This is a genomic window from Piscinibacter sp. PDB1-1 (genome assembly GCF_056675995.1).
Window position 1 is genome coordinate 2143188 of record NZ_JBWVZJ010000001.1, and the last position, 408225, is coordinate 2551412.

Genomic DNA, 408225 nt, shown 5'->3' on the forward strand with positions numbered 1-408225 from the left:
AGCCCACGCTGCTGCACGTGGGCCTGCTAGCGGCCAACCTGCTGGTGGTGGCGATCATGGCGTGGGCGTTGTATCAGCGACGCGCGCTTGCGGCCACGCCGCCGCGCTGAGCCGGAAACGCAAGCCCGGCTCGGCCCGTTCGGCATGCAGGCGCCAGCCGTGCGCCAGTGCGATCTCCTGGCAGATGGCGAGGCCCAGCCCTGCACCGTGGTCGCGTCGGTGCGCGGCACGCCAGAAGCGCTCGAACAACAGCGGCAACTGAGCCGGCTCGACGCCCGGGCCACGGTCGCGCACGGTCAGCGTGTGGCCCTCGATCTCGACGCTCACCGCGCTGCCGGCCGGTGCGTGCTGCACGCCGTTCTCCATCAGGTTCTTCAGCAAGGTGAACAGGGCGCCGCGGTCCGCGCGCCACACCACGTCGCCGTTGGCGGCAAACACCTCCAGCCGCACACCGGCCGCTTCGGCCGCGCGTTGCAGGTAGGCCACCACCTCGTGCGCCAGCTCCGGCACCCGGACTTCGCTGTAGCGGTAGTTCTGCACCTCGCTGGCTTCGGCCAGCAACAGCAACTGCTGCACCTGGCGCGTCATGTACTCGACGTCGCTCAGCAGCGCGTCGCGGTCGGCCTCGCCGGGCGGCATCAGCTCGACCTGCGCGCGGATCAGCGCGAGCGGGGTCTTCAGCTCGTGCGCCGCGTTGCCGAGGAACTCCTGCTGCACGCGGTAGCCGCGCTCGAGGCGCTCGAGCGCGGCGTTGAAGGCGTCGACCAGCGGAACGAGTTCGGCGGGCACCGCCCGTGTGCTCAGCCGCGCGTGCAGCGAGCGCGGCGAGATGGCGGCCGCCGACGCCGACACGTCGCGCAGCGGCTTGAGGGTGTAGCGCAAGGTGACATAGGCGCACAGGCCGAAGGCGAGCAGCAGCACCAGGCTGAACACCGCAATGCCGGCTCCCGCCAGCGGCAGGGCCACGCGATGCACAAGCTCCATGAAACGCTCGCTGGCCGCCACCTGCAGGTACCAGCGCCGCCCACCGTGCTCGAAGGGCTGGGTCGCGCCGTGCAGGACCACGCCCTCGTGTTCGAGCTCGAAGTTCTCGGCCACCGGCTTGAGCGGCCCGGCACGCGCGGGCCAGAAACCCGCACCGGCCGCCGAGAGCAGGGCCGCATGGCCGGCCTCGTCGAGGATGCGGTAGGCCGCCTCGCGGCGCAGGCTGTCGTAGACCCAGGCCAGGTCGTCCTGGCTGTCGTCGAAACCCACCGGCAAGCCTTGGGCATCGAAGCGGACCTTGGCCGACATCTCCTGCGCCAGATCGGCCAGGTCGACGCGGTTGAGCGCATCGGTTTGCACGGCCACCACGATCGCGGCCACGAACAGCGTGATGCTCAGCAGCACGCCAGCCACATAGGCCAGCAGGACCTGCCGGCCCAGGCTATTCGACCGCCGTGGCGTCATCGCGAAGCGCATAGCCCAGCCCCCTGACGTTCAAGATGCGCTGGTGCGAGCCAATGGCGCGCAGCTTGCGGCGGATGCGGTGCAGTGCCACGTCGAGCGCGTTCGGCGTCACGGCCTCGCCCACGCCCCAGCCGGCGGCTTCGAGCGCGCTGCGGCGCACGGTCTCGCCGTGCCGCCGCGCGAGCAGCAACATGATCTGCATCTCGGCCGCGGCCAGCGTGACGCTCTCATCGCCGCAGCCCATGGTTCCGCCTTCGGGCCGCAGGCTGAGGTCGCCGGCCTGCGGCTCGAGCGGGCTCTGTTGGGCCGGCCGGCGCAGCAGGGCGCGCACGCGGGCCACCATCTCGTCCATCGCGAAGGGCTTGGCCAGGTAGTCGTCGGCGCCGGCTTCGAGGCCCTCCACGCGGTCGCGCAGCGCATCGCGTGCGGTCAGCACCAGGCAGGGGATGCCCATGCCGGCCTGGCGCAGGCGTTGCAGCAGCGCGAGGCCGTCGCCGTCGGGCAGGCCGCGGTCGAGCACCAGCGCCTGATAAGGCCGCTGCGACAGCGCCGCCCAGGCCGTGTCGACGCGGCCCGCCATATCGACGGCGATGCCCTGTGCCGCCAGCCCCTTGCAGATCAGCCCGGCCAGGCGCTCATGGTCCTCGACGAGGAGTACACGGCTCATCAGAAGCGATAGACATAGGCGAGGAAGAGTCGATTCTCGGTCGAGCGATCCACCAGCGGGCTGTCTTTCACCGCGGACGAGAGCCGGGTGCCCAGCAGGTCGAGCATCAGCGAGTTGTGGCGGTCGATCAGGAAGATGCTGCGCAGGCCCACTTCGTAGCTGATGCCGTCGCCGGCCTGGTAGGCCGGGCGGCCGGGCAGGGCTTCGGACTCGGTGACACCGAAGTAGAAGTCGTTGTAGCGGCCGTCGTGCCAGGTTGCACCCAAGCGCGGCGCGAGCACGAACTGGCGGCCCAGGCGCCAGTTCTTGTCGACCACCAGGCTGAAGCGCTGGCCGCGGCTGTAGTTCGACACGTCGTGCAGCCACTCGGCGCCGAGGTTGAGGACCGAGGTCTTCCATTGCAGCTTGGCCCCGGCCCAGAAGCCATCCTTGCGCTCGGCCATGCCCCGCAGGATGGGCGCGTCGTCCGACTCGTAGCCACCGAAGATGGCGTAGCGGGCGACGATGCGGGCGTTGAGGCTTTGCGTCTCGCCGAGGGCGAGTGGCGGCAGCTTGAACTCCAGCGCCGGGCCGAGCACGTGCACGTAAGGGTTCTCGTACTCGAGCAGCGGGAGGATCTCGTTGTCACGCTCGATGCCGGTGTACGGCTTCTGCTTGCTGCCCCCGCCGACGCCGATGCCCCAGGTCGATGTCGGCCGGCCGCCGCTCCCGGGCGGGCCGCCCTCGGGCTTGGCGGGCTCGGCCGGAGGGTCTGCAGGCGCCTGAGCGGCGCACGCCGTGGCGGCCAGGCCGAGCACGATGGCGAGCAAAGAGAAGCGGAAGGTGGTCATCACGGGCAGGTGCAGGGAAACTGTGAGGAGCCGAATGGTCGGCCCACCTGCCTTACCGACGACTTACCTGCGCCGGATCGCCTTCACGCAGCGGCCGGATCAGTGCACTACGCCCGCCAAGGCACCAAACGATGAAGACTCATGGGCCTCGTCACCTGCCTGTCGATCCCGGTGCCCGCCATTCGTCGTGGGCATGTTGACAGCCGACAGCCGGCCCGCCGGCGTGGCCTTGCCCGACGACGTGCCCAACCCCGCGACGCACACGATCAGCTTCCACTGGCGGCTCTTCAAGGCCTGGGCCGCGATGGGCTTCCGCGTGCCGCCGATCGATTTCGTCTCGGGGAAACTGGACGTCACACCCGCACCCAGCTCTGCCCGAGCGTGACCCGCGCCTCGGCAAGATCGGCCGCGAAGGCCTCGCTCTCCAGGTAGGCGAGCTCGCGCACGCGCGCTCCGCCGATGGCATCGCCGCTGCCGCCGGCCTCAGCCGGGTGGCAGAACAGCATGCCGCCTTCGCGCGGCAGCTCGGCCAGCCAGTGGCGCATCAGGCCGCGGTAGTCGGCCTGCACGAAGTCGTAGACGCCCAGCAGACTGGCGTTGTGGCGCAGGCCGTGGCGCAGCAGCTCGCGGCGCAGCGCGCGCCCGCCGGTGCGCTCGATCACGAAGCGCTTGAAGGTGAAACCGGGCCCGAAGAGGCGCCCGGTGCTGCGCACGGCCGGCCGCGGCGTGATTGGCGCGATGCCATCGAGCACCACCTGGCGGATGAGCGGCAGGTGATGCACGTGCTGGTGGCCGTCGACCATCTGCGGCGCGCGGCCGGTGGCCTGCACGAAGGCATCGACCTGCGCCTGCCACTCGGCGCGCAGCGCCGCCACCGGCAGATGGCGCAGTTGCGACATCACCAGCAGCTTGGGCAAGGAGGGCAGCTCGGGCCACACCGCCTGCAGCTCGCGGCTGAGCGGGCGGCCTTCGGTGAGGTTGAAGTGCAGGCCGACGGCGGCCGTCTCGGGCAGATCACGCAACAGCGGCGCGGCCTCGCGCCAGTGCGGCGCATTCGTGATGCACGAGGTGGCCGTGAGCCGCCCCTTGCGCGCCAACATGGCGATGCCGCGCGAGATCGGCGCCGACAGGCCGAAGTCATCGGCGCACAGGGTGAGCAGCCGCGTCGTCATGTCGACCCCACGGGGATGCCGGCCGGCATGGAGGCGGCCCGGCGCGCGGCCCTCAGCGCGCAGTTCAACCGGCCACCCCGTCGGTGGGCTGCAAGCCGCGGCCCTGGTCGCTCGCGACCAGGTAGATCGGCCGCTGCTTCACCTCGTCGAAGATGCGGCCCACGTACTCGCCGAGGATGCCCACCGACAGCAGCTGCACGCCGCTGAAGAACATCAGGCTCACAACCAGCGTGGCCCAGCCGGGCACGTCGTGGCCGCGCACGAAGTGCTGAACAACGATCAGCAGCCCGAAGCCGATGGCGCCCACGGCGATCAGCGCACCCACCGCGCTCCACAGGCGCAGCGGCGCGGTCGAGAACGCCGTGACGCCGGTCAGCGCGAGCCGGCCCAGGCTGCGCAGCGAGAAATGGCTGTGGCCGGCGCCGCGCTCGGCGGGCTGGTAGTCGATGATCTCGGTGCGAAAACCCACCCAGGCGTACAGGCCCTTCATGAAGCGATTGCGCTCGGGCAAAGACTTGAGCGCCGCGACCACGCTGCGGTCCATGAGGCGGAAGTCACCCGCGTCGACCGGGATCTGCACCTTGTTGCCCTTGCGGTTGACGAGCCAGTAGAAGAGCGCGGTGCCGATGCGCTTGGGCAAGCTCTCGTCGGCGCGCGAGGTGCGTGCGGCGCACACCATGTCGGCGCCTTCGCGCCACACCTGGATCATTTTCGCGATCAGCTCCACGGGGTGCTGCAGATCGGCGTCCATCAGCACGACCACGTCGCCGTGGGCGTGGTCGATGCCGGCGGTGAGCGCGTTCTCCTTGCCGAAGTTGCGCGACAGCCGCAGCAGGCGCACGCCACCCTTGGCCACCCAGGGCGCAACCGCCGTGACGGTGTCGTCCGAGCTGCCGTCGTCGACGATGACGATCTCGTGGCGGTCGGTCAGCGTGTCGAGCTGCGCCTGCAAGCGGCCGAGCAGCGTGGGCAGGTTGCCGGCTTCATTGAACGCCGGCAGAACGCAACTGATGGAAGGGCGTGCGGAACGGGGCAGGTCTGCGGGCATGAAATCGGGCGGAGCACCGGAACAGCCGGCACTTTACGTTGACTTCAGCTCCGGGAACCGTTCACGCAGTGCGGCCATCAGTTCGCGGGCCTCGTCGGCGGTGTCGGGCAGCGGGTGCTGCTCTTCCTTGATGCGCTGGATGTCACCGACGATCTGGCACAACTGCTCCAGCGCGTGCTCGCCCTCGGGGCCGAGCTTTCGGGGCTCGACGCTCGCCACCAGCGCGAGCAGCAGGTCGCTCAGGACACCGATCTGCTTGCCATACGAGGCCACCTCGCGCAGGGCGCGCACTTCGACCTGGTTGTCGCCGGCGCGCATCAGCAGGCTGGGGTGAATGTCCTGCGTGACGCCGCCGCTGAAGGGCCAATGCACTTCGGGGCTGAAGTTGAGCCATGACATGCGCGTCTCCCGGGTCGTGGAGCGGTGATCGTGCGGCGCAGCAAGGGCAGCGTCAAGAGCCCGGGACCACCCGAGGCAGGGGTGCCATCGAAGCAGCGCGCGGCGCTTGGTGCCACGCCACGCCGGCCCACACAATCGCCCATGCCCGCGAGCACCTTCACCGCCTACCGGCAGACCGCGCTGCGAGACGACCTGCTCGCCGGCGCCGTCGTCGCCGTGTTGTTGATCCCGCAGGCCCTGGCCTATGCGCTGCTTGCAGGCCTGCCGCCGCAGGTGGGCATCTACGCGAGCCTGCTGCCGATGCTGGCCTACGCGGCGCTGGGCACAAGCAGCGTGATGTCGGTCGGCCCGGCGGCGGTGCAGGCACTCATGACTGCGCAGGCGATCGCGCCGGTGGTCGGCCCGGAGGGCGTGAGCCCTGCGCTCGCAGCCATCGTTCTCGCGACCGAGGTGGGCTTGCTGCTGGCGCTGGCCGCGGCGCTCAAGCTCGATGCGCTCGCTTCGCTGCTGAGCGTGCCGGTGCTCAACGGCTTCACGGCCGGTGCGGCGCTGTCGATCGCGCTCTCGCAACTGCCCGCACTGGTGGGCAGCTCGGCGCACGGGGCCGACACCGAGTCGCTGTTGCGCTCGTGGTGGAACAGCGGGCGTTGGGGCCACCTGGCGCCCGCCGCCTTCGGGCTCGGGGCGCTCGCGCTGCTGTGGCTGTCTCGCCGTGCCGCCACCCGCCACCCGATGCTGGCGCGGGCGACCCCGTTGGCGGTGATCTGCGGGGCGGCGCTGCTGGCTTGGGTTGTTTCAGAGCACACGCACGACGTGGCCCTGGTGGGCCCGCTGCCGCCGCTGTCCTTGCCGTTCGCCTGGCCCGCGTTCGATGCCGCGCTGTGGCGGCAGCTGCTGCCGGGCGCCACGCTGATCGCGCTGGTGATCTTCGTCAGCAGTTTCGCGGTGGCGGAGAACCTGGCGCTGCAGCGCGGCGAGCATGTGGATGGCCGGCGCGAGCTGCTGGCGCTGTCGGCCTGCAACCTGGTGGCCGGGGCGGGGCAGGGCATGCCGGTGGCGGGCAGTTTCTCGCGCAGCGCGGTGAATGCCGACGCCGGGGCACGCACGCGCATGGCCGGTGTATGGGCGGCGCTGATGATGCTGGTGGCAATGCTTGTGCTTGCCGCGCCGCTGGCCTGGCTGCCGCGCGCGGTGTTGGCCGCAACGATCGTGCTGCCCGTGCTGGCCTCGGCCGAATGGGGCGCCTTCGGGCGGGCCTGGCGCTACTCGCGCGGCGAGGCCCTGGTGATGGTGGCCGTGGCCGCCATCACAGTGCTGCAGAGCACGCAGTGGGCGCTGGGCGTGGGTGTGGCGGTATCGATCGGGCTGATGCTCAAGCACGCCGCGCAACCGCACGCCGCCTTGATCGGGCGCGTGCCCGGCACCGAGCACTATCGCAACGTCACGCGCTACGCGACCGAACTCACCCCCGGCGTCATGAGCCTGCGCGTGGACGAGAGCCTGCTCTTCATCAACGCCCGCCAGCTGCTGGGCGTGGTCGCCAAGCACCTCGATGCCTACCCCGACACGCGCCGTGTGCTGCTGCAGATGACACCGGTCAACCGCATCGACGTGAGCGGCCTGGAAGCGCTGCGCGCGCTGCAGGGCGTGCTGCTGGAGCGCGGCATCGAGCTCGATCTCTCGGAGGTGAAGGGCCCGGTGCTCGACGCGCTGCGCGCGTCGGGCTGGGCCAGCTGGTTCCAGGGGCGGCTGTTCCTGAGCCACCACCAGGGCGTCGTGGGCGAACAGGGCATGGCGCCCTGACGCCCGCGGCTGCTATCGCGTACCGATCAGGACGACTCCGCCCGACCCCACGGCCAGGCCCGCGATCACGGCCGAGCCGTCGAACACGGCCACGCCGCTGCCAGTGGCACCCGCCGGCGCGCAGGGGCTGCCGCCGTAGGTGATGGTGACGCGGTAGAAGTTCTTGCCCGAACTGTCGGGCGTGACGCGGCCGGTGGCCACGCAGCCGTCGTCGCCGGTGTGGGTGTAGGTGCCGCCCGCGGCCACGACCAGCGTGCCGAGGGTGGTGTTGTAGGTGCCGGCTGCGGCAGTCGGGTTCGGGGCCTGGTCGTAGACGGGGTCGTAGGTCAGGCTGAGGGGCGCGCTGTCGCCCGAGATCGTCATCGTGCCGGTGATGCTGGTGCGCGCCACATAGGAGCCAGTCATCGAGCCGGTGGCGGTGTCCGCACCCAGGTTGACGGTGAGCGCGCCACTGAATTGCGAACCGTTCGTGGTGGCTGAACCGCGCAGCAGGAAAAGGTCGGCGTCTTCGACCACCACTGACCAGTACTCGCCCGAGGGCGTGACGACCGCGATGCTGCTTTCGCCGCCCCAGATGCCCTGGAGCGCACTGGCCTGCGCAGGCTGCTGCGAGGCCGGTGGGGCGTCGTCGCCCCCCCCGCCGCACGCCGACAAGACCAGGGCGGTGCACAGCACCATGCTCATTCGTTTGTTGTTCATGAAGACTCCCCTTCAGTTCAAATATGACAAGTTGGTCATGGTGCGAGAGGCGCCACGCCGATGAGCCCGGTTTGTATCGCGTTGCTCCGCACCCCTGCATCCCTCGCGAGGGGGTGCGGAACACACAAACCTTTGCCATGTACGCGTGGCACGCAGGAGTTGTACGCGTCGTACCGCCGGGCTACGGCAGCGCCCGCGATTGCTAACCGCATTCGTGATGGGTCACGCGTCAGGATGCCCCGACCGCGCTCCTAGAATCGCGCGTCTCCTCGCCACGCTGCCCCTCCATGACACCCACCACCGCCGCGGCCTCGCGCCCTGCCTGGCGCGATCCCCTGCTCGGCTTCGCCTTGCTGATGGCAGGGCTGTGGGTGCTGGTTCCGGCGCTGATCAACGGCGCGCAACCGGGCGACCACTTCGAGCAGTTCACCTGGGCGCACAGCATGGAGGGCGGCTACTACAAGCACCCGCCGCTGCCGACCTGGCTGCTGGCCATCACCATCAAGCTGATTGGCCCGACGCCCTACGCCACCTACCTGGTGGCCGCGCTGATGCTGCTGGGCACTGCGGTGTTCACCTGGTTGATTGCCCGAGAGCTGATCGGGCCGCGGCTGGCTTCGCTCGCCATCGTGCTGTGGGGGCTGCACTGGGCCTTCACCTGGAAGGCGCAGATGCTGAATCACAACTCGGTGATGATGTTCTTCATCGCCGCCGGCGTGTGGCTGGCCATCGGGGCCGCCCGGCGCACCGACGGGTGGGCGTGGTGGGTGGGTCTCGGTGTGGCGGGTGGGCTGGCCATGCTGGCCAAATACCAGTCGGCCGTGCCGCTGGTGGGCATCATCGTCGCGCTGTGGCGTGCCGACTGGCTCAAGCGCCGCGATCAGTGGCAGGGCCTGATCCTGGCCGTGGTGCTGTGCCTCGCGGTCTTCGCGCCGCACGTGGTGTGGATGGCCCATCACGATTTCGTGACGCTGAACTACGCGTCATCGACCGTCAACCAGCTGGAAGGGCTGCAGCGCGTGCGCAAGCTGCTCTCGTTCAGCGTGCTGCACCTGCGCATGCTGTTGTGGGTGCTGGTCGCAATGGCCGCGCTGGCGTGGTGGATGCACCGCCAGCCCGCCAACGCCGAGCCGCTCGGCGCGCAAGTGACCGATCGCGAACGCAACGCGTGGTGGCTGGGCCTTCTGGGCTGGCCGATCGGCGTGCTGGTGGTGCTGTGCCTGGTCAAGGGTGTTCGACTGCAGGATCACTGGGGCTTCCAGGCGATGCAGTTCATCAGCCTGTGGCTTGCGTGGCAACTGCGCCGCTTCGGCCCGCGCGCGGCTCCGCGCCTGCTGATCCTGGCCCTGGCGGTGCATGCGCTGGGCATGGCGGTTTACTCGCGCTCGGTGTGGGCGCCGATCACGCTCGAAGGCCGCGGTCGACCCGATCAGTTCTACCCCGCGCAAGCGCTGGCCGACTCGGTGATGGCCGAATGGCGGCGCACCACCACTTGCCCCTTGCGCTACGTGGTGGGCGGCACCTACGAAGCCGGCATGGTGTCGGTGTATTCGGGGCAGAACCCGGCGATCCTGGAGTCGAACCTGCCGGCGCGCTCGCCGTGGATCGACCTCGATGACCTGAAGCGCTCGGGGGCCGTCTACGCCTACGTCGATGCGCCGACCGGGGCACCCGGCCCGCTGCACGAGCACGTCTTCACCGTGCCGGGCGGAACCGGGCCGCTCTACACGATCTACTGGGCGATCGTGCCGCCGCAGCACCGCTGCGATTGAGCCCGCGCAGCAGCGCGACCCATCAAGCCACGCCCGCGGATCCGGCTTTGCCGGGCCGCCGGGCGGCGCCCCTTGGGGGCAGGAGCGCAGCGACTGGGGGGCTAACCCCTCACCGCTGCGTCTTCAATTTGTTGCTGCACCTTGCGTGCGCCGCGCAGCACCAGGGTCTGGTCGAGCATGGCCTGAGGGGCCACCGCCTGGGCGACTTCGTCGAGCGTGTCGGGGTCCGTCATCAAGGCATTGGCCAGCGCCGACAGGGCGCAGATCGACCGGCGCGGGGCGTTCGCCGGCAGCTGGCGCAGTGCGTTCACGCGCACGTGATGGCGCACGCTGGCGAGCGCCGCTGCACCCAGGCCCCAGCTTTCACAGAGCGAGGCGCCGAGCGCGTCGTGGCTGACGCCGAAGGCTTCGAATTCACGTTCGACCAGTTCGCTGTCGTTGGCGACCGCCTGCAGCATGGGGCGATAGGCTTCGGGCGCGTGCTTGAACAGCACCGCCTTGCCGCATTCCTCGAACAGGCCGGCGGAGTGCGCGCCCCAGGGGTCGACACTCAGCGCCTGGCCGATGCGACCCATCAGCAGCCCGCGCACGCTGGCGCGCTGCCAGACGGCCTCGAGCTCGGGCGCCGCCGGGAAGACCGCACGCAGGCCGAACTCGAAAGTCACCGCCGCCACCTCGCGGGTGCCGAGGTACATCACTGCCTGCTGCACGCTTTGCACGCGGCCCTTCAGGCCATACAGCGACGAGTTGACGGCCTTCATCACTGCGGCGGCGAGCGCCATGTCGGTCTCGACCAGGCGGCCCAGCGTGGGCAGGTCGACGTCGTCATCGGCCAGCAACAAGGAAAGCTGGACCAGCACTTCGGGCTGGGCCGGCACATCGATGTTCAGCGAACGCAGTTTCGGGTCGACAGGCATGGCGGTATCCGGGTCAGTCTTTCTCACGGGCCATGCTAGCGATGCGCGTCTGGCCCGATCGTTCGAACAGGCGCACCTTTCGGGCTCATTCCGGGCGATTTCGTTCTCATGTTGGCGGCCTCGCGCCTTCGGAAACCACTAACACGGGCGTGCTAACTGCTCCCTATACTGATCTTTCCCGCGTCAAAACAGGTCAAAACATGGCCACCAAGCTCCCGAAGAGCGAACAAACGCTCCAAGCCATCATTCGCACGGCATTGCAGATCGCGGTCGTCGAAGGGCTGCATGCCGTCACCCTCGGCGAGGTGGCCAAGCGCATGAACATCAGCAAGAGCGGCGTGTTCGCACGCGTGGGCTCGCTGGAGGCGCTTCAAAACAAGGTGGTAATCGAGTACGGCCGCATCTTCGCGGCCAATGTGTTCCTGCCCGCCCTGAGCGAACCGCGCGGCCTGCCGCGGCTGAACGCGATCATGCGGCTGTGGATCGGCCGCGGCACCGGCGAGAACGCCATGGCCGGCGGCCTGCACACCGCCGCCGCGTTCGACCTCGATCACGTCGAAAGCGGTCTGCGCGACCAGCTGCTCGAATCCGTGATGGCCTGGCGCAACCAGTTCCTGCGCACCATCCAGATCTGCATCGACGAAGGCCACCTGCGCCCCGACACCAACCCGTCGCAGCTGCTGTTCGAGATCAACAGCCTGATGGTGGGCTTCCTGCACGATGCCCGCTTCGTGCGCGACCCGCATGCGCACGAGCGCGTGGCCGCGGCCTACCAGCGGCTGATCTCCACGTACCGCAGCTTCACCTACAACGGCTAGGGTCCGACATGCGCGTGCTGGTGCTGGGTGCGGCGGGGTTCATCGGGTCGCACCTGGCGCGCAGCCTTCGCGCGAGCGGCCATTCGGGCGGCCACCTCGGCGGTCGCCTCGGCGGGCAGACGATCACCGATCTCGTGCTGGCCGACAACCGCCGCGTCGCCAGCGGCCTGCAGGGCGACATCTGCGACCCCGCCTTCATGCAGCGGCTGTTCGCGCAGCCGGTCGATGTGGTGTTTCACCTCGCCGCCTCACTCACGCTGGATGCCGAGCTGGATTTCGCCACCGGCCTGGGCGTGAACGTTCAGGCGCTGATGCAGCTGCTGGAGCGCTGCCGCGCGCAGGCCGCGGCGGGGCGCATGGCGTCGTTCGTGTTCGCGAGTTCCATCTCCACCTACGGCGGCGCCTTGCCCGAGCGGGTGGACGACCACGTGGCGCAAACGCCGCAAACCTCGTACGGCACGCACAAGGTGATCGCCGAGCAGCTCATCAGCGACTACTCGCGCCGCGGCTATCTCGACGGCCGCGTGCTGCGCCTGCCGGTGGTGCTCACCCACCCCGGGCCAGCGAGCGGCAGCGTGTCGGATAAGCTGGCCGCGTTGATCCGCGAGCCGCTGGCCGGGCGCGATGCGGTCTGCGGCCTGGCGCCGGACACCCGCGTGCCGGTGGCCTCGGTGCGCAGCGTGGTCGAAGCGTTTCTTGCGCTGCAGGGGCTGCCCGCCTCGGCCTTCGGCCCCAGCCGCGCGATGAACCTGCCTTCGCTCACCGTCACGCCGGGCGAGATCGCCAGCGCGGTGGCGCGCCGCGGCGCCATCGGCGAGATCAGCTGGCAACCCGACGCCATGCTGCAAGGCATCGTCGACGGCTGGCCACGCGCGTTCACCTCCGACCGCGCGCTGCGCCTGGGCCTGCATGCCGACGCGCATGTCGACGCCATCATTGACGCCCACCTGGAGAGCCGCCGCGCGCATGACTGATCTCGCTTCGCTGCCCGTTTGCATCATCGGCGCCGGCTCCTCTGGCATCACCACCGCCAAGGCGCTCAAGGAGGCCGGCGTCGCGTTCGAAGGCTTCGAGATCGGCTCGGCGATCGGCGGCATGTGGCGCTACGAAAACGACAACGGGCTCTCGTCGGCCTACCGCAGCCTGCACATCGACACCAGCCGCATCAACCTCGGCTACGCCGACTTCCCGATCCCCGCGAGCTACCCCGATTTCCTGTCACACGCCGAGGTGCTGGAGTACCTGGAAGCCTACGCCGCGCACGCTGGTGTGGTGCCGCAGTTCCGTTTCAACACGCGTGTCGACGACGTATCCCCCGCCGGCGACGGCAGTTGGCAGGTGCGCCTGGCCGGCGGCGAAACGCGCCGCTACCGTGCCGTGCTGGTCGCCAATGGGCACCTGTGGGATGCACGCTGGCCCGAGTTCCCGGGCCATTTCGATGGCCTGGCGATCCACTCGCACGACTACCGTACCGCCGAGCCGTTCAAGGAGAAGCGCGTGCTGGTGGTGGGCATTGGCAACTCGGCGGTCGACATCGCGGTGGACGTGTGCAAGTCGGCGCACAGCACACTGCTCTCGACACGCCGCAGCGCCTGGGTCATGCCGAAATACATCATGGGCATCCCGGTCGACCGCTGGTCGTCGTACTTGATGCGCAAGCTGCACCTGCCCACACGGCTTGCGCGCAGCATCGTGCGCCGGCTCGCCTACCTGGCCGTGGGCGACCAGGCGCGCTACGGCGTACCGCGCCCAGCGCATGCGGTCTGGCAGGAACACGCCACGCTGAGCCAGGAGCTGCTGCCCTACGCCGGGCACGGCTGGATCAGGTTCAAGCCAAACATCCGTGAACTGCGCGGCACCGAGGTGGCGTTCGACGACGGCAGCGTGGCGCCCATCGACGCGATCATCTACGCCACCGGCTATCGCACCAGCTTCCCGTTCATCGCCCGATCGCTGTTCGAGGTGACCGACGCGCCGGTATCTCTGTACCGCCGCATGCTGCCGCCGAACCTGCCGGGCCTGTATTTCGTGGGCCTGGTGCAGCCGATCGGCCCGACCATCCCGCTGGTGGAGATCCAGGCGCGCTGGCTGGCCTCGGTCCTGGCCGGCCGCACGGCCCTGCCGGACACGGCCGCCATGCAATCCGAGATCGGCCGACACCACCGCCACCAGGCCAAGCGCTACCTGGGCTCGGCGCGCTACACGCTGGAGGTGGATTTCCGCGACTACGCCGGGCAGTTGCGCAGCGACATGGCACGCGGGCAGGCGCGGTGAGACGCCTGAGCCACGCTAACGCACGAACGCATCCCACCCGGTCTTGAGGATCAGCGCCGACACCACCACGATGAACACGCCGCGCACGAAGCCGGCGCCGTGCTTGAGCGCGAGCCGCGTGCCCAGCAGGCTGCCCGCCACGTTGGCTACTGCCATCACCACGGCCACGTGCCACCAGACGTGGCCGGTGAACGCAAAGAGCGCGAGCGCGGACGCGTTGGTCGCGGTATTGAGCAGCTTGGCGCTGGCGCTGGCGTTCAGGAAGTCGTAGCCCATCAGACGCACGAACAAGAACACGAAAAAGCTGCCGGTGCCGGGGCCGAAGAAGCCGTCGTAGAAGCCGATCAGCAGGCCGATGGCGCTGGCCACCATCGCCTCACGGCGCCCGTCGAAGCGCGGGGCGTGGTGGCGGCCGAGGTCCTTGCGCAATAAGGTGTAGACCAGCACCGCCAGCAGCACGAAGGGCAAGGCGCGCCGCAGGCCGTTGGCGCTCACGAGCGTGACGGTCCAGGCGCCCGCCAAGCTGCCCGCAAGCGCCGCGCCGGCAGCCGGCAGCAGCGCATGCCAGCGCATCGACACCTTCTTGGCGAACTGCAGCGTGGCCCATGCCGTGCCCCACACGGACGCACCCTTGTTGGTACCGAAGAGCGTGGCCGGCGCGGCACCAGGGTAGACGCTGAACAGGGCCGGCACCAGGATCAGCCCGCCGCCACCGACGATGGCGTCGACGAAGCCTGCGAAGAGCGAGGCCAGGGTGACGGTGATGAGATCCAAGGGCAGGGCGTTCAGAAGAGGCGACGGCCGAAGCATCGCAGGGCCCGCGCAAACCTCGGCGCGGACGGCACGCGAGTGTGCACGGGGCCCAGAAACAACCAAGGGCGTCAGGTTTCCCTGACGCCCTTTGATCTCTCTGACTCAGCAGCGCGTGCACCTCATGGGCGCAGCCCTCTGTTTGCAACCTGGAAGCAGTGCGCTACTGATTGCCTGTTTTGTCTCCTCGTACCCCCGCCAGTGACAAGCCGCGCTGGGCGCGCCTGTCGCGAGTGGGCGGACTGTATGCCTGTCACAAAAGTGAAGCACTCAGGACTTTCCCTGCCCCACATTGGGGCAATCTGCGTGCCTTTGCGGAAAAGTGAGCACAACCTTCGTGCCGCGGTGCACAACACTGGTCACGTGGGCCTCGCCACCGTGCAGCTCGGCGATCCGCTTGACGATGGCCAGCCCCAGCCCCTTGCCGCCCTCGCCCGTGGCCGGAGCCACGCCCGTGCGGGCCTGGAAATAGCGGTCGAAGAGATGCGGCAGGTCGGCTTCGGGGATGCCGGGGCCGTCGTCGGCCACGCTCACCCGCAGGCCGCCATCGGCTGCGGGCTCGGCGGCCAGGGTGATGCGCGCGCCGGGGGGGCAGAACTTGAGTGCGTTGTCGATCAGGTTGGCGACCGCGCGTTCGAACAACTCGACGTCGAGCGCCGCAGGCGCCGGCTGATCGCCGTGCGTGGCTTCCAGCGTCACCCCGGCACGGGCGGCGCGCTCGGCGAAGCGCGCCGCGATGTCGGCGAGCAGCTCCTGGGCATCAACACGCACCGGGCGCAGCGCGAAGGCGGGTTCGTCGAGCATGGCCAGATCCCCCAGCGACTGCACCAGCCGCGAGGCATTGCGCGTGTTGCGCAGCGCCACTTCGGCCAGGCCGAGGTCGTCGGCGCGCGAGGGGTGACCGGCCCAGCGCGTCTGCAGTGTTTCCAGGCAGGCGGTGGTGGCGGTCAGGGGCGAGCGCAGGTCGTGCGAGAGGTTGCTGACGGCTTCGCGACGGAAATGGTCGAGCCGTCGCAGCGTGCCCCACTGGCGGCGCAGGGTGCTGAGCATGGCGTCGAAGGCCTGCGTGAGTTGGCCGAATTCGTCGCGCGTGGCGGCCGGAAGCAGCGGCTGGGCCTGCGCGGCGCCTTCCTGCAGCCCCTTCTCGGACAGCGCCGCCACCGCCTCGGTGAGCCGTTTGAGCGGGCGTGTGACCGACGCGATCACCAGCGCGGCGAGCAGGGTCGTGAACGCCATGATGGCCACGATCAGCCACATCGCCGGGCGCGCAAAGCTCGCACGCAGCGCCTGCCAGCGGCCGGCCGGCAGGCCCTCCTTGTGGCACACGAGGTAGAGGTAGCCCGCCACCGGCTCGCCCGCACCGATGGCGCGCCGCCCGATCGGCCGGGCGGTGATCACGGCATCGGCGTCCATGCGCTCGGGGTCATCGCCCATCACGTAGGGCATGGGCGTGGGCGAGGCGGCCTGGTGCACCGGCCCCATCGCCACCTTGAAACCGGGCGGCAGGGCGACCGAGCCGGTGCTGGCCAGCACGACGCCCCGCGGGTCGAGCAGATACAACTGGGTGTCCGGCTCGAACAGCACCAGGTTCCTGAGGAACACAAGAAAGTCGTCGGGATGCCGTTCGTGCATCTCGAAGAGGTGGTTGTTCTGCGCCACCACGCGCTCCAGGAAGGCGGTGGCGCGCTGGTAGGTGGTCTCGTGCTCGAAGCGCTGGAAGGCGATGACGACCGTGGCGAGCACGGCCAGCGCCGTGACGAGGCCGGTGGCGAAGATGGTCAGCGCGATCTTGAGGCGCACGCTCATGGCATGCGCCGGCTTGAGCGGGCCCTCGATGCGCGAAGCGGACCTTGTCCTGCGCTTGTCGAAGGGTCAGCCTGAACGGACTGAGTGTGTTCAGAGTTGGGTCTGACGGCATGCCAACCCCCGCTCAGGCTGAGGTATCGAAGCCCCGCTCCGATCACAGCGGCGCCTCGCGCATCTTGTAGCCCGCCCCGCGCACCGTCAGGATGAGCTCGGGCCGCATCGGGTCGGTCTCCAGCTTGGCCCGCAGCCGGTTGATGTGCGTCGTCACCGTGTGCTCGTAGCCGTCGTGTGTGTAGCCCCACACCGCGTTGAGCAGCTGCGCGCGCGAGAACACATGGCCGGGGTGGCTGGCAAAGTGCAGCAGCAGGTCGAATTCAAGCGCCGTGAACTCGATCGGCGCGCCACGCCAGCGCACCTGCCGCTTGGTGGGCAGGATCTCCAGGTCGCCGTTGCGCAGCGCGTTCGGCTGGGCCTGCGGGCTGGCCTGCGCGGCGCGCAGCAGGTCGGCACGGCGCAGCAGGGCCTTCACGCGCGCCAGAAGCTCGGCCAGCGAGAACGGCTTGGTGAGGTAGTCGTCGGCACCGAGTTCCAGGCCCAGCACGCGGTCGAGCTCGGTGGCGCGCGCCGTGAGCATCAGGATCGGCGTGCTGCGGCCGCGCGCGCGCAGGGCCTTGCAGACTTCCAGGCCGTCCATGCCCGGCATCATCAGGTCGAGGATGAGCAGGTCGCTCGCCTGCTCGTTCTGACTCGCCAGTGCCGCCGGGCCGTCGGCGACCGTCTGCACCGCGTAGCCGGCACTGCGCAGGTTGAGCGCGATCAGCTCGCGGATGTCGGTCTGGTCTTCGGCGACGAGGATGCTGGCGGCCATGCGGGGATTGTCGGCGCAGGCCCCGCCTTCTTACGCAAATGTGATCTGGCTGTGATCTTTGTTGAGGGTGGCGCGAGGTGCGCGGCAGACAGTCTGATCAACACCTTTCGGAGACCCACCATGAGCACCCTCGCCGCAGCCGCTTTCCCGACATCTCTCTCGTGGCCGGAGGTGGCCTCGCACCGCAGCTACTTGGTGCGCTTCGCCCAGCGCAAGCTGCATGACCCGATGTTGGCCGAAGACGTGGTGCACGACGTGTTCGAGGCCGTGGTGTCGGGTCGGGCCGCCTTCGCAGGGCGCTCGGCCCTGCGCTCGTGGCTCACCGGCATCCTGAAGCACAAGATCGTCGACCTGGTGCGCAGCCGCGCCGGCACCGACAGCCTCGACGACCAGGCGCTCGACGGCGGTGCGCCGGGCCTCGAATGCCAGCAGCCGCGGCCCGATGCCGTGGCCGAGCAGCGTGAACAACTGCGCCAGACGCTGGCACGCATCGAGGCCCTGCCGAGCTCGCTGCGCCAGGTGATGGAGCTGCGCGTGCTGCAGGAGCAACCCACCGAGGCGGTGTGCGCGGCGCTGGCCATCAGCGAGGAGAACCTCTTCGTGCGCCTGCACCGCGCGCGCAAGCAATTGCTCGGCGCCTGACGCCCCTTCTGCGCCCGGGCGATCCGCGCCCAGAAGTGCACTGGCATGCCGCCTGCATGGTCTCGCGGCGAGTATCCTCGCCGCCGCTGACACTCCCATCGTCGGCGCCCCCACCGCCCTTGCCAGCGAGACCGCCATGTCACAACCCATCCCCGCCACCCTCATCCCCGGAGACGGCATCGGCCCCGAGATCGTCGACGCCACCCTGGCCGTGCTCGACGCCGTGGGCGCACCCTTCGTGTGGGACCGCCAGATCGCCGGCCTCGGGGGCGTCGCCGCAGCAGGCGACCCGCTGCCTCAGGCCACGCTGGACAGCATCCGCCGCACCCGTCTGGCGCTGAAGGGCCCGCTGGAGACGCCCTCGGGCAGCGGCTACCGCTCGTCGAACGTGCGGCTGCGCGAGGAGTTCCAGCTCTACGCCAACCTGCGCCCGGCGCACACCATCATCCCCGGCGGCCGCTACGACAACATCGACCTGGTGCTGGTGCGCGAGAACCTCGAAGGCCTGTACATCGGCCACGAGCACTACGTGGCGATCGACGGCGACCCGCACGCCGTGGCCATGGCCACCGGCATCAACACCCGCGCAGGCAGCCGCCGCCTGCTCGAGTACGCGTTCGAGCACGCCATCGCCACCGGGCGAAAGAAGGTGACGGTGGTGCACAAGGCCAACATCATGAAGGCGCTGACAGGCATCTTTCTGGAGACGGCGCAGCAGGTCTACGAGGCCAAGTTCAAGGACCGTATTGCGTTCGAGACCGTGATCGTCGATGCCTGCGCGATGAAGCTGGTGCTCAACCCCTACCAGTTCGACGTGATCGTCACGACGAACCTGTTCGGCGACATCCTCTCCGACCTGGTGGCCGGCCTGGTCGGCGGCCTGGGCATGGCACCCGGCGCAAACATCGGCGCCAATGCGGCGATCTTCGAAGCGGTGCACGGCTCGGCCCCCGACATCGCCGGCAAGGGGATCGCCAACCCGACGGCGCTGATACTCGCCGCCGCGATGATGCTCGACCACGTGAAGCTGCACGACAAGGCACAGCGCGTGCGCCAGGCGATCGACCAGGCGCTCAACGTCGACAACGTGCGCACCGGCGACCTGGGTGGCAAGGCCAGCACGGCCGAGTTCACGAAGGCGCTGGTGGCGCGGGCGGCAGGCTGACCCGGCCTCGCCGGGCAGCTACTCGGCCCGCGTGTCCAGATCCAACTCCCGCGGCGCGGGAGTTTTTGTCTGTGCGCCAGCGTCGCCGCCATCCGCCACCGGGAGCATGCGCAGCAGCGCATCGTCGGCGTTGAGCGGCGTGGCGTAGAGATCGCCCTGCAGCGTCTGGCAGCCCGCCAGGCGCGCCCCGTCGGCCTGCAGCGGCGTCTCGACGCCTTCGGCCACCACATCGAGCCGCAGCACCGCCGCCAGCGTGCAGATGGCCTGCACCACCGCACGCGCCTCGGGCGCGGGCAGGGGCTCGATCAGGCTGCGGTCGATCTTCACCGTGCTCACCGGCAGGCTGCGCAGCAGGTTGAGGGACGAGAAGCCGGTGCCGAAATCGTCCAGCGCCACCGCTACGCCGTGTGCGCGCAACTCACCGATCTGCAGGCGTGCCTGCTCCAGGTGCGTGACGGCAGCGCTCTCGGTGATCTCGAGCGACAACAGCGCGGGCGGCACCCCGTACTGGCGCAACGTGTTGAGCACGGTGTCCGGGAAGCCGGGGTCGAGCAATTGCAGCGGCGAGACGTTCACCGCCACCGGCAGCAGCGCGGCACCGGCGTCGCGCCAGCGGGCGATCTGCTGGCAGGCCTGCGCCAGGATCAGGCGGCCGAGCGGCACGATCAGGCCGGTGCGTTCGGCCGCCGGGATGAACTCGCTCGGGCTGACGCGGCCAAGGCCGGGCCGGTCCCAGCGCACCAGCGCCTCGAAGCCGACGGTGGCGCCACTGCGCGCGTCGACCTTGGGCTGATAGAACAGCACGAACTCATCCTTGCCGACACCGGCCCGCAATGCCTGCTCGGCGTCGAGCAGGGCGCCTGAGCCGCGCTCGAAGTCCTGCTGCGCGAACTGCGCCGATGTGCCGGGGGTGGCCTTGGCCAGGCGCATCGCGGCGTTGGCCGCACGCAGCAGCAGTTCGGGGTCGCGCGCGGTGGTGGGGCACAGCGCTACACCCATCGACACGTCGAGAAAGAACTCGTGGCGGTGCACGGTGAGCGGCCGCGACAGCTGCTTGCGCACGCGCTGCACCAACTCGGCGGCGCTGGCGTCGTCGTGGGCCTTGCGCGCCAGGAGCGCGAACTCGTCTTCACCCAGGCGCATGACCTCGGCGTCGTCAGCCACCGCGAGCTGCAGCGCGACCGAGAGCGCGCGCAGCACCTCGTCACCCACTGGGTGGCCGTGGGCCTCGTTGAAAAGCTTGAAGCGATCCACGTCGAGCAGCACCAGCGCGAACTGGTTCGTGCGGCTGGCGCACAGCTGGCGCAGCCGCTGCAGCAGCGCGCTGCGGTTGGGCAGGCCGGTGAGGTCGTCGTGCGTGGCCTGGTGCAGCAGCGCCTGCGTGGCGTTGTGCTGCGCGGTCTCGTCGGTGACGACCACCTGCTCGGCGGGCACGCCATCCCAGTCGATGCGCCAGGCGGTGAAACGAAGCTGGATCGGCGTGCCATCGAAGCGATAGCGCAGGCCGTCCCAGCTCGCCTGCACCAGCTCGCCCGAGATGATGCGGCGGTGGCGTTCGCGGGCCACTGCGCGCTCGGCCTCGGGCATGGTGGCCTCGCGCCACAGGGTGCGCACTTCCGACAGTGCGCTCAGGCCGTAGATGCGCAACAGCGCCGGGTTGGCGTAGACGAGCTCCTCGCCGATCATCACCGCCACGCCCTGGTGCGAGCGCTCGGTGAGTTGCTGGAAGCGCTGGCGCAGCCGGCGCGACTCATCGAGCGAACGCGTGACCGCGGTGTGCAGCAGCGAGAGCCCGAGCGTCAGGCGCAGCACCGCGGCAATCATCAGTTGCGCCCCCAACCCCGCCTCGCCCACGGCGACGTACAGGAACTGGTTCAAGCCCACCATGACCAGCAGGATGCCCACCAGGCGTTCCGGCGCGCCACGGCGCCACACCCAGCACAGCGCGACGATGCCGGCCGTCACGTGCAGGCTGGCGCTCGCGGCCTGCGCCAGGCGCAGGTGCACGACGATCAGGCCAAAGCCCACCGCCATCATGGTGCCGAACACCGCCGCCGTCTGGCGGTTCGAGGGGGCATAGCCCGCCAGCCGCGCGCTGCCGACGACGACAAATGCGATGTACAAGGCCGACGCCGTCACCACCCCCAGCAAGCCCATGCGGGACATCAGCATGCCGGTCTGGTTCATGGCCCAGTAGGAAAGCGGCACGAACAACTGCGTGAGGTAGGCGCAGCCCATGTCGCGTGAGAACGATTGCCGCGGATCGCGCCACCACGCCATCAGCAGCGTCACCCCGACGATCAGGTTGACGGCCGTGGTGAAGGCGAGCGAGTTGGTGTAGTCCACGGGGGCTCAGTCGCCGGCGAGGATCCAGGCGGCCGCACGCTCGGCGATCATGAGCGTGGGCGAGTTGGTGTTGCCGCTGGTGATGGTCGGCATGATGCTCGCGTCGGCCACGCGCAGACCGCGCACGCCGTGCACACGCAATTGCGAATCGACCACCGCCAGCGGATCCGACTCCGGCCCCATCTTGGCCGTGCCCACCGGGTGGAAGATGGTGGTGCCGATGTCGCCGGCCAGCCTGGCGAGTTCGTCATCCGTCTGGAACTGCGCGCCCGGCTTCATCTCCTGCGGCTGGTACTTCGCCAGCGCCGGCTGCGACACGATGCGTCGGGTGACGCGCAGCGAATCGGCCGCCACGCGGCGGTCTTCGGCGGTGCTCAGGTAGTTGGGGCGAATGCTCGGCGCATCGCGCGGCTCAGCGCTCCTGATCTGAACCTGCCCCCGGCTCGTCGGGTTGATGTTGCACACGCTGGCCGTGAATGCGTCGTAGGCGTGCAGCGGCTCGCCGAAGGCATCGAGCGACAGCGGCTGCACGTGGTACTCGAGATTGGCATGCGCTTGGTCGGGGCTGCTGCGCGTGAACGCGCCGAGCTGCGACGGCGCCATGCTCATCGCACCGCTGCGCTTGAAGGCGTATTCCAGCCCGATCTTCGCCTTGCCCCACAGCGAAGCCGATTGCGTGTTGAGGGTGCTCACGCCCTGCACGCCATACACCGCTCGGATCTGCAGATGGTCCTGCAGATTGCCGCCGACGCCGGGCAAGTGGTGCTGGACGCCCACGCCATGGTGCTGCAGCAGGCTCGCCGCGCCAATGCCCGAGAGTTGCAGGATCTGCGGCGTGCCGATGGCACCGGTACACAGGATCACCTCGCTGCGCGCATGCGCCTGCAGGGGCTCGGTGCCGCCCAGGGGCAGCACCTCGACGCCCGTGGCACGGTGCTCCGCATCGAACAGCACGCGCGAGATGTGCGCGCCGGTCCAGACCTGCAAGTTGTCGCGGTTCTGGATCGGGCGCAGGAAGGCCTTGGCTGCGTTCCAGCGCACGCCGCTGCGCTGGTTCACGTGGAAGTAGCCGACGCCTTCGTTGTCTCCGCGGTTGAAGTCTTCGCTGTGCGGGATGCCCGCCTGCTGCGCCGCCTGCGCGAAGGCGTCGAGCACGTCCCAGCGCAGGCGTTGGCGCTCCACGCGCCACTCGCCACCCGGGCGCGCGCCGGTCGGGTCGAAGCCGGGCGCGGCATGGAAATCGTCGGCGCCCTTGTAAAAGTCCTCGTGCTTCAGGAAGGCGGGCAGGCACTCGCGCCAGCTCCAGCCGGCATTGCCGAGGGCGCCCCAGTGGTCGTAGTCACGCGCCTGACCGCGCATGTAGATCATCCCGTTGATGCTGGAGCTGCCGCCGAGCACCTTGCCGCGCGGGTAACGCAGCTTGCGGCCATTGAGGCCGGGGTCTTCATCGGTATGGAACAACCAGTCGGTGCGCGGGTTGCCGATGCAATACAGGTAGCCGACCGGGATGTGGATCCACATGTAGTCGTCGTTGCCGCCGGCTTCGATGAGCAGCACACGCTTGCTGCGGTCGGCCGAGAGGCGGTTGGCCAGCAGGCAGCCGGCCGTGCCGGCGCCGCAGATGACGTAGTCGTAGGTGGGATGGGTCACGTCGGGCCGTGGTTCAGTTCGCTGCGGAGTCTAAGCCCCCGCAGCAGCGCCTCACCTGGGTGCAACACCCGTTCTTCACGCAAGCGAGGCGCGCGCGTGCGCCTGTCGTCAGTGCGGCGTGCCCGCCAATACGGGGAAGAGCTTGAGCAGCCCGCCCGAGATCACCTCCACCGCCAGCGCCGCCAGCACCAGCCCCATCAGGCGCGTCATCACGTTGATGCCCGCCTTGCCCAGGAACTTGGCGATGCGCTCGGCCGCGCTCAGCGTCATCCACACCGCCAGGCCGATCACCACGCCATAGCCCACGAGCACGGCGAGTTGCCACCAATGCGTGGTCTGGTCGGCATAGATGACCATGGTCGACATCGTCACCGGCCCGGTCAGCAGAGGTATGGTGAGCGGCACCACTGCGATGCTGGCGCCGGCGTCGATCTTGTCGTCGCCTTCGGTGACGTCTTCGTCCCGGGTGTCGGCCGGCTTCGCATTGAGCATCTGCAGCGACGAGATCAGCAGCAGGGCCCCGCCACCCACCTGGAACGACGCGAGCGAGATACCGAAGAACTCGATCACCCGCAAGCCCGCCAGCGCGCTCACCGAGATGACCACGAAAGCCGTGAACGCCGCCACCCGAACCGTGCGCTTGCGCTGCTCGCGCGAGAAGTGCTCGGTGAAGTGAATGTAGAAGGGAATCACCCCGATCGGATTGACGATGGCCAGCAGCGCGATCAGCGGTTTGACGATCTCCATGGGCCGCATTCTCCGCGCCAGCGCAGGGCGTCAGGAAGCGCAATTTGCAGAGTTTCAATCCCCGGGCACGCGCCGGTTTCAGAGGGCTGCCACATAGGAGAGGCTCGAGGTTTTGAAACCCTCTTGGCCTCCTGCGGTGCAAGCTGGACGGGGGCCTGCAGGGCAATCAACATGCCACTGTTCATGGGCCTCAGCGCGCAAGTGGGGCCTTGCAAGCCTAGGGGTGGCGCTTATGCGCTTGGCGCTGTTCAATCACGCCTGCCTCGAAAACAACACTTTCAGGTTCAGCGTATTGCAGGGCTTTCCACTATTTGCACCGCTTTGCGCAATTACTTGATAATGGAATTTCCCGGTATGGATGCAGCGCCTTCGCTTGATTGGTTCAGGATAGGTAGAAGCTCCACATTGTTCTCTGTGTCATCAGGAAAGAAAGGCGCTCTCCATGGGCAACAAACTGTACGTCGGCAACCTCGCATACAGCGTGCGTGACGACGACCTCCAACAAGCATTCGCTCAATTCGGCACCGTCTCGTCTGCAAAGGTGATGATGGATCGTGAAACCGGCCGCTCCAAGGGCTTCGGTTTCGTTGAAATGGGCTCCGACGCCGAGGCCCAATCGGCCATCAACGGCATGAACGGCCAGGCCCTTGATGGCCGCGCCGTGGTCGTCAACGAAGCACGTCCGCGCGAAGAGCGTCCGGGCGGCTTTGGTGGTGGCGGCGGTCGCTCCGGCGGCGGTGGCTACGGCGGTGGTGGTGGTGGTGGCGGCTACGGTGGCGGCGGTGGCCGTTCCGGTGGTGGTGGCTACGGCGGCGGCGGCGGTGGCCGCTCGGGTGGCGGCGGCTACGGTGGTGGCGGCGGCTACGGCGGCGGTGGTGGTGGCCGCTCGGGTGGCGGCGGTGGTTATGGCGGCGGCGGTGGAAGCCGCGGCGGCTACTGAACCCAAGCGCTGAGCTGCGAGACCGTACCGGGCTCGCGCAGTCAAGCAGAAACGGCGGTGCGAACAGCACCGCCGTTTTTCATTTCCGCATCTGGTTTGCGCTTCTGTTCTTCTTGCCGCTTGGGTCTTGGGCGCGCGCTGTCGCCGGGGCAGGGCCTGGAGCGCTACTCGCCCTGTCGGTGCTTGCGCGGCCGGCCGGTCAGTACGCGATCAAATACGGTGTTAGGCAACATGCGTAGGAGCTTGGCCACGACTCCCATCTGCCACGGGATGACCCTGTAGCTCGCACCCGCCGTGATGGCCGAAAAAGCGCGGTCGGCAAATTCGTCGGGTTGCATCAGAAACGGCATGCTGTAGCGGTTTGCGCTGGTGAGCGGCGTGGCCACGTAGCCGGGCACGATCGTCACCACCCGCACCGCATCGTCGCGGAGTTCGCCGCGCAAGCTCTCGCAGTAACTGATAACCGCGGCCTTGCTCGAACAGTAGGCCCCATGCCCCGGCAGGCCTCGGATGCCCGCCACGCTCCCGACACCCACGAGCGTGCCGGCACGCTTCACACGCATCGGCGCGATGAAGGGCTGGAACGTCGCCGCCATGCCGAGGTTGTTGGTCTCGTAGGTACGTCGCATGACTTCGAGATCATCGAACTCCGCGGTGTCGATGCCCACGCTGATGCCGGCATTGGCGATGACCACATCGGGCAGCCCCTGGCTGGCGAGGCAGGCGCGGCCTGCCCCGGTGATGCTCGCGACGTCGCGAACGTCGGCCGCATAGACGGCGTAGCGTGAGGGGTCGAGGCCCTGCGCCTGCGCCCATGCCTGCACCTCGGCGGCGCGCCGCGCGACGAGCGCGAGCCGATAGCCGGCGCGGTAATAGCGCGCGGCGAGCGCTTGGCCAATGCCACTCGATGCCCCCGTGATGTAGACCAATGGGCTTGTCATGGCTTGTTGCGAGGCGGAAAGGTGGCACGCATGCGGCCACCGAACTGGATCAGCCGATCGAGGTGGTCGTAATCCATGCCGTTGGCGCGAACTTCGGTCGCCCCACGCGTGACGGTGACCGGCAGGTGCGATCGAACGCGTTCGGTATCGAGAAAGGCGTGCAGGAATTCGCTGCGGAAGTAGATCGGCTCGTCGCCCGCGAGCGCCTCGCGCACGATCTCGGCGCGGCCGACCAGTTGAACTTCGGTTGCCGCGCCGTTCGAAATCGCGCGTTGCGCGGTGGCGCGGGTCACACGGCCATCAGGGCCGATGGCGCGCAGTCGCACGTTGTCGATTTCGACCGTGTCGGTGTCTGGGTAGTGGCGCATGGCGGCGCCTTCGATCTGTGCACGCAATGGTCCTTCTGGCGTGAAGCGCTGGACCGAAAAGTCATGCATCTCGTAGTCGGGCTCGTGCCTCGGTGCAGCGACTTCGCGTGCGTCGTCGCCCAAGGGAGTGTGCTTCACCAGCCACCAGGTGCCCAGCGCCAGCAGGGCCATCATCATCAGCGGCAGGTAGGACGTGACCGTGTCGAACACCCGCCAGCGCCACGGCTGCTTGACGTAGTGCGACGCCGGTGGCGCCGCCGGTTCCAGCGCCGCAGGCTCGTCGAGGCCGAGGACTTCAGGGACGTCCATCGAGCGTGACGAGGTGGCCGCGCAGCAGCGGCGCGTAGCGCCCGGCGGCAGTGAGCAGGAGATCGCACAGCTCGCGTGCCGCGCCGTGGCCGCCACTGGCTTGCGTGACGTAGTGCGCCGCGGCCTTGGCCTCGGCGTGCGCGTTGGCTGGCGCGCAGGCGAACGCGGCGCGCGCGAGGAGCGGCAGGTCAGGCCAGTCATCGCCCATCACCGCGAGTGCCTCCCAGGCCACCTGCAACGCGGCCAGCACGCCTTCGGCTGCCGCGAGCTTGTCGTGTGCCCCGTACACCGCATGCTGGATGCCGAGATCGGCCACACGACGGCGCACCGCGGGTGAATCGCGCCCGGTGATCACCACCGGGGTGATGCCGCCCTGCGCCAGCAGCTTGAGGCCATGGCCATCGAGCGTGTTGAAGGCCTTGAACTCCTCGCCGCGCTCGCTGATGTAGATGCGACCATCGGTCAGCACGCCGTCGACGTCGAAGATCGCTGCGCGCACAGGCTGCGCACTCAGCAGCAACTCGGGGGGGAACTGGAGCACCGGCTGGATCGGCCGCATCAGATGACCTTGGCGCGCATCAGATCGTTGGAATTGAGCGCGCCCACCAGCCTGCCCTCGGCGTCGATCACCAGCACGCTGGTGATGCGGTGGGCTTCCATCAGGTCGGCCGCTTCGACGGCAAGCAGGTCGGCGCGGATGGTGCGCGGCTGCTTGTGCATCACCTCTGCAGCGGTCAGGTCGCGCAGGTCGCGCCCTTGTTCGATGCTGCGGCGCAGGTCGCCGTCGGTGAAGATGCCGAGGATGCGTCCTTGCGCGTCGGTGACGGCGGTAGCACCCAGGCCCTTCTGGCTCATCTCGCGCAGCATGTCGACGAAGGGCGTGCCGGCCGACACCTGCGGTACGGCCTCGCCGCTGCGCATCACGTCGCGCACATGCGTCAGCAGCTTGCGGCCCAGGCTGCCGCCGGGGTGCGAGCGGGCGAAGTCTTCTTCGCGAAAGCCGCGCGCATCGAGCAAGGCCACCGCGAGCGCATCGCCGAGCGCCATCTGCGCGGTGGTGCTGGCCGTGGGCGCCAGGTTGAGCGGGCAGGCCTCTTGATCGACGGCGCTGTTGAGCGTGATATCGGCGTGCTGGGCGAGCGTCGACGCGGCGCGCCCGGTGATGGCGATGAGCGTGACGCCCAGGCGCTTGATGGCCTGCAGGATCGCGGTGAGCTCGTCGACCTCGCCGGAGTTGGACAGGGCGAGCACCACGTCGCGCGGCGTCACCATGCCCAGGTCGCCGTGGCTGGCTTCGGCGGGGTGCACGAACATTGCGGGCGTGCCGGTCGATGCGAGCGTGGCGGCGATCTTGCGGCCCACGTGGCCGCTCTTGCCCATGCCCATCACGACCACGCGGCCGGGGCAGTGCAGGATGGTGCGCACCGCCTCGGCGAACTCTGCGCCCTGGCGCGCCTTCAGGCCGAGCAGCGCCTGAGCCTCGATGTCGAAGGTGTCGCGCGCCAGTTGCAGTGCGCGTTCGGCATCGAAGGGGGTGGGTGTGGCGGCTTGTTCAGACACGGCGCAGATCGCTCCCGCGTGAGAGGGCGTCCAGTAGGATTCGGGCGATTGTAGGCACGCTGCCTGCGCCGTCACCCTTCATGGTCTCCACCCTCGAACTGGTCTTGCTGTACCTCGTGGCCGCCGTCGCGGGCGTGGTGCTGTGTCGTTCGCTGAAGCTGCCGCCCATGCTGGGCTACCTGGCCGTCGGCGTGCTGATCGGCCCGAATGCGCTGGCGCTGGCCAAGGATTCGTCGGGCATGACCTACCTGGCCGAGTTCGGCGTGGTGTTCCTGATGTTCGTGATCGGGCTGGAATTCAACCTGACCAAACTCAAGAGCATGCGCAAGCTGGTGTTCGGCCTCGGCCTGAGCCAGGTCATGCTGACCATGCTGGTGGCAGTAGCGGGCAATGCCGTTCTCGCCTGGGCCTTCACGCTCGCGGGCCGCGAGTGGGGCCTGGGCTGGCGCGCCGCGGTGGCGCTGGGCGGAGCGCTTGCGATGAGCAGCACCGCCATCGTCGTCAAGCTGATGGCCGAGCGGCTGGAGCTCGACAGCGAACACGGCCGGCGCGTGATGGGTGTGCTGCTGTTCCAGGACTTGGCCGTGGTGCCACTGCTGGTGCTGATCCCCGCCCTGGGGTCGTCGCCCGAGGACCTGGCGCGCGCCCTGGGCTTTGCGGGCGTGAAGGCGATCGTGGTGCTCACGCTGCTGCTGGTGGGGGGGCCGCGCGTGATGCGCTGGTGGCTGACCATCGTGGCGCGGCGCAAGAGCGAGGAGCTGTTCATCCTCAACCTGCTGCTGGTGACGCTCGGGCTCGCCTGGCTCACCGAGCACGCCGGCCTCTCGCTGGCGCTCGGTGCCTTCGTCGCTGGCATGCTGATCGCCGAGACCGAATACAAGCACCAGGTGGAGACCGACATCCGGCCCTTCCACGACGTGCTGCTGGGCCTGTTCTTCATCACCGTCGGCATGAAGCTCGACACCGCGATCGTGTTCGATCGCTGGCTGCTCGTGCTCGTGCTGTGCGCATTGCCGGTGATGTTCAAGTTCGCGTTGGTGGCGGGGCTGTCGTATGCGTTCGGCTCCGCTCCGGGTGTGGCGTTGCGCACGGGCCTGTACCTCGCGCAGGCGGGCGAGTTCGGGTTCGTGCTGCTGAGCCTGGCCACGCAGCGCAGCGTGTTGCCCGAGTCGCTGCAAAGCCCGGTGCTGGCGAGCATGGTGCTGTCGATGCTGGCTACGCCGCTCATCATCATGTACAGCAACCGGATCGTGATGCGCCTGTCGGCCAACGACTGGTTGATGCAGTCGGTGGCCATGACCACCATCGCCAAACGCGCCATCAACACCGAGGCGCACGTGATCATCTGCGGTTACGGCCGCAGCGGGCAGAACCTTGCACGCCTCTTGGATGTCGAGCACATCCCCTACATGGCACTTGACCTCGACCCCGACCGCGTGCGACAGGCCGCCGCAGCCGGGCAGAGCGTGGTGTTCGGTGATGCCGCACGGCTGCAAAGCCTGATGGCCGCCGGGCTGGCGCGCGCGAGTGCCGTGGTGGTGAGTTACCACGACACCCCCTCGGCGCTGAAGATCCTGCACCAGGTGCAGGAGCATGCGCCCAAGGTACCGGTGATCGTGCGCACGATCGACGACAGCAACATCGAGAAGCTGCAGGCCGCCGGCGCCACCGAGGTCGTGCCCGAGGCCATCGAAGGCTCGCTGATGCTGGCGAGCCACGCACTGGCCCTGGTGGGCGTGCCCATGCGCCGTGTGATCCGCGTGGTGCAGGAGCAGCGCGATGCGCGCTACAGCCTGCTGCGCGGCTACTTCCACGGCGCCGACGATGACACCGCCGACGAGCTGCAGCAGGCGCGCCTGCTCAGCGTGAGCCTGCCGCCGGCGTCGGCGAGCATCGGTCACCCGATGTCGCACCTCGCCTTGCACGCGGTGGGCGTGACAGTGGTGTCGGTGCGGCGTGCGTCGGGCGCCGTCACCAAGCCCGACGACGCGCTGCTGCTGGCCGCCGGCGACACGCTCGTACTCTCGGGCTTGCCCGAGGCGCTGGCGTTGGCGGAGGGCAAATTGCTCGGGCGGATCTAAAGGGCGCCGCACCACGCGGGCGGGGCGCGGTCATGAAAAAGGGGCCCGCAGGCCCCTGGGAGGTGGTGCAGTTCAGCCCGCAGACTCAGGGGCAGGCGCCGCCGGTGCCCGCGATGCCGGCACGCAGCTGGTTGGTCGAGGCGCTGGTGTCCGGGTGGGCCGTGTTGTTGGTGAAGGTGCAGCCGTAGGTCGCTGCCGCAACCACCGCTGGCGTGACGACGTCATCGCCCGCAGGCTTGGCACCGCCGGCCTCCCACTTGATCATGTCGTCAAAGGCTGCCACCTGCTCGGGCACCGTGAAGTCGCAATGGCTTGCTCCGCGAATGGCGCGTTGCACCAGGTAGGCGCTGTTGCCCTTGGCCGCCACGCGCTTCTGGTAGACCTGCTCCATGCTGAACGGCACGAACAAGTCACCCAAGGTGTGGATCGAGACCACCGGGATCTTGAACTCGCCATTGGCCTTGGGGACCCAGCGCAAGCCGTCTGTGCGCAGACGGTTCGCGTCGGTTTGTGCCACGAGCTTTTGCACCGTGCTGTTGATCGGGTCGGGCGTGGTGCCATCCACGGTGAAGGTGAAACCCGTGGTGTCGATACCCGCCTTGTTGTAGATGCCCGTGATCGTACCGTCGCCGCCAAAGGTGCCGTATGCCGAGGGGAAGCTGCCACCAAATGCGATGCCCTGCGAGAACATCGGGCGCTCGCCACCGGTCAGGTGCTTCACGATGGCCAGGTAGCGCTGGCCAAGCGCGGTGGGCGCACTTGGGAGCGTGGTGAACAGCGCTCCCGTCACCATCGCCTGGATCTCGGGCCACTTGTCGCTCGGGTAGTTCGGCACACCTGCGAGTGCCTGCGCCGCCATCTGCATTGCGCCGAAGGTGTCGAACAGCGTGGTGTCACCCACCACACCGCACATCGGCACGGCGCCGTTGTAGCGGACCTTGTTGCGCGCGGTCGCGTAAGCCTCGTCTTCGATCGCCGCGGCGGTGATGTGGCCGCCCATCGAGTGGCCGGTGATGAAGATCTTGGTCGGAGCCGTCAGGGTGCGCGAATTGGCCGAGGCGATCTTGGTGAACTCCAGCGCCAGAGCGTTCGTATCTTCGACGCCGACGCGTACGTCGTAGTAGTTCTTGCTGTAGCTCGACGCCGCCCAGGCATAGCCATTCTCGAGCAGGTAGCGGCGAATCGAGGGGTTCGAGACCGCCAGGTTGTTGCCTGTGCCGGCATAGCCGTGCGCGTACATCACGAGCTTGCCGTTCCACGCCTTGGGCACTTCGACGCGGTAGGCGGCGCCGTTCAGTACGCCGGTCCAGCGGTCGGTCTCGGGCATGGCAGCGCCGGTGGAGGTCGTGCCCGTCATGGCCTTGAAGCTCGGCTGGCCCGTGGTGGCGCTCAGTTCGTAGTCGGGGTAGGCAGTTGCCGCGACCGGCACAAAGGTATTGCGCGAGTCCTGCGCGCGCGTTTCTTCGGGTGCAGGGGCCGGCGAGGTGCCGTCGTCATCGCCACCGCAGGCGGAAAGCAGTGAACAGGCAGCCGCCACACTCAAGGTGAGCAGGCGAACGTGAGAAGGGAACAACGTCATTGCGAATGTCTCCGTGTGGTGCGGGTTGAATCGAACGCGCATGCAGCGGTGTTCGTCTGGCGAGGGTAGTTCGCCTCAACCGGCAGGGAGACCGGACATTCCCGCGTGTACTGCGTCACGCGTGCGACATCGGGTTCCGCGAATCGGAACCAGGGTGAGCAAATGGAATTGGCCGCCGGGTTTTCCCGACGGCGTGGTCAGCGCCTGTTCAGCAAACCAATCAGGCGATCGGCGTCTGCTTGGTGACGTTGGCGCGCATGCGCGTGGCCATCACACCGCCAGCCGCACGCACCAGTTCGAGCGCAAGCGCCGGCGAACGCTGGGCCAGCTCTTCGAGGCGCGGTCCGCGCAAGGCCCAGATGACCGAGGGCGTCATGGCTTCGACATTCGCCATGCGCGGGCCATCGATGAACAACGCAGGTTCGCCCACCACAGAGCCGGGGCGCAGGATCGCGATGCGGTTGCTGCCTGGGGGCCCGCCGGTCATGAACACCTGCAGGGACCCGCGGCCCAGGAAGTACATGCTGCGGTCGCTGTCGCCCTGCTTGATGACCAGGTCGCCCGATCGCACCTCGTGCTGAGTGAGGTAAGGACCGATGGTGCGCCACTGCTCGGCGTTCAGCCGCGCGCGAAAGGCGTCCTCGGTGTTGAGCGACTGAATGGCTTGAACCAGTTCGTTGAGATCCATGGTGGGGCGTACTGCAGAGTCATGAAGCGACGGCACCTCAAGCACCGTCTTGGGGATTATCAGGCTCGCCCCACCAGGCCGCCATCCGGAAAAGCAAGCGGGTGTTGCGGCAGCCACGGCGTGGCTACTTGCCGATGCAGAAGCGGCTGAAGATCTCTCCGAGCAGGTCGTCGGGGGTGAAGGCGCCAGTGATTTCGGAGAGCGCGTTGTGGGCCAGCCGCAGCTCCTCGGCGAGCAGGTCGAGTGCCGGCTCGCTCGATGCCGCCTGGGCCTGGGCTGCGCCGAGATGGGCCTGCGTGCGCTGCAACGCGTGCACGTGGCGGGCGCGGGCAATGAAGACGCCCTCGGGTTGCGCGTGCCATCCAGCCAGCTTCAGCAGGGTCTGACGCAACGCGTCGAGGCCCGCTCCGGTGGCAGCCGAGAGGGCGATGCCCACCGACGCCCCCGGCAGCGCCGCCACGTCGCTCTTGTTGAAGACGTGCAGCACGCGCTCGCCCAAAGGCGCCAGGCGCTCGGCGATCTGCGCGTCGCCGGCCTGGTAGCTCGCCTCGTTCAGGCGTGTGAGGTCGTGCAGGAACAGAACCGCGTCGGCGCGAGCGATCTCGTCCCAGCTGCGCGCGATGCCGATGCGCTCGACCTCGTCACCCGACTCGCGCAGGCCAGCCGTGTCGATCACGTGCAGCGGGATCCCTTCGATCTGGATCGTCTGGCTGACCTTGTCGCGCGTGGTGCCCGGAATCGGCGTGACGATGGCGAGCTCGGCACCGGCCAGTGCATTGAGCAGCGAACTCTTGCCGACGTTGGGCTGGCCGGCGAGCACCACCTGGATGCCCTCGCGCAGCAGCGCACCTTGGCGTGCGCGGTCGAGCACGGTATCGAGCTGCGCGGCGATGGCGTCGAGCTGGCCATTCGCGTCGGCCTTCTTCAGGAAGTCGATCTCTTCCTCGGGGAAATCGAGCGTCGCCTCGACCAGCATGCGCAGGCGCACCAGCCGATCTCGCAGCTCATCGATCTCGTGGGAGAACGCGCCGCTGAGTGAGCGCCCCGCGGAACGCGCCGCGGCCTCCGTGCTGGCGTCAATGAGATCGCTTACGGCCTCGGCCTGGGCGAGGTCGAGTTTGTCGTTGAGGTAGGCGCGTTGTGTGAACTCGCCGGGTTCGGCCAGCCGCATGCCGATGGCTTCGCCCGCTTCAAGGCAGCGCGCGAGCAGCAGCTGCAGCACCACGGGCCCGCCATGGGCCTGCAGTTCGAGCACGTCTTCGCCCGTGTAGGAGTGCGGCGCGGGGAAGTGGATCGCAATGCCCTGATCGATCGGCTCGCCCTGCGCATCTGCAAACGGCAGGTAGCTCGCATGGCGTGGTTTGATCGGCTGGCCGAGCACGCCGTCAATCAGCGCGCGCAGATCGCGCCCCGAGGCCCGCACGATGCCCACGGCACCGCGGCCTGCGGCCGTGGCGATCGCGACGATGGGTTGGTGATGGCGCGGCAACATGCTGCCGGCGATTGTCTCTGAGGCAGCGCGTGCTGCGAAAGGACAACGGGCCGTCACGTCAGACGACGCGACGGCCCGTGGCACATGGCGCGGGGGGATCGCTTGTGCAGCCTCCCGAGCCGCTGGCGGGTGGTGTCTCGACCACGCCAGCGGGTCTGCCCCGCTTTGAGGGGTGCGGGCCGGCAGAGAACCGGCCCGCGTTGGCATGAATGGTCGCGCCGATGGCGCCGCCCCCACAAGCCCCGGAGCACGGGGGGAACGTGAACTCGTCACGCTCCTGGGGACTTCGTGGCTACTTGCCCAACACGCCGAGCTGCTTGTTGATGAACCACTGCTGCGCGATCGCAAGGATGTTATTGGTCAGCCAGTACAGCACGAGGCCGGCCGGGAAACCGAAGAACATCACCGAGAACACCAGCGGCATGATCCACATCATGCGGGCCTGCACGGGGTCTGGCGGCGTGGGGTTGAGCCAGGTCTGGAGCAAGCTCGACGCCGTCATCAGCAGCGGCAGGATGAAGTAGGGGTCTTTCACCGAGAGGTCGGTGATCCAGCCGACCCACGGCGCGTTGCGCATCTCGACGCTGGCCAGCAGCACCGAGTACAGCGCGATGAAGAACGGCATCTGCACAAGGATCGGCAGGCAGCCGCCGATCGGATTGACCTTCTCCTCGCGGTAGATGCGCATCATCTCCTGCTGCATCTGCTGAGGCTTGTCTTTCAGGCGCTCGCGCATTTCCATCACGCGGGGGTTGATGGCCTTCATCTTGGCCATCGAGCGGTACGCGCTGACGTTCAGCCAGTAGAACGCGACGCGCAACAGCACCACCAGCGCGACGATGGCCCAGCCCCAGTTGCCCAGCAGGGCGTGCAGCTGCGAGAGCAGCCAGAACAGAGGCTTGGCCAGCACGGTGAAGATGCCGTAGTCGCGCACCAGGTCGAAGTCAGGTGCGACATCGCTCAGCGACTTGAGCTTCTTGTCTTCCTGCGGGCCGGCGAACAGCAACGCATCGACCGACTTGCTCGCCCCGGCATTGATCTCGCCCAGCGGCAGGAACATGCCCACGGCGAACTCGTTGGCGGTTCCGGGTACCTTGTCGGCGTAGATGTCGCGCGCCTGCCCACCACCGACCAGCCAGGCCGAGGCGAAGTAGTGCTGCAGCATCGCCACCCAGCCGTTGTCGGCGGTCTCCTTGAAGGCCTTGCCCTTGTTCAGGTCGCTGAAGTCGACCTTGTGGAACTTCGTGTTCGCCGTGTACAGCGCAGGCCCGGTGAAGGTGCTGTAGAAGAAGTTCTTGCCCGGAGGTGGGTTGCCGTCGCGCACCAGTTGCAGGTACAGGCGGGGGTTGAGCGCCGCGGCCGAGCCGTTGACGACCTCGTGCGTGACGCCGACGGCGTAGTCACCCCGCTTGAACGTGTAGGTCTTGACGAGCTTGACGCCGCCCATGTCGGGCGACTCGAACACCAGCTTGAGCTCCTTCGCATCTTCTTTCAGGATTCGCTCGCCCGGTTGCACGCGCATCACGGTGTGGTGCTCGGGCAGGGCGCCGGCGCCGCCGGTGCTCGCCCAGAGACCTGACTGCGCCACGTAGTAGCGCTCGTTCGACTGGTCGAAGAGCACGACGTTGTGCTTGGCGGCCTTGGGGTCCGGGCCATGGGGCTTGCCCGTGACGAGCGCCCAGACGCGGTCGACGATGTCGGCCTGGCTCTGCTCGTGCTGCTGCAGCAGCTCCAGGCGCACCAGGGTGCCGCCTGTGCTGTCGAACGTGGCCTGGACCAGATCGGTGGTGATCGTGACCTTCTCGGCCGGCAGCGCGGCCGTGGCCGGGGCCATGCCTGGCGTGCTGGCCGCCGGGGTGGCAGCAACGGCGGCGGCGCTTGCCGTGCCGGTCGGTGCCTGTGCCGTCGGGGCCGCGGTGTTGGCCGGGCGGGCCGCCGGGGCGGGGCTGAACATCGACGGGTTACCGTTGTGTTTGTTCCAGCCGTCCCAAAGCAGGGTCAGCGACATCAGGAACACCACCCACAGGATGGTGCGGCGCATATCGGTCATGGGGAGGTCTTCTCGCGAGAGGAGGAAAGGTGAGAGAACAAACCGCGGAGTGTCGCAGGCACCGGGTCGTGCCCGCCGTCGCACCACGGGTGGCACCGCGCCAGCCGGCGCAGCGTGAGGTAGCTGCCAGCCGTGGCGCCATGCTGCTGCAGGGCCTGCAGGGCGTAGGCAGAGCACGTCGGCTCGAAGCGGCAGGCGCTGCCCAGCCAGGGGCTCAGGAAGAAGCGGTAGGCGCGAACCAAAGCCACCAGCAAGCGCCGGGGAATGGACAAGAGCAGTTGAAGCATGCCGCTGCCGCCCGTCAGCGCATTAGCGAGCCACTCGGCGCGCGGCGTCGGCCAGCAGGCCGGCCAGTTCGAGGCGGGCGCTGTCGCGCAAGGCCTGCGACGCAGCGCTCGGAAACGCGATCCGATCGAAGGGCGCCCGCAGGCGAACCACCCACAGGCCATGGGCGAGCCGGGGCTCGGCGGCTGCGGCGGCACGAATCTGGCACTTGAGGAGAGTTCGGGTCACCGACCGGCGGGCATGCCGCTTTGGCACCACCGCACCGAGCCAACAGGCTCCCGGAAGCGATTCATCCACAGATCTGCCCAGTTCAGGTGCCTCACCTGTTGACAACTCCGGGACAAGTGCCTCGGCAGGTGGCTTGGCGGGCAGGCTGGGGCGACTGGCGAGGTAGTGCACCGCGAAATGGGTGCTGCGTGCACGGATGGGGGTTCCGAGCACGCGTTCGAAATCGACAGATCGCACGATACGGCCCATCACGGCGTGGCCGAGCACTCGGCTGCCGGGCCGTTCAGCCTCAGACGGCCAGGCGCTTGCGGCCCTTGGCGCGGCGTGCGTTGATCACGGCACGGCCGCCGCGGGTCTTCATGCGGACGAGGAAGCCGTGGGTACGAGCGCGGCGGGTCTTGGAAGCTTGGTAGGTGCGTTTCATGGTGGATCCTGCTGAATGAGGCTGACTTCAACGGGGCTCGATTTCGGCGTCCCGGCACCTGAGGGGCTCAGATGCCTGTGCGATCTACCTTGACTACCCGCTTCTGTTCTTGCTTCTGATCTTGCTGCTCATTGCGCCTGCAACCGCGCCCTGGCAGAGCCAGGTCCGTGATCGGCGCGAACAGCATTCCCCCGGTATCGCTCCGGGAAACCCACTATTACACCAAAAACCCCCTTCCAAGTCAAAGGCTTGCACGGCAGCATGCGGGCGCGCAGGGCTATTGACCCCCGCCTCGAAACTGTGGATAACCACCACTTTCCCGATCACCAGCGACGTAGAATCCCGCCGCTCCGAGAAGACTTTTCCACAATATGAGCGTGAGCGCTGATCTCTGGCAACGTGGCTGCGAGCGACTTGCAGCCGAGTTGCCCGAACAACAATTCAACACCTGGATCCGCCCGCTGCCCGCGGCCGATGTCACTGATTCCGGCGGCGACGGCGCGGTCGCTTCACTGCGCGTGCCGAACCGCTTCAAGCTCGACTGGATCCGCAATCAGTACGCCGGCCGAATCGAGGCAGTGTTGAGCGAACTGGCGGGCAAGCCGGTGCGCCTGGATCTGACGCTCGCCAACCGCGACACAGTTGCGCCTGCCCGCTTTCCCGCGCTGCCGGTGCGCAACAGTGGCCCCGTCTCTGTCTCGCACGCGTTGAATGGCCACGCCTCCGGCCAGCCGGCGGTCGGTCAGCCGGCTACGCCCTACGTGCGCAGTGCAGGTGATGCCGCCCACAACGCCCCCCTGCCTCGGCACCGACTGAACCCGGCGCTCACCTTCGACACACTCGTTCCCGGCCGCGCCAACCAGATGGCACGTACGGCCGCGCTCCACGTGGCCGGCGCCCCGGGGCAGATGTACAACCCGCTCTTCATCTATGGCGGCGTCGGGCTGGGCAAGACCCACCTGGTGCATGCCGTAGGCAACGCCCTGCTGGCCGACCGCAGTGATGCCCGCGTGCTCTACCTGCACGCCGAGCAGTTCATCACCGACGTGGTGAAGAACTACCAGCGCAAGACCTTCGACGAACTCAAGGCCAAGTATCACCAGCTCGACCTGCTGCTGATCGACGATGTGCAGTTCTTCGCCGGCAAGGAGCGCACGCAGGAGGAGTTCTTCAACGCCTTCGAAGCGCTGCTGGCCAAGAAGGCCCACATCATCATGACCAGCGACACCTACCCCAAGGGCTTGGTGGACATCGACGAGCGACTCACGTCGCGCTTCGACGCCGGCCTCACGGTGGCCATCGAGCCGCCCGAACTCGAGATGCGCGTGGCGATCCTGATGCGCAAGGCCGACCTCGAAGGCACGCCCATGCCCGAGGACGTGGCCTTCTTTGTGGCGAAGAACGTGCGCGCCAATGTGCGTGAACTGGAAGGGGCGCTGCGCAAGATCCTGGCCTATTCGCGCTTCTCGCAGAAGGACATCAACATCCAGCTGGCGCGTGAGGCGCTGAAAGACCTGCTGTCGATCCAGAACCGCCAGATCGGCGTCGAGAACATCCAGAAGACGGTGGCTGACTTCTACAAGATCAAGGTCGCCGACATGTACAGCAAGAAGCGCCCGGCGAGCATCGCGCGGCCGCGCCAGATTGCGATGTACATCGCCAAGGAAATGACGCAGAAGAGCCTGCCCGAGATCGGCGAGCTCTTCGGTGGCCGCGACCACACCACGGTGCTGCATGCGGTGCGCAAGATCGCCGCAGAGCGCCAGAAGAATACCGAGCTCAACCAGCAGCTGCACGTGCTGGAGCAGACCCTCAAGGGCTGAGCCACAGTCATGGCAGAGCTGTCAAATCACAACCCTGGGGACAACTTCATGACAACTTGGCAACTGTCCACAGGCTGCGTGGGTCGTGCCAAGTTGTTGTGTGTGGGTCCCGCGGATTCGAGGGCTTCGCACACAGGGTTGCCGGCAAGATAAGCGGTTGAAAGAAAAGGGGAAAATGGCGTTCTCCACAGAAAACGTCGTTCCCTACTAAGACGACTAAATTAAGAGGTTCACATGATTGTCTTGAAGGCAGCACAAGAAAAAGTTTTGAGTGCTCTGCAAGCCGTGTCGGGCATCGTGGAGCGGCGCCATACGCTGCCCATCCTGGCCAATGTCCTGATCCGCAAGACGGGTGGCCAGATCGAGTTCACGACCAGCGACCTCGAGATCCAGGTCCGCACCGTGGCCGAGCTCGATGGCGACGCCAGCAACTTCAGCACCACGGTGGGTGCCCGCAAGCTGATCGACATCCTGCGTTCATTGCCGGCCGACCAGACCGTCACGCTGAGCTCGAACCAGAGCAAGCTCACGCTCCAAGGCGGCAAGAGCCGCTTCACGCTGCAAACGCTCCCCAGCGACGACTTCCCGCTCGTGCAAGAAGCGGCCGACTTCGGCCCGGTGTTCGGTGTGCCCCAGAAGACGCTCAAGGCGCTGATCAACCAAGTGCACTTCGCGATGGCGGTGCACGACATCCGCTACTACCTTAACGGCATTCTGTTCGTGGCCGAAGGCAAGAGCCTCACGCTCGTCGCCACCGACGGCCACCGCCTGGCGTTGGCGCAAGCCACGCTCGATGTCGAGATCCCCAAGCAAGAGGTCATCCTGCCGCGCAAGACGGTGCTCGAACTCCAGCGCTTGCTGAAGGACGAAAAGGATGGGGACAACAACAGCCCGATCGAGATGCGCTTCGCCGGCAACCAGGCCAAGTTCAGTTTCTCGGGCATGGAGTTCGTGACCAAGCTGGTCGAGGGCAAGTTCCCCGACTACAACCGCGTCATCCCAAAGAACCACAAGAACAGCGTGACGCTGGGCCGTGCCGCATTGCTGGCCAGCCTCCAGCGTGCGGCCATCCTGACGAGCGAGAAGTTCAAGGGCGTTCGCGTGAACATCGAGCCCGGCATGCTGCGCATCGCGTCGAGCAATGCCGAGCAGGAAGAAGCGAAGGAAGAACTCGAGATCGACTACGGCGGTGACGCCATCGAGATCGGTTTCAACGTGACCTACCTGATGGACGTGCTCTCCAACATGAGCGTCGAGATGGTCAAGCTCGAGCTGCAAGACACCAACTCCAGCGTCTTGATCACCGTGCCCGAGCAGGCCGGCTTCAAGTACGTGGTCATGCCGATGCGCATCTGACCCCGTGCCGCGGCCCGTGGGCCGTGTGGCACTTGCCAAGCGGGCTTCGGCCCGCTTCACCGTTTCTAAAGAGGGGTGCAAACCCCGTTGAGAGAGTCCCAAGCGGCCATGACCGATAAAACCAACCTCCCCGAAGATCCCGCCCAGAAGCCTGCCAGCAAGAGCGGCGGCTACGACGAGAGCAGCATCCAGATCCTCGAAGGCCTGGAGGCGGTGCGCAAGCGCCCGGGCATGTACATCGGTGACACCTCCGACGGGACTGGCCTGCACCACCTGGTCTTCGAGGTGGTCGACAACTCCATCGACGAAGCCCTCGCCGGGCATTGCGACGACATCGTCGTCACCATCCACACCGACAACTCCATCTCGGTCATCGACAACGGCCGTGGCATCCCCACGGGCGTGAAGATGGACGACAAGCACGAGCCCAAGCGCTCGGCGGCCGAGATCGCGCTGACCGAGCTGCATGCCGGGGGCAAGTTCAACCAGAACAGCTACAAGGTCTCGGGCGGCCTGCACGGCGTGGGCGTGTCATGCGTGAACGCACTGAGCAAGTGGCTGCGCCTGACCGTGCGCCAAGGCGGCAAGCAGCATCACATCGAGTTCCGCAAGGGCGTGCCCCAGGATCGCCTGCTCGAGATGCGCGATGGCTTCGAGGTGAGCCCCATGCGCGTCACCGGCGAGACCGAGAAGCGAGGCACCGAGGTTCATTTCTTGCCGGACGAAGAGATCTTCCAGCAGAACGCCGACTTCCACTACGACATCCTGGCCAAGCGCTTGCGCGAGCTTTCGTTCCTCAACAACGGTGTGAAGATCCGCCTGGTCGACGAGCGCAACAACAAGGAAGACAACTTTGCCTTCGCCGGCGGCGTGAAGGGCTTCGTCGACTTCATCAACACCGGCAAGAAGGTGCTCAACCCGACCGTCTTTCATGCCACTGGCGAGAAGCTCAGCGAACAAGGCACCAACATCACCACCGAGGTGGCGATGCAATGGAACGACGGCTACAGCGAGTCGGTGCTGTGCTTCACCAACAACATCCCGCAGCGTGATGGCGGCACCCACCTCACCGGCATGCGCGCGGCGATGACGCGCGTCATCAACAAGTACATCGAAGACAACGAACTCGCCAAGAAGGCCAAGGTCGAGATCAGCGGCGACGACATGCGCGAAGGCTTGTGCTGCGTGCTGAGCGTGAAGGTGCCCGAGCCCAAGTTCAGCAGCCAGACGAAAGACAAGCTGGTGTCGAGCGAAGTGCGCGGCCCGGTCGAAGACGTGGTGAGCAAGTCGCTGGCCGACTTCCTGCTCGAGCACCCGAACGACGCCAAGATCATCTGCGGGAAGATCGTCGAGGCTGCCCGCGCCCGTGAGGCCGCCCGCAAGGCTCGCGAGATGACGCGCCGCAAGGGCGTGCTCGACGGCATGGGCCTGCCCGGCAAGCTGGCCGACTGCCAGGAGAAGGACCCGTCGCTGTGCGAGATTTACATCGTGGAGGGTGACTCCGCCGGTGGTTCCGCCAAGCAGGGCCGCGACCGCAAGTTCCAGGCGATCCTGCCCTTGCGCGGCAAGATCCTGAACGTGGAGCGCGCGCGCTTCGAACGCCTGCTCACCAGCAATGAAATTCTCACGCTGATCACGGCGCTGGGCACCAGCATCGGCAAGGAAGAGTTCAACCCCGACAAGCTGCGCTACCACCGCATCATCATCATGACTGACGCGGACGTGGACGGAGCTCACATCCGCACCCTGCTGCTGACCTTCTTCTACCGGCAGATGCCCGAGATCGTCGAACGTGGCCACATCTACATCGCGCAGCCGCCGCTCTACAAGGTCAAGCTCGGCAAGGAAGAGCAGTACCTGAAGGACGGCCACGAGCTCGACGCCTATCTGCTCAAGGTGGCGCTGAAAGACGCCAAGCTCGAGACAGGCGTGGGCGGGACCGTGCTACAGGGCGAGACGCTCGACACCCTGGCCCGCCAGTACGTGCTGGCCAACAACGTGGTCGACCGCCTGAGCAAGTGGATGGACGTGGAAGCCCTGCGCGCCATGGCCAACGGGTTCGCACTCGATCTCGACACGCTCGAAGCCGCCGAAGCCTCTGCAGCCGCGCTCAAGGCGGCATTGCACGACGCCGAAGTCACGGCCGAGTTCGATGCGCGCACCGACAAGCACATCCTGCGCATCAGCCGCATGCACCACGGCAACGTGAAGAGCAGCGTGATCAGCGCCGACTTCGTGCACGGCGCCGACTACGAGGCGCTCAGCACGGCCGGTGTCACCTTCAAGGGACTGGTGAGCAGCGAGGCCGTCGTCAAGCGCGGCGAAGGCGAGAAGCAAAAGGAAGCCAAGGTCGGCGACTTCCGCCAGGCCATGGCCTGGTTGCTCCAGCAAGCCGAGTCGGCTGTGGGCCGCCAACGCTACAAGGGCCTGGGCGAGATGAACCCCGAGCAGCTCTGGGAAACGACGATGGACCCGAACGTGCGCCGCCTGCTCAGAGTGCAGATCGACGACGCGATCGAAGCAGACCGCGTGTTCACCATGCTCATGGGCGATGAGGTGGAACCGCGCCGCGATTTCATCGAGGCCAACGCGCTGCGGGCGTCGAATATCGACGTGTAGCGTGTTGCGTGCCGGGGGGTACCAAAGTCATTGCAGGTGGCGCGACAGCGCTGCGACCGGATGGCTTTGGTTTGTGCGACTGCCCAGGGTTGGCGAGAGGAATGTCATAGCGCCTGCGCCCCCGCCCGTCTGGCCCGCATGACCAGAATCCAGGGCCGGGCGGATGCGGAGTCGAACGGCAGCCGCCCCTGGGCGTCGAGCGCCACTTCGCTGCGTGCCACGGTCTGGTTGACGTTGCCGCCGATGGCGTGGAGCGTCTTGGCAGTCGCGTTCACGGCGACGACGATGTCGCAGTGCAGGGGTGGGGCGTTGTCGCCGTCCTGGATCTGGTCGAGTTGCTCGGGGGTGAGCGCGTAGCCGCTGCGGGTGGCGCATATGAGGTCGGCGGCCTCTGCCGTGGCGGGCGTGGGCACGACCTCGAACGCGGTGGTGTACCCGCGGCGTGCGGGCACGATGTACCCGGCGTGCGACATCGATGGGCGGAACTCGGTGTTGGAGAACCCGGCGTCGATGAGCATCTTGCTCACGAACACGGCCGACCAGGGGCGGGTGTTTTCGGGGGTGCGCGTGTCACCCGCCGGCCATTGCGCGGTACACACGTCGGTCATCCCGCACGAGTGACGAGACCGGTTCGGTGGCACGGCTTGCCAGTAGGCATGGACGATGGGGCAGAGGGCGGCGGTCTGCTCATCACCACAGCCGTCTTGAACCTCGACGCAACTGCCGTCGGCCTGCACCAGGCAGGCGACCGGCCCGTTGTCGATGCGGGCGAGCTTGCGGCCCCAGCGTACCCACTCGGCTGTGGTGCCGGCCACGAGGCGGTCGATCTGCGCCGGCTTGACGACGGTGGGGGCGCGTACGACATCGGGTGTGCGGGGCGGGAGGCCGGCGCAGGCCGCGAGCGCGCCGCCGGCCAACGCCAGGGCCGTGCGAGTCAGCCAGGCGAGGGGTGAGGCGCGCGTGGGGGTGGGGCTCATCGCCCGCGGAGTGTGCATTCAAACCCCCGTGCTGCGCGCAATGCGCACAGAGACCCTGTGCGGGCGCAGAACGGTCGTGCGCCAGACAATGGGCGCATCCGTGACGCGGCGCCCCCACTCCCTGCGGCGCCCGATGTGCTGGCTATGCGGGCCAACAGCCCCGGCAGCCCCTGACTTCGCACTTCACGGCGGTTCAAGAATGCCCCTCATCCCGTCACGCCCACGGCTGCGGGAGACCGGGCTTCCTGTCCCAATCGGTTCCGTCTGATCCGTCTCTTCGGACCCCTGTCTCTTCGGGCGGTGTCTGTTCTGACCTGTCTGTACTGACGTCGTGCCGCTGTGCCGCGTCGGCCTGCGCCCGCAGGCTGCCGCCGCATGGCAGCGCGCCTGAAAGGTAGCCTCTCATGCCAACCACTTCGACCCTGCCTGCCGCGGGGACCCACGCTGCCCACCCGGGCGACGCGCACGCCACCGCCCACCTGCCGCCGCGCAACTCGCCGCGCCAGGTGGCAATTGCCTCGCTGATCGGCACCGCGATCGAGTTCTACGACTACTACATCTATGCGGCCGCCGCGGTGCTGGTGTTCAACACGCAGTTCTTTCCGAAGGCCGACCCCTCGGCCGGTGTGCTGCTGTCGCTGTCGACCTTGGCGCTGGCCTTTCTGGCGCGACCGATCGGCTCGGCGCTGTTTGGCCACTTCGGTGACCGCATCGGGCGCAAGGGCACTCTGGTGGCTTCGCTGCTGACGATGGGCATCTCCACCATCGCCATCGGCCTGCTGCCGGGCTACGAGAGCATCGGCCTGTGGGCGCCGGTGCTGCTGTGCGTGTTCCGCATCGGCCAGGGCATCGGGCTCGGCGGCGAATGGGGCGGGGCGGCGCTGGTGGCCACCGAGAACGCGCCCGAGGGCAAGCGCGGCTGGTTCGGCAGCTTCCCGCAACTGGGCGCGCCGATCGGCTTGTTCGCGGCCAATGCGGCGTTCTTTCTGGTGAGCTACTCCCTCGGGCCCGAGGCGATGGTGGCGTGGGGCTGGCGCATTCCCTTCCTGCTGTCGATCGTGCTGGTGGGCGTGGGGCTCTACGTGCGCTTGAACCTGCACGAGAGCGCCGTGTTCCGTGAGGCCGAGAAAGCCGGCAAGAAGGTGCACGCGCCGGTGAGCACGGTGCTCAGCCGCTACGGCATGAAGGTGTTGCAGGGCACGCTGATCATGACCACCACCTACGTGCTCTTCTACCTGATGACGGCGTTCGTGCAGGTGTACTCGAAGAGCCCGGTGGCGATGTCGCCCGCCGGCCACCCACAGGGCCTGGGCATCCCGGCCAACACGTTCACCGGCATCTTGCTGATCGGGGCGATCGTCTTTGGGGTGTTCACCAGCCTGGGCGGTGTGCTGGCCGACCGCTACGGCCGGCGCAATTTCCTGGTCGTGGTGACGATTGCGATCATGCTGTTCGGCCTGGGCATGTCGGCGTTCCTCGCGAATGCCGGCGCCTGGACGGTGCTGTGGTTCGTGATCGTCGGCCTGGCGCTGATGGGCTTCACCTTCGGCCCGATGGCCGCCTTGCTGCCCGAACTCTTCCCGACCGAGGTGCGCTACTCGGGCGCATCGCTCGCCTATAACTTCGGCGCGATCGTGGGGGCCTCGGTGCCCACGCTGGTGGCGATCGAGTTGAACAAGACCTACGGCCTGTGGGGCGTGGGCCTGTACCTGGCCGCCAACGGGCTGCTCACGCTGGGTGCGCTGCTGGCGATCCGCGAGACGCGCGACGTGGATCTCGCGCACGTGGGGGGCTGATCTTCAGGCGCGTTGCGCCGCGAGCGCTCGACGCGCCTACATTTGCTCATCTCCCCCGACGCTGCCGAACCACCGATGAGCGACGCCAAAGATCACCCCGCGCAGGGCCCCCACACGCACGAGGGCCACGCCCACGACAGCCACGCTCACCACGTGCGCCAGCCCGATGTGATGGCCGAGATGCGCGGCGATCTCACCGACTGGCGCAAGTGGCGTTCTCGATTGGTGGTGATGGTGTTCGCGGTGCTCGCCGGCCTGGCGGTGGTGGCGTTCACCTGGCTGAGCGAGCACGCCTTGCGTGGGTTCGACTGGATACGAGGGGTCCACCCCTTGCTGCCCTTCATCTGGACGCCGCTGTGTGCCGCGGGCCTGGTGTGGCTGACGCAGCGCTATGCGCCGGGGGCGTCGGGCTCGGGCATCCCGCAGGTGATGGCGGCGCTCGACAGCGCCGAGAAGCACCGCCCGCTCTTCGTCTCACTGCGCCTCTCGCTCGCCAAGATCGGCCTGACCACCGGCGGCCTGCTCGGCGGCCTGGCCATCGGGCGCGAGGGCCCTTCGGTGCAGATCGCCGCCGGCGTGATGCTGCATGCACAGCGCTGGCTGCCCAAGGGCGCGTCGATCACGCCGCACGGGCTGTTGATCGCCGGCGGCGCGGCGGGCATCGCGGCGGCGTTCAATGCGCCGCTGGCCGGCGTGATGTTCGCGATCGAGGAGCTCAGCCGCAAGCTGGAGCAGCGCAACAGCGGCCTGATCGTGTCGGCCATCGTGCTGGCGGGCCTGATCGCCATCTCGTTCTTCGGCAACGCCACCTACTTCGGCGTGATCCGCGTGGGCTCGTTGCCGCCCGGTTTCGTGTGGCCCGCGCTGCTGGTGGTGGTGTTCTGCGGCCTGCTGGGCGGGGTGTTCTCGCGGCTGCTGTATGTCTCGATCGTGGGCGGGCGCGACCGCTTCAGCCGCTGGCGTGCGGCGCGGCCGGTGGCGTTCGCTGCGGCCTGCGGCTTCGTGATCGCGCTGGTGGGCTGGGTGAGCGGTGGCAGCACCTTCGGCAGCGGCTACGACTACACGCGCGGCCTGCTCGAAGGCCACACCGACATGCCGCTGCTCTACGTGACGCTGCGCCTCGTGGCCACCTGGCTTGCTGTGTGGTCGGGCGTGCCGGGCGGCATCTTTGCGCCGTCGCTTGCGATCGGCGCGGGCATCGGTGACGACGTGGCCCTGATCACAGGCTGGGAGATCAGCTCCGCCGCGCTCATCGCGCTCGGCATGACGGCCTTCCTGGCCGCCGTGACGCAAGCGCCGATCACCGCCTTCATCATCGTGATGGAGATGGTCGACGGCCACGCCATGGTGCTCAGCCTGATGGCCGCGGCGGTCGGGGCGAGCCTGATCTCGCGCTGGATCAGTGCGCCGCTGTACAGCGCGCTGGCGCATGCGCAGCTCAAGCGCATTCCGGCACCTGCGTCACCTGCGCCACCTGCGGAACCGCCGCCTGCCGCGCAGGATGCGCAGCTAAGGGCCGACGAACCGCCAGCGGGCAAGGCGTCCTGACCTGACTGGCGCGCCATGGAAAAGGGCCCCGCGAGGGGCCCTGTGCGTGCGTGAAAGGGCGAGCCTTTACGGCATGCGACGCTCGTTGTCCTTCACGGCGTCCTTGACGAACTCCTTGGCGTCGCCATAGCTCTTCTGAGCCTTGCCTTCGGCCTGGCGGGCCAGGCCCTTGGCTTGCTGCTCTTCGCTGCCGATCACTTCACCGGTCTTGCGTTGCACCTTGCCAGCGGCGTCTTTTGCAGCGCCCTTCACTTGGTCCTTGTTCATGGAATGCTCCTTCAGTCGGGTTGATGAACGAGGCAGTTGCTTGAAGCAAACCGTCTCACCGAGTGACCTAGCTTAGGCCTGGTCCCTCGTGTTGAAAGAGGGACCAGGGAGCGCATTCGGGTCGGACCTTGCCTACAGGCGGCGCCGGATCGCGCCGCTTTGGCGGCGGCTGGCGGGCACTTCGTCGCAAGGGTCTTCCGCGCATGCACCGCGCCGCGCACCATGCTCTCCACGGCAGTCAAGCGCCCAGCCACTCAACCCAGCCCGGAGACCCGCCATGGCCCACCCCTTCCCCGTCGACGAGCCGATGCTCAATGGTTACTTTGCCCCGCTGCACCTGGAGGCCGATGCCCAGCACCTGCCGATCACCGGCGAGCTGCCGCCGGGGCTCAAGGGCACGCTGTACCGCAACGGCCCCAACCCGCAGTTCGCACCGCGCGGCCGCTACGACTGGTTCGCCGGCGACGGCATGCTGCACGGATTCACGCTCGCCAACGGTCAGGCGAGCTACCGCAACCGCTACGTGCGCACGCCCAAGTGGGCGCTGGAGCATGCCGAGGGCCAAGGCCTCTCGTCGGGCGGCCTCGCGCCTTCGCCGCTGGACGACCCGCGCATCGTTGAGATGCGCTCCACCGTGGCCAATACCAATATCGTGTTCCACGCTGGCCGCCTGCTGGCGCTCGAAGAAGCGCATCCGCCCTTCGAGGTAGAACCCGGCAGCCTCGCCGCCAAGGGCGACCACACCTACGGCGGCGATCTGGTGGGGCCGTTCACCGCGCACCCGAAGGTCGACCCGGTGACGGGCGAGATGGTGGCCTTCGGCTACATGACGGCCGGCTTCGGCTCGCCCGACCTGCGCGTGCACCTGATCGGCGCCGACGGTCAACTGCAGCGCAGCGAGCACCTGGTGGCGCCTTACGCCGCCATGCTGCATGACTTCTGCCCGACCGAGCGCTACATCGTGCTGCCGGTGATGCCGCTCACCGCGTCGATGGAGCGCGCGCAGCGCGGCCGCCCGGCCTGGGCCTGGGAGCCCGAACTCGGCAACTGGGTGGCGGTCATGCCGCGCAACGGTTCGGCCAAGGACGTGCGCTGGTTCCGCGGCGATTCGAGCTATGTCTATCACCCGCTCAACGCCTACGACACACCCGACGGGAAGATCGTCTGCGACATGCTGCAGTACGAAGCGCCCCCTGGCTTTCCTGGCGTGGAGGGCAAGCCGACGCAGCCCACGCAGCGCGGCGCGCGGCTGGTGCGCTGGACGCTCGACCTCAACGCCGGCACGGATGAAGGCGAGCCTGCACGCTACACGGAGCAGCGCCTGAGCGATCAGATGATGGAGTTCCCGCGCATCGACGAGCGCCGCACGATGCGTGAGCACCGCCACGGCTACTTCGTGGTGGGCTCGCCGCGCCCGGGCAGCGACGACGGCAGCGGCCGCACGAGCATCGGGCACATGGACCTGCAGACGGGCCGCTTCGCGATGTGGCAACCGGAGGCGGGCGACTACTGCAGCGAACCTGTGTTCGTGCCGCGCAGTGCCGATGCACCCGAGGGCGACGGCTGGCTGCTCACCGTGGTCTTCCGCGCGAGCCGACAGCGCAGCGACCTGGTGGTGCTCGATGCAGGCGACGTGGCGCGCGGCCCGATCGCCCAAGTGCATCTGTCGCACCGCGTGCCGGCCGGCTTCCATGGCAACTGGGTGTCGGCATCGGCGTGAATGGGCGAGCAGCACGTGGGTGAGAGGTGGGAGCGAGTGGCGGCGAGGCGTGGGTAGGATGCCGCGTTCTCCTCGCCACCCTCTTCACGCTCCACACACTCACCCAACATGAACATCCATCTGAGCCTCGGTCCCCTCATCTCCTTGCTCGCCGGCATCCTCATTCTGTTGATGCCCAAGCTGCTCAACTACATCGTGGCGTTCTATCTCATCGCGGTCGGCGTGATCGGGCTCTTCGGGCTGGGTTCGCTGCGCATTCACTGAGGCGGCGAACCCAGCCATGGCGCTAGCGTGTGGCGGGGCCCCGTGGCGCCTCGGCGCGCTGCGTCTCTTCGCCGGAAGGGGTCTGCGCATCGAGCCCGCGCGCGGGTGACTCGAAGACCTGCTTCTCGTCTTCGTGGGATTCGATGAGTTCTTCGATCACGAAGTTGCCGTAGCGCTGGGCGCGCTCGGCCTTGAATCGCTCGCCGATCTCGGCGGCCTTCTGTGCGCGCTCGGTGTTGTCGGCCGCCACGATCAGAAAGCTGTAGCCGCGTTCGGCCAGGTCGCGGTGCGCGCGCACCAGGTTGATCTCCTGGCCGAGGTTGGCCAGCGGGTTGGCGTGCGCGATGTCGTGCTCGGCCTGCGCCTTCATCTGGTCGGGCGTGTAGCGCGTGAGTTCGTCGTCGTCCCAGCCGTCGCGGGCGAGGGCGGCGGCGGCGGCGTCCATGTCCTGCGCGGTCGGAAAGGACATCACCACATGGTTCACGGGCGAGAAGGCACCGAGTGTCTCGGGGTGCGGTTGGACTTGCATGGCAGGCTCCTGAAACGGGGTCAGGGCCATGGTGGCGCAGGCGGTGTGGCGCCGTCTCTCGGACGGGCCCGCAAGCGCGTGTGGGGATCGGCCTACGGTGTCGGCGTGGCCAAGCCCTGCTGCCACAAGGGCCAGGCCTGGTCGAACAGGCTGGCCTCGGGCGCGAAGGCCTGGGCCGTAGGCGCCAGGCGCAGCCAGGCCTCGGTGTCGTGGTGGCTGCCGGGGTGGTCGGGCTCGTGGCGGTAGGCCAGCAGCCAGCGGTGAACGTCGGCGTAGTGCGGCGCGTGATGGCGCGCCACCCAGGCCAGCCCGACCAGGTCGGCATAGCCCTCTTCGCGGCGTGTCTGTTGCATCTCGGCGGTCTGGCGGTCGCCCGGTTCGGCGGCTGCGGGCGCGGCAGCGCTGAAAGCGCCCGGCACGGTGTGCCATGCACCGCGCACATAGCGCCAGCAGTGGCCCAGCTCGTGCGCGGCCATGGCCTCCACCAGCGGGGTGTGCAGGCCGGCGGGGATCTCGTCGAGCGAGGTCTGTGCGGCCGCGTTGCCGCGCATCGACAGCACCAGCTTGCAGCGGCCATCGACATACGCCATCGCGAGCGGCGCGTACCCCGGGGTGGGCTGCGGCTGCACGACGATGTCGAGCGGCAGGCCCTGGGCGCGGGCGTATTCGACCGCGGGCCAGGCCAGCTGCAGCCAGCGCGTTTCGAGCGGCGTGAGGTCGGCCGCACCCGCCGTGCCTGCCAGCCAACCTGCAGTCACCCCGAACCAGACAGTCACCCGCACCATGCCGCCATTGAAGCGCAATGCGTGCCAGGGCAGCGTGACGATGTGTGCCCAGAAAGCACGGGTTTTCCGGATTGTGCAAATCCTGCTCGCCAAGCCGGCCGGTCTGGCGCTACGCTCGCACGCACGTCGCCGACCACTCCACCCCCACGCTGCCATGAAGGCCTTCAACGATCTGCTGGTGCGAATCGGAACGCAGCTCGACGCCGACGCGATCAGCTTGCAGGACGCCGCCGTGGCCATGACCACGTTCATCCAGGCGGCGATGGCGTGTTCGCGGGTGACGGTCTGGATGGACGACCCCGCGGCCAAGGAGCGCAGCCTGTGGCGCCTCGCTGCCTACGACGGCGACACGCAAACCGCGTTGCGCGACACCGTGTGGCTTCAGGGCAAGGAGCTCGACGAATCGTTCGCCGTGCTCCTGCAAAAGGGCTTGTACGCCACCACCGATGCGCTCGTCGACCCCGAACTCGCCTGTGTGCGCGGCAACTACCTCGCGCCGAATGATGTGCGCGGGCTGCTGGCCGTGACGATCGGCGCCAACGGCATCATCTGGGCCGTCTATTGCTGCGAACAGATGGGCGCACCGCGCGAGTGGACCGCCAAGGAAATGCAGCTGATGCGCCGCTTCGCCGACGCCATCTCGTTGCGCCGTGTGCGCCGCCGCCGTCGCGAGGCCGAGGCGGCCCGACTGGCCATGCGCGTGATCAGCCTGCACACCACGCCCGACGATCAGCCAGGCTGAGCGGGGCTCGGGTCGTCCGTCAGGCGCGGTGCGAGCTCACATGCCCAGGCGCTTTGGCGAGAGGTACTCCTGGCGGTAATTTTCGAACGGGAGCGAATCGCTGCGTTCGATGGCGGCCTGCTCGTCGATCGAGGCCTGCGCCATTTCGCGAAAGCTCGCCTGCACCTCGCTGCCGTGGGGCAGGGCCAGCAGGTGGGCTTGCGTCTGCAGGCTCTGCGCCACCGTGAACTGCTGGAAGGCGTTGCCGAAATCCTGCGCCATGGCGGCCAGCACGCGGGCCGATGGCGTGAGCGTGGCATCGGCCAGCGCGGCACGGGCCGCGTCGAGCGCACGCTGGTGGTGGCGCCCGCCCAGCGCGTCATCGAGTGCGGCGGCGATGGGCGCGCATTCGTCGACGATCTGCAGGCCCCATTCGGCCAGCGTCGGCTCGTGCGTGCCGCGCTCCAGCCGCAGGCCGGGCTCGCGCCCGCGGGCGGCCGTGCGGTGCTGGTTGCGCCCGAGCGCGGCGATCTCGTCCGGCGTGTCGGGCGGGCTGTCGGTGAGCAGGCAGTGCAGCAGGAAGATGTCGAGAAAGCGCGTGGTCTCGGCGGTGATGCCGATGGGCACGAAGGGGTTGAGGTCCATCAACCTCACCTCGACGTACTCGACACCGCGCTCGCGCAGTGCATGCAATGGCCGCTCGCCCGGGAAGATCACGCGCTTGGGGCGGATGGTCCCGTAGAACTCGTTCTCGATCTGCAGCAGGGTGGTGGCGAGCTGGTTGTACTCGCCACCGGGGTTGTGCACGCCCACGCGAGCGTAGGCGGGGTAGGGCTGGGTGAGGGCGTCCTGCAACGAGGCGCCGTAGCTGGCCAGGCTGTTGTAGCTGACCGCCAGCGTGGCCTGCGCGTCGCTCTGGTAACCCAGCCGCCCCATGCGCAGCGAGGTGCCGTGCGGCATGTACAGCGTGTGGGCCTCCAGCGTCTGCAACTCGTGCGTGCGGCCTTCGACAAAGCTCTTGCCGACCGCCGGCGAGGCGCCGAACAGGTACAGCAGCAAGAAGGAATGGCGGCGGAAGTTGCGGATCAGCGCGAAGTACTGCTCGTCCGTCACGCTCGGCAGCGACCAGTTGTAGTGGATGCCCGAGATCGTCTGCATGCGCCGGCCGTAGCGGTGGCCCAGGCCCATGCGGTACACGCTCTTGGCGCGGCCCACGTTCGACGTGCCGTAGCGCCCGAGCGGGATGGTCTCGTCGATGGGCAGCTCGCAGGGCATGCTCGACACCCACAGCATCTCGTCGCCGATGTCGCCCAGCGCGTGGTACGCGGCCTGGTGGATCTGCGTGAGCTCGGCCAGGCAGGCCTCGATGCTCGCGTGCACCCGCGTGACGAGCTCGAGCTGCGACTCGCTGAAGTCGGTGGTGATGTGCGGGTGCGTGAGCGCCGAACCCAGCGCCACCGGGTGCGGCGTGAGCGCGAGGGCGCCGTTGGGCTGCGCGCGCAGGCTTTCCTTCTCGATGCCACGGCGCATGCCTTTCAGCGCGCCGGGCGAGAGGGCGCGCAGGCGGTCTTGCATATCGCTCATGCGGTTGTCTCCTCGGGGGCTGCGGTCGGAATGCGTGCGCAAAGTACCAGAGGCCGGCGCGGGGTGCGCGGCGTAAGGTTGCTCCGGTTTGTGGCAGGCGCCGCCGCGGCTTGTGGTGTTGTCTTGTCTCAGCTTGCCGTGGCCGGCAGCGCGCGAACGGTGTAACGGCCGCCGGCTTCCACGAGTGCAATCAGCCGGTCGATGTTGGGGTGCTTGCCGGGGTGCGCGCGGGCATCGGCGGTGTGTTCGCCGTAGGTCACGAGCCCCTCGTGCGCGGCCTGCACGGTGATCGCGCCGCCGTGGCGCTGGGCCAGGTCGGCATACACGGCCACCGAGCCGGCCGAGCCGGGCTGGTTCATCAGCGTGGCGACGACCCGGCCTTGTTCATCGAGCAGCTCCAGGCCGGCGAGGTGGGTGATGGGCGGGAGTTGCTTGAGGTTGTCGGCGAAAGCCATGGTGCGGTGCGAAAGTTCTGTGAAGGGAATGAAGGTTCGACGAGCCTGCGGCGGCACGGGCCTCAGCCGTTCGACTGGAAGTGCGCCAGCGTGCGCTCCCAGGCGCGCTGGGCCGCCCCGTCATCGTGGTGCGCTCCGTCGCCGTTGAAGCCGTGGCCGGCTTCGTAGACGAACACCTGCACCTGCGGGTGCGCGGCCTGCACCTTCTCGACCGCGTCCATCGGGATGCTCTGGTCGAGCCGCCCGAAGTGCAGGATGGTCGGGCAGCGGGGCTCGCGGTTCACCATGTTCGGGATCAGGCTGCCGTAGTAGCCCGACGCCGCGGCCAGGTCGGGGCTGCGGCAGGCCACGGCCCAGGTCACGCTGCCGCCGTAGCAATAGCCGGTGAGGTACACCGGGCCGTGGCCCTTGAGGGCGTCGATGCAGGCCTGCGTGTCGGCGAGCGAGGTCTCGAAGGGGTGCAGTTCGCGGGCGAGTCGGATGGCCTGCTGCATGTCTTCGGGCGTGCGGCCCAGTTGCAGGCCGGGCGCTTCGCGGTCGAACAGGGCGGGCGCGAGCACCTCGTAGCCCTGCTCGGCATACAGGTCGCACTGCTGCTGGATGTGCGGGGTGACGCCGAAGATCTCCTGGATCAGCACCAGGCCGCCCTTGCGCGTGCCGACCGGCTGCGCGTGGTACACGCCGATCGTGGCGCCGTCGCTCATCGTCATCTGGTCGATGCTGCCGCGTGTCGTGCCCATGCGCTCTCCTGTGACATCGTGGGGTAAAGGAAGGTGCAGCAATATAGTGGCCTCGCATCCACTCTGCTCGAGGCACCCATGAAGACCCGCGCTGCCGTCGCCTGGAAGGCCGGCCAACCGCTGACGATCGAAACTGTCGACCTCGAGGGCCCGAAGGCCGGCGAGGTGCTGATTGAAGTCAAGGCCAGCGGCATCTGCCACACCGACTACTACACGCTCTCGGGCGCCGACCCCGAGGGCCTGTTCCCGGCCATCCTGGGCCACGAGGGTGCGGGTGTGGTGGTCGACGTAGGGCCGGGCGTGACCTCGCTCAAAAAGGACGACCACGTCATCCCGCTCTACACGCCCGAGTGCCGACAGTGCAAGTTCTGCCTTTCGCGCAAGACCAACCTGTGCCAGCTGATCCGCGGCACGCAGGGCAAGGGCCTGATGCCCGATGCCACCTCGCGCTTCTCGCTCAATGGAAAGCCGCTGCTGCACTACATGGGCACCAGCACCTTCAGCAACCACATCGTGGTGCCGGAGATCGCGGTGGCCAAGATCCGAAAGGATGCCCCGTTCGAGACCGCCTGCTACATCGGCTGCGGCGTGACGACCGGCGTGGGCGCGGTGCTCTTCACCGCGCAGGTGGAGGCGGGCGCCAACGTGGTGGTGTTCGGGCTCGGGGGCATCGGCCTCAACGTGATCCAGGGCGCGAAGATGGTGGGTGCCGACAAGATCATCGGCGTCGACCTCAACCCCGAGCGCGAGGCCATGGCGCGCAGCTTCGGCATGACGCACTTCATCAACCCCAAGACGACCGAGAACGTGGTCGACGCCATCGTGCAGCTCACCGACGGCGGCGCCGACTACAGCTTCGAATGCGTGGGCAACACCAAGCTGATGCGCCAGGCGCTGGAGTGCACGCACAAGGGCTGGGGCCGCAGCATCATCATCGGCGTGGCCGAGGCGGGCGCGGAGATCAGCACGCGGCCGTTCCAGCTCGTGACCGGGCGCAAGTGGGAGGGCTCGGCCTTCGGCGGTGCGCGCGGCCGCACCGACGTTCCCAAGATCGTCGACTGGTACATGGACGGCAAGATCCGCATCGACGAACTCATCACGCACCGGCTGAAGCTGGAAGACATCAACAAGGGCTTCGAGTTGATGAAGTCGGGGGAGTCGATCCGGTCGGTGGTGGTGTATTGAATTGAACCGGCCCACTGCCCCCGCGACTCAGCCGTCGGGAACCACAGTCCGCTCAGGCTGAGGTATCGAAGCCCGGCACGGTCAACGCGGGCCTTCGATACCTCAGGCTGAGCGGGCATTGCCGCTCGAACCTTGCATCAAGACCCATGCCCACTCTCACCACCCTCTCCGAACACGCCTGCTTCGGCGGCGTGCAAGGCTTCTACCAGCACGATGCCGACACCATCGGCCTGCCGATGAAGTTCGGCGTGTTCGTGCCGCCGCAGGCCAAGGCCGGCCCGGTGCCGGTGTTGTTCTACCTGGCCGGGCTCACCTGCACCGAGGAGACCTTCGCCATCAAGGCCGGCGCGCAGCGGCATGCGGCCGAGCACGGGCTGATGCTCGTCAGCCCCGACACCAGCCCGCGCGGCACCGGGGTCGAGGGCGCCGACGCGGCCTGGGATTTCGGCCACGGCGCCGGCTTTTACGTCGATGCGACGCAGGCGCCCTGGGCACGCCACTGGCGCATGGAGAGCTACATCACGCAGGAGCTGCGCGCGCTGGTGCTGGCGACCTTCGCGGCGCGCGCCGACCGCGTTGGGATCTTCGGTCACTCGATGGGCGGGCACGGCGCACTGACGCTGGCGCTGCGCCATCCAGGCCTGTACCAGAGCGTCTCGGCCTTCGCACCCATCGCCGCACCCATGCACTGCCCGTGGGGTGAGAAGGCCTTCGGCGGCTACCTGGGCGCCGACCGCGCCGCCTGGGCGCAGCACGACGCCACCGAGCTGGTGAAGGCCGGCGGCCGCCTGCCGCCGCTGCTCGTCGACCAGGGCCTGGCCGACAAATTCCTGGCCGAGCAGTTGAAACCCGATCTCTTCGAGGCCGCCTGCCGTGCCGCCGGGCAGTCGCTCACGCTGCGGCGGCACGCGGGCTACGACCATGGGTACTACTTCATCAGCAGCTTCATGGCGGACCACATCGCGCACCACGCCCGCTAGCCACGACCGTTAAAAACTGCACGACTCATTGGTCCACTAATCGCACAAACGGAAGCACAAACGAGAACGATTCGCATTAATATCTGGTGCCTTTTGTTACCAGATCTGTCGTCGTGCCTCGTTCCCCGGGTGTTCCGCTGTCGCCTCTTGCTGTCATCTGCCGCCAACGTTGGCTGGCCGGCAGCGTCCTCGTGCCGCTGCTGTGTTCTCTCGGGTGGAACGCGCGTGCCGCGGAGCCGACCCTGGCGCCTGTCGTGGTCACCGCCACCCGCACCGAGAAACCCGTCGATGACGCCCCGGTTCGCACCGAGGTCGTCACCCGAGAGGAGATCCAGCGCACCGGCGCGCGCACGCTGAAGCAGGCGCTGGAGAACATCCCTGGCCTGCAGCTGCGCGAGGTGCACGGCAAGTCGGGCTACGAGATGTCGCTGCAGGGCATGACGGCCGACCAGGTGCTGGTTCTGATCGACGGCATGCCGATCTCGGCCAGCACCGGCTCCACCGTGGACCTGAGCCAGTACCTGATCGGCGACGTGGAGCGTGTCGAGGTGGTGAAGGGCGCCTCCTCGGCGCTGTACGGCAGTGCGGCGATGGGGGGCGTGGTCAACGTGATCACGCGGCGTGCGGGGCCGGGCCTCTCGGCCAGTGTCTCGGGCGAGGTGGGCAGCTATGGCTCGCAGAACGTCTCGGGTGGCCCCGGCCGCTCGGCCGGGCAGTTCCGCCTCGAAGGCGGCGGCGAGACCTGGCGCCTGGGCCTGAGCGGCGACGTGGTCGACGACAAGGGTTTTGCCGTCGATCCCTCGGGCTGGGCCCGCGAAGGCGATGCCTCGCGCCGCCGCCAGCTGGGAGCGCGTGCGAGCTGGCTGCCGCAGCCCGGCTCGGCGCTGTGGATCGAAGGCAGCCGCTACCTCGAAGGCGACGAACAGCGCTACGAGCAGTACGTGCCGCCCAACGTATTGCAGCGAAGCAAGCCGGAGGCGATCACGCGCAACCGCGTGGTGGCCGGGGCGCGCGGCGGCCTGGCGGATGGCCCGGCCAAGGGCCTGCGCGGCGAAGTGAAGCTGCTCGACGAGCAGTACGACACCAACACCGAGGAATACGCGAGCAACGCGCTGGTCGCCACGCGCGCGGCGCAGATGGGGCTCTCGCAGCTCTCGGCGCAGGTCGATTTGCCGGCCTGGGGCGCACAGCTGTGGCAGCTCGGCATGGATGCGCGGCGCGACACGCTGGCCCAGCAGAGCAACGGCGTGAGCGAGATCGCCGGCGGCAATGCCGAGCGCACCAGCCTGGAGTTCTACGCGCAGGACGACATCGTGTTCGACAGCGGCTTCGAGCTGGTGGGCGGCGTGCGCACGCAAAACGACAGCGACTTCGGCCAGCACACCGCCGGCAAGCTGAGCTTGCTCTCGCCGCTGCCGGCCGCCGACGGCTGGAAGAACCTGCTGCGCGCGAGCGTGGGCCAGGGCTACCGCGTGCCCAACCTCAAAGAGCGCTACTACCTCTTCGACCACAGCTCGCTCGGCTACATGGTGATCGGCAACCCTGATCTGCAGCCCGAGACCTCGGTAAGCACCCAGCTCGGCGCGAGCTTTGCGCAGGGCAGCGGGCTGTCGTTCGAGATCAACGGCTTCGTCAACGACGTGCGCGATCTGATCCAGACCGACCTGACGAACTACACCGTGGTCAACGGCGTGGCGCGCTACACCTACCGCAATGTGGCGCGCGCACGCATCGCCGGCGTGGAGACCGGCCTGCGCTGGCGCGTGGCGCCCAGCCTCGCACTCAGCGGCAGCTACACCTACATGCGCACGCGCGATCTCGACACCGACAGCGAGCTCACGCGCCGCCCCGCCCACCAGGGCCGCATCGGCCTCGACTGGGATCCGCTCGACACCACGCGCTTCACGCTGCGTGCGCGCTACCAGGGAAGCGAACTCGTCGACAGCGCGACCCAGGTGCGCTCGCCTGGCTACGCGGTGCTCGACCTCTATCTGCAGCAGACCCTCACCCCTGGCCTGCGCATGACGTTCGGCGTGGCCAACGCCACCAACCAGCAGCGCGACTTCAGCACCGGGCAGGACTTCGGCCCCATCGTCGGCCGCTATGTCTCGCTGTCACTGAGCTACGACTTTGCCCGCCCCTGAGTTGCACCCGCTCTCAACCCAGACCTCTCACTTGCATCACTCCCGGAGAACCACACCATGAGCAACACGACCCGCCTGGCCGCGCTGAGCAGCCTGATGATCGCGACGACCCTGCTGACCGCCTGCGGCGGTGGTGGCGATGACGCACCCGCGGCCCCCGCGCCCGCACCGGCACCGACCAGCCAGTTCACGCAGAGCGCCACCTGGACGGTCACGCTGCCAGCCTCGGGCCAGTCGGTCTGCTACGACTTCGACGGCGCCGCGCAGACGGCCGACTGCACCGGCACCACCTGGGACGTGAAGCTCAAGAGCAGCGGCATGACCGCCTCGCTGTGGACCAACGGCGGCACCAGCGGCACCGGCACCGGCGCGGCCGCCGGCGGCCCGTTCAACTACACCTGGGCCCAGCTGCAGACCTGGCTCAACGCCACCACGGACCCCGCCGGTGGCGCGCTGCCCTCGCAGGCCTGGCTGGTCGATTCGTCGAGCAGCGTCTTCACCGGCGCCAACTCGATCCAGGCCGCCGCCTTCGAGTACGGTGTGGCCGGCGACCATTTGCTGTACCCGAACTTCCGTGTCTTCCTGGTCACCGCCAACACCGCCGCGGTCAGCAACACCGGCACCATCGGCGCGCCGGTGTTCGCGCTGCAGATGACCGGCTACTACGGCGGCACGGGCGGCACGACCTCCGGCTACCCCGCTTTCCGCTTCGTCGACCGCGCCAACCCCGGCACGGTTTACACCGCGCAGGTCAATGCGAGCACCGGTTGGGTCTACTACGACCTGATCAACCGCGCCGAAGTCGCCTCGACCGGCTCCTGGCACATCGCCTTCAACCGCTACAGCGTGCGCCTGAACGGCGGCGAATCGGGCAGCGGCACGGTGGGCGGCTTCGTCGGCAAGACGCCAGCCGGCTTCTATGGCACCGATGGCGCGCCGGTGGTGGCCAAGCTCACCGCCACGACCAACGTGGCCGATACGCTCGCCGACCTGACGGCTGCCGACATCGCCGTGCCGGCGCGCGTGCAGTCGTGGGTGCGTGATGCGACGACCTCGCCGCTGTCGCCCACCTACCGCGGCACCTACCCGAACCCGCTCGACTACGGCTGGTTCACCTACCACCCGACCGCCGCCGCTGCGCAAGCCGCCGGCCTGCCCGCCGTGGCCCACCTGATCAAGGCCAACGACGCCAATGCGACGCTGGTGCGCTCGGGCACGGGCAACAGCTACGCCCGCATGCGCGTGCAGTCGATCACCTATGCCGACCCGAACGTCGCCACCAGCGCGCAGACCTGGGTGCTGCAGTTCCAGGTGCAGCCGCGCCAGTGACATCCCCTCCTTTCCTGAACCTCTTTCGGCAGGCCACACCATGACCCACCCTTCCACCCCCGAAGCCCTGCGCGCGCGCCACGATGCGCTCGCCGCAGCCGAACCCAAGCTGCGCATCCGTGACCGCGCTGCGCGTCTGGGCGTCTCCGAAGCCGAGCTGGTGGCCGCGCAATGCGGTCTCAGCGCCACCCCGCTGGCCGCGCCTTTCCAGGCTGTGCTGCGCGAGGTGGGCACGCTGGGCGAGGTGATGGCCTTGTCGCGCAACGCCTGGTGCGTGCACGAGCGCCACGGCGTCTACGAGAACATCCAGGCCGAGGGGCCGGTGGGCCTGGTGCTCGGTCCGGATATCGACCTGCGCCTCTTCTTCTCGGCCTGGAAGTTCGGCTACGCCGTGACGGAGAACGGCCGCAGCAGCCTGCAGTTCTTCGACAAGGCCGGCGTGGCGGTGCACAAGATCTACCGCACCGAAGCCACCGATGCGCTGGCCTGGGATGCGCTGGTCGCGCGCTTCGCGCAGGCGGGCACGCCGCAGCCGGTGATTGAGGCGGTGGCCGAAGCCGACGAGGCGCGCGACGCTGCCGACCCGGCCGCGCTGCGCGCCGCCTGGCTCGCGCTGGAAGACACGCACGAGTTCCACGGCATGCTGCGCAAGTTCAAGCTCTCGCGTACCGGCGCGCTGCGTGCCGCCGGCGCCGACCTCGCGCAGCAGGTGTCGGCCGAGACGGTCGAGTCCGTGCTCGAGGCCGTGGCCGAGCAGGCCACGCCCATCATGTGCTTCGTCGCCAACCGCGGCATCGTGCAGATCCACAGCGGCCCGGTGAAGAAGCTGGTGCGCACCGGCCCCTGGTTCAACGTGCTCGACCCCAAGTTCAACCTGCACCTCGACACAACCGCCATCGCCTCGGCCTGGATCGTCAACAAGCCGACCCGCGACGACGGCTGGGTCACCTCGCTCGAAGCCTTCTCCGAAAGCGGCGAGCTGATCGTGCAGTTCTTCGGCGAGCGCAAGCCCGGCAAGGCAGAGCTCGCCGCCTGGCGCGAGCTGCTGGTGAGCCGCTGCGCCGAGCCGCTGGCGGCGTGAGGAGCGACAGCATGACGACGACGACCCGCCGCGCGCTGCTGCTCGCGATCACCGTGCTGGCCTTGCCGGCCTTTGCACAGACCCAGGCCCCTGCTGCGGGCCAACGCGTGCTGACGCTCGGCGGTGCTGTCACCGAGATCGTCTACGCGCTCAACGCGGGTGGGCGGCTGGTGGGCACCGACCAATCCAGTCAGTACCCGCCGCAGGCGCGCGAGCTGCCGCAGGTGGGCTACTACCGCGATTTCTCCATCGAAGGCGTGGCCAGCCTCAAGCCCGATCTGGTGCTGGCCTCCGATCACTCCGGCCCCCCGGCCGCGATGGAGAAGCTGCGCCGCCTTGGCCCCAGGGTGGTGATGCTGCCGGCCGACCCGACGGTCGAGGCGCTGGAGAAGCGCATCACCGGCGTGGCCGATGCGCTCGGTCTGCGTGCGCAGGGCGATGCATTGGTGAAGCAGATCCGCGATCAGGTGCAGGCCACCGCCGCTGACCGCGACGCCAGCAAGCCCGCACCGCGCGTGCTGCTGGTCAGCAGCCACACCGGCCGCCTGCAAGGGGCCGGCACCGAGACGGCGGCCGACGCGATGCTCAAGCTCGCAGGCGCCACAAACGTGCTGGCCGGCGAGCGTGGCTACAAGCCCATCTCCGGTGAGGCGGCTGCGGCCTTGCGGCCCGATGTGATCGTGACCACCGCGATGTCGGTCAAGGCCTCGGGCGGGCTCGATGCCTTCCTCGCGCAACCGGGGCTGGCCGTCACGCCGGCCGCGCGCGACAAGCGCGTGCTGGTGATGGACGACCTGCTGCTGCTCGGCTTCGGCCCGCGGCTGCCCGAGGCCCTGCGCCAGTTGCAGGTCGGGCTGGCGGCACCGGCGAAGTGAGTGTGGTGACGCAGGCCGCGCGCTCGGTCGCTGGGCCGACGGCGCGGCGCGGCGCGGCGCCCTGGCTGGTGCTCGCCGGCCTGGCTTTGCTGCTTGTGCTGCTCTCGCTCGGCGCGGCCGGCAGCGGCGCGGTGCAGGTGCCGTGGTCGCGCATCCCCGCATTGGTGTTCGGGGAGGTGCCGGCCGGCGGCGACGAAGCCATGTGGCGCAGCGTGCTGATCGAGGTGCGCCTGCCGCGCATCGTGCTCGCGGTGCTGGTGGGCGGCGGCCTCGCGATCGCCGGTGTGGCGATGCAGGCGCTCTTTCGCAACCCGCTGGCCGAGCCCGGCCTGGTGGGTGTTTCGCTCGGCGGTGCGATGGGTGCAGTGATCGCCATCGTGCTCGATGCGCCGGGCCTGCCTGCCGTCGCCGCCAGCGCCTTCGCCGGCAGCCTGCTGGCCGTGGGCCTCGCCTACATGCTCGGCTCGCGCCACCCTGGCGTGGGCGGCGTGCTGCTCGCCGGTGTGGCCATCAACGCCATGTGCGGCGCGGTGATCGGCCTGGCCACCACCATGGCCAACGACGTGCAACTACGCAACCTCACCTTCTGGAACCTCGGCAGCCTGGCCGGCGCCAACTGGCCCCTGCTCGCCTGGCTCGCGCCCTGGGAGATCGCGATGTGCGTGCTGTTGCTGCGCGACTGGCGGGCGCTGAATGCGCTGATGCTGGGCGAGCGCGAGGCGCAGCACCTCGGCTTCGCGCTCAAGCCGCTGCGCCGCCGCCTGGTGCTGCTGAGCGCGCTGGTGGTGGGGCCGCTCGTCGCGGTCACCGGCACCATCGTCTTCGTCGGCCTGGTGGTGCCGCACCTGATGCGCCTGCTCTTCGGCGCCGACCACCGCGGCCTGCTGCCGCAATCGGTGCTGGCGGGGGCCATCGGCCTCGTGCTCGCCGACTGGGTGGCGCGGCTGGTGGTGATCCCGTCCGAGCTGCCGATCGGCATCGTCACCGCGCTGGTTGGCGGGCCCTTCCTGCTGTGGCTGCTGATGCGCCAGGAGAAGCCATGATCATCGCCAACGACCTGGCCTGCACACGAGGCAGCCGCAAGGTGCTCACGGGCGTGAGCCTCACGCTCCAAGCCGGCGAGGTCCTGGGCGTGCTGGGCGCCAACGGCGCCGGCAAGAGCTCGCTGCTGGGCCTGCTGTCGGGCGAGCTCGCACCGGCCGCCGGCGCGGTCACGCTCGACGGCAGGCCCCTCGCGCAATGGCCGGCCGCGGCGCTCGCGCGGCGGCGCGCCGTGCTGCCGCAGTCGTCCTCGCTGGCCTTCGACCTCCCGGTGTCCACGCTGGTGGCGATGGGCGGCTACCCGTTCCCGGAAGTCGCCCCCGCCGAGCTCGATGCGCTGGTCTCGCAGGCGCTCGCTCTGGCCGATGCCAGCCACCTCGCCGCGCGTCGCTGCCTGCAGCTCTCGGGCGGCGAGTTGCAGCGTGTGCAGCTGGCGCGCGTGCTGGTGCAGGCCCTTGCGGCACGTGCACCCGGGGAGTACCGCGCGCTCTTTCTCGACGAGCCCACCGCGAGCCTCGACCCGTTGCACCAGACCCTGCTGCTGCGCGCCGTGAGCACGCTCGCGCAGCGCGACGGCCTGGCCGCCTTCGTGGTGCTGCACGACGTCAACCTCGCGGCGCTGTGGTGCGACCGCCTGCTGCTGCTCAGCGCGGGCCGCGTCGCCGCGCTCGGCACGCCGGCCGAGGTGCTGACGCCCGAGCACCTGCACGGCGCCTACGGCCTGCCGGCGCGTGTGATGGCCCACCCGGATCGGCCGGAGCGGGCGCTCGTGGTGTTCGGGTCGCCGTAGGCGACGAAGCCCTTCGCAGCGCCGCTGCCCAGCGGGGGCCCGGCTCCGGCCTACCCCTGCCACACTCCCCAGCCCTTCTCGCGCAGCGCGATGGCGAGTTCGACTTCCATCTCCTTCGCGCCCTCGTAGGGCATGGGGTTGTAGACCTCGTAGACCTGCGGCAACAGGCTCAGGCCGTAGTCGGTGACGTAGCGGTTGGCCTGGATGCCGGCCTTGTGCTTGTCGAAGCGGCGGTCGGGGTCGAGGCCGGTCATGCCCACGTAGACGAGCGGCTTGCCGAGTTGGTGCTCGGGGTTGGCGGCGCGAAAGCGCGCGTGGTTCCAGACCCGGTCGTCGAGTTCGACCACGTACACGTGGTAGTGGTGCGACCGGGGGGGCGTGCTGGCTCGGGGCGGCTTGCGGGGCATGGGTGGCCGCCATTCTCGGGGCGCACCGGGTCGCGTGACGTGTCGTCGGCCGGCGGCCGGCGCGCGCTCAGCCGCCGATGAAGGCGGCGCAGCGCTTCGCGTCGAGCGCGGGGGCGGGCAGGTCGGTGCGGGCCAGGGTATCGGCCAGCGGCGCGAAGGCGGGAGACTTCAGCAACGCCAGCGCCACCCTGGGGACGGGCTCGAAACCGCACTCGCTGGTGATGTACACCAGGGCCTGGAGCTGCGGCAGGCTGACCTGCCGGAGCATGGCCTGGTCGGCGGCAGTGAGGGGGGCCGCGAGGGTCGGTGCGTCACTCCCGGGCGCGGCGGCGTGGAGGCTTGTGCACAGCGCGATCAGCGTGGCAGAGATCAGCGCGGCAGGAGTCGGGAGCTTGTTGTTCATGGCGTTCACGGCTGTTGAGGCTGCGGGATATGGCTGGGTAGGCCGACCCTGCGCAGCGTATCGACAGCCGCCCGCGTTTGAAACAAGCACTTACAAGTGGCGCCATCGGGGCGCGCATTTCGTCGCGCAAACCCGGCGCCACCCACCCGGTCCGAGGGGGGCTGTCAGTCGACCGTGAGCACGATCTTCCCGAAGTGGGTGTTGGCCGCCATCTGGGCCAGCGCCTCGGCGGCTTGGTCCAGCCGGTAGCTTCGGTCGATGGGCAGCGCCAGCGTGCCGTCGGCCAGCGCCGGGCCCAGTTCGGTCCGTGCGCGCTCGACGATGTCGCGCACCTCTTGCGCGCCGCGGGTGCGGAAGGTGACGCCGATGTACTCGATGCGGCGCATGGCATGCAGGTCGAAGTCGAACTCGGCGCGGTTGCCCGCCAGCCGGCCGACGTTCACGATGCGCCCGCGGATGGCCGCTGCCCGCATGTTGTTGTTGGCCTGCGTGCCGGAGAGCTGGTCGACGATGAGGTGCACGCCCCTGCCGCCGGTGGCGTCGAGCACGTGCTGTGGCCAGTGTTCGTCGCGCGTGTCGATGGCGAGCTGCGCGCCGAACTCGGCCAGGCGCTCGCGCCGCGCGGCGGTCGTCGAGCTGCCGATCACCAGCCCCGCGCCCTTGAGCCGCGCGATCTGCAACCCCAGCAGCCCGACGCCGGTCGAGGCACCTTGGATCAGCACGGCCTCGCCTGCTTTCAGGCGCCCGTTGGTGACGATGGCGTCGTGCATGGTCAGCACTGCGATGGGCAGCGTGGCGGCCTGCTCGTAGCTCATGGCGCCGCTCGGGATGCGCAGCACGCGGCCCGCGTCGGCCACGGTGTACTCGGCGAACGCCCCCTTGCCGCTCCCCATCACGCGGTCACCTGGTTTGAAGGCGTTGACTCCGACGCCGACCTCGGCCACCTCGCCCGCCCACTCGATGCCGAGCACGGTGCCCGGCCCGCCACCGAAGCCGTGCGCGTGGCCGGCGGCCATGCCGATGTCGGCGCGGTTGAGGCCGCAGGCGCGCACGCGCACCAGCAGTTCGCCCTCGGCGGGCTGCGGTCGCTCGGTCTCCTGAATGCGCAAGCCCTCTGCGCCGGCCTGGAGGGCGGCTTTCATCTTCATGTGGGTGGTCTCCGTGAGGTGGGGCGAAGGGATTGTCGGGACTCAGGCCGTGCGCGCTGCGCCGATGCTCAAGCCCCCGTCGATCAACAGGGCGTGGCCGTTGACGTAGCTCGATTCGTGCGAGATGAGGTAGAGCGTGGCGTAGGCCACCTCCCAGCCCGTGCCCTGGCGGCCGAAGGGCACGGCCAGCGCGCGGTTGGGGCGGCGGCGCGTGGCGTCGCGGCCCATGGGCGTGTCCATCAGGCCGGGCAGCACGGCATTGCAGCGGATGCCTTGCGGCTCGCCGGCCACCGCGATCGAGCGCGCGAGCGCCACCTGCGCGGCCTTGGACGATTCGTACGCCGGGTTGCGCCCGGTGTTGCGCAGGCTGGCCAGCGAGGACATCAGCACGATGGCGCTGCCCGGTGCCATCAGCGGCAGCGCGGCCTGCGCGAAGAACATGTGGCTGCGCAGGTTGACGGCGTACTCGGCGTCCCAGCTCTCGGGCGTGATCTTCGCGAGCGGCAGGGCGTGCGAGATGCCGACGTTGAGCACCAGCCCGTCGAGCCCGCCCAACTTGCCGGCGATGCGCTGCACCAGCGGAGCGATGGCGTGGGCGTCGCTCACGTCGGCCACTTCGGCGAAGGCGCGGCCGCCTTCGCGCGCGATCTGGTCGACGGTGGCCTGCGCGGCGGCGGCGTCGCGGTCGAGGCAGGCGACCTGCGCGCCTTCGCGTGCGAACAACACCGAGATCGCGCGGCCGTTGCCGATGGGCGGCTCGTCTTCGGGGATGACGCGCTGGCCGGCGCCGACGACGAGTACGCGCCGGCCTTGGAGGCGGCCGCGGGCGGCGGCCTGGCCGAGGGTTTCGGGGTGGATCTGGAGGCTGGGGTCGAGGGGGGTGGGGCGTGGTTCAAGCGGGATCTCCGTGGAAGGTGGTGAGCGAAGAGGCGCGGGCCGAGCGCCGGGCCGCTCCCAAGCCGGCCCGCCATCCCCTCGGGGGATCGGCCGATGTACTCATCGGACGAGGGGCCGTCATCAACCCTCGATGTCCACCTCGAAGTTCTCCAGAAACCGGCACACCATCATGTAGAAGCCGATGGTCAGCACCAGCTCGGCCGTCTGCCGATGGCCGAAGCGCTCGGCCACGCGGTTGAACAGCGCATCGGGCGCCTTCACCTCGCGGAACACCACGTCGGTGAACTCGAGCACCAGTTGTTCATCGGCCGTGAGCGCCGAGGTGTCGGCACCCGGCTCGAGCGCCGCCAGGGTGGCCTCGCCCATGCCCACACCCCGCGCCACGCGCCGGTGCTGATGCACCTCGTAGCTCGCGCCACTCAACAGGCCCACGCGCAGGATCGCGATCTCGCGCAGTTGCGCGTCGATCTCGTTCTCGCGCAACAGCGCACCACCGAGTGCGAGAAAGCCTTGCGATGCCGCCGGCCCGGCGTGCGGCAGCATGCGGTAGAGGTTGAGCGGCTTGCGTGCGCTGAGCAGCGCCTGGTAGGCCTCGCTCGCCTGGGCCATGTCGAAGTAGGGGATTCGTGCCATCGGGGTCGTCTCCTGTTCAGTCGATGCTAGGGCGCCCAGCCCGCACGGCAACGCGAGAGAACCCCCAGCGAAAACGTCGCCTGCGCGACACGGCCTGCGCGACCCGCGGGTGGGCGGACAATCCAGCCCTCCATGGACACACCCGCCATCGACCCCGCCACTTCGAAGCTGCTCGCGCGCCTGTCCGACAGCCTCGCCGCCGGCGACTTCGCCAAGCTCGTGCTGGCCAAGCCGCAAGCCACGGCTGGTGACCTGCTGCGCGTGACGGCGCGCTGCGTCGAGCTGCGCGGCGAGCCGGCGCTCTCGCTCGTCTACACCCACCAGACGCGCGACGTGACCAAGAACCACGCCATCGGCGAGGGCGTGGCGGTGCTGCGCGACATGCTGGGCCCGCTGTTCCGCAACGCCCACCTGCACACGCGCGAAGAAGACTGGCAGCTCACGATCAGCAAGAAGGGCCGCGGCCTGTTGCACGTTGGCGCGGCCACCGGCTCGAACAGTGGCGACGCGCGCACCACGCACGACCGCGAGAAGCAGCGCTGGCTCGAACTCACGCGCCCCTTCCTCGCCGAGCTGGGCGTGACCAACGCGCAGCAGCAGCAGCTGATCCCCGCGATGGCGCGCAAGTGGAAGCAGATCAACAAGTTCGTCGAGGTGTTCGCGCATGCGCTGGAAAGCTCTCGCCTGGCCGATGCGAAGCAGCTCCACGTGATCGACTTCGGCTCGGGCAAGGGCTACCTCACTTTCGGCATCCACGACTGGCTCACGCACAGCCGGGGCGTGGACGCGCAGGTGACCGGCGTGGAGCTGCGCCCCGACATGGTGGCGCTGTGCAACAAGGCCATCGCCAAGCTGGACCTGCAAGGCCTGCGCATCGAAGAGGGCGACGTGCGCAGCTACCAGCCGGGCCGGCTCGACGTGATGATCGCGCTGCACGCCTGCGACACCGCCACCGACCACGCCATCCACCTCGGGCTGCGCGCCGGGGCCGAGATCATCATGTGCTCGCCCTGCTGCCACAAGGAGCTGCGCCCGCAGTTGCTGAGCCCGCACCCGCTCAAGCCCATCCTGCAGCATGGCGTGCACCTGGGCCAGCAGGCCGAGATGCTGACCGACGGCCTGCGCGCGATGCTGCTCGACGCCTGCGGCTACGAGACGCAGGTGTTCGAGTTCATCTCGCTGGAGCACACCAACAAGAACAAGATGATCCTGGCGGTGAAGCGCGCGGCCACCAAGCCCAACGCCGAGGTGCTGCAGCAGGTGCGCGAGATCAAGGACTTCTACCGGGTGCGCGAGCAGTGTCTGGAGACGCTGCTGAAGGCGGATGGGTTGTTGCCGGCGTGACTCGGTGCGGGACTTCGATACCTCAGCCTGAGCGGACTGTGGGGTGCCATCCCCCTTGAAGCCCCCCGCGTACCACCAACCGCTCAGGCTGAGGTATCGAAGCCCCGCGCAACCTCACGCAAATAACGCATGCATCGCGTCGATGCTCTCCGGCCCATAGCTCACCGAGCCCACCGGCACCCGGTGCCCGATCGCCTCCTGCACCTGCGCCGTCCACTTCGGGCCAAAGCCGCCGCACAGCTCGATCAGCTGCACGCCCTCGGCCACCATGGCCTGCGCAATGGCCGGTGCCTGCGAGGGCGACGACACCCCCACTGCGATCATCTCGAACACCGGTGACTGCATTACCTGCCGATGCTGCACCGGATCGAGCTGCGGGCCGGTGACGATGAAGCCGAACTTGTGGAGTGCCATGGCGTGAAACATGAGTGGATGAAGCCCGCATTCTTCGGAGCACCCATACTCGCGTCCACGTCCGTTGCGGACTGAGTTCAGACCCGGGAGATCTCAATCGTGATGCTGGACTTGCAGCAGCTGCGCTACTTCGTCGCGGTGGCCGAGACCGAGAACGTGGGTCGTGCGGCCGAGCTGCTGCACATCTCGCAGTCGCCGTTGTCGCGCCAGATTCAGCAGCTCGAGGCGCGGCTCGGCCTCACGTTGTTCACGCGCGAGAAGAAGCGCCTGCAGCTCACCCCCGCGGGCCGCGAGTTCCTGACCGAAGCGCGGGCCTTGATTGCGCATGCGCAGCGCGTGCAGCAGCGCGCCGCCGATGCCGGGCGTGGCGAGCGCGGCACGCTGGTGCTGGGCTACGTGGCCGGTGCGGTGCACGCCGGCGTGATCGGGCGTGCGCTCGCGGCCATGCAGGCACAGGCGCCGCAGGTGCGGTGGCAGCTGCGCAGCCTGCGCTCGGCCGAGCAGTTCGTGGCGCTGCAACGCGGCGAGATCGACATCGGCTACACCTACGCGGCCGCGCCGGGCGATTCGGGCCTGGTGAGCCGGCTGCTGTGGGAAGAGCGCTTCATGCTCGCGCTGCCGGCGGGGCACGCGATGGTGTCCGCCGACAGCGCACTCGACCTCAGCGGCCAGCCGCTGATCGCGCCGCTGTCGTGGCAGGCGCGCGAGGAGCTGCTTGCTGCCTGCGCCCTGCTGGGCGGGCTGCCCGAGCTGCGTTGCGAGGCCGCCGACCCGGCCGCGGCGCTCGGGCTCGTCGCCGCAGGCGTGGGCATCGCCTTCGTGCAGGAGAGCCTGGCGCGGGTGGCGGTGGCGTCGGGGCCGGTGGTGTTGCGCGCGCTGCCCGATAGCTTCGCGCTGCGGGTGCGAATCCATGGCGTGCACCCGGTTGCGCCGTCGCCTCTGGCGCAACGCCTGATCGGGTTTCCCTGATCGGCGCGGTAACTCTGGCGACAGGCACCGCTGGGGCCGCTCGCCACAATCCGCGCCATGACGACGAACCGAGCCCACGGTGAGAACAGAGTTCTGGCGCACACCGGCGCCACCTACCCGATCCTGCAGGCCCCGATGGGCTGGATCGCCCGCCGGCAACTCGCCAGCGCCGTGTCGCGCGCAGGCGGGCTGGGCATCATCGAGACCTCATCTGGCGAGACCGAGAACTGCCAGGCCGAGATCCGCGCGATGCGAGAGACCGGGCTGCCCTTCGGCGTGAACCTGCCGATCCGGTTCCTGAAGGACGACGCGATGCTCAAGTTCGTCTGCGACAGCGGCGTCAAGTTCGTGACGACCTCGGCCGGCAGCCCGGCCAAGTTCATCGCGCCGCTCAAGAGCGCGGGCATCGTGGTCTACCACGCGGTGCCCACGGTGGACGCGGCGATGAAGTGCGTTGACGCCGGGATCGACGGCCTCGTGGTCGAAGGCGCCGAGGGCGGCGGCTTCAAGAACCCGGAAGAGGTGTCGACGCTGGTGCTGCTGCAGGCCATCCGCGCGCGCACCGAGGTGCCGCTGATCGCGGCCGGCGGCATCTGCGACGGGCGTGGCATGGCGGCGGCCTTTGCGCTCGGCGCCGAAGGCGTGCAGATGGGCACGCGCTTCGTGAGCTGCACCGAAAGCCCGGTGCACGCCAACTACAAGAACGCGATCGTCGAGGCCAAGGACACCGGCACCTGGGTGCTCAACAAGAAGGCCACGCCGTGCATCCGCGCGCTCAAGTCGCAGCGCACGCAGGCCTATTTCGACGAAGGCCTGATGCCGATCGACGCGCTCAAGGGCATCCAGGGGCTCTACTTCGGCGGCGACATGGAGGCCGCACCCGCGCTGGCCGGGCAGAGCGCGGCGCTGATCGATTCGGTGAAGAGCGCGCAGCAGATCATCGAAGAGACGGTGGGCGAGTTCTTCGCCATCACAGGGCGGCTGGGCGGGCTGGCGGCGTCGCGTTCGTTTGCGTGACGCGGCTGCGCGAGGTTGGCGCCGGCTGATCCGGGTCGCATTCGGCCGACCCAGGCCGTGACTGCCCGCAGCGCGAGCCGTAGCGGTGTGACCAGACCCAGGTGAACTCGGCGCCCAGCAAAAAGATCTGCGCCGAGTAGTACACCCACAGCAGCAGCACGGCGAGCGAGCCGGCTGCGCCAAAGCCCGAGGTGATGCCGCTGTGGCCGATGTACAGGCCGATGAGCGTCTTGCCGATAGTGAAGAGCAGCGCAGTTGCCGCCGCGCCGACCCAGACATCTCGCCACTGCACCTGCGCGCGCGGCATGATCTTGTAGATCATCGCGAAGATGACCGTGATGAGCCCGAAGCTCACCACCACGTTCAGCACCTGCGCGAGCACCTGCCAGCCACCGAACACCGGTGACCACCAGCGCCCGAACGCGGCCAGCCCGGCGCTCACCACCAGCGAGACCATCAGCAGGAAGCCGATGCCGAGGATCATGCCGAACGAGAGCAGGCGTGAGCGCACCAGGCTCCACAAGCCGCTGCTGCGATCGCGCACCGGCGCGCGCCAGATGCGGTCGAGCGAATCCTGCAACTCGCCGAACACGGTGGTCGCACCGATCAGGAGCGCGCCGGTGCCGACCACCGTGGCCAGCACGCCCTCGGCGGGCTTGCTCACGCTTTGCAAGAGGCCCTGCAGCGCGAGGGCGCCTTCTTCGCCGATCAGCCCGCGCAGTTGCGTGAAGATCTCGCCGCGCGCGGCGTCGTGGCCGAACACCAGCCCGGCTACCGACACCACGATCAGCAACAGTGGCGCGGCCGAGAAGGTGGTGTAGTAGGCCAGGGCCGCGCCCATGCTGGGCGCGTAGTCGTCGCGCCACGAGAGCGCGGCTTCCTTCAGCAATCGGCCCAGGGTCGCGGGGCGCATGGGGTGGGCCGCTCAGGCGAGCTGCGTGTCGGCCTCGTTGGGTTGCGAGATCTCGCGCAGGGCTTCGTCGGTGTCGGTGTTCTGGCGGGTGGCCAGGTCGCCCAGCGAGACGATGCCGACGATCTCGCCTTCGCGGCTGAGCACCGGCAGACGGCGCACCTGTGCGTCGCCCATCAGCTTGAGGACATCGTCGACATCGTCGTCGATGCCGCACGACACGGTCTGCGGCGTCATGACCTCGGCGATGCGGGTGGTCTCGGCGCAGAGATTGAACGCGGTGGCGCGGATGGTGATGTCGCGGTCGGTCACGATGCCGACCAGCAGTCGGCCGTCATAGACCGGCAGCGAGCCGACGTCGAGGCGTGCCATCAACTCGGCGGCACGTTGCAGGGTTTCGTCGGGGCGCACGACGATCACGTGCTCCGTAAGGACTTCAGCAATCTTCTTCATGCGGGGGCTCCTGTGGACTGCACGCAAGGTTTGCGCGTCAGTCCAGCATAGGCAGCCGCCGCAGAACGGTCAGTCGGTGCGGGCCGCCGGAGGGTGTGGGAGGCGTCCGACAGCGGTGCTCGCGGCGGCGCCCCCATCGAGGCTTTGTTCGGCGCGCGCCATGTGGTGGCGATCGACCACCTTGTCGAGTTCGGCCAGGAACTCGCGGTAGCGGATCGGCTTGGTCACGTAGCCGTCGCAACCGGCTTCGCGCACCGCGAACTCGTCGCCCTTCATCGCGAAGGCGGTGACGGCGATCACCGGGATGGATTGCAGCAACGGGTCGGCCTTGATGATGCGGGTGGCGGTGAGGCCGTCCATGTCGGGCAGCTGGATGTCCATCAGGATTGCGTCGGGCAGCGCCTCGCGCGCCAGCGCGAGGCCGGCGGTGGCGGTCTCGGCCTGCAGGGCGGTGTGGCCGGCGCGCTCCAGGATGGCCACGGCCAGCAGCATGTTCACCGGCAGGTCTTCGATGACGAGTATGCGCATGTCTCCTCCTTTTGGGGGTGAGCGCTCATTAGCGCAGCAAGGCTCAACGGCCGTAGCTGTCAGGTCTTACAGGTCGGGCGAAGGCGCGGCGGGCGGCCTGGGCGGGCTGCCAGCAGGCGATGCTCCTGCAAAGCCGCCGCGCCGAGCCAGCGCGCGGGTGGCAAGGCCCCGGTCGCGTCCCCGCCTTTGCTCTGCGAAGATGCGCCGCGATCAAAACGGGGGAGGTGAAACATGCACACAACGAGAGGCGCGGTCCACGCGCTGGCCGACACGTACGGCCTGGACGACAGCGGGCGCCGCCATCTCCTGCAACTGGCCGGGGCGGGCGCGGAGCCGGCGGGGCTGGCGCACTGGCTGCCGCGAGGCCTGGCGGTGCTCGCGGCCGGCCTGCTGGGCCTGGGCGTGGTGATGTGGATTGCTGCCAACTGGGGTGACATCGGCCGCGTGGGCCGCTTCGGCCTGCTGATGGCCCTGGTGGCAGCCACCGGCCTGGGCGCTGCGGCCCGCCCGGGCGCCCGCGCACCGCTCGGCCTGCTGTGCCTGCTCGGCACGGGCGCGCTGTTCGCCTACTTCGGTCAGACCTACCAGACGGGCGCCGATGCCTGGCAGCTCTTCGCACTCTGGGCCGCGCTCGGCCTGCCGCTGTGCCTGGGGGCGCGCAGCGATGTGCTGTGGGCGCCTTGGTCGCTGGTGGCGATGCTGGGCATCTCGCTGTGGACGCAGGCGCAGCTCGGCCACGGCTGGCGCGTCACGCCGGGCGATCTGCCGCTGTACGCCGCAGCCTGCGGCATGGCGCTCGGCGTGGTGGCGCTGCTCAGCCCGCTGCTGCGGCGCATCACCGGGGCCGGGCCCTGGGGCCAGCGCACGGCCGCCACGCTGGCGGTGCTGATGCTGACGGCTACCGGCCTGGGCGGGCTGTTTCGCGAGACGGTGGCGCCGCAGTACCTGCTGGGCCTGCACGTGCTGTGCGCGATGGCGGGCTGGTCGGCGATCGGCCGCGGCTTCGAGGTCTTCGTGCTCAGCGCGGCGGCGCTCGGGCTGAACACGCTGCTCATCGGCGGGCTGGCGAGGTGGCTGTTCGACGGCAGTCGCGCTGACGCCATCGGCACCTTGCTCTTGCTGGGGCTGGCTGCAGCCGGGCTGCTGGCCGCCACCGTGGCCGGCATTCTGAAGTTGTCGCGCCACCACGCCGCCGCGGAGGCCCTCCATGCATGACGCCGCACTCGACGCGCTGATGACGCAGGCCCGGGCCGAAGCCCTGCTGCCCGAAGAGGGCGCCGCGCCCGCGCCAGGCGAGCTGCGCCCCTGGCCGGTGGTACTGCTGACGGCGCTGGGCGCGTGGCTGGCAGCGCTGCCGCTGCTCGGTGTGCTGAGCCTGCTGCTCGGGCCGCTGGTCGACAACACGTTCGGGCTCTACCTGGCCGGCGGACTGCTGCTGGTGGCGGGCGTGGTGGTGCTGCGCTCCGCCACGGTGCCGCTGTTCGTGGAGCAACTGGCCGTGCCCGTGCTCTGGACGGGTGCGAGCGCGCTCGGGGCGGGGCTCTTCGAACACCTGCCGCGCCCGCTGGCGGCGCTGGTGCTCGCGGTGGTGCTGGTGACCGTGGCCTTGCTGCTGCGGCAGGGATGGCTGCAGGTGCTGCTTGGCGCGGCGGCGGCCGGTCTGGTGGGCCTGGCCCTGGTCGAGCCGGGATTTGGCGATCGCCTGATCGGCTGGTCGCAGAACTGGTTCGCGGTGCATATGCTGCTCGCGGTGGCGGCGAGTGCGCCGGGGTGGCAGGGGCGCTGGCGTGGTCGCGGCCTGGCGCTGGAGTCACTGGTCACGGGCTGGTGGCTCACCACGGTCGCCGCGCTGGCAGTGCTGGCCGGTATGAGCTTCCTGGTGGGTGGCGTGCTGTTTGGCGGGGCGATGACGGGTGCGTTCACGCACGAGGGCGGCACCGCGGCGTTGCAGGTGCCGGGCGTGGTGAGTGCGCTGCTCGCGCTGGCAGCGGCCGGCCTGCTCGCCGGCACCTGGCCGGGCCTGCGGCGGCCGACGCTGGCCGTGGTGGCGTTGTGCCTGACGCTGCTCGCGGGCTTGATGAGCACGCTTGGGGGCACGCTGTTCGCGCTGGCCTGCCTGCTGCTCGCGGGGCGCTGGCGCCTGGCCGGAGCGGCAGGGCTGGCGGCGGTGTGGATCGTGGGCGCCTTCTACTACGCGCTGGCCTGGCCGCTGGCCACCAAGGCCTTGGTGCTGGTGGCGGTGGGCGTGGTGATCGGTGCGGCGGCACTCTGGCTGCATGGGCTGCACGGCGTGCGCCCCAGCGCCGCGGCGACTGTGCCTCGCCGCGCGATCGGTCGCGGTGCGGTGGCCGTGGGTGCGGGCACGCTTGCCACGCTGGCGGTGGCGGGCATCGCCATCTGGCAGAAGCAGCAGCTCATCGAGGACGGCACACCCGCCTACGTGGAGCTGGCGCCGGTGGACCCACGCTCGCTCATGCAGGGTGACTACATGCGGCTCAACTTTCGGGTGCCGGCCGAGCTGGCCAGCCTGCCGCCGGCGGTGACGGCCGCTCGGCCCAAGGTGGTGGCGCTGCGTGATGCCCGCGGCGTGGCCACGCTGCTGCGTGCGGCGAAGCCCGGCGAGACACTGGCAACAGGCGAGTTCCTGATCGAGCTGACCCCCAAGGACGGCCACTGGATGCTGGTGAGCGACGCCTGGTTCTTCCGCGAGGGCGAAGCCGAGCGCTGGGCCAAGGCGCGTTACGGCGAGTTTCGTGTGATGCTCGATGGTCGGGCCCTGCTGGTCGGCATGGCCGACGAGAAGCTGCAAGCGATCCATCCCGAGAAGGAGTGAATGAAATGTCTGCCACCGATGCCGTGATCGAAGCGCTGCTGCAGGCGCGCCGTACCCCGCAGGCCGCGGATGCTGATCCGCTGGCCAAGTCCATCGTGACGGCCGACGACGCCTATCTGGTGCACGCCGCCGTGGCCAACGAACTCGGCTGGTTCGAGGGCGACGGCGGTGTGGCGCGCCACTGGAAGTCGGGCGGCGCGTCGCGCAGCGCCGGCATCAGCCACGCCCCGCTGCCACCGGCCGGCGTGTGGGCCAGCCCGGCCGACGCACGCGCCTGGCCGTTTCGGAAGCGCTACATCGAGGCCGAGATCGCGCTGCGACTGAGCCGCCCGGTCGATGCCGCATTCGCCGCCACGCTCGACGAGACGAACGCGGCTGCGCTCGTGGTCGACGCGATGACGGTGAGCATCGAGATCGTCGACTCGCGGTGGCAACAGGGCCTGGGGGCGCCGACCTTGCTGCGACTGGCCGACCTGCAGTCGCACGCCGCGCTGGTGCTGGGCGACTGGGTGCCCTTTGAAGCGCGCGACTGGATGCAGCAGCGCTGCGAGGTGAGCATCGGCGGCGTGCTGCGCGAGTTCCGCGGCAGCCACTCGCTGTACGACCCGGCCTACGTGCTGCCCGAGTGGCTGCGCCACGTGACGCAGGGCGGCGCGGTGCTGCCCGCCGGTGCGGTGGTCACCACGGGAACCTGGTGCGGTGCGATCGAAGCACAGGCGGGCGATGCGGTCCGCGTGGCCTTCGACAGCGTGGGCGAGGCGGCCGTTCAGCTCTGACGCAGGCCCGCTGATTCCTTGACTGCAGGCCGTTCGAACGACGGCCTGCATCTTTTTGCGCGCTTGATATGATGATGATAATCTAATGATTCACCCCACCAGGAGCTCACCATGACGACCGCCGTGATCGCAGGCTATGCCCGCACCCCGTTCCACTTTGCGAAGAAGGGCCGCCTGGTCGGCGTGCGCCCCGACGACCTGGCCGCCACGGCGGTCAAGGGCCTGATCGAACGCACGAAAGTGAACCCGCAGGACATCGAGGACCTGATCCTCGGCTGCTCGTACCCCGAGGGCGAGCAGGGGCACAACGTGGCCCGCATCGTGGTGTTTCTCGCCGGGCTTCCCGAGACGGTGGCCGGCACCACGGTCAACCGCTTCTGCGGCTCGGCGATGACGGCCATCCACATCGCCGCCGGCCAGATCGCCATCGGCGCGGGCGAGGTGTTCGTCTGCGGTGGCGTCGAGTCGATGACGCGCGTGCCCGACGGCGGCTTCAGCTCCTCGCCCAACCCCGCGCTGCGCGCGCGCTATCCGCAGGCTTACATGAAGATGGGCGAAACCGCCGAGGTGGTGGCCGAGCGCTACGGCGTCACACGCGCAGCGCAAGAGGAGCTTGCGGTCGAGTCACACCGCAAGGCGGCTCGTGCGCAGGAGCTGGGCCAATTGCGCGACGAGATCGTGCCGGTGACAACGCCCGAGGGCGAGGTGGTCGATGCCGATGGTTGCATCCGCCCCGCGACTTCGATGGAAGGCCTGGCCGGCTTGAAGCTGGCGTTTCGCGAGCCCGGCAACGGCACGGTGACGGCCGGCACCTCGTCGCCACTGACCGATGGCGCGACGGCAGTGCTGGTGTGCGCCGAAGACTACGCGCGCCGAAACGGCCTGCCCATCCTCGCGCGCATCCGCTCGACCGCGGTGGCCGGCTGCCCGCCCGAAGAGATGGGCATGGGCCCGGTGCCGGCGGTGAAGAAGGCGCTGGCGCGCGCCGGGCTCGCGGTGGGCGACATCGATCTTGTCGAGATCAACGAGGCCTTCAGCAGCCAGGCCGTGGCCTGCCTGCGCGAGTTGGGCATCGCGCGGGAGAAGATCAACCTCGATGGCGGCGGGCTGTCGATCGGCCACCCGCTTGGCGCCACCGGCGCGCGGCTGGTGGGCAAGGCGGCGACGCTGCTGCAACGCGAGGGCAAGCGTTATGCGCTGGCGACGCAGTGCATCGGCGGCGGGCAGGGGATTGCGACGGTGCTGGAGCGCGTGTGATCTGAGGTGTGCGGGTGTCGGAGCGGGGCTTCGATACCTCAGCCTGAGCGGGTGGTGGCATGCGACGAAAGAACTCCGAACACATCTGGGCCGCTCAGCCTGAGGTATCGAAGGCTCGCCCCAAAGCCCCGCCATCTCAAGCCCCGATCACCCCCCCATCCCACCTGCGGATCACCACCGTCGCCGAGCGCGGGCGGCCGTCGGGTCGGAAGTCTGGCCAGTTGGAGTAGCGCCGCGGGTTCGCCGGGTCGGTCGATTCGCTCGGACTCTCGCCCGGGTGCTGCACGTTGATGAACATCGTGCGCCCATCCGGTGTGGCGGTGGCCCCGGTGATCTCGGCACCCGGCGGGCCGACGAGGAAGCGGCGTACCTCACCGCTGCGGGTATCGGCGGCCAGCATCACGTTGTTGCCCAGGCGCGCGTACTCGCCTTTGCCGGCCACGCTGCCGCTGATGTCAGTCTGGATCCAGAGCAGGCCGCGGCCATCGACCCACAGGCCGTCGGGGCTGCCGAAGGCGTCGCCTTTCACGTTGCCCTGTGCCTCGGGCCGGGCGTTGGCCGCGTCGCCGGCGAGAACGAAATGGTTCCACTCGAAATGCTCGCCGTCATGGTCGCCGTCTTCGCGCCAGCGGATGATCTGCCCCATCACGTTGTTGGCGCGCGGGTTCGCGGCATCCACCCCCGGCTGCCCGGGCCGCCCGCGGGCGCTGTTGTTGGTGAGCGAGCAATAGACCCAGCGCTCGCGGTCGATCGCAACCCACTCGGGGCGGTCCATCTTGGTCGCCCCCAGCGCATCGCTCGCCTGGCGTGACTTGATCAGCACCTCGCCCTGGTCGGCAAAACCATTCGCCGCGGTCAGGGGCCCCTGGCCATGCACCACCGGCAGCCAGCGGCCGCGACCGTCGGCGTCGAAGCGCGCCACGTAAAGGGTGCCGTGGTCGAGGAGTTCGGCATTCGCCGGGTAGCCACCAGGGCGGACGGCATCGCGGCTGACGAACTTGTAGATGTACTCGAAGCGTGCGTCTTCGCCCGAGTAGACGACCGCGCGGCCGCTTCGTGTGACGGCCACCGTGGCGCCTTCGCGCGCGGCGCGGCCCATGGCCGTGCGCTTCACCGGCGTCATGGTGGGGTCGTGCGGATCGATCTCGACCACCCAGCCGAAGCGGTTCGGCTCGTGGGGGTGCTTGGCGGCATCGAAGCGCTCGTCGTGCAGCTCCCACCCGAAGTAGCCCGGCTGCCCCTTGCGCTGGCCCCAGCGCTGCTGGTGTGCATCGGGCTCGGGGGCACTCTTGAAATAGAAGGCGAAGTTCTCCTCCGAGGTGAGGTAGCTGCCCCAGGGCGTGATGCCGCTCGCGCACTGGTTGAGGATGCCCAGCACCCGCGTGCCGCTCGGGTCGGCCGCCGTGCGCAACAGCGCGTGGCCCGCGGCCGGGCCGCGCAGCTCGACGGGCGTGAAGGCGGTGACGCGGCGCGCATAGCGCGAGGGCTGCACCACGTGCACGCTGCCGTCGGCCGCGCGCCCCACCTCGATCACCGACACCCCATGGGCCGCCTGCGACTTGCGCACCTTCTCGGCCGACCATCGGGCCCGGCCGTCGGTGTGCAGCAGGCCGTCGTCGGTGTATTCGTGGTTGATGGCGAGCAGGCCGGTCGTGTCGGTGAGCGCGTAGTAGTGCATGCCGTCGTGGTGCATGCCCATCTGCAGCGCCTGCTCGGCCGCGCTGTTGCCGGCGTTCCACTGGAAGGGTGGCATCTGGCCGGGCACGCCGACCGGCTCGCCCCAGGCGGCGATCACCTGCGTCACATAGCCCTCGGGCACGGTGATGGTGTCGGCCGTGCCGGCGGGCACGCTCTTGAAGCCGAGCAGGGTGTCACCGGCAGGGGCCGCGCTTGCAGGCGCCGCCTTCGTGACCGCTGTGGCACAGCCCCCAAGCCCGAGCGGAGCCAGCAAGCCGCCAGCCGCGAAGGCCAGGCTGCCCTGGAGCCAGGTGCGCCGGGCCGGGTCGCTGACGTCATGGATGCTGGGGTTGGAGGAGCGGTTGCTGCACTCCATCGTGTCGAAGTCTTTGGGCACGGGTGCGCTTGTTCCGGATCAGGCCACAGGCTCGGGCAGCGGCAAGGTCAGGCGCTCGCGGATCGAACGACGCGAGGCACGCAGGATCGCGGTGGAGTGCTCGGGGTCGGCGATCGAGCGGGCTAGCACCACGGCGCCGACCATCTCGGAGAGCAGCGACACCGCGCCCACGCCGGGCTCGGGGTGGCCCATGCCTTCGAGCTGGCGGGCGATCAGCGTGGTCAGGCGCGCGGCGCCCTGCTCGAAGGCGACGCGCGCCTCGGGGGCCAGGCGGGGCAGGTCGGCAGCCATCGCGGCGATGGCGCAGCCCTGCTCGCGGTGGTCGCGGTGATAGCGCGAAAGGTAGAAGCCCACATAGGCGGCGAGGCCGTCGCCCGCCGGCTTGCCGGCCGCCAGCTCCTCGAAGTAGGCACAGGCCGAGTCGAACATCTCGCCGATGGCGGCGACCAGCAACTCTTCCTTGCTCGCGAAGTGGGCGTAGAAGCCGCCGTGCGTGAGCCCGGCGCGGCCCATGATGGCGGCCACGCTGATGCGGTCGGGGCCTTCGGCCCGGATGGCCGCGGCGGCTTCCTTCAGCACGCGGGTGCGCGTGCGTTGCTTGTGTTCGGCGTCGTAGCGCATCGGCGGGGTGTGGGATGACGGCCATCATCTTAGCCTCGCGCGGGCGGGGCCGGGGTCGCGGAGCCAGCCAGGCCTGCCGTCTTCTTCGCACGGCACGCATATGGTTATGCCCAATCAATCGAGGGGCGTAGGGCGCCAGGCGGCCCGGGGCGGCGGGTTGCGGGCACAATCCGGGGTGGCGCGCCTGCAGCGCCGCCAAGGTCGTCCACCCCAGCCAGCCGAGGGCAAAGCCCTCAAGGCCCACTCCGCCCACCGGGCTCAACGGGTTGCCGCTCGCCGACAGCGATGGTCACGACCGAGGCACCTCCCCTGGCCCTACCTGCGTGCGCTGGCAACAGTGCCGCATCCGGAAACCCGCGCATGAGTAATCTTTTCGACGCCAAGGTCCTGACGGTCCGCCACTGGACGGACCGCCAGTTCTCGTTCACCTGCACCCGCGACCCGGGCTTTCGCTTCCAGAGCGGCCAGTTCACGATGATCGGTCTCGAGGTCGACGGCAAGCCGCTTTTGCGCGCCTACAGCGTGGTCAGCCCGCACTGGGAAGAGAACCTCGAGTTCCTGAGCATCAAGGTCCAAGACGGCCCGCTCACCTCGCGCCTGCAGCACATCCAGGTCGGTGACACGGTCAAGATCGGCCGCAAGGCCTCGGGCACGCTGCTCACGCAGAACCTGCTGCCCGGCAAGCACCTGTACCTGCTGTCCACCGGCACCGGTCTCGCGCCCTTCATGGCCATGATCCGCGACCCCGAGGTCTACGAGCTGTACGAGAAGGTGATCCTGGTGCACGGCTGCCGCCAGGTCGGCGAGCTGGCGTACGACGAAGTCATCACCAAGGAGCTGCCTGAAAACGAGTTCTTCGGCGAGCAGGTGAAAGAAAAGCTCATCTACTACCCGACCGTCACGCGCGAGGCCTTCCGCAACCAGGGCCGCATCCCTACGCTGATGGAAACCGGCAAGCTGGCGCAAGACATCGGCCTGCCGCCACTGTCGATCGAGAACGACCGCTTCATGCTGTGCGGCAGCCCCGAGATGCTGCGCGACACGCGCACGATCTTCGACAAGATGGGCATGACCGAAGGCAACATGAGCCACCCGGGGCATTTCGTCATCGAGCGGGCGTTCGTGGACAAGTAAGCCGCACGGTGCGTGCGGCAACGGCTCTGCGGAGCCGAGCAAGAGCCCCCTCGCGGGGCTCTTTTCGCGTCAGGAGGGCCGAAGCGGCCGACAGCCGAAGAAAAGCCGTCAGCCGAAGAAGTGCTTGAACAACTCCGGCTCGTCCACCTCGCGGGTCGCGAGGCCGTGGATGGGTTCGTGGAACGGCACGGAGGCAGGCTTCGTGTCCAGGCTCGCAGGCATGGTCACGCCCCAGGCGGTATTGAAGTCCGAGGCCTTGGATGACCGCACGATGGGTGCGGGCGCGCGGCCGGCGGGCTTGAGGTTCATCGGCGCCATGCGCATGGCGAAAGAGGGCAGCTCCTCCCACTCGATGGTGTCGGCCGGGGCGGCTGCGCGGGCGTGGCGGGGTGCCAGCGGGTGGGCGGCAGTCGTGCTCATGGTGTCGGTGGTTCCTGTGTGTTCAAACGCTGTGCATAGGCTATCGGCCTGCGCGGCGCGCCATGGATGGAAAAGGCGGCGAACGCGAGCCTTGTTCGCGCTGACTGCTGACACCTCGTGACTTTGTGCGCGTCTGTGAGGGCGCGCCCGGCTTGACGCGGCCACAATCGCCGCATGACGACCCGACTCGCCCCCGGCCTGTTCGCCGGCGCCGATGGCGCCCACCGCTGCTTCTGGTGCGAGGCCACGCCCGGCTACCAGCACTATCACGACAACGAGTGGGGCTTCCCCGTCACGGACGAGCGCCGGCTGTTCGAGAAGCTGATCCTCGAGGGCTTCCAGTCGGGCCTGAGCTGGCTGACCATCCTCAACAAGCGCGACAACTTCTGCGCGGCCTTCGACAACTTCGAGGCCGAGAAGATCGCGCGCTACAAGGAGCGCGACATCGAGCGCCTGCTGGCCGATGCCGGCATCGTGCGCCACCGCGGCAAGATCGAATCGACGATCAACAACGCGCAACGCGTGCTGGCGCTGCGCGACGAGTTCGGCTCGCTGGCGGCCTACGCGTGGCGCTACGAGCCCGAAGCGAAGAGCCGCCCGAAGCGCATCACCCAGGCCAGCCTGAAGGCGATGCCGGCGTCACAGGAGTCGACAGCCATGTCGAAGGACTTGAAGAAGCGCGGCTGGAGCTTCGTCGGCCCGACCACGGTGTATGCCTTCATGCAGGCGATGGGGGTGGTCAACGACCACCTCGAAGGCTGCCACGCGCGCGACGCGGCGCTGCAGGCGCGGGCGGCGCTGAAGCTTTAGCTCACGCGTCAACTCACGCGGGGTGCCTCCAGCCAGCGCAGCAGGCAGGCGTGAAGCTGCTGCGGCCTGACGGGCTTGGCGATGTGGTCGTTCATGCCCGCGGCGAGGCAGGCCTCGCGGTCTTCGGCGTAGGCGTTGGCCGTCATGGCGAGGATGGGCAGGTCGGCGCAGCCGGGCAGTTGCCGGATCGCGCGAGTGGCCTGCAGGCCGTCCATCACCGGCATCTGCACGTCCATGAGCACCAGGGCGTAGTCGTTCTGCGCGGCTTTGTCGACCGCCTGCCGGCCGTCACCCACCACATCGGCGTCGAGGTTCAGGCGGCGCAGCAGTGCGAGCGTGACCTCCTGGTTGACGGGGTCGTCGTCGACGAGCAGGACCCGAGCGCCGGCGTGGCGATCGCCGATGTGGGTTTCGGCCGAGAGAGGCGCGGGCTCGGTGTCGGGCCGCTCGTCGGCAACGGTGGCCAGGCGTGCGGTCATCCAGAAGGTGCTGCCTTTGCCGGGCATGCTGCGCACGCCGATGCTGCCGCCCATCAGCCCGGCCAGGCGCTTGGCGATCACGAGCCCGAGGCCGGTGCCGCCATAGCGGCGTGAGGTGGAATCGTCGGCCTGCGAGAAGGGCTGGAACAGGCGCGCCTGTTGTTCGAGGCTGATGCCGATGCCCTGGTCGCGTACCTCCACGTGCAGCATCACGGCTTCGTCGCCCAGGGCCTCGACACGGGCGCGCACATGGATCGTGCCCTGCTCGGAGAACTTGATCGCGTTGCTGAGGAAGTTGAGCAGGATCTGCTCGAGCCGCATCGGGTCGCCGCGCAGGCGGGCCGGGATGCCGGGCGCGAGCTCGGTGTGCAGGCTCAGGCCCTTGGCCTCGGCGCGCTCGCGCAGCATGTTCTGCGTGTTGGTGATGACCTGCGCGGTCTGGAACTCGCGGTCTTCGAGTTGCAGCCGGTCGGCCTCGATCTTGGAGAGGTCGAGGATGTCGTTGATGATGCCCAGCAGGTGCTGCGCCGCCGCGCCAACCTTGTCGAGCTGCGCGCGCGCGTGCGGGTCGCTGCTGTCTTGCTGCAGCAGGTGGGTCAGTCCGATGATGGCGTTCATCGGCGTGCGGATCTCGTGGCTCATGTTGGCCAGGAAGACGCTCTTGGCGCGGCTCGCGGACTCGGCGGCGTTGCGCGCGGCTTCGAGATCGGCGGTGCGCTTGGCCACGAGCTGTTCGAGGTGATGGCGGTGGCCCTGCAGCTCCTCGCGCGCCTGGCGCGCTTCGGTGATGTCGAGCACGGCGCCGTAGATTCGCGAAACCTTGCCCTGCCGGTTGTGCACCGGCTCGCCCAGCACACGCACCCACACGCGGCGCCCTGCGCCGGTGACGATCTGCGCCTCGAGGTCGTAGGGGGTGCCGTGCGTGGCGCACTCGACGAAGGCGCGGTAGATCATCTCGCGGTACTCGGGCGCGTAGCGCTCGCGGGCCTGGTCGAGTGTGAGCGCGGTGCCTTGCGGCAGTTCGTGGATGGCCATGACTTCGTCAGACCACACGAGTCGGTTGTCGCGCAGCGTGACGACCCAGCCACCCAGGTGGGCCATCTTGCTGGCCACGCGCAGCAGGCGTTCGCTCTGGCGCAGCTTTTCCTGCGAGGCGCGCAGGTCGGTGATGTCCTGGATCACGCCGAGCAGGCGTTCAGGCCGCCCGTTGCGCAGCACGGCGCGGCCGCGAGAGCGGGTCCAGATCTCGCGACCACCCGGGGTGATCATCGGGACCTCCAGATCCCACGGCGTGCCATTGGTGATGGCGTTGCCGATGATGGACTTGAGCTGCTCGCGTGCCGAGGGTGCGCACAGGTCGAAGCCGCGCTCGAAGCTGTAGTGCATGCCCGAGGGGATGTCCAGGATGTAGCGCATCTCGTCGGACGAGGTGGCCGTCATGGTCGGGATGTGCAGCTCCCAGCCCGCCACCCGCGCCAGCTCGCCGGTGCGGCGCTGCAACTCCTGGCGGCGCAGCAGCTCGCGCTCGGCGCCCACGCGCGCGGTGATCATCTTGCCGAAGTCGTCGGCCAGGGCTTGCACCTCGAGGGGTGCGCCGCCGAGCTGCAGGTGGTGCAGGGTGTCGGCCACGGCCGAGGGGTCGGTGGTGGCCTGGCGCGCCGCGGCGGCCATGGCCTCGACCGGGCGGGCCGTGCGGCGCGAGATCGCGTAGGCGAGCGCGGCGGCCAGCGCCATGGCCAGCAGGCACAGTGCGGCGCTGGCCCACGCGCGTTTGCGCATGGGGCCGTAGATGTCGTCCAGCGGCACGCCCACGGCCACGTGCCAGCCCGTGCCGCGCACGGGCACCACGCCGAAGATGCGGGGCACGCCGGCGTGGTCGGGCGACGCGATCGTCTGCGCCTGGCCGGCCTTCAGCTGGCTCACCCAGTGCAGATGCGCCAGCGACTTGCCGATCCAAACGCGGGGCTCCAGGCTGCTGCCGATCACCACGCCCTGCGCGTCGACGACGCGGGCCAGCGCGTTGGGCGGCAGGGCGCCCTCGCCGGGGGCGAGGTGCATGCGGCCGAGGTCGATCGACAAGGCCAGCACGCCGGGCGACTCGCGGCTGCCGCTGGGCGCCGGCATGGCCTGGGCGACGAGCAGCACGTGGCGACCGCTGAAGCGACCGATGCTCACATCGCCGACAGCGAAGCCGCCCGAGCGCAGCGCCGCCTGCAGCGGCAGGCTGGGCGAGACGCCGCGGGTGTGCGGCGGCTGGGGGATCGCGGTGCACACCACCTCGCCGGCGCGCGACACGCTCGCGAGGTTGGTGTACGCGGGAAAGAGGTCTCGGAACGAAGAAAAGATGGAGGGGCAGCCGGTGGCGTCGAGGGCCAGCACGCTCGGTCGCTGCGCCAGCTCGCCCAGCAGCCGGCGCGCCTCGCGCAGCGTGGTTTCGGTTTCCATGGCGGCGCTCAGGGCCGCCCGCTGCACATCGTCGCGCGCCCGTTCGATCTCGCTCTGGGCCTGCGAGTAGATGGTGTACGCGATGAGCGCGATCAACGGCAGCGCGGTGACGAGCACCAGCAGGCTCAGGCGCGAGCGGATCGGCAGGGCGTTGCGCATCGACAAGGTGAATGCGTGGGGAGGTTGATTTCCGCATGCCCACGCCAGGGTGTCCAGTGCAGCCTTGTGCACTTTCTGTCGGTAGCTGCCTGCCTTGTGGCCGCCTGCCAGCTCGGGTAGCCTGCGCGGTGCACGCCGGAGGGCGTGCGGTGACGACCCCACGACGCGACCCGCTGCTGACGCACCGATGACCACAGAGCAACAACGCAACCTCTTCACGCGCTTGGCGCAACGGCTGCGCACGCGCGGCGCGCCGACCCCGGCGATGGCCTTGCCGGTCGGCCCCGAGCTGCTGCAGGGTGTGGGCTGGACCCAGTTCGAGGAGATGGCCGCCGAGGGCTTCCGCCTGCGCGGCTACGTGGTCAGCGAGACGGGTGGCGGTGGCGGCCGGTCGGTCGACATGGTGCTCACCCGCGGCCACGACCGCTACCTGGTCGACTGCAAGCCCTGGCGTTCCAACGCCGTCGGCGTGGCGCCGCTGCGCGAGCTGCACGGGCTGATGGCCTCGCGCGGCGCGGTCGGCGGGTTCGTGCTCACCTCGGGCGTGTTCACCGCCGAGGCGATCCGGTTTGCCGAGGGCCGCGGCATCCAGCTCATCGACGGCACCTTGCTGCGCGACCTGATGTTCGCCCGCGAGGAAAAGACGCTGCCGGTGATCGTGCGGCGCGAAGGGCCGTTCCTCGACACCACGCTGCCGCCGGCCGCCTGGCGCCGCCGCGCGGCCCCGTGCCCGCTGTGCGGCGGGCAGATGGTCGAGCGGCTGCAGGAGCAGGGCGAGTTCGCCGGGCAGCGCGTGCTGGGTTGCCTGCACCACCCGCTGTGCGACGGAGTGCGTGAGTTGTCGCCCGACGCCGCGCCGGGCGACTCGCCACGCTAAGCCCCACCAGAGGTGGTCAGGCCAGCACGGCCTCGATCTGGGCCTGGGCCGACGCCAGCGCCTGCTCCTCGGCTTGCGCGCCCATCGCCAGCCCTTCGGCATAGATGAACTGCACGTCGGTCATGCCGAGAAAGCCCAGCACCGACTTCAGGTACGGCACCTGGCTGTCGGCCGGCGTGTCGCGGTACAGGCCGCCACGCGCGAGCGCCACGTAGACCTTCTTGCCCTGAAGCAGGCCGACCGGGCCCTTGTCGGTGTACTTGAAGGTGACGCCGGTGCGGGCGATGGCGTCGATCCAGTTCTTGAGCGCGGCCGGCACGCCGAAGTTGTACATGGGCACGCCCAGCACCAGCACGTCGGCGCCCTGCACTTCGGCGATCAGCGCGTCGTCTTGTGCGATGCGCTCGGCCTGCGCCGGGCTGCGCTGGTCGGCAGGGGTGAACAGGGCTTGCAGCGTCGCTTCGTCGAGGGCAGGGTGCGGTGCCTTGCCCAGGTCGCGTACTGTGAGTACTGACTCTCCGTCTGATGATTGCAGACGTTGAACCAAGTCCTCGGCCAAGCGGGTCGAGTGCGAGCCGGTGGTGCGGGCGCTGGAATTGATTTGCAGGATCTTCATGGCGTGTCCTTGGGGAAAGGGGTTGCGATGGAGAAACTTTAGTTGTCCCGAAATCAAACCAGAAGATGTTAAAATGGATAACATCGTTCCACCACAGCAACGATGAAGCCATGGACACGATCGAAGCCAACGACCTGCTGCTCTTCGCCCGCGTGGTGGAAGAAGGCAGCATCAGCCGGGCCGGCGAGCGCCTGGGTTTGCCCAAATCGACGGTTTCGCGCCGCCTGGCAGCGCTCGAAACACACTTGGGTGAGCGCTTGCTCCTGCGCACCACCCGCAAACTCACGGTGACCGACTTCGGCCACGGGGTGCTGGAGCATGCCCGCCTGGTGGCCGACGAGGTCGATGCGGCCACCGCCCTGGTGCAGCACCGGCAGGCCAAGCCGCGCGGGCGGCTGCGGGTGTCGATGCCGCCCGACATGGCCACGCTCGTGCTGGAGCGGCTGCTGGGCGAGTTCGTCACCCGCTACCCGGAGATCTCGCTAGACCTCGATCTGTCGCCGCGCCGCGTCGACCTGATCGGCGAGAACTACGACCTGGCCCTGCGCATGGGTGCGCTCGACGACGACAGCTCGCTGCTGGCGCGCCGGGTGGCGACGTTCTCGCACGGCCTCTACGCGTCGCCGGCCTACCTGCGCGATCGAGGGGTGCCGCCCGAGCCGGAGGCGCTGATGGAGCACGACACCTTGCGCATCCTCAGCCGCACCGGCGATCTGAAGCCCTGGGTGCTGACCCGCGGCGAGGCCGTCTGGGAGGGCGTGCCACCGGTGCGGGCGCGCGCCAATTCGCCCGAGATGCTCATGCGCCTGGCGCGTGCCGGCGCGGGCATCGCCGAGGTCAACGACCATTTCGCCGAGCCCTTCGTGCAAGGCGGTGAGCTGATGCCCGTGCTGGTCGACTGGTACCTGCCGCCCCAGCCGTGCTGGGCCGTCATGCCCGGCCGGCGGCTGGTGCCGGCGCGCACCCGTGTGTTCCTGGAGGCGATCGAGGCCGAGTTCGAGGGCCCGCGCTGCCAGGCCGCCAAGGAGCAGGCGCAATCGCTGCGCGAAGCGCGCGCTCACGGGCAGCCATCCGCCTGAGGGCGGGCTGCGGGCGCGCGCTGCGAACCCGGGCCTGTCCTACAGCCAAGATGCGTGGCTTGCATTAGCCTCGCAGGGCCGAGACAAGCAAGGAGACGACCATGACCCGCATCCTGTTCCTCATCGCGCTGATGCTGCTGATCGGGGTGTTCGCCCTGCTCAACTGGACGGCCATCACGACACCGACCACGTTGTCGCTGTTCTTCACCGACGTGCAGGCGCCGCTCGGCCTGGTGCTCCTGGGTCTGTTGCTGGCTTTCGCGCTGGTGTTCATCGCCTGGGCAGTGACCATGCAGGCGACCACCCTGGTCGAGACGCGCCGCCACACCCGTGAGTTGAACGCTCAGCGCGATCTGGCCGACAAGGCCGAGGCCTCGCGCTTCAGCGAGCTGCGCACCTTCCTCGAAGCCGAGCTGCGGCGCGTGGGCCAGTCGTCGTTCGAGGTGCGCAACGAACTGCTGGCGCGCATCGACCGCCTGCAGGAAGAGACCCGCCGCGGCCAGGAACTGCAGGCCAACTCGCTGGCCGCGACCATTGCCGAACTGGACGACCGCCTCGTGCGAGGCGACCTGCCGCCGCGCGACATCACCTCGCGCAACGATCTCACGCCGCCGCTGCGCCGCTGATCCTCACGCCATCAGGTGCACGGCGTCGTGCGTGCCCGCGAAGAACACGCACGACGCATTTACGTTCACTTCCCTTCGTCTGCCACCGGGCGTGCCGCGGGCGCCGCATCACCAGCGTGATGGTGGCGCATGGTGCGCCTGGACACCCACTGCTCCAGGTCGTCCACGAAGGTGAACACCACCGGGATCACGAGCAGGCTCAGGAAGGTCGAGGTGATCAGCCCGCCGATCACCACGATGGCCATCGGTGAGCGAAAGCTCGGGTCCACGCCCAGGCCGATGGCGATCGGCAGCATGCCGGCGCCCATGGCGATGGTGGTCATCACGATCGGGCGTGCGCGCTTGTGGCAGGCATCGAGGATCGCGTCCCAGCGGTTCAGGCCGTGCTCGCGGCGCGCGAGGATCACGTAGTCGATCAGCAGGATCGAGTTCTTGGTCGCGATGCCCATCAGCATGATGAGGCCGATCATCGACGGCATGGACAGCGCGGTGTGCGTGATGAAAAGCGCGAGGAAGGCACCCGGGATCGACAGCACCAGCGCGACCAGGATGGTCGCCGGCTGCACGAAGTCCTTGAACAGCAGCACCAGCACGATGTAGATGCACAGCACGCCGGTGGCCATGGCCAGCAGGAAGCCCGACACCAGCTCGCCCATGGCCTCGGCGTCGCCCACTTCGGTCTGCGTGACGCCCGGCGGCAGGTTCTTCAGGCTCGGCAGGTTGAGCGCCTGCTCCTGCACCTGGCCGAGTGGCTGCTGGTTCAGCTCGATGTCGAAGTTGATGTTGCGGCGGCGGTCGAAGCGCGCGATCTCGGCCGGGCCGCTGGAGATCTCGATGGTGGCCACGTTGGACAGCGGCACCGGCCCACGCGCACCGGGAACCGGCAGGCGCGAGAGCACATCGATGTCTTGCCGGCCGGCGTCGGACAGCTTCACCACCACCGGCACCTGGCGCTCGGAGAGATTCATCTTCGCCAGGCCCTGGTCGTAGTCGCCGGCGGTGGCGATGCGAAGGGTGTCGGCGATGGCCGCCGAGGTGACGCCCAGGTCGGCGGCGCGGGCGAAGTTGGGCCGCACGATCAGCTCGGGGCGCACCAGGCTGGCGGTGGAGGTGACCGAGCCGATGCCGGGGATGCTGCGCAGCTCGCGCTCCACCTGTGCAGCATGCTGCGCCAGCACGCGGCCGTCTTCACCGGCCAGCACCAGCACATACTTCTCGCTCGACGCGCCCAGGCCCACCTTCACGCGCGCGCCTGGCAACGATTCGAGTGCGGTGCGCAGCTGGGACTCGATGTCTTGCTTGCTCAGGCCACGGCGTTCGTCGCGGTGCGTCATGTTGATGGTGAGCACCGCCTTGCGCACGTCGCCCGCGCCTTGCGGTGCGAACGGGTCGGCGCCGGCGCTGCCACCGCCGATGGCGGTGTAGACGAGTTTGATGTGCTCGTTCTTCTGCACGATCTCGCGCGCCTGCTCGGCCAGCGCGTAGGTCTCCTTGAAGGTGCTGCCCGGCGGCAGCGTCACGGTCACCTGCGTCTGCGACAGGTCATCGGGCGGGATGAAGCCGGTGGGCAGGAGCGGCACCAGCATGATCGCGCCGACCAGGAAGACCGCCGTGGCGACCAGGGTCCACAGCCGGTGGCCCAGGCACCAGCGCGCCCAGCCCATGTAGATCGAGAGCCACTTGGCCTCTTTCTCTTCGTGCTTGGGGTTGCGCAGGATGTACGCCGCCATCATCGGCGTGAGCATGCGGGCCACGACCAGCGAGAAGAACACGGCGATGGCCGCCGTCCAGCCGAACTGCACGAAGAACTTGCCGGGGATGCCGCCCATGAACGCCGTGGGCAGGAACACCGCGATCAGCGTGAAGGTGGTGGCGATCACCGCCAGGCCGATCTCGTCGGCTGCTTCCATGGCGGCCTGGAAGGGCGTCTTGCCCATGCGCAGGTGGCGTGTGATGTTCTCGATCTCGACGATGGCGTCGTCCACCAATATCCCGACCACCAGTGACAGGCTCAGCAGCGTCACCACGTTGATGGTGAAGCCCATCGCGTACATGACGGCGAAGGTGGGGATGGCCGACAGTGGCAACGCCACGGCGGAGACGAAGGTGGCGCGGAAGTCGCGCAGGAACAGCCACACCACCAGCACCGCCAGGAAGGCGCCTTCGTACAGCAGCTTCATCGAGCCGTCGTAGTTCTCGACCACCGGGTCGACGAAGTTGAAGGCCTCGGTGATGGTGATGTCCGGGTGCGCGGCCTTGAGCTTCTCAAGCGCTGCACGCACGCCGTCGGTCACATCGAGTTCGCTGGCGCCGCGCGAGCGCACGATCTCGAAGCTGACCACTGGCTTGCCGTTGAGCAGCGCGGCCTGGCGCTGCTCGGCCACTGTGTCGCTGACGTTGGCGATGTCGGCCAGGCGCAGGTGGCGGCCGTCGGACAAGGTGACTTCCATCGTGGCCAGCTCATGCGCCGACTGCACGGTGGCGAGCGTGCGCACCGACTGTTCGGCGCCACCCAGGTCGGCCCGGCCGCCCGAGGCATCCTGCTGGATCTCGCGCAGGCGGCGCGACACGTCGGCCGCGGTGATGTTGAGCGAGAGCATGCGCGCCGGGTCGAGCTCGACACGCACCTCGCGCGAGACGCCACCCACACGCGTGACCGCGCCCACGCCGTTCACGGCCAGCATCGTCTTGCTGACCTGGTTGTCGATGAACCACGACAGCGCCTCGTCGTCCATGCGCGTGCTGGACACCGTGTAGGTGAGGATGGGCGTGCCCGCGAGGTTGACCTTCTGGATCACCGGGTCGCGCAGGTCGGCCGGCAGGTCGGAGCGCACGCGGGCCACCGCGTCGCGCACTTCGTCGATGGCTTCCTGGGTGGGCTTTTCCAGCCGGAATTCGGCCGTGAGGATGGCGGTTCCGTCGAGCAGCGTGGTGTAGATGTGCTTGAGGCCCTGCACGGTGGCGAGCGAGTTCTCGATCTTGCGCGCGACCTCGGTCTCCATTTGCGCCGGCGAGGCGCCAGGCAGCGAGGCCGTCACCGTGACCATGGGCAGGTCGATGTCGGGGAAGTTCTGCACCTTCATCGCCTTGAAGCCCAGCAGGCCGGCCAGCGTGAGCATGATGAAGAGAAGGATCGAGGGGGTCGGGTTCTTGATCGACCAGGACGAGACGTTCAGCATGCGCCGTTCCCCTGCTCACTTGGCGGCCGGCGCGGCGGCGGGTGCGGGCTTGGCCGGTGCGGCCTCGACCACGCGCACGGTGTCGCCATCACTCAGGAAGCCGCCGCCCGCGCTCACCACGCGGGCGTTGGCGGCCAGGCCGCTGGTGATCTCGATGCGGTCGCCGATGCGCCGGCCCACGCCGACCTTGCCCTGCACCACCTTCGAGTCGGCGCCCACGGTGAGCACGTAATGGAAGCCGTCGCGCAGCACCACCGCGCTTTGCGGCAGCGTGAGGGCTTGGCTGGCGCCGATGTCGAACTCGCCGCGCGCGTACATGCCGGCCTTGAATTCGGGGCTGATGGGCAGGTCCACGTAGACCAGGCCGTTGCGGGTTTGTGCGTCGACGGTGGGCGCGACCATGCGCACCTTGCCGACCAGCGGCTCGCCGCCGCTTGCGGGCACCACGCTTGCCGCCACGCCGGGTTTGAGGCGGGTGAGCTCGCTCGACGGCACTTCGGCCCGCCATTCGAGGCGGCCCTGGCGGATCAGGCGGAACAGCTCGGTACCGGCCGGCACCACGGCGCCCACGGTCGCGCTGCGGGCGGAGATGACGCCGGCGTCGGGCGCCGCCACCTGGGTATGGCCCAGGCGCAGCTGCTGCACGCGCAGCATGGCGCGCTGCGCATCGAGCCGGGCCTGTGCGGTGCGTTCGGCGGTCAGGTAATTGCTGACCTGCTGGCCGCTCAGCGCGCCCATGGGTTGCAGGTCGCGGGCGCGCTTGGCGTTGGCGCCGGCCTCGCTCAGGGTGGCCTCGGCCTCGGCGACGGCGGCCTTGGCCTGCAACACGTCGGCATTCACCGAGTCGGCGGCGAACACGGCGAGCACCTGGCCCTTCTTCACCACGTCGCCCACGTTGACGCGCACCTCCGACAGGCGCAGGCCGTTGGCCTCGGTACCCACGCTGGCCTCTTGCCAGGCGGCGACGTTGCCGTTGGCGCTGATCTTGATCGGCAGCCGGGTCTGCTGCGGCTGGGTGACCGTGACGGTCAACGCGGCCTTGGCGGGGGCGGCGGCGGTCTTCTTGTCGTCATCGGCGGCGACCGCGGCGAACACCGCGATGCCGAGGCAGGACACGAGCGCGAGCTTGGAGGTGTGGGTCATGACAGTGCGGTGAGAGCGAAATCTGGGGCAGGAGCCGGCGGGACCGCCGATGCTGCCAGAGACCTGCTGACAGTGCGCTGTCAGAAGCAAGAACCACACGCGCAGGGGGTGGCAGCCGCGGCCCGCCCGTTCTGTGCACGCGGTCGTGCGGGAGAGCCGGGCAAGCTTACCCGAGCGCTGAGGGGCCGCGTTGCCGTGCGGCGATCACCCCAGCAACGACAGCTGCCGAGGCGGCGCAGCGCGTCGACGGTTCAGCACGGCGTGCGGCACGTAGCCCCGGCTGTCGAGGTGCCAGCCGTCGGTGGCGGCGTTGTCGTCGAGCTGTTGCACGCGCAGTGCGCCGAGCTTGCGTGCAGCCGCCTTGGCGACCAGCGCCTCGCACTGCGCGGCCGTGAGTTGCCGCGCAAAGGCCGTCCAGCGTTGCAGCGCGAGCGGGTTGCGCCAGGCGTCTTCGATGGCCCAGCGCAGCGTCTCGGGGCTGCTCGTCTTGCCGGCTTCGAGCACGCGCGGCAGCAGGGCGTGAAAGAAGGTCTGGAAGTCGCGCTTGAGCGCCTTGCCGGGCAGCAGGTCTTCGAGGCGGGCGACGCGGTGGCTCCAGCCGGGGCTGAGCAGTTGCTGGCTGATGAAGGCCTGCAGCGCCTGCACCGGGTTGAACAGGCGCAGGCGGTTGGGCGGCAGCACGAGCATGGGGATTGCGGCGGCCGCCTCGTGCGGCAGGGCCTCGACGTAGCTGCACAGCACCGCCACGCGCGACCACTGTTCGGCGCTGAAGCCATCGAGCCCGCCGAGTTGCTCGTCTTCCACGCGCTGCGCCTGTGCCACCGCGGAGCGGAAGCCGTGCGCGGCTTTGGCGTGGTTGGCGCGGGTGGCCATCACGGCGAGGTTGCCTGCGGCGTAGGCGGCATCGCTGCGCACGCGGTCGATGGAGGCGTCGCTGCCCTCCAGCGTGGCGCTGCTGAGCGGCACGCGGGTGATGGGGCAGTGGCTCACGTCGATCTGCTGCAGGTAGTGCGGCGTCACCTGCACCAGCTCCACGCTGCGCCCACGCAGCCAGGCGTGCAGGCGCAGCTGCAGCCACTTGCGCACATGGCGGGTGGGCTCCAGCGTGCGGGTGCCGAAGGTGGCCTGGCCGGCGAGCCAGCCATTGCGCAGCGGCGAGGGCTCTTGTGCGTAGGGCGCGGGCGGCGTGACGCGGTAGTGGGCGTAGTCCCAGCCGAGTTCGAATCCGATGTGTTCGTGGGTGGTCAGGCTCGTGTGGGCGCTGGCGTGTCCGATGACGAAGGTGTTGATGGTGTGCAGTTCGGTGGTCATGTGTTGGCTCCGGGTCAGAGGGGTTCGCTGCACCGATTGCAGCGATGGAGTCAGTGTTTCGCTTGGGTGGCTCATTGCGTGAGCCAGCGCCAATCTGTGGCGAATCCACCTCTGCGGATATGCTCGGGTCGGGTGGCTCATCTGGTGAGCCATTGGTGTGCCACATCCCGTGTCGCATCAGTCCTGTACGAACACCACCAACATGGACCGCACCGAACGCTTCTACAAGATCGAACTCCTGCTGCGCAGCCGCGGCTGCGTGAGCTTCGCGGATCTGCGCGAGGAACTCGGCGTCTCGCCCGCCACCCTCAAGCGCGACTTGCAGTACCTGCGCGACCGACTGAGCGCGCCCATCGTCTACGACCACTACGACAACGGCTACCGCTTCGAACAGGCCACCGGCACGAGCGCCGCGCGCCACGAGCTGCCCGGTCTGTGGTTCAGCGAGCAGGAGATCACCGCGCTGCTCACCATGCACCAGCTCATGGCGGGCCTCGACGACGACGGCGTGCTCTCGCGCCACCTGCAACCCATGATGGACAAGCTGCAGGGCATGTTGGGGGCGGATGAGAGCGAATCGCGCGAGCTGATGCGCCGCGTGAAGGTGATCTCGACCGCGCGGCGGCGTGCGCCGAGCCGCCACTTCGAGCTGCTCGGCAGCGCGCTGGTGCAGCGCAAGCGGGTGTGGCTGCGCTACTTCAAGCGCAGTGACCGCAGCACCAGTGAGCGCGAGGTCTCGCCGCAGCGATTGGTGAACTACCGCAACACCTGGTACCTCGACGCCTGGTGCCACGCCAGCGAGGGCCTGCGTCGCTTCTCGCTCGATGCGATCCAGGAGGCCCGGCCGCTCGACACCCGAGCGCGCAACGTCGCGGTGAAAGACCTGGAGGCCGAGCTCGATGCCGGCTACGGCATCTACAGCGGCGCCGACGCCAAGGTGAAGTGGGCCACGCTCGAGTTCGGCGCCGATGCCGCGCAGTGGGTGGCGGTGGAAGAGTGGCACCCGCAGCAGCAAGGCCGCTGGCTCGATGACGGCCGCTACGAGTTGCGCGTGCCCTACAGCGAGCCCACCGAGCTCGTGATGGACATCCTGCGCCACGGCGACAGCGTGGTGGTGAAGGGTGACAAGGCGCTGGTGCAGACGCTGCGCACAAGGCTGGCGCGGGCCGCCGCACTCTATGGGTGAGTGGGCCTGACAACGGTGCAGCGCGCACCGTCCTGCCCTCATTCGTTCAGATGATGTGTGAGCGTGAGCCACTGCCTACGCTGCGACTCCGGTTCATTCAACAATCTGGAGGAAAGCATCATGCACATCAACCAGTCCCTTGGCACGCTGTTCATGTCGGCGGCAGTGGCCTGCACCGTGGCGGGCTGTGGAGGGGGCGGCGGCGATGATGCCCCGTCTTCCGCCCCACCCCCGCCCCCACCGGTTTCTCCCACGTGCAGCGCGCTGCAGAGCGGGACCTACCGGCTGGTGATCCCGAACATGGCGGCGGCTGGTCAGTTCTCGACGGACACCCTGAAGATCAATGCGGCGACCGGTGTGACGCAGGCCCCCAACGACCCGACCGACACGGGCCAGCTCACCTCGACCGGCAACTGCACCTTCACCACCGACAACGGTGGCGACGCGGTCGTCTCGTCGGCAGGCGTGATCGTGTTCCGATCGAACGAAGGCGGGGTGATGCGGCTCGGCTTGGCTTTCCCCGAGCAGGCGATTCCTCTGGCTGACCTGGCCGGCACGTGGCAGATGATGGGCTTCGAGCGCGACAGCGCCGGCAGCTACGCCGCGACGGCGGGCGCCGGGGTGATCAGTTCCACTGGCGCGATCACGCTCACACGCTACTGCCCCACGCTCCAGACCTGCGCGCCCGTCACATCGCCGCCGTCGTTGACATTGCAGACCAACGCGGCCGGCGGCTTCGATTTCGTCCAGCCAGGCAACGACCCCTCGCGCACCTTCGCCTACCGCAGCCCATCGGGCGATCTGATGCTGGTCGACCTGTCCGGCAACGGCAGCATCGGCATCTTCACCCAGCAGCGAACCCTCACCCTGCCGGCGGTGAACAGCCGGGCCGCCTCGTGGGGCCTGTGGACCAACCCCTCGCTGGTGTCGAGCAACCTGGCGTCGTCGAGCGACTTCACCACCACCGCGGTGGATGCAGGCGCCGGCACCTACACCCGCATCAGCAACACGGACGGGCACAGCGAGACGATCACCATCAATTCGCCGTATGCCGGGTTCAGCACGCGTGCCGAGGGCACGGCGACCACCAATGCCGGCGCCACCGTCGCAGTGCGCGGGTTCACCTCGATGCCCTTGCGGGGCATGGGGGTATCGGTGCTGTCGCTGCCCAGCCTGGGCGGTGGCGCCTTCTTCCTCTCGGTGACGCCGCCCTGATCGCTCGCGGCCTGGAGGCATGATGGGAGCTCCCGCAAGGAGCCCCATCATGAAAGCCACCTGGAACGGCGTGACCCTGGCCGAAAGCGACGACACCGTGGTCGTCGAAGGCAACCACTACTTCCCCGAGAGCAGCCTGAAGCGCGAGTACGTGAGCTTCAGCAACCACCGCACGAGCTGCCCGTGGAAGGGGCAGGCGTACTACTACAGCCTGTTCGTCAACGGCGAGATGAACCCGGATGCCGTCTGGTACTACCCCGAGCCCAGCGAGGCGGCGGCCGAGATCAAGGGCCGCGTGGCGTTCTGGAAGGGCGTCAAGGTCGAGGAGTGATGGGCGGCGTGGCGGCGGCGGCGCCCAGCGGGTGCTCCGCAAAGAAGCGCAGCATCTCGCGCGAGGCGTCGGGCCCGAGCGGGTCGGTGTAGCTGCCCTTGCTGCTGCCGCCCGACCAGGCGTGCGCCGACCCTTGAACCAGCCAGTGTTCGGCGGTGACGCGGCCGGTGGCGTCGCGAAAGCGGCTGCGCACGTAGGCATGGCCGTCGGGCACCTGGCCGGGTTCGATCTCCGAGGGCGTGCAGGTGGCGAGCAGCAACTCGCTGTTGCGCGGGTGCACGGTGGCGTCGTGGTCGCCGTGGAAGACGATCATCGGTGCGCGCTTGTCGCCGCCAGAAGGCAGAGGGCAGCGCGGGCCGTTCTTCATCGCGTTGAAGGCGCTGGCCACGCTGTTGGCCGAGCCCTGCGGCAGGCCCGAGTGCACGCCCACGGCGGCAAACAGGTCGGGGTATTCGTTGGCCATGATCGTGGCCATGGCGCCGCCGGCCGACAACCCGGCCACGTAGACGCGCTGTGTGTCCACGGTATGGGTGTGCATCACATGCCTAACGATGGCCGCGAGCAGTGCGGGCTCGCCGTGGCCGCGTTTCTGGTCGCCGGGCTGGAACCAGTTCCAGCAGCGGTGGCCGTTCTGGCGTGGCGTCTGCGCCGGGTAGACGACGCGCCAGCCGAGCTCTTGCGCCACCTCGTTCATGCGCGTGCCGGCGGCGAAGTCGTCGGGGTTCTGCTTGCAGCCGTGCAGCATCAGCAGCAGCGGCGCGGGCGCGTCATCGGCCATGCCGGCGGGGCAGAAGAGCTTGTAGTGGCGCAGGCCCTCGGCGGTGGCAAAGGGGAGTTCGTCGAATCGTGCCGGGAGCGGAGCCGGGTGCGCGGCGGGCGGAGGGGCTTCATCGGCCGGCGCCGCGGGCGGGCGCCGCATGTCCGGCGCGATGGTGTCGCCGTGCGGCACCGTGCCGCCCGAGGTCTCTTGCGCCGGGTCGACCTCGCGCACCAGGCCGTCGAGCACGATCACGCTGTCAGCGGCGTCGGCCGGGGCTGACGGGCCTGAGGGGGTTGGCATACGGCCGCGGGCGGGGAGGTTCAGGGCCCTCTGGATGGCTTGGGTCGCTTCGGCCAGGCTGCCGCGCCGGGTGAGGGCGGTGGCCTGGGACATGAGCTTGGCGAAGGGGTGGTCTGATTTCATGGCAATGGTGCGGTGCAGCAATTGACCACAGGTTAGCGCTTTCTGCATGAGCGTCCGTGGGCAAAAACCCCAGTGGCGGGTCAGCGGAAACGAGTTTCCGGCCGCCGGTCATGACCGTGCCAAGTGTTGAGGTTGGTGCTCACTTGGCTCGTGGGCGTTTCAAATTGGTGGGTTGCAGGCGGCCGGCCCGCAGCTCGGCCACCGCGTGCGCCACGGCGCGGCCCACGTTGCGTACCTCCTGCTCGAAGCCTTGGTCGTGGTCGAGCGTCTCGTGGCTGTCGAAATAAGGCGCGTAGTAGCCCACATAGCGGTCGAGCCGCGCGGGCGTGCCGGCGTCGATGAAACCCATCCAGTCGAGCCAGTCGCTCAGGGCGCGGCGAACGCCCTCGATGCCCGCCACGTCGCCATGCACCACCAGGCCATAGGCGCGCCCGGCCAGGTGCTGCGGGTAGCTCCAGCCCTCGGCCTCGATCTGTTTGGCGAGTGACGCCTTCTTGCCCTGCGTGCGGGTCGGGTCGGGGTTGCCGCCGTCAGCGCACACCAGCCGGTCGATCATCAGCTTGAGCACGCTGGGCGCCTGGTACCAGTGCACGGGCGTGGCGATGATGACCGCGTGCGCGGACACCCAGCGTTCGTAGATCTCGGCCATCCAGTCGTTGGTCTGCCCCGTGGCGTGGTTGGGGTAGCAACTGCAGGGCCAGTGGCACAGCGGCATGGCGGTCGACACGCAGCCCTTGCAGGGGTGGATGTGGCGGTCGTAGTCGGAGGTGACGAGGCTCAGGTCCAGCAGGTCGATCTCGATCTGTCGGGTCGTGAGCTCTTCGCGCAGCCAGCGTGTGAGCCGCCAGCTCTTGGAGATCTCGCCGGGGCAGCTGCCGTCGTTGCGCGGCGAGGCGCAGACCACGAGTGCGCGCGAGGGCGTGGCCGGGTCGGCCCAGCGTGCCTGCGCCGCGTCGAGCTGCTCCTTGGTGGCGCGCCACTCGTCGGAGAGTTCGTAAGCCGGGTCGGCATAGTCGGCGCCGGCCGGGTGCGCCAGCGGTGCCTTGCGGCCCTCGGTGTAGGCCTCCCAGGCGAGCTGCTCCAGCCGGGCCAGTGCCGCGTCTTCGGCGCGGTAGGCCGGGTCGACGAAGCGGGCCCGAAAGCGTTGCCCGAAGGTGGCGCGGTCGTGGGGCGCGGGGGCCTGGCCGGTGCGTGGTTCGCTCATGGCGCGAATCTAGGCACGCGCGGCCGCGGGGCCTGTCGGACGGGGGCGCGTCGTGGCGTGGGGGCGATGCTCGTTCGTCGATCTCGTTGTCGTTGCGCCCGCTGTCGTCGCCCTACTCGTGGCGCAGCGCGTCGATCGGGTCGAGCTGCGCCGCGCGGCGTGCCGGGAAGTAGCCGAACACCACGCCGATGCCGGCCGAGAACACGATGGACAGCAGGTTGATGGCCGGATCGAACACGTAAGGCACGTTCATCAGCATCGCCAGGCCGAACGACGCCACGGTGGCGATCGCGATGCCCACCAGCCCGCCGAGCGCAGCCAGCACCACCGCCTCAATCAGGAACTGCAGCAGCACCTCGCGCTCCAGCGCGCCGATGGCCAGGCGCAGGCCGATCTCGCGGGTGCGCTCGGTCACGCTGACCAGCATGATGTTCATGATGCCGATGCCGCCCACCAGCAGGCTTACCGCGGCCACGGCGGCGAGCAGGGTGGTCATCACCTTGGTGGTGCCGGAGAGCGTGTCGGCGAGCTGCTTGGTGTCGAGCACGTTGAAGTTGTCGTCGTCGGCATCGGCGAGCTTGCGGCGCTCGCGCAGCAGCGTGTTGAGGCTGGCCTTCACGCTGTCGGGGTCGGCGCCGTCCTGCATCGACACGAGCAGGGTGTTGACGCGCTGGTTGCCGGTGACGCGGCGCTGCAGCGTGCGCAGCGGCACCACGACCACGTCGTCCTGGTCGTTGCCCATCGCGGCCTGGCCCTTGGAGTTGAGAACGCCCACCACCGTGCACGAGAACTGCTTCACCCGCACCGATTCACCCAGCGCGCTGCGGCCGCTGAACAGCTCGCGCTGCACCGTCTGGCCGACGATGCACACCGCCGCGCCGGCCTGCAGCTCCTCGTCGCTGAAGCGGCGGCCGCCGTCGCCGATGGTCCAGTTGCTGATGTCGAACCAGTGGTTGTCGGTGCCGGTGATGCTGGTCGACCAGTTGCGGCCGTTCGCCACCACGGTGGCCGCGCTGCGGGCCTCGGGTGCCACGGCCTGCACGCCGCCGATCTGCGTGGCGACGAACTGGGCATCTGCCTCCTTGAAGGCCGGCGCGCCGCCGCTGCCGCCGGGGCCGAGCCGCATGCCAGGGCGCACCATCAGCAGGTTGGTGCCCAGGCTCGAGATCTGGTTCTGCACCGCCATGGTTGCGCCGTTGCCGAGCGTGACCATGGTGATCACCGCGCTCACCCCGATCACGATGCCCAGGATGGTGAGAAACGAGCGCAGCAGGTTGCGCCGGATCGAACGCAGCGCGAGCAGCAGTGAGCTGAGCAGCATCAGGCGGGCTCCGTGGTGTGGGGGGCAGCCGCCGTGCTGCGCGGCGCGTTCGGCGTGTCGCTGGCGATGCGCCCGTCGACGAAGCGCACGATGCGCCGGGCATAGGCTGCCATGTCGGATTCGTGCGTGACCATCAGCACGGTGATGCCGCGCTCGGTGTTCAGGCGGCACAGCAGCTCCATGATCTCCTGGCTGCGCTGGGTGTCGAGGTTGCCGGTGGGCTCGTCGGCGAGCAGCACGGTCGGGTGGGTCACGATGGCGCGCGCGATCGCCACGCGCTGCTGTTGCCCGCCCGAGAGCTGCGCCGGCGTGTGGTGCTCACGGCCTTCGAGGCCGACCGCCGCGAGCGCCTGCATCGCAGCAGCATGGCGCTCCTTGGTGGGCACGCCGCGGTACAGCAGCGGCAGCTCTACGTTCTCTTGCGCCGTGGTGCGCGGCAGCAGGTGGAAGCCCTGGAACACGAAACCGAGGTACTTGCGGCGCAGCAGCGCGCGCTGATCGCGGCCGAGCTGCTCGACGTGCGTGCCCTTGAACAGGTATTCGCCCTCGGTGGGCCGGTCGAGCAGGCCGAGGGTGTTCATGGCGGTGGATTTGCCGGAGCCGCTCGGGCCCATCACGGCGACGAACTCGCCGGCCTGGATGTCGAGGTCCACGCCCTTGAGCGCCCACAGCGCGGCTTCGCCTTCGCCGTAGAGGCGCTTGATGTTGCGCAGTTGGATGAGGGGGGTGGTCATGGGGTGCGGATTTCGCGGGGATTGGCGTGGGCCTTCGATACCTCAGGCTGAGCGGCTCGTGTGTGTTCGACAGGAGATGGAGCAGGCTTCTGCGCTCTGTGGTCGACGCATGTCACCACTCGCTCAGCCTGACCCCTCGACAAGCTCAGGACAAGGTCCACTTCGCGGATCGAAGGCCCGCTCAACCGCACGCACGCAACCCCCAGCATCACTTGGCCCCCGCCCTTTGCTCGGTGATCACCTGCATGCCCTCGCGCAGCCCCTCGCCGCTGACTTCCGTGACCCGCCCATCCGTGATGCCGGTGGTCACGCGCACGGCGGTCGGCTTGCCTTCTTGCAGCACCCAGAGCTGGCGCGGCGTGCCCGCGCCCGGCGCTGCATCGCTGCCACCGCGCCGCTGCCCGCCGCCGCGCGGCATGCGTGGCATCAGGCTGCCCACGATGCCGGTGCCGCCGCCGCCCTGGGCCTGCGGCTGCTGGCCCGATTGCGCGGGGGTGAAGCGCAGCGCGGTGTTGGGCACGAGCAGCACGTCCTGGCGTTCGGTGGCGGTGATGGTGGCGGTGGCGGTCATGCCCGGGCGCAGACTCAGGTCGCTGTTGTTCACGTCGAGGTAGGTGACGTAGGTGACCACGTTCTCGGTGATCGTCGAGCCGAAAGCCACGCGCGTCACGCTGGCCGGGTACTTGCGCCCCGGGTAGGCGCTGACCGTGAAGTTCGCCTTCTGCCCCACCTGCACCGAGCCCACGTCGGCCTCGTCCACGCTCACCTGCAGGCGCAGCTTGGTCAGGTCTTCGGCGATGGTGAAGAGCGTCACGGCCTGCAGCGAGGCGGCCACCGCGTTGCCCGGGTCCACGGTGCGGGTGAGCACCACGCCGTCGGTGGGCGAGCGGATCGAGGCCTTCTTGAGATTGGTCTCGTCGGTCGACAGCGCGGCCTGCGCATCGGCCACCGTGGCCTGCGCGGCGCCCAGGTCGGCCACGGCGCGCTCGGCGGTCGCGCGGCCAGTGTCGAGCTCGCTCTTCGACGGCACCTTGCCGCCCGAGAGCTTGGCCACCTCTTCGAGCCGCGCGAGGTTGCCGCGCGCTTCTTTCAGCGTGGCATCGGCCTGCGCCACGCGGGCGCGTGCCGAGGCGAGCGAGGCGCGCGAACGCAGGATCTGGTCGGAGAGCTTGGCCGTGTCGAGTTCGACCAGCACCTGGCCCTTGGTCACGCGGTCGTTCACATCGACCAGCACGCGCGCCACGGTGCCCGAGAGTTCGCTGCCGATGTTGACCGAGCGCGTGGGCTGCAGCGTGCCGTTGGCCGTGACCTGCAGCGTGAGCTTGCCGCGCGTGACCGGCTGCGTGGCGTAGCTCGGTGCGGCCTTGGCGTCGCGCCCCGATTGCCACCAGGCGATGCCCCCGGCCACCAGCGCGATGGCGGCCGCGATCGCCCAGGTGCGCGGGCGGCGGTACCACGGGCGGGGCGCGGGCTCGTCGAGCAGCGCGGCGAGGTCTTGTGAGTGGGTGTTGGCGTTCATGGTCATGGGCCTTGCGTGCGGGGCGCGGATGCGTCGGCACGCGCGGAGTCGTCGGGGGTGCTGACCCATCCACCGCCCAGCGCCTTGTACAGGCGCACGTGGTCGGCGCTCAGGTTGGCCTGGGTGGTGGCCACGGCGTCTTGCGTGGCCAGCAGCGAGCGTTGCGTGTCGAGCACGGTCTGGAAGTCGATCAGCCCCGTGCGGTAACGGTAGTTGGCGAGCAGAGAGGCGTCTTGCGCCGACTCGCTCGCGTTGCGCAGGCGTTGCAGGCGCTCGCGGTCGCCGCGCAGCGCGGCCAGTGCGTCTTCAACCTCTTGCAGCGCGTTGAGCACCACGGCCTGGTAGCCCACGCGCGACTGCTCCAGCGCGGCCTCCTGCGAGCGCAGTTGCGCGTTCAGCGCGCCGCCATCGAAGAGCGGCACCGAGACGCTGCCGAGCAGTCCGCTGACCAGCGAGGCACCGCTCGTGAGCGAACTGAGCGCGATGGCCGAGAGGCCCACCGAGCCGCTGATGTTGAAGCTCGGGTAGCGCGCCGCATCGGCCTGCGACACCCGGGCCAGCGCGGCGCTCACCTGCTGCTCGGCGGCGCGCACGTCGGGCCGCTGGCGCAGTGTTTGCGCGGGGATGCTGAGCGCCAGGTCGTCGGGCGCGAGTGGGGTCGCGCGGGCGGCATCGAGTTCGGCCTGCAAGGCGGTGGGTGGCTGGCCGGTCAGCACCGCCAGCGCGTGCTGCGTCTGCGCGATCGTGGCCTGCAGCGTTGGGATGAGCGCGCTGGTGTTCTCGGTCGCGGTGCGTGCCTGCGAGAGGTCGAGTGATGTGGCCAGGCCCGCCTGCACGCGCCAATCGGTGATCTGCAGCGTCTCCTGCTGGGTTTCGAGGTTGCTGCGCGCGATGGCCAGGCGTGCCTGGGCGCTGCGCAAATCCATGTAGGCGACAGCCACCTCGGCTGCGATCGACACCTGCGTGCCGCCGAGGGTGGCCTCGCTGGCGCGCGCATCGGCCTCGCTGGCCGAGACGGCCGCCTGCTGGCCACCGAAGATGTCGGGCTCCCAGCTGGCGTCGAGGCCCACCCGGTAGCTGTTGCCGGCGGGTGCATCGCCCACCTTGTTGCGCTGCGCCGAAGCCGAGCCGCCCACGCTCGGGCCGAGCCGCGCAGATTGCACGTCGCGCAGCGCGCGGGCCTGCGCCAGCGCGGCCTGCGCCGAGCGCACCGAGGTGTTGGCCTGCAGGGCCTGCGTGATGAGCTGGCTCATCAGCGGGTCGTTGAAACGCTGCCACCAGGCGGCGAGGTCGGTCGCGTTGGCGTTGGCGGTGCCGGCAGGCGGCGCGGCCGTCCATTGCGCCGGCACGGCCACCACGGGCAGCGGCTCGTCGCGCGCGGTGAGCGACGCGCAGCCACTGAGCGCAAGCGCGCCGGCCAGCGCAGCAAGCGCCCAGGGATGGGGGAGGGAGTGGGCTCGGTGCGGCATGGATCGACTGTCTCGCGCGTGTGTGACGCCGGCGCTTCGCTTGCGTCAAGGCTTGTAAAGCTGGTGGTCAGTGTGCCGACGGGCGTGCCAGCTTGTGGGCCACAGGGCGCGTGGCGGGCACCTGGATCAACTGCGCGGTTTCGGCGATCGACCGGGCCATGTTGGCATCGAGCCAGTCGACCAAAGCGCTGATGTCGGCATCCCCCGATTTCAGAGAAGGCCATCTCGCCACGTGCTGCTTGGCCGAGGGCATCGGCTCGGCATGCGCCAGCGCGGGCACGAGTCGCCCGTCGCGCAGCGCGTCGTGCGCGAGCAGCGAACGAGCCAGCGCCACGCCGGCGCCATCGGCGGCTGCCGAGAGGATCAAGCCCATGTCGGCAAAGGCGAGCCGGCTTCCTTCGCGCCGGCGCGGCGCGACACCGAGCCGATCGAGCCACAGACCCCAGCTCCATTCGCCGCTCTCGCGTGTCGCCTTGTGCAGCAGCGTCAGGTCGGCCAGCGCGTTGGCGTCTTGCAGGGGGCGTGCGCCTGGCAGCAGTCGTGGATGGCAGACCGGGAACACCTGCTCGGTGGGTAGCGGTCGCTGCTTCGCGCTGGGCTGGGCTTCGGCGGGCGCGGACCACTGGATCCACAGGTCCACGTCGACCACCGACGGGTCGCGCGTGTCGCGCGGCACCAGCTCGATCGAGACGCCCGGCCGCCGGGCCATGAAGTCGGGCAAGCGCGACGCCAGCCACCACGTGCACAAGGCGCTTGCGGCCACGACGCGCAGGCGGCGCTCGCGTGGCGTGCCGATGCGCGCGAGCGAGTCGAGCGCCGAGGCCAGGTCGGGTAGCAGCGCACGCCCTGCATCGGTGAGAACGAGGCCGGGGTTCAGGCGGCGAATCAACTGAACGCCGAGGTGGGCCTCGAGCCGGCGCACACGGTGGCTGACCGCGCTTTGCGTGAGGCACAACTCCTGCGCCGCGCGCGTGAAGCTCAGGTGCCGCGCGACCGCGTCGAAAGCAACCAGTTCCGGGAACGGGGGGAGGCGGCGCATGCGCGGTTGGAGTCCTGGCGGGGGATGAAGGCAGTGTATCGGCCGCCTGCCACTCGCCGCGAGCGCATGACGGCGCGTCATGCGCCCGGTTGCAAGCGTCATTTGCCCGGCGGGGGCGCGGTGCGAAGAATCGCCGCTCCATTCCATCTCTCTCACCAGAAGGAGCTCAACATGAACGCTGAAGACAACAAGAAGTTGATGCAGGACATCTTTGCGGGCGTGGCCGTGGGCGATGGCCGGCTCTTCGTGCAGCACCTGGCCGACGACGTGACGCTGAAGGTGATGGGCCGCTACTCGTGGGCACGCACCTTCCGCGGCAAGGACTCGGTGATGCGAGATCTGTACGGCTACCTTCGCACCCTGGTCGAGGTGGCCGGGCGCATGACGCCCACGCACTTCATTGCCGAGGGCGACCACGTGGTGGTGGAGGGCGTCGGCGCGATGATCACCCAGGGTGGCGTGCCCTACGAGAACGAGTACTGCCTCGTCTACCGTCTCTCGGGTGGCAAGATCGTCGAGATGCGCGAGTACCAGGATTCGGCGCTTTGCGAGCGCGTCCTGGGGCCCTATCCGGCCGACCGTGTGGGGGCTGTGGCCGGCTGAGTCAGGCGGCGCTGTCGTGGGCCTGGACGAAGGCCTTGCGGAATGCGAGCGGGTCCGAGATGCCGGGGATGGGCGCCTGCGGGTTGCCGGCGCCGGCAATGATCAGGGTGCCGAAATTGAAGAGGCGGCCCAGGATGTCCTGATCGACCTGCACGCTCTCGACCTTGCTCAGGTTGATCTCGACGGTGCTGCGCCGGATGAAACCGAACTTGACGATCACCCGCTTGCTGGTGATCGCGAGCTCGGTGGTCTTGTAGCGGATGTAGGCTTTCACCAGGAAGATGAGCCCGATTCCCAGCACCGGCAGCAGCAGCACGCCAGCGGCCAGCAGATGCCACAGCGACCACAGGCTGATGCGGCCCACATGGACGATGGACTCGCCCGGGGTCAGCGCGCCTTCGACATAGCTGCTCATTGAGGCTGGTCCTCGTTGCCGCCCCAGCGCCAGCGCGGTGGCGGCCCCTTGAGCCAGCACACGGCGATGAGCGCGAGAGACAGTACCGAGCTGAACACGACAAACGTGCCCGGCATGCTCCGCGGGAGCAGGAAGCCCGCGCTGCCAATGAGAAGCAGGAAGAAGATCGCCATCACCACCCAACCCTGCCACGCGCACGGCATGCCCCAGCCCCAGCCATAGCGTTTGGGGTGGAACCAGTAGGCGGGTTGGTTGGGCATCGATGCGCTCCTTGCTGATCAGGCGATGGCGAGGATTGAACCATGCGCGAAGCGTCGAAGTTCGACGCCTCGGTTCAGGCAGCTGACCTGTCTGCCCGAAAGTCTCGCGCGATCAGTCGCCGCACTTGCCGGGCTTCGCCATCTCGAGTTGCGCCACGTCGGTCTTGCCTTGCTCTTCGGTCATCAACTCCAGGCCGGCGCCGCCCACGAAGACACCCATCTTGATGTACTGGCGGATGAAGTAGTTGCTGCCGGTGGCAAGCATCAATTCGAGGGAGTTCGGCGAGAACTCCGACTCGGTGTCGAACTTGTAGGTCTTCCCGCCTGCAAGTTCCGTGAAGAAGAAGACGTTGTTCGAGCTCTCGCCGAGGCACTTGCCGTCAATCAGGATGTCCTTCTTGAGGGCTTGGCCCACGAAGCTGTTTCTGTAGACGTACACGCCTGCGTTGCCCGGGCTCGGCTGCTTGAACTGCTTGGCCTTGGCCGATTCCTCTTTGCTGGCCATGTCCACGGATGCGCAGCCAGTCATGAACAGTGAGGCGGCGACGACGAGAAGGGGAACGAACTTCATGGAATTGTTGGTCTCGGTAGGTTAGGGAACGAGTCATCTCGCCGCCAAGCGGGCCGGGCAAGGCGCTCGGGTCGCGAGGCTAAGCCAAGCCGCATCACGCTTCGGGCGTTGAGGCTCCTTCCCCACGGGAACCGTGAAGCATCCCTCGCTAACCTCTCAGTTGCGTGGCTTGGCAGCCACGCGGGTTCACCCTAGAGGGTGGCTGCCAGCCGCGTCCCCTGATCGATCGCGCGCTTGGCATCGAGCTCCCCCGCCTCGTGCGCCCCGCCGATCAGGTGCACCGTGATGCCGGCCGCGCGCAAGGGCTCGTGCAGTTCGCGCAGCGGCTCCTGCCCCGCGCACAGCACGATGGTGTCGCACTCGATGAGCTGTCCGTCGCTGCGTTTCTCGCCATACGTGATGAACAGGCCCTGCGGCGTGATGCGCTCGTAGTTGACACCGCCGATCATCTCCACGTTCTTCATCTGCAGGGCTGCGCGGTGGATCCAGCCGGTGGTCTTGCCCAGGCCCTTGCCGAGCTTGCCGCTCTTGCGCTGCAGCAGCGTGACCTGCCGCGCCGGGGGCGTGGGCTGCGCGCGCACGACGCCGCCGCGCACCTGCTCGGGGTCGGCCACGCCCCACTCGGCGAGCCACTCGGCCAGGTTCAAGGTGGGCGAGTGGCCTTCGGTGGTGACGAGGTACTCGGCCACGTCGAATCCGATGCCGCCGGCGCCGACGATGGCCACGCGCGGGCCGACGGGCTTCTTGTGCAGGAGCACGTCGATGTAGCTCAGCACGTTGGGGCCGTCGGCGCCGGGGATGCGCGGGTCGCGCGGGGTGACGCCGGTGGCGAGGATCACTTCGTCGAAGCCGCGCAGGTCGGTGGCGCTCACGCGGGTGTCGAGCGAGAGCTGCACACCGGTGTCGTCGATGCGCTGGCGGAAGTAGCGCAGCGACTCGGAGAACTCCTCTTTGCCGGGGATGCGCTTGGCCATGTTGAACTGGCCGCCGATCTCGGATGCCGCCTCAAAAAGCTGCACCGTGTGGCCGCGCTCGGCGAGGGTGGTGGCCGCCGCCAGGCCGGCCGGGCCCGCGCCGACGACGGCGACGCGCTTCTTGCGGGGCGTGGCGCGGATCACGAGCGTGGTCTCATGCCCGGCGCGGGGGTTCACGAGGCAACTCGTGAGCTGGTTCTTGAAGGTGTGGTCGAGGCAGGCCTGGTTGCAGGCGATGCAGGTGTTGATGCGCTCGGGTCGGTTGGCGGCGGCCTTGTTGACGAACTCGGCGTCGGCCAGCAACGGGCGCGCGAGGCTCACCATGTCGGCGCATTCGTCGGCGAGCAACTGCTCGGCCACCTCGGGCGTGTTGATGCGGTTGCTGGTGACGAGCGGGATGTTCATGCCCGCGGCGCGCAGCTCGCGCCGCATCTTCTGCGTGACCCAGCCAAAGGCGCCGCGCGGCACGCTGGTGGCAATCGTCGGCACGCGCGCCTCATGCCAGCCGATGCCGGTGTTGATGATGGTGGCGCCGGCCGCGGCGATCGCCTTGGCGAGCTGCACCGCCTCGGGCCAGGAGCTGCCGTCGGGGATCAGGTCGATCATCGACAGGCGGTAGATGATGATGAAGTCGGCCCCCACGGCCTCGCGCACGCGCCGCACGATCTCGACGGCAAGGCGCATGCGGTTCTCGTACGCGCCGCCCCATTCGTCGTCGCGCTTGTTGGTGTGCGTGACCAGGAACTGGTTGATGAAGTAGCCCTCGCTGCCCATGATCTCGACGCCGTCATATCCGGCCTCGCGTGCGAGCGATGCGCAGCGCACGAAGGCGCGGATCTGGCGCTCGATGCCGCGTGCGCTCAGCTCGCGCGGCGTGAAGGGCGAGATCGGGCTTTGCAGGCGCGAGGGTGCCACGCACAGCGGCTGGTAGCCGTAGCGCCCGGCGTGCAGGATCTGCAGCGCGATCTTGCCGCCCTCGGCGTGCACGGCGTCGGTGACGAGCTTGTGCCGCCGCGCGCCACCGCTCGTGCTGAGCGTGCCACCGAAGGGCTTGAGCCACGCTTCGATGTTGGGCGAGAACCCACCGGTGACCATGAGCCCCACGCCGCCGCGCGCGCGCTCGGCAAAGAACTCGGCCATCGCCGGGAAGTGCTTGCGGCCATCCTCCAACCCGGTGTGCATGCTGCCCATCAGCACGCGGTTCTTGAGGGTGGTGAAGCCGAGGTCGAGCGGCGCGAGCAGGTGGCGGTAGGCTGTCATGCGGCGATGGTAGGAGCACCCCACCCGCCGCGACAGGAGTGAACTCCCTACGCGCGCTGCAATGCCGCGGTCAATCGATCCACATCCGTCTCACTGTGGGCCGCCGAGAGCGAGATGCGCAGTCGCGCCGTGCCTTCAGCCACGGTGGGCGGGCGGATGGCAGGCACCCACAGGCCATGTGCGTACAGGCCTTGCATAACCTCCAGCGCCTCGGCATTGCCGCCGATGATGAGCGGCTGGATGGCGGTGGGTGACACCGGGTGATCGAAGCGCAAGGCATCGGTGCCTGAGCGCAGGCGCGCGATCAGCGTCGCGAGGTGATCGCGACGCCAGCTTTCTTGGGCGATCACGCGCAGGCTGGCGCGGGCCGCTTCCACGACCATGGCCGGTGTGGCGGTCGCGAAGATGTAGGTGCGTGCGCGCTGCAGCACCCACTCGATGGTGCTTCCCTCTCCGGCGACGAAGGCGCCCGACACGCCTGCCGCCTTGCCGAGCGTCGCCATGTAGATGAGGTGCGGAGAGTCGAGGCCCAGGTGCGCCGCGCTGCCGCGGCCTTCGGGCCCGAGCACGCCGAAGCCGTGAGCGTCGTCAATCATCAACAGCGCGCCGTGCCGCTCGCACAGCGCGAGCATCTCGCGCAGGGGGGCGATGTCGCCGTCCATGCTGAACACCGCATCGGTCACGACCAACTTGCGCGAGGCGGTGCTGCCTGCGAGCTGCTGCGCCAGCGTGGCGAGGTCGTTGTGCGGGTAGATGTGCGCCTCGGCGCGCGAGAGGCGCACGCCGTCGATCAGGCAGGCGTGGTTGAGCGCGTCTGAGAAGACCGCATCACCGCGGCCGACCAGCGCCGGCACGATGCCGCTGTTGGCCATGTAGCCCGAGCCGAAGTAGATGGCGCGCGGGCGCCCGACGAAGGCCGCGAGTTCGTGTTCCAGTGCCTCGTGCGGGGCCTCGTGGCCGCAGATCATGGCCGAGGCGGTGGCGCCCACGCCGTAGCGCGCGGCCGCTTCTTGCGCGGCCTGGATCAGCGCCGGGTGCTGGGCCAGCCCGAGGTAGTCGTTGCTGGCGAAAGAGAGCACCGGCTCGCCGTCGACCCGCAGGTGCGGGCCGTCCTTCGCCTCCACCACGCGCCGCACGCGGCGCAGGTGGGCGGCGTCGAGAGCGGCGAGTTGATCGGTGTAGTCAGCGCTCAAGAATCAGAACGCGTAGCTCAGGCCCACGCCAAACAGCGTGGCGCCGCCCGAGCCGCGGGGGTAGTCGAACTTCTGATAGTCGAAGCTGCCGGTGAGGCTGAGCTGCGGCGTGAGCGCGTAGCCGAGAGCGAGGCCGAAGTAGGGCTCGATGCCACCTTCTGAAGACGAATCAGAAGCGATGAGGGTGGACCACTTGTAGTCGGCATCGGTGGATGCCAGGCCCACGCGCGCGGTGCCGCTCAGTTTGGGAGCCAGCGGCATGGTGAAGGCTGCGCCCACGCCGAAGGCGGTGCCGCTGTAGCTGCCCGAGAAGCCGGGTGCGTCGAGGCTGACCTTGCCGAAGTCGGTGTAGCTCACTTCAGCCGAAATGATGGGCGTGAACTTGTAGCCGCCATACAGCTTGAAGCCGGTGTCGCTCTTGTCGCAGCCCGACCAGTTGTCGCAGTTGACGTCCTGGTTGGTCCAGCCGCCGACACCGCCGACGTAGACCTGGGCGAAGGTGCTGGTGGAGACGAGGAGTGCGGCACATGCCAGAAGAAGTTTTTTCATGTCGTGCTCAGTAGTGTGGTTTGTTTGTCGATTGCATCCGAGGGGTTGGATGCGACGGCGGCGGATTCTAGGAGCGCGTTCTCAGCCCTTTGCTACACAACGTAGCGCTGGGAAACGTGCTTCAGATCAGCCACCGCACGGCGCCGGGCAACGGGCGTGCCATGCGCGGCACGTCCGCCCACAGCGGTGCGTGCAAGCGCTCGCTCAGGTAGGCGATGTTGTCGGCCTGCGCGGGCATCTCGGGGTCGATGCGGTTGACCACCCAGCCCGCGAGTGTCAGGCCTCGGGCGCGGATGGCCTCGGCGGTGAGCAGGGCGTGGTTCAGGCAGCCCAGGCGCAGGCCTACCACCAGTAACACCGGCAATTGCAGCGCTTGCGCGAGGTCGGCGCCGGTCTGGGATTCGTTGAGCGGCACGTGGAAGCCGCCGGCGCCTTCGACCACCACGGCATCAGCCTGCGCGGCAAGGGCGCGGTAGCGGTCGACCAGCACGTCGATGTCGATGCGCACGCCGGCCGCGCGCGCGGCAAGGTGCGGCGACATCGGCAGCGGCAGGCAGTAGGGGTTGTCGAGTTCGCGCGGCACTTTCAAGGAGCCGGCGGCGCGCAGGGCGACGGCGTCCTCGTTGTCTTCCTCGCCGTGGGGCAGCGCGATGGTGCCGGCAGCCACCGGCTTCATGCCGACGACGTGCTGATGCCGCTCGCGCAGGTGCAGCAGCAGCGCGCAGCTCACCAGGGTCTTGCCGACTTCGGTGTCGGTGCCGGTGACGAAGTAGCTTTCTGTCATCTCAGGGCTTCGCTCACAGTGTGTCGTTCAACGCGGCAAGCGCGCCTTCGGCCAGCCAGGTGCTCTCGGCTTCGTCGATCACATACGGCGGCATGAAGTAGAGCGTGTTGCCGATGGGCCGCAGCAGCAGCCCGTGCTTCAGCGCGGCGGCGTGGTAGCGGCGCGAGAAGGTCGGATCGTCGGTGTTCACATCGAAGGCCCACAGCATGCCGAGCTGACGCGAGCGCAGCACGTTCGGATGCTGGGTGAGCGGCTCGCACAGCGCGCTCAGGCGTGCAGCGGTGGCGCGGTTGCGGGCCATCCAGTCTTCTTGATCGAACACCTCGAGCGTGGCGAGGGCAGCGCGGCAGGCCAGCGGGTTGCCGGTGTACGAGTGCGAGTGCAAGAAGCCGCGAGCGGTGCGGTCGTCGTAGAAGGCACCGTAGACCGCGTCGGTGGTGAGCACGACCGAGAGCGCCATCGTGCCGCCGGTCAGGCCCTTGGAGAGGCAGATGAAATCAGGGCGGATGCCAGCCTGCTGGTGCGCGAAGAGACTGCCGGTGCGGCCGAAGCCCACCGCGATCTCGTCGGCCACCAAGTGCACTTGGTAGCGGTCGCACAGCGCGCGTGCGAGGCGCAGGTACTCGGGGTCGTGCATCGCCAGGCCGGCGGCGCACTGCACCAGCGGCTCGACGATGAAGGCGGCGGTTTCGGCGTGGTGTTGTTCGAGAAATGTTTCGAGCGCGTTCGCGCAGTGGCGGGCGTGATCGAGTGCCGATACGCCCGGCGCGGCCGCGCGCGCATCGGGGCTGGGCACGGTGGCGCTCACGCGCAGCAGCGGGCCGTAGGCTTCGCGAAAGAGCGGGATGTCGGTCACCGAGAGCGCGCCCACGGTTTCGCCGTGGTAGCCGTTCTGCAGGCCGATGAAGCGGCTCTTCTCGGCGCGGCCGGAGTTGCGCCAGTAATGCGCGCTCATCTTGAGCGCGATCTCGGTGGCCGAGGCACCGTCGCTCGCGTAGAAGGCGTGGCCGAGGCCGGTCAGCGCCGACAGCTGCTCAGACAGCTCCACCACCGGCGCGTGCGTGCAGCCGGCGAGCATGACGTGCGAGAGCGTGTCGAGCTGTTGCTTCATCGCGGCCGTGATGTGCGGGTGGCCGTGGCCGAACAGGTTGACCCACCAGGAGCTGATGCCGTCGAGGTAGCGCCGGCCATCGGTGCCGTACAGCCACACGCCCTGCGCGCGCGCGACGGCCAGCGGTGGTTGCGTCTCGTGCTGCTTCATCTGGCTGCAAGGGTGCCAGACCGCGCGCAGGCTGCGATCCACTAGAGAACTCATCGGGCTCAGTCTTCTTGCACCAGGCCGCCGCGGAAGGCCTCGAAGATCATCATCAGCGGCTTCTGCTCGGTGACGATCCGGTAGCAGCGGCTGGCGCGGCGGTCGGGGTGGCCGACGTGGTCCCACAGCAGGCTCTCGACGCGGGCCGACGAGGGCACGGCCTCGCGCCGCACGAACAGGTGCTGCAGCATGTGACCGATGGGTGCCTTGCCTTCGCGCAGCTGCGCGAGGAACCACGCGGGCACGGCGTCGAGCCGCGTGAACGACAGGTTGTCCATCACCACCTGGCCGTGCGCGTGCATGGCCGTCACGCGCACCAGCCAGGCGGCGCCGCCGAGGTGCTCGTGCACCGCATCGGGCACGTCGCGCACCTCGTCTTGCCGGTACACCTTGATCTCCATCGGGGCTTGCGTGAGGGCCTCGCAGGCGCGCGTGGTCGAGCCGTCGAGCGAGATCAACAAGCGCAGCAGCGCGGCATGCTCTGCATCGGTGGGGAAGGGGCGTCGCTCTACACTCATGCGCTCTGTTCTCTGCCTGCGAAATGGAACCCAGCATCGTACCCGTGGCTCATGACGGCACCCCGCAGGAGCTGTACGCGCGCTTGGGGGCTTGCGATGGGACCGTGCTGCTGGAAAGCAGCAAGCACATGCCGGGCCTGTCGGGTTGGTCGTGGGTCACCGGGCCGGCACTGGCCACGCTCGAGACCATCGGCACGCGCACGACGCTGCGCGACGCCGCCACCGGCCGCATCACCGCGGATTGGGCCGACCCGTTCGATGCGATCCAGGCGGTGATGAACCGCTTCACGCGCCAGGCCAGCCCGCGCCCTGCGGGTCTGGACTTCGCGGGCGGCCTGATCGGCTACCTCGGCTACGACCTCGCGCGCTTCGTCGAGCGCCTGCCCTCGCGTGCGGCCGACGACCCCGCACTGCCGGCCATGCGCCTGCTGTTGTGCGACCACCTGCTGGCCTACGACCATGCCCACGCGCAGTGGTACTTCTGCAGCTTGCCGATCGCGCCCGGCCGGCAAGCGGTGTGGGACGACACCTTGAGGCGCGCGCAAGCACCGCCGGTGCAGAAGGCGCCGCAGGCGCCCGAGCCCCGCGGCTTCCGCGCTGCGGCGATGGCCTCGCGCACCGCAGCGGGGGACTACCTCGCGCAGGTGCGCCGCGTGCTCGACTACATCGCTGCCGGCGACATCTTCCAGGCCAACCTCTCGCACCGCCTCGAAGGTGAGTTCGAGGGCGACGCCTTCGCGCTCTACCGCGCCCTCACGGCGCGCAACCCGGCGCCCTTTGCGGCCTACCTGCCGGGCGATGGCTTCGCGATTGCGAGCGTGTCGCCCGAGCGATTCCTCAAGCTCGCCGACGGTGTCGTGACGGCGCGCCCGATCAAGGGCACGCTCGCGCGCGATGCCGACCCGGCGCGCGACGCACAACAGCGCGAGGCCCTGCTCGCCAGCGTGAAGGACCGCGCCGAGAACCTGATGATCGTCGACCTGATGCGCAACGACCTGGGCCGCGTGGCGCAGGTGGGCAGCGTGCGGGTCGATGCGCTGTTCGAGGCCGAGGCGCACCCGAGCGTGTGGCAGCTCGTGTCGACGATCCGTGCCCGCCTGCGCGCCGATGCCACGCTGGCCGACCTGCTGCGCGCCTGCTGGCCGCCGGGCTCGATGACCGGCGCGCCCAAAGTGCGTGCGATGGAGATCATCGAAGAGCTGGAGCCGGTGCGGCGTGGGCCCTATGCGGGCGCGATCGGCTACTTCGACGCCGGCGGTTCGATGGACCTGTCGGTGGTCATCCGCACGGCCATCGTGCAAGGCGGGCGCGTGATGCTGCAGCTGGGCGGTGCCGTGGTGGCCGACTCCGACCCCGCGCAAGAACTCGCCGAGACCGCTGCCAAGGGCCGCCTGCTGGTGCAGGCGATGGCCGGCTGATGACATGAGGCCCCCACGCGCGCTTCGCTCACGGCCCCCCGTGGGCGCGCAAGCCTCTCTTGGGGCAACCCGGCAAGGGGCCTGATGGCCGCTCTCACAGCCGCCCACAGCCGCCGCCTGCGCGAGGTGTGGCGCTCGGCCGGGTGGCCGTGTTGTGACTTGATCGAGGTGGAGCTGCTCGCCGCCGGCCTGCTGGAGCGCGTGCGCCAGCCTTCGGGCCACGAGACGCTGCGCGTGACGGATGCCGGCGTGCTGCTGATGGCCGAGACCCTGCAACGCAACCGCGCGAGGCGCGATGCGCACGAGGCGCTGGTCGAGCGCGTGGCGCGCGAGATGACGCGCGCCGGCCGCCTCGCCTGGCGCGGGCTCTCGCTGCGCGCGAAGGTGGGCGAGGTCGTCAATGACGCAGGCGAACGCGAAGGCGGCCAATGGGCGATGGCCATGCCCGATGTGTTCTCGATCCGCAACACGACCGTCGAGGCCTACCTTGAACCCATCGTGCACGAGATCAAGGTGCACCGCAGCGACCTGCTGTCCGACCTGCGCCGCGAGCCCAAGCGAGCGGCCTACCTGCAGCTCAGCAGCGAGTGCTGGTACGTGATCGCGCAGGGCATCGCGCAGGCCGACGAGATCCCGCCCGAGTTCGGCGTGATGGCGGCGCAGGGCCCCGCCGACGCGACGCTGCTGGAGGTGTTGCGCCCGGCGCCCAAGCGGCCCATGCGCATGAGCCTGCCGCTGTGGATGGCACTCGCCCGCGCCACGCCGATGGAGGGCTGGCGCAGCGAAGAGGTGCAAGGGATGCTGGGCGATGGCGAGAGCCTGGCAAACGACCTGGGCGATCCAGGCGCCGACCACGAAGCCACCTGAGCTGCCTCGCCAAGGGCCATTTGTTAAGGCACCTTCCCGCACCCCGCCCCGCTGCATGGCGCCGGGCAGCCGGCCGAGGCGATCTCGCGGCGGTCGACAAGCTGCTGTCGGTAGCTGCCGAAACTGCCATCGAGCTGCACCGACTTGCCCAGCATCAGGGGCTGGAATCGGCGTTTCATCTGCGGCGTGAGCAGCACGGACCAGGTTTCCTCGGCCAATTGCACGCTGGCCTGGCCGTCGACGTGCGTCTTCTCGGTGTCGAGGGTGATCTGGCGGGTGCGGCCGATGCCGTCCTTCACGTCGAGCACCACGGCGCCGCAGTGGAGGGCGACCACGTCGTCTTCGCCGTCGAACACGGAGCCGAGCAGCTTGCCGAGATCGAGGCTCAGCTTGGCCGCCAGGCGTTTGCTGAGGGTGCCGCGGTCGAGTGCCACCTGCAGCGAGCCATTCGCGCCGGCCGCCCAGTCGGCCACCGAGGCGCCGTGGCCGCTGAGCTTGAGTTGCGCCGACAGGGGCGCCTCGACCCGTGCGGCGTCGGGCATGTCGGGCCACAGGTGTTCGACGCGCATGCCGCGGGCTTGCGCCTGCAGCTTGACTTGCGTGGTGTCCTCGCGCGCATCGAGCGTGAAGCGGCCGCTGAGCTGGCCGGTGGCCACGGTGGCGTTGACGAGGCGCAGCTGGAGCTGGCCGCGTTCGAGCGTGGCGCGGGCATTCACGCTTTGCATCGGCCGCAGCGGCGACGCCAGCAACTCGGCCACGCGCCAGTCGATGTCGGCATCCATGTCGCGCAACTGCGCAACCGGCAGCTTGCCCTGCGGCAGCACGCGCGGCGAGCCCACCTTGGACGCACGGCCGGCGAGCGAGGGCAGGTCCTCGGTGCTGATGCGGCGGCTGCGCAGCTCGGCGCGTGCGGTGCTGCGGTGGTCGTCCATGCGGTAGCTGATGTGGCCCGACACATCGGAGCGCCCCAGGCTGACCTGCAGATCGCGCGCTTCGAAGTGGTCGCCCTCACGCGTGAGGTGCGCGCTGGCGCGGTAGGGCTTGGTCGCGGGCCAGGGCGGGTCGTCGAAGATGCCCTTGAGCTGCCCGAGGCTCGGCCCGCTGAGCCGGGCTTGCGCGTCAAGACCGCCCAGGCGCAGCATGTCGGCCATGCGGCCGTCGAGTTGCAGCACGGTCTGGGCGCTGCGGGCTTCGCCGCGCAGTGAGAAGAACCGGCCGGTCTGCATGAGCGTGAGCTCGGGGCTGGCGAAGGCGCTGCCCGTGAAGGCCTCGCCATGCAATTTGCCGCTGAACGCCACGCGGTGCGTGAAGGGCCCCTCGGGTGCATCGAGCGGCGTGGACGACATCTCCAGCGAGAGCCCGACCCCGCGGTGGGCCAGCGTGAGGCGGCTGTTGTGGGCCTCCAGCGCCAGGATGCGCACGCGGCCCGGGCCGCGGTCGTCGGGGCGCGTGAGGCGCCAGTTGCGCAGGCCGTCGGCCTGGCGTTCGAGGTGGATGTCGGCGTCGATCATCACCGCCTCGGGGATGAGGCGGATGTCCTGGAAGAGGCTTTTCCAATCGAAGGTGAAGCGCAGTTCGCCGGCGCGCACATAGGGGCGCGAGCTGTCGGCCCAGGGGGCGTTCTCGATCTGCACGCCGCGCAGGCGGACCACCGGGCGCCCCAGGGTGTCGAAGCTCAGGTGCAGATCGTTCGCGCGCACCGACCGGCCCGAGGTCTGGCTCAGATGGCGTTCGAGCGCAGGGCGCACCCAGTTGGCGTCGAAAGAGGCCACCAGCAGCACGAGCGCGGCCACGGTGGCCAGCGTGATCCGCAGCCATCGGCGGGCGTGCCACGGCCGCGCAGGCGGAGAGGCTGGCGTAGGCGGTGGTGGCGTGCGAGAGGGCGCTTGGTTCACAGGATCTCCATGGTGGGCCCGGCCGCTTGCATCGCCGCTCGGCCAACACCGCGTCCGCATGTAGGACGCCACAGGGAAGGGGGCCACGGCCGACCCGAGGCCCCAGAATGTGCGCCAATGATCACCCTGAACACGATTCGCGCGCTGCCACGCCCATGGGCACTGACCTTGTCAGCGCTGGCGGCTGTGCTGGCGATGGGCGCGCTCTCGGCGTGCAAACGCCCCTCCGACGCGGCCGCACCCTCCACACCACCCGCCGTTGCCACCGCATCGCAGGCCGAGTCGCCTGCCTCACCGGTGGCTCAGGCCGGGCCCGGCGATGCCGGCATTGCCTGGCAGCACGCAACGACCGATGCGCAGGTCGATGCCGCCTTCGCGCAGGCGCGGGCCGAGAACAAGCCGGTGTTCCTGTACTGGGGCGCGTCCTGGTGCCCACCGTGCAACCAGGTGAAGGCCACGCTCTTCAACCGGCAGGATTTCATCGAACGCTCGCGTGCCTTCGTGCCGGTCTACATCGACGGCGACAGCCCCGGTGCGCAAAAGCTCGGGGCGCGATTCAAGGTGCGCGGCTATCCGACGATGGTGTTGTTCTCGCCCTCGGGTGCTGAAGTGACGCGCCTGCCCGGCGAGGTCGACCCGCAGCTCTACACCGAGGTGCTCACGCTGGGCATGAACGCGCAGCGCCCCGTGAAGGCCGTGCTGGCCGATGCGCGCGCTGGCGGACAGGGCATGACGCCGAACGACTGGAAGCTGCTCGCCTTCTTCTCGTGGGAAACCGACGAGCAGGCGCAGCTCGTGCCGCCGCAGCAAGTGCCGCAGGTGCTGCGCGAGCTGAGTGCGGCCTGCCCGAAGGAACAGGCCAACACCTGCACCCGCCTCTTCCTCAAGGCCACGGCGGCCACCGACCCCAAGACCGCTAGCCATGTCGACCCCGCTGCCCTCGAGCGCCTGCTCGCGGTGCTGCGCAACGCCGAGCCCTCGCGCGTGCAGATGGATGTGCTGAGCTACGAGGCGGTCGAGCTGGTGCGCGCCGTGAGCGCGCCCAAGACCGCCGAGCGGCAGCAGCTCATCGAGGCGTATGACGCGAGCCTCGCGGGCCTGGCGCACGACGTGACCCTGTCGCGCGCCGATCGGCTGACCGCGCAGATCGCCCGCATCAAGCTGGCCCACATCGATGCCGCCCCGGGCAGCCCGCCGCAGGTGCCGCAATCGCTGCTCGCCGAAGTGCGCGAACAGATCGCGCAACTCGACCACGAAACCACCGACGGCTACGAGCGCCAGGCCGTCATCACCACCGCGGCCGATTTGCTCGAAGAGGCCGGCGTGCCCGATGAATCCGACGCGCTGCTCACGGCCAATCTGGACAAGAGCCATTCGCCCTACTACCTGATGCTCGGCCTGGCCGGCAACGCCAAGCGCCGTGGCGACACCGCCGAGGCGCTGCGCTGGTACCAGGAGGCCTACGACAAGAGCGTGGGCCCGGCCACCCGTGTGCAATGGGGCGGCGTGTACGTGCGCGCGCTGGTCGAACTCGCGCCGAAGGACGAGGCGCGCATCGAGAAGGCGACGCTGCAACTCTTCAACGAAGCCGCCGCGCAACCCGATGCCTTCTACGAGCGCAACGCGCGTTCGCTGCAACGCGTGGGTGACTCGCTGCGCGCATGGCAGAAGAACCACCGTGCCTCGATGAAACGCCTGCAGGCACAGGCCAAGGCCGTGTGCACCCGGGTCCCCGAGGCGCAGGCGCAGCGGAGTACCTGTCTGGCGGTGTTGGCGAAGTCTGCGTAGCGCTCGCCGCCTGCGCCGCCGCTACAAGAGATTCGGATTGCCCCGCCACACAGACCAGGTGAGCGCGCTGGCGAGGCCTACCCAGGCGAGGTACGGGAGCATCAGCGCGCCCGCCAGGCGGCTGATGCGCCAGAACACCACCACCGTGGCGGCGATGAGCGCCAGCAGCACCAGAACCTCTGCGAACGCGAGCGCGCCGTGGTGCCAGGCGAAGAACAGCCAGGACCAGAGCGCGTTGGCGCACAACTGGGCCACGAAGAGCCCGATCGCCAGCCTCGAGGATCGTGCATCCTGCTCGCGCCAGACCAGCCACACGGCCAGCCCCATCAGCAGGTAGAGCACCGACCAGACCGGGCCGAACGCCGACGCAGGGGGTGCCCACGGCGGCCGCACGAGTTGTGCGTAGAAGCTGCTGGCGTCGACGGACGCGGCCGCGCCGATGGCCGCGGCGACGAACACGAGCGCCAGCCAGCCTACGAGGCCCAGGGCCTGCGAGCGGGTGGTCCGCGGCGACGACAAGCTCGCCATCACGCCTTGGCCCTCGCTTGCGGCGCGGCGCCGCGCCGCAAGCGCAGCTCGAACACGACGTAGGCCACGAGGGCCAGCGCCAGCGGGATCAGGTAGTACACCGCCCGGTACACCACCAGCGCGGCCAGCAGTTCATGACGCGCGATCTGCGGTGTGAGCAGGGTGATGAACACCGCTTCGAGCACGCCCAGGCCGGCGGGTACGTGGGTGATGACGCCGGCCACGGCGGCGATCAGCAGCACGGTCAGGGCGCTCGGGTAGCTGGTGTGGTGCTGCAGCAGGGTGTAGACCACAGCGCCGATGAGCATCCAGTTGACGACCGACATCGGAAGTTGCATGAGCGCCAGGCGCAGCGGGGGCAGCTCCAGCTCGTGGCCGCGCAGGTGCCAGCTGCGTCGCGTCGAGAAGGCGCACAGCGCGAGGTAGGCGACCGGCAGGGCGAGCAGCAGCGCGCCGATCAGGCGCAGGGAGCCGCTGGCGATGGGCCATTGCGCGGGCGGGGCGATGGGCTGCCAGAGGCACATGAGACCTGCGAGCGCCACGTAGCCCAGCCAGTTGGTGAGCATCGAGAAGGCGAACACGCGCGAGATCTGCGCCGGCTTCAGGCCCTGGCGTGTGTAGAGCCGGAAGCGAAACGCCAGCCCGCCGATCAGCGAGCCGAAGTTGAGGTTGAAGGCGTAGCTGATGAAGGTGGTGGCGAGCACCGCCCGGGTGCCGAGCGCGTGGCCCGCATAGCTGCGGCTGAGCAGGTCGAAGGTGGCATACAGCGCGAAGCTCGCGGCGGCCAGCGCGGCGGCGGTGAGCAGGGTGCTGGCGGGGTAGTTGCGCACGGTCTGCAGGACCTCGGCCCAGTCGATCTGCTGCGCCTGCCGTGCAATCAACCAGAGCACCAGCGCGAAGAAGGCGAAGCTCGCGACCCGCTTGACCAGGGGCCACCAGGCGCGCTGAGTCAGCGGAGCGGCGTGGGCCAGGTCAGCCGCCATGTTCACAGGCCGGCTGCTCGTGCGTACGCGCTTCGGCCGCGCGCTCGTCTGTCGGGCGTGTCGAGCGTGCCTCAGATGGGGCTGCGTCGGCAGAGGCGGCTGCCACCGGCACCACCACCGGCGCATGCGCCGGCAACCAGCCCGCCCAGCGCGGGAAGTGGCGCAGGAAGTGGAACACCACCGCGTTGCGCATCACCTGCCACATGCTCGGATCGCGCGCGCCGGAGGAGTCGACCTCCTTGCAGCTTTCGCACACCAGCTTGTCGAGCCGCTCGGCGAGTTGCTGGTTGAAGGCGCGGTCGCGCACGATCACGTTGGCTTCGAGGTTCAGCGACAGGCTGAGCGGGTCGAGGTTGCTGGAGCCGACCGTGGCCCACTCGTCGTCGACCAGCGCCACCTTGCCGTGAAACGGGCGCTGGCAGTACTCGAAGATCTTGACGCCAGCGCGCTGCAGATGGTTGTGCAGCAGTTCGGCGGCGGTCTTGACGATGGGCATGTCGGGCATGCCTTGCAGGATGAGCTTGACCTCGACGCCGCGGCGTGCCGCGCGGCGCAGCTCGCGCAGCAGGCGGTAGCCGGGGAAGAAGTACGCGTTCGCGATGACGATGCGGTGGTGCGCGGTGCGGATGGCAGCGCGGTAGTGGCGCTCGATGTCGTCGGGGTGCGAGTGGTTGTCGCGGGTGACGAACATGCACTGTGCCTGGCCCGGTGCGGTCTCGCTGCTCTGTTGCGCAGGCGGCGGGCTGCGGCGGCCGAACCAGCGCCGCCGCGGCGGCTTGCCGATGGCGGCGCGGGTGTGGTGGTGGATGTCGGCCACCAGCGGGCCGCGCACCTCCACGGCGTAGTCCTGCTTGGCCGCGGGGCCGAAGTCGAGCAGGTGATCGGCCGAGTAGTTGATGCCGCCCACGAACGCACGCTCGCCATCCACCACCACGATCTTGCGGTGCATGCGGCGGAACACGTTGGTGCGGATGCCCCACAGCGGGCGTTGCGGGTCGAAGGCGCGCAGGCGAACCCCGGCTGCAGCCAGCTCGCCGGTGTACGCGTCGGACAGGTCGGGTGAGCCGAAGCCGTCGATCAGCACGTCGACCTGCGCGCCGTTGCGCGCGGCGGCGATCAGTGCGTCTTTGAGGTCCAGGCCCACCTTGTCTTCGAACAGGATGAAGGTCTCCAGCAGCACCTCGCGGCGCGCCTGGCGGATGGCCTCGAACACCGCCGGGAAGAAGGCCTCGCCGTTTTCCAGCAGCGTGAGCTGATTGCCGGGCAGCCAGCGTGAGCCCCCGGCCGCGTGGCGCGAAGGCGCTTCTTCCTGCCGCGCGGGGACCGTGTTGGCGCTCATGGTTCGCGCGCTCACAGGCTGATGTCGGCCACCAGCGGCGCGTGGTCCGACAGGTGCGACCACGGGCGGCGCGGCAGCACCACCGGCGCATGGACCTTGGCGCTGCGCACGTAGATGCGATCAAGCGGCAGCACCGGAAAGCGCGCCGGGAAGGTGCGTGCCGGCGCGCCGTGCGCGTGGTCGAACACCTCGCGCAGGCCGGCGCAGCGCTCGAGCACGCGGCCGGCCTTGCCGCGCCAGTCGTTGAAGTCACCGGCAATCAGCAGGGGCGCATCGGGTGGCACGTCCTTCTCGACCAGAGCGCACAGCAGTTCGAGCTGCTTGCGGCGGTGCGCCTCCTGCAGGCCCAGGTGAACGCAGATCGCGTGCATCTCCAGCTCGCGGCCGGGCACGCGCAGCACGCAGTGCAGCAGGCCGCGGCGCTCGGGGCCGCTGATGGACACGTCATGGTTCTGGTAGTGCGTGATCGGAAACTTGGACAGCACTGCATTGCCGTGGTGGCCGTGCGGGTACACGGCATTGCGGCCGTACGCGTACTCGGGCCAGATCGAGTCGGCCAGGAATTCGTAGTGCGACACCTCGGGCCAGTTGGCCACGCGACCGCCGTGGCGCTCATGCGTGCCCTGCACCTCTTGCAGGAACACCACGTCCGCCCCGACGGCGCGCACGGCGTCGCGCAGTTCATGGAGGATGAAGCGGCGATTGAAGAAGGTGAACCCCTTGTGGGTGTTCACCGTCATCACCTTGAAGGCGAGCTGGGCAGGCGGGTTTCGAGACATGCCGCCTGTTGTACCCACGCTGCTGCCCGATGCCTGTAGGACAAGGCCGACGCCTGCCGCAGGCGTGCGGCGCAAGCTGCCTTCGGGGTGCGGTTTAGGGCCTGTTCACACTAAATGAGCCCCCACGTGACTCATCAAAAGCCCGCCAACGAGGCGCAAAGCGCAGCTGTAGCACTTGCTACAGCGAGCATTTGCAACGCTGTGGGCGGGCTTTTGATGAGATCACCCTAAGGGCCAAGGCCTGTGGGCTCATTTAGTGTGAACAGGCCCTAGCCTGCTCAGCGCCCGGCCGGGCCGGTGGCGGGGGGATCGAAATCCACCTCGTACTGCAGGCCCCGTTCGGCGTCGGCAAACATCAGCGTGCGGCCGGCCCAGCGGTAGGTGGACAGCGCGTCGGCGACCAGCATGCCGCCGTGCATGGTGAGCACGATGACCGCGGGCGGTGCGAACTGCAGGATGTAGCGGAAGTCATGCACGCGCAGCGTGATGTCGCCCCCGGTATCGATGTGCGCCGCCACCGGCCCGCAGTTCGCAGGCTGGGAAGCGACGGTGACGCAAAGGCGCGCCGCATGGTCCCCCGGGGGCGGTGCCGGGGAGGGCGGCGCGCCGGTGGCCGTGGCGCTGGCCGCCAGCAGCAGCAGCGCGGCGAACGCGGCCGCGTTCATGCGAGACGGCCGCGCGCGGCGCTCACTTGATGAGGCCTTCGGCCTTCATCGCCTCTTGCACCGCCGGGCGGGCGCCCACGCGGGCCATGAAGTCCGACAGGTTCTTCAGCGCCGAGATGTCGATCGCGGTCGGCCGCGTCCAGTTGGCGACGACGAAGAGGTAGACGTCGGCCACGCTGAACTGGTCGCCCAGCAGATAGCTCTTGCCGGCGAGTTGTTCGTCGACGTAGCTCAGGCGGCCCAGCGCCTTGGTCTTGGCGGCGGCCTTGGCGTCCTCGGTGCTGTTGGGTGTGAACAGGGGGCCGAACGACTTGTGGATCTCGGTGCCGATGAAGGTCAGCCACTCTTGCAGGCGGTAGCGCGGCATGGTGCCGTTGGCGGGCGCGAGGTTCTTGGCCGGCACCTGGTCGGCGATGTACTGCACGATCGCCGGGCCTTCGCTCAGGCGCTCGCCGTTGTCGAGTTCGAGCAGCGGCACGTAGCCCTTGGGGTTGATCGTGTAGTAGTCCGTGCCGTCGGCCAGCTTGTGCGTCTTGGTGCTGGCGAGCACCAGCTCGAAGGGCAGGCCGGATTCGCGCAGCACGATGTGCGGCGACAGCGAACAGGCACCGGGGCTGTAGTAGAGCTTCATGGCAGACCTTGGTCGGGAAAGAGGGGCGCCCATTACACCGCTTTCGATTCGCCCGCGGGCCCGCAAGCCCATTGCAATCGGATTGCGCGATGTGTGCAAAACGCTTGCTCCCCAGCAGGCCCGGTGCGGCATAGAGTGCTTCACATGAACACCTCCACCCCCACCCCCATGACTGAACTTGCCGGCTCTCCGCTTGCGACCTCCCGCCGCGTCGAGCGCCAGGTGCGCGGCCAGCCCACGTCGGATGGCGACGGGGTCAAGCTCACCCGGGTGCTGACGCAGCCGCTGCAGCGCCGGCTCGACCCCTTCCTGATGCTCGATGCCTTCGGCAGCGACAGCGCCTCCGACTACATCGGCGGCTTCCCGAGCCATCCGCACCGCGGCTTCGAGACGGTGACGGTGATGCTCGAAGGCCGCATGCGCCACCACGACAGCGTGGGCAACACCGGGCTGCTCGAGCCCGGCAGCGTGCAGTGGATGACGGCCGGCCGCGGGATCATCCACTCCGAGATGCCCGAGCAGGAAGAAGGCCGCATGGCCGGCTTCCAGCTGTGGGTAAACCTCGCCGCCAAGGACAAGATGCAGGCGCCGCTCTACCAGGATGTGCCGCCGCAGAGCGTGCCCGTGTACACGCTGGGCGACGGCACCCGCGTGCGCGTGATCGCGGGCGTGAGCCGCGGCGTGACGGGGGCGGTGACGCGCCCGACCACCGAGCCGCTGTACCTCGACATCGCGCTGCCCGCAGGCACGGTGTTCGAGCACGCGCTGCCGGCGTCGCACAACGCCTTCGTGTACGTGTACGGCGGCGCGGTGGAAATTGAAGGCGAGCGCGTGGACAGCGAGCGCATGGCGATCCTGCGCAACGACGCGGCGGCCGATGGCGTGCGCGTGCGTGCGCTGGAGGGCGAAGCCAAGTTGCTGCTGATCGCCGGGCAGCCGCTGAACGAGCCGATTGCGCAGTACGGCCCGTTCGTGATGAACACGCAGCAGGAGATCTTCAAGGCCGTGCAGGACTTTCAGCAGGGCGTGCTCGCGACCTGAGTGGCGTCGTAAGCTCCGGGCTTTGCTGCCGCCCGGAGCCCTTGCATGCCGCGACTCATCCTCGAAGAAAGCCAGCTTCACCCGGCCATCCGCGACAAGGTCGCGAACCTGCACGCCGACATCGTGCACAACGTGCGCTCGGCCGCGGCCTCCAACCCGGTGCTGGTCGTCAGCATGGGTTGGAACGTGCCCGGCATGCGCGTGCGCAAGGCGCTCGCCGGTGCGGGCGTGGCCTTCCAGTATCTGGAGTTCGGCAATTACCTGAGCGGTTGGCGGCGCCGCAATGCGCTGAAGCTGTGGACCGGCTGGCCGACCTTCCCGATGGTGTTCGTGCGAGGCCAGCTCGTGGGGGGCGAGAGCGATACCCGCAAGCTGATCGACAGCGGTGAACTGAAGCGGCTGCTGGGCGAATGAGCCCGATGCGCGCTGCCGCGCGAGCTGCCGTGGGCGCGGCGCTGCTGGGCCTGGCTGCCAGCGCGGCCACCGCGGCGGGTCTGCAGGACTGCCGCGTGCCGGGCATCCGCCACGAAGTGCAGTGCGGCACGCTGCAGCGCCCGCTCGACCCGGCGCGCCCGCAGGGCGTGAAGATCGACATCCACTACGTGGTGGTGCCTGCGCTCGCGCGGCGCAAGCACGCCGACCCGGTGGTGATGCTGGCCGGCGGGCCCGGGCAAAGCGCGATCGGTGTCGCGGCGCAGGTGCTGCCGCTGTTCGCGCGGCTGAACAACCGGCGCGACATCGTCTTCGTCGACCAGCGCGGCACCGGTCGCTCGGCCCCGCTGGAATGTGAGGACCCGCGCCACCAGAGCGTGGCCGACCAGGCCGACCCGGAGCGCCAGTTCGCGCTGCTGCGCGCGTGCCGCGACCAATTGAAGAAGCTGCCCTACGGCGACCTGCGCTTCTTCACCACGCCGCTCGCCTCGCAAGACCTCGACGCCGTGCGGCAGGCGCTCGGCGCGCCTCAGATCAATGTGGTGGGCGCGTCGTACGGCACGCGTGCGGGGCTCGACTACCTGCGTCAGTTTCCGCACGCCGTGCGGCGCATGGTGCTCGATGGCCTCGCGCCGCCCGACATGGTGCTGCCGGCCAGCTTCTCGACCGATGGGCAGGCCGCGCTCGACGCGATGTTCACGGCCTGCGAGCGCGACGCCGCCTGCGCCCGCGCGCACCCCGGCCTGCGCGCCGAGTGGTCGCGCTGGCTCGCGCGCCTGCCGCAGCGCGTGACGGTGCAGCACCCACTGACCGGCGCGAGCGAAAGCTTCGATCTCACGCGCGAGATGGCGGTATCGGCCGTGCGCGGTGCGCTCTACGTGCCGCTGCTCGCGCAGGCGCTGCCGCTGGCCATCCACGAGGCCGCGCAGGGGCGCGTGCAGGCGGTGCTCACGCTGGCGAGCGCGCTGTCGGCACGCAAGGACATGTCGCTCGCGATGGGCATGCACTTCTCGGTGGTGTGCGCCGAAGACGTGCCGCGCCTCGCGCAGAGCACCGATCGCCCGGGTGCCGAATTCGGCACCGAGGCCGCGCAGCTGTACCAGCGCGTGTGCGCCGACTGGCCGCGCGGCGAGCTGCCCGCGGCCTTCTACACGCTGCCCGCGAGCCCCGCGCCGGTGCTGCTGCTGAGCGGCGGCATCGACCCCGCCACCCCGCCGCGCCATGGCGCGCGCGTGGCGCAGGCGCTCGGGCCGCAGGCGCGGCATGTGGTGGTGCCGCAGGCGGGGCATGGCGTGATGGCGCTGGGCTGCATGCCCGACGTGCTGAACCGCTTCATCGATACGCCGGATGCGGTCGCCGCGTTGCAGGTCGATGCCGCATGCGCGCAATCGATCCCGCGCCCGCCCTTCTTCCAGCCGGTTGGCATGACGGAGTCCGCCCGATGATCGAGATCGAAGGCGTCAGCAAGCAGTTCGCCGCAGCGCGCACCGGCTGGCGCGCACGCCGCAGCGCCGCACCGGTGCAGGCAGTGAGCGGGCTGAGCTTCAGCGCCGCCGATGGCCGCATTACCGGGTTGCTGGGCCCGAACGGTGCGGGCAAGACGACCACGCTGCGCATGCTGGCCGGCTTGATCGCACCCGACACCGGGCGCCTGTCGGTGGACGGCCTGGACGTGGTGCGCCGCACGCGCGAGGCGCAGGCGCGCATGGGTGTGCTGAGCGACGCGCGCGGGCTGTACCCGAGGCTCACGGCGCGCGAGAACATCACCTACTACGCAGCCCTGCACGGCATGCCGCGCGACGCGGCCGAGGCGCGCGCCGACGCGCTGGCCCGCTTGCTGGACATGCGCGCGCTGCTCGACCGCCGCACCGAAGGCTTCAGCCAGGGTGAGCGCATGAAGACGGCGCTGGCCCGCGCGCTGGTGCACGACCCGAAGCACATCGTGCTCGACGAACCCACCAACGGACTCGATGTGGTCGCCACGCGCGCCTTGCGCGACACGCTGCGCCACCTGCGCACGCCCGAAGGCGGGCACAAGTGCATCGTGTTCTCCACGCACATCATGCAAGAGGTGGAGCGGCTGTGCGACGAGGTGGTCGTGGTCTCGCACGGGCGCACCGTGGCGCATGGCTCGGTCGGCGATCTGCTCGCGCAGACGGGCGAGAGTGACTTCGAGCAGGCGTTCGTGAAGCTCGCGTTCGCACCGGATGTGGCAGGCACCGAAGCCGACCCAGGAGGATCTCGATGAAGCTCGTGCTCGCCGTCTTGCGCAAGGAGCTGGCCGATGCCCTGCGCGATCGCCGCACGCTGCTTGTGGTGCTGTTGTCGTCGGTGCTGCTCGGGCCGCTGGTTCTGGTGGCCTTGTCGGGGCTGCTGGCGTCCTTCGAGGCCCAGGCCGAGCGGCGCGAGGTGGTGGTCGCGGGCATGGCGCATGCGCCGGGCTTGCGCAACTTCTTCGAGCGCCAGAGCTTCACCGTCACCGAGGCGCCGGCCGACTACGAAAACCAGTTGCGACGCTCCCGGCTGGGCGAGGCGGTGCTGGTGGTGCCCGAGCACTTCGAGCGCGACATGCTCGCGGGCGAGCAGCCGGTGATCGAGATCGTGTCGGACAGCGGCAACCGCCAATCGCAGACCAGTGCCGGGCGCGCGGAGCGCCTGCTGAACGCCTACGGCCGCGAGCGCGGGCAACTCAGCCTGCTGATGCGCGGGGTATCACCCGAGTTGCTGCAGCCGGTGCAGGTGGAGGAACGCGACCTCGCCAGCACGCAGTCGCGCGCTGCGCAGCTCACCGGCATGCTGCCGTTCTTCGTGCTGATGGCGGTGCTCTACGGGGCGCTCAACGCCGCGCTCGACACCACGGCGGGCGAGCGCGAGCGCGCGTCGCTGGAGCCGCTCCTGATGACCCCGGCGCCGCGCATGGCGCTGGTGCTCGGCAAGTGGGGCGCGGTGTCGGCGCTCGCGATGCTGATCGCCGTGTTGAGCTGCATGAGCTTCCTGCCGGCGCAGTGGCTGTTGCGCAGCGACACCTTGCAGGCGATGTTCCAGTTCGGCCTGCGCGAGGCGATGAGCTTCCTGGTGGTGCTGCTGCCGTTCGCCGCGGCGCTGTCGGCGCTGCTGATGGCGGTGGCGATCCGCTGCAAGAGCTTCAAGGAGGCGCAGGCGAGCAGCGGCGTCCTGATCCTGGTGGTGTCGCTGCTGCCGATGGTGGCCATCTTCAACCAGAAGGGCGAGGCGGCCTGGCACCTGTGGGTGCCGGCACTCGCGCAGTACGCGCTGATGACGCGCGTGCTCAAGGGCGAGGCCATGGGCATCGAGCAGGTGGCCGTGCCTCTGCTGGTGTGCGTGCTGCTCAGCGTGGCTGGCGTGGCCTTCGTGGCGCACCGGCTGCGGGGGGCGGCGGTGCGCTGACGGGGTGGAGCCCCGCGGCCGGCGGGTACGCCGGCCGATCCCCCGAGGGGATGGCGGGCCGGCGCTCGGCGCGGTGCTCGGCGCGGCGCTCGTCGCGGTATTACCGCGCCATCAGAGCCCCGCGCCCTTCTTGTCCATCCAGCCCAGCGTCTTGGCATGCAGGCTCTGGATGTAGAGCCGGTCGGCGGTCTCGGTGACGGCGGTGGCCTCGGGGTAGGCGCCGCTCGGATCCTGCAGGTCGATCAGCACCTTGCCCGATTCGTCGAACGCGAACACATGCCCGTAGGCCGGCGGCACCGGCCAGAGCGCCTTCGGCAGGCGCATGGCGAGCGAGCGCAGCCAGGGCTTGCCGGCGCTGTCGTCGATGAACGCGCCGCGCGGCTTGACGAGGCCGACCCAGATGCGCCCGCCCTCGCCGCGCATCAGGTTGTCGGGGTGGCCGGGCAGGTTGTCCAGCAGCACACGGGCGTCGGCGCCGGGCTGGCGGGCGCTGGTGTCGCGCGCTCCGACCGCCACCTTCCAGATGCGGTACTCGCCGGTTTCGTTGACGAAGAGGTGCTGCTCGTCGGCGCTGAGCGCCAGGCCGTTGGGGAAGCACAGGTCGCTCAGCACCACGCGCGTGGCGTGGGTGGCGGGGTCGTACTCGAGCACGCGGCCGCTGGATTGGTGCTCCAGGATGTCGAGCACGCTCGCGTTGAAGGTGCCGCCCCAGCGCTTGGGGACGAAGCGGCGCGAGGCGTCGGTGAAATAGATCTTGCCGCTTTTGGCGACGATCACGCCGTCGGCATAGTTGATCGGGTCGCCGTTGACGTTGTCGGTGAGCCAGGTGACCTTGGCGCTTTGGCCGGTACCGGTGACGCGCAGCAGGCCGCCATGGGCGCCGGCCATCGGGTCGGCAATGACGAGCGCGCCCTCGGCGTCGAAGTCGAAGCCGAGCGGGCGGCCACCGGTCTGCACGACCAGCTCGCGGGCCGAGCCGTCGGGGCGCATGCGCACGATGGCGCCGTTGGCCAGCGCCACGTAGAGCCAGCCCTCGCGCAGCACGATGTGCTCGGGGCCGGCGTCGCCGCCCAGGTCGATGGACTTCAGGTTCGCCAGCCGCGTGTTGACCGCGTGCGGGCCCACGTAGCCCGGCGCCTTGGGTGCCGACCAGGCGGCCGGCTGCACCGGCACGGGCCACAGCAGCAGGTAGCCGGCAAGTGCGGCGACCAGGACGAGCAGTACCACCAGCAAGCGGCGCATGGGAAATCCTCAGTGTTGGAGTCGGGCGCCGAGTATGCGCATGATGGCGGGATGAATCAGCCCGTTGCATCCCTGAGCTGGCGCCATGGGCGCCTGAGCGAACTCACGCCAGTCGAGCTGGCGCGCATCTACCGCGCCCGCCAGATGGTCTTTTCGATCGAGCAGAACTGCGTGTACCTCGACGCCGACGAGGCCGACGAACACTCGCACCACCTCGCCGCATGGTCACCGCAGCACGACTTGCCGCTGGCCTACGCGCGGCTGGTGGACCCGGGTGTGAAGTACGTGGAGCCCTCCATGGGCCGCGTGATCACCACCGACGCCGCGCGCGGAACCGGCCTCGGCCGCGAGCTGGTGCAGCGCACGCTGGCGCTGTCGCGCTCGCTGTACCCGGGCCTGGGTGTGCGCATCTCGGCGCAGTCGCGGCTGCTGCGCTTCTACAACGAGGCGGGCTTCGAGGCGATCGGCGAGGACTACATGGAAGACGGCATCCCGCACATCGAGATGTTGCGCCCGGGCTGAACCGGGCTCACCCGCGCTCAGTGATCGGTGCGGCCGAGGGCGCGTTTCACCTCGGTCTGCCAGGGCAGGGCGTGCACCAGTTCGTTCAAGTGCAGCGTGGCCTCGAAGCCCGACAGCACCTCGCCTTGCGCGCCCACGAGTTGCAGGTTGGTGACGAGCCCGAAGGGGTCGGCCATGGCCACCACGCCTTCTTGAATCTGCACCCAGTCCCAGGCCACGCCGGCGGCGCCATCGCCTGAAGGGCCGCCCCAGATGGTTTGGCCGGTGGTGGGCGTGTCGGCATCGCCCGGGTTGATCACGCGGGTGCCCAGGTGCACGAAATGCAGGTCGTTGGCCTGCACGACGGGGCAGGTGACCGGCGGCCAGGCGCAGACGATCCAGGCCGGTGTGGTGGGCGCGGTGGGGGTTCGATGATGTCGCAGCATGATGAGTCCCTGTAGTTGGATGGGCGGATCATCTGGCGCTGCCCCCCCCGGCGCATCTGTAAGAGCTGCCATCTGTCAGAGATGACAGGTGTAAGCGTTGTCAGGGCTGCGGCGCGGCCCCTGCGCCCGCCCGGGCGCCGTGCGCCTGACTGGTAAGTTCTTGCCATTGCGCCCTGCGGTGCGGCTTCGTAGCCTCTTGCCAGTCTTCTCATGGCGGTGGGTCTGATCGGGGCGTCGATGGCGGATGCGGGTAATTCTTCGGGTGGCTTGGGGGCAGGGCAGCCGCCTGAGGTTCCGGCATCGCCGCCGGCGCTTGCCGCGCCGCCCATGACGGAGCACGAAAGGGCATGGGCGCGCATGGAGTGCGTGCCGAGCTGGCCGTGCGAGGGCGCGGCGTGGGGCGACACCGCCGCGCCAAGCACCTCGCCTGCGGGCCGGGTGGGGCGCAGCCCGAGGGCCGTGGGGGCAGCTTCCCCCGTGGCAAGCCGTGCATCAAAATGCACGGATGTTCAAAACCCCGAGCCATCTGTCCGTACTTGAGGCCACCCAGCCCGATGACCTGCGGACGGCGCTGATCGGTTTTGCCCTGACGCTCGGCTTCGAGCGCGGGGCCGGTCTGCTGGTGCTGGACCGCGCGGTGGGCGCGCCGGAGTTCATCTCGATCGACAACGTGCCCGCTGCGTACCGGGACCACTACGAAGACCCCGACACCTGCAGTCTCGACCCGGTGATGCAGCACTGCAAGGGCAGCCACCTGCCGCTCGTCTGGGATCAATCCACCTACGTGAAGGCGGGCCAGGGCAACGCGTGGGAGGCTCAGGCGCGCTTTGGCTATCGCTGCGGCATGGCCGTTCCGCTGCATCTGCCCGACGGGCGCCACTTCGTCTACGGCGTGACGCGCGATCGTGCCCTGCCGCGAGACCCCGACGAACTCACCCACCTGCTGGCGCGGGCCCAGTTGTTCGCCGTGCATGCCCAGGATGCGGCCCTGCGCGTGCTGGCGCCCAAGGCGCCGATCAACGAGGCGTCACCTGCGCTCACGCGCCGCGAGCTCGAAGCGCTGCGCTGGACGATGGAAGGCAAGACGGCCTGGGAGCTGGGCCGGATCCTCGGCATTGCGGAACAGACGGCGGTCAAGCACATCCACCACGCCTCGCGAAAGCTCGGGTGCGGGAACAAGCATCAAGCCGTGCTCAAGGCGCTGCGGCTGAAGCTGATCTCCTAGGGCCTGTTCACACTAAATGAGCGCCCGCGTGACTCACCAAAAACCCGCCAACGAGGCGCAAAGCGCAGCTGTAGCACTTGCTACAGCGAGCATTTGCAACGCTGTGGGCGGGTTTTTGGTGCGTCACCCGAAGGGCCGGGCCAGGGCGAGGCGCACGGCGGCGTTGCGGGTTCGTGGTGTGCCAACGGCACACGGCCTCACCCGCGCCTTGCCCTGCACCTCGCCCTGGCCCGGCGCGGGTGCTCATTTAGTGTGAGCAGGCCCTAGTGAATGCCTGGGTCTCGACCGCCCTGACGGGGATGCCGCATGAACGGGCTGCGCCATTCGTCACGAACCTTCATGACGCTTGTTGTCGGATGTCTTGAAATGAAACACCGCGGTCTGCCATTTGGCGGTTTCAGAAAAATGTGGTGAAGTGCAAACTCTTCATGGGCACCGCATGAGTGCTTGGCGTGTCCGCAGTCGCCTTCGCTCCGTCTTGTCGGCGCGCCACCCCCGCGGATCATGAATTCGCAGATCGAACAGAGAACATGCTTCAAAGTGGCTATCTATCAGTGCTTGAAGCGAAGACGCGCGACGACCTCCAGGTCGAGCTCGTGCGGTTCAGCAAGCAGCTGGGTTTCGACACCTTCGCCGCGACAGCGGTGATCGACCATTTCCTGGGCGAGCCGGAGTTCATCTCGGTCGACAACACACCGGCGTCATACCGCGACACCTTCCTGGATCGCAACTTCGCGAAGCGAAACCCCGTCAACCAGCACTGCAAGACCAAGAGCGTTCCAATCATCTGGGATCAGGCGACCTATGTGGACGCCGACCGAACCGACCTGTGGGAACACCAGGCGCGTTTCGGGTACCGCTACGGCATCGCATTGGCGCTGCACATGCCGGATGGGCGGCACTTCATGCTGGGCGTGGATCGCGACCAACCCTTGCCCAAGAACCCCGACGAAGTGACGCGCATGGTGGCGTCGCTGCAACTCTTTGCGGTCCATGCCCAGGAAGCCGCGATGCGTCTTCTGATCCCGTCGTTATCGTCGCCCGACGCGCCGGCCTTGACGCCGCGCGAGCTGGAAACGCTGCGCTGGACCATGGAAGGCAAGACGGCCTGGGAGGTCGCCAACGTGCTCGGCATCAGCGAGCGCACGGCCGTGCTGCACGCCAACAATGCAATGCACAAACTGGGTTGCGTGAACAAGCACCAGGCGGTGCTCAAGGCCCTGCGCCTTGGCCTGATTCGCTGACCCACGTGTTGCGCGCCAGAGGGCGCTGGAGCGGCTCCCAGGCACTCCGAAAGACACGTCGCGTTACCAAGCGCTCTTCAACCTGTAAGAGCTGACAGTTCCGAACAATCCGGCCCGCTGATGCAATAGCTCCAGTGCACAACATCTTGTGCGCATCGTTCCACAGGAGCTGACCATGCAACACGCGACGACCCAATCTGTTCCCGCCACCCCCTCCCTCCCGACCCAAGGCGCCGCGCGTCAGCCCGCCTCCAGCATCCCTGCACCGCTGCCCCTCGATGCAGAAGTCCTGCGCCAAATCGGCGGTGGTGTGACACCGGGTCAAGGCTGGTAATCGCTTCAGCGCAAGACCCTGGGAGGACCTTCTCTCAGTTGTGGTTGCCAGCACGGCGCCACGTCTGCGAGTATTCATCGACATGCCCTCTCTGTTCCGCCCTGAAGTCATCGAAGGCCGACGCCAGAGTTGGCTGGGCAGCATTCAGCTGATCCGGCCGGTGAGCTTCACCGTGCTCACGACCTTCGTCACAGTGACCGCCATTGCGGTCGTGTCGTATCTCAGCTACGGCGAGTACACGCGCAAGGCCCGGGTGACTGGCTACCTGGTGCCAGACAGCGGTGTGATCCGCCTGGTGACGCCGCAGGCCGCTACCGTTCTGGAGCGGCATGTGAGCGAAGGCCAATCCGTCCGCAAGGACGACGTGCTGTTCGTGCTGTCGCTGGAGCGCGCCACGCTCCAGGGCGGCACGCAGGCCGCCGTGCAGCAGAGCCTGCAGGCGCGCGAGCGCAGCCTGCAGGCGACGAGCCAGCAGCAGGCCCGGCTCGGCGAGGCGCAAGCCGCCGCCCTGCAGCGCCAGATCGGCGACATGCGCGCCGAGCTGGCGCAGATCGAGTCCGAGGCCGCGCTGCAACGTCAGCGCCTCGCCTTGGCCGAAGAGACCAAGGCACGTTTCGAATCCCTGCGCACCGAGAACTTCATCTCGTCGGCGCAGGTGCAAACCAAATCAGAAGAAGTGCTCGCAGTGCGCGCCCAGGTCCAGCGACTGGAGCGCCAGAAGGCATCACAAGTGCGAGAGATCGGCGTGCTCGAAGCGCAATTGCGCGAGCTGCCGTTGCGCACGCAAGCTCAGCTCGGGGAGATTGATCGCGATCTTGCAGCGATCGCACAACGCACGGCCGAGAGCGAGGCACAGACCCGCATCGTGATCCGTGCACCGCAAGACGGTGTGGTGACGGCGGTGCTGGCCGAACGCGGCCAGCCCGCCACACCGACCACCGCGCTGGCCAGCCTCGTGCCGGCCGATGCCAAGCTCGAAGCGCATCTGTTCGCGCCATCGAGCGCCGTGGGTTTCGTCCGCGCAGACCAGCAGGTGCTGCTGCGTTATCAGGCCTATCCGTACCAGAAGTTCGGCCACCAGGGCGGCCATGTGATGCAGGTCTCGCGTACGCCGCTGCAAGCATCGGAGCTGGCGGCCCTGTCCTTGCCGGGCCGGCCCGCCGATGCCAATGAGCCGATGTACCGCATCACGGTGATGCTGGACCGCCAGGCCGTGCAAGCCTACGGGCATGCGCAGCCGCTCGCGGCGGGCATGCAACTCGACGCCGACGTGCTGCTCGACCGCCGCCGCCTGATCGAATGGATCTTCGAGCCCGTGTTGAGCGTGGCGGGCAGGGTGTGAGAGCGCACGTGAATGTTTGACCAACTGAACCTCAGCCTGGGCGGGCGCAGCGTGCCGCTCATCCTGCAGACCGAGGCCGCTGAATGCGGCCTCGCCTGTCTTGCGATGGTGGCGGCAAGCCATGGCCTGCGCACCGACCTGCCCACGCTGCGCAAGCGCTTCTCGCTCTCGCTCAAGGGTGCGACCATGGCCGATCTGGTGCGCATGGCGGGCCAGTTGCAGATGAGCCCGCGCCCCTTGCGCGCGGAGATGGAGCACCTGCCGCAGCTTGCGCTGCCGTGCATCCTGCATTGGGACCTCAACCACTTCGTCGTGCTCACCGAGCTGCGCGGCGACGTGGCGGTGATCCACGACCCCGCACGCGGCGTGCGCCGCATGCGCTTGGCTGAGGTCGGCAAGTACTTCACCGGGGTGGTGCTGGAGTTGTCGCCGGCGGCCGACTTCCGGCCGAAGGTGGAGCGCCAGGCGGTCAGCACGCGGCAGTTGCTGGGCCATGTGTCGGGGCTCAAGCGCTCGCTGGGCCAGATCTTTGTGCTCGCGGTGGCGCTCGAAGTCTTCATGCTGCTGTCACCCTTCTTCATGCAGTGGGTGGTCGACTCGGTGCTCGTGAGCGCCGACCGCGACCTGCTGGTCACGCTCGGCGTGGGCTTCGGCCTGCTGGTGCTGATCCAGGTGGCGACGGGCGCGATCCGTTCGTGGGCGGTGTTGTACCTGTCGGCCACGCTCAACCTTCAGTGGCTGTCGAACGTGTTCGCGCACCTGATGCGCCTGCCGGTGGCGTGGTTCGAGAAGCGCCATACCGGCGACATCATGTCGCGCTTCGGTGCCATCCAGCAGATGCAGCAGACGCTGACCACCAGCTTCATCGAGGCGGTGCTCGACGGCCTGCTGGTGGTGCTGACGCTCGTGGTGATGTGCATCTACAGCGTGACGCTCACGGCGATCGCGGCGGGCTGCGTGGTGGCCTACGGCCTGTTGCGCTGGGCCTTCTTCCGCTCGCAGCGCGAGGCGACCGAAGAGTCCATCGTGCACGACGCCAAGCGGTCAACGCACTTCCTTGAATCGCTGCGCGGTGTGCAGTCGATCAAGCTCTTCAATCGCCAGGAAGACCGCCAGGGCCAGTTCATGAACCGTGTGGTCGATGCGATGAACGCCAACATCGCCACCCGCAAGCTCGACCTGATGTTCGGCGTGATGCACAAGCTGGTGTTCGGCCTGGAGCGCATCGCCGTGATCTGGGTGGGCGCGCTGCTGGTGATGGACCACCGCTTCTCGGTGGGCATGCTGTTCGCCTTCTTCGCCTACAAGGAAACCTTCGCGCTGCGCGTGAGTGGCCTCATCGACAAACTGGTCGAACTGAAGATGCTCAAGTTGCAGGGCGAACGGCTGGCCGACATCGTGCTCACTGCACCCGAGGTCGAGCCCGATGTGCCCGCCCGCGGCGCCGATCTCCCGGCCCGCATGGAGCTGCAAGGCGTGAGCTTTCGATACTCCGACAACGAGCCCGAGGTGCTGAGCGACGTGAGCCTGGTCGTCGAGCCCGGCGAGGCGGTCGCGATCTCGGGGCCGTCGGGTTGCGGCAAGACGACGCTGCTCAAGCTGATGCTGGGCATCCACGCGCCGCAGCAAGGCAAGATCCTGCTCGGCGGTGTGCCGCTGCAGCAGCTCGGGCTGCGCGGCTGGCGCGACATGATCGGCACCGTGATGCAGGACGACCAGCTCTTCGCAGGCTCCATCGCCGACAACATCAGCTTCTTCGACAACCATGCCGACCCGGCCTGGGTGACGCAATGCGCGCAGATGGCCGCGGTGAACGACGAGATTGAGGCCATGCCCATGGGCTACCACACGCTGATCGGCGACATGGGGGCCAGCATCTCGGGCGGGCAGAAGCAGCGCATCCTGCTGGCGCGAGCGCTCTACAAGCGGCCGAAGATCCTGTTCCTCGATGAAGCCACGAGTGCGCTCGACGTCGACCGCGAGCGCATGGTCAACCAGGCCATCCGCCAGCTCGACATCACGCGTGTGATCGTGGCCCACCGGCCCGAGACGATCGCGTCGGCCGGGCGCGTGATCGTGCTGAAAGACGGCCACGTGGCTCAGGAGCTCCGCACCGTGACCACGGGCGCGGGGCGCTAACTACTCCACCGCTTATCCATGCGTTTGTCTCTCTCGCCGGGGAGCGAAGCCAATCCCCATGCGCTGGCCGCGTTCAGCAAGGCCGGCGAGCGCTTCACCATCGTGGCGTCGCAAGACATCGTTGACTTCCGTGGCGTCAAGCTGTGGTCACGCGACCAGCCCGTCACGGAGGCGCTGCACAACCGGCTGCTCGAGCGCCGCCTGCAGAAGCCGCTGGAGGCTTGCCTGAGGGCGGAGAACGGCGTCACGCCGTTCACCCTGATGCACGACCTGCAGGAGTACGTCGAGTCCGATGACAACCCGCTCGCGGCGGCACTCAAGCCCTGGGCGGCCACGCTCGTAGCGCAGCTCAAGCAGCTGCCGCTGCACGCCGTGGCGCAGCTTCTGTTGACGACTGCCGCGGCCACACGCCCGGCCACGCTCGCGCATGCGGTGGCCGGCATGGCGCTGGCGGGCTCGATGATGGCCAGCCACGGCGCGAGCCCGCACGACGTGCGCCTGGCCATGCTGGGTGGCCTGCTGCATGACATCGGCGAGGTCTACATCAACCCGGCCTACCTCGACTACACGCAGGTGCTCGGTGTCGTCGGCCACAAGCACCTGGTCGTGCACCCGCGCATCGGGCAGGTGCTGCTCTGCGGCCTGACCGACTACCCGGCGGCGCTTGGGCAGGCCGTGGCCGAACACCACGAGCGCCTCGACGGCTCCGGCTACCCCGCGCGCCTGCAGGCCGGTGAGATCTCCACGCTCGGGCGCGCCCTGGCCGTGATGGAAGTGACGCTTGGCAGCCTGTGCGCGCTGAACGCCCCGCTCACACGCGCCAGCTTTGCGCTGCGCGTGGTGCCAGGCGAGTTCGATCCGGTCTGGACAGGCTTCGTCTGCGACGCCGCCCGCGCCTCGGGCGAATCGTTCGAGCGCGAAGAAGGCCCCGAAGCCGCCACGCTCGACGCGCAGCTCGCCGACATCGACCGCCAGTTCGACGAGGCACAACAGCTCGCCGCAGATCTCAACGAGCAGCGGCGCGTTTCTCAGATCACCGAGGTGGTGAGCAACGCGCTGCGGCGCCTCGAGCGCGTGCGCGGGGCCTGGAGCGCGCTCGGGCAATGGGGCCGGTTGACCGGTGGGGAGGCAAGCGCGGAGCGGCTCGACCTGGAGCTGGCCGAGACCGAGCTGCGCCAGCGCCTGCGCGGCTTTCACCGCGAATGCCTGCTGGCCAGCGAGCGCCTGAGCGAGGCCGAGAAGCTGCAGCTGGCACCGCTGTGGGAGCGGTTGGTCGACAGCCGTGAATGACAGATTAAAAGAGAGAGGGAGCGCAAGACGGGCGCGGTGCGCTGACGACGGGCCAGGGAGGCTCGGTGCACCGCGCCCTGTTCTTCCGCGGGCGAGTTGCTCGGTGGAGCGCAGTGTCAGCGCGCAGAAGGTGCGGTCTCGCTTTCAAGCGCTCCCAGCCAGCGCATGGCTTGCTCGCGGTTATCGCCGCACATGTCAGGCGAGGGCAGCAGGCTCGCACACACGGCGGGCCGATCCGGGTGGCCGAAGATGCGGCAACGCAGGTTCTCGTCGAGTTGTACGCAGGGCACGCCGGCGGGTTTGCCGTGGGGCATGCCAGGGATCGGTGACGAGATCGAGGGCGCGATGCAACACGCGGCGCAGTGTGGCCGGCAGGCCAGGGGTGCGGTGCGAGGGCTGCTCATGGCGGGATTATTCGTCGGCGCGTGCTGCGGGCGTGCGCGCAGGTGCCCCCAGGCCGTGACGGCGCGAGGGCCGCAGCCTAAAATTCACGCCTTGCCCGCACCCGTCGACCGGCGTAGCCGCGGCCCCTGTTTCCCCGGAGTTCTTCGCGATGTTGTATCCCCATGAGTTCGACGTGATCGTCGTCGGTGGCGGCCATGCCGGCACCGAGGCCGCGCTCGCGGCCGCGCGCATGGGCGCGAGCACGCTGCTGCTGACGCACAACATCGAGACGCTGGGCCAGATGAGCTGCAACCCGTCGATCGGCGGCATCGGCAAGGGCCACCTGGTGAAGGAGATCGACGCCCTGGGTGGCGCGATGGCCGCCGCCACCGATGAGGCCGGCATCCAGTTCCGCATTCTCAACGGCTCGAAGGGGCCGGCGGTGCGCGCCACGCGCGCCCAAGCCGACCGCATCCTGTACAAGGCCGCCATTCGCCGTCGGCTGGAGAACCAGCCGAACCTCACGCTGTTTCAGCAGGCGGTCGACGATCTGATGGTCGAAGGTGACCGCGTGACGGGCGCTGTCACGCAAGTTGGCATTCGCTTCCGTGGCAAGGCCGTGGTGCTGACGGCGGGCACCTTCCTCGACGGCAAGATCCACGTCGGCCTGCAGAACCATGCCGGGGGCCGGGCGGGCGACCCCCCGGCGGTCTCGCTCTCGGCGCGGCTGAAGGAGCTGAAGCTGCCGCAAGGGCGGTTGAAGACCGGCACGCCGCCGCGGCTCGATGGCCGGAGCATCGATTTCTCGGTGCTGACCGAGCAGCCGGGCGACCTCGACCCGGTGCCGGTGTTCAGCTTCATGGGCCACGCGAGCCAGCACCCGCAGCAGGTGCCGTGCTGGATCACCCACACCAACGAGCGCACCCACGAGATCATCCGCTCGGGCTTCGACCGCAGCCCGATGTTCACCGGCGTGATCGAAGGGGTGGGGCCGCGCTACTGCCCGAGCATCGAAGACAAGATCAACCGCTTCGCCGACAAGGACGCGCACCAGATCTTCCTCGAGCCCGAGGGCCTGACCACGCACGAGTTCTACCCGAACGGCATCAGCACCAGCCTGCCGTTCGATGTGCAGCTGGCCGCCGTGCGTTCGATGCGCGGCCTCGAGAGCGCGCACATCCTGCGCCCAGGCTACGCCATCGAGTACGACTACTTCGATCCGCGCGGCCTGAAGGCGAGCTTCGAGACCAAGGTGATCCAAGGTCTGTTCTTCGCCGGCCAGATCAACGGCACCACCGGCTACGAAGAAGCCGGCGCCCAAGGCTTGTTCGCCGGCATCAACGCCGCCTTGCAGGTGCAGGGCAAAGACGCTTGGACCCCGCGCCGCGACCAGGCCTACCTGGGCGTGCTGGTCGACGACCTCATCACCAAGGGCGTGACCGAGCCTTACCGAATGTTCACCAGCCGGGCCGAGTTCCGGCTGCAGCTGCGCGAAGACAACGCCGACATGCGCTTGACCGAAGTCGGGCGCGAATTGGGCCTGGTGGACGACGCGCGCTGGGCGGCCTTCTGCCGCAAGCGCGACGCCGTGGCCCGCGAGGCCGAGCGGCTCAAGTCGACCTGGGTCACGCCGCACACGCTGCCCGAGACCGAGGCTGAGCGCCTGCTCGGCAAGGCCATCGACCATGAGTACAGCCTGGCCGACTTGCTGCGCCGCCCGGGCATCGGCTTCGATGCAGTGGCCGAGATTGCTGCCATTGCCAAGCCCGAGGCGGGCGTTTCACGTGAAACGCTGGTGGCCGAATTGGGTCCGGATTTGGCTGGGGCAGTGATCGAACAGGCCGAGATCAGCATCAAGTACGCGGGCTACATTCACAAGCAGAACGAAGAGGTCGAGCGGGCGCTGCATTACGAAGGCCTGCGCCTGCCTGACGAACTGGACTATTCGCTGGTCACCGCCTTGAGTTTCGAGGCGCGCCAGAAGCTGGCCACGCACCGGCCGGAGACGTTGGGCCAAGCCTCGCGCATCTCTGGCATCACGCCGGCGACGATCTCGCTGTTGCTGATCCATCTGAAGAAGGGCCGCTTCAAGGGTTTTGCCGCCAACGAGAGCCACGACCAGCCGGGGCGCGATGCCGCCTGAGCAGCGCGAGTTGTTGGTCTCCGGCGCGCAGGCGCTTGATCTGAACCTCAGCGAGGCGCAGTGCGATGCTTTGCTCGCCTACCAGGCGATGCTGATCAAGTGGAACAAGGTCTACAACCTGACGGCCGTCCGCTCGCCAGCGGAGATGCTGACGCATCACCTGCTCGACAGCTTGGCGGTTCTGCCCCCGCTGATGGCGCACCTGGGCTCCAGCCGATCGACCGAAGCCGCGCGCCTGCTCGACGTGGGCAGTGGCGGCGGGCTGCCTGGCGTGGTGCTGGCCATCGTGCTGCCGACGCTCGATGTGACCTGCGTCGACACGGTGGGCAAGAAGGCCAGCTTCATCCGCCAGGTTTCGGCTGAACTGAGGCTCGCAAACCTGAGTGCCGCCCATGCCCGGGTGGAGGAGCTGCAGGCCAAGCCGTTCGGCGTGATCACCTCGCGCGCGTTCGCGTCGCTGGCTGATTTCACCAGGCTGACTCGGCACCTGCTGGCTGACGACGGTGTCTGGATGGCGATGAAGGGCAAGAACCCGATGGCCGAGGTCGAGGCGCTCCCATCCGACATCGCGATGTTTCACGTGGAACCATTGACGGTGCCTGGCTTGGATGCCGACCGCTGCCTGTTGTGGTTGCGGCGAGGGTCAGGGCAGGGGCCGTCGGCGCAGGCCGACTCGCTGCGGGGTGCCCAGCCATGACCCTCTTGGGGATCTCCGACTACGGCACCTTCTGCGCCTCGGTGCTGCTCTTCCTGGCCCTGCCGGGGCCTGGCACCTTTGCCTTGCTGACCTCTACCGCCAAGGGGGGCTTTCGGGCGGGCGCGGGCGCGACGCTCGGCCTTATCCTGGGCGATCAGATTCTGATGTGGCTGGCTGTAGCGGGTGTGGCAGCGTTGCTGGCCGCTCACCCGACCGCTTTTCTGGTTGTTCAGTACGCCGGAGCGGCCTACCTGGCCTGGATTGGCCTGAGATTGATGCTCGCGAAAGAGGGCGCCGCGTCGCCCATCCGCATCGAACCGCGCCGCTACCTTCGCCAGGCCCTGCTGATCACGCTGCTCAATCCCAAGGCCATCGTGTTCTACATGGCCTTCTTCCCGCTCTTCATCAATCCGCAGACGCACCTGGGTGCAGTCACCTTCGCCGCGATGGCGGCGACGATCGCGGCCATTACCGCGGTCTACTGCCTGACGTTGTGCGCCTTTGCCGGTGCGGTCTCGCAGAAGGTGCGTTCGCACAAGCGCGTCGCGCGCTGGCTCGAACGGCTGGCTGGCGTCTTCCTGCTCGGCTTCGGCATCCGCCTGGCCAGCCACTGAACTCTCCCTCAACCCCATCCGGACGGCCCGCCCATGACCCGCATCTTCTGCATTGCCAACCAAAAGGGCGGCGTCGGCAAAACCACCACCACCGTCAACCTGGCCGCCGGGCTGGCGCGCATCGGCCAGCGGGTGCTGGTCGTCGACCTGGACCCGCAGGGCAATGCCACCATGGGGTCGGGAATCGACAAGCGGTCGCTCCCGTTGAGCGTGTACGACGTGCTGCTCGGCTCTGCCGGCGTGGCCGAGGCCCGCCAACGCAGCCAGAAAGTGGGATACGACGTGCTCGGCGCCAACCGCGAACTGGCCGGTGCCGAGGTCGAACTGGTGGAGCTGGAGCAGCGCGACAAGCGCCTCAAGACCGCGCTCGCGGCCGTGGCCGCCGACTATGACTTCGTTCTCATCGATTGCCCGCCCAGTTTGAGCCTGCTCACCCTCAACGGTCTGTGCAGCGCCCACGGCGTGGTGGTGCCCATGCAATGCGAGTACTTCGCGCTCGAAGGCCTGAGCGACTTGGTCAACACCATCAAGCAGGTGCACGCCAACCTCAACCCGGATCTCCAGATCATCGGCCTGCTGCGCGTGATGTTCGATCCCCGCATCACGCTGCAGCAGCAGGTCAGCGAACAGCTCAAGCAGCACTTTGGCGACAAGGTCTTCAACACCGTCATCCCGCGCAACGTGCGCCTGGCCGAAGCCCCCAGCTACGGCCTGCCAGGCGTGGTGTTCGACCCGGCCTCGAAGGGCGCCAGCTCCTTCATCGAGTTTGCCCAGGAGATGGTGCAGCGGATTGGCGCGGAACAACCTGCGTGAGCCCAGCCGGCCCGGCGCTCAACCCGCGCTTCGACAGCAGCTTGCTGTCCTTGGTGGAAGACGCCGGAATCAACGCCGCGGCCCCGCCGCAGCAACGCTGGGTCGACGGCTGGCTGGTGCGCTTCTCGCCTGGCAAGGCCAAGCGCGCACGCTGCGTCAACGCGGTGGCCGACGGCCGGCTGCCCCTGGATGAGCGCATCGCGTTGTGCCGCCAGGTCTACGCCGAGGCACAGCTCCCGATGGTGGTGCGGATCACCCCTTTCACCCAGCCGGCCGAACTTGACACCGTCCTGGCCGACCTTGGCTGGTCGTCTATCGACGACACCCGCGTGATGGTGCACGACAGCCTGGCCGATCTGAGTGCGGCGAGCGTGCCGCACGGCTGGAGCATCGAAGGGATCGGCCTGGAGGCCATGGCCCAGCGCGTCGGCGGCTTGCGCGGCTCACCGATCGCCCAACGCCAGGCCCATGCCGAACGGCTGCGCCACGCGCCGGTGCCATTCACCGCCTTCGAGCTGCGCGCCCAGGGCGAGGTACTGGCCTGCGGGCAGTACGCCCTCGAAGGTGCGCTGGTCGGCCTCTACGACGTGTTCACTGCGGAGGCGGCACGCGGCCGCGGCTGCGCGCGGGTGCTCTGCCAGCAGATGCTGCTCCACGCCCGCGAGCGGGGCGCACGGCACGCCTACCTGCAGGTGGAGGGCGACAACCACCCTGCGCGGGCCGTGTACCACCGGCTCGGCTTTGCCGACGGCTACGGCTACCACTACCGAATCAGCTGACCACCCGTCGCGCGGTGGCGGGGGACTGTCGTGTGTCTGCCGTCCGGTTGCCGCGCTATCGCCGCATGGTCGGCGCAAGGCGTCAGGGCAATTCAAGGGATCATGCGAAGGCCTCGACATGCGAGGCGTCCCACCTGCACGAAGAATGAACAACATCAACGCCGCATTGATCAGACAACTCAGGGCAGAGAAGTCCTGGTCGCAGGATGAGTTGGCGATCGCATCGGGGCTGAATCTGCGAACCATCCAGCGGATCGAGAGCGAGGGCGCAGCCTCTCTTCAATCGAAGAAAGCCCTGGCCGCGGCCTTCGGCGTGGACATCAAATCCCTGGAACAACTCGCGTCACGCGTCGTGAGCAGGCTCGAATACAAGACCATGGACATAGAGTGGAAGCAGGGCTTCCTGGCGGGTTTGCGGGCCGCCCCCTTGCCCGACCTCACGACCATCCTGAACCGCGAGGGGCGGGAAGGGTGGCGGCTGGTTCAGATCCTGTCGCCAGAGCTCCTGGTGTCGGCCAAGTCCGCCGAGAAGCTGGTGGCGATCTTCGAGCGACCGGCTGCCGATTGACAGCCCGCTGAGCGATCAGACCAAGCCCAGCGTTTCGTCCATCCCCAGGTGCACGTTCATCGATTGCACAGCCGCACCGCTCGCGCCCTTGCCCAGGTTGTCCAGGCGCGCCATCACGATGGTCTGGGTGTCGTTCGCGAACACGAACACATCGACCCGGTTGGTGTCGTTGCAAGCCTGCACGTCGAAGAATCCGTGCTCCAGGGTCGCGGCATCGCGCAGCGGCATCACACGGATGAAACGCTCGCCGGCGTAGCGTTCGGCCAGGGCCGCGTGCAGCGCCTCGGGCGTCGTGCCGGGTTTCAGTTGCAACAGATGCAAGGGCACACTCACTGCCAAGCCCTTGAGAAAGCTGCCGACGATGGGCATGAAGATCGGCTTGGTCTGCAGGCCGGTGTGGGCGGCCATCTCGGGCACGTGCTTGTGCGCGAGGCTCAGGCCGTAGGGCCGAGGCGAGTCGAGCAGCGGGTCGCCGCCGGCTTCGTACTGCTCGATCATCTTCTTGCCGCCGCCGGAGTAGCCGGTGATCGAAGTGGCGCTCACCGGCAGCGTGGCGGGCACCAGGCCGGCATCGACCAGCGGGCGCATCGCGATGATGAAGGCGCTGGAGTGGCAGCCGGGGTTGGAGATGCGCTTGCTCGCGCGCAGTTTGTCGCGCTGGTCCGCGGCCAGTTCGGGCAGGCCGAAGGCCCAGTCGGCGGCGGTGCGGTGCGCGGTGCTGGCATCGATGATGCAAGTCTTGGGGTTGCTGACCAGGGCGGCGGCTTCCTTGGCGGCGGCGTCGGGCAGGCAGAGGAACGCCACGTCGGCGGCGTTGAGCAGGCGGGCGCGCTCGTCGGCATCCTTGCGGCGCTCGGGTGCGATGCGCAGCACCTCGATGTCGTTGCGGCCGGCGAGATACTCGTTGATGCGCAGGCCGGTCGTGCCTTCCTGGCCGTCTACAAACACGCGGTACGTCATGGTCTTCACCTTCCCCAGTGCAAATCGAGCGAACGAGCCCCGAGGATAAAACAGACCCATGACAGAACCCGTGGTTTCCCCTGAGTACCCCGTGCGCGTGCTGCTCTTGCCGGGCTGGCAGAACTCCGACGCCGCCCACTGGCAAAGCCGCTGGCAGGCGCTGCATGGCGACGTGCGCGTGGAACAGGACGACTGGCTCTGGCCCAAACGCGGCGATTGGATGGCGCGGCTGGAAGAAGTCCTGCTGCAAAGCGAACAGCCCGCTGTGCTGGTCGCGCACAGCCTGGGCTGCCAGCTCGTCGCCGCCTGGGCCGCGCACTCGCGCCACTCCCGGCGGGTGAGGGCGGCCCTGCTGGTCGCACCGCCCGATGTGGAGCGCGACGACATGCCGCCGCAGCTTGCGCCGTGGCGGCCGATCGTGCGCCAGCGGCTGCCCTTCGCGAGCACGGCCGTGGTCAGCAGCGACGACCCCTATTGCACGCCGGAGCGCGCCGCGCAGATGGCGGCCGACTGGGGCAGCCCGCTCGTCTCGGTGGGGCCGCATGGCCACATCAACGGCGAATCGGGCCTGGGCGATTGGGCGCAGGGCCGCGCGCTCCTGCAGGCGCTGCTTGCACCACCCGCGGCCGTGCCGGTCGCATCGACCTGATCGGACAGAATGCCACCATGGTCACCAAGAAACCCAAAGGCCTCGGCCTGGGCCTCGAAGCGCTGCTCGGCCCCAAAGTCAGCGACACCCCCGCGCCTGCGAACGATGGAACGCCGCGCACGCTGAAGCTCGCGCAGCTGCAGCCGGGCAAGTACCAGCCTCGCACGCGCATGGACGAGGGCTCGCTGTACGAGTTGGCCGAGAGCATCAAGTCGCAGGGGATCATGCAGCCAATCCTCGTGCGCTCGGTCGGCACCAACCGCTACGAAATCATCGCGGGCGAACGCCGAACGCGCGCGGCTAAGCTGGCGGGCCTGGACGAAGTTCCGGTGCTGGTGCGCGAGGTGCCCGACGAATCGGCCGCCGCAATGGCGCTGATCGAGAACATCCAGCGCGAAGACCTCAACCCGCTCGAAGAGGCGCAAGGCATCTCGCGTCTGGTCAATGAATTCCATCTCACGCACGAGCAAGCGGCGCAGGCCGTGGGCCGATCAAGAAGCGCAGCGAGCAACCTTCTGCGTTTGTTGAATCTGGCCGAACCCGTGCAGCAAATGCTGATGGCCGGCGACATCGACATGGGCCATGCGCGCGCGCTCTTGCCGCTCGAAGGCGCGCAGCAATTGCTGACTGCCTCCGAAATCGTCGGCAAGAAGCTCAGTGTGCGCGAGGCCGAGAAGCTGGTTTCGCGCGCGATGAGTGCGCGTCAAAAGCCCCTGCTGCGCGTCCCGAAAGAAAAACCGCGCGATATTGCTCGCATCGAAGAAGAGCTCTCCGATGCCTTGACCGCGCAGGTGGAAATCCGTGTGAAGAAGCGCACCAAGCGCGGCGATCAAGGCGAGGTGGCGATTCAGTTTGGTTCGTTGGATGAACTCAACGGTTTGCTCGAAAGGCTTGGATTGTCGAACGCATAGGCGTATCTTGAACAGAACGTTGTGAGGTTGACAGAACTTCTCCTGAGGAACTTGCGAAGAATTCATGGCTCACTGCAAGGGTGGTCCGCAGCATCGGCGGCACACTCCTTGCAAAGCTGGAAGTACGGTGATATTTCGCTTCTTCTCGAGACCTGATTGCTCTCACAATGATTCAAGCTTGATCGCAAGCGGCTGATACGAAGGAAAGCTCTGATGGAGCCTGATGCGGGCTTCATCAGAACTTCCCCAGACGATGCTGTGGTGGCGCCCTGCATCGTCTTCCTGTGAATTAGGAGGTCAGCATGGACGTGATCAGCCATTTCGCCGCTCGATTCGAGCGCACGCGTGAAGAGGAACTCTCGCTCGAAGAGTACCTGGCCGAGTGCAAACGCAACCCGCTTGCGTATGCCACCGCCGCCGAGCGCATGCTCAAGGCCATTGGTGAGCCCCAGGCCATCGACACGCGCAACGACCCGCGCCTGTCTCGCATCTTTGCGAACAAGATCATCAAGGTCTATCCCGCCTTCGCCGAGTTCTACGGCATGGAGGACGCCATCGAGCAGGTGGTGTCGTACTTCAGGCATGCCGCGCAGGGGCTGGAGGAAAAAAAGCAGATCCTCTACCTGCTCGGGCCGGTGGGCGGCGGCAAGTCGTCGATCGCCGAGCGACTCAAGTCGCTGATGCAGGAGGTGCCCTTCTACGCGATCAAGGGTTCGCCGGTGAACGAGTCGCCGCTGGGCCTCTTCGATGCGATGGAAGACGGGCCGATCCTGGAGAAGGAATATGGCATTCCGCGTCGCTACCTGAACCGCATCCTGTCACCTTGGGCCGTGAAACGTCTGGACGAGTTCGGTGGCGACATCCGCAAGTTCAAGGTCGTGAGGCGCTACCCCTCGGTGTTGAAGCAGGTGGGTATCGCCAAGACGGAGCCGGGTGACGAGAACAACCAGGACATCTCGTCGCTGGTTGGCAAGGTCGACATCCGCAAGCTCGAAACCTACGCGCAAGACGACCCCGATGCGTACAGCTACTCGGGTGGCCTGTGCCTGGCCAATCAAGGCCTGCTTGAGTTCGTTGAAATGTTCAAGGCGCCGATCAAGGTGCTGCACCCCTTGCTCACCGCCACGCAGGAAGGCAACTACAAGGGCACCGAAGGCTTCGGCGCGATCCCGTTCGATGGCGTCGTGCTTGCGCACAGCAACGAGAGCGAATGGAAGACCTTCCGCAACAACAAGAACAACGAGGCCTTCCTCGACCGAATCTACATCGTGAAGGTGCCGTATTGCCTGCGCGTGAGCGAAGAGGTCAAGATCTATGAGAAGCTGCTGCGCGGCTCGTCGCTGGCGCAAGCCACCTGCGCGCCGGGCACGCTCAAGATGATGAGCCAGTTCGCGGCACTCACGCGGCTCAAGGAGCCCGAGAACTCGTCGCTGTACTCCAAGATGCTGGTGTACGACGGTGAGAACCTGAAAGACACCGACCCGCGCGCCAAGGGCTTCCAGGAGTACCGCGACTACGCGGGTGTCGACGAGGGCATGAGCGGCATCTCGACGCGCTTCGCGTTCAAGATCCTCTCCAAGGTTTTCAACTTCGACAGCACCGAGGTCGCGGCCAACCCGGTGCACTTGATGTACGTGCTCGAACAGCAGATCGAGCGCGAGCAGTTCCCGGCCGAGACCGAGCAGAAGTACCTCGCGTTCATCAAGGAGCACCTTGCCGTCAAGTACGCCGAGTTCATCGGCAAGGAGATCCAGACCGCCTACCTCGAGAGCTACAGCGAGTACGGCCAGAACATCTTCGACCGCTACGTGACGTATGCCGACTACTGGATCCAGGACCACGAATACCGCGACACCGACACCGGCGAGGTGTTCGACCGCGGCTCGCTGAACGCCGAACTCGAGAAGATCGAGAAGCCGGCGGGCATCAGCAACCCGAAGGACTTCCGCAACGAGATCGTCAACTTCGTGCTGCGCGCCCGCGCCAACAACTCTGGCAACAACCCCACGTGGACGAGCTACGAGAAGCTGCGCACGGTGATCGAGAAGAAGATGTTCTCCAACACCGAAGAGCTGCTGCCGGTCATCAGCTTCAACGCCAAGGCGAGTGCCGACGAGGCGAAGAAGCACGAGGACTTCGTCACCCGCATGGTGGCCAAGGGCTACACGCCGAAGCAGGTTCGCTTGCTCTGCGAGTGGTACTTGCGTGTGAGAAAGAGTTCCTGACGATGACAGCCCCTCGCCCGATGACTACATCGGTCGATCTCCCAAGGGGATCGGGCCCGGCTTCGGGCGGCCGGGCGCTCGGGCCCGCGCGCTAACGACTTCAGAGGCATTTGCATGCTCCAGCAGATCATTGATCGACGGCTCGCTGGCAAGAACAAGTCCATTGGCAACCGCGAGCGCTTCTTGCGCCGCCACAAGGATCAGATCCGCGAGGCGGTGAAGCGCGCGGTCGATGGGCGCGGCATCCGCGACATGGCGCAGGGGGAAGACATTCACATCCCCAAGCGCGACATTGCCGAGCCGGTGTTCGGCCACGGCCAGGGCGGCAAGCGCGAGATGGTGCACCCCGGCAACAAGGACTACGTGCGCGGCGACCGCATCGAGCGGCCCAAGGGCGGGGGTGGGGGCGGCGGTGGCGGGCAGGCGAGTGACTCCGGCGAGGGTGACGACGACTTCGTCTTCCACCTCAGCAAGGAAGAGTTCATGCAGGTCTTCTTCGACGACCTCGCCCTGCCCAACCTCACGCGCACCACGCTCGCCGAGACCCCCGAGTTCAAGACCCACCGTGCCGGCTACAGCAGCGACGGCACGCCCAACAACCTGCACGTGGTGCGCAGCATGCGGGGCGCGATCGGCCGGCGCATTGCACTCGGCAACGAATCGCGCCGCGAACTGAGGGAGCTCGAAGCCGAGCTCGAAGAGTTGCAGGCCAAGCCCGGCTTCGACGCCAAGGTGGCCGAGCTGAAGGAGCGCATCGAGGCCCTGAAGGCGCGCCTGGGCCGAATCCCCTACCTCGACCCGATCGACCTGCGCTACCGCAGCCGTGTGCGCGTGCCGGTACCCACCAGCAAGGCGGTGATGTTCTGCTTGATGGACGTCTCGGGCTCGATGGACGAGGCGCGCAAGGACCTGGCCAAGCGCTTCTTCATCCTGCTGTACCTCTTTCTCACGCGCCATTACGAGAAGATCGACATCGTCTTCATCCGCCATCACACGCAGGCGCAAGAGGTCGATGAGCAGAACTTCTTCCACTCCACCGAGACGGGCGGCACCGTGGTGTCGAGCGCGTTGGTGCTGATGGAAGAGATCGCGAAGGCACGCTACCCGTCCAGCGAATGGAACATCTACGGCGCGCAGGCCAGCGACGGCGACAACTGGCACCACGACAGCGGCCGCTGCCGCGAGCTGTTGGCCAACAACATCCTGCCGCTGTGCCGCTACTTCGCATATGTGCAAGTGGCCGAGGAAGAGCAGAACCTGTGGGACGAGTACGCCGCGCTCGCGCAAGACGCCAAGGACTTCGCCATCCGCAAGGTGACCGAGGCCTCGCAGATCTATCCGGTCTTCCGCCAGTTGTTCAAGAAAGAGGGGGCTGCCACATGAACAGTCCATTGGATGCGCCCTGGGGCGAGGAGCGCCGCAAGGAGCAAGCCGTGACCAGCCTGCGCCGCCGCGCCAGCGATCTCGTCGCGCCCAAGCGCACGCATGAACCGCTGCCTTCGCCCAGCGACTGGTCGTTCGAGCTGATCGAGCAGTACCACGAGGTCATCAAGGCCACAGCCGCACGCTACGGACTGGACACCTACCCCAACCAGCTCGAGATCATCACCGCCGAGCAGATGATGGATGCGTATGCCTCGGTGGGCATGCCGGTGAACTACCGCCACTGGAGTTACGGCAAGGAGTTCATCTCGACCGAGAAGAACTACAAGCGCGGCCACATGGGCCTGGCCTACGAGATCGTCATCAACAGCAACCCTTGCATCAGCTACCTGATGGAAGAGAACACGATGGCGATGCAGGCCCTCGTGATCGCGCATGCGGCCTACGGCCACAACAGCTTCTTCAAGGGCAACTACCTGTTCCGGATGTGGACCGATGCGGCGTCGATCATCGACTACCTGGTCTACGCCAAGAACTACGTGGCCGAATGCGAAGAGCGCCACGGCCTCGATGCGGTCGAAGAATTGCTCGACAGCTGCCACGCGCTGATGAACCACGGTGTGGACCGCTACCGCCGCCCGAGCCGCAAGTCGCTCGCGCAGGAACTCGCTGACCGCAAGGACCGCGAGGCCTATGCGCAGCAGCAGGTCAACGACATGTGGCGCACGCTGCCCGCGCGCCCCGAGAAGGCCGCCGAAGAGGCGCAAACCCGCCGCTTCCCCGAAGAGCCGCAGGAGAACCTGCTGTACTTCATCGAGAAGAATGCACCGCTGCTCGAACCCTGGCAGCGCGAGATCGTGCGCATCGTGCGCAAGGTCGCGCAGTACTTCTACCCGCAGCGCCAGACGCAGGTGATGAACGAGGGCTGGGCCACCTTCTGGCACCACAAGCTGCTCAACACCATGTACGACGACGGCTACTTGAGCGACGGCATGATGATCGAGTGGCTGAAGTCGCACACCAACGTCGTGTACCAGCCCAAGGTGACCGACCGCCACTACGGCGGCATCAACCCCTATGCGCTCGGCTTCGCGATGTACACCGACATCAAGCGCATCTGCGAGAACCCGACGGAAGAAGACCGCCACTGGTTCCCCGACATCGCCGGCCGCGACTGGTTGCAGACCATCGACCACGCGATGCGCAACTTCAAGGACGAGAGCTTCATCGGGCAGTACCTCTCACCGCATTTGATGCGCGAGTTCCGCCTCTTCGCCATCCGCGACGACGAGCAGGAAGAAGAGTTGGAAGTCTCGGCCATCCACGACGAGAGCGGCTACCGCCGCGTACGCGAGGCCTTGTCGCACCAGTACGACCTGGGCGCGCGCGAGCCCAACATCCAGGTGTGGAGCGTCAACCTGCGCGGCGATCGGTCGCTCACGCTGCGCCATGCCCAGCACAACGACCGGCCGCTGCACGAAGGTGCGAACGAGGTGCTCAAGCATGTGGCGCGGCTGTGGGGCTTTGGCGTTCACCTGGAGAGCGTGAACGGCGCGGGCGAGGTGCAGCGGCGCTGGTCGGTGACGCCCTCGGTTTGATGGGGTTGGCGTCTTGATGGCATCTGGGTTCGATGACGTCTGAGCGGGCTGCGACCTGCGGCGTTTCGGCAGATGGACCCGCGCACACCACCAACCGCTCAGGCTGAGGTATCGAAGCCCCGCTCAGCCCTCCGCGCCCTCTCCGCCCGCTCACTCCGCCGGCAGAAACGGCGTCACCACCCCGATCAGCTTCTTCACGTACGCCTCTTTCTCCCCCACCGGCGCCACATAGTGCAGCGCCTGCTCGGTGGCCTCCTGGCCGGCCCGCTGGAGCATCACCCAGGTGGCGAGGTACTGCGACGCCAGGCAGCCCCCCGCGGTGGCGATCGGCCCGCGCGCGTGGAAGGGCTCGTCGACCACCCGCACGCCCGCCTCGACCACCCACGGCTTGGTGGTGAGGTCGGTGCAGGCCGGCATGTTGCCGATCAAGCCCAGGCGTGCAAGCAGCAAGGTGCCCGAGCATTGCGCGCCGAGAAGCTGGCGCACCGGGTCGAGCGTGAGGCGGTCCATCATCGCGGCGTTCTCGGCGATGGCCCGGGTGTAGATGCCGCTGCCGAAAAGCACCACATCCGCCTCGTTCGCGAACTCGAGCGGCTGCTGCGCCTCGATGGTCACCCCGTTCATCGAGGTCAGGCGCGTGGCCGGCCCGGTGATCTCGGCGCTGAAGCCTTGCGGTCGCAGACGGTTCAGCATGCCGAGCGCGATGAACGAGTCGAGTTCGTTGAACCCGTCGAAGGTGACGATGGCCACCCGCGTCGGGCTCATGACAACTCCTCGGCCGGCGCGGCCGCCGGTGCCCAGGCCATCAGGCCTCCAGCAGGCTGCGCAGCATCCACGCCGTCTGCTCGTGCACGGTGAGGCGCTGCGTGAGCAGGTCGGCGGTGGGCTCGTCGCCCGCCTTGTCGGCCAGCGGGAAGATGCCGCGTGCGGTGCGGGCCACGGCCTCGTGCCCATCGACCAGGATCTTCACCATCTCCAGCGCCTTCGGGGGGGTGGCGGGCGCGTCCTTGATGGAGGCGAGGGCGCCGAACTGCGCGTACGAGCCGGGGGCGGCATGGCCCAGCGAGCGGATGCGCTCGGCCACCGGGTCCACCGCGTTCCACAGTTCGGTGTACTGGACCATGAACATCTGGTGCAGCGTGTTGAACATCGGCCCGGTCACGTTCCAGTGGAAGTTGTGCGTGGTGAGGTACAGCGTGTAGGTGTCGGCCAGCAGCTTCGACAGGCCACCGGCGATCGCGGCGCGGTCTTTCTCGCTGATGCCGATGTTGATCTGCTGCGCGCTGGCGCTTGGTGAGAGGGTCTTGCTGGGCTTCTTGGCCATGGGCTCTCCGTGGAAGGGTGGTTTCAGGAAACGCGCTGCACGCCGTCGAGCGGGCAGGCATAGATGGCATTGCGCAGCGCGGCAATCGCCTCGTAGCGCGTAAAGGTGCGGCGCCACGCGAGCACCACGCGCCGCGTGGGCACGGGCTCGGCAAAGGGGATGTAGCGCACGTGCGGTTGCGTCTCCTTGGGCACGCTGAGCTGCGGCACCACCGTCACGCCCATGCCCGAGGCCACCATGTACTTGATGGTCTCCAGCGACGAACCCTCGAAGCTCTTGCGGATGCCCTCGGCGTCGCTCGAGAAGCGTGCGTACTCGGGGCAGACTTCCAGCACGTGGTCGCGGAAGCAGTGCCCCGTGCCCAGCAGCAGCATGGTCTCCTTCTTCAGCTCCTCGGCGCTGATCGACTTGCGCTTGGCCAGCGCGTGGCTGCTCGGCACGGCCACCATGAACGGCTCGTCGTACAGCGGCGCGACCGCCAGCCCGGCATCGGGGAAGGGCTCGGCCACGATGGCGCAATCGAGCTCGCCGGTGCGCAGCATCTCCAGCAGCTTGACGGTGAAGTTCTCCTGCAGGATCAGCGGCATCTGCGGCACGCGCTCGATGGCCTGCTTCACGAGGTCGGGCAAGAGGTAGGGCCCGATGGTGTAGATCACCCCCAGGCGCAGCGGGCCGGAGACCGGGTCCTTGCCGCGCTTGGCAATCTCCTTGATGGCAGCCGCCTGCTCGATCACCGACTGCGCCTGGCGCACGATCTCTTCGCCGAGCGGCGTGACGCTCACCTCGTTGGCGCCGCGCTCGAAGAGCTTCACGTCGAGTTCTTCTTCGAGCTTCTTGATCGCCACGCTCAGCGTGGGCTGCGACACGAAGCAGGCCTCGGCCGCGCGGCCGAAATGCCTCTCCCTGGCAACTGCGACGATGTAGCGCAACTCGGTGAGTGTCATGGTGCGCAGGATAGCGGAGCGCATCTGCGCCGTCATGGGGCGTCGGCATGGCCGGGCAGAGGCTCAGGCCTTGATGTACTCCGCCTTGTGCCCCAGCCATCTCGCCATGTGACGCTGGGCGGCGTCGGCATCGCTTGCCAGCCAGCGCTCGGCGGCGGCGCGGGCGCGGGGCACGAGGGGCGCGTCCTCTTCGAGGTCGGCGAAGCGCAGCAGCGGTGCGCCGGATTGGCGGGCGCCAAGAAACTCGCCGGGGCCGCGGATCTCCAGGTCGCGGCGGGCGATTTCGAAGCCGTCGTTGGTCTCGGCCATGGCCTTCAGGCGCGCCTTGCCGGTGTCCGACAGCGGCGAGGTGTAGAGCAGCACGCACACGCTGGCCACTGAGCCGCGGCCCACGCGGCCACGCAGCTGGTGCAATTGCGAGAGGCCGAAGCGCTCGGCGTGCTCGATCACCATCAGGCTGGCGTTGGGCACGTCCACGCCCACTTCGATGACGGTGGTGCTCACCAGCACCTGCATCGCGCCGGACTTGAAGGCGTCCATCACCGCGGCCTTGTCGGCCGACGCCATGCGGCCGTGCAGCAGGCCGATCGCATGGCCGGGCAGGGCGGCGCTGAGTTGCTCGTGCGTGGCGGTGGCGTTTTGCAGGTCGAGCTTCTCGGATTCTTCGATCAGCGGGCACACCCAGTACACCTGCTTGCCCTGCGCCACCTCGGCCGCGATGGTGTGGATCACGCCCTCGCGCTTGGCGTCGCTGAACACCTTGGTGACGATGGGCGTGCGGCCGGGGGGCAGCTCGTCGATGGTGGAGATGTCGAGATCGGCGAAGAGCGTCATCGCGAGCGTGCGCGGGATGGGCGTGGCGCTCATCATCAGCAGGTGCGGTTCGAGCGACGGCCGCTCCGGCTGGTCACCCCCCTCGGGCCGCGCGACAAGCGTGCCGCCGTCATCGGGCCGCGCGACAAGCTTGTCGCGCAGGGCCAAGCGCTGCGCCACGCCAAAGCGGTGCTGTTCGTCGATGATGGCCAGCCCCAGGTTCTTGAATGCCACCTCGTCCTGGATGACGGCGTGCGTGCCCACCACCAGGCGCGCCTCGCCGGATGCCACGCGCGCCAGCATCTCTCGGCGGCCCTTGCCCTTGCGGCTGCCGGTGAGCCAGGCGGTGGCGATGCCCAGCGGCTCCAGCCACTGCACCAGCTTGCGAAAGTGCTGCTCGGCCAGGATCTCGGTGGGCGCCATCAGCGCACATTGCCAGCCGTGGTTCATCACGATCGCGGCCGCGAGCGCCGCCACCACCGTCTTGCCCGAGCCGACGTCGCCTTGCAGCAGCCGGTGCATCGGCACTTGGTGCTGCAGGTCGAGTGCGATCTCTTCGACCACGCGGCGTTGCGCGCCGGTCAGGCCGAAGGGCAGGGCGCCGAGCAGGCGCTCGTGCAGGCCGCCGCGTTCGGTCGCAAAGGCCGGGGCGCGCTGAAGCGCGCGCTCGTTCTTGGCCTGCAACTGCGAGATCTGCTGCGCCAGCAGCTCTTCGTACTTGAGGCGCTGCCAGGCCGGGTGCGTCTTGTCTTCGAGTTGCGCCAGGCTCACGTCGGGCGTGGGGTGGTGCAGAAAGCGCAGCGCATCTTTCAACGCCCACGCATTCGGCGGAAGCATCGGCGGCGGTACCAGCTCCGACAGGTCGGCGCGTTGCAGGCCCGAGGCCACGGCCTTGCGCAGGTAGGCCTGCGGCAACGCGGCAGTGGCCGGGTAGACGGGCGTGAGCGCGGTGGCGAGCGGCGTGCCTTCGTCCACGCCCTTGAAGCTGGGGTGCACCATCTCCAGCCCGAAGAAACCGCCGCGCGACTCGCCACGCACGCGCACGCGGTTGCCGATGGCGAGTGCCTTCTGGTGGTTGGGATAGAAGTGGATGAAGCGCAGGACGAGCTCGTCCGTGCCATCGTGCAGCTTGGCCACCAGTTGGCGGCGCGGGCGGAACTGCACCTGGCAGTCGCTCACCACGCCTTCCACCTGTGCGGTGATGCCGTCGCGCAGTTCTCGGATCGGCGTGATGCGCGTTTCGTCTTCGTAGCGCAGCGGGATGTGCAACGCGAGGTCGATGTCGCGCACGAGGCCCAGCTTCTCCATCGCCTTCTGCGGCGCGGATTTCTCCTTGCGCGCAGCGGGGGCGGTGTCGGTGGGCATGGGACAATTTTGCGGCATATGTCGTCCACCTCTTCTGCCGCACCCTTGCGGCTTTCCGACTTCGACTTCGAGCTGCCGCCCGAACTCATCGCCCAGCACCCTGCCGCCGAACGCAGCAACTCGCGCCTGCTCGATGGCACCGGCGCGCAGCCGGTCGATCGCATCTTTCACGAGCTGCCGGGCCTGCTGCGCGCGGGCGACCTGCTCGTCTTCAACGACACCAAGGTCATCAAGGCGCGGCTGCTTGGCGCCAAGTCAACCGGCGGTGCGGTCGAGGCGCTGGTCGAGCGGGTGCTTCCGGGCCAGGAGCGCGGCCACGAGGTGTGGGTGCACCTGCGCTCCAGCAAGTCGCCCAAGGCGGGCGCGCGCATCACCTTTGCGAGTGGCGATGGCACGAGCCGCTTCGAGGCCGAGATGCTCGGCCGCGCGGGTCCGGAGGATTCGCTCTTTCGCCTGCGCTTCCCGAGCGATCCCTTCGCGCTGATCGAGCGGCACGGCCACGTGCCGCTGCCGCCCTACATCACGCACGCCGACGACGCCGAAGACGAGCGCCGCTACCAGACCATCTTTGCCGACAAGCCGGGCGCCGCGGCGGCCCCCACGGCCGCGCTGCACTTCGACGAAGCCGTGCTCGCCGCCCTGCACGCGCGCGGCGTGCGCAGCGCCAGCGTCACGCTGCATGTGGGCGCGGGCACCTTTCAGCCGGTGCGCACCGAGAACATCGCCGATCACAAGATGCACAGCGAATGGTTCGAGGTGCCGCAGGCCACGGTGGACGCCATCGCGGCGACCCAAGCCGCCGGCGGCCGCGTGGTGAGCGTGGGCACGACCACCTTGCGTGCGCTCGAATCGGCGGCGCGCGGCGGCGTGCTCCTCGCGGGCAGCCGCGACACCGACATCTTCATCACGCCTGGCTTCGCGTTCCGCGTGGTCGACGTTCTGGTCACCAACTTCCACCTGCCCAAGAGCACTCTCCTGATGCTGGTGAGCGCTTTTGCCGGCCACGCCCATGTGAAGGCGCTGTACCGCCACGCCGTGGCCGAGCGCTACCGCTTCTTCAGCTATGGCGATGCGATGCTGCTGGCGCGGCCCGAAGTTGCCTGATTTAGCACGCGGCATCGGCCAAAAGAACGAGCTCACCCGGCGCGTCGCGCGCTAGGCTACGCGCCATGCCGGTTGTCCTGTCGTGGATGCGCCGCGGGCCCTGGGCTGCGATGGCGCTGCTTGTGCTCACCCTGGGCCTGTTGGGGGGGGTGCTCGCGCACGCGCAAAGCCCGGGTGCGAAAACCGACGCCCCTGCCGCGCCGTCGTTCGCCGTGACGGACGCGCGCTTCGAGGCGCTGGGCGATGACCCGACAGCCGAGCCATCACAGGCACCGGTTGCCGCGCCGGCCCAGGTGATCCTGCCCGATACCTGGGCGCAGCGCGGCTTGCGCAGCGTGGGCCACGGGCGCTACACGCTGCAGTTCACGCTCGCGCAGCGGCCGGCGGTGCCGATCGGCGTGTCGCTCACCCGCTTGAGCTCCACGCGCCTCGTCACGTTGAACGGCATGGTGATCGAAGACACCCGCCAGCTGGGCTACGCGCACCCGGTGCGGGTTGTTCTCGTGCTGCCGCCACTGGTCCTGCGGCCGGGGGTGAACGAGCTGCAGTTCGATGTGTCGCATCGCATCCAAGGCGGGCTCTCGGCGGTGCGCATCGGGCCGATGGCCGAGCTGATGCGCGAAGAGGCGCACCGCGAGCTGCGCACCGACGAACTGCCCCGTTCGCTCAACATGGCGATGGCGCTGCTCGCCGCGCTGATGCTGCTGGTGCGCTGGATGCGCCCGAGCGAGCGGGCCATGGGGCTCTTCGGCGCGCTCGCGCTGCTGGGCTCGGTGCGCAACTACACCTACTTCATGCAGGTCAGCATGCTGCCCGTGGGGGTGGGCGACACCCTCTACTTCTGCGCCCAAGTCTGGACGGTGGTGCTGTTCGCCGCCTTCGCGCTCAGCCTGCACACGCAGCGCCGGCCCGGCCGCATCGACATCGGCCTGTGGGTCATCGGCATCACCTTGTCGGTGGTGGCCGCGGCGGTCGCGCCCTCGGGTGGGCTCACCGTGATGCGCAAGGTGATCTACCCCTTTGTGCTCATCGGCGGCTTGGCCACCTTGGTCATCGTGTGGCGCGCCATGCGCAAGGACCGTTCGCCGATGAACATCGCCTTGGTCATCGGCTTCGCCGGGCTGTTGCTCGCCGGCGTGCACGACTACCTGTTCCAGCAGGGCGTGCTGCCTGTCACCGGCCAGTTCATGATCCCCTTTGCCATGCCTCTGGCGTTCGGCGTCTACGGGCTGATGCAGCTGGGTCGCTTCGTGCGCGTCATGAACGAGGTCGAGCACCTCAACCAGGCGCTCGAAACCCGCGTGGAGCAGCGCACCCGCGCGCTCGAAGCCGCCAACGCCGCCAAGACGCGCTTTCTCGCGGCTGCCAGCCACGACCTGCGCCAGCCCGTGGCGGCCATCGGGCTGATGGTCAGCCTGATGCGCGAGCAGCATGTGGCGCCGGCCTTGCGCAAGCTGATCGACCGCGTGGACGACGCGCTCGCCTCGATGGAGTCGCTGCTCAAGGGCCTGCTCGACCTGTCGCGCCTGGAGTCGGGCACGGCGCGCGCGCGCCCCACGCGCCTGCCCCTGCAGCCCTTGTTCGATGCCATCGCCGTGCACGAGTCGGAGGTGGCCGTCCGCAAGGGCCTGCGCCTGCGCGTGAGGCCGACCCGCCTGGCGGTGCGCTCCGACCCGCTGCTGCTCGAACAGATCTTGCGCAACCTGATCGCCAACGCGCTGCGCTATACCGAACGCGGTACCGTGCTCGTGGCGGCGCGGGCGCGCGGCGAGCAGGTGGTGCTGCAGGTGTGGGACACGGGCATCGGCATCGCGGAGGCCGACCAGGCGAGGATCTTTGACGAGTTCGTGCAGCTCGACAACACGGCCCGCGAGCACGCGAAAGGGCTCGGCCTGGGCTTGTCCATCGTCAAGCGCAGTGCCCAGGTGCTCGGCCATCGGCTGCAGCTGAGATCGCAGGTGGGCCGCGGCAGCTGCTTCGAACTGAGCGTGCCGCGTGTGGCCGACATGGAGACCGCACCTGCATCGCCCCCCGTGCGCCACCAGCCTTTGGCAGGCCGCCGCATCACCTTGGTCGACGACGACACGGTCGTGCTCGAGTCACTCGCCGAGCGGCTGCGCGCGTGGGGCGCCGAGGTGCTGGCGCTCAGTGGCGTGCCCGCCTTGCTGGAGAGCCTGCCGCCCCCACTCGATGCGCCGTCTTCCTTGCACAAACCCCCGCCGGAGCGGTGCTATGCCGATCTGTTGATCACCGATCAGCGGCTGCCCGACGGCAGTGGGCTGATGGTGGTCGAACTCGTGCGTGGGCGATGTGGCCCGATCCCGGCGCTGGTGGTCACAGGCGACACCTCGCCCGATGACCTCGCGATGCTTTCGCAAAGCGGAGTGCCGGTTCTGCACAAGCCCTTCCGTACCGAAGAACTGTTGGCCGCCATTGACCAGGCCTTGCAGATGCAGGCCCTCAGCCCGCGTAGCTGACGCCCAGGCGCAGGCCCATCTGCGCCGCGGCCACCACGGCCTGCGTGCGAGAGTTCACATCCAGGCGGCGGAAGATCGCCGCCAGGTGTGTCTTCACCGTTGATTCCGACAGCTCCAGCTCGCGGCAGATCAGCTTGTTCGACTTGCCGTCGATCAGCAGGCGCAGCACGTCGAGTTGGCGTGGCGACAGGCCCAGTGCAGCCTCGGCGGCCACGGGGGCGTCGGTCTGCAGCCCGAGCACGTGCGGCGGCAGGTACACGCCGCCCGCAAACACGGTCTGGAGTGCGGCGCGCATCACGCCAGCCTGCGAGGTCTTGGGGATGAAGCCCGCCGCACCGGCGTCGATGGCGTTCATCACGGTCTCGGGCGATTCATCGGCCGAGAGCACGACGACCGTGACTTCCGGCACGGCATCGCGCAGCCGTCGCAGGCCCATCGTGCCGCTCGCGTCGGGCAGCTCCAGATCGAGCAGCACGAGTCGTAACTCGGGCTCTTGCTGCAGCAGTTCGATGGCCTGGCCCAGGCTGCCGGCCTGGCGGCATTCGAGATGAGGGATGACCTTGGCCATCAACAGCGCCAGGCCTTCGCGAAACAGGGGGTGGTCGTCGACGAGTAGCGTTTTCATGGGGACAGCGCGGGACAGCCGAGATTCTGCCCGCGCGCATCGGCCTTCGAGCGTTGCGAAACGCGAGCCGGCGTGACGTGTTGCGCACGGATGCGTGGTGGGATCGGCCATTCGGATGAGGCCGGCCCAACCGGCCGCTTGGCAAGCTCCACACACCCCGAAAACGGGCCCGATCACTCAAGGAGCAACACACGATGAGAAAGCTGAATCTCGTACTCGCGCTGGCCACGGCCGGTGTCCTCGTCGCCTGCGGCGGCGGTTCCGACGACGCGCCCGCGGGCGGCAGCGGCGGCACCGGTGGAACTGGTGGCACGGGTGGCAACGGCGGCGGCACGCCCGTCACGCTCACGCTCAGCGGCGTGGTGGCCAAGGGCGCGGCGCTCGTGGGCGCCAACGTCACGGCGAAGTGCGCCGCGGGCACCGTGAGCGCGCCGGGCGTCACCGACGGCACCGGCACGTACACCCTGACTGTGACAAATGCCACGCTGCCCTGCGTGCTCGAAGCCGCCGGCACCGGCGCTGACGCCACCCTCGTGTTGCACTCGGTGGCCACGGGCAGCAGCGGCGCGACAACTGCCACCTCGAACATCACGCCCGTGACCGAACTGCTGGTCGCTCAGGTGACGGGCCAGGCCCCCGGCACCTTCATGACCGGGGCCACCGGCGCCTCGCTGGCCAGCACCTTCACCCCGGCCGCCATCATTGCGGCCAAGGAAGACGTCATCACCGTGCTGAAGAGCGCCGGCGTCGACACCACCGTGCTGGCTTCGCAAGACATGGTGAGCGGCAACCTGGTGGCCGGCAGCGGCACCGCCTACGATGGCGTGCTCGATGCGCTGGGCGCGAAGCTCGATGCGTCCGGCAGCGAGCTTTCGGACCTCACCGCCAGCGTTGTCGCCGCCTCGGCCGCCGCGCCCGCGACGGACACCAACACGGCGTCGCTGGCCGCCGGCATGAGCCTGCTGCCCAAGGCTGCGACTTGCGACTACCTGCGCAGCACGCAGTACCGCCTGATCAAGTTCGCTCGCAGCGCTGGCGCAGATGACACGCCCAACACCGCCACCGAGCTGTTCGCGTTCGACGCATCGACCCTGAAGGCCACCTTTGGCGTGGACGATGAAGTGCAGCTCACGGCGTCGAGCCAGAACTGCCGCTACACCACGCCCGATGGTGGCGATGTGGTTGTCTCCGCGGCCGGTGTGATCGTCATGCGCAACGTGGTCGGCACCGACGACGACACGGTCGGCACGGCCGATCGCGGTGCGGCTCGCCTGATGATGGCGGTGCCGGTGCAGGACCTGGCGGTCTCCGACCTGGCCGGCGAGTACACCGCCTTCGCCGCAGACCGCAACGATCGCGACGTGGAGGCCGGCTACGTGACCATCGGTGCCGATGGCGCGGTCACCAACTACCGCTGCTGGGAAGACGCGGTGAGCGTGGCCGAGGCCGCCTGCACCCAGCTCAGCTGGCTCCCTGAATCCATCACGCGCGTCGGCGCGGGCAGCTTCAACTGGAGCTCCAACGCAGCCGATCCGGAGCCGTACACCGACCGCTTCTACGCCTACAAGGCGGGCAATGGCGAAGTCATGATCGTCGGCACCACCTCTTCCGGTGAGCCGTTCATGGCGGTCAAGAAGCGCTCGCTGCTGCTGGCACCTGTGGGTCGCGTCACGACCGACTGGAACTTCGGCATGGACGTGAACTACGTGGCGCTCGGGATCGACGAGACCCGCAATACGGTGACTGCCAACGACACCGCGGCAGGCAGCTACACGCGCAGCTCCGTCTCGATCTCGAACGGTGTGGGAGCCCCGGCGACCACGCAGACCATCTCGGTGAACTCGGGCCGCGCGGGCTACTTCTCGCGCCCCGCGGTCGGTACCGTGCGTGCGTTCAACGGCATGTCGCTGCCCGGCGTGGGCCTGTCGGTGGTCTACCTGCCCAACACCGCCACGGCGCCGCAGAACAACTCGCGGATCAGCATCTCGATTCGCCAGTAACCGAAGCAACCCCCCAGCGGGCCTGTGTCAAGCGCAGGCCCGCTTTTTTTCGCCTCACACACATGAAGAACCAGTCCCTCTCAAAGATCGCCCTGCTCGGCGCGGCGCTGTGCTCGGCCGCTGCTGCGCAGGCGCAGACCCCGACTCAACCCACACCCGCATCCAGCCTCGCGCAACCCGATGACCGCGGCTTCTCGTACTTCATGGGTCTGGGCGCCACCCGCATGACCTACCGCGAGATGCCGAGCATCGTGCCGGTCGAGAGCGAGGCCAAGGCCACCTCGCCGCTGCTCATCACGGGCGCCGTGTTCGCGATCAACGCCGACACGCTGATGTCGCTCGACAGCGAAGCCACCTTCGCACCCGGCACCGTCACCGAGACCTGGTCGGCCACGACCAGCAGCATCGGCGGCGTGAACCTCTCCAGCCCGGTGCTGCAGACCAACCGCTTCAGCTTGAACGAAACCAAGACGCGACTGTTCCTGCACTACCGCATGTTCAACCAGTTGTTCGTGACAGGCGGCGGCTCGTTCCAGACGCAGTCTTTCAAGCGCTACAACTTCGCGGCTGGCCCGGACAACGTCGTCGCCTTGCCCGCCGATCGCACGATCGAGGAGTCGGCCAACGAAGTGATGCTCAACCTGGGCGTCACGCTAGAAAGCGAGCGCGTGCGCAACAGCTCGAGCCACTACAGCGTGCGCGCGACCGTGGGCCTGCCGGTGTGGCGTCGCCTGGAGAACACCGCCTTCGCCGACCACGACTTCACCGGCACCAAGGGCTACGACCTGAACCTGGCGGGCCGCTACAGCTTCGCCGTGCTGCCCGCCGTCCACCTGGGCCTGTGGGGGCAGTGGAGCTACGCCATGCGCGACTCGCAGGTGCATGGCAACGTCGAGTTGCCGAAGTCGGAGCTGCAAGGCCTCGCCGGCGGCATTGAGCTGCTCTGGAAGCTGTGATCGGCGGGACGCATGCGGCGACAATCGCCGCATGCTCCAGTTCGATCTGCTCAAGACCGAGGGCCAGGCCCGCCGCGGCCGCCTGACCCTCAACCACGGCGTCGTCGAGACGCCGGTCTTCATGCCCGTGGGCACCTACGGCACGGTCAAGGGTGTGATGCCCTCGTCGCTCGACGACATGGGTGCCCAGATCATCCTGGGCAACACCTTCCACCTGTGGCTGCGCCCGGGGCTCGACATCCTCGCGCAGTTCGGCGGCCTGCACCGCTTCGAGGGCTGGACCAAACCGATCCTCACCGACAGCGGCGGCTTCCAGGTGTGGAGCCTGGGCGAGATGCGCAAGATCAGCGAAGAGGGCGTCAAGTTCGCCTCGCCCGTCAACGGCGACAAGCTCTTTCTCACGCCCGAGGTGAGCATGCAAGTGCAGCGTGTGCTCAACAGCGACATCGTCATGCAGTTCGACGAGTGCACGCCGTACGAGACCAAGGGCCACCTCACCACCGAGAAAGAGGCGCGCATCTCGATGGAACTCAGCCTGCGCTGGGCGCGCCGCTGTCTCACCGAGTTCAATCGCCTGGAGAACCCCAACGCGCTCTTCGGCATCGTGCAGGGCGGCATGTTCGAGCACCTGCGCGAGGAGTCGCTGGCTTCACTCGTCGAGCTCGACCTGCCCGGCTACGCCATCGGCGGCGTGAGCGTGGGCGAGCCCAAGGACGAGATGCTGCGCATCATGGCGCACACGCCGCACCGCCTGCCGGCCCACAAGCCGCGCTATTTGATGGGCGTGGGCACGCCGGAGGATCTGGTCGAAGGCGTGGCCTGCGGTGTCGACATGTTCGACTGCGTGATGCCCACCCGCAACGCGCGCAACGGCCACCTCTTCACTCGCTTCGGCGACCTGCGCCTGCGCAACGCTCGCTACAAGACCGACGAGCGCCCGGTCGACGAGACCTGCAGTTGCACCTGCTGCAAGGGCTTCAGCCGCGCCTACCTGCACCACCTCGACCGTTGCGGCGAGATGCTGGGGCCCATGCTCACCAGCATCCACAACCTGCACTACTACGTGAACCTGATGCGCGAGGTGCGCGAGGCGCTCGATGCGGGTACCTTCGAGGCCTTCCGCGCCCAGTTCAAGGCGGATCGGGCGCGCGGGGTTTCGTAGCGATCTTCAGCGGAATACGGCCGGGCGCTTCTCCAGCCCGGCGAGTGCCGCCTCGCGCTGATTGGGGCTGCCGATCAGCGCCTTCTGCTCGACCGATTCGGCCATCAGCACCGCGGCCGCAGGCACGGGCGAGGCGCCGTTGAGCAGGCGTTTGCTGGCGCGGATCGAATCGGGGCTTTGCGCGGCGATGTGTGCGGCGAGTGCGCGGGCATCGGCCAGCGGGTCGTCGCTGACGCGGGTGGCCAGGCCGATCTGCTGCGCCTCCACACCCGACACCACACGCCCGGTGTAGGTCAGCTCGCGCACGACGTCGGGCCGCACCAGCTCGGTCATCAGCACCACGCCGGCCATGTCGGGCACCAGGCCCCACTTCACTTCCATCACGGCGAGCTTGGCTTCGGGGTGCACGAGGCGGATGTCGGCGCCGAGCGCGATCTGCAAGCCGCCGCCGAAGGCCACGCCGTGCACGGCAGCAATCACCGGCACGGGCAGCGTGCGCCAGCCCCAGGCCACGTACTGCGCGTCGTTGGCGAGGCCGCGGCTGCGGGTGAGCAGGTCGGTGCCCATGGTGCCGCTGGTCTGGCCCTGGCCCATCTGCTGGAAGCGGCCCATGTCGAGCCCGGCGCAGAAGGCGCGGCCCTCGCCGTGGACCACGACCACGCGCACGCGCGCATCGGCCTTGAGCTGCTCGATGGCGTCGTTGATCGCGCGGAACATCGCCGCATCGATCGCGTTCATCTTGTCGGCGCGCGTGAGGGCCACCTCGGCCACGCCGCGCTCGTCCACGGTGATGCGGACGCGTTCTTCGCTGCTTGTTGTCTGCGTGCTCATGCTCGTCTCCAGTGTTGAGACGGCGATTCTTGTGCAAACGGCCCCTGAGGGGCCGTCGCAAGGGTGTCAGCGGGGAGGGGTCAGCCCGTCGGCTTGTCGCCCGCGCTGTTGTGCGTCAAGAGCGGCAGGCTGCCTTCGCTTTCCGCGCCCAACAGGCCGGCGGCGGTGTAGATGCCGAGCTTCTGGCGCGTGTCGGCGATGTCGAGGTTGCGCATGGTGAGCTGGCCGATGCGGTCGATGGGCTGGAAGGCGCCTTCCACCTTCTCCATCGACAGCCGCTCGGGCGCGTAGGTGAGGTTGGGGCTCACCGTGTTCATGAGCGAGTAGTCGTTGCCGCGGCGCAGCTCGAGCGTCACTTCGCCGGTGATGGCCTTGGCGATCCATCGCTGGGCGCTCTCGCGCAGCATCATGGCCTGCGAGTCGAACCAGCGGCCTTGGTACAGCAGGCGGCCGAGCTTGCGGCCGTTGGTGCGGTACTGCTCGATGGTGTCTTCGTTGTGGATGCCGGTGACCAGGCGCTCGTAGGCGATGTGCAAGAGCGCCATGCCCGGGCCTTCGTAGATGCCGCGGCTCTTGGCCTCGATGATGCGGTTCTCGATCTGGTCGCTCATGCCCAGACCGTGGCGGCCGCCGATCTTGTTGGCTTCCTCGAACAGGGCCACGGCGCTGCCGAAGCGCACGCCGTTGATCGAGACCGGGCGGCCTTCCTCGAAGGCGACCGAGACGCGCTCCGCCTTCACAGCCACGTCGTCCTTCCAGAAGGCCACGCCCATGATCGGGTTGACGATGTGCATGCCCTTGTCGAGGAACTCCAGGTCCTTGGCCTCGTGCGTGGCGCCGAGCATGTTGGAGTCGGTCGAGTAGGCCTTCTCCACGCTCATCTTGTAGTCGAAGCCGTTCTCGATCAGGAACTCGCTCATCTCCTTGCGGCCGCCGAGTTCGTCGATGAAGGTTTGGTCGAGCCAGGGCTTGTAGATGCGCAGTGCCGGGTTGGCCAAGAGGCCGTAGCGGTAGAAGCGCTCGATGTCATTGCCCTTGTAGGTGCTGCCGTCGCCCCAGATGTGGACGTTGTCTTCCTTCATCGCCACCACCAGCGCGGTGCCGGTCACGGCGCGGCCCAGCGGGGTGGTGTTGAAGTAGGTCGCGCCACCCGTGCTGATGTGGAAGGCGCCGGCCTGGACGGCGGCGATGCCCTCGGCCACCAGCTGCGCCCGGCAGTCCACGAGGCGGGCGATGTCGGCGCCGTAGGCCTTGGCCTTGCGGGGGATGTCCTCGTAGTCGCTCTCGTCGGGCTGGCCGAGGTTGGCGGTGTAGGCGCAGGGGATCGCGCCCTTCTTGCGCATCCAGTGCACGGCGGCGCTGGTGTCGAGGCCGCCCGAGAAGGCGATGCCGACGCGTTCGCCGGCGGGGAGCTTTTGGAGGATGGTGGCGGCCACGGGGTACTCGCTGGTGGGTCGGGACAGAACCCGCGATTTTAGGCGCTGCGGGGTACGCCGGGGATCGGCTGCGCCAGCAGCGCCGCCACGCGCTCTTTCAGCGCGCCGGGCGACACCTGATCGGCCGCCAGCGCGGGGCCGGCGATCAGCCCGACGCGGCTCAGGAAGCCACGGCGGAAGGGGTGCGTCATCGCCGCGCCGCCCATGCGCGAGAAGAACGAGCCCCACAGGTTCTGCAGCGCGAGCGGCACCACCGGCACCGGGTTCGTCTCCAGGATCTTCATGATCCCGCCCTTGAACTCGCCGAGCTGGCCGTCGCGGGTGATGCCGCCCTCGGGGAAGATGCACAGCAGGTCGCCCTCGGCCAGCACCTCGCGGGCGCGCTCGAAGGCCTGCTCGTAGGCCGCCGGGTCTTCCTTCTGCGGTGCGATCGGGATCGCCTTGGCCAGCTTGAACATCCAGCCCAGCACCGGCGTCTTGAAGATGCGGTGGTCCATGAGGAAGGCGATGGGCCGCGGGCTCGCACCCATCAGCAGCACCGCGTCGACGAAGCTCACGTGGTTGCACACCAGGATGGCCGCACCCTCGGTCGGGATGTGCTCGTCGCCGCGCAGCTTGAAGCGATACACCAGCCGCGTGGCCACGAAGGCGATGAAGCGCAGCAGGTACTCGGGCATCAGCATGAAGATGTAGAAGGCCACGATCGCGTTGAGCACGCCGGTGATCAGGAACACCTGCGGGATCGTGAAGTGCATCGCCAGCAGCGCGCCCACGAGCACCGAGCTGACGATCATGAACAGCGCGTTGAGGATGTTGTTGGCCGCGATGATGCGGGCGCGGTGCGTGGGCTGCGAGCGCAGCTGGATCAGCGCGTACATCGGCACGCTGTAGATGCCGGCAAAGAGCGAGAGCAGCAGCAGGTCGGCCATCACGCGCCAGTGCGCGCCCTGCGCCATGAAGCCGCTCACGGTGTAGGCCGTGGCCGGCGCGGGCAGGCCGCGCGAGGCGAAGTAGAGGTCGATCGCGAAGACGCTCATGCCGATCGCGCCCAGCGGCACCAGGCCGATCTCCACGTGGCGGCGCGAGAGCAGCTCGCACAAGAGCGAGCCGATGCCGATGCCCACCGAGAAGACGACCAGCAGCAGCGAGGCCACGTTCGCATCGCCATGCAGCACCTCTTTCGAGAACGAGGGGAACTGCGACAGGAACACCGCGCCGAAGAACCACATCCACGAGATGCCCAGCAGCGAGCGGAACACCGCACGGTTCTCGTGCGCGAGCTTCAGGTTGCGCCAGGTCTCGGTGAACGGGTTCCAGTTGATCGTGAGGCCGGGGTCGGTGGCCGGCGTGGGCGGCACGAACTGCGCCGTCACGCGGCCCAGCACCGCCACGCCGAGGCAGGCCCAGGCGATGTACTGCGGGCCCACCTGCGGCACGACCACGAGCACCCCGCCGATCAGGCTGCCCAGCAGGATCGCGACGAAGGTGCCCATCTCGACCATGCCGTTTCCGCCGGTCAACTCGCGCTCGCTCAAGTGCTGCGGCAGGTAGGCGAACTTCACCGGCCCGAAGAGCGTGGAGTGCAGGCCCATCAGGAACACGCACAGCAGCAATACCGGCACGTGCGCGGTGACGAAGCCGTAGGCGGCGATCGCCATCACCACGACCTCGAACCACTTGACGAAGCGGATCATCTTCGTCTTGTCGACCTTGTCGGTGAGCTGGCCGCTGGTGGCCGAGAAGATCAGGAAGGGCAGGATGAACAGCGCCCCGATCACCAGGCCCGCCTGCGCCGGCGGCAGCCAGCTCACCTGCAGCTGGTAGGTCACCATCACGGTGAAGGCGAACTTGAACAGGTTGTCGTTGCCGGCGCCGAGAAACTGCGTCCAGAAGAAGGGCGCGAAGCGGCGCTGCGCCAGCAGGGCGAACTGGTTCGGGTGCGGGTCGTGTGGGGCAGATGACAAAGCTTCCTCCTCCGGGTGATCGCTTGTTTGATGCGCAATGTAGTGGCTGCGCGCGATCGAGAGGCGTGACGGTTTCCGCGGGTGCCGTCAATCGGCGATGTTCATGGCGCAACTTGGCACCGGGTGACATGCCGCGGCGCGAGAGCATGAGCACGGTGTGCTCGCTCGGGAAGGTCGGGGGGGGCATCCACCGCAAGGGAGGCTGCCCGAGAAGCAGATGAGCCGTGACTCGGCGGCGCCAGTGCGCCTACACGCTGGGCGTGGCCGCGCGCTCGTGGCTGCTGTCCGTTGCGCTCAGGGAGTTCAAGCGCGACTTCGCGCCCGATTTGGCGCGAGAGGCCTGGCGCCAGGTTTGCACCGCCACATCGGGGTTGCTGAAGAAGAACACCGGCGGTGCGCCATAGGCCTGCGACCAGACCTTCGAGAAGTGCGGTGAATCCGAGAAGCCCGCCGCCTCGGCGATCTGCGTGAGGCTCAGCCCGCTGCCGAAGAAGCGCGCGGCCGACTGGATCTTCAGCCACTGCTGGTACTGGCGCACCGTGATGCCCAGTTCGTCGGAGAACAGATGCGACAGGCGGTGCGGCGACAGGCAGCAGCGCTGTGCGAGTTCTTGCGCGCACAGGCTCGGGTTACTGCGCAGGAGCGCTCGCGCCAGGGCCACTCGGGTGTCGAGTGCGGGCCGCTCGGGCAGCAGGCCGGCGGCCAGGTTGGCGGCGCGGCGGTGCAGGCGGTGGGCTTCGCGCGGGTCGCTCAGTTGGCCGGTGTGCAAGGCGGCCAGTTCGCGGCGCACCAGGGCGAAGCGCTCAGCCGGCAGCGCCACGCAACCCGGGTCGGCAATGGCTTCGAAGGCCGCAAACGCGGGGTGCTCGGGTGCCAGATCGATGGAGACGAACGGCGTGGCAAGGATCGCCAACCGCCCGCTGACGTAGGGGCGCAGCGCGATGGCGGTGTGCCGCTCGAAATGGCCGTCGACCTCGACCTCGATTGGTCGTTCAGACAAGGCCAGCAGCAGCGTGGCGGTGTAGCGGCGTGTCTTCCAGCGCGCGTCGGAGCCCGCAAACAGGCTGCCGTCGTCGAACACGCGCATCTGGTGGCGCGGCATGCCATACCTCATGGGGTCCCTTTCGAAGGGCAGAGACAAAAACGCCCCGCGCGGTGCGGGGCGTTCGGTGGCGTGGACGATCAGTTCGTCACGTAGGTCTTCAGCCAGTTCATCGTGGCCGGCAGCGCCCAGGCGCCCGAGCCGTACTGGTAGTTCGTGTCGGCAGCCAGGATGCCTGTGCACTGCGCACCGTAGGTGCCCAGGCCCATGAAGCAGTGGTCGGCGTAGAGGTCGAGGACCTGGAAGTCCTTGACCACGGCCCAGCCGGAGCCATTGCTGCGGAAGCACTCGGTGGGGCTCAGGCCACTGCACTTCAGGCCGGTCACCAACTGAGCTTGCGAGCGGGCGATGGCTTCGGTGCCGCCGACGAACATGTCGCGTTCGCCGTTGATGATGCGCAGGCGGTCGCTTGTCTGCGTGTGCTTGCCGTCGGCGATGCACGATTGCAGGTTGTAGGCCACGGTGTAGGTCGAACCGGCGCCCTGGCCGAACGAGGCCTGGATGCCCGAGTGGTAGTTGCGCGAGAGCACCGAGATGATCGAGCCTTGGCTCAGGCCGCCGGTGACGATGCCCTTGGAGCAGTCAACCTTGGAGCGGGCGCACAGCTTGGAAATGGCGCTGTTGGCGTTGGCCGAATTGAAGATGCACTTGGCGCGGGTGCTGATGGTCGTGCAGGTGCCGAAGGAGGCGTTGTCGTATTGCACCGAGGCGGCCACCATGCCGCGGGCCACGGCCGCGTCGATCGCGGCGGCGCCCCATGAGCTGGTGTAGGTCTCGCCCGTGCCGCCGATGTAGACGAACAGCGGGTACTTGCCGGCGGCCGATGGTTCCTTGCCGGTGATGCTGTAGGTGGTGCCGCACGACGAGGTGCTGCCGCCCTTGTAGGTGGCGCTGAAGCTCGTCTGGGCCAGGGCCACCGCCGAGGCGGCGGTCAGCACCAGCGCCAGGCCGGCGCGGATGAAGGTCTTGCTGTTGAACATGGTTGTCTCCTGGGTCGTTGTTGTCTGGCCGGGCTTTGTATTTATTGCACACCCGTGCACAGATAAATTATTCGACGGCCGGGAGACCGTGGCCTTGTACGAAGTGGCTATGTTGGGTGCCGATGCCCCCGAGGTTTCCCCAGGCTCCGAAACGTGGAGTTACAGAACCCCGCGGGCGCGCAGCTGGGCTTCCTGCTCCGGGGTGATGCCCAGCTCGCGCAGCACGGCCTGGGTGTCTTCGCCGAGTGTGGGGGCGCGCCGGCTGATGCCTCCCGGCGTGGCGCTCAGCTTCGGCACGATGCCCGGCACTTCGACCGACAGGCCGTCGGCCGATGTCACGCGCTCGACCATGCCGCGCGCGCGGTAGTGCGGGTCTTCGGCGATGTCGCGTGCGGTGTAGATGCGCCCCGCCGGCACCTGCGCCGCGTTCAAGGCCGAGAGCACATCGGCCACTTGGCGCGAGACGGTCCACGCGCCGATGGCCGCGTCGATCTCGTCCACGCGCGCCACGCGGGCCGCGTTGCCGACGAGCGACGGGTCTTGCGCCAGGTCGTCGCGGCCGATGGCTTTCATCAGGCGCGTGAAGATGCTGTCGCCGTTGCCGGCCACCAGCACCCAGCCGTCGACGCAGGGGTAGGCATTGCTGGGCGCGATGCCCGGCAACGCCGAGCCTGCGGCTTCGCGCACGGCGCCAAAGGCGCTGTACTCGGGCAGCAGGCTTTCCATGCAATTGAAGACCGCCTCGTACAAGGCGACGTCGATCACCTGGCCGCGCCCCTTGGGCGCTTGCGCCGACACGGTCGCGTGGCGGTGGTGCAGCGCCATCAGGATGCCGATCACGCCGTGCAGCGAGGCCAGCGTGTCGCCGATGCTCACGCCCACGCGCACCGGCACGCGGCCGGGTTCGCCGGTGAGATGGCGCAGGCCGCCCATGGCCTCGGCCACCACGCCGAAGCCGGGCCGGTCCTTGTAAGGCCCGGTCTGGCCGTACCCGCTGATGCGCAGCATGATCAGCCCGGGGTTGTCGCGGGCGAGATCGTCGTAGCCCAGGCCCCAGGCTTCCATCACGCCGGGCTTGAAGTTCTCGACCACCACGTCGCATTCGGCCGCGAGCCGGCGCACGATCTCGCGCGCCTCGGGCTGCCTGAGGTCGAGCGTCACGCTCTTCTTGTTGCGCGACTGCACCTGCCACCACACGCTGGTGCCCTCGTGCAGCAGCCGCCACTGGCGCAGCGGGTCGCCGGTGCCCGGTGGCTCGATCTTGATCACCTCGGCGCCGAAATCCGCCAGCGTCTTCGCCGCAAACGGGCCGGCAATGAGCTGGCCGAGTTCGATCACCTTCAGCCCGGTCAACGGGCCGGCGGTGGAGGGGGTGGCTTGAGGCTGCATGGGCGCGATGTTAGTGTTGGCAACTGTCCGTCCGAGGACGAACCCATGCGCCATCTGCTCGCCTCCCTGCTTCTCGTGGCCGCCACGTCGGCGTGGCCCCAGGAGCGCGCCATCCAGAAGGAAGTGATCGTGCCCGCGCCCGTGGCGGCGGTGTGGGAGAGCTGGACGACCCAGGCCGGTATCGAGAGTTTCTTCGCGCCCGAGGCCGAGATCGACGCGCGCCCGGATGGCGCCTTCCATATCCACATCGACCCGCTCGGCGCCCCCGGCGCGAAGGGTGCCGACACCATGCGCTACTTGGCACTGCAGCCGATGAAGATGCTCAGCTTCGACTGGAACGCACCACCGCACCTGTCCGAGGCGCGCCAGCAGCGTACCTTCGTGGTGGTGCGGCTATTCGATGCGGGTGGCCAATCGACCCGCGTCACGCTGCACCACAGCGGCTGGGGGGAGGGCGGCCAGTGGGACCAGGCTTACGCCTATTTCGACAAGGCGTGGGGTGCCGTGCTTGGCAACTTGAAGAAGCGCCACGAGAGTGGCCCGATCGACTGGATGCCGTGGATGGAGTCGCTCAAGAAGATGCACGCCGAGCAGCCCACGGCCAGGTAGGCCGACCCGTGGCTGTCCATGCGGTGGGCGCTACGCCGCCCGCTGCTCGATGAGGTAGTTCGCGCCGTCGTACTGGCCCATGACGTCGACCAACCAGGGCATCAGCTCCTGCATCTCGTCATGCAGGGTGTAGGGCGGGTTCAGGATGAACATCCCGCTGCCCGCGAGGCCGAAGCCTTGCTGGTCGAGTTGCTGCACCGTGAGCCGCACATGCAGAAAGCCTTTGGGCGCCAGCGCCTCCAGGCGGCGCGGCAACTGCGCGGCTTCGAGCTTCGTCACCTGCGGGTACCAGACCATGTACACGCCTTCGGAAAAACGCTGCAGCCCTTCGCGCAGCGAGGCGATCACGCGACCGTAGTCGTTGTGGCCCTCGTAGGACGGGTCCATCAGCACCGCGGCGCGGCGCGTGCTCGGCGGCACCTGTGCCTTCAGGCCCTCGAAGCCGTCGGCGTTGTAGACCTCCACGCCCTTGTTGTGGCCCAGGTACGAGGCCAGGATGCGGTGGTCGGTGCTGTGCAGCTCGTACAGGCGGAGCTGATCCTGCGGGCGCAGCAGCAACTGCGCGAAGGCGGGCGAACCGGGGTATTGCGTGAGGTGGCCGTCGGGGTTGAACTGGCGCACCTGATCCACATAGTCGCCCACCAGTTCGGGCAGGGCTTCGCCGTTCTTCTGCCGCTCCCACAGCCGGGCGATGCCTTCGATGTACTCACCCTTCTTCTGCGCGTATTGGCCCTCGAGCGAATAGCCGCCCGCGCCGGCGTGCGTGTCGATCAGCCGGTAGGCTTTGTCCTTCTGGTTCATGTAGCGCAGCACGCGCGTGAGCACCACGTGCTTGAGCACGTCGGCATGGTTGCCCGCATGAAAGGCGTGTCGGTAGGCGAGCATGGGCGTGGCCGGTCAGGTGGAGGCGGTATTGTCTTCTGCTCTGTCGCCCGTTCGGCCTTTTCGCCGGTGTGCTGCGCTGTGCGAGCGGCCCGGTCAGACTTTCTTGGATGAGATCCGTGAGCGGAACAGCTCGCGGATGCCGACCTCGCGCGGCCCCGGGATCACTTCGAACGACTCACCCGCCTGCAGCGTGCCGGCGACGCGCACTGCGAGGTAGAAGCCGCACCAGCCGTTCGCACCCATCAGCTTGCTGGCCTGGTTGAAGCCCATGACCGCGTTGAACTTGAAGCAGGGAAAGCGCGGCTCGCTGACCGCCAGTTCGCAGTTCGGGAAGCGCAGCACGTCGCCGATCCAGGCCTGGTCTTCGAGCAGGCCGCTCAGCGTGAGGTTCTCGCCGAGCGACCCGGGCGGCAGGGGTTCGTCCCACAGCGCCACCTTGGCCTGGGCGCGTACAGTCTGCCAGAAGGGATAGTGCTCGCTCGGGTAGGCGTAGACGGCCTTCGACAGCCCGCCGTGCACCGTCAGATCGGCCTGTTCGTCGCCTTCCAGCCCGAGCGGGCGAGCGGCCACCGCATGCGGCACGGCCCGTTTGCCGATGCCCGTCATCACCTTGCGCCCGGCGATGTCGACCTCGCGGGTCAGGCTGACGTTGACGCTGAGCAGGGTGTGCGGCATGCCGAGATGATGCCGCAGAGGTCAAACCCGATCGGATCTCGATGGTGTGTGGGACAGCCCTCAGGCCGAGCGCCATCCCCGCACACCAGCCGCGGCGCGGCGGCCCTGCGGCCCGCCGACCCACTCGCCGAACAGTTTGGCGGCCGGGTGGTTGACGCGGAACGAGCGCATCAGGTGCACTTCGACGGCCATGCGCGGGTCACCCTCGACCAGCACGGCCAGCGGCTTGCGGCTGCGTGCGAGCCAACTGGCCCGGTCGACCAGCGCGTAGGCGTTCTCGGCCTGGGCCTGATCCAGCACGCTCGACGTCGCATCCGAATACCAGGGGGCCGCTGGCGCCACCTTGGCCGCGCGCCACAAGGCAAATGCGCTCAGGTAAGCGCCGCTGCCTACCACCGGGCCGATGAATCGCGCCTGTGCCTGGGCGATCTGGGTCAGCGCGGCGGCGATGTCCTTGCCGCCGGCCACGCCCACCGGGTCGCGCGCCTGCTTGCCTTTGCCCTCCATCGGGCCGACCAGTACGAAGTCGCCCCGGGCCACCAGACGGCGGTCGTGCGCCAGGCCCTGCTTCTCGAGTTGCGCCTCCTGCTCGGGGGCGTTGGTCATGGCCGCATCGATCTCGCCGCGCTCCAGCGTCTGCAGCAGCGTGGCACTGAACCCGGGCACGAGTTGCACCGCGACACCAGTATCCCGGCCAAAAGCGCGCTGGAACTGCCCGGCAAGCCCCGTGTCGAACAGGGACTGGTCCACGCCCAGGAGCATCGGGTCCTTCAGCGATTTGCGCTGCGCCGCCTGCAGAGCGGGCGCAACGCTGGCGGTGGCCAAGGCGGCCAGCACAGTGCGGCGATCGAGTGTCATGGCGCTCATCTTAGGGGTCGGAACGTCTCCCACGGCACACCCATTGCCCTGCACTGCGGAACAGTTCACACGAGGGCCGCATGGGGATATGCATAAATTGCATGGCCCCCCGGTGCCCGGTGGTTACGGCGAGATTACATTGGCATGACAATCTTTTTTGAGTCGATCCTGCGCGCGTCTTGAAGACGCAAGCGGCATGGGGCGAGCCTCTCGACACCTTGTTTTGAGAGGCCTGAGGTTCGCCCGATTCCGTTTTAACTTTGATGATTGGACTGACCATGAACCAACCCGTGATGGAAGGGCTGCGCTTGAACGTACCCGCCTATGTCAAACATGCACGCCTCGTGTCCTGGGTGGCCGAGATCGCCGCTCTCACCGAAGCACGCGATGTGTACTGGTGCGATGGCAGCCAGGAAGAGTACGACCGCCTGTGCGGCCAGCTCGTCGCGGCCGGTACCTTCAAGAAACTCAACCCCGAGCTGCGCCCCAACAGCTACCTGGCTGTCACCAGCCCGAGTGACGTGGCACGGGTCGAAGACCGCACCTTCATCTGCTCGCCCAAGAAGGAAGACGCCGGCCCGACCAACAACTGGATGGCTCCGGCCGAGATGCGCCAGCTGCTGCAAACCGGCGACAAGGCCCTCTTCAAGGGCGCCATGAAGGGCCGGACGCTGTACGTGGTGCCCTTCAGCATGGGCCCGCTGGGCTCGCCGATCGCCCACATCGGCGTCGAGTTGTCCGACAGCCCCTACGTGGCCGTCAACATGAAGATCATGACCCGCATGGGCAAGGCCGTGCTCGACGTGCTGGGCGAAGACGGCCATTTCGTGCCCTGCGTGCACACCGTGGGCGCCCCGCTCGAAGCCGGCCAGAAAGATGTGGCTTGGCCCTGCAGCGACACCAAGTACATCGTTCACTACCCCGAGACCCAGGAGATCTGGTCCTACGGCTCCGGCTACGGCGGCAACGCGCTGCTGGGCAAGAAGTGCTTCGCCCTGCGCATCGCCTCCACCATGGGCCGCGCCCAGGGCTGGCTGGCCGAGCACATGCTCATCCTGGGTGTGACCTCGCCGCAGGGCAAGAAGTACCACGTCGCGGCGGCCTTCCCGAGCGCGTGCGGCAAGACCAACTTCGCCATGCTGATCCCGCCGGCTGGCTTCGACGGCTGGAAGGTCACCACCATCGGTGACGACATCGCCTGGGTGAAGCCCCAAGCCGATGGCTCGCTGCGCGCGATCAACCCCGAGGCGGGTTACTTCGGCGTGGCCCCCGGCACCAACATGCTGACCAACCCGAACTGCATGAAGTCGCTCGACCGTGACGTGATCTTCACGAACGTGGCCCTCACCGACGACGGTGATGTCTGGTGGGAAGGCATGGGCGACGCCCCGGCCCACGCCATCGATTGGCAAGGCAAGGACTGGACCCCGCAGATCGCCAAGGAAACCGGCGCCAAGGCCGCCCACCCGAACGCGCGTTTCACCGTGGGCGCCACCAACAACCCGGCGCTCGACAGTGAGTGGGACAACCCCGCCGGCGTCAAGATCGACGCGTTCATCTTCGGTGGCCGCCGCTCGACGACCGTGCCGCTCGTCACCGAAGCGCGCGACTGGACCGAAGGCGTCTACATGGCTGCCACCATGGGCTCTGAAACCACCGCGGCGGCCTTCGGCCAGCAAGGCGTGGTGCGCCGCGACCCCTTCGCCATGCTGCCCTTCATGGGCTACAACATGAGCGACTACTTCCAGCACTGGCTCGACCTGGGCACCAAGCTGGAAGCCTCGGGCGCCACGCTGCCCAAGATCTTCTGCGTCAACTGGTTCCGCAAGGGCGCCGACGGCAAATTCATCTGGCCGGGTTACGGCGAGAACATGCGCGTCCTGAAGTGGATGCTGGATCGTGTGGAAGGCTCGGGCCAGGGCGTCGAGAACGTCTTCGGTACGACCCCGCGCTATGAAGACCTCAACTGGACCGGCCTCGATTTCACCAAGGCCCAGTATGACCAGGTCACCAGCATCGACAAGGCCGCGTGGCAGACCGAGCTCGGCCTGCATGCCGAGCTGTTCCAGCAGCTGGCCTACCACCTGCCGACCCAGCTGACGGCCACCAAGGCCAAGATCGAGGCTCGCCTGGAGGCCTGATCTGCCGAGCAATCGGTCGAAACCCGAAAGGGGCACCCGAGCGGTGCCCCTTTTCACGTGGGTTTCGCATCGAACAACAAAAAAGCCCGCTGATGCGGGCTTCTCGTTATGTGCCTTGGGAGGCGTTCTCGGGATCAGCGGGCCAGCATGTCGGGGCGATCGGCTGCGCCGTAGCTTTCCGAAGCGAACTGGTACAGCTGCTCGTGGCGATCTGCGGCGGCATACAACTCGGAGGCGAAGCGGGGATCGCTGCCTTCGTAGCGGTGGGCCATGGCGCGCACGCGGGCCGCGTCACGCGTCGGGTAGCGCAGTGCCGGGGTGCCAGCCGGGAGGGCCTTCAGCAGCGCGCCGACCCATTCGCCGATGATGGCGGCCAGCCGGGGGGCGTTGCGGGGTTGGGGGATCTGGATGCTGATGGTCGAGGCGGTCATGGTGTGCTCCTTCGTGGGAACGTCTGCAACTCGAATGAGCTGGCATTGAGGGCAATACTAGGGTAACCACTAATGCGTGTCCAATCACGAATATGAATTCGTGATATTCACAATGTGCATGTCGAGCACAAAATCACGCGATGAACTACAAGTCCTTGGATCTGAACCTGTTGCGCGTTTTCGACGCCGTCATGGCCGAGCGCAACCTGACCCGCGCTGCCGCGCGGCTGTCGCTGACACAGCCCGCGGTGAGCAACGCGCTGAGGCGGTTCAAGGAGGCGGTGGGTGAAGAGTTGCTCACCCGCGCCACGCACGGCGTGGTGCCCACGCCCTTCGCCGAGAAGCTGTGGCCGCAGGTTCGTTCGGCGCTGGATCAACTCCGCGCGGCGCTCGACCCCGACGAGTTCGACCCGGGCCGCGATGCCGTGAGTTTCCGCCTCGCAATGGCCGACGCGACCGCGGCCGTTCTGTTGCCGCCCTTGGTCGACCACATCGAGGCACACCAGGCCCAGGTCAACCTGCGCGTCATTCCGCTCACCACACGCGACCCGCGCTCGCTTCTGGAGCGAGGCGATGTGGATGTGGCCGTCGGCTATTTCCCCGAGGCCGTTGCGGAGCTCGTGTCGCAGGGCGCGCAGGCCGCCTTGCGACACCAGCGGCTGAACGACAGCGAATACGTGTGCGTGATGCGCCGCGGGCACCCGCTGGCGCAGGCCGAGCTGACGCTGGATGCCTTCTGCGACGCCCATCACCTGCTGGTGAGCTTTTCGGGCCGACCGCATGGGTTCGTCGACCAGGCGCTGGCGGCACTCAACCGCACCCGGCGCATCGTGCTCACCGTCAACCAGTTCTTCACCGCCGGCCGGGTGGTGTCGCGCAGCGACTTGCTGACGGTCCTGCCGGCGTCGTTTGTCGACGCCACGGGGTACCAGTCGCGCCTGGTCGAGCGACCGATCCCGTTGACCATGCCGCCGATTCACGTCGAGGCGATGTGGCATGCCCGCCATGACCGGGTGAGCGCGCACCAGTGGCTGCGCGCGCGCCTGCTCGAGGCCGTGGGGCCGCGCATGGGGGCGACAATGCCGAACCCGGCCACACCTTGAGAGCCACGCCATGTCCGCCCATTCCGACCTCACCGATGCCGAGTTCGCCGAACTCGACGAACTCCTGGCCGAAACGCCCGAGCCCTTGCAGCCCGTCGACGCGGTGATGCTCGACGGCTTCCTGTGCGGCGTGATCGTGCAACCGCTGCTGCTGGAGCCGGCGGCCTGGCTGCCGCATGTGTTCGACTTCGATGCCACGCCCTTGCCAGACGACGTGGACCCCGCGTGGCGCGATCGCACCACCGCGCTGATCCTGCGCCGCCACGCCGCACTCAACCGCGCGATGGCCGAAGATGGCTGGTTCGACCCGCTGGTGCTCGAGTTCGACGAAGAACATCCGCGCGAGCTCCCACCCGAAGGCGAGCCCGACCCGCTGGCCGGCATGAGCGAGATCTCGCAAGCCTTGATGCCGTGGGTCGCTGGCTTCCAGCACGCGGCGATCTGCTTCCCAGATCTGTCCGAGATGCCCGACGACGCCGTGATGGCGGCCCTGGCCCGCCTGTACCGCCACTTGCCGGCAGAGACCGCCGAAGAGCGCGAGGTCGTCGCCACCCTGGAGCGCGAGCACCCGCTCAAGGACATGGGCGATGCGATCGAAGACCTGGTCGTCACCGTGGCCGACCTCTACGACCTGACGAGCGACCAGCGCTACAAGGTCGAGACGGTGCGGCGCGATGCGCCCAAAGTCGGCCGCAACGACCCCTGCCCCTGCGGCAGTGGCAAGAAGTTCAAGCAGTGCCACGGCGCGGGGTGAACCCGCCGACCCCCGCCGACCCGTGCGCCTGCAACTCCTGTCCGACCTGCACCTCGAAACCGAAGACTTCGAGCCCCAGCCCGCGCCCGGCGCCGAGCTGCTGATCCTCGGCGGCGACATCGACAGCACCTGGGCTGGCCTGGAGCGCTTTCGCGGCTGGCCGGTGCCGGTGATCTTCGTCGCGGGCAATCACGAGTTCGATGGCCGCGAGCTCGATACCGCCTGGCCCGCGCTGCGCGAGCGTTGCGCCGAGCTCGGGTTGCAGATGCTGGAGCGCGAGAGCGAGGTGCGTGTCGGGCAGGACGGCCGCCGCATCCGCTTCGTGGCCACCGTGCGCTGGTGTGATTTCGATCTCTTCGGCGAGCGCGGCCGCGACAAGGCCATGCGCGCGGCCACGTACTTCATGCGGGTGATGCGCTCCACGCGCCACGGCGAGCCCTTCGGCCCCGATGCCGTGCGCGAAGAAGCCCTGGCCTGCCGCGACTGGCTGGCCGCCGAGTTGGCGCGGCCGTCCGGCGGGTCGTCAGGCCATTGGGATGCGACCGTGGCCCTGACGCACTTCGGCCCCAGCCTGCGCAGCGGCGATCCGCGCTATGGCAGCCAGCCCGGCACTGCGAGTTTCTGCAACGCCGACGACGAGCTCATCCCGCTGGCCGACCTGTGGATCCACGGCCACCTGCACTGCCGGCATGACTACCGGGTGGGTGCGTCGCGGGTGGTCTGCAACGCGCGCGGCCATGCGCGCCGCGGCGAGGCCGATGGCTTCGACGGCCTGCGGCTGATCGAGGTTTAGGCGTCGGCCGCAGCCTCAGCGCCGCGGCCGCCGCGCGAGGCGATCGGCGAGCGGTGTGGGGCTTCGTGGGGCGGGCGGGGGGTCGGGGATCTCGGGCGCCATGGCATCCAGGCCGAAAGCCGTGCCCATGTCGCCGGGGTCGAGCGAACCGGCTGCCTCACACGACCGCCCGGGCCGTACCGCCCAGTTGGTGAGCCAATGCATTCCAGACCACAGTTTCATCGAGCGCCTCCCTGCCAGTGCGTGCGATGGAGACAGTGTGTGGCCGCGCCGCGTTCGGCAAACCCTGGAATTGACGCGCAGCCCGGGCGCTTTTGCAGTTGGCAAGCACTTACCCCTGATTGATGAATGGGGTTGCCACACGAAAGATGCATGGTTTGTGCGGTGCGATCACCATTCGCTCCTGCCCGCTGAAAACGCCGTGCTGGAGATGCACATGAACCTGGGGTCGATCCGCCTCCTGCTGACCTGGGCCACCGTGGTGGCGGCTCTGGTGAGCGCGGTCTTGCTCGCTGGCGGCGATGCGGGCTTGCCGGACATCGCCGACTACATCATGGGCGGCAGCAGCGGCGCTCGCACCTGATCCGGCCGGAGCGGGCTGGCCCGCTCGCAAAACCCGTCGATCTCGTTGCCATTGCGCCCACGGCTGGCGCTGTGTCACGCCGGGTGTCGACAATCCGTCGCTCCATGCCCGACGCCATTGCCTCAGCCTTCACGCAAGGCGCCCTGATGACCGCGGGGCTCATTGCCGCCATCGGCGCGCAGAACGCGCAGGTGCTGCGGCTCGGTCTGGCCCGCGTGCATGTGGGACCGGTGGTGTTGCTATGCACCCTGTCGGATTGGTTGCTGATTGCCCTCGGCGTGTTCGGACTCGGCTCGGTCATCCAGGGCTCGCCCCTCCTGATGCAGGTGTTCCGCTACGGCGGCGCCGCGTTCCTGATCGCCTACGGGCTGCGCGCTGCCTGGCATGCCTGGCGCGGGCAGGGCGCGCTGGCGCAGAGCGGGCCCGGCGATGTCTCGCTGGGCAGTGCGTTAGTCAGCACGCTGGCGCTCACCTACCTCAACCCGCACGTCTACCTCGATACCGTCGTGCTGCTCGGCAGCGTCGGCGCGCAGCATGGCCCTGATGGGCGCATCGCCTTTGCGGTGGGCGCGGGTCTTGCGTCGATGATGTGGTTCGTGTCCTTGGGCTATGGCGCCATGGCTGCGTCGCGCTGGTTGCGGCGTGCCGAGACCTGGCGCGTGATCGACGCGCTGGTGGCGCTCGTGATGTTCAGCGTGGCAGCACAGTTGCTGCTCAAAGGGGGCGGTTGATGCGAGTCGTGGTGATGGGCGCCGGCATCCTCGGCGTGTGCACGGCCTGGTACCTGCTCGAGCACGGCCATGAGGTCACCCTGGTCGACCGCCAGCGTGACGCCGCCATGGAAACCAGCTACGCCAATGGCGCCCAGATCTCGGTCAGCTTCTGCGAGCCCTGGGCGCAGCCATCCGCGCCGCTCAAGGTGCTCAAGTGGCTGATGCGCGACGACGCCCCGCTGCTGTTTCGCCCCAAGCTCGACTGGCACCAGTGGCGCTGGGGCCTGAGCTTTCTCACGCAATGCACGAACAAGGCCTTCGAGCGCAACGTGGCCAACCTGGTGGCACTCGGGCGCTACAGCCACGAATCGCTCAAGAGCCTGGTGGCGCAGACCGGCATCGAGTTCGATCGCATCGAGCGCGGCATCCTGCACTTTTTCTCGACGCAGGCCGATTTCGACGCGGCGGCTGTCGGGGTCGAGCTGATGCGCCGGCACGGCGTGGACCGGCGCGTGCTCTCGCGCGACGAGGTGCTGCAGGTCGAGCCCGCGCTCCGCGCCTTTGCCGGCAACATTGCAGGCGGCACCTACACCGCCAGCGACGAGTCGGGCGATGCACGTGTCTTCACGCAAAGGCTCGCGCGCCTGTGCGAGCAGCGCGGCGCCACGCTGCTGTACGAGCACGACATCCTGGGGCTCGACGTCGAAGGGCGCAGCGTGCAGGGCGTGCGCGTGGTGGAGCCACTCGGTGGGCTGCCGCGCACGCTGCGCGCCGATGCCTACGTGGCCGCGCTCGGCAGCTTCACCGCACCGATGCTGCGCCCGCACGGCATCTATCTCAACATCTACCCCGCCAAGGGCTACTCGGCCACGCTGCGCCTGAAGCACCCGGAGCGCGCGAGTGTCGTGAGCATGATCGACGACGCGCGCAAGATCGCCGTCAGCCGCCTGGGCAACACCGTGCGCGTGGCCGGCACCGCCGAGCTGGCGGGCTACGACATGGGGCTGACGAGCGACACCGCGCGAGTGCGTTGCGCCTCGCTGGTGAGTCGCTACGAAGAGTTGTTCCCGGGTGTGGCGGACACCAGCGAGCCCAACTTCTGGGCCGGCCTGCGGCCCAGTACGCCGAACAACCTGCCGTACATCGGCCGCTGCAGCCGGCTCGGCAACCTGTGGCTCAACGCCGGCCACGGCACGCTCGGGTGGACGCACGGCGCCGGCTCAGGCCGCGCGCTGGGTGACTTGATCAGTGGCAAGCAGCCGGCGCTCGCATTTGCCTACTGCGGCCGCGGCGGCGGCGCACCGTGGCGTGCCGCGGCGGCCTGATCTGCCTGACCAATTTCTGTCTGCTCAGTACCCGCCGGCCTTGCCGCCGTTTGCCTTGAAGCGTGCGATCGCGTCCTTGAGCTCGGCGTACTCCACGCAGGCCGTGCCGCACACGCCCTGCAGCCTGGCCAGGCGCGCTTCGGCCGCCGGCACGTCGCCCTTCATCAGGTACAGCTCACCCGAATACTCCAGCGCACCGCGGTGCTTGGGGTCGATGCGCAGTGCGGTGTCGTAGAACTTCTCCGATCCGGCGATGTCCGGCGACTTCTGCTTGCGCAGCGAGTAGCCCATCAGGTTGTTCCAGTCGGCGCTGCCGGTGTCGTTCACGCGTTTCAGCTCGTCAATGGCTGCGGGCCAGTTGCGCGCGGCGATCTGCGACCGCGCGTTGGCCAGTGGGTCGGCCGCGGCGGGGGCCGGCGCGGACATGTCGGCGGCCGTGGCGAGGCCCGCGGCCGCGAGGAGCAACGACGCGGCGAGAGAGCGAAGCAGGGTGGGCGTCATGGGCGGCTCCAGCGGTGTGACAGACGAGGGGCGATCGGCGAGCCGAGTCTACAATCGCGCCCCCTCCGCGTGACCCCACCCCCGACCTCAGGACTGCCGCATGTACTGCGCCATCGACTTCGGCACTTCGAACTCGGCCATTGCCATCCCCTCGCGCAACGCAACGGGCGCTGAGTCCATGCAGCTCGTCGAGCTCGAAGCCGGCCAGCGCACCATGCCCACGGCGGTGTTTTATTTCGCCGAGGGCCCGGAGACGAACGGCCCGCCGCGTGCGTTCGGCCGTGCGGCGCTCGCGGCGTATGTGGATGGCATCGACGGCCGCCTGATGCGCTCGATGAAGAGCATCCTCGGCAGCAGCCTCGTCGAGCAGACCACCGACGTGGGCGGCGGGCGCGGTGTGAAGTACATCGACATCATCACCGGCTACCTGCTGCGCCTGAAGACGCTGGCCGAGGCACAGGCCGGTACGCGCATCGAGCAGGTGGTGCTGGGGCGGCCGGTGTTCTTCGTCGACGACGAACCCGCGCGCGATGCCCAGGCGCAGGCGGCGCTCGAAGCGGCGGCGCGTGCGGTGGGTTTCCGCGAGGTGCATTTCCAGTACGAGCCCATCGCCGCGGCCTTCGACTTCGAGCGCAGCGTGAACCGCGAGCAGATCGTGCTGGTGGCTGACATTGGCGGTGGTACGTCTGACTTTTCGATTGTGCGCGTGGGGCCCGAGCAGGCGCGCCGCCTGGAGCGCAAGGGCGACATCCTGGCCAACCATGGCGTGCACATCGCGGGCACCGATTTCGACCGTCGCGTGGAGCTCGCCAGCATCCTCGGCGAGTTCGGCTATGGCGCCTTCGGCCCGAGCGTGGCCGGTGCGCCGCCGCGCGAGGTGCCGAGCGCGGTGTACTTCGACCTGGCCACCTGGCACCTCATCAACACCGTCTACAACCCGGCGCGGGTGGCCGAGCTTCGGCAGATGCGCAGCTTCTATGCCGACCCGCGGCATCACCAACGCCTGATGACGGTGGTGACCGAGCGCCTGGGCCATGAGCTGGCGTCACGCGCCGAGGCCGCCAAGATCAGCGTGGCCGAGGGCGGCGAAACGAGCATCGACCTGAGCCACGTGGAACGCGGCCTGGCCGCGAGCCTGACCGAACCGCAGGCGGTGGCGGCGCTCGAAGGCGATCTGGCGCGCATCGTGGGCGCGGCGCGCGAGACCGTTGCGCAAGCCGGCCTGCAACCCGGCCAGATCGATGCGCTGTACTTCACCGGCGGCTCCACGGGCTTGCGCCTGCTCGCCGAGCAGATCGCCGCGGACTACCCGCAGGCGCAGGTGGTGCGCGGCGATCGCTTCGCCAGCGTGGCCACCGGCCTCGCGCTGCACGCGCAGCGCTGGTACACGCGCGGCGCCTGATCGACGCCCACGCCGTTGATCGATCAGCGGCGGCGTGGCCCCGGCCCGGGCCGCGGGCGCCGGGTGGGCGTGGCAGGCTGCAGCGGGCGGCCCACATCGGCGAGCAGCAGCGTGGCGCGCACCAGGCATTCCACCGCCTCGGCCAGGTCTTCGGGGGGCTCCAGGGTCTCGATCTCGGCCAGCAGCTCGTCGGCGTCTTCGAGGTCGTCCGGGTCGAGGTGGCGGTAGACCAGGGCGAGCGGCTCGGTCAGCGCCTGCGCGTCGTGCCGCATCAGGTCCGGGAAGAGTTCCATCGCCGTCGCGAAGCCAGCCACCCAGGGGTAGACGGCGTCGGCATCGGTGGGCTCGTCTTCGTCTTCGCCCTCGAGCTCGAACACCCAGGGGTCGAACCACTTCCGGTTCGAGATGGCGTGGTTGAGTTCGGCGTGGCGGCGCAGCACGAGATCGTGCAGGCGCGCGAGGTCGATGCGCGGCGGCACGGCGCGGCCGTCCTCGTCGGTGACATGCGGCAACCACCGGCTCACCGGCACGCGTACCGGTTGCACCAGCAGGCCACACAAGAAGCCGTCGAGCATGCTCACATCGAGAGGCTCCAACGGCGCCGGGATGGCGTCGAGCAGCGATTGCAGCTCGTCGATCTCCCGCTCATTCAACGGGGTAGGCGTGGTGCGTTGGACGGGTTGCATGAAGGCCTTTTTCGCGCGCTCGGCGCGGGTGATTTCAGAGGTGGAACGGTTGCTACAAAGCGTATCGAAAGTCTCCCTCGTATTGGGGATGTTGGCACCCACCTCGCAAGACTACATTCTCCCGCGTGCTGTCACACGGGGTCTCACCAAGACCGCGAGGTACACGGTTCGAACCACCGGAGCGCTCCAAAAGAACAACGCGCCAGAGAGTGGACGGAACCGCATCGGTCCCAACGACGTCCTTCAGAGGACTTGAATAGCCCACCCTTCACGGGGTGGGCTTTTTTTTCGCGCCGGCGCCAGGGCGTCATACCTCGAACCCACCGCTCAGGTGCGCGCGCAGATGCGCCACCAAGGCTTGCACGGCCTTGGGCGTGGTCGGGCTCCACGGGTGCATGGCATAGATGGCGTCGCCGAACACCCCGACCGGCCGCCACGCGGGCAGCAGCACGCGCAGCTTCCTTGCGCGCAGGGCCGATTCGGCGCTGAAGTCGGGCAGCAGTGCGATGCCCTGGCCGGCGAGCGCGGCATCGCGCAGCACCTCGCTGTTGTTCGCGCGCAGAGGGCCTTGCACCGTCACGTTCACGCGCTCGGGGGCGCGCGTGCCGCGCTCGAACTGCCACACCGGCGCACCGGTGCGCAGGTAGGTCAGGCAATCGTGCGCGGCCAGGTCGCCCGGGTGCGATGGCGTGCCGCGGCGCTTGAGGTAGGCGCTGCTGGCCACCAGCACCGAGCGCGAGGCGCACAGCTTCCAGGCGACGTGGTTGTCGGGCGGGGCACTGGTGTGCCGCACGGCGAGGTCGAGCCCCTCGTGGGCGAGCGTCAGCAGCCGGTCGGACAGGTCGAGGTCGATGCGCACCTCGGGGTGCTGGCGTGCAAACAGCTCGATCAGCGGTGCCACATGCTGGCGGCCCAGCGCCACCGGTGCCGTCAGGCGGATGAGCCCGCGCGGTGCGGATGCAAGCTCGCGCGCCTCGGTCACGCTGCGCGCGATGTGCGCGAAGCTCTCGGCCGTCTGGTCGACGAGCCGCTGGCCGGCCTCGGTCAGGCGCACCGATCGCGTGGTGCGCAGCACCAGCGTCTGGCCGACGGCGCGCTCGAGCTCGGTGATGCGCTGGCTCACCGCGGCCTTCGACATGCCCAGCCGCTGCGCCACCTTGGTGAAGCTCGCCGATTGGGCGAGCAGCGTCAGGGCATGGACTTGCGGCCAGAGGAGGTCGATGCGTTGATCGGGCAACGAGGCCATTGGTTTGCACGGGTGGATAACGATTGTTCAGTCTATCGAACAATGAAGTCACCGCCATGCGGTTGGCAGGGCGGGTGTCGGCGCCTAGACTGGGTCGGTTGAACAGGAGATGACCATGGGCGCACCCGAAGCGTTTGCAGCCACCCACGACGTGGGCCACTACATCAACGGGCGCGTGCTCCCGGGGCGCAGCGGGCGCAGCCAGCCGGTGTTCAACCCGGCCACGGGCGCGGTCGCGCGGCAGGTGGCGCTCGCCGACGCCAGCGAGGTGAACGATGCAGTGGCCGCTGCGGCCGCCGCCTTCGCGGCCTGGGCCGACACGCCGCCGATCCGCCGGGGCCGGGTGATGTTCAAGTTCCTCGAACTGGTGAACCAGCACAAGGACACGCTGGCCGCAATGATCACCGCCGAACACGGCAAGGTGTTCACCGACGCGCAGGGCGAGGTCAGCCGCGGCATCGACATCATCGAGTTCGCCTGCGGCATCCCGCAGTTGCTGAAGGGCGACTACACCGAGCAGGTGTCGACCGGCATCGACAACTGGACGATGCGCCAGCCGCTGGGCGTGGTGGCCGGCATCACGCCGTTCAACTTCCCGGGCATGGTGCCGTGCTGGATGTTCCCGGTGGCCATCGCCGCGGGCAACTGCTTCGTCCTCAAGCCGAGCGAGCGCGATCCGTCGCCGTCGATCTTCATGGCCGAGCTGCTGAAGCAGGCCGGGCTGCCCGACGGCGTGTTCAACGTCGTGCAGGGCGACAAGCTCGCCGTCGACACGCTGCTCACGCACCCCGACGTGAAGGCCATCAGCTTCGTCGGTTCCACGCCGATCGCGCAGTACATCTACGAGACCGGCGCGCAGCACGGCAAGCGCGTTCAGGCGCTTGGCGGCGCGAAGAACCACATGGTGGTGATGCCCGATGCGGATCTCGAGCAGACCGTCGATGCGCTCATCGGTGCCGGCTACGGCTCGGCCGGTGAGCGTTGCATGGCGATCAGCGTGGCGGTGGCAGTGGGAGATGTGGCCGACAAGCTGGTGCCGGCCCTGGCTGCGCGCGCCAAGACACTCAAGATCAAGAACGGCATGGCGCCCGACGCCGAGATGGGCCCGATCGTCACTGCGCAGGCGCTCGATCGCATCACCGGCTACATCGAGCACGGCGTGAAGGAGGGCGCCCAACTGGTGGTCGATGGACGCGGGCACACCGTCGCGGGCCATGAGAAGGGCTTCTGGATCGGCGGCACCTTGTTCGACCACGTGACCCCCGAGATGAAGATCTACAAGGAAGAGATCTTCGGTCCGGTGCTCGCCGTGGTGCGTGTGCCCGATTTCGCCGCCGCGGTGAAGCTCGTCAACGACCACGAGTTCGGCAACGGCGTGGCCTGCTTCACGAGCGACGGCAACGTGGCGCGCGAGTTCGCGCGGCGCATCCAGGTGGGCATGGTGGGCATCAACGTGCCCATCCCGGTGCCCATGGCCTGGCACGGCTTCGGCGGCTGGAAGAAGAGCCTCTTCGGCGACATGCACGCCTACGGCGAAGAGGGCGTGCGCTTCTACACCAAGCAGAAGAGCGTGATGCAGCGCTGGCCGGCGAGCATCGCCAAGGGTGCGGAGTTCGCGATGCCGACGGCGAAATAGGGCCCCCCCGGTCGCTTCGCTCAGCCCCCGAGGGGCTCCACCCATCGGACGGGCGGAGCCGGATCCTTGGGCGTGGCTTGATGGGCGGGTCGCTTCGCTCCCTTGCGTTACATCCAACTCGGGAGCATCTGGATGAACAGCATCGTGATCACACCCTGTGCGGTCACGCCGTGCCAGAAGAGCCCGATGTTGTCGAGCGTGGCGCGGCTGCGTGGCGTGAGCAGGCCGCTCCACAGGCGCAGCAGCAGGTAGGCGGCCATCAGGGCCAGCACGACGGCGTGAACGGCCAGCCAGGCCAGCAGCGTGGCGACCGTCGCACTCCATGCATTGAGCGTCGGCGAGAGGCCTGCATCCTGGTGCGCAGTCATGCCCGCGAAAAGGGCTGCGGCCATGCAACCCAAGGCGCCGAGCAACGCGGCGTATGCCAGAGGGCGAACACGGAACGCGCTGCGCCGTGCGGCATGCATCAGCACCGAGCCCAGCAGCCACAGCACCACGCTGAACCCCACCGAGGCCCAGGCCGGCAGGCGCGCGCCGCCGGGCGGGCACACGTCGGCGGCCATCGACACGTGCAGGTGCGCGTAGGCGAGCGAGGCGAAGATGGTCAGGTCGACCACGACCAGCACCACCATCGCCCACCACGAGGGCGAGCGGATGCCGCGCCCGCCGACGTCGACGTGCAGCCTCGAACCGATCGGCACCATGGGCGCGGCCGGTGGCCGATCGCTCGCCCACAGCCAGACCAGCAGGGCGACGAGCCCGCCGATGCCGAACGCAAAGGCGGGCGCGAGCCACTTCACCGTGAGCAGCAGAAAGAACCCCGCGGTGCCCAGCCCGGCGAGCAGGGGCGCCCAACCATCGCCCGGCAGGGGCTGCACCTGCCACGGCCGCGCGACACGGGGGCTTGTGACCAGCGCCTCGCGCCCGCCGGTGGCGGTGCCGGGCAGCCAGTGCTGGCCGGCCTCGACCTCGCGTGCCAGGCCGGGTTGGTCCCACAGCGGGTCGGCCGAGCGCACCTGCGGCACGCTGCGTGCGCCGTAGTTCGCCGAGGGCAGCCATTCCATGCTCGCTGCCAGCCAGGGGTTGCCATGCGGCTGGCGGGGCCGCCGCCAGGTGCGCAGCGCGTCGATGGCAAACATCAGCACGCCCGCCGCGAACACGAAGGCGCCCGCGCTGGACAGCAGGTTGGGCAGATCCCAGCCCAGGCCGGCCTCGTAGGTGTACACGCGCCGCGGCATGCCGAGCAGGCCGCTCACGTGCATCGGGAAGAAAGCGAGGTTGAAGCCGATGAACATCAGGCCGAACACCCAGCGCGCCAGCCGCTCGGAAAGGGTGTGCCCGTTCATCAGCGGTGTCCAGTGGTAGAGCGCGGCGAAGAGGGGGAACACCATGCCGCCGATCAGCACGTAGTGCAGGTGGGCGACGATGAAGTAGGTGTCGTGCACCTGCGCGTCGAAGGGCAGCACGGCCACCATCACGCCCGTCAGGCCGCCGAGCACGAAGATGAAGAAGAAACCCAGTACGAAGAGCGCCGCCGCGGTGAACTGCAAGCGGCCTTGCCAGAGCGTCGCGATCCACGCGAACACCTGCACCGAAGTCGGGATGGCGATCGCCAGGCTCACCACCGAGACCACGGCCGTCGCCCAGGGGGAGAGCCCGGCGGTGAACATGTGGTGCGCCCACAGGCCGAAGCTCATCACGCCGACCACGGCGAGCGCGCCCACGATGGCGTGCCGCCCCACGAGGCGCGTGCGTGCCAGCGTGGGCACCATCATCGAGACCAGGCCTGCGGCGGGCAAGAAGATGATGTAGACCTCGGGGTGGCCGAAGAACCAGAACAGGTGTTGCCACAGCAGCGGGTCGCCGCCGCGCCGTGCGTCGAAGATCGGCCAGTCGAAGCTGCGTTCCAGTTCGAGCAGCGTGGTGCCGGCGATCACGGCCGGGAACGCGAACACGATCATGAAGCCCACCACCAGCATGGCCCACGCGAACACCGGCATGCGCGTGAGCGTCATGCCCGGAGCGCGCGTGAAGAGAATGCCCACGATGAGCTCGATCGCACCGGCGATGGCCGAGATCTCGATGAAGCCGATGCCCAGCAGCCAGAAGTCGGCGCCCAGGCCCGGCGAATGTTCGGCTCCGGTGAGCGGCGGGTACATGAACCAGCCCCCGTCTGGCGACAGACCCACGAAGACGGTGCAGAAGAAGGCCACACCACCGATCGCATACGCCCAGAAGGCGTAGGCGCTCAGGCGCGGGAAGGGCAGGTCGCGGGCACCCAGCATGCCCGGCAGCAGATACACCGCCACCGCCTCCACCACCGGCACCGCAAACAGGAACATCATCACCGTGCCATGCATGGTGAAGACCTGGTTGTAGGCCTGCGGGCCGAGCAGCTCACTCCCTGGCAGCGCGAGTTGCGCGCGCATCAGCAGCGCCAGCACGCCAGCACCCACGAAGAAGAGCAGCGCGGTGCCAATGTAGAACAGGCCCACGTGCGTGTTGTTCACCGACGAGGCAATGCGCCAGCCGCGCGGCGGCTTCCAGGCGGCTTCGAGCCGCGCGAGCTCGTCGGCGGGGCGCGGCAGTTCGTTGGGCAGATGCGGACTCGGGTGCGGGTTTGTGTCGTTCATTGCAACTGCGCCAGAAAGTGAGCCAGTGCCGCGAGCGAGGCGTCGTCGAGCTGCGCAGACGGCATGCGCGCGCCGGGCTTGTGGGCCTGCACTCCGGCCATCCAGCTGCGCAGGGAAGCTTCGCTGTTGGGCAGCGTGCCGGCACCGAGCGCGAGGCGGCTGCCCACGTGCGTGAGGTCGGGGCCGAGCACGGCGGCCTCGGGGCCGAGCCCGCGCACGGTGTGGCATGCGGCGCAGCGCTGTTCATCGAACACCTGCCGGCCGCGCTGCGCGAGCGGCCCGCCCGGCGTGCGTGCGGGTTGCGCTTGGGCTTCGAGCCACTGCGTGAACGCGGCAGCGTCATGCACGCTCACGTGGAGCGCCATGCGTGCGTGCTGTTCGCCGCAGAACTCGGCGCACTGGCCACGGTAGCGGCCTGCGTCGACCGAGCTGAGCCGCAGGTGCAGCATGCGCCCGGGCAGCATGTCGACCTTGCCGCCGAGCGCGGGCACCCAGAAGCTGTGGATGACGTCGCTGCTCGTGAGCGCGATCGTCACCGGCCGGCCGGTGGGCAGGTGGATCTCGTTGGCCAGACGCACGTCGCGGCCGCTGTGCGGGTCGCGGTAGTGCACCTCCCACCACCAGTTGTGCGCGGTCACGCTCACGTGCAGCGCTCGGGCATCGTGCGCGGCCGCGGCCCGCGTGCTGGCACCGGCCATCCAGAGCAGCAGGCTGGCGAGCACCGCCACCGGCAGGCCCACGCCGGCACCCAGCACCCAGCGCCGCGGTGCCGCGGCATGGCGTTCGCGCCGCAGCAAGGCCCAGGCGAGCACGCCCATCACGAGCAGGAAGACCAGGCCCGCGCCGACGATCAACACCCACGACACGTTGGCCGCATGCGTCGCCTCCGGCGAAGCCGGGGCCAGCACCGAGGGCCACCCGTTCAACGCAGGCTCCGAAGGTAGGCCGCCATGGCGCGGGCATCGGCTGCCGAGACGCCCATGGCCGGCATGGTGGTGCCCGGCACAAGCGCCGCCGGATTCACCAGCCAGCGCGCGAGGTTCTCGTCGGTGTTGGGCACGTGGCCCGCGATGTAGCTGCGCCGGCCGAACGCATCGAGCGTGACGGCCACCTGGCCTCGCGCGGCCGGCACCCCCGGGATCACATGGCAGCTGCCGCACTGATGCTGCGCGATGAGGTCGCGGCCCCTGCGGGCTTCATTCGTGTCGCCTGCACCCGCGGGGCCGTCTGCGGGCGAGCATGCGATCAGCGTGCACTGCAGCATGCCGAGGGAACACAACTTGCGGATCATCGGCAGGGCGCTGTCCATGCACTCATGCATCAAGAAGCGTTCCAACACACTCACCATGCCAGAGCACGAACATCACCCGGTAAAGCCTACGGATGCGCCCGCCGCACTGCCGAAAGAATTACGCGGGCGCTGGGCTGCGTGGCAGATCGTTCTCGCCACGCTCATGGTGGTGATCGGTCTGGCGGGCATCGGCGGTGCCGCGTTCGTGGCCAGCGGCCACTACGACATCAGCGTCACGGCGCAGCACACGGCGCCGGTGTACCGGCTGCTCGAGATCACCATGCAGCGCTCGGTGCAGCGCCGTGCGCTCGACGTGGCGGTGCCGCCACTCGGCGCGGTTGCGCAACAGCAGCGCGGTGCCGTCTGCTACCGCGACAACTGCATGCAGTGCCACGGCGGCCCAGGCGTGGCGCAGCATCCCATCGGCCTGAGCATGCAGCCGCTGCCGGGGCCGCTCGTCGACGCGGCGACGCGCTGGAGTGCAGCCGAGTTGTTCTGGATCACGCGCGAAGGCATCAAGATGAGCGGCATGCCGGCCTGGCGCTACCGCATGCACGAGGGCGACCTGTGGGCGGTGGTGGCCTTCCTGCGGCAGTTGCCCGGGCTCGACCCGCGAGACTTTCGCGCGGCCATCGATGCGACCGATACCTGCACGTCAGCGCCTATCGAATCGGCCGTCGAAGCGCAAGCCATCCAGGCCGATGCCGAGCGCGGCAAGATCGCCCTGCAGCAACACGCGTGCACGGCCTGCCACGTGATCCCCGGCCTGGCCGGCGCCGAGGTCCACGTGGGGCCGCCGCTCGCCGGCCTCGCGCGGCGGCAGCGCCTTGCGGGTGCCGTGGCCAACACGCCCGAGCAGCTCGTGCGCTGGATTCGCGAGCCCCATGCTATCGACCCGCTGACGGCCATGCCCACGCTGGGTGTGTCGGAAGCCAGCGCGCGCGACATGGTGGCTTACTTGTCGACCCTGGACTGAGGCGCGGAAGATGATGGCACCCACCTTGCCAATGGATCACATGAACAGACGCAACGCACGCAACACACTCATCGCGCTGGGCCTGGCCGCGCTGCTGGCTGCCTGTGGCGAGAAGGCCTCGCTCACGGTGGCCGACGGCACCGGGCCCGCGCCGCAACTGCCCGCGCCCAACAAGACGCTGATCCCCACGGTGAACATCGCGCCGGCCAAGGGCTGGCCGGCCGGCACCTTGCCGGTGGCGGCCGATGGCGCGAGCGTGGCGGTGTTCGCCGACAAGCTCGACCACCCGCGCTGGGTCTATGTGCTGCCCAACGGTGACGTGCTCGTCGCCGAATCCAACGCCCCGCCCAAGCCCGAGGGCAGTGGCGGGGGTGGCGTGCGCGGCTGGGTGATGAACAAGGTGATGACCAAGGCCGGAGCGCGAACGCCCAGCGCCAACCGCATCACGCTGCTGCGCGATGCCGATGGCGACGGCGTGGCCGAAGTGCGCCGCGTGTTCCTGCAGGGGCTCAGCTCGCCCTTCGGCATGGCGCTCGTCGGCAGCGAGTTCTTCGTCGCCAACGCCGACGCGCTGGTCAAGTTCCCGTACAAGGAAGGTGACACGCAGATCAGTGCGGCCGCCACCAAGGTGGTCGACCTGCCCGCCGGCATCAACCACCACTGGACCAAGAACGTGATCGCCAGCAAGGACGGCAGCAAGCTCTACGTGACCGTCGGCTCCAACAGCAACGTGGCCGAGAAGGGCATGGAGATCGAAGAGGGCCGCGCCGCGATCTGGGAGGTCGACACCCGAAGCGGCGCGCATCGCATCTTCGCGTCGGGCCTGCGCAACCCCAACGGCATGGCCTGGGACGCATCGGGCGTTCTGTGGACAGTGGTGAACGAGCGCGACGAGATCGGCAGCGACCTCGTGCCCGATTACCTGACCTCGGTGCGCGACAACGCCTTCTACGGCTGGCCCTACAGCTACTACGGCCAGCATGTCGACGAGCGCGTGCAGCCTCAGCGCCCCGAACTCGTGGCCAAGGCGGTCGTGCCCGACTACGCGCTCGGGCCGCACACCGCATCGCTCGGCCTGGCGTGGTCCGAAGGGAACACGCTGCCGGCGCCCTTTGCCACCGGCATGTTCATCGGCCAGCACGGCTCGTGGAACCGCAAGCCCCTCAGCGGCTACAAGGTGATCTTCGTGCCCTTCGGCAGCGACCACAAACCGAGCGGCCCGCCGATCGACGTGCTGAGCGGTTTCCTGACCAAGGACGAAGAGGCCTATGGCCGCCCGGTGGGCGTGGCGCTCGACAAGCGCGGCGCGCTGCTGGTGGCCGATGACGTCGGCAACGTGATCTGGCGGGTGGCGAAGAAGCCTTGAGAGGGCGACCTGAAGCCCGGCTTCAGAGCGCGACCACCGTGTCGCCTTCGCGCGGTACGCAGCCTTCGGCAATGGGTGTCCAGCCGCGGTGCACGACGATATGCCGGTTGGTGTGGCAGAACTCCGTGCGCTGCGCGCCGGGGTGCATCTGCCGCACGAAGGTCTCGAGCGAGGCGGGCATGCTCACGCGGTAGCGGGTGAGTTCGAGCTCGGCCTGCGGGTGGTCATCGCTGTGCACCCAGGGCACGAAGATCGACGCGAGCATCAGCAGGCCGCCGACCTCGATCGCATCGGGCTGGTAGCCCTGCTGATGCAACCAGGCCTGCGCGGCGGCGCGGGGGGCGTCGCCTGCCGGGGCAGGCTCCAGGCCCCAGGCGATGGCCATCATCTCGGCCACCCACTGGTTGCAATTCTGGTAGTGCAGGCTGTAGGGGTAGGCGTTGGCGCTGTAGGCACCGCCGAGCAGTGCGAGCGCCTGGCGGTTGTCGCGTGCGCTGCGCGCGAGCTGCGCGCCGGCCTCGGGCGGCAGCCACACCACCGAGATGTAGCCGATGTCGGGGTCGTCGGTGCCGAGCAAAAAGCCCGACATGCCTTGGTCGTACACGCGCGGGCGGCGCTCGTCGCAGGCGTAGTACAGCTGGCGCACGGCCCAGGGCGTGTCGGGGCTGTCGCGCAGGCTGAGCCCCGCATGCGAGTAGCGCAGGCCGAAGCGGTCGAGCGCGAGGCCTGAGCGCGACACCAGCGCCACCGGTTGGTCGAGGCGTGCAAGCTCGTCCTTGATGAGGGCGCCCAGGCGAAACAACTTGTCCTTTTGCTCGATGCTGAGGTCGAGCGGGCGATCGCAGTAGCGCATGCTTTCCGCCTGCGCCGGCAACGCCATCAGCAAGCCTGGCAGCCCCAGCAGCGCGGCCGCCAGGCCCGCGCGCAGGGCGCGGCCGGTCAAAGCACCACGGCGTTGGTCTGCAGCTCGCGGTACCACGCGTCTTGCAGCACCAGGTAGAACGCGCGGCCGGTGTCGGCCTTCGCGAACTCCACGCCATAGGGGCGGGTGCGTGCCGATACCGTCTCACCGACGGCCACCGGCGTCTGGGCCAGCGTTTGCGCCGGCACATACAGATAGAAGGAGTCGTCGGCCTCGGCCACGGCCTGCAGCTTCATGCGCAGCATGCCGGGGCGCTCGGCGACTTCAGCCACCTCGGTCAGCTTGTAGTCGCCCGCGGCCACCTTGTCCTTCTTGGACGACGCGTCGCTGGAGGTTTCGAACGATGTCGAGACGCTGCCCACAGACGCCGAAGAGCCTTCGGACGAAGCCGACGAGGCCGACGAGCCGGCATGGGCGCCCAAGCTGGCACAGGCCAGCGCGATGGCGAGGAGGGCGGGGCGGAAGGAGAAGGAGTTCATCGTGGGTCCTGACGGCAGTCGTACTTCAGTGCGGCAGCATAGTCCAGAGCGAATTGCCTGCGGCAGCGCCGCCCGCGCAAACGACTCGCTCGCCGTGCAGTTCTGCCGCGCGTGGCGCAGGTCTACATCAGCTTACGTTTCAAGCTGTGAATGGCTGACCTCCAGACGGAGCGGCGTCCGCAGAATCCGGCTCGTCATCAAAGGGAGATCCAAGAAAACATGAACCGTGTCAATGCACTCAACGGCCGCCTGGCGCGGCTGATCCAGCTTCAGCTCGCGGCCTGTCTGGTGATCGCGGGCTGCGGCGGAGGTGGGGGTGACGACCAGCGCAGCGCGCCGAACCCGCCCCTCCCCGAGACCGAGGCAGCACCACCGCCGCCCGCGTCTGCTCCGTCGCCATCGCCATCGCCATCGCCATCGCCATCGCCACAGCTCAGCGCGGCGTGCGCGTCCTTCTACGCCGCGAACTTCACGCTCACCGGCACGCGCGTGGCTGATGCCATTCCCAGCCTGAGCGAGCCCGCCAAGGGCGTGGCCGTTGCCGACCCCACCTACCGAACCTGCCTCGTGCGTGCCACCGACCACACGGCCGATGGCCTCGCCACCTTTGCGCGCAACGACTACTCGCGCCGCCAGGCCTTCAATGCCGACAGCACGCGGCAGCTGATCTACAGCTACGACGGCAGCTGGCATCTCTATGACGCCAACACCCGCGCCCGCATCCGGCAGCTCAGCGGCCCAGCGGGTGACGCCGAGCCGCAATGGCACGCCACCAACCCCGAGCTGCTGTATTACCTGCCCACCAACGGCGTGGGCATGCAGCTGCGCGAGTTGAACGTTTCGACCAACACCAGCCGTGTGGTGGGTGACTTCGGCGCGCGCCTGCGGGCGCTGTGGCCGACGGCGAACGCCGCCTGGACGAAGTCCGAGGGCTCGCCGTCTGCCAACGGCCGCTACTGGTGCTTCATGGTCGACGACGCCGGCTGGGGCAGCGTGGGCCTGTTCACCTGGGACCGCGACACCGACACCATCACCGGAACGCGCGCCACCAATGGGTCGAGGCCCGACCACGTGAGCATGTCGCCGAGCGGCAACCATTGCGTCGCGTCATGGGTCGGCGCGCCTGGCACGGTGGCGTTCAGCCGCGACTTCTCTCAGCAGCGCGTGCTGCTGGCCAACCGCTCCGAGCATTCGGACATCGCGATCGACGCGAATGGCGACGATGTCTACGTGGCCGTCGACTACGGCTCGAACGCTGGCGATGTGTTCATGGTGAACATGCGCACCGGCGTGCGCACCGCCTTGTTCCCCACCTACCTGGCCGGCACCACCACCGCCTTGCACGTGTCCGGCAAGGCCTTCGCCAATCCCGGCTGGGCCCTGGTGAGCACGTATGCCGACGGCGGCAGCCCGATGCAGTGGCTGCACCGCAAGCTGCTGGCCGTGCAGCTTGCGGCCAACCCGCGTGTCTACACGCTCGCCCACACCCGCGTGGCCAGCAACGGCTACTGGTCGGAGCCGGTGGCGAGCGTGAACCGCGACTTCACGCGCATCGCGTTCAACTCCAACTGGGGCAGTGGCAGCGCGCTCGACGTCGATACCTACGTGGTCGAGATCCCCGCCGGCGCGCTGCGGCCCTGATCGCACGCGTGGCGGGCTGAAAGCAAGACAGGGCCCGAGCGGGCCCTGTCCAGGGTGAGGAATGTGCCGAAGCCGTTCAGTCGCCCTTGAACCCGGTGGCCTTCACCACCGCGGCCCAGCGCGGCGCCTCGGCCTTGACCATGGCCTCGGACTCGCTGCGCGACGTGCCGGTGACGGTGAAGCCCGCGTCGGTCAACTTCTGCTTCACCTCGGGCGATTGCACCGAGGCCACGATCTGCTTGTTCAGCACATCGAGCGCGGCAGCCGGCGTGCCGGCCGGCGCGAAGATCGCGAACCAGGCCGAGAAGTCGACCTTGGGCAGGCCGGCTTCGGTGAAGGTTGGCACATCGGGCAGCAGCGGCGATCGCGTGGCCGAGGTGGTGGCCAGCGCGCGCATCTTGCCCGCCTTGATCTGTGCCGAGCCGAGTGCGGTGGACACGAAGGCACCTTGCACGTCACCCGCCACGATGGCGGTGATGGCGTCGCCCGTGGCGCGGTAATGAATGGGCTCGACCTTGAAGCCTCCTTGCTCGGCCAGCATCTCCGAGCCAAAGTGCCCCGGCGTGCCGGCGCCGAAGGTGGCGAAGTTCATGCGGTCCTTGGTGGCCTTGCCGGCCTTCACGAAGTCGGCCACGGTCTTGTGCGGCGAGTTCACCGGCACCACCAGCAGGAAGTCCGAGCGCACCACCTCGGAGATCACGACCAGCTCCTTGGCCGGGTCGTAGGGCAGCTTGCTGAAGGCCGGCGGCGCGATGCTGATCGAGCCCACTTCACCCAGCAGCAGCGAGTAGCCGTCGGCCGGGCTCTTGGCCACCGCCTGCGTGGCGATCTGGCCGCCCGCGCCGGCGCGGTTGTCGATCACCACCGATTGCTTCAGGTTGGCTTCGAGCTTCTGGCCGACAAGGCGGGCCACCACGTCGGGCCCGGTGCCGGGCGGGAAGCCGACGGTCAGCTTGAGGGCGTGGTCGGGGAAGCTCTGCGCCAGGCCCAGGGCGGGCAAGGCCAGCGCGAGGCTGGCGGCGGCGGCGAGCAGGCTGCGGCGTGCGAATGTCATGTGGGTCGTCTCCTTGTCGGTGAGTGTGCGCGCGGGTGGCGCCGGGCCGTGTCATCCCAAAGGTGGACAAGTCGTCATCTTCTGGGATGACCCGGCGCGGCCGCGGGCGGCGTATCGTTGCCGAGGTTCAGACCCCACGCAAGCGACGACTCCACACGCCACGCCCATGATCGACATCCCCTCCCCGCCCGCGCTGATCCCCATGGCCCAAGTGGTTTGCGAGGTGAGCCCGCTGGTCACGCTCGGTGGCGGCCCCTACGGCGAGCGCCGCTTCATCCCGCTCGGCGGTGGCACGGTGCGCGGCCCCGAGCTCAACGGCAGCCTGGTCGAAGGCGGTGTCGACTGGCAGATCAACCGGGCCGACGGTGTGCTCGACATCTCGGCCCACTACGTGATCCGCGCCGACGACGGCTCACTGATCGAAGTGCGCAGCGACGGCATGCGCCACGGCCCGCCCGAGGTGATGGCCCGCCTGGCGCGCGGCGAGAACGTGCCGCGCGACGAATACTTCTTTCGCACCGTGATCCGCTTCCAGACCGGTGCTGCGCAGTGGCTGCATCTCAACAAGACGCTGGCCCTGGCCTGCGGCCGGCGCGAGGCCACGCGGGTGATCCTCGACTACTACCGCATCACCTGAGTCGAGCCACCTGAGCCGGGCGCCGGCTTGGCACGTGGGCGTTCCTGACCTGCTCGCAGGGCGGGCAGCGGCCCATAGAATGAATCTCAATGAGATTCCACCTTTGGCGCTCCGCTGGGGCGTTCGCTGTGTCGGTCTGCGCGCTGTCGAGCAGCGCCTGGGCCGCACCCCCGCCCGTCGCGCAGGCGGCTCCCGTGGTGGCGTCCCCCGCGTCGGCGCCGGTGTCGATGTCGGCGCGCAAGGTCTACGAGCAGGCGCGCTCGCAACTCGTGCAGATCCGCACCGTGCTGCGCGGGCAGGGCAGCCAGACGTCGGTCGGCTCGGGCTTCCTCGTGTCGGCGCAGGGTCACGTCATCACCAACTACCACGTGGTGAGCGAGGCGGCGCTCAAGCCCGAGCGGCATGAACTGGTCTCGCTGACGGCCGACGGGCGCGACGCGCCGGTGCAGATCCTGATGCTCGACGTGCTGCACGACCTGGCGCTGCTCAAGATGGTCGGCGACAAGCCCGCCGGTGGGTACGACGCGCTGAGCTTTCGGGCCGACTCGAACAAGCTCGCGCAGGGCGAGCGCATGTACTCGCTCGGCAACCCGCTCGACGTGGGCTTTGCGGTGATCGAAGGCAACTTCAATGGCCTGGTGGAGCGCAGCTTCTACCCGCAGATCTTCTTTGCCGGATCGCTCAGCGCCGGCATGAGCGGCGGCCCGGCGCTCGATCAAGAGGGCCGCGTGATCGGCGTGAACGTGGCGCGGCGCATCGATGGCGAGCAGGTGAGCTTTCTCGTGCCGGCCACCTTTGCGAGTGCGCTCCTGGCCAAGGGCCGCGAGGCGGCGCCGATCAAAGGCAATGCCTGGAGCATCGTCACCGAGCAGTTGATGGCGCACCAGGATGTGCTCACCGAGCGCTTCATCGCGCAAGGCTGGAGGATCGCCACCCACCCGCGCTACACCGTGCCGGTGCCGCCCGATCGCTTCATGCGCTGCTGGGGCAGCAGCGACCCTTCGCGTACCGGCGGGCTCGATCTGGAGCGCTCCGATTGCGTGATGGACACGCGCATCTTCGCCGGCGAATTCAACACCGGCACCGTCGCCACCCGCCACGAGGCCTACGACGGCAGCAAGCTCGGCACCCTGCGCTTCGCCGCCCAATACTCGGCGAGCTTCCAGAACGAGGGCTTCATGCGCCTGGGCCCGCAGCACCAGACCAAGCCGCAATGCAGCGAGGCCTATGTGGACCGCAAGGGCCTGGTGCTGCGCGCGGTGACCTGCCTGCGCGCCTACAAGAAGCTGCCGCAGCTCTACGACGTGGCCGTGCTCGTCACCACACTCGACCAGCCGCAAGGCGGCGTGCAGGGCCGCATCGACGCGCAGGGCCTGAGCTACCCCAACGCGATGAAGCTGGCGCGCCATTACATCGAGGCCTGGCAATGGGTGAAGTAGAGGCGGTTCCAACGGAATTGGGCGACACCCCAGCCGAAGAGATGGCGGTGGGCCACGCGCCCGCCACCCTCGCCGTGCTGGAAGTGCTCGACCGCGACGGCAGCGTGCGACACAGCGTCACCGTGCGCGAGTGGCCGTTGCGCGTGGGCCGCGCGCTCGACAACGACCTGGTGCTCGACGACCCGCACACCGCGCCGCACCACTTCAGCGTGGCGCCCGACCAGAGTGGCCACATCCGCGTGCAGGTGGGCGACACCCGCAACGGCCTGCGCTGTGGTGACGCGCAACTCGTCGCCGGTGCCACCACGCCGGTGGGCGACGCCACCGCGCTGATCACCGCCGGCCGCACCCACCTGCGCCTGCGCCTGGCCGGCCATGTGCTCGCGCCCGAGTTGCCGATGGGCGCGGCGCCGGCGTTCGCGCAGCGGCTGGGCACCTTGGTCTTGCTGGTGCTGGCGGTGATCGGCGTGCTGGTCTTCAGCACGTACCTGGAGAACGACCCCGACGTGTTCCCCAAGTCGCTCGGGTCGCTCGCCATCTACGCGGTGGGTGTCACGCTCGGCTGGGCGGGGCTGTGGACGCTGCTCTCCAAGGTGTTCACGCGGCAGGGCCGCTTCGGCTGGCACCTGCGCGTGCTGCTCACCGCCGCGCTCGTGTGGGAGCTGGTGAACGCTGGCGCGAGCCTGCTGGCGTTCTCGCTCTCGTGGCCGTGGCTGAGTGACTTCAGTTTCATCGCCGCCTACCTGATCCTGGGGGCCATGCTGTACTTCCACCTGCAGGCAGTGGAGCCGCATCACCCGCGCCGCACGCTCGGCTTTTCGGCCGCGGCGGTGGTCGTTGGCGTGGGCTTGAGCCTGTGGCTCAACTACCAGTCGACCGACCGCTTCGGCAGCGAGCTGTACATGAACCACCTCTTCCCGCCCGCCCTGCGCCTGGCCAGCCCGGTCGACACCGAGCAGTACATGCAAGACGTGGAGGCGCTGCAACCCGTCCTCGACGCCAAGGCCAAGCAAGATGCCAACGACTGATTCACCCGCCAGCTCACAACTTGGCGCGCGCACCGTCCTCGTCACCGGCGGCAGCCGCGGCATCGGTGCCGCCACGGCGCGGCTCGCGGCCGAGCGCGGTTGGGCGGTGGCGGTGAACTACGCGCGCGACGCCTCCGCCGCGCAGGCGGTGGTGCAGGCCATCCAGGCCGCGGGCGGGCAGGCGCTGGCGGTGCAGGCCGACGTGGCCGATGAATCGCAGGTGCTCGCGATGTTCCAGCGCATCGACGCCGAGATGCCGCGCCTGGCCGGGCTGGTCAACAACGCCGGCGTGGTCGACATGCAGGCACGCGTAGACGAGATGAGCGTCGAGCGCCTGCAGCGCATGTTCACCGTCAACGTGATCGGCAGCATGGTCTGCGCGCGCGAAGCGGTGCGCCGCATGTCGACGCGGCACGGCGGGCAGGGCGGCGCGCTCGTCAACGTGTCGTCGGTGGCGGCCAAGCTGGGTTCGCCCGGGCTGTACGTGGATTACGCGGCCAGCAAGGGCGCGATCGACACCTTCACCGTGGGTCTCGCACGCGAGGTGGCCACCGAAGGCGTGCGCGTGAATGGCGTGCGTCCCGGCATCATCGACACCGAGATCCACGCCTCGGGCGGCCAGCCCGACCGGGCGCAGAAGTCGCTGCACATGATCCCGATGCAGCGCGTGGGCCGCGCTGACGAGATCGCCAGCGCCATCGTCTGGCTGCTGTCGGATGAATCGAGCTACGCCACCGGGTCCATCGTCGACGTGGCCGGCGGACGCTGAGCCGCGCCGGGTTCAAAGGCCGCTGTGCGGCCGCGCGGATGCAAGCTCTTCAGGCTTGAACGAGCGCTGCAGCAGGGCTTCGAGCTGCTGCTGCTTCTGGGCGACATCCATCTCGGCGTAGACCAGGGCGTCGCGCTGGCGCACGTAGCCCGCATGGCGAAGCTCCCAGGTGCGGCGCTGTGCCTCTTCGCGCTCGCGTTCGATCTCGATTGCCGATTGCGCGCCGGGTGTGTCCACATACTGCCTGCGCAGGTGCAGCACCTCGGCATCGCTTTCGCCTACCGCGCGCATCTGCGCCACCTGCTTCTCCATCGCGTACGAGAACTGTGAACCGCCGAACTCCAGCGCCGCCACCTCGGCCGGCAGGCTGTCGCGCAAGGCGCGCAGACGCTGGCTCTGCTGTGCTTCAGTGAGCGTGGTGTCGTTGAGGATGTCGGCGGCGTTGTAGGCGTAGAGCGCGCGCGCTTCGGTCGCGGCGAACAGCTCCTGCACCGAACTGGAGTCGAAGTGACGGCGACGCAGCGCCATCGTGCGGTCGAGCATGTCGCGCGGCGAGGGCCGGGTGGCGCTCGCCTGGGCTGCGCGCAGCATGTCGCGCTCGGCGGTGCGGTAGGCCACGTGCGCCTGCAGCAGCGCCCAGGCGCGCTCGGCGGCCAGCGGCGGCAGCGTGGCGCGCAGCTGCGCTTCGAGCGGCGCCAGAGGGTTGTCTCCAGCGGGCAGCCAGCTGTCGAGTACCGACACGGTCTGCGTGGTCACGACCAGGCGGCCGAGCGTGTCGGTGGTGAAGGGGGTGCCTGCGCGACCTGCGGGTGCGGGGTGGGCAAGCGGATCGGAAGTGACCGTGTCAATGGCGTCGCTGTCGGGCGGATCGGACGCATCGGGCCGCATGTAGGACGCGTGGTCCGATTGAGCCAGCGCCTGCACCGAACTGCTGGTGTCGATGCCGTCGCCGGGCTGTGGGCGCGTGAGGTAGGCGGCACCGCTGCCTGCCGCCATGAGGCCGGCGGTGAGGATCCAGAAGGGGGTGGAGAAGGCAGCCATGGTGTGCGAAGCCTTTCTTCTGTCTTTCTTGGGAGCGTGTGGTCCGGGGGTGGCGTGCCTCGCACGCGGGGCCGCAGCCCCGGTGCGATGACACGCCTTGCGCCATCAGTGCGTGACGAAACCGTTCAGCCAGGTCAGGTTGGCTTTCAGGCCCCAGTTGGTGGAGCCATTGCGCCAGGTGCTGTCGGTGATCGACTGCAGGCCGGTGCAGCCGCCCACGCGCTGGTAGCAATGGTCAGCCGAGAGGTCGCCCACCGCGCTGTCGCGGATCATGATCCAGCCGCTGCCGTTGGTGTTGAGGCATTCGTAAGCCAGCAGGCCGCAGCTCTTGCCGGTGACGTTCTCCGACGACGAGCGCACCACCGTGGCGGTGCCGCCCGGGAAGATGTCGCTCTGGCCGTTGACGACGCGCACGTTGTTCTTGCTGATCGTGTAGTTGCTCGGCGTCATGCATGAACTCATGGCGTAGACGGTGTACAGCGTGTGTGCGCCCATGCCGTAGGCGGCACGCACGCGGCTGTCGTAGTTCTTCGCGTTGATCGCGATCACCGACCCCTGGCTGAAGCCGGCCACAACCACGCCCTTGGAGCAGTCGGCGTTGGCGCGGGCGCACAGCTTCGAGACTGCGCTGGACGACGAGCCGCTGTTGTAGATGTACTTGGCCTTCGACAGGATCTGCGAGCAGGTGCCGAACAGGCTGCTGTCGTACTCCACGGCGGCGGCGACGAAGCCCTTGGCAGCCATCTCGGCCACGGCGCCCATGGCCTGGGCGTTGTCGTAGGTTTCGGTGGTGCCCACGGTGTAGATGAACACCGGGTGCTTGCCCGAGGCGGGCTCGGTGCCCTTGATGCTGTAGGTGCTCAGGCCAGCCGAATAGCTGGAGGTGAAGTCACCCGCGAAGGCGGTGGTCGTGCCGAACAACGCGGCGGCCGTGCCCAGGAGGGCGGCGGCGGCGCGGGTCAACAGGCGTGCATGCATGGAGAGTCTCCTTGTCATGGGCGGTCAGGTCTTGTCGCCCTTGGTTGCCCTGACATGTGTCAGGGTGTATCCAATATTGCACGTCGGTTTAGTCGGGTATTCGGGGTTTTTCCTTCAGGCGTGAGGGAGTCCGCAAGTGAGCCTCAAAACAGCGGGTAACTACTTAAAAATCCGTGATCTTTGATTCACGTTGAAGCAAGTTTGCGAGCGCCTGCTCTCGTAAATGGCCTGCCGTGCTTTTTTGCGCATTCCTTGGCGTTGCAGGGCCGTGCCGGCCGCCGCGCACCCGCGGGCGGCCGGGCTGCCCCCTCAAGGCGTGACGAAGCTCTTCAGCCAGTTCTGGTTGGCGTCCATTTGCCAGGCGGCGCTACCGGTCTTGAAGCCGTTGTCGAGGCCGCTCGGTGTGGTGCAGCCACCCACCAGCATGTAGCAGTGGTCGGCCTGGCCGTCGCTCACCTCGCTGCCTTTCACGATGTACCAGCCGCTGCCGTTGGTGCGGAAGCAGGAGTAGGCGCTGCTGCCGCACGACAGGCCGGTGATGGCCTGGTTGGCGGTGCGCACGTTGCTGGCGGTCGGGCCGACAAAGGTGTCGGACTCACCATTGACCAGGCGGATGCGGTCCGCCGCCTGCGTGTGGCCCCCGTTGTTCATGCACGAACTCAGGTTGTAGATCGAGTAGTTCGTGCCAGCGCCCTGGCCGTAGGAGGCGCGGATGCGGCTGTCGTAGTTGCGCGAGAGCACCGAGATGATCGAGCCCTGGCTCAGGCCCCCGGTGACCACGCCCTTGGAGCAATCGGCCTTGCTGCGCGCGCACAGCTTGGCGATGGCGCTGTTGCTGCTGCTGCCGTTGAAGATGCACTTGGCCTTGGCGCCGATGTCGGAGCAGCTGCCGAAGCTGCCGCTCGAATACTGCACCGAAGCAGCGATGAAGCCCTTGGCCGCCATCGCCTTCACCTGTGTCATCGCGAGATCGCTGTTGTAGTCCTCGCCCGTGCCCACGGTGTGGATGTACACCGGGTATTTGCCGCTGGCGCTGGGCTCATAGCCCGTGATCGTGTACGAGCTGCCGCACAGGCTGGTGGTGCCGCCGCGGTAGCTGCTGGTGAAGGCCGTCTGGGCCAGTGCGCCGGCGCCCGCGCACAGCGCGAGCAGGGCCAGGCCCAGCTTCAGCGCATGGGTTCTCAATGCGTACATGGTGTCTCCTAGTGTTGTGGGTATGGTTCACCGAACCGGTGTGGGGCACCGGCACGCCGGCTGCTCGCCTCGGTGCAGCGTGGAGGGAACTCAGAGCCCGCTGTGGGGCCGCGCGGCCTCGATCTGCTCGGGCGTGAAGTGCTGGTGCAGCAGGGCCTCGAGTCGGCGCTGCCGGTCTTCGGGCTCGATGTCGGTGGCGTAGATCAGTTCGTTGCGCTGGCGCACGTAGCTGGCGTGGCGCAGCTCCCAGGCCTGGGTCTGGGCTTCGAGCTGTTCGCGCTCGAGCTCCATCACCGACTTGGCGCCTTCGGAGTCGACGAACTGCTTGCGCAGGTAGACCACTTCGGCATCGTTCTCGCCCTGGGCGCGCATCTGCGCCACCTGCTTCTCCAGCGCGAACGAGAACGTCGAGCCGCCGAACTCCTCGGCCGCCACCTGCGGCGGCAGGTTCAGGCGCAAGGCCATCAGGCGCTGTACCTGCTGCGCCTCGGTGAGCTGCGGGTCGGCCAGGATGGCCGCCGCCTCGGAGGCATAGAGCGCACGCGCCTCCTGCAGGCCGAACAGCTCCTGCACCGAGACCGAATCGAAGTGACGGCGGCGCAGCGCCATGCTCTTGTCGAGCAGCTCGCGCGGGTTGATCGGCCCTTGGGCCTTGAGCTGCTGCAGCAACTCGCGCTCGGCCGGGCGGTAGGCGGCATGGCTGCGCAACAGGCGTTCGGCGCGCTGGGAGGCCAGCGGTGGCAGCGCAGCGCGCAATTGCGCCTGCGCGCTGTCCATGGATTGCCGGGCGACGGGCAGCCAGCTGTCGAGCACCGCCAGCGTCAGCGGGTTCACCACCAGGCGGCCCAGCGTGTCGGTGGTGAAGGGCAGGCCCTCGCGGACCGGCGTCATGGGGACGGGCCCGGGGGCCTGCGCGTCTTCGTCAACAACTGGCGCGTCGGGGCGCATGTGGCGTGCGCCTTCCGACTGCGCCAGCACCGGCACGGAGCTGTTCAGCCGATCGCCTTCCTGCGGGCGGGTGAGGTAGGCCGCGCCGCAGGCCAGCGCCGCGATGCCGGCGGTGGCCAACCAGAACGGGGTGGTGAACGATCCAGCCATGGCGCGGCCCCCGGGTCCGACGATGGTCAGGGCGTGGCGAAGCCGGCCAGCCAGGTCAGGTTGGCCTTGAGCGCCCAGTCGGCGCTGCTGTTTCGCCAATTGCTGTCAAGCGAGCTCTCGCTGCCCAGGCAGTCGCCGAAGGCGCGCTGGTAGCAGTGGTCGGCCGAGCCGTCACCGACCTGGCTGCCCTTGACCATGATCCAGCCGCTGCCGTTGGTGTTGAGGCACGAGTAGGCCGTCGAGCCACAGCTCTTGCCGGTGACCGATTGCGACGACGAGCGCACCGTCGACGCCGTGCCGCCGGGGAAGGCGTCGGATTCGCCATTGACGATGCGGATGTTGGTGGACGCCAGCGTGTGGTTGCCGTTGTTCATGCACGAATTCATCACGTACGTCGTGTAGAGGTTGTGAGCCCCCATGCCGTAGGCGGCGCGCACGCGGCTGTCGTAGTTCTTCGCGTTGATCGCGATCACCGACCCCTGGCTGAAGCCTGCGGCGACGACGCCCTTGCTGCAGTCGGCGGTGGCGCGGGCGCACAGCTTGGCGACGGCGCTGCTCGAGGAGCCGCTGTTGTAGATGTACTTTGCCTTGGAAAGGATCTGCGAGCAGGTGCCGAAGAGCGAGCTGTCGTACTGCACGGCGGCGGCGACGAAGCCCTTGGCGGCCATCTCGGCCACGGCGGCCATGGCCTGGGCGTTGTTCCACGATTCGGTGGTGCCCACGGTGTAGATGAACACCGGGTGCTTGCCCGAGGCGGGCTCGGTGCCCTTGATGCTGTAGGTGCTCAGGCCAGCCGAGTAGCTGGAGGTGAAGTCACCGGCAAGGACGCTGCCTGCGACGAAGAGGGCGGCCGCAAATGTGACGACCTGGCGGAACAAACGATGTGTCATGAGATGTCTCCTGTGATGGTTTCAGTGGTCTTGACGCACTGACCCCCGCTGGGTCCATCGGAGAGTGGGTGTTCGCATCCTTGGGGACATCTTGCCGCTTCTCCACGGGGAAGCGGACTTTTGCACGCTGCTGCCCGACCGAGTTGCTATCTTCGACCGATGTGGCGTTCACGCTGCGCAAAGTCAGGGTTGACCCGCGGATTCGGGCCTTCTAGCGGCTGCATCCAAGCCGGTCAGATCGGGTCGTGCTAATTCGTCCGAAGAGCGCACTTGTGGCGCTCCCCGAGCACGCGTCTCAGCGTCGCTCGACGACCACCGGCACGAGCTGGATCTCCGCGCGTACGCGCGAGGCCGCGTCCTGTGCCTCGCTGCGTGTCGGGAAGGGCCCGGCCTGCACGCGATACAGCTGCGTCTCGCCAAAGATGGTCAGCTGCGGCGACAGCCAGGCGAGCTCTTCGGACACCTGCCTTTGCAGTTGCTCGGCTCCGGCCCGCGCCTTGAAGGCACCGAGCTGCACCCAATACCCTTGCGCAGCCGAGGTGAAGGCGCGCTCGGTGCCGGCGGGTGCCGGGTTCGGCGGGGTGGGGATGTCTGCGGGCACATTGGCCGCGGCCGCGGGTGGCTGCATCTCCACCGGCGCGTCGAGCGGTGCCGAGGGCACGCCGTTGCGCTGCCAGCTGCCATCGCGGATCTGCTCGTAGGTGATGCGCTCCACCTCGACCGGCGCGATGCCGTTGGTGACGCCGAGCTTGATCGCCGCCGTGTAGCTCAGGTCGATGATGCGGCCCTTCACGAACGGCCCCCGGTCATTCACGCGCACGATGATCTCGCGCCCGTTGGCCGGGTTGCGTACCCGTGCATAACTCGGGATCGGCATGGTCTTGTGCGCCGCCGTCATCGCGTACATGTTGTAGACCTCGCCACTGGCGGTGCGCCGGCCGTGAAACTTCTTGCCGTACCACGAGGCCAGGCCCGTCTCGCTCACGACCGGGTCGCCGGTCAGGGGCTTGTAGCTCTGGCCCGATTGCTCGTAGGGCTTGTTCGGCCCGCCGCTGCGCACGGTCTCGACCTGCGGCTGCGCGTCGGGCACCGTGGCGAGCTCGGGCGGCGGGCGGGAGCCGGGGCCGTCCTTGGTGACGGTGCTGCAGGCGGCGAGCAGCAGGCTCAACGCAAGGCTGAGGAAGGGGCCGAGGAACTGTAAGGGTGGGCGGCGGCGTGTCGTCATCGGGCAGGTCGCTTTGCCGCCGATCCTACTTCCGCCTGATGCGGGCCATGGTTTCAGGCCGCCTCTTGTTGCAACCAGTTGGCAAACGCGTGAGAAACCACCGCGGGTTGCTCCATCGTGCTCATGTGGCCACATTGCTCGACGACGACCAAGCGCGAACCGGCGATGCGCTGTTGCATGAACTCGTGGCGCGCCGGCGGGCTCCAGGCGTCGTCACGGCCGCACAGCAGCAGCGTGGGGCAGCGCGCGCGAGCGAGCAGGGGCTCGGCGTCGGGGCGATCGAGCAGGGCATTGATCTGGGCGGCGTAGTGCTCGGGCGTCTTGCGGGCCAGCATCTCGACGATCTCGTCGAAGACCGGCGCATCACGCTGGCTCTCGTGGACCATGCCCACCGCCCACTCACGGGCCATCGCGCGCATGCCGTCGCGGCGCGCGATGGCCAGCAACGCCATGCGGCCGGCGCGCTCGCTTTCGCCGGGCCGGCCTTCGGCCAGCGGGTGGTACGAGGTGTCGAGCAAGGCCAGCCGCTCGATGCGTTCGGGCGCGAGCCGCAGCATCTCGAGCGCCACGCGCCCGCCCATCGAGTGGCCGGCCACGGCGAGCGGGCCGGCCGGTGCGGTGGCCAGCACGTGCTCGGCCATGCCGCGCAGCGAATCGATCAGGCCATAGTCGGGCACGTGGCAGGGGCCGAGCGCGTCGATCTGCGCTTGCCACACGGCCTGGTCGCACAGCAGGCCGGGGAGGAAGACGCGGCTCGCGGCCACGATCAGAACTCCTCGGTGTCGACGCCGGCCTGCGCCATGGCGTCGTAGCGTGCGCCGGTGACGGTGTGGCGGTTGATGTGCGCATCGAGCGCCTGCATGGCGGCGTCATCGAGTTGCACGTTTGCCGCGCCGAGATCGTCGTGCAGGTGCGCGATGCTGCGCGTGCCGGGGATGGGGATGATGTGCTCTGCCTTGTGCAGCAGCCACGCCAGCGCGAGCTGCGCCGGCGTGCAACCCACGCGCGCGGCAATCGCGTGGTAGCCGTCGAGCAGCTTCAGGTTGGCCACGTAGTTCTCGGGCGCGAAGCGCGGCATGGTCTTGCGGATGTCCTTGTCGGCCAGCGTGCTCGTGTCGCGCAGTTCGCCACAGAGAAAGCCGCGCGCCAGCGGGCTGAAGGCGACGAACGCGGCGCCGAGTTCGCGGCAGGTGTCGAGCACGGCGATCTCGGGGTTGCGGGTCCACAGCGAGTACTCGGTCTGCACCGCGGTGAGGGGGTGCACGGCGTGGGCCTTGCGGATGGTGGCGGCCGAGACTTCGGAGAGGCCGATCGTGCGCACCTTGCCCTCGCGCACCAGGTCGGCCATCGCACCCACGCTGTCTTCGATGGGCACGCGCTTGTCCCAGCGGTGCAGGTAGTAGAGGTCGATCACGTCGGTGCGCAGGCGCTTCAGGCTTTGCTCGCAGCTCCACTTGATCGTCTCGGGCCGGCCATCGACCACGCGCTTGCCTTCGGCGTTGCCGTGCAGGCCGCCCTTGCTGGCGAGCGTGAACTTCGATCGGTGCGGCGAGAGCACCTCGCCGACCAGCGTCTCGTTGAGGCCGAAGCCGTAGAGCGCGGCGGTGTCGAAGAGGGTGACGCCGCTGTCGAGGGCGTTGAGCAGCAGGGCCTCGGCGTCTTCGCGCGAGGGCGGCGTGCCGTAGGCGTGGCTCAGGTTCATGCAGCCCAGGCCGAGGGCGGAGACTTGGAAGGGGCCGAGCGCGCGTCGTTGCATGGTGGGTTGGGTCAGTTCGGAGCGGGGCTTCGATACCTCAGCCTGAGCGGACACCTCGTGCGGGAGTCATTCCTCGAACACACTCAGGCCGCTCGGCCTGAGGTATCGAAGGCCCGCTCGAAACGTGCGCGCTCAGGCGCTCAACTGCTGCTCCAGCTGATGCAGCACCTGATAGCACGGCAACACGCTCGCCACGCTCGCATTCGGCTCGCGCTTCTCACGGATGGCGGCGAAGAACTCGCGGTCCTGCAGCTCGATGCCGTTCATCGATACGTCCACCTTGCTCACGTCGATCTTCTCTTCCTTGCCGTTGACCAGATCGTCATAGCGCGCGATGTAGGTTGCGCTGTCGCCGATGTAGCGGAAGAAGGTGCCCAACGGCCCGTCGTTGTTGAAGCTCAAGGACAGGGTGCAGATCGCGCCATTGGCTGCCTTCAACTGGATGCTCATGTCCATCGCGATGCCCAGCGTCGGGTGGATCGGCCCCTGGATCGCGTTCGCCTTCACGATGGGCGAGCCGGTCTGGTAGGCGAAGAGGTCGACCGTGTGCGCCGCGTGGTGCCACAGCAGGTGGTCGGTCCACGAGCGCGGCTGGCCGAGCGCGTTCATGTTGGTGCGGCGGAAGAAATACGTCTGCACATCCATCTGCTGGATGTTGAACTCCTTGGCCACGATCTTCTTGTGCACGTACTGGTGGCTGGGGTTGAAGCGGCGGGTGTGGCCGCACATGGCCACCAGCCCGGTCTGCTTCTGCAGCGCGACGACCTGTTCGCCGTCTTTCAGCACGTCGCACAGCGGGATCTCCACCTGCACGTGCTTGCCGGCGTTCAGGCAGGCGAGCGACTGCGAGGCGTGCATCTGCGTGGGCGTGCACAGGATCACCGCGTCGATCTCCTTGATCGCCAGGCTGTCGGCGAGCTCGGTGGTCACGTGCTTGATGCCGTACCTGCCGGCCACCTCTTGCGTCTTGACCAGATCGCGGCTGATCAGCGAGACAACTTCCACGCCGTCGATCACCTTGATCGCATCCAGATGTTTGATGCCGAAGGCACCGGCGCCCGCGAGCGCAACCTTGATCGTCATGCTTGGTTCTCCAGGATCAGATGGCCCACGGCGGTGTTCGACGCGGGCACGTGATAGAAGCGATGCGCCACCTTGGGTGGCTTGACGCTCATCGCGCCACGGGCGATGAGCCACATCACGAGTTCGATGCCTTCGCTGCCGGCGTCGCGCACGTAGTCGATGTGCGGCACCTTGGCCAGGCCTTCGGGGTCGGCGATCAGGCGGTCCAGGAAGTTGTTGTCGAACTGCTTGTTGATGAGACCGGCGCGCGGCCCCTGCAGCTGGTGGCTCATGCCGCCCGTGCCCCAGATCTGCACGTTGAGCGGCTTGTCGTAGCTGGCGATGGCGCGGCCGATGGCCTGGCCGAGCTTGTAGCAGCGCATGCCCGAAGGGACCGGGTACTGCACCACGTTCACCGCGAAGGGGATCACCTTGAAAGGCCACTCGGCGGGCTGGCCGCACATCAGCGAGAGGGGCACCGTGAGGCCATGGTCCACCTCCATCTTGTTGACGATGGTGAGGTCGAAGTCATCTTGAATGACCGAGTGCGCGATGTGCGCGGCGAAGTCCGGGTCGCCCTGCACCACCGGAACCGGGCGCGGGCCCCAGCCTTCATCGGCCGGCTGGTACGACTCGGCGCAGCCGATGGCGAAGGTGGGGATCATCTCCAGGCTGAACGCGGTGGCGTGGTCGTTGTAGACCAGGAAAACCACATCGGGCTTGTTCTCCTTGATCCACTGCTTGCTGAAGTCGTAGCCCGCAAAAAGCGGCTGCCAGTAAGGCTCGCCACTCTTGCCGAGGTCGAGCGCCGCACCGATGGCGGGCACGTGCGAGGTGTAGACGGAAGCGGTGATCTTGGCCATGGCTCAGAACCCCACCTTCGCTGCGTGGCCTTGCGGCTGATGCTGCGGCTGCGCGTTGCCGTCTTCGCCGAGCTTGCGGTTGCCCTCGGCCGAGCGGCCGCCTCCCATCATCATGTCGCGGTATTCCTCTTCGGTCATGCCGGTCATGCTGCCGGCCATTTGCTGGAAGCTCTTGCCGTGCGTTGCGCCCAGCTTGGCCAGGAAATAAATGTTGCCGCCCTCGGCGATGCAGCGGTTCAGGTCGCGTGCGAGCACGGCCTGCTTCTGCGCCTCGGTCATGGGCCACTCGTCGAGGTAGGCACGCTGGTCGGCGAGAAAGCGCGCGCGGTTCTCGGCCTTCATCAGCGACATGCAGAACTGGTTGAGGTGGAAGCCCTTGCGGGACTGTTCGGCATCGAAGATGGTCGTGCCGGGGATGTCGAGATAGGGTTTGTCGAGTGACATGGTGGGTGTCCCTTTCGTGGGGGAATCAAGGGCGGCATTCGAAGCTCGCGGCTTGCGTGCTCGGGCCGCTGCCCTTGTAGTGGGAGTGCAGCGGCCACGCGCACAGCGGCCGCTCGTTGGTGGTCTTGAAGGGCGGCGTGAACTCCTGTTGCGCCAGCGTGAGTTGGGTGGGGGGCGTGTCGTTCTCGACCCAGGCCGCCACGGCGCCGAGCAGGTCCACATTGGCCGGCGCGCCACTGCCCACGTGGTCCACGCCGGGGGCGGTGTACAGGCGCACGAAGCCGTCGACGGCGGGCTGTCCCATCGTGGCCACCACGCTCTCGTAGTAGGCAATGCCGGCATACGGGCTCTGCGCGTAGTCGGCCATGTTCTCCAGAATGATGAGCTTGCCGCCGCGCCGCGCGAAGGCGCCCAGGTGCGGGTTGGTGGCGTCCATCAGCGCCGACACCTCGCGGATGCGCTCGGTGAAGTGCTCGGGCTTGAAGTCGGTCACCGGCAGGCCGGCGTCGCGCGCAAAGATGTGCTGCACCGTACCGCTGCCGAAGATCCACGCGATGCCGTTGCCTGGCTGCGGCGGCAGGGTGGGTGCACTGCTGCCCAGCCACCACGCGCCCCAGCCGCCGGTAGAGGCAAAGGCCGGCAATGCCTCGCCCGAGACGCCCCAGCCGGGGTACTCGCTGACGCCATGGACCACGGTGAAGGGCAGCTTGTAGGGCGCGTGCAGCTGCTGCACCGCCTTCACTTGCGCGTCGCTCAGGCAGTTGTCGGCGCGGGTGTCGTTGCTGCAACGCAAGGCGGTGACATCGACCGCCTTCTTGCAAGCCAGCGGGTCGGAGACGATGCCGTCGGCCAGGCCATCGAGTGGATCGCAGCGCGCGAGCACGGCCTCGTGCACCAGTTTCACCTGCGCGGGGCGCAGCCAGGCGTCGCCCATGGTGGCCACGCCGTTGCGCGTGCCAGCGAGCTGCAGGCCAACCCAGTTGATGACGGGCACGCGGCTCACGATGCCGTCGAAGTCCTTCGGGTAGCGCTGCGCCATGGCCAGGCCCTCGCGCCCGCCTTCGGAGCTGCCGATGTAGTACAGCTTGGTCGGCGCGCGGCCGTAGGCGCGGATCATGACCAGCACCGCCACGTCGCGCACCTTCTTGTAGGCGGCGTGGGCGAAGTTCTCGAGCGCTTCGTCGTTCGCCGCAAACGCCTGTGGCGGCACGCCGGGCGCGGTGGCGTGACCCGAGTCCGTGCCATAGGTCACGTAGCCTTGCGCCAGCGGTGAGGGGGCGCCGTACAGACCCGCCGGCGGCAGGCCGAGCCCGGTGACCAGCGTGCCGTTGAACCCGCCGCCACCGAACTGCACCGAGCGGCCGTTCCATTCGAGCGGCAGATTGATCTGGAACAGCACCGGCGGGGCGCTGCGCTCGAAGGGCGCGATGCGGCCCAGCACCCGGCAGTGCCGGGGCTGCGCCGGCGTGATGCGCGCGCCGGGTGAGGGCGCGCGCTCCGCCACGCTCAGCTCGCTTGCCTCGATCAGCGTGGCCGAGTCGATCGTCGCGCCCGCGGTCGGCAGGCCGATCGCCTTGGCGGCGATGGGCTGGGTCAGCGCGGCGCAACTCTCGGCCGCGTCGCCACGTTGAAGTGGCCCGGGGCCCACGCAGGCGGCCAGTGCGAGCGGCAGCACGGTGAGGGTGAGGGCGATGCGGGGCGACACGGCGTGAAGAAAGGGCATGGGCAGGCTCGTCGATGGGAGACGCGCCTGGGCCTCAGGGCCAGTACAGGCGCATCGGGTTGTCGACCAGCAGTTTGCGCTGCAACTCCGGTGTCGTGGCGATGTGGGGGATGAAATCCACCAGCAGCCCGTCGTCGGGCATGTGGTTCTTGAGGTTCGGGTGCGGCCAGTCGGTGCCCCACAGCACGCGGTCGGGGAAGGTCTCGACGATGCGGCGTGCGAAGGGGATGACGTCGCGGTAGGCATTCTGTTCGCCATTCAATGCGGGCGGGCCGCTGACGCTCAAGCGCTCGGGGCAGCTCACCTTGCTCCACACGTTGGGGTACTCGCGCATGAACTTCACGAAGAGCTCGAACTCCGGCCCGTCGACCGGCTTCGTCACGTCGGGGCGGCCCATGTGGTCGACCACGATGGTGGTGGGCAGGGCGGTGAAGAAGTCCCACAGCTCGGGCAGGTCGACCGCCTCGAAGTAGATGACCACGTGCCAGCCCAGCGGGGCGATGCGCGATGCGATCTCCATCAGCTCGTCCTTGGGCGTGAAGTCGACCAGGCGCTTGACGAAGTTGAAGCGCACGCCGCGCACGCCGGCGTCGTGCATCTGCTTCAGTTCGTCGTCCGTGACTGAACGCTTCACGGTGGCCACGCCGCGCGCCATGCCCTGCGAGTGGGTCAGCGCGTCGACCATCGCGCGGTTGTCCGCGCCGTGGCAGGTGGCCTGCACGACCACGTTGCGCGCGAAGCCCAGGTGGTCGCGCAGGGCGTAGAGCTGGTGCTTTGACGCATCGCAAGGGGTGTACTTGCGCTCCGGTGCGTAAGGGAACTCGGCCCCGGGGCCGAACACGTGGCAGTGCGCGTCGACGGCGCCTTCGGGCAGCTTGAAGCGCGGCTTGGACGGGCCGGTGTACCAATCGAGCCAACCGGGGGTCTTCTGGAATTCCATGCGTGTGTGATCTCAGTCGATGGGTTTGAACTGCGCGAGGAGGCGATCGGCCTCGGTGCGCCAGTCGGCGCTGCGCGCGAACTCGGGCGTGCCCTTGGGGCCGAAGAGGCCGGCATCGGCGAGGTCGGCCACCCAGGCCTGGCGCTCGGCGGTGCCGTTCGCCGACCACGGAGCGAGCCCCGCTTCGCGCACGGTCTCGGCGACTTCGCGCACCTCTTCACTGCGGCGCCGGCCGTGCTCGATCACGCGCTGGAAGAAGTAGGCGCCCTGCTTCTCCCAGTCGATGCCGGGGAAGGTCTCCTTGAGCGAAGCGAGCACCGCGTCTTCGACGCCGTAGAAGCGGGCGGTGGTGAAGCTTTCGATCACCATCGCCTCCAGGCCCTTGACCATCACGCTGCGGCACATCTTGGTGGCCGAGGCCACGCCGAGTTTCTCGCTTGCTACCTTGCTGTCGAAACCCAGCAGGTTGATGAGGGGCATCAGTGACTGCGCCTCGGGACCGCCCAGCAGCAGCGGCACCTTGATGCGGTAGGGCGGGATGGAGGTCATCACCGCGCCTTCGACATATCGCCCGCCGTTGCGGTTGACGATGTCGGCCGCGGTGATCTTGGCGCCGGGCGAGGCGGAGTTGAAGTCGAGGAAGAAGGCGCTGGGGCGGATGCTCGGCGCGCATGCCTGCGCCACCGGCACGGCCTGGCTGGCGGTGACGGCGCTGATGATGAAGTCGGCCGATTCGGCCAGTTCGGCGTGCGATTCGAACAGCGTCACGCCCTGCTCGGCCGCGTGCTGGCGAATCGGCGCGCCGGCTTCGGTGGTCATCTTGATGTCGTGCGCGCTGACCTTCACACCTTGTGCGCGCAGGTCTTCGGCGAGCGTGCGGCCCACTTCGCCGTAGCCGACGAGGCCGATGTGCCAGAGCTTGGGGTTGGTGTTCATGCGGCTGCTCCTCAAGTGCACGGGCCGTCCAGCCCCAGTCGTCGAGTGTCAAGGGCCGCTCAGGCTGAGGTATCGAAGCCCGGCTCAGGCCGGCGCGGGCCTTCGATACCTCAGCCTGAACGGGTGGTGGTGTGCGAGCCTCTCTTCCGTGCTGCTTTTGTCGCGCCTAGTCGATGTACTTGAGGCCCGCCTTCTCCAGCGGCTCGCGCATCTTGTACATGTCCAGCCCGAGCACGCCCGAGGCGAGCTTGGCGCGCTTCTCTCCTTCAAACGATTCGCGGGCGACCGCCGCTTCCAGCGTCTTGGCGGCGATGCCGCGCGGCACGCAGACCACGCCGTCGTCGTCGGCCACGATCACGTCGCCTGGCGTGACGAGCATGCCGGCGCACACCACCGGGATGTTCACCGAGCCGAGCGTTGCCTTGATCGTGCCCTTGCTGCTGATGGCGCGGCTCCACACCGGGAAGTTCATCTCGCTGAGCGTCTTCACGTCGCGCACGCCGGCGTCGATGATCAGCGCGCGCGCGCCGCGGGCCTGGAAGCTGGTGGCGAGCAGGTCGCCGAAGTAGCCGTCGGTGCACTCGGCAGTGGTGGCGGCCACCACGATGTCCCCCGGGCGGATCTGCTCGGCCGCGACATGCATCATCCAGTTGTCGCCCGGGTGCAGCAGCACGGTGACGGCCGTGCCGCTCACCTGCGCGCCGGCGTAGATCGGGCGCATGTAGGGCTTGAGCAGGCCGACGCGGCCCATGGCCTCGTGCACGGTGGCGCTGCCGAGCGCGGCGAGCTTGTCGGCCACGGCCGAGTCGGTGCGCTGGATGTTGCGGTAGACGACGCCCAGTTCGTACATGTCACTTCCCCTTTGCTTTGAGAGCCGCGTCGAGGCGCGGATACACACGCCGTGCATTGGCTTCGTAGACCTTGTGCTTGTCTTCGGCGCTCAGGATCTTCGAGGCCTCGATGTAGCGCTTGGTGTCGTCGTAGTAGTGGCCGGTCTCGGGGTCGATGCCGCGCACCGCGCCGATCATTTCGCTCGCGAACAGGATGTTGTCGACCGGGATCACCGTGGTCAGCAGGTCGATGCCCGGCTGGTGGTACACGCAGGTGTCGAAGAACACGTTGTTCAGCAGGTGGTCCTTGAGCAAGGGCTTCTTCAACTCCTGCGCCAGCCCACGGTAGCGGCCCCAGTGGTAGGGCGCGGCACCACCGCCGTGCGGCACGACGAACTTGAGCTCGGGGAAGTCCTTGAACAGATCGCCCTGGATGAGTTGCATCACCGCCGTGGTGTCGGCATTGATGTAGTGCGCGCCGGTGGTGTGGAAGCAGGCGTTGCAGCTCGTGCTCACGTGGACCATCGCGGGGATGCGGTGCTCGACCATCTTCTCGTAGATGGGGTACCAGCTCTTGTCGGTGAGCGGCGGCGAGGTCCAGTGCCCGCCTGACGGATCGGGGTTGAGGTTGATGGCGACGTTGCCGTACTGGGTGACGCACTTCTCCAGCTCGGGGATGCAGGTGGCGGGGTCGACGCCCGGCGACTGCGGCAGCATCGCCGCGGGGATGAAGTTGTCGGGGAAGAGTTGCCCCACGCGGTAGCAGAGCTCGTTGCAGATCGCGGCCCACGTGGACGAGACCTCGAAGTCGCCGATGTGGTGCGCCATGAAGCTCGCGCGCGGCGAGAAGATGGTGAGGTCGCTGCCGCGCTCCTGCATCTTCTTCAGCTGGTTGCTCACGATGGTTTCGCGCAGCTCGTCGTCGCTGATCTTCAGCTCGCTGGCCTTGGGCAGGTTGGCCTTGTCGTTGAGGTTGGCGATCTGCCGGTTGCGCCAGTCTTCCAGCGCCTTGGGGGCGGTGGTGTAGTGGCCGTGGATGTCGATGATGAGGCTCATGAGGGGGCTCTTTCGCGCACCAGAAGGGCGATCTGCGAATGATTCTTGCGCAGCACTTCTCATGCAGCAACGAGATAGCCCACATAGCAGCTATGCCCATCCGGCATACACTTTGTGGATGGACTTGAAGCAGCTCGAATACTTCGTGCACGTCGCCGAACTCGGCAGCTTCACGCGTGCCGCGAGCTTTCTTTCCATCGCCCAACCGGCCTTGAGCCGCCAGGTGCGCTCGCTCGAAGTGGAGCTGCGCCAGTCGCTGTTCGAGCGCAATGGCCGAGGCGTCACGCTCACCGAAGCCGGCACGCGCCTGCTCGCGCATGGCCGCGGCATCCTGCAGCAGGTCGAGCGCGCCCGGCTCGACATGGAAGACCACCGCGGCGCCGCCACCGGGCGGCTGGTGATCGCCCTGCCGCCCAGCGTGAGCCGCACGCTCACCGGGCCGCTGGTGGCGGCCTTCCGCGCGCGCTTTCCCAAGGCCACGCTGAGCGTCGTCGAAGGCTTGTCGACCTACGTGCTGGAGTGGCTGGCGATCGGCCGCGTCGACTGCGCGGTGGTCTACAACGTGGCGCCCTCGGCCTCGGTGGACCTGGTGCCGGTGCTCGACGAGCAGCTCTACCTGGTGTCGGCTCGGCCACCGCCAACCAAGGGACAGGAGCGCAAGCTGATCGGCGCGCCTGCCACCCTGTCCGAGGTGGCCGAGCACGAACTCGTGATCCCGAGCCTGCCGCACTCCATCCGCATGCTCTTGGAGACGGCGCTCGCCAACGAAGGCCGCAAGGCGCGCGTGGCGCTCGAAGTCGAAAGCGTGCCGGCGATCCTCGACCTCGTGCAGCAGGGCGTGGCGCATGCGGTGCTTCCGCTCAACGCGATCCAGGCCAGCGGCCATGCAGATGACTTCGTCGTGCGCCCGATCCGTAAGCCCAAGATGGTGACCACGTTGTGGATCGCGACCTCGGCGCAGCGGCACCGCGGACCGCTGATCGACCAATCCACCGAACTGGTGCGAGAACTCCTGCTCAAGTTGTGGGCCTGAGGGCTTGCTGAAGGTGCTTGCGGTCCGGCCGCAGCCTGTGCCATCATGGCCCGCATGCCACGCCGCAATTCCACCCTCACCGCCCGCTTCGCGCACGCACTGCGCGAATGGCTGTTGAGCGCCGCGTCGGCCTTTTCGTCTGTTGTGTTCCCCGTTCCTGCCTCGCGTGCGTTGCGGCCGATCCGCATTGAACGCACGCGCCGCGCACAAGACATTCGAATTCGCCGGGATCGTTGAGCTGCGGCTGCGGCCGGTGCTCGGCGGTCCGTCCTTGTGTTGCGTCGTGCTGCCGCCCTGGCAGCCCCAAGGTCTGAACGGAGAATCCCATGTCATCCCTGTCTGTCGTTCGTGCGCCCGCGCCTGCGCGCGCCGTTGTCGAACCGTCTGCGTCGCCTGCTGAACCCGCGTTGCCATCGGCAAGCCCCGCTGCCTACCCCACATTGCGCGAGATCGAGCACACCGCGCGCCGACTCGCGGGCCGCGTACTGACCACGCCGGTGTGGCGGTGGCAAACGGGCGTCGTGGAACGCGAGCTGAGTTCGCGCACCGAGGTGTGGCTCAAGCTCGAGCTCTTTCAGCGCACCGGCAGCTTCAAGTTGCGCGGCGCGCTCAACGTGATCGAATCGCTCGACGAAGGCGCACGGGCCCGCGGCGTGGTGGCCGCGAGTGCCGGCAACCATGCGGTGGCGGTGGCGCACGCCGCGCGCACCCTGGGCACGCACGCCAAGCTCGCCATGCCGCGCCACGCCAGCCCGGCGCGGCTGTCTGCCTGCCGCGAAGCCGGCGCGGAGTTGCTGCTCACCGACACCATCCACGAGGCGTTCGCACTGGCGCAGCAGGTGGCTGCCGACGAAGGGCGCAGCATGGTTCATCCATTCGATGGGCCGCGCACCGCTGCGGGCACGGCGACCCTCGGCCTGGAGCTCATGCGCGAGGTGCGCGGGCTCGACGCGGTGATCGTGCCGCTGGGCGGTGGCGGCCTGTGTGGCGGCGTGGCCGCGGCCGTGAAGCAGATCAACCCGCGCTGCAAGGTCTTCGGCGTGGAGCCGCAAGGGGCCGACGCGATGTTCCGCAGCTTCGAGGCCGGTCGGCCCGTGCAGTTACCGCGTGTGGACAGCATCGCCGACAGCCTGTGCGCGCCATATGCCCTGGAGTACAGCTATCGGCTGTGCCGCCGCTTCGTCGACGAGATCGTGCGCGTGGATGACGGCGCGCTGGCCGCAGGCGTGCAGCACCTGTTCAGCGACATGAAGCTTGCGGTGGAGCCCGCGGCGGCGGCCTCGACCGCGGCCTTGCTCGGGCCCTTGCGCGATCGGCTCGACGGCCGGCGGGTGGCGTTGGTGGTGTGCGGCTCGAACATCGACGCCGCCGGCTACGCCGAGCTGCTGCAGCCGGGCAGGCGGCCGGTCACGCAGGGATGGCGAGCGTCTTGACGAGCCGCACCGCGTCAGCCACGCCCTGGTAGTAGCCGGGGCGCTGCGCGACCAGCTCGAAGCCGTGGTGACAGTAGAAAGCACGCGCGCCGGCGTTGTCGGAGCGCGCCTCCAGGTGAATCTGGCGCATGCCGGCGACGCGCGCCGACTGCTCGAGCCAGTTCAGAAGCGCGTTGCCCACGCCTTGTCGGCGGCAGCGCGGCTGGGTGGCGAAGAGCAGCAGGTGTGAATCCGAATCGCCGTAGGACATGATGGCAAAGCCCAGCAGGTCGGTGCCACGGCGCGCCACCACCACATTGGTGTCGGCATCGGCCAGGCAGTCCATCACGCGCTGGGGGGTCCAGCGCCACTCGAGGCCGTGTTCGATCACGCGGCGCGACAGGGACGCGATGGCTGCTGCATCGGAAGGCAGCGCCAGGCTGATGTCGCTTTCGGTGATCATGGTGCGGTCATTCTCATCGTCGCCGCGGGCGGTGACAATGGCTTGTGTTGCTGTCGCACCGTCAACCCCCCCACCCTGTGCGTGTCTCGCTGGCTCCTGCTTTGTTGTTGATGCTGATGTCGTCGGCGGCGTGCGTGGTGCATGCGGCCGACGATGTGCACGCCGACACGCGCCGCCTCGTGCAGGAGAGCCAGGCGCAGGTCAAGATCGACCCCGAGCGCAGCCGCGACCTGGCCGAGCAGGCCCTGCAGCAACTCGCCGCGCAGCCCGAGCCCGATCTGCAAGTGCATGCTCACCTGCTGCTGTGCGACTACCACTCGGAGCGCGAGCAAGCTGCGGCGCAGCGGCACGTGGTGCAAGCGCGTGCTCTGCTCGCGCAGGTGCAGCGCAAGGGCCTCGCGGCGGGGCTGCTCGGGTGCGAAGGCGAGATCCACGAAGCGGCTGGCAACAACGCGGGGGCGCTGGTGCTCTACGAACAGCAAGTCGCGCTGGCCGAGCAGACTCGCGACGACGAGATGTACGCCGACGCCCTGTTCAACCGCGGCCACCTGCGTGGTGTGCGCGGCGAGTTCGCGCTCGGCCTGGCCGACCTCAAGCGCTCGCGCTCGCTGTTCGAGCGGCTGCAGATGCCGCAGCACACGATGACGCTCGAGAACGCCATCGCCATCCTCTACAACCGCATGGGCGATCACGAGCAGGCGCGCCGCGCCTACGAGTCCGCCTTGAAGGCACAGACGGCCGCGGGCCTGCGGCGCGAGCAGGTGGTCACTCATTACAACCTCGGCCGCACGCTCGAAAGCATGCGTGAGTGGGATGCCGCGCAGCAGGCCTTCGACGCGGTGCTCAGCCTGAGCCGCGAGCTCGACTACCCGCGCGGCTCGGCCTACGCACTGCGCGGCCTGGCCAGCGTGCAGAACGCGCGCCAGGAGCCACAGCGGGCGCTGGATCTGCTCGATCGCGCGGCGGCGCTGCAGCGCGAGCTCTCCGATGCGCGCCTGCGTGCGCAGATCCTGCTGCAGCGCGGCGTGGCCTTGCGCCTGCTGCGCCGGCTGCCCGAAAGCGCCGCGGCACTCAGCCAGGCGCTGGCCGTGTTCAGCAGCGCCGATGCGCTGGCCGAACGCGCGGCGGCGCACGGCGCGCTCGCCGAGACGCTGGCCGAGCAGGGCGACTGGCGCGGTGCGTACGACCAGCAGGCGCGCTTCAAGGCCGCGAACGACCAGCTCCTGCTGCGCCAGCTCGACCAGGGTTTCGCTGCCCTGAAACTTGACTACGACAACGCCGCGCGCGACCGCGAGCTCGTGCTGCTGCAGCAGACGCAGTCGGCCGCCGAACGGGCGCTCGCGCAGGAGCGGCTGGCGGGGCGCTGGTTGACGGTGGCGATGGCGCTGGCCGCCGTGCTGCTGGTGGTGTTCGGCGTGTTGCTGTGGCGGCATCGGCGCACCAGCGCCGCCATGCGCGGCCTGGCGATGACCGACGAGCTCACCGCCTTGCCCAACCGCCGCGCCGCGCTGGCGGCCATCGAGGCGCAACTCGTGCGCGCCTCGCCGCTGTGTGCCGTGCTGCTGGCCGACATCGATTCCTTCAAGGCGATCAACGACAACCACGGCCACCTGGCCGGGGACCACATCCTGCGCGCCGTGGCCCAGGTGGTGCGCAGCTTCGAGCACGGCGCGCCGGGCGCCACGGCCTGCCTGGCGCGCTTTGGTGGCGAGGAGTTCCTGGCGGTGCTGCCCGGCGCGACCTACGAGTCGGCGCTGGTGGCGGCCGAGCGCCTGCGCGTGGCGGTGGCCGCGCTCGACGTCTCGCGCTGGTGCCCCGACCGGCCGTTGAGCATCAGCGTCGGCGTGACCGCGCTCGTGGCCGGCGACAGCCTGAGCAGCCTGCTGCGGCGCGCCGACGAAGCACTGTACGCCGCCAAGGACGCCGGGCGCAACTGCGTGGTCGGCCGGCCCGCCGCGGGCCCCTCAACGGGCTGCGGCGCGACGGTCGACGCGCATCCCTCGGGCGAGCTGCCCGCGGCCGCGGCGGCGCTCAACACCGCCGCGCTCGGGTCACTCCACGGTGGCGCCTGAGTCCTTCACCACCTTCGCCCACTTCGCGATCTCGCTCTTCTGATACGCGGCCAGTTCGGCCGGCGTGCCGCCTGCCGGGTCGAGGCCGAGTTCGAGCAGCCGCTTCGAGATCTCGGGCGACTTGAGGATGCGGCTCACCTCGCCCTGCAGCTTGTCGACGATGGGCGCCGGTGTGCCGGCCGGTGCGAACAGCGCGAACCACGAGACCGCCTCGAAGCCGGGCAGGCCGGCTTCGGCGATGGTCGGGATATCGGGTGCGGCGGCCGAGCGCCTGGCGCTCGTCACGCCGAGTGCGCGCAGCTTGCCCTCCTTCACCAGCGGCAGGCTGGAGGGCATGTTGTCGAACATCATCGTCACGCGCCCGCCGAGCAGGTCGGGGATGGCGCTGGCGCGGCCCTTGTAGGGGATGTGCGTCATGTCGATGCCGGTCATGGTCTTGAACAACTCGCCCGAGACGTGGATCGAGGTGCCTGAACCCGACGAGGCAAAGGTCATCTTGCCTTCCTTCTTGCCCAGCGCGATGAACTCCTGCAGGTTCTTGGCCGGTACGTCGTTGTTGATCACCAGCATGTTGGGTGTGGTGGCGAGCAGCGTGACGGGGGTGAAGTCCTTCACCATGTCGTAGGGCATCTTCTTGTAGAGCGCGCCGTTGATCGAGTGCGTGCCCACCGTGCCCAGCACCAGCGTGTAGCCATCGGGCGCCGCCTTGGCCACCGCGTCGGCGCCGGTGTTGCCGCCGGCGCCCGGCTTGTTGTCGACGACCACCGACTGGCCCCAGGCGCCTTGCAGCTTGTCGCCGATCAGCCGCGCCAGGATGTCGGGCGCGCCACCGGTGGTGAAGGTCACGACGATGCGGATGGGCTTGTCGGGGTAGGTCTGCGCCTGGGCACTGGTGGCGGCCAGCGAGGTTGCCGCAGTCAGGGCAGCGAGGGTCAGGGATTTGATCAGCATGCGCTTGTCTCCTTGTGTGCTTCGGTGGGTCGGGCGTGTGTGTGATCAAGCGTGAGCGTTCAGACCGAGGTGCGCCAGGCGCCCAGCCGGTCGATCAGCTTGGCGCGGCGCGCCAGCCACCACCCGTAGGGGTCGAGCCAGTGCGTGTAGCGTTCGTTGGCGGGCACGTCGGCTTGCAGGGCCGTGAGCGCCTTGGCCGGCCAGTTCGGGTCTTCGAGAGCCTGGCGTGCGATGGCGGCGAGGTCGGCGCTGCCGTCTTGCAGCGCCTGCTCGGCCTGGTGCGGGTCAACGATCAGGCCGACGGCCATGGTCGCGATGCCGGCGCCTTCGCGCACGGCCTTGGCGTAGGGCAACTGGAAGCCGTATTCGCGCGGCACGGCCGAGGCCGTTGGCGAGGTGGTGATGCCGCCCGAGGAGCAGTCGATCACGTCGACGCCGATGTTCTTCAACTCGCGCGCGTAGGCCACGCTGTCTTCGATCGACCAGCCGTGCTCCACCGCATCCACCGACGAGATGCGCACGAAAAGCGGGAGGTGCTGCGGCCAGGCGGCGCGCAGCAGCGTGGCCACTTCGAGCGGCAGGCGCATGCGGCCGGCGCGATCGCCGCCATAGCCATCGGTGCGCTGGTTGGTGATCGGCGAAAGGAAGGAGTGCAGCAGGTAGCCGTGCGCGTTGTGCATCTCCAGCACCTCGAAGCCGGCCTGCAGCGCGCGCTCGGCGGCGCGACCGAAGTCTTGCTTCAGGCGTTCGATGTCGGCGAGCGTCATCTCGCGCGGCAGCAGCCAGCCGGGCTCGACCGCCATTGCGGTGGGCGCGATCACCTCCCAGGGCGCTTCGCCGCGTGGCGTGTCGCTCGCATCCATCGGCCCGTTGCCTTGCCAGGGCCGCTGCATGCTCGCCTTGCGGCCGGCGTGCGCGAGCTGGATGGCGGGTGTCGCCCCGTGCTGCTTGATGAAGCGTGCGATGCGCGCGAGCGGCTCGGTCTGCCCGTCGTGCCAGAGGCCCAGGTCGCCGTGCGTGATGCGGCCTTCGGGCTGCACCGCGGTGGCTTCCACGAAGACCAGGCCCGCGCCGCCGAGGGCGTAGCGGCCCAGGTGCACGAGGTGGAAGTCGCTCGCCATGCCGTCGGTGGCCGAGTAAGTGCACATCGGTGCGATCACGATGCGGTTGCGCAGCGTCACCGTGCGAAGGGTGAGGGGTTGCAGCAGGCGGGGGCTGTTCGCGCGGGCCTCGGTCACGGGCGTCTCGTGAGGGCGGGTCAGCTGCATGGTGGGCGATCACCGGGGCGATGTCACTCAAGGACTTCCATGCCCTGGCTTGTCGTGCATGTGACAGCCGCTGCGGTTTCGAACTTTAGGCAATAGAGTTGTCTAACCCACTCCTGAACACGGAAAGGACCTGTGATGAACATCCTCTTGGCGGTCGACGGCAGCGAGTACACCAACCGCATGCTGGCCTACCTGGGCGCGAACCCGGAACTGCTCGGCGCGAAGCACGAGTTCACGGCGCTCTCCGTGGTGTCTCCGGTGCCGCCGAACGCCACCCGCTTCATTGCGAAGGATGCCCTCGAGTCCTATTACAGCGAACAGGCCGAGGAAGTGTTGAAGCCCTTGCGCCAGTACGCGCAACAAAAGGGATGGGCGGTCACCACCCGCCACGAGGTCGGCTTCGCGGCGGAATCCATTGCCAAGGTGGCCGAAAGCGGCAACTACGACCTGGTGGTGCTCGGCTCGCACGGCCACGGCGCCCTGGGCCAGCTCGTGCTGGGCTCGGTGGTCACCGGCGTCATGGCGCGCTGCAAGAAACCGGTGCTGATCGTGCGCTGATGGTGCGTTGATCTTGCGCCGACATGCGGCCGCGCGCGTCGCGTCAGACGTGCGCCGCCGGCTGCACGGCACCGTCACCCGATGACGCGGCCGCGTGCGTCCTTGTGCGCAGCAGCGATGCGCCGAGCACGGCGGCAATTAGCGCAAAGCCGGTGCCCGCGACGAAGGCCAGGCTGTAGCCGCTGTTGAGTGCTGCAGGCATGGTCGCGCCGGCGGCGATCTGCGTGCTCGTGCGCGCTGCGGCCAGGCTGGCCAGCACCGCCAGGCCGAGTGCCCCGCCCATCATGAAGGCCGTGTTCACCACGCCCGAGGCCAGGCCCGATTCATCGGGCGGAACATCGCTCATCGCGGCCAGCAGCAGCGGGTTGAAGGCGATGCCCGAGCCCAGGCCGAGCAGCAGCATGCCGGGCAGCACATGGGTTGCGAAGCTGCCCCCCACCGGTGCGCCCGAAAACAACAACAGCCCGATCGACGCCAGCAGCAGGCCCGCGCCGAGCGGGCGGCGCACGCCGAAACGCATCACCAGCCGTGCCGACAAGCCCACCGAGAACGCCGCCATGATCAGGTTGGCGGGCAGGAAGGCCAGGCCCACCTGCATCGGCGTGTAGCCGAGCACCAGCTGCAGGTACAGCGCCGAGATGAAGAACCAGGCGAACATCGCTGCCGCCCACAGCACGGCCACCACGTTGGCCACCGCCACGTTGCGCAGCTTGAAGAGGCCGAGCGGCATCAGCGGGTGCCGAACGCGCGCCTCGATCGCGATGAACGCCGCCAGCAGCACGAGGGCCGCGCCCAGCAGGCCGAGCGTCTGTGCCGAGAGCCAGCCCGCCTCGTTGCCGTCGACCACTGCGTACACCGCGAGCATCAGCGAGGCGGTAACGGTGACAGCCCCGGCCACGTCGAGCCGCTCGCCGTGCGCGGCACCGCGGTGGCCGGGGATGAGTGCCACGCACAGCGCATAGACCGCCACACCGATCGGCAGGTTGACGAGGAAGATCCAGTGCCAGCTCAGGCTGCTCGTGAGCAGGCCGCCCAGCAGCACGCCGATGCTGCCGCCACCGGCGCACACGAAGCCATAGACGCCCATCGCCTTGGCGCGCTCGGCCGGCTCGGTGAAGAGGTTCATGATCAGCGAGAGCGACACCGCCGACACCACCGCGCCACCCAGCCCTTGCACGGCGCGCGCCACGATCAGCATGGCCTGCGAGTGGGCCAGCCCGCAGGCGAGCGAGGCCAGCGTGAAGAGCACGATGCCGAGCAGGAACAAGCGCCGGTGCCCGTAGAGATCGCCCAGCCGCCCGCCCAGCAGCAGGAAGCCGCCGAAGGTGAGCAGGTAGGCGTTGACCACCCACACGAGGCCGGTCTCGCTGAAGTGCAGGTCGTCGCGGATCGACGGCAGCGCCACGTTCACGATGGTCGAGTCGAGCACGATCATCAGCACGCCCAGGCAGAGCACCATCAGTGCGAGCCAGCGCTTTCGGTGGTCGAGTGCGGCGTGCGGCGTGGATGCGGGTGCGGGTGCGGGTGCCACGCCCATCACTCGGCCGCCACCGCTTCGACCTGGATGCGCAGGTTCACGTCCATCTTGAAGCCGTAGTCCTTGCCGGCGTCGATGCCGAAGTCGGCGCGGTTGAATGTGGCCGAGGCATCGGCGCCGCACCAGTCGCGCTTGAACAGCGGGTGCGGCATGCACTTGAAGCTGTGGATGGTGAGCGTGACCGGCTTGGTCACGCCATGCAGCGTGAGTTCGCCCACCACGCGCGACGGCGCGCCGTTGGCGAAACCTTCGAGGCGCCCGTTGTAGCGCGCGGTGGGGTAGTTGGCGGTGTCGAACATGTCGGCTTCGCGCGCCTTGCTGTTCATGACGTCGAGGCCGAAGTCGATGCTCGTCATGTCCATGACGATGCCGACCGTCCCGCTGCCCGCGGCCTTGTCGAGCACGATCGTGCCCACGTTCTTGTTGATCTTGCCCCGCCACATCGACATTCCCATGTGGTCGGCCTCGAAGCTCGGGAACGTGTGGGTCGGGTCGGCACTGTAGGTGACGGGGGCGGCGACGGCGGTGGCGGCCAGGAATGTGGCGGCCAGTGCGGTGAGGGTGCGGCGTGTCTTCATGGGGTGCATCACGGTGAGGGATGGATGGGGGCGATCGTAGGCTCGTCGGCCCCTTCGTTGGCGCGGCTCGGGCGCAGAGCAACGTTATGGCACACCGTGGCCGACTCGAACAACTGACAGACGCTGAAATCCGCACCGGGGCGCTCGCGGGGCAGAGCCCTGCGGCTGCGCGAATGCGTTGGTCGCACCCTACCGCTCTCCCCCCGCGTTAGACAGGCCCTAGGATGCGTGCCACATCGCGCTTCCGTATGGACACCTCAAGCACCCTCGACCTCGCGCTGCGCACCAGCCTGGTGACGCTGACGCTCTTTGCGGCCGCCATCGTCTGGCGGGACCAGGGCCGATCGCGCGTTGGCCGTCTGGCGGCGGCGTTGGCAGTTGGCGTGGCGGCGTATGCGCTGCAGTCCAGCGCGGGCTTCATGGCGTGGCCAGCGGCCGCGCGCGTGCCTCTGGCGGTGCTGTCGACCGGCAATGCGGTGGTGTTCTGGCTGTTCGCGCGCACGGTGTTCGACGACGACTTCCGCCTGCGCCCGGTGCACGCGCTGCCGTGGCTCGCGATGGCCGGGCTGGCGCTCGCCTACCGCTGGGTGGATGCGCGCCCGGCGCTCGACCTGCTGATCCCGATCGCGACCTTGGCCTTCGCGCTGCTGGCCGTGGCGCAGTCGATCGCGTCGTGGCGTGTCGATCTGGTCGAACGCCGTCGCCGGCTGCGGGTCTTCATCGTCGCGGCGGGGGCCTTCTTCACCGCGGTCAACATGTCCATGCGCTTGGTGCCCGGGCCGTGGGCCGAGTTGTGGCGCGGGCCGGCGAATGTCTGCGCGCTGCTGACGATCGCCGCGCTGGTGTGCTGGCGCCTGCTGCGCGCACCGGATGGCTTGTTCGCGCAGGCGGACCCGCGGCCCGCCCAGGCCGTTGAGCCCAGGCCGCAGGCGCTCGAAGCTGCCGGTGAAAATGCGGATGAAAATGCCGATGAACGTGCCGAGGGTGCGGCCGAAGCCGCGCTGATCGCCCGCCTGGAGTCGGTGATGCAATCCGACCGCGTTTACCGCCAGGAGGGGCTGACGATTGCCGCGCTGGCCACGCGTCTGGCCGTGCCCGAGTACCGCCTGCGCCGCGCCATCAACCAGCGGCTGGGGCATCGCAACTTCAATGCCTTCCTCAACCGATACCGCATCGAGGACGTGAAAGCCGCGCTGTCGGATGCGGCCCAGGCCGAGGTGCCGGTGCTCACGCTCGCGATGGACGCCGGCTTCCAGTCGGTGGGCCCGTTCAATCGGGCCTTCAAGGCCGACACCGGCCAGACGCCGACCGAGTTCCGGCGCGCGCACCTCGCGGCCTGAGTGGCGTGCGGCCCGAGGCACGGGCGATCCGATCTGTCACGCAGAACGCACCCCGGGGCATTCCATTATGTGCACGGCCGTGCAATATAACGAAGATCGCGCTGCCCGGAGCGCCAACGTCTTGAGTGAGCTGCGGCAGACGCACGCACCTTGCAGGCGTTTGCATGGAAGTTTGTGCCTACTCTCTTTGTGCCCGCGAGGGCCGGCGGCCGAGCCTCGGCGGCACGACAACATCCACTGGAGAGAGACAACATGAACTTGCCTACACAGCCCGGCGCACGACTGGGCATCTTCCTCAAGGGCCTGAGTGGCCTGGCCCTGCTGGCACTGAGTGGCCTCGTGGCCGCCGCGCCCGGTGTGCGCACCGTGCCGAGCTGCACCAAGGTCAACATCAGCAGCACCATCGACGTCCCGGCCGGGACCACCTGGGACGGCGTGGCCCGTTACGGCCGCTGGGTCTGCCTCATCGGCACGGCCTCCAACATGAGGGGCGACCAAAGCGAATCGCAGATCCCCATCTTCAAGCTGAACAACGGCGCCACGGTGAAGAACGTGGTGATCGGTGACGGCTCCAAGGGCAGCGGCACCGCGCTGGCCGCCGGCGGCGCCGATGGCGTGCACTGCTACGGCGTGTGCAACATCACCAACGTGTACTGGGCCGACGTGGGCGAAGACGCCGCCACTCTCAAGCCGCAGAGCGGTGTGACCGGCAAGCTCACCATTACCGGAGGCGCGGCCTTCAAGGCCAAGGACAAGGTCTTCCAGCACAACGGCAACGGCACGCTCGTGATCCAGGACTTCTACGCCGACAACATCGGCAAGCTCTATCGATCGTGTGGCAACTGCGCCCCGCAGTACGCGCGCAAGGTCACGATCAAGGGCGTGCGACTCGGCACGGTCAACGCGGGCGTCGCTGGTGTGAACAGCACCTACGACTCCTACTCCGGCATCAGCGGCCAGTACGACGTGGCGACCATCAGCGATATCGTCTACTCCGGCAGCAAGCCCAAGTGCGACACCTACGTGGGCACCGGCAAGGGCCGCGAGCCAGGCAAGGACACCAACGCGAGCCGCATCGCGCGGGCCTGCCTGTTCCGCTGACGCTCCGGCACAGCCCGCCTGCCCATGACGCTGAGCGCTCGGCTCGTCTGGTGGTTGCCGGTGCTCGGCATGGCCTGCGCCGTGCTGCATCTGGCCACGGATGAAGGCAGTGGGAACGGCGTGGCAGTGCAAGAAATGGCCGCCCCGGCGGTGGCGATGTCGCGGCCACCGCAGGCCGCGGCATCGGTGACCCCGCTCGTCTCGTCGGGCGATGCGCAACTGAATGCCGCGCTGGCGGCACTCGCGCCGCGCTGGCAGTCGCTCGCTGCCGTGCCGACCGAGCAGATCGAGGCGCTACCCGCGGCGCAGATCCTCCTGCGCGACAGCGTCGCCCGGCTCCAGCCCTGGTTGGGGCAGGCCTCGCTGTGGGCGGGCCTGCCGGCCTTGGGCCCGCATGCCGGCGTGGTGGGCGTGGCGCTCATCGTCTCGGTGCCGCCCGCCGACCGCGGCGTGGCGCTGCGCCATGCCAATGCGCTGGCCTCGGCGATGCCCGAGCGCGCCGAGTCGGTCTATGCCGCGCTGGTCGAGCCCTTCGCGCAGCGCCGGGATCTCGGCCTGCTGCTGCAGGCGCTGGGCGCGGCGCCGTTGCTCGACGATGCGCGCCAACGCCTGCAGCAGGCCGCCGTGGCGCGCTGGGCCGATGACGACGGCGCTCGCGCGGCCGCGTGGGCGCTACAGAACAGCACGGCCGCGCCGCTGCTGAGCCTCATCAGCGATCGCTGGATCAACCAGGACGCGCGTTCGGCGACCGTGTTCGCGAGCAGCACGACGGGGCCACAGCGCGATGCGTTGTTGCCCGAGTCCGTGTCGCGCTGGTTGGCGCTCGATGGCGCTGCCGCACGCGAATGGCTGCGGGGCCAGCCCGCGCAACCCGAACTCGACGCGGCGGTCGCCATGCATGCGAGCGGCGACGAACTGTTGCGCCAGCATCCTGACGAGGCCCTCGCCCTGGCGCTGCGGATCAACGACCCCGCCCTGCGCTGGCAGACCCTGGTGACGATGGTGCGCAACCTCGACGACATCGACCCGGCATGGGCCGATCAATGGCCCAACCGCATGCCCTTGTCGGCCGGCGAGCGGGAGCGATTGCTGGCCGAGGCGCGCATGCCTGAGCCCGCGCAGCAGGAGTGAATCGCTCAGCCCTGTGTCGACCTGCGATCGCGTCGCACTGTCACGCGTTGTGTCACCAACGCGTGGCCAGCGTGAGCTTGATGAGCAGGTCGTCGTTCCAGCGCAGGATGGGCATGGTGCTCGCCCCGTTGTAGACGGCCAGGTTGTACTTGTAGTAATCGGCACTGAGCGTCAGGTCGACCGGATGGCCCGACGGCCCGCTTGCCCAGGATCCGAATCGCGTGGTCAGCGCGGCGGAATACTGGCTCTCCAGCGTCTGGTGCGTGTCCCACCAGCGCTGCGCCCGGGCCGAGATCGACCACGATTCACCAAGGCGCCATTTCGCATTGGCGGCGGCCGACAGCGCGAAGGTGTTGTTCACGAGTTCGCCGCGGTCGTATCCCTGTTCGCGCGGGATCTCGTCGTCGATCTCCAGGAAGAACCACCCCGCACCGGCTTCGACCGAGGCCTGGAACGTGCCACCCGCGTAGCCGGCTAAGAGCACGGGCAATGCCGTGAGCTGGCGCTCGACGCCGCTGACGGTGTTCATGCGGTCGGTGAGATCCAGCGCCCAACCGGCGTGCAGCGGGCCCGATCGCCACAAGTCGCCGCGGATTCCGGCGCTCGCTTCCCACCACACCGGGATGTGGTCGGTGTCCAGGTGATCCTTGTCGTGGTCGAGGTAGAGCACGAAAGAGCCATACAAGTGATGGCCGGCGTCGGTGTGATGGTCGACCCGGAAGCCCGCATTCAGCCCATAGGTGTGCGAGTCGACGTCCGGGACTTGGAAGTCGTGCACCCCCATCGCGTACCACCACTCGGCTGCACGGCCACTCAGTGGCAGGGCGAACAGCAAAGCGACGGCGCAGACGCGCAAGGAGATCATTGGGCAGGTGAGTGAGGAGCGGCGCCCGAGCTTACGGGCGCGAGCGCTCACCTGTATGACGAGTGTTGAAACAAACCGTCTCCAGCCTGAGCCCGCAGCATGGCCCGCGCGTGAGCCGGCCGGCCATGAAAAAAGCGCTTGGCACAACTGCCAAGCGCTCGGGTTCTCTGGCGCGTCTGGCTGGGATCGAACCAGCAACCCCTGCCTTCGGAGGGCAGTACTCTATCCATTGAGCTACAGACGCACAGGGCCGCGATTCTACCAGTGGGCCCGTGCGTGCGCGGTCGGGCCTGGGGCGCCGTCTATAATCCCGAGGTTTTGCGCCAGACACACCGTCCAGCCTTTGAGGATGACATGAGCGACTCTCATCACAACGATTCCGCACACGAAGAAGCCCACGAAGGGCCGGTCAAAACCGTCAAGCAGCTCGTCTGGGCCGTTGTCTTTGCCTTCATCGTTCCGATCGCCGTGATCGTCTTGCTGGTCTCGTACGTGGCCTCGGACAACAAGGCCGCGCCGGGCAGCAATGCGATGTCGCCCGAAGCCACCGTGGAGCGCATCCGCCCCGTGGCCATGGTCGAGGTGAAGGATGTGAACGACCTCGCGTCGATGAAGACAGGCGAACAGGTGTTCACCGGCCAATGCGCCGCATGCCATGCCGCCGGCGTGGCGGGCGCTCCCAAGCTCGGCGATGCGGCGGCCTGGGCGCCGCGCCTCGGACAAGGCTACGAAACTCTGCTGACGCACGCCCTCAAGGGCAAGGGCGCGATGGGCCCGCAGGGCGGCGGCGATTTCAGCGATTTCGAGATCGGCCGCGCCGTGGTCTACATGGCCAACAAGGGCGGTGCGAGCTTCGCCGAACCCTCGGCGCCTGCGGCCGCCGCTTCGGCGGCGTCGGCAGCGAACTGATCGCACGCCCCCTTCGATCACCGAGCCGACCTGCGGGTCGGCTTTTTCTTGCCGGGATCCGATTGACGCATGCCTGCGTACAAGGGGTTGGCAATGGCTTCGCCGCTGCCCACCCCTCGTTCCCACAGGAGATGCCATGAAAAACCCCCTCTTGCTCGCGCCGCTGGCTGTGCTGGCGACTGCTTGTGCCACCAGCCCCGCCCCGACCATGGTCGACAACAGCCAAGTGCCCGAGGCGGTGCGTGCGCCCGCGGGCGCGCGACAGACGATGTGGACCGTCGGCCGCGGCGAACTCACCTACGAATGCCGCGAGAAGAAGGACATGGCTGGCTCGTTCGAGTGGGCAGTCGTCGGGCCCGTGGCAACGCTCTATGGCGCCGACCAGACGACGGTAGGCAAGTACTACGCTGGCCCCACCTGGGAGGCCAAGGACGGCTCCAAGGTCACGGGCAAGCAGGTGGCGGTGTCGCCTGGCGGCACAGGCAACATCCCGCTTCAGCTGGTGAAGGCCGACCCTGCGATGGGCGCCGGCGCGATGCAGGGCGTGGCGTACATCCAGCGCCTCAACACGATGGGGGGCGTGGCACCGACGGGCGGTTGCGATGCGACGGCCAAGGGGCGGCGCCAGCAGGTGGGCTACAGCGCCGACTACGTGTTCTACGGCATGTGATGTGCCTGGACCTGGGCCTGCGGGCTCAGGCAATGGCCGAAGCGCTGCGGCAGTTCGGTGCTCTTCGATTCGGCCACCGACCAGTGGCCGTTCTCGATGGCGTCGGCGGCGGTCTCCATGTCGAGCGTGTGCACGATGCCCAGGCCGATGTCGGTGGCGATGTAGAGCCGCCCGGCTTCGTCGACCCAGGCAGACTCGAAGCGAGCCTCGCGATCGGTGTGCGAGCGCAGGCTCGGCGCCTGGCCGGTGCGCGCATCGAGGCGCCAGATCCAGGGCGCGGCCTCGAGCTCGACATAGACGCGCTGCGGGCCGTTCTGGAAGAACCAGCAGCCGTGCTCGTCGCGCTCGTAGTTGCGGTCGATGAACTCGCGCAGCTTCTCGTGGTTGATGCGGCTGCCCTTGACCTGCGGGAACGGCCCGGCCGCCTGGATGCGGTCGTCGCGCATGTACCAGTCGCCGCGGGCGTCGAGTGCGAGCCAGCCGTAGCAGGCCGGCACGTTGGGCCACTTCTTCAATGCGGCCTTCACGATCTCATCCATGGCTTGCCTCCTTTTGTGTGGTGCCCGCGTAGGGTGCCATCCACGCCATCACCTGCTCGGGCAAAGTCAGCACGTGGCCGGGCCAGCGCCCGCGGGCAAAACCGACGTGCCCGCCATGTTCGGGTTGCCAGAGTGTCACGAAGTTCCCGACCTCGTGCTGGCCGGGCAGGCTGCTCGCAGGGACAAAGGGGTCATTGCGTGCGTTGAGCACCAGCGCAGGGATGCGGATGCGGTGCAGGTGCGGTTTGGCCGAACCGCGCGTCCAGTAGTCATCGGTGTTGCGAAAGCCGTGCAGCGGTGCGGTGAAGACGTTGTCGAACTCATAGAGATCGCGCGCGGCCTTGAGTTTGCGCCCGTCGAACAGGCCCGGGTGCTGGGCGAGCTTCTGCAGCGCCTTGGGCACCATGGTGCGCAGGAACATGCGGGTGTAGACCACGCGGTTGAAGCCCTGGCCGATGCAGCGCCCGCCGGCCGCGAGATCGATCGGCGAGCACACCGAGCACACGGCGCCCACGGTCTGCGAGGCGTCGTCGCCGGCTTCCTCGGCCCAGCGCAGCAGCGCATTGCCGCCGAGCGACACGCCGACCGCCACGATGGGGCCGTGGTGCTGCGCCCGCATGCGCTGGAGCACCCAGCCGATTTCTTCATAGTCGCCCGAGTGGTAGGCGCGCGGTGCGAGGTTCATCTCACCCGAGCAGCCCCGGAAGTGCGGCACGGCATACCGCCAGCCGTTCTCGCGGCACCAGTTGGCGAACGCCAGCGCGTAGTGGCTGCCCGAGGAGCCTTCGAGGCCGTGGAACAGCACCAGCAACGGTCTCGCGACCGAGTCGTCGGCGGGTGCCGCCGCGAAATCGACGTCGATGAAGTCCTGGTCGGGTGTGGTCCAGCGCTCGCGGCGGTAGGTGGGCCGTGGGCCCTGGTGGCTGCGCGCAAAGAGTGCAGGCCAGATGGTTTGCAGGTTGCCCGCCACCAGGCCTTGGCTTGCGAGCCAGCGGGGGGCGCGGTAGTTGTGCATGTCAGGCTCGTTCGGCTGTCTGGAGAGGCTGACGCTTCCTCGTCGCGAGCAGTGAACGCGCTGCTCGCGGGAGCGTCAATCCATCAATGCAGGACGGAAGGGGTTTCTCCGACCTCTGGCAATTCTTGTGCCGAACCGGGGCTTGCGTGGTGGGCGACGAGGCGCCAGCCGAGCGAGGTCTTCACGTACACGTTCGTCGCCAGCACGTAGGCCACCTGCGGGCCTTCCTCGGTCATCACCTGGATGCGTTCGACGACGCAATGCACCGCGCTGTCGTGGGTGACGATGCGGCGCACCTTGTCCGGATGGGCGTCGATGGCGTTGCTGGCGAACATGGCCTCGAACGCGCTGCGGATGGCCGCCGCACCGATCATGCGCGGGCCGTTCGGGTGCACGCAGCAGATGTCGTCTTCGTCGGCCCAGACCGCCATCAGCTTTTCGATGTCGCCGCGTTGCAAGGCTTCGTAGAACTGCGCCTCGGTGTCGTCGGACGTTGACATCAGGGCGGCGGCGGGGGGTTTGGGGCGGGCCATGGTGCGGTGCGCTCAGAGAAAGGTCACGGTCTTCTGGCCGTTGAGCAGCACGCGGTGCTCCACGTGCCAGCGTACCGCGCGGGCCAGCACCATGCTCTCGACATCGCGGCCGACGGCGGTGATGTCTTCGGCGCTGAGCGAATGGTCCACGCGGGCCACGTCCTGCTCGATGATGGGGCCTTCGTCCAGCTCGGGCGTCACGTAGTGGGCAGTGGCGCCAATCAGTTTCACGCCGCGGTCGTGTGCCTGGAAGTACGGCTTGGCACCCTTGAAGCTCGGCAGGAAGCTGTGGTGGATGTTGATGGCGCGGCCCTTCAGGAAGGCGCAGAACTCGGGGCTGAGGATCTGCATGTAGCGCGCGAGCACCACCAGGTCGACCTGATGCTCGCTGACCAGCGCCTCGACCTGCTTCTCCTGCGTGCGCTTGACCTCGGCGCTGCTGCCCGTGGGCAACGGCAGGTGATGGAAAGGGATCTCGTAGCGCGCAGCCAGATCGGCAAAGCTCGGGTGGTTGGAGACGATCGCCGGGATGTCGATCTGCAACTGGCCCGAATGGCAGCGGTAGAGCAGGTCGTTGAGGCAGTGGCCGTGCTGGCTCACCATCAGCAGCACGCGCGAGCGGCGTGCGCGGCTGTGGAGCTGCACGTTCATCTCGAACTGCAGGCGAACGCTGGTGAGCAGGGTGTTGAGCGTCTCGGTGCTGGCCAGGTGCGGTGGTGCCTCGAAGTGCACCCGCATGAAGAAGAGGCCGGTGGCATGCACGCCCGCCTCGCCGGGCAGATCGGCGTACTGCTGCGAATCGAGGATGTTGCAGCCCGCCTGATAGAGCAGGCCGGAGACGGCAAAGACGATGCCCTTGGCATCGCGGCAAGACAGGGTGAGGACGAACTCGCGCGACAGGCTCATGGGGGGCGAATTGTACGGACCGGGGGTCTTTGCGCCGCCGTGCGGCCGAACACCCGGGCCAGGGCTTGCCATCCGCGCGCGACTGCTGCGTGCCTTCCACGCGCGCCGTGTGGGGGCTGGCCCGCTGAGTACGTCTGCCCGACCTAAACTGCCTGCGAACCTGCCACGGGCTCACCGCGGTCGCCGGTCCATGACACCCACCCCACCCACCGACGAAGAGCTGCGCCACGCCCGCGACACGCTGCGCGTGCAGGGGCCGGGCTGGTGGCGCGCCGGAGAGGTCGAGCCGATCGAGGCCCTGTCGCACGACCTGCCCTTCGAACACCTCGTGCGGTGGCCCGACATCGCTTACTGGCGCGCCCTGGCGGCCCTGTTGCGCGGCAGCGCCGAGGCGCTGCCCTGCCTCGAACAGGCCTACCTCGGCCACGACGCGGCGGGCGACGCGAGCGGCCGTGCGGTCTGCGCCCATGCGGCGCTCGTGGTGTGCCTGCTCGACGTCGGCGCCATGGACCAGGTGAGCGACTGGCTGGAGCGCGCCCGCTGCGCCGGGTGGCCTGCGCCGCCAGGCGACGACACGCCGGGCCTGTGGTTGCGGCTCGGCGCGCTGGCGCGCGTGGTGCTCGGGAGCCACGTGCTGGCCGACGCGGATCTCGCGGCGGCCTGGCTGCATGCGCAACTGCGGCCGCTGCGCACCCAGCTCTCTGCGGATGAGCGGCTGATCGCCGCGCAGGTGCTGGTGAACTACCACTTCGTTCAGCAGCAGTACGAGCAGTTCGACTTCCTCGCCGCGCTGGTCGAAGCGCCTGAGCTGTTCAACGCCGCGGCCGCGCACCTGCGCGCCCACTGGTTCTACATCCTCGGCTTTGCGCACTACCAGATCGGCGGCCACGCCCGTGCCGAGCCCCTGTGGCGCCAGGCCCTCGCGCTGGCCGAGGCACAGGCCCTGCCCGGCGTGCAGCTGCTCGCCACGCTGGCCATGGTGCGCCTGCTAGTCGATCGCGGCAGGCTCGACGAGGCCCACGCCTCGGTGGAGGCGATCCGCCCGCAATGGGGGGCGGGGCGCACGAGGCAGCTGGTCGAATGGCAGCAGATGCGGGCCCGCGTGCAGCTGATGCGCGGCCAGCCGGTGCAGGCGCTGGCCACATTGCGCGAGGCGCTGCAGTTGGCGGATGCGAGCGGCCTGTCGGCGCCGGAGCAGGCGTCCTTTCTCACCGACCAGGCTCAGATCCTGGCGGCGCTCGGGCAGGACGAGGAAGCCTGCACGCTGCTGCAGCAGCTGGCCGCCCAGCACGCCGGCCGCGATGCCGAGGTCTACACCTGCCTGCATCTGCTGCTGCAGGCTTGGCAGCTGAAGGGCCGCGACGAAACCGCGAGCCGGGCCGCGTTGGCCGAGGCGCTGGCGCGCGCGCGGGCCGTGCGCTACACGATGTTCCTGCGGCTCCTGCCGGCACGCGCCGCGCAACTCTGCGCACTGGCGCTGCGCTGGCAGGTCGAGCCGGTATTCGTGCGCGAGGTCATCCGCGATCGTGGCCTGCCCGCGCCGACCGAGGCCGATGCGCGGTGGCCGTGGCCGCTGTGGTTGCACATGCTCGGCGGCTTTTCGATCGCGCTGGGCGGTGTGCCGCTGGCTTTGCAGGGCAAGACGCCGCAGAAGCCGCTGGAGCTCTTGCGGCTGCTCGCCTGCGAGCGTTCGCAGGCGCTGGGCATGCTGGCCGCGCAGGAGGCCTTGTGGCCGCAGGCCGACGACGACGCGGCAGCGCGCAAGAACCTCGAGATGGCCGTGCAGCGCCTGCGCCGCCTGCTGGGCGACGAGTCGCTCGTGCGGGTGGGCGATGGGCGCGTCGCGCTCGATGCGGCGCGCGTCAGCTCCGACCTGGCGCAGCGCCGCGCCCTGGTCGAGCGGCTGGAGGCATCGGCGATGCACGCACGCGACGCGTCGGTCGATGGGCGCAGCGCGCCGCAGGCGGTGAGTTCACTGATCGCACGCGTGATCGACGCGAGCCGGGGCGAGCTGTTGCCCGGCGCGCCTGCGGCCCCCTGGCTCGACGCCGAGCGCCAGCGCTGCCAGCGCGAGCTCGTGCGGGCGGCGCAGGCGGCCGCGGTCTTGCTGGCGGGCTTCGGCGAGCAGCGTGCCGAGCGTGAACTGCTCGAACGCTCGCTCGGGCTCGAACCCCTGGCCGAGAACCTGGTGCAGCGCTTGATGGAGGTCTACGCCGGCGCCGGGCAGCGTGCCGAGGCGGTACGCGTGTACGAGGCGCTGGTGCGCGAACTCGCGTCGCGCGGCCTGCAGCCGAGCACGGCGACCGGCGCGCTCTGGCGCCGCATCGTCGGCCAGGTCAGAAGCTGACGTCCACCTTCGCGGCCGGCACGCCGGCGTCGACCAGCGCCTGCTTGAGCGCCTGCGCGCGGGCACTCGCCTGGCGGGTGGCGGCGCTGCCCTGCAGGTTGGCATCGGCCGCCACGCGCAGCTGCAAGGGCGCTTTGGTTCCGCTGGCCCAGCTGCGGGCGAGGGTGCTGATGGCGTCCTGCGACTGCCGGGTCAGGCCGTCGCCGCTGAACTCCACCGCGTCGACGGCCTTGCGCCATTCATCGCCCGCAGCGCTCACGACGCTCAGGGTGGTGATGCAGGGCTTCTTGCCGCAGGGGCCGGCGCTGATCGCCGGCGTCGCGGCGAGCAGCGCCAGGGCGCAGACCATGGCAAGGCGCAGAGGACGGCGAGGGGCTGTGCTCATGGATGTCTCCCGTGGGTTGTGAAGGCGAGCACGCACTCTAGAAGGGTGGGCGACACCCCGCCACCCCTAGGACCGCACGCCGTTCTCAGCGTCCCGGGGCCAGCGCCTCATCCAGCGCCGCCTGCACGCGCTGCGGCGTCACGCCGGTCAGGCAGCGCGTGTGGCCGAAGCGGCAGACGCGGTCGAAGCAGGGGGCGCAGTCGAGCTGCAGTTCTTCCTTCAGCCAGATCACGCGGGCGCGCTCGTTGAGCGGCGGCGTGTGCTCGGGGCTGGTGGAGCCGAACACCGCCACCTGCGGGATGCCGAAGGCCGCGGCCACGTGCATCAGGCCCGAGTCGTTGCTGACCACGCCGCGTGCGGCAGCGATCAGAGCCATGGCGTCGATCAACGAGGTTTTGCCGGCGAGCACGCGGCAGGCGCCGGGGGCAGCGGCGGAGATCTCTTCACACAGTGCCGCTTCCTTGCCCGAGCCGAGCAGGATGACGGACAACTGCGTGCGCGCGTGCAGGTCGCGGGCGAGCTCGGCGTAGTGGCTGGCCGGCCAGCATTTGGCCGGGCCGTACTCGGCACCCGGCGCAAAGGCCCAGTAGCCCTGCGGGCCGAGGCCGACGGCGCTGGTCGCGCGTTGCAGGGTGGCGGTGTCGAAGCTCAGCCGGGGCTGTTCGCCTTCACCGCCCGCGCCGGCGAGCGCGCGGTAGAAGGCCACCATCGGTGGGCGCCCGGCCGGGCTCGGCAGGCGCCGGTTGAGCAGCAGGTAGCGGCCTTCGCCGTGATACCCCACGCGCTTCGGGATGCGCGCGAAGAAGGGGATGAGCGCCGACTTCAGCGAGTTCGGCAGCACGTAGGCGGTGTCGAAGCGGCCCTTCAGGCCGGTGGCGAGTTGCCGGCGCGCCTTCCAGTCGAGCCGACCGTGCGCAAAGGGCAGCTCGATCACCTCACCCACTTGGGGCATCGCGCGGTAGACCGGCGCGACCCAGGGCAGCGCGGCCACCGTGAGCGCCTCACCGCGCTGCGCGAGAGCACGCATGAGCGGCTCGGACATCACCGCGTCGCCGATCCACTGCGGCGCGATGACGAGGGTCTTCACCTCAATGCCCGCCGTGGACCTTCTCGCCGGCTTTGAGGCGGTACTCGGTGCCGCAGTACGGACACTTGCCGCCGCCGTGGCCGGCTACGTCGATGTAGACCTTGGGGTGGGCGCTCCACAGGGTCATCTTCGGGTTGGGGCAGGGGATGACCCCGGGGCCTTGCAGGTCGGCCGCGAGAAGTTCGACGACGGCTTTGGGTTCGCTCATGACGGCCTCCTGCTTCAGACGGCGGTCAGCCACTCGGCGTACTTCGGGTTGCGGCCGTTCACGATGTCGAAGAACGCGCTCTGGATCTTCTCCGTGATGGGCCCACGCGAACCCTGGCCGATCTCGATGCGGTCGAGTTCGCGGATCGGCGTCACTTCGGCGGCGGTGCCGGTGAAGAAGGCCTCGTCGCAGATGTAGACCTCGTCGCGCGTGATGCGCTTTTCCTTCAGTTCCAGGCCGAGGTCCTTGCAGATCGCGAACACCGTGTTGCGGGTGATGCCGTTGAGCGCACCGGCCGACAGGTCGGGCGTGTAGACCACCCCGTTCTTGATGACGAAGAGGTTCTCGCCCGCGCCTTCGGAGACGAAGCCCGAGGCGTCGAGCAGCAGTGCCTCGTCGTAGCCGTCGTCGGTGGCTTCCATGTTGGCCAGGATCGAGTTGGTGTAGTTGCTGACCGACTTGGCCTGCGTCATCGTGATGTTGACGTGGTGGCGCGTGAAGCTGCTGGTCTTGACGCGGATGCCGCGCTTCAGGCCTTCTTCGCCCAGGTAGGCGCCCCAGGACCAGGCAGCGACCATCAGGTGGATCTTGTTGCCCTTCGGCGAGACACCCAGCTTCTCGGAGCCAATCCAGGTCAGCGGGCGCAGGTAGCAGCTCTCGAGCTTGTTCTCGCGCACGACCTGGCGTTGCGCTTCGATCACCTGTTCGATGCTGAACGGGATCTTCATGCGCAGGATCTTGGCGCTGTTGAACAGGCGCTCGGTGTGTTCGCGCAGGCGGAAGATCGCCGTGCCCTGGGCCGTGTTGTAGGCGCGCACGCCTTCGAAGGCACCGCAGCCGTAGTGCAGCGTGTGCGAGAGCACGTGGATCTTGGCGTCGCGCCACTCCACCAGCTCGCCATCCATCCAGATTTTTCCGTCGCGGTCGGCCATCGACATGGCAGGCTCCTGTTTTCGATCAAGAGCGCGATTTTAGGCCGTGGGCGCTTCGGGTTCGGTGTCAGGGCGGATCAGTTCCCAGCGGCGCAGCTTGCCGCGCGAGAACTCGAGCGTGACACGGTTGGCGCCGTTGTCGGCCCAGGCCCAGGTTTCGGGCTGTTCGCTCACGCGTTCGCCCAGGCTGCGGGTCAGGGTGATGACGTCCATCATGGTCATGCCGGTCTTGAGATTGGCGTTGAACATCACTGCGCTGCCAACCTGGCCCTTGGGCGACGTGCCGGCCTGCTTCATGGCCCGCATGGCGCGGCTGAACTGCAGCAGCAGCCAGAAGACGACCACGCTCAGCGCCATCACCACGCCCTGCCAGCCGTAGGCGTGCCAACTCGCGGCCACGGCCAAGCCGGCCAGGGCCCAGCCCACGTACGGGTTCATGGCTGGGGCTTGCCGCGGCGATGGATGCGAATGGGCTGCTCCGCGGGGGCGCCTTTTCCGGGCTTGCCGGCCTGCGGCGTGTCGCAGCCGTTGCAGCCGCAACCGGTGGGCGCCTGCGCGGCGCGGCGCACGTGCTTGTCGATGAATGTCGGCAAGGGCCAATGCTGGAGCCGCGTGGCCAGCGTGCGGCGCAGGCCCGACGGCATCAGCGACCAGGCGGCGTAGAGCGTGCAGCCGGTGACGATCAACGTGACGATGAGTTCTTGCATCGCGGTCTCCTAGGTCAGCATCAGCGCGATGCGGTAGGTGATGAACGACGCAATGTAGGCCAGCCCGAACAGGTAGGCGGCCATGATGATCGGGTAGCGCCACGAGTTGGTCTCGCGCTTGACCACCGCCAGCGTGGCCATGCACTGTGGCGCGAACACGAACCATGCGAGCAGCGAGTAGGCGGTGGCGAGCGACCAGTCCTTCTGGATCAGCTCGTGCAGCGATTGCGTCACCTCGTCTTCGTCGCCCGACAGCGCGTACACCGTCCCCAGGGCGCCGACGGCGACCTCACGCGCGGCGAGCCCCGGCACCAGCGCGATCGAGATCTGCCAGTTGAAGCCGATCGGCTCGAACACATGGTGCAGCGCCTTGCCGAGCTGGCCGGCATAGCTCGTTTCGATGGCCGGCTGGGTGCTGCCCTCGGGGGCGGCCGGGTAGCTGGCCAGGAACCACAGCACCACGGTCAGCGCAAAGATGATCGTGCCCACGCGGCGCACGAAGATGGTGGCGCGTTCCCACAGGCCGATCACGAGATTGCGCAGGCTCGGGCGGCGGTACGGCGGCAGCTCCAGCATCAGCGGCTGGTAGTTGCTGGTATTGCGCATCCACTTCAGCGCCCAGGCCACGACGACGGCCGACAGCACGCCGGCCACGTACAGGCCGAAGAGCGTGAGGCCCTGTAGGTTGAACGGGCCGACTTCGCTGGCAGGGATGAAGGCGGCGATCAGCAGCGCGTAGACCGGCAGGCGTGCCGAGCAGGTCATCAGCGGCGCGACCATGATGGTGGCCAGCCGGTCGCGCCAGTTCGGGATCGTGCGCGCGGCCATGATGCCGGGGATCGCGCAGGCAAAGCTCGACAGCAGCGGGATGAAGGCACGGCCCGACAGCCCGACCTTGCCCATCAGGTTGTCGAGCAGGAAGGCGGCGCGCGGCAGGTAGCCCGAGTCTTCGAGCACCAGGATGAAGAAAAACAGGATCAGGATCTGCGGCAGGAACACCAGCACGCCGCCCGCGCCGGCGATGATGCCGTCGACGATCAGACTGCGCAGCGGGCCATCGGCCATGTGCTCGGTGGCCAGGCCGCCGAGCCAGCCGGTGGCGTCTTCGATCCAGCCCATGGGCGCCTCGGCCCAACTGAACACCGCCTGGAAGATCAGGAACAGCAGCACGGCGAGCAGCGCGATGCCGGCCACCGGGTGCATCACGATGCCGTCGAGCCGGTGATTGAAGCGCTTGAAGCTGCGCGCTTGCGGCGCGACCAGCGACAGCAGGCGGCGCACCTCGGGTTGCAGTTCGGCGTAGTTGGCGGGCTGGTCGGCGGCCGTCGGCACGGGCCACGAGGCCTGTCGCTCCAGTTCGGCCAGCAGAGGAGCATGCCCGTGGCTTTGCACGGCGACGGTCTCGACCACCGGCACGCCAAGCTCCTGCGACAGGCGCCTCACGTCGATGGCCAGGCCGCGCTTGCGGGCCACGTCCATCATGTTGATCGACACCACCATCGGGCGGCCCAGGCGCTTGAGTTCGAGCACCAGGCGCAGGTTCATCGGCAGGTTGGTCGCATCGACCACCGCCACGATCGCGTCCGGCTTGGGCTCGCCCTGGCGCTGGCCGGTGACGATGTCGTGGGTGATCTGTTCGTCGGCCGTCGTTGGCGTGAGGCTGTAGGCGCCGGGCAGGTCGACCACCGTGACCGTGCGGCCGTTCGGCAGCGTGCTCGTGCCGATCTTGCGTTCGACCGTCACGCCGGCGTAGTTGGCGACCTTCTGGCGGGCGCCCGTCATCAGGTTGAAGAGGGCCGTCTTGCCGCAGTTCGGGTTGCCGACCAGGGCGATGCGCAGGGCTTCGGTGCTCATGCCGGCACCCCCGAGCCCACTTCCACGCACTGGGCCTCGACCAGTCGCAGGGCGAACAGCGTCTCGCCGATCTGTACCGCCAGCGGTTCGCGCCCGCCGGGGCCGCGGCGCAAGACCTGAACCGGCTCGCCGGGCAGGAAACCCAGCTCGGCCAGACGGCGCAACATGTGTTCGTCGGCGTCGGGCGAAGCAGGGCTCAGGCCCAGTACGGTGCCGTGCGCGCCGTTGGGCAGATCGGAGAGGCGGGGGGAGGGCATGAAGTCATCCGCGGTGGGCAAGTTGCAAATGATAATGACTCTTATCTAGCAACCAAGTTCCTGGGGTACTCGGGCGAACCCGCGCCAGGGCGATCTGCGGACCAATGCCCGCAATCTGTGCCCGGCGGTCTTCAGGCCATGACGCGTCCGACGCGACCGGTGCGCAGCGCATCGGCCCAGTCGGGTCGCCCGTGGCGCTCGGCCTGTTGCGCGGCGGACTCGTGGTCGTAGCGGACGCGCCGCAGCTTGACGACCCAGCCGTCGGCTCGCCGCGTCAACACGGCGTAGCGGGCGTGCGGCGTGCCGGTTTCAACGACATGCGGGTCCGGATGGTTGTCGTCGTAGGCGGGCAGGCCCACGCTGCCGGGATTCACGACCTTCAACTCGCCTTCCAGCCGGGCGCAGCGCGGCAGGTGGCTGTGGCCGCACAGGATCAAGGCATGGGGCACGCCCTGCATGGCGGGGCCGACGCGCGTTTGCAGTTCGTCGCGCGTGGCCGGGCGCAGGCCCGGTGACTGGCCCGGCGCGAAATCGGGCGTCACCGTTTCCATCAGGTAGTGCAGGTCGCTCGTTGGCGTACCGTGGCAGAGGAACACGTCGCTCTGCCAGCGCAGCGTGGCGGGCAGCGCGCTCAGCCATGTGCGGTGGCGGTCGCTCAACAGCGCGACGGTGTGGCGATCGGTGGCGCTCATGTCGCCCGTCGCCTCCGTGAGCACCTGCCGCTCATGGTTGCCTGCGATGGTGGGCAGGTCGAGCGATATCAGCAGCTCGGCGGTCTCGACCGGCCACAGCGGGCCGGAGAGGATGTCGCCCAGGTTCACGATCGCATCGACACCCGCCTGCCGCGCATCGGCGAGCACGGCTTCGAGCGCCGGCAGGTTGCCGTGGATGTCGCTGACGGCGGCGAACTTCATGGTGGGCCTGAGCTTGCTACAGCTCGCGCACCCGGTCCACCGCTTCCTCGATGCGTTCCACCGCGTGGATGGTCAGGCCCTCGATCGGCTTCTTGGGTGAGTTGGCCTTGGGCACGATGGCTACGCTGAAGCCGAGCTTGGCGGCCTCCTTCAAGCGCTCCTGCCCGCGCGGCGCGGGGCGCACCTCGCCAGCGAGACCCACCTCGCCGAACGCGATGAAGCCGCGCGGCAGGGGCTTGCCGCGCAGGCTGCTCTGGATGGCCAGCATCACCGCGAGATCCGCCGCCGGCTCGCTGATGCGCACGCCGCCGACTGCGTTGACGAACACGTCCTGGTCCAGGCAGGCGATGCCTGCGTGGCGGTGCATCACGGCCAGCATCATCGCGAGCCGGTCGCGGTCCAGGCCCACGCTCAGGCGCCGCGGGCTCGGGCCGCCCGAGTCGACCAGCGCCTGGATCTCCACCAGCATCGGCCGCGTGCCCTCCAGCGTGACCAGCACGCAGGAGCCTGGCACCGGCTCGGCGTGGGTCGAGAGAAAGATCGCGCTCGGGTTGGCCACGCCCTTCAGGCCCTTCTCCGTCATCGCGAACACGCCGATCTCGTTGACCGCGCCGAAGCGGTTCTTGATCGCGCGCACCAGGCGGAAGCTGCTGTGCGTGTCGCCCTCGAAGTACAGCACCGTGTCGACGATGTGCTCCAGCACGCGCGGGCCGGCCAGCGCGCCTTCTTTCGTCACGTGGCCGACGAGGATGATCGCCGTGCCGCTGCTCTTGGCGATGCGCGTGAGCTGCGCGGCGCACTCGCGCACCTGGGCCACCGAGCCGGGGGCCGAGGTGAGCTGCTCGCTGTAGACGGTCTGGATCGAGTCGATCACGCACACCGCCGGCTGCTCGGCCTCGATGGTGGCGCTGATCTTCTCCAGCTGGATCTCGGCGATCACGCGCACCTGCGAGCCATCCAGCCCCAGTCGCCGCGAGCGCAGCGCCACCTGCGCGCCCGATTCTTCGCCGGTCACGTAAAGCGTGGGCACGGTCTTCGACAAGGCATCCAGCGCCTGCAACAGCAGCGTCGACTTGCCGATGCCCGGGTCGCCGCCGATCAGCACCACGCCACCGGCGACGATGCCGCCGCCCAGCACGCGGTCGAGTTCATCGACGCCGGTGGGCTGGCGATCGACCTCGGTGGCTTCGATCTCGCTCAGTGTCGTCACTGGCTGCGCGGCGGCCAGCGACTGGTAGCGGTGCTTGGAAGGCGCTTCGGCCACGCCTTCGACCAGCGTGTTCCAGGCGTTGCAGTGCGGGCACTTGCCCAGCCACTTGGGGCTGGTGCCGCCGCACTCGCTGCAGGTGTAGACGGATTTGGTTTTGCTCACCCTGCGACTGTAGCGGCCGGGGTGGCTCGCCCGGTGAGCCTGCGCAGCAGGCGCCGTGCGGCGCGGCCCAGCCGATGCCGCAGGCGGTCGCCGCCTTCGAATCGCAGCCACACATCCTGCTCGGCCTCGATCAGGGTGCCCTGGCCGCGGCGCAACTCGAAACACTGACCGTGGTGCAGGAAGTGGTCGACCAGGTCGTTGCTCCGCGTCATCCAGACCCGCCCCGACACCACTCGCACGCGCACCGAGGCCTGGTCCCAGGCGAGCACTTCGCCCTGGCTGAGCTTGAGGGTGACGGGGGGTGCAAAGCGAACCATGGTGGCCTCCGAAGGCGTGCGTTTCTGGGCGATCAGTGTTCCGCTCCCGCCCGGGCGCCGCCATATCCAGCCGGCGGTGAACTGCACCAGCACAGATGCCGCGCACGCCATCTGTACTGGTGACAACTGACGAGCTCTGTGCCTGTCACACCCTGCCACCCGCGCCCACAATGCCGCCCATGGACACCCCTGCCGATGCCGGCTTCCCGCTCTACCACCGCGTCGCCGGGGAACTGGCGCAAGCCATCCACGGCGGCAGCCTGCGCACCGGCGATCGCCTGCCCTCGGTACGCCAGCTCTGCCAGCAGCACGGAGTGAGTGCTTCCACGGTGACGCTGGCCTACCGCTGGCTGGAGAACCAGGCGCTGGTCGAGGCGCGGCCCAAGTCGGGCTACTTCGTGGCCCAGCGGCACCAGCCGCTGCCCGAACCGGAGATCGACACGCGCATGGGTCGGCCCGGTTTCGTCACCGCCGACGACCTGACCCGCGAATTTCTCTACGGCAATGACGACCCGCTGGCCGCGCCCTCGTTCTGCCCCATGCCGGCGCGCGAACTGCTGCCCGAAGCCAAGCTGCGCCACCTGACGGCGCGCCTCAACCGGCTGCACCCGGAGTACGCCTCGCGCTACTCGATCACCGGCAGCGCGGCGCTGCGGCAAGAGATCGCCCGCCGCACGGTGAGTGCCGGTGTGCGCCTGCGGCCCGAAGAGATCATCCTGACCAACGGCGGCACCGAGGCGGTGTTGCTGGCGCTGCGCTCGGCCGCGCAGGCGGGCGACACCATCGCGGTCGAATCGCCTTGCTACTGGATGCTGCTGGAGATCATCCGCAGCCTGGGCATGCGCTCGATCGAGATCCCCACTCACCCGCGTGAAGGCATCTCGCTGGAGGCGCTCGACCTGGCCACGCAGACGCCGGGGGCGGTGAAGGCCTGCGTGGTCATCCCCAACTTCAACAACCCGCTCGGCAGCCTGATGCCGCTCGACAGCAAGCGCCGCCTGGTGGCATTGGGCGCGGCGCGCGGCTTCACGCTGATCGAGACCGACATCTACGGCGAGACCTACCTCGGCGACGAGCGCCCGCCGGTGCTCAAGAGCTTCGATGCGCGCGACGACGTGATCCTGTGCTCGGCCTTCACCAAGACCGTCGCGCCGGGTTACCGGGTGGGCTGGATGGCGCCGGGCAGGCACTTCAAGACCGCGCAATCGCACAAGTTCCACACCTCCATCACCGGAGGCATGCTGCCGCAGGAGGTGCTGGCCGAGTTCATCCGCGACGGCGGCTACGACCACCACATGCGCAAGCTGCGCGCCGCGCTCAAGCTGCAGGCGCAGCAGATGGCCGACGCCGTGACGCGCTACTTTCCGGCCGGCTGCCGTCTGAGCCGCCCGCAAGGTGGCTTCATGCTGTGGATCGAGCTGCCGCCGCAGGTCGATTCGCGCAAGGTCTTCGAGCAGGCGCGCCGCGAGCACATCGGCTGCGCGCCGGGGGCCACGTTCAGCTGCAGCGGCCGCTTCGACCACTTCATCCGCGTGCACTACGGCGACCCGTGGTCGCCCAAGCTCGACGCGCACATCCGCAGGCTCGGCGAGATCGTCGCCGGGCAACTCTCACCGTCCACCTGATCGGATCGACACCATGGAACTCACCACCTGGCTCGCCTTCTTCGCCGCCGCCTGGGCCATCAGCCTTTCGCCCGGTGCGGCCGCCGTGGCGTCGATGAGCGTGGGATTGAGCCACGGCGCGGCGCGCGGCGTCTTCCAGACGCTTGGCATGGTGCTGGGCATCTGGACGCAGGTGCTGGTGGTCGGGCTCGGCCTGGGCGCGCTGATCGCGGCCTCGGCGATCGGCTTTGCCATCGTGAAGTGGCTGGGCGTGGCCTACCTCGTCTACCTGGGCGTGCAGCAATGGCGCGCACCGGCCGTGCCGCTGGCGGCGAGCAGCGGCGCCGAGGCCGGGCGCGCCAGCCGGGGCGCGCTCTTCCTGCGCGGCTGGATGGTGAACGCCGTCAACCCGAAGGGCACGGTCTTCCTGCTCGCCGTGGTGCCGCAGTTCCTCGACCCCAGCCAGGCGCTCGCCGTGCAATACGTGGTGATCGGCGCCACCCTCGGGTTCACCGAGTTGGTGGTGATGACCGGCTACGCCGCGCTGGCCGCGCGCGTGCTGCGCCTGCTCAAGACGCCGCGCCAGATGCGCTGGCTCAACCGCAGCTTCGGCGGGTTGTTCGTGGCGGCGGGTGGTGTGTTGGCCTTGTTCAAGCGAGTGTGAGCACGCGCTGAGCTACGGGTTGTCACAACCCGGCCCTTGAGTCGGCGGGGCGGCTGCCGAAAACAGGTCGTCACGGCCTGTCGAATGCACGCCCATGAACCGGCTCGCTCTGCCCCAGAACTTCTCCACCGCCAACCCGCACGCGCTGGCCGTCATCCTGCAGGCAAGCGAGACGCAGGCCATCCTGGCGTCTCGCGACATCTTCGACATCTCCGGCACCAAGCTGTGGGCGCGTGACCAGCCGGTTTCGCAGGCGCTGCAGCGCAAGCTGCTCGACCGCCAGCTTCGCCAGCCGCTCGAAACATGCCTGCGCGCCGAGAACGGCGTGAGCGTGCAGGTGCTGGGCGAAGCGCTTGCGGCCTTGCTCGAACGCAAGACGCTGCTGTCGCCCTTGCTGCGGCCGCACGCCGCCCGGCTCATGGGCGAGGCGCACCAGATCCCCCTGCACCCGGTGGTGCAGTTGCTGCTCACCGCCGGGCGCGCGGCGCGGCCCGAGACCTTCGACCACGCCGTGCAGGCGATGGCGCTGAACGGCGCGCTGGCCGCGGCCCAGGGCGCGGCCGGCCCGGAGCTGCGCGTGGCGATGCTGTGCGGCCTGCTGCACGACCTGGGCGAGATCTACATCGCCCCCGAACACGGCGAGGCCGACGCCGAGCGCTGCCTCGACGTGCCCAGCTACCGCCAGCTCGTCGTGCACCCGCACGTGGGCCAGTTGCTGCTGAGCCAGCTCACCGACTACCCCGCGCCCATTGCGCGCGCCGTGGGCGAACACCACGAACGGCTCGACGGCTCCGGCTACCCGCACTGCCTGGAGCGCGCCGCAATCTCGCCCCTGGGCCGCCAGCTCGCCGTGACCGAGGCGCTGCTCGGCGTGCTACGGGGCGACGGCGCCAGCCTCTCGCGCGCCAGCGTTGCGCTGCGCGTGGTGCCGGGCGAATTCGACCTGCGTTTCGTGGGCGCGCTGGCCGATGCCGTGCGCCACGAGCCGCCGTCACCTGCCGTGATCGCAGCGGAGCAGCTGCGCCTGCGCCTGGCCCTGCTCGACGCCGCGCTGCAGGCCGCGCACGCAAGCATCGTCGCGCTTGCCTCGGCGGCGCAATCGCAGGCCTTGATGGACGCACTCGTGCTGGCGCAGCAGCTGCTGGCGCGCTTGCGCAAGGGCTGGAACGCAAGCGGTCTGTGGGTCAACGATGCCGAGGCCGCTCTGGAGGCCACCGAGGTCGATGCGATCGAGCAAGAGCTGCGTCAGCGCCTGCGCGGCATCCACCGCGCCGTGGTGCTGCACGCGGGCAAGCTCACCGCCGTCGATCTCGACAACCTGAACCTGCTGGGCGAGCAACTGGCGGCCTGACAACACCCGGGACAACGACACCCGGCACAACAACACGCAACGCCGATCGGGCGCGGCAACGATCAAGGCGGGGCGCCCAGGGCGCGCGGCGAGGACTGGACACTACTCGTCGCGCACCCTGGAGCGCCCGGCCTTGACCTCGCTGCGCTGCGTCTTGCCTTCGAGCCGCCGCTTCTTCGAGCCCAGTGTCGGGCGCGTCGCCTTGCGCGGCTTGGGCGGCGTGGCCACGCTGTCGACCAGCGCCTGTAGCCGCTGCAATGCATCCGCACGGTTCGCCTCCTGGCTGCGCGAGGTCTGTGCCTTGATCACCACCACGCCATCGGCGGTGATGCGCTGGTCGCCCAGCGCCAGCAGCCGCGACTTGATCGCCTCGGGCAGCGACGAGCGCGGGACGTCAAAGCGCAGGTGCACCGCGCTCGACACCTTGTTGACGTTCTGCCCGCCCGCGCCCTGGGCACGGATGGCGGTGAACTCCACGTCGTCGGGGTCGACCCGCCAGCCGCTCATTGCGTGCGCGTGGGCACCCGCGGCGCCAGCGCGCACATCAGCTCGTAGCCGACGGTGCCGGCCGCATGTGCCACCTCGTCGATCGGCAGCACGCTGCCGCGCGGGCCGTGGCCCCAGAGCGTGACTTCGCTGCCGAACTGAGCATGCGGCACCGGGCCGAGATCGACGGTGATCATGTCCATCGACACGCGGCCCACCATCTGCGTGCGCACGCCGTCCACCAACACCGGCGTGCCGGTGGTGGCCGAACGCGGGTAGCCGTCGGCATAGCCGCAGGCCGCGATGCCGATTCGCATGGAGCGGTCGGCGGTGAAGCTGCTGCCGTAGCCAACGGTGCCGCCCGCCGCGAGGTCTTGCGTGGCGATCAGGCGCGAGCGCAGCGTCATGGCCGGCTGCAAGCCCCAGTGCGCGCTGCTGTTGAGCGGGAAGTCGGGCGACGAGCCGTACAGCATGATCCCCGGGCGCACCCAGTCGCCGCGGATCTCGGCCTGCTCCGGCGCGTAGCGCAGCGTGGCGGCGCTGTTGCTTAGCGAACGCTCGCCGGGCAGGTCGCGCGTGGCGGCGAGAAAGCTGTCGATCTGGTGCGCGATGCCGCGCGAGGTGCGCGGGTCGCCGTCGGCGTCTGACAGGTGCGTCATCAGCGCGATCTCGTCGACCTGCGTCAGGCCCGAGAGCCGCTGCCACGCATGTCGGAAGGCCGAGGGCGTGAAGCCCAGCCGGTTCATGCCGCTATTCATTTTCAGGAAGACCTTGTGCGGCCAGGTCGTCTTGTGCGTGGCCAGCCAGTCGATCTGCACCTCGCAGTGCACCACGTGCCACAGGCTCAGGCGCGAGCACAACTCCAGGTCGCGCGCCTCGAAGCACCCCTCGAGCAACAGGATCGGCCCGCGCCAGCCCAGCGCGCGCAGGCGCTCGGCTTCGCCCAGGTCGAGCAAGGCAAACCCATCGGCGGCCTGCAGGCCGGGGTAGGCGCGTTCGAGGCCGTGGCCGTAGGCATTGGCCTTGACGACCGCCCAGGCCTTGGCGTCGGGCGCTGCGTCACGCGCGCGTTTCAGGTTGTGAGCCAGGGCCTCGGGGTGGACCAGCGCTTCGATGGGGCGGGGCATGGCGACGATTCTGCCGGATGCGATCCTCGCGCTCGGGCGGGCACTGCCTGCCTTGGCCCGCAACGACCGGCGCATCCGCTCGGCCGCGCGGGGCCTCTCCGGGCTCGTTCATGTAAGCGTCATATTTGTTGCGTGCTATAACCGCCGCCGCAGGCCAGACCGTACCGGCCGCACTCTCGACGGGACCAGACAGCGGCCGAATGAAAAAAGGTTTCTACACCATCATGTCAGCGCAGTTCTTCAGCTCGCTGGCTGACAACGCGCTGTTCGTCGCCGCTGTCGAATTGCTCAAGACCTCGGGTCAACCCGAGTGGCAACGTGCCGCCCTGGTGCCGATGTTCGCGCTCTTCTACGTGATCCTGGCGCCACTCGTCGGGGCCTTTGCCGACGCGGTGCCCAAAGGCAAGGTCATGTTCGTGTCGAACCTGATCAAGGTGTTTGGCTGCCTGCTGATGCTGTTCGGCCTGCACCCGCTGATCTCGTACGCGGTGGTGGGCCTGGGCGCGGCAGCGTATTCGCCGGCCAAGTACGGCATCCTCACCGAGCTGCTGCCCAACTCGCAGCTCGTCAAGGCCAACGGCTGGATCGAGGGGCTGACCATCGGCTCCATCATCCTCGGCGTGTTGCTCGGCGGGCAGCTCGTCGGCCAGACGGTGTCGCGCCTGATGCTGGGCATCGACCTTCCGATGATCGACACCGGCATCGACACCGCGCCCGAAGCCGCCATCGTCTCGCTGATCGCGCTGTACGCGCTGGCGGCGCTGTTCAATCTGAGGATCCCCCGCACCGAAGCGCCGCTGCAGCCCATGAGCGGCGGCGTGGTCACCCTGGTGCGCGACTTTTCCAGCTGCAACGCGCGCCTGTGGGGCGACAAGCTCGGCCAGATCTCGCTCGCCACGACGACGCTGATCTGGGGCGTGTCGGGCAACTTCCGCTACATCGTGCTGGCCTGGGCTGCTGCCGCGCTCGGCTACGGCACGACCAAGGCCTCGGCGCTGGTCGGCGTGGTGGCGATCGGCACCGCCGTGGGCGCGGTGGTGGCATCGATGCGCATGCGCCTGGACCAGGCGCCCAAGGTGATCTCGATGGGCATCGCGATGGGCCTGCTGGTGATAGCGATGAACTTCATCAGCAACGTCTGGACGGCAGCGCCCTTCCTGCTGGTGCTGGGCGCCATCGGGGGCTACATGGTGGTGCCGATGAACGCGCTGCTGCAGCACCGCGGCCACAACCTGATGGGCGCGGGCCGCTCGATCGCGGTGCAAAACTTCAACGAGCAGGCCTGCATCCTGGCGCTCGGTGCGTTCTATACCGGCATGACCAAGTTCGGCCTCTCGGCGTTCACCGCCATCACCGCGTTCGGCCTCGTGGTGGCCGGCACGATGTGGGTCATCGGCCGCTGGCACGCACGCAACTGCGTGGAGCACAAGGACGAGGTCGACCGCCTCCTCGCCCTCGCGCGCAGTGACAAGCATTGAACGCGCAGCGTTCAATGCTTGCGTCGCAGGCTCACTTCGCGCAGCGAAGTTAAGGGCCGACAGGCCCGGCCGAAGACACAAGCACCGGCCCGCGAGATGACTGTCCGATCTCAAACACCACGCAAAGTCTGCTGAATCCTCCCCGCCCACGGCCGGGCCAGCTTTCGATAGCCGCCGCGGGTGAGGTGGATCTCGTTCAGCCAGTCGCCGCTGCGGCCGGTGGCGGTGGCTTCGGCGGCATCGATGGCGATGGCGGCGGTGTCGAAGAAGTGCACGTTCGGGAAGCGCGCGGAATCGGCCGCGAGCCCCGCCAGGGTCACCCCCAGGCGTTGCATGAGCAGGGCCGACAGGCGGGGCCAGTCGTTCGGGTCGATGCCATGGCCCGCCAGCGCGGGTTGCAGCCAGGGGCCGCTGATGCCGGCGCCTGAGGCGCGCGGCGTGGGCAGCGCGTAGCCATGCAGGAACACCGGGCAGCCCGCGGCCGGCCCGCTGTCGCGCAGTGCCACGATGTGGGCGAGGTTGGCCATCAGGTAGCGCTCGAAGGTCTGCCAGCCCTCGTCGCTCAGGTAGCGCGCCGGGCCGTCTGTGGCGGGCCCCCAGTCGGGAGCGGCCAGGATCAGGCGCTGTTCGCGCGGCACGCCGGGGCCGGCGGCCGCGAGGGCATCGATGAGGTCGTTGCCACCGCACGAGAGCAGCAGGCCATCCCAGTGCATGGCCAGGGCGCCGCACAGCAGTTGCTCGAACACCGGGTCGCGGCTCATGTCGGCCATGCGCGCCAGCGTGTCGCCGGGGCTCGCGCAGTTCACCGCGTAGGCGAACTCGTCGAACGCCATCTCCGAGAGCAGGTTGGTGTTCGCGAAGGGGTTGAGGCCGCCGAAGGTGAACCACGAGTCGCCTTCGGCCAGGAATCGGTGGCTCGCAAAGCTCAGGTCGGGCGGGTTGTCCGATGCCAGCTGGGCGGGTGAATAGACAGCCAGGGATTTCATGGGCGCGGCTCCGGTCGAGGGGGTGGAATCAACTTAGGCGGCACCGGGGCGCGCGGCAATCCGACAGATTTGGGATGCGCGGGCCGCGCCCCCGCGACTGCGGGGGCGTGAAGCCCGCCACAATCTGCGGCCACAATCGCCGCCCGTGCTGAACTCCCGTACCTTGTTGCCCGCGCTGGCGTTGATGCTCAACGCCTTCATCTGGGGCGTGTCGTGGTGGCCCTTTCGCCAATTGCAGGCGCATGGCCTGCACCCGCTCTGGACGACCGCGTTCGTGTACCTGGCGGCCGTGCTCGTGATCGCGGTGCTGCGCCCGCGCGCTTTCGGGCAGGTGCTGCGCACGCGCGAGCTGTGGGTGCTGGTGATCGCATCGGGCACGACCAACGCCACCTTCAACTGGGGCGTGTCGATCGGCGACGTGGTGCGCGTGGTGCTGCTGTTCTATCTGATGCCGCTGTGGGCCGCGCTGCTCGCGCGCGTGCTGCTGAAAGAGACGCTCAGCCCGCTGGCCGCCGGCCGCGTGCTGATTGCGTTCATCGGTGCAGCGGTGGTGCTGTGGCCCGAGGGCGGTGCAGGCCTGCCGGTGCCACAGTCGCTGCCCGACTGGCTCGGCGTGATCGGCGGCTTCACCTTCGCGCTCAACAACGTGATGCTGCGGCGCGAGGCGGCCCTGCCCGAAGAGAGCCGAGCGCTGGCCATGTTCATCGGCGGAGTGCTGGTGGCCGGCACGCTGGCGGCCACGCTGGGCGTGCAGGGCGCCGTGCCCTGGCCGCCGCCGCCTTCGTGGACGTGGGTCGCTCTTGCGGGCGCGCTCGCGGTGTTCTTCCTGATCAGCAACATGGCCTTGCAGTACGGCGCCGCGCGCCTGCCGGCCAATGTGTCGTCGGTGGTGATGCTGACCGAGGTGCTGTTCGCCTCGGCGTCGGCCATGTGGCTGGGCGGCGGCACCATGACGCCCGCGCTGGCCTGGGGTGGCGGCTTGATCCTGCTGGCAGCGTTGCTCTCGACGTTGGAGCGGCCCGCGCATTGATGGCGCTGCAGGTCCCCCGGCGTGCGGCCGGGAGTGCGACGTTCATGCAGCCACCGGATCGAGCTGTCGCACCGCGGCCGTGAACTCCGCTTCCATCAGCGGCTTGGTCAGGTAGGCGTCGCAGCCGGCCAGGTCACCGCGCACCCGGTCCATCGCGCCGGTCAGCCCGGTCACGATCACCACGCGCGGCGCGACGCCGCCAGGGTGCTGCCCGCGCTGCTTGATGTGCTGGCAGATCGCGAAGCCGTCGATGCTGCCGGGCGGGCCGAGCACCACGTCGAGGAACACCATCGAAAACGCCTGCGTGGCCAGCCGCTGCATCGCCTGCTCGGCATCGCGCGCCAGGTGCACGCGGTAGCCCAGGCCTTGCAGCCGCACCTGCAGAAAGCGCAGCGCGATGCGGCTGTCGTCGACCACCAGCACGTCTTTCGCGGGGCGCTCTGGGTCGTCGAGCAGGCCGCCCGAGGCGGAGCTGAGCCAGCCGGTGGTGGGCGGCTCGTCGAGGCTGGACAGCCGCTGCTCCACGAGCTGGTCGAGTTCGCGCACGATGTGGGTGGGGGCGATCGGCCGCGCCAGGCAAGCGGCGGCACCGGCCGGGCCTTGCACGCCGATGAAGATGCTGTCTTGCAGGCGGTTGGCGTCGCGCAGGCTGCCGGCCTGAGATTTGTCGTCGGCGTTGGCGATGATGAAGTCGCTCACCGCGGGGCCGTCGCCCTCGACATACGCGGGCGAGCGCTGCTGTGCCAGGCGAAAGATGGAGGCCAGGCCGGCGCGCTCGAAGTCGCTGAAACCTTGCAGCGCGACGGTGTAGCGCTCGACGATGCGCTCGGGTGTGCGCTCATGGGTGCGCTCGGACATGGGGCGGCCGGTGGTGGGTAGAGCCGATGGTTGACCGCCGGGCAGGGCGCGTCAACCCTTCGCTGCGAGGGGTGGAGCGCGGCGCTACAGTGGTCTCCCACATATTTCACAACTCCCGAGGGGCCGCCATGGCGAGCGTGTACGACTTCCAAGCCCAGTCCATCGACGGCAAGCCCGTGCCGCTGGCCACGCTCCAGGGCAAGGTGCTGCTGATCGTCAACACTGCCAGCCAATGCGGCTTCACGCCGCAGTTCGGCGGCCTGGAGAAGCTCTGGAAGGACTACGCCGAGCGCGGCCTGGTGATCGTGGGCTTCCCGAGCAACGAGTTCGGCGGGCAGGACCCCGGCAGCAACGACCAGATCGCCTCCTTCTGCGAGCTCAACTACGGCGTGAGCTTCCCGATGATGGAGAAGGTCAAGGTCAACGGCGCCGACGCCCACCCACTGTGGAAATGGCTCACCGCCGAAGCGCCGGGCTTCCTCGGCACCAAGGCGATCAAGTGGAACTTCACCAAGTTCCTGATCGGCCGCGACGGCCAGGTCGTCACGCGCTACGCGCCGACCGACAAGCCCGAGTCGATTGCGAAGGACATCGAGGCCGCGCTGGCGGCCTGAGCCGGCACGCGCCGATCACGGTCGTCAGGGCGCCATCCACACGCCGCCGTAGACGAGGCGGACGCGTTCCTGCGAGGCCAGGTCGCGCAGCAGTAGGTTGACTGTCTGGCGCGACAGACTCGCCAGCGCGGCGAGGTCGGCCTGCGTAGTCCGGATGAAGCGCCACCCGCGCGCATCCACCGGCCCGGCACGCCCGCTGCGGGCCAGTTGCTCCAGCGCCAGGCTCAGGCGTTCCACCGCTGGCCGGTGACGCGAGGCCTCCAGCATGCGCAGCGCGCCGTGGTGGCGCCGCGCGAATTCGGTCATCAGCGCGCGGGCGAAGCCGGGCACCTGATCCATCAGGTACTCGTACGCGGCTGGCCCGACGGCGAGCACCCGGGATGCGCGCGCGGCCGAGGCCTCGAAAGTCGACGGCTGGCCGCTCGCGAACGACGACAACCCGAACAGCCGGCCCGGTGCTACGCGTTCGACCACCGAGGCGGCGCCGTCCAGGGTGAGAAAGCGCACTTCGATCTCGCCGGCGAGCACGCCGTAGAGCGCCGGCGTGGCCTCGCCCTGGTTGAGCAGCACGGCACCGCGCGCCAGACGCTTCACACTGCACAACGGCAGCAACCCGCGCCAGTGGGCGGCGGTGAGCCGCAACCCCGGGAGACTCGTGGCCAGCAGGGAGGCAATGTCGTCTTGCATGCTCACATTGTCGGATGCCCGACAAATGCAGGGCGTGCGCCGGACTACGCTTGGCGCCATGCACACCGACACCCTTGATCGACTGGCACAGCGCTTTCGCCATTTCGCCGACGTCGAATGCCCCGAGGAACCTGTGTATGCGGCCCTGTGCCGCATCGTCGCGGCCGACCCGGCGCTGCTCGGCTTGCTCGATGGCGTGAGCGACGAGCAGCAGCGCCCCAACCTCTGGCTGGCCGCCGTGCACGAGAAGCTGCTCGCCGGCTCGGCGCACCCTTTGGCGCGGTACTTCCCGAGTGCCGGTGGAACGAGGCCGCCCGACGCGGCCTTGGCCGACTGCGTGCAAGACTTCGTGGCAACTCACGCGCTCGCCTTGCATGCGCGCATGCAGACCCAGACCACGCAGACCAACGAGATCGGCCGCTGCGCCGTGCTCTGGCCGGCCCTGCATGAGATTGCGCGGCGCAGCGGCAAGGCACGGCTGGCCTTGCTCGACCTGGGCTGCAGCGCCGGCCTGAACCTGGGGGTCGATGGCTACCGCTATCAACTCGGTGAAGCGGCATGGGGCACCGAGGCCCGCCCGGGTGTGCCGGTGATCGCCTGCCGGCTTCTGGGGCCGCGCCAGCCGGTGCCGGCGGCCGGCGTGCAGGTCGCCCAGCGCAGCGGGATCGACCCCGCGCCGATCGACATTGACGACGCCGCCGCCATCGGCTGGCTGCGCGCCTGCCTGTGGCCGAGCGACCGCGAGCGCGCGAGCCGGTTCGAGCAAGCGGTGGGGCTGATGCGGCAGTGGCGATGGCCGGTTCATCGCGTGGCCGACTGCACGGCGCATGTCGCCGAGTGGCTGCGCAGCGTGCCGGCCGATACGCAGCCCGTGGTCTTCAACAGCTGGGTGCTCACCTACTTCGAGCCGCCCGCCCTGGCGCGCCACGTCGAGACACTGACACGCCTGGTGCAGGACACCGGCGCCATGTGGCTGTCGGCGGAGGGCCCGGCGCTGCGCATCGGGCCGCTCGAGGTGCCGCCACCGCTCGACGCATCGACCCGGCAGGCGACCCTGTGGACGCTGTGCTCGCGTGGTGCCGCGCAACCCCGATTCGAGTTGCTCGCGCGTTCGCACGCGCATGGCCGCTGGCTGGAGTGGCTGGCGGGATAATCGCCGCTCCTCAGGAGCCCACCATGTTCGAGCACGTCGACGCCTACGCTGGCGACCCCATCCTCACACTCAACGAATCCTTCGGCAAGGACCCGCGGCCGAACAAAATCAACCTCAGCATCGGCATCTACTTCGACGACGCCGGCAACCTGCCGGTGATGGGCGCGGTGAAGGCCGCCGAGAGCGCCATGCTGCAGACCATCGGCGCGCGGCCCTACCAGCCGATGGAAGGCGCGGCCAACTACCGCCAGGCGGTGCAGCAGCTGCTCTTCGGTGCCGACCACGAGGCCGTGAAGAGCGGGCGCATCGCCACGCTCCAGACGCTCGGCGGCTCGGGCGGGCTGAAGGTCGGCGGTGATTTCCTGAAGCGCTACTTTCCGAACAGCAACGTGTGGGTCAGCGACCCCACCTGGGACAACCACCGCGCCATGTTCGAAGGTGCCGGGTTCACCGTCAGCACCTACCCTTACTACGACGCGAAGACCGGCGGCGTGAAGTTCCCCGAGATGCTGGCAGCGCTCAAGGCCCTGCCCGAACAGAGCATCGTGCTGCTGCATGCCTGCTGCCACAACCCGACCGGCGTGGACCTGACGGCCGCGCAATGGCAAGAGCTGATCCCGGTGATCCAGCAACGCAAGCTGATCCCGTATGTCGACATCGCCTACCAGGGCTTCGGTGACGGCATCGCCGAAGACGCCTTCGCCATCCGCGCGCTGGCCGAGGCCGGCGTGAGCTTCTTCTGCGCCAGCAGCTTCTCCAAGAGCTTCTCGCTCTACGGCGAGCGCTGCGGCGGCCTCTCGGTGGTGTGCCCGAACAAGGCCGAGGCCGATCTGGTGCTCGGCCAGATGAAGGCCACCGTGCGCAAGAACTACAGCAGCCCGCCCACCCACGGCGGCCAGATCGTCGCGCGCGTACTGCAGACGCCCGCGCTCTACGACCAGTGGGCGAGCGAACTGAACGCGATGCGCGTGCGCATCCAGGCGATGCGCCAGAAGCTGCATGCGGTGCTCAGTGCCAAGCTACCGGGCCGCGACTTCAACTACTTCCTCACGCAGCGCGGCATGTTCAGCTACACCGGCCTCACGGCCGAGCAGGTCGACCGCCTGCGCGAAGAGCACGCGGTGTATCTCGTGCGCTCGGGCCGCATGTGCGTGGCGGGGTTGAACTCGTCGAACGTCGAGGCCACGGCGGTGGCGATGGCGGCGGTGCTGGCACCTTAGCCGACCGCGCCCCCGGTCAGCCGGCAGGCGGCGGCATGGCACTCAGGTAGTCGACGACATCGGGGTGCTGCATGAACACCTCGAAGCTGTGCATCTGGGTCAGGCGGCCGTCCTTCATGAACAGGTAGCGGTCGCAGATTTCACCGATGCGCTCGATGTGCCACGGCTCGGAAGGGTGCGCCGAAAACAGCACCAAGCCACCTTCGCTGCGCATCCGCCGAAACCGCTCGAACATCAGCTCGCCATACGGTCGTTCAAGTGGTGGCTCGTCGAAGATGTGGACGAGGGCTCCTCCTTCGGGTGCAGGCTCGCGCAACAGGTTTCTGAAGCCTTCGCGCAGAAGCAGCAGAAGCTCACGGGGCCGCAGCACCAAAGGCTCGAATCGCCCGGCTTGCGGGTCGGCCAGGTGAGGCTGGCGGCGGTGGTGCACGAGTTTGTAGCGCTGCTCGCGGCGGATCGCGTCTATGCCTTGGCCACGCACCTGCACCTGGCCCTGCGTGGGGTCGATGCGCCCTGCCATCAAGTCCATCAGGGTGGATTTGCCCGAGCCGTTGGGGCCGAAGAGACCGACCACCTCGGCCTTGTGAAACGCCAGATCGGCACGCAGCTCGTGTTGAACGATGCGCCGTGTGATGTGCCGTCGAACCACCTTCTTCAGTTCCAGGAGCGGGGCACGTGGCGCGTCGGCCGGGGCGCTCTCCGGGGCGTTGGCGCGCGCGGCGGTCATGTTTCCTCCTGAGTCGATGGGCGGCATCGTGGCGCCAAGCCGGCAGCGTGTCGATTACCTCACAGGTAAGGCGCTGAGCATCTGCGTTGTGTCTAGGATGGCCGGATGAATCCCTCCACCACCATCACCGCCACTCGGCCGGCCACTGGGCCGCGCCATTTCGGCGAGCACCTCAGGGCGTGGCGTTTGCAGCGCCGCTGGACGCAGCTCGATCTGGCTGCACGCGCCGAGGTGTCGGCCCGGCACCTGAGCTTCGTCGAGACCGGCCGTGCCGCGCCGAGCCGTGAAATGGTGTTGCGCCTGTCGCAGTGTCTGCAGGTGCCGCTGCGCGAGCGCAACCAGTGGCTCGCGGCGGCTGGCTTTGCACCGCTGTACCGCGAGCGCTCGCTAGAGAGCGAGGATCTGGCTGCCGCCCGGCAGGCCATGCAACGGCTGATGACGGCGCACGAGCCGTTCCCGGCGCTCGCCATCGATCGGCACTGGAACATCGTCGCGGCCAACGCCGCAGCGACCGTCATCCTGGGGGGAGTGGGCGAGCTGCCGGAGGGCCTGCGGCTCAACGTCATCCACGAGACCCACCACCCGGCAGGGCTGGCCTCGCGCATCGTCAACCGGCAGCAGCTGCGGGCCCTCCATGCAGAGCGCCTGCGCCAACAGATCGACGCGAGCGCCGACCCGGTGCTGGTCGGGCTGCTGGCGGAATTGCTGGCCTATCCCGAGCCGGCCGCCGATACGGTGGCGGCACCGGTGGCCACCGAGCATTCGGGTGTGGCCGCGCCGTTTCAGATCCGGAGTTCGCAGGGCGTACTCAGCTTCTTCACGGCGACCACCCTCTTCGGCTGGCTGGCCGACATCACGCTCTCCGAGCTGTCGATGGAGATCTTCCTGCCGGCGGATGCCTTCACCGCCGAGGCAGTGCCCAAGCTGATGAACGAAGCGGAAAGCGCCGCTCCCAGTGGTGCGCCGTGAGCAGCCAGCCGTGGCAGACGTAGCCAGCCGAGCCTGGCAAGCGCGCTGGCTCGGTTGAACGGGTCACGTGAAGTCTGCCGTGATGACGCAGCCTCAGGGCTGCCAGCGCCGCGCCTGGTTCTTGCCCGACTTCTTGCCGAGGTACATCGCGGCATCGGCGCGGGTGAACAAGGTGGCGGCATCGGTGCCGTCGTCGGGCGCCAGGGCGTAGCCCAGCGTCATGCTGATCTCGCAGTGGTGCGTGCCGAGCTGGTAGGGCCGGCGCAGGTGGCCGAGCAGCTTGTGCGCGAGGGCGTCGGCCTGTTCCGGCTGGGTGAGGCCCACGGTCAGGATCACGAACTCGTCGCCACCCAGCCGGGCCACCGTGTCTTCGCTGCGCGTGGCCGTTTGCAGGCGGCGCGCCGTGGCCACCAGCAGCTCATCACCTACATGGTGGCCGTGGTGGTCGTTGATGGCCTTGAAGCCATCGAGGTCGAGCATGTAGACGGCCACCAGTGTGTCGGGGGCACGCTGCTGCAAGGCGGCCTTGATCTGCGCGTTCAGGCCCCGGCGGTTGCTCAGCCCGGTGAGCGGGTCGGTCTGCGCGAGCGAGCGGAAGGTGTCGCGCTCGCGCGTGGCGCTCTGGGCGGTGGCATGCATGGCCTGCGTGCCCAGGCTCAGCACTCGCAGGTAGAACAGCATGTCGATGGTGGCGCCGAACTCGAAGGAGTGCAGCGTCCAGAAGGTCACCGGCAACTGGCCGTTGATGACCCCGATCAGGGTGGCGGTGGTCACCGCGTAGATGCCCCAGGCGAGCAGGAAGCCCCAGCCGATCGGGTCGCGCTGGCGTGCGCGAGAGAGCGCCCCCGGGAGGCCCAGAACGGCCGGCAGCGGCCCCAGCACGCTGACGATCGCGCTGATCGTGCGCGTGTCGATCACGTCGGCCAGGTAGGCCACGGCCAGCAGCGCGCACAGCACGGCGCCGCCGATCATCAGGCTGGTGAACGCGCGGCCCGTGTAGCCGGCGCGGGTGTGCAGCACCGCCCCGGCGACGCGTGCGGGCATCGGTCGCGTGAGCGCGTGCTCGATGAAGAGGAAGGAGCCGCACAGCGCCATCAGCGACAAGAAGCCACCGGCATGCTGGTCGACCCAGGGCATGTCGCGCCACAGGTACTGCGCGCCCAGCCCGAACAGGAACACCGAGAACAGCGTGCTGCTGCCCACCAGCAGGGCGTACTTGAGCGACAGCGTCTCGCGCAGGGTGAGCCAGCGGCCCAGGCTGTAGATCAGCAAGGCCAGGCCCAGGCCGGCGAGCACGCCCTGCAGGGTTTGCTCGGCAAGCGCGCGTTCGTGGAAGGCGGGCAAGGTGTTGATCGTGATCGGCAGGATCATCGCCCCCTGCGTCTGGACCCGCAGGTACAGCTCGGCCGAGCGGCCGGGCTCGAGGTCGAAGCCCAGGGCATGCGACCGGCTGCCCAGCGGGCGGCTGGAGTACGGCACATGGTTGCCGAGCCGGGCCTGGCGCACCACCATGCCGTGCTCGACCAGGTAGACGTCGACCTGCTGGAGCGCGGGGTAGTCGATGTCGAGCACCCAGCGCGGCGGCGCGCCGGGCGTGCTCTCGATCGGGATGCGCAGCCACGCGGGGTGCTGGCGCACGCCCAGCGTTTCGTGGGCCGAGGGCGGGGCCACGAAGCGCTCGCGGTGCGTGAGCACGTCGTCGAGCGTGAGGTCTGCGGCGCCCTCGGTGATCAGTGTGACGGCCGGCCACACATGCACGCTGCGGCTGGTGTCGTCCAGGCGCAAAGGCTCCGCCGCTGCCACGGCGGGCAGCAGCATCGAAAGCAACCAGGCAACGAGCCAAGCCGCAAAGGAGAACGGTCGGGCTCGACCCGGGCGACTCACAGTGGGAGGGATATGCAGAGAGAAGACGACGTTGGCAACGTTTGCGACGTACGCGACACCGCACGCGCGGCGCGCCCGGCCATTGTGCGGCCGAGGTGTGCGCTGCGCACGCAATCCCCCTCGTGCACGCCGCATTGCAGCGTCGATAATTGCCGGTTTCCACCAGGCGGCACGCCAGCCCTGCGCCGCACCCCCATGTCAGACCTCACGCCCCAGGTGCGCCGCCGCCGCACGTTCGCCATCATTTCCCACCCCGACGCGGGCAAGACCACGCTCACCGAGAAGCTGCTGCTGTTCTCGGGCGCGATCCAGATCGCCGGCAGCGTGAAGGCGCGCAAGGCCTCGCGCCACGCCACGTCGGACTGGATGGAGATCGAGAAGCAGCGCGGCATCTCGGTGGCATCGAGCGTGATGCAGATGGAGTACCGCGATTGCGTCATCAACCTGCTCGACACCCCGGGCCACCAGGACTTCTCCGAAGACACCTACCGCGTGCTCACCGCCGTGGACGCCGCGCTGATGGTGATCGACGCCGCCAACGGCGTGGAGCCGCAGACGCGGCGGCTCTTGCAGGTCTGCCGCGCGCGCAACACGCCCATCCTCACCTTCGTCAACAAGATGGACCGCGAGGTGCAGGAGCCGCTCACGCTGATGGACGAGATCGAGCGCGAGCTGGGCATGGGCGTCGTGCCCTTCACCTGGCCGGTGGGCATGGGCAAGCAGTTCCACGGCGTGATGGATCTGCGCGAAGAGCAGATGCGCGTGTTCAGCCCCGGCGAAGACCGCAAGGGTGCCGACGACGAGATCCTGGCCGGGCTGGACAACCCGGTCTACGCCGAGCGATTCGGCATGCAGTACGAGAACGCCAAGAACGAGATCGAGCTCGTGCAAGAGGCCGCACCGCAGTTCGACGAAGAGGCCTTTCTTGCCGGCCACCAGACGCCGATGTTCTTCGGCTCGGCGGTCAACAACTTCGGCGTGCGTGAGGTGCTCGACGCGCTGGTCGACCTGGCCCCCCCGCCGGCCGAGCGCGCGGCCATCCAGCGCGTGGTGCAGCCCGACGAGAAGAAGTTCACCGGCGTGGTCTTCAAGATCCAGGCCAACATGGACCCGGCGCACCGCGACCGCATCGCCTTCGTGCGCGTGGCCTCGGGCCGCTTCGAGCGTGGCATGACCCTGAAGGTGGTGCGCTCGGGCAAGACCTTGCGGCCGAACACCGTGGTCACCTTCATGAGCCAGAAGCGCGAGCTGCTGGACGAGGCCTTTGCCGGCGACATCATCGGCATCCCCAACCACGGCGTGCTGCAGCTGGGCGACACCATCACCGAAGGCGAGGCCCTGCAGTTCACCGGCCTGCCCTTCTTCGCGCCGGAAATGTTCAGAAGCGTCGAAGTGGCCGACCCGCTCAAGACCAAGCAGCTGCGCGCCGGGCTCACGCAGTTGGGCGAAGAAGGCGCGATCCAGGTCTTCCGCCCGGTGGCTGGCAGCGTGCTGCTGCTCGGTGCCGTCGGCCAGCTGCAGTTCGAGGTGGTGGCGCACCGCCTGGAGCACGAGTACGGCGTCAAGGCGCGCATCATGCCGGCGCGCTACAACGTGGCGCGCTGGGTGACGTGTGACGAGGCCGATGGCGGCGAGCGCGAACTCAAGCGCTTCATCGACGCCAACGATCACCGCGTGGCGCTGGATGCCGTCAACGCCGCCTGCGTGCTGCTCGAATACGCCGGCGAACTGCGCGCCATGCAAGAGAACTGGCCCAAGATCAAGTTCCACGCGCTGCGTGAGCATGCGGGGCTGGTGTTCCAGAAGCAGCTCGAAGGCTGAGCGCCGCGCTTCCGGACGCCGCTCGCGCCGCAGGTCGGTCGCTCGGCGGCGCATCGCACGGGCTTCGTCGGATGGACTTGCCGCACGGCGCGAGAACGCGGCACAGTCGGGGCTTCGTCCACTGCACGCCAGCCACGCCATGCTCGCCAGCTCGTTCGTCGCCTTCCTGCACTTCGTGTTCGCGTTCGGCATCGCGGCCACGCTCGTCTTCGAGTGGCTGACTTTCAGCCGCACGCCCACCTTGCGCGAGGCGCAACGCATCGCGCTGGCCGACCGCTGGTATGGCGCCTTCGCGGGCGGCCTGCTTGCGGTTGGTTTCCTGCGCGCGGTGTACTTCGAGAAGGGCTGGGCGTTCTATGCCGGTACGCCTTTCTTCCACCTGAAGCTGACCCTCTTCATCGTCATCGGCCTGCTGTCGATCTACCCGACCATGGTCTTCCTGCGTTGGGGCAAGGGGCTGAAAGCGGGCCAGGCGCCTGCAGTGAGCGAGCAGCAGTACACGCGCATCTCGCGCCTGCTCGGTGCGCAGATCCTGCTGCTGGTGCCGCTGGTGTTGTCGGCCTCGTTGATGGCCAAGGGCCTGCGCTTCTGATGCGCGGGTGTGTTCGCGGCGTGACGCAGCGCCGCCTCGCGGGGGGCTCTTCGGCCTCGCCCTAGACTGCGCGCATGGCCACCACCGCGACTGCTCCCTCCCGCCTTTCGCTCTACCTCGCCCTCATCCGCTGGGACCGCCCGGCCGGCAGCTACCTGCTGCTGTGGCCCACGCTGTCGGCCCTGTGGATCGCGGCTGGCGGCTTCCCGGGCTGGCACCTGTTGATCGTCTTCGTGGCTGGCACCTTTCTGATGCGCAGTGCCGGCTGCGCGGCGAACGACGTGGCCGACCGCGATTTCGACAAGCACGTGAAGCGCACCGCCGAGCGGCCGGTGACGAGTGGTGCCGTCAGCGTGAAAGAAGCGCTGCTGCTCGGCGCGGCACTGGCCTTCGTGGCCTTCCTGCTGGTACTCACCACCAATGCCGTGACGATTGCGTGGAGCGTTGCGGCACTTGCCGTGAGCATCTTCTACCCCTTCACCAAGCGCTTCTTCTCGATGCCGCAGGCGGTGCTCGGCGTGGCGTTCAGCTTCGGCATCCCGATGGCGTTTGCGGCGGTGCGTGGCGAGGTGCCCGCGCTGGCCTGGGCGCTGCTGCTCGGCAACCTGTTCTGGGTACTCGCCTACGACACCGAGTACGCGATGGTGGACCGCGACGACGACCTGAAGATCGGCATCCGCACCTCGGCCATCACGCTGGGCCGCTTTGACGTCGCCGGCGTGATGTGCTTCTACGCCGCCTTCGTCGCGATCTGGGCGGCGGTGGGCGTGCACCTGGCCATGGGCTGGCCGTACCACGCCGGGTTGGCGGTGGCTGCCGGCATCGCGTTGTGGCACTACACGCTGATCCGTGGTCGCACGCGCGAGGGCTGCTTTCGGGCTTTCCGGCTCAACCACTGGGTGGGCTTCGCGGTCTTCGCGGGCGTGGTGGCGCAGGGGCTGTTGAAGGGGTCGTCGAGCGCCTGATCGGCGGCGCGGCCCGGGGGCCGTGCACAAACGCGGCGCTTGTGTGCAATCCGTCGCGGGCGCGGCGTGCGGTAGTTGGCATCGTGCGCGGGGGTGGGGCGCAGATGCTGAACGCGCGGTCGAAAATCCGGCCATGTCCGCCACGTCTCCGGTCACGCGCGCGCCTGCCCTCGTCGAGCAGATCGACGGCGCCAACGTGGCGCGGCACAGCGGCCAGTCGTACTGGCTCGCGCTGACGCGTGTGGCCGTCGTCGCCTGCGTGGTGCACTTCGGTTTCGGCGCGCTCTTCTACGCGCTGGATGCGCCGCTGATGGTGTGGGCCAACCTCGGCAGCATCTGCCTCTACACGATCGCGCACCAGCTGCTTCGCCGCCGCCGCAATCTGACGGCCATGGCGGTGATGTGGTCCGAGGTGATGCTGCACGCCGTGGCCGCTACCGTGGGGGTGGGCTGGGAGAGCGGCTTTCACTACTACATGCTGCTGGTGATGCCGATGGTGTTCATCAGCCCGGGCCGCGTGCTGCGCCGCAAGATCATGCTCGGGGCACTGCTGGGCGTGTTCTACATCGCGCTCGACATGTATGCGCATCGCCATCAGCCGCTGCACGCGGTGGCGCCGGCGGCGCTGTCAATGCTGCGCGGCTTCAACATCGCCACCACGCTGGCCTTGCTGGGATTTCTCGCGCACGTGTACCTGGGTGCGGTGCGCCGCGCCGAGGGCCGCTTGCGCGACCTGGCGTCGACCGATGCGCTCACCGGCCTGGCCAACCGGCGCCGCCTGCTGCAGGTGGCCCAGGCGCAACTAGGTCGTCGCCGGCGCGACGGCACGCCCATCAGTTTCATCCTTGGTGACATCGACCACTTCAAGGCCATCAACGACCGACTGGGCCATGACGTCGGCGACCGCGCACTCGTGCGTGCGGCGCGGGCCCTGCTGAGTGCCACGCGCGAAAGCGACACCGCCGGCCGCTGGGGCGGCGAGGAGTTTCTCGTCGTGCTGCCCGACACCGATCTCGACTCGGCCTTGAAGGTGGCCGAGCGCGTGCGCCTGGCGGTGCAGCAGATCACGCTCGCGCCCCTGCTCCCGCCGATGAGCATCACGCTGGGCGTGAGCAGCCTGCGCGACGGCGAATCACTCGAAGAGGCGATCTCGCGCGCCGATGCCGCGATGTACCGCGGCAAGATGGACGGGCGCAACCGCTGCGTGGCTGAGGTTCCAGCGACGTCGCACTGCCGATGACCTGATAGCGCGCGCGAAGCAACGCGCTCCATCAAGCAACGCCAGCGGAACCGGCTTTGCCGGGCCGCCAGGCGGCGCCCCCCCGGGGGCAGGAGCGCAGCGACTGGGGGGCCTACGGATAAAGCCCGCGCTCCTCGCGTGCGATCAGGATGCGCTCGCACGCCACCGCGAAGGTCGCGGTGCGCAGCGTGATCTTGTGCTTGTCGGCGGTGTCCCAGATGTTGCGCAGCGCATCGACCATGATCTTGTCGAGCCGCACGTTGATCTCGTCCTCGCTCCAGAAGAAGCTGGAGAAATCCTGCACCCACTCGAAGTAGCTCACCGTCACGCCGCCGGCATTGCAGATCACGTCGGGTACGACCAGGATGCCGCGCTCGCGCAGCACGTCGTCGGCTTCGGGCAGCGTGGGGCCGTTGGCGCCTTCGAGCACCAGCCTGGCCTTGATGCGTTTGGCGCGCTCCACGGTGATCTGGCCTTCGAGCGCCGCCGGGATCAGGATGTCGCAGTCGGTGCTCCAGAATTCTTCGCTGTCGGCGCGCTCGGCCGCCTTGTAGTTGGCGATGCCGCCATCGCGCTTGAGCACGGCCATGGTGTCGGCCATGTCGAAACCCTTGGGGTTGATGAGCGTGCCGGTGTGGTCCTGCACCGCCACCAGCGTGGCGCCTGAACCCACGAACAGTTCAGCGGCCGAGCTGCCCACGTTGCCCATGCCTTGCACGGCGATGCGCGCGCCGTTGAGGTTGAGGCCGATCCGCCGCGCGGCCTCGCGGCCGGTGACGAACACGCCGCGGCCGGTGGCCTTCACGCGGCCGAGCGAGCCGCCCAGGTGCAATGGCTTGCCGGTGACGACGCCGGTCGCGGTGGAGCCGGTGTTCATCGAGTACGTGTCCATCATCCAGGCCATGATCTGGCCGTTGGTGTTCACGTCGGGCGCGGGGATGTCGCGCTGCGGGCCGATGATGATCCCGATCTCGCTGGTGTAGCGCCGCGTCATGCGCTCCAGCTCCTTGTTCGAGAGTGTCTTGGGCTCACAGCGGATGCCGCCCTTGGCGCCGCCGTAGGGCAGGTTGACGGCAGCGCACTTGACCGTCATCCAGGCGCTGAGGGCCATCACCTCTTCGAGCGTGACATCGGGGTGGTAGCGCACGCCGCCCTTGCCGGGGCCGCGCGACAGGTTGTGCTGCACCCGAAAGCCCTCGAAGTGCGCCACGCTGCCGTCGTCCATCTCGATCGGCACGTCGACGATCAGTGCGCGCTTGGGGCGCTTCAGGGTCTCGGCCCATCGCCCGAGGTGGCCCAGATAGGGCACCACGCGATCCACCTGCGAGAGGTAGGTTTGCCAGGGGCTGTCAGGGCTGTGCTGAACGTAGGACAGGGCGGTCATGAAGGCAGTCTCCGTGAGTGGTGAGGTGCATGCATGCGTGGCGCACGGCGCACTCGTGACGCGCCGGCCCGCATCGGCCCGACTGTAGGCCGCGGCCTGCGGCTTGGGGTGGGTTTTTCATGCCGCTTGCGCATGGGCCGGGGCATGGCCCGCGGTGTGAGCGGGCGGCGCCGAAGGTCGGCAACCGAGACCGTCAGCGTCCGAACTCGTCGCCCAGTTCGCCCGCGCGGCGCTGGGCGGCCTTGAGCGCCTTCACGATCGCGGCCTTCACGCCGCTGCCTTCCATCGAGGTCAGTGCCGCATAGGTGGTGCCGCCCTTGGAGGTGACGCGCTCGCGCAGCACGGCCGGCGTCTCCGGCGACGCCTGCGCCAACGCGGCCGCCCCCGAGAAGGTGGCGAGCGCGAGCTGCTTGCCCTGCTCGGCCGTCAGCCCCATCTCCTCGGCGGCCTGCGTCATGGCTTCGACGAAGTAGAAGACGTAGGCCGGGCCCGAGCCCGAGAGCGCCGTCACCGCATCGAGGTCGGCCTCGGCATCGACCCACATCGTGCGGCCGGTGGGCGCCATCAGTTTCTCGATCTCCTTGCGCTCGGTAGCGGTCACCGACTCGCCCGCGAACAGACCCGCGATGCCCTGGCCGATCAGCGCCGGCGTGTTGGGCATCGATCGCACGATGCGCGGCGTGTTCAACGCCTTTGCCATGTCGCCACTGCGTATGCCCGCCATCACGCTGAAGTGCAGTGCCTGCCCGATATGCGGCAGGTTGGCCGCGGCCGCCTCCTTGAAGCTCTGCGGCTTGATCGCCCACACCACGATGCCCGCGCGTTGCAGCACCGAGCCGGGCGCCTCCAGCGTGATGACCTTCAACTCGCGCTGCAACCGCGAGCGCTGCTCTGCATTGGGCTCCAGCACCAGGATGTCGCCCGGCGCGCGCCCGCTCTTGAGCAAGCCGCCGATGATGGCGCTGGCCATGTTGCCGCCGCCGATGAATGCAATCGTGTTCATGTGGGTTCTTCAGACTGGACCAGAGGTGAGAAGGATAGTCGCGCTGGCGAAGGAGTCTTGCTGCCGGGAGGGCTGCGGCGCCGGTTGGAACCCTGTTGCCGTGTCGGTTGCGGTTGCGCGGCGATCATGAGCACAAACGTTTGCCGGAGGTCCGCGATGCATCTTGAAGGCTCTTGTCACTGCGGCGCCGTGCGCTTCAGCCTGCAGGCGGACAGCCCGCAACCATTCATGCATTGCCACTGCTCGATCTGCCGCAAGACGGCCGGCGGCGGGGGCTACGCCATCAATCTGGGCGGCGATGCCACGACGCTGCGCGTGTCGGGGCAAGGGCACGTGTCGATTTACCACGCCGTGCTGCGTGAGCCGGGCAAGCGGTCGAGGCGCTCCAAGGCGGGCCGGCATTTCTGCAAACTCTGCGGCAGCGCGCTCTGGCTCTGGGACCCGCGCTGGCCGAGCCTGGTGCACCCGCATGCGTCGGCCATCGACACGCCCCTGCCCAAGCCAGCCGAGGTCGTCGAGGCGGCGCTCGAATGGGTGGCGCCGTGGGTCGAAGTGCCCGCAGGCCGCGGCCACGTCCACAGCAGAAGCTGGCCTGCGGAGTCGCTGGCCGACTGGCACAAGCGGCACGGTGTCTACAGCGCCTAGTTCTTCAACCCCACCAGCAGCGCTGCGTTGCCACCGGCCGCCGCGGTGTTGATCGTCAACACCTGCTCGGCACAGAAACGGTAGAGGTAGTGCGGCCCGCCCGCCTTGGGGCCGGTGCCGCTCAAGCCTTCGCCACCGAAAGGTTGCACGCCGACCACCGCGCCGATCATGTTGCGGTTGACGTAGACGTTGCCGATGCGCGCCGCGTGCGCGAGGCGCAGCGCGCGGCTGTCAATGCGGGTCTGCAGCCCGAGCGTGAGGCCGTAGCCGAGTGCGTTGATCTGCGCGACCACGGCGTCGGGTTCGCCGCTCCAGCGCACCACATGCAGCACGGGGCCGAAGATCTCCTGCTTAACGTTGGCCACCTGCGGCAGCTCGAAGGCGATCGGGGCGATCAGGCGCGGCACGGCATGGCCGGGCGGGGCTTCGCCGATCAGGCGCGCCTCTCGGCGCAACCGGTTGATGTGGTGCGTGATGTTCTCGTAGGCCTCGTCGTCGATCACCGGCCCCACATCGGTGGCGAGCAGCGAAGGGTTGCCGACCGCCAGCTCCTGGAGTGCGCCGCGGATCATCTCGATCACGCCGTCGGCCACGCTCTCGTGCACGCACAGCAGGCGCAGCGCCGAGCAGCGCTGGCCGGCAGAGCGAAAGGCGCTCTGCACGACCGCGTCGACCACTTGTTCGGGCAGCGCGGTGCTGTCGACCACCATCGCGTTGATGCCGCCGGTCTCGGCGATCAGCGGGACGATGGGGCCCTCCTTCGCGGCGAGCGCGCGATTGATGTGCCGGGCCACGGCGGTGGATCCGGTGAAGCACACGCCAGCGGTGTGCGGGTCGGCCACCAGCGCGGCGCCGATGGTCTCGCCGGGGCCGTGCAGCAACGCCAGCGCATCGGCGGGCACGCCGGCTTCAAACAGCAGGGCGACGAAGCGTTGCGCGACCGCAGGCGTCTGCTCGGCCGGCTTGGCCGCCACAGTGTTGCCGGCCACGAGCGCGGCGACCACCTGGCCCGCGAAGATGGCGAGCGGGAAGTTCCATGGGCTGATGCACACGAACACGCCCCGCCCGTGCAGCTTCAACTCGTTGCTCTCGCCGGTGGGGCCGGGCAGTGCCTGCGGGGCGAGGCGCTCCTCGGCCACGTGCGCGTAGTAGCGGCAGAAGTCGACCGCCTCGCGCACTTCGGCGATGCAGTCGCCGAGCGTCTTGTGCGCTTCTTTCACCAGCAACGCGCAGAACTCGGGCAGGCGCGCTTCGAGCGCGTCCGCTGCGCGATTCAGGGCGGTGGCGCGGTCCGCCAGGGGCGTGTCGTTCCAGCGTGAGAAGCCGGCGTGCAGGCGTGCCATGGTGGGGCCGACCTCGCGGATCGGCGTCAGGGGCACCGCGGCCACGCTCGCCTCAGCCAGGGCCTGTTCGAGCGGCGTGCGCTGATCCAGGCAGGCGAGGTCCACGCCTTTGGAGTTGGCGCGCTCCGAGCCGTAGAGCGCGATCGGGTGTGGCAGCGCGGCGAATGGAGCAGGCGACAGGGGCGAGGCGAGCAGCGTGTCGATGTCGACTTCTTCGTCGGTGAGTTGATGCACGAACGATGAATTGGCGCCGTTTTCCAGCAGCCGGCGCACCAGGTAGGCGAGCAGGTCGCGGTGTTCGCCCACGGGTGCGTACACGCGCACCGGCACGCCGGGGTGGCGCTTCATCACCTCGCGGTAGACACCTTCTCCCATGCCGTGAAGGCGCTGCATCTCGAAGGCCGCGCCCTGCTGCTGCGCCATCTGCAGGATGGCCGCGATGGTGCCGGCGTTGTGCGTCGCGAACTGGGGGTAGATCACGTCGGCGTGCGAGATCAGCGCCTGCGCGCAGGCCAGGTACGAGATGTCGGTGTGGTGCTTGTGCGTGAACACCGGGTAGCCGGCCAGGCCGAGTTCCTGCGCGCGCTTGATCTCGCCATCCCAGTACGCACCCTTCACCAGCCGCACCATGAAGCGCAGCTTGTGCTGGCGTGCGATGCGCGCAACCTCGTGCACCACACGCAGCGCGCGCGTCTGGTAGGCCTGCACGGCCAGGCCGAAGCCTCGCCACAGCGGGTGATGCGCCGCCACGCGGGCGGCCAGCGCGTCGAACACGTCGAGGGACAGTTCGAGCCGTTCGCTTTCTTCGGCGTCGATGGTGAGGTTGATGTTGGCTCGCGCGGCGCGCTTGATGAGTTGCCACACGCGAGGAAGCAGCTCATCGAACACGCGCTCGCGCTGCGCGTCTTCGTAGCGCGAGAAGAGGGCGCTGAACTTGATCGAGATGCCATCGGCGGACGTCGGGTCGGCCGCGGTGCGGCCACCGGCGATGGCGTCGATGGCGTGCAGGTAGGCATCCAGGTAGCGCTGCGCATCGGCGTCAGTGCGCGCGCCTTCGCCCAGCATGTCGTAGCTGAATCGCAGACCAGTCTGGTCGGCGCGGGCGGAGTGGGCCTCCCTTTGCGCCTCGTGGATGGATCGGCCGAGCACGAACTGGCGGCCGAGCAATTGAATCGCGCGCACGGTGGCAGCCACCACGGTCTGCGCGCCCAGGCGCTTGATGAGGCCGCTCTCGCCCTGCGCGTCGGGCAAGAACTTCTTCGACATCGCGATCGCGCTGGCCGACAGCGAGGCCAGCATCTTGTGCGGCCCGTGCGCCTCGCCGTCGAAGCTGGCCTTGCCGAGTTGATCGGCAGTGAGCGCAATGGCCGTTTCGGTGTCGGGCACGCGCAGCAGCGCTTCGGCCAGGCGCATCAGCGCCAGGCCCTCGGCGCTGGAGATCGGGTACTCGTGCAGCAGCGACTCCATGGCCCAGAACGGCGCCGGCTTGTCGCGCACGGCCTGAACCCAGGGCGCGGCCGCCGTGACCACGCCGGGCCATGCCAGCGCATGTGACAGGCCGGGCAGCATCGCGGCGAGGACTGCGGTCTCAACGCGATAGGGCGAAGGCAGGCGGGCGTGGGGCGGCGAGGGCGGGCGCATGGCGGCAGGCGGTGGTTGAATGTCTCGCCACGATATGCCGCTTAGGTGTGCAGATTTATCTAATCAATCGACAAGATGCCGGATAAAAATCAGCGAGAACCGAAGATGGCCGTGCCTACCCGCACCATGGTGGAGCCCTCGGCGATCGCGGCTTCGAGGTCGGCGCTCATGCCGGTCGACAAGGTATCGAGTGCCAGCCCTTGTGCCTGCAGGGCTTCGAGCAGGTGCCGCAGCGCGCGGTGGGGTGCGCCGCCCGCGTCGGGCTCGGGGATGGCCATCAGCCCGCGCAGGCGAACGCGCGGCAAGGCAGCGATCGCGTGCGCGAGCGCACCCACCTCGCCCGGCGGTACGCCGCTCTTGCTCGCCTCGCCGCTGATGTTGACCTGCACGCACAGACACAAGGGAGGCAGATGGGGTGGCCGCTGTTCGCTCAGCCGCTGTGCGATCTTGAGCCGATCCACGCTGTGCACCCAATCGAACTGCTCAGACACGATGCGCGTCTTGTTGCTCTGCAAGGGGCCGATCAGGTGCCATTCGATCTGGGCACGCAGATCGGAGAGCTCGGCGATCTTCTCGATGCCTTCTTGCACGTAGTTCTCGCCGAAGCAGCGCTCGCCGGCAGCGAACGCTTCACGCACGGATTGCGCGCTGAAAGTTTTGCTTACGGTTAGCAGCGTGACACTTTGCACGGGCCGTTGCGCGGCCGCACAGGCACTGGCGATGCGCGCGTGCACTTGTTGTATGTTCGCTGCAATCGTCGCCATAATCCCGCGAGCCTATATCAACCGCGCCCGTCGCGATGGCGCACGCGGGTTGCAACTCTCCCAGAGACACATGGACATCACCCAACTGCTGGCGTTCTCGGTCAAGAACAAAGCGTCTGACTTGCACTTGTCCGCCGGCCTGCCACCGATGATCCGTGTGCACGGCGATGTGCGGCGCATCAATGTCGATCCACTCGAACACAAGCAAGTGCACGAGATGGTCTACGACATCATGAACGACTCGCAGCGCAAGGCGTACGAAGAAACGCTGGAGTGCGACTTCTCGTTCGAGATCCAGGGCCTGGCGCGTTTTCGCGTCAATGCCTTCAACCAGAACCGCGGCGCAGGTGCCGTGTTCCGGACGATTCCTTCCAAGATCCTCACGCTCGAGCAACTCAACACACCCAAGGTGTTCGCCGATCTGGCGCTCAAGCCGCGCGGCCTGGTGTTGGTGACCGGGCCGACCGGCTCGGGCAAGTCGACCACGCTCGCCGCGATGGTCAACCACCTGAACGAAAACGAATATGGCCACGTGCTCACGGTTGAAGACCCGATCGAGTTCGTGCATGAAGCGAAGAAATGCCTGGTCAACCAGCGCGAGGTGGGCCCACACACGCTGAGCTTCTCGAACGCATTGCGCTCAGCACTGCGCGAAGACCCGGACGCCATCCTCGTGGGCGAAATGCGCGACCTGGAGACCATCCGCCTGGCGCTCACCGCGGCCGAAACCGGCCACTTGGTGTTCGGCACGCTGCACACCAGCTCGGCCGCCAAGACCATCGACCGCGTGGTCGACGTGTTCCCCGCGGCTGAAAAGGAAATGGTCCGCGCGATGCTCTCCGAATCGCTGGTGGCCGTGATCTCGCAAACGTTGTGCAAGCTGAAAGACGGCAGTGGCCGCGTGGCGGCACACGAAATCATGCTGGGCACCGCGGCCATCCGCAATCTGATCCGCGAGAACAAGATCGCGCAGATGTACTCGTCCATCCAGACCGGCAACACCATGGGCATGCAAACGCTCGACCAGAACCTGTCCGATCTGGTACGACGCAACATCATCTCGCCCGCCGAGGCGCGCGCCAAGGCCAAGTTCCCGGAAAACTTCCCCGGCTGACACCCGCTTTCGCAAACCGCAGACCGCGCGCGAGGGCTCCCGTGAAGAAACTGCTCGATCGACTCAAGCGCGGCCCGGGCCTCACCGAAGCGGGCGCTGCCGGCATGCCCGATTCGGCCTTTTTCTCGGCCCAGATCACCGATCACGCCGACGACGAGCAGCCTCTGGCCACCTGGGCCGTGCGCGCCAAGCAGGTCGGTGCGCAGCCGTTCGAGCGCAAGAGGGCCGAGCCCATCTTTGCCAAGCTGTGGGGCGCCGACCGCTACGTGGCCGCGCTCAGCACCGACGAACTCGCGCGCATGAGCCAGTACCTGCAGTTCGTGACGGTGCCGGCCAACCAGGAGGTCATCGGGCAGGACGAGCAGGGCGACTACATGCTGATCGTGCTCGAAGGCACGCTCGCCGTCGACCGCGTGCAGCCGTGGGGCGGCCGCGCGCGTTTGGCCGAAGCGCGGGCCGGCGACATGCTGGGCGAGATGTCGCTGCTCGATGCGGGCGCGCGTTTTTCCGCCTGCATCACGCTCACCCCCTGCACGCTGGCCGTGGTGGACGCCCAGCGCCTGGATGAGATGATCATGTTCGAGCCGCGGCTCGGCCTGGCCTTGCTGGCCTCGCTGTCGCGGCGCCTGTCATTGCGGTTGAGGCAAGTGAGTGCCCGGCTGAGCGCATTGCTGTCGAGCAATTGACGGCCACCGAGGGCCACGGAGAGAAATCATGGAAAGAGACCAGGCATCCAAATTCGTCAACGACCTGCTGCGCCTCATGGTGTCGCGCAATGGCTCCGACTTGTTCCTCACGGCTGATTTCCCGCCAGCGATCAAGGTCGACGGCAAGATCACCAAGGTCTCGCCGCAGCCCCTGACGAGCCAGCACACCATGGCGCTGACACGCTCGGTGATGAACGACAAGCAGGCCGCCGAGTTCGAACGCACCAAGGAGTGCAACTTCGCGATCTCGCCGCAGGGCATTGGCCGCTTCCGCGTCAACGCCTTCGTGCAGCAGGGCCACGTGGGCCTGGTGTTGCGGACGATCCCGCAAACGCTGCCCACCATCGACAGCCTGAATCTGCCGCAGGTGCTGAAAGACGTGACGATGACCAAGCGCGGCCTGGTCATCTTCGTGGGTGCCACCGGCTCGGGCAAGAGTACTTCGCTCGCGGCCATGATCGACTTCCGCAACGAGAACTCGTACGGTCACATCATCACGATCGAAGACCCGGTGGAGTTCGTGCACCCGCACAAGAACTGCATCGTCACGCAGCGTGAAGTGGGCCTGGACACCGAGGGTTGGGGCGCCGCGCTGAAGAACACGCTGCGCCAGGCACCCGATGTGATCCTGATGGGCGAAATCCGCGACCGCGAGACCATGGAGCACGCCGTGGCCTTCGCCGAAACCGGGCACCTGTGCATGGCCACCCTGCACGCCAATAGTGCCAACCAGGCGCTCGACCGCATCATCAACTTCTTCCCGGAAGAGCGGCGCGCGCAGCTTCTGATGGACTTGTCGCTCAACCTGAAGGGGCTGGTCTCGCAGCGCCTCCTGCCGCGCCAAGAAGGCCGAGGCCGCATCGCCGCCGTCGAGATCCTGCTGAACACGCCGCTGATCTCCGACCTGATCTTCAAGGGCGAGGTCGCCGAGATCAAGGAGATCATGAAGAAGAGCCGCGAACTCGGCATGCAGACCTTCGACCAGGCGCTCTTCGACCTTTACGAGAACCACCTCGTGACCTACGAAGACGCGCTGCGCAACGCCGATTCGGTGAATGACCTGCGGCTGCAGATCAAGCTGCACAGCAGCCGCGCACGCAGCACCGACCTCGCAGCCGGCACCGAGCACATGACCATCGTCTGATCGGCGCCCCCCAGTCGCTGTGCTCCTGCCCCCAAGGGGCGCCACCCCAGGGGCCCGGCAGAGCCGGTTCCCCGGGGCGTTGTTTGATCCAAGCATCGCTTCGCTTGCTTGAAAGAGCCGCCATGACCAAGAACTACGACCCCGTTCCCGCCAAGCGCGTTGCCTTCCTCGGCCTCGGCGTGATGGGCTACCCCATGGCCGGCCACCTGCAGCGCGCCGGCCACAGCGTGACGGTCTACAACCGGACGGCCGCCAAGGCGGCGCAGTGGGTCGGCGAGTACGGCGGCGCCAGCGCGGCCACGCCTGAAGGCGCGGCCCGCGGTGCCGACATCGTGTTCGCCTGCGTCGGCAACGACGACGACCTGCGCGCCGTGGCCGTCGGCCAGAACGGGGCCTTTGCCGGCATGAAGCGGGGCGCGATCTTCGTCGACCACACCACCGCCTCGGCCGAGGTGGCGCGCGAGCTGGCCGAGCACGCGCAGGGGCTGGGCCTGCAGTTCATCGACGCGCCGGTGTCGGGCGGCAACCTCGGCGCCATCAACGGTGCCCTGACGGTGATGTGCGGCGGCGATGCCGCGGCCTTCGCTGCGATCCAGCCGGTGGCCATGGCGTTCTCGAAGGCCGTCACGCTGCTGGGTGGCAGTGGCGCGGGGCAGCTGGCGAAGATGGTCAATCAGATCTGCATTGCCGGGCTCGTGCAGGGCCTGTCCGAAGCGATCGCCTTCGGGCAGAAGGCGGGCCTGGACATGAAAGCCGTGCTCGGCGTGATCGGCAAGGGCGCCGCGCAGAGCTGGCAGATGGACAACCGCGGCCCGACCATGGTCGACGGCAAGTTCGACTTCGGTTTCGCCGTCGACTGGATGCGCAAGGACCTGGGCCTCGTGCTCGACGAGGCCAAGCGCAACGGCGCACGACTGCCCGTCACCGCGCTCGTCGATCAGTTCTACGCCGACGTACAGGCGCTCGGCGGCCAGCGCTGGGACACGTCGAGTCTGATCAAACGCCTCGGCTGAGGCGCTGCGGGGTTATCAGGGGCGCGTGGCCGGCGAGGTCGATGGGGCGGCCGGCGGGTTCTTGGGCGCAGCGCCGGGGTCGATCAGCGACAACTCGGCATCGCTGATGATCTCCAGCACACGCACCACCTTCTTCACGCCGCTGATGCTGCGAGTCAGCTCGGTGACACGCTCGGCCTCGCGCTCGGTGACCCGGCCCATCAGATAGACGTTGCCGCGCTCGGTGAGAACCTTGAAGGCGTTCGACGAGACGTCGCCCGCGTCCACCAGCGTCGCCTTCACCTTGCTCGTGATCAGTGCGTCGTTCGAGCGATTGGTCAGCGAACTGGCCGTCATCACCGCGAGTTCATTGACGGTGTTGCGCACGTTGTCGATCTTGCTCACGGATTGTTCGACGGCCGCCTTGTCCGCTTCGGTCGGTACCTCGCCCGTTAGCAGCACGGTGCGGTTGTAGCTGGTCACGTTGACGTGGCCGCGGTTGCCCAGCACCTCTTGCACGCGCGTGCCCGACTTCAATTCGATGCTCTGGTCGTCGATCTGGGCACCCGACGTGCGGCGGTCAATGGCCAGCAAGGTGCCGCCGACGACCGCCCCGCCCACCAGCAAAGGCGCGCAGGCCGAAAGGACGCTGCTCACGACAAGCGCCCCGATCACTGCGACGTGGCGCAGGTGGGCTGACTTCGTTGCGCGCGTGGCGTGCGAGGTGTGTTGGGTCATGTGTTTTCCTGTTCTCCGAGCAGTTGCAGGTCGACCGCATCGCACAGGCAATGCAAAGCGAGGATGTGTACTTCCTGGATGCGCGCCGTGCGTTCGTGCGGCACGCAGATATGCACGTCAGTCTCGGTGAGCATCTCGTTCATCTTGCCGCCGCCGCGCCCGGTGAGCGCCACCACTGTCATGTCCTTGTGGCGCGCGGCTTGAACGGCCGCCAGCACGTTGGCCGAGTTGCCGCTGGTGGTGATGGCGATGAGCACGTCGCCCGGCTGGCCGAGCGCCTGCACCTGCTTGGCGAAGATGTCCTCGAAGCTGTAGTCGTTGCCGATCGCGGTGAGGATGGAGGTGTCGGTGGTCAGCGCGATCGCCGCGAGGCCTGGGCGTTCGCGCTCGAAGCGGCCGACGAACTCGGCGGCGAAGTGTTGCGCGTCGCTGGCCGAGCCACCATTGCCGCAGGCCAGCACCTTGCCGCCTGATGTGATGCTGCCGACAACGGCGCTCACCGCATCGGCAATGGGGCGCGCGAGGATCTCTGCGGCGGCGTACTTGAGGTCGGCGCTGTCGAAGAATTGCTGCTGAATGCGTTGTTCAAGCATGGGCACAGATCATATGTCACGCCTCTATGACACCCCTGCACCACACAGGTTCCCCTCGGGCTCTCACTTGCTGCGTGAGGAGGGGTCAGTCGGCAGAGAACGCCGCGCGAAACCACTGCAAGGTGCCGTTCTCAATCGCCACCACGTCGAATCGGCAAGGCGGTGGCGACGCGAACTGCAGCAGAAAGTGCTGCGCCGCATAAATCAGACGTCGCTGCTTGGCCGCGGTAACGCTGGCCGCGGCGCCGCCGTGGCTTGCACTGCTGCGCGCGCGCACCTCCACGAACACGAGCGTGCCATCGCGGTCGCGCACAATCAGGTCGATCTCTCCGGCGCGTGCGCGCGGGCCGGCCGCGACCCGATAATTGCGCTGCACGAGGGCCATGCCCTGACGCACCAGGTGCTCCAGTGCGCGTTCCTCCGCCTCATCCCCTGCCTTCTTCGTCGTCTGCATTGCCGTGACAACCGCTTCTTCTTTGATGCTGCAAGCGGCCCAGGCCGCCGCCGGTACGCAACAGTATCCCGCAGGCGCTCTGTACGTGGTCGCGACGCCCATCGGCAATCTGGCTGACTTGAGCCTGCGCGCCATCCATGTGCTGTCGCTGGTCGACGCGGTGGCTTGCGAAGACACGCGCCACAGCGGTGCGCTGCTGCGCCACCTGGGCCTGGACAAGCCCCTGCTTGCCGTGCACGAGCACAACGAGCGAGAAGCCGCGGCCGAGGTGTTGGCGAGGTTGCAGCGCGGGGAGCGCGTGGCCTATGTCAGCGACGCAGGTACGCCGGCGGTCAGCGACCCGGGCGCGGTGCTGGTGTCCGCCGCACAGGCTGCGGGCCTGCGCTGTGTGCCGCTGCCCGGCGCCAGCAGCGCGCTCGCCGCCCTGAGCGTGGCCGGTGACGTGGTGGGAGCCGGCTTTCTGTTCATCGGCTTCCTGCCCACGCGCGGTTCGGAACGAGCGCATGCATTGAAGACGCTGGCCGCGTGCAATGACACGCAGGTCTTGTTCGAGGCACCGCATCGCATCGAATCGCTGTTGCAGGGTCTGGCCGAAGCCTGTGGCGATCGCGGCGTCACCTTGTGCCGCGAACTCACCAAGCAGTTCGAGACCGTGGTCACGATGCCCGCCGCGCAGCTGCCCGGCTGGTTGGCCGCCGACGCCAACCGCGGGCGCGGCGAGTTCGTTCTGGTGGTGCACGGTGTCAAGGCGTCAACCGAAGGCGACGACAGCGGGGCGCATGACGCCACCTTGCGCACTTTGCTGGCCGAGTTGCCGCTGAAGCAGGCCGTGGCACTGGCGGCCGAACTCACCGGCGCGCCGCGCAACGCGCTCTACGCCCGGGCGCTTGCGCTGAAGGCCGACGCGCCGGGCTGAGCGCTCCTCACGGGGTCGTGAGGCTGGCGCAGGTCGAGGTGACGGGGGTTCCCGCCAGCACCTGCTGCACGAAAGGCAGCGAGTCGGGGAGCGAGCCGTTGACGGCGGCGCCGTGGTCCAAACCCGGGTACACCTTGTGCACCACCCGCGCGCCGGCATTGCAGGCATCGGTGGCCAGGGCGATCTGCTGCTCGGCGGAAACGCTCAGGTCCGCCGCGCCAATGCCCATGAAGATGGGCTGCTGCAGGGCGTAGGTGGGGTAGCGCAAGGATTCGCGCACCAGGTCGTTCATCTGCTGCTGGCTGGTGGCCGTAGCGAAAACGTTGTTGTTGGTGAGCCCAGCCGCCAGGACGGCGTTCCACAACGGGCCGACGCATTGCTCGGCCGAGCTGGCGTACACCGGCAGCGCGAGCGCCGAGAAGATGTCGGCCGCGTTCAGCGTCGGGTCCACCTGTTGCGCGGCGCGTGCGACGTACATGGTGTACGACAGCGTCGGGTTGACGGCGTCTGCTGGATAGGTGGAGGCATTGCGCCGCATGAGGTGCGGTGTGCCGGTGGCCACCGTGCCGCGCACGCTCACGTCCGGCGCATAGGTGGGCGCGTAGCCGGCAGTGGCGAACACCGCGCCGCCGCCCTGCGATTGCCCGAGCAGGATCACGCGGTTGGAGACGTCGGGCAGGGACAGCACTGCGCGCACGCTGTCGAGCACCGCGTAGGCCTGTGCGCGCGCGTGCAGGTAGAAGTGCAGGCCGTTCGAGCCGAGACCCTGGTAGTCGGTGGCAACAACCACAAAGCCTTGTCGCAGCCAGGTGTTGAGGTACTCGGAATCGCGCGCCGGACGCGGGTTGGCCGAAGGCGCGCAGGCGTCCCCGATGCCCACCGTGCCGTGCGCCCAGGCGATCACCGGCCAGCCACCCCCCGGTGGCGTACCGCGCGGGAAAAAGACCGCGCCGGTGGTGTTGAGCAGGCCGGTGCCGGTGAGGCCGTCGGTGGAGGTGTAGACGATGCTGCGCTGATCGCCTGCGTCAGCCAAGGTGAGTCCGGCGGCGAGCGGCGCGGAGGACACCAGCGTGCCCGCCGTGGGCGGCGGCGGGGGAGGCGGGGCCGCAGGTGGGGGAGGTGGGGGAGGCGGAGGTGGAGGTGGAGCAGGAGGGGGTGGTGGAGGAGGCGTGGCTCCCGATGAAGTAGGCGCCGGTGATGAGCTGCTGTCCGAGCCCCCTCCGCCACATGCGACCACGGCCACGGCCGCCATGGCGCAGGCCAACCAGTGCAGGTTGCGACGATTTGACATGAGATCCCCTCCGAGGAATGCGCTGCGCTGAGGCAGCTTATTGAATTAGCACGGCAGTCTAATTCCTTTGCTCGGGCCGGTTCCGAGGGTCTTTGCCTGCCAGGCGCCACAGAGCGACTCCTACAATGATTCGATGATCTCCCGCGAACCCACCCTCGAGCGTCTGGCGGTCGCCAGGTCGCTGCTGCTCGAACCCTTCGGCCTGACTGACGCGACGCTCTCGCGGGCGTTGGCCACGATCGCCGAGCACCGCATCGACGACGCGGACCTGTACTTCCAGTACACCCGCAGCGAAGGTTGGAGCCTTGAAGAAGGCATCGTGAAATCCGGCAGTTTCGGCATCGACCAAGGCGTGGGTGTTCGTGCGGTGGCGGGCGAGAAGACGGCCTTCGCCTACTCCGACGACATCTCGGAGGCGGCCCTGCTCGATGCCGCGCAAACGGTTCGCGCAATTGCAGCAGCCGGCCAGAGCCGCAGCGTCAAGATCCCGAGCGAGCACCGCATCGCCCAGAGCCGCACGCTTTATGCGCCGATGGACCCTATCGCCACGCTCGACAGCACGCAGAAGGTGGCGTTGCTCGAGAAGGTCGAGCGGCTGGCTCGCGCCAAGGACCCGCGCGTGAAGCAGGTGATGGCCGGCGTGGCCGCCGAGTACGACGTGGTGCTGGTGGCGCGTGCCGATGGCACCCTGGCTGCCGACGTGCGCCCGCTGGTGCGCTTGTCGGTCACGGTCATTGCCGAGCAGACCGTCAATGGCGAGGTGCGCCGCGAGGTGGGCAGCGGCGGCGGTGGCGGGCGCTTCGGGCTGGGTTACTTCCACGACAGCATCATCGAGAGTTACGTGGATTCGGCCGTGAACGCAGCTCTCACGAACCTCGACTCGCGCCCCGCCAAGGCGGGAGAGATGAGCGTGGTGCTCGGTCCGGGCTGGCCCGGCGTGCTGCTGCACGAGGCGATCGGCCACGGCCTTGAAGGTGATTTCAACCGCAAGGGATCGAGCGCGTTCAGCGGCCGCATCGGCCAGCGGGTGGCGGCCAAGGGCGTGACCGTGCTCGACGACGGCACCATCCCCGACCGCCGCGGCTCGCTCAACGTCGATGACGAGGGCAACGCCAGCCAGCGCAACGTGCTGATTGAAGACGGCATCCTCAAGGGCTACATCCAGGACTCGATGAACGCCCGCCTGATGGGTGTGGCGCCCACTGGCAACGGCCGTCGCGAGAGCTACGCGGCCGTGCCCATGCCGCGCATGACCAACACCTACATGCTGGGTGGCGACAAGACCCGCGAAGAGATCATCGGCAGCCTCAAGCGCGGCCTGTACGCCACCAACTTCGGCGGCGGGCAGGTCGACATCACAAGCGGCAAGTTCGTGTTCTCGGCGTCCGAGGCCTACTGGGTCGAGAACGGCAAGATCCAGTACCCGGTCAAGGGCGCGACCATCATCGGCAACGGCCCCGATGCGCTCACGCGCGTGAGCATGATCGGCAACGACATGCAACTCGACACGGGCGTCGGCGTGTGCGGCAAGGAAGGCCAGAGCGTGCCGGTGGGCGTTGGCCAGCCGACTCTGCGCATTGACCGCCTCACGGTGGGCGGCACCGCCTGACGTTGCGCCAACGCTGCGACGCGCTTGACGGCAGGCCATTTGGCCGTGCTACATTGCGGCCCATGCGTTTCTCCAGCTTTTTCTTTGCCTATTTTTGGTTCTCGCACCGCACCGGCGGAGGAGAGGCGAGCGCGTAGGCTGAAGACAGACGCACCGAACTCACCAAACCGCCGGGTCCCCCCCGGCGGTTTTTTTTTGCCCCTGATTCCCCCGATTCGATCCACACACACACCACAGCGAGGAGAACACGAATGAACGCCAAGTCCAGCAGCGCCGCGGAGGGTTGGTATGCGCCCGTCGACAAGACCGGTCAGACCGACGATGAAAGGATCAAGGACGTGATGCCTCTGCCTCCCCCCGAGCACCTGGTGCGTTTCTTCCCCATTCGTGGCACCCCCGCCGAGACCCTGATTGCCGAGACGCGCCAGCGCATCAAGCACATCATGTCGGGCAAGGACGATCGCCTGCTGGTGATCATCGGTCCGTGCTCCATCCACGACCCGGCGGCCGCCGTCGACTACGCCCGCCGCCTGCGCGAGCAGCGCGAGAAGTGCGCCGACACGCTGGAGATCGTGATGCGCGTGTACTTCGAGAAGCCGCGCACCACCGTGGGCTGGAAGGGTCTGATCAACGATCCGTACCTGGACGAGAGCTACCGCATCGACGAAGGCCTGCGCATCGCTCGCCAGTTGCTGTGCGAGATCAACCGCATGGGCGTGCCGGCAGGCAGCGAATTCCTCGACGTGATCTCGCCTCAATACATCGGTGATCTGATCAGCTGGGGCGCGATCGGTGCGCGCACCACCGAAAGCCAGGTTCACCGCGAGCTGGCCTCGGGCATCTCGGCGCCGATCGGCTTCAAGAACGGCACTGACGGCAACATCCGAATCGCCACCGATGCCATCCAGGCCGCGGCGCGCCCGCATCACTTCTTGTCGGTGCACAAGAACGGCCAGGTCGCCATTGTCGAGACCAAGGGCAACAAGGATTGCCACGTGATCCTGCGCGGCGGCAAGGCGCCCAACTACGACGCTGCGCATGTGCAGGCTGCATGCAAGGACCTCGACACCGCCAAGCTGCCGACCACGCTGATGGTTGACTGTTCTCACGCCAACAGCAGCAAGCAGCACGAGCGCCAGATCGACGTGGCCCGCGACGTGGCTGCGCAGATCGCCGGCGGCTCGCGCCAGGTGTTCGGCGTGATGGTTGAAAGCCACCTGCATGCCGGGGCGCAGAAGTTCAGCGCCGGCAAGGACGACCCGGCCAAGCTCGTCTACGGCCAGAGCATCACCGATGCGTGCATTGGCTGGGATGACTCGCTGACCGTGCTCGACGTATTGAGCAATGCCGTGAAGACCCGCCGTGGCTGAGGGTGGCGAAACAGCCTGCAAGCGCGGGTAACGCGCGGCGGTGAGATGTAGATGGGAGTAAGGGCCGGCAAGAACGCTGGCCCTTCTTCATGGGCGGCGCTGGAATGTCCGTTTCGATCAGAAGAAGGACAAGACCATGACCCCTCGCCCTCTTTTCGCGACGCCCTGGATCCAGCGCTCAGCGGCGATCGCAGCCCTCTCGGCGCTGGCTTTCGGCGTGTCGGCTCAGAGCCCGGGCGCGCGGGCTGCCGCCGCTGGCAGTGACACCGCCGCGCTCGAGGCTGCCTTCAAGCGTGCCGATACCAACGGTGATGGAAAACTCTCCGAGCAAGAGGCTGCGCGCCTGCCGGCCATCTGGACCAAGTTTGCCGAACTTGACAAGGACAAGGACGGCGCGCTGAGCCTGGAGGAGTTCGCTGTCGGCTACAACGCCGCGGTTTGATCTCGATCCGTTTGTCCTGAACTGCAGGCCCAGAACTATTCACCCGCCGCGTCGCGCGCCAGCCGCTCGCTCTTCCAGTAGACGTCGTCTCCGCCCAGCCCGTCGAGGTTGGCGCGGTTGAGCACGCGCGCCAGCACGAAGAGCAGATCGGACACGCGATTGAGGTAGTGCCGCGGTTCGGCGCGAACCACCTCTGCGGCCGTCAGCGCTACCACCGCCCGTTCGGCTCGGCGCGCCACGGTGCGGCACACATGGGCCGCGGCCGCGCTGCGCGTGCCGGCAGGCAGGATGAACTCCTTCAGCCGCGGCAAGTTGGCGTTGTAGTGCGCAAGTGCCTGATCGAGCCCCAGCACGGCGTCGGCCTTCAGCAACTCGTAGCCGGGGATGGACAGCTCCCCACCCAGGTTGAAGAGCTCGTGCTGGATCACTACCAGCAGTTCGCGCACGTCGTCGGGCAGCGGCTCGGCGAGCAGCACGCCGATGTGCGAGTTGAGCTCGTCGACGTCTCCCATGGCGGCGATGCGCAGGTGGCTCTTGGGCACGCGCGTGCCGTCGCCCAGGCCGGTGGTGCCGTCGTCGCCGGTGCGGGTGGCGATCTGAGTGAGTCGGTTGGCCATGGGGTGCGCAGCAGGTTTGTGGAGGCGCGGCGATGGTAATTTGTCTCGCTCCCACCAGGGTTGCTCCGTGCGTGGTGGCCGACGCCGGCGCGCAAAATCAGCGGCTCTGCACGGCGCCGCCCGTGCCTCACGGAGATCGCCTTGAACGCTGCCCTGCCGACCCACGCCCTGCCGTCCTTCGAGGCCCGACCGGTGCCCGCCCCCATGCTGCAGGCTCTCCAGGCCCGCTTCGGCGAGCGTTGCTCCAGCGCGATGGCCGTGCGTGAGCAGCACGGCCGCGACGAGTCGCCCTTCGATGTGCCACCGCCGGAACTCGTCGTCTATTGCGAGAGTACCGATGACGTCGCCTTCGTCGTGAAGCAGGCCGACGCGCACGCGGTGCCGGTGATTCCTTTCGGCGTGGGCTCGTCGCTCGAAGGCCACTTGCTGGCCGTGCAGGGCGGCGTGAGCATCGATCTCTCGCGCATGCAGGGCATCGTCTCGCTGCAACCCGACGACCTCACGGTGACGGTGCAGCCCGGCGTCACGCGCACGCAGCTCAACAACGAGATCCGCCACAGCGGCCTCTTCTTCCCGATCGACCCGGGCGCTGACGCGAGCATCGGCGGCATGAGCGCCACGCGCGCCAGCGGCACGAACGCCGTGCGCTACGGCACCATGCGCGAGAACGTGCTGGGCCTGACCGTCGTCACTTCGCAGGGCGAGGTGATCCGCACCGGCACGCGGGCTCGCAAATCGAGCGCCGGCTACGACCTCACGCGCCTGATGGTGGGCAGCGAAGGCACCTTGGGCGTGATGACCGAGATCACGCTTCGGCTGTACCCGCTGCCCGAGGCAGTGCTGGCGGCGGTGTGTACCTTTCCGAGCATCGACGCGGCGGTGCGCACCACCATCCAGATCATTCAGCTGGGCGTTCCCATCGCGCGCTGCGAACTGCTCGATGCGAACACCGTGCGCGCCGTCAACCAGCGCGACAAGCTGGGCCTGACCGAAGCGCCGATGCTGCTGATGGAGTTCCATGGCAGCGAGGCCGCGGTCGCCGAGCAATCGGCCACCGTGCAAGCCATCGCCGACGAACTCGGCGGGCAGGGTTTCGAATGGGCCACCACGCCCGAGGCCCGCACACGCCTGTGGACGGCCCGTCACCACGCCTACCTGTCGGCCTTGCAGACCAAGCCCGGCTGCCGCGCCGTCACCACCGACACCTGCGTACCGATCTCGCGCCTGGCCGACTGCATCAATGCCAGCGTGGCGGAGGTCGATGCCTCGGGCTTGTCTTACTTCCTGGTGGGCCATGTCGGTGACGGCAACTTCCATATGGGTTATCTGATCGACCCCAACGCTGCGTCCGAGCGCGATCTGGCCGAGCAACTCAACCACCAGCTCGTGCAGCGTGCGCTGGCCGTGGGCGGCACCTGCACCGGCGAGCACGGCGTGGGCCTGCACAAGATGGGCTTCCTGGTCGAGGAGACGGGCGAGGGCGCGGTGGCGATGATGCAGGCCGTGAAGCGCGCGCTGGACCCGAAGAACATCATGAACCCCGGCAAGATCTTCGCGGCTTAGAGTCACAGGCCCGTGCGCACAGGCCCGTAGACTCGTCGGGTGAATCACCCCTCACTGCCCCTTTCCAGACTTCTGCAGCACACCGCCGATGCCGTGCAGGCCGTGCGCGCCGGCCAGTCGCTCAACGAGGCCCTCGCCCGTTGCCCCGCCGAGGCGCGCCCGGGCACGCAGGCGCTCAGCTTCCAGGTGATGCGCCGTCTCGGTGTGGCTTTGTCGGCGCGCCAGCAACTCGCGCCCAAGGCGCCGCCACCGGCCGTCGATGCCCTGCTGCTCACGGTACTGGCCCTGCTGTGGCCGCACGACGCCGCCGAAGGTGACGGTGGAGCAGCCTATGCCCCGCACACGCTCGTCAACCAGGCCGTGGACGCCGCCAAGCAGCGCGCCAAGGCCAGCGCGTCGTTCGTGAACGCCGTCCTGCGGCGGTTTCTTCGCGAGCGCGACGCCGTCGTGGCCGCCGTCGAGGCCGACCTGGTCGCGCGCAGCAACCACCCCCGCTGGTGGATCGATCGCCTGCAGGCCGATTGGCCCGACCAATGGCAAGCCATCGTCGCGGCCGACAACCGCCGCCCGCCGATGACCCTGCGCGTGAATGCCCGTCGCGGCAGCGTGGCGGCCTATCTGGAGCGCCTGGCCGAGGCCGGCATGGCCGCCGTGCAGGTCGGCCCGCAAGCGGTGCGGCTGGCCGAGCCCCAACCAGTGCACCGGCTCCCAGGCTTCGCGCAGGGGGATGTCTCGGTGCAGGACGCTGCCGCCCAACTCGCGGCACCCTTGCTGATCGGCAATGGCATGCCGCAGGGTGCGCGCGTGCTCGACGCCTGCGCCGCGCCGGGGGGCAAAGCGGCCCATCTGCTGGAACTGGCCGACCTCGATGTGCTCGCACTCGACAGCGACGCCACCCGGCTGCGCCGCGTCGACGAGACGCTTGCGCGAATAGGTGTGCAAGCGCACACAATCGCCTCTGATGCCAGAAAACCTGAGTCATGGTGGGGCGGAGAGCCCTTCGACGCCATCCTGCTCGACGCGCCCTGCAGCGCCTCGGGCATCGTGCGGCGCCACCCCGACGTGCGCTGGCTGCGCCGCGCGAGCGACATCCCGACGCTGGCCGCCACCCAGGGCCAGCTGCTGGACGCCCTGTGGCCGCTGTTGAAACCCGGCGGCCGGCTCCTGTACTGCACCTGCTCAGTGTTCAAGGCCGAAGGCCAGGCCGTGATCGACGCTTTTTTGCAACGCCAACCCGGTGCCAGCCTGCCGGCGCAGTCGGCTGCTCCCGGGCACCTGCTGCCCCTGGCGGACAATTCGCCCAACGGCGCCGCGCTCGATCCCGGTGCGTCACCTGACTTCTTTTTCTACGCTTTGCTGGCCAAGGCCTCCACCTGAGTTGTCCCCCGTGCCCCGCACATCCGAGACAGGCGTTGTCGACCTCTGCTGCCTCGATCTTGCCCCGGAACACTTCCTGAGCCGGGTGCGGGTGTGGGCGGCCAGCCTGTTGGGCGTGCTGTTGCTCGTGACGGCCATGGGCCTGCGCGCCGAGCCGGTGGTGCTCGACAGCTTCGAGCTCTCCCGCACGGATGAGGGTCTCGTCTTGGGGTTCTCTGCCCGCTTCGAGCTGTCGCGTGTGGTCGAGGACGCGGTGCAGAAGGGCGTGCCCCTGTTCTTCGTGGCCACCGCCGAGGTCTACCGCAGCCGCTGGTACTGGCGCGACAAAGAAGTCAGCAGCGTCAGCCGCACGTGGCGGCTGGCCTACCAGCCGCTGACGCGCAAGTACCGCGTCACCTTCGGCGGCCTGAGCCAGAACTACGACACCATCGAAGAAGCCCTGGTCACCGTGAGCCGCACCGCCAACTGGAAGCTGGCCGATGCGTCCATGCTCGACGACGGCAGCCACTACGTCGAGTTCAGCTACCAGCTCGACACCACGCAGATGCCGCGCCCGATGCAGATCGGCATCGGTGCTCAGCCCGACTGGTCTTTGCGCGTCGAGCGTGTGCGCCGCCTGAACTGAGGTCATGCGAGCCACCCCGCCGCTGCGCTCTTGCCTCTTGAGGGGCCGCCTCGCAGCGGCTGCACTCTCAGGGCGATCGCCATGAGCAAGGCCACCCGCTGGGCTTGGATCGTCTCGCTGGTGGCCGTCATCGGCGCGGGGCTGGTGCTGGTCTTCCTGCTTTCGCTCGCCACCAACAGCCGCGGGCTGTACGAGCGCCACTACGTCTGGCTGTTCTGGGTCAACGTGGTCGTGGCCAGCCTGTTGGTGCTGGTGATCATCCTGGCCGGCATCCGCCTGCTCGTGCGGGTGCGGCGCGGCAAGTTCGGCAGCCGGCTCCTGCTGCGGCTGGCGGCGGTGTTCGCCGTGGTCGGCGTGGTGCCGGGCGTGCTGATCTATACCGTGTCGTATCAGTTCGTCTCTCGCAGCATCGAGACCTGGTTCGACGTGAAGGTCGAAGGCGCGCTCGACGCAGGGCTGAGCCTGGGCCGCGGCACGCTCGATGCGCAGGTCAATGACCTGGCCAACAAGACCCGCCTCGCCGCCGAGCGCCTCAGCGACGCCGAGCAGGTGGGTTCGCTGACGCTCGAGCGCGTGCGCGAGCAGCTCTCTGCGCAAGAGGTGACCCTGTTGGGACCGAGCGGGCAGGCGTTGTTGACGGTCGGGCGCTCCAACAAGTCCATCGCGCCTGAGCGGCCGAGTTCGGCGCAGTTGCGGCAGGTGCGCAATGCGCGCGTCGTGAGCCAGATCGAGGGCTTGGATGAGGAAAGCCTGGCTGCCTCCGCCGAGGCCCGCGTTCGCGCCGTGGCCTTCATGCCCAGCAGCAGTTTCTCGCTGGGCTCGCAAGACCGCTTCCTGATGGTGACGCAGATGCTGCCCACCACCATGGTCGAGCACGCGCTGGCCGTGCAGGCCGCCTACCGCGAGTACCAGGCGCGTGCACTGGCGCGCGATGGTTTGCGCCGCATGTACATCGGCACGCTCACGCTCGCCCTCATCCTGGCAGTATTCGGCGCCTTGCTGCTGGCCGTGACACTCGGCAACCAGCTCGCGCGGCCGCTGCTCTTGCTCGCCGAAGGCGTGCGCCAGGTGGCGCGCGGTGACCTCACGCGCAAACCCGTGCTGGCCTCGCGCGACGAACTCAGCGGCCTCACGCGCTCGTTTGCCGACATGACCGAGCAGCTCTTCGAGGCGCGCGAACTCGTGCAGCGCAGCCTGTCGCAGCTGGAGGCTGCGCGCACCAACCTGCAGACCATCCTCGACAACCTCACCGCGGGTGTGATCGTGTTCGACCGCGAGGGCCACATCGACACCGTCAACCCGGGCGCCACGCGCATCCTGCGCCTGCCGGTCTCGGCGTACCGCGGCCGCCGCCTCGACGAAGTACCCGGCCTGCAGGAGTTTGCCGCCGCCGTGTGGCAGCGCTTCGAGCTGCATAGCGGCAGCCCCGAGTCGGGCGAGCGCGACCATTGGCAAGACGCCTTCGAGCTCCAGACCACCGCCGCCAACGGGCGCGAGAACGACAAGGTGACCCTGCTCGTGCGGGGCGCCTCGATGCCGCATGCCGGGCTGCTGATGGTGTTCGACGACATCACCGAAGTCGTCTCGGCCCAGCGTGCCGAAGCCTGGAGCGAGGTCGCGCGCCGCCTGGCGCACGAGATCAAGAACCCGCTCACACCGATCCAGCTGTCGGCCGAGCGTCTGCAGCACAAGCTCGAAGCCAAGCTCGAAGGCCTCGACCAGGCCATGCTCGTGCGTTCGGTTGGCACCATCGTCAACCAGGTTCAGGCCATGAAGCAGCTTGTCAACGAGTTCCGCGACTACGCGCGCCTCCCCGCCGCGCGGCCGCAGGCGCTCGACCTCAACTCACTCGCGGCCGAGGTGCTCACGCTCTACGCCACCGCGCAGGAGTCAGGCCGCTTGCGCACCGAGTTCGCGCCGGGCCTGCCCTTGATCCTGGGCGACACCACGCAGTTGCGCCAGGTCATCCACAACCTCGTGCAGAACGCCTTCGACGCCGTGGCTGACCGGCCCGAAGGCTGCGTGCGCCTGCGCACCGAGATCGCGCGAACCGAGCAGGGCGAACTGCGGGCCGTGCGCCTGCAGGTGATCGACAACGGCCCGGGCTTCTCCGAGAAGGTGCTCAAGCGGGCATTCGAACCCTACGTCACCACCAAGAGCAAAGGCACCGGGCTCGGGCTGGCCGTGGTCAAGAAGATCGCCGATGAGCACGGGGCACGCATCCGCGTGACCAACCTCACGCGGGGTGGTGAGGAAGATGCCGAGGTCACCGGCGCACAAGTTTCGATATCATTTTCAAAATTCGCGCCGGGTGAAAGCCCCACGGCCGCTGCGGCAAACGCCGAAGCGCGCGCGCACTGAGGATCCATGGCCACCATTCTTGTAGTCGACGATGAACTGGGCATTCGTGCCCTGCTGTCAGAAATCCTGACCGATGAAGGCCACAGCGTCGAGCTGGCCGAGAACGCCGCGCAGGCCCGCGCCTGCCGCGAGCGCGTGCGGCCCGATCTCGTCCTGCTCGACATCTGGATGCCCGACGTCGACGGCATCACGCTGCTGAAAGAGTGGAACACCGGCGGCCAGCTCAACATGCCGGTGATCATGATGTCGGGCCACGGCACCATCGACACGGCCGTCGAAGCCACCAAGGTGGGTGCCATGGCCTTCCTCGAAAAGCCGATCACCTTGCAAAAGCTGCTGCGCGCGGTCGAGCAGGCGCTTGCCAAGCCAGCGCCACGCCAGGCCATGCCGGCCCCGGGCGTGCTGATCCGCACCGAGACCACCAGCCTTACCGTCGAATCCGTGATGACCGGCGGCAGCATGCTCCCGCTGGCGCCGATGGTGCTGGGCCCTCAACCCGAGCAATTGTTCGAACTCGATCGCCCGCTGCGCGAAGCGCGCGACGCCTTCGAGAAGAGCTACTTCGAGTTCCACCTCGCCAAGGAAAACGGCAGCATGACCCGCGTGGCCGAAAAGACCGGCCTGGAGCGCACCCACCTCTACCGCAAGCTCAAGCAACTGGGTGTGGACCTGAGCCGAAACAAGCGCGGGCTGGGCGGGAACTAGGCCTCCCAGGCGCTGCGGACGGATGCCCCGGTGTCATTCGGCTTGTGGCGGCCGTCACCCGGACATGGCCCCCCAGAACCGGCTATAATCGCCGGCTCTCGTCAGAGAAAACAGGCCAAGTAGCTCAGTTGGTAGAGCAGCGGATTGAAAATCCGCGTGTCGGTGGTTCGATTCCGCCCTTGGCCACCAGAACACGGTCCTTTTGAATCAAGGACTTACCAGAACGGCGGCCTCGGATGGGGTCGCCGTTTTGCGTTTTATACGCCTGATTCTGGCAATGGTCTGGCAGTCCAACGGGATTTCACTGCGCGCCGGCATTGTTCGCTGCGCTGCATTGCGCTCCAGTTCGGCTTGCTGCGCGGGAGCCACTTCATCTCAACGATGAGGCGCTCGGGCATCGTGCGTGAAGCAGTTCACGCCGACGCGAGCAGAGTGCAGCGAAGGCTAAAAAAACGCGGGTCCGATTCCTACACGCAACTCCTAGATGATTCGGAGTTGCAAGATGAGTTTTTTGAGTTTCCCCCGTTCCTGTGGCGTCGCCCTGACGCCGATGGGCTTCCCACACCTTGCCGGTATGGAGGCCCGCCATGGCCGCTGAAGCCAAGCCGTACAAGGAAGGGAAGACCTGGTCGATGCGCCGTCGCATCCTCGGCCAGGAGTTGTTTGTCTCGGGCTACAAGACCTCTGCCGCCGCCAAGAAGGCGATGGACAAGCTTGTGAATCCACTCGAGACCCGTGGTGCGCCCAAAGGCCTCGGCCCACAACGCACGACTGTTGCTCAGGCCGCCCAAGACTACGGGATGGCGCGCCTGCGCTTCATGAAAGGGGCGGTGCAGGAAGCCAATCGCATCAACAAGTACTTGCGCGCCCTGGGCCTGGACACGCTGAAGGTGACCAAGTGGGCCGATGCGGTCGCCGCCGGAAAGGTCCAGGGTGTCGTGCCTGCCACCGACGGAGAGGGCAAGGGGCCATTGTTCCTGGTCGAGCTCGAACCCGCCCAGCCGCAGCGTGACATTCCCAAGGGCCTGGGCAAGCATCGCAGGGAGCTGGCCAGCGCCACAGCCAAGAGCGATGCGCAGCGCACCCGCATCGCTCGCATGCCGATGGCGGAGGTGCGGCGGCACCACATGCAGGACCTCATGGACGCGCTGCGTGCCGACGGTCGCGGTGCTTCGACGGTTCACCTTGAGCGCGCGCTCATGCGCACCTTGTTCTACTACGCGCAAGAGGTGTGGAACTGGAACGAACCGGGCGAAAACCCAGCCACCGGGCTGAAGATGCCCAAGCTCGACAACGAGCGCGACCGCGTGATGTCCATGGAAGAGCAGCAGCGCCTGGACGAGGCCGTCCAGGAGTGCCGCAACGAACTCGTCGGCCCGACGCTGACGCTGCTGAGAGAAACCGCCATGCGCGCGTCTGAGCCGCTCGAGCATGCGCGCTGGGGCGATGTGGATTGGGAGCGCAAGGTCCTGCGACTCACCGACTCCAAGGGTGGGAAGCGCGATGTCCCGCTGTTTCCTGCGGCCATTGCCGCACTGAAGGAGCTGCAAGCGCTGAACCCGGGCGGGCCCGAGGACAAGATTGTGCTGGTGACCTATGAGTCGCTGAAAGCGGCATGGCGACGTGTTTGCGAGCGAGCCGGCGTCGCAGACCTGCATCTGCATGACCTGCGCCACACAAGTGCCACCCGCCTGGCTCTGGCATCAGGCAATGTGTTCCTGGTCCAAGCCCTGACGGGCCACAAGGACCTGAAGATGGTGAAGCGCTATGTGAACGTGAAGGCGGACGACGTGGTGAAGTTCATGGAAGCCCAAGCCGCCGAGCAAGCAACCGCCGAGACCAAAACCAAGGTGGTGGAAGAGGCGCTGGCGGCAACCGAGAGGCGTCCAGCCTTCAAGTTGATTCGGGCGGCTTGAGCCGTGACTCCTGCGGGCGACAGGCGTCGCCCGCGTTGTCGTGAGGGCATCCTTGGGACTCCCCTTCCGCAAGCAGTCAATGTTTCAGATGCCCTGGCAGGAGACGCTGACCTCCGTGTAGGGCACGTGAGGTCTGCCATGATGTTTGGACGCAGCGCTCGCCGCCGTCCACCCTCAGCCTTTCGAGCGCTCGAAGTCTGCGTCCGTCGCTACGTCGGGCATGCGGGCCACTACGTGAACGTCGCTCCGAACGACGTAGGAACGTGCGGCTTCGACATGAGCAGGCGTCAGGAAAGGCCAGCTCGCAACGATGCGCTCCCACGCATTGCCTGCATCCACGCACGCCAGCAAGGTCGAAATGGGCAGGCGCGAGCCTGCAAACACCGGGGTGCCACCCATGGTGCCGGCATCGACTTCAATTGCGGGAGGTGTTTCGCGAGCCATGACTCAGTCTAGCCCCCAGTTCCGCGCAGGGGGTGTCGCAGCCCCGAGGGCGGCATCGCATCGAGTGCGCTCTCCTCGAAGTGCTCTCGGCAATGGATGCCTAAGATGAGCACCTCGAACCCGCTTCCCCGAGGGCGTACGGCCTTTGGCCATTCCGACGCTTGTTAGCGAGAGGGTACTTCCCGCGCAAGCAAAGGCGGAGCCGTAGCTCGACGCGGTGCGGCAGGCTACTGCCGCCCCTCAAATACCTATTGTGTGGAGATAGAGCCACAAAACAGGGATTGTGAGCGCCGCGGAGACTCCATCTTCACCCCGACCAAGCAGCGCGTACTGGTGCAGTTTTGCCACCAGCGAGAGCCGTCCTTGAGGGACTTCCAACGGCGCTGACGTCATCGTGAGAGAGCTGTCGTCGTCGGACTCGAAGGCCGCCTGCCGCTGCGCGAGCGGTACCTCAGAGGGGACGCCAGGTGTTCTGAGCATTGAACATGCGGGTGACGAAGTCGGAGACGCACTTCTCGCTCCAATAGACGTGCTTGCCCATGCGAACGGCAGGCGGGAAGGTCCCGGCCTTGACGAGACCTTCGAGCGTGCGCGCGGAGATTTTGAGGCAGTCGCAGACATCGGACTTCTTCAGGGTGAGGGTGGCGGACGGGAGAGACATTGCGATTCCAGGGTTGTTGACCTACGTCCTGTGTCTAGGACCCGGTCTTTATTCCCCGCGCGGGTTCCAGGAGGCGGTGTGATTTGCGTCACGCATCCATTGTTCGAAGGCCCGCTCGGGAAGCAGGCTACTGGTCTGTAAGCTCACCGGAAAAGCAAGAGAGGCTCAACGTGGGGGAAACCGAAGACAAGCAACACGAGGTGCAGCGACGGCTAGGGCGCTGCATGCTGCGCCTGCAGCAGTACGAGGCGTTGATGAAGGCCATCGTGGCCTTGCATGACATCGGTGGCACGATGTCGACGCTTCCTACCGAACCGGCGCGGCGCTCGGCGGAACTCGCGACAACGAACCTCGGCGAAGTGGCCAAACGCCTGTTCAAGAATGTCATCGTCCCAGACGGGTTTAGCGATGGCGACGATGCAGACAAACGGTTGGCGTCAACCACGGAAGCTGGGTTCAGGACGGTCGTTCGAATCCAGATGCCCCAAGCCGACTACGAAAGGGCCAAGCAGGGCGTCAAAGACCTGGTCGACCTGCGAAACACGCTGGTTCATCACTTCCTTGAACTCTTCGACGTAGGGTCGGTGCCAGGGTGCGACGCCGCCGTCGAGTATTTGTCCAATGCGTACGCCCGTATCGACGACCACGTGGGAGAGCTCCGGCAGTGGGCAGACAACCTGGACCATGCGAGGAAAGCTGCAGCGCGCGAGCTAAGTACTCCCGAATTCATGGAACTCCTCGTCAATGGCATCGCACCCGATGGCAAGGTCTTGTGGGCGGCGTCGGGAATCGCGGCGTGCCTGCGAGACGCCGCGAGGAAGCTTCAAACGGACGGATAGACACCTCTGGAGGCTGCCATCCAGTTCGCCGCTCGACATCATCCGTTGCAGACGCCAGAGCGGTATGGCTGTCGTTCTTGGCCGCATGTGCTCCACGAGTCAAAGCTCTTCGATTTGCGCTACACGCGCGAGCCGGACGCCGCGAAGGTCGCTTGGTATCGGGAGCGAACGTAGGAGCCGTGGGACCTGTGGTGTGCAAGAAGACGGGACACAGCGGCTGCTGTGTCCCGAATGAATGATTGAGTGCTTGTGAACCTGCGAGCCTTCAGTGGAGCGGACCGCGGCTGTCGTCAGTGGGGTCCTGGGGCTCCCCGCCCAACGCAACGTTCATCTCATGCGTGGTCGGCATACCTGCAAGGATGGCCACGACGTCATCGACGGCATGGCCCTCGATGAAACTTGGCTGAAACACGGGATGGCTTGCCAAGTTGGTGAGCTGGACAGCTGGCGCGAGGCCATCCGTGCAGCACTTGGCTTCTTTCATCTGCCTGCGTAGCGCCTGTGGGTCGGCCAGGTCGAAGGGCACACCCAATACGGCGTTCTGCTTCGTGTTTTCGATATAGAAAAGCACGGTGAAGAGGCCCTGGTCGAGCGCGTCCGACAAGAAGTCCTGCACCTTGGGGTCGCTGAGCTGCATGACGCACCGCAGCTGCACATTGGCACATTGCAGCGTCGCCAGCAGCAGCACGTCCCGCCGGTCTAGCGTTGGGAACACTTGGTAGTGCGGGGCCATCGGAAGGCGGGGGTCCAGCTTCTCGATGAGCCAATTGGGGGCGGGTGCCTCGAGGGCATAGTTTGCGATGGGCGGAAGCTCTTTGACAGAACGGAGTTCGGCTCGCAACCGGTCGGGCGTAACGATGCTACCGAGACGGGCGTTGCGAAGAAACTTTGTCGTACCGAGGGCGTGGAAAAGCGCTTGCATAAAGTCCTTTGGAATGGCCTAGGGACTTCGTATAGGCAGCGATTCCGGCGACCTGAAATCGCGCCCGGCTCCCACGCCTCGCTGTACAACCGACAGCAACGCCTATGCGACACGCTTGCGCTGTTCGGCTAGCTGTGCCGCCGCCTCCCGAATGCCTGATGACAGCACACGCAGTCCGTCCGCGGGTCGCAGGTGAGCATAGTTCTTCAGCACGGTTTCGAGCTTGTCATGGAGAAGCGTGGCCACGGTCAAGTAGTCGCCGGGATGCCGGCGAAGGTGGTCTGTCGCAACAATGTGGCGAAACCCATGTGGACCGAATCCGGCGCAGCCCTCGATGTAGGTCGACGTCAGCATCTTCATGCGGTCGAGAATTCCGTGAGCGCTCCATCCCTTCGGCTGCTCCAGCCCCTGCTCCTCCAGAAACGCTCTGTGCTTCTTCGGGCCGACGGCAGCCGCCAAGAAGAAGCGGTTGGTGACTTCCGCGTCAACCAAATGAGGCCGACTCTCGGCAAGGTACCGGTCAATCCAAGGCGCCACCGAAGCATCGACTTCGACCTCGTAATTTTTGTCGGCAGCACCTTTCTCGTTCTTGAAATCGTGAGGTTCAAATCGCAGGCGGTACCGACCTGGGCCAGCGCGGAAGAGGTTGCCTGAGCCGTCCGACTTGAACGTCATGGCCGCGAACTGACTGGCCCGGAGGGGGTTCGACGCCATCAGCCTGCACAGCGTCACGTCTCGAATCCAAGCGCAGTAGTCACGATGATGCGCCGGAGGGGGAGCGGACCGCTCCAACGTCTCGATGAACTCAACCAGTTTCTTGAGCGGGAACTCGTCGTGCAGGACAGCAGCCAACCGCTCCGTCGGGTCCCTGGAAAGGCGAACGCCCATCGCGTCCGCCGTCCGCTCGCGGAACGCGCGAATTTGCCGACGAGCAGTCTCGCAGTGCTGCTGCCATGCGGCCCTTTCGGAGCAGGCGGAAGTGTTGACCTGTTCCGCAATCAGAGTCATTGAGGGCACCGTCGCCCGAAGTTCCGGACGCAGCCAGAGGAAACCAGTCTTGGGCCTCAAGTAGCTCTCGACGAGTTGCAGCAGCACATTGACCCCGTTGTGGAATTTCTTGCCGGAGAAGTTGATGCGCCACCTCGCGTACGAGATGACTTGCTCCGGGTCAGCTAGCCAGGCAAGGGTGTGCGTGTCCGCAGAAGGAACCCCAGGCCCTTCAGGCCGGGGCAGACTGAGCCAGCCAAGGTATGAGGCGAAGAACTGCCAATGAACACCCGCCGTAGGGCACACCTGGCCGTCGACAACCATCCATGGCTTTATGAGCGACCCGACGCGTTCGAGCGGCTTGACGCGCCAAGTATTCCTCGCGCGGGCCTCGTCGCGCATTGGGTCGGTTTTGAGGCGGAGAAGGTCCGTCCACTGCGCTGACAACGCAGCAGAGAACTCCATCGCATACGGCTTGCTTAGCCTGGCTTGCTGGGCCCGACGGACCTTGGTAAAGCTCGTGGTCTTGTCCTTCTTCTCGGCCCCGCGCTCGTACCGGGTGCGACGTGCTGGCGGCAATCGACTGGCAAGGGTTCCAGCCGGCAACTCAAGCGTCGCCTCAAGTCTGGCCAGCTCGTTGACGGCTGCACCCCGTGGCTGGCCGTGCCCATTGGCCCAGTACCGAAGGCTATGAACACCAATGCCGCTGTCCCGGGCAATCTGACGCATGGTCAGTGGCGATGCTTTCAGGCAGTGCTGCAATGCATCACTGAAGGCGGCCGGTAGCAGGTCGCGCTCGCGCAGCGCCTCGGCGATTCGCCGCCAGCGCAGAATCTGCTCTTGCCGGTCTCTCTGGGTGCGCGTTGCCAGGCGTTCCGAAATGGCGTCGCTGAAGCGCAAGAAGAACTTGTCGAAGTCGACGGAGAACTCTTCCCCAACCCGTTTCTCGAGTGTGTAGCCGTGGACCTGCACCCAGAGCCGGAGTGCTGATGCGACGTTCTTTGCTTGCTGCTTCCCGCTCGCATCGAAAAGCGCGACGCCGTGGTCGAGCAGTTGGCCGTAGGTCATTGCTGTCGACGCTGGTTGAGCTGAGCTGCTCTCGGCTGCCGAACGCGCTTGGGTCGTTGCTGAAGATGCGCAGGTTTCGTCCTGATTCTGTGGGGTGGTGAACATATACAGTCTGTGAAGGGCGCTGATAACGGCAGCGTTATTTCCAGAGGCACGGGAAATTGCATGCAACCCACATCGCCATTGAATTGGCGTGCGGCGTCTCCATGCGAATCTGGTTGATGAACACCAGAACGCTCGCCGTTACGGGGGTTGCCACTGCCTAGGCGGTGGGCTCAGGGTCCTCGCTGGGCCGGAACGGTTCAGCGGTCGAGCTATTGGTATAGGCACCCGCTGTTTATTCACCGCGACGGGCTTGGCCGTGCTTTGGGGCGCGGGGCTGTGCAACTGTTGCGGGCAGTACGCTGTGCGAAACTGATGAACCGTGCCGGCCAGGATGTTCCGGAAGCCGGCTGCACAAGAACGAGTAGGCAGACGTGCCCGAAGTCATCCACCTACCTCAGCAACTCCCGGCTCCTGGGCAGCTCGTCCAGGCGCGGAACCGTCGATTTGTGGTTACGGCGGTTCAGGCCAGCAGTGCGGGCGGCGGTGTACGGCCCCAGCATCTCATTTCCATGTCATCGGTCGAGGATGACGGACTTGGCGAGGAGCTACGAGTTGTCTGGGAGTTGGAGCCAGGCACGGCCGTCCTCGAGCACGCTTCGATGCCGGAGTTCGGGAGCTTCGACGAACCTGCTCGCCTAGATGCCTTCCTGAACGCCGTCCGCTGGGGGGCCATCTCCCAGACGGACACCAGCTCACTGCAGGCACCGTTTCGCAGCGGCATCGAGATTGAGGATTACCAGCTCGACCCGCTCGCCCGCGCCATCCAAATGCCGCGCGTCAACTTGCTCATCGCCGACGACGTCGGCTTGGGCAAGACCATCGAGACAGGCCTGGTCATCCAGGAGCTGACGCTGCGCCACCGAATCCGGACGGCATTCATCATCTGTCCTTCCGGCCTGCAAATTCAGTGGCGCGAGCAGATGCGCGACAAGTTCGGCCTGGACTTCCGCATCATCGACAGCGACTCCATGAAGGAGCTCCGGCGGCGCCGTGGGCTGCACGTGAACCCGTGGAACCACTACCCGCGGCTCATCACCTCGGTGGACTTCATCAAGCGCGAGCGGCCGCTTCGGCTGATGCGTGAAGTGCTTCCCGCTCCGGGACAACCCACGTACCCGCGGCGGTTTGACCTGCTCGTTGTGGACGAAGCCCACAACGTCGCGCCGTCGGGCAGTGGCCGGTACGCGACGGATTCGCAACGCACTCAGGCCATTCGGCTTCTGACTCCCCACTTCGAGCACAAGCTGTTCCTCTCGGCAACGCCGCACAACGGCTACCCCGAGAGCTTCTCAGCGTTACTCGAGTTGCTGGACAACCAGCGGTTCGCCCGCAGCGTTCGGCCGAACCCTGAACAGCTGGCTGCCGTCATGGTGCGCCGGATGAAGCGGGAACTTCCCTCGCGCTGGGACGGAACTCCGCGCTACCCGGAGCGTGTCCTTGAAGCGCTCGAAGTCGACTACAGCGACGCCGAGCGCCAGGCGCATCGTGACCTTAGGCGCTACACCGAACTTCGCAGTGAGGGCGCTGGCACAGACGGCGAACGCTACGCGACCGAGTTCGTCCTCAAGCTCCTGAAGAAGCGGTTGTTCTCGTCGCCTGAGGCCTTCCGCCTCACTCTCGACAAGCACCTTCAGTCGCTCTCGGCCGGACGGCGGGCCGCAGCTGCCGCGCCCGTTACCGGGCTTCTGCGACGCCAGATTGAGGGCCTCGAGGACGACGTCGAAAGTGACGACCAGTGGGATGCCGCGACTGACGACGCACTCGAAGCTGCTGCACCGTTGCTGCGACCACTGAACCCAGAGGAGCGCGCGCTAGTCGACAGCCTGCGCGCGCACGCGGCCAAGATGTCCGCCCAGGGGGATGCCAAGGTGCGAGCCCTCATCGCATGGCTTCAGCACACCGTCATGCCCGAGGGGCACTGGAGCAACGAACGCGTCATTCTGTTCACGGAGTACCGTGCCACGCAGAAGTGGCTGCTGGAACGCCTGGTGACGGCCGGCCTTGGTGGCCAGGGTCGGATTCTCATGATGTACGGCGGCATGCCGTCTGATGAGCGCGAGAACGTCAAGAATGCGTTCCAGGCGTCGCCGTCGAAGTCGCACGTTCGCATCCTCCTGGCGACGGACTCCGCCTCTGAAGGCCTTGACCTGCAGAACCACTGCAACCAGCTGGTGCACATCGAGGTGCCGTGGAATCCCAACCGGATGGAGCAGCGCAACGGCCGTATCGACTGTCACGGCCAACGCCAGTCGAAGGTCTTCATCCATCACTTTGTTGGCAAGGGCTACAAACAGCGGGCGCGGGGCGCGGCTGATGCCAATCCAGGGGACCTGGAGGGCGACCTCGAGTTCCTGCTCCGCGCCGCCAGAAAGGTCGAGACCATCCGCGAGGACCTCGGTAAGGTCGGCCCGGTCATCTCTCAACAGGTCACCGAGGCCATGCTTGGTCGCCGGAAGAGCCTGGATACTTCTCAGGCCGAGAGTCAGGCCGAGCCCGCTCGCAATCTGTTGCGCATCCGGCGTGTAGAGAACGAGCTGAACGCGCAACTTGCCAAGCTCCACGGCCAGCTCTTGGAAACTCGCCGGACGCTGGACCTCACTCCCGAGACCATCCAGTCTGTTGTGGAAACCGGGTTGGCGTTGGCAGGACAGCCAAGTCTCATCGAGGGTGCGTTGACAGGCGTCTGGCCGGACCCGACAGGCCAGCGCATTCGATGCCCTGTCTTCCGTGTCCCTCAGTTGGCCGGCACCTGGCAGTCGGCACATGAAGGGCTGGGGCATCCGCATTCTCACGAGCAGCGTCCCATCGTCTTTGACCATGCCCTAGCTCAGGGGCGGGACGATGTAGTCCTCGTTCATCTGAATCATCGACTCGTGCAAATGTGTCTGCAGCTGCTGAGGGCGCAGATTTGGGCTGTTGCCGACAAGCGCTTGAGCCGCATCACGGCTCGTCTGCTACCCGCCAACGAGTCCGATGCGCCCGTGGCAGTTGCTCACGCCCGGCTTGTGGTGCTAGGCGCTGACAATCAACGCATCCACGAGGAGGTCATCTTTGCCGGTGGCCGGGTCAAGGAGGGTCGCTTCACGCGCATCGACCGCCTCGGCGAACTCGAGCGCCTGACAGCCGCTGGCTTACCCCAGCCCGCGCCGCAGAGCTTCTTGAATCGTCTCGAGACCCTTTGGCCGAACCACCGCGACAACCTCTTGCGTGCGCTGGAGGCACGGATGCGCGACCGGACCAAGACCCTGCAGAGCCGACTGGATGAGCGTGCCGACAACGAGGTGACGGCGATGCGCGCCTCGATTCAGGAACTCATCCAACGCATCCAGGCCGAGCTCACAACCGTCCAGCCCCAGCTTGAGCTGTTCACGACGCCAGAGAGGGAACAACTCGACCGCGACCGCGGTGCTCTCGAGCGTCGCCTGAGCGAGCTGCCGCAAGAGATGGAACGCGAGGAGCAGTTGATTCGCGCCAGATATGCCCAGCCGTCGCCGAAGCTCTTCCCAGTGGCCGTCACCTACCTTGTGCCGCAAGGCCTGTCCGCCTGACCATGTCTGTCGCCCGTCACCACAACGAATGGCTGTCGCTGGTCGACATCTCTGGCCCGTTCTTGTCCTTGCCCGTGTTGATGCGGGTGTTCCCACAGCAGCTCGACACCCTGGACGATGGCCTGGCGAGAGATGCGCGCCTGGCATTTTCTGAATGGGAAGACTCGGAAGGCGACCGTGCCATCCACACAGCGTGGATTGAATTCGTGCTCAAGCGGGTACTGCGTCACCCCGATGAAGTGCTACTGCAAGGGCAGGCCATGCCTGCGGGGCTCGAGGTTTTGATTCCGGAGCACGGTGAAACATTGCGCCCAACCTACGCGGTCAAGCTCGCTGAGAACGACAAGCCCGCACTTCTAGTCGCAACTTATCCACCGACTCAAAACCTCGACACAGGCGTTTCTGATGGTCGCTGGCGAACAGCATCTCCCTCGACGCGGATGATGACGTTGCTCCAAGGGGCTGGAATACCACTTGGCTTGGTGACCAACGGCGCCGACTGGCAGTTGGTTGCCGCTCGCCCTGGTGAGTCGACAACGTATGTCACCTGGGACGCGGCGCTGTGGAGCGAGGAGCCACTGACCCTTCGCGCCTTTTGCTCGCTGCTGGGTGCACGACGCGCCTTCGGGGTCGCAGAGACCGACCGCTTGCCGGCCATGCTGTCCGAAAGTGCGCAGAGCCAGCAGGAAGTCACCAACCAGCTGGGTTACCAGGTGCGCAAGGCGGTCGAGGTACTGGTGCAGGCCGTTGACCGCATCAATGCTGACCGCCAGGGCCAGCTGCTCACTGGTGTCGGCGAGAAGCAACTCTACGAGGCGGCGCTTACAGTGATGATGCGCCTCGTCTTTGTGTTCTCTGCCGAAGAACGCGGCCTGTTGCTGCTGGGCGACCCTCTGTGGAATCGGCACTACGCCGTCTCGACGCTGCGCGACCAGCTGCGCGAAGTCCCCGACGAAAACCTACTGACCTACCGGCATGACGCCTGGTCGCGGCTGTTGGCAACGTTCCGCGTCATCTACTCCGGCGTCGAGCACGACCAGCTCCGCCTTCCCGCATACGGTGGTGCATTGTTCGACCCGGACCGCTTTCCCTTTCTGGAGGGCCGCGCAGCAGGCACGCGCTGGCATGAAGTGCCAGCGCAACCACTGTCTATCAACAACCGCACGGTGCTGCATTTGTTGGAGGCGCTGCAGTTTCTCGAGATGCGACTTCCCGGCGGCGGTACGGAGCCACGTCGTTTGAGCTTCCGAGCACTCGACATCGAACAGATTGGTCACGTCTACGAAGGTCTGTTGGACCACACTGCGCGGCGGGCTGAGTCCACGGTGCTTGGCCTGCGTGGCGGTGGTGGCGACGATGTCGAGGTGGAGCTCTCGGTCTTGGAGGCCAAGGCGGCCGAAGGTGGGTCGGCGTTAGTGGACTACTTGAAGGAGCGAACAGGCCGCTAGGCGCCCGCGCTGCTGCGTGACCTGAGCCGCGGTGAGCCACCGAATCCCTTGGCAATGCAAGCGGTGTGCGCTGGGCATGATGGGTTGTACTCCCGGCTTTCACCATACGCCCACCTGCTGCGCGAAGACAGTGCGGGCCACCCCGTGGTCATCCACATCGGCAGCGTCTATGTCACCAAAGGCAGCGACCGACGGAGCACCGGCACGCACTACACGCCGCGCGCGCTGACAGAAGAGGTCATCAAGACCACACTCGACCCGCTGCTCTATGTCGGTGTGGGCGAGGGCACGGAGCCCTCCCTGGAGACCTTGAAGCCACCTGCCGACATCCTGTTGCTGAAGGTCTGCGACCCGGCTTGCGGGTCCGGCGCCTTCCTGGTCCAGGCCTGCCGCTACATGGCCGAGCGTGTGGTGGAAGGTTGGGCACGCGCTGAGGTAACGTCTGACGCTGGCCCGCTCACCGTCCCGGAGGCCATCCCGGCTGGTGCGAGCCACAGCCAGCAACTGCTGCCCTCGGAACCGGAGGAACGGCTTGCGTTGGCTAGGCGCTTGGTCGCCGAGCGCTGCCTCTACGGCGTGGACTTCAATCCCATGGCCGTGGAAATGGCCAAGCTGTCGCTGTGGCTCGTCACACTGCACAAGCACAGGCCCTTCACCTTCCTGGACCATTCCATCAAATGCGGCGACAGCCTGCTGGGACTGCACGACCCGGCGCAGCTCGAGCGCTTTCACCTCGTACCCGTACGCGCCCAGGCACGCGTGGTGGACTACCTGCTGCGTGAAGTTAGGCTGCTGCTGGCCCAGGCTCGTGGCAAGCGCGAGGAGCTAGAGCGCTTCACCGCGCTGGATGTGCGCGATGCCGAGCTCAAGGCGCGCCTGCACCGCGAGGCCGAGGCATCTCTGGCCCGGGTGCGTGTGCTGGGCGACCTCATAGTCGGCGCTGCTTTGTCGACGGCCGGCTCAAACGCCGAACGCAGCGCCACCTTGCTCGATGCGCGATTGGAGGAGCTGCTACTGCAGGCGGGTGCCGCTCTGATGCCGCCACAGGGTGAACGCCTGGCAGCGGACAGCCAGGGCGAAGCAGCGCTATGGCCTCTGCGACAAAGCGCTGAACGCATGCTGGGCGCAGCCAATCCCAGCGGGGCGCCACGCAGACCTTTCCATTGGTTGATGGAATTTCCTGAGGTGTTCTCGGCTACCGGCGCTTGCGGCTTTGATGCGCTCGTCGGCAACCCGCCATTCGTTGGTGGACAAAAGATTACTGGCCTGTTCGGTACCGACTACCGAGACCATCTAGTGTTGCACCTAGCCGATGGCCGCCGCGGCAGTGCCGACCTCTGTGCGTACTTCTATTTGCGCGGCGTGCAAGTATTGCGGTTGGGCGGCACCTTCGGCCTGCTGGCGGTCAACACCATCGCCGAAGGCGACACGCGGCAGGTGGGGCTGGAAGCCATGCTGCGCCAGGGCGTCTCCCTGTATGCCGCGCGGCCGAACTTCGAATGGCCTGGCGCGGCAGCAGTGGTGGCGAGCGCCGTGCATGGTGTGCGTGGCCACTGGCGCGGCACGCGCCGTATCAGCGGTGCCCCGGTGCCCAACATTTCGGCGTTCCTGTCGGCCGAAGACGAGTGGAGCCCTAAGCAGCTGATGGCCAATGCTGGCAAGAGCTTCCAGGGCTCCAATGTGCTGGGCGCGGGCTTCACCCTATCGCCCGAGGATGCGCAGGCCCACATCGCCCGGGCAGCTCGCAACACCGAAGTGCTGTTCCCCTTCCTGAACGGCGAAGACCTTAACTCCCACCCTATGCAGCAGGCCTCGCGCTGGGTCATCAACTTCTGGGACTGGCCACTGGAGCGTTCCGTGGAAGACGGCCAGTGGGCGAACGCGGACGAGCGACGACGGCAACTGTGGTTGCGTGAGGGACGCGTACCGCTGGACTATCCGGGGCGGGTAGCTGCAGACTTTCCGGAACTGTTGAGCATCGTGCGGGGGTTGGTGAAGCCGGAGCGGGACCAACTCACTGGCAATGCCACTGCCGAGGGTCGAAAGAAGAAGTGGTGGCTCTATGGGCGTGACGCCAAGGCGCTTTACCACGCCATTGGGAGGGGGCTGGCGTTCTCACGGCACCCGGAGGGGTGGTCGGACAGAATACCGATGCCGGAGCGCGTATTTGCCTGTTCGCTCGTCAGCAAGCATTTGGCGCCCGCAGCATGTTCGCCGGCGACGGTGTTTTCACATGCCACGGGAGTTTTTGCGTCAAGTTCTTGGCACGAGTTCGCCATCCTGTGCTCGTCGATTCACGAAGTCTGGGCGCGCAAGAACTCGTCTTCACTCGAAAGCAGATTGCGCTACCTGCCGAGTGAGATTTTCGAGACGCTACCTCGCCCCGAAGGGGAGCTGACCATGCTGGAAGTGTTTGGTGAGATGTTCCATGGTCAACGGGCAGACTGGTGTGCAGCGAGCGGAGGCTTGACTATCTTCTACAACGCCCTACACAGCCCGGACCGGCAAGATGGGCGACTGTCGTCGATTCGCGACCTGCTCACCGACATCGACCGCGCTCTGCTGGCGGCCTATGCCTGGACCGACGTCGACCCAGAACACGGCTTCCATGAGGTTGCATCGCTGCCCGCCAACGACAGAGTGCGTTTCACCATCTCCGAAGCCGCCCGCCTTGAAATCCTGCGCCGACTTTCGACGCTGAACCGCCAGCGCTATCAGGAGGAGCAGGATTCAGCCCGAAGCCTGCAAGCCGCGCAAGCCGAACTCACCGCTCCTCGCAAACGGGCAGGAAGGTCTGCCGCCAAAAAAGCCGCAGCGCAGAGAGCGCAGACGCCGCTATTCGAATAGCCGGCTGGACCGACCCGGTGGCAAGAACGATTCACCCCATCAGCCGCGAACGCTTCAACGCCTTCGTGCTGTGGTCTCGTTCGCCAATGGCCTCCGCGATTAACGACGAGGTCGAGTGGTACGCCGACACGAACGAATGGCTTCTCGGGGTGTTGACTCTCGACTTGGTCGACTATGACTGGAGCTACGCCGTGCTCGGCAGGGATGAGGATGGCCGCTTCCGATGGATTGACGGAGATGTCAGCGTCCCGACGCAAAGGGAGGGGAACCAGGCCCTGATGGCTGCGATGCAGCGTCACATCGACAGCGCTGAACGTGTCTTCCTTCAAGGCGACGAGACAGGAGGTCTTCCAGACCTCTTTACACCGCTGGTAGCGGATGACAAGCTCCACCACAGCTTTCGGTCAATGATTCGGTATCCGGCCTGGGCACCGGCCATCAGCATCATCCGGGAGATGATGCGCAACTTCGTCGACATCGACGGCCACTTCGTCCGTGAGTTCCAGACACTTGGCTTCGACGCCCGAACATGGGAGCTCTACCTCTATGCCTACCTGAACGAAGAGTGCCTCCCGTTGGACCGCTCATTCCACGCGCCAGACTACGTCATCGACCTTGGCGATGAACGAATTTGCATCGAGGCCGTGACGGTGAACCCAACGGGTGGTGCCAACCTCGGCAGCGGTGAGCCGAACTTGGACTCCATTTCGGACGCTGAGGCGCAAGAACTGTTGAAGGACTTCGTGCCTATCAAGTTCGGCAGCGCCCTGTACTCCAAGCTCAGCAAGCGGCCTGCTTATTGGCAACTTGAGCATGCAGCCGGTCACCCACTCATCTTTGCTGTCGCTGACTTCCATGCACCGCGGTCAATGCTGTGGACGAGCTCGGGCCTTCAGCGCTACCTGTACGGTTACCACCACGAACACGAAGTAGACGCACGGGGTCAATTGGTCATCCGTCCGATGAAGATTGATACTCATCGCTACGGTGACAAAGAAATCCCCTCGGGCTTCTTCTTCCAGCCCGGAGCGGAGAACGTGAGCGCAGTCTTGCACTCCAACAGCGGGACACTGGCGAAGTTCAATCGGATGGGGCGACTTGCTGGTTTCGAAACGCCGGGGATTCGCACGTTTCGCGAGGGGTTGGCTTACGACCATCGACCTAACGCGACGGCCCCGCGCCACTTCGCCTTCGAGGTTGCTCCAGGGCTGGTTGCGGAGTCATGGGCGGAAGGACTGAACATGTTTCACAACCCGAACGCTGCACGCCCTGTTGACCCGAATCTGTTTCCGTCCATCGCGCACCACTTTTTCGAGAGTGGCATGGTTCGAAGCATCATTCCCGACTTCCATCCGCTGGTGTCAATGACGCTTCACCTCGGTGCTGAGAACGCCGTGGCCCCTTCAGACACGGGCTCGACAGACGGTGAGACCGTCGAGCGCGACCTTTCGGCTCGCCCGCCGATGGCAGACAACAATTGATGCTGAGGCATGCCGAATTCAATGAATCAGGAGAACAGCGGGATGAGTACCGGAGACAACGCGCCAAGTACGGTCGCTAGCGTGCCGGCACTGCTCGCAGCGGCCGTGCCTAGGCCAACGGCAGTGCGCGCCGAGCTTGAAGACCTCGTGGTCAAGGACCTGTTGGGGCCTGCGGGAGGCCCTCACGAGGAGGTCGACGAACCCCGCGTTTCTGACCGATATCTCATCGGCCAGCTCTCGCCTCGGCGCAGCGTCGTCCGTGCCGCTGAGTCCGACTCCCTGGCGTCAGACGGGGCCAGCACGGTCGAAGACGGTAGCACCGACGACCTCGCGCTGCCCATGGACTCCATGGCACCCGCAGCCATTGGTCTGACCTGCACGGTCGACGGGGCGTGTGCGCAGCTTGTGGTCACGCCGAGCTGGGGCCGCTACGCCCGGGAGAAGAGCGAGACTGCGACCACCGCTGCTGGCAACCCGAAGACTGTTTGGCGGCGATACCCAATGGGTGGCAAGGCGTTACCCGTTCCTCTGACTGAGGGAGACATCGCGTCGATTCCAGCAGATTCGAGCCAACCCGATGTCGTGGTGCGTGGCCGCATCCGGCGCCTCGACGAAGACTGGGTGGTCTCGCTCTTCTTGGTCAACGGCCAAGTCACAGCGGGTCGCCGGCCCAAGGAAGATGAGTTGGTTTTCCAACCGGAGCTCGAAGTCGCGGCGCTGGATGGGGCGTCCGTCTTCCTCAGACGGAGCCGGCGTTCCGCAACGGCCACCGATGAGCAGCGGCGGCTCGAGATGCTCTACCGGCGCCATGTGGAATTTGCAGTCGGCCACGGGGTGGCGGTCGACGCAAAAGTATCCACCGAACAGCGCGGCGCGGCAGCTCGCTTGACGACCCGGGTAGCGCCCACCTACGAGGTGCCGATGACCACGCCTCCCGGCGTGGAGGACAACCCAGCCCTAGCCGGTGTGGTGCTAGACATGCAGCGCCTGGCTGAGATGCCCGATACAGAATTGCTGGCGTCGTTGCGAGTGCTGACCGCCAGCTACGGCGAATGGATAGAAGCCAATCAGGTTCGGGTCGATGCGGGTGCCGATGGCCTTGATGAGTTCGATGCAACTGCGAGGCAGTCCTTGGAGGATTGCCGCGAGGCGAGAACACGCATCAATGCGGGCGTGCAACTGCTGGAATCGGACCCGCAGGCGCTGAAGGCCTTTCGCTTTGCAAATCAAGCCATGTGGCAGCAACGCATCCATGCCTTGCTGGCGGAGCGACGGCGCGCAAGCACGCCGGGGACTTTAGAAGAGCTGGACCAACCCGGCAACAGGAGCTGGCGCCCGTTCCAGTTGGCGTTTGTGTTGCTCAACCTTCCTGGTGTCACCCGCTTGGACGATGCGGACCGCAGCGAGAACGCGACCGCGCTGGCTGACCTGCTGTGGTTCCCGACCGGCGGTGGCAAGACCGAGGCGTATCTGGGTCTGACGGCCTACACCATAGGTCTGCGGCGCCTGCAGGGGGTCGTGGGCGGGCGGCTCGGTCACGCAGGTGTGGCTGTCATCATGCGCTACACGCTGCGGCTGCTCACGTTGCAACAGTTTCAGCGCGCATCAGCTCTCATGTGCGCCTGCGAGGTCATCCGCCGGGCAGATACCGGTACCTGGGGTGCCGAGCCTTTCCGCATCGGGCTTTGGGTGGGGCAACGCACCACGCCGAACACCATTGAGGATGCACATGAGGCCATCCTCAGGGCGCACGGCGCGGGTGCCGGACGTGGTGGCGCCGGTTCGCCGCTGCAGTTGACGAACTGCCCGTGGTGCGGCAGCGAAATCAAGTCTGGCCAGGACGTTTCGGTAGAGACCTATAACCGTGGTCGAGCCCGTGTCTTCACCTTCTGCGGTGACCAGCTGGGTCGATGCGATTTCAGCCGTGCAATGTCGCCGGACGAGGGCATCCCCGTGCTAACCGTCGACGAGGAAATCTACCGACGCTTGCCAGCGCTATTGATTGCCACCGTCGATAAGTTTGCACAGATGCCATGGAACGGCAAGACGCAGATGCTGTTCGGGCAGGTCGACGGCTATTGCCCTCGACATGGATTCACTTCGCCATGCATGGAGGACGCCGGCCTGCATCCGGCTCGCAATGGCATGGCTGCCGTGCGGAGGGTCGACCACGGCCCGCTGCGCCCACCAGACCTCATCATCCAAGACGAGTTGCATCTGATTTCCGGCCCGCTAGGCAGCCTGGTGGGACTGTACGAGACGGCAGTCGACGAGCTATGTACTTGGACCGTCGATGGACGCAAAGTGCGGCCCAAGGTCATTGCGTCAACAGCCACCATCCGGCAGGCACGTGAGCAAATGCGTTCGCTGTTCTTGCGCGACGTCAGGGTGTTTCCCCCTCAGGGCTTGGATGTAGAAGACAACTTTTTCAGCATTCAACGGCCACCAAGCGACCGATTCCCCGGTCGCCGCTATATCGGTGTGGCCGCGTTTGGGCGGCGATTGAAGCTAGCCCTCATTCGTGTTTACGTAGCCCAATTGGCCGCCAGTCAAGCACTGTTCGTGAAGTACGGCAAGTGCGTCGACCCGTGGATGACGCTGCTGGGATACTTCAACTCGATGCGCGAGCTCGGGGGCATGCGGCGGTTGGTGGACGACGACGTTCGCTCGCGCCTCCGCGACATGGACCGGCGCGGCTTAGTGCGCCGCCACACACCCGCCCTGGAAGAACTCACTTCTCGCAAGAACTCTCGAGACATCCCGGCCTTGCTGGACCGACTCGAGGTTCAGCATGACCCGGCATTGCCTCCCCATGCCAAGCGCCAGGCGGGGCATGCAGGGCCCAACCCGCTCGACGTGATTCTGGCAACGAACATGGTGTCCGTCGGCGTCGACATCAAACGCCTTGGCCTCATGGTCGTGGCTGGGCAACCCAAGGGAACGTCGGAGTACATCCAGGCAACGAGTCGTGTCGGTCGAAACGCGGCTGCTCCCGGCCTTGTCTGCACGGTTTACAACTGGGCCAGACCAAGAGACCTGTCGCACTACGAGCGTTTCGCGCATTACCACGCGACGTTCTACCAACACGTCGAGGCGCTATCTGTCACACCGTTCGCTGGACGCGCTGTCGACCGCGGGTTGTCTGCCATCCTGGCAGCCTTAGTACGCCTTCCAGGCACGACATACAACACGAATCAAGCGGCTGGCCAGGTAGACCGCACGGCGGCGTTGGTGCAGGCCGCAGTGGCCGCCATCGCCCGACGGGCTGCGGAGGTAACGCAGTCTGCCGCTGAAGGCCAAAAGGTACAGAGCCAGCTTCAACATCGCCTGGACCGTTGGCTGCGCGAGGCGGCACCCAAACCGGGAGGAGCACGCCTCGGGTACCAAAGCCAGCGCGACGGGTTGACATTGGCGCTGTTGCAGAAGGCGGGCCTCGGCGAGTGGGATACCTTCACCTGCCTCGGCTCACTACGTGACGTCGAGCCCAGCGTCAATTTGTTGCTCGACGACCGACCACTTGATGACGGGTACGGACAGGGGTACAGCGACCCTGTCAGCAGCGATGCTGGCACCTTGGCCATCCAAATTGGGGCCGCAATCAATCGGGGAGGGCAAGGCTGATGGCCGAGCACAGAGTGGGCGACGTGCGCCCGACACAGCTGCTGCACACCTACGGCGTGGGTGCCATGATGGATTTGCCGAACATCGCGGCCATGGTGATGGGCCTTGATGACTGGAAGCTGCAGTACGCGATACCAGTCGGCGAGGAGCGTTTACTCGCCGCCGTCCGCGGCCAGCTTGGGAGTCAAGTAGAGCGCTTGATGCTTCCACCGGTCGACCCGGATGAATCGAGCCGTGACCCGCTGAACGGTCCTCGCATTGGCGTTCCGGTGGCAGCGTTCCCGCAGTGGTACCGCTGTCCGTGGTGCGACCTTGTCGCCCCGCTGAGTTCCGGCCTGTTCGAACTGCAAGCTGACGCCTACCGGCCGGACAGGGTTCGGTATCGCCACACGGCTTGCAACAAGAGCCCTATTCCTCCTGCGGTTCTACCGACGCGCTTTCAGATGGCCTGTAAGCATGGCCACATGGACGACTTTCCATGGCTGCGATTCGTCCACAGTGGTGACAGGAATTGCAACGGCCCGCTTCGGCTAAAAAAAGCCGGCGCCGGTGATGATGCGGCGAACCTCCTTGTCGAGTGCGACAGCTGCGGAGCGAAGCGCTCCATGGTGGATGCCTTCGGAGAGTCGGCCGGTTCGGACCCAATGTTCGTCTGCCGGGGGCGGCGACCGCATCTACGGGACTTCGAGCCGGGTGGATGCACAGAGCAATCGGAGACTATGCTGCTCGGCGCATCGAACAGTTGGTTCGGCATCACACTTTCGGCGCTCTCGATTCCACGCCATGCCGACCCGCTGCCTCAGCTCGTCGAAGACAAGTGGGTCATGCTGCAGCACGTCGCCTCCCAGGAAGTTCTCGCCGCGTTTCGTGCCGTCGGCAATCTCCGCGGGTTCGAGGAATTCGATGACGGTCGAGTCTGGGGCGCGATTCAAGCGAAGCGCTCTGGCACAGAAGCGACGGTCGAGAGTGCGGACCTTAAGCAGCCCGAATGGCAAGTCTTCTCGACGCCGGACCCCGCGAAAAACACTGGGGATTTCGAGCTGACTCCAGTCGCGCCACCAAGTGGATTTGAGGCGTATTTTGAGAAGGTTGTGCAAGTGGAGCGGCTGCGCGAAGTGCGGGCGCTTGTAGGTTTCACACGAATTGATTCGCCTGGCGACTATTCAGACCCGAGCGACATTCCGGATGAACTGAGAGCTCCGTTGTCCCGCAACGCTCCGACCTGGGTACCCGTCTCGGAAGTGCGTGGGGAGGGTCTGTTTCTCCACTTCAAACGCGATGTCCTTCTCGCCTGGGCGGCCAAGAATGCGCCCCGGGACGCCGGTTTCTCAGGAGCTCACCGAGCATGGAAGACAGCACGTGCGATGCCAAACCCCGCGGCTGGTTATCCTGGGCTTCGCTTTGCGCTCATCCACTCCTTCTCCCATGCCTTGATGCGACAGCTCGCGCTCGAGTCGGGCTATAGCTCCGCGAGCATCCGAGAGCGCATCTACTGTGATGACGGCACTTCCGAATCGCAGATGGCAGGGTTGCTACTGTTCACTGCGGCTCCCGACAGCGAGGGAACACTGGGCGGCCTGGTTTCGCAAGGCGAACCCCAACGACTTGGGCGCCTCATCCGACAGGCCCTCGAGTCCATGCAGCTGTGCTCGTCCGACCCGCTTTGTGCCGAGCATCACCCCGGACATGACGGAACCGCGTCGTTGCACGGTGCGGCCTGCCACGCCTGCCAGTTCGCGCCGGAAACGTCGTGCGAGCGAGGAAATAAGTTCTTAGACCGGTCACTCCTCGTGCAAACGCTTGGCAGCGCGGTCGTGCCCTTCTTTTCTTGAGGCCATGGACGTCCCGCAGTCCCTTCTTGATGCATGCCTCCAGCTTGCGTCGGAGGTTTCGGACGAAACGCTGAGGCTCATCGGCACAGCATTGGAGAAAGGCGAGCAGTCGCTTGTGCCGGGACGATTTACGCACGAGGTAGTACGACACTTCGACGAATTGCAGCGAGCGTGGCGCGTCGACGGACAGCACCTTTCGCGCGGTGAACTCAGTGGCGTGCTGCTCGGCTGCGCGTACGCCGTTCAACGTGAGCGTACGTCGCGGCGAGTAGAACTCGTGTGGTCCGGACCCACTGGCCTCAGTTCGACGTTCCGAAGCACCGGGCCAGCTTTGCTAGAGCTCATTGAAAGCGCTCGGCGCGAGGTGTATCTCGTGACGTTCGCAGCCTATCGTGTGCCTGCGGTCGTTGCCTCGCTGGACGCGGCCTTGAAGCGGGGCGTCAAGGTGGTATTCGTGCTGGAGAGCGACGACTCTGGAAAGGTCAGCTTTGACCCGTTGCCCAATCTCAGAGGCGGCGCGGGTCTCGCGGCCGAGGTGTACTGCTGGCCGCTCAACAAGCGAAAGCGTGACGAGCGCGGGCGACACGGAACGCTCCATGCGAAGTTCGCGGTTTCTGACCGAGAGCGACTGCTGGTCTCGAGTGCGAACCTCACCGAGTTCGCGTTCGACATGAACATCGAACTTGGTGTGCTTCTCACGGGCGGCACGGCACCGGGTGCAGCGGCCGACCATGTTGACTCGCTCATCCGAACGGGGGTACTCCAGCGACAAGTGACATGAATGAGCAGCGAATTGTCAGGGCGTACCAAACCAACATGCGCAACGGCGCGGTGGATTTCGGCGCAGTTTCCCGCCCTCACGATGTCAAGTACTTCCATGTTTGGCGAGTTCCCCAACGCGCCACCACCATCCTTGCCGGGGTAGTGACTGAATGAGACGCCATAGGGGGTCGGAGCAGGGATAGAGTCAACTGCGGAGGAAATATGTCCGAAACGCTTTTCAAAGAGGTTCACTACAGCCTTGGTGGACTTGTCAACGATATCGGCCTTGGTCGCATTGGCCTCCCAGACATTCAGAGGCCCTTTGTCTGGGCCAACGCCAAGGTCCGCGACCTGTTCGACTCGATGTACCGCGGATACCCGGTCGGGTACTTTCTGTTCTGGCAGACCGGCGCCGAGGGTGTGGACACCAAAGTCATTGGCGATGCGAACAAGCAGAAGGTGCCGTCGCTGCTCATCGTGGACGGTCAGCAGCGCCTGACTTCGCTGTACGCGGTCATTCGCAGGGAGGCGGTGCTGCGCGAGAACTTCGAGCGCGAGCACATCCGCATCGCCTTTCGGCCGCAGAGCGGTGCCTTCGCAGTGCCGGATGCGACAACTGAGCGGGACCCAGAGTACATCCTCGACATCTCCGAGGTGTTCAACCGACCGACACACAAGACCATCGGCGAGTACCTGAAGCGCCTGACGGCGGCACGCGAAGTTTCCGAGACTGAGGAAGAGAAGGTGGCCGAAGCCATTGGCCGCCTGGCCAGCCTGACCAACTTCCCATTCATCGCTCTAGAGCTTTCGCAGCAGTGCACCGAGGAGCAGGTGGCTGATGTGTTTGTGCGCATCAACAGTGAAGGCAAGAAGCTCAACCAGTCGGACTTCATACTGACACTGATGTCAGTGTTCTGGGACGATGGCCGCACTGAACTGGAGAAGTTCTGCCGTGCCGCACGCCAGCCGGCGCCGGCCGGCCAAGCCAGCCCCTTCAATCAAATCTTTCAGCCCGACCCAGACCATTTGCTTCGTGTCGATGTCGGCGTAGCCTTCAGGCGTGCTCGGCTAGAGCATGTTTACTCCCTGTTGCGCGGCAAGGACCTGGCGAGCGGCGAAGTCAGCCTCGAGCGGCGCAACAGCCAGTTCGACAAGCTCCGCGACGCCCAAGGTCGCGTGCTGAACCTGACCTACTGGGCTGATTTCCTGAACGTGGTTCGCGCTGCCGGCTACCGAAGCGAGAAGACCATCAGCTCGGTGAACGCGCTGGTGTTCGCCTATCAGCTGTACCTGCTCGGCCGCACCGAGTACGCGGTGGAGGGCTTCAAGCTGCGCAATTCCACCGCACGATGGCTGTTCATGTCTCTCCTGACCGGGCGATTTTCCTCCTCACCAGAGTCGCGGATGGAGCAGGACCTGGCCGAGTTGCGTGAGTTGAAGACCGCCGACCAGTTTCTCTCCCGTCTGGCCACGGTGGAGGCTGCCACGCTGACGGACGACTACTGGACCAAGACGCTGCCGCTGGACCTCGCGACATCCGCCGGTCGTAGTCCGGCCCTGTTCGGCTTCTACGCAGCGCAGACTTTGCTCGGCGCACGCGCGCTGTTCTCGCGGAGCCCCGTGGTCGACCTGCTGGACCCGCCCGCGCAGGGGCAGAAGAAGGCGCTGGAGCGGCACCACCTCTTCCCCAAGCAGTACCTGAAGAAGCAGGGCATAGAGAGCGTGCGCGACATCAACCAGATTGCGAACTACGCGTTGGTCGAGTGGGACGACAACATCGCCATTTCCGATGCCCCGCCCTCTACCTACTGGGACAGGTACGCTGCGCGCTACGGTGCTGAGGAGCTCGCCGCCATGATGCAGTGGCACGCGCTGCCAGCCGGATGGTGGACTCTCTCCTACGAGGAGTTTCTGAAAGCGCGCCGGCCCCTCATCGCTGGGGTCATTCGAGCGGGTTACGAGAAGCTCGCCGGGGCGGGTTGAGGCTCGGCATGCCAAACGAAGAAGAGGAGCGCGTGGGCAGTGTTGGCAACGCACTGCGAGAACGCATCCTGGCCGAACTGGCCGGCAAACCGGGGCAGAAAGCCGCGGAGTTGGCGAAGAGCCTAGGCGTTGACCGACAGGCCGTGAACCGAGTTCTCGCCTACGAGCTGGTGGGCAAGGTCCAGCAAGGCTCGGACTACCGTTGGCGACTCACCGGAAGCTCGGATGCCAAACGGCCGACGACATCGACCGCAGAGGATACGGAAGTTGCGAAGCTGGCGCGCTACTTCCTCGAGTGCATCGGGCAAGACATGGACGACGGGGTCAGCACTTTCGCCAGCAGCAAGCACGGCGAGCCTGACTACGCTGAGCTTTCCTCTTTGCCGCTCGTCACCCACGACCTGGATTGGTTCAACGAGTCGGGGGTTGGTCGTGTGCTTGGCAAGGTCCGGCAAGACCGAGCCAATCTGGTGGCGTGGCTGGGCTATCCGGTGCGCCTTCGGCATCACCGCACGCCGAAGTGGGAGGGTTTCTTTGTCGAGCCCGTGATGTTGTGGCGCATCACCCTGCCGGACCAAGGCGGTGAGCCACCCAGCATCGAAGACGACACACCGCTCTTGAATGCCAACTTCCTGCGTTCGGTGGCGATGGGGGACGGCATGCAGCTGGCGGAAGAGGCGGCCCGGCTGACTGATGAACTCGGACTCAATGTGCCGATTGCGGAGTTGCCTGAGGTGGATGAGCTGTCGGACCGCCTCGCCCTGATTCGACCCGATTGGGACTGGAAGGAAACCCTCGCGCCGACGGTCTGCGCCGGTGACGTGTCGCTGGCCGAGCTGTCTGAGGCGGGTATCTACAACCGAGCCATCGTGCTGCCTGGAAAGCGCTCGCCTTTCACGCAAGGTTTGGAGTCGGAGCTGAAGGCGCTTGCGGCCGCATCCGACTCACAACTTCGCGGGACAGCGCTCGGTCACTGGCTCACGGGCGAAGTGACCACCGTTGTGCCGGCGCCAGACAACGAGCCGCTTCTTGAGGTGCTGCCGATGAATACCGAGCAGCGCGCCGCAGTCCGCGCTGCAATCCATGCGCCACTCACGGTGGTGACAGGACCGCCGGGAACGGGTAAGTCTCAGGTGGTAACCAATCTGCTGGTGAACGCGGCGTGGCGAGGCATGAAGGTGCTGTTCGCCAGCAAGAACAACAAGGCCGTTGATGTGGTGGAGGCGCGGGTCAATGGCCTGGGTAGTCGCCCTGTTCTGCTGCGCATGGGCGCCTCCAAGGAATACCAAGCCAAGCTCGCGAGCTACCTGACCCAGCTGCTGGCAGGAACCCCCGGAGCAGATGACCGTGTCAGTTACGACGAAGGCCTGGAGCAGCATCGCAGTCTTGCTACGCGCCTGACTGAGCTGGACCGGCTGCAGCAACAGTCTCTCGATGCTCGCAACACGGTCGACCGACTGGATGCCGAAGCTGGCGATGCGCGCACCGTGTTTGGTGCCTTGCATGCGGGGATTGACGATGCGCTGGTTAAGAACGCGCATGCATCCATAGCGAGCTTGGGGCAGGGTATCGACGCCGCCGACCGGAGTCGGCAGGGCTTGAGCACGCGGTTGATGTGGCGGTGGTTGGCCGAAAGGCGCTTACGGAGTCTTGGCCAAGTTTGCGTTGATGCGGCTCAGGCCGCCGCGCGATTCGGCGTTCGTCTCCCGCAAGCGCCAGACGAGGACGACCTTGTAGCGTGTCGCTCGGCATTCGCGCACTGGAATGACCGGCTCGCGGCGGCCAAGAAGGTGGTGGCTTACAAGCATGCCTTGGAAGTGCTGAAGGCCAGCCCCTCCTTCGAGGACATCGCTCAGCAGAGGGCAACCTTGGCAGAGCAAGTTGCCCAGAACTCAACGCGGTTGTGGCGCGATTGGGTGCAGCTGGCGCCAACGCGGTTGTCGGTGGCGCAGCGCAAGGACGTTGCAGACTACGCTGCGGCGCTGCAATTGATGACGGGACCCGACGCCGAACGTGTGCACTCCTCCGTCAAGCAACGCGCAAGGACCCTGCAAAGCAAGGTGACCGAGCTTTTTGCATGTTGGGCCGTCACGTCGCTTTCGGCGCGTGGGCGGGTTCCGTACGAGCCAGGCTACTTTGATTTGGTCGTCATCGACGAGGCGAGTCAATGCGACATCGCTTCGGCCCTTCCGCTGCTCTATCGGGCCAAACGCAGCGTCATCATCGGTGACCCGCAGCAACTACGGCACATCAGTGCGCTCACTCGGCCGCGTGACAGCGAGTTGCAGCACAAGCATGGTTTGGTCGATACACGGTTGGGTTGGATGTACTCCGTGTCATCGCTTTATGACGTGGCGGCCGGTGTGGTGTCGCCGGACAGCATCATCAACCTGCGCGACCACCATCGGTCCCACGCCGACATCATCGAGTTCTCGAACCGCTCGTTCTATGAGGGGCGACTGCGGGTTGCGACACGCTACCGCCAGCTCAAACGCCCCCGGAATAGTGAGCCGGGCATCACCTGGCAGGACGTGCGAGGTGAAGTGGTTCGTCCGGCCTCAGGCGGGGCGCTGAACCGACAAGAGGCCAAGGCTGTGCTTGTGGCACTGCGGGACCTTTTGGTGACGCGAGAGTACGCGGGGACGGTAGGTGTTGTGACCCCCTTTCGCGCACAGGCGCAACTGCTGCAGGAGTTGGTTTCGACCTGCGACGAGCTGGCCCCCGTGCGCGACAGGGCCGAGTTGCTGGTGGACACCGTGCACAAGTTCCAGGGCGACGAGCGCGACGTGATGTTCTTCTCGCCGGTGGTCTCGGCTGGCACGTCAACGGGTGCACTGAGTTTCTTGCGCAGCAACGGCAACTTGTTCAACGTGGCCATTACTCGGGCCAGGGGTCTGCTGCACGTTGTGGGCGACCGGTCTGCCGCTGCAGCCTCTGACGTTGACTACCTGGCGGACTTTGCCGGCTACGTCGCTGGGCTGAACGGCGCCGTGCAGAAACTTGACGAAGTCGAAGCGAGCGCACTTGGGCCTGAATATCCGACAGTCTCGAGGCCGGAGCGAGTGTCGGACTGGGAGCGCATCCTCTACCGCGCGCTGTATGCGACCGGCCTCAAACCGATTCCACAGTTCAGCGTCGAGCAGTACGACCTGGACTTCGCCATCATCGTCGGGGACCAGCGGCTGAATATCGAGGTGGATGGCGAGCGCTATCACCGCAGCTGGACCGGAGAGCTGTGTCTCAGGGACCAGTTGAGGAATCAGCGACTCATCGAACTCGGCTGGGAGGTCAAGCGCTTCTGGGTTTACGAAGTGCGGGACAGTCTTGACGATTGTGTGGCCACTGTCCGGCGCTGGGCGGAGGCGGCGAGGGAGCCAGCATGACCCCTTCAACGCTTTGGCGTCGAAGGCTGCCACCGATTTCGGTCTGGAGAGCGCTTGGCCGCCGTTCGAAGAGGTTTGGCCGTTGTTGGTGCACCTTGGTCAGCCGGCTCCTGGTCGACTGCGTCGGTGTTGCAGGCGCGCCAGAGGGCTGTCATGAAACGCGATGGTGTGAGTTCGCCTTTGGTGGTCGTCTCGCGCATTCTGTGAGGCCTGCGAGCACCTTGCGCGAGGCACGCGCGCACGACACGCTCCTGGTAATTCAGGATTTAAAGAACCCTCGGGGATTTCAAGAGTTCTTTATTCGAAGGTAGGCAAGACCCCGAGTGCTTCGGCAAGACTCCCCCTTACCCGGCCGAGCCGGGTTCCGAGTCTTGCCGTCGCTCGAGGGTCCTGCGGAGGACTTCCGAATCGCACGGATGCGCTCCGTGCGGCGTTGGCATGGCGGGCACCGCGCAGTGCCGCCACTCGACCAGACTGTGTTCGCGGTGTCGCGCCGCGCCTGTCGCCCTCTAGTCGTCACTCCCAGGCCGCACCCTGACATCCCGCTTGGTGCACATGCCGGTCGCGGGGTATCGAGCCCTCTCCTCCGGCACGGCGTATAGCTGCAACGTTTATACGCAGAAGCGGCCTCATCGCGCGCTGCTCGTGAGGCCGACGCGCACGCTCAGAGGAGAAGCATCCCGGCGACCAACTGCGGCCACAGTCGCCGCAGTTCTTCCACGTCCAGGCGAGGCTCCCAGTCCGCGCCGGCTTCTGCCTCCTCCAGGGTGACGACGGGGCAGCGCCACAGCTGTTCCTCCTGCACGCAGCGCTCAAACAGCAGCTTCCAGCGCCCGGTCAGCAACCCGGGTGAATGCGTGGCGACATGCGCGAAGAGCTCGAGCGTTGCGTCGTCCGTCAGCTGTCCCAGACTGGGCAGCAAGGAAGAAGCGGTCGCGGGCGCGCTGGCTTGAACGACCAGATGCGAGAGCCACTCCTGCATGCACAGGCCGCGTTGCTGCGAGGCGCGCAGGGCCAGGGCGGTGACGGCGGGTGTGATGTGAATCACCGTGCGGATGCCAGCAGGAGTGGGTGTGTGAAGGTTCAGCATGCGAAAGCCTTTTGAGAGTTACGAGAGTTCCCATGGTGTCCAGGCCGAGTCCGCCTGGCGAGCGAATCCGGTTACGTAATCCCCGGCTGCGCGCGGTTTGCAGCTGGCCTCGAACCCTCGCTACACGCTGCAGGCGCCGCATGGTGCTGCGCCACACACAAAGCGAGGACCCATGGGAAGACCAGGCATCACCAAGGAGGATGTCGTGCGGGCGTACGTTGCGCTGCTGAAGCAGGGGCGTTTGCCGGGACCGCAGAACCTTCGACTGGAATTGGGGCAGGGCAGCTACACGACCATTGCGAACCACGTGAACCGGTTGGCGCTGCGCGACATGGCCCTTCGGCCACCCCAGCGTCGGGTGCGTCGCATGCAACCGGAGGAGGGCTGGCGCTGAGGCAGCGCATTCGGTGCGTCGCCTGAGCGGTTGATTCACGAGCCCCGGCATGCGCCGGGGTTCATCTTGATGATTAGAGAGTGAGAGGCTCCTGGAGGCTGAGTGGCGAGCACCGCGCGATTCACGCTTGCTGCCCTCGACTCCTAGCCACCTCACCAACATTGTTGCGGCGACCCGCATGCGGCCGACATTGGTGCGCCTAATATCGCCATTAGGCGATTTGAGAAGATTATCTGTCCAAGGCGATATTCACGCCTTATCGTCCTTGAATGATATCTTGCATAAATCGCCTTAAGGCGATATGATGCGGGTATGGACTACCCCATCACGCTCCCCACTCAGCTCAAGCAGCACCTGCGCTCCCTTCGCAAGGCGCGTGGCTTGACGCAGGCGAGCCTCGCTCAGTTGCTAGGCGTTGTGCAATCGCGCGTAGCCGACATCGAAGCGAATCCGGGTGCGGTAAGCGTGGAGCAGCTTCTGCAAATCCTCAGTGTCCTGAACGCACAGGTCATGATTCGCGACACCCACGCCCGTGTGCCAGGCCCAGGGAGCGTGACGCTGACCGGACATGCGCCCACGGTGCTGATAGGTCGCGCGTCCGCGGAAGAAAACGCTGCGGCGAGCCAAGAAAAAACGGACCCTCCGCAAGGCCAGTGGTGAAGACCTTCATCGGTAGGCACTGACACCATGGCTGACAAGCTGCATGAGCTTTGGGTCTGGATGAACGGCGAACGCGTCGGGACCTGGCAGCGTGGACGCACGGGCGCGCATCGGTTCGTCTATGAGCCATCCTGGCTTGAGTCACCGCGCGTTCGGCCGCTGTCCCTGTCTATGCCCATCACCCCAGACCGCACGGTCGCGGGCCCATTGGTCCAGCACTACTTCGACAATCTCCTGCCTGATGACGAGCGCATCCGTCGTCGGGTCGCTACCCGATATAAAACTGGCTCGACCCAAACGTTTGAGTTGCTCCAAGCCATCGGCCGAGACTGCGTGGGTGCCGTCCAGCTCCTTCCACCAGAGATGTCACCCGAAGGATTTGACCGGGTCGACGGTGAGCCGATGAGCGACGCGGACATCGAAAAGCATCTTCAAGGCGTGGTCAGTGAGCCCGGACTGGGCGCGCAGGAGGATGAAGACGACTTCCGTATCTCCATTGCCGGAGCTCAAGAAAAATCGGCCTTGCTCAACGTCGAAGGCAAATGGTGCCGTCCTTTAGGCGCAACCCCGACCACCCACATCCTCAAACTGCCCCTCGGGCTTGTTGGGGGCCGCCGCCTGGACCTTACCCACTCTGTGCAGAACGAATGGCTCTGCGCACAGTTTCTAAAGGAACTCGGCCTGCCGGTGGCGCCCACCCAGATGGCACGGTTCGGAGACCAACTTGCATTGGTCGTTGAACGCTTCGACCGCCAATGGGTCACGCTCGCGCAGGATAGGAAGCGTTGGATTGCACGCCTGCCGCAGGAGGACTTCTGCCAGGTCACCGGCTTGCCGTCGGGCTCGAAATACGAGGCCCATGGAGGCCCTGGCATGCAGAGCATCACGCATGTGCTGCTTGGCAGTGACGCAGTGAAGGCTGACGTCACGAACTTCCTGTGCACGCAGTTGGCGTTCTGGCTTCTCGCTGCAACCGATGGGCACGCCAAGAACTTCTCCGTCTTCCTGCTGCCTGGGGGGCGCTACCGGATGACGCCTCTGTACGACGTGATTTCGGTTTGGCCAGTCATTGGCAACGGGCCTAATCAGGTGCCCTGGCAGTCCGCGAAGCTCGCGATGGCCATTCGCTCCAAAAACACGCACTACATTTTGCAGAGCATCTTGCCCCGACACTGGCAAGGCGTGGCGCAGAAGTCCGGCGTGCCTGAGGTTTGGGATGCGATGGTGCGCCTGGTTGAGCGCGTAGAGCCTGCGCTGGCAGCGTTGCAAGCGAGGCTGCCAGCGGACTTCCATGCACGTACGGCAGAGAAGGTGTTTGAGGGTGTGCGCAGTCAGCTCACGCGCTGGCAGCAGGGCTTGGAGGCGCTTTAGAGCGTAGAGGATGGTGCCGCGGTTGCACCAACGAGCTCGGGGCTTGTCGATATAAACGGCCCGTGGCTACACTGTTGATGAGACGCTATTGCCAATGTCGCGGCCAGCGACGACCACAAGGTTCGTTTCTGGCAATGTTCTGGCACTGGCGTTGGGAATCGGGTGCGGACGGTTGCGTTTGACTGCGGTTCGATGCGCTGCAAGTGCTTGATTTTGTTGAATGTTGCGTGTGGGTTCGGCCCTGCCGTGCACGCGGATTCCGATTGAAAATCCGCGTGTCGGTGGTTCGATTCCGCCCTTGGCCACCAGACAAATCAACGACTTAGCCCGCTGCCACCCAGCGGGCTTTTTCGTTTCTGGGGCGCTGCGAAGTCAAGCCGCAAGCGTGGCGGTCGGGCTCCGCAGAGCCCATCGGCGGGGACAGCCGCGCTCAATCAAATGGCCCTGGCCAGCTCAGCAATGTCCGCAATGGCAGCCTCGCGCCTGGCAAGCGGGGCGTTGGTGTCGGTCAGATAGACGGCGACCACGATGGGAGCTCGCCCGGGCGGCCAGTACACGCCGACGTCGTTGGTGGAGCCGTGCGCACCGGTGCCGGTCTTGCTGCCGACTTGCCAGCCGGGTGGCAAGCCTGCGGCCAAGCGGTTGGCGTTGGTGCGGGTAGCCTGCATCCAGGAGACGAGTTGCGCGCGGCTTGCGGCGGTGAGGGCGTCGCCGAGCAGTAGCTTTTGAAGTGAGGCGCTCATGGCGCGCGGGCTGGTGGTGTCGCGCGGGTCGCCCGGCCGCGATTCGTTCAGCGTCGGCTCGGTGCGGTCGAGCAGTGTGACAGTGTCGCCCAGCCTGCGGACATAGCGGGTCAGCCCGGCAGGTCCGCCGTAGCTGGCGAGGATGAGATTGCCTGCGGCGTTGTCGCTCACGGTGATGGTGGCTTCACACAGTTCGGCCAGCGTCATGCCGTCGCGTCCAGCGTGCGGCTCGGTGAGCGGCGAATGGGGCAGAAGGACCTCGCGGCCGTAGTGAATGCGGCGAGTGAGCCGCTCCTCCCCCTGGTCTACGCGCTTGAGCACGAAGGCGGCGGCGAGCCACTTGAAGGTGCTGCACAGGGGGAAGCGTTCATCGAGACGATGACCGATGAGGCTGCCGCTGGCCGTGTCGAGAATGGCGACGCCGATGCGCCCGCGTAGGTCGGTTTCGATGCGATCACAGCGAGCGCGCAGAGCCTCGGATCGCGCCTCTTCCCCGAAAGCAGCTTCAGCCCAGCCGGATGTGCCGACACCAAGGGCCGCGGTGCACTGCAGGATGAACAGACGTCGATGCGGGGTTGCAAGCGGAGCGGTTGGGTGTCGGGTCATAGACGGGCCAAAAAATTCCGTCCGGGATGCTCAGTCCCTGGCACGCTCCGCGTCAAGCGAAGCCCCAATGCCACGCTGCTTGGCGCGCATCCATCGCTGTCACGCACCCGACCTCGACGCGGCCGATCCCCTTAAGACGCCTGCGCCTCCTCGTCGAGCCTCGCCAGGCGGTTGCAGTACAGGAGCAGCTCGTCGATCTCGTTCGATTTGTCGAACACGCAGTCCGCGCCCAGCTCCAGGCAGCGGGTGCGCATCTCGGGCGTGGCGTGGTTGCTGAAGACCACCCATTTGGCCGGTCGCTGGATGACGCCGGCCCCGGCTTTCAGGATGCCGAGGCCGGAGCCGTGCTTGAGGAAGATGTCGACGATCACCAGATCGCAGGCGTGTCCGTCCTGGTCGATCCACTCGAGCGCCGAGTGCTCGTCCTCGGCGCTGCCGACGATCTCGACCGGCACCGTTTCCTCAAGCAGGTCGATCAGGCTTTCGCGGATCACGGGGCTGTCTTCGACGATATAGGTTCTGAGTGTGTGCATGGGTGGCTTTCCGGCGGGGGGTTGGGTGCCTGCATCAGCGCATGCGCACTTCCCCATGCGTCCCCATGTGGTTGGGCGGCTTGCCCGTCACGGCGGCCTTGGCCATGGCAAACAGCTGAACCAGCTTGCTGGACTTCACGTCCCAGTAGTTGGCGTGGCTGATCTGCACCTGCACGAGGGCCAAGTCCGGGTCGGTCGGGCCGCCTGGGAACCAGGCTTCGTTCATCTTGTTCCAGAGCTGCTCTTTCTTGGCCGGGTTCTCCACCACCTGGGCGGTGCCGGAGACCGACACGTACTTGTCGTCGCCCGGGTCGGAATAAACCACATTCACCTCGGCCTCGTTCTCGATGTCGGCCACGGGCTCGCCGGCGCGTGACATGAAGAACCACAGGCTGCTGTCTTCGTCCATGCGGCTGTTCTGCGTGGTCATCGGCCGGGCGTGGAGGTGACCATTGCCGTGGCGCGTGGTGAACATGGCGAACTTGATGTCCTTGATCATGTCCCAGAGCTGTTCGCGGGTGGCGGCATCGTCAAAGTTGTGCTGGCTGTCGGTGTGAGTCATGGCGTGTCCTTTCCGTGTGGCTTTCCGTTTGGAAACGGCTGAGGCCCATTGAACCCGCCCAGCCAGGCTGGGGCGATCAGCGATGGACCACTTCGCTTGTAGGAGCTGTCCGGTCTTGCTCGGGCCGGCGGGCTTCTTCGTCTACCCTGCGGGCTTCTGAAACCTCCCGCTGTTTTTGCGCACATGCACCACAACGTCAGCCTGGTCTCAACCATTGCCGTGGGTTTCGCCCTGGCATTGGCGCTCGGCTTCGTGGCAGCCCGCATGAAGATCCCGCCGCTGGTGGGCTACCTGCTCGCGGGCATCTGCATCGGCCCGGCCACGCCGGGTTTCGTGGCCGATGTGCACCTGGCGAGCCAGCTGGCCGAGATCGGCGTGATGCTGCTGATGCTGGGCGTGGGCTTGCATTTCTCGATTGCCGAGTTGATGGCGGTGCGGCGCATCGCCATCCCGGGGGCGGTCCTGCAGATCGCGGTAGCCACGGCCTTGGGCATGGGCGTGGCCACCTGGTGGGGCTGGAACCTCGGTGCGGCGCTCGTGTTCGGGCTGTGCCTGTCGGTGGCGAGCACGGTGGTGCTGCTGCGGGCGCTCGAGTCGCGCGGGGTGCTCGAATCCATGAACGGCCGCATCGCGGTGGGCTGGCTGGTGGTCGAAGACCTGGTGATGGTGCTGGTGCTGGTGCTTCTGCCCCCGCTGGCCGGGCTGCTGGGCGGGTCCGGGGGCGGGCCGGGAGCGGCCGGCGGCGCGGGAGACGTCGCGCCTGTTCGCGCCACGGCCCACGACGTCTGGATCACGCTCGGCATCACGCTCGCCAAGGTGGCGGCCTTCGTCGCCTTGATGCTCATCGTGGGGCGGCGGGTCTTCCCCAAGGTGCTGTGGCTGGTCGCCAAGACCGGCTCGCGCGAGCTTTTCACGCTGTGCGTGGTGGCCGCGGCCGTGGGCGTGGCCTATGGCTCGGCGTACCTGTTCGACGTGTCCTTCGCGCTGGGGGCCTTCTTTGCCGGGATGATGATGCGCGAGTCGGAGTTCAGCCACCGCGCGGCCGACGAATCGCTGCCGCTGCGCGATGCCTTCTCGGTGCTGTTCTTCGTGTCGGTGGGCATGCTGTTCGACCCGGCCGTGCTGCTCGACGAGCCGCTCAAGGTGCTGGCGGTGGTGGGCATCATCATGGTCGGGAAGACGGTCGCGGCCGTGGCGCTGGTGCTGGCCTTTCGTTACCCGATGAACAGTGCGCTCACGGTGGGTGCGAGCCTGGCGCAGATCGGCGAGTTCTCGTTCATCCTGGCGGGGCTGGGCGCATCGCTGGGCTTGCTGCCCTTGCCGGCGCAAAGCCTGATCCTGGCCGGCGCGCTGATCTCGATCGCGCTCAACGCCGCGCTGTTCGCGGCGATCGAGCCCTTGCAGACTTGGCTGCGTGCCCGCTCGTCGCTGGCGCGCCGGTTGGAGCAGCGTGACGACCCGCTGGCCGAGTTGCCGACCTCGGTGCATGCCTCGTTCCTGAGCGGCCAGGTGGTCCTGGTGGGTTATGGCCGGGTCGGGCGGCGCATCGCCCAGGCACTCGATGCCCGCCATGTGCCCTACGTGGTGGCCGAGCAGAATCGCGAGATGGTCGAGCAGCTGCGTTCGCGAAACATCCCTGCGGTGAGCGGCGATGCGGCCGACCCGGCGGTGTTGATCCAGGCACACATCGCCCGCGCCGGCATGCTGGTGATCGCCATTCCCGACGCCTTCGACGCGCGCCAGATGATCGAGACCGCCCGCACCCTCAACCCCGAGATCGAGGTCGTGATCCGTTGCGCGAACGAGGGCGAGGCCGACCTGCTCACCCGCGAGGGCCTGGGCAAGGCATTCAACGCGGAGCAGGAGCTGGGCACTGGCATGGCTGCGCACGTGCTCTCGCGCATGCGGCCGGCCTCGGGGGCGGCGGCGGCCAGCACGCATTGAACGCCGCTTTGATCTGCCTGTCGCCCCGGCGTGCAGTCTGTCGCAGCTGTTTTCCGGTCTGTCGCCTGGCTCTGGCAGATGGGTAGCGGTGCCGCTTAAAGTGGGCCCATGGTTACATCTGCTCCCAACCCATCGGCACCGAGCAACGGCCTTCGCGCCAGCGTGATGCGCGGCTTCACCGCCTATGCCCGCTGGCTGGCCGGCATCACCTGGAAGCGCTTCTTCCTGCTCGCCCTGCTGACCCTCGTGGGCTCGGGCGTGCTGTCCAGCCTGCCGCCCTTCAACATCCCCTGGGGCGACGAACGGATCATCTACAAGCAGCACAAGCCCCCCAAGGCACCCGTGCCGCCGGCGCCGCCCAAGGCGCCTGAGCCGCCGGCCGAAGGCAAGGAGTCTTCGTCGCTCGATATCGGCGGCAAGAGCTACACCATCACCGTGGGCAAGGACGGCGTGCGCATCGGCCCGACCGCGAGCGCGCCTGCCTCGCCGGCGAGCGGCAGCGGCGGCGTGCATGTGGACCTGCCCGGCGTGAAGGTCGACCTGCCGAACGACGCCACCAGCCCCGAGGTGCGCGAGGCGATCGAAGACGCCAAGCAGGCGATCGAGGACGCCATTGCCGATGCCCGCGAGGCCGCTGCCGAGGCCGAAGAGGCCGTTCGCAACGGTGGATACAAGGTGGTGCGCGTGCCGGCCTTCACACCCGGCGAGCACATGCCGCCGTTCGCCTTCTTGTTGATCGTCATCTCGGGGATCATCAAGCTGATGGCGGCCGGGCGCTTCAAGGCCGAAGAGCAGGCGGTTGTGGCCACCGAGATGGCCGAGAGCGAGGCGCTCAAGCGCCAGGTGGTCGAAGCGCGCATGGCGGCGATGCAGGCGCAGGTGGAGCCGCACTTTCTGTTCAACACGCTGGCCAGCATCGACCACCTGATCGAGACCGACCCGCCGCGCGCGAGCAAGATGCAGAAGAACCTGATCGCCCTGCTGCGCGCCAGCATGCCGACCATGCGCGAGGCCAATGCGCAGAGCAACCGCGACCTGGGGCGCGAGCTGGCGGTGATCCGGCCGTACCTGGAGATCCTGAAGGTGCGCATGGAAGACCGGCTCGCCACAGACATTCGCGTCACCGATGGCCTGCTGTCGGCCGAGTTCCCGCCGATGATGTTGCAAAGCCTGGTCGAGAACGCCATCAAGCACGGCCTGGAGCCCAAGCCCGAAGGCGGCACGCTCACCGTGAGCGCCGAGATCGTGCATGGCAAGCTGGCGGTGAAGGTGGCCGACACCGGCCTGGGCTTCGGCAAGGCCGCGACGGCCGGCACCGGAATCGGCCTGGCCAACATCCGCGAGCGCCTTCAACTGCTGTACGGCAACAAGGCCAGCCTCACGGTGGCCGAGAATCCGGGCGGCGGCACGGCGGTCACCATCACCGTGCCGTACATCTCGAACAACCACGAGGGTTCAGCATGAAAGCCGCCGGCCGAGCGCCGGGCCGCCGCAAGCCGGCCGGCATCCCCTTGGGGGATCGGCGAAAGTACTCTTTCGACGAGGGGCACCCATGAAAGCCGTGATCGCGGACGACGAACGCTTGATGCGCGAGCAGTTGCGCGCCCGCCTGGCCGAAGCGTGGCCTGAACTGGAGATCGTGGCCGAGGCCAAGAACGGCATCGAGGCGGTGGAACTCACCCGCCAGCACCAGCCCGACATCGTCTTCCTCGACATCCGCATGCCCGGCATGACGGGGGTGGAGGCGGCACGCGCGATCGCCCTGATCCCCGATGAATGGCCCGACGAGCTCGAAGGCTGGCCCGGTTGCGAGATCGTCTTCATCACCGCCTACGACCAGTACGCGGTCGAGGCTTTCGAGCAGGGCGTGGTCGACTATGTGTTGAAGCCCGCCGAGCGTGAGCGCCTGGATGTGACTGTGCAGCGGATCAAGAAGCGCTTCGCGCAGCGCGCTGCCACGCAGGAGCCGCCGCCCTCGGCTGGCGCCGACATGCAGCAGCTCCTGCGCAAGCTTGCCGGCCAGCTCAGCCCCGGCACGCAGCGCCTCAAGTGGATCCAGGCCACGGTAGGTCAGGCGATCCAGATGATCCCGGTCGAAGACGTGCTGTTCTTCATCTCCGACGAGAAGTACACCCGGGTGCAGACGGCAAGCGTCGAGGCGCTGATCCGAAAGCCCATCAAGGAGCTGCTCGACGAGCTCGACCCCGAGCTTTTCTGGCAGATCCACCGCTCTACGCTCGTCAACACGCGTGCGATTGCCGGCGTGAGCCGGGACATGCGCGGGCGCCAACTGGTGAGCGTGAAGGGCCTCAACGAGAAGCTCGAGGTCAGCCGCAGCTTCACCGGCTTGTTCAAGGGCATGTGACGCCGCCGTGGCGGCCGCCGTGAGGCCCGTCACGGGTGGCGAGCGGCCGGGCGGCTGAGGGCGGCGTGGGGGCATCGCCCACCCCCTAAGATGCCCGGATGCTGAATTTCCGTGCACTTGCATCGAGCCGCTGGCTCCTGTCTGCCGTGGGCCTGCTGCTCGCATGGCCGGCCGCCGTGACGGCCCAGTTGCCCTCGCTGGGTGCGCCGCCGGTGGTGACCACCGAGCATGTGCGCGCCGAACTCGTCGCGCACGCGCCGCAAGGCATCGGCCCCGGCCGCGACGTTCGGCTCGGCCTGCTGCTCAAGCACCAGCCGCACTGGCACAGCTACTGGAAGAACCCCGGCGACTCCGGCCTTCCCACCCGCCTGGAGTGGACGCTGCCGCCCGGTGTGAGCGCCGGCGAGATCGAGTGGCCCACGCCCGCGCAACTGCCCATCGGCCCGCTGATGAACCACGGCTACGAAGGCGAGGTGCTGCTGCCGGTGGCGATCACCGTGCCGGCCGACTACGCCGAGCGCCAGTTCAACGTGAAGCTGCGCGCCGAATGGCTGGTCTGCAAGGACATCTGCGTGCCCGAATCGGGCGAGTTCGCACTGCAACTGCCGAGTGAGGCCTCGACCGCCTTGCACACCGCCACGTTCGAAGCCGCACGTGCCCGCCTGCCGCGCGACATCGACGGAGCGCGTGCCACCGGCCGGGCCGAAGGCGAGGCCTTGAAGATCGAGGTCGACGGCCTGCCCGCGAGCGCTCGCCAGCAAAAGCTCACCTTCTTCGCCGAAACCGGTGCGCTGATCGACCCCGCCGCAACCATGGTGCAAGCCTGGGACGGCGACCGCTGGACGGCCAGCATCCCGCTCGCCAGCGACCGCAGCGCGAGCCCACCCGAGCTGTACGCCGTGCTCGCGCAGCCGGGGGTGGAGTCGGGCCTGCGCATCAAGCTGGCGGTGAGCGGCTGGCCACCGGTCGCCGCGCGCCCGGTGTACCAGCCGGGTGGTTCGATCGCCGAGGTTCCTGCGGCGCCTGCCATGCCGGTGGCGGTACCTGCGTCGCTGTGGGCCTCGCTCGCGCTGGCGCTGCTCGGCGGGCTGCTGCTCAATCTGATGCCCTGTGTCTTCCCGATCCTGTCACTCAAGGTGCTGGGTTTTGCGCAGCCGGGGCACGACCGCCGCAGCCTCGCGGTCGGCGGGTTCGCGTATGCCGTGGGTGTGGTGCTGTCCTTCGTCGCGCTGGCTGGCTTGTTGCTCGCGCTGCGTGCTGGCGGTGAGCAACTCGGCTGGGGTTTCCAGTTGCAGTCGCCGGGGTTCGTGGCGCTGCTCGCGGCGGTGTTCACCCTGGTCGGCCTCAACCTCGCCGGGGTGTTCGAGTTCGGCAGCGTGCTGCCGAGCAGCCTGGCCACGATGCGCGCACGCCACCCGCTGCTCGACCACGCCCTCACCGGCGTGCTGGCAGTGGCGGTGGCGTCGCCGTGCACGGCGCCCTTCATGGGCGTGGCGCTGGGCACGGCCCTCACGCTGCCGGCCGCACAGGCCCTGCTGGTGTTCGCCGCGCTCGGCGTGGGCATGGCCTTGCCCTATCTGGCGCTCAGCCTGTGGCCAGGCCTCACGCAGCGCCTGCCGCGGCCGGGCGTGTGGATGCAGCGGTTCAAGGTGCTGATGGCCTTCCCGATGTTCGCCACGGTGGTCTGGCTGCTGTGGGTGCTCGGCCAGCAGGTCGGCATCAACGGCGCGGCTGCGCTGATGGTGGTGCTGGTGGCGCTGGCGTTCGCGGCCTGGGCGCTCGGGCTGGTGCGCCAATCCGGCCCCGCCGGGCGCTGGGGCTTTGGCACGGCCGCCGTGGTGGTGCTGGGCGCCTCGATCGCTTGGGCCTGGCCGACGCTGCAAACCGGTGCCGACCCGGCGACGGCCGCAGCGCCGGCGGGCAAGGGCTGGGAGCCCTGGTCGGCGGAGCTCGTCGCGCAGACCCGCGCCGAAGGTCGGCCGGTGTTCGTCGACTTCACGGCGGCCTGGTGCGTCACCTGCCAAGTCAACAAGATGGGCACGCTGTCGGATGCGGCGGTGAAGGCCGACTTCGAGTCGCGCAAGGTGCGCCTGCTGCGCGCCGACTGGACGCGCCGCGACCCGCAGATCACCGCGGAACTCACCCGCCTGGGCCGCAGCGGCGTGCCGGTGTATGCCTTGTACGCGCCGGGAACTGCGGCGCCACAGTTGTTGTCTGAGTTGCTCAGCGTGGGCGAAGTGCGCCAGGCGCTGGCCTCGTTACCCGCGGCTCGCCCCGGCGAGTCGACCGCCAACCTCACCAGGAGCCCGTGATGATGAAGACGACGAACCTGCTTCTTGCTGCCGCGCTCTCCACCGGCCTGTGCAGCGCCGCCCTGGCCCAGGCCGTGGTCGGCAAACCCGCCCCCGCGATCACCGCCACCGACACCAGCGGCAAGACCGTGAACCTGGCCGACTACAAGGGCAAGTACGTCGTCATCGAGTGGACCAACCCCGATTGCCCGTTCGTCCAGAAGCATTACGACAGCGGCAACATGCCGGCCACGCAGAAGCAGGCCACGGCCAAGGGCGTGACCTGGCTGTCGATCCAGACCGCGGCCCCCAGCGCCGGTGAACTGCAGTCATGGCAGAAGAGCAAGAGCGCCGCCCCGACGGCCACGCTGCTCGACCCCGACGGCAAGATCGGCCGCAGCTACCGCGCCCGCACCACGCCGCACATGTACATCGTCGACCCGCAGGGCACGGTCATCTACACCGGCGCCATCGACAGCAAGCCCACCGCCAACCCGGACGACATCAAGGGCGCCACCAACTACGTGAACCTCGCGCTGGGCGAGGCCCTGGCCGGCAAGCCGGTGAGCCAGCCCAGCACGCAGGCCTACGGTTGCTCGGTGAAGTACCCGAGCGGGGCCTGATTGCGGTGGTGCGACCCGATGGCTATCGGGCGCACCACTGTTGCTCGCAGGGCACGCCGTCGTTGTTGCCGTCCATCTTCGTGCCCGGGCAGTTAGCAAGGAAGAACTTGGCTTCGGCGCACGAGGTCATCTGCGAGCAGTGGGTTCGCCCATCGCAACGGTATGTACTGACCGGCGTTGTTGTCGCAGGCTGCGGCGCAGCCTCTGTATCGCCGGCGAGCGCAGGCCGCCTCGACGACCACGCTTCGTACCGGTTGTAGCCGTATCCTGCCAGCGCAACGAGCAACACCACGCTGACGATGGTTCCAAGCGGGCTTCGCCTGCGCGCCGTGGGGCGGTGCGTGCGCCGGGGGTAGCTGGCGGGTTGACCCAGGGCCTGCCGGTAGACGCGAATTGCTTGCGGTTTGCCATCCTTGCCGCGTCCAAGTTCGTAGGTCAGCGTTTCACCCACGGTCGGTCGCGAACCGTCCTTCGGAAATGCGCTCAGGTGAACGAAGAGTTCACGACCGCCATGAGTCGGCGCGATGAAACCGAAGCCCCGATCGTCGTTCCAGGTTCGCAGCGTTCCGGTCAAGGGCATGGTCGTGATCTCAGCGAAGACGCAATGCACCACTGCGCCAGCCAGTAGGTGACGAGGATCCACACGGCCGATAGCGGGATCGGTGCGTTGAACTTGTTGAAGGCGAGGAACGCATCCGACGCCACGAAGAGTGCACCCCCCACGGCGGCAATCCGGGCGTGCTTGTCGGCAGGCGCGGCACGCCACCACACCGCGGCCTGCGCCGCCATCGTCGCCAGGCAGGCCACGTACGCCAGCACCGGCAGGCGCAAGGCGCCGGGCACTCCCGGCCACAGCTGGCTCAGCAGCCCGGCGGCCACGACGGCGAAGACAGCGAACGGCAGCCATCGCGCCGCGAAGCGAACCGGCTGGCAGAAGGCCACGATGTAGGCCAGGTGCGCGAGCAGGAAAGACACCAGGCCGGGCAGGAAACCTTCTTTCGGCCACAGCAGGAACACGTCTCCCGAGAGCGAGAGCACCAGGCCAATCAGCACCAGCCGGCGCTGGCGCGGCGTGCCGTCACCGCGTGGCCAGGCGTAGGCGATGACGAGGAGGGTGGTCAGCGGCTTGAAGACGAAGGCGAGCGCGGAGGGCAGGGCGCCGCTCGCGGCGGCAATGCTCAGTGCGGCGCTGGCGATCGCGGCCAGGGGCAAGGCGAAGAAGGGCATGCCGCATTCTCGATGTGCGGCATGCAGGGCCAGCGCGGGGCAAACCCGGGCGGCCCGTTGGCGTCGGCCGCCGGCCTCAGAGGTGACGCGTCTCGGTCGGTGCGTTCCACCAGGCGTTGTGGCGGCCGTCGGAGTAGTGCACCGGGGCCTCGATCAGTTCAGCCGGCTCGACATTGTCGAGACAGGCCAGCTGCACCGCGACGTAGTCGCCGCCGATCTGCTCGATGTAGCCGCGGCCGAACGGGCGCACGCCACAGGTCTTGCAGAAGAGGTGGTGCGCGCTCATCGTGTTGAACTGGTAGTCGGCAAGCGCCGATTCATCGCTCAGCAGGCGAAAGGCCGCTGGCTTGATCGTCGCGCCCCAGTTGCGCACCTTGGTGCACATCGAGCAATTGCATTTGCCGGTGCCGGCGGCGAGGTCGATGTCGGCTTCGAAGCGAATGGCGCCGCAATGGCAGCTGCCGGTGTAGGTCTTGAGCATGGTCGTGGCCTCCAGGGGGTGCTGGCGGCCATCTTGCGGCGGGGCTGCTGACAACGACGTGTCAGCAATGCCGGCGTCAGGGTTTGACGTCGACCGTCGATGCCTGCGCCGCCCTTTGCGCCGCCGCCGCGCGCAGCGCCAGCAGCTTGGCGCGCGGATCTTCCTTGGCCTTGGCCTCGTGCAGCTTCATCTCGCCGATGAAGCGGCTGGGGATGGCCTGCACCGTGTCGCGGCCCTTCTTGCGCCGTCGCAGCACGTTCACCGCCAGCGTGCGGCGCGCACGGGTGATGCCCACGTACATCAGGCGGCGTTCTTCTTCCAGGCGCTGCGGGGTCATCTCGTCGTCGTCGCTCTTGAAGGGCAGCAGGCCCTCGTTCACGCCGGCCAGCACCACGTGCGGCCACTCCAGGCCCTTGCTGGCGTGCAGGGTGGAGAGCGTGACCACGTCCTGCTCGTCGCCGCGTTCGGCCAGGCTGATGATGACCGAGATGGTCTGCGCCACCTCGAGCACGCTCTTTTTCTCGGTCTCCACGCTGATGCCGCCATCGTTCTCAATCTCGCCGCCGCAGCGCTTGGCGATCCAGTCGACAAAATCCATCACATTCGACCAACGCGCGGCCGCCAGCTTCTCGCTGTCTTCGCCTTCGTAGAGGTGCTTCTCGTACTCGATGTCCTTCAGCCAGCCCGTCAGCAGCACCTTGGCATCTTCGCGGCCCACGGTGTGGCGGGCGCGGTATTCGAGGTCGTTCACGTAGCGGCCGAACTCGTGCAGAGAGCCGACGGCGCGCGCGTTGAGCGCCGTGCCGAGGCTGTCGGCGAAGAGCGCTTCGTACAGGCTCGTCTTCCACTTGCCCGCGAACTCGCCCAGCGAGCCGAGCGTCTGGTGGCCGATGCCGCGCTTGGGCGTGGTCACGGCGCGCAGGAAGGCCGGGTCGTCGTCGTTGTTGACCAGCAGGCGCAACCAGGCGCACAGGTCCTTGATCTCGGCGCGGTCGAAGAAGCTCTGCCCGCCCGACACCTTGTAGGGGATCTCGGCGCGGCGCAGCGCCTTCTCGAACACGCGCGCCTGGTGGTTGGCGCGGTAGAGGATGGCGAAGTCCTTGAACTGCACCTCGCCGCCTTGCCCGCGCAGCGACTGGATGCGCGCCACCGCGCGCTCGGCCTCGTGCTCCTCGCCGTCGCACTCGACCACGCCCACCGGCTCGCCGTCACCCAGGTCGCTCCACAGCTTCTTCTCGAACAGCTTGGGGTTGTTGCCGATCACCGCGTTGGCGGCTCGCAGGATGTGGCCAGTGGAGCGGTAGTTCTGCTCCAGTGGGATCACCTTCAGCGTCGGGTACTCGGCCGGCAGGCGGCGCAGGTTGTCGATGGTGGCGCCGCGCCAGCCGTAGATGGACTGGTCGTCGTCGCCCACCGCGGTGAACATCGCGCGTTCGCCGGCCAGAGCTTTCAGCATCTCGTACTGGATGGCGTTGGTGTCCTGGTACTCGTCGACCAGCAGGTAGCGCAAGGTGTCCTGCCACTTGGCACGCACTTCGGCGTCGCGCTGCAGCAGCTTGTGCGGCAGGCCGATCAGGTCGTCGAAGTCGACTGCCTGGTAGGCGGCCAGGCGCTCCTCGTAGCGCTTCATCACCTCGCGGGCCACGCGTTCGTCGTCGTTCTGCGGCTCGATGGTGTCGCTGTGCAGGCCCTGGTTCTTCCACAGGCTGATGGCCCACTGCCAACGGCGCGCGAGGTTGTTGTCGCTGGTGGAACCGGCTTCCTTCAGCACGCCGAGCACGTCGTCGCTGTCGAGGATGCTGAACTGCTGCTTCAGGCCCAGCTTCTCGCCTTCGCTGCGCAGGATGCGCACGCCCAGCGAGTGGAAGGTGCTCACCACCAGGTTCTTGGCGGCGCGCGGGCCGATCAAAGCCTTGGCGCGCTCGCGCATTTCCTGCGCGGCCTTGTTGGTGAAGGTGATGGCGGCGATCTGCCCCGGCGCGTAGCCGGCCTCGAGCAGGCGCGCGATCTTGTGGGTGATGACGCGTGTCTTGCCAGAGCCTGCGCCGGCGAGCACGAGGCAGGGGCCGCCGAGGTGGTGCACGGCGTCCATCTGGGCGGAGTTGAGGGTGTCGGCCATGAGTGATGTGAGCCCCAAGGCCACCGGGGCGGTAGCCGCCCCCCGAGGGGAGCGAGAGAACCTTGGGACGGCCCGGCGGTTCTCTCTGGAAGGATGCGCATGATAGTCAGCGCCCTGTCATCGGGCTTTGTGGCGGCTGTGGTAAACCGGCCGGCCATGAGCAATCTGACCCGCCGACGCCAGGTGATCGGGCTCGCGCTCTCGGCGATGGCCGCGCCGGGCTTCGTGCGCCACGCGCGTGCCGCCGACGCACCCCGCTTCGGCCTCGGCGTGGCCTCGGGCCACCCGCTGGCCGATCGCGTGGTGCTCTGGACGCGCCTCACCGGCCCCGACCTGCCCGAACAAACCGAGGTGCAGTGGGAGATCGCGCACGACGAGGGCTTCACCAGGATCGCCGCACGGGGCACCGAGGTGGCCGAGGCCGCCTGGGCGCACAGCGTGCACGCCGAACCGGGCGGGCTCGCGCCGGGGCGCGTGTACTGGTACCGCTTTGCCACGCTCGGCCAGCGCAGCGCCACCGGCCGCACGCGCACCGCCCCTGCACCGGGCGATGCGGTGGCCCGCCTGCGCTTTGCCATCGCCAGCTGCCAGCGCTGGGACCACGGCCACTACGCCGCCTGGCGCCACATGGCGGCGCAGGACCTCGACCTGATCCTCTTTCTCGGCGACTACATCTACGAGTACCCCTCGCCGCCGATCGCGCTGCGCCTGCACGTGGGCACGGCCGCACGCAGCCTCGGCGACTACCGCGCCCGCTACGCGCAGTACAAGAGCGACCCGGCCTTGCAGGCCGCGCATGCCGCCGCGCCGTGGATCAGCGTGTGGGACGACCACGAGATCGACAACGACTACGCCAACGACACGCCCCAGGTGCCCGACCTGCTGTTTGCGCAACGCCGCGCCGCGGCCACGCAGGCCTACTGGGAGCACATGCCGTTTCCGAAATCGATGCGCCCGCAGGGGTCGCAGATGCGCATCTACGGCCGCTTCGACTGGGGCACGCTCGCGCGCATCCATGCCCTCGACGACCGCCAGTACCGCGACGTGCAAGCCTGCCCCAAGCCCGGCCGCAACGGCTCCAACACCGTGTTCCTGAAAGACTGCCCGGAGCTGACCGACCCGCGCCGCAGCCTGCTCGGCAGCGCACAGGAAGAGTGGCTCGCGCAGGGCTGGGACCGCGAGCGCCCCTGGAACCTGCTCGCCCAGCAAACACTGATGGCGCGCCTGAACTGGTCGGGCGACCCCGCCACCGGCGGCAGCTACTGGACCGACGGCTGGGACGGCTACCCCGCCGCGCGCCAGCGCCTGCTGAACGGCGTGGCCGAGCGAAAGCTGCCCGGCGTGGTGGTGCTCGGCGGCGACGTGCACGCACACTGCGTGGCCGATCTCAGGACCGACTACGACGCCGAGCGGTCGCCGGTCGTCGCCAGCGAGTTCTGCGGCACCTCGATCTCCAGCCGGGGCATGGCGCAGGAGCGCATGGCCGCGGCGCAACGGCTCAACCCGCACGTGCATTACGCCCACAGCGAGCAGCGTGGCTACATCGGCTTCACGCTCGATGCGAAGCGGCTCGAAGCCAGCCTGTATGCCGTCGACGACCCGCGCGACGCCGCCTCGCCGGTGCAGGTGGCCGCCCGCTTCGAGGTTGAAAACGGCGCACCGGGCGTGCAGTCAACTGCGCGACACACCCGGTAGGAATTCACACTGTTGTTGATGCGTCGCAACACGACAAAAGATAGGGAGCTGACTCTTGTACTCAGGTGCTGCGGCGCGGAGATACTCGCCCGCTTGCTGGCAATCACCCCTGCCGCCCCATAGAAGTTCAAACCCCCTCGCCACACGCGAGGGGGCTTGTGGGCCGCAGCCGCGTCGCCGCCGACCGCACGCCTGAGCCGCCACAGCGATACTCGCCCGCCATGCAAGCGATTCTTGCGGTCACCATCCCCTTCTTCGCGCTCGTGCTGTGCGGCTATCTGGCCGCTCAGCGCCACGTGCTGCCGGAGTCGGCGATCCCGGGGCTCAACGCCTTCGTGCTGTTCTTCGCCCTGCCGTGCATGCTGTTCCGCTTTGGCGCGAGCATGCCGTTCGCGCAGTTGATCAACCCCTCGCTCGTTGCCATCTACGCGTTGGGCGCCGTCGTGATCGTGTTCTTCACGGTGGCCATGACACTGCGCCGCGGCGACACCGGCCGCGGCGTCGACATGAAGAACGCCGCCTTCGGCGCGCTGGTCGCGGCCTTCCCCAACACCGGCTTCATGGGCGTGCCGCTGCTCGTGGCCTTGCTCGGCGAGCAGGCAGCCGGGCCGGTGATCAGCACGGTGCTGATCGATCTCTTTCTCACCAGTTCGCTGTGCATCGGGCTCGCACAGGCCTCCGACGCATCGCACGGCGCGGTGTGGCGCTCGCTGCGGGGCGCACTGAGCAACCCGCTGCCGTGGGCCATCGGCCTGGGCGCGCTGGTGGCGGCGTTGTGCGTGGAGCTGCCGGGGCCGCTGTCGCAGATCGTCAAGATGCTGGGCGATTCGGCGACGCCGGTGGCGCTCTTCACCATCGGCGCGGTGCTGTGGCGCGCCGGGCAGCACGCGCACACGCGCACGCCGGTGCCGCAGTACCTGCCGGTGGCGCTGATCAAGCTCTTCATCCACCCGCTGGTGGTGCTGAGCATCGGCCTGCTGCTGCGGGCTGCCGGCATGCCGGTGCCCGAGTTCGGCCTGAGCGTGCTGATGCTCGCGGCCGCGCTGCCGAGCGCCAGCAACGTCTCGCTGCTGGCCGAGCGCTATGGCGCCGACAACGGCCGAGTGGCGCGCATCATCATGGCCAGCACGGTGCTGGCTTTCGTGACCTTCTCAGCGCTGGCCTGGGGCCTGGGGGTCGGGCGCGCCGCCTGACAGCACGGCGGCGCACACCAGCCGCTCCATCTCGTCGGCCCATTGCTGCATCTGTGTGGCGTCGAGCTGCACCAGCATCGCGTACCGTCGCCCGCCCCACACCGCGAGGTGCAGCGCGCGCACTGTTTCTGGCGCGGGGCGGTGGGGCAGGTCGGTGCAGGCGTCGAACACGCGCTGCCACATCGCGCCCAGTTCGTCGTTCGCGCGCCGCTGGTGCTTGGGCTCGGCCACCTGGGGCTCGATCTGCAGCATGTCGGGGTGGAACCAGGTGCTCTGCGGGTGGTGCACGCCGCTCGTGAGTTGCACCAGGCGGTGGATGCGCTCCTGCCAGACGAGATCGGGCGGTTGCGCCACCTGCGCGTCCACCGTCTGGATCAGCACCTCGATGCAATGGCGGATGTAGCCCGAGTGCAGCGCCGCCTTGCTCGGGAAGTAGTCGTACAGCGTGCCCACCGCAATACCAGCTTCGAGTGCCACCGCGCGGGTGGTCAGGCGAGACCAGCCGTCGCGCTGCCAAATCCGAACAAAGGCGTCGAACACGGCCTGTACCGTGACCTTGGCGCGGGCTTGCGTGGGCCGCTTGAGCGGCTTGGCGAGCGTCTTGGCGGTGGAGCGAGCGCGAACCTGCGGCATGGCTCAGTTTCCGAACCCACGCGGGCGGCACGGCCCATACAGTCTTCGCACCTTGATTCCAACGCTACGGAGACCTGTCATGCCCGCGCTCATTCAATTGCAAACCGACAAGAACTCGCTCGGCTCCACCCGCGTCCAGACCGCGACGCTGCCGGGGCTGAAAGAAGGCGAAGTCCTGATGCGCATCGAGCGCCTGGCGGTGACATCGAACAATATTACCTACGCTGCCTTCGGCAACGTGCCGCACCTGCGCTACTGGGGCTTCTACCCCACCGGCGAAGAAGGCTGGGGCCACATGCCCGCCTGGGGCTTCGCCACGGTCGCCAAGTCGACGGTCGAAGGCGTCGAAGAGGGCGAGCGGTTCTACGGCTTCTGGCCGATTGCCAGCCACGTGATCATGCAGGCCGTGCGCGTGAGCGAGCGCGGCTTCTACGACGGCACGCCGCACCGCCTGGAGCTGACCTCGGCCTACAACCAGTACCAGCGCACCACCACCGACGCCGCCTACCGTGCCGCCGACGAGAACTTCCAGATGCTGCTGCGCCCGCTGTACATCACCTCGTACATGCTGGCCGACTTCCTGCAAGACAACGCGTACTTCGGCGCCAAGCAGATCGTCGTCTCCAGCGCATCGAGCAAGACGGCGTATGGCACGGCCTTCGGCCTCGAAGGCGACCGCAGCGTCGAGCTGATCGGCGTCACCTCGGCCGGCAACAAGGCCTTCGTCGACAGCCTGGGCTGCTACCAACGCAGCGTGACCTACGACGAGATCGCCACGCTCGACCCGAAGCTGCCCACGCTGTATGTCGACTTCTCCGGTGACACCGGCCTGCGCGCGCGCATCCACAAGCACTTCGGCAATGCGCTCGTGCACAACTGCTACGCCGGCTCGGCCCAGTCGCACGATCACCTGAGCAAGGACATGCAGGAGCTGCCCGGCCCGAAGCCGCAGCCTTACTTCGCGCCGTACCAGATCAAGAAGCGCAACTCCGACTGGGGTGCCGCCGAAGTGACGCGCCGCTTCAACGAGTCACAACTCGCCTTCATCCGCCGCGTGAGCGATGCGGCCAAGCCCTGGATGCAGGTGAAGGAGCACAGCGGCTTTGCCGATGCGCAGACCCTGGTGGCCGACCTGGTCGATGGCCGCATCGACCCCAAGCAGGGTCATGTGGTCGTGCTGACCTGAGCCGATTCAGGGCTCCCGGCACAGGCAGTGCGTGACGGCGGCGTAGGGGCTGCGCCCGTCGCTCACGCCGGCCAGCCAGCCGAGTTCGTTGCGGGCCTCGTGCATCACGCGCCCCGCGAGACCCGTGGGAACGAGTTCGAGGTCGAACTGCGCCATCAGGTGCTGCATCACCGCAGCACCGCCCAGCAGGTCGATCAGGCGCTGGGCGCGGCCCGGCTCGGGCTGGATGTAGACCACGCGGGTGTCCTCGGGCAGCTTGGCCCGGGTGGCGGCTGATTTCAGGGCGTCGGGCAGGTTGCCCAGGCGGTCGATCAGGCCGCGCTCGTGGGCCTGCGCGCCGGTCCATACGCGGCCTTGCGCCACAGCGTCGATCTTGTCGGGCGTGGTCTTGCGCGCCGCTGCGGCCTTGCCGGTGAACTCGGCATAGATCTGGTTGATGTTCACCTGCAGCAGCTCGTTGAAGCGCTCGTTGGGTGGCAGGCGCGGGTCGCCGACGCTGCCCAGCCAGGTGGTGGTCGTGCCCGCGGTGTGCACGCCCAGTTTCTCGAGCGTCTTGTCGGCCGAGGGCAGCAGCGCGAACACGCCGATCGAGCCGGTGATGGTGCCGGCATCGGCGATCACCTCGTCGGACGACATCGAGATCCAGTAGCCACCCGAAGCCGCCACGTCGCCCATCGACACCACCACCGGCTTGCCAGCCGCGCGGGTGAGTTCGAGTTCGCGGCGCACGAGTTCGGAGCCGAACACCGAGCCGCCGGGGGAGTTGACGCGCAACACCACCGCCTTGATGTTGTCGTCTTCGCGTGCCTGGCGCACCAGCGCCGAGGTCGATTCGCCACCCACCTTGCCGGCGGGGGCCTCGCCGTCAATGATTTCGCCTTCGGCCACCACGACGCCGATGGCATCGCCGACCAGCGGCGGCGACTGACGTGCCAGGTAGTCCTCGAACGGGACTTGGCGGAAGGTCTTGGATTTGTCGTCTTGCGCCGCGCCGCGTTCGATCAAGGCCTTGCGCATTTCGTCGCGGGTCTTGAGGGCATCGACGAGCTTGCTCGTGAGCGACAGCTTGGCCGGGTCGCCGCCCGCGGCCACCAGGCGTTGCGGCAGGTCGTTGATCAGCGCCATCACGCTGCCGGCGGGCAGCTTGCGGGCGGTCTCCACGCCTTCGAGGTAGGTGGCCCACAGCCCGTTGTAGAGGTAGGCGTCGGCCTCGGCCGCCTCGGGCGAGGGCGAGTTGGCGATGAAGGGCTCGGCGAAGCTCTTGTAGGTGCCCACACGCACCAGGCTCACCGTCACGCCCAGCTTGTCGAGCGCGTCGCGGTAGTAGTTTTGTTGCCGGCCGTAGCCCTTGAGCATGACCGTGCCCATGGGGTGCATCCATACCTCGTTGGCCTGCGCGGCGATGTAGTACTGCCGCTGGTCGTAGCCGCCGCCCCAGGCGATCACCTCCTTGCCGCTGGCCTTGAAGCGCTGCAGTGCGCTGGCCACTTCACGCTGACCCGCGAGGCCGCCGCCCTGGAACTCATCGAGTACGAGCACCACGCGCGTGATCTTCGAATCCTTGGCGGCGGCGTCGAGCACGGTGAGCACGTCGCGCAACTGTGTGCTGCGGGATGGGTCGCCCTGGATCTGCGCAAGCGCGGTCTGGCGGAAGGTCGTCGCATGCTGCTCGACCAGCGGGCCGCGTAGGTTCAGCACCAGGGCGGTGTTGTCCTGCAGCTTGGCCGGGCCGCCGAAGACGAACGCCGCCACGACCGCGATCAGGATCAGCAGGAAGACGATGTTGAAGAGCGTGCGCCGCGTGGCGTCGATGAAGCGCCAGAAGCCGCCGAACCAGCGGGCGAGTGCAGAGGTGGGGCGAGCAGGCATGCGAGGCTCCGGAACCGAAGAGTGAGGAGGAGGAATGCGGCCACTGTAAGGCCGCATCGCCGGATGCACCTGAGTGCGGTTTGGCAGAGTCGAAAGCGAGGCAAAGCTCAGGCGAAAACGCGCGACGCGCAGACGGCCTGTTGTCCTACAGACGCTCGAAAGGGGGCTCCCTAGGATCAATCCCGGGTCACAGCTCCCTCCTCCCTCCCTGAATGCTGTGGCTCATTCGGCGGGCCGCGCGTGAGCGCAGCCCGCTTTTCTTTTGGGGCGGGCTGTTTTCAGGCGCGCCGTGCGATCGCCGTGGCGTTGGCCGGGCGTGTCAGATCGCCAGCGGGTCGACATCGAGCGCCCAACGCTGCACCGCCTTGTGCTGGCTGCGCAAGCTCGGCAGCTCGGCCATCCACGGCGTCAGCACGCGCTGCAGCGCGCCGCGCGTGCTGGCCTCCACCAGCATTTGCATGCGTTCCATGTCGGCCACGCGCGAGACGCTGCTGGGCACGGCGGGGTAGATCAGCAGTTCGCTCGCACCTGGCAGTTGCGCGGCCATGTCGGCCGCCGCTTGCAGAAAGGCGCGGGCGGCTTCGACGGTGCGCGCCTCGGCCCGCAGCAGGGCCAGGTGCGCGAAGGGCGGCAGGCCGGCCATCTGGCGCTCCTTCAACTGGCTGGCGGCGAAGGACACGTAGTCGTGCTGGCGCAGGGCCGCGTAGATCGGGTGCGTGGGGTGCCAGGTCTGCACCCACATCTCGCTGCGCGCGGCCTGTTCGGCGTCGCGCCCTGCGCGCCCCGCCGCTTGCATCAGCAGCGAGAAGAGGCGTTCGGGTGCGCGGAAGTCGCTGCTGAAGAGCGCGCTGTCGGGGCTCACCGCGGCCACCAGCGTGATGCGGCGGAAGTCGTGGCCCTTGGCGATCATCTGTGTGCCCACCAGCACATCGACCTCGCCCGCATGCACGGCGGCAAGGCGGGCTTCCAGCTCACCTTTGTGTCGGGTGCTGTCGGCGTCGATGCGGGCAATGCGCGCGCCGGGCAGGCTGGCAATGAGTTGCTCCTCCAGCCGCTCGGTGCCGCGGCCAATGGGTGCGATGTCGAGGTTGCCGCACTCCGGGCAGGCGCGCGGTACCGGCTGGCTGAAGCCGCAGTGGTGGCAGCGTAGCGTGCGGTCGAGCTTGTGGAAGACGCGCCAGGCGCTGCAGTGCGGGCAGTTGCTCTTCCAGGCGCAGGCGCCGCAGTGCAGCACCGGCGCGTAGCCGCGGCGGTTGAGCAGCAGCAGGCTTTGCTCGCCGCGCTCCAGCCGCCGGCCGAGCGCGGCCACGAGCTGGGGCGACAAGGTGGTCGTCACGCCCGGGGCCTTGGGCAGCAGGTTCATGTCGATGATGCGCACCGCCGGCAGCACGCCGCCGCCGATGCGCTGCGCGAGCGTCAGGCGTTCGTAGCGGCCCTGCTCGGCGCGCTGCCAGCTCTCCAGCGAAGGCGTGGCCGAGCCGAGCACCACGCACGCGCCTTCGAGCTTGCCGCGGTAGACGGCCAGGTCGCGCGCTGAATAGCGCGAGCCGTCCTGCTGCTTGTACGAGGGGTCGTGCTCTTCGTCGACCACGATCAAGCCGAGCCGCGGCATCGATGCGAACACCGCCAGCCGCGTACCCAGCACCAGGTCAGCCAGACCCAGGTGGGCGGCCAGCCAGTTCTTGAGCCGCTGGGCCGGCGTGAGCCCGCTGTGCAAGGCGACGATGCGGCGAGGCGAAGCGCCGCCAGCAAAGCGCTCGGCGAAGCGCGCCTCGAGTTGTGGCGTGAGGTTGATCTCGGGCACGAGCACCATCACCTGGCGGCCGGCCGCCAGAGCGTCTTCGGCGGCGCGCAGGTAGACCTCGGTCTTGCCGCTGCCCGTCAGCCCGTGCAACAGCACCACCGGCGCAGCACCGGGCTGGCTGATGGCGGCGATGCGGTCGAGCGCGGCGGCCTGGTCGGCACTCAGTGGCGGGCGAACCGGGGCGACGGCCGGCTCGAGCGGCTCGGCCCAGCGCTTTTGCAGGCGGCTGATGCGCGAGGCCAACTGCGCGGCGTCGAGCTTGCGCAGTTCGGGCGGCAGCACCGACAAGGCCACCTCGCCCAGGCTGCGCTGGTAGTAGGCAGCGCAGAAGCCGACCAGCTCGCACCAGCGCGCCGACAGCGGCGGCAGCGCGCTCAGCACCTGTGTGATGGGCTTGAGCGCCAGGCCGGGTTCGTCCGACGGCTCACCCGGCCACACGATGCCGGCCACTTCGCGGCGGCCAAACGGCGCACGCACCAGGGTGCCGGGGGGGAGTGCGCGATCGCTCAGGTAGTCGAGCGCGGACTGCAGGCCGGTGTGTTGCGGAGCCTCGATGGCGACGCGAATGCGTTGCGGTTCATCCATGTCGAGGCGGGGTCACTTGCGTAGGAAAACTCTGATCTTCTTGAAGGAATAGGCTTAAGTCGATGATTTTGCTGACCTTTTGAAGCTTTCCACGAAGACTGTGGATAACTTTGTGGGAAACCGTCAAAAATCGCAGCTAGATCCTTGATTCTTGGGCCTTGGCGTTGCGTTGCCCCGTTTTCAGGCAAATTCAACGCTCAATAAAATCAACAACTTAGCGACGTAACCCCCAGCACTTTTGCTGCAATGCAACAACAATCGAGGCCGGATCCCGTTCGCAAGCTTTTGGGGATAAGTCAAGCCCTGAGTGCGCGCTCACGGGGAAAGTCCCGCCTGTCGTTCCGAAACTTTGCAACCAGCTGTGACAGAAATCGATCTCGGATTAGGCCTGTCGATGCATCCGGGGTGAGTGCTCATGCACCGCGTCGACCAGCGCCGACACGCTCTCGGGCGGCGTGTGCTGGCTGATGCCATGCCCGAGGTTGAAGATGTGGCCGCCCCGGCCGCCGTTTGCGGTTTGCCACGGGCCGAAGCTGTCGAGTGTTTTCACCACCTCGTCGCGGATCTGCTGCGGCGCGGCAAAGAGCACATTGGGGTCGAGATTGCCCTGCAGCGCCACGCGGTCGCCCACGCGTTGGCGGGCGGTGCCGAGGTTGACGGTCCAGTCCAGGCCCACCACGTCGGCGCCGGCCGCGGCGATTTCTTCCAGCCACAGCCCGCCGCCCTTGGTGAACACGATGTGCGGAATGCGCTGGCCGCCGTGCTCGCGCTTGAGTTTTGCCAGCACGCGCCGGGTGTAGTCGAGGCTGAAGGCCTGGAAGGCGCCGTCGGCCAGCACGCCGCCCCAGCTGTCGAAGATCATCACCGCCTGCGCGCCGGCCTCGATCTGGGCATTGAGGTAGGCGGCCACCGCGTCGGCGTTGACCTGCAGCATGCGGTGCATCAGGTCGGGCCGGCTGTAGAGCATGGTCTTGACCAGGCGGTAGTCGTCCGAGCCGGCGCCTTCGACCATGTAGCAGGCGAGCGTCCAGGGGCTGCCCGAGAAGCCGATCAGCGGCACGCGGCCGTTGAGCGCCTTGCGGATCGACGTCACGGCGTCGAACACGTAGCGCAGCTTGTCGAGGTCGGGCACTTCGAGCTTGGCGACCGCGGCCTCGTCACGCACCGGGTGCGCGAACTTCGGGCCCTCGCCGAGCGCGAAGCTCAGGCCCAGGCCCATGGCGTCGGGCACGGTGAGGATGTCGCTGAACAGGATGGCGGCGTCGAGCTTGTAGCGCTCCAGCGGCTGCAGCGTGACCTCGGTGGCGTATTCCGTGTTGGTGGCCAGCCCCATGAAGCTGCCGGCTTGGGCACGCGTGGCGCGGTACTCGGGCAGGTAGCGCCCGGCCTGGCGCATCAGCCACACGGGGGTGTGGTCGGTCGGTTGGCGCAGACAGGCGCGCAGGAAGCTGTCGTTTTGGAGCGGTGCAAACATCGAAGAATTATCGCCCCCCAGTCGCTGCGCTCCTGCCCCCAGGGGGCGCCGCCTGGCGGCCCGGCAAAGCCGGTTCCGCGGGCGTTGCTTGATGGGCACCGTGCTTCGCAGGTGCGGGGCTCATAATTTGCCGTCATCGCCACGGAGACTGTCATGCTTGCCCAGAACGTCCTGCAAACCATCGGCAACACGCCCCACATCCGCATGAACCGGTTGTTCGGCAACAGCCACCACGTCTATGTGAAGAGCGAGCGGGCCAACCCCGGCGGCTCGATCAAGGACCGCATCGCCATGGCCATGGTCGAGGCGGCCGAGCAGAGCGGCCAGCTCAAGGCGGGTGGCACCATCATCGAGCCGACCTCGGGCAACACCGGCGTCGGGCTGGCGATGGTCGCGGCGGTCAAGGGTTACAAGCTGGTGCTGGTGATGCCCGAGAGCATGAGCGTCGAGCGCCGCCGCCTGATGCTGGCCTATGGCGCGAGCTTCGTGCTGACGCCGCGCGAAAAGGGCATGAACGGGGCGATCGCCAAGGCGACCGAACTCCTGGCCGAAACGCCCGGCGGATGGATGCCGCAGCAGTTCGACAACCCGGCCAACATCGACGTGCATGTGCGCACCACCGCCGAGGAGATCGCGGCCGACTTCCCGAGCGGCGTGGATGCGCTCATCACCGGCGTGGGCACCGGAGGCCACATCACCGGCTGCGCCAAGGTGCTCAAGGGCATGTGGCCCAAGCTGAAGGTATTCGCGGTGGAGCCGAGCGCCTCGCCCGTCATCAGCGGCGGCAAGCCCAGCCCGCACCCCATCCAGGGCATCGGGGCGGGTTTCATCCCGAAGAACCTGCACACCGACCTGCTCGACGGCGTGATCCAGGTCGAGGCCGAGGCGGCGCGCGAAATGGCTCGCCGCTCGGCGCGCGAAGAGGGGCTGCTGGTGGGAATCTCGTCGGGCGCCACGCTGGCGGCCATCGCGCAGAAGCTGCCCGATCTGCCCAAGGGCGCAACGGTGCTGGGTTTCAACTACGACACCGGTGAGCGCTATCTGTCCATCGAAGGCTTCCTCCCCGCGGAATGACGACCCCTCGCTCGCCGGGTACGGCGATCGATCCCCCGAGGGGATGGCCGGCCGGCTTGGGAGCGGCCCGGCGCTCGGCCGGCTCCACTTCGTTGACCTGATGACATGAAACCGCGCGTCCTCATCGTCGAAGACGAACCCGGCATCGCCGACACCCTTCAGTACGCCCTGCGCACCGAGGGCTTCGAGCCGACCTGGGTCGCCACCGGCGAAGAAGCGCTGCAGCAGTTCCAGGCCCTGCCGCCGGCGCTGGTGATCCTCGATGTCGGCCTGCCTGACGCCAGCGGCTTCGAGGTGTTCAAGCGCCTGCGCGCGCTGGCCGACGTGCCGGTGATCTTTCTCACCGCGCGCAGCGACGAGATCGACCGTGTGGTCGGCCTGGAACTCGGGGCCGACGACTACGTGCCCAAGCCCTTCTCGCCGCGCGAGTTGGTGGCGCGGGTGCGCTCCATCCTGCGCCGCGCGAGCAAACCGGCCGCCGCCGTGGTGCCGGCCGCCCAGACCGCCCAGCCATTGGTGGTCGATGAAGGCAAGCGACAGATCCGCTACTACGGCGCGCTGCTGGAGTTGTCGCGCTACGAATTCGGCCTGCTGGCGACGCTGGCCGCCCGGCCCGGCCACGTGTTCTCGCGCGACACCCTGCTCGACAAGGTGTGGGACGACAGCTCCGAGAGCCTCGACCGCACGGTCGATGCCCACGTGAAAACCCTGCGCGCCAAGATGAAGCTGGTGGCGCCCGAGCTCGATCCGATCCGCACGCACCGCGGCAGCGGCTACGCGCTTGTGGAAGATTTGCCACTTTCTCCTTCTACAGAGCCTTAAGGGCGCGGCGCTCGGGTCGATACCGAGATGGACGAGGCGGAACTCCGCCTTCAATGCTGTCTGTCTCCTCCAATGCGCCACCTTCTGCTTCTCGCCGCTTTCTGTGCCTGCCTGTTGTTCGGGGCGGCGCCTGCCGTGCACGCCCAAGGCGTGCCCGAGAGCATCGACCTCTGGCCGCAGGTCACGACCCTGGGCGACCCAACGAACCGCATGGGTTGGGAAGAGGTCGCCGCACAGGCCAGCCGTTTCGAGGCACCGACGGGCCCCTACGGCAACCTGGGCCCGCGCAAGGAGACGGTCTGGTTGCGCATTCCGCTGCATGCGCCGGCCCAGCCCGGCCCGTGGTGGCTGGTGATCGACTACGCGCCGCTCGACCTGGCCGAGGTGCACCTGATCACCGACGGCCAGCGCGTTCAGACCGCGCTCATGGGTGACCACCTGCTGGTGCGCGACCGGCCCGCGCCCACGGCGGTGCCGTCCGTCCGCCTCGACATCGAGCCCGGGCGCACCTACGAGCTGCTGATCCGCGTGCGCAACAGCGGCGCCAACGCGACCATCGTGCCGGTGTCGCTGCTCAATACGTCGGCGCTGATCCGCCATCAGAGCCTCATCGATCTGCTTCAAGGGCTGGCGCTTGGCTTCGGTCTTTGCATGATCTGCTTCACCGCCGCGCGTGCACTGATCACGCGGGAGTTGATGTACCTGTGGTTCTCTGTGGCTTGCGTGTGCACGACGCTGTTCTTCCCGTCGTACTTTGGCGTGGCCGCCCAGCACCTGTGGCCCACGAATGCCTGGCTCACGCAGAACGCGCCGCCCTTCCTGCTGCTGGGCGTGCTGGCCTTCGGCAGCCTGTTCGTGGTGCGTTCGCTCTACGTGGCGCAGCACAGCCGCTGGGCTGCCCGGGCCATGGAAGCCGTGGCGGGCCTGGCGCTCGCGAGTGCCGGGCTGTTCGCGGCGGGCCTGATCGACTACAGCCAGGCCTCGAAGGTGACGACGCTGCTTGGCGGGCTGCCCATGCTGCTGGCCCTGCCGATTGCGTACAAGCGTGCCCGCCAGGGCGACCGCGCGGCAGCATGGGCCTTCGCCGGCTGGGGTGTCTACAGCGTGGGCGTGGGCTGCTTCACCGCGCTCAACACCGGGCACCTGACGGCCGAACCGTGGGCACAGGGTGCCTATCAGGTGTGCACCGTTCTCGAGACCGTGGCGTGGATGGTCGTCCTCAGCGTGCGCGCCGACGAGTTGCGCATCGCGGCCGAACAGGCCAAGCGCGAGCACGCCCGCGTGTTGCAGATCTCGCAGACCGACCCGCTCACCGGCCTGCTCAACCGCCGCGGCCTGCAACTGGGCATGCCGGCGCTGCTGCAGGGCTCCAGCGCCGAGAACCTGACGGCGGTCTACCTGCTCGACCTCGACGGCTTCAAGCCCATCAACGACACCCATGGTCACGATGCGGGCGACGAGTTGCTCACCCTCATGGGTGCGCGACTCAAGCGTGCAGTGCGCGTGGGTGACCTGGTGGCGCGCCTGGGTGGCGACGAGTTCGTGATCGTCGCTTCGCAGCTGCGCGGCGAGGCCGAGGCCGAACAGGTGGGCCGCAAGCTGCTGGCCTGCTCGGCCGCGCCGTTCAAGGTGGGGCAGGTGGAGTGCCGCGTGGGCATGACAGTGGGCTACGCCATCGCCACCATCGACGCCAACGACGGCGATGAACTTCTGCGCAAGGCCGATGCCGCGATGTACGGCGGCAAAGAGGCGGGCAAGAACCGGGTGCGACGCGCGACAAACCCGCGCGTCTCGGCCGGCCAGGCGATCACACCAGCCACCACGTCACCGACGACGCAGGCGGCGTCGAAACCTGCTGCCCGCTCGACCGCCTGACCTCCCTCCCTGCCGGCCTCTCTAAGATGCCGGCGCATGACCAAGCGCAACCGCATCTTCATCGGCATCCTGCTCGCCTACGTGCTGGGCGTGGGCCTGCTGATGTACCGGCAGCTGCAGGAGATCGACCCGCGCTACCGTGAATCGGCCGAGGAGTCGCTGGTCGAAACGGCCAACCTGATGGCCACGCTGATCGAAGGCAGCTCGCGCGATGGCTCGTTGCAGGTCGAGGCGCTGGAGCCCGTGTTCAAGGCGCTGTACGCGCGCCGCTTCCAGGCCGACATCTATGGCTTCGAGAAGACGCGCGTCGAGTTGCGTCTCACCGTCGTTGATCGAGGCGGCACCGTCGTCTTCGACTCCACCCACCGCGCGCTCGGTGCCGATCATTCGCAATGGCGCGACATCCACCGTGCGCTGCAAGGTGAATACGGCGCGCGCACTTCGCAGGATGTCGAAGACGATGCGAGCACGTCGGTGATGTATGTCGCCGCACCGATCCGCGTCGCCAACCAGATCATCGGCGCGGTGAGCGTGGGCAAGCCGGTGCAGAGCTTCGGCCAGTTCGTGCAGGCGGCGCGCCGCAAGACGCTGCTGGTGGGCACCACCTCGGTGGTCGCGCTGATCCTTTTCGTCGTGATTCTTTCGGTGTGGCTGGTGCGGCCGTTCGGGGTGTTCGCCGACTACCTGCGCTACGCGCGCGCGCAGCGCGGCTTTCATCCGGCGCGCCTGCTGCGCCGTGCGTGGACCGCCTTCCGCGCGTCGTTCGACGAAATGCGCGACGCGCTGGCCGGCCGCAACTACGTGGCCGACTACGTGCAGACGCTCACGCACGAGGTGAAGAGCCCGCTGTCGGCCATCCGCGGCGCGGCCGAGCTGCTGCAAGAGCCCATGCCCGACGCCGACCGCGCGCGCTTCGCCGGCAACATCGCGCGCGAGACACAGCGCATCCAGGAGCTGGTCGACCGCATGATGGAGCTCACCGCGCTCGAATCGAGGCGCAGCCTGGAGGCCACGGCGCCGGTGGCCTTGCGGCCGATGCTGAAGGAGCTGGCTGCCAGCGCCGCGCCCAGCGCCGAAGCGCGTGGCCTGCGCATCGCGGTGGAAGAGGGCGCCGACGACGCCACGGTCGAGGCCGATGCCTTCCTGCTGCAACGCGCCCTGTCCAACCTGGTCGACAACGCGCTCGACTTCTCGCCCGCTGGCGGCACCGTCACGCTCGGCTTGCAGCGCCGTCGCCGCAGCGTCGAGCTGAGCGTGCGCGACCACGGCCCGGGCATCCCCGACTACGCCGAAGACAAGGTGTTCGAGAAGTTCTATTCACTGGCGCGGCCCAGCACGCACAAGAAGAGCACCGGCCTCGGCCTGCCCTTCGTGAAGGAAATCGCCGAGTTGCACGAGGGGCGTGTCACGCTGCGCAACGCGCCGGGCGGCGGCGCCGTGGCCACGCTCGCGCTGCCGCTGAGCCGCTGATTCGCGCTCGTCCTGGCCTCAGTCGACCGAGATGCGCGGCCCCACCTTCACCTTGCGGCACTCCCGGTCGGTCTCAGGCAGCTTCTTGAAGCGGTAGTCGCCGAATCGCACCTCGCGCCGCTTCATGTCCCATGGCTCGGAGGTCTTGATCTCCACGCACTGAAAGGGGCGCACGCCGCGCAGCAGCTCGCGCCCGCTCGGCGTCATCGACTGCGTGCCGAGAAAGACGTTGCCCTGGGTGGTCTTGAGATGCACCTCGGAGGCCTCGTCCACCACCGGCGTGCTCGTCACTTTGACCACGTGCGTGTTGACCACCTTGCACGAGGCGAGCGAGGCGGCCAGCAGCAGGAGCAGCACGGGGCGGCAGAGGGCGGTGTTCATGCCGCGATTGCACAGCCAAACGCTCGCCAGTGCGCAGCCGGTGCGGCCGGCGGGTGTGACGAAGTTGCGTTCTTTGCCCAGTCGGAGGGCTCAGTTCGACGTCACCGAATAGCTGTTGACGTTGAAGTTGAGCCCCGGCGACGACGAGGTGATCTCGAAGCCGTACTGCACTTCGCCGACCGTCACGTCGCCCATCCAGCCGCGCAGGCGCAACCAGTTGAGGATGGCCTTCACGTCCACCGTGGTGTTGTTGGTCTTGGTGGTGCGCAGGAACGAGAACACCGCGTTCGCGCCGTTGCTGCCCCGGAACACGTTTCAGGTCGCGCCGCCCACGCTCACGTTCTTGTAGACCGGCACAGCGTTGCCGGCGCTGTCGTACTGCGAGGCGATGGGCTTCACGTTGCCGCCACCTGCGGCAGTGCCGGTGTAGTTGAGCCACAGCATGATTTCGTACTTGTGGTTGGTGTCCCAGATGTCGAAGGTGGAGCTCCAGGCGCCGCCGCTGGGCGTGCTCACGTTGAGCTTCGCGCTCAGGGTGTTGATGGCGCTGATCTTCTTGTTGATGTGGCGCGTGGCGTTGGGGTACGACTTGATGCCACCGCTGTTGGGGTGGTTGGCCCACACGCCCCAGTTGCTGTACGAGTTGGCCCACAGCGTCTGCGGCCCGTAGCCCGAGCCCCAGATGTTGTTGTAAAGCGTGTAGCCGCCGTTGTTCCACGTGCCCCAGCGGTCGGACGACTGCCAGACGGCGGCCGAGGTGAATGTGGGCAGCGTGGCGAGCGCGAGTGCGGCCAGGGCGCGGCGCTGCCAGGCGTACAGGGATGCGGTCATGGGCAGTTCTCCTCTGTGTGTTGGGGGTGGAGGCGCATGCTGCGCCGCGCGCCCGGGCCCCGCATCGGTGAAAACTAGCACGTTCGTGCAATTTGCTGAGTCGATGCAATCCACCGTGGGCTTCACACAGGCTTCACACACGCTGCACGTGGCTTCAAACCCGCTTCGCCTGCGGGCGCGAACCTGCTGGCCGTGCGCACCCTTCGGTGCCGCCGCCAGGAGAACGAACCATGCCCCGCCCGCAGATCCCCTACCGCCCGCTCACGCCCACCGGCCGCGTGATGTGGTGCATTGCCCTGGCCGTGTTCTCGGCCGTGTTGATGCTGTTCTGGTCGCCGGCCCACGCCGACGACTCCGAGGCCCGCCCCGGTGAGAGCCCGTACTTCGCGGTCAACAGCAGCGAGCCGGGCGTGGACCGCCTGCCGCTCAAATCCACCCAGGTCGACGTGAAGATCGCCGGCGTGATCGCCGACGTGACGGTGACCCAGCACTACCGCAACGAAGGCCAGCGCCCGATCGAGGCGCGCTACCTCTTCCCGGCCTCGACGCAGGCGGCGGTGCACGCGATGACGGTGCGCCTGGGCGAGCGGCTCATCACCGCGCGCATCAAGGAGAAGCAGCAGGCGCGCATCGAGTACCAGGCCGCCAGGCGCGAAGGCAAGACCGCGGCCCTGCTCGAGCAGCAGCGCCCCAATGTGTTCGAGATGAACGTAGCCAACATCCTGCCCGGCGACGACGTGGCGGTGGAGCTGCGCTACACCGAGCTGCTCACGCCGCGCGATGCGGTCTACGGTTTCGTGTTCCCTACGGTCGTGGGCCCGCGCTACAACAGCGCGGCCCACGACGCGGCGGGCTCGGCGCCCATTGGTGGCGCGTACCTGAAGAGCGGCGAGCCACCGAACGCCACCTTCGACATCCGCGTGAAGCTCGACACCCCCGTGCCGGTGAAGGCCATCGGCTCGCCTTCGCACGACGTCGACATCGCCGGCTCGGGCGGCTGGCATACCACCGTGGCGCTCAAGCCGGGCAGCGGGCCGGCGAACAACCGCGACTTCATCCTCAGCTACCGCCTCGCCGGTGACCGCATCGAGTCGGGACTGATGCTCTACCGCGGCAGCGATGGTGAAGACGGCGACGAGAACTTCTTCCTCGCGATGGTGGAGCCGCCCAAGGCGGTGAGCACGCGCCAGATCAACCCGCGCGACTACGTCTTCGTGGTCGACATCTCGGGCTCCATGCACGGCTACCCGCTGGAGACGAGCAAGGTGCTGCTGCGCAACCTGATCGGCAGCCTGCGCCCGAGCGACACCTTCAACGTGATGCTCTTCTCGGGCAGCAACCGCATGCTCGCGCCCAGTTCGGTGCCGGCCACGCGCGCCAACATCGACGAAGCTCTGCGCGTGATCAAACAGATGGGTGGCAGCGGCAGCACCGAGATCGTGCCGGCGATCAAGCGCGTGGTGGCGCTGCCGAAGGCCGACGACGTGTCGCGCAGCATCATCGTCGTGACCGACGGCTACGTGAGCGTCGAGGCGGAGGTCTTCAAGCTCATCCGTGAGAACCTGAGCCAGGCCAATGTGTTTGCCTTCGGCATCGGCAGCAGTGTCAACCGCCACCTGATCGAAGGCATGGCGCGCGCGGGGCAGGGCGAGGCCTTTGTCGTCACCAAGCCCGAGTACGCCGCCGAGCAGGCCGAGCGCCTGCGCGCCATCATCGAAGCGCCAGTGCTCACGCAGGTGACCGCGCGCTTCGAAGGCATGGAGGTGTACGACGTCGAGCCCGCGCAACTGCCCGACGTGATGGGCGGCCGCCCGGTGGTGCTGTTCGGCAAGTGGCGCGGGGCCGAGGGCCAGCAACCGGTGAACGGCAGGCTCGTCATCGAAGGCCGCGCGGCCGATGGCCCGTATCGCAGCGAATTGAGCACGCAAGGGCGCGAAGACCAGACCTCGTCGGCGTTGCGCCATCTGTGGGCCCGCCAGCGCATCGCGAGCTTGAGCGACCAGGAGGCACTCGAAGGCGGCAGCGCGCACAAGGCCGCCATCACCGGGCTGGGCCTCACCTACCACCTACTCACGCAGTACACGAGCTTCATCGCCGTCGACGAGCGCGTGCGCAACACCAACCCGGCGCTCACCGCCGGCGTCGACCAGCCTTCGCCAATGCCTGAAGGCGTGAGCAACCTGGCCATCGGCGCCGAGGTGCCGAGCACGCCGGAGCCGGGGGCGATGGCGGCGCTGCTGATGGTGGCCTTCATCGTGGGCGGCTCGCTGTGGCTGCGCCGCCGCGAGAGCTGAGTCATGGCCACCGCTTTCGTGATCGACACCCACCCGGCCGGGCGCTGGCGCGCGCGCCTGGCGGGCCTGCCGCCGATGGTTTGGCTGGCACTGCTGGCAGTGGCCCTCTGGCCGCACTGGCGCTGGGCGGCGGCGCGCCTGGCCGATGGGTCGGACGACCCGCTGGGCCTGGCGGCGCTCGCGGTGCTGGGCCTGTGCGTGTGGAAACTGGAGCCGCAGCTGCGCGCCTCGCCCAAGCCGGCCTGGCTGACCGCCGCGCTGGGCACGAGCGCCGCGGCCACGTGGTCGCTGTTCAACCTGCCACCGCTCATCGGCGCATTGCTGGCCGCCTTGTCGATGGCGCTGGGGCTGCGCGCCTTCATGCCGTCGGGCCAGGCCGCGCTGCCGATGGCCGGACTCGCGTTGTTGTCGTTGCCGGTGGTGTCGTCGCTGCAGTTCTACGCGGGCTACCCGCTGCGGGTGGTGACGGCGCAGTGCAGCACCTGGCTGCTGCAGGCGCTGGGTTTCGCTGCAGAGCGCAGCGGCGCAGCGATGACGGTGCAGGGCCGGCTGGTGATCGTCGATGCGCCGTGCTCGGGTGTGCAGATGGTGTGGATGGCTTATTTCTGCGCCTTCAGCGTGGCGGCCTTCATCGGGCTGCGAGATCGCGAGCTGCTCGCGCGTCTGCCGTTCGCCGGGCTGCTGGTGCTGGCCGGCAACGTGCTGCGCAACAGCGTGCTGGTGGCGCTGGAGGCGCAGCGCACGAGCGTGCCCGAGGCACTGCACCAGGGCGTGGGCCTGGGCGTGCTGCTGCTGGTGTGCAGCGCTGTCGTGTGGGTGATCCAGGGAGGCCGCGATGCGCGCGCTTGATGGCCTGCCCGGCAAGCTGCTGCTGGCCGCGGTGGCGGCGTTGTGCGGGCTGCTGCCGCTCCTGCGGCCCGCATCGGCCGCCGCAGAAGGGGCGCGCTCCGCGCCGGAGTGGCCCACGCAATGGGACGGCCAGCCCCTGCGCCCGCTGGCCCTGAGCGCCGTCGAGACGCGCTTCGCGGCCCGCTTTCCCGGCCACATCGCACGCCTCACCGATGGTGAGCGGGTCGTGGTGCTGCGCGAGGTGCGCGAACCCACGCGCATGCTGCACCCCGCGGTCGACTGCTACCGCGGCCTCGGCTATCGCATCGCGCAGGCTCAACTGGAGCGCGATGCGCGGGCACGGCTGTGGCGCTGCTTCATCGCCGAGCGCGCGGGGCAACGCCTGCGCGTGTGCGAGCGCATCGTCGATGCGCAAGGTCAGGCCTACACCGATGCATCGAGCTGGTTCTGGGCGGCGCAGCTCGGCCAGTCCACCGGGCCGTGGCAGGCCGTCACCACCGCGAGGGCGCTATGAGCCGATGGATGAAGCTGACGATCGGTCTCGCGCTGGGGGCGCTCTTCAGCGTCTCTCTGGCGGTGGTTCTTGCGCTGCGCTCACTGCAGCCCGCGCCGGGCGACTGGACCCACCCGCTGCGCGCCGGCCCCTGGTCGCACGAGGTGAGCATGCCGGCCCTGCTGCGCATCGCCAGCCATCCCTTCGCGCTGCGCCTGCTCGAAGGCAGCACGCTGCACACACGTTTCGGCGCCGTGCGCTGGGAGGCCATGGCCGCGCCCAACACCTGGCGCGCGGTGTGTGCGCCGTGCACCTTCCAGCGCCGTGAGCTGGGGCGCGAGGCCATCCGCCTGTCGCGTGTGGAGTTCACCGTGGTGCCCGATGCCGAGATGCGCTTGCAGGGCAGCTTCTCTCTCGGTGAGGCACCGCATGCCTTGCAGGGGCGTTGGTCGTCGCGCATCGAGCGGCAGAAACTGGTGCTCGATTTCAAGGTGGCCGACGAGCCGGTAGCGCGTGCGTTCGCCTTGTTCCGCCGCGAGATCCCGGAGTTCGACCGTGCGCAGATCGACGGCCGCCTGAGCGCCAGGGCGCGATGGGCGCTGCCGGACAACCGCTTCGCGCTCACGCCGCGCATCGAGGGTCTGCGGGTGGCGGGCCTGGGCACCGAGGCCCTGCTCAATGCCGAGCCGGCCTGCGGTGCGGCCGATGGCTTCGGCGAGTGGCTGCCGCGCGCCGTGCTCGCCGCCGAAGACCAGCGCTTTCACCAGCACAGTGGCTACGACCTCGACGAGATCATGGCCGTATGGACGGACAGCGCGGGCGGCGAAGCACCGCTGCGCGGCGCGAGCACCATCCCGCAACAGCTCGCCAAGCTGATCTACACCGGCGACAACCGCAGCCACGCACGCAAGCTGCGCGAGCTGCTGTATGCGGTGGAGATCGATCGCACGCTGGGCAAGGCGCGTGCGTTGAACCTCTATCTCGCGATGGCGCCGTGGGGCCACGGCCTGTGCGGTGCGCACGCGGCGGCGAAGCAGTACTTCAACAAGCCGCCCGACGCGCTCGCGCCGATCGAGGCCGTGTGGCTGGCGACGCTGCTGCACAACCCCAACCGAGAGTTGTCGCGTCTGGGCCGCGAGGGCGCGCCGAATGCGGAGCGCCTCGCGTGGGTGGCCGATCAGTTGCGCCCGACCACGATGCGTGAGCGCGAGCGGCTGCGCAAGACGGCGGCGCGCTGGCAGCCGCCGCGCCCGGCGCTCACATCCGCTCTCGCCGTTGCCGCGTCTCAGGCAGCGGCTGGCCGCTGAGCCACTGCGCGGCGAGCGCGGGCACGTCGTTCGTCTGGGCGGCCTCCCACACCCATTCGGGCGGAACGACACGGGTGCCGCTTGGCGTGGCGGGCAACTGCGCGGCGATCTCGGCGGCGAACCGCGCCACCTTGATCGCACGCACCGGCCGCTCGTGCTGCGGCACCATGAAGTGAAGCTGCGAGAGCATCCAGTGCGCCAGGCGTTGCAGCGCGTGCCCCTCGCGCCGCCCGCGCGGCGCCTCGGCAGAGCGGATGAAGACCAGGTGCTCGAAGCCGAGCTGCGCGACGGCCTGCTCGTCCAGGCTCGCCAGGCCGCGCTTCAGCGCCTCGGGCAGCGAGGCCTGCGTGTGCGGCATCACCACCAGCAGGTGGCGCACGCCGCTGCGCTGCAGCCATTGCGCGATCTCGGGCACGCGCTTGGGCTCAGGCCGGAAAAACGCCTGATCGCGGCCGTTGTTGCTGCGCTCGCGGTCGAACACGACGAGCGCGGTCGGCCCGAAGCGGCCCGGCAGGTCTGGCTGCCATGGCACGGTGGCGAGTCCTCGCAGCGCGGGCTGCACCGGCTGCTGGACCAGCACGCTCACCCGGCCGTGGCGGCCGGCACCGAGCAGTTGCTCCAGCAGGGCCGAGCCGAGGGCGCCGCCGCCGCCCACGACGAGCACCTGTTCCATCGCGGGGGTGGCGCGCTGGCTGGTGGGCGCGTGGCCCGCGCGCAGGGCTTCGTTGAGGAGTGACATGGCGGCAAGTATCTCGCCGGTCGCTCGGCGAGGGGCTTGTGCGGGCTGACACGGCAGCGGAGTAGCATGCACACCGCTCTCGTTCAGCGCCCGATGCGCGCTCCCTGGCTCGAAACAAGGCTCGAAAGGACACACGATGATTCGCAGACTCTGGCTTGCCACTCTTGCCCTCGCTGCCGCGCTCGGCTTGAGCGGCTGCGGCTACAACGACTTTCAGCGGCTCGACGAGCAGACCAAGTCGGCCTGGTCCGAGGTGCTCAACCAATACCAGCGCCGCGCCGACCTGATCCCCAACATCGTCGCCACGGTGAAAGGCGAGGCCAACTTCGAGCAGGAGACGCTGACCAAGGTGGTCGAGGCACGCGCCAAGGCCACGAGCATCCAGGTGACGCCCGAGACGCTCAACAACCCCGAGGCGTTCAACAAGTTCCAGCAGGCGCAAGGTGAACTGAGCAGCGCGCTGAGCCGCTTGCTGGTCGTCACCGAGAACTACCCCAATCTGAAGGCCAACCAGGGCTTCCAGGATCTTCGCGTGCAGCTCGAAGGCACCGAGAACCGCATCACTGTGGCGCGCAACCGCTACATCAAGGCGGTGCAGGAGTACAACGTGCTCGCGCGCAGCTTCCCGACCAATCTCACCGGCAAGATCTTCGGGTACTCGCCCAAGCCGAGCTTCACTGTGCAGAACGAGGCGCAGATCTCCGCCCCGCCCACGGTGAGCTTCGACAAGCCGGCCTCCAAGTAAGCCGAACGCACCGCGATGCGCGGATCGTTGCGCTGGCTGTGGCCGCTGCTGGCGGCCCTGTGGTTCGCCGCGCCGCTGCATGCGCAAGACGTGCAGCCGGTGCCGCCGCTGTCCGGGCGCGTCATCGACCAGACTGGCACGCTCACGCCTGTTCAGGTGCAGGCCTTGAGCGCCAAGCTCGAAGGCATCGAGCGCGAGCGCGGCTCGCAGATCGTGGTGCTGATGGTTGCGAGCACGCTGCCGGAGGATGACGCGACGTACGCGCAGCGGGTGGGTGACACGTGGAAACTTGGCCGCCGCGACGTGGGCGACGGGCTGCTGATCGTCGTCGCCAAGGACGACCGCAAGGTGCGCATCGAAGTCGCCAAGACGCTCGAAGGCGCGATCCCTGATCTGGCAGCGCGGCAGATCATCACCGACCGCATCACGCCGGCCTTCAAGGCGGGCGATTTTGCGGGTGGGCTCAACGCGGCCGTGGACCGCATCGCCGAGCGAATCGGCACCGAAGGACTGCCCGAGCCCAGTGTTCGCGAGCGCAATCAGCGTGCGGCGGGCGGCGGCTTCGACCTCGAGAGCCTGGCAATCTTCTTCTTCGTGGGTGTGCCCATCATCGGCGCGGTGCTCACCGGCATCTTCGGTCGCAAGCTGGGGTCACTCGCCACGGCCGGTGCTGCCGGAGGTTTGGGCTGGCTGTTCACCACGAGCCTGCTGATCGCCGGGGGTGTCGGGCTGATTGCACTGGTCATGGTCGGCGTGATGGGCGTCGGCTCGCGCCGCGGAGGCGGGCTCGGCGGTGGCGGTGGGCCCATCATCTGGGGCGGAGGTGGTGGTGGCGGAGGGGGCGGCTTCGGTGGTGGAGGCGGTGGCTTCGGCTCGGGCGGTGGCGGTGATTTCGGCGGCGGCGGCGCCTCGGGAGATTGGTGACATGTTGAGCCCCCACGCACTTCACGCGTTGTCCCTCGCAAGGGCGCACCAGGCCATTCGGGCGGCCGGGCGGGCCCCGTGATGAACAAGTTCCAACGCATCCTCAAGCACCGCCTCGTCGACGAGGCCGATGCACGACGCGCGCTCGGCGACACGGCCCTGCAAAGCCTGCGGGCACGCGTGGGCGCGAGCGAGAAGCGTCACACCGGCGAGATCCGCATCTGCGTCGAGGCCAGCCTGCCGTGGTCCTATCTGTGGCGCGATGCGAGCGCCCGCGAGCGGGCCGTGGCCATGTTCGGCAAGCTGCGAGTGTGGGACACCGAAGCCAACAACGGCGTGCTCATCTACCTGCTGCTCGCCGAGCACGCCATCGAGATCGTGGCTGATCGGGGCATCGATCGCCATGTGAACGCGGCGCAATGGGCGGAGCTGGCGGCGCGCATGTCGGTGGCCTTCCGCGAACGCCGATTCGTCGATGGCTTGGAGTCAGCCGTCGATGCGGTGACTGCGTTGCTGGTGCAGCACTTCCCAGCCGATGGCGATGCCGGTAACGTCAACGAACTGCCCGACGGCGTGGTGCTGCTCTGACCCTGCGAGCGCCGACTGCAACACCCGATCGAGCCACCAAGGAGAACCCGATGCCCGTGACCGAAGAGGTCGTCCCCGTTCCCGCCGACCCGCCGAGCCACGGCGTGCAGAAGTGGGTGGTGCGCCGCGACCTCAGCCGCAATCTGCTCGCGGTACTGCTGCTCGGCGTGCTGATCGTGGGTTCGTTCTGGATCCTGCGTCCCTTTCTGCTGCCTGCACTGTGGGCCGGCACGATCGTCATCGCTACCTGGCCGGCCATGCTGTGGCTGCAGTCGCGCTTGCGTCGGCGATCGCTCGCGGTCACGGTGATGACAGCGCTCATCCTGCTCGTCTTCATCGTGCCGGTGGCGCTTGCAGTGGAGACGCTGATTTCGAACGCAGACATCATTACCGGCTGGATCAGCACGCTGGCCAGTTCTCCACTGCCGATGCCGCCAGACTGGGTGAAGGACATCCCGATGGTCGGTGAAAAGGTGTCGCAGATCTGGAGTGATCTCGCCCAGGCCGGCAAGCAGGGCCTGCTCGCACGCGCTGCACCCTATGCCGGCAAGGCGGCGCAGTGGGGCGCCTCGCTACTGGGGGGCATCGGGATCTTCCTGGTTCAGTTGGCGCTGTGCATGGTGTTCGTCGCCATCCTCTACGCCGGTGGAGAGAGCGTGCGTGGCGTGCTGATCCGATTCGGGCAGCGATTGGCGGGCGAGCAGGGCAGCGAAGTGGTGGAACTCGCCGGCCGCTCGGTGCGGGCCGTGGCGCTTGGTGTCGTTGGCACCGCGCTGGCGCAGACGGTGCTGGCCGGCATCGGGTTAGCGGTCACGGGCGTGCCCTTCGCCAGCCTGCTGTCGGCGGTGATCCTGGTGCTGTGCATTGCGCAGGTGGGCCCGGTGATCGTCCTGTTGCCGGCACTCGCATGGTTGTACTGGAATGGACACCTAGTCGCAGGCACGGTGTTGCTCGTGTGGACCGTGGTCGTCGGCACCATGGACAACGTACTGCGGCCCTTGTTGATACGCGCCGGCGGCGCGAACCTGCCGCTGCTTCTCATCTTCGGCGGCGTGATCGGCGGCCTCATCGCGTTTGGCATCGTCGGCCTGTTCGTGGGGCCGGTCGTACTCGCCATCGCGTACACGCTGCTGATGCGCTGGCTCGAACCCACCCCTGCGGCCTGACGCTGCTGACCCATCGGGAGAACGACACCATGAAGACTTGTTTCGTAGCCGCAGCCCTGGCGTTTGCAGCCTCGTCTGCCTTGGCGCAAACCACCGCACCCATCAAACCCGGCCTCTGGCAGGTGCAGAGCGAACGCGAGACCGACGGCAAGAAGGACCCGGACATCACCGAGCAAATCAAGAGCATGCCGGCGGCCATGCGCGATCGCATGGCCGAGAACATGAAGCAGCACGGCGTCGACATCAGCGGGGGGCAGATGCGCATCTGCCAGACGCGCGAGTCGCTTGACGAAAGCCGTTGGCAGACCGGGCAGGGCCAGTGCAAGACCGACTACGGCACGCGCAGCAGCAGCTCCTGGAAGTGGACCACCACTTGCTCCGAGCCGGCTTCGGTGACGCAGGGCGAGGCAGTCTTTGCAGGGCCCGAGAGCTACGTCGTCAAGAGCAGCACGACGGCGGCGATGCAAGGCAAGAGTACCGTCACCAAGACCACCTTGAAGGCCAAGTGGGTGGGCGCCAGCTGCGGCGACCTCAAGCCGGTGCAGCCGGCGCCCACCAAGCCCTGAGGGGGCAGGGCGGGCTTGCGTTCGCTCAGTAGCTGGGCCAGCCGTCGCTGGTCCAGCCCAGATCGTTGATCAGCAGCTTGGGCTTGCCGCCGTCGTTGGCGTCGTAGGCGTGGCGCGCGATCACGCCGTCGCCCACGTCCTGGCCGCCCGGGCCCTTCCAGCGCACGTTGCCCGTGTCGAGCACGGTGCCGCCACCGTCGAGCAGGCGCTTTCCTGCGCGGTCAACGTAGGGGCCGGTGATCGAGGTGGAGCGGCCGTAGATCATCTTGTAGGTGCTGTTCACACCCTGACAGCAACGGTCGATCGACGCGAAGAGATAGTAGTAGCCGTTACGGTAGACGATGCTCGGCGCCTCGATGCCGGCGCTTCGCTTGGCGATGGAGACCATCGAGCCGGTGGGCTTCATCGTGCTCTTGTTGATCTGCACGATCTTGAGCCCGCTCCAGAAGGAACCGAACGCCAGCCAGGGGTTGCCGCGCGCATCGATCACCAGGTTCGGGTCGATCGCGTTGTAGTCATTGGCGGTCGTGCTGCGCAGGACCATCCCGTTGTCCGTCCAGCGGCCTGCGCCGACGCTACTCGCCGAGGCCAGGCCGATCGCCGAGGTGTTCTTGCCGAAGGTCGAGATCGAGTAGTACAGCCAGACCTTGCCGTTGTAGTTGTGGACGTCGGGCGCCCACACGTCGTTGTTTGCCTGGTTCGGCACGTAGAGCTTCCACCACGAAGGTGGCGAAAGAAAGATCTGCGGCACCCGCGTCCAGTTGCGCCCGCTGCTGTCGGACTTCAGCACCTGGATGCCCTGACCGGTGCTGAAGGTGTACCAGGCGCTGCCTTCCTTGATGATGGACGGATCGTGCACGCCGATGTCGCCGCTGAGCTCCCAGAACGCGGCGGAGGCTGGCAGGCTGGCAGCCGCAAGAAGCAGAGCCGCGGCGGCGCCGCGCAAAGTGAATCGCATGGGTTTGTCTCCTGGGTGTTTGTTTGCGAACGCAGCCGCGTCGTGACGTCTGCGTTACTCGTCATTATTTATAGACGCGCGTGCAATTAAAGAGATCAACCCTGCTGCGAGCAATGCGGGCTAGCCCGGGGAGGGTCGGGTGGGAAGCACTTGGCTTTCTGGATTGGACAGGCAAGAAAAAACCCGCAGGGCGCACCATGCGGGTTTCTTGCGAGCGCGGCGCGGCGCTTACTTGCGGAACTTGCGCAACGCCGAGATCTGAGCGGCCAGCGAAACAAGTTCGTTCTGCGCGCGAGCGAGGTCGATGTCGCTCTTGGCATTCTTGAGCGCCTCTTCGGCCAGCTTCTTAGCTTCGCTTGCCTTCGCCTCGTCGAGGTCCTTGCCGCGAATAGCCGTATCGGCCAGCACGGTGACGATGCCCGGCTGCACCTCGAGGATGCCGCCGGCCACGAACACGAACTCTTCCTGGCCGTTGTCGGCGCGCTGGATGCGCACCGCACCGGGCTTGATGCGGGTGATCAAGGGCGTGTGGCGCGGGAAGATCCCGAGCTCGCCCTGCTCACCCGGCAAGGCGACGAACTTCGCTTCGCCGGAGAAGATGTTCTCTTCGGCGGAGACGACGTCTACGTGCAGGGTTGCCATCAGGGTTTCCTTTTCAGGGATGCGATCAGTTCAGCTTCTTGGCCTTCTCGAAGGCCTCGTCGATGGTGCCGACCATGTAGAAGGCCTGTTCGGGCAGCGAGTCGCATTCGCCGTTGACGATCATCTTGAAGCCGCGGATCGTTTCCTTCAGCGGCACGTACTTGCCGGGCGAGCCGGTGAAGACTTCGGCCACGTGGAAGGGCTGCGACAGGAAGCGCTGCATCTTGCGGGCGCGGGCCACGGCCAGCTTGTCGTCCGGCGACAGTTCGTCCATGCCCAGGATCGCGATGATGTCGCGCAGTTCCTTGTAGCGCTGCAGCGTGCCTTGCACCGCGCGGGCGGTGTTGTAGTGCTCTTCGCCGACCACGTGCGGGTCGAGCTGGCGCGAGGTCGAGTCGAGTGGGTCCACGGCGGGGTAGATGCCCAGCGAGGCGATGTCACGCGACAGCACCACGGTCGAGTCCAAGTGGGCAAAGGTCGTGGCAGGCGACGGGTCGGTCAAGTCGTCGGCAGGCACGTACACGGCCTGGATCGAGGTGATCGAGCCGACCTTGGTCGAGGTGATGCGCTCTTGCAGGCGGCCCATTTCCTCGGCCAGCGTCGGCTGGTAGCCCACGGCGGAAGGCATCCGGCCCAGCAGTGCCGACACTTCGGTACCGGCCAGGGTGTAGCGGTAGATGTTGTCGACGAAAAAGAGCACGTCCTTGCCTTCGTCACGGAACGACTCGGCGATGGTCAGGCCGGTCAGCGCGACGCGCAGGCGGTTGCCCGGGGGCTCGTTCATCTGGCCGTACACCATGGCGACCTTCGAGTCTTCGAGCTTCTCGAGATTCACGACGCCGGAGTCGGCCATCTCGTGATAGAAGTCATTGCCTTCGCGGGTGCGCTCGCCCACACCAGCGAACACCGACAGACCGCTGTGGGCCTTGGCGATGTTGTTGATGAGTTCCATCATGTTCACGGTCTTGCCGACGCCGGCGCCACCGAACAGGCCCACTTTGCCGCCCTTGGCGAACGGGCACACCAAGTCGATCACCTTGATGCCGGTTTCGAGCAGGTCTTGCGAGGGGCTCAGCTCGTCGAATGCCGGCGGCTTGCGGTGAATGGATGCGGTCAGTTCCTGGCTGACGGGGCCGCGCTCGTCGATCGGGCTGCCGAGCACGTCCATGATGCGACCGAGCGTCGCACGGCCGACTGGCACGCTGATTGGGGCCTCGGTGTTGGACACTGTCAAGCCGCGGCGCAGGCCGTCGGACGAGCCGAGCGCAATGGTGCGCACGATGCCGTCGCCGAGCTGCTGCTGCACCTCGAGCGTCAGTGCCGAGCCTTCGAGCTTGAGGGCGTCGTACACCCTCGGCATTGCGTTGCGGGGGAACTCGACGTCCACCACGGCGCCGATGCACTGAACAATTTTGCCGTCAGCCATGTTCGTTTCCTTCAATATTCAGATTCTTGATTCGTCGATTGCGGGGTGGGGCGTCGTCGTCAACCGACGGCCGCGGCACCCGCCACGATTTCCGAGAGCTCGGTCGTGATCGCTGTCTGGCGGGCCTTGTTGTAGACCAGCTTGAGTTCGGCAATCATGCTCCCGGCGTTGTCGGTTGCGGCCTTCATCGCCACCATGCGCGCCGAATGTTCCGATGCCATGTTTTCAGCGACGGCCTGGTAGACCAGGGCTTCGGTGTAGCGCACCAGCAATTCATCGATCACCGTGGCGGCATCGGGCTCGTAGATGTAGTCCCAGCCGTGTGATCCGGCGCCCACGGCACCTGCGTCGTCCTCGAGCTTCAGCACGTTGGCGTCGAGCGGCAGCACCTTCACCAGCATGGGCTCCTGCTTCATCGTGTTGATGAAACGGGTGAACGCCAGGTAGACGGCCGACAGCCTGCCTTCGGCATAAGCGTCGAACAAAACCTTGACCGGGCCGATCAGACGATCGAGATGCGGCTGGTCACCGAGTTGCGTGGCCTGCGAGACGACCTTCGCGCCCACACGGTTCAGGAAGCCCAGGCCCTTGTTGCCGATGGCGACCGCTTCGACCCGCTGCCCCGCACCTTCGAACTCGCGCAGCGCCGTCGTGACGGTGCGCAGCACATTGGTGTTCAGGCCGCCGCACAAGCCCTTGTCCGTGGTCACGACGATCACGCCGGTGGTCTTGGCCTCCGGGTTCTCGACCATGAACGCGTGCTTGTACTCGGGCGTGGCCTGCGCCAGATTGGCCGCCAGGCTTCGGACCTTGCGGGCATACGGGCGGGCCGCGAGCATCCGTTCCTGCGCCTTGCGCATCTTGGAGACGGACACCATCTCCATGGCCTTGGTGATCTTCTTCGTGTTCTCGAAGCTTTTGATCTTGCCGCGTATTTCCTTGCCTACTGCCATGACGGAGTTCCTTCTTTAAAGGGTCTTGGGGCCGTCAGGACGGGTCAGGCGAAGGTCTTCTTGAAGGCCGCCACGGCGTTCGACAGTTCGGCTTCCGAATCCTTGTCGAGCACCTTGGTGTCTTCGATCTTCTTGAGCAGCGGGGCGTGGCTGGCCTTCAGGAACTGGTGCAGGCCGGCTTCGAAGGCGAGCACCTTCTTGACGTCCACGTCGTCCATGAAACCCTTGTTCACGGCAAACAGCGTCGCGCCCATCAGGCTGATCGACAGCGGCGAGTACTGGGCCTGCTTAAGCAGTTCCGTCACGCGCGCACCGCGGTCGAGCTGCTTGCGGGTGGCTTCATCGAGGTCTGATGCGAACTGGGCGAATGCTGCGAGTTCGCGGTACTGCGCCAGGTCGGTACGGATACCACCGGACAGGCCCTTGACGACCTTGGTCTGCGCAGCGCCACCGACGCGCGACACCGAGATACCGGCGTTGATGGCGGGGCGGATGCCGGCGTTGAACAGCGAGGTCTCCAGGAAGATCTGACCGTCGGTGATCGAGATCACGTTGGTCGGCACGAAGGCGGACACGTCACCGGCTTGCGTTTCGATGATCGGCAGCGCGGTCAGCGAGCCGGTCTTTCCCTTGACTTCGCCCTTGGTGAAGGCTTCGACGTAGTCGGCGTTCACGCGGGCTGCGCGCTCGAGCAGGCGGCTGTGGAGGTAGAACACGTCGCCGGGGTAGGCTTCGCGGCCCGGCGGGCGGCGCAGAAGCAGCGAGATCTGGCGGTAGGCGACGGCCTGCTTGGACAGGTCGTCGTACACGATCAGCGCGTCTTCGCCGCGGTCGCGGAAGTACTCGCCCATCGTGCAGCCCGAGTAGGCCGATACGTACTGCATCGCGGCCGATTCGGCGGCCGAGGCGGCCACGACGATGGTGTATTCCAGGGCGCCGTTGGCTTCAAGGGCGCGCACCACGTTCTTGATCGACGACGCCTTCTGGCCGATCGCAACGTAGATGCAGGTCATGTTCTGACCCTTCTGGTTGATGATCGTGTCGATCGCGACGGCGGTCTTGCCGGTCTGGCGGTCGCCAATGATCAACTCGCGCTGGCCACGGCCGATCGGCACCATCGAGTCGATCGACTTCAGGCCCGTCTGCATCGGCTGGTCAACCGACTTGCGTGCGATCACGCCGGGGGCGATCTTCTCGATCGGGGCGGTGAGCTTGGCATTGATCGGGCCTTTGCCGTCGATCGGCTGGCCGAGGGCGTTGACGACACGGCCCTTCAGTTCGGGGCCGATCGGCACTTCCAGGATGCGGCCCGTGCACTTCACGGTGTCGCCTTCGGAGATGTGCTCGTACTCGCCCAGAATCACGGCGCCGACGGAGTCGCGCTCGAGGTTCAGTGCAAGACCGTAGGTCGGCTGGCCATCGGAGCCGGCCGGGAACTCCAGCATCTCGCCTTGCATCACCTCGGACAGGCCGTGGACGCGGCAAATGCCGTCGGTCACCGAAACCACGGTGCCCTGGTTGCGGATGTCCGCTGAAGTGGCAAGCCCTTCAATGCGGCTCTTGATCAGTTCGGAAATTTCTGCGGGATTCAGTTGCATAGCTTCTCTCCGGTCTGCGTCGGTCAAAGGCCTCTGCAGTTGGGGGCGGGCGGGGGCCGACGACGTATTAGGCCGTCAGCGTGGCCTTCATTTGTTCAAGACGGGCCTTGACCGAGGTGTCCAGCACTGCGTCGCCGACCACCACGCGGATGCCGCCGATCAGATCGGGCTGCACCACCACGGTGGCATTGAGCTTGCGCCCGAAGCGCTTCTCCAGCGTTGCCTTCACGTCGGTCAGCTGCGCCGCCTCGATGGGGTAGGCGCTGTAGACCACGGCATCCGAGACACCCGAGCGCTCGTTGATGAGTGCATGGAACTGCGCTGCCACTTCGGGCAACGCCGCCAGGCGATCATTCTCGAGCACCAGCTGCAGCAGGTTCTTGGCTGCGGCCGACAGGGGTTGCTTCAGCACCGCGGCGACGAGATCCTGCACCTGCTGGGACGAGACCTTGGGGTTGGCCGCGAACTGGCGCAGTTGTGCCTCGCCGGCGATGACGGCCAGCGACTGGACCTCGGCCGCCAGCGCTGTAGCGCTGTCGGCGTCGGACGCCTTGAAGAGCGCCTCGGCGTAGGGGCGCGCGATGGTTGCAAGCTCTGCCATGGTTTACAGCTCAGCCTTCAGGCGATTCAGGATGTCGGCGTGGACGCCGGCGTTGACTTCGCGCTTGAGGATCTGCTCTGCGCCCTTGACCGCGAGCACGGCCACCTGATCGCGCAGCGCTTCGCGTGCGCGGGTGGCTTCCTGCTCGGCCTCGGCCTTCGCGGCGGCGACGATCTTGGCGCCTTCGTCGCTTGCGCGGGTCTTGGCGTCTTCGATCATCGACTGCGCGAGGCGCTCGGCGTCAGCCAGGCGCTTGGTCGCGTCGTCACGGGCGGCAGCCAGTTGCTCGCCGACACGCTGTTGCGTGGCGGCTAGCTCCGACTTCGCCTTGTCGGCGGCCGACAGGCCCTCGGCAATCTTCGCGGCACGTTCGTCCAGCGCCTTGGTGAGGGGCGGCCAGATGTAGCGCATCGTGAACCAGACAAGGATCGCGAAAACGATCGCTTGCAGGAACAGTGTTGCGTTGATGTTCATTGCACAGTCCTTTCAACCGTGAAAGGGTGGCGACGAATTACTTGATGAACGCGGCGAACGGGTTGGCGAACGCGAACAGCAGCGCGATGGCGACGCCGATCAGGAAGGCCGCGTCGATCAGACCGGCCAAGATGAACATCTTGGTTTGCAGTTCGTTCATCAGTTCAGGCTGGCGAGCCGACGATTCGAGGAACTTGCCGCCCATCAGTGCGATGCCGATCGAGGCACCGATCGCGCCCAGGCCGACGATCAAACCGCAAGCCAGTGCCAGAAGACCGATGTAGCTGTTATCCATGATTGCTCCTAGGGGGAATGAAAATGAAAAGAGAAAGGGAAGAACAAAAGATTCGGATCAGTGCGCGTCGTGCGCCTGGCCCGTGTAGATCAGCGTCAGCATCATGAAGATGAAGGCTTGCAGCGTGATCACGAGAATGTGGAAGAGGGTCCAGACGGTCCCGGCCACCACATGCCCCACGCCCAGCCAGAAACCGCCGGACACAGGATTGAACTGCCATGCCCATACGCCGCCCATCAAGGCGATCAGCATGAACACGAGCTCGCCGGCGAACATGTTGCCGAACAGCCGCATGCCGTGGGACACGGTCTTGGCGACGTATTCGATCAGTTGCATCAAGAAGTTCACCGGGTACAGGAACCACTTGTCGCCAAAGGGGGCGGCAACAAGTTCGTGCGCCCAGCCGCCAACGCCCTTGATCTTGACGTTGTAGACAAGGCAGACGAGCAGCACGCTGGTCGACAGGCCGAGCGTGGTGGACAGGTCGGCCGTGGGCACGATGCGCAGGTAATCCTTGAAGCCCATCGCGGGGCCGGCCACATGCCAGGCGGCAGGCAGCAGATCGACCGGCAGCATGTCCATGAAGTTCATCAGGAAGATCCAGACCGCGACCGTCAGGGCCAGCGGAGAGATCAGCTTGCGGCTCTTGGCGTTGTGGATCACGCCTTTGGCCTGGTTCTCGACCATCTCGGCCAGGATCTCGACGGCAGCCTGGAAGCGGCCCGGCACACCCGAGGTGGCGCGGCGCGCGGCCATCCACATCACCCAGCACCCGACGATGCCGAGGACGACCGAGAAGGCGAGGGAGTCGAGATTGAAGATGCTGAAGTCGACGATGGACGTCTGCTTCACGCTCTCGAAAGAGAAGTTCTTCTGCAGGTGCTGCAGGTGGTGCTGGATGTATTCAGTGGGCGACGGGCCCACGTGGGCAGCGGCGTTTGCTTCGGCAGACATGTCGAATCAGACTCTCTTTTTATCGTTCACAACGGTCGGCGCCGCGACAGCAGCCCCAACCAACCCACCTTCAGGCACACCACGAGCGTGACCAGCAGTGCCGGCCAGCTCAACGCGGGTGCCCAAACGGCCACGCCCACCAACATGGACGCCGCCACGGCAATCTTTATCAGCTCCCAGAACATGAACCCCACGACGACCGCCGCCGGATTGTCTGTTCTGCGGCGGATCCCCCAGGCCAACAGCCCTCCCGGAATCACCACCACTGCTGCTCCGTAGAGCGCCGACCACACCACGCTCATTTGGTGCGTGATCAGCCAGCCGACGAGCGCGCAAGCAACACCCAAGCCGGCTTGCGCCGCGATGACCCGCCATGGCGAGATCGGAGGATGTTTGGCTCTCAGCGCCGCCACTTCTTCTGGTGACAGTGGCTTGAAAGCCGGCTCTTGCGCCGCATCTGTGTCCTGGAAGTCGCGGAAACCATGATCGGGATGTGCGTTCATGGTGGCCAGTTACGTCCGGAAGCAGCAAAGCCTCGGAATTATACGTGGAAACCCCTGCGCTCCCGGAGCACCTGAAACGAAGCTGTCGCGCCTCAGCCGAAACAGCTCGCCGGCAGGCCGGGGGCGTCGACCCGCAAGCTGAGAACCCGACCGGCGAGCGGTTGGCTTTCGAGCTCGGGTGGTGGGCGGTTCTCGCGTGCCGTCGTTATATAAAGCGTCTTGAGGTCACCCCCACCGAAGCAGGGCATGGTGGCGCAGCGCACCGGCAGCGCAATGTCGGAGGTGATTTCGCCGCGGGGCGACAGGCACAGCAGGCGCTGGCCCTCGAACATGGCGACCCAGTACTGCCCGAGCGTGTCGACGGCCGCGCCGTCGGGCCGCCCGCCGTAGGTGGAGAGATCTTGCTGCGCCTGCTTGACGGGGAAGCTGGCGAAGACGCTGCGAGACGCGGGCTGCCCGGTGGCGGCGTCGAAATCGCACCTATAGATCGTGTGGGCCTTGGTGTCGCTGTAGTAGAGCGTGTTTCCGTCCGGGCTCCAGGCGAGCCCGTTGCCGACGGTGATGTCGCCCGCGATGCGCGTGAGCGCCCGGCCGTCGTACCGATAGAGCGATGCGTGCGGTTGATCGCGCGGCTCGTAGATCGTGCCGACCCAGAAGCGGCCGCCGGGGTCGCACTTGCCGTCGTTGAAGCGCTCGCTTCGCGTGTCGTAGGGAGCGGCTGCGAGTGGTGTGCGGCGCGCAGTGGCGGGGTCGAAGCGCCACAGGCCATCGCGCATGGCGAGGAGCACTCCGCCTTCTCGCAGAGGCGCGCAACTGCCGGGCTCGGTCTCGAACTGCCAGCGATCGTGGCGTGACGTGCGCGGATCGAAGCGGTTCAGCGCGCGACCCGGGATGTCGCACCAATAGAGCACCTGTTCGATCGGGTGCCACAGCGGCGACTCGCCGAGCAGCGACTCGGGCGCGTCGAGGGGGGTGATCACGGCGGTCATGGCGTACGGCGCGTCATGCGGCGGTGATCTCGAGCGTCATCCAGGCCTGCGTGACCTCGCCGGGCCCCACCGCGCGTACGCCATGGGCGAGCGGCTCGGGGAGCTGCAGGGCGTTGTTGACGTGGCTGACGGGCTCGACGCAGAAGTAGCCGCGGTCGCGGGGTGTGAAAACGACAACATAGGGCAAGGAAGAGCGCAGGGACAGCGTGAACTGGTCGTCGCGGATGAGCGCCGAGCGGGACCAGCCCTCGAAGCAGTGGTCGAAGTCGAGTTGAGCCACCGGGGCATCGATGCCTGCGTGCGCCACGGCATGTGTGGGGAGCAGCGTGGCATCGCGTTCCCACTGGTGGGTGACGTCGACGGCCAAATGGCTCGTGGCGCGGGCTGGGAAGTACGGGTGCCAGCCGAGTCCGACAGGTTGGGCGGTATCGGCCGTGTTGGTGAATGCGTATCGCAGGCTCAGCCGTTCGGGCGTCAGCGAGATGTGCTGCTCGACAGCGAACGCGAAGGGCCAGTGTTCGTCGGGCGTGTGCGTGTAGTTCAGCACGAGCTCCGAGGGGCCGATGGAGGCGACGCCCCACGGGTGCATCCAGGCAACGCCGTGCAGGGAGTGCGGGCTGTCTGGGAAGTTGGCGGCCGTCGTGTGATCGCGCCCCTGCCAGCGAAAGCGCCGATGCCCGATCCGGTTGGAATAGGGCACCAGCGGGAAGCAGGCTGAAAGCCGTGCCGACGTCAGCTCGGCCGGCTCGGTGCAGCGCATGACCGGCGTCGTGCCGTGCCAGAGGCCGGCGATGCTGCCGCCCAGGTCGGGCCGCACGGCCAGCCGCAGCAGCCCTGCGTGGAGTTCGTGAATCTGGGGTGTTGTGCTCATGATCTTGGAGTGGGGCGCACGGTATGCGCTCGTGCGGTGTCAGGTGCCGGTCTGCGTGCCGCTGGAAAGAAGGTGCACATGATCGCCACCGCCGGTTCGCAGGGCACCGAGCGCGAGGCGTGCGGCGCGCATCATGAGCCCGAGGTCGGACCCGACCGCCACGAAGTCGAACCCCGCGGCGCGGTACTGCGCCACGAGCTCGGGCGTGTCGCCCACGGTGCCAACGGCGATGCCGAGCGCCTTGCAGCGCTGCGCAGCCTGCGCCATGCGGTCGAACACGGCAGGGTGGTGAGGTTCACCCAGGTGGCCCATGGCGGCGGAGAGGTCGGATGGGCCCAGAAAGAGCGCATCCACCCCAGGCACGGCGGCGATCGCGTCGAGATGTTCCAGCGCAGTAGGCGACTCGAGTTGCACGATCACGCCCACCTGCGCGTTGGCGTTCTTCAGATAGTGCGGCGTGGTGCCGTAGCGCGAGGCCCGGCTGAGGCCGGCCACGCCGCGCACGCCGTCGGGTGGGTAACGCGTTGCCGCGACCGCCTGCCGGGCTTCGGCGGCGCTTTGCACCATCGGGAACAGAAGCGTGCTGGCGCCGGCGTCGAGTACGCGTTTGACGATGACGGAGTCGTTCCACGGCACGCGCACGACCGGCATCATCTTCGTGCTGGCCACCGCCTGCAGCAACTGCGTCACGCCGGGCAGGTCGAGCGGCGCATGTTCCATGTCGAGCACGCCCCAATCGAACCCGGCGCAGCCGATGGCTTCGGCGACGAGTGGGCTGGCGGAGCAGATCCAGGTGCCGAGAGGCGGGTGGCCGCCAGAGGAATGAAGGAGTTGCCGGAATGCGTTCATCGCGCCATCTCCAGGGTGGTGGATCAGTCGCTAATCGAGTCGCGCACGCAGGTAGTGTGCGCCGGGGATGGGGTTGAAGTAGTACGGGGGTACATCTTCGAAGCCCAGCGTCGAGTACAGCGTGCGGGCGGATTCCATGTCGTCGAGCGTGTCGAGCAGCATGTGCGAGTAGCCGGCGCGGCGTGCATCGTCGAGCAGGCGCTGCGCCACCAGGCGGCCGATCCCGAAGCGCCGGAAGGCGGGGCGCACATACAGGCGCTTCATCTCGCAGGCGTTGGCGTAGTCGGCATCGGCCAAGGGGCGGAAGGCGCCGCAGCCCGCGACATCGTCGTCGATCATCGCCAGCAACAACTGGCCACCGGGGGCGCGGTACTCGCCCGGCAGGGTGTCAAGCTCCTCCTCGAAGCCCTGGAACTCCAGGTCGATGTCGAGGCTGGCGGCATAGTCCCGGAAGATGGCTCGCGTCGTGGCGATCAGTTCGGGCGTGTCCGGCGTGATGAGCCGGATGTCGGGCGCGTGCGGGGTGTAGGGCACCGTCAGGCTCCCAGGCTCACCAGCCACGCCGTCGCGCCGGCGCAGGCGGCCATCAGCGCGACGGCCAGTGCGCGCGTGCCGAATGTGTCGGCCGACGCCGGCGTGGCCTCCGGCAGTGTCTTGTCGCCGGTGAGCATCGGGCCGACGAGGTTCTGCCGCTTGCGGAAGTAATAGAAGGCGATCGCCGCCACGTGCAGCACGACCAGCGTGATGATCAGCCACTGCCCGTAGTTCTTGTGCCAGCCGGTTGCAATGCTGCTGGTAGCCCCACTTACGAATCGGACCAGTGGGCCGGCATTGGCGATCTCGTCGTCGGCGATGAGGCCGGTGCCCACCTGCACCGCTAGCAGGCCGAGCAGCGCGAACACCGAGAGCGCACCGGTCGGGGTGTGGCCGACAGCGAAATGCTCTCCCCCGCTGCCCCGCAGGTAGCGCAGCAGGTTGGCGGGCGAATAGATGAAGCTCGCGAAACGCGACCAGCGACCGCCCACCAGCCCCCACAGCACGCGAAACGCCAGCAGCGCCAGAACCGCGTAGCCGAGGCGAAAGTGCCAGACCATCGCGTTGCCCCCCAGCTTGGCGGTGACGATCAGGGCGATCACGGCGGCGGCCAGCAGCCAGTGGAAGAGGCGGGTGGGTAGATCCCAGACTCGGGTGCGTCGAAAGGCGGGGGGCATGGTGCGCAATGAAACGGCAGGCAGCAAAGATACCCAATCGCGCCGGCCGTGGCGAGTGGCGATGGCCGTCAGGGCAGGGAATACGGGGAAGCACCTGCTATGGGCGGTTGGCGCTGCTTACACTGGGCTGGGCCGCACCCTGAGGAGGTTGCGGGCACCCGGCTTGGGCCACTCGCGCCTCAAGCCACAAATAACAGTCCCAGCCTCTTCAGCCAGGAGAATCCGCATGAAACCTCTGTTCCTGACCGTCGCTGCGCTCGTCAGCCTGGGCGCGGCTCTGCCCGCCGCCGCACAGTTCGCGAAACCCGAGGACGCGATCAAGTACCGCAAGGCAGCCTTCACCGTGATGGCGGCGCACTTCGGTCGCGTCGCGGCCATGGCGAACGGGCGCGTGCCGTTCGATGCCAAGGCGGTGGCCGACAACGCGGAGATTGCCGCGATGGTGTCCAGGCTGCCCTATGCCGGCTTTGTCGACGGCTCGGACAAGGGCGACACCAAGGCCAAGCCCGAAATCTGGACAGAGCGCGACAAGTTCAATGCCGCGGCCACCGCCATGCAAGAGGAAATGGTCAAGTTGAACGCCGCGGCCAAGACGGGCAACGCCGACGCCATCAAGGCGGCTGTCGGGGGCGTCGGCAAGGCCTGCAAAGGCTGCCACGACACCTATCGCAAGGAATGACGGGCGGGTTGCGGCAGTGCCGTGCCCGTTGAGGTGAGCAAGCCCGCCCCGGCGGGCCTCTCCTTGGGGCGGGCACCGAGCGGGGCCGTCAAGGGCATCCGCTACCATTGCCGGCTGCTGTTTCAACAGCTTCGCCGCGGGGCCTGCGCATGCCAGGCCCGCCTGATTCGCCGGGCCTCGGGCCCATTACGAGCTTGTTTCGCATGACTGTGTTCCGCCGTTGCGCCGCGTTGCCGACCCTGAAGGCGTGGGTCGTTTTCCTGGGGATGGGGTGTTTCGCTGCAACAGGCTTCGCCGCCGATGAGGGTGCCGGCGGCAGCATGTTCAACCCGCCGAGCTACTCGTCCCAGGGTTCGCTGCCGGTGTACCCCCCATCCGCTTCGGCCAGTGGCGTCGGCGCTGACCCGCGCAACCCTTCCGGGCGCGGCGGCGCGGCGCAGCGCCCCGGCGAGTCGGCGCCCTCGATGAGCGACGGCGGTGGCCGACGCATCGAATTGCAGCCGGCCAAGCCGAGCGAATTCCAGAAGTTCGTCGAGCAGGCGACCGGGCGGCGTTTGCCGATCTTTGGCTCGGGCTTCTTCGTCGACGCCGCCAATGGGCTGTCGACGGTCGACAACGTGCCGGTCTCGAGCGACTACACCGTGGGAACGGGCGACGAACTGATGATCCGCATGTGGGGTGCGGTCGATGCCGACATGCGCGCCACCGTCGATCGCAACGGCCAGGTGAACCTGCCCAAGATTGGCAGCTTCACGGTGGCGGGTGTGCGTGCGTCAGAACTCGAGAAGCACCTGCGGGCGCAGATCGGGCGGCTTTACACCAACTTCAGCCTGAGCGTCTCGCTCGGGCAGCTGCGCGGCCTGAAGGTGTTCGTGGTCGGCCCGGCGCGGCTGCCGGGGGTGTACACCGTGGCCAGCCAGGGCACCATGCTGTCGGCGGTGGTCGCCGCAGGAGGCCCCGGCCCCAGTGGTTCGATGCGCAAGGTGCAGTTGCGCCGCAATGGCACGCTGGTGTCGGAGCTCGACATCTACGACTTCCTGGTTCAAGGCGACAAGTCGAAGGATGTCCAGCTGATCAGTGGCGATGTGGTGGTGTTTCAGCCTGCCGGCCCGCGTGTGGCCATCAACGGCGCGCTCGACACGCCGGCCATCTACGAATTGAAGGCGGCGGAAGAGCCGGTGCGCGACGTGCTCCGCTATGCCGGCGGCACCGTGGTGCTGACCAATCCGAACAAGGTGCTGCTCGAACGCATCGATCCGGCACGCAGCCCGGCCCCGCGTTATGTCGAGGAGTTCAAGCTCGACGACACCGGCCTGCAGCGCGCCATGAAAGACGGCGACGTGTTGACGCTGCTGCCGATTTCGCAGCAGTTCAAGAATGCGATCACCCTCAAGGGCCCGGTGGCGCAACCGCTGCGCTACGCCTTCACCGAAGGCATGCGCATCCGCGACCTGATCCCGAATGCCGAGGCGCTCATCTCGCCGGACTTCTTTCGTCGCAAGAATCAGCTGGTGCAGGCGGATGGCGAAGACCCGCGCTCCTCGGGCCGGCGCTATGGCGACCGGCGCGACGACTACCCGCGCAGCGATGCGCGATACGGGTCGAGCAACGACCCACGCTACGACTCGCGTGATGACGATCGACGCTATGACGAGCAAGGCAACCTGATCGCAGGAGGGGCGGGCGCGGGTGCAGCCTACGCCGCCGACGACTACGCGCGCCAGGGTTCGAGCGGCAGCGCGCGCGACGCCAACGGCAACCCGCAGCAGGCTGGTGACCCGCGCGGTCAGATGAGCGCTGAACGGCCCAAGAAGGCGCCCAAGGCCTTGTTCGACGAGCTGAACTGGGACTACGCGGTCATCGAGCGCCTGAACCCCGACCTCAGCACCCGGATCATCCCGTTCAATCTCGGCAAGGCGGTGCTGCAAAGCGATCCGGCCAACAACGTGGAGCTGATGCCGGGCGACGTGGTGACGGTCTACAACCAGAAAGACATGCGAGTGCCTCTGGCGCGCCAGACGCGGCTCGTGACGGTCGAGGGCGAGGTGAGTGCCGCGGGCGTGTACCAACTGCTGCCCGGTGAAACCTTGCCGCAGCTTCTCACGCGTGCGGGCGGCTTCACGCCCCAGGCCTATGCGTACGGGTTGGAGTTCACCCGCGAAGAAACGCGCAAGCGTCAGCGTGAGAACCTCTTGGCTGCGGTAGCGCGTCTGGAAGCGCTGGCCGCCACACAGAGCGCGCGTCAGGCGGCCAACCTCCGCGACGACGTGTCTGCGCTGCAGGGAGCTTCACTCAGCGCCGCGGCGACGCAGGCCCAGATGGCGCGCCTGCGCCGCGTGGAGCCGAATGGGCGTATCGCTCTTGAGCTCCAACCCGAGGACACGTCGGTGGACACGCTACCGCAAGTGCCGCTCGAGAACGGCGATCGCATCGTGGTGCCGGCCCGTCCAGGCTTCATCACGGTTGCGGGTGCCGTAGTCAACAACAATGCCCTGCTCTGGAAGCCGGGCCGCACGGTGGGTGATTACCTGCGGCAGGCCGGCCTGGACGATGCGGCCGAGACCTCGAACATGTTCGTGCTGCGCGCCGACGGCACCGCGACGCACGCGGGCAGCTACGGCGGCTTCTTTGGCGGTGGCATCGAGTCGCAGGGTGTCTATCCAGGCGACGCGATCGTGGTGCCCACCCAGCTCGACTACGAGACCTGGGGGCGTGCCCTCGTGCGCAACCTGAAGGACTTCGGCCAGATCTTCTACCAGTTCGGCCTGGGCGCTGCGGCGATCCAGACCTTGCGCGGCAATTGAGGCGGGCCATGAACGAACCTCAATCTCAGGCGGTGGCTCAAGTGGTCGAAGAGCTGGATGACGAGCCAACGTTGAGTCTCCTTGACTTGCTAATTTGGCTGGGTGAAGGCAAGCGCGTGATAGTGATCGTCACGGGCGTGGTAACGCTGTTGGCGCTGGCTTTTGCTCTGATGCAAACGCCAATTTTCACGGCCCGGACCACGTTGCTGCCGCCCTCGTCACAACAGCAGGGCGGTGCGTCCGCGGCGGCCCTGGCGGCATTGGGGTCGCTGGGTGGGCTGGGGGGCATCAGCGCCAAAACGCCGGACGAACTCTATGTGGGTTTGCTCAAGAGCGACAGCGTTCAGCGCGAGTTGGCCACTAGGTTTGACCTGTACGACCGCTTTGGGATCAAGACGTATGAAGCAATGCGCCAGACATTTCCGTCGTTTGTCCGCGTGTCAGCCGACAAGAAGTCTGGCCTGATCTCGGTCGATGTTGACGATAAGGACCCGAAGTTCGCCGCCGAGCTAGCCAACGCGTACTCCACGGAAATCACCAAACTGATGGGCCGCCTCGCCGTCTCCGAAGCGCAACAGCGCCGCCTGTTCTTTGACGTGCGCCTGAAGGAGACCAAGGAGAACCTGATCAATGCCGAGCAGGCGCTGCGCGCGGTGCAAGAGAAATCCGGCATGGTCGCGCTCGATCAGCAGTCCGAGGCCATCATCAAGGCGGTGGCCGAGCTCAAGGCCCGGATCGTCGAGCGCGAGGTTCAGCTGCGCGTGCTTCGCACGGGCGCCACGGCGCAGAACCCCGACGTGCAACGCCTGGGCTCCGAGCTGGCTGCCTTGCGCGCTGAGTTGTCGCGCATGGAGTCGGCGGTTCCCCCGTCAGGTGCCGCCAGTGGCATCGACATCCCGATCGCCGGGCTGCCTGCCGCCGCCGTGGAGTACGTGCGCGCGGTGCGCGAGGTGAAGTTCCAGGAGACGCTGCTGGCCGGAATGCTGCGCCAGTTCGAGATTGCGCGGCTGGATGAGGCCAAGGAGGGCCCGGTGCTGCAACAGGTGGACGTGGCCGTGACGCCCGACTACAAGTCCAAGCCCTCGCGCGCCCTGATCGTTCTGGGTGCCACGATGATGGCGCTGCTGCTGTCGAGCATCTACGTCATCGTGCGCCGCTATCGCCAGGCGATGCGCGAGCAGCACCCGGAGCAGGCGCAGGCCTGGGCACAACTCGCGCAGGCGTGGCGTTTGCGCCGCGCCCGCTGACGTACCTGCCTGGCTGACCGGTCGCGCCAATAGAACCGGCCAATAGAACGGGCCGATAGAACGGGCCGACAGACACACGCATTCGGCTTGCCTCGATCAGGCCTCCGTGCGCAGCACTTGAGCGAACACGTTGCTGTCGACGTTTCCGCCGGTCAAGGTGATGCCCACGCAGCGACCGGCCCAGCGGCCTTTCTGCTGCAGGGCGCCGGCCAACGAGGCGGCGCCGGCTCCTTCGGCCACGTTGTGGGTGTCCGCGAACAGCGCGCGCATCGCCGCGGCGACTTCATCGTCGGTGACGGCAATCACGTCGTCCACCTCGCGCCGGATCACGTCGAGCGCCTGCGCATCGGCCACGCGGCAGGCCATGCCATCGGCGAGCACCGTGGTGACGGGTGCTTCGATGACTCGTCCGGCGTGGAAGGATTGCAGATAGCTCGTCGCGTGCGCCGACACCACGCCGACGATGCGCGTTCGCAGGCCCATGTGCCTCCGCGCGACGGCGCAGGCGCAGATGCCTGAACCCTGGCCAATGGGCACGAAGACGACGTCCGGCTGCACCGCCGCAAAGAACTCGAGCCAATAGGTCGCCACACCGCGTACCAGGTCGTCGTGGTACGAGGGCACCATGTGCCACCCGCGTGAATCGGCCACGGCCGTGGCGTGCTCGCGTGCGGCCTGGAAGTCGTCCCCGTGTTCGATGAGTTCGGCACCCAGCGCGCGCATGGCCGCGTTCTTCTCGACCGAGTTGTCGCGCGGCACGACGATGATTGCCGGCAGGCCGTGGCTGCGCGCGGCCATCGCGATGGACTGGCCGTGGTTCCCCCGCGTCGCGGCGATGACGCCGGCGCAGCCCGGTTCGCGCTGGCGCAGGGTGTCGAAGTAGGTCAGCCCGCCGCGCAGCTTGAAGGCGCCGACCCGCGTGTGGTTCTCGTGCTTGACCCAGGCCTGCGCCCCCAGGCGCTGGCTGAGCAGCGGCCAGCAGTACTGCGGCGTCGGCGGCTGAACGGCATGGACCGTGGCGAGGGCGTGGTCGAGGTCGGGGCGCATCGGCATGTCAGTCTTCGGTGTGGTCGGGGCGAGTGCGCAGGCACACCACGCCCAGGGGTGTGGCAAGCGTGGCCGTCACCGCGGGCGGCGATGACGCCGAAAAGCTGGCGCCCGCGGTCTGCAGCGCCGGCATCACCGAGGCGGGCAGCCCGCCGACATGCAGCGATTGCAGGTGAGCGCCGCTGGCAGGCAATTGCTCGCATGGGTGGTGCTCACCCCACTCGATGAGCGTGGGCAGCGCCCCGCGGAACAGGCGGCGCCCATCCGCACGCAGGCCGATCTGCCAGCGCAATGGCCCGCGCTCGGCGCGCACTGGCTCGCCGCCGTCCAGCCCGGCGGCGGCCAGGGCCCGCAATCGTGCGCCCAGGTCATCGCAGCGCGCCACCCAGTGGATCAGGCGCGGGCCCTGCGCCACGGCCGCTTGCATCGTGGGGTCGTCGAGGTCGAACCAGCGTGTGCGGCCCGGGTCGGGCGCCTCGGGGTCGATGGCGATGATCTCCAGATAGGCCCGCACAAAAGCGTCCGACGAGATGTTGACCAGCCGGTTGTGGGTGCCCATCAGCGCATGTCGGCCGCCGGGCTGCGGCGTCACGCCCAGCGTGGCCTCGCACCAGGACGCGCCTTCGTCGAGCGTTCGAGCGGCCACCACCAGGTGGTCGACGTGGGTGGTGCTCACAGCGTCACCTGACCCTCGATGCAGCACACGCTGTGGCCGCCCACCCAGGTGGTGCGGCCATCCTGCTCGATGTGGATGCGGCCGGCGCGGCCCACGCACTGGCCTTGCGCCGCCAGGTAGCGCACCGGCGCGAGACCGGCGCCGATGAGCCACTGCGCCACGCCCGCGTTGAGGCTGCCGGTGACCGGGTCTTCGTCGATGCCGTCGGCCGGGGCGAACGCGCGCAATTCGAACTGGCATTCGCTGCCGGGCGCGTGAGGGCCGACGACCCCCACATCGGCCAGGCGGGCCAGGGCCGCGAGATCGGGGCGCAGCGCAATCACGCTGTCGGCGCTGTCGAGCAGCAGTCCCAGCCACTTGGGGCCGATGCTCATCCACTGCGTGGCTCGCACTTGCTCGGGCCGCAGGCCGAGCGCGGCGATCACCGACGCCAGCGTGGCGTCGTCGACGGTCTCCAGCATCGCCGCCGGTGCGGCGAACGCCGGCGCACTCGCGCCCTGGCGGATGCGCACCAGCCCCACGCCGCATTCCTGCACCACCATACTGCGCACCCGCGGCGCGCCACCGGCCCGCAGCCACGCTGCGCAGCTGCCGAGGGTGGGGTGGCCGGCGAAGCTCAGTTCACGGTTGGGCGTGAAGATGCGCACCCGGTAGTCGGCCGCCGGGTCGGTCGGTTGCAGCAGGAAGGTGGTCTCCGAGAGGTTCGTCCAGTGGGCGAAGCGCTGCATCTGCTCGGTGCTCAGTCCGTCGGCGCCGTGCACCACGGCCAGCGGGTTGCCGTGCAGGGGCTGGTCGGTGAAGACGTCGACCTGGGTGTAGGCGTGTGTGCTCATGCCGATCGGGGTCAGGTGGATTCGCGCAGGGTTCGGGCCAGCAGCGCGACGCCTTCCTCGATCTGTGCCGGCGCCAGCGTCACGAACGACAACCGCAATGTATGGGTCTGGGGCCGTTGGGCGTAGAAGGCCGCACCGGGCACGTAGGCCACGCCGTTGGCCACGGCGCGCGAGAACAGCGCCGTGGCGTCCACGGCCTCGGGCAGTTCGACCCAGAAGAACATGCCGCCGCGTGGCTCGTTCCAGCGGCAACCGGTGGGCATGTGCGCCTTGAGCGCCGCGGCCATGGCGTCGCGTTGGGCGCGGTAGCGCGCACGAATCATCGGCACGTGCTGCTGCAGGAAGCCGTCGCGGATCACCTCGTGCACCACGCGCTGGTTGAAGCTCGGCGTGTGCAGGTCGGCGGCCTGCTTGGCCTGCAGCAGCTTGGGGCCGAGCTCGCTGGGTGCCACGATGTAGCCCAGCCGCAGGCCGGGCGCCAGCACCTTCGAGAACGATCCCAGGTACACCGTGCCCTCGGGCCAGCGCGCGGCCAGCGGCGCGGGCGGCGCTTCGTCGAACCACAGGTCGCCGTAGGGGTTGTCTTCGACCAGGGGCAGGCCGATCGCCTGCGCTGCTTGCACCAGGGCGTCGCGCCGGCCCGCGCTGATGCAGCGGCCGCTCGGATTCTGGAAGTTGGGCAGCACGTACAGAAAGCGTGCGCCCCGTGCCCGAGCCAGGCCCTCGGGCACGGGGCCGTCGTCGTCGCAGGCCACCGACACGAACTCCGGCTCGCAGGGGTTGAAGGCCTGCAGCGCGCCCAGGTACGTGGGCGACTCGACGGCCACGGTGCTGCCGGCGTCGATCATCACCTTGCCGATCAGGTCCAGGCCCTGTTGCGAACCCGTGGTGATGAGCACCTGCGCGGCGGTGCAGCGCAGACCCTGGGCGGCCAGCTCGCCGGCGACCCATTCGCGCAAGGGGCCGAACCCCTCGCTGCTGGCGTATTGAAGTGCCTCGATCGGGTGATCGCGCAGCACGCGAGCGGTGGCCTCGCGCATCGCGTCGATGGGGAAGCTGTCTGGTGAAGGCAGGCCGCCCGCGAGCGACAGGATGCCTGGTTGCTCCGTCACCTTGAGGATCTCGCGGATGGCCGAGGGGTTCATGCGCTCGGCGCGGCGCGAGATGCGCCAGAGCGAGGTGTCGGCAGCATCGCGCTGAGGCCGCAGGGGGTGGGGTGGCAAGTTCATTCGGCCAGTCTAGGCCTGAGAACCAGCACATGACCAATACAATATGCCGGCACATCCCATGACCTGTATTGGTTGTATCGCCGGCACATGACTCCTCCGTCGACCCTCTCCCGCGCATCCGACGCCACGCTCACCGAGCAGCTGTCCAGCCGCTTTGCGGCGCACATCCGCCAACGCCTGTTGGCACCCGGAGCGCGCCTGCCCTCGGTGCGCGAGTGCGCGCGCCGCTACGGCGTAAGCCCCTACACCGTGGTGGCTGCATACGACCAGTTGCTGGCGCAGGGCCTGGTCGAGTCGCGCCGGCAGCGGGGGTTCTTCGTGCGCGATGAGCAGCGCGAGGGGCGCCGCCTGGGGTCTGCGACGGATCTGTCGGGAGCCCCCCAGGCGCCCGCCGCGCCACACCGCCTCGTGCCGCCGGTGAGCGCGACCATGCTCGTGCGCGGCATGTTCGAGCCACCCGGCGGGCTGCCCATGCCGGGCCTGGGCACCTTGCCGGTGGAATGGCTCGACCTGCCCATGCTCAGCAGCGCGCTGCGCCGGGTGAGCGCATCCAGCCAACTCGCGGCGCATTCGCTGCGCTACGGCGAGCCCGCCGGCGACCTGCGCCTGCGCCGCGCCCTCGCGCAGCGGCTCGGCGACGTGGGCGTCAAGGCCGCGCCCGAGCAGATCGTGACCACTTTGGGCGCCACGCAGGCGCTGGACATCGTCACCCGCACCCTGCTGCGGCCTAGTGACACAGTGCTTGTCGACGACCCCGGCTGGTCGATCGAGTTCGCGCGGCTGGCGGCGCTCGGGCTGCGCATGCTGCCGGTGCCACGCGGTGAAGAGGGGCCCGATCTCGCGGTGATGCAGCGCCTGATCGAGGCGCAGGCGCCACACGAGCGGCCCCGCCTGTACATCACCGTGTCGGTGCTACACAACCCGACCGGCGCGTCGCTTTCGCTCGGTCACGCGCACAAGCTGCTGCGCCTGGCCCAGGAGCACGACCTGCATATCGTCGAAGACGACACCTACGCCTACCTCGCGCCACCGCACCTGCCGCGCCTGGCCGCCCTCGATGCGCTGGAGCGCACGGTGTACGTCTCGGGCTTCTCGAAGATCCTGGTGCCCAACTGGCGAGTCGGCTACATGGCCGTACCACCGGGTCTGGTCGATCGCATGGTCGACACCAAGTTGCTCACCAGCCTCACCACACCAAGCTTGACGGAGCAAGCGCTTGCTCATTGCCTGGAGCAGGGCTTGCTGCGACGGCATGCGCTGCGTGTGGCTCAAAAGCTCGATGCCGCACGGGCCCGGACGGTGCAGCTTGCCGAGGCGTCCGGCTGTCGATTTGCGACCCCGCCGCGGGGTCTCTTCGGCTGGATCGACGTGGGAGTGGACACTGAGCGCCTTTCGCACGCGATGGTCGATCAAGGCTGGCTGCTCGCACCGGGCGCGCTGTTCCATGCCGCGCCGCGCCCGACCACGTTGATGCGCATCAACTTCGCCAGCTCACAGGACGCACGCTTCTGGCGCGCCCTGGAGCGAACACGCGAGACCATCGCCGCCTGAGCCCGGGATTGATCCCGGCCGCGGCCCTCACCTAAAGTCGTACCGCTACATGAGTTTGTTTGAACCCACCATTCCCTTCGGCGAGCCTGAGTTGATGCGGGTCAGCGCGTTCGAGCGCTACCTGCATGAGCCCGGGGGCCCACGTGCGCGCGAGGTGCTCGACAACCCCACGCGCCCGGCCGGCCTGAGCCTCTCGCTGCTGGCCGACCTGAGCCGCTTCGAGCACGCAGGGCAGGCGTCGGAGATGCTGGAGGTGCTCGCGGCCTGCGTGCGCCATGCGCAGCAGGTGGTGATCCATCTGCAGATGGGCGAGGTGGTAGTGCCCCTGACCGTGTTCCCGCTCGACCGTCTGGTGCATTGCCCCGTCAGCCTCGACGCCCTGCTGCTGCAGCGCCCCACCGAGATGCGTGTGCTGCATGTCGAGCCGGCGGTGCTGCGCGCGCCGGGCCACGAGGAGATGGCTCTTGTCGGCGAAGACCACCACTATCACTCGCTGCGCCCGGTGCTGTGGGAGATCGCGCTGCGCGGTGCACGCAATACCCTGCTGCCCGAGATTGCCGGCCAGGTGTCGTACCGGGTCGCACCTGACATCGATCTCGGCCCCTTGCGCGTGGGCGGTGCGCTGATGGCGTCGATCCAGCGGCTGAGCCAGGGCGAGCGCGTCACCTTGCGCGAGATGGCCGACTGGCCCGGCCTCGACACGACCCGTGCCGCCCGCCTGCTCAACGCCCTGTACCTGCAGTCGGGCCTGATCGTGAGCCGCACGCGGCCCACTGGTTTCGGCGAGTCGCTGTTCGGCGTGCTCGGCGGGCGCTGAGCGATCGGCGCCTGTCGCTCAGTGGCGGGTCAGCGGCTGCTCAGCGATTGCTCAACAACTCCCAGCGCTCCAGCGCTTCCATCAGTTCGTTCTCGATCTGCGAGAAGCGGGCCTGCGTCTGCACCAGCACCTGCGCGTCGCCGTTGTAGATGGCGGTGCCGCTGAGCTGTTCGCCCAGCGCCTTCTGTTCTGCTTCGAGCGCCTCGATACGCGCCGGCAGGCCGTCGAATTCGCGCTGCTCCTTGTAGCTGAGCTTGGCCTTCTTGGGCGGGGGGGGCGATGCACTCGTGGATGTTGACGGAGCCGGTTTTGCAGACTTGTCGCTGCGCAGCGCGCGTGCGCGAGTCTGCTGCATCTTCCAGTCCTCGTAGCCGCCCTCGTACTCGCGCCACAGGCCGGGCGACTCATCGCCTTCCCAGGCGATGGTGCTGGTGACCACGTTGTCGAGAAAACGCCTGTCGTGGCTGACCAGGAACACCGTGCCCGCGTAGCTTTGAAGCAGCTCCTCGAGCAACTCCAGCGTGTCGATGTCGAGGTCGTTGGTGGGCTCGTCGAGTACCAGCACATTGGCCGGCAGCGCGAACAGGCGGGCCAGCAGCAGTCGGTTGCGTTCGCCGCCCGAGAGCGTGCGCACGGGGGAGTTGGCGCGCTCCGGGGAGAACAGGAAGTCGTTCAGGTAGCTCATCACGTGCTTGCGCTGGCCGTTGAACTCCACCCACTCGCTGCCCGGGCTGATGGTGTCGGCCAGCGTCGCGTCGAGCTTGAGGGTGCTGCGCATCTGGTCGAAGTAGGCGACCTCGATGCGCGAGCCCTGGCGCACGTTGCCGCTGTCGGGCTGCAGTTCGCCGAGGATGAGCTTGAGCAGCGTGGTCTTGCCGGCGCCATTGGGGCCGATCAGGCCGACCTTGTCGCCGCGCAGGATGGTGGCGCTGAAATCCTTGACGATCACCTTCTCGCCGAACCGGATCGAGACGTCTTTCAGCTCGCCGACGATCTTGCCGCTGGGCACGCCGGAGTCGACCTCCAGCCGCACCTGGCCGAGCGAGTCGCGCCGCTTCTGGCGCTGGTCGCGCAGCACTTTCAGGCGTTCGATGCGCGCCACGCTGCGCGTGCGGCGGGCTTCCACGCCCTTGCGGATCCACACCTCCTCTTGCGCGAGCAGTTTGTCGGCGCGGGCGTTGGCGAGCGCCTCGGAGGCGAGCTGCTCTTCCTTCGTGCGTTCGTAGGCGCTGAAGTTGCCCGGGTAGCTGCGGATCACGCCGCGGTCGAGTTCGAGGATGCGAGTGCAGACGTTGTCGAGAAACGCGCGGTCGTGGGTGATCAGCATCACGCTGCCTCTGAAGCCCTTGAGCAGTTCTTCGAGCCACGCGATGGAGTCGAGGTCGAGGTGGTTGGTGGGCTCGTCGAGCAGCAGCACGTCGGGCACGGCCACCAGGGCCTGCGCCAGCGCCACCCGCTTCTTCATGCCGCCTGAGAGTTCACCGACGACGCGCGCGCCGTCGAGGTGCAGCTGCGCGAGCGTGGTGTCCACGCGCTGCTCCCAGTTCCAGGCGTCGAGCGCTTCGATGCGCGTTTGCAGCGCGTCGAGGTCCACGCCCTCGGCATGCTCCTCGTACTGCTGGCGCACGCTCTTGGCCTCGGCCACGCCCGCGCTCACCGTGTCGAACACGCTCGAGGCGGCGTCGAACACCGGCTCTTGCGGCACGTAGCACACGCGCACGCCCTGCGTCATCTGCAGCAGGCCGTCGTCGGGCTTCTCGAGCCCGGCCAGGATCTTCAGCAGCGAGGACTTGCCCGCGCCGTTGCGGCCGATCAGGCCCAGGCGTTCGCCGGATTCGAGCGAGAAGGCGGCGTTGTCGAGCAGCGCCACATGGCCATAGGCCAGGTGTGCGTTGGAGAGGGAGAGGACGGCCATGGCGGGGGGCGCTGAGCAAAACACGCATTGTCCCCCGCCGGGGGCGATATCACATGATGTAGCGCCCGCCCGGGCCGATCACCGACATGTCGACGTACTTCGAGCCGTGGTGGTTCTTGGGGCCGAAGCTGAGCCTGTAGCCGCCGAGGTCGAGCGTGCCGAGGCGCTCCATCGTGCTCACCAGGCCTTGCGAGGTAACGCCCTTGCCGGCACGGCGCAGGGCCTCGAGCAGCACGCGCATGTTGAGGTAGCCGAAGAAATGATCATGGTCGACGGGAATCTGCGCTCGCTCCATCGCCGCGCCGTAGTCGCGCGTGATCGGTGTTACCGCACGCAGGCTGTTGGGCAGGATGCGCGTGAAGGCCAGGCCGCGCGCATCGTTGCCCAGCGCTTCCATCGCGGCGCGACTGTTGGCGATGGTGGGGGCATACAGCGGCACGCCCACGTAGGCGCGTGCGCCGCGCACCAGCGGCACGACCGTGGGCCCGAAGGCCATCAGGATCAGGCCATCGGGCTTGGTGTCGCCCAGCGCGCGGCACGCGGCTTCGACGTTCTGGCCGTTCATGTCGATGGCCTGCATGCCCACGACGGTCACGCCCTGGTCCTTGGCCGCCTCTTCGATGATCGGCCCCATCTCCTTGCCGAAAGGGCTGTTGAGCACCGCCACGCCGAGGCGGCGCCGGTGCCCGGTGGAGAGGTTCTGCACCATCTTCACCACCTCGTCGCGGTAACTCGCCATGGTGGTGAAGAAGTAGGGGTGCTGCGGCGTGCGAAGCGAGGGCGCACCGGTGTAGACGCCGATCAGGGGCACCTTCTTCTCGCCCAGCATCGGCAGCACCGCGGCCACGTTGGCGGTGCTCGCCAGGCCGTAAAGCGCCACCACCTTCTCCTTGTCGATCAGCGTGCCCACGTTGTCCACGCAGCGCTTGGCGTCGTAGGCGTCGTCGAGCGTGATCAGGCGCACCTTGCGCCCGGCCACGCCGCCCTTGAGATTGAACTCGTCGAGGGCCAGGGCCTGGCCCTTGAGCACGCGCGTCATGGCGGATGCGGCGGGGCCGCTGAGCTGGGCGCTCTGGCCGATCAGGATGTCGTCTTCGGTTTCGGCTGCCGAGCCGATGTGCGGCAGCGCCAGGCTGGCCGCCGCGGCCGCGGCACCTTGCAGCGCCGAGCGGCGGGAGATGGGTAGTGACACGTTGCCCTCCGGTGGGTGATTTGGACTTCTTGCAGGGGCTCCCGCGAGGTGCGGGATCACGTGCCATTAAATCGCACGCGTGTGCAAAAAGCTCAAATCCACCGCGGGCGCGGTGCGCAGGAAGTCACACGGCGCGCTCCAGCGCATCGATGAACATGCGCGCCACGTCGAAACCGGTCTGGTCGGTGATCTCCTGAAAGCCGGTCGGGCTGGTGACATTGATCTCGGTCACGCAGTCGCCAATGATGTCCAGACCCACCAGCAGCAGGCCCCGCGCGGCCAGCACCGGGCCGATGCTCTCGGCGATCTCGCGGTCGCGCGCCGACAGCGGCTGGGCCACGCCCTTGCCGCCGACGGCCATGTTGCCGCGGATCTCGCTGCCCTGCGGGATGCGCGCCAGGGCGTGCGGCACGGGCTCGCCGGCGATCAGCAGGATGCGTTTGTCGCCCTTCACGATCTCGGGCAGGTAGCGCTGCACCATCACCGTCTGCGCGCCGTGCTTGTTGAGCGTTTCGATGATGCTGCCGAGGTTCAGGCCATCGAGCCCGACCCGGAAGATCCCCATCCCGCCCATGCCATCGAGCGGCTTGAGGATGATGTCCTGGTGCTCCGCGTGGAAGGCGCGGATCTCGGCCGCGTGGCGAGTGACGAGCGTCGGCCCGATGAACTGGGGAAACTCCAGGATCGCGAGCTTCTCCGGGTGGTCGCGCAGCGCCGCCGGCTTGTTGAACACGCGAGCGCCATCGCGCTCGGCCCGCTCCAGCAGGTGCGTGGCATAGAAGTACTCGCTGTCGAAGGGCGGGTCGCTGCGCATCAACACTGCATCGGTGTCGGCGAGCACGAGTGCACTGCGGGCATCGGCGTCGAACCAGGCATCGCTGCTCCCGGTCAGCCGGAAGCGGCGCGCCAGCGCGCTGACCTTCTCGCCACGCCGCCACAGCAGGTCTTTCGCTTCGCAGGCCCAGAGCTCATGGCCGCGCGAGGCGGCCTCACGCATCATCGCGAAGCTTGAATCCTTGTAGGTCTTGAAACCCTCCAGCGGGTCGGCCACGAACAACAACTTCATGGGAGCGTCTCAGGCAGTGGATCGGGGCCGCCACTGTTGCACAAAAAGCGCGAGCGCGCCGGCTACCACGCCCCAGAAGGCCGATCCGACGCCCCACAACGAAAGACCGCTGAGCGTGACAAGGAAGGTGATCAGCGGGGCCTCGCGGTGGGCCTCTTCCTTCATCGCGCCTGCCAGGCCCCCGCCCACGCTGCCGAGCAGCGCCAGGCCGGCGATCGCTGCGACCAACTCCTTCGGAAAGGCAAGCAGCACGCCGGCCACGGCAGCCCCGAACACCCCCACGATGATGTAGAGCACGCCCGCGGTGGCCGCGGCGGCGTAGCGCCGGTCGGGGTCGTCGTGCGCCTCCCGGCCCATGCAGATGGCCGCGGTGATGGCGGCCAGGTTGATCGCAAAGGCGCCGAAGGGGGCGAGCAAGAGCGTCGTCGCGCCTGTCATCGTGATGAGGCGCGAGATCGGCATCGTGTAGCCAGCGGCGCGTATCGCCGCGACGCCCGGCAGGTTCTGCGACGCCATCGTCACGACAAAGAGCGGCAACGCAAGGCTCACCATCGCCTGCCAGTGGAAAGCCGGTGCGGTGAACACGGGCATCGTCAGGCCGAGGTGGATGCCTTCGGGGTGAAGCTGCCCGTGAAGGCCGGCCCAGAGCGTGCCCACCCCGAGCACCACGGGTACCGCGTAGCGAGGCCAGCAGCGCCGTCCGATCAGGTAGGCGAGCAGCATCGCCAGCACGAGGCCGAAGGCCGACCGGGCGGCCAGGAAGGCGTCGAGGCCGAAGCGCGCCAGCACACCGGCCAGCAGGGCATTGGCGATCGGCATGGGGATGCGGTCCATCAGCCGCTCGAACCAGCCCGTGGCACCGAAGAGCACGATCAGCGCCGCCGACACCATGAACGCGCCAATGGCCTCGGGCATGGTGAAGCCTGCGGTGGCGCCCGCCGTCGCGAGCACCGCGGCTCCCGGCGTTGACCACGCGATCATCACCGGCTTGCGCAACCACATCGACGCGCCGAGCGCGCACACGCCCATGCCGATACCGAGCGCCCACATCCAAGAACTGATCTGCGCGCTGTCCGCGCCCAGCGAGCGTGCGGCCTGGAAGACGATGGCGATCGAGCTGGTGTAGCCGACCAGCACAGCGATGAAGCCAGCGGCGAGCGTGGAGAGTGAGCTGTCGCGAAGCAAGGAGCGCATCGCGGCAGGATAAGCGAGGGTGGCAGGCGCCCGTCGCGACAAGCGCGAAGCGCCTGCGGGGCGCGCTCAGATCTCGAGTTTGGAGCCGAGCTCGACCACGCGGTTGGTGGGCAGGCTCAGGAAGTCGGCCGCGTCGCTTGCGTTGTGGTGCATGTTGGCGAAGAGCTTCTCGCGCCACATCGACATGCCGCTGCCGAGCGTCGGGATCACGATGTCGCGCGACAGGAAATATGAAGTCTCCATGTCGTCGAGCTGTACGCCTCGGCCGCGCAGCAGCGACAGCGCCTCGGGCACGTCGGGGTCGTTCTTGAAGCCGAAGTGAAGCGTGACCTGCCAGCAGTCGTGCCCGAGCGGAACGATGTCGCAGCGTTTGTCGAAGCCGATCCACGGCACCTCGTGGTGCTTGACCGTCACGAACAGGTTGGTCTCGTGCAGCACCTTGTTGTGCTTGAGGTTGTGGAGCAAGGCATTGGGCGTGATGCCGGGGTCGGGCACCAGGAACACCGCCGTGCCCTGCACACGCGTGGGCGGGCTCAGGAACACCGCTTCGAGAAAGCTCGTCAGGTCGATGGCTTCGTCGCGCAGGCGGGAGCGCATCAGCTTGCGGCCTTGCTTCCAGGTCATCATCAGCGTGAACATCACGCCGCCGATGGCGACCGGGAACCAGCCGCCGTCGACCAGCTTGACGGCGTTGGCCGAGAAGTAGACGAGGTCGACGACGAAGAAGAAGCCGGTGGCCGCGATGCACAGCGACCACGGGTACTTCCAGCCGTAGCGGATCACGAAGAAGGTCATCGTGGTGGTGATCAGCATGTCGATGGTCACCGCGATGCCATAGGCCGCCGCCAGGCGGCTGCTGCTGCCGAACAGCACGACCGCCAGCACGATGCAGGTGTACAGGCCCCAGTTGATGAACGGGATGTAGATCTGCCCCGTCTCCTTGACAGAGGTGTGCGTGATGCGCAGGCGCGGCAGGTAGCCGAGCTGGATCGCTTGCTTGGTGACCGAGAAGGCCGCCGTGATCAGCGCCTGCGAAGCGATCACCGAGGCAGCGGTCGCCAGGCCGATCAATGGGTAGACCGCCCAGGCGGGCGCCATCTCGAAGAACGGGTTCTTCACGTTCTCGGGGTGCACGAGCAGCATCGCGCCCTGGCCGAAGTAGTTCAGCACCAGCGAGGGCATCACCAGGCTGAACCAGGCGAGCCGGATGGGCCGCTTGCCGAAGTGACCCATGTCGGCATAAAGCGCCTCGGCCCCTGTGACGCACAGCACCACCGAGCCGAGCGCGATGAAGGCGATGCCGGTGTGGGCACCCAGGAACATCAGCGCGTAGTGCGGGCTCAGGGCCCACAGCACGTCGGGGTTGCGGCCGATGTGCACCAGCCCCATCACCGCCAGCGCCAGGAACCACACCACGGTGATGGGGCCGAAGAACTTGCCCACGCTCGCCGTGCCATGGCGCTGGACGATGAAGAGGCCGGTCAGCACCACCAGCGTGATCGGGACCACATAGCGGTGCAGCCCCGGGGCGGCGACCTCCAGGCCCTCGATGGCTGACAGCACCGTCATGGCTGGCGTGATGACCGCGTCGCCGAAGAAGATCGCGGTGCCGAAGATGCCCAGGACCAGCAGGCGGCGGCGCAGGTCCGGGCGATCCTTCACCGCCTGCGAGGCCAGTGTGAGCATGGCGATCAGGCCGCCTTCGCCGTTGTTGTCGGCGCGCAGGATCAGCGCAACGTACTTGATGGACACCACCACGGTGATGGTCCAGAACATCAGCGAGAGCACACCGAAGATGTTTTCGGTGGTCAGAGGCACGTGGCCGTGGCCGAAGACCTCCTTGAGTGCGTACAGCGGGCTGGTGCCGATGTCGCCGTAGACGACGCCGACCGCGCCAATGGTCAGGGCGGCCAGGCTGGAGGTGGGGCGATGAGGGGTCACGAGGTCAATGCCGCGCAAACGGCCTGGCTCAGTCAGCGGGAGGGCTATTGTGCGCTGCGAGCCTGGGGTGCTTCACCTCCCGAGGAGGGTGGGGAGGCCGTGTTGCGGTGCAGCAACGCGGGGCGGCAGGCCGGCGCGACCGAGCTACTCGTAGGTCTCGGCGTCGGGGTCGGTCGCTTCCAGCTCGTACGAGGCGGCCAGCATCGCCAGCCGGGCCACCACGCCATACATATAGAACCGGTTGGGCGCGCTGGCGCCGGGCTTCACACCCGGGCGCGGCAGCTGATTCGACTCGGCAAACGCCAGCGGAACGAAGCTCGCGCCCGGGGAGTTGAGGTTCTCGTCCACGCCGCGCTCGGCGTTCACGCGGTAGAAGCCCCCGACCACGTAGCGGTCGATCATGTAGACCACCGGTTCGGCCACCGCATCGTGCACGCGCTCGAAGGTCGGCACGCCCTCTTGCAGGATCACCTCGCTGACCTCCTGGCCGTCCTTGATGACGCTCATCTTGTTGCGCGCCTTGCGGTTCAGGTCGACCAGATCCTTCGGGTCGCGCACCGTCATGATGCCCATGCCATAGGTGCCGGCGTCGGCCTTCACGATGATGAACGGCTTCTCCTGGATGCCGTACTCCTTGTACTTGCGGCGGATCTTGCCCAGCAGCGCCTCGGCATTGCTGGCCAGGCAGTCTTCACCGCTGCCGTCCGTGAAGTTCACCTCCCCGCACTTGGCGAACATCGGGTTGATGAGCCACGGGTCCATGCCCAGCAGCTTGGCGAACTTCTTGGCCACTTCTTCATACGCCTGGAAGTGATTCGTCTTGCGCCGCACGGCCCAGCCCGCGTGCAGCGGCGGCAGCAGGTACTGCTCGTGCAGCCCCTTCAGCACGCTGGGGATGCCCGCAGAGAGGTCGTTGTTGAGCAGGATGGTGCAAGGGTCGAAATCTTTCAGGCCCAGCCGCCCGCGCGTGCGGACCAGGGGCTCCACCGTGAGCGAGTTGCCATCGGGCAGGTCGATCTGGGTCGGGGCCTTGATGGTGTCGTCCAGCGTGCCGAGGCGCACGTTCAGGCCGGCCTGGTGAAAGATCTGCATCAGGCGCAGCACATTGCTCAGGTAGAACGTGTTGCGGGTGTGCCGCTCGGGGATCAGCAACAGGTTCTTCGCCTCGGGGCAGATCTTCTCGATCGCCGCCATCGCCGCCTGCACCGCCAGCGGCAGCATCTCGGGCGTGAGGTTGTTGAAGCCGCCGGGGAAGAGGTTGGTGTCCACCGGTGCGAGCTTGAAGCCCGCGTTGCGCACGTCGACCGAGGTGTAGAAGGGTGGTGTGTGCTCCATCCATTCGAGCCGGAACCAGCGCTCGATGGCCGGCAGCGACTCGAGGATGCGCTGCTCCAGTTCGTTGATCGGCCCGGTGAGTGCGGTGATGAGGTGGGGAACCATGGGCGTGGGCCTGCTGAGTGGGCTGCGAGGAGCTGAATTCTAGGCAGTTGGGGGTGAGCGCGCCGACTGCAAGCCGTGCATCCCTGGCTCCACGGCGCACCATGAAAAAAGGCCACCTCGCGGTGGCCTTTTTCTCGCTTGAGAGCGGGTGCTTACTGGTGGTAAGCCGTCTCGCCGTGCGACGTGATGTCCAGACCTTCGCGTTCCTCTTCTTCCGGAACACGCAGACCGATCACCAGGTCGACGATCTTGAACGCCACCACCGAGACCACGCCAGACCACACCACGGTCAGGAGTACGGCCTTGAGCTGGATCCACACCTGCGCGCCGATCGCATTGGAGCCGACCGAAGCCGTGACCCAGTCGGTCACGAGGCCCGGGCCGCCGAGCGACTGGGTGTTGAACACGCCCGTCAGCAGGGCACCGACGATGCCGCCGACACCGTGCACGCCGAACACGTCGAGCGAGTCGTCCGCGCCCAGCATCTTCTTCAGGCCGTTCACGCCCCACAGGCAGGCGAAGCCGGCGACGAAGCCGATCACGATCGCGCCCATCAGGCCGACGTTGCCGGCGGCCGGGGTGATCGCCACCAGGCCAGCCACCGCACCCGAGGCAGCACCCAGCATCGAAGCCTTGCCGCGCATCAGCGCTTCACCGATCGACCAGGCCAGAACAGCAGCGGCGGTGGCCGACAGCGTGTTCATGAAGGCCAGCACGGCGCTGTTGCCTGCTTCGAGGGCCGAGCCGGCGTTGAAGCCGAACCAACCCACCCACAGCAGCGAGGCACCGACCATCGTCAGCGTCAGCGAATGCGGGGTGAAGGCTTCCTTGCCGTAGCCGACGCGCTTGCCCACCATGTAGGCACCCACCAGGCCGGCCACAGCGGCGTTGATGTGCACCACGGTGCCGCCTGCGAAGTCGAGGCCGCCCCATTGCCAGATCAGGCCGGCCTTGGAGTTCATCTCGTCCACCACGCCAGCGGCGGTGTAGGCGTCCGGGCCCATCCAGAACCAGACCATGTGGGCGATCGGGGCGTAGCTGAAGGTGAACCACAGCACCATGAACAGCAGCACGGCCGAGAACTTGATGCGCTCGGCGAAGGCGCCGACGATCAGGCAGCAGGTGATGCCGGCGAAGGTGGCCTGGAATGCGGCGAACAGCAGTTCAGGGATGTAGACGCCCTTGCTGAACGTGGCACCCATGGCGAACGCGCCGGTGGCCGGGTCGAAGATGCCCTTCATGAACAGCCGGTCGAGGCCGCCGATGAATGCGTTGCCTTCGGTGAACGCGAGGCTGTAGCCATAGATCAGCCACAGCACCACGATCATCGAGAAGGTGACCATCACCTGCATCAACACCGACAGCATGTTCTTGCTGCGGACCAGGCCGCCGTAGAACAGCGCCAGACCAGGCACCGTCATCATGATGACGAGCAGCGTGGCGACGATGATCCAGGCGACGTCGCCCTTGTTGGCCACCGGAGCAGCGGCGGGTGCCGGCTCCGAAGCGGCAGCCGCGGCGGCCGGTGCTGCGGCCGGAGCAGCTTCTGCCGCGACGGAGGCCGCTACTTCAGGGGCAGACGCCGCTTGCGCGAACGAGGCCCCGCTGAAGCCCAGGACCGACAGGCCCAGGGCGAGGGTTGCGATGAGTTTCTTCATAGTGGGTTGTCTCTCTTGATCGCGTCAGAGCGCGTCCTTGCCGGTCTCGCCGGTGCGGATGCGTACGACCTGCTCCAGCGCCGACACGAAAATCTTGCCGTCGCCGATCTTGCCGGTGCGCGCAGCGGTTTCGATGGCTTCGATCACGCGGTCGATGAGCGCGTCATCCACGGCCGCTTCGATCTTCACCTTGGGGAGGAAGTCGACGACGTACTCGGCACCGCGGTACAGCTCGGTGTGGCCTTTCTGACGGCCGAAGCCCTTGACCTCGGTCACCGTGATGCCCTGCACGCCAATCGCGCTGAGGGCCTCACGAACTTCATCAAGCTTGAAAGGCTTGACGATGGCAGTCACCATTTTCATGGTCATCTCCTGTTGAGGATTGCGATGGAATCGGCGGCTTACATGGACTTGGTGAGCGTCACGATCACCCGGCCCTTGTTGATGTCGCCATAGAAGTCCTTCTCGGTGGCGCCCACGTAGGCACCCGCGACCGAGAAGCCGGAACCCAGGTCATAGGTGGCGCCGGCCTTGTAGTCCCAGTAGTTCGTGGCCACATTGGCGTCGCGCACTTCCGAGGGGAAGTAGGTGCCGCCGACGTGCAGGTTCACCGTCAGCTTCGGGATCACTTCGAAGTTGGCGGACAGGTCGAAGTACATCGTGCCGCGGCCTTCTTCGATACCGAAGTACTTGCTCGAAGCGGTGTATGACAGCTTGGCCGAGGCCGGGCCGAAGCTCATGGCGCCGTAAACCTCGGTGGTGTCGAAGTCGACGACCTTGTCCTTTTGCGGGTAGTAGTACTGCAGCACGCCGACGTCGAAGCCGATGTCCTGCGTGATCGAACCCTTGTAGCCACCGTAGAAGTCCATCTCCAGGCCGGAGTTGGTGAAGCCGATGCTCGAGTTCCAGTTGCCGATGTAGAACCCGCTGTTGCTGTAGTCGAAGCCGCCTTGCACGGCCGGCTTGTTGTTGCCTTGGTCTTGACCGCGGTACTTGTAGTTCGAGGTCAGGCTCAGGTTGGCGGTGACCGGCGCAGCCTCCTGCGCGCCAGCAGCGCCTGCGAGTGTTGCCGCACAGACAACCAGGCAGGTCGTAGCAAACTTCTTCATGGGTACTCCGTAGATGGTTTTTGAGGGCCGATACAGCGGCGGAAAGCCGCAACGGCAGTGCAGCTTTTGTGCCAGGGTCTTTTTTGGGGCGTTGGCGCGCTAGTTCGGGGCGATCGAATGCCGCCAACTCGGGTTTGGCGCCAATGAGGTGCAATGTGTCACAAGAGCACCATGTCGGTGCGCAAGTGCAATCACATCTGGACGGCGTGCGATCGGATGGACTCGTGCGGCAAAGCGCCGCCGTGTGCAGGCAACCAACAGATGCGCGCGGGGCCTGGTTCAGGCCACTCGCGTGCTGCGCCGATCGTTCGGCAAGTCAACCTTCGCATGGAGCGATTTGGTGTCGTCTCCGATGTAGATCACCCGAGGGTCTGAGGGCAAGGTCGCGTCCCGACCGAAGCCCGCCAGCGAATCGTGCACATAGGTGTCGAAGAAGGCGATCACCTTCTCGTCACGCAGGCCGTTCCCGCTCTCTTCGGCCAAATAGGCATCGAGCAGGTTTTGATAGTGAGGGCGCACCGGGGTGCCGGGAGACTGCTTCAATACCGCGCGGATCGCCTTGGCGTCGGCCACCAATTGGTCATCGTAGGTGTTGAGGTTGCGCGCCATCTCGCCTTCGGTGCCGGGCAGGGTGTCCTGGCGGGCCTTGAGTTTTAGATAGGGATCGCTGATCTCGTCGAAGCGAGTTTGCGACTCGCGAACGACTCTCTGCAGTTCGGGGTCAACGGTGGTGCCGTAGGCGATCTGATCGTGTTCTGCCATGGCCAGTCGCGTCTTTGCCCGCTCGAGCTGCGTGGCGGCTTTCTCGACTTGTTTTTTCAGGGGCGCCATGTCGCTGGACAGTTGCTGTTGCTCCTTCAGCCACTCGGCCTCGCGTTGCCGCAAGGTGGTCTGATCGGGTGTCTCTCCGCCGTTTGCGCGCGCGGCATTGTTCAGCTTGATTTTGTAGAAGCGCCAGCCGTAGTACAGCCGCATGTGCGCATTGACCATTTGCCCGATACCTCTGCCGCCGTAGCCCGCTTGCTGCATGTAGTGGCGCCACAGATCGTTGAGGATGTTGAATTCGGCTTGGCTGGCTTCGTCAACTCCAAAGAATGGCTTGTCAACCTCTTGAAGTGCACCCAGTGGCAGCAAAGGAACGCCAGCCTCCCAGGCCTTCCGATGCATGGCCCGCAAAGGGATGAGGCTCAGCATCTGCCCCGCCTTCGCGCTGCGGGCGCCTTCTCCGGGCCGGTAGCCACCGCCCACGTCCGAGTGCACACCGGGGTAGACCATTTCCTCAACCGAGTCGGGGTAACTCGCGCCGCGCCGGCAGCTGTCGAGCGGGAACGAGTTGCGCACCTCGTGCGCAGCCACCATGTGCACGCACTTCTCCACCATGCTGGGTACGTCGAGTGGGTGGGCCCAGCTGCCATGGCCATCGGCCAGGCCTGGCGCAGGGTCTGCGCCGGGCTGGCCGAAAGCGAGCGTCGTCACGCCATTGGTGCCCATGTTGCGCGCCCGCAAGGCCGTGGCCGTTTCCATCAAGCGGAGGGATTGAGCGGCCGGCATGTTGTTAACGCTCATCGGAAGGCCGACCGAGGCCACGGTGTCCCACAAGCCCAAAAAGTAGAAGCGAACCGGGTAGCCCCCGGCCTTGAGTTGCCATTCAGCGCCTGCACGTTGGCAAAGCTTCCTCTGGAAATCGCGGGCGAATGCACGTGCCTCGGTTGCACCGCGGCTGAACCCGAAGGCCGATACGCGAACCATGGTGATCTTGTTGGTGGGGTTCGTCGCCAGGGCCTCGGCCGCCTTCAGCTTTTCTTCAAACTGTTGGAAGGCCCACTTGATTCGGGCTTCGCCTTCGGCACCGAACGCCAAACCTTTCGTCGTGCCACCAGGGTCACCGATCTCATTGAAGCGGGTGCCAATACCGGGGATATAGATGCGGTAGCGCCCTTGTATCCCGTCATCTCGTTTGTGAGCCAAGTACAGCTTTGCCACGTTGCTCAACTCGTTTGTGGGGCTGTCGGCTTCGAGGTTATTGCCTGTTCCGTCAAAGAAGAAGCTGATGCAGAGGCTCTGCTGGCAACTCGGCTGAGCGTCGGCCTTATCGACGACTGAATTGGCTTGTGCGGCTCTCTCCACTAACGAGAGCAGCGCGTTTCCGGCAGGGATGACAGCACAAACGGGCGCGCCCTGAAGGGACGCCAAATCTGCAGCGACTTCAAGTCGTGCCGCGCTTTGCTCCGCTTTGGGGAATTGTTCAGATGCCATCTTTGCAGCTCGCTGTTTCTTCGTCGTGCACAACGTTGCCCGTCTCCTTCCGGCGGCCGTCGTCGAAGCTAGTCAGTTTGAGTTTGAGCTTGGGATAGCCCTGACTCAACTCAACCTGCACATCGCCATCAGGCATGAAGTGAACTCCGATGGCAGTGGGCTTCGCCGGCACAGGGCCGTTCAGCATCACGGTTTTCTCGCACCAGCGTTTGTAGTCACGTGACCACCGCACCTTGATCGGTTTGGGAAGCGTGGTTCCGGGCCACCACCTCACGCAGCACACCGTGCCACCGCCGCCTGAGGTGGGCGAGCTCACATACAAATTGCCTCCCCCTTGATGGCTCACTTCGAAGCTGGCGATGTAGGCATCTGTGTAATTGAACCCATTGATCGCCAGCGAAATCGGCGGCCCCAAGGGCACCGATTCGCTTGCCGGATCGGTTTGCGACGCTCCCTGCGCAGCGAGTTGGCCGCAAGCCGACAGGGTGATCGCCAACCCGAGCCCGGCTGTCTGCAATATGAACTTGATACGTAGAGTGGTCATGGTTCGTGTTGTGTTTAGGCGCCTAGTTCAGACGCCGAGCTCTTGCAGTGCCGCCTCAAAGGTGAGTTGCTTCTTGCCGACACGCGCAAGCGTGTCGACCCATTCGGGTTGCGTATCAAAGCTTGCCCCCAACTGCAGCGCAGTCAGGCAGTACAGGATCTGCGTGCGAAGGTCACTCAGCCCCAATGCATTCAGTTTCGGCACGCAATGCGAAGCCAAGGTGTGCAAGTCGGCTCGGCTCTTGTTCTGACAAAGATCGGGTGCCAGCGCTTGCATCTGCTGAACCAAGGTATCCGGTTCACTCGCTTCGATGAGTGCGTTCTGCTGGGCTTCGTCAAAATCAAATCGGGTCGGCCATTCATCCGCGCTGAGTTGCTGCGCCGCCTGGGTGTGCAAACGGCCCGCGCGATCCAACCACTGCCAATGGGACGCAAGGCCCAGAAACTGCCGCCGTTGCGGCTCTTTCAGCACCGAGACGAGGGACTCCAGCGTGCGCGTATCAAAGTACCGCAGCATCACGGGTAAGCGCTCGGGCAGCAGCACGTCGAGCCTTCGCTTCAGCGCGCCAGCTACGGCCTCGAAGGGCCATGCTGATCGCAACCCGGTGAGGCTCGTGCTGAACGCACAGGCCCGTTGCAACCACGTGGTCAGCCCACGTTCCGACAAGTCTTCACTGGCAGACGGAAGACGTGCGAGGATGGGCGCCACGTCCAAAGCGCCCTGCTCGCGAGTGCCCTCGAACAGGCTCACCCAGCGGATATGGGGTCTGGCGCGTAGCTCTTCCAGCAAACCTGGCGCGCCTGCGTGATCGATCAGTAGATAGCAGTGCACGTCGCCACCAGGCATTGCCTGTGACGAGCTATCGCACAGCGCTTGCGCAAACTCGTTGACGGGTCGCATGGTTGCCAGGGCTCAAACCACTTTCAGCGCAGCGCAAACGGTGAACCGCTGGCGCGCGCCTTGAGCAAGCACGAAACGCAAATGCTGCTCGGCATCAGCGGCACCGCATAACTCTCACTCCCACCCCCCACGAAGCTCTTGGTAGCCGCCCTGACCGTGATCTTCCCCGGGCACTGCACCGTGATGCCCGAGCCCTGGATGACGATCTGCGCGCCGCCCGAGGTGCTCAGCGTGATCTTCTTGGCCGCGGCCCAGTCGATGTGGGCGTTCGCGCTCTGGATGTTCACCAGGTCCTTGGCCGCCACCTCCGCCTGATCAGCCTGCGCCTGCATCTGGATGGGCCCTTGGCCGGCAATCATCGTCAGCCCCGTGCCCTTGGCACCCTGCCCCGCCTGCACCGCCCCCGCCAGGATGCCGATGCTCTGCCCGGTGTGGATGCGCATCTGCTGCCCGCCGGCCCATTGGATGTCCTGCCCGGCCTGCAGGCTGATCGCCTCGCCGCTGGCCCACTGGATGTCCTGCCCGGCCACGGTGGCCAGGCCCGCCTTGGCCGTGATCGCCACGATCGGGTCGGTGGTGTGCGGCAGCTTGCCCTGGCCGGCCTGCGTGGCCTTGCGGCCCGCATCGCCGCTGGCCGCCTCGAAGCTGTGGCTGCTCACCATGCCGCTTGCCGCCTGGTGCAGCGCCTTCATCGGCGCGAGCTTGTCGCTGAGCGTGCTCTGGCTCGCCTTGACGGTGCCGATGGCACTGGCCAGCTGCGTGGTCTGGTGCGTCTTCGCCGCCTGGCTGAAGCTCTCGGCCAGCGCGGCCGCCTGCTTCAGGAGGGCCATGCCGGCGGCGTTGTCGCCGGCCGGGTCGGCCTCGCGGGTGCCGAAGGTGGTGATGAGCAGGCCGTTCTGGGCCCGCACCGCGCCGTACGCATCGGTGCGCAGCTCGAAGCCGGTGCCGCGGTAGTGGCCGCGGTGGTTGTCGGCCTGGTGGATCAGGTGGCCGAGGTTGAGCTGGGTGGCGTGCTGGGTGGTGGCCAGCTGCACCCGCAGCTGGCCGGGGGTGTCGTCGAAGACGAGCTGGTTGAAGCCCTCACCGCCGAACTCGCGGCTCTTGATGCCCGAGAGCGCGGCGGCATTGTTCTGGCCGGCCGCATCGGGGGTGGCCGGGCCGGGGGCGCCGCCGTGCCAGGCGGGGCTGTTGCCGCCGGTGAGGTTGCCCTGGGCGCTGGGGCCGTGGTTGTGGCTGGTCTTGTAGGCGCTGGTGTCTGCTTCGGCCGCCGCGCCACCGGGCGTGGCAGGGATGCCGGCCTCGCCGCGGCCGTTGTAGAGGCTGCCGATGACGATGGGGCGTTCGATGTCGCCTTCGATGAAGTCGACGAGCACCTCCTGGCCGATGCGCGGGATGTGCTGCCAGCCCATGCCGGCGCCGGCCCAGCGCTGGGCCACGCGCACCCAGCAGCTGCTCTTGTTGTCGGCGCGGGAGTCGGCGCCCGGGGCGGCCTGCCAGTGGAACTGCACCCGGATGCGGCCCAGGGCGTCGGTGTAGAGCTCATCGGCCCCGTGGGGGCGGGTGGCACCGCCCGGGCCCACGACGATGGCGGTCTGGGCGCCGAGCGCGGTGCGGTGCAGGCGGCCGCCGTGCGCAGCGGTGTGCACCGGTGGCAGGGGCCGCCAGGGGACGAGGCGGCGGATGGCTTCGAAGCGGTTGGCGTAGCCGAGGGCGGCGGCCTGGGCGCCGAGTTCGGGGTCGTCGGCCAGGGTGGCCTGCAGGCTGGACTGCAGCGGGTCGGTCGGGCGGCCCTCGAGTTCGGCGAAGGGGTCGTCGAGCGGGGCGCCCATGAGTTGCTCGCTGAGTTCCTTGGGCAGGTTGTTGACGCCGAGCGCGTGCACGGT

Annotated in this window: 373 protein-coding genes and 2 tRNA genes (1 of these 375 cut by a window edge); 168 read left to right on the forward strand and 207 right to left on the reverse strand. The window is 67.8% G+C overall.

What is annotated here, in order from left to right:
• Nucleotides 1-110, forward strand: partial view of a DUF2127 domain-containing protein gene (locus AC1KAR_RS09910; protein WP_480316978.1) — the final stretch only. 355 nt of this gene lie to the left of the window's left edge; only the last 110 of its 465 coding nucleotides appear in the window; the start codon falls outside the window, past its left edge; the stop codon is at nucleotides 108-110.
• On the opposite strand, the gene AC1KAR_RS09915 is transcribed toward AC1KAR_RS09910, so the two are convergent.
• The 3 genes from AC1KAR_RS09915 to AC1KAR_RS09925 are packed head-to-tail and all read right to left on the reverse strand — an operon-like array spanning nucleotide 55 to nucleotide 2946.
• Nucleotides 55-1449: a sensor histidine kinase gene (locus AC1KAR_RS09915; RefSeq protein ID WP_480316980.1), complete on the reverse strand. Its 1395-nt coding sequence runs from the start codon at nucleotides 1447-1449 to the stop codon at nucleotides 55-57. The two genes, AC1KAR_RS09910 and AC1KAR_RS09915, sit on opposite strands and share 56 nt — an antisense overlap.
• Nucleotides 1427-2116 carry a response regulator transcription factor gene (locus AC1KAR_RS09920; RefSeq protein ID WP_480316982.1) on the reverse strand — a complete coding sequence of 230 codons (690 nt, stop codon included), beginning with the start codon at nucleotides 2114-2116 and terminating at the stop codon, nucleotides 1427-1429. The genes AC1KAR_RS09915 and AC1KAR_RS09920 overlap by 23 nt, the downstream gene beginning before the upstream one ends.
• Nucleotides 2116-2946, reverse strand: a complete 831-nt coding sequence (locus AC1KAR_RS09925) for a MipA/OmpV family protein (protein WP_480316984.1) — start codon at nucleotides 2944-2946, stop codon at nucleotides 2116-2118. Before AC1KAR_RS09925 ends, AC1KAR_RS09920 begins: the two co-directional genes overlap by 1 nt.
• 193 nt (nucleotides 2947-3139) lie before the next feature.
• Here AC1KAR_RS09925 and AC1KAR_RS09930 point away from each other — a divergent pair, with 193 nt between their 5' ends.
• Nucleotides 3140-3331 (forward strand): hypothetical protein, encoded by a 192-nt coding sequence (locus tag AC1KAR_RS09930; protein WP_480316986.1) that lies wholly within the window; start codon nucleotides 3140-3142, stop codon nucleotides 3329-3331.
• On the opposite strand, the gene AC1KAR_RS09935 is transcribed toward AC1KAR_RS09930, so the two are convergent.
• From AC1KAR_RS09935 to AC1KAR_RS09945, 3 genes are all read right to left on the reverse strand, one after another.
• Nucleotides 3300-4118, reverse strand: coding sequence for a ChbG/HpnK family deacetylase (locus tag AC1KAR_RS09935; RefSeq protein ID WP_480316988.1), 819 nt, complete (start codon nucleotides 4116-4118; stop codon nucleotides 3300-3302). The two genes, AC1KAR_RS09930 and AC1KAR_RS09935, sit on opposite strands and share 32 nt — an antisense overlap.
• A gap of 64 nt (nucleotides 4119-4182) precedes the next feature.
• The gene (locus tag AC1KAR_RS09940; protein ID WP_480316990.1) at nucleotides 4183-5166 is read right to left on the reverse strand and encodes a glycosyltransferase family 2 protein; all 984 of its coding nucleotides are present in this window, start codon (nucleotides 5164-5166) and stop codon (nucleotides 4183-4185) included.
• 33 nt (nucleotides 5167-5199) lie between these two features.
• Entirely contained in the window at nucleotides 5200-5565 is a 366-nt protein-coding gene (locus AC1KAR_RS09945) for a hypothetical protein (RefSeq protein ID WP_480316992.1), read from the reverse strand.
• Nucleotides 5566-5706: 141 nt separating this feature from the next.
• Here AC1KAR_RS09945 and AC1KAR_RS09950 point away from each other — a divergent pair, with 141 nt between their 5' ends.
• Nucleotides 5707-7368 (forward strand): SulP family inorganic anion transporter, encoded by a 1662-nt coding sequence (locus AC1KAR_RS09950; RefSeq protein WP_480316994.1) that lies wholly within the window; start codon nucleotides 5707-5709, stop codon nucleotides 7366-7368.
• Nucleotides 7369-7380: 12 nt separating this feature from the next.
• On the opposite strand, the gene AC1KAR_RS09955 is transcribed toward AC1KAR_RS09950, so the two are convergent.
• Nucleotides 7381-8067, reverse strand: coding sequence for a hypothetical protein (locus AC1KAR_RS09955; protein ID WP_480316996.1), 687 nt, complete (start codon nucleotides 8065-8067; stop codon nucleotides 7381-7383).
• Nucleotides 8068-8354: 287 nt separating this feature from the next.
• Here AC1KAR_RS09955 and AC1KAR_RS09960 point away from each other — a divergent pair, with 287 nt between their 5' ends.
• Nucleotides 8355-9839, forward strand: a complete 1485-nt coding sequence (locus AC1KAR_RS09960; RefSeq protein WP_480316998.1) for an ArnT family glycosyltransferase — start codon at nucleotides 8355-8357, stop codon at nucleotides 9837-9839.
• Between the two features lie 101 nt (nucleotides 9840-9940).
• On the opposite strand, the gene AC1KAR_RS09965 is transcribed toward AC1KAR_RS09960, so the two are convergent.
• Entirely contained in the window at nucleotides 9941-10756 is an 816-nt protein-coding gene (locus AC1KAR_RS09965; protein WP_480317000.1) for an HDOD domain-containing protein, read from the reverse strand.
• A 200-nt stretch (nucleotides 10757-10956) separates the two neighbouring features.
• Here AC1KAR_RS09965 and AC1KAR_RS09970 point away from each other — a divergent pair, with 200 nt between their 5' ends.
• From AC1KAR_RS09970 to AC1KAR_RS09980, 3 genes are read left to right on the forward strand one after another with little or no spacing between them, the layout of a single operon-like run.
• On the forward strand, nucleotides 10957-11574 hold the full coding sequence (locus AC1KAR_RS09970; protein ID WP_480317002.1) for a TetR/AcrR family transcriptional regulator: 618 nt from the start codon (nucleotides 10957-10959) through the stop codon (nucleotides 11572-11574).
• Nucleotides 11575-11582: 8 nt separating this feature from the next.
• The gene (locus AC1KAR_RS09975) at nucleotides 11583-12548 is read left to right on the forward strand and encodes an NAD-dependent epimerase/dehydratase family protein (RefSeq protein ID WP_480317004.1); all 966 of its coding nucleotides are present in this window, start codon (nucleotides 11583-11585) and stop codon (nucleotides 12546-12548) included.
• Entirely contained in the window at nucleotides 12541-13848 is a 1308-nt protein-coding gene (locus AC1KAR_RS09980) for a flavin-containing monooxygenase (protein ID WP_480317006.1), read from the forward strand. The genes AC1KAR_RS09975 and AC1KAR_RS09980 overlap by 8 nt, the downstream gene beginning before the upstream one ends.
• Nucleotides 13849-13863: 15 nt before the next feature.
• On the opposite strand, the gene AC1KAR_RS09985 is transcribed toward AC1KAR_RS09980, so the two are convergent.
• The 3 genes from AC1KAR_RS09985 to AC1KAR_RS09995 all read right to left on the reverse strand — a co-directional run bounded on the left by AC1KAR_RS09985 (nucleotide 13864) and on the right by AC1KAR_RS09995 (nucleotide 17332).
• Nucleotides 13864-14658: a sulfite exporter TauE/SafE family protein gene (locus AC1KAR_RS09985; protein ID WP_480317008.1), complete on the reverse strand. Its 795-nt coding sequence runs from the start codon at nucleotides 14656-14658 to the stop codon at nucleotides 13864-13866.
• Between the two features lie 270 nt (nucleotides 14659-14928).
• Complete coding sequence (locus tag AC1KAR_RS09990; protein ID WP_480317010.1) at nucleotides 14929-16464, reverse strand: sensor histidine kinase; 1536 nt, start codon at nucleotides 16462-16464, stop codon at nucleotides 14929-14931.
• 154 nt (nucleotides 16465-16618) lie between these two features.
• Entirely contained in the window at nucleotides 16619-17332 is a 714-nt protein-coding gene (locus AC1KAR_RS09995) for a response regulator (RefSeq protein ID WP_480317012.1), read from the reverse strand.
• A gap of 120 nt (nucleotides 17333-17452) precedes the next feature.
• On the opposite strand from AC1KAR_RS09995, the gene AC1KAR_RS10000 reads away from it, so the two are divergent.
• Both AC1KAR_RS10000 and AC1KAR_RS10005 read left to right on the forward strand, forming a co-directional pair.
• Nucleotides 17453-17974 carry a sigma-70 family RNA polymerase sigma factor gene (locus AC1KAR_RS10000; RefSeq protein ID WP_480317014.1) on the forward strand — a complete coding sequence of 174 codons (522 nt, stop codon included), beginning with the start codon at nucleotides 17453-17455 and terminating at the stop codon, nucleotides 17972-17974.
• Nucleotides 17975-18110: 136 nt separating this feature from the next.
• Nucleotides 18111-19139, forward strand: a complete 1029-nt coding sequence (locus AC1KAR_RS10005; RefSeq protein WP_480317016.1) for an isocitrate/isopropylmalate dehydrogenase family protein — start codon at nucleotides 18111-18113, stop codon at nucleotides 19137-19139.
• Between the two features lie 18 nt (nucleotides 19140-19157).
• Here AC1KAR_RS10005 and AC1KAR_RS10010 read toward each other — a convergent pair whose 3' ends face one another.
• The 3 genes from AC1KAR_RS10010 to AC1KAR_RS10020 all read right to left on the reverse strand — a co-directional run bounded on the left by AC1KAR_RS10010 (nucleotide 19158) and on the right by AC1KAR_RS10020 (nucleotide 23882).
• Nucleotides 19158-21485, reverse strand: a complete 2328-nt coding sequence (locus AC1KAR_RS10010; protein WP_480317018.1) for a putative bifunctional diguanylate cyclase/phosphodiesterase — start codon at nucleotides 21483-21485, stop codon at nucleotides 19158-19160.
• 6 nt (nucleotides 21486-21491) lie between these two features.
• Nucleotides 21492-23135 carry a GMC family oxidoreductase gene (locus tag AC1KAR_RS10015; protein ID WP_480317020.1) on the reverse strand — a complete coding sequence of 548 codons (1644 nt, stop codon included), beginning with the start codon at nucleotides 23133-23135 and terminating at the stop codon, nucleotides 21492-21494.
• A 108-nt stretch (nucleotides 23136-23243) separates the two neighbouring features.
• On the reverse strand, nucleotides 23244-23882 hold the full coding sequence (locus AC1KAR_RS10020; protein WP_480317022.1) for a MarC family protein: 639 nt from the start codon (nucleotides 23880-23882) through the stop codon (nucleotides 23244-23246).
• A 442-nt stretch (nucleotides 23883-24324) separates the two neighbouring features.
• Between AC1KAR_RS10020 and AC1KAR_RS10025 the strand changes: the two genes are divergently transcribed.
• A complete protein-coding gene (locus AC1KAR_RS10025; RefSeq protein ID WP_480317024.1) occupies nucleotides 24325-24822 on the forward strand; it encodes an RNA recognition motif domain-containing protein in 498 nt (165 codons plus the stop codon).
• A 164-nt stretch (nucleotides 24823-24986) separates the two neighbouring features.
• On the opposite strand, the gene AC1KAR_RS10030 is transcribed toward AC1KAR_RS10025, so the two are convergent.
• Genes AC1KAR_RS10030 through AC1KAR_RS10045 form a run of 4 tightly spaced genes read right to left on the reverse strand, consistent with a single transcriptional unit; the run spans nucleotide 24987 to nucleotide 28000 of the window.
• Entirely contained in the window at nucleotides 24987-25763 is a 777-nt protein-coding gene (locus AC1KAR_RS10030) for an SDR family oxidoreductase (RefSeq protein ID WP_480317026.1), read from the reverse strand.
• A complete protein-coding gene (gene lptC / locus AC1KAR_RS10035) occupies nucleotides 25760-26440 on the reverse strand; it encodes an LPS export ABC transporter periplasmic protein LptC (protein WP_480317028.1) in 681 nt (226 codons plus the stop codon). Before lptC ends, AC1KAR_RS10030 begins: the two co-directional genes overlap by 4 nt.
• Nucleotides 26427-26999 (reverse strand): KdsC family phosphatase, encoded by a 573-nt coding sequence (locus AC1KAR_RS10040; protein WP_480317030.1) that lies wholly within the window; start codon nucleotides 26997-26999, stop codon nucleotides 26427-26429. Before AC1KAR_RS10040 ends, lptC begins: the two co-directional genes overlap by 14 nt.
• Entirely contained in the window at nucleotides 26999-28000 is a 1002-nt protein-coding gene (locus AC1KAR_RS10045; RefSeq protein ID WP_480317033.1) for a KpsF/GutQ family sugar-phosphate isomerase, read from the reverse strand. The genes AC1KAR_RS10040 and AC1KAR_RS10045 overlap by 1 nt, the downstream gene beginning before the upstream one ends.
• An 80-nt stretch (nucleotides 28001-28080) precedes the next feature.
• On the opposite strand from AC1KAR_RS10045, the gene AC1KAR_RS10050 reads away from it, so the two are divergent.
• Nucleotides 28081-30081: a monovalent cation:proton antiporter family protein gene (locus AC1KAR_RS10050; protein WP_480317035.1), complete on the forward strand. Its 2001-nt coding sequence runs from the start codon at nucleotides 28081-28083 to the stop codon at nucleotides 30079-30081.
• A gap of 85 nt (nucleotides 30082-30166) precedes the next feature.
• Here AC1KAR_RS10050 and AC1KAR_RS10055 read toward each other — a convergent pair whose 3' ends face one another.
• The 7 genes from AC1KAR_RS10055 to rpmH all read right to left on the reverse strand — a co-directional run bounded on the left by AC1KAR_RS10055 (nucleotide 30167) and on the right by rpmH (nucleotide 36827).
• Nucleotides 30167-31660, reverse strand: a complete 1494-nt coding sequence (locus AC1KAR_RS10055) for an alpha/beta hydrolase family protein (protein WP_480317037.1) — start codon at nucleotides 31658-31660, stop codon at nucleotides 30167-30169.
• A 220-nt stretch (nucleotides 31661-31880) separates the two neighbouring features.
• A complete protein-coding gene (locus AC1KAR_RS10060) occupies nucleotides 31881-32348 on the reverse strand; it encodes a cyclic nucleotide-binding domain-containing protein (RefSeq protein ID WP_480317039.1) in 468 nt (155 codons plus the stop codon).
• A 124-nt stretch (nucleotides 32349-32472) separates the two neighbouring features.
• The gene (gene mnmE / locus AC1KAR_RS10065) at nucleotides 32473-33840 is read right to left on the reverse strand and encodes a tRNA uridine-5-carboxymethylaminomethyl(34) synthesis GTPase MnmE (RefSeq protein ID WP_480317041.1); all 1368 of its coding nucleotides are present in this window, start codon (nucleotides 33838-33840) and stop codon (nucleotides 32473-32475) included.
• A gap of 292 nt (nucleotides 33841-34132) precedes the next feature.
• On the reverse strand, nucleotides 34133-35890 hold the full coding sequence (gene yidC, locus AC1KAR_RS10070; RefSeq protein ID WP_480317042.1) for a membrane protein insertase YidC: 1758 nt from the start codon (nucleotides 35888-35890) through the stop codon (nucleotides 34133-34135).
• A complete protein-coding gene (gene yidD / locus AC1KAR_RS10075; protein ID WP_480317829.1) occupies nucleotides 35887-36156 on the reverse strand; it encodes a membrane protein insertion efficiency factor YidD in 270 nt (89 codons plus the stop codon). Before yidD ends, yidC begins: the two co-directional genes overlap by 4 nt.
• A 43-nt stretch (nucleotides 36157-36199) precedes the next feature.
• A complete protein-coding gene (locus tag AC1KAR_RS10080) occupies nucleotides 36200-36652 on the reverse strand; it encodes a ribonuclease P protein component (protein WP_480317831.1) in 453 nt (150 codons plus the stop codon).
• A 40-nt stretch (nucleotides 36653-36692) separates the two neighbouring features.
• Entirely contained in the window at nucleotides 36693-36827 is a 135-nt protein-coding gene (gene rpmH / locus AC1KAR_RS10085; protein WP_047486751.1) for a 50S ribosomal protein L34, read from the reverse strand.
• Nucleotides 36828-37204: 377 nt separating this feature from the next.
• Here rpmH and dnaA point away from each other — a divergent pair, with 377 nt between their 5' ends.
• The 3 genes from dnaA (at nucleotide 37205) to gyrB (ending at nucleotide 42625) form a co-directional block, all read left to right on the forward strand.
• Nucleotides 37205-38650, forward strand: a complete 1446-nt coding sequence (dnaA, locus tag AC1KAR_RS10090) for a chromosomal replication initiator protein DnaA (protein ID WP_480317044.1) — start codon at nucleotides 37205-37207, stop codon at nucleotides 38648-38650.
• A gap of 234 nt (nucleotides 38651-38884) precedes the next feature.
• Nucleotides 38885-40006, forward strand: a complete 1122-nt coding sequence (dnaN, locus tag AC1KAR_RS10095) for a DNA polymerase III subunit beta (protein ID WP_480317045.1) — start codon at nucleotides 38885-38887, stop codon at nucleotides 40004-40006.
• A 108-nt stretch (nucleotides 40007-40114) separates the two neighbouring features.
• Complete coding sequence (gene gyrB, locus AC1KAR_RS10100; RefSeq protein ID WP_480317047.1) at nucleotides 40115-42625, forward strand: DNA topoisomerase (ATP-hydrolyzing) subunit B; 2511 nt, start codon at nucleotides 40115-40117, stop codon at nucleotides 42623-42625.
• A 104-nt stretch (nucleotides 42626-42729) separates the two neighbouring features.
• Here the strand turns inward: gyrB and AC1KAR_RS10105 are convergent, their stop codons facing one another.
• Entirely contained in the window at nucleotides 42730-43602 is an 873-nt protein-coding gene (locus AC1KAR_RS10105; protein ID WP_480317049.1) for a DUF2272 domain-containing protein, read from the reverse strand.
• Between the two features lie 404 nt (nucleotides 43603-44006).
• On the opposite strand from AC1KAR_RS10105, the gene AC1KAR_RS10110 reads away from it, so the two are divergent.
• Nucleotides 44007-45398: an MFS transporter gene (locus AC1KAR_RS10110; RefSeq protein WP_480317051.1), complete on the forward strand. Its 1392-nt coding sequence runs from the start codon at nucleotides 44007-44009 to the stop codon at nucleotides 45396-45398.
• Between the two features lie 171 nt (nucleotides 45399-45569).
• On the forward strand, nucleotides 45570-46946 hold the full coding sequence (locus AC1KAR_RS10115; protein WP_480317833.1) for a chloride channel protein: 1377 nt from the start codon (nucleotides 45570-45572) through the stop codon (nucleotides 46944-46946).
• A gap of 66 nt (nucleotides 46947-47012) precedes the next feature.
• Here AC1KAR_RS10115 and AC1KAR_RS10120 read toward each other — a convergent pair whose 3' ends face one another.
• Nucleotides 47013-47213 (reverse strand): CsbD family protein, encoded by a 201-nt coding sequence (locus AC1KAR_RS10120; RefSeq protein ID WP_480317053.1) that lies wholly within the window; start codon nucleotides 47211-47213, stop codon nucleotides 47013-47015.
• A 277-nt stretch (nucleotides 47214-47490) separates the two neighbouring features.
• Here AC1KAR_RS10120 and AC1KAR_RS10125 point away from each other — a divergent pair, with 277 nt between their 5' ends.
• Nucleotides 47491-48933: a carotenoid oxygenase family protein gene (locus tag AC1KAR_RS10125; protein WP_480317055.1), complete on the forward strand. Its 1443-nt coding sequence runs from the start codon at nucleotides 47491-47493 to the stop codon at nucleotides 48931-48933.
• Nucleotides 48934-49041: 108 nt separating this feature from the next.
• Nucleotides 49042-49197, forward strand: a complete 156-nt coding sequence (locus AC1KAR_RS10130) for a DUF3096 domain-containing protein (RefSeq protein WP_480317057.1) — start codon at nucleotides 49042-49044, stop codon at nucleotides 49195-49197.
• Nucleotides 49198-49219: 22 nt separating this feature from the next.
• Here AC1KAR_RS10130 and AC1KAR_RS10135 read toward each other — a convergent pair whose 3' ends face one another.
• Both AC1KAR_RS10135 and AC1KAR_RS10140 read right to left on the reverse strand, forming a co-directional pair.
• Nucleotides 49220-49726, reverse strand: a complete 507-nt coding sequence (locus AC1KAR_RS10135) for a hypothetical protein (protein WP_480317059.1) — start codon at nucleotides 49724-49726, stop codon at nucleotides 49220-49222.
• 92 nt (nucleotides 49727-49818) lie between these two features.
• Complete coding sequence (locus AC1KAR_RS10140) at nucleotides 49819-50484, reverse strand: hypothetical protein (protein ID WP_480317061.1); 666 nt, start codon at nucleotides 50482-50484, stop codon at nucleotides 49819-49821.
• Between the two features lie 181 nt (nucleotides 50485-50665).
• Between AC1KAR_RS10140 and AC1KAR_RS10145 the strand changes: the two genes are divergently transcribed.
• Nucleotides 50666-51253 carry a GAF domain-containing protein gene (locus AC1KAR_RS10145; RefSeq protein ID WP_480317063.1) on the forward strand — a complete coding sequence of 196 codons (588 nt, stop codon included), beginning with the start codon at nucleotides 50666-50668 and terminating at the stop codon, nucleotides 51251-51253.
• Between the two features lie 36 nt (nucleotides 51254-51289).
• Here AC1KAR_RS10145 and gshA (AC1KAR_RS10150) read toward each other — a convergent pair whose 3' ends face one another.
• The 3 genes from gshA (AC1KAR_RS10150) to AC1KAR_RS10160 all read right to left on the reverse strand — a co-directional run bounded on the left by gshA (AC1KAR_RS10150) (nucleotide 51290) and on the right by AC1KAR_RS10160 (nucleotide 54011).
• Complete coding sequence (gshA, locus tag AC1KAR_RS10150; RefSeq protein ID WP_480317065.1) at nucleotides 51290-52816, reverse strand: glutamate--cysteine ligase; 1527 nt, start codon at nucleotides 52814-52816, stop codon at nucleotides 51290-51292.
• A gap of 128 nt (nucleotides 52817-52944) precedes the next feature.
• The gene (locus AC1KAR_RS10155) at nucleotides 52945-53271 is read right to left on the reverse strand and encodes a DUF2322 family protein (RefSeq protein ID WP_480317067.1); all 327 of its coding nucleotides are present in this window, start codon (nucleotides 53269-53271) and stop codon (nucleotides 52945-52947) included.
• 62 nt (nucleotides 53272-53333) lie between these two features.
• Nucleotides 53334-54011: a dienelactone hydrolase family protein gene (locus tag AC1KAR_RS10160; RefSeq protein WP_480317069.1), complete on the reverse strand. Its 678-nt coding sequence runs from the start codon at nucleotides 54009-54011 to the stop codon at nucleotides 53334-53336.
• A gap of 78 nt (nucleotides 54012-54089) precedes the next feature.
• Here AC1KAR_RS10160 and AC1KAR_RS10165 point away from each other — a divergent pair, with 78 nt between their 5' ends.
• The 8 genes from AC1KAR_RS10165 (at nucleotide 54090) to AC1KAR_RS10200 (ending at nucleotide 63436) form a co-directional block, all read left to right on the forward strand.
• On the forward strand, nucleotides 54090-55196 hold the full coding sequence (locus AC1KAR_RS10165; protein ID WP_480317071.1) for an S-(hydroxymethyl)glutathione dehydrogenase/class III alcohol dehydrogenase: 1107 nt from the start codon (nucleotides 54090-54092) through the stop codon (nucleotides 55194-55196).
• A gap of 146 nt (nucleotides 55197-55342) precedes the next feature.
• Nucleotides 55343-56176, forward strand: coding sequence for an S-formylglutathione hydrolase (gene fghA, locus AC1KAR_RS10170; protein ID WP_480317073.1), 834 nt, complete (start codon nucleotides 55343-55345; stop codon nucleotides 56174-56176).
• 254 nt (nucleotides 56177-56430) lie between these two features.
• The gene (locus tag AC1KAR_RS10175; protein ID WP_480317075.1) at nucleotides 56431-58320 is read left to right on the forward strand and encodes a TonB-dependent receptor plug domain-containing protein; all 1890 of its coding nucleotides are present in this window, start codon (nucleotides 56431-56433) and stop codon (nucleotides 58318-58320) included.
• Between the two features lie 57 nt (nucleotides 58321-58377).
• Nucleotides 58378-59649, forward strand: a complete 1272-nt coding sequence (locus tag AC1KAR_RS10180; RefSeq protein WP_480317077.1) for an HmuY family protein — start codon at nucleotides 58378-58380, stop codon at nucleotides 59647-59649.
• A 40-nt stretch (nucleotides 59650-59689) separates the two neighbouring features.
• Nucleotides 59690-60730: a hemin-degrading factor gene (locus tag AC1KAR_RS10185; RefSeq protein WP_480317079.1), complete on the forward strand. Its 1041-nt coding sequence runs from the start codon at nucleotides 59690-59692 to the stop codon at nucleotides 60728-60730.
• Between the two features lie 11 nt (nucleotides 60731-60741).
• Nucleotides 60742-61605, forward strand: a complete 864-nt coding sequence (locus tag AC1KAR_RS10190; protein ID WP_480317081.1) for a heme/hemin ABC transporter substrate-binding protein — start codon at nucleotides 60742-60744, stop codon at nucleotides 61603-61605.
• 5 nt (nucleotides 61606-61610) lie between these two features.
• Nucleotides 61611-62648: a FecCD family ABC transporter permease gene (locus tag AC1KAR_RS10195; protein ID WP_480317083.1), complete on the forward strand. Its 1038-nt coding sequence runs from the start codon at nucleotides 61611-61613 to the stop codon at nucleotides 62646-62648.
• On the forward strand, nucleotides 62645-63436 hold the full coding sequence (locus AC1KAR_RS10200) for a heme ABC transporter ATP-binding protein (protein WP_480317085.1): 792 nt from the start codon (nucleotides 62645-62647) through the stop codon (nucleotides 63434-63436). Before AC1KAR_RS10195 ends, AC1KAR_RS10200 begins: the two co-directional genes overlap by 4 nt.
• A 50-nt stretch (nucleotides 63437-63486) precedes the next feature.
• On the opposite strand, the gene AC1KAR_RS10205 is transcribed toward AC1KAR_RS10200, so the two are convergent.
• The 5 genes from AC1KAR_RS10205 to AC1KAR_RS10225 all read right to left on the reverse strand — a co-directional run bounded on the left by AC1KAR_RS10205 (nucleotide 63487) and on the right by AC1KAR_RS10225 (nucleotide 66924).
• Nucleotides 63487-63843 carry a hypothetical protein gene (locus AC1KAR_RS10205; protein WP_480317086.1) on the reverse strand — a complete coding sequence of 119 codons (357 nt, stop codon included), beginning with the start codon at nucleotides 63841-63843 and terminating at the stop codon, nucleotides 63487-63489.
• A gap of 67 nt (nucleotides 63844-63910) precedes the next feature.
• Entirely contained in the window at nucleotides 63911-64246 is a 336-nt protein-coding gene (locus tag AC1KAR_RS10210) for a hypothetical protein (protein WP_480317087.1), read from the reverse strand.
• Nucleotides 64247-64410: 164 nt separating this feature from the next.
• A complete protein-coding gene (locus tag AC1KAR_RS10215; protein ID WP_480317088.1) occupies nucleotides 64411-65394 on the reverse strand; it encodes a quinone oxidoreductase family protein in 984 nt (327 codons plus the stop codon).
• Nucleotides 65395-65436: 42 nt separating this feature from the next.
• A complete protein-coding gene (locus tag AC1KAR_RS10220; protein ID WP_480317090.1) occupies nucleotides 65437-66120 on the reverse strand; it encodes an SDR family NAD(P)-dependent oxidoreductase in 684 nt (227 codons plus the stop codon).
• 291 nt (nucleotides 66121-66411) lie between these two features.
• Nucleotides 66412-66924 (reverse strand): carboxymuconolactone decarboxylase family protein, encoded by a 513-nt coding sequence (locus tag AC1KAR_RS10225; protein ID WP_480317092.1) that lies wholly within the window; start codon nucleotides 66922-66924, stop codon nucleotides 66412-66414.
• 132 nt (nucleotides 66925-67056) lie between these two features.
• Between AC1KAR_RS10225 and AC1KAR_RS10230 the strand changes: the two genes are divergently transcribed.
• On the forward strand, nucleotides 67057-68268 hold the full coding sequence (locus AC1KAR_RS10230) for a class I SAM-dependent methyltransferase (protein WP_480317094.1): 1212 nt from the start codon (nucleotides 67057-67059) through the stop codon (nucleotides 68266-68268).
• A 114-nt stretch (nucleotides 68269-68382) separates the two neighbouring features.
• On the opposite strand, the gene AC1KAR_RS10235 is transcribed toward AC1KAR_RS10230, so the two are convergent.
• On the reverse strand, nucleotides 68383-68682 hold the full coding sequence (locus AC1KAR_RS10235) for a DUF6506 family protein (protein WP_480317096.1): 300 nt from the start codon (nucleotides 68680-68682) through the stop codon (nucleotides 68383-68385).
• A 102-nt stretch (nucleotides 68683-68784) separates the two neighbouring features.
• Between AC1KAR_RS10235 and AC1KAR_RS10240 the strand changes: the two genes are divergently transcribed.
• Together AC1KAR_RS10240 and AC1KAR_RS10245 are read left to right on the forward strand one after the other, a co-directional pair.
• Nucleotides 68785-69651 carry a LysR family transcriptional regulator gene (locus AC1KAR_RS10240; protein WP_480317098.1) on the forward strand — a complete coding sequence of 289 codons (867 nt, stop codon included), beginning with the start codon at nucleotides 68785-68787 and terminating at the stop codon, nucleotides 69649-69651.
• Nucleotides 69652-69708: 57 nt separating this feature from the next.
• Entirely contained in the window at nucleotides 69709-70668 is a 960-nt protein-coding gene (locus AC1KAR_RS10245) for an NAD(P)H-dependent flavin oxidoreductase (protein ID WP_480317100.1), read from the forward strand.
• On the opposite strand, the gene AC1KAR_RS10250 is transcribed toward AC1KAR_RS10245, so the two are convergent.
• The 3 genes from AC1KAR_RS10250 to AC1KAR_RS10260 all read right to left on the reverse strand — a co-directional run bounded on the left by AC1KAR_RS10250 (nucleotide 70622) and on the right by AC1KAR_RS10260 (nucleotide 72559).
• Entirely contained in the window at nucleotides 70622-71581 is a 960-nt protein-coding gene (locus AC1KAR_RS10250) for a YihY/virulence factor BrkB family protein (protein WP_480317102.1), read from the reverse strand. The genes AC1KAR_RS10245 and AC1KAR_RS10250 overlap by 47 nt on opposite strands.
• 12 nt (nucleotides 71582-71593) lie before the next feature.
• Nucleotides 71594-72031 (reverse strand): CBS domain-containing protein, encoded by a 438-nt coding sequence (locus AC1KAR_RS10255; RefSeq protein WP_480317104.1) that lies wholly within the window; start codon nucleotides 72029-72031, stop codon nucleotides 71594-71596.
• 69 nt (nucleotides 72032-72100) lie between these two features.
• Complete coding sequence (locus AC1KAR_RS10260) at nucleotides 72101-72559, reverse strand: response regulator (RefSeq protein WP_480317106.1); 459 nt, start codon at nucleotides 72557-72559, stop codon at nucleotides 72101-72103.
• A gap of 231 nt (nucleotides 72560-72790) precedes the next feature.
• Here AC1KAR_RS10260 and AC1KAR_RS10265 point away from each other — a divergent pair, with 231 nt between their 5' ends.
• The 4 genes from AC1KAR_RS10265 to AC1KAR_RS10280 all read left to right on the forward strand — a co-directional run bounded on the left by AC1KAR_RS10265 (nucleotide 72791) and on the right by AC1KAR_RS10280 (nucleotide 77425).
• On the forward strand, nucleotides 72791-73774 hold the full coding sequence (locus tag AC1KAR_RS10265; RefSeq protein ID WP_480317108.1) for a DUF2157 domain-containing protein: 984 nt from the start codon (nucleotides 72791-72793) through the stop codon (nucleotides 73772-73774).
• Nucleotides 73767-75392, forward strand: a complete 1626-nt coding sequence (locus AC1KAR_RS10270) for a GDYXXLXY domain-containing protein (RefSeq protein WP_480317110.1) — start codon at nucleotides 73767-73769, stop codon at nucleotides 75390-75392. Before AC1KAR_RS10265 ends, AC1KAR_RS10270 begins: the two co-directional genes overlap by 8 nt.
• A gap of 5 nt (nucleotides 75393-75397) precedes the next feature.
• Nucleotides 75398-76168: a fumarylacetoacetate hydrolase family protein gene (locus tag AC1KAR_RS10275; protein WP_480317112.1), complete on the forward strand. Its 771-nt coding sequence runs from the start codon at nucleotides 75398-75400 to the stop codon at nucleotides 76166-76168.
• A 111-nt stretch (nucleotides 76169-76279) separates the two neighbouring features.
• Nucleotides 76280-77425, forward strand: a complete 1146-nt coding sequence (locus AC1KAR_RS10280; RefSeq protein ID WP_480317114.1) for a thiolase family protein — start codon at nucleotides 76280-76282, stop codon at nucleotides 77423-77425.
• 136 nt (nucleotides 77426-77561) lie between these two features.
• Here AC1KAR_RS10280 and AC1KAR_RS10285 read toward each other — a convergent pair whose 3' ends face one another.
• Nucleotides 77562-79478 (reverse strand): PhoX family protein, encoded by a 1917-nt coding sequence (locus AC1KAR_RS10285; RefSeq protein WP_480317835.1) that lies wholly within the window; start codon nucleotides 79476-79478, stop codon nucleotides 77562-77564.
• A 39-nt stretch (nucleotides 79479-79517) separates the two neighbouring features.
• Nucleotides 79518-80120, reverse strand: coding sequence for a TetR/AcrR family transcriptional regulator (locus AC1KAR_RS10290; RefSeq protein ID WP_480317116.1), 603 nt, complete (start codon nucleotides 80118-80120; stop codon nucleotides 79518-79520).
• 360 nt (nucleotides 80121-80480) lie between these two features.
• Between AC1KAR_RS10290 and AC1KAR_RS10295 the strand changes: the two genes are divergently transcribed.
• Complete coding sequence (locus AC1KAR_RS10295; protein ID WP_480317118.1) at nucleotides 80481-81254, forward strand: ferredoxin--NADP reductase; 774 nt, start codon at nucleotides 80481-80483, stop codon at nucleotides 81252-81254.
• 108 nt (nucleotides 81255-81362) lie between these two features.
• On the opposite strand, the gene AC1KAR_RS10300 is transcribed toward AC1KAR_RS10295, so the two are convergent.
• Nucleotides 81363-81674 (reverse strand): hypothetical protein, encoded by a 312-nt coding sequence (locus AC1KAR_RS10300; protein ID WP_480317120.1) that lies wholly within the window; start codon nucleotides 81672-81674, stop codon nucleotides 81363-81365.
• A gap of 174 nt (nucleotides 81675-81848) precedes the next feature.
• On the opposite strand from AC1KAR_RS10300, the gene AC1KAR_RS10305 reads away from it, so the two are divergent.
• A complete protein-coding gene (locus AC1KAR_RS10305; protein WP_480317122.1) occupies nucleotides 81849-82484 on the forward strand; it encodes a DNA-3-methyladenine glycosylase I in 636 nt (211 codons plus the stop codon).
• A gap of 8 nt (nucleotides 82485-82492) precedes the next feature.
• Here AC1KAR_RS10305 and AC1KAR_RS10310 read toward each other — a convergent pair whose 3' ends face one another.
• A complete protein-coding gene (locus AC1KAR_RS10310) occupies nucleotides 82493-85567 on the reverse strand; it encodes an ATP-binding protein (protein WP_480317837.1) in 3075 nt (1024 codons plus the stop codon).
• Between the two features lie 187 nt (nucleotides 85568-85754).
• Between AC1KAR_RS10310 and AC1KAR_RS10315 the strand changes: the two genes are divergently transcribed.
• On the forward strand, nucleotides 85755-86444 hold the full coding sequence (locus tag AC1KAR_RS10315) for a restriction endonuclease (protein ID WP_480317124.1): 690 nt from the start codon (nucleotides 85755-85757) through the stop codon (nucleotides 86442-86444).
• 16 nt (nucleotides 86445-86460) lie between these two features.
• On the opposite strand, the gene AC1KAR_RS10320 is transcribed toward AC1KAR_RS10315, so the two are convergent.
• The gene (locus AC1KAR_RS10320) at nucleotides 86461-87060 is read right to left on the reverse strand and encodes an FMN-dependent NADH-azoreductase (RefSeq protein WP_480317126.1); all 600 of its coding nucleotides are present in this window, start codon (nucleotides 87058-87060) and stop codon (nucleotides 86461-86463) included.
• 110 nt (nucleotides 87061-87170) lie between these two features.
• On the opposite strand from AC1KAR_RS10320, the gene AC1KAR_RS10325 reads away from it, so the two are divergent.
• Nucleotides 87171-88139 (forward strand): LysR family transcriptional regulator, encoded by a 969-nt coding sequence (locus AC1KAR_RS10325; RefSeq protein WP_480317128.1) that lies wholly within the window; start codon nucleotides 87171-87173, stop codon nucleotides 88137-88139.
• A gap of 101 nt (nucleotides 88140-88240) precedes the next feature.
• On the forward strand, nucleotides 88241-88765 hold the full coding sequence (locus AC1KAR_RS10330) for a lipopolysaccharide assembly protein LapA domain-containing protein (RefSeq protein WP_480317129.1): 525 nt from the start codon (nucleotides 88241-88243) through the stop codon (nucleotides 88763-88765).
• 65 nt (nucleotides 88766-88830) lie between these two features.
• Here the strand turns inward: AC1KAR_RS10330 and AC1KAR_RS10335 are convergent, their stop codons facing one another.
• The 3 genes from AC1KAR_RS10335 to AC1KAR_RS10345 form a co-directional block, all read right to left on the reverse strand.
• Nucleotides 88831-91944: an efflux RND transporter permease subunit gene (locus tag AC1KAR_RS10335; protein WP_480317131.1), complete on the reverse strand. Its 3114-nt coding sequence runs from the start codon at nucleotides 91942-91944 to the stop codon at nucleotides 88831-88833.
• 15 nt (nucleotides 91945-91959) lie between these two features.
• Nucleotides 91960-93087 (reverse strand): efflux RND transporter periplasmic adaptor subunit, encoded by a 1128-nt coding sequence (locus tag AC1KAR_RS10340; protein WP_480317133.1) that lies wholly within the window; start codon nucleotides 93085-93087, stop codon nucleotides 91960-91962.
• Between the two features lie 204 nt (nucleotides 93088-93291).
• Entirely contained in the window at nucleotides 93292-94398 is a 1107-nt protein-coding gene (locus AC1KAR_RS10345; protein WP_480317135.1) for a hypothetical protein, read from the reverse strand.
• Between the two features lie 202 nt (nucleotides 94399-94600).
• Between AC1KAR_RS10345 and AC1KAR_RS10350 the strand changes: the two genes are divergently transcribed.
• The 3 genes from AC1KAR_RS10350 (at nucleotide 94601) to AC1KAR_RS10360 (ending at nucleotide 97130) form a co-directional block, all read left to right on the forward strand.
• Nucleotides 94601-95584: a helix-turn-helix transcriptional regulator gene (locus AC1KAR_RS10350; RefSeq protein WP_480317137.1), complete on the forward strand. Its 984-nt coding sequence runs from the start codon at nucleotides 94601-94603 to the stop codon at nucleotides 95582-95584.
• Between the two features lie 120 nt (nucleotides 95585-95704).
• The gene (locus tag AC1KAR_RS10355) at nucleotides 95705-96799 is read left to right on the forward strand and encodes a hypothetical protein (RefSeq protein ID WP_480317139.1); all 1095 of its coding nucleotides are present in this window, start codon (nucleotides 95705-95707) and stop codon (nucleotides 96797-96799) included.
• Nucleotides 96800-96848: 49 nt separating this feature from the next.
• Complete coding sequence (locus AC1KAR_RS10360) at nucleotides 96849-97130, forward strand: DUF427 domain-containing protein (RefSeq protein WP_480317141.1); 282 nt, start codon at nucleotides 96849-96851, stop codon at nucleotides 97128-97130.
• On the opposite strand, the gene AC1KAR_RS10365 is transcribed toward AC1KAR_RS10360, so the two are convergent.
• The 7 genes from AC1KAR_RS10365 to AC1KAR_RS10395 form a co-directional block, all read right to left on the reverse strand.
• Nucleotides 97114-98190 carry an extracellular catalytic domain type 1 short-chain-length polyhydroxyalkanoate depolymerase gene (locus tag AC1KAR_RS10365; RefSeq protein ID WP_480317143.1) on the reverse strand — a complete coding sequence of 359 codons (1077 nt, stop codon included), beginning with the start codon at nucleotides 98188-98190 and terminating at the stop codon, nucleotides 97114-97116. The genes AC1KAR_RS10360 and AC1KAR_RS10365 overlap by 17 nt on opposite strands.
• A gap of 262 nt (nucleotides 98191-98452) precedes the next feature.
• A complete protein-coding gene (locus AC1KAR_RS10370; protein ID WP_480317145.1) occupies nucleotides 98453-99517 on the reverse strand; it encodes a flavodoxin family protein in 1065 nt (354 codons plus the stop codon).
• Between the two features lie 112 nt (nucleotides 99518-99629).
• Nucleotides 99630-100838, reverse strand: coding sequence for an ABC transporter permease (locus tag AC1KAR_RS10375; RefSeq protein WP_480317147.1), 1209 nt, complete (start codon nucleotides 100836-100838; stop codon nucleotides 99630-99632).
• Nucleotides 100838-101572, reverse strand: coding sequence for an ABC transporter ATP-binding protein (locus AC1KAR_RS10380; RefSeq protein ID WP_480317149.1), 735 nt, complete (start codon nucleotides 101570-101572; stop codon nucleotides 100838-100840). The genes AC1KAR_RS10375 and AC1KAR_RS10380 overlap by 1 nt, the downstream gene beginning before the upstream one ends.
• Before the next feature lie 208 nt (nucleotides 101573-101780).
• Nucleotides 101781-103091, reverse strand: a complete 1311-nt coding sequence (locus tag AC1KAR_RS10385) for an efflux RND transporter periplasmic adaptor subunit (RefSeq protein ID WP_480317151.1) — start codon at nucleotides 103089-103091, stop codon at nucleotides 101781-101783.
• Nucleotides 103092-103093: 2 nt separating this feature from the next.
• A complete protein-coding gene (locus tag AC1KAR_RS10390; RefSeq protein WP_480317153.1) occupies nucleotides 103094-104560 on the reverse strand; it encodes an efflux transporter outer membrane subunit in 1467 nt (488 codons plus the stop codon).
• Nucleotides 104561-104627: 67 nt separating this feature from the next.
• On the reverse strand, nucleotides 104628-105599 hold the full coding sequence (locus AC1KAR_RS10395; protein WP_480317155.1) for a LysR substrate-binding domain-containing protein: 972 nt from the start codon (nucleotides 105597-105599) through the stop codon (nucleotides 104628-104630).
• 171 nt (nucleotides 105600-105770) lie between these two features.
• Between AC1KAR_RS10395 and AC1KAR_RS10400 the strand changes: the two genes are divergently transcribed.
• Complete coding sequence (locus tag AC1KAR_RS10400) at nucleotides 105771-106202, forward strand: nuclear transport factor 2 family protein (RefSeq protein WP_480317157.1); 432 nt, start codon at nucleotides 105771-105773, stop codon at nucleotides 106200-106202.
• A 1-nt stretch (nucleotide 106203) separates the two neighbouring features.
• Here the strand turns inward: AC1KAR_RS10400 and AC1KAR_RS10405 are convergent, their stop codons facing one another.
• From AC1KAR_RS10405 to AC1KAR_RS10445, 9 genes are all read right to left on the reverse strand, one after another.
• Nucleotides 106204-106617: a PH domain-containing protein gene (locus AC1KAR_RS10405; RefSeq protein WP_480317159.1), complete on the reverse strand. Its 414-nt coding sequence runs from the start codon at nucleotides 106615-106617 to the stop codon at nucleotides 106204-106206.
• On the reverse strand, nucleotides 106614-106877 hold the full coding sequence (locus AC1KAR_RS10410; protein ID WP_480317161.1) for a hypothetical protein: 264 nt from the start codon (nucleotides 106875-106877) through the stop codon (nucleotides 106614-106616). The genes AC1KAR_RS10405 and AC1KAR_RS10410 overlap by 4 nt, the downstream gene beginning before the upstream one ends.
• 112 nt (nucleotides 106878-106989) lie before the next feature.
• The gene (locus AC1KAR_RS10415; RefSeq protein ID WP_480317163.1) at nucleotides 106990-107448 is read right to left on the reverse strand and encodes a DUF2846 domain-containing protein; all 459 of its coding nucleotides are present in this window, start codon (nucleotides 107446-107448) and stop codon (nucleotides 106990-106992) included.
• Nucleotides 107449-107639: 191 nt separating this feature from the next.
• Nucleotides 107640-109682: an oxidoreductase gene (locus AC1KAR_RS10420; RefSeq protein WP_480317165.1), complete on the reverse strand. Its 2043-nt coding sequence runs from the start codon at nucleotides 109680-109682 to the stop codon at nucleotides 107640-107642.
• Between the two features lie 47 nt (nucleotides 109683-109729).
• Nucleotides 109730-110875 (reverse strand): 8-amino-7-oxononanoate synthase, encoded by a 1146-nt coding sequence (gene bioF / locus AC1KAR_RS10425; protein WP_480317167.1) that lies wholly within the window; start codon nucleotides 110873-110875, stop codon nucleotides 109730-109732.
• A gap of 3 nt (nucleotides 110876-110878) precedes the next feature.
• Nucleotides 110879-111424 carry an outer membrane beta-barrel protein gene (locus AC1KAR_RS10430; protein ID WP_480317169.1) on the reverse strand — a complete coding sequence of 182 codons (546 nt, stop codon included), beginning with the start codon at nucleotides 111422-111424 and terminating at the stop codon, nucleotides 110879-110881.
• Between the two features lie 121 nt (nucleotides 111425-111545).
• On the reverse strand, nucleotides 111546-112208 hold the full coding sequence (bioD, locus tag AC1KAR_RS10435) for a dethiobiotin synthase (protein WP_480317171.1): 663 nt from the start codon (nucleotides 112206-112208) through the stop codon (nucleotides 111546-111548).
• Between the two features lie 13 nt (nucleotides 112209-112221).
• Nucleotides 112222-113523: an adenosylmethionine--8-amino-7-oxononanoate transaminase gene (gene bioA / locus AC1KAR_RS10440; RefSeq protein WP_480317173.1), complete on the reverse strand. Its 1302-nt coding sequence runs from the start codon at nucleotides 113521-113523 to the stop codon at nucleotides 112222-112224.
• A gap of 5 nt (nucleotides 113524-113528) precedes the next feature.
• On the reverse strand, nucleotides 113529-114041 hold the full coding sequence (locus AC1KAR_RS10445; RefSeq protein ID WP_480317175.1) for a chorismate--pyruvate lyase family protein: 513 nt from the start codon (nucleotides 114039-114041) through the stop codon (nucleotides 113529-113531).
• A gap of 23 nt (nucleotides 114042-114064) precedes the next feature.
• On the opposite strand from AC1KAR_RS10445, the gene pabB reads away from it, so the two are divergent.
• Both pabB and AC1KAR_RS10455 read left to right on the forward strand, forming a co-directional pair.
• On the forward strand, nucleotides 114065-115459 hold the full coding sequence (gene pabB, locus AC1KAR_RS10450) for an aminodeoxychorismate synthase component I (protein WP_480317176.1): 1395 nt from the start codon (nucleotides 114065-114067) through the stop codon (nucleotides 115457-115459).
• A gap of 84 nt (nucleotides 115460-115543) precedes the next feature.
• The gene (locus AC1KAR_RS10455) at nucleotides 115544-116326 is read left to right on the forward strand and encodes a hypothetical protein (protein ID WP_480317178.1); all 783 of its coding nucleotides are present in this window, start codon (nucleotides 115544-115546) and stop codon (nucleotides 116324-116326) included.
• Nucleotides 116327-116349: 23 nt separating this feature from the next.
• Here AC1KAR_RS10455 and AC1KAR_RS10460 read toward each other — a convergent pair whose 3' ends face one another.
• Nucleotides 116350-118221 (reverse strand): AsmA family protein, encoded by a 1872-nt coding sequence (locus AC1KAR_RS10460; RefSeq protein ID WP_480317179.1) that lies wholly within the window; start codon nucleotides 118219-118221, stop codon nucleotides 116350-116352.
• A gap of 117 nt (nucleotides 118222-118338) precedes the next feature.
• On the opposite strand from AC1KAR_RS10460, the gene AC1KAR_RS10465 reads away from it, so the two are divergent.
• On the forward strand, nucleotides 118339-120009 hold the full coding sequence (locus AC1KAR_RS10465; RefSeq protein ID WP_480317181.1) for a thioredoxin family protein: 1671 nt from the start codon (nucleotides 118339-118341) through the stop codon (nucleotides 120007-120009).
• A gap of 21 nt (nucleotides 120010-120030) precedes the next feature.
• On the opposite strand, the gene AC1KAR_RS10470 is transcribed toward AC1KAR_RS10465, so the two are convergent.
• The 6 genes from AC1KAR_RS10470 to gstA form a co-directional block, all read right to left on the reverse strand.
• Nucleotides 120031-120537: a TspO/MBR family protein gene (locus tag AC1KAR_RS10470; RefSeq protein ID WP_480317183.1), complete on the reverse strand. Its 507-nt coding sequence runs from the start codon at nucleotides 120535-120537 to the stop codon at nucleotides 120031-120033.
• Nucleotides 120537-121520 (reverse strand): lysylphosphatidylglycerol synthase domain-containing protein, encoded by a 984-nt coding sequence (locus AC1KAR_RS10475; protein WP_480317185.1) that lies wholly within the window; start codon nucleotides 121518-121520, stop codon nucleotides 120537-120539. The genes AC1KAR_RS10470 and AC1KAR_RS10475 overlap by 1 nt, the downstream gene beginning before the upstream one ends.
• Entirely contained in the window at nucleotides 121510-122859 is a 1350-nt protein-coding gene (clsB, locus tag AC1KAR_RS10480) for a cardiolipin synthase ClsB (RefSeq protein WP_480317187.1), read from the reverse strand. Before clsB ends, AC1KAR_RS10475 begins: the two co-directional genes overlap by 11 nt.
• 11 nt (nucleotides 122860-122870) lie before the next feature.
• Nucleotides 122871-123638, reverse strand: coding sequence for an endonuclease/exonuclease/phosphatase family protein (locus tag AC1KAR_RS10485; RefSeq protein ID WP_480317189.1), 768 nt, complete (start codon nucleotides 123636-123638; stop codon nucleotides 122871-122873).
• Nucleotides 123639-123916: 278 nt separating this feature from the next.
• Nucleotides 123917-124303: a hypothetical protein gene (locus tag AC1KAR_RS10490; RefSeq protein WP_480317191.1), complete on the reverse strand. Its 387-nt coding sequence runs from the start codon at nucleotides 124301-124303 to the stop codon at nucleotides 123917-123919.
• A 22-nt stretch (nucleotides 124304-124325) separates the two neighbouring features.
• Entirely contained in the window at nucleotides 124326-124934 is a 609-nt protein-coding gene (gene gstA / locus AC1KAR_RS10495; protein ID WP_480317192.1) for a glutathione transferase GstA, read from the reverse strand.
• A gap of 168 nt (nucleotides 124935-125102) precedes the next feature.
• Here gstA and AC1KAR_RS10500 point away from each other — a divergent pair, with 168 nt between their 5' ends.
• The 5 genes from AC1KAR_RS10500 to AC1KAR_RS10520 are packed head-to-tail and all read left to right on the forward strand — an operon-like array spanning nucleotide 125103 to nucleotide 129815.
• On the forward strand, nucleotides 125103-125975 hold the full coding sequence (locus AC1KAR_RS10500) for a pirin family protein (protein ID WP_480317194.1): 873 nt from the start codon (nucleotides 125103-125105) through the stop codon (nucleotides 125973-125975).
• A gap of 45 nt (nucleotides 125976-126020) precedes the next feature.
• A complete protein-coding gene (locus tag AC1KAR_RS10505; protein ID WP_480317196.1) occupies nucleotides 126021-126389 on the forward strand; it encodes a glutaredoxin domain-containing protein in 369 nt (122 codons plus the stop codon).
• 5 nt (nucleotides 126390-126394) lie between these two features.
• Nucleotides 126395-127852: an alpha/beta hydrolase gene (locus AC1KAR_RS10510; protein ID WP_480317198.1), complete on the forward strand. Its 1458-nt coding sequence runs from the start codon at nucleotides 126395-126397 to the stop codon at nucleotides 127850-127852.
• Complete coding sequence (locus AC1KAR_RS10515) at nucleotides 127849-128655, forward strand: ABC transporter ATP-binding protein (RefSeq protein WP_480317200.1); 807 nt, start codon at nucleotides 127849-127851, stop codon at nucleotides 128653-128655. Before AC1KAR_RS10510 ends, AC1KAR_RS10515 begins: the two co-directional genes overlap by 4 nt.
• Complete coding sequence (locus AC1KAR_RS10520; protein ID WP_480317202.1) at nucleotides 128652-129815, forward strand: ABC transporter permease; 1164 nt, start codon at nucleotides 128652-128654, stop codon at nucleotides 129813-129815. The genes AC1KAR_RS10515 and AC1KAR_RS10520 overlap by 4 nt, the downstream gene beginning before the upstream one ends.
• Before the next feature lie 111 nt (nucleotides 129816-129926).
• Here the strand turns inward: AC1KAR_RS10520 and AC1KAR_RS10525 are convergent, their stop codons facing one another.
• Nucleotides 129927-131057, reverse strand: coding sequence for an SMP-30/gluconolactonase/LRE family protein (locus tag AC1KAR_RS10525; protein ID WP_480317204.1), 1131 nt, complete (start codon nucleotides 131055-131057; stop codon nucleotides 129927-129929).
• A gap of 51 nt (nucleotides 131058-131108) precedes the next feature.
• On the opposite strand from AC1KAR_RS10525, the gene AC1KAR_RS10530 reads away from it, so the two are divergent.
• Entirely contained in the window at nucleotides 131109-131579 is a 471-nt protein-coding gene (locus AC1KAR_RS10530) for a GNAT family N-acetyltransferase (RefSeq protein WP_480317206.1), read from the forward strand.
• Between the two features lie 17 nt (nucleotides 131580-131596).
• Here the strand turns inward: AC1KAR_RS10530 and AC1KAR_RS10535 are convergent, their stop codons facing one another.
• Nucleotides 131597-132004 (reverse strand): hypothetical protein, encoded by a 408-nt coding sequence (locus AC1KAR_RS10535; RefSeq protein WP_480317208.1) that lies wholly within the window; start codon nucleotides 132002-132004, stop codon nucleotides 131597-131599.
• Between the two features lie 505 nt (nucleotides 132005-132509).
• Here AC1KAR_RS10535 and AC1KAR_RS10540 point away from each other — a divergent pair.
• From AC1KAR_RS10540 to AC1KAR_RS10560, 5 genes are all read left to right on the forward strand, one after another.
• Nucleotides 132510-133229, forward strand: coding sequence for an autoinducer binding domain-containing protein (locus AC1KAR_RS10540; RefSeq protein ID WP_480317210.1), 720 nt, complete (start codon nucleotides 132510-132512; stop codon nucleotides 133227-133229).
• A 554-nt stretch (nucleotides 133230-133783) separates the two neighbouring features.
• Nucleotides 133784-134473, forward strand: a complete 690-nt coding sequence (locus AC1KAR_RS10545; RefSeq protein WP_480317212.1) for an autoinducer binding domain-containing protein — start codon at nucleotides 133784-133786, stop codon at nucleotides 134471-134473.
• A gap of 416 nt (nucleotides 134474-134889) precedes the next feature.
• On the forward strand, nucleotides 134890-136149 hold the full coding sequence (locus AC1KAR_RS10550; RefSeq protein ID WP_480317214.1) for an HlyD family secretion protein: 1260 nt from the start codon (nucleotides 134890-134892) through the stop codon (nucleotides 136147-136149).
• A 12-nt stretch (nucleotides 136150-136161) separates the two neighbouring features.
• Nucleotides 136162-138288, forward strand: coding sequence for a peptidase domain-containing ABC transporter (locus AC1KAR_RS10555; RefSeq protein ID WP_480317216.1), 2127 nt, complete (start codon nucleotides 136162-136164; stop codon nucleotides 138286-138288).
• An 18-nt stretch (nucleotides 138289-138306) separates the two neighbouring features.
• Nucleotides 138307-139578 carry an HD-GYP domain-containing protein gene (locus AC1KAR_RS10560; RefSeq protein ID WP_480317218.1) on the forward strand — a complete coding sequence of 424 codons (1272 nt, stop codon included), beginning with the start codon at nucleotides 138307-138309 and terminating at the stop codon, nucleotides 139576-139578.
• 116 nt (nucleotides 139579-139694) lie between these two features.
• Here the strand turns inward: AC1KAR_RS10560 and AC1KAR_RS10565 are convergent, their stop codons facing one another.
• The gene (locus AC1KAR_RS10565; RefSeq protein ID WP_480317220.1) at nucleotides 139695-139982 is read right to left on the reverse strand and encodes a YkgJ family cysteine cluster protein; all 288 of its coding nucleotides are present in this window, start codon (nucleotides 139980-139982) and stop codon (nucleotides 139695-139697) included.
• A gap of 149 nt (nucleotides 139983-140131) precedes the next feature.
• Here AC1KAR_RS10565 and mnmG point away from each other — a divergent pair, with 149 nt between their 5' ends.
• The 6 genes from mnmG to AC1KAR_RS10595 all read left to right on the forward strand — a co-directional run bounded on the left by mnmG (nucleotide 140132) and on the right by AC1KAR_RS10595 (nucleotide 145576).
• On the forward strand, nucleotides 140132-142105 hold the full coding sequence (gene mnmG / locus AC1KAR_RS10570) for a tRNA uridine-5-carboxymethylaminomethyl(34) synthesis enzyme MnmG (protein ID WP_480317222.1): 1974 nt from the start codon (nucleotides 140132-140134) through the stop codon (nucleotides 142103-142105).
• Entirely contained in the window at nucleotides 142095-142802 is a 708-nt protein-coding gene (rsmG, locus tag AC1KAR_RS10575) for a 16S rRNA (guanine(527)-N(7))-methyltransferase RsmG (RefSeq protein ID WP_480317224.1), read from the forward strand. The genes mnmG and rsmG overlap by 11 nt, the downstream gene beginning before the upstream one ends.
• On the forward strand, nucleotides 142799-143416 hold the full coding sequence (locus AC1KAR_RS10580) for a LysE family transporter (RefSeq protein WP_480317226.1): 618 nt from the start codon (nucleotides 142799-142801) through the stop codon (nucleotides 143414-143416). Before rsmG ends, AC1KAR_RS10580 begins: the two co-directional genes overlap by 4 nt.
• 33 nt (nucleotides 143417-143449) lie before the next feature.
• Complete coding sequence (locus AC1KAR_RS10585) at nucleotides 143450-144229, forward strand: ParA family protein (RefSeq protein WP_480317228.1); 780 nt, start codon at nucleotides 143450-143452, stop codon at nucleotides 144227-144229.
• Nucleotides 144226-145008, forward strand: coding sequence for a GNAT family N-acetyltransferase (locus AC1KAR_RS10590; protein ID WP_480317230.1), 783 nt, complete (start codon nucleotides 144226-144228; stop codon nucleotides 145006-145008). The genes AC1KAR_RS10585 and AC1KAR_RS10590 overlap by 4 nt, the downstream gene beginning before the upstream one ends.
• Before the next feature lie 145 nt (nucleotides 145009-145153).
• The gene (locus AC1KAR_RS10595; protein ID WP_480317232.1) at nucleotides 145154-145576 is read left to right on the forward strand and encodes a DUF4177 domain-containing protein; all 423 of its coding nucleotides are present in this window, start codon (nucleotides 145154-145156) and stop codon (nucleotides 145574-145576) included.
• Between the two features lie 15 nt (nucleotides 145577-145591).
• Here AC1KAR_RS10595 and argC read toward each other — a convergent pair whose 3' ends face one another.
• On the reverse strand, nucleotides 145592-146536 hold the full coding sequence (gene argC / locus AC1KAR_RS10600; protein WP_480317234.1) for an N-acetyl-gamma-glutamyl-phosphate reductase: 945 nt from the start codon (nucleotides 146534-146536) through the stop codon (nucleotides 145592-145594).
• A gap of 58 nt (nucleotides 146537-146594) precedes the next feature.
• Here argC and AC1KAR_RS10605 point away from each other — a divergent pair, with 58 nt between their 5' ends.
• The 5 genes from AC1KAR_RS10605 to AC1KAR_RS10625 all read left to right on the forward strand — a co-directional run bounded on the left by AC1KAR_RS10605 (nucleotide 146595) and on the right by AC1KAR_RS10625 (nucleotide 153302).
• The gene (locus AC1KAR_RS10605) at nucleotides 146595-147185 is read left to right on the forward strand and encodes an RBBP9/YdeN family alpha/beta hydrolase (protein ID WP_480317236.1); all 591 of its coding nucleotides are present in this window, start codon (nucleotides 146595-146597) and stop codon (nucleotides 147183-147185) included.
• 17 nt (nucleotides 147186-147202) lie between these two features.
• Nucleotides 147203-148096: a ParB/RepB/Spo0J family partition protein gene (locus AC1KAR_RS10610; protein ID WP_480317238.1), complete on the forward strand. Its 894-nt coding sequence runs from the start codon at nucleotides 147203-147205 to the stop codon at nucleotides 148094-148096.
• A 302-nt stretch (nucleotides 148097-148398) separates the two neighbouring features.
• Complete coding sequence (locus AC1KAR_RS10615) at nucleotides 148399-150321, forward strand: PrkA family serine protein kinase (protein WP_480317240.1); 1923 nt, start codon at nucleotides 148399-148401, stop codon at nucleotides 150319-150321.
• Nucleotides 150322-150435: 114 nt separating this feature from the next.
• Complete coding sequence (locus tag AC1KAR_RS10620; protein ID WP_480317242.1) at nucleotides 150436-151704, forward strand: YeaH/YhbH family protein; 1269 nt, start codon at nucleotides 150436-150438, stop codon at nucleotides 151702-151704.
• Nucleotides 151701-153302: a SpoVR family protein gene (locus AC1KAR_RS10625; protein ID WP_480317244.1), complete on the forward strand. Its 1602-nt coding sequence runs from the start codon at nucleotides 151701-151703 to the stop codon at nucleotides 153300-153302. Before AC1KAR_RS10620 ends, AC1KAR_RS10625 begins: the two co-directional genes overlap by 4 nt.
• Nucleotides 153303-153452: 150 nt before the next feature.
• Here AC1KAR_RS10625 and AC1KAR_RS10630 read toward each other — a convergent pair whose 3' ends face one another.
• The 4 genes from AC1KAR_RS10630 to recG form a co-directional block, all read right to left on the reverse strand.
• Nucleotides 153453-154067 (reverse strand): type 1 glutamine amidotransferase family protein, encoded by a 615-nt coding sequence (locus tag AC1KAR_RS10630; RefSeq protein WP_480317246.1) that lies wholly within the window; start codon nucleotides 154065-154067, stop codon nucleotides 153453-153455.
• 40 nt (nucleotides 154068-154107) lie between these two features.
• Nucleotides 154108-154626 (reverse strand): Dps family protein, encoded by a 519-nt coding sequence (locus AC1KAR_RS10635; protein WP_480317248.1) that lies wholly within the window; start codon nucleotides 154624-154626, stop codon nucleotides 154108-154110.
• 23 nt (nucleotides 154627-154649) lie between these two features.
• Nucleotides 154650-155570, reverse strand: a complete 921-nt coding sequence (locus tag AC1KAR_RS10640; RefSeq protein ID WP_480317250.1) for a LysR substrate-binding domain-containing protein — start codon at nucleotides 155568-155570, stop codon at nucleotides 154650-154652.
• A gap of 63 nt (nucleotides 155571-155633) precedes the next feature.
• Complete coding sequence (gene recG / locus AC1KAR_RS10645) at nucleotides 155634-157748, reverse strand: ATP-dependent DNA helicase RecG (protein ID WP_480317252.1); 2115 nt, start codon at nucleotides 157746-157748, stop codon at nucleotides 155634-155636.
• 18 nt (nucleotides 157749-157766) lie between these two features.
• On the opposite strand from recG, the gene queA reads away from it, so the two are divergent.
• Both queA and AC1KAR_RS10655 read left to right on the forward strand, forming a co-directional pair.
• Nucleotides 157767-158852 carry a tRNA preQ1(34) S-adenosylmethionine ribosyltransferase-isomerase QueA gene (gene queA / locus AC1KAR_RS10650; RefSeq protein ID WP_480317254.1) on the forward strand — a complete coding sequence of 362 codons (1086 nt, stop codon included), beginning with the start codon at nucleotides 157767-157769 and terminating at the stop codon, nucleotides 158850-158852.
• Nucleotides 158853-158917: 65 nt separating this feature from the next.
• Nucleotides 158918-161329 carry a sensor histidine kinase gene (locus tag AC1KAR_RS10655; RefSeq protein WP_480317256.1) on the forward strand — a complete coding sequence of 804 codons (2412 nt, stop codon included), beginning with the start codon at nucleotides 158918-158920 and terminating at the stop codon, nucleotides 161327-161329.
• Here the strand turns inward: AC1KAR_RS10655 and AC1KAR_RS10660 are convergent.
• Nucleotides 161313-161954 (reverse strand): response regulator, encoded by a 642-nt coding sequence (locus tag AC1KAR_RS10660; RefSeq protein WP_480317258.1) that lies wholly within the window; start codon nucleotides 161952-161954, stop codon nucleotides 161313-161315. The two genes, AC1KAR_RS10655 and AC1KAR_RS10660, sit on opposite strands and share 17 nt — an antisense overlap.
• A 194-nt stretch (nucleotides 161955-162148) precedes the next feature.
• On the opposite strand from AC1KAR_RS10660, the gene AC1KAR_RS10665 reads away from it, so the two are divergent.
• The 3 genes from AC1KAR_RS10665 (at nucleotide 162149) to tgt (ending at nucleotide 166072) form a co-directional block, all read left to right on the forward strand.
• Nucleotides 162149-163954: a hypothetical protein gene (locus tag AC1KAR_RS10665; protein ID WP_480317260.1), complete on the forward strand. Its 1806-nt coding sequence runs from the start codon at nucleotides 162149-162151 to the stop codon at nucleotides 163952-163954.
• A 62-nt stretch (nucleotides 163955-164016) separates the two neighbouring features.
• Entirely contained in the window at nucleotides 164017-164910 is an 894-nt protein-coding gene (locus AC1KAR_RS10670; protein WP_480317262.1) for a hypothetical protein, read from the forward strand.
• Between the two features lie 31 nt (nucleotides 164911-164941).
• Nucleotides 164942-166072 carry a tRNA guanosine(34) transglycosylase Tgt gene (tgt, locus tag AC1KAR_RS10675; protein ID WP_480317264.1) on the forward strand — a complete coding sequence of 377 codons (1131 nt, stop codon included), beginning with the start codon at nucleotides 164942-164944 and terminating at the stop codon, nucleotides 166070-166072.
• A 6-nt stretch (nucleotides 166073-166078) separates the two neighbouring features.
• On the opposite strand, the gene AC1KAR_RS10680 is transcribed toward tgt, so the two are convergent.
• From AC1KAR_RS10680 to AC1KAR_RS10705, 6 genes are all read right to left on the reverse strand, one after another.
• Entirely contained in the window at nucleotides 166079-166903 is an 825-nt protein-coding gene (locus AC1KAR_RS10680) for a crotonase/enoyl-CoA hydratase family protein (RefSeq protein ID WP_480317266.1), read from the reverse strand.
• An 80-nt stretch (nucleotides 166904-166983) separates the two neighbouring features.
• Nucleotides 166984-168339 carry an argininosuccinate synthase gene (argG, locus tag AC1KAR_RS10685; protein WP_480317268.1) on the reverse strand — a complete coding sequence of 452 codons (1356 nt, stop codon included), beginning with the start codon at nucleotides 168337-168339 and terminating at the stop codon, nucleotides 166984-166986.
• Between the two features lie 38 nt (nucleotides 168340-168377).
• The gene (locus tag AC1KAR_RS10690; RefSeq protein WP_480317270.1) at nucleotides 168378-170303 is read right to left on the reverse strand and encodes an MFS transporter; all 1926 of its coding nucleotides are present in this window, start codon (nucleotides 170301-170303) and stop codon (nucleotides 168378-168380) included.
• A 247-nt stretch (nucleotides 170304-170550) separates the two neighbouring features.
• Nucleotides 170551-171405 carry a helix-turn-helix domain-containing protein gene (locus AC1KAR_RS10695; protein ID WP_480317272.1) on the reverse strand — a complete coding sequence of 285 codons (855 nt, stop codon included), beginning with the start codon at nucleotides 171403-171405 and terminating at the stop codon, nucleotides 170551-170553.
• Nucleotides 171406-171485: 80 nt separating this feature from the next.
• Nucleotides 171486-172385, reverse strand: a complete 900-nt coding sequence (locus AC1KAR_RS10700) for a hypothetical protein (RefSeq protein WP_480317274.1) — start codon at nucleotides 172383-172385, stop codon at nucleotides 171486-171488.
• A gap of 159 nt (nucleotides 172386-172544) precedes the next feature.
• Entirely contained in the window at nucleotides 172545-173774 is a 1230-nt protein-coding gene (locus AC1KAR_RS10705) for a CaiB/BaiF CoA transferase family protein (protein WP_480317276.1), read from the reverse strand.
• A gap of 45 nt (nucleotides 173775-173819) precedes the next feature.
• On the opposite strand from AC1KAR_RS10705, the gene AC1KAR_RS10710 reads away from it, so the two are divergent.
• Complete coding sequence (locus AC1KAR_RS10710; protein WP_480317278.1) at nucleotides 173820-174383, forward strand: SRPBCC family protein; 564 nt, start codon at nucleotides 173820-173822, stop codon at nucleotides 174381-174383.
• A gap of 30 nt (nucleotides 174384-174413) precedes the next feature.
• Here AC1KAR_RS10710 and AC1KAR_RS10715 read toward each other — a convergent pair whose 3' ends face one another.
• The 3 genes from AC1KAR_RS10715 to AC1KAR_RS10725 all read right to left on the reverse strand — a co-directional run bounded on the left by AC1KAR_RS10715 (nucleotide 174414) and on the right by AC1KAR_RS10725 (nucleotide 176801).
• Nucleotides 174414-175268, reverse strand: a complete 855-nt coding sequence (locus AC1KAR_RS10715) for a 23S rRNA (adenine(2030)-N(6))-methyltransferase RlmJ (RefSeq protein WP_480317280.1) — start codon at nucleotides 175266-175268, stop codon at nucleotides 174414-174416.
• Between the two features lie 93 nt (nucleotides 175269-175361).
• Entirely contained in the window at nucleotides 175362-175943 is a 582-nt protein-coding gene (locus AC1KAR_RS10720) for an MOSC domain-containing protein (protein WP_480317282.1), read from the reverse strand.
• Nucleotides 175944-176003: 60 nt separating this feature from the next.
• Nucleotides 176004-176801, reverse strand: coding sequence for a substrate-binding domain-containing protein (locus AC1KAR_RS10725; RefSeq protein ID WP_480317284.1), 798 nt, complete (start codon nucleotides 176799-176801; stop codon nucleotides 176004-176006).
• A gap of 278 nt (nucleotides 176802-177079) precedes the next feature.
• Between AC1KAR_RS10725 and AC1KAR_RS10730 the strand changes: the two genes are divergently transcribed.
• Nucleotides 177080-178942 carry a phosphoenolpyruvate carboxykinase (GTP) gene (locus AC1KAR_RS10730; RefSeq protein ID WP_480317286.1) on the forward strand — a complete coding sequence of 621 codons (1863 nt, stop codon included), beginning with the start codon at nucleotides 177080-177082 and terminating at the stop codon, nucleotides 178940-178942.
• 134 nt (nucleotides 178943-179076) lie between these two features.
• Here AC1KAR_RS10730 and AC1KAR_RS10735 read toward each other — a convergent pair whose 3' ends face one another.
• Nucleotides 179077-179373, reverse strand: coding sequence for a hypothetical protein (locus tag AC1KAR_RS10735; RefSeq protein WP_480317288.1), 297 nt, complete (start codon nucleotides 179371-179373; stop codon nucleotides 179077-179079).
• A gap of 140 nt (nucleotides 179374-179513) precedes the next feature.
• Between AC1KAR_RS10735 and AC1KAR_RS10740 the strand changes: the two genes are divergently transcribed.
• Genes AC1KAR_RS10740 through AC1KAR_RS10750 form a run of 3 tightly spaced genes read left to right on the forward strand, consistent with a single transcriptional unit; the run spans nucleotide 179514 to nucleotide 182023 of the window.
• Nucleotides 179514-180476, forward strand: a complete 963-nt coding sequence (locus tag AC1KAR_RS10740) for a LysR family transcriptional regulator (protein WP_480317290.1) — start codon at nucleotides 179514-179516, stop codon at nucleotides 180474-180476.
• A 10-nt stretch (nucleotides 180477-180486) separates the two neighbouring features.
• A complete protein-coding gene (locus tag AC1KAR_RS10745; protein WP_480317292.1) occupies nucleotides 180487-181230 on the forward strand; it encodes a UPF0149 family protein in 744 nt (247 codons plus the stop codon).
• Nucleotides 181231-181252: 22 nt separating this feature from the next.
• Nucleotides 181253-182023 (forward strand): metallophosphoesterase, encoded by a 771-nt coding sequence (locus tag AC1KAR_RS10750; protein ID WP_480317294.1) that lies wholly within the window; start codon nucleotides 181253-181255, stop codon nucleotides 182021-182023.
• Between the two features lie 15 nt (nucleotides 182024-182038).
• Here AC1KAR_RS10750 and AC1KAR_RS10755 read toward each other — a convergent pair whose 3' ends face one another.
• Nucleotides 182039-182245, reverse strand: a complete 207-nt coding sequence (locus AC1KAR_RS10755; protein WP_480317296.1) for a hypothetical protein — start codon at nucleotides 182243-182245, stop codon at nucleotides 182039-182041.
• 214 nt (nucleotides 182246-182459) lie between these two features.
• Between AC1KAR_RS10755 and AC1KAR_RS10760 the strand changes: the two genes are divergently transcribed.
• The 3 genes from AC1KAR_RS10760 (at nucleotide 182460) to AC1KAR_RS10770 (ending at nucleotide 184644) form a co-directional block, all read left to right on the forward strand.
• Nucleotides 182460-182606: a hypothetical protein gene (locus AC1KAR_RS10760; protein ID WP_480317298.1), complete on the forward strand. Its 147-nt coding sequence runs from the start codon at nucleotides 182460-182462 to the stop codon at nucleotides 182604-182606.
• 104 nt (nucleotides 182607-182710) lie between these two features.
• Nucleotides 182711-183337, forward strand: a complete 627-nt coding sequence (locus tag AC1KAR_RS10765) for a LysE/ArgO family amino acid transporter (protein ID WP_480317300.1) — start codon at nucleotides 182711-182713, stop codon at nucleotides 183335-183337.
• Nucleotides 183337-184644 (forward strand): D-amino acid dehydrogenase, encoded by a 1308-nt coding sequence (locus AC1KAR_RS10770; RefSeq protein WP_480317302.1) that lies wholly within the window; start codon nucleotides 183337-183339, stop codon nucleotides 184642-184644. The genes AC1KAR_RS10765 and AC1KAR_RS10770 overlap by 1 nt, the downstream gene beginning before the upstream one ends.
• 24 nt (nucleotides 184645-184668) lie before the next feature.
• Here AC1KAR_RS10770 and AC1KAR_RS10775 read toward each other — a convergent pair whose 3' ends face one another.
• Nucleotides 184669-185145: a tetratricopeptide repeat protein gene (locus AC1KAR_RS10775; protein ID WP_480317304.1), complete on the reverse strand. Its 477-nt coding sequence runs from the start codon at nucleotides 185143-185145 to the stop codon at nucleotides 184669-184671.
• A gap of 100 nt (nucleotides 185146-185245) precedes the next feature.
• On the opposite strand from AC1KAR_RS10775, the gene AC1KAR_RS10780 reads away from it, so the two are divergent.
• Nucleotides 185246-186547 carry an Hsp70 family protein gene (locus AC1KAR_RS10780; protein WP_480317306.1) on the forward strand — a complete coding sequence of 434 codons (1302 nt, stop codon included), beginning with the start codon at nucleotides 185246-185248 and terminating at the stop codon, nucleotides 186545-186547.
• Between the two features lie 23 nt (nucleotides 186548-186570).
• Here AC1KAR_RS10780 and AC1KAR_RS10785 read toward each other — a convergent pair whose 3' ends face one another.
• Together AC1KAR_RS10785 and AC1KAR_RS10790 are read right to left on the reverse strand one after the other, a co-directional pair.
• Entirely contained in the window at nucleotides 186571-187233 is a 663-nt protein-coding gene (locus AC1KAR_RS10785) for a YecA/YgfB family protein (RefSeq protein WP_480317308.1), read from the reverse strand.
• A gap of 307 nt (nucleotides 187234-187540) precedes the next feature.
• A complete protein-coding gene (locus tag AC1KAR_RS10790; RefSeq protein ID WP_480317310.1) occupies nucleotides 187541-188479 on the reverse strand; it encodes a LysR family transcriptional regulator in 939 nt (312 codons plus the stop codon).
• A 115-nt stretch (nucleotides 188480-188594) separates the two neighbouring features.
• Here AC1KAR_RS10790 and AC1KAR_RS10795 point away from each other — a divergent pair, with 115 nt between their 5' ends.
• Nucleotides 188595-190115, forward strand: coding sequence for a CoA-acylating methylmalonate-semialdehyde dehydrogenase (locus tag AC1KAR_RS10795; protein WP_480317312.1), 1521 nt, complete (start codon nucleotides 188595-188597; stop codon nucleotides 190113-190115).
• Between the two features lie 107 nt (nucleotides 190116-190222).
• On the opposite strand, the gene AC1KAR_RS10800 is transcribed toward AC1KAR_RS10795, so the two are convergent.
• Genes AC1KAR_RS10800 through AC1KAR_RS10810 form a run of 3 tightly spaced genes read right to left on the reverse strand, consistent with a single transcriptional unit; the run spans nucleotide 190223 to nucleotide 194057 of the window.
• Complete coding sequence (locus AC1KAR_RS10800) at nucleotides 190223-192748, reverse strand: cbb3-type cytochrome c oxidase subunit I (protein WP_480317314.1); 2526 nt, start codon at nucleotides 192746-192748, stop codon at nucleotides 190223-190225.
• Nucleotides 192745-193674 (reverse strand): cytochrome c oxidase subunit II, encoded by a 930-nt coding sequence (locus AC1KAR_RS10805; protein ID WP_480317316.1) that lies wholly within the window; start codon nucleotides 193672-193674, stop codon nucleotides 192745-192747. The genes AC1KAR_RS10800 and AC1KAR_RS10805 overlap by 4 nt, the downstream gene beginning before the upstream one ends.
• Nucleotides 193671-194057 carry a c-type cytochrome gene (locus tag AC1KAR_RS10810; RefSeq protein WP_480317318.1) on the reverse strand — a complete coding sequence of 129 codons (387 nt, stop codon included), beginning with the start codon at nucleotides 194055-194057 and terminating at the stop codon, nucleotides 193671-193673. The genes AC1KAR_RS10805 and AC1KAR_RS10810 overlap by 4 nt, the downstream gene beginning before the upstream one ends.
• A 37-nt stretch (nucleotides 194058-194094) precedes the next feature.
• On the opposite strand from AC1KAR_RS10810, the gene AC1KAR_RS10815 reads away from it, so the two are divergent.
• Both AC1KAR_RS10815 and AC1KAR_RS10820 read left to right on the forward strand, forming a co-directional pair.
• Nucleotides 194095-195015, forward strand: coding sequence for a c-type cytochrome (locus AC1KAR_RS10815; RefSeq protein WP_480317320.1), 921 nt, complete (start codon nucleotides 194095-194097; stop codon nucleotides 195013-195015).
• 40 nt (nucleotides 195016-195055) lie between these two features.
• Nucleotides 195056-196381, forward strand: a complete 1326-nt coding sequence (locus AC1KAR_RS10820; RefSeq protein WP_480317322.1) for a PQQ-dependent sugar dehydrogenase — start codon at nucleotides 195056-195058, stop codon at nucleotides 196379-196381.
• Between the two features lie 22 nt (nucleotides 196382-196403).
• On the opposite strand, the gene AC1KAR_RS10825 is transcribed toward AC1KAR_RS10820, so the two are convergent.
• Together AC1KAR_RS10825 and AC1KAR_RS10830 are read right to left on the reverse strand one after the other, a co-directional pair.
• Nucleotides 196404-197324 (reverse strand): DUF2145 domain-containing protein, encoded by a 921-nt coding sequence (locus AC1KAR_RS10825; RefSeq protein ID WP_480317324.1) that lies wholly within the window; start codon nucleotides 197322-197324, stop codon nucleotides 196404-196406.
• Nucleotides 197321-197782 carry a hypothetical protein gene (locus AC1KAR_RS10830; RefSeq protein WP_480317326.1) on the reverse strand — a complete coding sequence of 154 codons (462 nt, stop codon included), beginning with the start codon at nucleotides 197780-197782 and terminating at the stop codon, nucleotides 197321-197323. Before AC1KAR_RS10830 ends, AC1KAR_RS10825 begins: the two co-directional genes overlap by 4 nt.
• 219 nt (nucleotides 197783-198001) lie before the next feature.
• Here AC1KAR_RS10830 and AC1KAR_RS10835 point away from each other — a divergent pair, with 219 nt between their 5' ends.
• On the forward strand, nucleotides 198002-199423 hold the full coding sequence (locus AC1KAR_RS10835) for a hypothetical protein (RefSeq protein ID WP_480317328.1): 1422 nt from the start codon (nucleotides 198002-198004) through the stop codon (nucleotides 199421-199423).
• 76 nt (nucleotides 199424-199499) lie between these two features.
• Here AC1KAR_RS10835 and AC1KAR_RS10840 read toward each other — a convergent pair whose 3' ends face one another.
• Nucleotides 199500-200477 (reverse strand): Bug family tripartite tricarboxylate transporter substrate binding protein, encoded by a 978-nt coding sequence (locus tag AC1KAR_RS10840; RefSeq protein WP_480317330.1) that lies wholly within the window; start codon nucleotides 200475-200477, stop codon nucleotides 199500-199502.
• A 166-nt stretch (nucleotides 200478-200643) separates the two neighbouring features.
• On the opposite strand from AC1KAR_RS10840, the gene AC1KAR_RS10845 reads away from it, so the two are divergent.
• The 4 genes from AC1KAR_RS10845 (at nucleotide 200644) to AC1KAR_RS10860 (ending at nucleotide 204350) form a co-directional block, all read left to right on the forward strand.
• Complete coding sequence (locus AC1KAR_RS10845; RefSeq protein ID WP_480317332.1) at nucleotides 200644-201114, forward strand: DUF3237 domain-containing protein; 471 nt, start codon at nucleotides 200644-200646, stop codon at nucleotides 201112-201114.
• A gap of 89 nt (nucleotides 201115-201203) precedes the next feature.
• Entirely contained in the window at nucleotides 201204-202553 is a 1350-nt protein-coding gene (locus AC1KAR_RS10850) for a S1 family peptidase (protein ID WP_480317334.1), read from the forward strand.
• A complete protein-coding gene (locus AC1KAR_RS10855; RefSeq protein WP_480317336.1) occupies nucleotides 202541-203581 on the forward strand; it encodes an FHA domain-containing protein in 1041 nt (346 codons plus the stop codon). The genes AC1KAR_RS10850 and AC1KAR_RS10855 overlap by 13 nt, the downstream gene beginning before the upstream one ends.
• Nucleotides 203568-204350, forward strand: a complete 783-nt coding sequence (locus AC1KAR_RS10860) for an SDR family oxidoreductase (RefSeq protein WP_480317338.1) — start codon at nucleotides 203568-203570, stop codon at nucleotides 204348-204350. The genes AC1KAR_RS10855 and AC1KAR_RS10860 overlap by 14 nt, the downstream gene beginning before the upstream one ends.
• Before the next feature lie 12 nt (nucleotides 204351-204362).
• Here AC1KAR_RS10860 and AC1KAR_RS10865 read toward each other — a convergent pair whose 3' ends face one another.
• From AC1KAR_RS10865 to AC1KAR_RS10940, 16 genes are all read right to left on the reverse strand, one after another.
• On the reverse strand, nucleotides 204363-205391 hold the full coding sequence (locus AC1KAR_RS10865; protein WP_480317340.1) for a lipase secretion chaperone: 1029 nt from the start codon (nucleotides 205389-205391) through the stop codon (nucleotides 204363-204365).
• Nucleotides 205392-205496: 105 nt separating this feature from the next.
• Entirely contained in the window at nucleotides 205497-206369 is an 873-nt protein-coding gene (locus AC1KAR_RS10870) for a hypothetical protein (RefSeq protein WP_480317342.1), read from the reverse strand.
• Nucleotides 206370-206678: 309 nt separating this feature from the next.
• Complete coding sequence (locus AC1KAR_RS10875) at nucleotides 206679-207563, reverse strand: hypothetical protein (RefSeq protein ID WP_480317344.1); 885 nt, start codon at nucleotides 207561-207563, stop codon at nucleotides 206679-206681.
• A 90-nt stretch (nucleotides 207564-207653) separates the two neighbouring features.
• Nucleotides 207654-208661: a lipase secretion chaperone gene (locus AC1KAR_RS10880; protein ID WP_480317346.1), complete on the reverse strand. Its 1008-nt coding sequence runs from the start codon at nucleotides 208659-208661 to the stop codon at nucleotides 207654-207656.
• 26 nt (nucleotides 208662-208687) lie between these two features.
• The gene (locus AC1KAR_RS10885; RefSeq protein ID WP_480317347.1) at nucleotides 208688-209551 is read right to left on the reverse strand and encodes a hypothetical protein; all 864 of its coding nucleotides are present in this window, start codon (nucleotides 209549-209551) and stop codon (nucleotides 208688-208690) included.
• 295 nt (nucleotides 209552-209846) lie between these two features.
• Nucleotides 209847-210776, reverse strand: a complete 930-nt coding sequence (locus AC1KAR_RS10890; RefSeq protein ID WP_480317349.1) for a septal ring lytic transglycosylase RlpA family protein — start codon at nucleotides 210774-210776, stop codon at nucleotides 209847-209849.
• 53 nt (nucleotides 210777-210829) lie between these two features.
• A complete protein-coding gene (locus tag AC1KAR_RS10895; RefSeq protein WP_480317351.1) occupies nucleotides 210830-211540 on the reverse strand; it encodes an alpha/beta fold hydrolase in 711 nt (236 codons plus the stop codon).
• A 2-nt stretch (nucleotides 211541-211542) separates the two neighbouring features.
• Nucleotides 211543-212532, reverse strand: a complete 990-nt coding sequence (locus tag AC1KAR_RS10900) for an aldo/keto reductase (protein ID WP_480317353.1) — start codon at nucleotides 212530-212532, stop codon at nucleotides 211543-211545.
• A gap of 132 nt (nucleotides 212533-212664) precedes the next feature.
• Nucleotides 212665-213615 (reverse strand): Gfo/Idh/MocA family oxidoreductase, encoded by a 951-nt coding sequence (locus tag AC1KAR_RS10905; protein WP_480317355.1) that lies wholly within the window; start codon nucleotides 213613-213615, stop codon nucleotides 212665-212667.
• Complete coding sequence (locus AC1KAR_RS10910; protein ID WP_480317357.1) at nucleotides 213612-214457, reverse strand: class III extradiol dioxygenase subunit beta; 846 nt, start codon at nucleotides 214455-214457, stop codon at nucleotides 213612-213614. Before AC1KAR_RS10910 ends, AC1KAR_RS10905 begins: the two co-directional genes overlap by 4 nt.
• A gap of 3 nt (nucleotides 214458-214460) precedes the next feature.
• Nucleotides 214461-214901 (reverse strand): protocatechuate 4,5-dioxygenase subunit alpha, encoded by a 441-nt coding sequence (gene ligA, locus AC1KAR_RS10915; RefSeq protein WP_480317358.1) that lies wholly within the window; start codon nucleotides 214899-214901, stop codon nucleotides 214461-214463.
• A gap of 25 nt (nucleotides 214902-214926) precedes the next feature.
• The gene (locus AC1KAR_RS10920; RefSeq protein WP_480317359.1) at nucleotides 214927-216624 is read right to left on the reverse strand and encodes a tannase/feruloyl esterase family alpha/beta hydrolase; all 1698 of its coding nucleotides are present in this window, start codon (nucleotides 216622-216624) and stop codon (nucleotides 214927-214929) included.
• Nucleotides 216625-216658: 34 nt separating this feature from the next.
• Nucleotides 216659-217564: an amidohydrolase family protein gene (locus AC1KAR_RS10925; RefSeq protein ID WP_480317360.1), complete on the reverse strand. Its 906-nt coding sequence runs from the start codon at nucleotides 217562-217564 to the stop codon at nucleotides 216659-216661.
• A gap of 12 nt (nucleotides 217565-217576) precedes the next feature.
• The gene (locus AC1KAR_RS10930; protein WP_480317361.1) at nucleotides 217577-218500 is read right to left on the reverse strand and encodes a DUF1932 domain-containing protein; all 924 of its coding nucleotides are present in this window, start codon (nucleotides 218498-218500) and stop codon (nucleotides 217577-217579) included.
• A gap of 166 nt (nucleotides 218501-218666) precedes the next feature.
• Nucleotides 218667-219350, reverse strand: a complete 684-nt coding sequence (gene ligK / locus AC1KAR_RS10935; RefSeq protein WP_480317362.1) for a 4-carboxy-4-hydroxy-2-oxoadipate aldolase/oxaloacetate decarboxylase — start codon at nucleotides 219348-219350, stop codon at nucleotides 218667-218669.
• Between the two features lies 1 nt (nucleotide 219351).
• Nucleotides 219352-220386, reverse strand: coding sequence for an amidohydrolase family protein (locus AC1KAR_RS10940; protein ID WP_480317364.1), 1035 nt, complete (start codon nucleotides 220384-220386; stop codon nucleotides 219352-219354).
• 118 nt (nucleotides 220387-220504) lie between these two features.
• On the opposite strand from AC1KAR_RS10940, the gene AC1KAR_RS10945 reads away from it, so the two are divergent.
• Nucleotides 220505-221419 (forward strand): LysR family transcriptional regulator, encoded by a 915-nt coding sequence (locus AC1KAR_RS10945; RefSeq protein ID WP_480317367.1) that lies wholly within the window; start codon nucleotides 220505-220507, stop codon nucleotides 221417-221419.
• Nucleotides 221420-221745: 326 nt separating this feature from the next.
• Nucleotides 221746-222852 (forward strand): threonine/serine dehydratase family protein, encoded by a 1107-nt coding sequence (locus AC1KAR_RS10950; protein ID WP_480317369.1) that lies wholly within the window; start codon nucleotides 221746-221748, stop codon nucleotides 222850-222852.
• Here the strand turns inward: AC1KAR_RS10950 and AC1KAR_RS10955 are convergent.
• Nucleotides 222827-223294, reverse strand: coding sequence for a GNAT family N-acetyltransferase (locus AC1KAR_RS10955; protein WP_480317371.1), 468 nt, complete (start codon nucleotides 223292-223294; stop codon nucleotides 222827-222829). The two genes, AC1KAR_RS10950 and AC1KAR_RS10955, sit on opposite strands and share 26 nt — an antisense overlap.
• A 110-nt stretch (nucleotides 223295-223404) precedes the next feature.
• Between AC1KAR_RS10955 and AC1KAR_RS10960 the strand changes: the two genes are divergently transcribed.
• Nucleotides 223405-225366, forward strand: a complete 1962-nt coding sequence (locus tag AC1KAR_RS10960) for a diguanylate cyclase (protein WP_480317373.1) — start codon at nucleotides 223405-223407, stop codon at nucleotides 225364-225366.
• Here the strand turns inward: AC1KAR_RS10960 and AC1KAR_RS10965 are convergent.
• Nucleotides 225346-226317: a tripartite tricarboxylate transporter substrate binding protein gene (locus tag AC1KAR_RS10965; protein WP_480317375.1), complete on the reverse strand. Its 972-nt coding sequence runs from the start codon at nucleotides 226315-226317 to the stop codon at nucleotides 225346-225348. The two genes, AC1KAR_RS10960 and AC1KAR_RS10965, sit on opposite strands and share 21 nt — an antisense overlap.
• 59 nt (nucleotides 226318-226376) lie before the next feature.
• Nucleotides 226377-227585 (reverse strand): NADH:flavin oxidoreductase/NADH oxidase, encoded by a 1209-nt coding sequence (locus tag AC1KAR_RS10970; protein WP_480317377.1) that lies wholly within the window; start codon nucleotides 227583-227585, stop codon nucleotides 226377-226379.
• Between the two features lie 135 nt (nucleotides 227586-227720).
• Here AC1KAR_RS10970 and AC1KAR_RS10975 point away from each other — a divergent pair, with 135 nt between their 5' ends.
• The gene (locus AC1KAR_RS10975) at nucleotides 227721-228143 is read left to right on the forward strand and encodes a universal stress protein (RefSeq protein ID WP_480317379.1); all 423 of its coding nucleotides are present in this window, start codon (nucleotides 227721-227723) and stop codon (nucleotides 228141-228143) included.
• 43 nt (nucleotides 228144-228186) lie between these two features.
• Here the strand turns inward: AC1KAR_RS10975 and AC1KAR_RS10980 are convergent, their stop codons facing one another.
• Both AC1KAR_RS10980 and AC1KAR_RS10985 read right to left on the reverse strand, forming a co-directional pair.
• Complete coding sequence (locus AC1KAR_RS10980) at nucleotides 228187-229680, reverse strand: DHA2 family efflux MFS transporter permease subunit (protein WP_480317381.1); 1494 nt, start codon at nucleotides 229678-229680, stop codon at nucleotides 228187-228189.
• Complete coding sequence (locus AC1KAR_RS10985) at nucleotides 229680-230258, reverse strand: YceI family protein (protein WP_480317383.1); 579 nt, start codon at nucleotides 230256-230258, stop codon at nucleotides 229680-229682. Before AC1KAR_RS10985 ends, AC1KAR_RS10980 begins: the two co-directional genes overlap by 1 nt.
• A gap of 248 nt (nucleotides 230259-230506) precedes the next feature.
• Between AC1KAR_RS10985 and AC1KAR_RS10990 the strand changes: the two genes are divergently transcribed.
• The 3 genes from AC1KAR_RS10990 (at nucleotide 230507) to AC1KAR_RS11000 (ending at nucleotide 233830) form a co-directional block, all read left to right on the forward strand.
• Nucleotides 230507-231598: an AraC family transcriptional regulator gene (locus tag AC1KAR_RS10990; RefSeq protein ID WP_480317385.1), complete on the forward strand. Its 1092-nt coding sequence runs from the start codon at nucleotides 230507-230509 to the stop codon at nucleotides 231596-231598.
• A 252-nt stretch (nucleotides 231599-231850) separates the two neighbouring features.
• Complete coding sequence (locus AC1KAR_RS10995; RefSeq protein ID WP_480317387.1) at nucleotides 231851-232699, forward strand: pectate lyase; 849 nt, start codon at nucleotides 231851-231853, stop codon at nucleotides 232697-232699.
• A gap of 24 nt (nucleotides 232700-232723) precedes the next feature.
• Nucleotides 232724-233830 (forward strand): hypothetical protein, encoded by a 1107-nt coding sequence (locus tag AC1KAR_RS11000; RefSeq protein ID WP_480317389.1) that lies wholly within the window; start codon nucleotides 232724-232726, stop codon nucleotides 233828-233830.
• Between the two features lie 52 nt (nucleotides 233831-233882).
• Here AC1KAR_RS11000 and AC1KAR_RS11005 read toward each other — a convergent pair whose 3' ends face one another.
• Both AC1KAR_RS11005 and AC1KAR_RS11010 read right to left on the reverse strand, forming a co-directional pair.
• A complete protein-coding gene (locus tag AC1KAR_RS11005) occupies nucleotides 233883-234695 on the reverse strand; it encodes a hypothetical protein (RefSeq protein ID WP_480317391.1) in 813 nt (270 codons plus the stop codon).
• Between the two features lie 168 nt (nucleotides 234696-234863).
• Nucleotides 234864-234939, reverse strand: a tRNA-Arg gene (locus AC1KAR_RS11010).
• Nucleotides 234940-235049: 110 nt separating this feature from the next.
• Here AC1KAR_RS11010 and AC1KAR_RS11015 point away from each other — a divergent pair.
• Together AC1KAR_RS11015 and AC1KAR_RS11020 are read left to right on the forward strand one after the other, a co-directional pair.
• The gene (locus AC1KAR_RS11015; RefSeq protein ID WP_480317393.1) at nucleotides 235050-235604 is read left to right on the forward strand and encodes a c-type cytochrome; all 555 of its coding nucleotides are present in this window, start codon (nucleotides 235050-235052) and stop codon (nucleotides 235602-235604) included.
• A gap of 136 nt (nucleotides 235605-235740) precedes the next feature.
• Complete coding sequence (locus tag AC1KAR_RS11020) at nucleotides 235741-236274, forward strand: DUF3455 domain-containing protein (RefSeq protein WP_480317395.1); 534 nt, start codon at nucleotides 235741-235743, stop codon at nucleotides 236272-236274.
• Here the strand turns inward: AC1KAR_RS11020 and AC1KAR_RS11025 are convergent.
• The 4 genes from AC1KAR_RS11025 to purU form a co-directional block, all read right to left on the reverse strand.
• Nucleotides 236262-236813 (reverse strand): DUF2946 family protein, encoded by a 552-nt coding sequence (locus AC1KAR_RS11025; protein ID WP_480317397.1) that lies wholly within the window; start codon nucleotides 236811-236813, stop codon nucleotides 236262-236264. The genes AC1KAR_RS11020 and AC1KAR_RS11025 overlap by 13 nt on opposite strands.
• On the reverse strand, nucleotides 236806-237828 hold the full coding sequence (locus tag AC1KAR_RS11030) for a YheT family hydrolase (RefSeq protein WP_480317399.1): 1023 nt from the start codon (nucleotides 237826-237828) through the stop codon (nucleotides 236806-236808). The genes AC1KAR_RS11025 and AC1KAR_RS11030 overlap by 8 nt, the downstream gene beginning before the upstream one ends.
• Nucleotides 237829-237911: 83 nt before the next feature.
• A complete protein-coding gene (locus AC1KAR_RS11035) occupies nucleotides 237912-238361 on the reverse strand; it encodes a YybH family protein (protein ID WP_480317401.1) in 450 nt (149 codons plus the stop codon).
• Between the two features lie 12 nt (nucleotides 238362-238373).
• Nucleotides 238374-239267 (reverse strand): formyltetrahydrofolate deformylase, encoded by an 894-nt coding sequence (purU, locus tag AC1KAR_RS11040; protein ID WP_480317403.1) that lies wholly within the window; start codon nucleotides 239265-239267, stop codon nucleotides 238374-238376.
• 190 nt (nucleotides 239268-239457) lie between these two features.
• On the opposite strand from purU, the gene AC1KAR_RS11045 reads away from it, so the two are divergent.
• Complete coding sequence (locus tag AC1KAR_RS11045; protein ID WP_480317405.1) at nucleotides 239458-241614, forward strand: AfsR/SARP family transcriptional regulator; 2157 nt, start codon at nucleotides 239458-239460, stop codon at nucleotides 241612-241614.
• Here AC1KAR_RS11045 and AC1KAR_RS11050 read toward each other — a convergent pair.
• The 11 genes from AC1KAR_RS11050 to AC1KAR_RS11100 all read right to left on the reverse strand — a co-directional run bounded on the left by AC1KAR_RS11050 (nucleotide 241604) and on the right by AC1KAR_RS11100 (nucleotide 249647).
• Nucleotides 241604-241999: a hypothetical protein gene (locus tag AC1KAR_RS11050; protein WP_480317407.1), complete on the reverse strand. Its 396-nt coding sequence runs from the start codon at nucleotides 241997-241999 to the stop codon at nucleotides 241604-241606. The two genes, AC1KAR_RS11045 and AC1KAR_RS11050, sit on opposite strands and share 11 nt — an antisense overlap.
• 85 nt (nucleotides 242000-242084) lie before the next feature.
• Nucleotides 242085-243086, reverse strand: a complete 1002-nt coding sequence (gene waaF, locus AC1KAR_RS11055) for a lipopolysaccharide heptosyltransferase II (RefSeq protein ID WP_480317409.1) — start codon at nucleotides 243084-243086, stop codon at nucleotides 242085-242087.
• A gap of 1 nt (nucleotide 243087) precedes the next feature.
• On the reverse strand, nucleotides 243088-243294 hold the full coding sequence (locus AC1KAR_RS11060; RefSeq protein WP_480317410.1) for a zinc-finger domain-containing protein: 207 nt from the start codon (nucleotides 243292-243294) through the stop codon (nucleotides 243088-243090).
• Between the two features lie 14 nt (nucleotides 243295-243308).
• Entirely contained in the window at nucleotides 243309-244232 is a 924-nt protein-coding gene (locus AC1KAR_RS11065; protein ID WP_480317411.1) for a branched-chain amino acid transaminase, read from the reverse strand.
• Nucleotides 244233-244265: 33 nt separating this feature from the next.
• Nucleotides 244266-244664: a hypothetical protein gene (locus AC1KAR_RS11070; protein WP_480317413.1), complete on the reverse strand. Its 399-nt coding sequence runs from the start codon at nucleotides 244662-244664 to the stop codon at nucleotides 244266-244268.
• On the reverse strand, nucleotides 244661-244933 hold the full coding sequence (locus tag AC1KAR_RS11075; RefSeq protein ID WP_480317415.1) for a hypothetical protein: 273 nt from the start codon (nucleotides 244931-244933) through the stop codon (nucleotides 244661-244663). The genes AC1KAR_RS11070 and AC1KAR_RS11075 overlap by 4 nt, the downstream gene beginning before the upstream one ends.
• 9 nt (nucleotides 244934-244942) lie before the next feature.
• A complete protein-coding gene (gene feoB / locus AC1KAR_RS11080; RefSeq protein ID WP_480317417.1) occupies nucleotides 244943-246787 on the reverse strand; it encodes a ferrous iron transporter B in 1845 nt (614 codons plus the stop codon).
• Nucleotides 246784-247044: a FeoA family protein gene (locus AC1KAR_RS11085; protein WP_480317419.1), complete on the reverse strand. Its 261-nt coding sequence runs from the start codon at nucleotides 247042-247044 to the stop codon at nucleotides 246784-246786. Before AC1KAR_RS11085 ends, feoB begins: the two co-directional genes overlap by 4 nt.
• A gap of 131 nt (nucleotides 247045-247175) precedes the next feature.
• Nucleotides 247176-247958, reverse strand: a complete 783-nt coding sequence (locus AC1KAR_RS11090; protein ID WP_480317421.1) for a metallophosphoesterase family protein — start codon at nucleotides 247956-247958, stop codon at nucleotides 247176-247178.
• Between the two features lie 16 nt (nucleotides 247959-247974).
• On the reverse strand, nucleotides 247975-249330 hold the full coding sequence (radA, locus tag AC1KAR_RS11095; protein WP_480317423.1) for a DNA repair protein RadA: 1356 nt from the start codon (nucleotides 249328-249330) through the stop codon (nucleotides 247975-247977).
• Complete coding sequence (locus AC1KAR_RS11100; protein WP_480317425.1) at nucleotides 249327-249647, reverse strand: DUF2917 domain-containing protein; 321 nt, start codon at nucleotides 249645-249647, stop codon at nucleotides 249327-249329. Before AC1KAR_RS11100 ends, radA begins: the two co-directional genes overlap by 4 nt.
• 179 nt (nucleotides 249648-249826) lie before the next feature.
• On the opposite strand from AC1KAR_RS11100, the gene AC1KAR_RS11105 reads away from it, so the two are divergent.
• The 3 genes from AC1KAR_RS11105 (at nucleotide 249827) to AC1KAR_RS11115 (ending at nucleotide 253266) form a co-directional block, all read left to right on the forward strand.
• Nucleotides 249827-251272: an aminotransferase-like domain-containing protein gene (locus AC1KAR_RS11105; protein WP_480317427.1), complete on the forward strand. Its 1446-nt coding sequence runs from the start codon at nucleotides 249827-249829 to the stop codon at nucleotides 251270-251272.
• 13 nt (nucleotides 251273-251285) lie between these two features.
• On the forward strand, nucleotides 251286-251915 hold the full coding sequence (locus tag AC1KAR_RS11110) for a LysE family transporter (RefSeq protein ID WP_480317429.1): 630 nt from the start codon (nucleotides 251286-251288) through the stop codon (nucleotides 251913-251915).
• A gap of 94 nt (nucleotides 251916-252009) precedes the next feature.
• Nucleotides 252010-253266, forward strand: coding sequence for an HD-GYP domain-containing protein (locus AC1KAR_RS11115; protein WP_480317431.1), 1257 nt, complete (start codon nucleotides 252010-252012; stop codon nucleotides 253264-253266).
• A 102-nt stretch (nucleotides 253267-253368) separates the two neighbouring features.
• Here AC1KAR_RS11115 and arfB read toward each other — a convergent pair whose 3' ends face one another.
• Complete coding sequence (gene arfB / locus AC1KAR_RS11120; protein WP_480317433.1) at nucleotides 253369-253773, reverse strand: alternative ribosome rescue aminoacyl-tRNA hydrolase ArfB; 405 nt, start codon at nucleotides 253771-253773, stop codon at nucleotides 253369-253371.
• The gene (alr, locus tag AC1KAR_RS11125; protein WP_480317435.1) at nucleotides 253770-254879 is read right to left on the reverse strand and encodes an alanine racemase; all 1110 of its coding nucleotides are present in this window, start codon (nucleotides 254877-254879) and stop codon (nucleotides 253770-253772) included. The genes arfB and alr overlap by 4 nt, the downstream gene beginning before the upstream one ends.
• Before the next feature lie 200 nt (nucleotides 254880-255079).
• Here alr and lplT point away from each other — a divergent pair, with 200 nt between their 5' ends.
• Nucleotides 255080-256357: a lysophospholipid transporter LplT gene (gene lplT / locus AC1KAR_RS11130; protein WP_480317437.1), complete on the forward strand. Its 1278-nt coding sequence runs from the start codon at nucleotides 255080-255082 to the stop codon at nucleotides 256355-256357.
• Between the two features lie 110 nt (nucleotides 256358-256467).
• On the opposite strand, the gene AC1KAR_RS11135 is transcribed toward lplT, so the two are convergent.
• Nucleotides 256468-257343, reverse strand: coding sequence for a hypothetical protein (locus AC1KAR_RS11135; RefSeq protein ID WP_480317439.1), 876 nt, complete (start codon nucleotides 257341-257343; stop codon nucleotides 256468-256470).
• Nucleotides 257344-257488: 145 nt separating this feature from the next.
• Here AC1KAR_RS11135 and AC1KAR_RS11140 point away from each other — a divergent pair, with 145 nt between their 5' ends.
• Nucleotides 257489-258373: a DMT family transporter gene (locus AC1KAR_RS11140; protein ID WP_480317441.1), complete on the forward strand. Its 885-nt coding sequence runs from the start codon at nucleotides 257489-257491 to the stop codon at nucleotides 258371-258373.
• A gap of 42 nt (nucleotides 258374-258415) precedes the next feature.
• Here AC1KAR_RS11140 and AC1KAR_RS11145 read toward each other — a convergent pair whose 3' ends face one another.
• A complete protein-coding gene (locus tag AC1KAR_RS11145; RefSeq protein WP_480317443.1) occupies nucleotides 258416-259231 on the reverse strand; it encodes a response regulator in 816 nt (271 codons plus the stop codon).
• A gap of 128 nt (nucleotides 259232-259359) precedes the next feature.
• Between AC1KAR_RS11145 and AC1KAR_RS11150 the strand changes: the two genes are divergently transcribed.
• Nucleotides 259360-259845, forward strand: a complete 486-nt coding sequence (locus tag AC1KAR_RS11150) for a glutathione peroxidase (RefSeq protein WP_480317445.1) — start codon at nucleotides 259360-259362, stop codon at nucleotides 259843-259845.
• Nucleotides 259846-259869: 24 nt separating this feature from the next.
• Here the strand turns inward: AC1KAR_RS11150 and AC1KAR_RS11155 are convergent, their stop codons facing one another.
• Entirely contained in the window at nucleotides 259870-260532 is a 663-nt protein-coding gene (locus tag AC1KAR_RS11155; protein WP_480317447.1) for a Crp/Fnr family transcriptional regulator, read from the reverse strand.
• A 58-nt stretch (nucleotides 260533-260590) separates the two neighbouring features.
• On the opposite strand from AC1KAR_RS11155, the gene AC1KAR_RS11160 reads away from it, so the two are divergent.
• Together AC1KAR_RS11160 and AC1KAR_RS11165 are read left to right on the forward strand one after the other, a co-directional pair.
• Complete coding sequence (locus AC1KAR_RS11160) at nucleotides 260591-261685, forward strand: DUF2332 domain-containing protein (protein ID WP_480317449.1); 1095 nt, start codon at nucleotides 260591-260593, stop codon at nucleotides 261683-261685.
• 23 nt (nucleotides 261686-261708) lie between these two features.
• Nucleotides 261709-262905 carry an amino acid aminotransferase gene (locus AC1KAR_RS11165; protein ID WP_480317451.1) on the forward strand — a complete coding sequence of 399 codons (1197 nt, stop codon included), beginning with the start codon at nucleotides 261709-261711 and terminating at the stop codon, nucleotides 262903-262905.
• Nucleotides 262906-262921: 16 nt separating this feature from the next.
• Here the strand turns inward: AC1KAR_RS11165 and AC1KAR_RS11170 are convergent, their stop codons facing one another.
• Nucleotides 262922-263632, reverse strand: coding sequence for an ATP-binding cassette domain-containing protein (locus AC1KAR_RS11170; RefSeq protein ID WP_480317454.1), 711 nt, complete (start codon nucleotides 263630-263632; stop codon nucleotides 262922-262924).
• A 105-nt stretch (nucleotides 263633-263737) separates the two neighbouring features.
• Here AC1KAR_RS11170 and AC1KAR_RS11175 point away from each other — a divergent pair, with 105 nt between their 5' ends.
• Nucleotides 263738-264601 (forward strand): helix-turn-helix domain-containing protein, encoded by an 864-nt coding sequence (locus tag AC1KAR_RS11175; RefSeq protein WP_480317456.1) that lies wholly within the window; start codon nucleotides 263738-263740, stop codon nucleotides 264599-264601.
• A gap of 93 nt (nucleotides 264602-264694) precedes the next feature.
• Here the strand turns inward: AC1KAR_RS11175 and AC1KAR_RS11180 are convergent, their stop codons facing one another.
• Nucleotides 264695-266419, reverse strand: a complete 1725-nt coding sequence (locus AC1KAR_RS11180; RefSeq protein ID WP_480317458.1) for a diguanylate cyclase domain-containing protein — start codon at nucleotides 266417-266419, stop codon at nucleotides 264695-264697.
• 261 nt (nucleotides 266420-266680) lie between these two features.
• Between AC1KAR_RS11180 and AC1KAR_RS11185 the strand changes: the two genes are divergently transcribed.
• From AC1KAR_RS11185 to AC1KAR_RS11200, 4 genes are all read left to right on the forward strand, one after another.
• Entirely contained in the window at nucleotides 266681-268306 is a 1626-nt protein-coding gene (locus AC1KAR_RS11185; protein ID WP_480317460.1) for a peptide chain release factor 3, read from the forward strand.
• A gap of 139 nt (nucleotides 268307-268445) precedes the next feature.
• Nucleotides 268446-268898 (forward strand): DUF2214 family protein, encoded by a 453-nt coding sequence (locus AC1KAR_RS11190; protein WP_480317462.1) that lies wholly within the window; start codon nucleotides 268446-268448, stop codon nucleotides 268896-268898.
• A 74-nt stretch (nucleotides 268899-268972) separates the two neighbouring features.
• Nucleotides 268973-269863, forward strand: coding sequence for a 4-hydroxybenzoate octaprenyltransferase (gene ubiA, locus AC1KAR_RS11195; RefSeq protein WP_480317464.1), 891 nt, complete (start codon nucleotides 268973-268975; stop codon nucleotides 269861-269863).
• A 133-nt stretch (nucleotides 269864-269996) separates the two neighbouring features.
• Nucleotides 269997-271103, forward strand: coding sequence for a GGDEF domain-containing protein (locus AC1KAR_RS11200; RefSeq protein ID WP_480317466.1), 1107 nt, complete (start codon nucleotides 269997-269999; stop codon nucleotides 271101-271103).
• 112 nt (nucleotides 271104-271215) lie between these two features.
• Here the strand turns inward: AC1KAR_RS11200 and AC1KAR_RS11205 are convergent, their stop codons facing one another.
• On the reverse strand, nucleotides 271216-272487 hold the full coding sequence (locus AC1KAR_RS11205; RefSeq protein ID WP_480317468.1) for a Glu/Leu/Phe/Val family dehydrogenase: 1272 nt from the start codon (nucleotides 272485-272487) through the stop codon (nucleotides 271216-271218).
• A gap of 193 nt (nucleotides 272488-272680) precedes the next feature.
• Entirely contained in the window at nucleotides 272681-273490 is an 810-nt protein-coding gene (gene proC / locus AC1KAR_RS11210; protein WP_480317470.1) for a pyrroline-5-carboxylate reductase, read from the reverse strand.
• Between the two features lie 156 nt (nucleotides 273491-273646).
• Here proC and AC1KAR_RS11215 point away from each other — a divergent pair, with 156 nt between their 5' ends.
• Nucleotides 273647-274135: a GFA family protein gene (locus tag AC1KAR_RS11215; protein WP_480317472.1), complete on the forward strand. Its 489-nt coding sequence runs from the start codon at nucleotides 273647-273649 to the stop codon at nucleotides 274133-274135.
• Here AC1KAR_RS11215 and AC1KAR_RS11220 read toward each other — a convergent pair.
• Together AC1KAR_RS11220 and AC1KAR_RS11225 are read right to left on the reverse strand one after the other, a co-directional pair.
• Nucleotides 274132-277119, reverse strand: a complete 2988-nt coding sequence (locus AC1KAR_RS11220; RefSeq protein WP_480317474.1) for an L-glutamate gamma-semialdehyde dehydrogenase — start codon at nucleotides 277117-277119, stop codon at nucleotides 274132-274134. The genes AC1KAR_RS11215 and AC1KAR_RS11220 overlap by 4 nt on opposite strands.
• Before the next feature lie 89 nt (nucleotides 277120-277208).
• Nucleotides 277209-277883, reverse strand: coding sequence for a YggS family pyridoxal phosphate-dependent enzyme (locus AC1KAR_RS11225; RefSeq protein WP_480317476.1), 675 nt, complete (start codon nucleotides 277881-277883; stop codon nucleotides 277209-277211).
• Between the two features lie 70 nt (nucleotides 277884-277953).
• Here AC1KAR_RS11225 and AC1KAR_RS11230 point away from each other — a divergent pair, with 70 nt between their 5' ends.
• The 4 genes from AC1KAR_RS11230 to AC1KAR_RS11245 all read left to right on the forward strand — a co-directional run bounded on the left by AC1KAR_RS11230 (nucleotide 277954) and on the right by AC1KAR_RS11245 (nucleotide 281861).
• The gene (locus AC1KAR_RS11230) at nucleotides 277954-278997 is read left to right on the forward strand and encodes a type IV pilus twitching motility protein PilT (RefSeq protein ID WP_480317478.1); all 1044 of its coding nucleotides are present in this window, start codon (nucleotides 277954-277956) and stop codon (nucleotides 278995-278997) included.
• Between the two features lie 41 nt (nucleotides 278998-279038).
• Nucleotides 279039-279683, forward strand: coding sequence for a cyclic nucleotide-binding domain-containing protein (locus tag AC1KAR_RS11235; protein ID WP_480317480.1), 645 nt, complete (start codon nucleotides 279039-279041; stop codon nucleotides 279681-279683).
• 28 nt (nucleotides 279684-279711) lie between these two features.
• Nucleotides 279712-280848 (forward strand): PilT/PilU family type 4a pilus ATPase, encoded by a 1137-nt coding sequence (locus tag AC1KAR_RS11240; RefSeq protein ID WP_480317482.1) that lies wholly within the window; start codon nucleotides 279712-279714, stop codon nucleotides 280846-280848.
• 122 nt (nucleotides 280849-280970) lie between these two features.
• Nucleotides 280971-281861, forward strand: coding sequence for an NAD(P)-dependent oxidoreductase (locus tag AC1KAR_RS11245; RefSeq protein ID WP_480317484.1), 891 nt, complete (start codon nucleotides 280971-280973; stop codon nucleotides 281859-281861).
• Nucleotides 281862-281876: 15 nt separating this feature from the next.
• On the opposite strand, the gene AC1KAR_RS11250 is transcribed toward AC1KAR_RS11245, so the two are convergent.
• From AC1KAR_RS11250 to AC1KAR_RS11260, 3 genes are all read right to left on the reverse strand, one after another.
• Nucleotides 281877-282578, reverse strand: coding sequence for a BON domain-containing protein (locus tag AC1KAR_RS11250; protein ID WP_480317486.1), 702 nt, complete (start codon nucleotides 282576-282578; stop codon nucleotides 281877-281879).
• Nucleotides 282575-283171: a phosphoheptose isomerase gene (locus tag AC1KAR_RS11255; protein ID WP_480317488.1), complete on the reverse strand. Its 597-nt coding sequence runs from the start codon at nucleotides 283169-283171 to the stop codon at nucleotides 282575-282577. The genes AC1KAR_RS11250 and AC1KAR_RS11255 overlap by 4 nt, the downstream gene beginning before the upstream one ends.
• Nucleotides 283172-283256: 85 nt before the next feature.
• A complete protein-coding gene (locus tag AC1KAR_RS11260) occupies nucleotides 283257-283625 on the reverse strand; it encodes a YraN family protein (protein ID WP_480317489.1) in 369 nt (122 codons plus the stop codon).
• Nucleotides 283626-283650: 25 nt separating this feature from the next.
• Between AC1KAR_RS11260 and rsmI the strand changes: the two genes are divergently transcribed.
• Nucleotides 283651-284541: a 16S rRNA (cytidine(1402)-2'-O)-methyltransferase gene (rsmI, locus tag AC1KAR_RS11265; protein WP_480317492.1), complete on the forward strand. Its 891-nt coding sequence runs from the start codon at nucleotides 283651-283653 to the stop codon at nucleotides 284539-284541.
• A gap of 7 nt (nucleotides 284542-284548) precedes the next feature.
• Here rsmI and AC1KAR_RS11270 read toward each other — a convergent pair whose 3' ends face one another.
• The gene (locus tag AC1KAR_RS11270; protein WP_480317494.1) at nucleotides 284549-285574 is read right to left on the reverse strand and encodes a lipase family protein; all 1026 of its coding nucleotides are present in this window, start codon (nucleotides 285572-285574) and stop codon (nucleotides 284549-284551) included.
• 391 nt (nucleotides 285575-285965) lie between these two features.
• On the opposite strand from AC1KAR_RS11270, the gene tldD reads away from it, so the two are divergent.
• From tldD to AC1KAR_RS11285, 3 genes are all read left to right on the forward strand, one after another.
• Nucleotides 285966-287441 carry a metalloprotease TldD gene (tldD, locus tag AC1KAR_RS11275; RefSeq protein WP_480317496.1) on the forward strand — a complete coding sequence of 492 codons (1476 nt, stop codon included), beginning with the start codon at nucleotides 285966-285968 and terminating at the stop codon, nucleotides 287439-287441.
• 251 nt (nucleotides 287442-287692) lie between these two features.
• Complete coding sequence (locus AC1KAR_RS11280; protein ID WP_480317498.1) at nucleotides 287693-288811, forward strand: 3-deoxy-7-phosphoheptulonate synthase; 1119 nt, start codon at nucleotides 287693-287695, stop codon at nucleotides 288809-288811.
• A gap of 136 nt (nucleotides 288812-288947) precedes the next feature.
• A complete protein-coding gene (locus tag AC1KAR_RS11285; protein WP_480317500.1) occupies nucleotides 288948-289253 on the forward strand; it encodes an EF-hand domain-containing protein in 306 nt (101 codons plus the stop codon).
• Between the two features lie 35 nt (nucleotides 289254-289288).
• Here AC1KAR_RS11285 and AC1KAR_RS11290 read toward each other — a convergent pair whose 3' ends face one another.
• The gene (locus AC1KAR_RS11290) at nucleotides 289289-289870 is read right to left on the reverse strand and encodes a cob(I)yrinic acid a,c-diamide adenosyltransferase (protein ID WP_480317502.1); all 582 of its coding nucleotides are present in this window, start codon (nucleotides 289868-289870) and stop codon (nucleotides 289289-289291) included.
• 141 nt (nucleotides 289871-290011) lie between these two features.
• Here AC1KAR_RS11290 and AC1KAR_RS11295 point away from each other — a divergent pair, with 141 nt between their 5' ends.
• From AC1KAR_RS11295 to AC1KAR_RS11325, 7 genes are all read left to right on the forward strand, one after another.
• Nucleotides 290012-291433 carry an FAD-binding oxidoreductase gene (locus AC1KAR_RS11295; protein ID WP_480317505.1) on the forward strand — a complete coding sequence of 474 codons (1422 nt, stop codon included), beginning with the start codon at nucleotides 290012-290014 and terminating at the stop codon, nucleotides 291431-291433.
• Nucleotides 291434-291472: 39 nt separating this feature from the next.
• Nucleotides 291473-292810, forward strand: a complete 1338-nt coding sequence (gene rsmB / locus AC1KAR_RS11300) for a 16S rRNA (cytosine(967)-C(5))-methyltransferase RsmB (protein WP_480317507.1) — start codon at nucleotides 291473-291475, stop codon at nucleotides 292808-292810.
• Nucleotides 292811-292820: 10 nt separating this feature from the next.
• Nucleotides 292821-293435, forward strand: coding sequence for a DUF4390 domain-containing protein (locus AC1KAR_RS11305; RefSeq protein ID WP_480317509.1), 615 nt, complete (start codon nucleotides 292821-292823; stop codon nucleotides 293433-293435).
• An 81-nt stretch (nucleotides 293436-293516) separates the two neighbouring features.
• Nucleotides 293517-295796 (forward strand): sensor histidine kinase, encoded by a 2280-nt coding sequence (locus tag AC1KAR_RS11310; RefSeq protein WP_480317511.1) that lies wholly within the window; start codon nucleotides 293517-293519, stop codon nucleotides 295794-295796.
• Between the two features lie 6 nt (nucleotides 295797-295802).
• On the forward strand, nucleotides 295803-296501 hold the full coding sequence (locus AC1KAR_RS11315) for a response regulator (protein WP_480317513.1): 699 nt from the start codon (nucleotides 295803-295805) through the stop codon (nucleotides 296499-296501).
• 113 nt (nucleotides 296502-296614) lie between these two features.
• Nucleotides 296615-296690, forward strand: a tRNA-Phe gene (locus AC1KAR_RS11320).
• Nucleotides 296691-297301: 611 nt separating this feature from the next.
• Nucleotides 297302-298417, forward strand: a complete 1116-nt coding sequence (locus tag AC1KAR_RS11325) for a tyrosine-type recombinase/integrase (RefSeq protein WP_480317515.1) — start codon at nucleotides 297302-297304, stop codon at nucleotides 298415-298417.
• A gap of 174 nt (nucleotides 298418-298591) precedes the next feature.
• On the opposite strand, the gene AC1KAR_RS11330 is transcribed toward AC1KAR_RS11325, so the two are convergent.
• Nucleotides 298592-298861: a DUF433 domain-containing protein gene (locus AC1KAR_RS11330; protein WP_480317517.1), complete on the reverse strand. Its 270-nt coding sequence runs from the start codon at nucleotides 298859-298861 to the stop codon at nucleotides 298592-298594.
• 451 nt (nucleotides 298862-299312) lie between these two features.
• Entirely contained in the window at nucleotides 299313-299522 is a 210-nt protein-coding gene (locus AC1KAR_RS11335) for a helix-turn-helix transcriptional regulator (protein WP_480317519.1), read from the reverse strand.
• 224 nt (nucleotides 299523-299746) lie between these two features.
• Between AC1KAR_RS11335 and AC1KAR_RS11340 the strand changes: the two genes are divergently transcribed.
• Nucleotides 299747-300361 carry an OST-HTH/LOTUS domain-containing protein gene (locus tag AC1KAR_RS11340; RefSeq protein WP_480317521.1) on the forward strand — a complete coding sequence of 205 codons (615 nt, stop codon included), beginning with the start codon at nucleotides 299747-299749 and terminating at the stop codon, nucleotides 300359-300361.
• Nucleotides 300362-300626: 265 nt separating this feature from the next.
• On the opposite strand, the gene AC1KAR_RS11345 is transcribed toward AC1KAR_RS11340, so the two are convergent.
• Complete coding sequence (locus AC1KAR_RS11345) at nucleotides 300627-301094, reverse strand: hypothetical protein (protein ID WP_480317523.1); 468 nt, start codon at nucleotides 301092-301094, stop codon at nucleotides 300627-300629.
• A gap of 291 nt (nucleotides 301095-301385) precedes the next feature.
• The gene (locus AC1KAR_RS11350) at nucleotides 301386-303338 is read right to left on the reverse strand and encodes a site-specific integrase (protein WP_480317525.1); all 1953 of its coding nucleotides are present in this window, start codon (nucleotides 303336-303338) and stop codon (nucleotides 301386-301388) included.
• A 476-nt stretch (nucleotides 303339-303814) separates the two neighbouring features.
• On the opposite strand from AC1KAR_RS11350, the gene drmD reads away from it, so the two are divergent.
• From drmD to AC1KAR_RS11395, 9 genes are all read left to right on the forward strand, one after another.
• Nucleotides 303815-306991: a DISARM system SNF2-like helicase DrmD gene (drmD, locus tag AC1KAR_RS11355; protein WP_480317527.1), complete on the forward strand. Its 3177-nt coding sequence runs from the start codon at nucleotides 303815-303817 to the stop codon at nucleotides 306989-306991.
• A gap of 2 nt (nucleotides 306992-306993) precedes the next feature.
• The gene (locus tag AC1KAR_RS11360) at nucleotides 306994-308439 is read left to right on the forward strand and encodes a hypothetical protein (protein WP_480317529.1); all 1446 of its coding nucleotides are present in this window, start codon (nucleotides 306994-306996) and stop codon (nucleotides 308437-308439) included.
• A gap of 144 nt (nucleotides 308440-308583) precedes the next feature.
• Entirely contained in the window at nucleotides 308584-311286 is a 2703-nt protein-coding gene (locus AC1KAR_RS11365; protein ID WP_480317531.1) for an Eco57I restriction-modification methylase domain-containing protein, read from the forward strand.
• 17 nt (nucleotides 311287-311303) lie between these two features.
• Nucleotides 311304-312767, forward strand: coding sequence for a hypothetical protein (locus AC1KAR_RS11370; protein ID WP_480317533.1), 1464 nt, complete (start codon nucleotides 311304-311306; stop codon nucleotides 312765-312767).
• A gap of 123 nt (nucleotides 312768-312890) precedes the next feature.
• Nucleotides 312891-316388, forward strand: coding sequence for a DISARM system helicase DrmA (drmA, locus tag AC1KAR_RS11375; RefSeq protein WP_480317535.1), 3498 nt, complete (start codon nucleotides 312891-312893; stop codon nucleotides 316386-316388).
• Complete coding sequence (drmB, locus tag AC1KAR_RS11380; protein ID WP_480317537.1) at nucleotides 316388-318220, forward strand: DrmB family protein; 1833 nt, start codon at nucleotides 316388-316390, stop codon at nucleotides 318218-318220. Before drmA ends, drmB begins: the two co-directional genes overlap by 1 nt.
• Nucleotides 318221-318224: 4 nt before the next feature.
• Entirely contained in the window at nucleotides 318225-319001 is a 777-nt protein-coding gene (gene drmC, locus AC1KAR_RS11385; protein ID WP_480317539.1) for a DISARM system phospholipase D-like protein DrmC, read from the forward strand.
• A 203-nt stretch (nucleotides 319002-319204) separates the two neighbouring features.
• Entirely contained in the window at nucleotides 319205-320965 is a 1761-nt protein-coding gene (locus tag AC1KAR_RS11390; protein WP_480317541.1) for a GmrSD restriction endonuclease domain-containing protein, read from the forward strand.
• Between the two features lie 8 nt (nucleotides 320966-320973).
• A complete protein-coding gene (locus AC1KAR_RS11395) occupies nucleotides 320974-324348 on the forward strand; it encodes an AAA domain-containing protein (RefSeq protein ID WP_480317543.1) in 3375 nt (1124 codons plus the stop codon).
• Between the two features lie 664 nt (nucleotides 324349-325012).
• On the opposite strand, the gene AC1KAR_RS11400 is transcribed toward AC1KAR_RS11395, so the two are convergent.
• Nucleotides 325013-325438, reverse strand: coding sequence for a hypothetical protein (locus AC1KAR_RS11400; RefSeq protein WP_480317545.1), 426 nt, complete (start codon nucleotides 325436-325438; stop codon nucleotides 325013-325015).
• 172 nt (nucleotides 325439-325610) lie between these two features.
• Here AC1KAR_RS11400 and AC1KAR_RS11405 point away from each other — a divergent pair, with 172 nt between their 5' ends.
• The 3 genes from AC1KAR_RS11405 (at nucleotide 325611) to AC1KAR_RS11415 (ending at nucleotide 327863) form a co-directional block, all read left to right on the forward strand.
• On the forward strand, nucleotides 325611-325832 hold the full coding sequence (locus AC1KAR_RS11405) for a DNA-binding protein (RefSeq protein ID WP_480317547.1): 222 nt from the start codon (nucleotides 325611-325613) through the stop codon (nucleotides 325830-325832).
• 312 nt (nucleotides 325833-326144) lie between these two features.
• Entirely contained in the window at nucleotides 326145-326492 is a 348-nt protein-coding gene (locus AC1KAR_RS11410; protein WP_480317549.1) for a helix-turn-helix domain-containing protein, read from the forward strand.
• 27 nt (nucleotides 326493-326519) lie between these two features.
• Entirely contained in the window at nucleotides 326520-327863 is a 1344-nt protein-coding gene (locus AC1KAR_RS11415; RefSeq protein WP_480317551.1) for a type II toxin-antitoxin system HipA family toxin, read from the forward strand.
• A 434-nt stretch (nucleotides 327864-328297) separates the two neighbouring features.
• Here AC1KAR_RS11415 and bla read toward each other — a convergent pair whose 3' ends face one another.
• The 3 genes from bla to AC1KAR_RS11430 form a co-directional block, all read right to left on the reverse strand.
• Nucleotides 328298-329212, reverse strand: a complete 915-nt coding sequence (gene bla / locus AC1KAR_RS11420; protein WP_480317553.1) for a class A beta-lactamase — start codon at nucleotides 329210-329212, stop codon at nucleotides 328298-328300.
• A 131-nt stretch (nucleotides 329213-329343) separates the two neighbouring features.
• Nucleotides 329344-329745 carry a response regulator gene (locus tag AC1KAR_RS11425; RefSeq protein WP_480317555.1) on the reverse strand — a complete coding sequence of 134 codons (402 nt, stop codon included), beginning with the start codon at nucleotides 329743-329745 and terminating at the stop codon, nucleotides 329344-329346.
• A gap of 34 nt (nucleotides 329746-329779) precedes the next feature.
• Entirely contained in the window at nucleotides 329780-330307 is a 528-nt protein-coding gene (locus AC1KAR_RS11430; RefSeq protein ID WP_480317557.1) for a pyridoxamine 5'-phosphate oxidase family protein, read from the reverse strand.
• A 183-nt stretch (nucleotides 330308-330490) separates the two neighbouring features.
• Between AC1KAR_RS11430 and AC1KAR_RS11435 the strand changes: the two genes are divergently transcribed.
• The 5 genes from AC1KAR_RS11435 (at nucleotide 330491) to AC1KAR_RS11455 (ending at nucleotide 337530) form a co-directional block, all read left to right on the forward strand.
• Nucleotides 330491-332251, forward strand: a complete 1761-nt coding sequence (locus AC1KAR_RS11435) for a cation:proton antiporter domain-containing protein (RefSeq protein ID WP_480317559.1) — start codon at nucleotides 330491-330493, stop codon at nucleotides 332249-332251.
• Between the two features lie 108 nt (nucleotides 332252-332359).
• Complete coding sequence (locus AC1KAR_RS11440; RefSeq protein ID WP_480317561.1) at nucleotides 332360-333715, forward strand: sensor histidine kinase; 1356 nt, start codon at nucleotides 332360-332362, stop codon at nucleotides 333713-333715.
• Nucleotides 333716-333803: 88 nt separating this feature from the next.
• Nucleotides 333804-334616: a LytR/AlgR family response regulator transcription factor gene (locus AC1KAR_RS11445; RefSeq protein ID WP_480317563.1), complete on the forward strand. Its 813-nt coding sequence runs from the start codon at nucleotides 333804-333806 to the stop codon at nucleotides 334614-334616.
• 98 nt (nucleotides 334617-334714) lie between these two features.
• Entirely contained in the window at nucleotides 334715-336928 is a 2214-nt protein-coding gene (locus AC1KAR_RS11450; RefSeq protein WP_480317565.1) for a protein-disulfide reductase DsbD family protein, read from the forward strand.
• Nucleotides 336928-337530, forward strand: a complete 603-nt coding sequence (locus AC1KAR_RS11455; protein WP_480317567.1) for a redoxin domain-containing protein — start codon at nucleotides 336928-336930, stop codon at nucleotides 337528-337530. The genes AC1KAR_RS11450 and AC1KAR_RS11455 overlap by 1 nt, the downstream gene beginning before the upstream one ends.
• Before the next feature lie 22 nt (nucleotides 337531-337552).
• Here AC1KAR_RS11455 and AC1KAR_RS11460 read toward each other — a convergent pair whose 3' ends face one another.
• The 4 genes from AC1KAR_RS11460 to AC1KAR_RS11475 all read right to left on the reverse strand — a co-directional run bounded on the left by AC1KAR_RS11460 (nucleotide 337553) and on the right by AC1KAR_RS11475 (nucleotide 341357).
• On the reverse strand, nucleotides 337553-338110 hold the full coding sequence (locus AC1KAR_RS11460) for a cold shock domain-containing protein (RefSeq protein WP_480317569.1): 558 nt from the start codon (nucleotides 338108-338110) through the stop codon (nucleotides 337553-337555).
• Nucleotides 338101-338757 carry a lysoplasmalogenase gene (locus tag AC1KAR_RS11465; protein WP_480317571.1) on the reverse strand — a complete coding sequence of 219 codons (657 nt, stop codon included), beginning with the start codon at nucleotides 338755-338757 and terminating at the stop codon, nucleotides 338101-338103. The genes AC1KAR_RS11460 and AC1KAR_RS11465 overlap by 10 nt, the downstream gene beginning before the upstream one ends.
• A 76-nt stretch (nucleotides 338758-338833) precedes the next feature.
• Nucleotides 338834-339238, reverse strand: a complete 405-nt coding sequence (locus tag AC1KAR_RS11470; protein WP_480317573.1) for a GFA family protein — start codon at nucleotides 339236-339238, stop codon at nucleotides 338834-338836.
• A 76-nt stretch (nucleotides 339239-339314) separates the two neighbouring features.
• Complete coding sequence (locus AC1KAR_RS11475; RefSeq protein ID WP_480317575.1) at nucleotides 339315-341357, reverse strand: ATP-dependent helicase; 2043 nt, start codon at nucleotides 341355-341357, stop codon at nucleotides 339315-339317.
• Between the two features lie 156 nt (nucleotides 341358-341513).
• Here AC1KAR_RS11475 and AC1KAR_RS11480 point away from each other — a divergent pair, with 156 nt between their 5' ends.
• Together AC1KAR_RS11480 and AC1KAR_RS11485 are read left to right on the forward strand one after the other, a co-directional pair.
• Complete coding sequence (locus AC1KAR_RS11480; protein ID WP_480317577.1) at nucleotides 341514-343052, forward strand: alkaline phosphatase D family protein; 1539 nt, start codon at nucleotides 341514-341516, stop codon at nucleotides 343050-343052.
• A 221-nt stretch (nucleotides 343053-343273) separates the two neighbouring features.
• Nucleotides 343274-344245, forward strand: coding sequence for an AEC family transporter (locus AC1KAR_RS11485; protein WP_480317579.1), 972 nt, complete (start codon nucleotides 343274-343276; stop codon nucleotides 344243-344245).
• On the opposite strand, the gene AC1KAR_RS11490 is transcribed toward AC1KAR_RS11485, so the two are convergent.
• Nucleotides 344204-344878 (reverse strand): TetR/AcrR family transcriptional regulator, encoded by a 675-nt coding sequence (locus AC1KAR_RS11490; protein ID WP_480317581.1) that lies wholly within the window; start codon nucleotides 344876-344878, stop codon nucleotides 344204-344206. The two genes, AC1KAR_RS11485 and AC1KAR_RS11490, sit on opposite strands and share 42 nt — an antisense overlap.
• A 79-nt stretch (nucleotides 344879-344957) precedes the next feature.
• Here AC1KAR_RS11490 and AC1KAR_RS11495 point away from each other — a divergent pair, with 79 nt between their 5' ends.
• Nucleotides 344958-346064: a DUF2855 family protein gene (locus tag AC1KAR_RS11495; protein ID WP_480317583.1), complete on the forward strand. Its 1107-nt coding sequence runs from the start codon at nucleotides 344958-344960 to the stop codon at nucleotides 346062-346064.
• A 6-nt stretch (nucleotides 346065-346070) separates the two neighbouring features.
• Here the strand turns inward: AC1KAR_RS11495 and sppA are convergent, their stop codons facing one another.
• The 3 genes from sppA to hemE form a co-directional block, all read right to left on the reverse strand.
• Complete coding sequence (sppA, locus tag AC1KAR_RS11500) at nucleotides 346071-347933, reverse strand: signal peptide peptidase SppA (protein WP_480317585.1); 1863 nt, start codon at nucleotides 347931-347933, stop codon at nucleotides 346071-346073.
• Nucleotides 347934-348252: 319 nt separating this feature from the next.
• Nucleotides 348253-350322: a primosomal protein N' gene (locus AC1KAR_RS11505; RefSeq protein ID WP_480317587.1), complete on the reverse strand. Its 2070-nt coding sequence runs from the start codon at nucleotides 350320-350322 to the stop codon at nucleotides 348253-348255.
• Nucleotides 350323-350704: 382 nt separating this feature from the next.
• Nucleotides 350705-351796: a uroporphyrinogen decarboxylase gene (gene hemE, locus AC1KAR_RS11510; RefSeq protein ID WP_480317589.1), complete on the reverse strand. Its 1092-nt coding sequence runs from the start codon at nucleotides 351794-351796 to the stop codon at nucleotides 350705-350707.
• A gap of 153 nt (nucleotides 351797-351949) precedes the next feature.
• Between hemE and cysK the strand changes: the two genes are divergently transcribed.
• The 4 genes from cysK to creC all read left to right on the forward strand — a co-directional run bounded on the left by cysK (nucleotide 351950) and on the right by creC (nucleotide 357037).
• Complete coding sequence (gene cysK, locus AC1KAR_RS11515) at nucleotides 351950-352870, forward strand: cysteine synthase A (RefSeq protein WP_480317591.1); 921 nt, start codon at nucleotides 351950-351952, stop codon at nucleotides 352868-352870.
• 105 nt (nucleotides 352871-352975) lie between these two features.
• Entirely contained in the window at nucleotides 352976-353692 is a 717-nt protein-coding gene (gene creB / locus AC1KAR_RS11520; RefSeq protein WP_480317593.1) for a two-component system response regulator CreB, read from the forward strand.
• 135 nt (nucleotides 353693-353827) lie between these two features.
• Entirely contained in the window at nucleotides 353828-355567 is a 1740-nt protein-coding gene (locus AC1KAR_RS11525; RefSeq protein WP_480317595.1) for a diguanylate cyclase domain-containing protein, read from the forward strand.
• Nucleotides 355568-355603: 36 nt separating this feature from the next.
• A complete protein-coding gene (creC, locus tag AC1KAR_RS11530) occupies nucleotides 355604-357037 on the forward strand; it encodes a two-component system sensor histidine kinase CreC (RefSeq protein ID WP_480317597.1) in 1434 nt (477 codons plus the stop codon).
• Nucleotides 357038-357055: 18 nt separating this feature from the next.
• Here creC and AC1KAR_RS11535 read toward each other — a convergent pair whose 3' ends face one another.
• The 3 genes from AC1KAR_RS11535 to AC1KAR_RS11545 form a co-directional block, all read right to left on the reverse strand.
• Nucleotides 357056-357418 (reverse strand): hypothetical protein, encoded by a 363-nt coding sequence (locus AC1KAR_RS11535; RefSeq protein ID WP_480317599.1) that lies wholly within the window; start codon nucleotides 357416-357418, stop codon nucleotides 357056-357058.
• Between the two features lie 90 nt (nucleotides 357419-357508).
• On the reverse strand, nucleotides 357509-357730 hold the full coding sequence (locus AC1KAR_RS11540; RefSeq protein ID WP_480317601.1) for a hypothetical protein: 222 nt from the start codon (nucleotides 357728-357730) through the stop codon (nucleotides 357509-357511).
• A gap of 3 nt (nucleotides 357731-357733) precedes the next feature.
• Nucleotides 357734-358249, reverse strand: a complete 516-nt coding sequence (locus tag AC1KAR_RS11545) for a glycoside hydrolase family 12 protein (protein ID WP_480317603.1) — start codon at nucleotides 358247-358249, stop codon at nucleotides 357734-357736.
• Nucleotides 358250-358479: 230 nt separating this feature from the next.
• Here AC1KAR_RS11545 and AC1KAR_RS11550 point away from each other — a divergent pair, with 230 nt between their 5' ends.
• From AC1KAR_RS11550 to AC1KAR_RS11565, 4 genes are read left to right on the forward strand one after another with little or no spacing between them, the layout of a single operon-like run.
• Nucleotides 358480-360543, forward strand: coding sequence for a VIT and vWA domain-containing protein (locus AC1KAR_RS11550; RefSeq protein WP_480317605.1), 2064 nt, complete (start codon nucleotides 358480-358482; stop codon nucleotides 360541-360543).
• 3 nt (nucleotides 360544-360546) lie between these two features.
• The gene (gene xrtQ / locus AC1KAR_RS11555) at nucleotides 360547-361392 is read left to right on the forward strand and encodes an exosortase Q (protein WP_480317607.1); all 846 of its coding nucleotides are present in this window, start codon (nucleotides 360547-360549) and stop codon (nucleotides 361390-361392) included.
• The gene (locus AC1KAR_RS11560; RefSeq protein WP_480317609.1) at nucleotides 361379-361906 is read left to right on the forward strand and encodes a hypothetical protein; all 528 of its coding nucleotides are present in this window, start codon (nucleotides 361379-361381) and stop codon (nucleotides 361904-361906) included. Before xrtQ ends, AC1KAR_RS11560 begins: the two co-directional genes overlap by 14 nt.
• 8 nt (nucleotides 361907-361914) lie before the next feature.
• The gene (locus tag AC1KAR_RS11565; protein ID WP_480317611.1) at nucleotides 361915-363192 is read left to right on the forward strand and encodes a biosynthetic peptidoglycan transglycosylase; all 1278 of its coding nucleotides are present in this window, start codon (nucleotides 361915-361917) and stop codon (nucleotides 363190-363192) included.
• On the opposite strand, the gene AC1KAR_RS11570 is transcribed toward AC1KAR_RS11565, so the two are convergent.
• Nucleotides 363143-363931 carry a Rossmann-fold NAD(P)-binding domain-containing protein gene (locus tag AC1KAR_RS11570; protein ID WP_480317613.1) on the reverse strand — a complete coding sequence of 263 codons (789 nt, stop codon included), beginning with the start codon at nucleotides 363929-363931 and terminating at the stop codon, nucleotides 363143-363145. The two genes, AC1KAR_RS11565 and AC1KAR_RS11570, sit on opposite strands and share 50 nt — an antisense overlap.
• 136 nt (nucleotides 363932-364067) lie before the next feature.
• On the opposite strand from AC1KAR_RS11570, the gene AC1KAR_RS11575 reads away from it, so the two are divergent.
• The 5 genes from AC1KAR_RS11575 (at nucleotide 364068) to AC1KAR_RS11595 (ending at nucleotide 367920) form a co-directional block, all read left to right on the forward strand.
• A complete protein-coding gene (locus tag AC1KAR_RS11575) occupies nucleotides 364068-364676 on the forward strand; it encodes a LemA family protein (RefSeq protein WP_480317615.1) in 609 nt (202 codons plus the stop codon).
• A gap of 15 nt (nucleotides 364677-364691) precedes the next feature.
• Complete coding sequence (locus AC1KAR_RS11580) at nucleotides 364692-365600, forward strand: TPM domain-containing protein (protein WP_480317617.1); 909 nt, start codon at nucleotides 364692-364694, stop codon at nucleotides 365598-365600.
• An 81-nt stretch (nucleotides 365601-365681) separates the two neighbouring features.
• Nucleotides 365682-366188: a TPM domain-containing protein gene (locus tag AC1KAR_RS11585; RefSeq protein ID WP_480317619.1), complete on the forward strand. Its 507-nt coding sequence runs from the start codon at nucleotides 365682-365684 to the stop codon at nucleotides 366186-366188.
• A gap of 50 nt (nucleotides 366189-366238) precedes the next feature.
• The gene (gene ydiK / locus AC1KAR_RS11590) at nucleotides 366239-367354 is read left to right on the forward strand and encodes an AI-2E family transporter YdiK (protein WP_480317621.1); all 1116 of its coding nucleotides are present in this window, start codon (nucleotides 366239-366241) and stop codon (nucleotides 367352-367354) included.
• Between the two features lie 29 nt (nucleotides 367355-367383).
• On the forward strand, nucleotides 367384-367920 hold the full coding sequence (locus AC1KAR_RS11595; protein ID WP_480317623.1) for a DUF3617 domain-containing protein: 537 nt from the start codon (nucleotides 367384-367386) through the stop codon (nucleotides 367918-367920).
• 25 nt (nucleotides 367921-367945) lie between these two features.
• Here the strand turns inward: AC1KAR_RS11595 and abnA are convergent, their stop codons facing one another.
• The 15 genes from abnA to AC1KAR_RS11670 all read right to left on the reverse strand — a co-directional run bounded on the left by abnA (nucleotide 367946) and on the right by AC1KAR_RS11670 (nucleotide 380244).
• Nucleotides 367946-368878 carry an arabinan endo-1,5-alpha-L-arabinosidase AbnA gene (abnA, locus tag AC1KAR_RS11600; protein ID WP_480317625.1) on the reverse strand — a complete coding sequence of 311 codons (933 nt, stop codon included), beginning with the start codon at nucleotides 368876-368878 and terminating at the stop codon, nucleotides 367946-367948.
• Nucleotides 368879-369106: 228 nt separating this feature from the next.
• Nucleotides 369107-369520, reverse strand: a complete 414-nt coding sequence (locus tag AC1KAR_RS11605; protein WP_480317627.1) for a F0F1 ATP synthase subunit epsilon — start codon at nucleotides 369518-369520, stop codon at nucleotides 369107-369109.
• 25 nt (nucleotides 369521-369545) lie between these two features.
• The gene (gene atpD, locus AC1KAR_RS11610; protein ID WP_480317629.1) at nucleotides 369546-370946 is read right to left on the reverse strand and encodes a F0F1 ATP synthase subunit beta; all 1401 of its coding nucleotides are present in this window, start codon (nucleotides 370944-370946) and stop codon (nucleotides 369546-369548) included.
• Nucleotides 370947-371005: 59 nt separating this feature from the next.
• Nucleotides 371006-371899: a F0F1 ATP synthase subunit gamma gene (atpG, locus tag AC1KAR_RS11615; protein ID WP_480317630.1), complete on the reverse strand. Its 894-nt coding sequence runs from the start codon at nucleotides 371897-371899 to the stop codon at nucleotides 371006-371008.
• A gap of 44 nt (nucleotides 371900-371943) precedes the next feature.
• The gene (gene atpA / locus AC1KAR_RS11620; protein WP_480317631.1) at nucleotides 371944-373497 is read right to left on the reverse strand and encodes a F0F1 ATP synthase subunit alpha; all 1554 of its coding nucleotides are present in this window, start codon (nucleotides 373495-373497) and stop codon (nucleotides 371944-371946) included.
• A 67-nt stretch (nucleotides 373498-373564) separates the two neighbouring features.
• A complete protein-coding gene (locus AC1KAR_RS11625; RefSeq protein WP_480317633.1) occupies nucleotides 373565-374098 on the reverse strand; it encodes a F0F1 ATP synthase subunit delta in 534 nt (177 codons plus the stop codon).
• A 3-nt stretch (nucleotides 374099-374101) separates the two neighbouring features.
• Nucleotides 374102-374572, reverse strand: coding sequence for a F0F1 ATP synthase subunit B (locus tag AC1KAR_RS11630; RefSeq protein WP_480317635.1), 471 nt, complete (start codon nucleotides 374570-374572; stop codon nucleotides 374102-374104).
• Nucleotides 374573-374609: 37 nt separating this feature from the next.
• Entirely contained in the window at nucleotides 374610-374867 is a 258-nt protein-coding gene (gene atpE / locus AC1KAR_RS11635; protein WP_056660939.1) for a F0F1 ATP synthase subunit C, read from the reverse strand.
• 57 nt (nucleotides 374868-374924) lie between these two features.
• Entirely contained in the window at nucleotides 374925-375821 is an 897-nt protein-coding gene (atpB, locus tag AC1KAR_RS11640) for a F0F1 ATP synthase subunit A (protein WP_480317637.1), read from the reverse strand.
• A gap of 26 nt (nucleotides 375822-375847) precedes the next feature.
• Nucleotides 375848-376324, reverse strand: coding sequence for an ATP synthase subunit I (locus AC1KAR_RS11645; protein WP_480317639.1), 477 nt, complete (start codon nucleotides 376322-376324; stop codon nucleotides 375848-375850).
• 92 nt (nucleotides 376325-376416) lie between these two features.
• The gene (locus AC1KAR_RS11650) at nucleotides 376417-377313 is read right to left on the reverse strand and encodes an SMP-30/gluconolactonase/LRE family protein (RefSeq protein WP_480317641.1); all 897 of its coding nucleotides are present in this window, start codon (nucleotides 377311-377313) and stop codon (nucleotides 376417-376419) included.
• Nucleotides 377314-377326: 13 nt separating this feature from the next.
• Nucleotides 377327-378184: an aldose 1-epimerase gene (locus AC1KAR_RS11655; protein WP_480317643.1), complete on the reverse strand. Its 858-nt coding sequence runs from the start codon at nucleotides 378182-378184 to the stop codon at nucleotides 377327-377329.
• Between the two features lie 39 nt (nucleotides 378185-378223).
• A complete protein-coding gene (locus AC1KAR_RS11660; protein WP_480317645.1) occupies nucleotides 378224-379033 on the reverse strand; it encodes an HpcH/HpaI aldolase family protein in 810 nt (269 codons plus the stop codon).
• A 30-nt stretch (nucleotides 379034-379063) separates the two neighbouring features.
• Complete coding sequence (locus tag AC1KAR_RS11665; RefSeq protein WP_480317838.1) at nucleotides 379064-379540, reverse strand: GNAT family N-acetyltransferase; 477 nt, start codon at nucleotides 379538-379540, stop codon at nucleotides 379064-379066.
• 29 nt (nucleotides 379541-379569) lie between these two features.
• Nucleotides 379570-380244, reverse strand: a complete 675-nt coding sequence (locus tag AC1KAR_RS11670; RefSeq protein ID WP_480317647.1) for a cytochrome b/b6 domain-containing protein — start codon at nucleotides 380242-380244, stop codon at nucleotides 379570-379572.
• A 226-nt stretch (nucleotides 380245-380470) separates the two neighbouring features.
• Between AC1KAR_RS11670 and AC1KAR_RS11675 the strand changes: the two genes are divergently transcribed.
• The 3 genes from AC1KAR_RS11675 (at nucleotide 380471) to AC1KAR_RS11685 (ending at nucleotide 384974) form a co-directional block, all read left to right on the forward strand.
• Nucleotides 380471-380923: a c-type cytochrome gene (locus tag AC1KAR_RS11675; RefSeq protein ID WP_480317649.1), complete on the forward strand. Its 453-nt coding sequence runs from the start codon at nucleotides 380471-380473 to the stop codon at nucleotides 380921-380923.
• A 203-nt stretch (nucleotides 380924-381126) separates the two neighbouring features.
• Nucleotides 381127-383727 (forward strand): polysaccharide biosynthesis/export family protein, encoded by a 2601-nt coding sequence (locus AC1KAR_RS11680; RefSeq protein ID WP_480317651.1) that lies wholly within the window; start codon nucleotides 381127-381129, stop codon nucleotides 383725-383727.
• An 8-nt stretch (nucleotides 383728-383735) separates the two neighbouring features.
• Entirely contained in the window at nucleotides 383736-384974 is a 1239-nt protein-coding gene (locus tag AC1KAR_RS11685; protein ID WP_480317654.1) for a Wzz/FepE/Etk N-terminal domain-containing protein, read from the forward strand.
• A 96-nt stretch (nucleotides 384975-385070) separates the two neighbouring features.
• Here the strand turns inward: AC1KAR_RS11685 and AC1KAR_RS11690 are convergent, their stop codons facing one another.
• From AC1KAR_RS11690 to AC1KAR_RS11705, 4 genes are read right to left on the reverse strand one after another with little or no spacing between them, the layout of a single operon-like run.
• Complete coding sequence (locus tag AC1KAR_RS11690; RefSeq protein WP_480317656.1) at nucleotides 385071-386027, reverse strand: threonine dehydratase; 957 nt, start codon at nucleotides 386025-386027, stop codon at nucleotides 385071-385073.
• A 1-nt stretch (nucleotide 386028) separates the two neighbouring features.
• Nucleotides 386029-386697, reverse strand: a complete 669-nt coding sequence (locus tag AC1KAR_RS11695; RefSeq protein WP_480317658.1) for a VOC family protein — start codon at nucleotides 386695-386697, stop codon at nucleotides 386029-386031.
• Complete coding sequence (locus tag AC1KAR_RS11700) at nucleotides 386694-387530, reverse strand: PhzF family phenazine biosynthesis protein (protein WP_480317660.1); 837 nt, start codon at nucleotides 387528-387530, stop codon at nucleotides 386694-386696. Before AC1KAR_RS11700 ends, AC1KAR_RS11695 begins: the two co-directional genes overlap by 4 nt.
• An 11-nt stretch (nucleotides 387531-387541) precedes the next feature.
• Nucleotides 387542-388759: an aminotransferase-like domain-containing protein gene (locus tag AC1KAR_RS11705; RefSeq protein WP_480317661.1), complete on the reverse strand. Its 1218-nt coding sequence runs from the start codon at nucleotides 388757-388759 to the stop codon at nucleotides 387542-387544.
• 87 nt (nucleotides 388760-388846) lie between these two features.
• Here AC1KAR_RS11705 and AC1KAR_RS11710 point away from each other — a divergent pair, with 87 nt between their 5' ends.
• Together AC1KAR_RS11710 and AC1KAR_RS11715 are read left to right on the forward strand one after the other, a co-directional pair.
• Nucleotides 388847-390310: an aminotransferase-like domain-containing protein gene (locus AC1KAR_RS11710; RefSeq protein WP_480317663.1), complete on the forward strand. Its 1464-nt coding sequence runs from the start codon at nucleotides 388847-388849 to the stop codon at nucleotides 390308-390310.
• A gap of 49 nt (nucleotides 390311-390359) precedes the next feature.
• Nucleotides 390360-391127 (forward strand): hypothetical protein, encoded by a 768-nt coding sequence (locus tag AC1KAR_RS11715; RefSeq protein ID WP_480317665.1) that lies wholly within the window; start codon nucleotides 390360-390362, stop codon nucleotides 391125-391127.
• Between the two features lie 40 nt (nucleotides 391128-391167).
• Here the strand turns inward: AC1KAR_RS11715 and AC1KAR_RS11720 are convergent, their stop codons facing one another.
• The 13 genes from AC1KAR_RS11720 to AC1KAR_RS11780 form a co-directional block, all read right to left on the reverse strand.
• Nucleotides 391168-393042, reverse strand: a complete 1875-nt coding sequence (locus AC1KAR_RS11720; RefSeq protein ID WP_480317667.1) for an ATP-binding cassette domain-containing protein — start codon at nucleotides 393040-393042, stop codon at nucleotides 391168-391170.
• Between the two features lie 49 nt (nucleotides 393043-393091).
• The gene (locus tag AC1KAR_RS11725; RefSeq protein ID WP_480317669.1) at nucleotides 393092-394234 is read right to left on the reverse strand and encodes an ABC transporter substrate-binding protein; all 1143 of its coding nucleotides are present in this window, start codon (nucleotides 394232-394234) and stop codon (nucleotides 393092-393094) included.
• Between the two features lie 124 nt (nucleotides 394235-394358).
• Entirely contained in the window at nucleotides 394359-395300 is a 942-nt protein-coding gene (gshB, locus tag AC1KAR_RS11730) for a glutathione synthase (protein WP_480317671.1), read from the reverse strand.
• 9 nt (nucleotides 395301-395309) lie between these two features.
• Entirely contained in the window at nucleotides 395310-396494 is a 1185-nt protein-coding gene (locus tag AC1KAR_RS11735) for a benzoate/H(+) symporter BenE family transporter (RefSeq protein ID WP_480317673.1), read from the reverse strand.
• A gap of 66 nt (nucleotides 396495-396560) precedes the next feature.
• On the reverse strand, nucleotides 396561-398435 hold the full coding sequence (locus AC1KAR_RS11740) for a potassium transporter Kup (RefSeq protein WP_480317675.1): 1875 nt from the start codon (nucleotides 398433-398435) through the stop codon (nucleotides 396561-396563).
• 144 nt (nucleotides 398436-398579) lie between these two features.
• A complete protein-coding gene (gshA, locus tag AC1KAR_RS11745; protein WP_480317677.1) occupies nucleotides 398580-399875 on the reverse strand; it encodes a glutamate--cysteine ligase in 1296 nt (431 codons plus the stop codon).
• Nucleotides 399876-400027: 152 nt separating this feature from the next.
• On the reverse strand, nucleotides 400028-401533 hold the full coding sequence (locus AC1KAR_RS11750) for an ammonium transporter (RefSeq protein WP_480317679.1): 1506 nt from the start codon (nucleotides 401531-401533) through the stop codon (nucleotides 400028-400030).
• A 24-nt stretch (nucleotides 401534-401557) separates the two neighbouring features.
• Nucleotides 401558-401896, reverse strand: coding sequence for a P-II family nitrogen regulator (locus tag AC1KAR_RS11755; protein WP_480317681.1), 339 nt, complete (start codon nucleotides 401894-401896; stop codon nucleotides 401558-401560).
• Nucleotides 401897-401934: 38 nt separating this feature from the next.
• Nucleotides 401935-402642 (reverse strand): TorF family putative porin, encoded by a 708-nt coding sequence (locus tag AC1KAR_RS11760; RefSeq protein ID WP_480317683.1) that lies wholly within the window; start codon nucleotides 402640-402642, stop codon nucleotides 401935-401937.
• Nucleotides 402643-402921: 279 nt separating this feature from the next.
• Nucleotides 402922-404898 carry a T6SS phospholipase effector Tle1-like catalytic domain-containing protein gene (locus AC1KAR_RS11765; protein WP_480317685.1) on the reverse strand — a complete coding sequence of 659 codons (1977 nt, stop codon included), beginning with the start codon at nucleotides 404896-404898 and terminating at the stop codon, nucleotides 402922-402924.
• On the reverse strand, nucleotides 404888-405442 hold the full coding sequence (locus AC1KAR_RS11770; RefSeq protein ID WP_480317687.1) for a DUF3304 domain-containing protein: 555 nt from the start codon (nucleotides 405440-405442) through the stop codon (nucleotides 404888-404890). Before AC1KAR_RS11770 ends, AC1KAR_RS11765 begins: the two co-directional genes overlap by 11 nt.
• Nucleotides 405443-405469: 27 nt before the next feature.
• Nucleotides 405470-406342 carry a DUF4123 domain-containing protein gene (locus AC1KAR_RS11775; protein WP_480317689.1) on the reverse strand — a complete coding sequence of 291 codons (873 nt, stop codon included), beginning with the start codon at nucleotides 406340-406342 and terminating at the stop codon, nucleotides 405470-405472.
• A 23-nt stretch (nucleotides 406343-406365) separates the two neighbouring features.
• Nucleotides 406366-408225: type VI secretion system Vgr family protein (locus AC1KAR_RS11780; RefSeq protein ID WP_480317691.1), on the reverse strand; the 1860-nt coding region annotated here is incomplete at its 5' end.

What these genes read in the sequence shown, in the direction of transcription:
- AC1KAR_RS09915 (WP_480316980.1), bottom strand. Translation starts at nt 1,449, where the DNA reads ATGACGCCACGGCGGTCGAATAGCCTGGGCCGGCAGGTCCTGCTGGCC.
- AC1KAR_RS09920 (WP_480316982.1), bottom strand. Translation starts at nt 2,116, where the DNA reads ATGAGCCGTGTACTCCTCGTCGAGGACCATGAGCGCCTGGCCGGGCTG.
- AC1KAR_RS09925 (WP_480316984.1), bottom strand. Translation starts at nt 2,946, where the DNA reads ATGACCACCTTCCGCTTCTCTTTGCTCGCCATCGTGCTCGGCCTGGCC.
- AC1KAR_RS09930 (WP_480316986.1), top strand. Translation starts at nt 3,140, where the DNA reads ATGTTGACAGCCGACAGCCGGCCCGCCGGCGTGGCCTTGCCCGACGAC.
- AC1KAR_RS09935 (WP_480316988.1), bottom strand. Translation starts at nt 4,118, where the DNA reads ATGACGACGCGGCTGCTCACCCTGTGCGCCGATGACTTCGGCCTGTCG.
- AC1KAR_RS09940 (WP_480316990.1), bottom strand. Translation starts at nt 5,166, where the DNA reads ATGCCCGCAGACCTGCCCCGTTCCGCACGCCCTTCCATCAGTTGCGTT.
- AC1KAR_RS09945 (WP_480316992.1), bottom strand. Translation starts at nt 5,565, where the DNA reads ATGTCATGGCTCAACTTCAGCCCCGAAGTGCATTGGCCCTTCAGCGGC.
- AC1KAR_RS09950 (WP_480316994.1), top strand. Translation starts at nt 5,707, where the DNA reads ATGCCCGCGAGCACCTTCACCGCCTACCGGCAGACCGCGCTGCGAGAC.
- AC1KAR_RS09955 (WP_480316996.1), bottom strand. Translation starts at nt 8,067, where the DNA reads ATGAACAACAAACGAATGAGCATGGTGCTGTGCACCGCCCTGGTCTTG.
- AC1KAR_RS09960 (WP_480316998.1), top strand. Translation starts at nt 8,355, where the DNA reads ATGACACCCACCACCGCCGCGGCCTCGCGCCCTGCCTGGCGCGATCCC.
- AC1KAR_RS09965 (WP_480317000.1), bottom strand. Translation starts at nt 10,756, where the DNA reads ATGCCTGTCGACCCGAAACTGCGTTCGCTGAACATCGATGTGCCGGCC.
- AC1KAR_RS09970 (WP_480317002.1), top strand. Translation starts at nt 10,957, where the DNA reads ATGGCCACCAAGCTCCCGAAGAGCGAACAAACGCTCCAAGCCATCATT.
- AC1KAR_RS09975 (WP_480317004.1), top strand. Translation starts at nt 11,583, where the DNA reads ATGCGCGTGCTGGTGCTGGGTGCGGCGGGGTTCATCGGGTCGCACCTG.
- AC1KAR_RS09980 (WP_480317006.1), top strand. Translation starts at nt 12,541, where the DNA reads ATGACTGATCTCGCTTCGCTGCCCGTTTGCATCATCGGCGCCGGCTCC.
- AC1KAR_RS09985 (WP_480317008.1), bottom strand. Translation starts at nt 14,658, where the DNA reads ATGCTTCGGCCGTCGCCTCTTCTGAACGCCCTGCCCTTGGATCTCATC.
- AC1KAR_RS09990 (WP_480317010.1), bottom strand. Translation starts at nt 16,464, where the DNA reads ATGAGCGTGCGCCTCAAGATCGCGCTGACCATCTTCGCCACCGGCCTC.
- AC1KAR_RS09995 (WP_480317012.1), bottom strand. Translation starts at nt 17,332, where the DNA reads ATGGCCGCCAGCATCCTCGTCGCCGAAGACCAGACCGACATCCGCGAG.
- AC1KAR_RS10000 (WP_480317014.1), top strand. Translation starts at nt 17,453, where the DNA reads ATGAGCACCCTCGCCGCAGCCGCTTTCCCGACATCTCTCTCGTGGCCG.
- AC1KAR_RS10005 (WP_480317016.1), top strand. Translation starts at nt 18,111, where the DNA reads ATGTCACAACCCATCCCCGCCACCCTCATCCCCGGAGACGGCATCGGC.
- AC1KAR_RS10020 (WP_480317022.1), bottom strand. Translation starts at nt 23,882, where the DNA reads ATGGAGATCGTCAAACCGCTGATCGCGCTGCTGGCCATCGTCAATCCG.
- AC1KAR_RS10025 (WP_480317024.1), top strand. Translation starts at nt 24,325, where the DNA reads ATGGGCAACAAACTGTACGTCGGCAACCTCGCATACAGCGTGCGTGAC.
- AC1KAR_RS10030 (WP_480317026.1), bottom strand. Translation starts at nt 25,763, where the DNA reads ATGACAAGCCCATTGGTCTACATCACGGGGGCATCGAGTGGCATTGGC.
- lptC (WP_480317028.1), bottom strand. Translation starts at nt 26,440, where the DNA reads ATGGACGTCCCTGAAGTCCTCGGCCTCGACGAGCCTGCGGCGCTGGAA.
- AC1KAR_RS10040 (WP_480317030.1), bottom strand. Translation starts at nt 26,999, where the DNA reads ATGCGGCCGATCCAGCCGGTGCTCCAGTTCCCCCCCGAGTTGCTGCTG.
- AC1KAR_RS10050 (WP_480317035.1), top strand. Translation starts at nt 28,081, where the DNA reads ATGGTCTCCACCCTCGAACTGGTCTTGCTGTACCTCGTGGCCGCCGTC.
- AC1KAR_RS10055 (WP_480317037.1), bottom strand. Translation starts at nt 31,660, where the DNA reads ATGACGTTGTTCCCTTCTCACGTTCGCCTGCTCACCTTGAGTGTGGCG.
- AC1KAR_RS10060 (WP_480317039.1), bottom strand. Translation starts at nt 32,348, where the DNA reads ATGGATCTCAACGAACTGGTTCAAGCCATTCAGTCGCTCAACACCGAG.
- mnmE (WP_480317041.1), bottom strand. Translation starts at nt 33,840, where the DNA reads ATGTTGCCGCGCCATCACCAACCCATCGTCGCGATCGCCACGGCCGCA.
- yidC (WP_480317042.1), bottom strand. Translation starts at nt 35,890, where the DNA reads ATGACCGATATGCGCCGCACCATCCTGTGGGTGGTGTTCCTGATGTCG.
- AC1KAR_RS10080 (WP_480317831.1), bottom strand. Translation starts at nt 36,652, where the DNA reads ATGGGCCGTATCGTGCGATCTGTCGATTTCGAACGCGTGCTCGGAACC.
- rpmH (WP_047486751.1), bottom strand. Translation starts at nt 36,827, where the DNA reads ATGAAACGCACCTACCAAGCTTCCAAGACCCGCCGCGCTCGTACCCAC.
- dnaN (WP_480317045.1), top strand. Translation starts at nt 38,885, where the DNA reads ATGATTGTCTTGAAGGCAGCACAAGAAAAAGTTTTGAGTGCTCTGCAA.
- gyrB (WP_480317047.1), top strand. Translation starts at nt 40,115, where the DNA reads ATGACCGATAAAACCAACCTCCCCGAAGATCCCGCCCAGAAGCCTGCC.
- AC1KAR_RS10105 (WP_480317049.1), bottom strand. Translation starts at nt 43,602, where the DNA reads ATGAGCCCCACCCCCACGCGCGCCTCACCCCTCGCCTGGCTGACTCGC.
- AC1KAR_RS10110 (WP_480317051.1), top strand. Translation starts at nt 44,007, where the DNA reads ATGCCAACCACTTCGACCCTGCCTGCCGCGGGGACCCACGCTGCCCAC.
- AC1KAR_RS10115 (WP_480317833.1), top strand. Translation starts at nt 45,570, where the DNA reads ATGGCCGAGATGCGCGGCGATCTCACCGACTGGCGCAAGTGGCGTTCT.
- AC1KAR_RS10120 (WP_480317053.1), bottom strand. Translation starts at nt 47,213, where the DNA reads ATGAACAAGGACCAAGTGAAGGGCGCTGCAAAAGACGCCGCTGGCAAG.
- AC1KAR_RS10125 (WP_480317055.1), top strand. Translation starts at nt 47,491, where the DNA reads ATGGCCCACCCCTTCCCCGTCGACGAGCCGATGCTCAATGGTTACTTT.
- AC1KAR_RS10130 (WP_480317057.1), top strand. Translation starts at nt 49,042, where the DNA reads ATGAACATCCATCTGAGCCTCGGTCCCCTCATCTCCTTGCTCGCCGGC.
- AC1KAR_RS10135 (WP_480317059.1), bottom strand. Translation starts at nt 49,726, where the DNA reads ATGCAAGTCCAACCGCACCCCGAGACACTCGGTGCCTTCTCGCCCGTG.
- AC1KAR_RS10145 (WP_480317063.1), top strand. Translation starts at nt 50,666, where the DNA reads ATGAAGGCCTTCAACGATCTGCTGGTGCGAATCGGAACGCAGCTCGAC.
- gshA (WP_480317065.1), bottom strand. Translation starts at nt 52,816, where the DNA reads ATGAGCGATATGCAAGACCGCCTGCGCGCCCTCTCGCCCGGCGCGCTG.
- AC1KAR_RS10155 (WP_480317067.1), bottom strand. Translation starts at nt 53,271, where the DNA reads ATGGCTTTCGCCGACAACCTCAAGCAACTCCCGCCCATCACCCACCTC.
- AC1KAR_RS10160 (WP_480317069.1), bottom strand. Translation starts at nt 54,011, where the DNA reads ATGGGCACGACACGCGGCAGCATCGACCAGATGACGATGAGCGACGGC.
- AC1KAR_RS10165 (WP_480317071.1), top strand. Translation starts at nt 54,090, where the DNA reads ATGAAGACCCGCGCTGCCGTCGCCTGGAAGGCCGGCCAACCGCTGACG.
- fghA (WP_480317073.1), top strand. Translation starts at nt 55,343, where the DNA reads ATGCCCACTCTCACCACCCTCTCCGAACACGCCTGCTTCGGCGGCGTG.
- AC1KAR_RS10180 (WP_480317077.1), top strand. Translation starts at nt 58,378, where the DNA reads ATGAGCAACACGACCCGCCTGGCCGCGCTGAGCAGCCTGATGATCGCG.
- AC1KAR_RS10185 (WP_480317079.1), top strand. Translation starts at nt 59,690, where the DNA reads ATGACCCACCCTTCCACCCCCGAAGCCCTGCGCGCGCGCCACGATGCG.
- AC1KAR_RS10190 (WP_480317081.1), top strand. Translation starts at nt 60,742, where the DNA reads ATGACGACGACGACCCGCCGCGCGCTGCTGCTCGCGATCACCGTGCTG.
- AC1KAR_RS10200 (WP_480317085.1), top strand. Translation starts at nt 62,645, where the DNA reads ATGATCATCGCCAACGACCTGGCCTGCACACGAGGCAGCCGCAAGGTG.
- AC1KAR_RS10205 (WP_480317086.1), bottom strand. Translation starts at nt 63,843, where the DNA reads ATGCCCCGCAAGCCGCCCCGAGCCAGCACGCCCCCCCGGTCGCACCAC.
- AC1KAR_RS10210 (WP_480317087.1), bottom strand. Translation starts at nt 64,246, where the DNA reads ATGAACAACAAGCTCCCGACTCCTGCCGCGCTGATCTCTGCCACGCTG.
- AC1KAR_RS10215 (WP_480317088.1), bottom strand. Translation starts at nt 65,394, where the DNA reads ATGAAGATGAAAGCCGCCCTCCAGGCCGGCGCAGAGGGCTTGCGCATT.
- AC1KAR_RS10225 (WP_480317092.1), bottom strand. Translation starts at nt 66,924, where the DNA reads ATGGCACGAATCCCCTACTTCGACATGGCCCAGGCGAGCGAGGCCTAC.
- AC1KAR_RS10230 (WP_480317094.1), top strand. Translation starts at nt 67,057, where the DNA reads ATGGACACACCCGCCATCGACCCCGCCACTTCGAAGCTGCTCGCGCGC.
- AC1KAR_RS10235 (WP_480317096.1), bottom strand. Translation starts at nt 68,682, where the DNA reads ATGGCACTCCACAAGTTCGGCTTCATCGTCACCGGCCCGCAGCTCGAT.
- AC1KAR_RS10240 (WP_480317098.1), top strand. Translation starts at nt 68,785, where the DNA reads ATGCTGGACTTGCAGCAGCTGCGCTACTTCGTCGCGGTGGCCGAGACC.
- AC1KAR_RS10245 (WP_480317100.1), top strand. Translation starts at nt 69,709, where the DNA reads ATGACGACGAACCGAGCCCACGGTGAGAACAGAGTTCTGGCGCACACC.
- AC1KAR_RS10250 (WP_480317102.1), bottom strand. Translation starts at nt 71,581, where the DNA reads ATGCGCCCCGCGACCCTGGGCCGATTGCTGAAGGAAGCCGCGCTCTCG.
- AC1KAR_RS10255 (WP_480317104.1), bottom strand. Translation starts at nt 72,031, where the DNA reads ATGAAGAAGATTGCTGAAGTCCTTACGGAGCACGTGATCGTCGTGCGC.
- AC1KAR_RS10260 (WP_480317106.1), bottom strand. Translation starts at nt 72,559, where the DNA reads ATGCGCATACTCGTCATCGAAGACCTGCCGGTGAACATGCTGCTGGCC.
- AC1KAR_RS10265 (WP_480317108.1), top strand. Translation starts at nt 72,791, where the DNA reads ATGCACACAACGAGAGGCGCGGTCCACGCGCTGGCCGACACGTACGGC.
- AC1KAR_RS10270 (WP_480317110.1), top strand. Translation starts at nt 73,767, where the DNA reads ATGCATGACGCCGCACTCGACGCGCTGATGACGCAGGCCCGGGCCGAA.
- AC1KAR_RS10275 (WP_480317112.1), top strand. Translation starts at nt 75,398, where the DNA reads ATGTCTGCCACCGATGCCGTGATCGAAGCGCTGCTGCAGGCGCGCCGT.
- AC1KAR_RS10280 (WP_480317114.1), top strand. Translation starts at nt 76,280, where the DNA reads ATGACGACCGCCGTGATCGCAGGCTATGCCCGCACCCCGTTCCACTTT.
- AC1KAR_RS10285 (WP_480317835.1), bottom strand. Translation starts at nt 79,478, where the DNA reads ATGGAGTGCAGCAACCGCTCCTCCAACCCCAGCATCCATGACGTCAGC.
- AC1KAR_RS10290 (WP_480317116.1), bottom strand. Translation starts at nt 80,120, where the DNA reads ATGCGCTACGACGCCGAACACAAGCAACGCACGCGCACCCGCGTGCTG.
- AC1KAR_RS10295 (WP_480317118.1), top strand. Translation starts at nt 80,481, where the DNA reads ATGAGTAATCTTTTCGACGCCAAGGTCCTGACGGTCCGCCACTGGACG.
- AC1KAR_RS10300 (WP_480317120.1), bottom strand. Translation starts at nt 81,674, where the DNA reads ATGAGCACGACTGCCGCCCACCCGCTGGCACCCCGCCACGCCCGCGCA.
- AC1KAR_RS10305 (WP_480317122.1), top strand. Translation starts at nt 81,849, where the DNA reads ATGACGACCCGACTCGCCCCCGGCCTGTTCGCCGGCGCCGATGGCGCC.
- AC1KAR_RS10310 (WP_480317837.1), bottom strand. Translation starts at nt 85,567, where the DNA reads ATGCGCAACGCCCTGCCGATCCGCTCGCGCCTGAGCCTGCTGGTGCTC.
- AC1KAR_RS10315 (WP_480317124.1), top strand. Translation starts at nt 85,755, where the DNA reads ATGACCACAGAGCAACAACGCAACCTCTTCACGCGCTTGGCGCAACGG.
- AC1KAR_RS10320 (WP_480317126.1), bottom strand. Translation starts at nt 87,060, where the DNA reads ATGAAGATCCTGCAAATCAATTCCAGCGCCCGCACCACCGGCTCGCAC.
- AC1KAR_RS10325 (WP_480317128.1), top strand. Translation starts at nt 87,171, where the DNA reads ATGGACACGATCGAAGCCAACGACCTGCTGCTCTTCGCCCGCGTGGTG.
- AC1KAR_RS10330 (WP_480317129.1), top strand. Translation starts at nt 88,241, where the DNA reads ATGACCCGCATCCTGTTCCTCATCGCGCTGATGCTGCTGATCGGGGTG.
- AC1KAR_RS10335 (WP_480317131.1), bottom strand. Translation starts at nt 91,944, where the DNA reads ATGCTGAACGTCTCGTCCTGGTCGATCAAGAACCCGACCCCCTCGATC.
- AC1KAR_RS10340 (WP_480317133.1), bottom strand. Translation starts at nt 93,087, where the DNA reads ATGACCCACACCTCCAAGCTCGCGCTCGTGTCCTGCCTCGGCATCGCG.
- AC1KAR_RS10345 (WP_480317135.1), bottom strand. Translation starts at nt 94,398, where the DNA reads ATGACCACCGAACTGCACACCATCAACACCTTCGTCATCGGACACGCC.
- AC1KAR_RS10350 (WP_480317137.1), top strand. Translation starts at nt 94,601, where the DNA reads ATGGACCGCACCGAACGCTTCTACAAGATCGAACTCCTGCTGCGCAGC.
- AC1KAR_RS10355 (WP_480317139.1), top strand. Translation starts at nt 95,705, where the DNA reads ATGCACATCAACCAGTCCCTTGGCACGCTGTTCATGTCGGCGGCAGTG.
- AC1KAR_RS10360 (WP_480317141.1), top strand. Translation starts at nt 96,849, where the DNA reads ATGAAAGCCACCTGGAACGGCGTGACCCTGGCCGAAAGCGACGACACC.
- AC1KAR_RS10365 (WP_480317143.1), bottom strand. Translation starts at nt 98,190, where the DNA reads ATGCCAACCCCCTCAGGCCCGTCAGCCCCGGCCGACGCCGCTGACAGC.
- AC1KAR_RS10370 (WP_480317145.1), bottom strand. Translation starts at nt 99,517, where the DNA reads ATGAGCGAACCACGCACCGGCCAGGCCCCCGCGCCCCACGACCGCGCC.
- AC1KAR_RS10375 (WP_480317147.1), bottom strand. Translation starts at nt 100,838, where the DNA reads ATGCTGCTCAGCTCACTGCTGCTCGCGCTGCGTTCGATCCGGCGCAAC.
- AC1KAR_RS10380 (WP_480317149.1), bottom strand. Translation starts at nt 101,572, where the DNA reads ATGACCACCCCCCTCATCCAACTGCGCAACATCAAGCGCCTCTACGGC.
- AC1KAR_RS10385 (WP_480317151.1), bottom strand. Translation starts at nt 103,091, where the DNA reads ATGAACGCCAACACCCACTCACAAGACCTCGCCGCGCTGCTCGACGAG.
- AC1KAR_RS10390 (WP_480317153.1), bottom strand. Translation starts at nt 104,560, where the DNA reads ATGCCGCACCGAGCCCACTCCCTCCCCCATCCCTGGGCGCTTGCTGCG.
- AC1KAR_RS10395 (WP_480317155.1), bottom strand. Translation starts at nt 105,599, where the DNA reads ATGCGCCGCCTCCCCCCGTTCCCGGAACTGGTTGCTTTCGACGCGGTC.
- AC1KAR_RS10400 (WP_480317157.1), top strand. Translation starts at nt 105,771, where the DNA reads ATGAACGCTGAAGACAACAAGAAGTTGATGCAGGACATCTTTGCGGGC.
- AC1KAR_RS10405 (WP_480317159.1), bottom strand. Translation starts at nt 106,617, where the DNA reads ATGAGCAGCTATGTCGAAGGCGCGCTGACCCCGGGCGAGTCCATCGTC.
- AC1KAR_RS10410 (WP_480317161.1), bottom strand. Translation starts at nt 106,877, where the DNA reads ATGCCCAACCAACCCGCCTACTGGTTCCACCCCAAACGCTATGGCTGG.
- AC1KAR_RS10415 (WP_480317163.1), bottom strand. Translation starts at nt 107,448, where the DNA reads ATGAAGTTCGTTCCCCTTCTCGTCGTCGCCGCCTCACTGTTCATGACT.
- AC1KAR_RS10420 (WP_480317165.1), bottom strand. Translation starts at nt 109,682, where the DNA reads ATGACAGCCTACCGCCACCTGCTCGCGCCGCTCGACCTCGGCTTCACC.
- AC1KAR_RS10430 (WP_480317169.1), bottom strand. Translation starts at nt 111,424, where the DNA reads ATGAAAAAACTTCTTCTGGCATGTGCCGCACTCCTCGTCTCCACCAGC.
- bioD (WP_480317171.1), bottom strand. Translation starts at nt 112,208, where the DNA reads ATGACAGAAAGCTACTTCGTCACCGGCACCGACACCGAAGTCGGCAAG.
- bioA (WP_480317173.1), bottom strand. Translation starts at nt 113,523, where the DNA reads ATGAGTTCTCTAGTGGATCGCAGCCTGCGCGCGGTCTGGCACCCTTGC.
- AC1KAR_RS10445 (WP_480317175.1), bottom strand. Translation starts at nt 114,041, where the DNA reads ATGAGTGTAGAGCGACGCCCCTTCCCCACCGATGCAGAGCATGCCGCG.
- pabB (WP_480317176.1), top strand. Translation starts at nt 114,065, where the DNA reads ATGGAACCCAGCATCGTACCCGTGGCTCATGACGGCACCCCGCAGGAG.
- AC1KAR_RS10455 (WP_480317178.1), top strand. Translation starts at nt 115,544, where the DNA reads ATGGCCGCTCTCACAGCCGCCCACAGCCGCCGCCTGCGCGAGGTGTGG.
- AC1KAR_RS10465 (WP_480317181.1), top strand. Translation starts at nt 118,339, where the DNA reads ATGATCACCCTGAACACGATTCGCGCGCTGCCACGCCCATGGGCACTG.
- AC1KAR_RS10470 (WP_480317183.1), bottom strand. Translation starts at nt 120,537, where the DNA reads ATGGCGAGCTTGTCGTCGCCGCGGACCACCCGCTCGCAGGCCCTGGGC.
- AC1KAR_RS10475 (WP_480317185.1), bottom strand. Translation starts at nt 121,520, where the DNA reads ATGGCGGCTGACCTGGCCCACGCCGCTCCGCTGACTCAGCGCGCCTGG.
- clsB (WP_480317187.1), bottom strand. Translation starts at nt 122,859, where the DNA reads ATGAGCGCCAACACGGTCCCCGCGCGGCAGGAAGAAGCGCCTTCGCGC.
- AC1KAR_RS10485 (WP_480317189.1), bottom strand. Translation starts at nt 123,638, where the DNA reads ATGTCTCGAAACCCGCCTGCCCAGCTCGCCTTCAAGGTGATGACGGTG.
- AC1KAR_RS10490 (WP_480317191.1), bottom strand. Translation starts at nt 124,303, where the DNA reads ATGAACGCGGCCGCGTTCGCCGCGCTGCTGCTGCTGGCGGCCAGCGCC.
- gstA (WP_480317192.1), bottom strand. Translation starts at nt 124,934, where the DNA reads ATGAAGCTCTACTACAGCCCCGGTGCCTGTTCGCTGTCGCCGCACATC.
- AC1KAR_RS10500 (WP_480317194.1), top strand. Translation starts at nt 125,103, where the DNA reads ATGACTGAACTTGCCGGCTCTCCGCTTGCGACCTCCCGCCGCGTCGAG.
- AC1KAR_RS10505 (WP_480317196.1), top strand. Translation starts at nt 126,021, where the DNA reads ATGCCGCGACTCATCCTCGAAGAAAGCCAGCTTCACCCGGCCATCCGC.
- AC1KAR_RS10510 (WP_480317198.1), top strand. Translation starts at nt 126,395, where the DNA reads ATGCGCGCTGCCGCGCGAGCTGCCGTGGGCGCGGCGCTGCTGGGCCTG.
- AC1KAR_RS10515 (WP_480317200.1), top strand. Translation starts at nt 127,849, where the DNA reads ATGATCGAGATCGAAGGCGTCAGCAAGCAGTTCGCCGCAGCGCGCACC.
- AC1KAR_RS10520 (WP_480317202.1), top strand. Translation starts at nt 128,652, where the DNA reads ATGAAGCTCGTGCTCGCCGTCTTGCGCAAGGAGCTGGCCGATGCCCTG.
- AC1KAR_RS10525 (WP_480317204.1), bottom strand. Translation starts at nt 131,057, where the DNA reads ATGCGCCGCTTGCTGGTGGTACTGCTCGTCCTGGTCGCCGCACTTGCC.
- AC1KAR_RS10530 (WP_480317206.1), top strand. Translation starts at nt 131,109, where the DNA reads ATGAATCAGCCCGTTGCATCCCTGAGCTGGCGCCATGGGCGCCTGAGC.
- AC1KAR_RS10535 (WP_480317208.1), bottom strand. Translation starts at nt 132,004, where the DNA reads ATGCTGCGACATCATCGAACCCCCACCGCGCCCACCACACCGGCCTGG.
- AC1KAR_RS10540 (WP_480317210.1), top strand. Translation starts at nt 132,510, where the DNA reads ATGTTCAAAACCCCGAGCCATCTGTCCGTACTTGAGGCCACCCAGCCC.
- AC1KAR_RS10550 (WP_480317214.1), top strand. Translation starts at nt 134,890, where the DNA reads ATGCCCTCTCTGTTCCGCCCTGAAGTCATCGAAGGCCGACGCCAGAGT.
- AC1KAR_RS10555 (WP_480317216.1), top strand. Translation starts at nt 136,162, where the DNA reads ATGTTTGACCAACTGAACCTCAGCCTGGGCGGGCGCAGCGTGCCGCTC.
- AC1KAR_RS10560 (WP_480317218.1), top strand. Translation starts at nt 138,307, where the DNA reads ATGCGTTTGTCTCTCTCGCCGGGGAGCGAAGCCAATCCCCATGCGCTG.
- AC1KAR_RS10565 (WP_480317220.1), bottom strand. Translation starts at nt 139,982, where the DNA reads ATGAGCAGCCCTCGCACCGCACCCCTGGCCTGCCGGCCACACTGCGCC.
- mnmG (WP_480317222.1), top strand. Translation starts at nt 140,132, where the DNA reads ATGTTGTATCCCCATGAGTTCGACGTGATCGTCGTCGGTGGCGGCCAT.
- rsmG (WP_480317224.1), top strand. Translation starts at nt 142,095, where the DNA reads ATGCCGCCTGAGCAGCGCGAGTTGTTGGTCTCCGGCGCGCAGGCGCTT.
- AC1KAR_RS10580 (WP_480317226.1), top strand. Translation starts at nt 142,799, where the DNA reads ATGACCCTCTTGGGGATCTCCGACTACGGCACCTTCTGCGCCTCGGTG.
- AC1KAR_RS10585 (WP_480317228.1), top strand. Translation starts at nt 143,450, where the DNA reads ATGACCCGCATCTTCTGCATTGCCAACCAAAAGGGCGGCGTCGGCAAA.
- AC1KAR_RS10595 (WP_480317232.1), top strand. Translation starts at nt 145,154, where the DNA reads ATGAACAACATCAACGCCGCATTGATCAGACAACTCAGGGCAGAGAAG.
- argC (WP_480317234.1), bottom strand. Translation starts at nt 146,536, where the DNA reads ATGACGTACCGCGTGTTTGTAGACGGCCAGGAAGGCACGACCGGCCTG.
- AC1KAR_RS10605 (WP_480317236.1), top strand. Translation starts at nt 146,595, where the DNA reads ATGACAGAACCCGTGGTTTCCCCTGAGTACCCCGTGCGCGTGCTGCTC.
- AC1KAR_RS10610 (WP_480317238.1), top strand. Translation starts at nt 147,203, where the DNA reads ATGGTCACCAAGAAACCCAAAGGCCTCGGCCTGGGCCTCGAAGCGCTG.
- AC1KAR_RS10615 (WP_480317240.1), top strand. Translation starts at nt 148,399, where the DNA reads ATGGACGTGATCAGCCATTTCGCCGCTCGATTCGAGCGCACGCGTGAA.
- AC1KAR_RS10620 (WP_480317242.1), top strand. Translation starts at nt 150,436, where the DNA reads ATGCTCCAGCAGATCATTGATCGACGGCTCGCTGGCAAGAACAAGTCC.
- AC1KAR_RS10625 (WP_480317244.1), top strand. Translation starts at nt 151,701, where the DNA reads ATGAACAGTCCATTGGATGCGCCCTGGGGCGAGGAGCGCCGCAAGGAG.
- AC1KAR_RS10630 (WP_480317246.1), bottom strand. Translation starts at nt 154,067, where the DNA reads ATGAGCCCGACGCGGGTGGCCATCGTCACCTTCGACGGGTTCAACGAA.
- AC1KAR_RS10635 (WP_480317248.1), bottom strand. Translation starts at nt 154,626, where the DNA reads ATGGCCAAGAAGCCCAGCAAGACCCTCTCACCAAGCGCCAGCGCGCAG.
- AC1KAR_RS10640 (WP_480317250.1), bottom strand. Translation starts at nt 155,570, where the DNA reads ATGACACTCACCGAGTTGCGCTACATCGTCGCAGTTGCCAGGGAGAGG.
- recG (WP_480317252.1), bottom strand. Translation starts at nt 157,748, where the DNA reads ATGCCCACCGACACCGCCCCCGCTGCGCGCAAGGAGAAATCCGCGCCG.
- queA (WP_480317254.1), top strand. Translation starts at nt 157,767, where the DNA reads ATGTCGTCCACCTCTTCTGCCGCACCCTTGCGGCTTTCCGACTTCGAC.
- AC1KAR_RS10655 (WP_480317256.1), top strand. Translation starts at nt 158,918, where the DNA reads ATGCCGGTTGTCCTGTCGTGGATGCGCCGCGGGCCCTGGGCTGCGATG.
- AC1KAR_RS10660 (WP_480317258.1), bottom strand. Translation starts at nt 161,954, where the DNA reads ATGAAAACGCTACTCGTCGACGACCACCCCCTGTTTCGCGAAGGCCTG.
- AC1KAR_RS10665 (WP_480317260.1), top strand. Translation starts at nt 162,149, where the DNA reads ATGAGAAAGCTGAATCTCGTACTCGCGCTGGCCACGGCCGGTGTCCTC.
- AC1KAR_RS10670 (WP_480317262.1), top strand. Translation starts at nt 164,017, where the DNA reads ATGAAGAACCAGTCCCTCTCAAAGATCGCCCTGCTCGGCGCGGCGCTG.
- tgt (WP_480317264.1), top strand. Translation starts at nt 164,942, where the DNA reads ATGCTCCAGTTCGATCTGCTCAAGACCGAGGGCCAGGCCCGCCGCGGC.
- AC1KAR_RS10680 (WP_480317266.1), bottom strand. Translation starts at nt 166,903, where the DNA reads ATGAGCACGCAGACAACAAGCAGCGAAGAACGCGTCCGCATCACCGTG.
- AC1KAR_RS10695 (WP_480317272.1), bottom strand. Translation starts at nt 171,405, where the DNA reads ATGCCGCGCCACCAGATGCGCGTGTTCGACGACGGCAGCCTGTTTGCG.
- AC1KAR_RS10700 (WP_480317274.1), bottom strand. Translation starts at nt 172,385, where the DNA reads ATGTTCAACAGCAAGACCTTCATCCGCGCCGGCCTGGCGCTGGTGCTG.
- AC1KAR_RS10705 (WP_480317276.1), bottom strand. Translation starts at nt 173,774, where the DNA reads ATGCAGCCTCAAGCCACCCCCTCCACCGCCGGCCCGTTGACCGGGCTG.
- AC1KAR_RS10710 (WP_480317278.1), top strand. Translation starts at nt 173,820, where the DNA reads ATGCGCCATCTGCTCGCCTCCCTGCTTCTCGTGGCCGCCACGTCGGCG.
- AC1KAR_RS10715 (WP_480317280.1), bottom strand. Translation starts at nt 175,268, where the DNA reads ATGCTCGCCTACCGACACGCCTTTCATGCGGGCAACCATGCCGACGTG.
- AC1KAR_RS10720 (WP_480317282.1), bottom strand. Translation starts at nt 175,943, where the DNA reads ATGCCGCACACCCTGCTCAGCGTCAACGTCAGCCTGACCCGCGAGGTC.
- AC1KAR_RS10725 (WP_480317284.1), bottom strand. Translation starts at nt 176,801, where the DNA reads ATGACACTCGATCGCCGCACTGTGCTGGCCGCCTTGGCCACCGCCAGC.
- AC1KAR_RS10730 (WP_480317286.1), top strand. Translation starts at nt 177,080, where the DNA reads ATGAACCAACCCGTGATGGAAGGGCTGCGCTTGAACGTACCCGCCTAT.
- AC1KAR_RS10735 (WP_480317288.1), bottom strand. Translation starts at nt 179,373, where the DNA reads ATGACCGCCTCGACCATCAGCATCCAGATCCCCCAACCCCGCAACGCC.
- AC1KAR_RS10740 (WP_480317290.1), top strand. Translation starts at nt 179,514, where the DNA reads ATGAACTACAAGTCCTTGGATCTGAACCTGTTGCGCGTTTTCGACGCC.
- AC1KAR_RS10745 (WP_480317292.1), top strand. Translation starts at nt 180,487, where the DNA reads ATGTCCGCCCATTCCGACCTCACCGATGCCGAGTTCGCCGAACTCGAC.
- AC1KAR_RS10755 (WP_480317296.1), bottom strand. Translation starts at nt 182,245, where the DNA reads ATGAAACTGTGGTCTGGAATGCATTGGCTCACCAACTGGGCGGTACGG.
- AC1KAR_RS10760 (WP_480317298.1), top strand. Translation starts at nt 182,460, where the DNA reads ATGAACCTGGGGTCGATCCGCCTCCTGCTGACCTGGGCCACCGTGGTG.
- AC1KAR_RS10765 (WP_480317300.1), top strand. Translation starts at nt 182,711, where the DNA reads ATGCCCGACGCCATTGCCTCAGCCTTCACGCAAGGCGCCCTGATGACC.
- AC1KAR_RS10770 (WP_480317302.1), top strand. Translation starts at nt 183,337, where the DNA reads ATGCGAGTCGTGGTGATGGGCGCCGGCATCCTCGGCGTGTGCACGGCC.
- AC1KAR_RS10775 (WP_480317304.1), bottom strand. Translation starts at nt 185,145, where the DNA reads ATGACGCCCACCCTGCTTCGCTCTCTCGCCGCGTCGTTGCTCCTCGCG.
- AC1KAR_RS10780 (WP_480317306.1), top strand. Translation starts at nt 185,246, where the DNA reads ATGTACTGCGCCATCGACTTCGGCACTTCGAACTCGGCCATTGCCATC.
- AC1KAR_RS10785 (WP_480317308.1), bottom strand. Translation starts at nt 187,233, where the DNA reads ATGCAACCCGTCCAACGCACCACGCCTACCCCGTTGAATGAGCGGGAG.
- AC1KAR_RS10790 (WP_480317310.1), bottom strand. Translation starts at nt 188,479, where the DNA reads ATGGCCTCGTTGCCCGATCAACGCATCGACCTCCTCTGGCCGCAAGTC.
- AC1KAR_RS10795 (WP_480317312.1), top strand. Translation starts at nt 188,595, where the DNA reads ATGGGCGCACCCGAAGCGTTTGCAGCCACCCACGACGTGGGCCACTAC.
- AC1KAR_RS10800 (WP_480317314.1), bottom strand. Translation starts at nt 192,748, where the DNA reads ATGAACGACACAAACCCGCACCCGAGTCCGCATCTGCCCAACGAACTG.
- AC1KAR_RS10810 (WP_480317318.1), bottom strand. Translation starts at nt 194,057, where the DNA reads ATGGACAGCGCCCTGCCGATGATCCGCAAGTTGTGTTCCCTCGGCATG.
- AC1KAR_RS10815 (WP_480317320.1), top strand. Translation starts at nt 194,095, where the DNA reads ATGCCAGAGCACGAACATCACCCGGTAAAGCCTACGGATGCGCCCGCC.
- AC1KAR_RS10820 (WP_480317322.1), top strand. Translation starts at nt 195,056, where the DNA reads ATGAACAGACGCAACGCACGCAACACACTCATCGCGCTGGGCCTGGCC.
- AC1KAR_RS10830 (WP_480317326.1), bottom strand. Translation starts at nt 197,782, where the DNA reads ATGAACTCCTTCTCCTTCCGCCCCGCCCTCCTCGCCATCGCGCTGGCC.
- AC1KAR_RS10835 (WP_480317328.1), top strand. Translation starts at nt 198,002, where the DNA reads ATGAACCGTGTCAATGCACTCAACGGCCGCCTGGCGCGGCTGATCCAG.
- AC1KAR_RS10840 (WP_480317330.1), bottom strand. Translation starts at nt 200,477, where the DNA reads ATGACATTCGCACGCCGCAGCCTGCTCGCCGCCGCCGCCAGCCTCGCG.
- AC1KAR_RS10845 (WP_480317332.1), top strand. Translation starts at nt 200,644, where the DNA reads ATGATCGACATCCCCTCCCCGCCCGCGCTGATCCCCATGGCCCAAGTG.
- AC1KAR_RS10850 (WP_480317334.1), top strand. Translation starts at nt 201,204, where the DNA reads ATGAGATTCCACCTTTGGCGCTCCGCTGGGGCGTTCGCTGTGTCGGTC.
- AC1KAR_RS10855 (WP_480317336.1), top strand. Translation starts at nt 202,541, where the DNA reads ATGGGTGAAGTAGAGGCGGTTCCAACGGAATTGGGCGACACCCCAGCC.
- AC1KAR_RS10860 (WP_480317338.1), top strand. Translation starts at nt 203,568, where the DNA reads ATGCCAACGACTGATTCACCCGCCAGCTCACAACTTGGCGCGCGCACC.
- AC1KAR_RS10865 (WP_480317340.1), bottom strand. Translation starts at nt 205,391, where the DNA reads ATGGCTGCCTTCTCCACCCCCTTCTGGATCCTCACCGCCGGCCTCATG.
- AC1KAR_RS10870 (WP_480317342.1), bottom strand. Translation starts at nt 206,369, where the DNA reads ATGCATGCACGCCTGTTGACCCGCGCCGCCGCCGCCCTCCTGGGCACG.
- AC1KAR_RS10875 (WP_480317344.1), bottom strand. Translation starts at nt 207,563, where the DNA reads ATGTACGCATTGAGAACCCATGCGCTGAAGCTGGGCCTGGCCCTGCTC.
- AC1KAR_RS10880 (WP_480317346.1), bottom strand. Translation starts at nt 208,661, where the DNA reads ATGGCTGGATCGTTCACCACCCCGTTCTGGTTGGCCACCGCCGGCATC.
- AC1KAR_RS10885 (WP_480317347.1), bottom strand. Translation starts at nt 209,551, where the DNA reads ATGACACATCGTTTGTTCCGCCAGGTCGTCACATTTGCGGCCGCCCTC.
- AC1KAR_RS10890 (WP_480317349.1), bottom strand. Translation starts at nt 210,776, where the DNA reads ATGACGACACGCCGCCGCCCACCCTTACAGTTCCTCGGCCCCTTCCTC.
- AC1KAR_RS10900 (WP_480317353.1), bottom strand. Translation starts at nt 212,532, where the DNA reads ATGCAACGACGCGCGCTCGGCCCCTTCCAAGTCTCCGCCCTCGGCCTG.
- AC1KAR_RS10905 (WP_480317355.1), bottom strand. Translation starts at nt 213,615, where the DNA reads ATGACGATCAAGGTTGCGCTCGCGGGCGCCGGTGCCTTCGGCATCAAA.
- AC1KAR_RS10910 (WP_480317357.1), bottom strand. Translation starts at nt 214,457, where the DNA reads ATGGCCAAGATCACCGCTTCCGTCTACACCTCGCACGTGCCCGCCATC.
- ligA (WP_480317358.1), bottom strand. Translation starts at nt 214,901, where the DNA reads ATGTCACTCGACAAACCCTATCTCGACATCCCCGGCACGACCATCTTC.
- AC1KAR_RS10920 (WP_480317359.1), bottom strand. Translation starts at nt 216,624, where the DNA reads ATGCCCTTTCTTCACGCCGTGTCGCCCCGCATCGCCCTCACCCTCACC.
- AC1KAR_RS10925 (WP_480317360.1), bottom strand. Translation starts at nt 217,564, where the DNA reads ATGGAATTCCAGAAGACCCCCGGTTGGCTCGATTGGTACACCGGCCCG.
- AC1KAR_RS10930 (WP_480317361.1), bottom strand. Translation starts at nt 218,500, where the DNA reads ATGAACACCAACCCCAAGCTCTGGCACATCGGCCTCGTCGGCTACGGC.
- ligK (WP_480317362.1), bottom strand. Translation starts at nt 219,350, where the DNA reads ATGTACGAACTGGGCGTCGTCTACCGCAACATCCAGCGCACCGACTCG.
- AC1KAR_RS10940 (WP_480317364.1), bottom strand. Translation starts at nt 220,386, where the DNA reads ATGAGCCTCATCATCGACATCCACGGCCACTACACCACCGCCCCCAAG.
- AC1KAR_RS10945 (WP_480317367.1), top strand. Translation starts at nt 220,505, where the DNA reads ATGGACTTGAAGCAGCTCGAATACTTCGTGCACGTCGCCGAACTCGGC.
- AC1KAR_RS10950 (WP_480317369.1), top strand. Translation starts at nt 221,746, where the DNA reads ATGTCATCCCTGTCTGTCGTTCGTGCGCCCGCGCCTGCGCGCGCCGTT.
- AC1KAR_RS10955 (WP_480317371.1), bottom strand. Translation starts at nt 223,294, where the DNA reads ATGATCACCGAAAGCGACATCAGCCTGGCGCTGCCTTCCGATGCAGCA.
- AC1KAR_RS10960 (WP_480317373.1), top strand. Translation starts at nt 223,405, where the DNA reads ATGCTGATGTCGTCGGCGGCGTGCGTGGTGCATGCGGCCGACGATGTG.
- AC1KAR_RS10965 (WP_480317375.1), bottom strand. Translation starts at nt 226,317, where the DNA reads ATGCTGATCAAATCCCTGACCCTCGCTGCCCTGACTGCGGCAACCTCG.
- AC1KAR_RS10970 (WP_480317377.1), bottom strand. Translation starts at nt 227,585, where the DNA reads ATGCAGCTGACCCGCCCTCACGAGACGCCCGTGACCGAGGCCCGCGCG.
- AC1KAR_RS10975 (WP_480317379.1), top strand. Translation starts at nt 227,721, where the DNA reads ATGAACATCCTCTTGGCGGTCGACGGCAGCGAGTACACCAACCGCATG.
- AC1KAR_RS10980 (WP_480317381.1), bottom strand. Translation starts at nt 229,680, where the DNA reads ATGGGCGTGGCACCCGCACCCGCACCCGCATCCACGCCGCACGCCGCA.
- AC1KAR_RS10985 (WP_480317383.1), bottom strand. Translation starts at nt 230,258, where the DNA reads ATGAAGACACGCCGCACCCTCACCGCACTGGCCGCCACATTCCTGGCC.
- AC1KAR_RS10990 (WP_480317385.1), top strand. Translation starts at nt 230,507, where the DNA reads ATGGACACCTCAAGCACCCTCGACCTCGCGCTGCGCACCAGCCTGGTG.
- AC1KAR_RS10995 (WP_480317387.1), top strand. Translation starts at nt 231,851, where the DNA reads ATGAACTTGCCTACACAGCCCGGCGCACGACTGGGCATCTTCCTCAAG.
- AC1KAR_RS11000 (WP_480317389.1), top strand. Translation starts at nt 232,724, where the DNA reads ATGACGCTGAGCGCTCGGCTCGTCTGGTGGTTGCCGGTGCTCGGCATG.
- AC1KAR_RS11005 (WP_480317391.1), bottom strand. Translation starts at nt 234,695, where the DNA reads ATGATCTCCTTGCGCGTCTGCGCCGTCGCTTTGCTGTTCGCCCTGCCA.
- AC1KAR_RS11015 (WP_480317393.1), top strand. Translation starts at nt 235,050, where the DNA reads ATGAGCGACTCTCATCACAACGATTCCGCACACGAAGAAGCCCACGAA.
- AC1KAR_RS11020 (WP_480317395.1), top strand. Translation starts at nt 235,741, where the DNA reads ATGAAAAACCCCCTCTTGCTCGCGCCGCTGGCTGTGCTGGCGACTGCT.
- AC1KAR_RS11025 (WP_480317397.1), bottom strand. Translation starts at nt 236,813, where the DNA reads ATGGATGAGATCGTGAAGGCCGCATTGAAGAAGTGGCCCAACGTGCCG.
- AC1KAR_RS11030 (WP_480317399.1), bottom strand. Translation starts at nt 237,828, where the DNA reads ATGCACAACTACCGCGCCCCCCGCTGGCTCGCAAGCCAAGGCCTGGTG.
- AC1KAR_RS11035 (WP_480317401.1), bottom strand. Translation starts at nt 238,361, where the DNA reads ATGGCCCGCCCCAAACCCCCCGCCGCCGCCCTGATGTCAACGTCCGAC.
- purU (WP_480317403.1), bottom strand. Translation starts at nt 239,267, where the DNA reads ATGAGCCTGTCGCGCGAGTTCGTCCTCACCCTGTCTTGCCGCGATGCC.
- AC1KAR_RS11045 (WP_480317405.1), top strand. Translation starts at nt 239,458, where the DNA reads ATGACACCCACCCCACCCACCGACGAAGAGCTGCGCCACGCCCGCGAC.
- AC1KAR_RS11050 (WP_480317407.1), bottom strand. Translation starts at nt 241,999, where the DNA reads ATGAGCACAGCCCCTCGCCGTCCTCTGCGCCTTGCCATGGTCTGCGCC.
- AC1KAR_RS11060 (WP_480317410.1), bottom strand. Translation starts at nt 243,294, where the DNA reads ATGAGCGAACCCAAAGCCGTCGTCGAACTTCTCGCGGCCGACCTGCAA.
- AC1KAR_RS11065 (WP_480317411.1), bottom strand. Translation starts at nt 244,232, where the DNA reads ATGTCGATGGCCGACCGCGACGGAAAAATCTGGATGGATGGCGAGCTG.
- AC1KAR_RS11070 (WP_480317413.1), bottom strand. Translation starts at nt 244,664, where the DNA reads ATGAACCCGTACGTGGGCTGGGCCCTGGCCGGCTTGGCCGTGGCCGCG.
- AC1KAR_RS11075 (WP_480317415.1), bottom strand. Translation starts at nt 244,933, where the DNA reads ATGCAAGAACTCATCGTCACGTTGATCGTCACCGGCTGCACGCTCTAC.
- feoB (WP_480317417.1), bottom strand. Translation starts at nt 246,787, where the DNA reads ATGAGCACCGAAGCCCTGCGCATCGCCCTGGTCGGCAACCCGAACTGC.
- AC1KAR_RS11085 (WP_480317419.1), bottom strand. Translation starts at nt 247,044, where the DNA reads ATGCCCTCCCCCCGCCTCTCCGATCTGCCCAACGGCGCGCACGGCACC.
- AC1KAR_RS11090 (WP_480317421.1), bottom strand. Translation starts at nt 247,958, where the DNA reads ATGAAGTTCGCCGCCGTCAGCGACATCCACGGCAACCTGCCGGCGCTC.
- AC1KAR_RS11100 (WP_480317425.1), bottom strand. Translation starts at nt 249,647, where the DNA reads ATGGTTCGCTTTGCACCCCCCGTCACCCTCAAGCTCAGCCAGGGCGAA.
- AC1KAR_RS11105 (WP_480317427.1), top strand. Translation starts at nt 249,827, where the DNA reads ATGGACACCCCTGCCGATGCCGGCTTCCCGCTCTACCACCGCGTCGCC.
- AC1KAR_RS11110 (WP_480317429.1), top strand. Translation starts at nt 251,286, where the DNA reads ATGGAACTCACCACCTGGCTCGCCTTCTTCGCCGCCGCCTGGGCCATC.
- AC1KAR_RS11115 (WP_480317431.1), top strand. Translation starts at nt 252,010, where the DNA reads ATGAACCGGCTCGCTCTGCCCCAGAACTTCTCCACCGCCAACCCGCAC.
- arfB (WP_480317433.1), bottom strand. Translation starts at nt 253,773, where the DNA reads ATGAGCGGCTGGCGGGTCGACCCCGACGACGTGGAGTTCACCGCCATC.
- alr (WP_480317435.1), bottom strand. Translation starts at nt 254,879, where the DNA reads ATGCCCCGCCCCATCGAAGCGCTGGTCCACCCCGAGGCCCTGGCTCAC.
- lplT (WP_480317437.1), top strand. Translation starts at nt 255,080, where the DNA reads ATGAAAAAAGGTTTCTACACCATCATGTCAGCGCAGTTCTTCAGCTCG.
- AC1KAR_RS11135 (WP_480317439.1), bottom strand. Translation starts at nt 257,343, where the DNA reads ATGAAATCCCTGGCTGTCTATTCACCCGCCCAGCTGGCATCGGACAAC.
- AC1KAR_RS11145 (WP_480317443.1), bottom strand. Translation starts at nt 259,231, where the DNA reads ATGTCCGAGCGCACCCATGAGCGCACACCCGAGCGCATCGTCGAGCGC.
- AC1KAR_RS11150 (WP_480317445.1), top strand. Translation starts at nt 259,360, where the DNA reads ATGGCGAGCGTGTACGACTTCCAAGCCCAGTCCATCGACGGCAAGCCC.
- AC1KAR_RS11155 (WP_480317447.1), bottom strand. Translation starts at nt 260,532, where the DNA reads ATGCAAGACGACATTGCCTCCCTGCTGGCCACGAGTCTCCCGGGGTTG.
- AC1KAR_RS11160 (WP_480317449.1), top strand. Translation starts at nt 260,591, where the DNA reads ATGCACACCGACACCCTTGATCGACTGGCACAGCGCTTTCGCCATTTC.
- AC1KAR_RS11165 (WP_480317451.1), top strand. Translation starts at nt 261,709, where the DNA reads ATGTTCGAGCACGTCGACGCCTACGCTGGCGACCCCATCCTCACACTC.
- AC1KAR_RS11170 (WP_480317454.1), bottom strand. Translation starts at nt 263,632, where the DNA reads ATGACCGCCGCGCGCGCCAACGCCCCGGAGAGCGCCCCGGCCGACGCG.
- AC1KAR_RS11175 (WP_480317456.1), top strand. Translation starts at nt 263,738, where the DNA reads ATGAATCCCTCCACCACCATCACCGCCACTCGGCCGGCCACTGGGCCG.
- AC1KAR_RS11180 (WP_480317458.1), bottom strand. Translation starts at nt 266,419, where the DNA reads ATGCTGCTGCCCGCCGTGGCAGCGGCGGAGCCTTTGCGCCTGGACGAC.
- AC1KAR_RS11185 (WP_480317460.1), top strand. Translation starts at nt 266,681, where the DNA reads ATGTCAGACCTCACGCCCCAGGTGCGCCGCCGCCGCACGTTCGCCATC.
- AC1KAR_RS11190 (WP_480317462.1), top strand. Translation starts at nt 268,446, where the DNA reads ATGCTCGCCAGCTCGTTCGTCGCCTTCCTGCACTTCGTGTTCGCGTTC.
- ubiA (WP_480317464.1), top strand. Translation starts at nt 268,973, where the DNA reads ATGGCCACCACCGCGACTGCTCCCTCCCGCCTTTCGCTCTACCTCGCC.
- AC1KAR_RS11200 (WP_480317466.1), top strand. Translation starts at nt 269,997, where the DNA reads ATGTCCGCCACGTCTCCGGTCACGCGCGCGCCTGCCCTCGTCGAGCAG.
- AC1KAR_RS11205 (WP_480317468.1), bottom strand. Translation starts at nt 272,487, where the DNA reads ATGACCGCCCTGTCCTACGTTCAGCACAGCCCTGACAGCCCCTGGCAA.
- proC (WP_480317470.1), bottom strand. Translation starts at nt 273,490, where the DNA reads ATGAACACGATTGCATTCATCGGCGGCGGCAACATGGCCAGCGCCATC.
- AC1KAR_RS11215 (WP_480317472.1), top strand. Translation starts at nt 273,647, where the DNA reads ATGCATCTTGAAGGCTCTTGTCACTGCGGCGCCGTGCGCTTCAGCCTG.
- AC1KAR_RS11220 (WP_480317474.1), bottom strand. Translation starts at nt 277,119, where the DNA reads ATGCGCCCGCCCTCGCCGCCCCACGCCCGCCTGCCTTCGCCCTATCGC.
- AC1KAR_RS11225 (WP_480317476.1), bottom strand. Translation starts at nt 277,883, where the DNA reads ATGGCGACGATTGCAGCGAACATACAACAAGTGCACGCGCGCATCGCC.
- AC1KAR_RS11230 (WP_480317478.1), top strand. Translation starts at nt 277,954, where the DNA reads ATGGACATCACCCAACTGCTGGCGTTCTCGGTCAAGAACAAAGCGTCT.
- AC1KAR_RS11240 (WP_480317482.1), top strand. Translation starts at nt 279,712, where the DNA reads ATGGAAAGAGACCAGGCATCCAAATTCGTCAACGACCTGCTGCGCCTC.
- AC1KAR_RS11245 (WP_480317484.1), top strand. Translation starts at nt 280,971, where the DNA reads ATGACCAAGAACTACGACCCCGTTCCCGCCAAGCGCGTTGCCTTCCTC.
- AC1KAR_RS11250 (WP_480317486.1), bottom strand. Translation starts at nt 282,578, where the DNA reads ATGACCCAACACACCTCGCACGCCACGCGCGCAACGAAGTCAGCCCAC.
- AC1KAR_RS11255 (WP_480317488.1), bottom strand. Translation starts at nt 283,171, where the DNA reads ATGCTTGAACAACGCATTCAGCAGCAATTCTTCGACAGCGCCGACCTC.
- AC1KAR_RS11260 (WP_480317489.1), bottom strand. Translation starts at nt 283,625, where the DNA reads ATGCAGACGACGAAGAAGGCAGGGGATGAGGCGGAGGAACGCGCACTG.
- rsmI (WP_480317492.1), top strand. Translation starts at nt 283,651, where the DNA reads ATGCTGCAAGCGGCCCAGGCCGCCGCCGGTACGCAACAGTATCCCGCA.
- tldD (WP_480317496.1), top strand. Translation starts at nt 285,966, where the DNA reads ATGATCTCCCGCGAACCCACCCTCGAGCGTCTGGCGGTCGCCAGGTCG.
- AC1KAR_RS11280 (WP_480317498.1), top strand. Translation starts at nt 287,693, where the DNA reads ATGAACGCCAAGTCCAGCAGCGCCGCGGAGGGTTGGTATGCGCCCGTC.
- AC1KAR_RS11285 (WP_480317500.1), top strand. Translation starts at nt 288,948, where the DNA reads ATGACCCCTCGCCCTCTTTTCGCGACGCCCTGGATCCAGCGCTCAGCG.
- AC1KAR_RS11290 (WP_480317502.1), bottom strand. Translation starts at nt 289,870, where the DNA reads ATGGCCAACCGACTCACTCAGATCGCCACCCGCACCGGCGACGACGGC.
- AC1KAR_RS11310 (WP_480317511.1), top strand. Translation starts at nt 293,517, where the DNA reads ATGAGCAAGGCCACCCGCTGGGCTTGGATCGTCTCGCTGGTGGCCGTC.
- AC1KAR_RS11315 (WP_480317513.1), top strand. Translation starts at nt 295,803, where the DNA reads ATGGCCACCATTCTTGTAGTCGACGATGAACTGGGCATTCGTGCCCTG.
- AC1KAR_RS11325 (WP_480317515.1), top strand. Translation starts at nt 297,302, where the DNA reads ATGGCGCGCCTGCGCTTCATGAAAGGGGCGGTGCAGGAAGCCAATCGC.
- AC1KAR_RS11330 (WP_480317517.1), bottom strand. Translation starts at nt 298,861, where the DNA reads ATGGCTCGCGAAACACCTCCCGCAATTGAAGTCGATGCCGGCACCATG.
- AC1KAR_RS11335 (WP_480317519.1), bottom strand. Translation starts at nt 299,522, where the DNA reads ATGTCTCTCCCGTCCGCCACCCTCACCCTGAAGAAGTCCGATGTCTGC.
- AC1KAR_RS11340 (WP_480317521.1), top strand. Translation starts at nt 299,747, where the DNA reads ATGCTGCGCCTGCAGCAGTACGAGGCGTTGATGAAGGCCATCGTGGCC.
- AC1KAR_RS11345 (WP_480317523.1), bottom strand. Translation starts at nt 301,094, where the DNA reads ATGGCCCCGCACTACCAAGTGTTCCCAACGCTAGACCGGCGGGACGTG.
- AC1KAR_RS11350 (WP_480317525.1), bottom strand. Translation starts at nt 303,338, where the DNA reads ATGACCTACGGCCAACTGCTCGACCACGGCGTCGCGCTTTTCGATGCG.
- AC1KAR_RS11360 (WP_480317529.1), top strand. Translation starts at nt 306,994, where the DNA reads ATGTCTGTCGCCCGTCACCACAACGAATGGCTGTCGCTGGTCGACATC.
- drmB (WP_480317537.1), top strand. Translation starts at nt 316,388, where the DNA reads ATGGCCGAGCACAGAGTGGGCGACGTGCGCCCGACACAGCTGCTGCAC.
- drmC (WP_480317539.1), top strand. Translation starts at nt 318,225, where the DNA reads ATGGACGTCCCGCAGTCCCTTCTTGATGCATGCCTCCAGCTTGCGTCG.
- AC1KAR_RS11390 (WP_480317541.1), top strand. Translation starts at nt 319,205, where the DNA reads ATGTCCGAAACGCTTTTCAAAGAGGTTCACTACAGCCTTGGTGGACTT.
- AC1KAR_RS11395 (WP_480317543.1), top strand. Translation starts at nt 320,974, where the DNA reads ATGCCAAACGAAGAAGAGGAGCGCGTGGGCAGTGTTGGCAACGCACTG.
- AC1KAR_RS11400 (WP_480317545.1), bottom strand. Translation starts at nt 325,438, where the DNA reads ATGCTGAACCTTCACACACCCACTCCTGCTGGCATCCGCACGGTGATT.
- AC1KAR_RS11405 (WP_480317547.1), top strand. Translation starts at nt 325,611, where the DNA reads ATGGGAAGACCAGGCATCACCAAGGAGGATGTCGTGCGGGCGTACGTT.
- AC1KAR_RS11410 (WP_480317549.1), top strand. Translation starts at nt 326,145, where the DNA reads ATGGACTACCCCATCACGCTCCCCACTCAGCTCAAGCAGCACCTGCGC.
- AC1KAR_RS11415 (WP_480317551.1), top strand. Translation starts at nt 326,520, where the DNA reads ATGGCTGACAAGCTGCATGAGCTTTGGGTCTGGATGAACGGCGAACGC.
- bla (WP_480317553.1), bottom strand. Translation starts at nt 329,212, where the DNA reads ATGACCCGACACCCAACCGCTCCGCTTGCAACCCCGCATCGACGTCTG.
- AC1KAR_RS11425 (WP_480317555.1), bottom strand. Translation starts at nt 329,745, where the DNA reads ATGCACACACTCAGAACCTATATCGTCGAAGACAGCCCCGTGATCCGC.
- AC1KAR_RS11430 (WP_480317557.1), bottom strand. Translation starts at nt 330,307, where the DNA reads ATGACTCACACCGACAGCCAGCACAACTTTGACGATGCCGCCACCCGC.
- AC1KAR_RS11435 (WP_480317559.1), top strand. Translation starts at nt 330,491, where the DNA reads ATGCACCACAACGTCAGCCTGGTCTCAACCATTGCCGTGGGTTTCGCC.
- AC1KAR_RS11440 (WP_480317561.1), top strand. Translation starts at nt 332,360, where the DNA reads ATGGTTACATCTGCTCCCAACCCATCGGCACCGAGCAACGGCCTTCGC.
- AC1KAR_RS11445 (WP_480317563.1), top strand. Translation starts at nt 333,804, where the DNA reads ATGAAAGCCGTGATCGCGGACGACGAACGCTTGATGCGCGAGCAGTTG.
- AC1KAR_RS11450 (WP_480317565.1), top strand. Translation starts at nt 334,715, where the DNA reads ATGCTGAATTTCCGTGCACTTGCATCGAGCCGCTGGCTCCTGTCTGCC.
- AC1KAR_RS11455 (WP_480317567.1), top strand. Translation starts at nt 336,928, where the DNA reads ATGATGAAGACGACGAACCTGCTTCTTGCTGCCGCGCTCTCCACCGGC.
- AC1KAR_RS11460 (WP_480317569.1), bottom strand. Translation starts at nt 338,110, where the DNA reads ATGCCCTTGACCGGAACGCTGCGAACCTGGAACGACGATCGGGGCTTC.
- AC1KAR_RS11465 (WP_480317571.1), bottom strand. Translation starts at nt 338,757, where the DNA reads ATGCCCTTCTTCGCCTTGCCCCTGGCCGCGATCGCCAGCGCCGCACTG.
- AC1KAR_RS11470 (WP_480317573.1), bottom strand. Translation starts at nt 339,238, where the DNA reads ATGCTCAAGACCTACACCGGCAGCTGCCATTGCGGCGCCATTCGCTTC.
- AC1KAR_RS11475 (WP_480317575.1), bottom strand. Translation starts at nt 341,357, where the DNA reads ATGGCCGACACCCTCAACTCCGCCCAGATGGACGCCGTGCACCACCTC.
- AC1KAR_RS11480 (WP_480317577.1), top strand. Translation starts at nt 341,514, where the DNA reads ATGAGCAATCTGACCCGCCGACGCCAGGTGATCGGGCTCGCGCTCTCG.
- AC1KAR_RS11485 (WP_480317579.1), top strand. Translation starts at nt 343,274, where the DNA reads ATGCAAGCGATTCTTGCGGTCACCATCCCCTTCTTCGCGCTCGTGCTG.
- AC1KAR_RS11490 (WP_480317581.1), bottom strand. Translation starts at nt 344,878, where the DNA reads ATGCCGCAGGTTCGCGCTCGCTCCACCGCCAAGACGCTCGCCAAGCCG.
- AC1KAR_RS11495 (WP_480317583.1), top strand. Translation starts at nt 344,958, where the DNA reads ATGCCCGCGCTCATTCAATTGCAAACCGACAAGAACTCGCTCGGCTCC.
- sppA (WP_480317585.1), bottom strand. Translation starts at nt 347,933, where the DNA reads ATGCCTGCTCGCCCCACCTCTGCACTCGCCCGCTGGTTCGGCGGCTTC.
- AC1KAR_RS11505 (WP_480317587.1), bottom strand. Translation starts at nt 350,322, where the DNA reads ATGGATGAACCGCAACGCATTCGCGTCGCCATCGAGGCTCCGCAACAC.
- hemE (WP_480317589.1), bottom strand. Translation starts at nt 351,796, where the DNA reads ATGTTTGCACCGCTCCAAAACGACAGCTTCCTGCGCGCCTGTCTGCGC.
- cysK (WP_480317591.1), top strand. Translation starts at nt 351,950, where the DNA reads ATGCTTGCCCAGAACGTCCTGCAAACCATCGGCAACACGCCCCACATC.
- creB (WP_480317593.1), top strand. Translation starts at nt 352,976, where the DNA reads ATGAAACCGCGCGTCCTCATCGTCGAAGACGAACCCGGCATCGCCGAC.
- creC (WP_480317597.1), top strand. Translation starts at nt 355,604, where the DNA reads ATGACCAAGCGCAACCGCATCTTCATCGGCATCCTGCTCGCCTACGTG.
- AC1KAR_RS11535 (WP_480317599.1), bottom strand. Translation starts at nt 357,418, where the DNA reads ATGAACACCGCCCTCTGCCGCCCCGTGCTGCTCCTGCTGCTGGCCGCC.
- AC1KAR_RS11545 (WP_480317603.1), bottom strand. Translation starts at nt 358,249, where the DNA reads ATGACCGCATCCCTGTACGCCTGGCAGCGCCGCGCCCTGGCCGCACTC.
- AC1KAR_RS11550 (WP_480317605.1), top strand. Translation starts at nt 358,480, where the DNA reads ATGCCCCGCCCGCAGATCCCCTACCGCCCGCTCACGCCCACCGGCCGC.
- xrtQ (WP_480317607.1), top strand. Translation starts at nt 360,547, where the DNA reads ATGGCCACCGCTTTCGTGATCGACACCCACCCGGCCGGGCGCTGGCGC.
- AC1KAR_RS11560 (WP_480317609.1), top strand. Translation starts at nt 361,379, where the DNA reads ATGCGCGCGCTTGATGGCCTGCCCGGCAAGCTGCTGCTGGCCGCGGTG.
- AC1KAR_RS11565 (WP_480317611.1), top strand. Translation starts at nt 361,915, where the DNA reads ATGAAGCTGACGATCGGTCTCGCGCTGGGGGCGCTCTTCAGCGTCTCT.
- AC1KAR_RS11570 (WP_480317613.1), bottom strand. Translation starts at nt 363,931, where the DNA reads ATGTCACTCCTCAACGAAGCCCTGCGCGCGGGCCACGCGCCCACCAGC.
- AC1KAR_RS11575 (WP_480317615.1), top strand. Translation starts at nt 364,068, where the DNA reads ATGATTCGCAGACTCTGGCTTGCCACTCTTGCCCTCGCTGCCGCGCTC.
- AC1KAR_RS11580 (WP_480317617.1), top strand. Translation starts at nt 364,692, where the DNA reads ATGCGCGGATCGTTGCGCTGGCTGTGGCCGCTGCTGGCGGCCCTGTGG.
- AC1KAR_RS11585 (WP_480317619.1), top strand. Translation starts at nt 365,682, where the DNA reads ATGAACAAGTTCCAACGCATCCTCAAGCACCGCCTCGTCGACGAGGCC.
- ydiK (WP_480317621.1), top strand. Translation starts at nt 366,239, where the DNA reads ATGCCCGTGACCGAAGAGGTCGTCCCCGTTCCCGCCGACCCGCCGAGC.
- AC1KAR_RS11595 (WP_480317623.1), top strand. Translation starts at nt 367,384, where the DNA reads ATGAAGACTTGTTTCGTAGCCGCAGCCCTGGCGTTTGCAGCCTCGTCT.
- abnA (WP_480317625.1), bottom strand. Translation starts at nt 368,878, where the DNA reads ATGCGATTCACTTTGCGCGGCGCCGCCGCGGCTCTGCTTCTTGCGGCT.
- AC1KAR_RS11605 (WP_480317627.1), bottom strand. Translation starts at nt 369,520, where the DNA reads ATGGCAACCCTGCACGTAGACGTCGTCTCCGCCGAAGAGAACATCTTC.
- atpD (WP_480317629.1), bottom strand. Translation starts at nt 370,946, where the DNA reads ATGGCTGACGGCAAAATTGTTCAGTGCATCGGCGCCGTGGTGGACGTC.
- atpG (WP_480317630.1), bottom strand. Translation starts at nt 371,899, where the DNA reads ATGGCAGTAGGCAAGGAAATACGCGGCAAGATCAAAAGCTTCGAGAAC.
- atpA (WP_480317631.1), bottom strand. Translation starts at nt 373,497, where the DNA reads ATGCAACTGAATCCCGCAGAAATTTCCGAACTGATCAAGAGCCGCATT.
- AC1KAR_RS11625 (WP_480317633.1), bottom strand. Translation starts at nt 374,098, where the DNA reads ATGGCAGAGCTTGCAACCATCGCGCGCCCCTACGCCGAGGCGCTCTTC.
- AC1KAR_RS11630 (WP_480317635.1), bottom strand. Translation starts at nt 374,572, where the DNA reads ATGAACATCAACGCAACACTGTTCCTGCAAGCGATCGTTTTCGCGATC.
- atpE (WP_056660939.1), bottom strand. Translation starts at nt 374,867, where the DNA reads ATGGATAACAGCTACATCGGTCTTCTGGCACTGGCTTGCGGTTTGATC.
- atpB (WP_480317637.1), bottom strand. Translation starts at nt 375,821, where the DNA reads ATGTCTGCCGAAGCAAACGCCGCTGCCCACGTGGGCCCGTCGCCCACT.
- AC1KAR_RS11645 (WP_480317639.1), bottom strand. Translation starts at nt 376,324, where the DNA reads ATGAACGCACATCCCGATCATGGTTTCCGCGACTTCCAGGACACAGAT.
- AC1KAR_RS11650 (WP_480317641.1), bottom strand. Translation starts at nt 377,313, where the DNA reads ATGACCGCCGTGATCACCCCCCTCGACGCGCCCGAGTCGCTGCTCGGC.
- AC1KAR_RS11655 (WP_480317643.1), bottom strand. Translation starts at nt 378,184, where the DNA reads ATGAGCACAACACCCCAGATTCACGAACTCCACGCAGGGCTGCTGCGG.
- AC1KAR_RS11660 (WP_480317645.1), bottom strand. Translation starts at nt 379,033, where the DNA reads ATGAACGCATTCCGGCAACTCCTTCATTCCTCTGGCGGCCACCCGCCT.
- AC1KAR_RS11670 (WP_480317647.1), bottom strand. Translation starts at nt 380,244, where the DNA reads ATGCCCCCCGCCTTTCGACGCACCCGAGTCTGGGATCTACCCACCCGC.
- AC1KAR_RS11675 (WP_480317649.1), top strand. Translation starts at nt 380,471, where the DNA reads ATGAAACCTCTGTTCCTGACCGTCGCTGCGCTCGTCAGCCTGGGCGCG.
- AC1KAR_RS11680 (WP_480317651.1), top strand. Translation starts at nt 381,127, where the DNA reads ATGACTGTGTTCCGCCGTTGCGCCGCGTTGCCGACCCTGAAGGCGTGG.
- AC1KAR_RS11685 (WP_480317654.1), top strand. Translation starts at nt 383,736, where the DNA reads ATGAACGAACCTCAATCTCAGGCGGTGGCTCAAGTGGTCGAAGAGCTG.
- AC1KAR_RS11690 (WP_480317656.1), bottom strand. Translation starts at nt 386,027, where the DNA reads ATGCCGATGCGCCCCGACCTCGACCACGCCCTCGCCACGGTCCATGCC.
- AC1KAR_RS11700 (WP_480317660.1), bottom strand. Translation starts at nt 387,530, where the DNA reads ATGAGCACACACGCCTACACCCAGGTCGACGTCTTCACCGACCAGCCC.
- AC1KAR_RS11705 (WP_480317661.1), bottom strand. Translation starts at nt 388,759, where the DNA reads ATGAACTTGCCACCCCACCCCCTGCGGCCTCAGCGCGATGCTGCCGAC.
- AC1KAR_RS11710 (WP_480317663.1), top strand. Translation starts at nt 388,847, where the DNA reads ATGACTCCTCCGTCGACCCTCTCCCGCGCATCCGACGCCACGCTCACC.
- AC1KAR_RS11715 (WP_480317665.1), top strand. Translation starts at nt 390,360, where the DNA reads ATGAGTTTGTTTGAACCCACCATTCCCTTCGGCGAGCCTGAGTTGATG.
- AC1KAR_RS11720 (WP_480317667.1), bottom strand. Translation starts at nt 393,042, where the DNA reads ATGGCCGTCCTCTCCCTCTCCAACGCACACCTGGCCTATGGCCATGTG.
- gshB (WP_480317671.1), bottom strand. Translation starts at nt 395,300, where the DNA reads ATGAAGTTGTTGTTCGTGGCCGACCCGCTGGAGGGTTTCAAGACCTAC.
- AC1KAR_RS11735 (WP_480317673.1), bottom strand. Translation starts at nt 396,494, where the DNA reads ATGCGCTCCTTGCTTCGCGACAGCTCACTCTCCACGCTCGCCGCTGGC.
- gshA (WP_480317677.1), bottom strand. Translation starts at nt 399,875, where the DNA reads ATGGTTCCCCACCTCATCACCGCACTCACCGGGCCGATCAACGAACTG.
- AC1KAR_RS11750 (WP_480317679.1), bottom strand. Translation starts at nt 401,533, where the DNA reads ATGAAGAAACTCATCGCAACCCTCGCCCTGGGCCTGTCGGTCCTGGGC.
- AC1KAR_RS11755 (WP_480317681.1), bottom strand. Translation starts at nt 401,896, where the DNA reads ATGAAAATGGTGACTGCCATCGTCAAGCCTTTCAAGCTTGATGAAGTT.
- AC1KAR_RS11760 (WP_480317683.1), bottom strand. Translation starts at nt 402,642, where the DNA reads ATGAAGAAGTTTGCTACGACCTGCCTGGTTGTCTGTGCGGCAACACTC.
- AC1KAR_RS11765 (WP_480317685.1), bottom strand. Translation starts at nt 404,898, where the DNA reads ATGGCATCTGAACAATTCCCCAAAGCGGAGCAAAGCGCGGCACGACTT.
- AC1KAR_RS11770 (WP_480317687.1), bottom strand. Translation starts at nt 405,442, where the DNA reads ATGACCACTCTACGTATCAAGTTCATATTGCAGACAGCCGGGCTCGGG.
- AC1KAR_RS11775 (WP_480317689.1), bottom strand. Translation starts at nt 406,342, where the DNA reads ATGCGACCCGTCAACGAGTTTGCGCAAGCGCTGTGCGATAGCTCGTCA.